Source organism: bacterium (assembly GCA_016699125.1).
In the GTDB taxonomy this organism is placed as follows: Bacteria; Babelota; Babeliae; order Babelales; family Vermiphilaceae; genus AWTP1-30.
On record CP064961.1, the window covers coordinates 230,685 to 692,057 of the forward strand.

General features: G+C 36.9%; 414 protein-coding genes, 14 tRNA genes, 1 other RNA gene and 6 pseudogenes (2 of these 435 running past the window's edge). 191 read left to right on the forward strand and 244 right to left on the reverse strand.

Going from position 1 to position 461,373, the window contains the following annotated elements; genetic code table 11:
* From IPG37_01130 to IPG37_01195, 14 genes are all read right to left on the reverse strand, one after another.
* Positions 1 to 498, reverse strand: the beginning of a protein-coding gene (locus tag IPG37_01130; GenBank protein QQR54011.1) for a tail fiber domain-containing protein. 1,332 nt of this gene lie to the left of the window's left edge; only the first 498 of its 1,830 coding nucleotides appear in the window; the start codon lies at positions 496 to 498; its stop codon lies beyond the left edge, outside the window.
* A gap of 84 nt (positions 499 to 582) precedes the next feature.
* Complete coding sequence (locus IPG37_01135) at positions 583 to 7,899, reverse strand: tail fiber domain-containing protein (GenBank protein ID QQR54012.1); 7,317 nt, start codon at positions 7,897 to 7,899, stop codon at positions 583 to 585.
* Between the two features lie 197 nt (positions 7,900 to 8,096).
* Complete coding sequence (locus IPG37_01140) at positions 8,097 to 9,896, reverse strand: hypothetical protein (protein QQR54013.1); 1,800 nt, start codon at positions 9,894 to 9,896, stop codon at positions 8,097 to 8,099.
* Between the two features lie 16 nt (positions 9,897 to 9,912).
* Positions 9,913 to 14,544: a hypothetical protein gene (locus tag IPG37_01145; GenBank protein QQR54014.1), complete on the reverse strand. Its 4,632-nt coding sequence runs from the start codon at positions 14,542 to 14,544 to the stop codon at positions 9,913 to 9,915.
* Between the two features lie 144 nt (positions 14,545 to 14,688).
* The gene (locus IPG37_01150) at positions 14,689 to 15,384 is read right to left on the reverse strand and encodes a hypothetical protein (protein ID QQR54015.1); all 696 of its coding nucleotides are present in this window, start codon (positions 15,382 to 15,384) and stop codon (positions 14,689 to 14,691) included.
* A gap of 15 nt (positions 15,385 to 15,399) precedes the next feature.
* Positions 15,400 to 16,053, reverse strand: a complete 654-nt coding sequence (locus IPG37_01155; GenBank protein ID QQR54016.1) for a hypothetical protein — start codon at positions 16,051 to 16,053, stop codon at positions 15,400 to 15,402.
* Positions 16,054 to 16,070: 17 nt separating this feature from the next.
* Positions 16,071 to 16,736 (reverse strand): hypothetical protein, encoded by a 666-nt coding sequence (locus IPG37_01160; GenBank protein QQR54017.1) that lies wholly within the window; start codon positions 16,734 to 16,736, stop codon positions 16,071 to 16,073.
* 11 nt (positions 16,737 to 16,747) lie between these two features.
* The gene (locus IPG37_01165) at positions 16,748 to 17,434 is read right to left on the reverse strand and encodes a hypothetical protein (GenBank protein ID QQR54018.1); all 687 of its coding nucleotides are present in this window, start codon (positions 17,432 to 17,434) and stop codon (positions 16,748 to 16,750) included.
* Positions 17,435 to 17,543: 109 nt separating this feature from the next.
* Complete coding sequence (locus IPG37_01170; GenBank protein QQR54019.1) at positions 17,544 to 18,614, reverse strand: spermidine/putrescine ABC transporter substrate-binding protein; 1,071 nt, start codon at positions 18,612 to 18,614, stop codon at positions 17,544 to 17,546.
* Positions 18,611 to 19,390 carry an ABC transporter permease gene (locus IPG37_01175; protein QQR54020.1) on the reverse strand — a complete coding sequence of 260 codons (780 nt, stop codon included), beginning with the start codon at positions 19,388 to 19,390 and terminating at the stop codon, positions 18,611 to 18,613. Before IPG37_01175 ends, IPG37_01170 begins: the two co-directional genes overlap by 4 nt.
* Positions 19,383 to 19,901 (reverse strand): ABC transporter permease subunit, encoded by a 519-nt coding sequence (locus IPG37_01180; GenBank protein QQR54021.1) that lies wholly within the window; start codon positions 19,899 to 19,901, stop codon positions 19,383 to 19,385. Before IPG37_01180 ends, IPG37_01175 begins: the two co-directional genes overlap by 8 nt.
* Before the next feature lie 348 nt (positions 19,902 to 20,249).
* Positions 20,250 to 21,347, reverse strand: coding sequence for an ABC transporter ATP-binding protein (locus IPG37_01185; protein QQR54022.1), 1,098 nt, complete (start codon positions 21,345 to 21,347; stop codon positions 20,250 to 20,252).
* The gene (locus IPG37_01190; GenBank protein ID QQR54023.1) at positions 21,328 to 22,029 is read right to left on the reverse strand and encodes a hypothetical protein; all 702 of its coding nucleotides are present in this window, start codon (positions 22,027 to 22,029) and stop codon (positions 21,328 to 21,330) included. Before IPG37_01190 ends, IPG37_01185 begins: the two co-directional genes overlap by 20 nt.
* 56 nt (positions 22,030 to 22,085) lie before the next feature.
* On the reverse strand, positions 22,086 to 22,364 hold the full coding sequence (locus IPG37_01195) for an acylphosphatase (protein ID QQR54024.1): 279 nt from the start codon (positions 22,362 to 22,364) through the stop codon (positions 22,086 to 22,088).
* Positions 22,365 to 22,494: 130 nt separating this feature from the next.
* Here IPG37_01195 and IPG37_01200 point away from each other — a divergent pair, with 130 nt between their 5' ends.
* The gene (locus IPG37_01200) at positions 22,495 to 23,934 is read left to right on the forward strand and encodes a glutamate--tRNA ligase (GenBank protein QQR54025.1); all 1,440 of its coding nucleotides are present in this window, start codon (positions 22,495 to 22,497) and stop codon (positions 23,932 to 23,934) included.
* Here IPG37_01200 and IPG37_01205 read toward each other — a convergent pair.
* A complete protein-coding gene (locus tag IPG37_01205; GenBank protein QQR54026.1) occupies positions 23,908 to 24,159 on the reverse strand; it encodes a hypothetical protein in 252 nt (83 codons plus the stop codon). The two genes, IPG37_01200 and IPG37_01205, sit on opposite strands and share 27 nt — an antisense overlap.
* A 169-nt stretch (positions 24,160 to 24,328) precedes the next feature.
* Between IPG37_01205 and IPG37_01210 the strand changes: the two genes are divergently transcribed.
* Entirely contained in the window at positions 24,329 to 25,000 is a 672-nt protein-coding gene (locus IPG37_01210) for a hypothetical protein (protein ID QQR54027.1), read from the forward strand.
* Between the two features lie 17 nt (positions 25,001 to 25,017).
* Here IPG37_01210 and IPG37_01215 read toward each other — a convergent pair whose 3' ends face one another.
* A complete protein-coding gene (locus IPG37_01215) occupies positions 25,018 to 25,662 on the reverse strand; it encodes a Maf family protein (GenBank protein QQR54028.1) in 645 nt (214 codons plus the stop codon).
* Positions 25,663 to 25,849: 187 nt separating this feature from the next.
* On the opposite strand from IPG37_01215, the gene IPG37_01220 reads away from it, so the two are divergent.
* On the forward strand, positions 25,850 to 26,350 hold the full coding sequence (locus IPG37_01220; protein ID QQR54029.1) for a hypothetical protein: 501 nt from the start codon (positions 25,850 to 25,852) through the stop codon (positions 26,348 to 26,350).
* A gap of 77 nt (positions 26,351 to 26,427) precedes the next feature.
* On the opposite strand, the gene IPG37_01225 is transcribed toward IPG37_01220, so the two are convergent.
* The 4 genes from IPG37_01225 to IPG37_01240 are packed head-to-tail and all read right to left on the reverse strand — an operon-like array spanning position 26,428 to position 29,133.
* Positions 26,428 to 27,120, reverse strand: a complete 693-nt coding sequence (locus tag IPG37_01225; GenBank protein ID QQR54030.1) for a hypothetical protein — start codon at positions 27,118 to 27,120, stop codon at positions 26,428 to 26,430.
* Between the two features lie 17 nt (positions 27,121 to 27,137).
* Positions 27,138 to 27,776, reverse strand: a complete 639-nt coding sequence (locus IPG37_01230) for a hypothetical protein (GenBank protein ID QQR54031.1) — start codon at positions 27,774 to 27,776, stop codon at positions 27,138 to 27,140.
* A 15-nt stretch (positions 27,777 to 27,791) separates the two neighbouring features.
* Positions 27,792 to 28,406 carry a hypothetical protein gene (locus tag IPG37_01235; GenBank protein QQR54032.1) on the reverse strand — a complete coding sequence of 205 codons (615 nt, stop codon included), beginning with the start codon at positions 28,404 to 28,406 and terminating at the stop codon, positions 27,792 to 27,794.
* A 19-nt stretch (positions 28,407 to 28,425) separates the two neighbouring features.
* A complete protein-coding gene (locus tag IPG37_01240) occupies positions 28,426 to 29,133 on the reverse strand; it encodes a hypothetical protein (GenBank protein ID QQR54033.1) in 708 nt (235 codons plus the stop codon).
* 163 nt (positions 29,134 to 29,296) lie between these two features.
* Here IPG37_01240 and IPG37_01245 point away from each other — a divergent pair, with 163 nt between their 5' ends.
* The 3 genes from IPG37_01245 to IPG37_01255 are packed head-to-tail and all read left to right on the forward strand — an operon-like array spanning position 29,297 to position 33,160.
* Positions 29,297 to 30,361 carry an ankyrin repeat domain-containing protein gene (locus IPG37_01245; GenBank protein QQR54034.1) on the forward strand — a complete coding sequence of 355 codons (1,065 nt, stop codon included), beginning with the start codon at positions 29,297 to 29,299 and terminating at the stop codon, positions 30,359 to 30,361.
* Between the two features lie 39 nt (positions 30,362 to 30,400).
* A complete protein-coding gene (locus tag IPG37_01250; GenBank protein QQR54035.1) occupies positions 30,401 to 31,789 on the forward strand; it encodes a hypothetical protein in 1,389 nt (462 codons plus the stop codon).
* Positions 31,790 to 33,160 carry a hypothetical protein gene (locus IPG37_01255; GenBank protein QQR54036.1) on the forward strand — a complete coding sequence of 457 codons (1,371 nt, stop codon included), beginning with the start codon at positions 31,790 to 31,792 and terminating at the stop codon, positions 33,158 to 33,160.
* A 253-nt stretch (positions 33,161 to 33,413) separates the two neighbouring features.
* Here IPG37_01255 and IPG37_01260 read toward each other — a convergent pair whose 3' ends face one another.
* From IPG37_01260 to IPG37_01275, 4 genes are all read right to left on the reverse strand, one after another.
* On the reverse strand, positions 33,414 to 34,367 hold the full coding sequence (locus IPG37_01260; GenBank protein QQR54278.1) for an IS481 family transposase: 954 nt from the start codon (positions 34,365 to 34,367) through the stop codon (positions 33,414 to 33,416).
* Positions 34,289 to 34,936 (reverse strand): hypothetical protein, encoded by a 648-nt coding sequence (locus IPG37_01265; GenBank protein QQR54037.1) that lies wholly within the window; start codon positions 34,934 to 34,936, stop codon positions 34,289 to 34,291. The genes IPG37_01260 and IPG37_01265 overlap by 79 nt, the downstream gene beginning before the upstream one ends.
* 74 nt (positions 34,937 to 35,010) lie before the next feature.
* Positions 35,011 to 35,634: an IS30 family transposase gene (locus IPG37_01270; GenBank protein ID QQR54038.1), complete on the reverse strand. Its 624-nt coding sequence runs from the start codon at positions 35,632 to 35,634 to the stop codon at positions 35,011 to 35,013.
* Positions 35,631 to 35,984, reverse strand: a complete 354-nt coding sequence (locus IPG37_01275) for a helix-turn-helix domain-containing protein (GenBank protein ID QQR54039.1) — start codon at positions 35,982 to 35,984, stop codon at positions 35,631 to 35,633. The genes IPG37_01270 and IPG37_01275 overlap by 4 nt, the downstream gene beginning before the upstream one ends.
* 114 nt (positions 35,985 to 36,098) lie before the next feature.
* On the opposite strand from IPG37_01275, the gene IPG37_01280 reads away from it, so the two are divergent.
* Positions 36,099 to 36,500, forward strand: coding sequence for a hypothetical protein (locus tag IPG37_01280; protein ID QQR54040.1), 402 nt, complete (start codon positions 36,099 to 36,101; stop codon positions 36,498 to 36,500).
* 80 nt (positions 36,501 to 36,580) lie between these two features.
* Here IPG37_01280 and IPG37_01285 read toward each other — a convergent pair whose 3' ends face one another.
* The 5 genes from IPG37_01285 to IPG37_01305 all read right to left on the reverse strand — a co-directional run bounded on the left by IPG37_01285 (position 36,581) and on the right by IPG37_01305 (position 42,232).
* A complete protein-coding gene (locus tag IPG37_01285) occupies positions 36,581 to 37,375 on the reverse strand; it encodes a hypothetical protein (protein QQR54041.1) in 795 nt (264 codons plus the stop codon).
* Positions 37,372 to 38,193, reverse strand: a complete 822-nt coding sequence (locus tag IPG37_01290) for a hypothetical protein (protein QQR54042.1) — start codon at positions 38,191 to 38,193, stop codon at positions 37,372 to 37,374. Before IPG37_01290 ends, IPG37_01285 begins: the two co-directional genes overlap by 4 nt.
* Complete coding sequence (locus tag IPG37_01295; GenBank protein QQR54043.1) at positions 38,190 to 38,951, reverse strand: ABC transporter ATP-binding protein; 762 nt, start codon at positions 38,949 to 38,951, stop codon at positions 38,190 to 38,192. The genes IPG37_01290 and IPG37_01295 overlap by 4 nt, the downstream gene beginning before the upstream one ends.
* Positions 38,952 to 39,350: 399 nt before the next feature.
* On the reverse strand, positions 39,351 to 40,319 hold the full coding sequence (locus tag IPG37_01300; GenBank protein ID QQR54044.1) for a hypothetical protein: 969 nt from the start codon (positions 40,317 to 40,319) through the stop codon (positions 39,351 to 39,353).
* A 266-nt stretch (positions 40,320 to 40,585) separates the two neighbouring features.
* Positions 40,586 to 42,232 (reverse strand): arginine--tRNA ligase, encoded by a 1,647-nt coding sequence (locus IPG37_01305; GenBank protein QQR54045.1) that lies wholly within the window; start codon positions 42,230 to 42,232, stop codon positions 40,586 to 40,588.
* Positions 42,233 to 42,444: 212 nt separating this feature from the next.
* Between IPG37_01305 and mnmA the strand changes: the two genes are divergently transcribed.
* From mnmA to IPG37_01335, 6 genes are all read left to right on the forward strand, one after another.
* Positions 42,445 to 43,497, forward strand: coding sequence for a tRNA 2-thiouridine(34) synthase MnmA (mnmA, locus tag IPG37_01310; GenBank protein QQR54046.1), 1,053 nt, complete (start codon positions 42,445 to 42,447; stop codon positions 43,495 to 43,497).
* 15 nt (positions 43,498 to 43,512) lie between these two features.
* Positions 43,513 to 44,115, forward strand: a complete 603-nt coding sequence (locus IPG37_01315; GenBank protein ID QQR54047.1) for a CDP-alcohol phosphatidyltransferase family protein — start codon at positions 43,513 to 43,515, stop codon at positions 44,113 to 44,115.
* Positions 44,112 to 44,477, forward strand: coding sequence for a hypothetical protein (locus tag IPG37_01320; protein QQR54048.1), 366 nt, complete (start codon positions 44,112 to 44,114; stop codon positions 44,475 to 44,477). The genes IPG37_01315 and IPG37_01320 overlap by 4 nt, the downstream gene beginning before the upstream one ends.
* A gap of 35 nt (positions 44,478 to 44,512) precedes the next feature.
* Positions 44,513 to 46,252 carry a hypothetical protein gene (locus IPG37_01325; protein ID QQR54049.1) on the forward strand — a complete coding sequence of 580 codons (1,740 nt, stop codon included), beginning with the start codon at positions 44,513 to 44,515 and terminating at the stop codon, positions 46,250 to 46,252.
* Between the two features lie 93 nt (positions 46,253 to 46,345).
* Positions 46,346 to 46,966, forward strand: a complete 621-nt coding sequence (locus IPG37_01330) for a single-stranded DNA-binding protein (GenBank protein ID QQR54050.1) — start codon at positions 46,346 to 46,348, stop codon at positions 46,964 to 46,966.
* A 34-nt stretch (positions 46,967 to 47,000) separates the two neighbouring features.
* Positions 47,001 to 49,832, forward strand: coding sequence for a hypothetical protein (locus IPG37_01335; GenBank protein QQR54051.1), 2,832 nt, complete (start codon positions 47,001 to 47,003; stop codon positions 49,830 to 49,832).
* On the opposite strand, the gene IPG37_01340 is transcribed toward IPG37_01335, so the two are convergent.
* Together IPG37_01340 and IPG37_01345 are read right to left on the reverse strand one after the other, a co-directional pair.
* Positions 49,807 to 50,247 carry a nucleoside triphosphate pyrophosphohydrolase gene (locus tag IPG37_01340; protein QQR54052.1) on the reverse strand — a complete coding sequence of 147 codons (441 nt, stop codon included), beginning with the start codon at positions 50,245 to 50,247 and terminating at the stop codon, positions 49,807 to 49,809. The two genes, IPG37_01335 and IPG37_01340, sit on opposite strands and share 26 nt — an antisense overlap.
* 60 nt (positions 50,248 to 50,307) lie before the next feature.
* A protein-coding gene (locus IPG37_01345; GenBank protein ID QQR54053.1) for an IS5 family transposase occupies positions 50,308 to 51,068 on the reverse strand; the annotation gives its coding sequence in 2 pieces (ribosomal slippage) (positions 50,308 to 50,435 and positions 50,435 to 51,068; 762 coding nt in all).
* Positions 51,069 to 51,308: 240 nt separating this feature from the next.
* Here IPG37_01345 and IPG37_01350 point away from each other — a divergent pair.
* Positions 51,309 to 51,737, forward strand: a complete 429-nt coding sequence (locus IPG37_01350) for a hypothetical protein (GenBank protein QQR54054.1) — start codon at positions 51,309 to 51,311, stop codon at positions 51,735 to 51,737.
* On the opposite strand, the gene IPG37_01355 is transcribed toward IPG37_01350, so the two are convergent.
* Positions 51,729 to 54,497, reverse strand: a complete 2,769-nt coding sequence (locus tag IPG37_01355; GenBank protein QQR54055.1) for a hypothetical protein — start codon at positions 54,495 to 54,497, stop codon at positions 51,729 to 51,731. The genes IPG37_01350 and IPG37_01355 overlap by 9 nt on opposite strands.
* A gap of 9 nt (positions 54,498 to 54,506) precedes the next feature.
* The gene (locus IPG37_01360; GenBank protein ID QQR54056.1) at positions 54,507 to 55,790 is read right to left on the reverse strand and encodes a hypothetical protein; all 1,284 of its coding nucleotides are present in this window, start codon (positions 55,788 to 55,790) and stop codon (positions 54,507 to 54,509) included.
* 268 nt (positions 55,791 to 56,058) lie between these two features.
* On the opposite strand from IPG37_01360, the gene IPG37_01365 reads away from it, so the two are divergent.
* The gene (locus IPG37_01365) at positions 56,059 to 56,583 is read left to right on the forward strand and encodes a nucleotide exchange factor GrpE (GenBank protein ID QQR54057.1); all 525 of its coding nucleotides are present in this window, start codon (positions 56,059 to 56,061) and stop codon (positions 56,581 to 56,583) included.
* A 9-nt stretch (positions 56,584 to 56,592) separates the two neighbouring features.
* A complete protein-coding gene (locus IPG37_01370) occupies positions 56,593 to 57,147 on the forward strand; it encodes a non-canonical purine NTP pyrophosphatase (GenBank protein QQR54058.1) in 555 nt (184 codons plus the stop codon).
* Here the strand turns inward: IPG37_01370 and IPG37_01375 are convergent.
* From IPG37_01375 to lon, 3 genes are all read right to left on the reverse strand, one after another.
* The gene (locus tag IPG37_01375; protein ID QQR54059.1) at positions 57,144 to 59,072 is read right to left on the reverse strand and encodes a hypothetical protein; all 1,929 of its coding nucleotides are present in this window, start codon (positions 59,070 to 59,072) and stop codon (positions 57,144 to 57,146) included. The two genes, IPG37_01370 and IPG37_01375, sit on opposite strands and share 4 nt — an antisense overlap.
* A 235-nt stretch (positions 59,073 to 59,307) precedes the next feature.
* Positions 59,308 to 59,526, reverse strand: a complete 219-nt coding sequence (locus IPG37_01380; protein QQR54060.1) for a hypothetical protein — start codon at positions 59,524 to 59,526, stop codon at positions 59,308 to 59,310.
* A gap of 54 nt (positions 59,527 to 59,580) precedes the next feature.
* On the reverse strand, positions 59,581 to 62,085 hold the full coding sequence (gene lon, locus IPG37_01385) for an endopeptidase La (GenBank protein QQR54061.1): 2,505 nt from the start codon (positions 62,083 to 62,085) through the stop codon (positions 59,581 to 59,583).
* A gap of 436 nt (positions 62,086 to 62,521) precedes the next feature.
* Between lon and IPG37_01390 the strand changes: the two genes are divergently transcribed.
* From IPG37_01390 to der, 8 genes are all read left to right on the forward strand, one after another.
* Positions 62,522 to 63,877 (forward strand): hypothetical protein, encoded by a 1,356-nt coding sequence (locus tag IPG37_01390; GenBank protein ID QQR54062.1) that lies wholly within the window; start codon positions 62,522 to 62,524, stop codon positions 63,875 to 63,877.
* Positions 63,878 to 64,022: 145 nt separating this feature from the next.
* Positions 64,023 to 65,408: a hypothetical protein gene (locus IPG37_01395; GenBank protein QQR54063.1), complete on the forward strand. Its 1,386-nt coding sequence runs from the start codon at positions 64,023 to 64,025 to the stop codon at positions 65,406 to 65,408.
* Between the two features lie 125 nt (positions 65,409 to 65,533).
* Complete coding sequence (gene rpsB, locus IPG37_01400; GenBank protein ID QQR54064.1) at positions 65,534 to 66,427, forward strand: 30S ribosomal protein S2; 894 nt, start codon at positions 65,534 to 65,536, stop codon at positions 66,425 to 66,427.
* A 17-nt stretch (positions 66,428 to 66,444) separates the two neighbouring features.
* A tRNA-Ser gene (locus IPG37_01405) sits at positions 66,445 to 66,536 on the forward strand.
* A 29-nt stretch (positions 66,537 to 66,565) separates the two neighbouring features.
* Positions 66,566 to 66,659, forward strand: an RNA gene (gene ffs / locus IPG37_01410) — signal recognition particle sRNA small type.
* A gap of 164 nt (positions 66,660 to 66,823) precedes the next feature.
* Positions 66,824 to 67,648, forward strand: coding sequence for a hypothetical protein (locus IPG37_01415; protein QQR54065.1), 825 nt, complete (start codon positions 66,824 to 66,826; stop codon positions 67,646 to 67,648).
* Positions 67,649 to 67,721: 73 nt separating this feature from the next.
* Positions 67,722 to 69,473 carry a DNA polymerase III subunit gamma/tau gene (dnaX, locus tag IPG37_01420; protein ID QQR54066.1) on the forward strand — a complete coding sequence of 584 codons (1,752 nt, stop codon included), beginning with the start codon at positions 67,722 to 67,724 and terminating at the stop codon, positions 69,471 to 69,473.
* Positions 69,474 to 69,481: 8 nt separating this feature from the next.
* On the forward strand, positions 69,482 to 70,807 hold the full coding sequence (gene der / locus IPG37_01425) for a ribosome biogenesis GTPase Der (GenBank protein ID QQR54067.1): 1,326 nt from the start codon (positions 69,482 to 69,484) through the stop codon (positions 70,805 to 70,807).
* Between the two features lie 3 nt (positions 70,808 to 70,810).
* Here der and IPG37_01430 read toward each other — a convergent pair whose 3' ends face one another.
* The gene (locus tag IPG37_01430; GenBank protein ID QQR54068.1) at positions 70,811 to 71,173 is read right to left on the reverse strand and encodes a hypothetical protein; all 363 of its coding nucleotides are present in this window, start codon (positions 71,171 to 71,173) and stop codon (positions 70,811 to 70,813) included.
* Positions 71,174 to 71,326: 153 nt separating this feature from the next.
* Positions 71,327 to 72,625, reverse strand: a complete 1,299-nt coding sequence (locus IPG37_01435) for a hypothetical protein (GenBank protein QQR54069.1) — start codon at positions 72,623 to 72,625, stop codon at positions 71,327 to 71,329.
* Between the two features lie 248 nt (positions 72,626 to 72,873).
* Here IPG37_01435 and IPG37_01440 point away from each other — a divergent pair, with 248 nt between their 5' ends.
* Positions 72,874 to 73,389, forward strand: a complete 516-nt coding sequence (locus IPG37_01440) for a hypothetical protein (GenBank protein QQR54070.1) — start codon at positions 72,874 to 72,876, stop codon at positions 73,387 to 73,389.
* Here the strand turns inward: IPG37_01440 and IPG37_01445 are convergent.
* Positions 73,382 to 74,145, reverse strand: a protein-coding gene (locus tag IPG37_01445; GenBank protein ID QQR54071.1) for an IS5 family transposase whose coding sequence is annotated in 2 segments (ribosomal slippage) — positions 73,382 to 73,935 and positions 73,935 to 74,145 — 765 coding nt in all. Because the reading frame shifts where the segments join, the coding sequence is not laid out codon by codon here. The genes IPG37_01440 and IPG37_01445 overlap by 8 nt on opposite strands.
* Before the next feature lie 81 nt (positions 74,146 to 74,226).
* On the opposite strand from IPG37_01445, the gene IPG37_01450 reads away from it, so the two are divergent.
* Both IPG37_01450 and IPG37_01455 read left to right on the forward strand, forming a co-directional pair.
* The gene (locus tag IPG37_01450) at positions 74,227 to 76,032 is read left to right on the forward strand and encodes a hypothetical protein (GenBank protein QQR54072.1); all 1,806 of its coding nucleotides are present in this window, start codon (positions 74,227 to 74,229) and stop codon (positions 76,030 to 76,032) included.
* Between the two features lie 115 nt (positions 76,033 to 76,147).
* Entirely contained in the window at positions 76,148 to 77,608 is a 1,461-nt protein-coding gene (locus IPG37_01455) for a PhoH family protein (protein ID QQR54073.1), read from the forward strand.
* A 237-nt stretch (positions 77,609 to 77,845) separates the two neighbouring features.
* Here IPG37_01455 and IPG37_01460 read toward each other — a convergent pair whose 3' ends face one another.
* The 7 genes from IPG37_01460 to IPG37_01490 all read right to left on the reverse strand — a co-directional run bounded on the left by IPG37_01460 (position 77,846) and on the right by IPG37_01490 (position 82,911).
* Positions 77,846 to 78,697, reverse strand: coding sequence for a hypothetical protein (locus tag IPG37_01460; GenBank protein QQR54074.1), 852 nt, complete (start codon positions 78,695 to 78,697; stop codon positions 77,846 to 77,848).
* A 256-nt stretch (positions 78,698 to 78,953) separates the two neighbouring features.
* The gene (gene ruvB / locus IPG37_01465; protein ID QQR54075.1) at positions 78,954 to 79,976 is read right to left on the reverse strand and encodes a Holliday junction branch migration DNA helicase RuvB; all 1,023 of its coding nucleotides are present in this window, start codon (positions 79,974 to 79,976) and stop codon (positions 78,954 to 78,956) included.
* A gap of 80 nt (positions 79,977 to 80,056) precedes the next feature.
* Positions 80,057 to 81,148, reverse strand: a complete 1,092-nt coding sequence (locus IPG37_01470) for a rod shape-determining protein RodA (protein ID QQR54076.1) — start codon at positions 81,146 to 81,148, stop codon at positions 80,057 to 80,059.
* 84 nt (positions 81,149 to 81,232) lie between these two features.
* The gene (locus IPG37_01475; protein ID QQR54077.1) at positions 81,233 to 82,039 is read right to left on the reverse strand and encodes a hypothetical protein; all 807 of its coding nucleotides are present in this window, start codon (positions 82,037 to 82,039) and stop codon (positions 81,233 to 81,235) included.
* A gap of 105 nt (positions 82,040 to 82,144) precedes the next feature.
* Positions 82,145 to 82,220 (reverse strand) — tRNA-Pro (locus IPG37_01480).
* A 58-nt stretch (positions 82,221 to 82,278) separates the two neighbouring features.
* On the reverse strand, positions 82,279 to 82,812 hold the full coding sequence (locus IPG37_01485; GenBank protein QQR54078.1) for a hypothetical protein: 534 nt from the start codon (positions 82,810 to 82,812) through the stop codon (positions 82,279 to 82,281).
* Positions 82,813 to 82,835: 23 nt separating this feature from the next.
* Positions 82,836 to 82,911, reverse strand: a tRNA-His gene (locus IPG37_01490).
* Positions 82,912 to 82,978: 67 nt separating this feature from the next.
* On the opposite strand from IPG37_01490, the gene uvrA reads away from it, so the two are divergent.
* The 4 genes from uvrA to rplU all read left to right on the forward strand — a co-directional run bounded on the left by uvrA (position 82,979) and on the right by rplU (position 89,644).
* The gene (gene uvrA, locus IPG37_01495) at positions 82,979 to 85,645 is read left to right on the forward strand and encodes an excinuclease ABC subunit UvrA (GenBank protein ID QQR54079.1); all 2,667 of its coding nucleotides are present in this window, start codon (positions 82,979 to 82,981) and stop codon (positions 85,643 to 85,645) included.
* Between the two features lie 24 nt (positions 85,646 to 85,669).
* Positions 85,670 to 86,569, forward strand: coding sequence for a hypothetical protein (locus tag IPG37_01500; protein ID QQR54080.1), 900 nt, complete (start codon positions 85,670 to 85,672; stop codon positions 86,567 to 86,569).
* Between the two features lie 35 nt (positions 86,570 to 86,604).
* Entirely contained in the window at positions 86,605 to 89,184 is a 2,580-nt protein-coding gene (mutS, locus tag IPG37_01505; GenBank protein QQR54081.1) for a DNA mismatch repair protein MutS, read from the forward strand.
* A gap of 130 nt (positions 89,185 to 89,314) precedes the next feature.
* Complete coding sequence (rplU, locus tag IPG37_01510) at positions 89,315 to 89,644, forward strand: 50S ribosomal protein L21 (protein ID QQR54082.1); 330 nt, start codon at positions 89,315 to 89,317, stop codon at positions 89,642 to 89,644.
* 43 nt (positions 89,645 to 89,687) lie between these two features.
* On the opposite strand, the gene IPG37_01515 is transcribed toward rplU, so the two are convergent.
* A complete protein-coding gene (locus IPG37_01515; protein QQR54083.1) occupies positions 89,688 to 91,196 on the reverse strand; it encodes a hypothetical protein in 1,509 nt (502 codons plus the stop codon).
* A gap of 242 nt (positions 91,197 to 91,438) precedes the next feature.
* Positions 91,439 to 93,544, reverse strand: a complete 2,106-nt coding sequence (locus IPG37_01520; GenBank protein ID QQR54084.1) for a hypothetical protein — start codon at positions 93,542 to 93,544, stop codon at positions 91,439 to 91,441.
* A 364-nt stretch (positions 93,545 to 93,908) separates the two neighbouring features.
* On the opposite strand from IPG37_01520, the gene IPG37_01525 reads away from it, so the two are divergent.
* Positions 93,909 to 96,155, forward strand: coding sequence for a hypothetical protein (locus IPG37_01525; protein ID QQR54085.1), 2,247 nt, complete (start codon positions 93,909 to 93,911; stop codon positions 96,153 to 96,155).
* Here the strand turns inward: IPG37_01525 and IPG37_01530 are convergent, their stop codons facing one another.
* Together IPG37_01530 and IPG37_01535 are read right to left on the reverse strand one after the other, a co-directional pair.
* Complete coding sequence (locus IPG37_01530) at positions 96,156 to 96,641, reverse strand: hypothetical protein (protein ID QQR54086.1); 486 nt, start codon at positions 96,639 to 96,641, stop codon at positions 96,156 to 96,158.
* A gap of 17 nt (positions 96,642 to 96,658) precedes the next feature.
* A complete protein-coding gene (locus IPG37_01535; protein ID QQR54087.1) occupies positions 96,659 to 97,705 on the reverse strand; it encodes a hypothetical protein in 1,047 nt (348 codons plus the stop codon).
* A gap of 188 nt (positions 97,706 to 97,893) precedes the next feature.
* Here IPG37_01535 and IPG37_01540 point away from each other — a divergent pair, with 188 nt between their 5' ends.
* The gene (locus IPG37_01540; protein ID QQR54088.1) at positions 97,894 to 99,729 is read left to right on the forward strand and encodes a protein serine/threonine phosphatase 2C family protein; all 1,836 of its coding nucleotides are present in this window, start codon (positions 97,894 to 97,896) and stop codon (positions 99,727 to 99,729) included.
* 99 nt (positions 99,730 to 99,828) lie between these two features.
* Here IPG37_01540 and IPG37_01545 read toward each other — a convergent pair whose 3' ends face one another.
* The 11 genes from IPG37_01545 to rsmA form a co-directional block, all read right to left on the reverse strand.
* On the reverse strand, positions 99,829 to 100,338 hold the full coding sequence (locus IPG37_01545) for a hypothetical protein (GenBank protein QQR54089.1): 510 nt from the start codon (positions 100,336 to 100,338) through the stop codon (positions 99,829 to 99,831).
* Positions 100,339 to 100,432: 94 nt separating this feature from the next.
* Positions 100,433 to 101,359 carry a thioredoxin-disulfide reductase gene (gene trxB, locus IPG37_01550; protein QQR54090.1) on the reverse strand — a complete coding sequence of 309 codons (927 nt, stop codon included), beginning with the start codon at positions 101,357 to 101,359 and terminating at the stop codon, positions 100,433 to 100,435.
* 9 nt (positions 101,360 to 101,368) lie between these two features.
* Positions 101,369 to 102,736, reverse strand: a complete 1,368-nt coding sequence (locus tag IPG37_01555; protein QQR54091.1) for a hypothetical protein — start codon at positions 102,734 to 102,736, stop codon at positions 101,369 to 101,371.
* 20 nt (positions 102,737 to 102,756) lie between these two features.
* Positions 102,757 to 102,843: transfer RNA gene (locus IPG37_01560), tRNA-Leu, on the reverse strand.
* Positions 102,844 to 102,851: 8 nt separating this feature from the next.
* A tRNA-Lys gene (locus tag IPG37_01565) sits at positions 102,852 to 102,927 on the reverse strand.
* Between the two features lie 58 nt (positions 102,928 to 102,985).
* Positions 102,986 to 103,573 carry a ribosome recycling factor gene (gene frr, locus IPG37_01570; protein QQR54092.1) on the reverse strand — a complete coding sequence of 196 codons (588 nt, stop codon included), beginning with the start codon at positions 103,571 to 103,573 and terminating at the stop codon, positions 102,986 to 102,988.
* Positions 103,574 to 103,600: 27 nt separating this feature from the next.
* Positions 103,601 to 104,197: a translation elongation factor Ts gene (gene tsf, locus IPG37_01575; protein QQR54093.1), complete on the reverse strand. Its 597-nt coding sequence runs from the start codon at positions 104,195 to 104,197 to the stop codon at positions 103,601 to 103,603.
* Positions 104,198 to 104,356: 159 nt separating this feature from the next.
* Positions 104,357 to 105,082 carry a hypothetical protein gene (locus IPG37_01580; protein ID QQR54094.1) on the reverse strand — a complete coding sequence of 242 codons (726 nt, stop codon included), beginning with the start codon at positions 105,080 to 105,082 and terminating at the stop codon, positions 104,357 to 104,359.
* A gap of 32 nt (positions 105,083 to 105,114) precedes the next feature.
* Positions 105,115 to 105,864, reverse strand: a complete 750-nt coding sequence (locus IPG37_01585; GenBank protein QQR54095.1) for a hypothetical protein — start codon at positions 105,862 to 105,864, stop codon at positions 105,115 to 105,117.
* Between the two features lie 229 nt (positions 105,865 to 106,093).
* Entirely contained in the window at positions 106,094 to 106,588 is a 495-nt protein-coding gene (locus IPG37_01590) for a hypothetical protein (protein QQR54096.1), read from the reverse strand.
* A gap of 160 nt (positions 106,589 to 106,748) precedes the next feature.
* Complete coding sequence (gene rsmA, locus IPG37_01595; GenBank protein QQR54097.1) at positions 106,749 to 107,531, reverse strand: ribosomal RNA small subunit methyltransferase A; 783 nt, start codon at positions 107,529 to 107,531, stop codon at positions 106,749 to 106,751.
* Positions 107,532 to 107,792: 261 nt separating this feature from the next.
* On the opposite strand from rsmA, the gene IPG37_01600 reads away from it, so the two are divergent.
* Entirely contained in the window at positions 107,793 to 108,218 is a 426-nt protein-coding gene (locus IPG37_01600) for a hypothetical protein (protein QQR54098.1), read from the forward strand.
* A 76-nt stretch (positions 108,219 to 108,294) separates the two neighbouring features.
* Here IPG37_01600 and IPG37_01605 read toward each other — a convergent pair whose 3' ends face one another.
* The 3 genes from IPG37_01605 to IPG37_01615 all read right to left on the reverse strand — a co-directional run bounded on the left by IPG37_01605 (position 108,295) and on the right by IPG37_01615 (position 111,718).
* Positions 108,295 to 108,936, reverse strand: coding sequence for a TrkA family potassium uptake protein (locus IPG37_01605; protein ID QQR54099.1), 642 nt, complete (start codon positions 108,934 to 108,936; stop codon positions 108,295 to 108,297).
* A 13-nt stretch (positions 108,937 to 108,949) separates the two neighbouring features.
* A complete protein-coding gene (locus IPG37_01610) occupies positions 108,950 to 110,293 on the reverse strand; it encodes a hypothetical protein (protein ID QQR54100.1) in 1,344 nt (447 codons plus the stop codon).
* 126 nt (positions 110,294 to 110,419) lie between these two features.
* Positions 110,420 to 111,718, reverse strand: coding sequence for a glycine--tRNA ligase (locus tag IPG37_01615; protein ID QQR54101.1), 1,299 nt, complete (start codon positions 111,716 to 111,718; stop codon positions 110,420 to 110,422).
* 352 nt (positions 111,719 to 112,070) lie between these two features.
* Between IPG37_01615 and IPG37_01620 the strand changes: the two genes are divergently transcribed.
* The 4 genes from IPG37_01620 (at position 112,071) to IPG37_01635 (ending at position 118,077) form a co-directional block, all read left to right on the forward strand.
* Positions 112,071 to 113,786 (forward strand): trypsin-like peptidase domain-containing protein, encoded by a 1,716-nt coding sequence (locus IPG37_01620; protein ID QQR54102.1) that lies wholly within the window; start codon positions 112,071 to 112,073, stop codon positions 113,784 to 113,786.
* Between the two features lie 160 nt (positions 113,787 to 113,946).
* On the forward strand, positions 113,947 to 116,505 hold the full coding sequence (locus tag IPG37_01625; protein QQR54103.1) for a hypothetical protein: 2,559 nt from the start codon (positions 113,947 to 113,949) through the stop codon (positions 116,503 to 116,505).
* Between the two features lie 3 nt (positions 116,506 to 116,508).
* On the forward strand, positions 116,509 to 117,291 hold the full coding sequence (locus IPG37_01630) for a hypothetical protein (protein ID QQR54104.1): 783 nt from the start codon (positions 116,509 to 116,511) through the stop codon (positions 117,289 to 117,291).
* A 36-nt stretch (positions 117,292 to 117,327) separates the two neighbouring features.
* Positions 117,328 to 118,077, forward strand: coding sequence for a TlyA family RNA methyltransferase (locus IPG37_01635; GenBank protein ID QQR54105.1), 750 nt, complete (start codon positions 117,328 to 117,330; stop codon positions 118,075 to 118,077).
* Here the strand turns inward: IPG37_01635 and IPG37_01640 are convergent.
* The gene (locus IPG37_01640) at positions 118,049 to 118,426 is read right to left on the reverse strand and encodes a hypothetical protein (GenBank protein ID QQR54106.1); all 378 of its coding nucleotides are present in this window, start codon (positions 118,424 to 118,426) and stop codon (positions 118,049 to 118,051) included. The two genes, IPG37_01635 and IPG37_01640, sit on opposite strands and share 29 nt — an antisense overlap.
* Positions 118,427 to 118,475: 49 nt before the next feature.
* A complete protein-coding gene (locus IPG37_01645) occupies positions 118,476 to 118,871 on the reverse strand; it encodes a hypothetical protein (GenBank protein QQR54107.1) in 396 nt (131 codons plus the stop codon).
* Between the two features lie 522 nt (positions 118,872 to 119,393).
* Between IPG37_01645 and IPG37_01650 the strand changes: the two genes are divergently transcribed.
* A complete protein-coding gene (locus IPG37_01650) occupies positions 119,394 to 120,050 on the forward strand; it encodes an IS1595 family transposase (GenBank protein ID QQR54108.1) in 657 nt (218 codons plus the stop codon).
* Here the strand turns inward: IPG37_01650 and IPG37_01655 are convergent.
* A complete protein-coding gene (locus tag IPG37_01655; GenBank protein QQR54109.1) occupies positions 120,045 to 120,785 on the reverse strand; it encodes a hypothetical protein in 741 nt (246 codons plus the stop codon). The two genes, IPG37_01650 and IPG37_01655, sit on opposite strands and share 6 nt — an antisense overlap.
* 44 nt (positions 120,786 to 120,829) lie before the next feature.
* Positions 120,830 to 121,405 carry a hypothetical protein gene (locus tag IPG37_01660; protein ID QQR54110.1) on the reverse strand — a complete coding sequence of 192 codons (576 nt, stop codon included), beginning with the start codon at positions 121,403 to 121,405 and terminating at the stop codon, positions 120,830 to 120,832.
* Positions 121,406 to 121,652: 247 nt separating this feature from the next.
* On the opposite strand from IPG37_01660, the gene tnpA (IPG37_01665) reads away from it, so the two are divergent.
* Positions 121,653 to 122,003, forward strand: coding sequence for an IS200/IS605 family transposase (tnpA, locus tag IPG37_01665; protein QQR54111.1), 351 nt, complete (start codon positions 121,653 to 121,655; stop codon positions 122,001 to 122,003).
* A gap of 234 nt (positions 122,004 to 122,237) precedes the next feature.
* On the opposite strand, the gene IPG37_01670 is transcribed toward tnpA (IPG37_01665), so the two are convergent.
* Positions 122,238 to 126,548: a hypothetical protein gene (locus IPG37_01670; protein QQR54112.1), complete on the reverse strand. Its 4,311-nt coding sequence runs from the start codon at positions 126,546 to 126,548 to the stop codon at positions 122,238 to 122,240.
* Positions 126,549 to 126,646: 98 nt separating this feature from the next.
* The gene (locus IPG37_01675; GenBank protein QQR54113.1) at positions 126,647 to 127,165 is read right to left on the reverse strand and encodes a hypothetical protein; all 519 of its coding nucleotides are present in this window, start codon (positions 127,163 to 127,165) and stop codon (positions 126,647 to 126,649) included.
* Positions 127,166 to 127,294: 129 nt separating this feature from the next.
* Between IPG37_01675 and IPG37_01680 the strand changes: the two genes are divergently transcribed.
* The 7 genes from IPG37_01680 to dnaA all read left to right on the forward strand — a co-directional run bounded on the left by IPG37_01680 (position 127,295) and on the right by dnaA (position 137,184).
* Positions 127,295 to 127,371, forward strand: a tRNA-Arg gene (locus tag IPG37_01680).
* 39 nt (positions 127,372 to 127,410) lie between these two features.
* A tRNA-Arg gene (locus IPG37_01685) sits at positions 127,411 to 127,487 on the forward strand.
* A gap of 526 nt (positions 127,488 to 128,013) precedes the next feature.
* Positions 128,014 to 130,857 carry a hypothetical protein gene (locus IPG37_01690; GenBank protein ID QQR54114.1) on the forward strand — a complete coding sequence of 948 codons (2,844 nt, stop codon included), beginning with the start codon at positions 128,014 to 128,016 and terminating at the stop codon, positions 130,855 to 130,857.
* An 87-nt stretch (positions 130,858 to 130,944) separates the two neighbouring features.
* Positions 130,945 to 132,090 (forward strand): hypothetical protein, encoded by a 1,146-nt coding sequence (locus tag IPG37_01695; protein ID QQR54115.1) that lies wholly within the window; start codon positions 130,945 to 130,947, stop codon positions 132,088 to 132,090.
* A 90-nt stretch (positions 132,091 to 132,180) separates the two neighbouring features.
* Positions 132,181 to 134,364 (forward strand): hypothetical protein, encoded by a 2,184-nt coding sequence (locus IPG37_01700; protein QQR54116.1) that lies wholly within the window; start codon positions 132,181 to 132,183, stop codon positions 134,362 to 134,364.
* Positions 134,365 to 134,543: 179 nt separating this feature from the next.
* Positions 134,544 to 135,707 carry an N-acetylmuramoyl-L-alanine amidase gene (locus IPG37_01705; protein ID QQR54117.1) on the forward strand — a complete coding sequence of 388 codons (1,164 nt, stop codon included), beginning with the start codon at positions 134,544 to 134,546 and terminating at the stop codon, positions 135,705 to 135,707.
* 94 nt (positions 135,708 to 135,801) lie between these two features.
* Positions 135,802 to 137,184 (forward strand): chromosomal replication initiator protein DnaA, encoded by a 1,383-nt coding sequence (gene dnaA, locus IPG37_01710; GenBank protein QQR54118.1) that lies wholly within the window; start codon positions 135,802 to 135,804, stop codon positions 137,182 to 137,184.
* Here the strand turns inward: dnaA and IPG37_01715 are convergent.
* The gene (locus tag IPG37_01715) at positions 137,176 to 138,240 is read right to left on the reverse strand and encodes a hypothetical protein (protein ID QQR54119.1); all 1,065 of its coding nucleotides are present in this window, start codon (positions 138,238 to 138,240) and stop codon (positions 137,176 to 137,178) included. The two genes, dnaA and IPG37_01715, sit on opposite strands and share 9 nt — an antisense overlap.
* A 198-nt stretch (positions 138,241 to 138,438) precedes the next feature.
* Between IPG37_01715 and IPG37_01720 the strand changes: the two genes are divergently transcribed.
* Entirely contained in the window at positions 138,439 to 138,969 is a 531-nt protein-coding gene (locus IPG37_01720; GenBank protein ID QQR54120.1) for a hypothetical protein, read from the forward strand.
* Positions 138,970 to 138,982: 13 nt separating this feature from the next.
* On the opposite strand, the gene IPG37_01725 is transcribed toward IPG37_01720, so the two are convergent.
* Positions 138,983 to 140,200 (reverse strand): ABC transporter permease, encoded by a 1,218-nt coding sequence (locus IPG37_01725; protein ID QQR54121.1) that lies wholly within the window; start codon positions 140,198 to 140,200, stop codon positions 138,983 to 138,985.
* Between the two features lie 121 nt (positions 140,201 to 140,321).
* Between IPG37_01725 and IPG37_01730 the strand changes: the two genes are divergently transcribed.
* Positions 140,322 to 141,053, forward strand: coding sequence for a hypothetical protein (locus IPG37_01730; GenBank protein QQR54122.1), 732 nt, complete (start codon positions 140,322 to 140,324; stop codon positions 141,051 to 141,053).
* A 10-nt stretch (positions 141,054 to 141,063) separates the two neighbouring features.
* Here the strand turns inward: IPG37_01730 and IPG37_01735 are convergent, their stop codons facing one another.
* Both IPG37_01735 and IPG37_01740 read right to left on the reverse strand, forming a co-directional pair.
* Positions 141,064 to 144,990: a hypothetical protein gene (locus IPG37_01735; protein QQR54123.1), complete on the reverse strand. Its 3,927-nt coding sequence runs from the start codon at positions 144,988 to 144,990 to the stop codon at positions 141,064 to 141,066.
* 206 nt (positions 144,991 to 145,196) lie between these two features.
* The gene (locus tag IPG37_01740) at positions 145,197 to 148,040 is read right to left on the reverse strand and encodes an AAA family ATPase (protein QQR54124.1); all 2,844 of its coding nucleotides are present in this window, start codon (positions 148,038 to 148,040) and stop codon (positions 145,197 to 145,199) included.
* Positions 148,041 to 148,259: 219 nt separating this feature from the next.
* Here IPG37_01740 and IPG37_01745 point away from each other — a divergent pair, with 219 nt between their 5' ends.
* The 3 genes from IPG37_01745 (at position 148,260) to IPG37_01755 (ending at position 151,598) form a co-directional block, all read left to right on the forward strand.
* A complete protein-coding gene (locus IPG37_01745; GenBank protein QQR54125.1) occupies positions 148,260 to 149,360 on the forward strand; it encodes an alpha/beta hydrolase in 1,101 nt (366 codons plus the stop codon).
* Entirely contained in the window at positions 149,320 to 150,018 is a 699-nt protein-coding gene (locus IPG37_01750; protein ID QQR54126.1) for a hypothetical protein, read from the forward strand. Before IPG37_01745 ends, IPG37_01750 begins: the two co-directional genes overlap by 41 nt.
* Positions 150,019 to 150,089: 71 nt before the next feature.
* On the forward strand, positions 150,090 to 151,598 hold the full coding sequence (locus tag IPG37_01755) for a leucyl aminopeptidase (GenBank protein ID QQR54127.1): 1,509 nt from the start codon (positions 150,090 to 150,092) through the stop codon (positions 151,596 to 151,598).
* 104 nt (positions 151,599 to 151,702) lie between these two features.
* On the opposite strand, the gene IPG37_01760 is transcribed toward IPG37_01755, so the two are convergent.
* Positions 151,703 to 152,110: a hypothetical protein gene (locus tag IPG37_01760; GenBank protein ID QQR54128.1), complete on the reverse strand. Its 408-nt coding sequence runs from the start codon at positions 152,108 to 152,110 to the stop codon at positions 151,703 to 151,705.
* A 341-nt stretch (positions 152,111 to 152,451) separates the two neighbouring features.
* The gene (locus IPG37_01765; GenBank protein ID QQR54129.1) at positions 152,452 to 152,595 is read right to left on the reverse strand and encodes a hypothetical protein; all 144 of its coding nucleotides are present in this window, start codon (positions 152,593 to 152,595) and stop codon (positions 152,452 to 152,454) included.
* Positions 152,596 to 152,944: 349 nt separating this feature from the next.
* Between IPG37_01765 and IPG37_01770 the strand changes: the two are divergent.
* A pseudogene (locus IPG37_01770) lies at positions 152,945 to 153,705 on the forward strand (IS5 family transposase).
* Here IPG37_01770 and IPG37_01775 read toward each other — a convergent pair.
* Positions 153,698 to 154,576: a hypothetical protein gene (locus IPG37_01775; GenBank protein ID QQR54130.1), complete on the reverse strand. Its 879-nt coding sequence runs from the start codon at positions 154,574 to 154,576 to the stop codon at positions 153,698 to 153,700. The pseudogene IPG37_01770 and the gene IPG37_01775 overlap by 8 nt on opposite strands.
* 144 nt (positions 154,577 to 154,720) lie before the next feature.
* Here IPG37_01775 and murC point away from each other — a divergent pair, with 144 nt between their 5' ends.
* Positions 154,721 to 156,103: a UDP-N-acetylmuramate--L-alanine ligase gene (murC, locus tag IPG37_01780; GenBank protein ID QQR54131.1), complete on the forward strand. Its 1,383-nt coding sequence runs from the start codon at positions 154,721 to 154,723 to the stop codon at positions 156,101 to 156,103.
* A gap of 14 nt (positions 156,104 to 156,117) precedes the next feature.
* Here the strand turns inward: murC and IPG37_01785 are convergent.
* A pseudogene (locus IPG37_01785) lies at positions 156,118 to 156,877 on the reverse strand (IS5 family transposase).
* Positions 156,878 to 157,078: 201 nt separating this feature from the next.
* Between IPG37_01785 and IPG37_01790 the strand changes: the two are divergent.
* Positions 157,079 to 157,972: a hypothetical protein gene (locus IPG37_01790; protein QQR54132.1), complete on the forward strand. Its 894-nt coding sequence runs from the start codon at positions 157,079 to 157,081 to the stop codon at positions 157,970 to 157,972.
* Positions 157,969 to 158,517 (forward strand): hypothetical protein, encoded by a 549-nt coding sequence (locus IPG37_01795; protein ID QQR54133.1) that lies wholly within the window; start codon positions 157,969 to 157,971, stop codon positions 158,515 to 158,517. The genes IPG37_01790 and IPG37_01795 overlap by 4 nt, the downstream gene beginning before the upstream one ends.
* A gap of 81 nt (positions 158,518 to 158,598) precedes the next feature.
* Here IPG37_01795 and IPG37_01800 read toward each other — a convergent pair whose 3' ends face one another.
* Positions 158,599 to 158,814 (reverse strand): hypothetical protein, encoded by a 216-nt coding sequence (locus IPG37_01800; protein QQR54134.1) that lies wholly within the window; start codon positions 158,812 to 158,814, stop codon positions 158,599 to 158,601.
* Between the two features lie 150 nt (positions 158,815 to 158,964).
* Here IPG37_01800 and IPG37_01805 point away from each other — a divergent pair, with 150 nt between their 5' ends.
* Together IPG37_01805 and IPG37_01810 are read left to right on the forward strand one after the other, a co-directional pair.
* A complete protein-coding gene (locus tag IPG37_01805; protein ID QQR54135.1) occupies positions 158,965 to 159,108 on the forward strand; it encodes a hypothetical protein in 144 nt (47 codons plus the stop codon).
* A 102-nt stretch (positions 159,109 to 159,210) separates the two neighbouring features.
* A complete protein-coding gene (locus IPG37_01810; GenBank protein QQR54136.1) occupies positions 159,211 to 160,728 on the forward strand; it encodes a hypothetical protein in 1,518 nt (505 codons plus the stop codon).
* Between the two features lie 77 nt (positions 160,729 to 160,805).
* Here IPG37_01810 and IPG37_01815 read toward each other — a convergent pair whose 3' ends face one another.
* A complete protein-coding gene (locus IPG37_01815; protein ID QQR54137.1) occupies positions 160,806 to 161,549 on the reverse strand; it encodes an rRNA pseudouridine synthase in 744 nt (247 codons plus the stop codon).
* A 94-nt stretch (positions 161,550 to 161,643) separates the two neighbouring features.
* Between IPG37_01815 and radA the strand changes: the two genes are divergently transcribed.
* The 4 genes from radA (at position 161,644) to IPG37_01835 (ending at position 166,471) form a co-directional block, all read left to right on the forward strand.
* Entirely contained in the window at positions 161,644 to 162,993 is a 1,350-nt protein-coding gene (gene radA / locus IPG37_01820) for a DNA repair protein RadA (GenBank protein QQR54138.1), read from the forward strand.
* A gap of 105 nt (positions 162,994 to 163,098) precedes the next feature.
* A complete protein-coding gene (locus IPG37_01825; protein QQR54139.1) occupies positions 163,099 to 164,103 on the forward strand; it encodes a hypothetical protein in 1,005 nt (334 codons plus the stop codon).
* A gap of 5 nt (positions 164,104 to 164,108) precedes the next feature.
* Complete coding sequence (locus IPG37_01830; protein QQR54140.1) at positions 164,109 to 164,822, forward strand: CPBP family intramembrane metalloprotease; 714 nt, start codon at positions 164,109 to 164,111, stop codon at positions 164,820 to 164,822.
* Between the two features lie 26 nt (positions 164,823 to 164,848).
* On the forward strand, positions 164,849 to 166,471 hold the full coding sequence (locus IPG37_01835; GenBank protein QQR54141.1) for a hypothetical protein: 1,623 nt from the start codon (positions 164,849 to 164,851) through the stop codon (positions 166,469 to 166,471).
* On the opposite strand, the gene IPG37_01840 is transcribed toward IPG37_01835, so the two are convergent.
* The 5 genes from IPG37_01840 to IPG37_01860 form a co-directional block, all read right to left on the reverse strand.
* The gene (locus tag IPG37_01840) at positions 166,468 to 167,193 is read right to left on the reverse strand and encodes a hypothetical protein (GenBank protein QQR54142.1); all 726 of its coding nucleotides are present in this window, start codon (positions 167,191 to 167,193) and stop codon (positions 166,468 to 166,470) included. The genes IPG37_01835 and IPG37_01840 overlap by 4 nt on opposite strands.
* Positions 167,186 to 168,283 carry a glycosyltransferase gene (locus tag IPG37_01845; protein QQR54143.1) on the reverse strand — a complete coding sequence of 366 codons (1,098 nt, stop codon included), beginning with the start codon at positions 168,281 to 168,283 and terminating at the stop codon, positions 167,186 to 167,188. The genes IPG37_01840 and IPG37_01845 overlap by 8 nt, the downstream gene beginning before the upstream one ends.
* A gap of 65 nt (positions 168,284 to 168,348) precedes the next feature.
* Complete coding sequence (locus IPG37_01850; GenBank protein ID QQR54144.1) at positions 168,349 to 169,815, reverse strand: glycosyltransferase; 1,467 nt, start codon at positions 169,813 to 169,815, stop codon at positions 168,349 to 168,351.
* Entirely contained in the window at positions 169,781 to 170,836 is a 1,056-nt protein-coding gene (locus tag IPG37_01855; GenBank protein ID QQR54145.1) for an SDR family NAD(P)-dependent oxidoreductase, read from the reverse strand. The genes IPG37_01850 and IPG37_01855 overlap by 35 nt, the downstream gene beginning before the upstream one ends.
* The gene (locus IPG37_01860) at positions 170,833 to 171,984 is read right to left on the reverse strand and encodes a glycosyltransferase (GenBank protein QQR54146.1); all 1,152 of its coding nucleotides are present in this window, start codon (positions 171,982 to 171,984) and stop codon (positions 170,833 to 170,835) included. Before IPG37_01860 ends, IPG37_01855 begins: the two co-directional genes overlap by 4 nt.
* A 71-nt stretch (positions 171,985 to 172,055) precedes the next feature.
* On the opposite strand from IPG37_01860, the gene IPG37_01865 reads away from it, so the two are divergent.
* Positions 172,056 to 173,093: a hypothetical protein gene (locus IPG37_01865; protein ID QQR54147.1), complete on the forward strand. Its 1,038-nt coding sequence runs from the start codon at positions 172,056 to 172,058 to the stop codon at positions 173,091 to 173,093.
* A 223-nt stretch (positions 173,094 to 173,316) separates the two neighbouring features.
* Here IPG37_01865 and IPG37_01870 read toward each other — a convergent pair whose 3' ends face one another.
* Both IPG37_01870 and gyrA read right to left on the reverse strand, forming a co-directional pair.
* The gene (locus tag IPG37_01870) at positions 173,317 to 174,282 is read right to left on the reverse strand and encodes a hypothetical protein (GenBank protein QQR54148.1); all 966 of its coding nucleotides are present in this window, start codon (positions 174,280 to 174,282) and stop codon (positions 173,317 to 173,319) included.
* Positions 174,283 to 174,374: 92 nt separating this feature from the next.
* Positions 174,375 to 176,951 carry a DNA gyrase subunit A gene (gene gyrA / locus IPG37_01875; GenBank protein ID QQR54149.1) on the reverse strand — a complete coding sequence of 859 codons (2,577 nt, stop codon included), beginning with the start codon at positions 176,949 to 176,951 and terminating at the stop codon, positions 174,375 to 174,377.
* Between the two features lie 204 nt (positions 176,952 to 177,155).
* Between gyrA and IPG37_01880 the strand changes: the two genes are divergently transcribed.
* The 4 genes from IPG37_01880 to IPG37_01895 all read left to right on the forward strand — a co-directional run bounded on the left by IPG37_01880 (position 177,156) and on the right by IPG37_01895 (position 180,697).
* Positions 177,156 to 177,587 carry a hypothetical protein gene (locus IPG37_01880; protein QQR54150.1) on the forward strand — a complete coding sequence of 144 codons (432 nt, stop codon included), beginning with the start codon at positions 177,156 to 177,158 and terminating at the stop codon, positions 177,585 to 177,587.
* A gap of 66 nt (positions 177,588 to 177,653) precedes the next feature.
* A complete protein-coding gene (locus tag IPG37_01885; protein ID QQR54151.1) occupies positions 177,654 to 178,004 on the forward strand; it encodes an HPF/RaiA family ribosome-associated protein in 351 nt (116 codons plus the stop codon).
* Between the two features lie 87 nt (positions 178,005 to 178,091).
* A complete protein-coding gene (locus tag IPG37_01890; GenBank protein QQR54152.1) occupies positions 178,092 to 179,486 on the forward strand; it encodes a CCA tRNA nucleotidyltransferase in 1,395 nt (464 codons plus the stop codon).
* 53 nt (positions 179,487 to 179,539) lie between these two features.
* Positions 179,540 to 180,697 (forward strand): hypothetical protein, encoded by a 1,158-nt coding sequence (locus IPG37_01895; GenBank protein ID QQR54153.1) that lies wholly within the window; start codon positions 179,540 to 179,542, stop codon positions 180,695 to 180,697.
* A gap of 45 nt (positions 180,698 to 180,742) precedes the next feature.
* Here IPG37_01895 and IPG37_01900 read toward each other — a convergent pair whose 3' ends face one another.
* The gene (locus tag IPG37_01900; GenBank protein ID QQR54154.1) at positions 180,743 to 181,756 is read right to left on the reverse strand and encodes a hypothetical protein; all 1,014 of its coding nucleotides are present in this window, start codon (positions 181,754 to 181,756) and stop codon (positions 180,743 to 180,745) included.
* Between the two features lie 200 nt (positions 181,757 to 181,956).
* On the opposite strand from IPG37_01900, the gene IPG37_01905 reads away from it, so the two are divergent.
* From IPG37_01905 to rpsT, 7 genes are all read left to right on the forward strand, one after another.
* Positions 181,957 to 182,658 carry a MotA/TolQ/ExbB proton channel family protein gene (locus tag IPG37_01905; GenBank protein QQR54155.1) on the forward strand — a complete coding sequence of 234 codons (702 nt, stop codon included), beginning with the start codon at positions 181,957 to 181,959 and terminating at the stop codon, positions 182,656 to 182,658.
* The gene (locus IPG37_01910) at positions 182,645 to 183,058 is read left to right on the forward strand and encodes a biopolymer transporter ExbD (GenBank protein QQR54156.1); all 414 of its coding nucleotides are present in this window, start codon (positions 182,645 to 182,647) and stop codon (positions 183,056 to 183,058) included. Before IPG37_01905 ends, IPG37_01910 begins: the two co-directional genes overlap by 14 nt.
* Positions 183,024 to 183,875: a hypothetical protein gene (locus tag IPG37_01915; protein QQR54157.1), complete on the forward strand. Its 852-nt coding sequence runs from the start codon at positions 183,024 to 183,026 to the stop codon at positions 183,873 to 183,875. Before IPG37_01910 ends, IPG37_01915 begins: the two co-directional genes overlap by 35 nt.
* A gap of 2 nt (positions 183,876 to 183,877) precedes the next feature.
* Positions 183,878 to 185,161: a PD40 domain-containing protein gene (locus IPG37_01920; protein ID QQR54158.1), complete on the forward strand. Its 1,284-nt coding sequence runs from the start codon at positions 183,878 to 183,880 to the stop codon at positions 185,159 to 185,161.
* A 145-nt stretch (positions 185,162 to 185,306) separates the two neighbouring features.
* Entirely contained in the window at positions 185,307 to 187,133 is a 1,827-nt protein-coding gene (gene ftsH / locus IPG37_01925) for an ATP-dependent zinc metalloprotease FtsH (GenBank protein ID QQR54159.1), read from the forward strand.
* A 68-nt stretch (positions 187,134 to 187,201) separates the two neighbouring features.
* Positions 187,202 to 187,405, forward strand: coding sequence for a 50S ribosomal protein L28 (locus IPG37_01930; protein ID QQR54160.1), 204 nt, complete (start codon positions 187,202 to 187,204; stop codon positions 187,403 to 187,405).
* Between the two features lie 15 nt (positions 187,406 to 187,420).
* The gene (gene rpsT / locus IPG37_01935) at positions 187,421 to 187,696 is read left to right on the forward strand and encodes a 30S ribosomal protein S20 (GenBank protein ID QQR54161.1); all 276 of its coding nucleotides are present in this window, start codon (positions 187,421 to 187,423) and stop codon (positions 187,694 to 187,696) included.
* A gap of 110 nt (positions 187,697 to 187,806) precedes the next feature.
* Here the strand turns inward: rpsT and IPG37_01940 are convergent, their stop codons facing one another.
* The gene (locus tag IPG37_01940) at positions 187,807 to 188,358 is read right to left on the reverse strand and encodes a hypothetical protein (protein QQR54162.1); all 552 of its coding nucleotides are present in this window, start codon (positions 188,356 to 188,358) and stop codon (positions 187,807 to 187,809) included.
* 224 nt (positions 188,359 to 188,582) lie between these two features.
* On the opposite strand from IPG37_01940, the gene IPG37_01945 reads away from it, so the two are divergent.
* Entirely contained in the window at positions 188,583 to 189,842 is a 1,260-nt protein-coding gene (locus tag IPG37_01945) for a hypothetical protein (protein ID QQR54163.1), read from the forward strand.
* 98 nt (positions 189,843 to 189,940) lie between these two features.
* Here the strand turns inward: IPG37_01945 and thyX are convergent, their stop codons facing one another.
* A complete protein-coding gene (thyX, locus tag IPG37_01950) occupies positions 189,941 to 190,714 on the reverse strand; it encodes an FAD-dependent thymidylate synthase (GenBank protein QQR54164.1) in 774 nt (257 codons plus the stop codon).
* A 213-nt stretch (positions 190,715 to 190,927) separates the two neighbouring features.
* Positions 190,928 to 191,605 carry a hypothetical protein gene (locus IPG37_01955; GenBank protein ID QQR54165.1) on the reverse strand — a complete coding sequence of 226 codons (678 nt, stop codon included), beginning with the start codon at positions 191,603 to 191,605 and terminating at the stop codon, positions 190,928 to 190,930.
* Between the two features lie 75 nt (positions 191,606 to 191,680).
* Here IPG37_01955 and IPG37_01960 point away from each other — a divergent pair.
* Positions 191,681 to 192,651 (forward strand): annotated as a pseudogene (locus IPG37_01960) (IS481 family transposase).
* Between the two features lie 89 nt (positions 192,652 to 192,740).
* Here the strand turns inward: IPG37_01960 and IPG37_01965 are convergent.
* Both IPG37_01965 and murD read right to left on the reverse strand, forming a co-directional pair.
* Positions 192,741 to 193,859 carry a cell division protein FtsW gene (locus IPG37_01965; GenBank protein ID QQR54166.1) on the reverse strand — a complete coding sequence of 373 codons (1,119 nt, stop codon included), beginning with the start codon at positions 193,857 to 193,859 and terminating at the stop codon, positions 192,741 to 192,743.
* Between the two features lie 128 nt (positions 193,860 to 193,987).
* On the reverse strand, positions 193,988 to 195,334 hold the full coding sequence (murD, locus tag IPG37_01970; GenBank protein QQR54167.1) for a UDP-N-acetylmuramoyl-L-alanine--D-glutamate ligase: 1,347 nt from the start codon (positions 195,332 to 195,334) through the stop codon (positions 193,988 to 193,990).
* A 232-nt stretch (positions 195,335 to 195,566) separates the two neighbouring features.
* On the opposite strand from murD, the gene IPG37_01975 reads away from it, so the two are divergent.
* The 5 genes from IPG37_01975 (at position 195,567) to IPG37_01995 (ending at position 202,167) form a co-directional block, all read left to right on the forward strand.
* Complete coding sequence (locus IPG37_01975; protein QQR54168.1) at positions 195,567 to 197,450, forward strand: hypothetical protein; 1,884 nt, start codon at positions 195,567 to 195,569, stop codon at positions 197,448 to 197,450.
* A gap of 158 nt (positions 197,451 to 197,608) precedes the next feature.
* A complete protein-coding gene (gene ileS, locus IPG37_01980) occupies positions 197,609 to 200,446 on the forward strand; it encodes an isoleucine--tRNA ligase (GenBank protein ID QQR54169.1) in 2,838 nt (945 codons plus the stop codon).
* A gap of 108 nt (positions 200,447 to 200,554) precedes the next feature.
* Positions 200,555 to 200,770: a hypothetical protein gene (locus IPG37_01985; protein ID QQR54170.1), complete on the forward strand. Its 216-nt coding sequence runs from the start codon at positions 200,555 to 200,557 to the stop codon at positions 200,768 to 200,770.
* 1 nt (position 200,771) lies between these two features.
* Complete coding sequence (locus IPG37_01990; protein QQR54171.1) at positions 200,772 to 201,479, forward strand: hypothetical protein; 708 nt, start codon at positions 200,772 to 200,774, stop codon at positions 201,477 to 201,479.
* A gap of 28 nt (positions 201,480 to 201,507) precedes the next feature.
* Entirely contained in the window at positions 201,508 to 202,167 is a 660-nt protein-coding gene (locus IPG37_01995) for a hypothetical protein (GenBank protein QQR54172.1), read from the forward strand.
* Positions 202,168 to 202,222: 55 nt separating this feature from the next.
* On the opposite strand, the gene IPG37_02000 is transcribed toward IPG37_01995, so the two are convergent.
* On the reverse strand, positions 202,223 to 203,911 hold the full coding sequence (locus IPG37_02000) for a hypothetical protein (protein ID QQR54173.1): 1,689 nt from the start codon (positions 203,909 to 203,911) through the stop codon (positions 202,223 to 202,225).
* A 228-nt stretch (positions 203,912 to 204,139) separates the two neighbouring features.
* On the opposite strand from IPG37_02000, the gene IPG37_02005 reads away from it, so the two are divergent.
* From IPG37_02005 to IPG37_02030, 6 genes are all read left to right on the forward strand, one after another.
* Entirely contained in the window at positions 204,140 to 204,535 is a 396-nt protein-coding gene (locus IPG37_02005; GenBank protein ID QQR54174.1) for a hypothetical protein, read from the forward strand.
* Positions 204,535 to 204,969 carry a hypothetical protein gene (locus IPG37_02010; GenBank protein QQR54175.1) on the forward strand — a complete coding sequence of 145 codons (435 nt, stop codon included), beginning with the start codon at positions 204,535 to 204,537 and terminating at the stop codon, positions 204,967 to 204,969. Before IPG37_02005 ends, IPG37_02010 begins: the two co-directional genes overlap by 1 nt.
* On the forward strand, positions 204,969 to 205,337 hold the full coding sequence (locus tag IPG37_02015) for a hypothetical protein (GenBank protein ID QQR54176.1): 369 nt from the start codon (positions 204,969 to 204,971) through the stop codon (positions 205,335 to 205,337). The genes IPG37_02010 and IPG37_02015 overlap by 1 nt, the downstream gene beginning before the upstream one ends.
* Before the next feature lie 80 nt (positions 205,338 to 205,417).
* On the forward strand, positions 205,418 to 205,858 hold the full coding sequence (gene rplI, locus IPG37_02020) for a 50S ribosomal protein L9 (protein QQR54177.1): 441 nt from the start codon (positions 205,418 to 205,420) through the stop codon (positions 205,856 to 205,858).
* Positions 205,859 to 205,889: 31 nt separating this feature from the next.
* Entirely contained in the window at positions 205,890 to 207,257 is a 1,368-nt protein-coding gene (gene dnaB / locus IPG37_02025) for a replicative DNA helicase (protein QQR54178.1), read from the forward strand.
* Between the two features lie 163 nt (positions 207,258 to 207,420).
* Complete coding sequence (locus IPG37_02030) at positions 207,421 to 207,906, forward strand: crossover junction endodeoxyribonuclease RuvC (protein ID QQR54179.1); 486 nt, start codon at positions 207,421 to 207,423, stop codon at positions 207,904 to 207,906.
* Between the two features lie 6 nt (positions 207,907 to 207,912).
* Here IPG37_02030 and IPG37_02035 read toward each other — a convergent pair whose 3' ends face one another.
* From IPG37_02035 to dnaN, 3 genes are all read right to left on the reverse strand, one after another.
* The gene (locus IPG37_02035) at positions 207,913 to 209,079 is read right to left on the reverse strand and encodes a hypothetical protein (GenBank protein QQR54180.1); all 1,167 of its coding nucleotides are present in this window, start codon (positions 209,077 to 209,079) and stop codon (positions 207,913 to 207,915) included.
* 330 nt (positions 209,080 to 209,409) lie between these two features.
* Positions 209,410 to 210,507: a DNA replication/repair protein RecF gene (locus IPG37_02040; GenBank protein QQR54181.1), complete on the reverse strand. Its 1,098-nt coding sequence runs from the start codon at positions 210,505 to 210,507 to the stop codon at positions 209,410 to 209,412.
* Positions 210,500 to 211,621, reverse strand: coding sequence for a DNA polymerase III subunit beta (gene dnaN, locus IPG37_02045; GenBank protein ID QQR54182.1), 1,122 nt, complete (start codon positions 211,619 to 211,621; stop codon positions 210,500 to 210,502). Before dnaN ends, IPG37_02040 begins: the two co-directional genes overlap by 8 nt.
* A gap of 166 nt (positions 211,622 to 211,787) precedes the next feature.
* Here dnaN and IPG37_02050 point away from each other — a divergent pair, with 166 nt between their 5' ends.
* Entirely contained in the window at positions 211,788 to 215,489 is a 3,702-nt protein-coding gene (locus IPG37_02050; protein QQR54183.1) for a hypothetical protein, read from the forward strand.
* An 11-nt stretch (positions 215,490 to 215,500) separates the two neighbouring features.
* Positions 215,501 to 215,905 (forward strand): hypothetical protein, encoded by a 405-nt coding sequence (locus IPG37_02055; GenBank protein QQR54184.1) that lies wholly within the window; start codon positions 215,501 to 215,503, stop codon positions 215,903 to 215,905.
* Between the two features lie 65 nt (positions 215,906 to 215,970).
* On the opposite strand, the gene IPG37_02060 is transcribed toward IPG37_02055, so the two are convergent.
* Both IPG37_02060 and IPG37_02065 read right to left on the reverse strand, forming a co-directional pair.
* Positions 215,971 to 217,176: a hypothetical protein gene (locus tag IPG37_02060; GenBank protein ID QQR54185.1), complete on the reverse strand. Its 1,206-nt coding sequence runs from the start codon at positions 217,174 to 217,176 to the stop codon at positions 215,971 to 215,973.
* A gap of 64 nt (positions 217,177 to 217,240) precedes the next feature.
* Positions 217,241 to 217,636, reverse strand: a complete 396-nt coding sequence (locus IPG37_02065) for a hypothetical protein (protein ID QQR54186.1) — start codon at positions 217,634 to 217,636, stop codon at positions 217,241 to 217,243.
* Between the two features lie 226 nt (positions 217,637 to 217,862).
* On the opposite strand from IPG37_02065, the gene IPG37_02070 reads away from it, so the two are divergent.
* The 11 genes from IPG37_02070 to IPG37_02120 all read left to right on the forward strand — a co-directional run bounded on the left by IPG37_02070 (position 217,863) and on the right by IPG37_02120 (position 230,776).
* On the forward strand, positions 217,863 to 219,059 hold the full coding sequence (locus IPG37_02070; GenBank protein QQR54187.1) for a hypothetical protein: 1,197 nt from the start codon (positions 217,863 to 217,865) through the stop codon (positions 219,057 to 219,059).
* A gap of 279 nt (positions 219,060 to 219,338) precedes the next feature.
* Positions 219,339 to 220,099, forward strand: a protein-coding gene (locus tag IPG37_02075; protein ID QQR54188.1) for an IS5 family transposase whose coding sequence is annotated in 2 segments (ribosomal slippage) — positions 219,339 to 219,903 and positions 219,903 to 220,099 — 762 coding nt in all. Because the reading frame shifts where the segments join, the coding sequence is not laid out codon by codon here.
* Positions 220,100 to 220,205: 106 nt separating this feature from the next.
* Positions 220,206 to 220,613, forward strand: a complete 408-nt coding sequence (locus IPG37_02080; GenBank protein ID QQR54189.1) for a hypothetical protein — start codon at positions 220,206 to 220,208, stop codon at positions 220,611 to 220,613.
* Between the two features lie 15 nt (positions 220,614 to 220,628).
* Entirely contained in the window at positions 220,629 to 220,802 is a 174-nt protein-coding gene (locus IPG37_02085; protein ID QQR54190.1) for a hypothetical protein, read from the forward strand.
* A gap of 161 nt (positions 220,803 to 220,963) precedes the next feature.
* Positions 220,964 to 221,731, forward strand: coding sequence for a hypothetical protein (locus IPG37_02090; protein QQR54191.1), 768 nt, complete (start codon positions 220,964 to 220,966; stop codon positions 221,729 to 221,731).
* A 122-nt stretch (positions 221,732 to 221,853) separates the two neighbouring features.
* The gene (locus IPG37_02095) at positions 221,854 to 223,539 is read left to right on the forward strand and encodes a DUF4804 domain-containing protein (protein QQR54192.1); all 1,686 of its coding nucleotides are present in this window, start codon (positions 221,854 to 221,856) and stop codon (positions 223,537 to 223,539) included.
* An 85-nt stretch (positions 223,540 to 223,624) separates the two neighbouring features.
* Positions 223,625 to 224,002 carry a hypothetical protein gene (locus tag IPG37_02100; GenBank protein QQR54193.1) on the forward strand — a complete coding sequence of 126 codons (378 nt, stop codon included), beginning with the start codon at positions 223,625 to 223,627 and terminating at the stop codon, positions 224,000 to 224,002.
* Entirely contained in the window at positions 223,971 to 224,507 is a 537-nt protein-coding gene (locus tag IPG37_02105; protein ID QQR54194.1) for a DUF4804 domain-containing protein, read from the forward strand. The genes IPG37_02100 and IPG37_02105 overlap by 32 nt, the downstream gene beginning before the upstream one ends.
* The gene (locus IPG37_02110) at positions 224,482 to 224,691 is read left to right on the forward strand and encodes a hypothetical protein (GenBank protein QQR54195.1); all 210 of its coding nucleotides are present in this window, start codon (positions 224,482 to 224,484) and stop codon (positions 224,689 to 224,691) included. The genes IPG37_02105 and IPG37_02110 overlap by 26 nt, the downstream gene beginning before the upstream one ends.
* Positions 224,692 to 224,809: 118 nt before the next feature.
* A complete protein-coding gene (locus IPG37_02115) occupies positions 224,810 to 227,584 on the forward strand; it encodes a DUF4804 domain-containing protein (protein ID QQR54196.1) in 2,775 nt (924 codons plus the stop codon).
* Positions 227,585 to 227,683: 99 nt separating this feature from the next.
* Complete coding sequence (locus IPG37_02120) at positions 227,684 to 230,776, forward strand: DUF4804 domain-containing protein (protein ID QQR54197.1); 3,093 nt, start codon at positions 227,684 to 227,686, stop codon at positions 230,774 to 230,776.
* A gap of 742 nt (positions 230,777 to 231,518) precedes the next feature.
* Here IPG37_02120 and tnpA (IPG37_02125) read toward each other — a convergent pair.
* Together tnpA (IPG37_02125) and IPG37_02130 are read right to left on the reverse strand one after the other, a co-directional pair.
* Complete coding sequence (gene tnpA, locus IPG37_02125; GenBank protein ID QQR54198.1) at positions 231,519 to 231,965, reverse strand: IS200/IS605 family transposase; 447 nt, start codon at positions 231,963 to 231,965, stop codon at positions 231,519 to 231,521.
* Between the two features lie 129 nt (positions 231,966 to 232,094).
* On the reverse strand, positions 232,095 to 233,117 hold the full coding sequence (locus IPG37_02130; GenBank protein ID QQR54199.1) for a hypothetical protein: 1,023 nt from the start codon (positions 233,115 to 233,117) through the stop codon (positions 232,095 to 232,097).
* A 269-nt stretch (positions 233,118 to 233,386) separates the two neighbouring features.
* Between IPG37_02130 and IPG37_02135 the strand changes: the two genes are divergently transcribed.
* The 7 genes from IPG37_02135 (at position 233,387) to IPG37_02165 (ending at position 237,214) form a co-directional block, all read left to right on the forward strand.
* A complete protein-coding gene (locus IPG37_02135; GenBank protein ID QQR54200.1) occupies positions 233,387 to 234,121 on the forward strand; it encodes an FkbM family methyltransferase in 735 nt (244 codons plus the stop codon).
* The gene (locus IPG37_02140; protein QQR54201.1) at positions 234,118 to 235,161 is read left to right on the forward strand and encodes a glycosyltransferase family 2 protein; all 1,044 of its coding nucleotides are present in this window, start codon (positions 234,118 to 234,120) and stop codon (positions 235,159 to 235,161) included. Before IPG37_02135 ends, IPG37_02140 begins: the two co-directional genes overlap by 4 nt.
* 29 nt (positions 235,162 to 235,190) lie before the next feature.
* Positions 235,191 to 235,409: a hypothetical protein gene (locus IPG37_02145; GenBank protein ID QQR54202.1), complete on the forward strand. Its 219-nt coding sequence runs from the start codon at positions 235,191 to 235,193 to the stop codon at positions 235,407 to 235,409.
* Positions 235,410 to 235,580: 171 nt separating this feature from the next.
* On the forward strand, positions 235,581 to 235,904 hold the full coding sequence (locus tag IPG37_02150) for a hypothetical protein (protein QQR54203.1): 324 nt from the start codon (positions 235,581 to 235,583) through the stop codon (positions 235,902 to 235,904).
* 60 nt (positions 235,905 to 235,964) lie between these two features.
* A complete protein-coding gene (locus tag IPG37_02155) occupies positions 235,965 to 236,330 on the forward strand; it encodes a transposase (GenBank protein ID QQR54204.1) in 366 nt (121 codons plus the stop codon).
* 16 nt (positions 236,331 to 236,346) lie between these two features.
* Complete coding sequence (locus IPG37_02160; protein ID QQR54279.1) at positions 236,347 to 236,799, forward strand: transposase; 453 nt, start codon at positions 236,347 to 236,349, stop codon at positions 236,797 to 236,799.
* Positions 236,759 to 237,214, forward strand: a complete 456-nt coding sequence (locus IPG37_02165; protein QQR54205.1) for a hypothetical protein — start codon at positions 236,759 to 236,761, stop codon at positions 237,212 to 237,214. The genes IPG37_02160 and IPG37_02165 overlap by 41 nt, the downstream gene beginning before the upstream one ends.
* Here IPG37_02165 and IPG37_02170 read toward each other — a convergent pair.
* From IPG37_02170 to IPG37_02185, 4 genes are all read right to left on the reverse strand, one after another.
* Positions 237,211 to 238,005: a glycosyltransferase gene (locus IPG37_02170; protein QQR54206.1), complete on the reverse strand. Its 795-nt coding sequence runs from the start codon at positions 238,003 to 238,005 to the stop codon at positions 237,211 to 237,213. The two genes, IPG37_02165 and IPG37_02170, sit on opposite strands and share 4 nt — an antisense overlap.
* Before the next feature lie 180 nt (positions 238,006 to 238,185).
* Positions 238,186 to 239,007, reverse strand: coding sequence for a hypothetical protein (locus IPG37_02175; GenBank protein ID QQR54207.1), 822 nt, complete (start codon positions 239,005 to 239,007; stop codon positions 238,186 to 238,188).
* A gap of 182 nt (positions 239,008 to 239,189) precedes the next feature.
* Positions 239,190 to 239,660, reverse strand: a complete 471-nt coding sequence (locus IPG37_02180; protein QQR54208.1) for a MepB family protein — start codon at positions 239,658 to 239,660, stop codon at positions 239,190 to 239,192.
* Complete coding sequence (locus IPG37_02185; GenBank protein ID QQR54209.1) at positions 239,661 to 241,085, reverse strand: proline--tRNA ligase; 1,425 nt, start codon at positions 241,083 to 241,085, stop codon at positions 239,661 to 239,663.
* 123 nt (positions 241,086 to 241,208) lie between these two features.
* Here IPG37_02185 and IPG37_02190 point away from each other — a divergent pair, with 123 nt between their 5' ends.
* On the forward strand, positions 241,209 to 242,117 hold the full coding sequence (locus IPG37_02190; GenBank protein ID QQR54210.1) for a hypothetical protein: 909 nt from the start codon (positions 241,209 to 241,211) through the stop codon (positions 242,115 to 242,117).
* Between the two features lie 5 nt (positions 242,118 to 242,122).
* On the opposite strand, the gene IPG37_02195 is transcribed toward IPG37_02190, so the two are convergent.
* Positions 242,123 to 243,259 (reverse strand): hypothetical protein, encoded by a 1,137-nt coding sequence (locus tag IPG37_02195; GenBank protein ID QQR54211.1) that lies wholly within the window; start codon positions 243,257 to 243,259, stop codon positions 242,123 to 242,125.
* A 51-nt stretch (positions 243,260 to 243,310) separates the two neighbouring features.
* On the reverse strand, positions 243,311 to 244,618 hold the full coding sequence (locus tag IPG37_02200; GenBank protein QQR54212.1) for a hypothetical protein: 1,308 nt from the start codon (positions 244,616 to 244,618) through the stop codon (positions 243,311 to 243,313).
* A 397-nt stretch (positions 244,619 to 245,015) separates the two neighbouring features.
* Here IPG37_02200 and IPG37_02205 point away from each other — a divergent pair, with 397 nt between their 5' ends.
* On the forward strand, positions 245,016 to 245,438 hold the full coding sequence (locus IPG37_02205; GenBank protein QQR54213.1) for a histidine biosynthesis protein HisIE: 423 nt from the start codon (positions 245,016 to 245,018) through the stop codon (positions 245,436 to 245,438).
* A gap of 37 nt (positions 245,439 to 245,475) precedes the next feature.
* On the opposite strand, the gene IPG37_02210 is transcribed toward IPG37_02205, so the two are convergent.
* The 14 genes from IPG37_02210 to IPG37_02275 all read right to left on the reverse strand — a co-directional run bounded on the left by IPG37_02210 (position 245,476) and on the right by IPG37_02275 (position 256,785).
* Positions 245,476 to 246,456, reverse strand: coding sequence for a DMT family transporter (locus tag IPG37_02210; protein ID QQR54214.1), 981 nt, complete (start codon positions 246,454 to 246,456; stop codon positions 245,476 to 245,478).
* Between the two features lie 9 nt (positions 246,457 to 246,465).
* Complete coding sequence (locus IPG37_02215; GenBank protein QQR54215.1) at positions 246,466 to 247,299, reverse strand: TIGR00282 family metallophosphoesterase; 834 nt, start codon at positions 247,297 to 247,299, stop codon at positions 246,466 to 246,468.
* 3 nt (positions 247,300 to 247,302) lie between these two features.
* The gene (rny, locus tag IPG37_02220; GenBank protein QQR54216.1) at positions 247,303 to 248,865 is read right to left on the reverse strand and encodes a ribonuclease Y; all 1,563 of its coding nucleotides are present in this window, start codon (positions 248,863 to 248,865) and stop codon (positions 247,303 to 247,305) included.
* 97 nt (positions 248,866 to 248,962) lie between these two features.
* The gene (zapA, locus tag IPG37_02225) at positions 248,963 to 249,262 is read right to left on the reverse strand and encodes a cell division protein ZapA (protein ID QQR54217.1); all 300 of its coding nucleotides are present in this window, start codon (positions 249,260 to 249,262) and stop codon (positions 248,963 to 248,965) included.
* Complete coding sequence (locus IPG37_02230) at positions 249,259 to 249,576, reverse strand: hypothetical protein (GenBank protein QQR54218.1); 318 nt, start codon at positions 249,574 to 249,576, stop codon at positions 249,259 to 249,261. The genes zapA and IPG37_02230 overlap by 4 nt, the downstream gene beginning before the upstream one ends.
* A gap of 73 nt (positions 249,577 to 249,649) precedes the next feature.
* A complete protein-coding gene (gene rplT, locus IPG37_02235) occupies positions 249,650 to 250,006 on the reverse strand; it encodes a 50S ribosomal protein L20 (GenBank protein ID QQR54219.1) in 357 nt (118 codons plus the stop codon).
* A 53-nt stretch (positions 250,007 to 250,059) separates the two neighbouring features.
* Entirely contained in the window at positions 250,060 to 250,263 is a 204-nt protein-coding gene (rpmI, locus tag IPG37_02240; protein QQR54220.1) for a 50S ribosomal protein L35, read from the reverse strand.
* A gap of 12 nt (positions 250,264 to 250,275) precedes the next feature.
* Entirely contained in the window at positions 250,276 to 250,872 is a 597-nt protein-coding gene (locus IPG37_02245) for a translation initiation factor IF-3 (GenBank protein QQR54221.1), read from the reverse strand.
* The gene (gene recA, locus IPG37_02250) at positions 250,841 to 251,953 is read right to left on the reverse strand and encodes a recombinase RecA (protein ID QQR54222.1); all 1,113 of its coding nucleotides are present in this window, start codon (positions 251,951 to 251,953) and stop codon (positions 250,841 to 250,843) included. The genes IPG37_02245 and recA overlap by 32 nt, the downstream gene beginning before the upstream one ends.
* Positions 251,950 to 253,908, reverse strand: coding sequence for a SurA N-terminal domain-containing protein (locus IPG37_02255; GenBank protein ID QQR54223.1), 1,959 nt, complete (start codon positions 253,906 to 253,908; stop codon positions 251,950 to 251,952). Before IPG37_02255 ends, recA begins: the two co-directional genes overlap by 4 nt.
* Before the next feature lie 18 nt (positions 253,909 to 253,926).
* Complete coding sequence (locus IPG37_02260; protein QQR54224.1) at positions 253,927 to 254,166, reverse strand: hypothetical protein; 240 nt, start codon at positions 254,164 to 254,166, stop codon at positions 253,927 to 253,929.
* A complete protein-coding gene (gene miaA, locus IPG37_02265; GenBank protein QQR54225.1) occupies positions 254,156 to 255,040 on the reverse strand; it encodes a tRNA (adenosine(37)-N6)-dimethylallyltransferase MiaA in 885 nt (294 codons plus the stop codon). The genes IPG37_02260 and miaA overlap by 11 nt, the downstream gene beginning before the upstream one ends.
* 8 nt (positions 255,041 to 255,048) lie before the next feature.
* On the reverse strand, positions 255,049 to 255,543 hold the full coding sequence (locus IPG37_02270; GenBank protein QQR54226.1) for a hypothetical protein: 495 nt from the start codon (positions 255,541 to 255,543) through the stop codon (positions 255,049 to 255,051).
* A 66-nt stretch (positions 255,544 to 255,609) separates the two neighbouring features.
* The gene (locus IPG37_02275; GenBank protein QQR54227.1) at positions 255,610 to 256,785 is read right to left on the reverse strand and encodes an ankyrin repeat domain-containing protein; all 1,176 of its coding nucleotides are present in this window, start codon (positions 256,783 to 256,785) and stop codon (positions 255,610 to 255,612) included.
* 683 nt (positions 256,786 to 257,468) lie between these two features.
* Here IPG37_02275 and dnaK point away from each other — a divergent pair.
* A complete protein-coding gene (gene dnaK, locus IPG37_02280; protein QQR54228.1) occupies positions 257,469 to 259,361 on the forward strand; it encodes a molecular chaperone DnaK in 1,893 nt (630 codons plus the stop codon).
* A gap of 46 nt (positions 259,362 to 259,407) precedes the next feature.
* Here the strand turns inward: dnaK and IPG37_02285 are convergent, their stop codons facing one another.
* Positions 259,408 to 259,647, reverse strand: coding sequence for a hypothetical protein (locus tag IPG37_02285; GenBank protein ID QQR54229.1), 240 nt, complete (start codon positions 259,645 to 259,647; stop codon positions 259,408 to 259,410).
* Positions 259,648 to 259,921: 274 nt separating this feature from the next.
* On the opposite strand from IPG37_02285, the gene ychF reads away from it, so the two are divergent.
* Positions 259,922 to 261,034: a redox-regulated ATPase YchF gene (ychF, locus tag IPG37_02290; protein ID QQR54230.1), complete on the forward strand. Its 1,113-nt coding sequence runs from the start codon at positions 259,922 to 259,924 to the stop codon at positions 261,032 to 261,034.
* A gap of 77 nt (positions 261,035 to 261,111) precedes the next feature.
* Here ychF and IPG37_02295 read toward each other — a convergent pair whose 3' ends face one another.
* Together IPG37_02295 and IPG37_02300 are read right to left on the reverse strand one after the other, a co-directional pair.
* Positions 261,112 to 262,461, reverse strand: a complete 1,350-nt coding sequence (locus tag IPG37_02295) for a hypothetical protein (GenBank protein QQR54231.1) — start codon at positions 262,459 to 262,461, stop codon at positions 261,112 to 261,114.
* 254 nt (positions 262,462 to 262,715) lie between these two features.
* Complete coding sequence (locus IPG37_02300; GenBank protein QQR54232.1) at positions 262,716 to 264,191, reverse strand: hypothetical protein; 1,476 nt, start codon at positions 264,189 to 264,191, stop codon at positions 262,716 to 262,718.
* Between the two features lie 235 nt (positions 264,192 to 264,426).
* On the opposite strand from IPG37_02300, the gene IPG37_02305 reads away from it, so the two are divergent.
* From IPG37_02305 to IPG37_02325, 5 genes and pseudogenes are all read left to right on the forward strand, one after another.
* The gene (locus IPG37_02305) at positions 264,427 to 266,073 is read left to right on the forward strand and encodes a glycoside hydrolase family 1 protein (GenBank protein QQR54233.1); all 1,647 of its coding nucleotides are present in this window, start codon (positions 264,427 to 264,429) and stop codon (positions 266,071 to 266,073) included.
* A gap of 361 nt (positions 266,074 to 266,434) precedes the next feature.
* Positions 266,435 to 267,076 carry a hypothetical protein gene (locus tag IPG37_02310; GenBank protein ID QQR54234.1) on the forward strand — a complete coding sequence of 214 codons (642 nt, stop codon included), beginning with the start codon at positions 266,435 to 266,437 and terminating at the stop codon, positions 267,074 to 267,076.
* 271 nt (positions 267,077 to 267,347) lie between these two features.
* A complete protein-coding gene (locus tag IPG37_02315) occupies positions 267,348 to 268,739 on the forward strand; it encodes a hypothetical protein (GenBank protein QQR54235.1) in 1,392 nt (463 codons plus the stop codon).
* 463 nt (positions 268,740 to 269,202) lie between these two features.
* A pseudogene (locus tag IPG37_02320) lies at positions 269,203 to 269,963 on the forward strand (IS5 family transposase).
* A 74-nt stretch (positions 269,964 to 270,037) separates the two neighbouring features.
* A complete protein-coding gene (locus IPG37_02325; GenBank protein QQR54236.1) occupies positions 270,038 to 272,347 on the forward strand; it encodes a hypothetical protein in 2,310 nt (769 codons plus the stop codon).
* 12 nt (positions 272,348 to 272,359) lie between these two features.
* Here IPG37_02325 and IPG37_02330 read toward each other — a convergent pair whose 3' ends face one another.
* From IPG37_02330 to IPG37_02340, 3 genes are read right to left on the reverse strand one after another with little or no spacing between them, the layout of a single operon-like run.
* Complete coding sequence (locus IPG37_02330; GenBank protein QQR54237.1) at positions 272,360 to 273,256, reverse strand: hypothetical protein; 897 nt, start codon at positions 273,254 to 273,256, stop codon at positions 272,360 to 272,362.
* Positions 273,207 to 273,734 carry a hypothetical protein gene (locus tag IPG37_02335; protein QQR54238.1) on the reverse strand — a complete coding sequence of 176 codons (528 nt, stop codon included), beginning with the start codon at positions 273,732 to 273,734 and terminating at the stop codon, positions 273,207 to 273,209. The genes IPG37_02330 and IPG37_02335 overlap by 50 nt, the downstream gene beginning before the upstream one ends.
* A 31-nt stretch (positions 273,735 to 273,765) precedes the next feature.
* A complete protein-coding gene (locus IPG37_02340; GenBank protein ID QQR54239.1) occupies positions 273,766 to 277,722 on the reverse strand; it encodes a hypothetical protein in 3,957 nt (1,318 codons plus the stop codon).
* Positions 277,723 to 277,992: 270 nt separating this feature from the next.
* Here IPG37_02340 and rpmH point away from each other — a divergent pair, with 270 nt between their 5' ends.
* The 3 genes from rpmH to yidD are packed head-to-tail and all read left to right on the forward strand — an operon-like array spanning position 277,993 to position 278,684.
* Positions 277,993 to 278,139 carry a 50S ribosomal protein L34 gene (rpmH, locus tag IPG37_02345; GenBank protein QQR54240.1) on the forward strand — a complete coding sequence of 49 codons (147 nt, stop codon included), beginning with the start codon at positions 277,993 to 277,995 and terminating at the stop codon, positions 278,137 to 278,139.
* An 18-nt stretch (positions 278,140 to 278,157) separates the two neighbouring features.
* On the forward strand, positions 278,158 to 278,490 hold the full coding sequence (locus IPG37_02350) for a ribonuclease P protein component (GenBank protein ID QQR54241.1): 333 nt from the start codon (positions 278,158 to 278,160) through the stop codon (positions 278,488 to 278,490).
* Positions 278,403 to 278,684, forward strand: coding sequence for a membrane protein insertion efficiency factor YidD (yidD, locus tag IPG37_02355; protein ID QQR54242.1), 282 nt, complete (start codon positions 278,403 to 278,405; stop codon positions 278,682 to 278,684). The genes IPG37_02350 and yidD overlap by 88 nt, the downstream gene beginning before the upstream one ends.
* A 40-nt stretch (positions 278,685 to 278,724) precedes the next feature.
* Here yidD and IPG37_02360 read toward each other — a convergent pair whose 3' ends face one another.
* The 4 genes from IPG37_02360 to pheS all read right to left on the reverse strand — a co-directional run bounded on the left by IPG37_02360 (position 278,725) and on the right by pheS (position 283,088).
* Positions 278,725 to 280,455 carry a hypothetical protein gene (locus tag IPG37_02360; GenBank protein ID QQR54243.1) on the reverse strand — a complete coding sequence of 577 codons (1,731 nt, stop codon included), beginning with the start codon at positions 280,453 to 280,455 and terminating at the stop codon, positions 278,725 to 278,727.
* 138 nt (positions 280,456 to 280,593) lie between these two features.
* Positions 280,594 to 281,127 (reverse strand): hypothetical protein, encoded by a 534-nt coding sequence (locus IPG37_02365; protein QQR54244.1) that lies wholly within the window; start codon positions 281,125 to 281,127, stop codon positions 280,594 to 280,596.
* A 75-nt stretch (positions 281,128 to 281,202) separates the two neighbouring features.
* Positions 281,203 to 282,027, reverse strand: coding sequence for a UTP--glucose-1-phosphate uridylyltransferase (locus tag IPG37_02370; GenBank protein ID QQR54245.1), 825 nt, complete (start codon positions 282,025 to 282,027; stop codon positions 281,203 to 281,205).
* Positions 282,028 to 282,035: 8 nt separating this feature from the next.
* The gene (pheS, locus tag IPG37_02375; protein ID QQR54246.1) at positions 282,036 to 283,088 is read right to left on the reverse strand and encodes a phenylalanine--tRNA ligase subunit alpha; all 1,053 of its coding nucleotides are present in this window, start codon (positions 283,086 to 283,088) and stop codon (positions 282,036 to 282,038) included.
* Between the two features lie 149 nt (positions 283,089 to 283,237).
* On the opposite strand from pheS, the gene IPG37_02380 reads away from it, so the two are divergent.
* Both IPG37_02380 and IPG37_02385 read left to right on the forward strand, forming a co-directional pair.
* Positions 283,238 to 283,312 (forward strand) — tRNA-Phe (locus tag IPG37_02380).
* Positions 283,313 to 283,394: 82 nt separating this feature from the next.
* Complete coding sequence (locus IPG37_02385; GenBank protein ID QQR54247.1) at positions 283,395 to 284,042, forward strand: hypothetical protein; 648 nt, start codon at positions 283,395 to 283,397, stop codon at positions 284,040 to 284,042.
* A gap of 3 nt (positions 284,043 to 284,045) precedes the next feature.
* Here the strand turns inward: IPG37_02385 and IPG37_02390 are convergent, their stop codons facing one another.
* The 6 genes from IPG37_02390 to dnaE all read right to left on the reverse strand — a co-directional run bounded on the left by IPG37_02390 (position 284,046) and on the right by dnaE (position 294,512).
* Complete coding sequence (locus IPG37_02390; protein ID QQR54248.1) at positions 284,046 to 284,540, reverse strand: hypothetical protein; 495 nt, start codon at positions 284,538 to 284,540, stop codon at positions 284,046 to 284,048.
* A 188-nt stretch (positions 284,541 to 284,728) separates the two neighbouring features.
* The gene (locus IPG37_02395) at positions 284,729 to 286,330 is read right to left on the reverse strand and encodes a hypothetical protein (GenBank protein QQR54249.1); all 1,602 of its coding nucleotides are present in this window, start codon (positions 286,328 to 286,330) and stop codon (positions 284,729 to 284,731) included.
* A 74-nt stretch (positions 286,331 to 286,404) separates the two neighbouring features.
* Positions 286,405 to 287,787 carry a hypothetical protein gene (locus IPG37_02400; GenBank protein ID QQR54250.1) on the reverse strand — a complete coding sequence of 461 codons (1,383 nt, stop codon included), beginning with the start codon at positions 287,785 to 287,787 and terminating at the stop codon, positions 286,405 to 286,407.
* Between the two features lie 124 nt (positions 287,788 to 287,911).
* Complete coding sequence (locus IPG37_02405) at positions 287,912 to 289,342, reverse strand: hypothetical protein (protein QQR54251.1); 1,431 nt, start codon at positions 289,340 to 289,342, stop codon at positions 287,912 to 287,914.
* Positions 289,343 to 289,396: 54 nt separating this feature from the next.
* The gene (locus IPG37_02410) at positions 289,397 to 290,932 is read right to left on the reverse strand and encodes a hypothetical protein (GenBank protein QQR54252.1); all 1,536 of its coding nucleotides are present in this window, start codon (positions 290,930 to 290,932) and stop codon (positions 289,397 to 289,399) included.
* A gap of 160 nt (positions 290,933 to 291,092) precedes the next feature.
* Positions 291,093 to 294,512, reverse strand: coding sequence for a DNA polymerase III subunit alpha (gene dnaE, locus IPG37_02415; protein QQR54253.1), 3,420 nt, complete (start codon positions 294,510 to 294,512; stop codon positions 291,093 to 291,095).
* A gap of 197 nt (positions 294,513 to 294,709) precedes the next feature.
* On the opposite strand from dnaE, the gene IPG37_02420 reads away from it, so the two are divergent.
* Entirely contained in the window at positions 294,710 to 294,886 is a 177-nt protein-coding gene (locus IPG37_02420; GenBank protein QQR54254.1) for a hypothetical protein, read from the forward strand.
* A gap of 66 nt (positions 294,887 to 294,952) precedes the next feature.
* On the opposite strand, the gene IPG37_02425 is transcribed toward IPG37_02420, so the two are convergent.
* Both IPG37_02425 and IPG37_02430 read right to left on the reverse strand, forming a co-directional pair.
* On the reverse strand, positions 294,953 to 295,768 hold the full coding sequence (locus IPG37_02425) for a hypothetical protein (GenBank protein QQR54255.1): 816 nt from the start codon (positions 295,766 to 295,768) through the stop codon (positions 294,953 to 294,955).
* Between the two features lie 45 nt (positions 295,769 to 295,813).
* Positions 295,814 to 297,040: a hypothetical protein gene (locus IPG37_02430; GenBank protein ID QQR54256.1), complete on the reverse strand. Its 1,227-nt coding sequence runs from the start codon at positions 297,038 to 297,040 to the stop codon at positions 295,814 to 295,816.
* An 86-nt stretch (positions 297,041 to 297,126) separates the two neighbouring features.
* Here IPG37_02430 and IPG37_02435 point away from each other — a divergent pair, with 86 nt between their 5' ends.
* From IPG37_02435 to IPG37_02445, 3 genes are all read left to right on the forward strand, one after another.
* Positions 297,127 to 297,822: a hypothetical protein gene (locus tag IPG37_02435; GenBank protein ID QQR54257.1), complete on the forward strand. Its 696-nt coding sequence runs from the start codon at positions 297,127 to 297,129 to the stop codon at positions 297,820 to 297,822.
* 145 nt (positions 297,823 to 297,967) lie between these two features.
* On the forward strand, positions 297,968 to 298,297 hold the full coding sequence (locus IPG37_02440) for a hypothetical protein (GenBank protein QQR54258.1): 330 nt from the start codon (positions 297,968 to 297,970) through the stop codon (positions 298,295 to 298,297).
* Positions 298,298 to 298,586: 289 nt separating this feature from the next.
* Positions 298,587 to 299,900, forward strand: coding sequence for a hypothetical protein (locus IPG37_02445; protein QQR54259.1), 1,314 nt, complete (start codon positions 298,587 to 298,589; stop codon positions 299,898 to 299,900).
* Positions 299,901 to 299,983: 83 nt separating this feature from the next.
* Here IPG37_02445 and IPG37_02450 read toward each other — a convergent pair whose 3' ends face one another.
* Together IPG37_02450 and IPG37_02455 are read right to left on the reverse strand one after the other, a co-directional pair.
* Entirely contained in the window at positions 299,984 to 300,874 is an 891-nt protein-coding gene (locus tag IPG37_02450; GenBank protein QQR54260.1) for a YicC family protein, read from the reverse strand.
* Between the two features lie 8 nt (positions 300,875 to 300,882).
* Positions 300,883 to 301,596, reverse strand: coding sequence for a YebC/PmpR family DNA-binding transcriptional regulator (locus IPG37_02455; protein QQR54261.1), 714 nt, complete (start codon positions 301,594 to 301,596; stop codon positions 300,883 to 300,885).
* Between the two features lie 170 nt (positions 301,597 to 301,766).
* Here IPG37_02455 and IPG37_02460 point away from each other — a divergent pair, with 170 nt between their 5' ends.
* Positions 301,767 to 304,334 carry a hypothetical protein gene (locus tag IPG37_02460; GenBank protein QQR54262.1) on the forward strand — a complete coding sequence of 856 codons (2,568 nt, stop codon included), beginning with the start codon at positions 301,767 to 301,769 and terminating at the stop codon, positions 304,332 to 304,334.
* On the opposite strand, the gene IPG37_02465 is transcribed toward IPG37_02460, so the two are convergent.
* The 4 genes from IPG37_02465 to IPG37_02480 form a co-directional block, all read right to left on the reverse strand.
* Positions 304,303 to 305,397, reverse strand: coding sequence for a hypothetical protein (locus IPG37_02465; GenBank protein ID QQR54263.1), 1,095 nt, complete (start codon positions 305,395 to 305,397; stop codon positions 304,303 to 304,305). The genes IPG37_02460 and IPG37_02465 overlap by 32 nt on opposite strands.
* A 12-nt stretch (positions 305,398 to 305,409) precedes the next feature.
* Positions 305,410 to 307,230, reverse strand: a complete 1,821-nt coding sequence (lepA, locus tag IPG37_02470; protein ID QQR54264.1) for an elongation factor 4 — start codon at positions 307,228 to 307,230, stop codon at positions 305,410 to 305,412.
* Between the two features lie 112 nt (positions 307,231 to 307,342).
* Positions 307,343 to 308,203 (reverse strand): hypothetical protein, encoded by an 861-nt coding sequence (locus IPG37_02475; protein QQR54265.1) that lies wholly within the window; start codon positions 308,201 to 308,203, stop codon positions 307,343 to 307,345.
* Positions 308,200 to 310,068 (reverse strand): hypothetical protein, encoded by a 1,869-nt coding sequence (locus IPG37_02480; GenBank protein ID QQR54266.1) that lies wholly within the window; start codon positions 310,066 to 310,068, stop codon positions 308,200 to 308,202. Before IPG37_02480 ends, IPG37_02475 begins: the two co-directional genes overlap by 4 nt.
* Before the next feature lie 142 nt (positions 310,069 to 310,210).
* Here IPG37_02480 and IPG37_02485 point away from each other — a divergent pair, with 142 nt between their 5' ends.
* Genes IPG37_02485 through IPG37_02495 form a run of 3 tightly spaced genes read left to right on the forward strand, consistent with a single transcriptional unit; the run spans position 310,211 to position 313,093 of the window.
* The gene (locus IPG37_02485; protein QQR54267.1) at positions 310,211 to 311,431 is read left to right on the forward strand and encodes a hypothetical protein; all 1,221 of its coding nucleotides are present in this window, start codon (positions 310,211 to 310,213) and stop codon (positions 311,429 to 311,431) included.
* A gap of 49 nt (positions 311,432 to 311,480) precedes the next feature.
* The gene (locus tag IPG37_02490) at positions 311,481 to 312,557 is read left to right on the forward strand and encodes a rod shape-determining protein (protein QQR54268.1); all 1,077 of its coding nucleotides are present in this window, start codon (positions 311,481 to 311,483) and stop codon (positions 312,555 to 312,557) included.
* 8 nt (positions 312,558 to 312,565) lie between these two features.
* Positions 312,566 to 313,093, forward strand: coding sequence for a GNAT family N-acetyltransferase (locus IPG37_02495; GenBank protein ID QQR54269.1), 528 nt, complete (start codon positions 312,566 to 312,568; stop codon positions 313,091 to 313,093).
* 147 nt (positions 313,094 to 313,240) lie between these two features.
* Here the strand turns inward: IPG37_02495 and IPG37_02500 are convergent, their stop codons facing one another.
* Positions 313,241 to 313,672, reverse strand: a complete 432-nt coding sequence (locus IPG37_02500; protein ID QQR54270.1) for a hypothetical protein — start codon at positions 313,670 to 313,672, stop codon at positions 313,241 to 313,243.
* A 313-nt stretch (positions 313,673 to 313,985) separates the two neighbouring features.
* Here IPG37_02500 and IPG37_02505 point away from each other — a divergent pair, with 313 nt between their 5' ends.
* Entirely contained in the window at positions 313,986 to 314,855 is an 870-nt protein-coding gene (locus tag IPG37_02505) for a hypothetical protein (GenBank protein ID QQR54271.1), read from the forward strand.
* A gap of 7 nt (positions 314,856 to 314,862) precedes the next feature.
* Here the strand turns inward: IPG37_02505 and IPG37_02510 are convergent, their stop codons facing one another.
* The 6 genes from IPG37_02510 to IPG37_02535 form a co-directional block, all read right to left on the reverse strand.
* Positions 314,863 to 315,465 carry a hypothetical protein gene (locus IPG37_02510; protein ID QQR53312.1) on the reverse strand — a complete coding sequence of 201 codons (603 nt, stop codon included), beginning with the start codon at positions 315,463 to 315,465 and terminating at the stop codon, positions 314,863 to 314,865.
* 394 nt (positions 315,466 to 315,859) lie between these two features.
* Entirely contained in the window at positions 315,860 to 316,867 is a 1,008-nt protein-coding gene (locus IPG37_02515) for a hypothetical protein (protein QQR53313.1), read from the reverse strand.
* 2 nt (positions 316,868 to 316,869) lie between these two features.
* Positions 316,870 to 317,373: a hypothetical protein gene (locus IPG37_02520; GenBank protein QQR53314.1), complete on the reverse strand. Its 504-nt coding sequence runs from the start codon at positions 317,371 to 317,373 to the stop codon at positions 316,870 to 316,872.
* Between the two features lie 329 nt (positions 317,374 to 317,702).
* The gene (locus IPG37_02525; protein ID QQR53315.1) at positions 317,703 to 318,317 is read right to left on the reverse strand and encodes a hypothetical protein; all 615 of its coding nucleotides are present in this window, start codon (positions 318,315 to 318,317) and stop codon (positions 317,703 to 317,705) included.
* Between the two features lie 167 nt (positions 318,318 to 318,484).
* Positions 318,485 to 318,910: a hypothetical protein gene (locus IPG37_02530; protein QQR53316.1), complete on the reverse strand. Its 426-nt coding sequence runs from the start codon at positions 318,908 to 318,910 to the stop codon at positions 318,485 to 318,487.
* Between the two features lie 38 nt (positions 318,911 to 318,948).
* The gene (locus tag IPG37_02535; protein ID QQR53317.1) at positions 318,949 to 319,521 is read right to left on the reverse strand and encodes a hypothetical protein; all 573 of its coding nucleotides are present in this window, start codon (positions 319,519 to 319,521) and stop codon (positions 318,949 to 318,951) included.
* A gap of 296 nt (positions 319,522 to 319,817) precedes the next feature.
* Between IPG37_02535 and IPG37_02540 the strand changes: the two genes are divergently transcribed.
* Positions 319,818 to 320,891, forward strand: coding sequence for a hypothetical protein (locus IPG37_02540; GenBank protein QQR53318.1), 1,074 nt, complete (start codon positions 319,818 to 319,820; stop codon positions 320,889 to 320,891).
* Positions 320,892 to 320,895: 4 nt separating this feature from the next.
* On the opposite strand, the gene IPG37_02545 is transcribed toward IPG37_02540, so the two are convergent.
* Complete coding sequence (locus tag IPG37_02545; GenBank protein ID QQR53319.1) at positions 320,896 to 322,380, reverse strand: S41 family peptidase; 1,485 nt, start codon at positions 322,378 to 322,380, stop codon at positions 320,896 to 320,898.
* A 99-nt stretch (positions 322,381 to 322,479) separates the two neighbouring features.
* On the opposite strand from IPG37_02545, the gene IPG37_02550 reads away from it, so the two are divergent.
* The 6 genes from IPG37_02550 (at position 322,480) to IPG37_02575 (ending at position 329,479) form a co-directional block, all read left to right on the forward strand.
* Positions 322,480 to 322,785: a septum formation initiator family protein gene (locus tag IPG37_02550; GenBank protein QQR53320.1), complete on the forward strand. Its 306-nt coding sequence runs from the start codon at positions 322,480 to 322,482 to the stop codon at positions 322,783 to 322,785.
* A 23-nt stretch (positions 322,786 to 322,808) separates the two neighbouring features.
* The gene (locus IPG37_02555; GenBank protein QQR53321.1) at positions 322,809 to 323,465 is read left to right on the forward strand and encodes a superoxide dismutase; all 657 of its coding nucleotides are present in this window, start codon (positions 322,809 to 322,811) and stop codon (positions 323,463 to 323,465) included.
* Positions 323,466 to 323,485: 20 nt separating this feature from the next.
* Entirely contained in the window at positions 323,486 to 325,000 is a 1,515-nt protein-coding gene (lysS, locus tag IPG37_02560; GenBank protein QQR53322.1) for a lysine--tRNA ligase, read from the forward strand.
* The gene (recJ, locus tag IPG37_02565) at positions 324,997 to 326,730 is read left to right on the forward strand and encodes a single-stranded-DNA-specific exonuclease RecJ (GenBank protein QQR53323.1); all 1,734 of its coding nucleotides are present in this window, start codon (positions 324,997 to 324,999) and stop codon (positions 326,728 to 326,730) included. The genes lysS and recJ overlap by 4 nt, the downstream gene beginning before the upstream one ends.
* Before the next feature lie 7 nt (positions 326,731 to 326,737).
* The gene (gene cmk, locus IPG37_02570; GenBank protein QQR53324.1) at positions 326,738 to 327,424 is read left to right on the forward strand and encodes a (d)CMP kinase; all 687 of its coding nucleotides are present in this window, start codon (positions 326,738 to 326,740) and stop codon (positions 327,422 to 327,424) included.
* A gap of 555 nt (positions 327,425 to 327,979) precedes the next feature.
* Positions 327,980 to 329,479, forward strand: coding sequence for a hypothetical protein (locus IPG37_02575; protein QQR53325.1), 1,500 nt, complete (start codon positions 327,980 to 327,982; stop codon positions 329,477 to 329,479).
* Positions 329,480 to 329,517: 38 nt separating this feature from the next.
* Here the strand turns inward: IPG37_02575 and IPG37_02580 are convergent, their stop codons facing one another.
* Entirely contained in the window at positions 329,518 to 329,754 is a 237-nt protein-coding gene (locus IPG37_02580; protein QQR53326.1) for a hypothetical protein, read from the reverse strand.
* A gap of 204 nt (positions 329,755 to 329,958) precedes the next feature.
* On the opposite strand from IPG37_02580, the gene IPG37_02585 reads away from it, so the two are divergent.
* Together IPG37_02585 and IPG37_02590 are read left to right on the forward strand one after the other, a co-directional pair.
* Complete coding sequence (locus IPG37_02585) at positions 329,959 to 330,339, forward strand: hypothetical protein (GenBank protein QQR53327.1); 381 nt, start codon at positions 329,959 to 329,961, stop codon at positions 330,337 to 330,339.
* Between the two features lie 146 nt (positions 330,340 to 330,485).
* On the forward strand, positions 330,486 to 332,228 hold the full coding sequence (locus IPG37_02590; GenBank protein ID QQR53328.1) for an ATP-dependent DNA ligase: 1,743 nt from the start codon (positions 330,486 to 330,488) through the stop codon (positions 332,226 to 332,228).
* 40 nt (positions 332,229 to 332,268) lie between these two features.
* Here the strand turns inward: IPG37_02590 and IPG37_02595 are convergent, their stop codons facing one another.
* Both IPG37_02595 and IPG37_02600 read right to left on the reverse strand, forming a co-directional pair.
* Positions 332,269 to 333,084 (reverse strand): hypothetical protein, encoded by an 816-nt coding sequence (locus tag IPG37_02595; protein QQR53329.1) that lies wholly within the window; start codon positions 333,082 to 333,084, stop codon positions 332,269 to 332,271.
* Positions 333,085 to 333,189: 105 nt separating this feature from the next.
* Complete coding sequence (locus IPG37_02600; GenBank protein QQR53330.1) at positions 333,190 to 333,474, reverse strand: HU family DNA-binding protein; 285 nt, start codon at positions 333,472 to 333,474, stop codon at positions 333,190 to 333,192.
* A gap of 157 nt (positions 333,475 to 333,631) precedes the next feature.
* On the opposite strand from IPG37_02600, the gene IPG37_02605 reads away from it, so the two are divergent.
* A complete protein-coding gene (locus IPG37_02605; protein ID QQR53331.1) occupies positions 333,632 to 334,438 on the forward strand; it encodes a TatD family hydrolase in 807 nt (268 codons plus the stop codon).
* Here the strand turns inward: IPG37_02605 and IPG37_02610 are convergent.
* From IPG37_02610 to IPG37_02630, 5 genes are all read right to left on the reverse strand, one after another.
* Positions 334,422 to 334,919 (reverse strand): metal-dependent hydrolase, encoded by a 498-nt coding sequence (locus IPG37_02610; GenBank protein QQR53332.1) that lies wholly within the window; start codon positions 334,917 to 334,919, stop codon positions 334,422 to 334,424. The two genes, IPG37_02605 and IPG37_02610, sit on opposite strands and share 17 nt — an antisense overlap.
* A gap of 66 nt (positions 334,920 to 334,985) precedes the next feature.
* Entirely contained in the window at positions 334,986 to 336,551 is a 1,566-nt protein-coding gene (locus IPG37_02615) for a SpoIID/LytB domain-containing protein (GenBank protein QQR53333.1), read from the reverse strand.
* Positions 336,548 to 337,063: a ribonuclease HI family protein gene (locus IPG37_02620; GenBank protein QQR53334.1), complete on the reverse strand. Its 516-nt coding sequence runs from the start codon at positions 337,061 to 337,063 to the stop codon at positions 336,548 to 336,550. Before IPG37_02620 ends, IPG37_02615 begins: the two co-directional genes overlap by 4 nt.
* A gap of 12 nt (positions 337,064 to 337,075) precedes the next feature.
* Positions 337,076 to 337,783, reverse strand: coding sequence for a hypothetical protein (locus tag IPG37_02625; protein QQR53335.1), 708 nt, complete (start codon positions 337,781 to 337,783; stop codon positions 337,076 to 337,078).
* Between the two features lie 21 nt (positions 337,784 to 337,804).
* A tRNA-Ile gene (locus tag IPG37_02630) sits at positions 337,805 to 337,880 on the reverse strand.
* A gap of 253 nt (positions 337,881 to 338,133) precedes the next feature.
* Between IPG37_02630 and IPG37_02635 the strand changes: the two genes are divergently transcribed.
* Positions 338,134 to 339,024: a DNA starvation/stationary phase protection protein gene (locus IPG37_02635; GenBank protein ID QQR53336.1), complete on the forward strand. Its 891-nt coding sequence runs from the start codon at positions 338,134 to 338,136 to the stop codon at positions 339,022 to 339,024.
* Positions 339,025 to 339,095: 71 nt separating this feature from the next.
* On the opposite strand, the gene IPG37_02640 is transcribed toward IPG37_02635, so the two are convergent.
* From IPG37_02640 to IPG37_02715, 16 genes and pseudogenes are all read right to left on the reverse strand, one after another.
* Complete coding sequence (locus tag IPG37_02640) at positions 339,096 to 339,671, reverse strand: hypothetical protein (protein QQR53337.1); 576 nt, start codon at positions 339,669 to 339,671, stop codon at positions 339,096 to 339,098.
* A gap of 109 nt (positions 339,672 to 339,780) precedes the next feature.
* A complete protein-coding gene (locus IPG37_02645; GenBank protein ID QQR53338.1) occupies positions 339,781 to 340,950 on the reverse strand; it encodes a branched-chain amino acid transport system II carrier protein in 1,170 nt (389 codons plus the stop codon).
* Between the two features lie 171 nt (positions 340,951 to 341,121).
* Entirely contained in the window at positions 341,122 to 341,664 is a 543-nt protein-coding gene (locus IPG37_02650; GenBank protein ID QQR53339.1) for a LemA family protein, read from the reverse strand.
* 29 nt (positions 341,665 to 341,693) lie between these two features.
* Positions 341,694 to 342,410, reverse strand: coding sequence for a TPM domain-containing protein (locus IPG37_02655; GenBank protein QQR53340.1), 717 nt, complete (start codon positions 342,408 to 342,410; stop codon positions 341,694 to 341,696).
* Positions 342,411 to 342,546: 136 nt separating this feature from the next.
* A complete protein-coding gene (locus IPG37_02660; GenBank protein ID QQR53341.1) occupies positions 342,547 to 343,359 on the reverse strand; it encodes a deoxyribonuclease IV in 813 nt (270 codons plus the stop codon).
* A 4-nt stretch (positions 343,360 to 343,363) separates the two neighbouring features.
* Positions 343,364 to 344,767 (reverse strand): phosphomannomutase/phosphoglucomutase, encoded by a 1,404-nt coding sequence (locus IPG37_02665; protein ID QQR53342.1) that lies wholly within the window; start codon positions 344,765 to 344,767, stop codon positions 343,364 to 343,366.
* Between the two features lie 71 nt (positions 344,768 to 344,838).
* Positions 344,839 to 345,807, reverse strand: coding sequence for a hypothetical protein (locus IPG37_02670; GenBank protein QQR53343.1), 969 nt, complete (start codon positions 345,805 to 345,807; stop codon positions 344,839 to 344,841).
* A gap of 260 nt (positions 345,808 to 346,067) precedes the next feature.
* Positions 346,068 to 347,555, reverse strand: a complete 1,488-nt coding sequence (locus IPG37_02675) for an SMC family ATPase (GenBank protein QQR53344.1) — start codon at positions 347,553 to 347,555, stop codon at positions 346,068 to 346,070.
* Between the two features lie 113 nt (positions 347,556 to 347,668).
* On the reverse strand, positions 347,669 to 348,478 hold the full coding sequence (locus tag IPG37_02680; protein ID QQR53345.1) for a hypothetical protein: 810 nt from the start codon (positions 348,476 to 348,478) through the stop codon (positions 347,669 to 347,671).
* Positions 348,479 to 348,540: 62 nt separating this feature from the next.
* Complete coding sequence (locus IPG37_02685; protein ID QQR53346.1) at positions 348,541 to 349,374, reverse strand: hypothetical protein; 834 nt, start codon at positions 349,372 to 349,374, stop codon at positions 348,541 to 348,543.
* Between the two features lie 12 nt (positions 349,375 to 349,386).
* Positions 349,387 to 349,770, reverse strand: coding sequence for a hypothetical protein (locus tag IPG37_02690; protein ID QQR53347.1), 384 nt, complete (start codon positions 349,768 to 349,770; stop codon positions 349,387 to 349,389).
* A gap of 194 nt (positions 349,771 to 349,964) precedes the next feature.
* A complete protein-coding gene (locus IPG37_02695; protein QQR53348.1) occupies positions 349,965 to 350,750 on the reverse strand; it encodes a hypothetical protein in 786 nt (261 codons plus the stop codon).
* Between the two features lie 48 nt (positions 350,751 to 350,798).
* Positions 350,799 to 351,431: a hypothetical protein gene (locus tag IPG37_02700; protein ID QQR53349.1), complete on the reverse strand. Its 633-nt coding sequence runs from the start codon at positions 351,429 to 351,431 to the stop codon at positions 350,799 to 350,801.
* A gap of 81 nt (positions 351,432 to 351,512) precedes the next feature.
* Complete coding sequence (topA, locus tag IPG37_02705; protein ID QQR53350.1) at positions 351,513 to 353,750, reverse strand: type I DNA topoisomerase; 2,238 nt, start codon at positions 353,748 to 353,750, stop codon at positions 351,513 to 351,515.
* A 462-nt stretch (positions 353,751 to 354,212) separates the two neighbouring features.
* Positions 354,213 to 354,390 (reverse strand): annotated as a pseudogene (locus IPG37_02710) (transposase).
* Positions 354,362 to 354,742 carry a transposase gene (locus tag IPG37_02715; GenBank protein ID QQR53351.1) on the reverse strand — a complete coding sequence of 127 codons (381 nt, stop codon included), beginning with the start codon at positions 354,740 to 354,742 and terminating at the stop codon, positions 354,362 to 354,364. The pseudogene IPG37_02710 and the gene IPG37_02715 overlap by 29 nt, the downstream one beginning before the upstream one ends.
* Before the next feature lie 90 nt (positions 354,743 to 354,832).
* Here IPG37_02715 and IPG37_02720 point away from each other — a divergent pair.
* A pseudogene (locus tag IPG37_02720) lies at positions 354,833 to 354,970 on the forward strand (transposase).
* Here the strand turns inward: IPG37_02720 and IPG37_02725 are convergent.
* The gene (locus IPG37_02725) at positions 354,967 to 355,815 is read right to left on the reverse strand and encodes a hypothetical protein (protein QQR53352.1); all 849 of its coding nucleotides are present in this window, start codon (positions 355,813 to 355,815) and stop codon (positions 354,967 to 354,969) included. The pseudogene IPG37_02720 and the gene IPG37_02725 overlap by 4 nt on opposite strands.
* A gap of 151 nt (positions 355,816 to 355,966) precedes the next feature.
* Here IPG37_02725 and IPG37_02730 point away from each other — a divergent pair, with 151 nt between their 5' ends.
* The 12 genes from IPG37_02730 to IPG37_02785 all read left to right on the forward strand — a co-directional run bounded on the left by IPG37_02730 (position 355,967) and on the right by IPG37_02785 (position 368,639).
* Entirely contained in the window at positions 355,967 to 357,343 is a 1,377-nt protein-coding gene (locus IPG37_02730; protein ID QQR53353.1) for a hypothetical protein, read from the forward strand.
* Positions 357,294 to 358,268, forward strand: a complete 975-nt coding sequence (locus IPG37_02735; GenBank protein QQR54280.1) for an IS481 family transposase — start codon at positions 357,294 to 357,296, stop codon at positions 358,266 to 358,268. The genes IPG37_02730 and IPG37_02735 overlap by 50 nt, the downstream gene beginning before the upstream one ends.
* 119 nt (positions 358,269 to 358,387) lie before the next feature.
* Positions 358,388 to 359,320 (forward strand): hypothetical protein, encoded by a 933-nt coding sequence (locus IPG37_02740; protein ID QQR53354.1) that lies wholly within the window; start codon positions 358,388 to 358,390, stop codon positions 359,318 to 359,320.
* Positions 359,317 to 360,048 carry a 1-acyl-sn-glycerol-3-phosphate acyltransferase gene (locus tag IPG37_02745; GenBank protein ID QQR53355.1) on the forward strand — a complete coding sequence of 244 codons (732 nt, stop codon included), beginning with the start codon at positions 359,317 to 359,319 and terminating at the stop codon, positions 360,046 to 360,048. Before IPG37_02740 ends, IPG37_02745 begins: the two co-directional genes overlap by 4 nt.
* Positions 360,049 to 360,106: 58 nt before the next feature.
* Positions 360,107 to 361,102 (forward strand): VWA domain-containing protein, encoded by a 996-nt coding sequence (locus IPG37_02750; protein ID QQR53356.1) that lies wholly within the window; start codon positions 360,107 to 360,109, stop codon positions 361,100 to 361,102.
* A complete protein-coding gene (locus tag IPG37_02755) occupies positions 361,051 to 362,115 on the forward strand; it encodes a VWA domain-containing protein (GenBank protein ID QQR53357.1) in 1,065 nt (354 codons plus the stop codon). The genes IPG37_02750 and IPG37_02755 overlap by 52 nt, the downstream gene beginning before the upstream one ends.
* Positions 362,112 to 363,230 (forward strand): tetratricopeptide repeat protein, encoded by a 1,119-nt coding sequence (locus tag IPG37_02760; protein ID QQR53358.1) that lies wholly within the window; start codon positions 362,112 to 362,114, stop codon positions 363,228 to 363,230. The genes IPG37_02755 and IPG37_02760 overlap by 4 nt, the downstream gene beginning before the upstream one ends.
* Positions 363,214 to 364,992 (forward strand): BatD family protein, encoded by a 1,779-nt coding sequence (locus IPG37_02765; protein ID QQR53359.1) that lies wholly within the window; start codon positions 363,214 to 363,216, stop codon positions 364,990 to 364,992. The genes IPG37_02760 and IPG37_02765 overlap by 17 nt, the downstream gene beginning before the upstream one ends.
* A 2-nt stretch (positions 364,993 to 364,994) precedes the next feature.
* Positions 364,995 to 365,771, forward strand: a complete 777-nt coding sequence (locus IPG37_02770; GenBank protein QQR53360.1) for a hypothetical protein — start codon at positions 364,995 to 364,997, stop codon at positions 365,769 to 365,771.
* On the forward strand, positions 365,755 to 366,675 hold the full coding sequence (locus IPG37_02775; GenBank protein ID QQR53361.1) for a M23 family metallopeptidase: 921 nt from the start codon (positions 365,755 to 365,757) through the stop codon (positions 366,673 to 366,675). Before IPG37_02770 ends, IPG37_02775 begins: the two co-directional genes overlap by 17 nt.
* 77 nt (positions 366,676 to 366,752) lie before the next feature.
* Entirely contained in the window at positions 366,753 to 367,721 is a 969-nt protein-coding gene (gene lepB, locus IPG37_02780) for a signal peptidase I (GenBank protein ID QQR53362.1), read from the forward strand.
* A gap of 192 nt (positions 367,722 to 367,913) precedes the next feature.
* Positions 367,914 to 368,639 (forward strand): hypothetical protein, encoded by a 726-nt coding sequence (locus tag IPG37_02785; protein QQR53363.1) that lies wholly within the window; start codon positions 367,914 to 367,916, stop codon positions 368,637 to 368,639.
* Positions 368,640 to 368,647: 8 nt separating this feature from the next.
* On the opposite strand, the gene IPG37_02790 is transcribed toward IPG37_02785, so the two are convergent.
* Entirely contained in the window at positions 368,648 to 370,420 is a 1,773-nt protein-coding gene (locus IPG37_02790; GenBank protein QQR53364.1) for an ABC transporter ATP-binding protein, read from the reverse strand.
* Between the two features lie 248 nt (positions 370,421 to 370,668).
* On the opposite strand from IPG37_02790, the gene IPG37_02795 reads away from it, so the two are divergent.
* The 11 genes from IPG37_02795 to IPG37_02845 all read left to right on the forward strand — a co-directional run bounded on the left by IPG37_02795 (position 370,669) and on the right by IPG37_02845 (position 381,316).
* Positions 370,669 to 370,743, forward strand: a tRNA-Cys gene (locus IPG37_02795).
* 19 nt (positions 370,744 to 370,762) lie between these two features.
* Positions 370,763 to 370,850 (forward strand) — tRNA-Leu (locus tag IPG37_02800).
* A gap of 99 nt (positions 370,851 to 370,949) precedes the next feature.
* Entirely contained in the window at positions 370,950 to 371,222 is a 273-nt protein-coding gene (locus tag IPG37_02805; GenBank protein ID QQR53365.1) for an HU family DNA-binding protein, read from the forward strand.
* Between the two features lie 152 nt (positions 371,223 to 371,374).
* Positions 371,375 to 371,785, forward strand: a complete 411-nt coding sequence (locus IPG37_02810; GenBank protein ID QQR53366.1) for a hypothetical protein — start codon at positions 371,375 to 371,377, stop codon at positions 371,783 to 371,785.
* Between the two features lie 3 nt (positions 371,786 to 371,788).
* Complete coding sequence (locus IPG37_02815; GenBank protein QQR53367.1) at positions 371,789 to 372,379, forward strand: hypothetical protein; 591 nt, start codon at positions 371,789 to 371,791, stop codon at positions 372,377 to 372,379.
* 12 nt (positions 372,380 to 372,391) lie between these two features.
* A complete protein-coding gene (locus tag IPG37_02820; GenBank protein QQR53368.1) occupies positions 372,392 to 373,555 on the forward strand; it encodes a type II/IV secretion system protein in 1,164 nt (387 codons plus the stop codon).
* Positions 373,556 to 373,674: 119 nt separating this feature from the next.
* Complete coding sequence (locus IPG37_02825; GenBank protein QQR53369.1) at positions 373,675 to 374,163, forward strand: hypothetical protein; 489 nt, start codon at positions 373,675 to 373,677, stop codon at positions 374,161 to 374,163.
* Between the two features lie 124 nt (positions 374,164 to 374,287).
* On the forward strand, positions 374,288 to 377,209 hold the full coding sequence (locus IPG37_02830; GenBank protein ID QQR53370.1) for a hypothetical protein: 2,922 nt from the start codon (positions 374,288 to 374,290) through the stop codon (positions 377,207 to 377,209).
* 210 nt (positions 377,210 to 377,419) lie between these two features.
* Positions 377,420 to 378,580 (forward strand): hypothetical protein, encoded by a 1,161-nt coding sequence (locus tag IPG37_02835; GenBank protein ID QQR53371.1) that lies wholly within the window; start codon positions 377,420 to 377,422, stop codon positions 378,578 to 378,580.
* 66 nt (positions 378,581 to 378,646) lie between these two features.
* Positions 378,647 to 379,410, forward strand: a protein-coding gene (locus tag IPG37_02840; protein QQR53372.1) for an IS5 family transposase whose coding sequence is annotated in 2 segments (ribosomal slippage) — positions 378,647 to 378,857 and positions 378,857 to 379,410 — 765 coding nt in all. Because the reading frame shifts where the segments join, the coding sequence is not laid out codon by codon here.
* A gap of 1 nt (position 379,411) precedes the next feature.
* Entirely contained in the window at positions 379,412 to 381,316 is a 1,905-nt protein-coding gene (locus IPG37_02845; GenBank protein QQR53373.1) for a hypothetical protein, read from the forward strand.
* Here IPG37_02845 and IPG37_02850 read toward each other — a convergent pair.
* Together IPG37_02850 and IPG37_02855 are read right to left on the reverse strand one after the other, a co-directional pair.
* Positions 381,274 to 382,419, reverse strand: a complete 1,146-nt coding sequence (locus tag IPG37_02850) for a hypothetical protein (GenBank protein QQR53374.1) — start codon at positions 382,417 to 382,419, stop codon at positions 381,274 to 381,276. The genes IPG37_02845 and IPG37_02850 overlap by 43 nt on opposite strands.
* Positions 382,420 to 382,424: 5 nt before the next feature.
* Positions 382,425 to 383,474, reverse strand: coding sequence for a collagen-like protein (locus IPG37_02855; GenBank protein QQR53375.1), 1,050 nt, complete (start codon positions 383,472 to 383,474; stop codon positions 382,425 to 382,427).
* A gap of 298 nt (positions 383,475 to 383,772) precedes the next feature.
* Here IPG37_02855 and IPG37_02860 point away from each other — a divergent pair, with 298 nt between their 5' ends.
* The 3 genes from IPG37_02860 (at position 383,773) to IPG37_02870 (ending at position 386,205) form a co-directional block, all read left to right on the forward strand.
* Positions 383,773 to 384,411, forward strand: coding sequence for a hypothetical protein (locus IPG37_02860; GenBank protein QQR53376.1), 639 nt, complete (start codon positions 383,773 to 383,775; stop codon positions 384,409 to 384,411).
* A gap of 40 nt (positions 384,412 to 384,451) precedes the next feature.
* On the forward strand, positions 384,452 to 385,111 hold the full coding sequence (locus IPG37_02865) for a hypothetical protein (protein QQR53377.1): 660 nt from the start codon (positions 384,452 to 384,454) through the stop codon (positions 385,109 to 385,111).
* 110 nt (positions 385,112 to 385,221) lie between these two features.
* Complete coding sequence (locus tag IPG37_02870; GenBank protein QQR53378.1) at positions 385,222 to 386,205, forward strand: hypothetical protein; 984 nt, start codon at positions 385,222 to 385,224, stop codon at positions 386,203 to 386,205.
* A gap of 12 nt (positions 386,206 to 386,217) precedes the next feature.
* Here the strand turns inward: IPG37_02870 and tilS are convergent, their stop codons facing one another.
* A complete protein-coding gene (gene tilS, locus IPG37_02875) occupies positions 386,218 to 387,198 on the reverse strand; it encodes a tRNA lysidine(34) synthetase TilS (GenBank protein ID QQR53379.1) in 981 nt (326 codons plus the stop codon).
* A 245-nt stretch (positions 387,199 to 387,443) separates the two neighbouring features.
* Here tilS and IPG37_02880 point away from each other — a divergent pair, with 245 nt between their 5' ends.
* Both IPG37_02880 and IPG37_02885 read left to right on the forward strand, forming a co-directional pair.
* Positions 387,444 to 388,004 (forward strand): hypothetical protein, encoded by a 561-nt coding sequence (locus IPG37_02880; protein ID QQR53380.1) that lies wholly within the window; start codon positions 387,444 to 387,446, stop codon positions 388,002 to 388,004.
* A 51-nt stretch (positions 388,005 to 388,055) separates the two neighbouring features.
* On the forward strand, positions 388,056 to 388,943 hold the full coding sequence (locus IPG37_02885; GenBank protein ID QQR54281.1) for an IS30 family transposase: 888 nt from the start codon (positions 388,056 to 388,058) through the stop codon (positions 388,941 to 388,943).
* 300 nt (positions 388,944 to 389,243) lie between these two features.
* Here IPG37_02885 and gyrB read toward each other — a convergent pair whose 3' ends face one another.
* Complete coding sequence (gene gyrB, locus IPG37_02890; protein ID QQR53381.1) at positions 389,244 to 391,682, reverse strand: DNA topoisomerase (ATP-hydrolyzing) subunit B; 2,439 nt, start codon at positions 391,680 to 391,682, stop codon at positions 389,244 to 389,246.
* Positions 391,683 to 391,787: 105 nt separating this feature from the next.
* Entirely contained in the window at positions 391,788 to 393,407 is a 1,620-nt protein-coding gene (locus IPG37_02895; protein ID QQR53382.1) for a hypothetical protein, read from the reverse strand.
* A gap of 99 nt (positions 393,408 to 393,506) precedes the next feature.
* On the opposite strand from IPG37_02895, the gene IPG37_02900 reads away from it, so the two are divergent.
* The 5 genes from IPG37_02900 to glmS all read left to right on the forward strand — a co-directional run bounded on the left by IPG37_02900 (position 393,507) and on the right by glmS (position 396,968).
* Entirely contained in the window at positions 393,507 to 393,983 is a 477-nt protein-coding gene (locus IPG37_02900; GenBank protein QQR53383.1) for a nucleoside deaminase, read from the forward strand.
* 22 nt (positions 393,984 to 394,005) lie between these two features.
* On the forward strand, positions 394,006 to 394,359 hold the full coding sequence (locus tag IPG37_02905) for a TraR/DksA C4-type zinc finger protein (GenBank protein ID QQR53384.1): 354 nt from the start codon (positions 394,006 to 394,008) through the stop codon (positions 394,357 to 394,359).
* A 53-nt stretch (positions 394,360 to 394,412) separates the two neighbouring features.
* Positions 394,413 to 394,488 (forward strand) — tRNA-Thr (locus tag IPG37_02910).
* Between the two features lie 92 nt (positions 394,489 to 394,580).
* Entirely contained in the window at positions 394,581 to 395,027 is a 447-nt protein-coding gene (rpsI, locus tag IPG37_02915; protein QQR53385.1) for a 30S ribosomal protein S9, read from the forward strand.
* Between the two features lie 105 nt (positions 395,028 to 395,132).
* On the forward strand, positions 395,133 to 396,968 hold the full coding sequence (glmS, locus tag IPG37_02920; GenBank protein QQR53386.1) for a glutamine--fructose-6-phosphate transaminase (isomerizing): 1,836 nt from the start codon (positions 395,133 to 395,135) through the stop codon (positions 396,966 to 396,968).
* A 12-nt stretch (positions 396,969 to 396,980) separates the two neighbouring features.
* On the opposite strand, the gene IPG37_02925 is transcribed toward glmS, so the two are convergent.
* The 21 genes from IPG37_02925 to IPG37_03025 form a co-directional block, all read right to left on the reverse strand.
* Positions 396,981 to 397,445: a hypothetical protein gene (locus tag IPG37_02925; protein QQR53387.1), complete on the reverse strand. Its 465-nt coding sequence runs from the start codon at positions 397,443 to 397,445 to the stop codon at positions 396,981 to 396,983.
* Positions 397,446 to 397,484: 39 nt separating this feature from the next.
* Positions 397,485 to 398,087 carry a hypothetical protein gene (locus tag IPG37_02930; protein QQR53388.1) on the reverse strand — a complete coding sequence of 201 codons (603 nt, stop codon included), beginning with the start codon at positions 398,085 to 398,087 and terminating at the stop codon, positions 397,485 to 397,487.
* Between the two features lie 40 nt (positions 398,088 to 398,127).
* Entirely contained in the window at positions 398,128 to 398,742 is a 615-nt protein-coding gene (locus tag IPG37_02935; protein ID QQR53389.1) for a hypothetical protein, read from the reverse strand.
* A 40-nt stretch (positions 398,743 to 398,782) separates the two neighbouring features.
* Positions 398,783 to 399,349: a hypothetical protein gene (locus IPG37_02940; GenBank protein QQR53390.1), complete on the reverse strand. Its 567-nt coding sequence runs from the start codon at positions 399,347 to 399,349 to the stop codon at positions 398,783 to 398,785.
* Between the two features lie 64 nt (positions 399,350 to 399,413).
* Positions 399,414 to 400,034, reverse strand: coding sequence for a hypothetical protein (locus tag IPG37_02945; protein QQR53391.1), 621 nt, complete (start codon positions 400,032 to 400,034; stop codon positions 399,414 to 399,416).
* Between the two features lie 110 nt (positions 400,035 to 400,144).
* Positions 400,145 to 400,657 carry a hypothetical protein gene (locus IPG37_02950; GenBank protein ID QQR53392.1) on the reverse strand — a complete coding sequence of 171 codons (513 nt, stop codon included), beginning with the start codon at positions 400,655 to 400,657 and terminating at the stop codon, positions 400,145 to 400,147.
* A gap of 273 nt (positions 400,658 to 400,930) precedes the next feature.
* Positions 400,931 to 402,031, reverse strand: a complete 1,101-nt coding sequence (locus IPG37_02955; GenBank protein ID QQR53393.1) for a hypothetical protein — start codon at positions 402,029 to 402,031, stop codon at positions 400,931 to 400,933.
* A gap of 260 nt (positions 402,032 to 402,291) precedes the next feature.
* Positions 402,292 to 402,855, reverse strand: a complete 564-nt coding sequence (locus IPG37_02960; protein ID QQR53394.1) for a glycerol-3-phosphate acyltransferase — start codon at positions 402,853 to 402,855, stop codon at positions 402,292 to 402,294.
* The gene (gene pgsA, locus IPG37_02965; protein ID QQR53395.1) at positions 402,855 to 403,445 is read right to left on the reverse strand and encodes a CDP-diacylglycerol--glycerol-3-phosphate 3-phosphatidyltransferase; all 591 of its coding nucleotides are present in this window, start codon (positions 403,443 to 403,445) and stop codon (positions 402,855 to 402,857) included. Before pgsA ends, IPG37_02960 begins: the two co-directional genes overlap by 1 nt.
* Positions 403,446 to 403,464: 19 nt before the next feature.
* Positions 403,465 to 403,541: transfer RNA gene (locus IPG37_02970), tRNA-Met, on the reverse strand.
* A gap of 14 nt (positions 403,542 to 403,555) precedes the next feature.
* Complete coding sequence (gene secD / locus IPG37_02975) at positions 403,556 to 405,106, reverse strand: protein translocase subunit SecD (protein ID QQR53396.1); 1,551 nt, start codon at positions 405,104 to 405,106, stop codon at positions 403,556 to 403,558.
* Between the two features lie 45 nt (positions 405,107 to 405,151).
* Positions 405,152 to 405,238 (reverse strand) — tRNA-Leu (locus tag IPG37_02980).
* Between the two features lie 72 nt (positions 405,239 to 405,310).
* Positions 405,311 to 406,627, reverse strand: coding sequence for a hypothetical protein (locus IPG37_02985; GenBank protein QQR53397.1), 1,317 nt, complete (start codon positions 406,625 to 406,627; stop codon positions 405,311 to 405,313).
* Between the two features lie 22 nt (positions 406,628 to 406,649).
* On the reverse strand, positions 406,650 to 407,111 hold the full coding sequence (locus IPG37_02990) for a pyridoxamine 5'-phosphate oxidase family protein (GenBank protein ID QQR53398.1): 462 nt from the start codon (positions 407,109 to 407,111) through the stop codon (positions 406,650 to 406,652).
* Between the two features lie 23 nt (positions 407,112 to 407,134).
* Positions 407,135 to 408,289 carry a radical SAM family heme chaperone HemW gene (hemW, locus tag IPG37_02995; protein QQR53399.1) on the reverse strand — a complete coding sequence of 385 codons (1,155 nt, stop codon included), beginning with the start codon at positions 408,287 to 408,289 and terminating at the stop codon, positions 407,135 to 407,137.
* A 10-nt stretch (positions 408,290 to 408,299) separates the two neighbouring features.
* Entirely contained in the window at positions 408,300 to 408,917 is a 618-nt protein-coding gene (locus IPG37_03000) for a hypothetical protein (GenBank protein QQR53400.1), read from the reverse strand.
* 20 nt (positions 408,918 to 408,937) lie between these two features.
* On the reverse strand, positions 408,938 to 409,816 hold the full coding sequence (locus IPG37_03005; GenBank protein QQR53401.1) for a DUF58 domain-containing protein: 879 nt from the start codon (positions 409,814 to 409,816) through the stop codon (positions 408,938 to 408,940).
* Positions 409,807 to 411,039, reverse strand: coding sequence for a serine--tRNA ligase (gene serS / locus IPG37_03010; GenBank protein QQR53402.1), 1,233 nt, complete (start codon positions 411,037 to 411,039; stop codon positions 409,807 to 409,809). The genes IPG37_03005 and serS overlap by 10 nt, the downstream gene beginning before the upstream one ends.
* Before the next feature lie 191 nt (positions 411,040 to 411,230).
* Positions 411,231 to 412,301: a peptide chain release factor 1 gene (gene prfA, locus IPG37_03015; GenBank protein QQR53403.1), complete on the reverse strand. Its 1,071-nt coding sequence runs from the start codon at positions 412,299 to 412,301 to the stop codon at positions 411,231 to 411,233.
* A 20-nt stretch (positions 412,302 to 412,321) separates the two neighbouring features.
* On the reverse strand, positions 412,322 to 412,534 hold the full coding sequence (rpmE, locus tag IPG37_03020) for a 50S ribosomal protein L31 (GenBank protein QQR53404.1): 213 nt from the start codon (positions 412,532 to 412,534) through the stop codon (positions 412,322 to 412,324).
* Positions 412,535 to 412,633: 99 nt separating this feature from the next.
* Positions 412,634 to 414,100, reverse strand: coding sequence for an ATP-binding protein (locus IPG37_03025; GenBank protein ID QQR53405.1), 1,467 nt, complete (start codon positions 414,098 to 414,100; stop codon positions 412,634 to 412,636).
* Positions 414,101 to 414,208: 108 nt separating this feature from the next.
* On the opposite strand from IPG37_03025, the gene IPG37_03030 reads away from it, so the two are divergent.
* The 3 genes from IPG37_03030 to IPG37_03040 all read left to right on the forward strand — a co-directional run bounded on the left by IPG37_03030 (position 414,209) and on the right by IPG37_03040 (position 415,951).
* The gene (locus tag IPG37_03030; GenBank protein ID QQR53406.1) at positions 414,209 to 414,808 is read left to right on the forward strand and encodes a hypothetical protein; all 600 of its coding nucleotides are present in this window, start codon (positions 414,209 to 414,211) and stop codon (positions 414,806 to 414,808) included.
* Positions 414,809 to 414,839: 31 nt separating this feature from the next.
* Complete coding sequence (locus tag IPG37_03035; GenBank protein ID QQR53407.1) at positions 414,840 to 415,487, forward strand: hypothetical protein; 648 nt, start codon at positions 414,840 to 414,842, stop codon at positions 415,485 to 415,487.
* Between the two features lie 152 nt (positions 415,488 to 415,639).
* Positions 415,640 to 415,951 (forward strand): hypothetical protein, encoded by a 312-nt coding sequence (locus tag IPG37_03040; protein ID QQR53408.1) that lies wholly within the window; start codon positions 415,640 to 415,642, stop codon positions 415,949 to 415,951.
* Positions 415,952 to 415,962: 11 nt separating this feature from the next.
* On the opposite strand, the gene IPG37_03045 is transcribed toward IPG37_03040, so the two are convergent.
* Complete coding sequence (locus tag IPG37_03045) at positions 415,963 to 416,988, reverse strand: hypothetical protein (GenBank protein QQR53409.1); 1,026 nt, start codon at positions 416,986 to 416,988, stop codon at positions 415,963 to 415,965.
* A 29-nt stretch (positions 416,989 to 417,017) separates the two neighbouring features.
* On the reverse strand, positions 417,018 to 417,779 hold the full coding sequence (locus IPG37_03050) for a hypothetical protein (protein ID QQR53410.1): 762 nt from the start codon (positions 417,777 to 417,779) through the stop codon (positions 417,018 to 417,020).
* A gap of 373 nt (positions 417,780 to 418,152) precedes the next feature.
* Here IPG37_03050 and IPG37_03055 point away from each other — a divergent pair, with 373 nt between their 5' ends.
* Together IPG37_03055 and IPG37_03060 are read left to right on the forward strand one after the other, a co-directional pair.
* Positions 418,153 to 418,437 carry a hypothetical protein gene (locus IPG37_03055; GenBank protein ID QQR53411.1) on the forward strand — a complete coding sequence of 95 codons (285 nt, stop codon included), beginning with the start codon at positions 418,153 to 418,155 and terminating at the stop codon, positions 418,435 to 418,437.
* A gap of 66 nt (positions 418,438 to 418,503) precedes the next feature.
* A protein-coding gene (locus IPG37_03060) for an IS5 family transposase (GenBank protein QQR53412.1) occupies positions 418,504 to 419,267 on the forward strand; the annotation gives its coding sequence in 2 pieces (ribosomal slippage) (positions 418,504 to 419,065 and positions 419,065 to 419,267; 765 coding nt in all).
* 222 nt (positions 419,268 to 419,489) lie between these two features.
* Here IPG37_03060 and IPG37_03065 read toward each other — a convergent pair.
* Positions 419,490 to 419,879: a MerR family transcriptional regulator gene (locus IPG37_03065; GenBank protein ID QQR53413.1), complete on the reverse strand. Its 390-nt coding sequence runs from the start codon at positions 419,877 to 419,879 to the stop codon at positions 419,490 to 419,492.
* Positions 419,880 to 420,098: 219 nt separating this feature from the next.
* Here IPG37_03065 and IPG37_03070 point away from each other — a divergent pair, with 219 nt between their 5' ends.
* The 4 genes from IPG37_03070 to IPG37_03085 all read left to right on the forward strand — a co-directional run bounded on the left by IPG37_03070 (position 420,099) and on the right by IPG37_03085 (position 425,747).
* Entirely contained in the window at positions 420,099 to 421,751 is a 1,653-nt protein-coding gene (locus tag IPG37_03070) for a YidC/Oxa1 family insertase periplasmic-domain containing protein (protein QQR53414.1), read from the forward strand.
* Between the two features lie 9 nt (positions 421,752 to 421,760).
* The gene (recR, locus tag IPG37_03075) at positions 421,761 to 422,363 is read left to right on the forward strand and encodes a recombination protein RecR (protein ID QQR53415.1); all 603 of its coding nucleotides are present in this window, start codon (positions 421,761 to 421,763) and stop codon (positions 422,361 to 422,363) included.
* A gap of 16 nt (positions 422,364 to 422,379) precedes the next feature.
* Positions 422,380 to 423,666, forward strand: coding sequence for an aminopeptidase P N-terminal domain-containing protein (locus IPG37_03080; GenBank protein ID QQR53416.1), 1,287 nt, complete (start codon positions 422,380 to 422,382; stop codon positions 423,664 to 423,666).
* Between the two features lie 164 nt (positions 423,667 to 423,830).
* The gene (locus IPG37_03085; GenBank protein ID QQR53417.1) at positions 423,831 to 425,747 is read left to right on the forward strand and encodes a hypothetical protein; all 1,917 of its coding nucleotides are present in this window, start codon (positions 423,831 to 423,833) and stop codon (positions 425,745 to 425,747) included.
* A 123-nt stretch (positions 425,748 to 425,870) separates the two neighbouring features.
* On the opposite strand, the gene IPG37_03090 is transcribed toward IPG37_03085, so the two are convergent.
* Genes IPG37_03090 through IPG37_03100 form a run of 3 tightly spaced genes read right to left on the reverse strand, consistent with a single transcriptional unit; the run spans position 425,871 to position 427,610 of the window.
* The gene (locus tag IPG37_03090; protein ID QQR53418.1) at positions 425,871 to 426,623 is read right to left on the reverse strand and encodes a hypothetical protein; all 753 of its coding nucleotides are present in this window, start codon (positions 426,621 to 426,623) and stop codon (positions 425,871 to 425,873) included.
* Positions 426,568 to 426,825: a hypothetical protein gene (locus IPG37_03095; GenBank protein QQR53419.1), complete on the reverse strand. Its 258-nt coding sequence runs from the start codon at positions 426,823 to 426,825 to the stop codon at positions 426,568 to 426,570. The genes IPG37_03090 and IPG37_03095 overlap by 56 nt, the downstream gene beginning before the upstream one ends.
* 56 nt (positions 426,826 to 426,881) lie before the next feature.
* Entirely contained in the window at positions 426,882 to 427,610 is a 729-nt protein-coding gene (locus IPG37_03100; protein ID QQR53420.1) for a hypothetical protein, read from the reverse strand.
* A gap of 356 nt (positions 427,611 to 427,966) precedes the next feature.
* Between IPG37_03100 and dprA the strand changes: the two genes are divergently transcribed.
* The gene (gene dprA, locus IPG37_03105; GenBank protein QQR53421.1) at positions 427,967 to 429,106 is read left to right on the forward strand and encodes a DNA-protecting protein DprA; all 1,140 of its coding nucleotides are present in this window, start codon (positions 427,967 to 427,969) and stop codon (positions 429,104 to 429,106) included.
* Here the strand turns inward: dprA and IPG37_03110 are convergent.
* Complete coding sequence (locus IPG37_03110; GenBank protein QQR53422.1) at positions 429,083 to 429,277, reverse strand: hypothetical protein; 195 nt, start codon at positions 429,275 to 429,277, stop codon at positions 429,083 to 429,085. The two genes, dprA and IPG37_03110, sit on opposite strands and share 24 nt — an antisense overlap.
* Before the next feature lie 200 nt (positions 429,278 to 429,477).
* Here IPG37_03110 and IPG37_03115 point away from each other — a divergent pair, with 200 nt between their 5' ends.
* From IPG37_03115 to IPG37_03135, 5 genes are all read left to right on the forward strand, one after another.
* Positions 429,478 to 431,781 (forward strand): ATP-grasp domain-containing protein, encoded by a 2,304-nt coding sequence (locus IPG37_03115; protein ID QQR53423.1) that lies wholly within the window; start codon positions 429,478 to 429,480, stop codon positions 431,779 to 431,781.
* 72 nt (positions 431,782 to 431,853) lie between these two features.
* Positions 431,854 to 432,462: a hypothetical protein gene (locus IPG37_03120; GenBank protein QQR53424.1), complete on the forward strand. Its 609-nt coding sequence runs from the start codon at positions 431,854 to 431,856 to the stop codon at positions 432,460 to 432,462.
* Positions 432,395 to 433,933 (forward strand): hypothetical protein, encoded by a 1,539-nt coding sequence (locus IPG37_03125; GenBank protein QQR53425.1) that lies wholly within the window; start codon positions 432,395 to 432,397, stop codon positions 433,931 to 433,933. The genes IPG37_03120 and IPG37_03125 overlap by 68 nt, the downstream gene beginning before the upstream one ends.
* 549 nt (positions 433,934 to 434,482) lie before the next feature.
* A complete protein-coding gene (gene dnaJ, locus IPG37_03130; protein QQR53426.1) occupies positions 434,483 to 435,610 on the forward strand; it encodes a molecular chaperone DnaJ in 1,128 nt (375 codons plus the stop codon).
* A 118-nt stretch (positions 435,611 to 435,728) separates the two neighbouring features.
* Entirely contained in the window at positions 435,729 to 436,868 is a 1,140-nt protein-coding gene (locus IPG37_03135) for a hypothetical protein (GenBank protein ID QQR53427.1), read from the forward strand.
* 52 nt (positions 436,869 to 436,920) lie between these two features.
* Here IPG37_03135 and IPG37_03140 read toward each other — a convergent pair whose 3' ends face one another.
* Positions 436,921 to 438,015: a DNA double-strand break repair nuclease NurA gene (locus IPG37_03140; GenBank protein ID QQR53428.1), complete on the reverse strand. Its 1,095-nt coding sequence runs from the start codon at positions 438,013 to 438,015 to the stop codon at positions 436,921 to 436,923.
* 99 nt (positions 438,016 to 438,114) lie between these two features.
* On the opposite strand from IPG37_03140, the gene IPG37_03145 reads away from it, so the two are divergent.
* Entirely contained in the window at positions 438,115 to 439,029 is a 915-nt protein-coding gene (locus IPG37_03145; GenBank protein ID QQR53429.1) for an HAD-IA family hydrolase, read from the forward strand.
* Here the strand turns inward: IPG37_03145 and IPG37_03150 are convergent.
* From IPG37_03150 to rplP, 31 genes are all read right to left on the reverse strand, one after another.
* Positions 439,026 to 439,730 carry a VTT domain-containing protein gene (locus IPG37_03150; GenBank protein QQR53430.1) on the reverse strand — a complete coding sequence of 235 codons (705 nt, stop codon included), beginning with the start codon at positions 439,728 to 439,730 and terminating at the stop codon, positions 439,026 to 439,028. The two genes, IPG37_03145 and IPG37_03150, sit on opposite strands and share 4 nt — an antisense overlap.
* 74 nt (positions 439,731 to 439,804) lie before the next feature.
* Positions 439,805 to 440,602 (reverse strand): hypothetical protein, encoded by a 798-nt coding sequence (locus IPG37_03155; GenBank protein ID QQR53431.1) that lies wholly within the window; start codon positions 440,600 to 440,602, stop codon positions 439,805 to 439,807.
* Positions 440,603 to 440,705: 103 nt separating this feature from the next.
* A complete protein-coding gene (locus IPG37_03160) occupies positions 440,706 to 442,382 on the reverse strand; it encodes a hypothetical protein (protein QQR53432.1) in 1,677 nt (558 codons plus the stop codon).
* A 30-nt stretch (positions 442,383 to 442,412) separates the two neighbouring features.
* Positions 442,413 to 444,305 carry a hypothetical protein gene (locus IPG37_03165; protein QQR53433.1) on the reverse strand — a complete coding sequence of 631 codons (1,893 nt, stop codon included), beginning with the start codon at positions 444,303 to 444,305 and terminating at the stop codon, positions 442,413 to 442,415.
* A gap of 201 nt (positions 444,306 to 444,506) precedes the next feature.
* A complete protein-coding gene (locus IPG37_03170; protein QQR53434.1) occupies positions 444,507 to 445,313 on the reverse strand; it encodes a SufD family Fe-S cluster assembly protein in 807 nt (268 codons plus the stop codon).
* A complete protein-coding gene (sufB, locus tag IPG37_03175; protein QQR53435.1) occupies positions 445,310 to 446,662 on the reverse strand; it encodes a Fe-S cluster assembly protein SufB in 1,353 nt (450 codons plus the stop codon). The genes IPG37_03170 and sufB overlap by 4 nt, the downstream gene beginning before the upstream one ends.
* The gene (locus tag IPG37_03180; protein ID QQR53436.1) at positions 446,662 to 449,184 is read right to left on the reverse strand and encodes a hypothetical protein; all 2,523 of its coding nucleotides are present in this window, start codon (positions 449,182 to 449,184) and stop codon (positions 446,662 to 446,664) included. Before IPG37_03180 ends, sufB begins: the two co-directional genes overlap by 1 nt.
* A 62-nt stretch (positions 449,185 to 449,246) precedes the next feature.
* Positions 449,247 to 449,921: an ATP-binding cassette domain-containing protein gene (locus IPG37_03185; GenBank protein ID QQR53437.1), complete on the reverse strand. Its 675-nt coding sequence runs from the start codon at positions 449,919 to 449,921 to the stop codon at positions 449,247 to 449,249.
* An 85-nt stretch (positions 449,922 to 450,006) separates the two neighbouring features.
* Positions 450,007 to 450,681: an AAA family ATPase gene (locus IPG37_03190; protein ID QQR53438.1), complete on the reverse strand. Its 675-nt coding sequence runs from the start codon at positions 450,679 to 450,681 to the stop codon at positions 450,007 to 450,009.
* A gap of 101 nt (positions 450,682 to 450,782) precedes the next feature.
* Positions 450,783 to 451,019, reverse strand: coding sequence for a NifU family protein (locus tag IPG37_03195; protein QQR53439.1), 237 nt, complete (start codon positions 451,017 to 451,019; stop codon positions 450,783 to 450,785).
* A 3-nt stretch (positions 451,020 to 451,022) separates the two neighbouring features.
* Positions 451,023 to 451,379, reverse strand: coding sequence for a 50S ribosomal protein L17 (gene rplQ / locus IPG37_03200; GenBank protein QQR53440.1), 357 nt, complete (start codon positions 451,377 to 451,379; stop codon positions 451,023 to 451,025).
* A 2-nt stretch (positions 451,380 to 451,381) separates the two neighbouring features.
* A complete protein-coding gene (locus IPG37_03205) occupies positions 451,382 to 452,464 on the reverse strand; it encodes a DNA-directed RNA polymerase subunit alpha (protein QQR53441.1) in 1,083 nt (360 codons plus the stop codon).
* Positions 452,465 to 452,521: 57 nt separating this feature from the next.
* Positions 452,522 to 453,091, reverse strand: coding sequence for a 30S ribosomal protein S4 (gene rpsD, locus IPG37_03210; protein QQR53442.1), 570 nt, complete (start codon positions 453,089 to 453,091; stop codon positions 452,522 to 452,524).
* Positions 453,092 to 453,114: 23 nt separating this feature from the next.
* Entirely contained in the window at positions 453,115 to 453,501 is a 387-nt protein-coding gene (gene rpsK, locus IPG37_03215; protein ID QQR53443.1) for a 30S ribosomal protein S11, read from the reverse strand.
* Positions 453,502 to 453,536: 35 nt separating this feature from the next.
* Positions 453,537 to 453,920, reverse strand: a complete 384-nt coding sequence (gene rpsM, locus IPG37_03220) for a 30S ribosomal protein S13 (GenBank protein ID QQR53444.1) — start codon at positions 453,918 to 453,920, stop codon at positions 453,537 to 453,539.
* A gap of 5 nt (positions 453,921 to 453,925) precedes the next feature.
* The gene (rpmJ, locus tag IPG37_03225) at positions 453,926 to 454,042 is read right to left on the reverse strand and encodes a 50S ribosomal protein L36 (GenBank protein ID QQR53445.1); all 117 of its coding nucleotides are present in this window, start codon (positions 454,040 to 454,042) and stop codon (positions 453,926 to 453,928) included.
* A 30-nt stretch (positions 454,043 to 454,072) separates the two neighbouring features.
* Positions 454,073 to 454,303: a translation initiation factor IF-1 gene (gene infA, locus IPG37_03230; protein QQR53446.1), complete on the reverse strand. Its 231-nt coding sequence runs from the start codon at positions 454,301 to 454,303 to the stop codon at positions 454,073 to 454,075.
* A 35-nt stretch (positions 454,304 to 454,338) separates the two neighbouring features.
* Positions 454,339 to 455,091 (reverse strand): type I methionyl aminopeptidase, encoded by a 753-nt coding sequence (gene map / locus IPG37_03235; protein ID QQR53447.1) that lies wholly within the window; start codon positions 455,089 to 455,091, stop codon positions 454,339 to 454,341.
* A gap of 121 nt (positions 455,092 to 455,212) precedes the next feature.
* Positions 455,213 to 456,544 (reverse strand): preprotein translocase subunit SecY, encoded by a 1,332-nt coding sequence (gene secY, locus IPG37_03240; protein QQR53448.1) that lies wholly within the window; start codon positions 456,542 to 456,544, stop codon positions 455,213 to 455,215.
* 3 nt (positions 456,545 to 456,547) lie between these two features.
* Positions 456,548 to 457,000, reverse strand: a complete 453-nt coding sequence (gene rplO / locus IPG37_03245; protein QQR53449.1) for a 50S ribosomal protein L15 — start codon at positions 456,998 to 457,000, stop codon at positions 456,548 to 456,550.
* A 2-nt stretch (positions 457,001 to 457,002) separates the two neighbouring features.
* Entirely contained in the window at positions 457,003 to 457,509 is a 507-nt protein-coding gene (rpsE, locus tag IPG37_03250; GenBank protein QQR54282.1) for a 30S ribosomal protein S5, read from the reverse strand.
* Positions 457,510 to 457,606: 97 nt separating this feature from the next.
* Complete coding sequence (gene rplR / locus IPG37_03255; GenBank protein QQR53450.1) at positions 457,607 to 457,966, reverse strand: 50S ribosomal protein L18; 360 nt, start codon at positions 457,964 to 457,966, stop codon at positions 457,607 to 457,609.
* An 8-nt stretch (positions 457,967 to 457,974) separates the two neighbouring features.
* The gene (gene rplF, locus IPG37_03260) at positions 457,975 to 458,646 is read right to left on the reverse strand and encodes a 50S ribosomal protein L6 (GenBank protein ID QQR53451.1); all 672 of its coding nucleotides are present in this window, start codon (positions 458,644 to 458,646) and stop codon (positions 457,975 to 457,977) included.
* Between the two features lie 12 nt (positions 458,647 to 458,658).
* Positions 458,659 to 459,021, reverse strand: coding sequence for a 30S ribosomal protein S8 (rpsH, locus tag IPG37_03265; GenBank protein QQR53452.1), 363 nt, complete (start codon positions 459,019 to 459,021; stop codon positions 458,659 to 458,661).
* A gap of 49 nt (positions 459,022 to 459,070) precedes the next feature.
* Positions 459,071 to 459,256, reverse strand: coding sequence for a type Z 30S ribosomal protein S14 (locus IPG37_03270; protein QQR53453.1), 186 nt, complete (start codon positions 459,254 to 459,256; stop codon positions 459,071 to 459,073).
* Positions 459,249 to 459,830 (reverse strand): 50S ribosomal protein L5, encoded by a 582-nt coding sequence (rplE, locus tag IPG37_03275; GenBank protein QQR53454.1) that lies wholly within the window; start codon positions 459,828 to 459,830, stop codon positions 459,249 to 459,251. Before rplE ends, IPG37_03270 begins: the two co-directional genes overlap by 8 nt.
* A gap of 29 nt (positions 459,831 to 459,859) precedes the next feature.
* The gene (locus IPG37_03280; GenBank protein ID QQR53455.1) at positions 459,860 to 460,174 is read right to left on the reverse strand and encodes a 50S ribosomal protein L24; all 315 of its coding nucleotides are present in this window, start codon (positions 460,172 to 460,174) and stop codon (positions 459,860 to 459,862) included.
* Between the two features lie 10 nt (positions 460,175 to 460,184).
* On the reverse strand, positions 460,185 to 460,553 hold the full coding sequence (rplN, locus tag IPG37_03285) for a 50S ribosomal protein L14 (protein QQR53456.1): 369 nt from the start codon (positions 460,551 to 460,553) through the stop codon (positions 460,185 to 460,187).
* Positions 460,554 to 460,574: 21 nt separating this feature from the next.
* A complete protein-coding gene (rpsQ, locus tag IPG37_03290) occupies positions 460,575 to 460,853 on the reverse strand; it encodes a 30S ribosomal protein S17 (GenBank protein QQR53457.1) in 279 nt (92 codons plus the stop codon).
* Positions 460,854 to 460,886: 33 nt separating this feature from the next.
* A complete protein-coding gene (rpmC, locus tag IPG37_03295; protein QQR53458.1) occupies positions 460,887 to 461,090 on the reverse strand; it encodes a 50S ribosomal protein L29 in 204 nt (67 codons plus the stop codon).
* Between the two features lie 9 nt (positions 461,091 to 461,099).
* On the reverse strand, positions 461,100 to 461,373 hold the 3' portion of the coding sequence (rplP, locus tag IPG37_03300) for a 50S ribosomal protein L16 (GenBank protein QQR53459.1). 140 nt of this gene lie beyond the right edge of the window; the window shows 274 of its 414 coding nt (coding positions 141-414); its start codon lies beyond the right edge, outside the window; its stop codon occupies positions 461,100 to 461,102.

Here is a 461,373-nt window from a genome sequence, read left to right on the forward strand (position 1 = left end):
GATACCTGCTTGAAAATTGCCACCCGTATGTGAAGCATTACCGATGCGAATGGTGTCAGATTCAGGCTCGGCACCTTGGTTGCCAATTAAAATATTATTGGAACCTGTAATCACATGAGAACCCGCCTGATGACCGATAGCAATATTTTCGTGACCTGTAAGTGTTTGATTGGTTGTTTTTGTGCCTAAGAGTAGGTTATCGTGAGAGTCATATGCTACCAAAACTCGATTATTTTTTAAAATTGCGCCAGAAAGATTGAGATTGCCTTTGATAGTTATGTCATTGTCAAAAAGAGCATTTTGTAAAATTTCAACTGTTTTTGTTTTTATACTGCCAGCTTCGATTCCAAAATGGACATCAACTGAATAAAAAACAGCTTTATTATTTACATCGCTATTTTGGGATGTAGGTAGTAAAAGATTGATAGTGTCTCTTAAATCAGCATGAACAAGACATGATATGCTGTGTAACAGTAAATAAACTATTTTATTTTTCATTAGTACTTGCTCCTTTTTGAATTTGACTACCTTTACTACACGTACCATAACACCTTATAAAATTCATAATTCTGTTGCCAAGATTTATGAGATATTTAAGATTTTTTCAAGTGCAGCAACGCGTAATGCAAGTGTTTCAAGTGAGATATTCAAGGCATCTATGGTTGTTTGTTGTTGTTCAATAACTGCTTGTTGATCATGTATTGTTTTTTCATGTTGTTGTAGCCATTTAAAAAGCAGTGCATACATAATCTCATACCAAAGTGCTTCGACATTGCCCTCAGGATCGTAACGTACAAGAGAAGGCATTATCTCTAAAACTTTTTCTGCAATAAATCCAAAACGAACTCTTTTCTTCTCGTCCTCTTTATAATTAAATTCAACAGGATTAAGTTTTTTAAACTGGTTTAAATGTTCTTCAGATAAATCAGTGATATTTTCTTTGAACCGTTCTGATGATGGAGAAGTTCCAGAAATGAGTGCATTGTTATCTCCTGCTCTCACGTATACATTATAAGCATCTAGGACGATTGGATGTTTATTAAATATTCCTGTGCTGTATACATTTCCATTCAGATAAGTACCATTACCAACTGTAAGGTCGCCATTTGTAATTTCAACATCACCTCCTTGTAATATAGTACTCTGGTGTGTGGCCGGGTCACCAAGAAAAATATCATTGCCTGTTGCATTGGATCCGTTATATCCAATACAGATTGTATTAGTTACGTTTGCTAAGTTTCCAGCATTACCTGCAGCAAATCCTATTATGATGTTGTTGCCCCCTGTTGTTATACCAGTTCCAGCATTGCCGCCGATTATTGTATTTGCTGAACCTGTAGTAATTCCTGACCCGGCAAGATTTCCCAAAAGTGTATTGCTTGAACCAATGGTAATTGCGGTACCAGCTTGACTGCCGAATAATGCATTTCCTGTTCCAATAGTTGCGTGTAGGCCAGATTGATATCCAATGGAGGTATTATTGCTTCCTGATGAGATGGCACCACCAGCTTGATAGCCCATGGTTGTGTTGGCAGTGCCGGTCGTAGCGCCTTGCAACGCTCCTGCTCCTATTGCAGAATTGAAGGTGCCAGAAGTAAGTGAAATTCCAGCGACATGGCCTATGATAGTATTATTGGTGCCGGTGGTGAGATTTGTCAAGGTTGAGTTACCAAGGGCGACATTTTGGTTGCCCGTAGTGGTTCGATTGCCAGAACTTAAACCCAAAAACAGATTATTTGTACCGGTATTATGTAACCATAACGTACCATTTTTTAATAGTGCTCCAGAAGTTGAAGTTGTATTTGCAACGTTAATATCATTGTAAATTATGCCAGTACCGAGCTGTCCATTGCTATCGATTGAGACTGCGGCTGTATTAGTATTAGTTGCTGTTTTGTTGTAGATACCAGCTTGGAAATTGCCTCCCGTGTGAGACGTGTTTCCAATTCTAATTGTATTTGATTCTGCCGCTACTCCAACATTTCCAATTAAGATGTCGTTTGATCCTGAGACAAGAGCGGATCCGGCACTGACACCAAGGATAGTATTTGAAGTTCCTGTAGTAAGGTTGCTGCCGGCCTGCTGTCCAAAGATACTATTGCTTGAACCGGTTGAAAGTGCGTTCCCTGCATTATACCCAACTGCCGTATTGTTTGAGCCAGTAGAAAGTGCGTTCCCTGCATTATACCCAACTGCCGTATTGTTTGAGCCAGTAGAAAGATTAAATCCAGCAAGGTTACCAATAATAGTGTTTTTATTTGCTCCATCTAACGAATAACTACTTTGATAGCCAATAGCTATATTGTCATTCCCATTTGTATTAGAACGCAATGCTGATACACCTAGTGCAACATTTTGTGTTCCACTGGTTAGATCCTGACCTGCTTTACTTCCAATTAACGTGTTTGCCGACCCCGAAGTCAAAGTAGTACCGCTTAGAGCACCGAGGCCTGTATTACGGTCACCAGTAATGGTTCGATTACCGGCATTTGCACCTAAAAATGTATTATCTAATCCAAACTCATGAAGCCATAGTGTACCATTCTTTAGTATTGCCCCAGACGCAGATGTTGTATTTGCTAGGTTAATATCATTATAAATGATGCCATCCGAAAGCTGTCCATTGCTGTCAATTGAAACAACCTTAGTATTTGTTAAGGCGCCTGTTGCACCACGAATTCCTGCTTGTAAGTTTTTGGTTTGAGTTGCAAGTGTGCCAATCCGAATGGTATTCGATTCAGCAGCGACACCACCAACAATGCCCATGTAAATATTGTTTGAACCAGTTGTTATATTACTACCTGCATTGTATCCTATTAAAATATTATTTAAACCAGTTGATAACGAGATCCCAGCACTAGTACCAATAACAGTGTTTTGACTTGCAGTTGTAGCAGAAAATAATGATGCTTCACCCATCACACAATTTTCGTTTCCAACTGTTACATTTACACCAGCAAGGTAACCAGCAAAAGTATTCGCACTTCCTGTAGTTAATGATTTTCCACTCTCACCGCCTATTGCAGTGTTCATCGCACCAGAAACAGCACGATTCCCCGCATTTTGACCAAGAAATGTATTTGCGGGCCCTGTATCATGGAGAAACAAACTACCATTTTTTAATATAGCGCCGGATGTTGAGGCCGTGTTTGCAAGGTTAATATCATTATAGATGATTCCTGTGCCAAGTTGACCATTGCTATCAATTGAAACGGCTGCCGTATTTGTTAAAGCACCGGCTGAACCACGAATACCGGCTTGAAAGTTTTTCGTTTGATTTGCTAAAGTACCGATGCGTATTGTATTTGATTCTGTTGGAATGCCTGCATTTGCTATTAATATGTTTTGTGATCCGGTAATTAAAGAAGTTCCTGCACTATTTCCTAAAACAATATTTGAACTTCCCGTTACAAGATTTGATAGACTGTTATTTCCAATGCTTAGGTTAAAACTGTCAGTCGTGGTATTGCTTAATGCTTGATAGCCGATTGCCATATTAGCAGTTGCTCCACCTGTTGCATTGAGTAATGCTTCGCGTCCTATAGCAATATTTTCAGAACCTGAAATGAGAGAGCTCAAAGCGGCGTATCCAACGCTGACATTATCATTACCTGTTTTTACATTTTGCAAGGCAAAACTACCAACTGCTGTATTTGCTTCGCCTGAAGTAGTGTTTTGCAATGAAAAAGCTCCAAGCGCAGTATTGAAATCTGCGGTTGTGAGGCTTTGTAGGCTTTCGCACCCGATACCTGTATTATCAGTTCCAGTTAGTGTCAAATTTCCAGCAGCAAGTCCCAAGAAAGTGTTACAATTTCCATAGTTGTGTAGCCATAATGTTCCATTTTTTAATATTGCCCCTTTTGTGTCAGTAGTGTTTGTAAGATTAATATCATTGAAAATAATTCCGGTTCCAAGTTGTCCATCGCTGTCAATTGAGACTACAGAGGTATCAGGATTTAATGGAAACACGCCACGAATTCCTGCTTGAAAGTTGCGTGCATGCACTATTGGTTCGCCTATTCGAATAGTATACAGATCACCTATATTACCCTTTGATCCAATTAGTATATTGTTAATACCATTCGTAATGGATAGTCCTGCCTCTCGTCCAATGGCAATATTTTCAGACCCTGAAGTTACATTGCTCAAAGCGGCATATCCAACACTGACATTATCATTGCCGGTTGTCATATTCTGCAAAGCAAAACTACCAACTGCTGTATTTGCTTCGCCTGAAGTAGCGTTTTGCAATGAAAAAGCCCCTAGTGCAGTATTAAAATCTGCGGTTGTGAGGCTTTGTAGGCTTTCACACCCGATACCTGTATTATCAGTTCCTGTTAGCGTCAAATTTCCAGCAGCAAGCCCCAAGAAAGTGTTGCAGTTTCCATAATTATGCAGCCACAGTGTTCCGTTTTTTAATAGTGCTCCAGAAGTTGATGTTGTATTTGCTAGGTTAATATTATTGAAAATGATTCCCGTTCCAAGTTGTCCGTTACTATCGATTGAAACAAGCGTAGTATCGGTGTTTAATGCAGATACATCACGAATGCCTGCTTGAAAATTGCGAGCATGAACTACCGGATCACCAATGCGAATGGTATACAGATCACCAGCAGTACCTTTTGATCCAATTAATAAGTTGTAGATCTCACTTGTAATGGAAACTCCTGCATCGTAGCCGATTGCAATATTATTTGAGCCAGAAGTATTGTTTTGCAATGCGGCTTGTCCAACTGCAATATTACTATTTCCAGAAGTATTACTTTGTAATGAGAAACTCCCAACCGCAATATTTGAAGAGCCGTTAGTTAATGATTGTAAACTTGATGAGCCAACTGCAGTATTAAAGTCGCCAATAAGTGATCGGTTACCCGCATCTTGCCCTAAAAAAGTATTTTCAGTTCCATAGTTATGTAAAAACAACATACCTTCTTTTAATAATGCTCCAGATGTTGCACTGGTATTTGCAAGGTTAATATCATTGTAAATGATTCCGGTGCCCAACTGCCAATTGCTGTCAATTGATACGAGTGCAGTATTTGTTAATGCTCCTGTTGATCCTAAAATACCAGATTGAAAATTTTTTGTGTTATTTATATTGCCGATTCTTATGAATCCATCGTCAGTTGCATTACCCACATTACCAACAAAAATGTTCCATGATCCGGTCACAAGATTTTCACCTGCGCCTTCACCAAAAGCAAGGTTTCTGTCCCCGTTTGTAAGATTTGATAGACTATTATTACCGACGGCGACGTTGGAACTATTTGTTGTGGTATTTTTTAAACTGTTAACACCAATGCCAGTATTATCAAAACCGGCAATATTTTGGTTTAAGCTTGAAGTGCCAATTCCAATATTGTCGACACTTACATTACCAACAATAGCTCCAGCGTCTTGACCCAAAAATAAGTTATTGTTCCCAAATCCAGTGTCATGTAAAAAGGGTGTGGTAAAATTTTTATAAAGATAACCAATGGTTCCGAGTCCGTTGGATGAGTTCATATAAAGATTACAGCCAACATAAACGTCACAGGCAAAGTTTGCTGTTCCGGTAACATTGAGATTGTTACCAACATTAGCATTTCCATTTTCAAGCAGTAAGTCTCCATTTTGTACGGTGATTCCACCCGGACCATTGATAGAAAGTCCGCCGCCACCTCCGATGCCGATACCACCTCCACCACCTATGCTCAGACCAGCGCCACCACCAAGACCAATCCCGGCGCCGCCTGCTATGCCCAAACCCCCACCGCCAGCAATTCCAATTCCAGCACCACCACCAAGTCCAATACCACCTCCTGCAGGTACTGTGCCCCCATTAACTGCTATACTCCCTGGTGTCGTTCCTGTTCCGGGAACTTGAACGGATGGCGTTATTATATCAACTGGGTCGGTTGGGTTAGTTAAACCAGGTGCAGTTATTGGATTGTTAAATTTTGCATAGCCACCAACAAGCATGCCTCCAGCAACTACTGTATCTCCAGTAACATTCACTGGTCCTGAAACATTCAGTTTGCAATTTACATTTAATGAACATATATCCAATGTGTCAGTCGTCATACCACCTGATACACTGATTGGACCAGAAATGTTTGCCGCGCAGTTTACATTCAAAGTGCAAATGTCAAGCGTATCAAGCGTCAGACCACCAGTCATGTTGGTTGGGCCAGAAATATTCAATGCGCCAGAGATGCTGGTTGCACCGAAAAGATTGAGGTCGCCAAATAGGTTGGTGGTGCCCGTAAGATTTGTCGGTCCTGAAATATTAATAAATGAGTTTGGATCACTGTTTGTTGTAGTCAAATTGGTGGTTCCATAAAATTGTGATGTCCCTGTGACGCTGACTGGCCCAGAAACATTGACGTTACCAGTCATCGTGGTATTGCCAGCAACATTTAATGGACCAGAAAGGTTTGCCGCGCAGTTTACATTCAAAGTGCAAACGTCGAGCGTATCAAGCGTCAGGCCACCAGTCATGTTGGTTGGGCCAGAAACATTGAAAGGTCCGGATAGATTGGTTGATCCAGAAAGATTTAAATTGCCAAACAGATTGGTACTTCCGGTGATATTGGTAGGACCAGAGATGTTGATAAAAGAGTTTGGATCACTGTTTTTTGTTGTGAAATTGGTGGTGCCATAAAATTGCGATGTTCCTGTGACGCTGACCGGTCCAGAAACATTGACGTCACCAGTCATCGTGGTATTGCCAGTAACATTTAATGGTCCAGAAAGATTAGTTTGGCAGTTTACATTCAAAGTGCAGACGTCAAGGGTATCAAGGGTCAGACCACCAGTCATGTTGGTTGGGCCAGAAACATTCAATGCGCCAGAGATGCTGGTTGCACCTGAAACATTGAAAGGTCCAGAGAGATTTGTTGATCCTGAAAGATTGAGGTCGCCAAATAGGTTGGTGGTGCCCGTGAGATTTGTCGGTCCTGAAATATTAATAAATGAGTTTGGATCATTATTGGTTGTAGTCAAATTGGTGGTTCCATAAAATTGTGATGTCCCTGTGACGTTGACTGGTCCAGAAAAATTGACTGGTCCAGAGACACTCATTGGGCCAGAGATATTTGCAGCACATTCAACATTTAAAGTGCAAACGTCGAGCGTATCAAGCGTCAGGCCACCAGTAATATTTGTGGGACCTGAAACATTGAAAGGTCCAGACAGATTGGTTGATCCAGAAAGATTTAAATCTCCAAACAGATTCGTACTTCCGGTAATAGTGGTAGGTCCAGAAAGGTTGCTTTCGCAAGTAACAGTTAATGTACAAATATCGATGTTTTCAGTAGTTGATCCATAGATCATATTTAAGTCGCCACTTAGGTTTAAATCTCCACCGACTGAAAGGTCATTCCAGATGTATGTAGGGCCTGAAACATGTAGTGGCCCAGAAATATTTGCTTGGCAAGTTACGTCCAGATTACAAACTTCTAGTTTATTAAGTGTAGTATCTCCAGAGACATTCAGAGGACCGGAAATATCTGCTTGACATGTTACTGCTAAGTTGCACACATCAAGTGTATCTATAGCTGTTGCACCGGAAATGTTTACTGGGCCAGAAAGGTTTGTTTGACAATCTACATTCAGTTCGCATACGTTCAGTGTATCAACTGTTGCAGTATCTTTAACAGTAATATTTTCTTTAAATAACGCATCATTAATTACTTTTAATGTCCTTGTTTGTATATTTCTTCCATTGAATAAACACCTGACATCAAGGGAGCTGAACACTGCCTGTGTAGCAGTATCAAATTTTGCACCATCCTGTTGAGTTGGTAAAAACTGTTGGTATTTTTCATTTGATCGTGGTTCAGGGTTAATAGTACATGCTAAAAGCATGGTACAGAAAAATGGTTTATGCATGGTACAGAAAAATGGTTTATGCTTCATTTGTATTCGCCTTTTTTTAGTGGGTTATTTTTTAAGATAAGAAAAACAGTTCTTATGTCAAAAGGTTGGCTATGGAAAGCGAATTAAACATAGTCATGAACGTATGTAGTGATAGTGTCTTAGTTAGATAAAACTACTAAAACAAAAATGTGGTAGCTAAAAAATTAGCTACCACATCTGTTAAGTATGTACCTTTTTTAAAATGAAACACTCATACCAATGTGTGCTTCAGTGCTTTTCATGGCGTTGCGACCGGCAAAGTCGTAGCAAGCACCAGCTTTGAGTTTGAAGTAGTTCCAGCGATGGAACAGTTCAGCTCTGACTGCGTGTGTCATTGCGTTTGTTTTTTGTGCTGCTACGTCAACATCAAGTTGTTTATGTTCATTGCCAAAAAAATCGGTCGCATCAACGTCTTTATAATGAACATGGTCTTTGTTTTTTGCAAAGAATGAGTATCCAACGGTGCAGCCAAGTTCAGGATTGTGTGGGTGGAAGAAGTTGAGATTTGCTTGGGCTGTAAAATAGTTCCATGAGATACCAGCTTCAACAGCAGGCCCCATGTTTTTGGCTGTTGCGCCAACAAATGCAGCAGGTACCCATTCATCACGAGCAAATGCATGATTTGCACTTGCAGATACATCAAAACTCATTGATGAAAGTGGCTGCCAACCGGCCGTTGCTGCAACAAAAAGTTCCCAATGTCCATTGTTACCAGTTTGTAACTGCAGGACACGTAACGCTTTTTGGTCGTCCCGTTTTGATCCAGTTGGACAGTTGGTTCCCATTGCCAGTTTCACAAACCAGTCATCTTCCTGATCATGATAGATGGTATGAAAACACAGTTTAATATCACCAAGTCCTGCACGGCGTTCGTATGCGTTTAAAAACAGTCCGTTGTCTGCCAAAAAGTCAGATGCGGAACGGTTTGCAAGGTCTGCGATCTGTACTGCGTACAAAATCTGGTTGACCATACTTTGTGATTCACGGGTAAGTTCAATAGAGCTTGCACTGTTACGTCGTGGCACAACCCATAATGTTGATTCAGTATCCAGTTTTGAGAGCTCATAATCGGTTGCATTTTTTACAAAAAATACCTGATTATTGGTTCCATCACCATTTAAACTTAATGCTGACGAAGCATCAGTCGGTAGTTTGCGATACGGTTGTGCGGGCGCTAAGTGATCTGTTTTTTTGATAACGTACGCTTGCGCACTGTTTTGATTAGCTCCATTAATAGTTATGTAACCAACTTTCAAATGATCACCATCAACTTGAACTAATGGCCTTCTTTCGTCAAGCATGAGGTTATTTAAAAAATCTGCACGAATTGCAAGATCATTCTGGTACTGTTCTGTGGTTGCAACAGGCTCAGTGTCTAGCGCATCAGTCTTAGTTGCTTTGACCACATTAACTTTAAATAGATCTTCCAACGTTTCTTCGGTTTTTCCAACGGTTGTATTTGGTTTCACTTCAACCACATTGATTGGCATAACAACAGATCCACCAACGTGCCAGTTGCTATCTTCAACATTGTAACTTACTTGACCACCAACGCATACGCCTTTTTCATTATATTCGTAGGATGGCATTACATATGCTGCCGCAATGAGCGGATTATATTTGTTAAGCTGTGCAATATCATCAATGTTGCCGTTTGAAAATGCTTCAGCAATTTTGAACTTTTCTTTGCCAAAAAAGAGTGTTGCCAACGACTGCGTATTACGAGTTACTGAATCACTGTTATCAGCTGCCTGAAATGCGCTGCCGGCAGATCGTGAATAGAGTGAAACCCATTTGTGAAAGTGCCAGGTGCAACAATCTTTATCTAAATCCTTTTTGGAGGGCATTAAATCATACCACCATGCTCTTTCGACCGGTTGAAGACGCATACCATGAGAATGAGCCAAACTTAATGGTGCACGCCAGTCACCATCTGCCAAAAGGGGAGCGCTCATCGCGAGCGCTCCAAAAATGTTAACAATCTGTTTTTTCTTCATTCAATTCCTCTTATGTTTATACAGGTAACTGTGCTGCACCAATAATATTTCCTGTTACTGAAGCTATATTGGCAATAACTGCACCATATTCGACTGCTTTTTTACGGGCTTCTTCAGAACTACCACCAATACCCACAAATATGTCTGCAATCTCTTCTCGTTGCAGTGTACCGTTGGCAACTGTTCCTACCATAATTGTTTCGGCGATATCCTCCTCATTTACTTCACCAGCATTTGCTTTATTGCGAGCAGAAGTTGCTGCAAGTGCGTCAGCCGTTTTTAACTGATTAAAGTAGGTGAGTGCAGTAACGTTATTTTCATTTGCACTCAGATCCTGTAACAAGGTTGATGCAAGCATTCCACCACGTAAACGTTGATGATAGATTGGAATATCCAATGGACCAGTTGCGACCTGAATCTGATTGTCTTGTGACAAAATGATCGGATGCAACAGTCCTGCAGTATTATTAACCTCATTAGACAGACCTTTTTTGATATACGCAAGAGTGCTTCCACCTAACATGAACGCATCGCTTGCTCTAAATTCAGCTCCAGTGTCAATTGTAGAGCCGATTTGCGCATACTGCAGATCATATACGGGTGTATTATTGCCATTATCACCAATTAAAAGGATATTGCCAAACTGATTTTCAGTATCAAATATTCTATTCATTTTAAACGTACCATCATTCATCACAATGGAGATTTCAGATACGTTGAATAAGGTATCAACTAACAGATCGCTCGGAGTGGTTATATCAGTTTTTGCAACCCCAACATTCAGACCCAATACACCAAGGGATCCAACATTGAAGTATGCATCTTTACCATCTAAATCGATAGTAAATTTGATATTATGACCGGCGCCGTTTTCCTGTACGTTACCAACTTGTAATACACCACCTTCAACAACATCCATTCCACCGATATTGAACCTTGCTGCATCTTTGATTCTTAATGTGATATCTGTTTGTTCAATTTCAGCAACTGTTTGTGTTTCTGCGTCAATCACTTCAAGCAAGGTTTCAACGCCAAGTACTGCTCCGTACGGAACAAACGCTTGTGAATCATCCTTGAATTCAAGAATACCGCTTCCAATTAACTTACATCTGAATGGATTAGTATTTGAAAGACCGTATCCATAATCAAGTAGTGGCGCATATTCATGATGTGCATCTGCTGCATTTGCGCTCAATAGTGGATTGAGTGAGTTATCAACCGGGCCTAGTGTAAACTGTTGGTAATAATCAGAGAGTGCTGTGTATGGATTCACATTCAAGGTTGCTTGGTCGGTAAAACGTAAAATTCCTGATGGCAATCCTTCTATGCCATCTGAAAATACGATTTTACTGTTCGGTTCCAGCTCAACTCGTAATTGACCACCTATTTCAACAATATGACCACCTACTACCGCGCTCTTGTTGCGTTGTTCTTCAGAAATTGGTAGATATACAGTTTCAAGATTGCTTGTTGATAATGTTCTTAAATCGAGTACCGCATTTTGGCGAACTGTTAAGGATGTGCCCTCATCTCCATATACTCGCAAGACGGTTGATGGTGCCGCATCTGGTCCAAAATAAAATGGAGCATGTCCTTCGACTACAATATCATTATTTAAGCGAACATTGCCACCGCCGGTATTTGCAACAATGATGATACCATTTCGTCCGAGTGGAGTGCTTGCTTGACTTGAATCAGGATGTTGACCTGCAGAACCAATTCCGACGGTTGCGCCATCCTCCAAGATAAATACTACTGAAGGAATTTCACTGTTTGTTTTGGTATCGACAAAGCTAACTTCTTCTACAAATGCACTTTTTCCGCGTAATTTTACGTGAGCAACGTTACCGATCAAAGAACCTTGGATTTGAAGTCTTTGGACATATCCTTCAATAATCGGAATAACATCTGGTGTGGTTAATCGGCTAATGTTAGGCTTTTTGTTTAAACGCAATGTATGAGTTTTAATCGGTTCAAAATCATCTTGATTTTGAATGACGGTTTTCCAGTCGATTGTATATACTGGATAAGATTCATCACTTTTTACTATAACAGGATCGTCAACTAGGATAGGCTCTGGTGCTGGTATAGGTGTTACTGTGTATTCATCTTGCGCAGGTTCTTTTGTACTGCTGCGAGTTACTGATAAAAAGTTCAGATTCCAATCCGCAATACCAACTCCAGAGTCAAAATGGGTAGCTTCAGTTGGGAGTTTCACGCGGCCATTTCTGCTTTTTATGATTTGGCATCCAAATGAGCTATCAATTAAGCTATTGATGCTGAAAATACCATTAAGATCAACAAATACGGCTGCTTGTCCAGTTCGTGTCGCAATACGAACGTCACCTGATTGTCCACCAGATGATTCTACCACTATGTAATCATCAAGGAATCGTAACCAAGGAGTTGTTTCTGCAAAAAATCCTGTTTGATCTTTATTGGTACCAATACTGATATTGCTATTATTACCAAGATAAAAGACGTGTGCGGACTTTTGATCTGTAATATCAGTAATATCAGCTCGTTCAATAACGGTTGGATCATTTGGTTCAGTTTGAACAGCCAATACGTGATTATAAGGAGCGTAGGAATATTCTTTTGATAATGAGTTATAAGTAAATGGAACTACGTCGCCCGGTATATCGAAACACTCATTGATTTGCATAATATCAAGATGAGAATTGGCATCTACTGGATTTATTGTATCAGCAGCGCATGCACCACGTAAGGTTCCTAGTAAAAGTTGTCGACCAACTCCCTGGTCTTTATTTTGGCCGTTATAACCAAAAATAAATTTGCTTACATTTTGTACACACAATCCATCATCAACTACGGTGTTTGGGATTAAAAAGTCTACTCCCGTTGAAGCTGCATCAGTGTGTATGTAGAAGTTTGATGTGTTGAATACGATTTTTGGTCTTAGTTGAGGATCATTCAAAGGTCCATTCATGTCATATGGTACAGGTCCACGTAAAAGAGAAAAAGTTTCTCCTCCAACATACACCGGCTCAGATGCAATGTAATCACGAGGCGTGACAGTTGAGACCTGATCGGTATGCACAAGAGAAATGTTATGCAGATTCATGCGACCATTAATCAAAAATGCGCCTTTATTATAGGTGTAATATTCATTTGCAGTCGTTTTTTTGAAGCTTCTTTGTGGCAGTTGTGAACCGTTATTTGTTACGGCATATCCACCAAATGGCTGTACTTCAAGTGAAAGCAGTTCGATTTTGCTTTCATTTCCTGCAGAACCATACGGTCCAAAAAACTGTGCTTCGCCTTCAATATCAAAGACAATATTATTTTGTGCTTGATCAAGAATAGGGGAGATATTCGTCAATGCTTTGGGTGCAACAGTAAATGAGTGGGGTTGTCTCATTGTCTTGAAATTACCGCTCTTGTCGACACCAGAAAGGCCAAATAATCCTGACTGATGACCAAGTTTTACCGTTGGTTTTTCTGTCCATTCATTGAGACTTTGATCTAGGATAAGCGCTGATGGATTACGTTGTTTTATAATATGTTTTGGATCAATCCATTGGCAGCTCGTACCGCATTCTTGCCATCCAGGTATGTGATCAACGCTTGGAAGTATATTTTTTTCAAGTCCTACGTTAATCAGATAGCTATTGTCGTCTATGCGCAAGATACCATTTGAACCGATCACAAAACCTTTTTGATTTTCAGTTTTGAAACTACCAAGATAGTTTTCATCAGAATTGCTGCTATTTGTATCATGTCTTACATTAAGCTTCAAAAATGGATCAAATCTTAAATTACCGAATTTTTTATTTTGGTTTGTAACCCAAATGCCTGCCTGTAATGCTTCGGTACCCAAACTGTTAGTAATTCTAAAGGTTGCTTGTCCACCTCCAAGTTTTTTGCTGTCGATATCTGAAAGTTCGGCATTGTTAATGTCAAGGCTCGCATCTACTTTTTGTGGCCATACGAGTATTGCACCTTTGTTTTTGATATTGAGTTCAAAAACGCCCTGGCCGTGTGTTGCATTATCAAAAACATAGGCACCGTATGCAGTATTATCACCGATATGTGTCTTTGAAAGGTATCCAAAGGATGAATTTTTATTGACACGCAAGGTAATCAGGTCATCTTGCAAGCCTTTGCTTAAAGGACCGCGTCTGAAAATTACCTGTGTGCCCTGCTGGTTATATTCATCTGAACGGTCTAATACAATGTAGGTTCTAGTACCACTTTTTTTTGTAGGATTGAAGCTGAAATCAAGGATCTTGTCACCGACAATTTCCCAAACTATAGTACCTTTTCCATGATATAAAATAAGCAGGTGATCTGATGATCCTGATGCTGATCCTTGTGTGGTTAGATTATCATTAACATGAATAGTAATAGTGTGCCCTTCATTTGCGATAAGATGAAGGATTGATCTGCCTGAAGGATTACCTTCAAAGATAGTTGGACTTGAAATATCTATTGAGATATCGTTATTGACTGCAGTAACATAGGTATGTCCTGTTGAAAAAGTCTGATTTCCGCCAGTGACATTGATGTCTTGATCGGTGACATCAAATGGAGTGCCATTCCATAGCTGTGCGCCGTATATATCTGGCGAATGTGTAAGGAGTAGCGTTAGTACTAATATTGGAATGCATGAGAATTTTTTATTCATACCACAATCCTTATTAAAAATGGTTGAAGATATTGTCATTATGTACTCATAAAATTTTTATATAGTAATGTCAATCGGTAATGCTTACTAAAATGAGGATTAAGAAAGCTCTCAAAAAGAGTCTTTCTTAATCCTAAGAAATATTTATGGCATCAATTGTACTGTTTCGATAGTAAATGTTGGACTTTCTTGAAACTCGATGAAGGTTCTATGATCGGTATTTGCTTCAAAAGCGTCAAACGTTAATCCTCTGAAAGGAGGAAGAATAAATTCAGATGAGGCATGAGAAAAAGCATAGAGAAGCTTGCAATGCCTATCAAAAATAATCTGGTCAGCATAAGACGTTGACGGCTTGAAGATATGGGTTGGCGTGATAATAGTGCCAGCATTATTGATGACATTTATCTGTAATATAGTCCCACTGCGATCACTGCCAGATCCAAAAGTAACTTTCGCCCCTTCTGCAATATGCCATTGAATGGTACCAGCATTATTTTGTACAGTATCACCTTCCACTACAATCATCAATGGTACAAAAAGGACTCCACCCACTCCACCAAACTTAACTGAGTGGTTAACTAAAATGGTAATAGTATAGGGAGCCGTAGCACGCAAAACCAGTGTTGCGTCTACTGTATTGCTAGAGTATATTTTAGCTGTTTCAGCTATTGTTATTGTAACATCATTATTTTGTGCCCAAATTGTTGTTGTTGCTGCTAATGTACAGTCTCCTGTGACGGTGATATTTGTATCTGTATATAACCCCGGATTGACATTTCCAATCCATTCAGTTGGATGAATTTGAGATACGAATAAACCTAAAAATAATAATTTTTTCATAATATCTAAACCTCTTTAAATAATGTCTTGTTCTAACAAAAGTTTTACTTGTGCTAAATTGCTCAAGCTTACATTTGTTGTTTTACCAGAACTATTCCATGAAGTGAACAATGTATGCGTTTGCAGATTATGTTGATCATATACAAGGTAGCCATATTTTGATTTGCCATTAAAGTAAATCTGCTGGTTGTGTAAAGGTTTGAAAATATTTTGTGCGTATTGCAAGGCATCATTATGACAGACGATCCACAGTTCACCACTGCCAGACTGGTGAGAACGACCAAAGTTTAAAATGCCAGCTTGACCAAATTCCCACACAACTGTGCCAGTACCACTGATTATTACTTTTAAAGGTTGATCAATAGTATTGAGTTGGCCAAATAGATCAAGTTTATGATCAACTTTGACAGTAATCGTGTATGGAGCTGTAACTGAAAGTTCAAGGACGGCGTCAGCTGTGCCTTGTATGATTGAATCTGCTGCTACTGTAACAGTTATATCTGTATTTTGTGCTTCCACTTTTACAGTACTGTTGTTAATCATGCAATCACCAATAATAGAAATGTTATTATCGGTAACAGAGGTTATAGTATTAAACCAATCTACTGTGCATAGTGCTTGGTTAAGATACAAGCATGTTGCAATAGATAATAATTTTATTGTTTTCATGTGCACTTCCTTTGGCTTTATAATGTGTTAATAAATCGACAAGCTATTTCACACCCATCTTGAAAAACAATGTCAGATGATGTATTGGCTAATTGTAAGGTTGATGTACTTATCCCATTATTCATAGCTCCCCTAAACCAGTAGCCAAAATGTGAATGTGCTCCAAAGTGGATTTGATCTTGGTTGTTGAACTTGAATATCTGATTAGGGATGGCAAAATAGAGATTAAAGTCTTCGCTGTAATTAGGATGACGTGCTTGCCAAACTACTACACCACTACCGTTACTATGAGCTGTAAAATAAAGATCCTTTCCATCATACAGTTCCCACTGGACAGTGCCATTACCTACAAGGATAATATTTAACGGATTAATTTGCGTGTTTGGTGAACCATAAAATGAGAGATTCTTTTTTACCTTAATCATGATGTTGTAAGGAGCTTTAGTTAATAGTACCAAGCTTCCTTGACCGGTAATGGATGATTTACTATCTACTTCGACTGTTACGTCACAATTTAAAGCTTTTACCGTGACGGTATCATTAAGTGTACAGGTTCCTTTAATTGAAATGTTTTCATTTAGCACGATAGGTGATACCTGATAAATATCAGTACTATGCCAATTGACAGTCGTATGTGTAAAGCTAGCAGTAAGCATACCAAGTGTTAAAACTATTTTTTTCATTCCATCTCCTCTTATGAAATAGAGCTAAGCAAAAGATATAATCCACTACCATCTTTAAAATTAATAACGTGTGTAGAAGGTTCATTGATTCTTTGGCACAAAGATGTGTCAAGTAGCATGAGTTGTGTTGTTACATTGTTTAAAATGGTGCTTTGAAGTTGATAGTTAACTTTTGAATTTTTTTTAAAAATAATAGCTGGTCTTTGTGCAGTACGACGTGCTTTAAATTTCACTGAAGGCATAGTGTTCTCTACCGCTGTTATCTGAAAGGTAACGCCTCCTCGGTTTACTTCATTAGTCCCGAATGATAATGTAGCCGTATCTTCGACTATCCAAATAATATTTCCACCACCCATATGATTAATGATAAGCGGAATATTATTAATACTGCCTCCGAAGGTTAAATCTTTGTCTACATAAATCGTAACTGTGTATGGATATTCGGCAATAATTGTTAATGCTGATTGACCTGCATCGTTGCCATACACGGTAACGTCTTTAAAAAGTGAAACAGAGATGTCGTTGGATAAGGCATGTATGACCGTAGAGCTTCCTAGGCCTACCTGTATGTCATTATTAATTTGTACGTTATCATTAACGCTGTCTGAAGCTTGATTTTCGTTCCATACTAGTACTGAAGGTACTGCTTCCTTTGATAAAAGCATTGAAAGAAAAAATAGATAAATTTTGTATTTCATATAACTCCTTTTTTTAAATAATATAGTATCCACTGTACACATGCATATCATGACATAAATACAGTTGCAACAGCTTGTTTATAATGATAATGAGTTGAATAAATTATTCTTATGCAGCGTGTAGCTGTATCCAGAATTTTTGCAAGGTAGCTGTATCTATGTTTTGTTGAAACGAATGGATAGGTATATGTTTTAAAGAGGCAGGAGTGACAGTGTTCTCTGTATTTTTTACTGAGATGAGTGGAGAGGGAAAGCAGAATTTATTTTTATATTTTTCCATAATATGTGGCTGGTAGATATAGTTCAAGAAGGCATACACAAGCTCATCTTTCTTCGTTGATTTTGTGATACAAAAAGAATCAAGAATAGAAAAACTTCCTTCTGCTGGAACAAAAAATGATATATATTCAAAAGTATCAATCATTTTTGCAATATCTGAACTTAAACAGAGTGTTACTGGGGCCGATCCTGATGCAAGCATGTATTCGATACGCATTTCAGAATATGCGACAACATGTTTTTTCTGCTTTGTCAGTTTTTCTATAGTCTGTTGTGCTTCCTCTTTCGTTAAGTATCCAGTTTTGTCAAAAAGATAAAGCGCAGTAATTGAAAAGAGCTGTCGCATATTTTCAAGCATACCAATATGAGGTGTGTTTCTTTCTTTAAATAATAATGCCCACGACTGTGGGATGTGTTGCATATCTATAAATCTTGTATCAATACCTATGCCAAGCACAGCCCAAAAACATGGTATTGTAAAATTATTTTCGATGTCCGCTTTATTACCTTTAATTTCAGGAACCAGAGTATCCCAGAATGTGAGTTTTGTTTTGTCTATTTTTTTGATCCATTCTTCTTTGATAAAGATATTAAGCATAAAGTCTGATGGCATGATGATATCATAATCGTGTTGATGTGAGTTGCGTAGCTTTGCAAGTAGTTCTTCATTGTTTTCAAAATAAGAGATATTAACTTTTATATTATTTTTTTCTTCGAACTCTTTCAAAAACTCCCCATCTATAATCTGTGGCCACACGAGAATATTAATGGTTTTTTGTGTCTGTAACTCAGAAAAGAAGTTTGGCATATACAAAAAGAGTAAAATGAGTAGTATCCACGAGCTTACCAAAGCGCTTTTTATAAGCAACTCTTTTCCAGTAAAGCTCTTCCATGTTTTCATGATAGTTTTCCTGTTCGAGGTTTCTGTAATGTTGAAAAGAGAATAAGGCCTCCAATGCTAATGAGTAATAAGATAGTTGATAAAGCATTGATGGCAGGCGTGGCTCCGGCTCTGATCATTGAAAAGATATAAAGTGGCAATGTTTGTACCGTTCCGCCAGAACAAAAAAATGAGATCAGGAAATCATCTAAAGAAATGATAAAAACTAAAAGTGCTGAGGCAAGAATGCTTGGTGTTAACAAGGGAAAAATAACGGTTGTAAATACTTGAAAATCTGTAGCGCCAAGATCATACGCTGCCTCAATGAGACGCTTGTCTATCTCATTAAATCGATTGTGAATTATAGGAATAACATATGCAAGGCCCAAAAGGGTATGACCTACAATAATCGTATTAATGCTGATTGGGATTGCAAAAAAACCTGAAAAGTGTAATAAGGCTACGGCGATGATAATTTCGGGTATGGCTAAAATGAAATAAAAAAGTTTTATAAACTTTTTTTTATAGATCTCATGCATAGTCAAAACAAAACATATACTGAAAAAAAGACTTAATACGGTTGTACACAATGCAATAAAGAGCGATGTTGTCAAGGCTTGCATGATTTCTGATGAATCAAAAAGGTATCGATACCAGTCCAGTGTAAATCCGTGCCATGTTTGTGTAAAGGGATTTTGGTTGAAGGAATACATAATTAAAACAAAAATAGGTGTATATAAAAAAAGGTAACCAAAACAAACAAATGGGATAAGGACCATGTAACTATGCCTATTCATGAGTTAACCCTTTGTTGTGTTTATGTAATATATTAAATAACTGATTGATAAACAGTACGCTGAGTAACAAGCTGCAGCCTACAAGAACAGTGAACGTTGCACCGTGTTTTATGTCGTACGTTTCAATGTAATAGTATGAAAGAAGTGCGCCAGCTGTTAAATATTTTGAACCTCCTAGTAGGGTTGGGATGACAAATTCTCCAAAGGCTGGAACAAAAACAAGCAGTGCACCTGTTTTGATGCCAGACAGTGTAAGAGGGAGTGTAATATTGAAAAATGTTTGCCATCGCGTTGCACCCAGATCCATTGAGGCATCTAAAAGTCGTATATCAACCTTTTCAAATGATGAGTACATGGGCATGATTGCAAAGGGCAGATAACAATAAATCATAATAGCAAGAACAGCCCAGATATTGTAGGCAAAATGAATGGGCTCTTTGATAATGTTAAGGTATAAAAGTAGCTGACTTAATAAACCATATTTTTCTAAAATGAAGAACCATGCATACACCTACACAATAAAATTGGTCCAAAACGGTAAAGTGAGTAAAAGTAGTAGTAAAAGTTTGTATCGTTTGCTACATAAGGCAACGTAATATGCAATAGGGTATCCAAGTAATAAAGTTCCCAGCATTGTAGAAAATGCCAAAAAAAATGAACGTCCAATAACTTGTGTGTAAACATAGTCTAAAAAGTGGAAATAGTATTTGAGTGAAAAGGTACCATTTTCTCCAGTGAAAGATACATATACAATGGTAAAAATAGGTAAAATTAAAATCGCAATAGGCCATGTGACCGCAGATTGGGCAAGCCAAAATTTTATATACTGTACTACGGATCGATTCAATAACGGCTCCTTTTAAGATTCTAATAGGACGACATTTTCTTTTTGCCAATATAGGTTTACGACATCGTCGTAGTCAATAGTTTCTTGTGGAAAATGTTCTTCGTTTTGTTCGAAAACGGACACGACGATTTTGTTTTCTAACAGTACATTATATTGAGTTGACCGACCGTGATATACGATAGCGTGTACTTTTCCGGTTATGTGATTGGAAAAACCAATAAGATTGCCCTTAGATATGGCAAATTTTTCTGGTCTAATACTCATGAAAACCTGTTTGTTTTCAGCTTTCCAATCATCAGTCTGTTTTTTTGTAAGAACGATGTCGAACGTACCAAGCAGTGGTATTGCGATCTTATAGTTGTCTTCAACGCAATGGATGATACCTTGGAAGATATTTGTTGAACCAACAAAGCGAGCAACAAACGAACTGGCTGGGTTTTCATATGTATTTTTAGGTGTTCCTACCTGTTCAATTGTACCGTGATGATTCATAATGGCCATGAAGTCGGCAACTGTTAAAGCTTCGAACTGATCATGTGTTACGTATACGAAGGTTGTTTTTAAAGAATCCTGCAGCTCAATAAGTTCAAGTAACATTCGTTCTCTCATTTTCAAATCAAGTGCGGCGAGTGGTTCATCTAACAGAAGCACCTTTGGTTCATTAATAATAGCGCGCGCAAGTGCTACTCGCTGTTGCTGGCCGCCAGAAAGCTGATCGACCGCTTTATAAATATGTTTTTCTAAATGCATAATTTTCAGGATATGGTGTACCTTGTCTTGGACAATGTCTGGGGCGATTTTTTTGATTCGCAAGCCATAGGCAACGTTTTCCATAACATTTAAGTGTGGAAACAATGCATAATGTTGAAATACAGTATTAATTTTTCGTAAATGTACTGGAACGTGTGTAATGTCAATGTCGTCGAGGAAGATGCTTCCTTGGTCGACAGATTCAAAGCCTGCAAGAATACGTAACAGCGTGGTTTTACCGCTACCACTTGGTCCAAGAAGCGCAAAAAATGTTCCAAGCGGTATAGTAAGATTAAGATTTTTTAAGATATATTCATTTTTGTAAATTTTTGAAACATTCTTAATGGATATGCTGGACATCTTTTTTCCCTAAACGTGCAATCGTCATTGGCACAATCACATCTGAAAGCGTACATGGCACAACGACTGCAATAATTAAAAAGAGAAAAACTAATCCAATTTGTAAGTGCCATTCATAAAATCCATGAGCAACCAGATAAAAAGTTGAAGCAAGTGAACTCACTAAAATGTGAGATGTGTGCGAGGTTAAAGCATACGTTATTTTTTCATTGTGATGGCTCCACTTGCTTAAAAAGCCGGTCAATAAGCCAGTAAATAAAAATGGTGCGATATTTTTAATCTCATGAAATATGCATATGTGAAAATGCATATCAAAACCTAGCATTCTGCCTGCAAAATAGGGAATGACAGCATCGGATAAAACACAAAAAAAGGTTGGAGATAGAAGCCCCACAAGCAAGGCTTTGAAAATATTATTAGAGAACCTAAAAAAAGTTACCAATGTCCCTGCGCCTGCAAAAACAAGGTGCATAAAATGGAAGCTGTGAAAGAGCATTTTAGCGCCTTTTTTAGCAAGTTTTGGATCTACATTTGACCATAGACCAAAGATCGATACAAAGCTTACTACGGTAAGTGAAAACGCAACAGCGACAACCGCGTAGGGTAAATGGCATGCGATCTCTTGCCAAACGGTTGAATTGCCTTGCATACAGGTTGATTCTTTTTTGTGACATTCATTCATTTACATAACTTTCAAAAAACGCTACTTATTTTAATATAAATGAAAACCATTAATATTCAAGAAAGTATTCGAAAGGTATTGCGGTAGTTTTTAATGTTAAGAAAAGGTTCCACTTCAATTGCCTGGAAAGACTGTTTTTCTGAGAGTGTATGTAAAGAATCGATAAATTCATTAGTCTGCTCAACTGATCCGCATGCGATAATTTTGACCGATTCAGTATCTTCGTACTGGGCTGTTCCTTCAACTGAGCAGTCTAAAGCTATTTTTTTTATAACTTCTGGTAGAAAGTCTTTTTGAAAAACTCCCTTGATTGTTACTTTAAGACAACGTTTCATATACTCTCCTTTTATGATAGAATCAAGATAGTACAACAAGCTAACAAAACGTTAGCTGCTATGTCAAAAAATATGGTTACTTCTATAGATCAAGGTTTTTATATCGAAAAATTGTTGCAAAGGTTAAGAAATGAAAAATTCTACCCAGGTTCGAGTACGTTTTGCACCTGCACCTACAGGCATGATGCATTTAGGCAATGTGCGCGCTGCCGTGATTAACTATTTATTCGCGCGCCAAAAAAAGGGTGTTTTCATAGTGCGAATCGAAGATACAGATGTTGAACGGAACTATGACCCCGGTGCTTTGAATATTATTGCTGACCTGCAATGGCTTAAGTTATTGCATGATGAAGGCCCTGGGGTTGGCGGAGCGTATGGGCCGTATTTCCAATCTGAAAGAATGAATATCTATCAAAAGTTCCTCGATATATTATGCCAAAAAGAGCTTTGTTATCGCTGTTTTTGTAGTGTTGAACTGTTAGAAAAAAAACGTATGCGTATGCAGGCAGCTGGGTTGGCGCCTCGTTATGATCGAGCCTGTTTACAGCTTTCATCTCATGAGGTGCAACAAAAACTGTCTGAGCAGACCCCCTTTATTTGGCGATTTAAGCTTGATCACAGCCAAAAAGTAACGGTTAACGATTTGGCGCATGGTATTAAAACATTTGAGTTGCACAATTTTTCTGATTTTCCATTGACGCGTAGTGATGGTAGTTTTACCTTTATTTTTGCAAACTTTGTCGATGATATGGAGATGAAAATTACGCACATTTTTCGTGGTGAAGATCACTTGACCAATTCCGCATGTCAAGCACCATTGTTTGATGCTTTTAACGTGGCCCGACCTTTGTATCTGCATATGCCGATTTTATGTAATATAGACGGAAAAAAGCTATCAAAACGTGATTTTGGATTTTCCTTGCGAGATTTAAAAGATGCAGGTTTTTTACCAGAAGCGATTGTTAACTATTTGGCAATTATTGGTGGATCCTTTGCGCAAGAGATTATGTCTGTCGATCAGTTAATACAGGCATTTGCTTTTGACCATATTCATACAACGGGGCACATAAAATATAACGTAGAGAAGCTGCGATGGATTAATAGACGTTGGTTGCATGCGATGGAGCCAGCATTATTTATTTCCTTGGCAAAACCTTTTTTGATAAAAGCATATCCTTCAGCGACAGCTGGTGATCAACAAAAGGTTGATATGTTATTAAAAGCAGTTCAGAATGACATTCAGACACTGTGCGATATTGTTCCGATGCTGGCTTTTTATTTTGATTTCAAGCCCGCTTTACCGGCGGATGTGGATACTTTTTTGAATGAAGGAGAACGAAACCAGCTGAAAGAAGCATTGGTAGCGGCCTTGCCGAATATAGCGACGCAAGAAGTATTTATGAATGCCCTCAAGACAGCACTCAATAAGATTATTGAACCAAAGCGATGGCTTTCAGTAATGCGATTAATGCTGACGGGCACTGCTCAGGGAATTGCTGTTGGGCAACTTATTGAAATGCTTGGCTCAGATGCTCAACTACGATTAAAAGAGGGTTTGCGCTTGTTGTAAGCGGTTTTCCTGTTTTTGTAGGTCAAAAAGTACGAGTTTTTGTTCTAAATAGTGTGCGAGCAGTAAAGATTCTTTGGTTGTTGATTCAGGTACAAAAAATTCAACAATACTTTTAGTTTGACAAACGGTTCTGGCAAAACAAACATGGTCATAGCTTTTGAAAAAACCTATGACCAGAAAACAGTCTGCAGGTGGAACATGTGCCTGAAAATAGTTACAATACAAATGTATCCTTATTCTTCTGTGAATTTTTTAAATCCGATGTAAAAATAATACCACGCGTAAAACAACTCTGCAAATAGACTGTTTTTTTGCAATTAAATTTTAATGCTTGAGTCCAATAACCGCTTTAAGCTAGTATGATTTTATTGTTATATAAACAAGTAAGAGAGATATGAAGAAATCTATATTTTTATTGATACCGTTTTTTTGTGGTAAGCTTACATGTATGGAAGAGGCGGCGCTCACTGTTATACCTGCGGGAAAGTACAATAATACTATTATTGCTACGTTGGATGATTTAAAAAATGTTGCTCATGCTGATGATTTTGGCGGAAAATGGAATAATGAAGAACATGTTAACAGAGTAAAAAGTATAGAAGTTGAGCCTTCGGCGGTGGTAGATTATCTGTTCTCTCTTGATCAAAAAAGAGTCATCAATCAAAATAATAATGCAAATGAGTTGCAAAAACAGAAGGCATCGATGCTTTTGACCAAAATGATGCAAAACAATCCTGAATTATACCATCAATATATGCTTGAACTTATGAAAGAGATGAATACTAATTTCACCAATAATAACCAACCAGTAGTGGCACCACCTATTCCTGCACCAACTGTGGTGGTTCCATCAATCGCAGCTCCTGTTGGCTTGCCTGCAGGAACGACTGATGTTGCATTGCAACTTTTTAAAGATCTGTTGGCGTTATCGATTGATGATCAAACAACACTTGAAAATAAAAATCAGCAAAAAGATAGAACTCTGACCATCCTTAAAGTGTTACTTGGTCTTGCCACCATTGCAGCTACCACCGTTTCTACGGTTTTGCCGATAGTTAAATGTTAATAGTTGGTGATAAAAAACTATTTTTTTTTCGTGCAGTCGTGTGATCCATTTTTTTGAAAACCTAAGGTTTTCAATGCGTGGCGTACTTCAAAGAGTGGAAGGCCTATGATATTTGAATATGAACCATGTATCTCTTTGACAAACTGCATGCCAAACTCCTCAATAGTTACTGCTCCTGCGCAGTCCATGCTTTTCATAAAATCGATGCAAAAATCGATCTGTTCGTCCGGAATATCAATAATGTATTCTGATTTTACTACCTGAACAACGTGCTCAAGTATGCGCCATGCGTTATTAATGAACTGCTTTTTTTCAATGCAGAATGCGGTGTGTGCTGAGCATTTCTGACGGGCATTTTTGATCATCTGACGAGCTTCTTGGTGAGTTTTTGGTTTTCCTAAAATGTGGCCATGATAATCCAAACACATGGTATCGGCTGTCAAAACAAAAATAGTTGTACCTTGTTGGTAGCACTCAGGCAAAATGACACTGGCCATCTTTTGCAGTGCAATTTGGGTGACATATTTTTCGATTGGAATGTTTGTGGCAGGTAAAATTTCGTCAGCCGTCTGAAAAAGCTTTTTGAAAGGGATTTTTGATAGTTCCAAAAGCTTTTTGCGAGACTGCGAAGAGCTTGCCAAAAATAAAATAGAATTCTGCATGCTTTTTGTTCTGACAAATATTGGATATAATGGTTCAAGTATAGAGCGAAAAAAACAAAGAATGAAGGCTTTTTTTAAGAACCGCTTATTTTTGACATTAAGTTTCTGTTTGATATAATAAACATTATTATTTTTGTAAATTTTAGTATTTTGATATGTTCTTTGTATCTTTAAAAGGTAGTCTACAATGAAAATGTATTGGTATCTGATCTGTTTTGCGGTATTGCAAATACAAGCGGGTGAACTAGATCAGAAAGATAGAGTAGCGCGTGCGTGGACGAGGTCATTTTTTTGGTATCAATATCCAAGCTGGCAAACGAATGATGGCGAAATTCATTATTTTACAAAAGATGAATATGGCATTGATGCTATTCACTTTTACAATTGGCCTACCCCGACACAGAGGGCGGGGTACTATAAAAAGAGTGGCTATGTAAGAACCATTAAACAAGAGAAAAAACAGGTGTGGCAGGTACAATATTCAGATCAACTTTATAGATTTTTTGAACGATGTTCAGGTTTCGACGGTAGTTGGACTTTGCAACCTCTTCCCGCAGGAGTAAAAGCAGAATTTCCAGTTAAAACAATGGTAGCCGAATGGCTGGCAATTACAGTTGGTTTATGTGTGGTAGGTGGATTGCTGACTACCAAAGTGTTGTTGCAACGGCAATCTGTTACGCATCAGTAAAAAATTTTTAAAACTGCATCATAAAAAGAGAGAGCTGACACACATGTCAGCTCTCTCTTTTTACATAGTTATTGAATTTACAATAGTACCGTTAAATCAATTCTATTGCTTTCGTATTCGGTCGTAACATCTTCTGCATCAGTGCGATAGAGTTTTTCTGTAGCCTCTGCACTACCGTCTGGAAATAGGGTAAAGGTGACTTCAAGCTTTTTAACTTCAGGATTGGTACGTGCATAAAGTTCTGCAAATTCTACCCATTGTGTTTCGCCTTCAAGTTTTCTGTAAACTTTGACGAGGTTTCTGAATGGAGATTTATTTGTTTTAAGGAGTGTTAACTGTTTTTGTACTGCTTCAGGAATAGTGATATTGTTCGTTTTTCCATGAATTGAAAATGAGACAAGTAAAAGTTCTATTTTTTTGTCTTGCATGGTGCCTTCAGTTGGTTGAAAGCTGAAATGTTTCATTTTTCCAACAGCAGGATATTTGATTGTGACTTTTTGGGCTGAGGTGACGCGGCCTAAATCTTTTGTTTCATAATCAGTCATTTTCCAGTCAACGCGATCTTTATAACTATTTAACATATCTATTGCGGATTCTAAAAGTCCGCCTTCACTGTCGCCACCGTGACAGCTTGCATTTTGATTGCTTCCTTGTACCTGATTACCGGCAATAATATTACTACAAACATTGGAATCTCTGCCTGATGGCATTGTTGTTTGAACAATGCATACCATAATGGCAAGCGATCTATATATCTTGTTATAGTTCATTGATATTCTCCTTTAATTTAGTAGTTTCTTGAGAGATCTATAATCATATCTATGATTTTTCCATCTTTAGTTTTTGTTTTTGCAGACAATAAGCCTGCATCACTTAGTTCTGCAAAGCCTTTTGTTTCAGTTGCGGCAATACTGAATGTTCCCACTTCGACCCATTCTGCAAGTGGATTCATCCATTTACCAAATCGGCGATATACCTTTAAAATCGATCCTAACTTACCGTTGGCAAATTCTTTTTTTATAGTTTTTAGATCTGCCGCAACAGAAAGAGGAATGCTTTTATCAAGCTCTTTGGTGTATTGAGGGTCGAAAAAAACAAACAAGATCTGAATTTTTTCGTCTGATTTGTTGCCATTGGTTGGCGTAAAGGTATAGAGACGCTTGAAAAAACCATTTTCAAAAAACGATTGCTGTGGAAAGTCAAGGATGATCTTTTTTGATGTTGTAATTTTATTCAGTCCAATCAGTTCAACGTCATCAGTTTTCCATACAAATGTTTGACCAGTACTGTTAATGGTAAACTGTTCACAGTTTATATTCTCACCCGTACAGGTATTTGCTGAATTATTGACTACGTTAGAACCAGGGTATAATGAATGTATTACAAGGCATATTCCAGCAAGGTACGGTTTATACGTTCTTTTCATTTTCTATAACCCTTTTTAATATGTTTTAAAAAGCTCTAAAACGATTTTTTTCGAGTTCCCATTCAGATCAATCGTTTCTGCCATAACAAGCCCCTCTGGTGAAAGTTCAAGAGAGGTTGCACTACTGGTTTGTGGAATGATAAGATCGGCAACATCTGTCCATTCAGAAGAATCATTGCTACGACTGGAAATTTGGCGATATACTTTGACAATCGAATATTCATCTGACATTGCAACTTTTTCTTTTATCTGTTGCAACTCTTTATAAACTTTGTCTGGTATTTTACCTATTTTTTTCTGTTTTTTTGGAAATTCTACAAGTAACACTCGTATAATCTGATTTTTTCCGGTACCTGCAGTTGGTGTAAAGCTATACACTAACTGTTGGAACTGATGCTTGAAGGGGACAAATATTTTCCTGTTTTCCGTAATTGAACCAAAATCTGTTTTTAGTGCATCTTTTGTATTCCATGCAACCACGTCATTGACGCTATTAACACCGAAATTTTCACAGTTTAACTGAGCTCCATCAGATGCTATGCATTGATTCACGTTATAGACAATTGTTGTGTTTGGTTTTGTTTCAGTTACGGTCAAAAGAGCTATGAATAGCCATGTATACTTTTTCACAGGTATCCTTTTTGAGAGATTATTCAAACGCAGTTAGATCGATGCTGAATGACATAACTTCCTGTTTGGTTCCATCTGCTTCGTTAGTAAGAACCATTTTTTGTTCACCGGTCAAGATGCCATCTGGTGAGATCGCAACTTTGAAATGGAGTTTTCTTGAATCTGATTTTTCATCTGAAAAAAGTTCATAAAGCTCTGTCCAGGTTGTTTCGGTTGCGCTTTTTCGATAAAATTTAACGATTGTATTATATTGTGCGCTTTCATCAAGTTTTTGTAGCTGTTCGGAAAGATTGTCCGGATATTCGCCGTATTGATCTTTTACACGTTTATCAAATGGTACAATGAGTATATCAATAGACTTATTTTTCATTTTTCCTTCAGTTGGTGTTAATGTGATCAGCTTTTTTTCACCAGGTTTAGGGAATTTTAGTACTTTGTGTTCAGTGGTTTTAATCGATCCCCACTGTTCATTTTTTACCTGTGAATAGTTGATATTCCAAAAAACCTTGTCTCCAGCTGCATTTGCTGCTTTTTCTGGGGTGGCAATACTGGTACCACCTTTGCCGCCGCCTCCTTTACAGCTTGCTTTTTGTCCCATGCCTTGAACCTGATTACCCGCAATCATATTTGTACATACGTTACTATCTCTACCGGATGCGTCTATTAATACCGTTGAGCTACCAAAATAGGCTAACCCAAGTAGCATCATCTGTTTCATATTCTTCATTAATAACTCCTTTATTTTATATGGGATATAGTACTTTTTATTTTCAATATATTAAAAACATTTCATAATAGTCAATAAATGCAAATAAAACAATACTATTTATTTTTTAATATAAAATTAACTATAATGAAAATTAAAATAATAAATGTGTGTGGGAACGTCGATGAAACGTACTATATGTATAGGTTTGGTTGTTTTTTTAATACATGCGCATCTGTGTGTTGGCGTTCCTGTGTCTGATAAACTTGAGCAGAAATTAAGCCAAAAACTTCCTCTTACAAGTGATACAAAAGATGCACCCACCTACGGACTTCCAGAAATTCAGCGCTGTAAACCGTTACATGATGCTGCAAAGACAGGAAATCTTGCCCAGGTAAAACTATTAGTAACCCAAGGTGCAGATGTTAACCAGCTTGGCTGTTTTTGGAAAATGACTCCGGTACAGATGGCTCTATTTGATGAAAAAACACGAACTCCCATGGAACAGATAGCCCTTGGCATTGCTCAATGGAAAATTGAAAATAAAACAACAATTCTTGATAGTTTTGCACAGGTATCAATGGATTTTTCTGGGGACAAAGAAAAGGCATGTACTATTGTTGAATACTTATTGAAAAATGGTGCAGAAAAAACGATTAATAACAGGCAAGAGGCGTTTGAAAATACGGCTTTGCATATTGCAGCCTTGTTTGGGCATGAAAAGGTGGTCAAGCCTTTATGTTTGGCAGGAATTGACAAAAATAGCCTTAATTCAAATGGATATACGCCACTGTATGTTGCTTGTGCAAATAAACATTGCAAAACGGTAAAGGCGCTTGCAGAAGCTGGTGTGGATCTGAATAAAAAAATGAGAAATACAGAGGTAAAACTGGAAGATGATGAGCAGATGATGGCCATTCATATGGCAACTCTGCAGAAATCGATTGAATGTGTCAAAGCATTATTAGATGCGGGCCAGTCAGTTGATGTGCAAAATGCATGGGGCCAGACGCCGCTCCATTATGCTGCCATGCAGCTTGACGTTGCTATGATCAACTTTTTGTTATCTCGAGGCGCAAGAAAAGATATTAAAGATGATTGCGGCAAAGACCAAGATGGGTACGAGTTGTGTGGACTTACTCCTCGTGGAAGAGCCGCCAAAAAGCTGCTTCAGGAAAACCCAGAAATGACCCAAGACGAACTTTTGGCGCATCCGATTATGAAACTGTTGCAATATAAAAAAGATTAATTTTACAATACAACAGGTTTCAATCTTAAAAAAAGCACAATGTATTTAAAAACAGTATTATCTATCCTAGCAGCATCTGTATTGTATGTCCTACCTTTTTACAGACCAAATTTTTACTTGCTCGCTTTTTTCTTTCCATTGCCACTTTTTTGGCATGCCGCAACTGTCAGACCATACTATTTTGCAGAACTTTTCTTATTTGCGTTTCTTTCAATTAATGGTCATATGTACGGCGTTTTTGAAGGTATTTTCAAAATGACTGAAGGTGATTTTTTGACCAAGTTTTCACTTACCATCGTATTTTTGACGATTCAATCATTTTTTGCATCCTGTAGCTTTGCTTTTTTTGCAAACGGTTTTTCATTTTTTCAAGGACGAATGCATTCCAGTTTTTTTGACCCGAAAACTGAGAATGTGCTTAAAACAGCCTTTGGGCTTTTTATGTTCATCTTTTATTTGGAAGATGGATGTTTATTTTTTCTTGGCAGACAGGAAGGCTACCTGCTGACCAATCCGCTCATTCCTCTTGCCCATTCACCATCCTTATTAGCAATGCTTCCTTTTTGTGGCAAACTCATTTTATTAGCGCTTTTGCTCCTTACGCCTGCTCTGTTAATCATAGTCTGGATGAAATCAAACCTTGCACAGCTGGGCTTGCTTGGGTGTCTGTTATTTTTCTGGACCCACTGCTTTTTTTTAACCAATCAAAAAGCAGTAGAAATTCCTGCATATGTTGAGCAGATCGTTGCGTTGCCAAAAGTATTTGCGCCAGCCTACAATCTTACCTTCTTAATGTCCAGTGCTGCAGATATTATGAAAGCATACACTCATGTTCACCCGAATACTAAGCTTTTTATTATGCCAGAATCATCATTTTATTGTGAATTTCTGAAAAAAACTGAACTTTCAATGTTATGGTCTGAAGAATATGTTGGTAAAAAGGTCCATGTACTTGCAGGAGCTTTTCGTTGGAAAGGAAACGACTACTATAATTCGGTGCATTGGATTTATAATGGAGTGGTGCAAAAATGTTTTGACAAGCGGCATACCATGGTCATGACGGAACGGTTGCCACGTGGCTTGCAAAAAAGTAGATTATTTCAGAACATTTTCTTTTCAAAACAGAGTCAGATTGCTGAATCACAAAAACCAAAAACACCACTGAAATTTAACGAGACAGTATCGTTTATTCCATACATCTGTTCAGAGCTCTTTTTTAACACGCGGCCCGATGATGCGTATCCCGACTATCCGATTATTGCTGTCTGCAATGATCGTTTGCTTGCGCCTTACGTGAGTAGGTTGATGTTTTTAGGGGCACGGTTTCAGGCGATCGCATGGCAACGACCGATCGTGTATGTTTCTTTTGTATACCAGACGTTTATTGATCAATCTGGCAAAACCACACCACTTGCAAAGGTCAGTTAAATGAATTGCACACAACAGTATTTTCTTCTCTTTTTGTCGACCGTATTGTATGCTTTGTCAGCTGTTTTGAATGACTATTTCTGGTGGGCTAGCTTTGTATTTGTAATACCGCTTTTACATGTTACGGCTTCACACAATATGACCTATCTGCAGGGATATTTTTGGGGAATCTGTGCAGCGACTCTGCACTTGTTTGGCGTGCTGACTGGTATTGTCAACCTGGCCGAAGGCAGTGCTCTGCAAACTCTGTTTCCTGCACTGCTTATTATCCTCTATGCAGGTCTTTTTGGCCTGCTTATTCCATTCTGTTTTTCTATTGTGAACCTATTTTTTAACGTTACAAGCTCCTTTTCAAGAATAGCAATACTTACTTTTGCGATCTGGTTTTACATTCTGTGCATGGATCATATCTCTCTCTGGCCATTCAACTGCATGGAGGGCTACTTTTTAATGCATCCGCTTTTGCCACTTATTCAATATCCCAGTTTACTCAGAACGTTGCCGTTTTTCGGAACAGAAGTCTTGTGTGCATTGCTTTTAATAACCAATGCATCAATCTATGCTGTATTTGCCTATCACAACTGGAAAGCCTACGCTTTTGCATTGATCACAACTGTTTTTTGGCTCATCTGTTTTTTCATGCCAATTCCGGCCGAACAGTTTCCATCGTGGCTTGATCGCATTATTGTGGTACCTCACGTGTTCAGACAGCAGACATCGGTTGAAGCACTGGCACAAAATGCAGCTGGAACTTTGCAAAAAATTACGCAGCAGCATCCGTCAGCAGATATCATTTTAATGCCGGAAGCAGCATTTTATTCAACTGAACTGGCAAGTCCAATATTTCTTGCCTATTTTAAACACGCATTTTCAAAAAAAATAGAGCTGTTTACTGGTGCGTTTACCTGTCAGGACAATCTGTATCGCAACAGCATGTATTGGATTGAAAATGGGGCGATCAAAACCGTTTTTCACAAAAAACATGCCATGCTTCTGACCGAAAAGCTGCCTGCCTGGTGCAAGGGATCGCTGTTGTATGAGCTTTATTTTAAGAATTTTAACGAAATCATTCCCTCAGAAAATGAACGGCCTCTGTTGCAGATTGACCATCAAGTACAGCTCGTGCCCTACATCTGCTCTGAGCTTTTTTTTGCAAACAGACCAACTGACCAGTTCATTAAAACGCCGATCTATTCGCTCTGCAACGACCGTTGGACTGTGCCGTATGTGCAGCGGCTTATGTTGCAAACTGCACAGTACAAAGCGATCGAATGGCAAAGAATGATTATCTATGTCAGTTTTTCATATCAGCAATGCATCGACCAGTTTGGCAGATTGAAACAGTTGGGTACGACCGAACCATCACCGTAAACTTATTCTGCCAGTCGGGCACCAGGGTAGAGCACAGTGTATCATATATAAGAAAGATAGATATAATGTACTAATTGATAGAGTTGTTTTTTTCATTTGCAGATGTCCACCTGTAAACATCAGGAGGGGTATGCAAAAGCCGTTGAGCCAGGACAAAAAGTTAGAACGACTTTTGTTCTGGCTTTGGGCTAGGTTGTTAAATATCTTTGATGGATTGGCATTTTCATTGAAGACTTCTAAAAGAAACAATTCTCTAGGTGTTTGATCCCAATAAGTAATGGGTTGGATCGAGTGTAAAATATTCTGGATGATTTGTCCACTCATTTAAAATAAACTGCCAAGGGGTTTTGCCTTTGAGAGCCTTGAGGCGTTTAGCAAAGTTAAAGGCCATTAAAAAGGAATGCAAATGCTGCTTTAGCTCGCAATTTGAAGCGTAATGAAAAGTCTTTACAGTAGCATCTTTGAGAGTTCTATTCATTCGCTCAACCTGCCCATTGGTCCAAGGATGTTTCACTTTGGTTTTTCTGTGTACTATCTGATGTTCATTGCAAACACGCTCAAAGATGTGAGGCAATGCCTTTGTATGATGAGCATGATTAGTAAATTGAATACCGTTATCTGTAAGTATTTTATGTATTTTGTATGGGACGGCTTTAATAAGATTGCGTAGGAACCCTGCCGCAATCAATTTGGTAGGACTTTCATGAAGCTCTGCATACGCAAATTTTGATGTTCTATCGACTGCGACATACAGATACAACTTACCTTCAGCTGTTCTTACTTCTGCAATATCTATATGAAAATAACCGATGAGATACTGCTTAAATTTCTTTTTTGTCGCAGAAGCTGATGTCGATTGTTTAGGTAAAACAGAACAGCCATGACGCTTCAAACAACGATGAAGACTCGATCTGCTCAAATGAGGAATAGTTTCTTGTAAGCTATATAAAACATCATCCAAAGGCAGCCCCGTCGTTTTCCTGAATGCTACTATTGTTTCCTCTTCAACTTCTGAAAGAACCGTGGATTTTACCTTTTTGGGGCCCATTGGCAGATCTTTTGTATCGTTTCGCTTTCTCCATTTCATTATTGTTTTTGGGTTGACATTAAATCTTTTTGCTGCTTTTACTATACTTTCTTTACTATTACGGATCTCTCTACGCACAGCCTCTGTCGTTCTGGCCTTTGGATGCAATACTTGTCCCATAAGTTTTTTCTCCATAAATCATTATCTTCGTAGTATACACCATAATTCTCAGGGACCAAACATCTAGGCTCGGGTTCTTTTTTATAGTTTGTATGTTTAGGGTTATACCATAAATAATCAATTAACGGTTTTCCTTTATGTTCTCGCTTGCAGAATGTTATCATCGCCTTTGCTTGTGGATGAGAGTATTGCTGAAAAAACCTAACTGATTTTTTATTTGCTTGTTTGACAGGAGACAGGGTAATTGCTCGCTTGGTTTCTATACTTTCAAAAAATCTCTGAATACCGGTAGCTTCAAATGGTAATAGGTAATAAACAATTGAACTCGTTATTGCGCCCTCTTGGAGAGTTGGATTTGGAAGGTTGGGTAATCCATCCTCTTTAATGATAACTGTGTGTTCATATTGTTTCATCGAATATTTAGATAGTATTGGTTGTTCTTGTATATTTTTGTCAAACAAATAAGCATTACCATTTCCAAGATCCAACCCATATTCAACGTTCTGTGCGCTCGAAAACAGATCTTTACCTGACAAAAAAAGCAAAATCGAAATCAAAAATAGGTACATATGAACTTTCAACTGGCAAAAAATTTTTTACAAACGACTTCTTAAAGCGCCGATTCAAATCTGAAATGCACCACTCATGACCTAGAAAGTTGATCATAAAATGCCTCTGAGGGTGTGAAGTAATTCAAAGCAGCTCTGGGTCGATTATTCAACTTGTCTTGAATAACAGCAATCTTTTGATGTGTAAGTGTAGAGAAATTGGTTGATTTAGGCAAGTATTGTCGAATAAGTCCATTGGTATGTTCATTCAAGCCACGCTCCCAAGAATGGTATGGTTTTGCGAAAAAGATGTCACAATGCGGTAAATTGAGAGAGACGGTGCGATGGTCCGCAAACTCTTTTCCATTGTCAGCAGTGATGGTAAAAACATGATTTTTGTACGGCATCAGCAGTCGTAAAATGGCATCAGTAGCGCTCTGTGCTGACTTGTCATCAATAAGCCTGATCAGTGTAAACTTGGTTGCCCGATCGACAAGCGTCAGTAGTGCACCTTTGTGATGCGCTCCGATCACTGTATCAACTTCAAAATCTCCCACACGCTGTTTTAGTTCGACGATTGCAGGCCTCTTTTCGATATCAACCCGATGTGGAACGAGTCCTCGCCCGGCGGTTTTTCTCTTCCTCTTATTGTATTTTTTTGCCTTGCGTCTCAGATTGAGGTACAGTGTTCCACCAGCCTTCTTATCGCTCCAGATCATCTGATAAATCGTTTCATGACTGATAAAGATTCTTTTTTTTTAAGTCGCCCTGAAATCTGTTGCGGGCTTGACTGTGTTGTAATCAGCTTATCTACTATTTTTTGGCACATATCAGCTCCCAATCGCGTTGGTCTCATTCGAGCTTTCTGCGACCTTTTTTGGGCCATTTTTTCTGCCTTGTCACACTGATAGCCACTTTTACAACTGTTTCGCCGAACCTCTCTAACTACCGTCGAGTGACTTATTCCTAGTTGCCTTCCAATCTCTCTTTTTGAATGGCCACTATCCAAAAACGCTTCTATCTGGCATCTTTGTTTATAAATCAGGTGTTTGCCATTTGTTTGGCTCATAAATTGTCTCCTTCTGTTTTTGTTCAGAGACTAGTTTATGATCACCTGATTTTTTTGTTAGCCGGTGGTGCATTTGGAACTTGAAAGGGCCATTTAGAAAAGTTATTATTGCCCTTGACTGAACTAAGTCCATTAGCAAGCAAGAAAGTTGATGAGTATCTTGAACAGACTGTCAAGAAAATAGATCAGTTGGAAACGAAAATGAATACTGCTTCTTTGTTCGATATTTCAGCGCAGGACAAGGTTGAACGGCAAGCAATTGAGTTGAGAGCTATTTTTGAAGGGCTGCCTATCAAATCGCATCTTTTTAACTGTACGCCTGAGCGTCAAAAAGGATTTATTGATAAGTACAACCTGCTCGTTGCACAGTTGGAGCGCAATATAATGAAAGGCATTGGGGCCATTGCAGGTGGTACGGTAGCAGTGGCAGCTGGTGTGTATGCGGTTTACAAAAAGCTGACTGCACAAGAGGAAGAAAAAGATGATGAAGCATATGATGCGTGGTTAAACAGTTAAAACAGAAAAATTGTCCTTAAAATCGCAACCAGGGCTGCAAAGAAAATCTCTTTGCAGCCCTGGTTTTTTATAGCACTAGTTTAAATATGGTCAATACGTTTTTTGAAAAAATACCAGGTCAAACCAGTTGACAGTAGCGTGGTCGCAAGCAGATATCCGACCATGGTTGGTAGATGCATGGTTGACAGACTTGGAAACAGAATTTTTCTGACCGATTCTGCAATATGAAAAACAGGGTTTGCAAAGCACAAAACGCCAAGCACAGGGACTTTCAGCAACGGTGTTGTTTGAATAAACGATCCTGCCATGCTCATCAAAACACCGTTGACCCGAACCCAGAATATATGCAGCTTTTCTACCGTCAAAATCACTGCAAACAGCTGTTGCAGTGCAGCCATTGCTGTGCTGCTCAAAAACAGCATGAACGACAACTGCAGCCAGGCCTGATTTTCAATCACAAAATGGCCTTTTAAAAACAGTAAAGACGCGGGGAACATGAGGCTACTGATCAAAAATGTGTAGCATGCTGCAAAGATCATCCGTTGCAGAAGTACCAGTTTGACCGGAAGCACAGAAAGTTGATACAAAATGAATCTTCTTCCTTCAAGGTCAAACATCAGATCAAAAGTGATGCGATAGGCGATCACCATCATCGGCACGACGACCGATCCTACCAGAATCATCGAACCAAAATAGATGTCCTGCGTTGCAAACAGAATGTTCTTTCGCAGTACGGTAAAACTGAGTCCAAACGTTACCGGCCATAAAATGCCATAGTTAATCATATCGTTGGCAAACGTCGTTTTATGAACCAGAAAATCACGTTTGAAAAACTGAATAAACGTTTCTACGTATCCAAAATAAGCGGTTTTCATATGAGATCCAATCTTTTTTTGACGCTCTGTTTCATCCATACAAATGACAAACAGAGGACAGTTATGACAATCAATAAGCAGCCAGCTACAGGCAAACTAGAGCCATTGCTTCCAAATAATGCTGCTCGTAATCCTTCACAAATATAGGTAACTGGATTTAAAAGCATTACATAGGCCAAGTGTGGTGAATATGCATACACTCTGTACCACGGATAAAAGGTTGCGCCAACGACGATGAGCGGCCCAATTCTGCGCGGCCACATGTTTGCTTTGAACCATGCAAAAGGATAATGGAAGCTCGCTGCTACGAAGATAAACCCGATCAAAAAAACCACAATTGCATAAAAAATGAAAAACAGTGCCAATGAACCGTTGTAAACACCACCCATCGAATGCAAAAAGAGCAACGCTCCGGCAATTAATGGAACAGTTACCAGAAAGGATTCGATCCAGAATGAAAGCACATAGGCAGTAAATACACAGATCGATGGTAATGGCAATGTCAGATGGTATTCAAGGTCACCGTATCCTTGATATGCCGCTCCGAATGTATATTTCATTGAAAATCCAAATCCCAAGTTCAAAAGCAAAGAAAGTAATGGAAATCCAAAAAAAAGAGGTAGGCTCACGCGATAGTCGACGCCAAATGCGGGATATAGATAGAGCCAGATGATCATTTCAACACCGAGCACGATGGTACTGTTGATAACAAGGTCAAGCAGTTTTGTGCGCAATACAAAAAGATCGCGTAGCAAGAGGGCCTTCATGATTGCAGCATATGATCTGCATTTTTCAGGCATATTCAAACATGTCATCATTCAGCTCCCGATTCAATATGTTCATGTAACAGTCGTAAAAATACATCCTCCAAGCTTTTGTCCGCCTGCGCACTCATCAAAGATGCAACTGATTCTATTTTGACTACTTTTCCACGATGTAAAATACAGATGCGATCAGACAGATATTCAGCTTCGTCAAGGTAGTGCGTCGTTAAAACAACGGTAACGCCATCTTCGCGCAGCTGTTTGATCATATCCCACAACTTTTTGCGAATATCAGGATCAAGTCCTACGGTAGGCTCGTCAAGCAGTACGAGCGCCGGCTCATGAATTAATGCGCGGGCAATCAAAACGCGCTGTTTGTTGCCACCAGATAGATCATCGATTTTGAAATGTTCATAACGACGAAGTTCAAACTTTTCAATCAAAAACTCTACCCGCTCTTCTGTTTTTTCTTTTGAAAGCAGAAAAAATCGGCCCGCAAATTCCAGATTCTGTCTGACAGTTAATGCCATATCAAGATTTTGATACTGTGGACAGTAGCCTAACTTTCTGCGATACCGGTAGATATTTTTATAAATTGATTCCCCTGCATACACAATATCTCCAGAGCTGACCGGATGGAGGGTTGCCAAAATCGAAGATAAAGTTGTTTTTCCAGCTCCATTAACACCTAAAAGGCCAAAAATTTCACCCTTCAAAATGTCAAAACTGACCGAATCAAGCGCTTTGACGGGCGTGGCTTCAGTGGTGTAGATTTTAGAAACCTGTTTTAAAGATAGTAATATGTTTTCCATAGAATCCTATAAGTTTTTGGAATGTATATATAATAGTTATGAGTTACAAATTGTATAAACTAAGATACTTGGTCAGTCGACTTGTTGCCATAAACGCTTGTTAGAGCGGAGATAGATGTTTTGCAGCTTTGAGTGTTTTCATAGGGTCCAAATGAAAAATTTTATTAGTAATATTTAGTTTTGAAACTAAATATTTATATGATAACAATATATTTTAAAAAACAAAAGAAAAGTTATCAATACATCAAACAGGATCTATTTTGAACTATTTTTTATTTATCCAGATATGCTTGCAAGAGAAAGAGTCAAAATAGTTCAAAATAAAGTTTATGGTGTATAAAGTACTATGAGCTTTGAGAAGGAAGATCTGAAGAAGCAGGCCTTCCTTCTCAAAAAGGTTTAAAGAATCTCACAACTATGTGTTGCTTTTGAAGCAAGGAAGGTGAGATAAGTAAGCGCATAATGCCAGCTAGAATGTACTGTTAATGCGTCTGTAGCAGTTTTCACACTGACATTGATTGCTGGTACATGATGAAATAGGCCAGTTTCATTTGGAATTAATAGTGGATTTGCAGACACTATTTGCAATTCAACATGTTCTTTTTTAAGTTCTTCTTTAATAGCTGGGTTTAAAACTGTCGATGGGATCCTGACTACACCATTTTCTTTGTAATCTTTGAGTAATAATACAACTAAAGGGAGCATATGTTTTCTAAACTGTGGTTCTTTGCAAGCTAAAATAGCAGTATTAGTCAAGTTATGATGAATAGACTTTAACGATTCTTCTATAGTATCGTTTTCATTGTGAAGTTTTTTAGGATTCATAATTGCGTTATAAGTTGCGTTATCCGATAAGATATTGCGATAACGTTTTACAACTCGATCAGTTAACTGAGCAGTAGCAAAGTCGTACGGAATATCATTGATTTTACTTTGACATACGGTAAGTGAGTGATGACCAATTGTTACGTTTGCTATTGGTGACATGATGCTGCATTCAATTTTATTCATCAATCGCAATCCCAATAATTGCTGTAATGCTTTTGCATGAAACATCTTACAGTTTGCTAAGGCGTCTTTGGTTACATGTGAGGTAGTTTTGTTAATTCCATGTATGTTAACCACTAGTTGAGCTGACTGATCAGTTTCATGTATCAATTCGTTAAAAATAGTTGCAAACGTTCCTCTGGATAATTGTTCAGAGGTAGGCATTTTGAAAATTTCATGTGCCAAATGATGAGAAATGGGTTCAAAAGCATAATTATAGATTGGATGGTAGGTTACTACTTTTCCTTCCTGTTCCATCGCTTCTAATACCGTTTTGTGCATTATCAAAAATAGAAATAAGGCAATTCTTTTGATAGTCATGGAGCTCCTGTTGTTTTGAAGGTTACTGTAAATAGGTATTTTCACAAATAATTACAAATAATTTAATATAAAAACGAAGAAACGCAAGTAAAATAGTTGCCTTTCTTCGTTTTTATAACGGTTATGTATTTAAATGTTATTTTTTTTCCATCTCGCCAGCAGTATTTTGTCGAGTATCAATAATGATCTTATCTGGACCCATAAATCGATACACCAAGCTGAAAGAAAAACTAGTACAGTCGGAACAGTATTGACTCGAATTGCTTTTACATTCGCTCTGGCTTGCTCAAACCTAACAGATCAAGACAGAGCCCCAGGGTATTTTTGACAACCACCAGAACCAGCAGGCGTGCTTTAGTTGTTGCCAGTTGCGCAGGGTCGATGACCTTTACTTCGTTGTAATACAGATGAAACAGCTGTGCGAGTTCAAGCACATAATAGGTCAAAAGGTGCGTCTGATGATTCTCTATAACTGTTTCTAAAAGATCCTGAAGTGCAATCACTTTTTTGAGGAGCATATACTCGGTTTCTGATATATTCTTTGCATCAGATTCATACAAGCTTAAAGATTCAATAACGTCTGACGCTTTGTTGAGGATGCTTTTAATACGAACATACGCATATTGAATGTAATACACCGGATTTTCATCGGTCTTTTTGAGTGCGAGGTTGAGGTCAAAATCAAGGTGAGCGTCCGCTTTTCGGTGTAAATAAAAGAAACGTGCAACGTCTTTGCCTACCGTGTCGATGATATCATCAAGTTCGATAATTGCCCCTTTTCGTTTTGACATGCGCACTTCAATATCACCCTCTTTAATTTTGACAAGCTGATAGAGAATAACTTCCAGTGGAACGTTAATATCAAATGCGGCTCGGATCGCCTGCAGTCTGGTTGCATAACTATGATGATCATGACCCAGAACCATAAAAAGCGAGTTAAAACCACGATCGATCTTATTTTTTAAATAGGCAATATCGGCTGCAACATAGGTCCACTCACCATTTGTTTTTCTGATTACCCTGTCCTTGTCGTCTCCAAACTGTGAGGACGCAAACCACAAAGCACCTTCCTTTTCATACACAAAGCCTTTTCGGGTTAATAGTTCAATCGACTGATCGATGGCTTTGCTTTCATGAAGAGTTTTTTCAGAAAAGAAAACATTAAACTGAATTCCGTATTTCTGCAGCGTCTGTTTGATCTGTTTTAAAAGCTGTTCTTGCGCATATTCTTTGAAGAAAAACTCCGGTTTTTCAAGTACATTACTTCCATATTCCTGGATACATTTTTTTGCCAGATCGATAAGATATTCACCATGATATGCGTCTTCTGGTAATGTAGCTTCTATGCCCAGCTCCTGTTGACAGCGTATAATGAGTGACATTGCTAATTTTTCTATCTGTGTGCCCGCATCGTTGACATAAAACTCTTTGGTGACATTGTGACCCAAAAAGGTAAGTACATTTGCAAGAACATCACCAATAATGCCACCTCGCCCGTGGCCAAAATGCAAAGGACCGGTGGGGTTAGCGCTGACATATTCGATCGAGATTTTTAGTTTCTGTTGCAAGGTATGTTTAAAAAGATTGGTAGGATGTTCAAACAGATCTTGTGCCAATTCAATGAAGCTTTTTTTTGCCAGAAAAATATTGAAAAAGCCCGCTCCCGCGATCTCTTTTTTCTCTATATATTCATGGGCAAACTCATTTTTGATCTCCTGTCCAATATCTAGTGGATTTCTTCCAAGCAGTTTTGCCAAAATGAGTGGGGCATTACTTGAAAGATCACCAAACTGTTTTTTGCTATAATCCGTGTTTAGGATTAAATTGCATTGCTTTAGATGTTCAGCAGAACAGGCATACTTACTTTTAATAAAATCGCCAAAAGCATTGCGTAATGCAGCAATAGAACTCATAAAATACTTTCTGAACGTTTATTTGATTTTCATTATTTAAACTAACACATTTTAAAAAGTTGTCACTTTTTAATTTTACTATGGTTAAACGGTGGCTTTAGGATAGAATTTTTTTAAAAAACCTATATACTGCGTGATATTGCATACTAAATAAATGCTAAAATATCAATTTTCCAAATAAGTATTAAATTTCGAATGTAGGGATTAGGACGATGAAGGTGGCTGTATTGCTTTCTGGTGGTGTTGACAGTGCCGTTGCTTTGAAATTACTTCAAAAAGAAGGGCATCTGGTTGAAGCATTTTACCTTAAAATATGGCTTGAAGAGGATGAGGAATTTGCGCATGAATGCCCATGGCAAGAAGATCTATCTTATGTGACTGCAGTAACAGACTATTTGCATGTTCCCTTGACCGTTGTTCCAATGCAGAAACAGTATTATGAAAAGATAGTTGATTATACAGTGAGTCAGGCAAAGCAAGGAAATACTCCAAATCCAGATGTGTTTTGCAATACTTATATCAAATTCGGTGCGTTCTTTGATTTACTAGGTCATACCTATGATAGGATCGCAACTGGACATTATGCGCAACGAATTGATACTTCAGATGGTGTTTATTTGGCCACATCTGCGGATACAATAAAAGATCAGACCTATTTCTTGTCATATATATCGAAAAAACAGCTTCAAACGGCATTGTTTCCGATTGGTGGATATACCAAAAAAGAGGTGCGTGAGCTTGCTGCACAGTTTGGATTGCCTAATTCTCTTAGAAAAGACAGTCAGGGCTTATGTTTTTTGGGTAAGATAAAGTTTAAAGATTTTTTAAGGCATCATCTTGGTGTACAAAAGGGAGTTTTTATTGATTTTGAAACCGGCAAAGTAGTAGGAACTCATGAGGGTGCTTGGTTTTATACCAGCGGTCAAAGGCAGGGAATAGGTTTGCCGGCCGGACCGTGGTACGTAGTTTCAAAAGATATTGAAAATCATACGGTTGTAATTTCACGAGACTATAAAAATCTTACAAGTAGAAGAAAAAATTTCTTTGCGGCTCACTGTCGTTGGATCTCAGAACAGGTTCCAAAAGATGGTTTTTTTAAAATAAAATTACGGCATGGCCCTACCTATCATTCAGCGGCCGTTACCTTTACTGATGACAAAGCATATGTCTGTTTGTATGATCCGGACCAGGGGATTGCACCGGGCCAGTTTGCGGTTTTTTATCAAGATACGATATGTTTGGGCGGTGGAATTATTCAGCCATGAACGAGTGGCTGCGATATGAGTTATATGAGTATGAGATCGATAAAAGATGCACCATTTTTTTCATTAACTACTGCTACAAAGATCACATTGGTGCGATTTATGCTTATTGGACCTATTATTTTCTGTATTATAAATAAGTATTGGGTCTATGCGCAGGCTTTTTTTCTTGTTGCGGCTTTGACAGATTTTTTAGATGGAGCCATTGCTCGTTTGCAGGGCGAATGTACTGTTTCAGGAGCGTTGTTTGATGCTATGACCGATAAAATATTAACCGTTGCGGTCTTTGCAACTTTTTTCTATTTTTACCGTGTGCAGTTTAATATCCCTTTCTGGTTTCTTCTTTTTATATGTGTGAAGGAATTTTTTCAGATAGTTGTTAGTATTTCTTTTATTATTTTTGAAAAACCGATTGAAATCAAGCCTCTCTTTTTTGGAAAAGCAACGATGGTTTTATATACTATAACCATGTTTACATTACTATTACAGCAGACTTTTCATTTTTGTATGCAGTATGTATTTTGGTTTTATGTGGCAACGGTAGGATCTGGATGTGTAGCCTTATTGCAGTATGCTCTGATCTGTTATAGTCAGCTTGTCAATACAAAGGGAAGAATATGAAAATACGAGCAGGAGTAGGTGGTATTATTTTTTTTCTATCTGTTTTTTATCTTACTATTCACAGTCATTTTACCGTCAAAAAAAACGGTCTTTTTAAAAAAAATGGTCAACAGCTGTTCGAGGAAATGATGGAGCTTGAACAGCAGGTCCCCATTCTTTTAGAATCTGCTGCTTCTACGATGAAAGGCGTGCATAGTCAAGTTTCAGCTTATTTTGAAGGTGCAAAACTGTCAGTGACAAAGAACAAAGATATGCTTTTTTTGACTGAATTGAGCAATGCTATTGAAGAGCTTGTCAAAGCAATAGATTCTTTTAATGAGGCCTCTGGTAAGTTCAACCGTCTTTTAAAAAATCTAAAATAATAACAATCAACCTTGACACAATACAGGAAATGTAAATGAGAAATAGCTGTAGATATCTGTTTTTTTTATGTGTGATTTCTTTTGCTATGAAACATGAGTCTGTTTTTACTCTTTCGCGTGATTTTATTGCAGAGTTTAATAGGGCTGGCCGAGAGCTTTTGAATCTGTCTGATATTGATAAGTCTGTGACGGTATTAAAAGATCTTGTCTTTTATAATGCGCATATCTGCAAGATTGAAAAGTATGTTTCAAAATTATCGTTGGTCGTAGATGCACCACCTCAACAGGATAGTTCAGTTTTTAACAAAATGGTTGCGTTACTTTTTTTGAGATATTACTTTAATCTTTTGCTGAAAATAGAGTTCTATCTCTGTCGTACCATTGAAGAACTGTATAGAACTCGCGCATACTGGATTATTCAAAAAGAACGGCCGTTTTCATATGCGTTGCATAAATCACCCTTTAAGTGGTTTGATGGCCAAAAGCAGCTTTATGAAGTTGAGATTCATATTCAACAGATTAATCTTCGAATTGCCAAAATGGAGCGTAGATTAGGTGTTTTTGTCAGAAATAGACAGTCGATTGATATCTATCAAACAGTTGAACAGCTCTATGCGGTGATAATCAATGGGTGTAAAGATATTTTGACATGGCAGGGGTGTGATGAAGAAGATGAGGTGGAATGCACAGCAGAAGTGGCGTTGAACTTCTTATGCAAACTGTCTTTTGATGCTCAAACCATGGAGTCTTTTTTAAAAGAAGACTTTGCCCAACATGCGATTCCCCGCTCTATCGAACGGAACTGGTTAAAATATACTGGTGCAGCTCTTTCGATTGGAACTATTGCATATTTGTACTTTACAAAAAACGAACGGCTGCACAAGCTCATTGAAAATTCGCCTTTTAATAAACCGAATGATCATTTGAGGGAGTCTATTAATACCTATTTTTTACTTCCTTGTAAACGAGTTTTAAATGCGATGTTCGGGTATCAACTTGCAGAAGGTGAAGAGCATACCAAAGCAATTGGTAATATGGTGTCCTTTGTAAAAAACAACCAACATATTATTAAAGAAGCAAAAGAAAAAGGTTTAGATAAAGAGAAAATAACATTCGATGCTTATACCTATAAAGATGTATCAGATGCGGGTCAAAAAGCTATTGACGTTGTGTTTACAATCAAAGATGGAACCTTCAGTCTTTCATTGGGAGGTATAATTTGGAGTCTAATTTCGAGAACTCCGATCCTACCAAAAGAAATACCTAAACAACCTGATGATTTGGTTCTCTGGTCCAAAGAAGAAGTTGCAAAACGTTTCTTGCCTTTTGCGTACGCATCGGTCAACCTTGTTGACGCCACGGCAGACATTGCAAAAATGATGGATCTCGTTTTGAAAGTAGGCACCGTTATGCTTGTGGGAAGTTTTGCTCATAAACTTTTTAGCCTCACACGATCGGTTGTTTCTTGGGGCTTGAGTGTTGATACAGTTCCGCTTGAACAGGCGCTTCTTGAGATGCAACAGTTTCTGGTCGAAACCTGCTTGAAAATGGGCGAATCAAAAGAAAAGTTGACCGATCGAGTGTATGGGAAGCTACTATTTTTACAATATAAAATAAAAGTTGCTGCTGGTACCGTATTTTCATCTGCTGATTGTAAGCGGTTTTATAATGATATTGCGCTGTTGACTGCTGATGACAGGAAGTTTAAACAGAAAGATAAACTGATCGATATTGTGAAGAAAAAATATGGCTTAAAATATAACAAAAAGGATTAAGTAACATTCTTTTGTGGAAAAAATTGCAAAGTTTTTTTTGACTGCTACTATTAAAAATAGGCGCTTTCTTTCTAACGTTAAGGAACATAAAATATGGCAAGTTATAATCGTATTGTTTTAGTGGGCAACTTAACTCGTGATCCGGAACATAAACAGATTACTTCTGGTCAGTCTGTGTGTCGGCTCAGTTTGGCAACAAATCGTCAGTTTAAAAATCGTCAAAACAACAGTATGGTTCAGGAAGTCTGCTATATCGATGTTGACGTGTGGGGCGCGCAGGCGGAAAGCTGCAAGCAGTATCTGCAAAAAGGCCGCTCTGTGCTTGTTGAAGGTCGACTCAAACTTGATACCTGGCAAGACCAGACTGGTAGTTCGCGTAGCAAACACTCAGTCGTTGCAGATCGTGTTGTATTTTTGGGCAATGGTGCAGCAACAGCTGATACAGAGGCGGAAATGGTTGATGAAGAGGTTCCTGCCGCCCCTCAATCATTACGTGGTGGTGATCTGCAGTTGAATCCAAACAATAAAGTAGAAAAAGATCTGATGGATCAGCTTGCAAAAGCAGAAAAAAAGGTTAAAGCGGCCCGTACTGCAACTCAAAAAAGCTCTGCGAGCGATCTTTCTGAAGCTCTATCTTCTGTTTTTGGTGATGCAAGCACTGGGGAGCTTGATTTTAAAGATCAGCCACCTTTTGAAGATGATTTGCCGTTTTAGGGAAATACATAGCTTCTATTCAAAGATAAGTTTGGTGAGTTTTAAACAGTTTGCTTTGTTTCTGTTGATGGTTGTTGCTGATTGGTTGTATGCGATGGAGCTTTCAACAGATGTAGCACTCAATAATAAAGAAATTTTTGATGCTGTATTTCTTAAAGAAAAATTTAATACACTAAACAGTCATCCATGCTTTTCAAAGATCAGGTCGTTGCCACGGTTTTTTAACTTTTACAATATTAAAAATATATTTACAATAGAAAATACAGAAATAACTTTTACATCCGACATTCCTTTTTTCGAAACCGTGACTTTTATTCAGGAAACAGAGGATGTGATCTCTGGTTTGGAAAAGACGGGAGATATTAGTGGGGCTATCGCTGAATTTACTGTTTTATATGACACATATGAGGATTTTTTAAATAAAAATGATTTCGATATTCTAATGCCGTATTGGCAGATTTTTGATATATTGGCATACTGGGAATCAATTAAAAAGTCAAACAATCTTTTGCTAGATTATAATGGATTTTTTAATGATTTTAGAATAAATAAACTTTTTACTTTATCTGATTTTCAAAAGTTAGAAAGATCATTTCCATATTTCAACTCCAATAATTCAAACTATAAATTAGCAAGGGAAAATAGTTTTTTAATTTCGCATATCATTCCCTGGCTGCAAGTGCATGGCCCACGATTGGTTGAATGGCACCGCCTGAATAGGGAAGGCTCACCACTTTTATATGAAGTTTGGAATGCTCATCCATATTTTGCAAAAAAAAGATACAATAATCAAAGAACGGAGCTTATTCCTACGCTTTTTGCTTCTGACGTGTGTGAATTTAGGGGTTTATATGGGTCTAGCAAGGGGAGTTTGGATTTTGATAAAAAAGACGATAAAGAACATATCAAAGCTTTCTTTGAGACATTAGCAGCGAATATTGAAAAAAACGAAACTATTTTAAATAGATTTTTATCGTTATACGATAAAAAAGTAGCACCTTGCTTAGATTCTTCAGGCTGGCATGTTGAAACTCCTTTGCGTGGCAGTTCTCCAAAGATGCGTAAAGGTAAATATTGGGGTGCATGGTTTAACAAAAAACTTTTAAACGCATATAGGTTATGCCTTCAGATAGAAGTTTTTTTTGGACTGGAGAGATCGGGGGTCTACTTTCTCTTTCAAGGACCTCCTATGCATGATTTTGTCAAAAAAATAGAAAATATTGAGAAAGAATTTGAACCAGCTTTGCCAATAATAAAAAACGTTAATGACGCATTAAAGAAACATTTTCTTTTTTCATTGGATGAAAAATGCTGTTTTTTTGATCCAATTTTGATTGAAATGATTAAAAAGGAATTATCAGTGGCAAAAGACCATAAGCGCTTAAAAACCGAAGCTGAAGCCAATCTTGTTCATAAGTGCTCAAGAGTTAGAGAAAATTATAAAGACCTTTTGAGCTTGCTTTCAATGCCTGAAGTAGCAACGCTTATGGACTATCAAAAAGATTTTTTACAACAGTTAACCGACCAAAATAGTTATATAAGAAAAAGCTGGCCTCAGCTATGCACCTTTTTAAATGAGCTTTTACCATCTATTCAAAAACCATTTGAACAGGTTGATAATTATAAGTATAAATACTTTCTTGAAATTCGCAGTTTTTTACTATATCAACATCGGCTTTATTTAAAAGATGATATTTACTATTTTAATGAACAGCTCGACTGGTGGCACTTTAGGTTAAAAAGTTTTCCCTTCTTGCTTGTAGATATTTTATTTAGAATTAAACCTTCGGTATCAGAACTTGTTAGTAAGTTTGAACGTCTATTTGGACAGCTTCAAAAATCGGAAGAATTTAAAACCATGCCAGTTGTTAATGATATCATAATTTATGATGCTCTGCTTAACTGTTTTATTTATTTATATCCAGAATTTTTTGTAATACAAAATTTCTTAGAAGAATGGTGTCGCGAACGACGAAGCTCGAATGATTTTGGATGTATTAACGATCCTACACTGGCTGGCATTTTTCGTTCGTTAGAAAATCTAAAAAAAAAGGTAACTTCTTCAGATACTGCTTTCTTTCAAAAAAAATATGATGATTTAATAAATGCGGTAGAAATCTTAAAAAAACTTGATCGAAATGTATTCAGCGATCCAATAGATATAGTGACAGAATTGGAAAGAAACTCTTTATTTTTTTCTATAGATCAGAATGATCCGGCTATACTGAACCTTAAAACAGCTGCAGAAACAAAGTCTAAAGAGGTTTTTATCGTAGAACATATCATCCCATTAATTCAGCAGTTTTATATGTTTTATTCATATAACAGAAAGTTAGGATGGCTTTTTCAACGGATGCTTAATAAACCGATCATGGATGAAAAGCTAGATCCTTCATTCATCATACAAAATACAACAGAGTCTTTGCCTGAGCAGGATTTTGAAGCATTAAAAAAGCAGGTGGAGTTTTATAATGCAGTGTTTGGTTTACAAAAGCCTTGTGTGTTTCGTTTGAGTGACAATCTGCAAGTGTTCGATAAAGAGCTGATAAATCTTTTTGTTTATTACCAGACACTTCAACAAAAATTTATAGAAATTAAAGCAATAAATAGAGTTAAAGCTGCAATGTCATTCGCAAAAGTTAGAAAAGAAGCCACCGCAGAATCTATAAATAATACAAATAATGATAATGAGTTTCGTACGTTTGCCGAAGGCTCATTGATACTAACAAAGTTAGGAAAAGTATTGCTTGATTGCACACAAAAAGATAAAAGAGATAAGGTATTTGTGTATGGTATGTGCTTTTTTCTATTAATCGTAGCCCTGAAAAACCAGAACTACTTTAAACATTTGATCTATCTTTCATGAGTTTTGCATATGCTTTTTCATCGATTTCAGGATATTCCTCTGGTCGTGCAACATAGTATTCAACTACAGGACTTGTTGAATCAATTTCAACATAACATCCATATAAACGTTTTGAAAAATTGCCACGTTCTTGTTGTTTGCGATGAGCCTCTTTTTCAACATCTTCCATACTAAAGTTATGAAGCTCTGCAAAAGCTTTCATTACCTCATATAAATCTGCAAGTTCACTAAAAACCTCTTTTGCAGTTAGACTATCACATACTTCGCCTGCTTCTTCGAGCAGTTTATCTTTCAATCTATTGTTATATTCTTTTTCATCCATAACGCGTGTATAGATAGTTAAACCCGCATTACGAAAATGATCAGATAAGCCATCTCGAACAAGTTTGTTAACTTGAAAGCGTCGTTTTTCCATTTTAAACTCTTTTCGTTATTATTTTATTTTTTTCAAAAGACATTAAGGTGTGTCCTCAATTTAATTAGTAGGGCATAAAAGCTTCAACCATATGTGCATAGATGCGATGTAGAGCATAGATTGGAAGTTTCTAGCAAGTTTTTCAAAACGCATAGCAATGCCACGAAAATGCTTGAGTCGTGCAAAAGATTTTCAACTAAGTGTCGATTTTTATACAAATGAGCATCAAATTCTGGATCTGGTCTAGTGCTGTTTTTTCTTTTTGGTATAATTACTTGCATTCCTTTTGTCCGTCCATAGATACGAATACTATCAGCATCATAGCCTTTGTCAGCGATAAAATATTCCGCTCCTTCGGCCAGGTCGATTAATTCGTTTGCAACCTTTGAATCGTGCACTTGACCCCCAGTGATTTTAAAATTGAGCGGATTTCCATGCGCATCGGTGCACATATGAATCTTTGTAGTAAGTCCACCAGCGGATCTTCCAATTGCTCGCTCTTGACCACGCTGAGCTCCAGTCGCATGTTGGTGAGCTCTAACATAACTTCCGTCGGCGAATACCCATTCTTTATCAACTTCTTTTCGTAGCATAAAAAAAACCTTCCCATAGCCCTTTTTTGACCAACGATTAAATCGATTAAATGCTGTTTGCCACGGACAAAATTCGGATGGAATATCCCTCCATGGTCCTCCAGTCCGCAATTTCCAAAGGATTGCTTCCATTATATTCCGCTCATTGCCCCACAGGTGGCATCCATGTTTACATAGTATCTCTTCTAGTTGTGACCAAATACTGTCTGTAATAACTCGACGTACCATTGCTTATCCTCGTTGCTGATTTCTGATACAAAAAACTTATCATTTTGTAGTGAAAATGCAACGTCATTACCTCATTTCAAATTGAGGACACACCTTAAAATTATAGCTTCTTTTGAAGCAATAATAAAGTTTCTATCCTGTCAGTATTTGTAGTGGCTACAATAGAAATTTTCAATATATTTACAATTATGAAATATTTATATTATATTAACTATTAAGTGATATAAAAAAGAGTGATATATGAAAGTACGGTATTTTATTTTGTTCCTTATAGTTGGATCAATGGTGGCGGTGGTGCGTGGTAAGCAGGTCAAGGGTAATAAGTTTTTATACAAACATGCGGTAGAGCTTATGACAAGAAGTTGGGCTCAGCTCGACCAAGCAGTACATGGTAGTGGTTCATACGTTTTTAAGTATGATTTGGTTTTAGCTGCAGTTGGTGATCTGGCTCGTGTACAAGAGTTTTTTTGTAAACAATCAAATTTGATTCCTGCTAATGTTTCTGAAGATGCGGATTTTTGGTACAATGCTTGTTCGCATATTCAGCAGTATAGTATCATTTTTAATGATACCTGTGATGGTTATGGAAATGTTAAACGATTAATCTTGCGTCTTTTGCTTGATATTAAAAATGTCTTTGTACAGGCACAGCTTGACCAGTTATTGTAAGGAGATAACTCCTTTTTCAGTTCCTGCCAGGATAATGCCAAGATCGTGAATGGTTCGTATCCAGTAAAATTGATTGTAACGTGCTACCGCGGGTTCATTGAAAAAGTAAGGATTATTGAGCAGTACAGAGTCTGTATCGAACGGCAATACGGCCAACGCGCCAGCAGGTTGAGAAAAACGTAAGTCTGAAAAAATAAAAAATCTGCGTGCGCCGTCGGTCCAGAAAAAACGAATAGGCTCAAACGTTTTTAGTGCTGTATCAAATGAGTTACTATTAAAATCAAACGGAACAAAGTCTGGCATCTGGCCAACAGCTGTGTTGCTAATCTGGTTAATGTTACTTTGCAGGTTAAAACTGCAAGCGGATGCTTGAGGAATCATGAAAGGCCATACGGTATGCTGAACTGGGGTATCGATCGTTCCAATTCCTTGAAAAAGATTTTTTTCAAAGGTGCTGATCGGTTGCCAGTTAGCCTCCGCATCGTCTGATGCATTCGCAAGCCCATGAGTCCCAGCAGTGCTTTTTGATACCCACAACCCCTGATTCGTTGCCACAAATAGCTGTTCCGCCATGTTTATGGCGCTATCTGCTAGGCTGTTTGGTGTATGTACCACTGCTGCGGCTAAGAATGCTTTGATTGATTGAAAACTATTTTGAGTTGTTTGTGCCAAAAGTACTAGGTTTGATGAAGAAAATGCAGTATCAATAGTTGTTTTTGCTACTGGATTGATGCTAAAAAGTTTATAGGTACTATTCGTGTCATCTGGATCAAATGTAATAATATAGATATTTGCTTGAGCACAACATATCGAAACTATTGATTTTTGCAGTGCTTCTGCAGGAGCTAAAATCCAACTTCCTGTTGTAAAAGGTTCTTGATCAAGTGTATCAAGATCTGCAGCATTAAAGCCTGTTCCAGTTGCATTGCCTCCAAATACATACAGCCCTTTTGGCGTGGCTGCTAAAAAGTAGTTATTTGTATTTTCTGCTGTATATTCCAGACCTATAACAGGTAGATTCTTTTCTGGCAGATAGGTTATAATCAAATTTTTTGGATCAACATAGTCAGAAATAGTTCCGGCAGGGCTCATTGCAGAAAGGACTTCGTCTCGTGTTCGCGCAAATACAACCGTTGACATACCGCCAAACAGGCAATAGTTATTTTTATTTAAACCGATAAGTGAGTGTTTGTGATGAAGGTCAAGGGAGCTTAAGCAACCTTTTGAAAGTTTTTGATTGAGCATAAAACAGAGGCTTGGTGATTCAAAATAATCGGTCCATTCAGTTCTGCCAACCAGTCTTCCCGTGTCGCCTTCAACGATCCACGCACGTCCTTCTACCAGGTCAATCGAAAAAAAATCGATTTTTCCTGAGTGTTCAACATCGGTTGCAGGCATAGCAAGACCTGGAAAACAGTTCACAGGTACGGCCCGTTGTGACCAGGGTGTCCAGCGAACTATTTTGCCACTTTCATCAAATAATGCTTGAGAAGATAATACATAGCCAAAACTGTTATTTTTAACGCCAAGATATACCGTATCTCCAACTATTTGCATGTCTGTGTAGGTTGAGGTTGCTAGTGAAAATGCAGCATTCAGATCGTTGGGTATGTTATTTGGATCGCCTACCATTGCGGCCAGCGATGAGAGCGTTAATAGATCTCCTGGGCTGGTTGCAGCAGTAGTAAATTTGCCATCAATAACTGTCTGATTGGCATTTGCAAGTTTTCCATGATCGACAAGGTTTTCAGGTGTGTCGACCAGCGGTAGTGCAAAAATGTTCTGTTGGCGTGCAACAATAAGGTAGGTTCCCCCAGTTGAAGTATGCATGACTCCGATTTTTTTTATTTGTAATTGGTTTCCTGGAACATTATTTGCAACAATATTGTCTCCATTGATTGCGTTGAAGTTAAGAATAGCAGTTGGGGTCAAACTTCCGGTTGCAGGGTCAAAATAGAGGCGTGCAATGGTATTTTGCAGTCCTGATATTAACTCGGTGCTTATGCCGGCATACAGTATTGCGAGCTGTTCGTCCCAGACAAGTGGTATCGGATCATTGGTTAAATTGTTGAATGCACCAGATGATCCAAAGATGATATCAAAAGGCTGAAGTTCTAAATTTACTGCTTTATTTCCCGCCAGTCCTGTCGTTGCATCGATTGGCGTTGCAGTAAAACTCTCCTGCTCTCCGGTTATTTTAATAAATGCGATGCCACTATTGCCATTGCCGAATGGAGCATTTGTCGTATCTTTGACTGCAACAAAAAGACCATTCGTGGTACTGGCAAGTCCACAGATACCACCCGTTTTTGCCGATCCTGAGGCATCATTGATGTCGACTGTTTGAACCGCTGTTTTGGTCACTGGATTGAGCACTGTGACCATTGATTGTTGAAATGGGCCGGTACTTGCCTGCTCAGTTAAACTTATATAAAACGGATTTACTTGTGCATCAATCGGTGTTAACGACAAAAGTTCGATTTCATTATTATTTACTGAAGACTCTGAAGCGAGTGGTAAGAATTCGTTTGATTGTGCGTTTGCAATACTAATCGCATATTCACTTGCGCCTGCTTGCAGACCAACGACAAAAGAGCCTGTTTTTTGATCAAAAGCTTTTGCTGTTACCTTGGTTGGTAATGCATAGTTGCTTGTCTGATCGGCAGAACCTTTGATGATGACTGCTGGCTGTGTTGTTATACAGTGCAATACCAGATAGCTTACGCTTAGTTTGTGTAATAAGACTTTTTTTCTGTACATATCGCCTCACTATAGATAGTCCCATGCAATTTCTAAACCACCGATTCCATTTATAGTATAACCATCAAATACCTGTTTTCCTGAAACTGATTTATGAAAACCGAATGCGACTCGTGGTCCATAGGACCAGTTTTGCTCTGTAAAATCGTATTCTAATAACAGGTGTATTGTGTGCATCGTGTATGCTTTAAACCTGTTGTCATTATTAACAATGGTGTATGAAAAAAGGTTGTTATCAAAAGGAGTCACAAATGATCTTTGTTGATGCATAAAAGTGTAGCCGAACGTGACTGATAATCCTTGTACCACATGATCTGCTTTCATAAAAAGCTGAGCATTCCATAAGGAACCTCTGTTCACCGTTGCTTGGTCTTTGGTTGGAAGAAAAATAGTTGACTGTTTTTCTGATATTTTCATGCGGAACTCATCATGTTTTTTATCTAAAAAGATAAGTCCGTCAAAGCTGCATCCAAAAGTTAACCATTCGTATATGCCAAGTGCCAGGCTGGCTCGCAAGGGAAAGCCGAGATGTTTTTCATGGCCAAATGGTAATGCAAAGACATTTGCCAGGTCTGCTTTTTTGCTTGTAGGTAGTAATAATCCTGCTTCAAGGGTGGCGTCTATAAAATCTATTTCTACAGTGTCTTGATATGAGATAGTCCAGCCTGTTGTTACTAAAAGGTCGCCGATGCCGTGTTGCTTCCATGCATCTGTTGACATGCCATAATGAGCGAGAATGCTGGCCATATTTTTTTTAAATGACAACCATAATGGTTCTTGGTTGGTTGGGTAGATATCTTCAGGAGAAAGGTCTTCAAAGACTATATCCTGGATGTTAAAGAATTTTAGCGGCATACTTACATGTAAAAAAAAACCGTTTATAAGATTTTGAGTGGCTGCAAAATTGAGTTCTGTTAATGAATAAGAACCATCAACAGAAAGATTGGCAAATGAGGTGTTTCCTGGCAGTAAGGCAAGCTGAATCATTAAAAGATCGATATCATTTGTAAAATCTTTGCATAAGCCATCTGTAATTGCTTGCATCTGGTGTGTTCCATGAAGATCAAAAAGGGGGACTTTGTTTTTGAGCGAGTTGTATGCTTTTGTAGACTTGGTAAACGACGTATCGATTTCAATTGAAGTTAGCCATTGATGTGCAAGCCTTGGCTCTTTTACACTATCTGGTATCTTGAAATAATGATTGGCGTGACAATAATGGATATAAGGTGCGTTTAATATCAAGCATATAGGTAATATAAATATTTTCAATTTAAAATTGAAATAAGCCATCATGAAGCTAACCCTTAAAAAGAATTTGTAGGATGAAAATGCATTAAAAAGATACCGCAAAAAAAAATAATAAAAAGTGCTTGTTATATTCACAACAGGGAGCATATTTTTTATTTATTTTAGTTGTAAAAGATGTTAAAATAATAATGTTTGCAGTAAAGAAAATATACTTTGTTTCAGTAAAAAATGGATAGTAAGTTAGATAAAAGTTCTTCTGAAGCTCAATACTTAGATTAAAAATTATAATATAAAATATAATAAAGGTTTAACAATGGTATCACATTTCAGTCAAGAGTCAGATAAGGTTAATGAGCAAAACGAGCGAGACCATGCAGAATGTACAAAATCAGAGGACGTGTGTGCCAAAGGGCAATTTAATACATGTCAAACAGAACTTGCTGAATTGAAGCAGAAGTATGTGTATCTGATGTCTGATTTTGATAATTTTAAGAAACGTACCGCTAAAGATTATGAGAATATACGTATAGATGCTTACATGCGTCTATTAAAGCCGCTACTTGTTGTAGTTGATGATTTCGATCGTGCACTGGAAGCACAGGGCGCAGAAGCGGATGAAGGTTTGTTTTTGATTCGTAAATCGCTTGATAAGTTGTTGGAGCAGTTTGGTGTGATACAGATGGAAGTATTTGGGACCTTCGATCCTGAAAGACACGAAGCATTATTGTATGTCCAGGTAGAAGGTAAAGCAAAAGATGAGATTATTTCTGTATTACAAAAGGGATATATAATGAATGGAATTGTGATTCGCCCAGCAAAAGTCAGTGTTGCGCAGTAGGGTTTGGTGATGGAAATACCTTCTGTTTTTAATACAAGCAATGAAAAAAAACAGCTTGAGCTTAAAAGACTTTTTGCTGTTTATAATCATCCTCTTCAGTTTACAGATATTCCGATATTGGAAATCGATGCGCCACCATTGCAGGTTATCTTGCATAAGATTTCAGTCGTTGGTTTAAGTATTTTGGTTGAAGATACTTCTTTGCATGTGGAAGGGTATGATGTTGGGGTTAATGTCAAACATATGACTGAAAAAATAGAAAATGGTGAATGGCTGGGGAAAAAAGCAGTATGGCAAGTCTTAATTGGATGTGCTAATCAAGCTGGCATGAGTTATGTTTTTGAAGGAGTAACTGAAGGAGTTTTGACGCACAAAGCGGGGGATTTTGTCTTTGGATTTGCACAATATTTTAAGCCTGTAGGCCAGAGTCAGACAATGGGTCAGAAGCGTGATGATGCTTTTAATGCACGGGCGCGAGCTGTTGCAGCCTTATTTAAGAATAAGCCGCTGTTTCGGGGGCCCACAGAACATGATTTTTCAAAATATCGATTTCAGAAGTTCTAATATAACATTGCATGGATCGGTTTCCACCTTTTATTTCCTTTAAAAAATAGGGCCTTTTTTAGCAAGGTTTTTATTGTACGCAAAAGAGTGCTACTTCTCATGTATTGTAACGTTGTTATTGGTAGTAAAGTGATACATGTTATAATTGGCAAGGTATGGTGGAACCTGATTGGCGCAGTATTTTTTTGTTGTTCAATTACTGTTTTGAGCAGTTCTTTGATGAATGATCTTTCGTTGAGCTGAATCTGTTTTGTTTCAGTATTTTCTTCGGCTACAATAGCGGCATTATTTGGTACAGTAGTCTCTATGTCCGTTTTTGTAATTACAGTGGTACAGGTCTGGATAGCATCACAGAATGGAACTAGTTCGCGTATATCAGTTTCGTTTATCTGAATGGTAAGGTTCTGATCTTCATGGTTGTGGTTTTTGATGGTAGCTTTTGACAAAGTAGTTATTATCGATGTTTCATCGTCGTTCTTTTGTTCTTTATTGTTTTGTTCTTCTCCGTCATCACCTCTGCCCATGTTATGTGTGATGTCTAAAGGTTGTATATCAGATGGTTCACCAAGTAATGAAACTTTTCCGGGTTCTGTCTCCAACTCAGTATGATCTTGGTTGTTAATGAGTTCGAAAAAGGGTGTGTGTACGGCTGTTTGTAAGATGACAAATTCATTATCAATAGAGTTATTATTAAGTTGTTCTGTAAACTGCTCGGGGGTAGTTACGTATGTCGATTTTTCTAATATTGCTTTAGGAGTATGTATTTTTTCATCTTCCTGAGGAACTATTGTTTTCTTATCTGTGTCAGCATCTGCAGGTGTGTATATATTGTTTGTTGTACTTGGTTCAAAATGAGCTTCAATTGTCATATCATGCTGTACTGCATCTGGTAATGCTGACAGGTTTTCAAAGCTGTTGGTTTCTGTGCTATCTGGTAGGTGAGCAGCAAACATAGTGGAAGGATTTGCTGGTATTACGGTTGTAGTGGTCGTTACAGATTCAGAAAGATTTTGAGTATCGTCTGCTGGGTCTATTGTTCGTATACCTAGCAATGTTGATGACATGGCTTGACCCAGTATCTGTTCTGATGCAATCTCTTTGTTTGTAAGAGTATTGGTGGATGGAGGTTCTTTTTGGTTGTTTGTTTTTTCTATTAAAACGTCTCTTCCTGTTTCTACTAGTATTGACTGACAAAGGTTTTCCTTTTCAGCCGCAGCTTGCGTATTTGGCAGTACTAATATCTGCGTAATGAAGGCTTGAGGTTCGATCTTTTCTGGTAATGGGCAAGGCTCAGGTAAAGCTTCTTTGTGACCGTCTTTTTGTGATCGCGTAGTATTGTTTTGCGGAGTATCCCATGATTCTTTGTGTCTGGTATTATATATTAGATGGTTAATTTTATCTTTTTTATCTTCTTTTTTTAATTGATTTTTTTTTAAAAAAATTTTTCTTTTTTTAATGATTTCATTCTGTAGCTCTAGTAGCTGTTTCGGTTCGATTTTGTTGGTGTTTGAATGAGCTAATAGAATTTTACCTGTAGAAAGCGTTTCTTTTTCAGATTGAGGTATCAGAGGTTTTTGTTTTTTGGCAGAGATTTTTTTGATTGAAATTACATCCTTTTCTTTTATTATTTTGACAGGGTTAAGCATTTTTTTTTGTTTTACTACCTTTGTGCCTACAATAAGTTGGTCACGATAGTTACTGCTTTTTTTGATTTTATGTTTTTTTACTGATGGTATAATCTGTTTGATATTCTCAGACTGTTCTACAAAGTTTGATAATTTATTTTGTGGAGTTGATGTATGGGCAGTAAAAAATAGTGTAGCTTGCAAAGATTCTGATGGTTGATTAAGGTGTGCAATTTCATAATTTTTACTCAATAGTAAAGTTGAAAGTGAAAATAAAACAAAATAAAATGTATATATCATATAATTCTACGCTAAATTTGTTTTGTCAGATAACATTACTATAAAAGAATTTTTAAAGAAAGCTATTTTTTATATGAAAATTTTGCAAAATGATTATAAGAATAGGTTTTTTTTAGCTATTACTTTAGCTGATTGGTGTGTTTAGGTGGGATATATTTTGTTGATTTTTATTATTGATTATTAAAGTAAAAAAAACACAGGCAGACCATTCACGTCTGCCTGTGTTTTTTAGAAGTTATTTCATTTCGTTGTCTAGCGCATCCATTTCAATAGGCTTTTGTTTTGTTGCTGGTGCTTTTTGTTTTACTTTTTTAGCTTGTTTAGGTTTGTTAGACTTCTGTTTCTGATTGTAGCTTGTCTTTTTTTCACTTTTTTTGAAGCTTTTTGTGCGACAACCAGGCAGTGCAACAATCAGCAATGCAAGGCTTAAAACTACCATAGCTTTTTTATTCATAACCATCTCCTTGAAAAAGGTCTTTAAAACAGATATATTTCTGGTTCATAGTACCTATTTTCTTCTTTTTAAAGCAAGAGATTTTTGTCTTTCCTGTTTTTTGGCTGTACTGACTATAGAAGAAACAGCTGTTTTTTTAGTGGTTCGCTTTTTTAAGATGAACGGATCTTTTTCTAATGCTATTTTCAGGACATCATCCATTGTATTGACTTCTTTGATTTCAAGGTCGGCAAAATCAACCTCTTTTTTGATTTCCAAAAGATCGTCATGATTTTCTGAAGGGACGATGACAGTTTTAATGCCGTGTTGTTTTGCTGATATCAGTTTTTCCTTCAGGCCACCAATTGCAAGGACACGTCCTTGTAGTGTAATTTCGCCTGTCATTGCCAACGCTTCCTTTGCCGGATTTTCCGTAAGTGATGATATAAGCGCTGTACAGATGGTTATGCCTGCAGAAGGGCCGTCCTTAGGGGTTGCTCCTTCTGGAATATGGACATGAATATCTTTTTGATTATGAAAGTTTGCATTTAACCCTAGGTTTTTTGATCGTGATCTGATATAACTTAATGCTGCATGTGCTGATTCTTGCATCACTTCGCCCAGTTGCCCGGTTAAATTTATCGTACCTTTTCCTTGCAAAGCGGCCGCCTCAATTTCTAACACATCTCCCCCTACTTCAGTCCATGCAAGACCGATGGCCAGACCAATGCGTTTTTTTGCTTGATTGAGACTAGTTTTTTTGAATGGTGGGTTACCCAACCACTCTCTAATTTTTTCGATGGTTAAAAACTGTTTACCTACTTTTTTACTTTCAAGTAAAAGCTGAATAACTTTTCTCATCAGTTTTGCCAAAACTCGATCAAGTTGTCTAACACCAGCTTCTTTCGTGTATTCTTCGACAATCATCTGCAAAAGATTGCGAGCAAGATGAAAGTTATTTTTACTTAATCCATATTCCTTGAGATTGCGTGGAATTAAAAATGATTCTGCAATATCGATCTTTTCTTCTTCCGTGTATCCAGAAAGTTGTATTACATCTAATCTATCAAGGAGTGCATACGGAATATTCTCAAGCATGTTTGCTGTAGTGATAAACATTACTTTTGAAAGGTCATATTCGGTATCTAAAAAATGATCCATGAATGTTTTATTTTGTTCAGGGTCGAGTACTTCAAGGAGTCCAGCTGCAGGGTCTCCATGTACATCGCGTGACATTTTATCTATCTCGTCAAGCAGAATAACCGGATTTATGGTTTTTGCTCTTTTCATTGCTTGGATGATTTTTCCTGGCAATGCGCCGATATAGGTACGTCTATGACCGCGTATTTCTGCTTCATCTCTGACCCCGCCCAAAGCAATTCGTACAAACTCTCTGCCCAACGCCTCTGCAATCGACACGGCAAGTGAAGTTTTTCCCACACCTGGAGGCCCAACAAAACAGATAATCGGGCTTTTTGACATATTTTGTGAATATTTTTTTGCTGCTAAAAATTCAACGATGCGTTCTTTAAGCTTTTTAAGCCCGGAATGATTTTTGTCTAGTATTTTTATAGCTTCATTAATGCTGACACTATCTTTGCTTTCTTTTGACCAAGGCAAAGATAAAATCCAATCAATATAATTACGACTTACAACAGCTTCTGATGAAAGCGGTTGCATCTGTTCAAGGCGTTTTAGCTCTTTTTCAACTTTCTCTTTTGCATCTTTTGGAAGTTGGAGTTTTTTGATCTTTGATCGCATCGCATCTATTTCTGCTGACTGATCGTCCCGACCAAGCTCTTTTTGTATTGCTTTGATCTGTTCTGTTAAATAATATTCTCGTTGATTTTTCTCTACTTGATTTTGGATATGTCCATGTATTTTTTGTTCTATTTTAACAATGTCTATCTCTTTTTTTAAGCTTTTGCATACTGCAATGATACGTGGAGTTAGTGCAGGGATTTCCAAAATATTTTGTCTATCTGTATAACCTAATGTGTTAATTTGAATGGCTATTGTATCCGTAATATGGTCCATGTCGCTAGGAGTTTTGACCATGCTTGTCAAATCAGCAGGAGCTTTTTCATTATATTGTGTATAAATAGCATACAGTGAACATAGTTCTCGCCATGCGGCCTCAAGTTCAATGGTATATTCTAAGCCGATCGTTGGGATGTCTTGACAGGTTACACTTAAAAATGGTCCTGTGTCATACAAATCAAGCATCTGTGAACGACAAATTCCTTCAGTTAATACCTTTAAATTTCCATTAGGCATTCTCGCAACTTGTAGAATTGTAGCTCTTGTTCCCACAATGTACAGATCATCTTTCGTAGGGATTTCTGTTTTCGCGTCCTTTTGCGTTGTAATAAATACGTTCCTATCATGCTTGAGCGCGTACTCGACTGCTTCAATGGACAGGTCTCTGCCCGCTATAATGGGAATAACGGTTTTGGGGAGGATTACAACGTTTTTAAGTGGCAAAAGTGGTAATTTATTCTCTACCGATGTTGTGTCAGGTTTAGGAATTTCGCCGACTTTTTTAGGTCCTTGTACTATTTGTTCTTCGATTGCAGCCATAATATCCCTTCAGTGTTCTTTTTATTCAGATAATAAAAAGACGCTCATCTTTACTGGTCTGTATATTCAAAATCTAAAGATACGGCCAGGAGACAGTTTTGAGTTGGTTATTTATAATCGTTTACGTATTAGTATAGCTTTTTTAAATATTTGTACAAGAAAAAACTAGTATGAACTTAAATTTAAATCTCTATTTTGAAATTAATATTATTTTGAAACATGCTTAATTTGTTGTTATATTAGGTATGGTTTTTTTTATGTATTGATCTATACTATAAACTAGATTTGTAATTGTACAATGCATAATTTTACGGGAAGAAGAGGGATATTGTTAAGATCTGTCATGAATTTTAAAAAGACAGTATTTGATTGAAAAGGAAAAAGCTATGGTGAATAAATATACAAGTTTTACTGTTATTTTGAAAGGATGTTATCAATGTTAAAGCGGATTGCGGCTACATTGTGGGGAAACTTTGAGAGTGCCCAAGAGGTTAAAAAGTTTGCCTATTTGGCGAGTATATTTGGTTTAATCATCGGAGTTTATTGGAGTTTAAGACCAATAAAAGACAGTGCGTTCTTGTCTATTGTGGGTGGTGACTATCTGCCTTATGCAAAAATTTTGTCAGTTGGGGTAACCATCATAGTGGTCTTGCTTTATGGCAAGCTTGTGGATATGTTTTCTCGGTATAAAGTGTTCTACGGCATTGTTACCTTTTATGCTATTTTGGCAGCACTTTTTGCGTGGGCTTTCAATGATCCTCAGATAGGTTTTTTAAATACCACAACAAGTCCAGACAGGTTTATTGGATGGGCATTTTATGTGTGGGTAGAAAGTTTCGGTTCCCTGATTGTTGCGCTCTTTTGGGCAATAACCACTGATATTACATTGCCTGAGTCTGCAAAACGTGGTTTCCCTATTATAATGTTACTTGGACAGCTTGGTAACATTTGTGGGCCTTTCTTTTTGAATACAAAGCGATTGGGCCTTTCACACAGTGCGCCGATTGTTGCTATCTGTGCGGCTTTGATGTTTATTATTGTGGCACTGTTCTTCCTGTTTTGTAATAGTATGGGCAAAGCAGAGTTGGCAGGATATCATCAAGGAGAAGCTTCACATGATACAGAGCCTGGATTTTTTGAAGGTGTTAAGTTGCTTTTAACACATAAATATCTTTTGGCATTATTTTTTATTGTCAGTGTTTATGAATTGATTATTACTATTATTGATAATCATTTCAAGCAAGCTGTCAACAGTGCTTTTGCATCAGAAGCTTTGCGTAGCGCATATTTGTCAGAATATGCTGTTTGGGTTGGTATTATTTCAAGCGTCTGTGTATTGCTTGGAATCAATAATATTCAACGTCACTTAGGTATTGTTATATCGTTAATTTTGACACCGGTATTAGTGTTGACTGCTGTGGTATGGATTAAATTTAATCCATTATCAATTGAAAGTGCTTTTTGGATTATGAGTTTGTCAAAAGCTGTTAACTATGCATTAAATGCGCCAACCTTAAAGCAGCTTTATATTCCAACATCAAAAGATGCTAAGTATAAAGCGCAAGCATGGATTGAAATGTTTGGTTCTCGCGCAGCAAAAGGGGTTGCGTCATCTGTGAATTTGCAGCGTATTGCTATTATGAAAACATATGGGGCGGTGGATGGTCTGTCAGTGTTTTTGACAATGACTACTGCAGCTTCATTTGGATTAGTAGCTGTCTGGATTTTGGTGGCAATGTTTGCAGCAACAGCTTACAATAAAGCAATTAAAGAAAATACTATTGTTTGCTAAGTGTAACGTGTACAAAAATTGGTTATGCATAGATTTTTATTATTGTATGATAGTTTTTAGAATGAATGGCTTCGCTCTCAGTTTGGGTGTGGAGCCATCGTTTTAAGGGCCAATGTCAAAAAACAGATATACTGAGAGGAAACATATGATTGCGGTCAAAAAGGTTTTTAAAGCACTTTTTAATATTGAGCCTCAAGAACGATTAAAAATACTTTTTTTAAGCATATCTTTTTTTCTAATTATCGGAGCTTACACGATTACACGTGAGCTTAAAAGTTCTCTATTCATGGGCATTGTAGGCCTCAAATATGTACCATGGGCCAAGTTTGTAACAATGGGGTTACTTGTACCACTTATTTTCTTCTATTCAAAGCTTGTTGACTCTGTTAGTCGATATCAGCTTCTTTCCTGGTACTGTGCTTTTTATGGATTAGCAGGTCTATTCTTTGCTTACTACATTGGTGATCCTATTATTGGAATACCTAACTCTGAAACATCACCGTATCGGTTGTTAGGATGGTTGTTTTATTTCTTTATAGAGTCGTATACACCGTTTGTTGTCAGTGTTTTTTGGGCATTCGCAAATTCTATCACCACCCCTGACGGTGCACGTAAAAATTATGGGTTTATTGTTTCTGGTTCGAAGTTAGGTGGCATGTTTACCTCAGGTTTTGCATGGTACCTATTTGGAATCAGTGGAAATCATCAAGCAGCTGTTTTTTCAGATGTTACAGCACATCAGATTATCCTGGTTTTATCATCCGCAATGTTGCTTTGCGTACCACTTGCGCTTTATTTGTTGATGAAGTTTGTTCCTTCAGACCATTTACATGGTTATGAAGCTGCCTATCAACTTGAAAAAAAGAAAGAAGCGAGTGGAAAAGATTCTGGTGGTGTTTTTGCTGGTATCGATATGTTTGGCAAATATCCCTATGTGTTCGGCATTTTTCTGTTAGTGTTTTTTTATGAGTTGCTTAATGTGGTACTTGGTTACTTGAGACTTGGGGTTGCAGAAGCGAATGCTCAAAATATATCAGATGTCAGTCGCCTTCTTTTTGAAATGATGTTTAAAACTCATGCTATTGGATTAATTATTTCAGCATTGGGAACACGAACGCTTTTTCAGATGTTGGGTACAACGTTGTGTCTTTTGTTGGTTCCGTTACTAAATGGACTTTTTTTACTTTATTTAATGGTTGAAACAACACCTACTGTTTTGGTCAATGCCTTTGTGTTGTTTAAAGCGTTACATTATGCTTTTTCATGGCCATTACGTGAAAGTCTTTATATTCCAACGGTTAAAGAGATTAAGTTCAAGTCACGATCTTGGGTTGATGCATTTGGAAGCAAGATTGCTCGTACTGCCGGATCGATGTTTAATGTTATAGCAGCTTCCATGGGATCGAAACTATTGTTGCCAATGCATTCATTCTTTTTTGCCCTTGTGGTTGGTGCGTGGTTTTTAGTTTCGTTTATGTTGGGAAGAAAATTTGAGCAAGCCGTGCGAGATAACGAGGTAATTGGATCCTGAATTGAGAGTAGAGGTTTACTTTTTAGATATCAATATTGAAAAATTGGATAGGTAAATTGCAAATCAATTTTGTTTTGTTATAATAGAGCGTGTGATTTTACGTTTATTTTGAAGAAAGGTTGTTCATGATCGATTATCGTAAGTTGATCGATAGTGGTGTACATTTTGGCCATCAAACATCTCGGTGGTGTCCTAAAATGCAGTCATATATTTTTGGTGTGAAGAATAAGACCCACTTGATTGATGTTACAAAGACTGCACGGCAGACTGATAAAGCACGTGCATTTTTGGAAAAACTTACTGCTGAAGGAAAGCTTATTTTGTGGATAGGAACAAAAAAAGCTGCAAATAAGGCAATACAAGATTTAGCACAAGAAGTTAATATGCCTTTTGTAACACATCGTTGGGTTGGTGGCACATTGAGCAACTTTTCACAGGTAAAAAAATCTGTAACAAAGCTCTTGCATCTTGAAGAAGTTTTACAAAAAGGTGATAAAACAACTGCACATTACACCAAAAAAGAGCTGAATGTCATTCAAAAGGTAGTTGAGCGCTTAGATCGGTCAGTTGGTGGCTTGAAAAAACTTGTATGGCCTGTTGGAGCTATTGTGGTTGTTGATGTAAGCAAAGAAGCATCGGCGGTCAGAGAAGCTAAAAAAATGGGAATTCCTGTAGTTGCTTTGGTTGATACTAATGGTGATCCTTCTTTAGTTGATTATGTGATTCCAGGCAATGATGATGATCCAAAGGCTATTGCTGTGATTATCGACTATCTGAAAGAGGGTGTCAAAGCTGGTATTGCTGTTGCAGGACAAAAAGGTTCTGTTGCTGCACAAAAAGCTGTTGATGCAGAAGAAGCTCAAGACATTGTTAGTCAAACTTTGGTGTTGGGAGCTGATGAAGAAGCTGTTTCTTCAGATGATGCAAAGAAGAAAGTTTTGCGTAAACCTCCAGTAAAAGGGGGAATGCCACAACAAAAACGTTCATCTTATAATAATAAGAAGGTTGAAGAAGAGTAAGCATTGAAATGAATGACGGAGAGGTGTCTGAGTGGTTGAAAGAGCACGATTGGAAATCGTGTATGTCTTGAAAAAGGCATCGAGGGTTCGAATCCCTCTCTCTCCACCAGAAAAAACGTACATTCAATGTAATTAAAAATTGGGTGGCTTGTAACTGTTTTGCAGATCAAACTTGTCAGGTTCGAAAGAAAGCAGCAAAGGTTTGTAGGTAGTGTATGGGTCACCTTTTGTTTTATAAACTTTGCAGGTTCTTTTTGTAACGTTTAACTTGAAGTTATTCGACTTTGCAGTAGTTTTTTAAAACAGTTTTTTGAATTATTTGTTAAATTGTACTATAATAAAAAAGATAAATAAAATATAAGTATAATTTTCAAAAAGTATAAGTGGGGTTCTATTGTGCCTTATGTAATTGAGAATAATAAAAATTTTTTTGTTTTGATGGTTGTTTGCTTTTTATTGCAACATAGTTTTGAAATTGTGTGTGGAAGAAATGGGGTAAAAGACTACACGGAGGCTGCGCTACAAAAACAAGAACGTAATATGACTGACGGTGAACTGAGCCTTTTAATAAGTGGGTTTGAAGGAAAAAAATCAGCCATTAACACTACATGCATCTGGTTACCACTGCTTGGAATAGGGACGCTAGACGCGCTTGTGTATTGGCAAGCTGATGGTCATCCATATGTACAAGGGGTAGTTGGATTGAGTAGTATTTGGCTTGCTGTAACGGCGGGCGTAACAGTTTATAATAAGTTAAAACTCAATAGCCAACCTGAAATACCACCTAACCTTGCTGAATTTAAAAAGATGTCGCCTGATGTTGAAAATCTAATACGAACACAAGGCGTAATACATTTTCAACAGGAATTAGGGGGCACTCAAGCAGAAGTTGATCATCTGCGGGGTGGCTTTCAGGCTCCAGTTGAAATAGCAAATTATGATCAGGCAAGCCAGCAAAAATGGCTTCAATCATGCCTCTCTGCTCCTCAACCTTCTGAACGACTGCAAAGGGGTGCAAATATACTTCAGGGTGAAGTAAACAATTCTGAAAAAGCGTTCATTTTTTCTTACGCACAAGCGTGTAATCAAAAAGCAGAAGAAGCACAAAAAGTCTGTGAACTGTGGAACTCCACCTATGAATTTATGGGCGTTGTTACGTTGTATGTGGGATATGTACTTGTGCTTTCAAAAATCGCATCGACTCTGAGTGGCCAAAACTGATTTACACTGTTACTTTTTTTAAAAAAAAGTATACTGAACAGTGATATTAAAAAACAGTTTTTGGAAATAGGTCATGTCGAGTGTCACACAGCTTACGCGTAAGTTTAGGTCTGTCAGTTTTGACGAACTGGTCGGGCAGTCGTTGGTCGTGCGAATGCTTAAAAATAGTCTGTACGTGGGCAATATTTTTCCGGCGTACCTTTTTTTTGGGCAGTACGGGTGTGGAAAGACCTCGCTCGCACGGATTTTTGCCGCAGCGTTAAACTGTCACAATCTTTACAGCTTCCGGCAGAATCCAAAAACAGTTGATCTTCCCTGTGGCTCTTGTGACTCCTGTGTTGCCATGCGTGAAGGGAAGCATCCGGACTTTTCAGAGATCGATGCGGCATCCTGCACAGGCGTTGATCATATGCGTTCGATTATCGATGCGGCAGCGTATGTTCCGGCACTGGGGCAAAAGAGGATCTATCTGATTGATGAAGCCCACATGTTAAGTAAAGCCTCCTTCAATGCACTTTTGAAAATCCTTGAAGAGCCGCCACTTTCAGTCGTATTTATGTTGGCAACCACCGATGTTGAAAAGGTTATCGAGACAGTCAGGTCTCGTTGTTTCCAGCTTCCTTTGCAGCCGATCAGTCAAGAGACAGTTGAGCTTCATCTGCAAAAAATATGTAAACAAGAAGCAATTACTTATCAAGACCAAGCCCTGCGGCTTATTGCAGTCCATGCACGGGGTGCGATGCGTGACGCATTGAATCTTGTTGAGCGTGTGCGATCTGCGTATCAGACGGTCACAGTCGAAGCGGTGCAGGAGGTTGTGGGATATGTAAGTGACCAGTTTTTAGAGTCTATCTGGACCTGTGTGTACACAAAAAATCATACGGAACTTGCCCAGCATCTGAAAAGTAGCATCTTTCTTTCAGTCCAACCACAGCTTTTTTGGGGGCGTACGGTTTCGTTTTTGCGAGCTGTTTGGTATGATTATTTGGCTATTGTAACGGATGATGGGATTGAAAAAACAGTTGTAAAAAAAGCATCTGAACTGTATGGTCAACCGTTTGTTGTGCAAGCAATCAGGCTTTTTTACGATCGCGAGTCAGCCTTTTTAAAAAGTCAGTCACAGCGTTTTTTTATCGAATATCTACTGCTTTCATTGTGTCAACGCGCTGGTATTGATTCACAACAAAAGACAGCTATTTTTGCATCAACCTCAGATACAGAAAAGCACAAAAAAACTGTCGAAACTAAAGTGGAATCGAAGCAAAAGCAAACACACGCTGCCTTACCTTCTGAACAGCAAGGTAGTGTACGTGTTGAAAAGGTAGAACAAAAAATTGAACTGAAAGTAGCACAGGAAGATAAGGGTGTAAATTTTTTAAAACGGGTTCAGGCGCAGGCTTTGCCAATGCTTGCATCCTTTTTTTCGCAGGCAGAATGTGTGATTTCTTTGAATGAACAGCAGGTTGTGCATGTGCAGATTAATTTTCCTTCCAATTTGCATGCACTCAACGATGTTTTGACTGGTCAAGCAGCGCAATGGGTGCCGATTTTTAAGGACGTGTTTGGTGCGACTGCTGTCTATACGCTTACGTTCCATGGCGTGAATGTTTCAATAGTGAACGCAAAGCCTACCATTAAAACGAATGAGCAGGCACATATGGTTTCTGTTGAAAAAAAAACGCAAACACAACCGTATAAAAAAAATACTGAATCGTTTACAACAGTGGCGAAGAACTCTTTTGATGTTTCAGATGTTGCAAAATGGCCTCACACAAATATGATTTTAAACTATTTTCCGGGTACTGTGGTGTCCGTTGATCTGTAAAGGTATGTATGAGTAATCGTTGTTATCCTACCGTAGTATTAGTTGGTCGTACAAACGTTGGCAAATCGACCGTTTTCAATCGTATGGCAAAAGATGCAAAAAGTATTGTTTTTGATCGCGCGGGTGTTACACGTGACCTGGTCAAAGACATTGTTGAATGGCAGGGTAAATCGTTTGAACTGATCGATTCAGGTGGTATCGGTTTTGAAAATAAGACCGATTTTATGAGTCAGGAGATCCGCAAACGTGCTGAACTGGCTATTTCAAAAGCGCATGTGGCAATTTTTGTGTGCGATGGATCGGTCGGAGTGGTGCCTGAAGACCTTTATTTGGCGCGTCTTTTGCACAGATATAAGGTCCCTGCATTTGCGGTAGTTAATAAAATCGACACGAAAACATTTCGCGAAGAACAGTTTGATTTTTCTTCATTAGGATTTGAGCATATTATTGAGCTGTCTGCTGTTCATGGTACCGGCATGGTGGATCTTATGGAGCAGGTAATCGCCATGTTGCCTTCTGAGGCCGTTATTGCTGAACCAGAACAGGCATGTTCGGTGGTGCTTTTGGGAAAACCGAATGTGGGAAAATCTTCACTTTTGAATCTGTTAGTTCAGGCAGATCGTTCGATTGTATCTGATATTCCTGGCACCACACGAGAGCCGATTGTAGAACGAATCCAGTTTTATCATCAGGACATTCTGTTGACAGATACTGCGGGGGTGCGCAGACAGGGTGCCATTGAAGACCCGCTTGAAAACTTGATGGCAAAATCAACCTTGCAGGTAGTCCGAAGAGCAGATATTGTTTTGTTGCTTGTTGATGCGCATGAAGGGCAGCTTTCTGATCAGGAGTTAAAGCTCGCATTTTATGCGTTTCAATCTGAACAGAAGGCGCTGATTTTATTATTGAATAAGGTTGATCTGACGGTAGCAGATGAATACACAAAACAGTTGTTAAAAACTGATATTGAAGCGCATGGTTTTTTAACAGATAAGATTTATCGGCAGTCGATCTCATGCAAAACGGGCCAAAATATCGGCAAAATTCTCCCACTTGTCGCAGCAGTTGAAAAAAAACTGTCGCAGCAGTTTACCGTTGAAGATCTGACGATTTTGTTTAAAACTGCGCTTGAAAAAACACCATTATTTTGGAACAAAAATAGGCTAATTGTGTACCGTGCACAACAGATCAAATCATCACCTCACATTATTGCGTTATATGTTAACTCGCCTGACTGGTTTGGTGACTCGCAAAAAGCATTTTTTGAAAACGTATTACGCAAAGCGTATGATCTGACGAGTGTGCCCGTTAAGTTTGTGATAAGAAAGCGGTAGTTGTTATTGTTGTTGAGTTTTTTCCGCTTGTTCATTCTCATCTGTGTCAGGAATAACTGTTAATTCATCTTTTTTGGGGACATTCAAGCAAACTACCATTATCTGCGTTTCTTGTGCATCGTTTATTGCTTTCATCTCTTCGCATGCATCGTTTATTGTTTTTTCGAATTCGAAGTTCTTTTTAATCGTGTATGTACTGATCAGAATTGAAAGACTACTCATACCGAATGTAATTCGATTGATCAATGATTGTTGCATAAATTTTGCAGCCAGTCCTTTTGCCATTACTCCCATTCCATATGCTGAATTTCCAAAAATAATACTCAATCCAAGTGCTAGAAATAGATATTTGCTTTGATTTTTCATGTAACTCCTTAAAATAAACCAATGTATATATAACAAAAAAGTTCAAATCTGTCCTTTTTTCACTGTATTACTTATTTTTTAAATTGTCAAAAAATAAGTAATAATAATATATTTATATTGCTTTTGTTTTTCAAAAAATTACAAAAATATATTTTAAATATTCTTTTTACTCCAAAACTTCCACAAACTGGTCGATAATGGCAATTTTGATTCTATTTTCTTTTGCAGGTCGACTTGAAATTTTTGTTTTTCATTTTTTTCAGAAAGGTACAAAGCATGCTCCAATAATGCTGCTCGTTTTCGATCGGCAGGGTGTTTTTCAAAGTCCCATTGATCAATATTTTCTTTTTTAAAGGGAAGTTGATCTTCAGGAAGTTTGAGAATTTCTTTCCAATAATAATTCTTTTTTTGATAGGCTTTTTCAACATCTTCATCTGATCGAAGTTCTTTATCAATTGCACCGGTGTTGGCATTTTTCCGATGATTAATTGTATCTCTCAAAATCTCTTTTTTCTGAGGGACATTTGGTTCCACAAGAAACCCAACATCTGCTGCATATTCCCCAAAATGAAATAAAGGTTTTGTCTTTTGCATATCAGTTCTATAACTTAGCCATACGTCACCATTTAAAATATGTCTTTCTTCATGCTTTAATGAACTTGCTTTTTTAAATTCTGTTGCTCTATTCCAAGAATCTTTATCTATTTCAATAACAGTATGTTTATACTGTGTATCCAAGCTTGAAGCATATCCTTTATTTTCGACAATCTTAAAACGAATAGCATCAGTATCAAGATGATATTTTTGAGCATGCTCTAAAACTTCTTTCAAAATTTCAGGATATCCGCCATCAGTGTGTTGAATATTATTTTTTGTAATAATGTCCTTTGATTGTTTTAAAATAAATTCAGGTGTTGGCGGCAGGATTCCGTAATTAGCTTTTTGAGTGGCTTGTAATTTGTCTAAATAAAGATTTGCAAGTTCTTCAGGTGTTTGACAGTCGAATTGATCTTTTAATCTGTAGGTGCCATCTTTTCTGAATTGAAGATTGCCAGGTCTCATTTTTGCAAAAATGTCTTGGAAAATAGGTTTTTCATCTTTTTGTTTTTCGTAACAATGACGATCTTTTTCTGCATCTTTTTTTACACGTTCTGCATTTTCTTTTGCATATTCTTCATCTTTTTTTTTAATGCGTGCAAGCGTTAATGCGTAGTTCTTTTCTACACCGTCTTCCCACTCTTTGTAGCGCTTTTCTTCTTCATCTGATTCTAATTTTTTCTTATAACCATAAGCAAACAGTGAGCCAACTGTTCCGGTAACGGCTAGCGATGCTTTTTTTTGATAAGCTTTTGAAAATATACTGCTTGCATGTGCAAACATTCCGTACATTGAATTTTGGAATAACAGGCTCAAGCAGACCATCATATGTAGATAGTTCACATACTTTTTCATAAAAGCTTCCATTTTTAAACGTTTTTATACTTCGTATCTAGTATATATATTATTTCTAATTTGTCAATAAAGGTTAAACCGCTCTCTCAATGCTTTGCCGATTCAAATCTAAAAAAATTCCTAATGCAAAGTTCATTTTGCGTCTCAAAGAATCGGAGTTTAGCTTTAACTTCCGTAATCATTTTCTTTTTGCTACAATTTTAGATGCTGTTTTTTCTAAGGTATAATTTTTGCTAGGCAAGGCCCTGATGTATTACGGATTTGACAAGGCAAAAATCTTTTTATTGCTTGATTTGATTTTGCATACCATTTTTACAGACTGCATGGAACTAGCGAGCCCTGAAAATCCAATAAGTGTTATGTTAAAACAAAACCTACCGGGTATTGTTTTTGATAAGAATGGTTTTGATGAAACTGTACAAAAAAAGAATGTATTGTTAGCGTTGCCAATTTTAAAAGAACGTTTAAAAAAAAAGTTAAAAAAATGTGAAAAAATGTATGGTGAATATATAGATTTCGAGCGTGATGAAGGCAATTATTACTTGAACACTATTGAAGCTTTTACAAGCTTTCTCAACAATAAAAATAGCTTGTTTGTTTTGAAAGATCAGGAAAGTTTTTTAACGATTGTCAATGGTGTGCATCTGTATGACCCAATACAATATCTACCAGATTGGCATAATCATTTACAGAATTACTTTTTGACCTTAAAAACACAGTTTAAAAAAGAGTGTGGTATTAAGGTGTGTCCTCAATTTAATTAGTAGGGCATAAAAGCTTCAACCATGTGTGCATAGATGCGATGTAGAGCATAGATTGGAAGTTTCTAGCAAGTTTTTCAAAACGCATAGCAATGCCACGAAAATGCTTGAGTCGTGCAAAAAGATTTTCAACTAAGTGTCGATTTTTATACAAATGAGCATCAAATTCTGGATCTGGTCTAGTGCTGTTTTTTCTTTTTGGTATAATTACTTGCATTCCTTTTGTCCGTCCATAGATACGAATACTATCAGCATCATAGCCTTTGTCAGCGATAAAATATTCCGCTCCTTCGGCCAGGTCGATTAATTCGTTTGCAACCTTTGAATCGTGCACTTGACCCCCAGTGATTTTAAAATTGAGCGGATTTCCATGCGCATCGGTGCACATATGAATCTTTGTAGTAAGTCCACCAGCGGATCTTCCAATTGCTCGCTCTTGACCACGCTGAGCTCCAGTCGCATGTTGGTGAGCTCTAACATAACTTCCGTCGGCGAATACCCATTCTTTATCAACTTCTTTTCGTAGCATAAAAAAAAACCTTCCCATAGCCCTTTTTTTGACCAACGATTAAATCGATTAAATGCTGTTTGCCACGGACAAAATTCGGATGGAATATCCCTCCATGGTCCTCCAGTCCGCAATTTCCAAAGGATTGCTTCCATTATATTCCGCTCATTGCCCCACAGGTGGCATCCATGTTTACATAGTATCTCTTCTAGTTGTGACCAAATACTGTCTGTAATAACTCGACGTACCATTGCTTATCCTCGTTGCTGATTTCTGATACAAAAAACTTATCATTTTGTAGTGAAAATGCAACGTCATTACCTCATTTCAAATTGAGGACACACCTTAGTTTTGGCAGTTGGTCAAAGAAAAATGCAAAAATTTCAATAGATGAACGTTATCGTTCGCTGTTTAAGGAGCTATTTTTTTTGACCACCCAGGCTTTTGGGAGGCCTTCTAATCCTGATAAAGATTATTTATTTCTTCAGCAGTTTGTTCTGCTTGGTTGTAATGAAAAAAATCAACTTAAAAATATGTTTAGTCTGATTAAATCGGAAGCAAACGTTTCATATTTAAAAAATAAGATAAAGCTTATGCTTGCTCAAAATTATGAATATATTTTAAATAAACTAAAAGCAATTATTGATGAAAATAAAGAGCTTATACATCTTGATAACAGCTCGGTTAATGCTTTTCCATTGCAACATAGACTTTATCTTGTGCAAGTTTTTTTGAATGAGATTGTACGATATGGTGGGCACAACACAGATATTTTTCCAGTACAAGATCTTTTGAGCACGGCAGAACAGTATGCTTTAATAGCTTCAATGTTGCAATTTTACGATAATAATAAAGCGACTATTGCAAAGTTAAAAGCAGCTAGATTGAAAAAAGTGTTTTTTGGCAGAAAGATTGTGAATTTTTTTGGTATACAGCCTCGTACTGATGAAGTTAATTTTGCTTTTTTGAAAGAAGAAGATGCTAATTGGCAATTAGGAACGAGTACTGTTAATATTAAGTGTACTAGTACAGCTTATCAAGCACAATCTATGCTCAAACTTGCAAAAAATAACATCGCATTATGGGCAAAAATGAAGATACAACGTGAGACGCTACTTTTTTATTATCATGAAGAACTTGTAAAAGAATTGAATATAATGAATAATAAAAATGAAAATCAATTAATTTGGTTGGATTGGCAACGTATTTTTGAACTTATTTCTACAAACGCTGAATATTGGCAAAATAATTATAATAAAACTTTAGCTCTGTGCAAACAGTATGAAAGCTGTAAGAAAATCTTTAAATTTTGGTGTTCTGATCAAGAGATATCCGAAACTGATCTATCACATAGATTTGCATTTGTCATATTTGTTTTACAACTGTTTGACCCTAATACGTTTTTAGATATAGGATTTAAACCTACGGTAGATCAACTGCTCGACTCTATCAAAAATGGTACCTATGACTTTAGTAAACATGTAGAAAAAAAAGCTGAAATTTATGGCTGTTTTAATACCATTGATGATTTAAAAAAATATCTCAGGTCAATTAACTTTACCGATAAACACAGTAGAGTTTTTCAACAGTTTATTACTATTTATATGAAAAAAACCATTGATTTATCGGATGCCTCTTGTCAAAGGTATAACCCAGAGAACCTTCATTCACTTCTTGACAAGATCTGGCCAACGATACTTAAAGTTTGTAACAGTAGCACTGTCACAGCTCGTAGTTCTAACGCACAAAAGAAATGGGATCGAGATTGTCAGTTGTTTGAGCAGTGTAAGCTTTTATTCAAAAAAATACTGTGTGGTCAATTTTGCACAGAGCCTCCTGCCGCACAAAATAATCCTTCAATAGAAAGAGCCGCCGTAGTTTCAGCTAAAAGTAGAAAACAGTATTTACAATTGCGATATCACATTTTACGTGCAAATCAGTTTACTCATGCTTTATTCAGCAAACCGCTTGATGAGTTAGTCATGCTGAAAAAAGTTTTGAAGGTCGAGGATCCAAGAACTGAATCAAGTTTTTTAAAAAAAGCGTGGAATACCTTTGTTTCATTTAAACTAGTACAGAACCTTATTACTTTTGTAAAAACCTTTTTCAAAAACCAAAACTATCAACACAATGCTTAATTTTCTGATTGCTTGTTTCATTTAATTTTTTTGCATACGTATTTATGCTAACATAAACTATATTTTTAATTATGACGCCAGATAAAACTAAAGTAGGTGTCATGTGAAGGATGTTATGCCAGTAAAAAAAATAGTGCGCAAAAGACAGTCAGTAGATCAGCAAAAACTGTTCATTTTAGATACCAATGTTCTGCTTCATGATCCGCATGCATTAGAATCGTTTGAAGGTGTGCATGTTTCGGTTCCTGTGATTGTTTTGGAAGAGCTTGACCGGTTCAAGCATGAAGGCACCGATCGTGGTCGCAATGCGCGTGAGGTTATTAGAATACTTGATCGTTTGCGTGCACACGGTTCATTAAAAGATGGTGTTGCATTGTCGCATGGAGGTAAGGTTAGCATTCTGTTTTCCTCATCAATGGATAAAAATGCGGCATTACTTGAAGATAATAACGACAATGGGATTATTAAAATCGCATACACCTGTCAACAACAGGGGTACGCGGTTACTTTTATTTCAAAAGATCTGAATGCACGGGTCAAAGCCGATGCACTTGGCATTCGTACAGAAGATTATCAGAAAGAGACCGTTTCGCCTGAAGAGTTTTATCATGGGTGGGTTAAAGTTCCTGTTTCTGCCAATGAGCTTCGTGCAGAACTTCCTGGTGTTTTAAATGATCTGTATAAAGGTTTGGCATACAATGAGTTTGTGCTGCTTGAAAGTCAACACAATCCCCATAACTATCGACTGTTTCGATACTTGGGAAATAAAAATTTCAAAACGGTAACTGATGTACCAATGCGTTGGCCGCTGCGTGCCAAAAACCCCGAACAGCTTATGGCACTTGATCTTCTGTTTGATCCGGCGGTTCAGTGTATAACCCTTTTTGGTCCTGCAGGAACGGGAAAAACTTTTCTGGTGCTACTTGCCGGACTGTATAAAGTTCTGGTTGAACATGAATTTGAACGGATGCTCGTTTCGCGACCTGTCATACCACTTGGTCGTGATCTTGGGTATCTGCCCGGAACGTTGGAAGAGAAACTGTACAGTTGGATGTTGCCGATTTATGACAATATTCAGTTTATTGTTCATTCGACCAAAATGGATATCCATGGAGCTGGCACTAACGGACATGAGCATGTTGTTAGCAGTAAAAAATTAAAAGAGCGGCACCAAGATCGAAGTAAACATAAAGGTTCATTTGGCAATGATGAGCATAGTGTGGCCGAAAAGAAAGATGGCATGACGTTAGAAAATCTTATAAAACAGAATAAGATAAGTCTTGAGCCGATAACGTACATGCGTGGTCGGTCAATACCCTACCAACTCATTTTTGTTGATGAGGTCCAAAATTTAACCCCTCACGAGGTTAAAACACTGGTTACGCGTGTGGGCCAGGGTTCAAAAATTGTTCTGGCCGGTGATCCGTATCAGATCGACTCACCCTATCTGGATTTTGCAAGTAACGGTCTTGTTGCAGCCAGTGAGCGGTTGAAAGGACAACGGCTTTTCGGTTCTGTATTCTTGCAGACTAGCGAACGAAGTGAGTTGAGTGAAATGGCCAGTAAGTTGTTGTAGGAAGTTTTTTTGTCCAAATTGATCCTTTTTCCGCACCAAGTTCATTGCCTGTAAACAAGGTGGGAGCAGTACACTGCTTGTAATGATAAAGAATTGTAACTTGCGTCAAGCAAAAACGAAATTCTTAACTGAATGATCTAGCATGGGATGCTTTTTTTAAAAAAAACGAGAGAGACGTTGTAAGATCTCTCTCGTTGCATTCTAGTAATTTTGTAGCTCGATGATCAAGAAGGTGTATTAGAGGCCTCTTTGTGCATCATCATCGATCGATTTTGATGGGCCATTACCCTTGGTGGCAGCATTCCATAAGCTTTTTCCAGCCCCTGACCAGTTTACCCCCGCCCAATCTTTCCTCACTACCTTTAATTGATCATTTAGGTAATATACTTGATCCTTCACCTGATCACCAAAAGGTTTGTCCTGAGTTTGTTGGGCATTCGTTCCACCCAACTCATTATTTTGTGGCTGATTTTGCTGTACTTCTTTTGTAGCTTCAGTTGTTATTGGCTGTGCTGGTACTTCTATAGCAGTATTATTATTTTCTATCTGCTTGTCTGCGTGGACCATGTCATTTTCAGGTGCTGGTACAATCGGTTTAGCTCCAGTTTGATCCAAAGTGCTGTCTTGCTCTTTTTGTGATCCAGTAGTAGTACCAGTTAATGAAGCGGTAGGTGTTCCTGTTTCTGTAGGATTTGTTTTGGTACTGGTGTTATTGTTAGTTGTAGTTTTATTATCATCATTGTTGTTCTTTGTTGGTGTTGGCAGTGCTGCTGCGTCTTTATTCTGACCAGAACCTGTGCTGTTTGCAGGGTCCGTTGCTTGCGTTGCGTTTAACAGAGCCGCCGCTGCTGTTTTGTTTTTGTGACGAACGATAAAAAACACCGCGCCCCCAATCACTGTCGCTGCCGTTCCTACTCCGACTATACAGGCTTTCAGAGGAGATATGCCAAGTTTTTTGAGTTTAAGGATAACGGTAGCTTTTATTCTTTTAGTGTATTTTGAAAATGCACTTTCCGCTTTTAATTCATGTTTTGAAATAAGAAAAACAGAACTTAACACAGCGCAATAAAAAATCTTCTTTATGCTCATGGCGACCCTTAAAAGAATAATAATTATGTTGATGAACTTTTATTTAGATTATTTTTTTAAAAATAAATCACAATAAGGTTAAACTTATAGAGAATTTTGTCAAGTATATTGACTTTTTTTAGCATCTTTACGAGTCTAAGGTTTAGGTATTTTTTTTGTTATATTGTTCAATAGAAGTGTAGTGCGCATTATAAATAAGCATTATTTTTTACAAAAAACTTAATCAATAGGAAGCTAAAAACAGTGACTGAGGTTTTTAGAAAATAGTGTGTTGACCTAAAAATCGTGCTTTTAAAAAGGGCAGCTTAATAGGCATAATCTGTCTTCCACGAGGGGTTTTTTCAAGATACCCTTTTCTCATCAAAAAAGGCTCATACACTTCTTCGACCGTTTCGGGATCTTCTCCGATCAGATGGGCGATTGTTTCAAGTCCAACAGGTCCACCATTACAATGGGTGATCATAGTTTTTAATAATAATACATCGATTGTTGTTAATCCTTCCTGATCAATGCCTAAAAATGCCAATGCTTTTTGAACATTTGCAAGGTTTGCTGGTTGTTTTTGCACTTGACAAAAATCTCGAACGCGGCGAAGCAGTTTTTTTGCAATTCGAGGGGTCCCTCGAGCTGCTTGTGCAATTAAGAGCGCTCCTGTGTGCTCAAGTTCGCAGCCAAGAAACTGTGCTGATTGAATGATAATCTGTTGTAAATCATTTTCATTATAAAAATCAAGTCTTTCGGTAATTCCAAAACGACTTCGCAAGGGAGCGGAAAGCATGCCACTTTTTGTGGTAGCTCCAATAAGTGTAAATGGATTGATAGGGAGACTAATCGATTTAGCTCCTGTTCCTTGACCAATAATCATGTCTACTTTAAACTGCTCCATTGCTGAGTACAGTGTTTCCTCGACGTTACTTGGAATACGGTGAATTTCATCAATAAATAGGATAGATCGCTTTTCTAGGGTTGACAAAATAGATACAAGGTCTCCAGGTCGTTCCAACATTGGGCCACTGCACATACGTATATCACAATCCATCACCTGTGCCATAATCGTTGATAATGTCGTTTTGCCAAGTCCAGGTGGGCCAAAAAGTAACAGGTGATCTAAAGGCTCACTGCGCATTTTTGCTGCTTGTGTATAGATTGCCAGTTTTGTTTTTAGTTCAGACTGCCCTATGTATTCATCAAATGAGCGTGGTATGAAATCTAAGTTTTTTTCTTCAACTGTTGCTGTTTGTAGTTCAAGAATATTGACGGTTGGTTCAACTGTTTTCATAAGTCTGTTTTCGTAAAAATCTATTTTCTTTAAGATAGTTTTTTTTATTCTTCAATGCAAATAAGGTGGTTTCAATACAATTAGTGAAGTTCTTGCATCTGATGATAGGTGATGTTGTTCAAAAATCCAAGGCTAATATAGTTTACCCATAAATTTGTCAGGCCATAGGAGCAAAAGGGCAACGGTATACCCACGATGGGAAGCATACCCAATACCATGCTGATGTTGATGATGGTTGATAGAAATATGTGCAAGGTAATCCCAGCTCCATATAGTTGCATGAGCCTGTTTTTTGTCTGACTAATGATTATAAAGATTCTTGTAAAGAGGATGCCGTACAAAATGAGTAATAAAAGGGCACCAAGCAGTCCCCACTCTTCGCATAGTACGGCAAATACAAAATCTGTTCTGCCTTCGGGCAAAAACTGTAATTTATTTTGTGTGCCTTTTAGTAATCCTTTTCCCCAAAGGCCACCTGATCCAATGGCAATAATTGCCTGTTCTGTTTGGTATCTTTCTTTTAAAGGGTTGCCGTAGCCGAAAAAAACTGCGATCCGTTCTTTTTGATAAGACCTTAAGATGGTAAAAAGATAGGGAGCTGTTAGGATGCAACTGATGAATCCGATATAAAATATTTTTTTTGGAAGGCCTGCAAACCAGACCAGAAGCAGTCCTATTAAGAAAATAATAACCGCAGTTCCTAAATCAGGCTGTTTGCGTATAAGTAAAAAACTGGCAAATAAGCATATTAAAACAAAAAAGAACCCAAATTTTCGCTTTTGCGCTATTGAAAGATAGTATATGGAGAAAGAAGGAAACATAATTTTTCCAAGTTCAGATGGTTGAAATTTTAAAAATCCCAGATTAATCCATCGTTGACCACCAAGTCCGACATGTCCACGAAAGAGCGTATATAAAAGCATCATTAAGAAGATTGGATATAAAAAATAGGAATATTTTAAGACGCTTCTGAAATCCAATTTGCTAGATAACAGGTACAGTACGTTTCCAGTAAGAATACCGAAAAACTGTTTTTGAAAAAAAAGAGAAAAAAACGCATACGCTTTAATGGTTGTACTCCATATAAAAAGGAGTCCAATGCACGCAAGGCTGTTGATAACAAGAATAATAAGCAGATCGATTTTAGTTGTATTGCTACTTTGTATCAGCATTAACAAATACTCGAGTGTTTAAGCAAGTCGATACAAGTTTTTTGCATGCCTGCTTAAACACGGTTATTTGGTACTTAGAATAGATTATGATACTTCTTCTTCGTCTGTTGTTTTTTCTGAAAGTTGTGTAAACATGTCATTCGTGAGTCGTTCGGCTTCAAAAATGATTTTATCTGCTTGATCTGGATGAATAACCTGTGCCTTTCTTTTGTTAATGCTGATTATTCCATCGATGGATACTTTTTTAACGAGACACTGTTTACATAGTTGTTCTGTTTTAGCATAAAGAATTCGATAGATATGCGTCTTTATCTTGTTGGTTAATGTTGTTATTTGTGTGCCTTCACTAAACATTTTTCGTTGAAGTATGAAAAACTGCTTTTCTAGTTCGGCTGCTTCTTTTTTGTTTTTTGATTTTTCGCTCTGTTTTAGCAAGGTAGCAAAGCTGTTTTGAGTTTCTTTCATCGCCTTCATTAAGTTTTCCGGCAGAGCTTTTCCAATCACCTGTTGAATGGCACTATGACTTTCTAATGTTTTTTGGTCACAATTGTTTTGGAATGTTTGAAAATTACCTTGCACATTTTTCATCTTATTTGCAATGACTTGTTGATCGAAATTCTGCCCCTCTGTGCTTTTTTGTAATGACTCTATGAAATATTTGTTAAGTTCAAAGTCAAAAGCAAACAGATTAATGAGATCGCCTAGATTTTTTTTATTTAAATCTGAGGTGAAATCTGAAAAAATTTGGTTTACCTCATCTGATATCTTTTCAAAATTTATACTCTCTAGCACATCAGCTTCACCGTACGAGAGCTTTGGAGATAAAATTATCAGAGTGGTTAATACAAAATTAAAAACAGTCTTTGTGCTATAAAAGCATTCTTTTAACATGAACGATAACTCCCTATAAAATATATTCAGAATATGTTTGCAGATACATCAATATTGCCTATTACGTTTAAAAACTTGTCTTCTCTAATGTAATAGTTTTCAAAATGGTCGGGGCGGCCAGACTCGAACTGGCAACCCCTCGCTCCCAAAGCGAGTGCGCTACCAATTGCGCTACGCCCCGATGGTATAGTCAGAAGGTTTAGAAGATCACTAAAATAATACAAGCTTTTTCTTAAAAATCAACCTTCTTTATTTTTATCGTCTTCTGTAAGATAGACAAGCTTGATTGTTCCAAAGGTAACCGCCGCCTTGACGGTGATCATTGGTGTGTGGTCGTGACCGATATTATTCCAAATAAATTTTTGATTAAGCGTCAAACTTTCCTTTCTGCCAGGTACGATTATCGTACTGAAAAAACCTTTAATTTTTATTCGTATTGACTGGCTTGGATTGATAAAAAATACCGTTTGGCCGAACGTTGTTTTATTATAAAGATGTGTGTTGTGCGTTATATTATTTAAGTACCAATGGGTATTTTGAAAAAAAGTTTTAGATTGATTTGTCTCTGTGGTCCCATAGATGACTTTAGTTTGGTAATCATTATGTATTCGTTTTTCAAGGAAAAATGTATCTATTCCTAAAATCTGAAATCCAAGATAGATAAGAAAACAACCGATAAAAAGTTTTAAAAATGGGATAGACACCCCAAAGGCTGATTCCAAAATAATTTGCAAACCTAAGAACAAAAGAACGATTCCCCAAAAGAACTGCATTTCAGCCTTTCATTTTTGAAAAGTGGGGTGAGTGGTGGGACTTGAACCCACGACCCCCAGAGCCACAATCTGATGCTCTGCCAGCTGAGCTACACTCACCACGTATGATTTTCAGTTTTATGTAAGAGGCTTTTTTGTTTTTACACACTCACAATTGTTTGGTATAATGACACTAAAGTTTGAAAATGTCAATTTTTATCCAGTAAATCCAATAAGGAAAAGTGTGCCATATCAAGGGAAGTGTGTTGAGTCTAGTCAGTCTATTATCATCAAGGGGGCTCGAGAGCATAATTTGAAGGACATCACGGTAGAGATTCCTAAAAATTCGCTCGTTGTTATTACTGGCCCGTCAGGTTCAGGTAAAAGTTCTTTGGCATTGGATGTTTTATACACCGAAGGTAAACGGCGTTATATGGATTCGTTATCTTCTTATGCGCGACAGTTTTTGGGAGTGGTTGGCAAGCCAGAAGTTGACGCTATTGATGGTCTCTGCCCGGCGATTGCTATAGAACAGAAGACGGTAGGCAGTAATCCGCGCTCAACCGTTGGAACAATTACGGAGATTTATGACTGTTTGAGGGTTCTCTTTGCTCAAGTGGGAGTTCCGCATTGCCCAAAATGTCACAAGGTAGTAAAAGCTGAATCGCCAGAAAGCCTTTCAGCGCTTATTCAGACACAATTTCATGGTCAAGTTATTACTATTCATGCACCGTTTGTTCATGATAGAAAAGGGGAATATACGGAAGACTTGAAAAAGTTTTTTCAATCTGGATATTACCGTTTTCGTATTGATGGTGTTGTGTATAAATTTACTCATATCGATGAGGTTGCGAAATTAAAATTGCAAAAAATGCATAAACATACCATAGATATTTTAGTAGATAGTATTGATTTGAGTGAATATGAACATGGGAGAGTGCAAGCCTCTGTAGAACATGCTTTTCAAATAGGAAAAGGAGTTTGCAAAATCAGTTCTGCGTCACAGCTTGAGCAGGTATATTCGATTGACCACGTATGTCTGCATTGCGGTGAGTCGATGCCTGAATTTGAACCTCGTAATTTTTCTTTTAATTCGCCAATTGGAGCTTGTCAACAGTGTGAGGGGCTGGGTATTGTCAGTGGATGGATGAATGGATTAATGGAAGCTGAAAGTAGGTGGTCAAATATACGCTGGAAAGAAGAAATTTGTGATGCTTGTGATGGCAAGCGTCTTAATCCATATGCATTGGCAGTTAAAATTAATGACTGTTCGATAGCCGACTTGGCGGGATATTCGATAGCTGATCTGAGGGTTTTTTTTGATAATTTGGTATTAGATCCGGTTGCTCAAGAAGTAGTAAAAGGACTTATCAAAGAATTAAAAACGAAAATTGAGTTTTTGCAGAATGTTGGTTTGTCGTATTTAACATTGAGTAGGCCTGCCCAAACTTTGTCTGGCGGTGAGGCACAACGTATCAGACTGGCAACGCAAATAGGTTCTATGTTAACAGGCGTATTATATGTGTTGGATGAGCCCAGCATTGGACTACATCAGCGTGATAATGATAAATTAATTAAAATGCTTGAACTATTGAGAGATATTGGAAATACGGTAGTTGTTGTTGAGCATGATTTGGATACTATTGCAAGGGCTGATTTTATTATTGAAATGGGTCCTGGTGCAGGTGTTCATGGGGGAATGGTTGTGGCAACTGGTACGCCGGAAGAGATTAAAAATAATGAAAAATCGTTAACTGGTGGATACTTATCTGGCCGCTTAAAAATTACCAAAACTGGACCATTGAGGCCTACAGCCAAATTTTTGACGCTGAAGCATTTATCTAAAAATAATTTAAAGAATATTACGGTTAGCTTTCCACTTGGTGTGATGTGTGGGATTTCTGGAGTCTCCGGATCGGGCAAAAGCACGTTAGTAATACAAGAGCTGGTGCCAATACTTATGCGAGAACTTGACGGTAGATCTCTTGTAAAGCGTGCTGCTACAGTTGGGAAAGAGATAAAATTAGAAAAAGAGAAGGATGTTATTGGTGCGGAATATATTGAATCATTAGTGGTTATTAATCAGTCTCCTATTGGCAGAACACCGCGATCAAATCCGGCAACTTATTTGGGTATTTTTGATGACATTCGCAAACTGTATGCGCAGCTCCCGGAAAGCCTGGCACGAGGCTATAAGCTTGGTCGGTTTAGTTTTAATACAAGTGAAGGAAGATGTTTTGAGTGTGCCGGTGAAGGTACGATAACCTATTCGATGCATTTTTTACCTGAAGTTGTGATGCAATGTAAAACGTGTAAAGGTAGGCGATATAACGAAGCCACACTAGAGATCCTGTTTAAAGGTAAACATATTGCTGAAGTGCTTGCTATGACTGCCTTTGAAGCCTCACTCTTTTTTGAATCACATAAAGGTATTAAAAAAAAGTTAGATCTTTTATGTGAGGTTGGCCTTGAATATCTGCAGTTAGGGCAATCGTCAAATACACTTTCAGGTGGTGAAGCTCAACGGATTAAACTTGTTGATGAGTTGGGCAAGCGTGGTAAAAATACGCTCTATATTTTAGATGAACCGACTACTGGATTGCATAGCTGTGATATAGATAAACTTTTAAAGGTCTTAAATACACTTGTAGATAAAGGTAATTCAATGATAATTATTGAACATAATATTGACGTGTTAAGAGTTATGGATTATCTCATTGACATGGGTCCAGAGGGTGGTGTTGGTGGAGGAACTGTTGTGTGCCAAGGAATTCCATCTTACCTGGTTACTATTGATCAGGGTTATACGGGACGCTATTTAAAACCATATTTTGAAGTTTTACAAAATTCATAAGGAATTCATGTTTAAGTGTCTTGTGTGTGCCATCTTTGCGATGGTTTTTTTACAAAGTTTTTCTCAATTGTCTTTATCTTTACCGCAGCTAAAAAAGAGCGAGTGGCACAGTATGCTAAAGCAATACAGCGAAGATTAAAACGAGATTATTACTTGGAGCGTTCGATTAAGATGGCCACCGCTGGATATTACCTTTTTATATGTGGACAGTTTCTATATAGTGCGTCTTTCGATAAAAATACGCAGCAAAATTGTAGCTGTGACAAGTCCTTGGTGCCGATAATTCCTGATAAAATTTTATCAGGGCAAACGTGGGACAATACACCGTGGAAGCAGGTTCCGGGATATGCCTGGGGATCATTTAAAGCAGGGTGTAGTGGTTTTTTGAGTGGTATAACTAGTGGAGCATTTTTGAAGGCGGTTGCACAGCTTTGTGGTCAAGCATTTGTGATGAGTGTAACGCATACTGTTGTTGATAGTGTGACGAGTCAGTATGTGCATGAGCATACGATCTCATGGTATGTTGATACTCAGGCATGTTATACAGCCACTATTCAGATCTGTACACAACTGCTTGTTGTGTACGAGCAGGCGTTAAAAAACTCAGGTGATACTGAGCGGGTATACCATGTACTCAAAACGATGTCATCACTTTTATTCAGGCAGGTTGAAAAAATAATAGGGTACATGGAGTATCGTAGTGGACAGCTGCCATCAGCCACAAAGCAAGATGCTATGTCGATTCATGAATATCTTTTTGAATATGCAAAAGAGTTTCGTGATGTGTATAAAGATGCTTTGGAACGTAAAGATAGCAATAGTTTGTCACTGTTGCTTGAACAGTTTTTAAATAAGGTAGGTTATATGGTCAAAGGATTTTCTTTGTTTGAAGAATTTCCTGAAAAACCTTCAGGAGTCAAATAACTACCTTCATTTTGATGTGAGAATGGACAGTCAGTATGCATGAAGAGATTACGCAGCAAACCCCGTTAATGCAGCAATATGCGACTATAAAAAAAGAGTACGCAGATATGTTGCTCTTTTTTCAGGTTGGGGATTTTTATGAACTTTTTTTTGATGATGCAAAAACAGCGGCTCATTTTTTGGGTATAGCGTTGACAAAGCGTGGCAAAACTGCAGGAACTGATATTCCGTTGTGTGGTGTACCGATACATGCGTTTGATCATTATGTGAGCAAATTGGTAAAAGGTGGGTTCAAAGTTGCCGTGTGTAACCAGCTTGAGCAGCCAAAACCTGGTACGGTGGTTCGTCGAGGGGTTGTGCGTGTGTTTACGCCTGGTACTCTGGTTGAGCAACATTTATTAGATGAAAAATCCTCATCCTATATTGTTGTTTTAAGGTGTGTAGCCGATGGGTTTGGCTTTTTAGCAGTAGAATTTCTAACGGGGCAGCTCTTTTTTACTTTCATTAATGATGCAGCAATACATCGACTTGAAGCTGAGTTGTTACGATTTTTTCCGGACGAAATTATTCTTATTTCTGCTGATAAGCTACAATTTGTAGAGCTTTTTAAAAAAATAAATTTTGTCAATGCTTGCATTATTGATGTAATTATACAGGATGATCAGTGTGAAGATTTTTTAGGATGGATTGCCGCACAATTTCATCAATCCACCGTTGACCTGATTGAAAAACATGTATCCATCCACCAAACCCTCCTTCTATTCTATGCGTATCTTAAAAAATCTCATGAGCAGGCGTTGGTATCATTTTCTTCATTGCACAGGTACACAGCAACAGATTTTTTGAATATCGACACCATCACGCAAAAAAACCTTGAGCTTTTTGTAAATCTTTATGACGGCAGCAGAAATCATACCTTGTTACAGCTTCTGGATAAGGCAGTAACTCCGATGGGCTCACGAATGATCAAAAAATGGCTTACTCGACCATTGATAGATGCAAAAATGATTAATCAGCGGCTTGATGTGATTGAACTATGTTTTAAAGACCCATTATTTGCTGAGAAAATCACTGATATTTTAAAAAAAATTGGTGATGCGGAACGTGCCATTGGAAGAATTCTATTGGCAAAAGCGGTATTAGCAGATTTCTTTTTGTTACGTGATTTTTTGACAGCTCTTGATAGCATTAAACAGCTTTTGCAGCCTGTCAGTGAGTCGTTTGCTTTGCTCAGTAGTATTAATCAATCTCTCGTGCAACTGCCTGAAATGCAACAACTTTTGGCAGATGGTTTGGATGAAGCCACATTATCTACCGGTTATATTATTCGCCCCGGTTTTGATCAACCTCTTGACCAGCTGAGAGAGCTGATGGTCAATGGTAATCAAAAAATAGTTGAGCTTGAAAAGCAGGAGCAGGAAAAAACGGGAATTGGTAGTTTAAAAATACGTTTTAATACGTTATATGGCTATTATATTGAGATGAGTAAAACAGCGGCAGTGCATGTTCCGGAGGATTATAAACCTTTGCAGTCCTTGGTTGGTAAAGAGCGTTACACGTGTACGCAACTAGATCTTCTTGCGCGTCAGATTGAACGAGCAAAAGCAGATTTTTATGATCGTGAAAGGCTGCTTTTTGAGGATATTAAAAGTCGTACCTGTATGTTTGGACCTCAGTTGCGAAAGACGTGTCATGGCATTGCACATCTGGATGCTATTCTTGGGCTGGCAGCCTGTGCACAGCAACGTCAGTATGTAAGACCATTGTTTACACAAGAAAAAAAAATAGCAATTAAAGGGGGACGGCACCCGATTGTAGAGGCTTCAACAAATGTGCCATTCATCCAAAATGATACATTATTGGACCAAGCGCAGACCCTTTTTATATTGACTGGCCCAAACATGGGTGGCAAGTCAACCTATCTTCGTCAGACGGCCTTAATTACTATCATGGCACATCTTGGCAGCTTTGTTCCCGCCGCTTCGGTAGAACTTATGGTATGCGATGGAGTATATACACGCATCGGTTCTGGTGATTTTATTTCTGGGGGTAAAAGTACCTTTCTTGTTGAAATGGAAGAGACAGCCAAAATATGTCAGTATGCAACTGATCGAAGTCTGGTCATTTTAGATGAGGTAGGCCGGGGTACCAGTACAGTGGACGGCCGATCAATTGCGCAGGCAGTCATTGAATATCTGGAAAAAAAACCCGTTTTGACACTTTTTGCAACCCATTATCATGAACTTACGGCACTTACGTTAACTCATTCTGGGATTAAAGCTTTTTTTATGGCATGTAAAAAGCATGCAAATGGGATTACTTTTTTATATCAGTTAACACCAGGAGTAGCTGATGGTTCGTTTGGCATTGAGGTTGCAAAGCTGGCACAGCTGCCTGAAAAAGTTTTAGAGCGAGCAGTAATGCTGTGTCAACAGGCTTTGTCTGAGGAAAAAAGGTTCGTGGATGGACCTATTCAATTTTTGGCTGTAAACGAAGTAAATACTGTTTGTCAACATGAATTATTGATTAATCAGGTACGAGCGTTGAATGTTGAAGATATTACACCACGGCAGGCGCTTGATATTATCGTAGAATTACAGAAAAATCTACAATAAAATAACCATCAAAAAATTTGTTATCTTGGCTAAAAACTGATATTGTGAAGATACTAGCAAAATATTGGCAAAACTATATAATGTACCATACATAGTATATATTTTTTTAAAATGACAGTAGGCATAAGACATGGAGAATCCAAAAAATTATGGCCGGTATGCGATTATAGCGACAGGCGGCAAGCAGTATCAGGTGGTTGAAGGAAAAACAGTTGCGGTTGAGCTTTTGGCCGGTAACGCAGGCGATGCGGTGACGTTTGATCAGGTTTTATTCAGAAAAACCGCCGAAGGTGTCTTTGAAGTAGGTCAACCAACACTTAAAACTGTGGTGACCGGCTCTATCGTAAAACATGTAAAAGGTAAAAAACTGATTGTTTTTCGTTTTAAACGGCGCAAAAAGGTTCGTGTAAAACGGGGTCATCGTCAACAGGCAACTGTGGTTCGCATCGAAGCAATTTAAATGTTATCGGGTATAATTCAGTTGAATTGGATTATACCCGTTTTTATTTTTTAAAAAAAGGCATTTTATCGATGAGGGGCCTTTTATATTTTGTTTTTAAACGGTTTTTATTCCTTCTTTCAGTTCTTCTTTGTTCTGAAACTTGATTCCTTTTTTGCCTTTCTAGTGGATTATAAAGCTCTCGCCTGTCTATTGTGGGGCGTAATTGTATTTCTTCGTTTTCTACTGCTTTTTTGAATTTTTCCATAGTTGCTTTGAATTCTTTATTTTTAAGATTAGGTTCAGCCTTTTTTGGTACAGATTCAGGTAGCTTGGTTTCTGTTTTTTTTGATTTTTTAATGTTTTGAAATGCTTCAATCTGTCTTTTTTGTTGATCAATTTGATCATTGCCTTGCATATAAAATGTGTTAAATACAGTTCCTAAAAATTTTTCAAATTTCAATGACCCAATAATATAAATGTCCGGTTGTGGTTCATACTGTAAAGCTCCCTGGTTAAGTTTTTTTGTTTTAAGAACAAAAAATTTTGAAGGGGCTTGTAGGTCAAATGTTGCTTGATAAATATTTGATAAAACTTTCTTTTTTCTGGCAGTTAAAAATGGCAATGTTTTTGAACCGTTTTTTGGTATGAGCTCATTGTTAAAATAGGTCAATAACCCTTGCAATGCATTGTTATCATCTGGCAAACTGGTCAGGACCTGTTTTTCAAACGTTACGGTGCCGTGTCCATCTGTGTCTAAATGAATGGTTAAAGGAAAGCGAGGATCAGAATATGCAATATTTTGCGCCAGACCTTTTGTGTGTGAAAAATCGGGTGCCACTTTTTCAAGCATTGCATGGAGGTTTTCGATATAAAATGTCATTTTTCCCGTATTGTCAGAACCCGTTTGTGCCATCTGTTTTGGCTTGGTTACCATCTCCATTTCAAGGTCAACAGGTTTATTGTGCGAGGTTAAAAAATGTCCAGGATCGTTCTTTTTTTGTTCTAATAGCTTTCTAAAAAGCATTGCATCTTCAGTTTCAAAAGGCTCTTTTACAGTTGGTTCTGTCTGGTTGTCTGTTTCATTAAGCGTTTCAATAATCGATTCTAAAAATGGGACAAATTCGTTTTTGCCAACAACTTGTGTGTTGATGGTTGGAATGTACGGGTTTTGTTTGAATGGGGTACTGTTCTCTACGACGAAAAACGACTCCAAAATCTTTTTTTGTCCCAGATAGCTATTTTTAGTTTGAAAAACAGGATTTATCGGTTCATCAGGCCATGAATTATTGTTCTGCTGCTGCACATTTTCAAGCAGCAACAATGGTTGTTGTTCCTGTTGTATATTCGCCAAAAAATTTGCATCAATAGTCACGGTTCCATGTCCTGATGTGAGTACATCAATGGAAATGGGAAGTTTTTTGGTCGTAGTCGACTGCCAGTTTGGTGCAAACTCTGTTGTCTGCCAATAGATAGGGCTTATGTTTTTTAGCAGACCTTCAATATTTTGAACGTAAAAGGTTACAGAATCAGGCTGATTTTTGGTGATCAAAGGCTGATTGAATGTTGTCATCGCATCATTCGCGCCGGCAATGACAGGATCTGTTTGAATATTTTTTAGGAATGTTTTTTGTTCTTGAATCGGTGTGGCGACTAGATTTTCAAAAATAGGCCAAAGGGGGAACGCTGTTGGTATGTTTTTTTCAGTTTCTGCTTGTTGTACCGGTTGAGCTGTTTGCGCTGCCGTTGGGATTTGCAGTTGATTGGTGGCGTTTGCAATCGGTTCAAGCGTGGTGATTTCAGCCAGCGGGATTGTTACTTTTTTTTTTCTGTAGTTATAGGATTTAGGCGCTCCTTCAACTCTTTGTTTATTTGAGCTTTAACCGCTTGATTATAGGGGGTGTTTGCAGCATACGGCTTTTCCAGATCTGTGATGGCTTGAGTAATGTTTTTCCGAGCTTCTTGATCGGTTTTATTTTCTGCAGCTTCTCTCTCAATGAGCTGATTAAGCATATTATTTATTGTTTCAAACTGTTTTGCTAGGTTGGTTTTCTCTTGCATTGATTGATTTAACTTTTTCATAGCAGGCTTTAAACTTTTTTCTAGGTCAGGCTCTTTTGGTATGTTCTTGGCTATGGTTTTTGTAAGTGTTTCATATGCATCGTTTAATATTGCTTCCTTGGTAAATATTCTATCTTTAAACTCCTTAATTTTTGCTTTGATTTCTGCTGTTTTAGCGTTACTATTATTCATTTTTTCTTTGTATGTTTTTTGTAGCTCCGATTCTAAGTTAGCAACTACTGCGCTTCTATTTTCTGAGAAGGTATCTTTGGGAAGATTTTTTAACTTAATGATTTTATTTTGAATGGAGTTTTTTGCAATATCTAATTCCTTTTCTGTTTCGTACAAAGTTTTCTTAAACGTTTGTAGATCTTTGGTAATTTCTTCAATATCTTTTATATGACTAGCATGGTAGAAATTGGTTAGTTTTTGCAAGCGCTCTTGTATTGCAGTCTTCTCTTTTTGAATCTCTGTATCATTTAGCAAATCATTTAAATAATTACTTAACTTTTGATAGTTCTCAGTTGTAAATTTATTATTATTTGGAATTTCTTTGATAAAATTATCTATTTTTGTTAAACTTTCTTGAAGTTTACTCGTTGAAATGGGATCAATTTGTGATTTTGTCAGTTTATTCTTAAAAATGGTTGTAGAATCCAAAGTTGCAGGGTCAGTTGGTAAGAATAAGCTTGAAGAAGTTTCGGGTATGCGCATAGTACGTGATAAGCCTGTTTCAATGGATTCAGGTTCAGCACTTTCTATGCTCTCTGTTATTTTTGTATGTCGTACTTGCAATCTGAGATCTTCAACTTGACGCTTTAATGCCTGGTTTTCAAGTTGAAGGCGTGATATTTTTGCGTTTAATTGACTATTTTTATGTTGCAGGCTGCTATTGTTGGCGGCTACGTTGTCATCGGTAATCTTTTGTACGGTTGGAAACAGCTCTTGCTGTAAAAATGTGTTAAAGTTTTTGCTGATTGAAGCAGTCTCTTTTGCTTGTGCAACACGTACGTTCAAGTATTCAATGGAATTTTCAATGATGGCGTTTGCAGTATTTCGATATTCCAAAGTTAAAGCGATCAGGTAGGGAACCGTCTGCTGCTTTTGCTCGTCATATGAACTATAAGTTTCCAAAAACTTGTTTATCGATTTTATCAGACCGTCTAAATTAGTTTCTATTGTGGCATTTTGAGTTTCAAAATTTTCTTGGCTTACATTGTTTTTGAGTAAAATTGTATAGATATTGATTAACTGGCCAATTTCCAAGCTTTTTTTCGTAACAGTCAACAGTTCCGAGTAAAGATATTCAAGGCGATTACCTTTGAACGGTTCGTCAATTGCTGGATTAATGATCTTAAATGTGGCATCAGAATAGTCGCTTTCTGTTTTTGATCGCAAAATCTTCTTTTTAAAAAGGTCTTTTGCGCTGTTACCAATTTTGCGAAGGGTTTTGCCAAAGCCTTCGCTGCCGTTTACTACTATTTGAAATTCTGTTGTTCTATTTTTGATAATAGTATTTATCTCACCGTATTTTGTTTTGATTGCTTCAAGTATAATGTCGCTTATTTCCTTTTTGTAGTTTGCCAATACTGATTCATATGACTTTTCTTTTCCTTTGATATTTTTTTTCAAATCAAATGCAACTTCATCTGCTTTGGTTTGGCTTTTTAATGAGTCGAGCATCTGAATAGTTCCGATCGTTGCGGTGAGATTGTCTGGGTTGACGAGCGGTAAAATGCCGCGTTGCTTTTCGATTACTTGATACAAAATGCCTTCAACCGTATCGCGCTCAGGTTCTTGACTAAGCAGTGCAGAATAAAAGGAAAGAAGCAGTAACGAAAAAGAGAGAGCTGCTTTCATGGTGATTTCCTCTGTTTTAGTAGTAATAGTTTTTATTCTCTGTTATGTACGTTTTTAGCATACAGATTAAAAATACAAAATAGCAATAATTTTAAATAATGATGTTAAATTTTTAGAAAGATTGTAAATATAAACCTGTTTTTTAGGTGAAAACTTTCAACCTACAAAAACAATGCCGCAAGTTCAACTGAAACAAGAAAAATCATTGACAGAGCCAATTTCAGAATTTTTTGTTTCAGTTTTCGCTTTTTTAAAAAATGCCTTCCGAAAATCTTTTAGGCAAATAAAAAAAATTACATATTGAAATAAATAATAAAAATCTGTTATAATTAAATCTGTAATCTCTATTGTAATGGATGTTCTTATGAAATATAGCACTGTGGTATTGGTTTTTTTTTCCAATATAATGCTTGCAGGTCAACATGATATGAATCAAAAACAGTTTAGCTTGCCATTGAATCAATCAAAGCGTCCTCTTAAGTTAACCGAAGTGAAAAATAAACTAGGAGCATTAAGAGAGATGCTTTCAAACAAGACCGCATTAGTCTTCCCTACTGAGCAAAATGCCCGTAAATTATGTTCATTTGAGATAGAAGAGAAGATTAATTTTGTTGAACAGATGTATAAAGAATTGGCAAGCGGATTGTCTAAAGATGACTTTGATCCTTTGCGTTTTGAACTTCTTATCTATAATATAGAGCGTATGATTAAACAGCTTGACTGTGACAAAGAAATCAAAGAATTAAATAACATATTAAAGGCCTTTGAGGTAAATACGTCTAAAGATCAGTCTATTATTCAAAAGGTTCGTAATATTTGGCGAGTTTTGGGTGGGTTATACGTAATACTTAATGAATTTCACGGTATAGAGCTTCACCCTGATAATCAGGCCATTTTCGATTATTTAGAAAAAAACTTACTGGAATATGCCTTTTGGGATCAAGATGATGCCGTTTATTACAAAATAAAACATTTTTTCAAGTCTGAGCAAAATCAACAGAAACTTTTTTTTATGATAAATCACATGCTTGATTTACTACAAAATTATTACACTGGGAAAGCTTTATCGTATGATCGTTACTTGGATTCAAAAAAAGACAGCTACGAATCCATTGATAATAGGCTTCTTGCAGGTCTTTTAACTGTTGATCAAAAATTAAAAGATAGCTTAAAGTGGCTTATTGTTGAAAAAGCAGGTATAAACTTACTTACAAATTATTTATTTCATTATTCTATAACCATGGCTAGCTCTCCTTTTACAAACCTTTATCAACTCGTGAATAGTTTTTTTGATAAAAGTGTATGTATGCGATTTTTTTATAAAAAATATAGTGATATAAGCGAAGCAAAGGTTGTCTTTGATGAAGCTGCAATTAATAGGTATTTTTTCAATTTGCAACCTACTACACAAGAGACCGATCTGATCAATAATATGGTAGCTACTGTTGAGGATAATGCTTTAAAATTATACAGCTATTGGATTAGTGAAAATTTACATTCATCTCGGAAATTTTTTGAAATTTTTCTGAATATGGCATTAAAACATAAAAACATAGTATCACATTTTTATCCCTCGGAACAGTCTTCTGAAAGGATAATGCAGCATCATATTATAGATGTTTATTGTTCTGTGATTGCTTCTACAGCTTCTGAATCAGATAAGGAGTTTTGTTTTCAGTTATTATTAAAGTTTTTAGAACAGTCTGATACTGCATTAGATATAACTAATTTGATGAAGCTTGATGATGAGCTAAAAAACAAGATGGTGGGTGGCTCAGTACAAACAGATCGTGCAGAATATAGCTATTCTGGAAATGCAGTTGCTGAATTTACAAAATATGTTGACAGTCATCCTAATCAGATGGTTACCTGGCTCGTTTTTGAAAGAACTGGGCAAGCAAACTATTCACAGGTTCTTTTTTCTGTTTGGCCAACTAAGTTGCAGCAGAGGTATCGTTCTTTTGTTGATAAATTAGAAGAAGCTTTTGGTAAGGTTGATTTGCCAGAATATTGTTCACAATTGACTCTGGAAGAGTTTAAATCAGCTCTTTTTAAAAAACGAGACGAGGTAATTGTGAAATTTAATCAACATGTTATATTTAATTTTAAAAAAAAGAAAGAATTTTTAACTATTTTTGATAATTTTATAAAAGCCATAGATGATTCTTATGAAAAAAAAGATACTCATTTTTTATCGTTTGACTTCAAAAAATTAACAGCTCCTTTTGTAGAAGCTTCTGTATCAGGTAGCTTGGAGTCAAAAAATTTGATCAAGGGTTATTTTGATCGAGGCAGTATATGGGGTATCAAAAAATCATCGGCCTCTATAAATACAGATGATGATTCTGACGAGACTTTAAAGCAAGGACAAAGAGGTGCATTCTCCAGTTCACGTAAACCGAGTAGTTATTCGAAAGTTCCTATAGTGCATAATGCTGGTCAAAAATCTTTGTATCATGGCGGGCAAAAAAAGGGACAGACATTTCTAAAACAGATACCACAAAGCAAATCATATTTATCGGATGAACAACTACATAAAGAGACATTGGAAAAAAAGCCTGTGGTAAAAGATACATGGTGGAATAGATTGACCTATCGATTTGGCTGGTAATCAAGAAGTTTGTTTCAAGTACCAGCTGGTAAAACGCAAAGATTTTCCGAGTAGAAAGCCTGTCAAGATACCACTTATCATAAGATCAAAGAGCTTATACTTCAGCGCGATAGTAGGGTTAGTTACGTACAAAAATCCAAAAATATATTTTACAGTAAAAAAAGAAAGCATGATAACTAGTGTTTGATAACTGCCTGGTATAATGATGCTTGTCGTCTTCGTGTCTCGTTTGAGTTGGGTAGTATCGATAGTAAAAAAACTTATCACTGTTGTCACAATTACTACTGGTATAAGTGTAAGGGCGTCAGAGGAAAAGTAACTTTTGTATTTTAATCCAAACATAATGCATTGTGTTAAAAAGATTCGAGGAAGATAAATACTACGAGTTTTTGATGCTTTGATTCCCATGACAATAATATAGACAAACACTACCCACACCCAGGAGGGTGTTTCGAATAGTATGTCTTTCAAAATTAAAATTAGCATGTGTAATATCATCCTTATTATGATGCGAATTTTAATTTCTGGATCTCAAAATTAGCGATATTTTCAATTATTGGATTTTTAAATAGACACTCTCGAAAGGTTATTGTATCTTCATCAACCATTCCTTTTCCATTCAGTTTTATTTTTATTTCTATAGGGTTAGAGTCGTGAAAAATATCTGTTTGTTCTTTAAAAATATTGCGTATCTTTGTTCGTGTATCATTTTCGGTTTCAGTGATGTCTAGGTTAATGGGCAGTAATCCTTTTTGATTGATCGGGTGATCTGCAAATAAAAATAAAGAGAGCTTTGTAAATGCAGTATGATAGTCGTTCAATTCTTTTATAAGAACTTTACATTGTTTTTCAGATAGCTTTTCATCGTTTTCATCACGTTCAATTGCCATTGTGGATAAGCAAAATAAAACATTATTAAGCTTTTGCGCTATAGGATGGCTTGAAGTTACTAAGTTTGTTATATATTTATTTTGATAAGCATTTTGATAATGCTTATTTAGCTTGTTTAAAATCAGAAGATTTACATAATTTTGAATAAAAACTATATATTTAAACCTTTGTTCTTTGCTATCTATCTGATTTTTGTAGACTGTTTCTGAACCACTTATGGCAGAAACAAATTCATCCAATAACTGGATTTTCAAAATTTCTCTTTCTAATGCATAAATGTTTTTTATGTTTATTGCATTGCGTAATTTTTTTGAAACAAGTCTAAGCACTTTTGCTCTTTCTATGTTTTCCAATGGTAGTTTTAGTGTTTCGGCGATATCTGTTGCGAACAAAGTGAATTCAAATAAATGTTTTTCTGTAAGTTTACCATCAACTTTAAAGCTATCGAAAACGATTTGATAGATCTCGGATTGAATTATACTGGCCATTAATCTGTTTTCAGTGAACACCATTAAAGCAGGCTCCCCATCAGGGTGTGCTGAAAAAAGAAAGGAAAAAAGTATATCCTTCGTGTGCTCATACGTCTGAATTAAAGAATCCATTGAGTTTGCATTGTGTGTGATAAACAGAAAAAAGAATGTGATTTTTAAGTGTTTCATTAGTAAATTTTTTCTGTGTAATAAAAATATCTGTGTAATAAAAATATTAAGTTGGATTATAACACGCAATATAAATCTTGCAAGTATGAGATCCAAATCAAGTTACAGTAAAAAGCGCCTTGCTTTTAGTGTGTATTTTTTCTATTTTGTTAATAATTTTCAATTAAATAATAGTAAAGATTGAGTGAATGATTTTACATGTATGTATTGTCACAATGGTATTTTATAGTACTTTGTATACCTCATTTTCTAGTAATACTGATCTAGTATTACAAAGCTCAAATTTCAAAACAGATACAGGTCTTTGGAATGCTGCCACGGGCATTATGCAGGGCAGTAAAAGAATACAGGAAGATGTGATAGCTTTTGAAACTGAAAATGAATATTCATCGCCCCTGCTGGTTGCAGTATGTGATGGCAATGGTGGTATTGGGCAAGAACGTATTCAAACTGAACTGCTTCCATTATTGACGATGAAATTACAGTATCAGCGTCTATTAGCTAATATTATGAAGCAAAATAATAGTCCTGAAGCATTATCATCAAATATTAGAAAGGCATTTTTAGAGGTTAATGAAGATCTAAAAAAAATTAATAGAGATAGTCAAGACTCGTGGTACAGTGGCGGCTCAACAGCGTTGTGTCTGTTATCAGATGCTGAAAAATTTTGGTTAGCATTTTGTGGTGATTCGTTAGGTATATGGAAAGAAAATGGAGCTTTCAAGGACACCATCTCACATCATCTTGCCGAACGAACTGATTCATACAGTTTTTCAAGAAGTTTTGGTAATTTTAGATGTTCGTTATTCGAAATGACTTCAGAACCGGATATTTACGAAATTAAAAAACTGAATACTGACTGGTTATTGTTAGCAACTGATGGTTTGTGGACCCATACAAAAAAGGAAACAGTTTATAATTTTATAGAGGCGAATCAAAAAAAAGATTCAAAAACGGTGGTTCACGAGTTGTCTGTTTTGGCAATGTTTCATGATATATCGGCTAATTATGAGTGTAACTATATGGTGCCTGTTTTAAAACTATTGCTGTTATATCGCTATCCATTTTTGTCACGTACTGCAGCTACCGATTTTGAAATGTTTATTGAAAAGCATGAGCAGTTAAGTAACTTTTTGCAACTTTTTGAAATGTTTAATGGCTCTGGCTTTGATGCATTTGTTTCTCAGCAAGAGGCAGTAAATCCACTCAAAGCTCTATTTGAATCGATGCAAGATATCTGGTTGAGTGATGGATCCATTCAAATAGAACAGATAAAAACAGATATTTTGAGTTTGTTTAATATGTATAGGGATGGTGTGAATAAAAGTGAAATAGAATTGGAAGATAATACATTAAATAACATTTTTGATCGGTATTATGAAATAAAGGACAGATCAGGTGACCTTAATGTTCGGCTCAATAATTTAAAAAGGGCAAGTACAATAGACTGTGATGCGTTCAATGTTTTAAAATATGAAATATTACGTAAAATGCTGAGCTATACGATTAAGAATATATCTGAAGAATGCAAAGATCATCAGGGTGTGCAACTTTTGCGCATCTATGCTTGTCTGCCTGATCCAGAGCAGCTTAAGATAGCAATTAACAGTTATTACCATAACACACACCAAAGTGAAATCATAAAATTCTCCGATAACATGATTGCAACGGTGATAAAACGTCAAAATATAGATTTTCAAAATGAAATGATTGTTAAAGTTATTGAACATTATCAATATTGTTGTGAAGGTATGCGAAAAAAACTGGCAATCCTGACTGAAAAGCTAATGAATGGATGTATGAGCGAAGCTGAAATTACGCATTATAGCCAACTGCTTGCAAAACTACATTCTGATAACATGGCAATCGTGTATGTCAAAAAAGCTCGTGAAAATAGTGTCAAAAAGGAATCTACTCAAAAATTGGTAACAGAACCTACAAAAAATAGTTGGTTCAGTTCAACGATGAGTTTTTTGAGGTACAATCCATGGAATGTGAACAATGATGATGAAACGGTACAATGAGTATGCGGTAAGCTGATTAATGAAGCATAAACTAAAAAAAAGCCACTTTTGATGCAGATCAGAAGTGGCTTTTAACTATTTTGAAAGTGTTTTTTTTAATTATTGTTCAAAATTTGTTTGATTTTCAATTTTTTTTTGCTTGATCGCTTCTTTAAGCCATGGATATTTTTCTTCAAATTTTTTCGTCGCCACAAAACTTAAAGCATGGTAAATCTCAGCAAAACTCTTTTCTGTCTCTTGACAATAAGTGTCGATCCCTTGCTTTCCATTCCGAATACAATCGCTATTATATTGTTCAACTACATCATCTTTTAATAAACCTTTGTACAGAGATCTAGGATGAATATCGTGGGACGTTTTTAATGCAAAAAATTCTCTTAAAATATCAGCTTGAAGCTCCATAGCTTCATCATATGTTTTTACTTTACGTTGTTTTACTTTTGCATCAAAGAGCTTTTCAAATCGATCAATTTTACTTTTATCAAATAATACTAAAACACTTTGTTGATAATTTCTTCGTAAGAATTCCCACCATGTCTCACCATCAGCCTTGCACAATCCAGGAAATAAACCGATTAGGAGCAAACAAAAACACAAAATTTTTTTCATAAAAAACCTCAGCATATTGAAAAAAGAAAAAATACCCAAAAAACAGTTTTATTATAACTTTTATCCGCCAAAAAAGCAAAAGCGATTCATGAGCTTACAAGCCCAGCAGGTACCGTTCAGCTTCCAATGCCGCCATGCAGCCAGCACCGGCAGAGGTGATCGCTTGGCGATATTTATAATCATGCACATCTCCTGCTGCAAAAATGCCGGGAACTGAGGTATGAACCTGATTGGTAACGGTAATATATCCAAGCTCATTCATGGCAAGCTGGCCCTTGAACGGAGCCGTATTCGGCTTCAAGCCGATTGCAATAAATGCACCATCCGCTTCAAGCTCAGATTCGTTGCCGGTTTTTTGATGTCTGATGGTCATGCCGGTCAGCTGTGTGCCGTTGCCATGAAACTGTTTTACGGTGCTTTCGTATATGATTTTGATGTCAGGATCGCCCAAAACCCGCTGTTGCATGGCAAAAGAGGCGGTCAACTTATCAAGTATATGAACGATGGTGATCTGGTTGGTGAACTTTTTCAAAAAGGAGGCATCTTCCATGGCGGTGTCTCCACCGCCGATGACAACCACCTTTTTATTTGGATAAAACGCACCGTCACAGACTGCGCAGGTGGTTACGCCTTTTGACCAGTAGGTTGCCTCGCCCGGGCATCCTAACGTTTTATGGTGTGCGCCTGTTGCAATGATGATCGATTGAGCGTGGTACGTTTTTGCTGCATCGGTCGTAACTGAAAACGGCTTTTTGGCAAAATCAACGGTTACCACAGATTCTGAAAGAATGTTTGTGCCAAAATGTAACGCATGCTCGCGCATCTGCATCATGAGCATTGGGCCAAGAATGCTTTTTTGACCCGGCCAGTTTTCAACGTAGGTTGTTGACATGAGCTGACCACCAGGCGTTTTACCTTCAATGATGATCGGATGTAAGTTTGCACGCGCGGCGTATACTGCCGCAGTGAGGCCTGCCGGCCCTGAGCCGATAATAATAAGATCGTGGACTTTTGTGTTCATGAATATTGTTTACTTTTTTGTTAAATAATAAATGATATAATTTACCGTTTTTTCCCTGAGGCAGAGCTGTTTTAAACTTTGTAAAGAGATCGGCATCTGCTGGCCATCCACTTCCGTAGTAGGCAACTCAAAACAGAAAAAGTTTCGCAGACGAGCACGTTTTGTAAGATTTAAATATGATTTAAGGTCTTGCAAGGTGACATCCATCTTTTCATCGTGAGCAATCTGATCAACAATGATAGAATCTTTTATCTGTTTATGTGCCAACTCTTCTATTCTCTGTTCAAAATCTGCCTGTCGTTTGTAAACATTATAATCATGATTTTTTTTTACGCTAGCCAAAACCTTTTTTTTCTGTTCTTCAACAAGCCAAGCAGGAGCTGTAACCTGGTGTCTATGTGTGAGTACGGCAAGTGCTTCATCAACAATGGATCGTCTTTGTGAAATGTCGTTTCGAAAAGAAAAAACTTCAACAAGTTTTTTGTGTAGATCTTTCTGTGTTTTTATCTTAAAAAAATGTTTAAAGTTATTGAAACATACCTGTGCATAAGAATCAATATCCAAAATAGTAATAGAAAATAGATAGTTTGAAAGATGCTTTTGGCTAAAAAATGTTTGTAATTCAGCCGTTTGAGTGGTGAAGGTATCACCAATTTTTTTGTACAAAAACAGGTCTCTTAGTTCTGTGTTTATTTCTGCATCATCCATCCTTAGCCAGAAATATGCTTCAAGGGGAACGATGTTAAAATATGATATATCAGTTACCACCGTTACTTTGAAAAAAACCCAATCTAAATAATCAACTGTGAGCTCTGGCGATGTCTTTGTGTGCTCAGTTTCATGTTCTATAAAATTTTCAGCTTGCCGATCAAGATCTTTATAGTTTTTTCTTTTTGGCATTTTAAAAGGGAACAGCTTCCATTCTTTGAGCTGCATTGTTTCAACATAAAACGCTTCAAATAAGCACTTTGCATCCTGACTTGGCTCGATATCAAATGCGACCACTACAGGCCAGATACTCAGACAGATCTTATGTTTGTGTAACTGATCATACATAAAATCGAAAATACAAAATTTTAACAAAAAGTCTTTTAAATGACTACTTAGTAGTCCCTGATAATGGGTTTTAATAAACGTGATCGGCACATCCATCCGATTTATACCATTTAGATGCATTAATTTTCTTTGATCTACAGCAGCCAGCTCATACATATGATCAACAAAAACGCTTGGAATAGTAATGGTGATCTGTATACGATTGCCTTGACCCAACAGGTACTCAAATCCAAAAACATCTTTGTAAGAATCAAAACTTAATGGATCTTTATACACAAAATTTTGTTTCACCGAATGAGTGACAACCTCAGCGCCATTCATAACACTCTCCTTTAAAGTGTTGGTGCAAGAGAGGGGAGTCGAACCCCTACTTCCTTTCGGAAGCTGGATCCTAAGTCCAGTGCGTCTGCCAATTCCGCCACTCTTGCAAATTCTGTGGTGGGTTGCGTTGGAATCGAACCAACAACCTACAGATTAAGAGTCTGTTGCTCTACCTATTGAGCTAGCAACCCTTTTTTTAATTACCACAAGTTTAGCAAAGATTTTTAAAAAAAAAAGCCTTTTGTTTTTTTAAACGGTTGTAATATCTTTCTCTTTTTTTGTTGCATGTTCTTCGGCTAATTTGCAATATTTGTCAGTAACAGTTTGCAAAACGTCGGTTAATCTGTTGAAAAAATTCTCAGATATTTTTTTATTTTGTTTTGCGTCCTTTAAAAGGTTGTTAAAATCTTTTCTTACGTTACGAATGCTGACCTTGCATTCTTCAAGTTTTTTGTTTAACACCTTTAATAACTCATCTCTTCGCGCAGTGGTCATTTGTGGTAGTTGTAAGCGAATTAACGCTCCATCATTGATGGGGGTTAAACCAAGCTCGGAATTTGTAATAGCATTTTCTATCGCGCCGATGACTGAAGTGTCCCATGGTTGAATCGTAATTAAACGTGACTCAGGAGCAGCTACGGCAGCTAGGCTTTTCAGTGGCATGCTTTGTCCGCCATAACAATGTATCAAAAGATCTTCGACTAACGATGTATGCGCACGTCCGGTGCGAACTTTTGTAAGCTCTTTTTCAAAGTGTTTAATTGCTTGTACCGCTTCCTGCTCCATGGGAGTCTGAAAACTTTTTATATTATTCTCTTCAAGTATAATTTCCTTCATAACATCCTCTTTATGCTTGAAAATAGATTAAAGGCCGAGTTCAAAACGTGCAAAGCGTTTAATAACAACATTCTCACCAGTTTTTGCAATTACTTGGTTTACCGCATCCTGTACCGTTTGTTGATCATTTTTTACAAACTGCTGTTTTAATAGGCATATCTCACTGTACAGTTTGCTTATTTTACCTTCAACAATCTGGTCGATCATTGCTGTGGGTTTGCCGGAATTGACAAGCTGTTCTTTGAGTATATTTTTTTCTCTTTCTAGAAATGCCCCATCAACTTCTTCAGGATTAACATATAAAGGTTTTATCGCTGCAATATGCATGCAAAGATCTTTCGCCAACATACGTACGGCGTCAGTTTTTGCCACAAAATCTGTTTCGCAATTAATTTCTATCATAACACCAAGGCGATCACCAGGATGGATGTACGCATACACTACGCCTTCACTTGTCTGTTTGCTTGCACGTTTTGCTGCAACTAATGCACCTTTTTTGCGAAGAATTTCGATTGCTTTTTCTATATTGCCTTCAGTCTCTTCAAGTGCTTTACGACAATCCATCATACCCAAGCCTGTACGATCTCGTAATTCCTGAATAAGCTCTTTACCTATCTTTACCATTCCATTGTCTCCTTGGAGAAACTATTTAAATTAATTATGCAACACTGTATTAGTGTGCCATAATCAATCTTTTTTACAATCAGTTTTTAGAAAGAAAGAGGAGACAGTTGGCACCAACTGTCTCCTCTTTCTTTCTAGATTTTTAAAGGATAGTCTGATTTAAGATGTGCGAAGTCGTGCGTTTTCAATATCAACCAGTTTGTTCAGTGCTGCAACGATAGGTCTTTTTTGTACGGCTTTGATTGTGGTATCATTCTGAAAGCCCACCAGGTATGTTCTCAAAATGGTGATTCCAGTTTTCAAATCAGTCAAATCGGTAATTTCTCCATGCTTTTTATAGAGGCGATCTGTCAGATCTGTTGCAATGTACATCATTCGTTTATCAGACTGCTTTCCGATCTTTTGCTTTAAAAAAGCTTCATCGATTTCATCAGTAGATCTTTCTGGATTAACGGCATCTATCTCAACAATAAGTGCATGTATTTTTTGACCAGAAAGTAACTTGTCACGTACGCCAGTTGTTTTTAAAACACTTTGAGGATTTGTGCCCAGTGACTTCAGTTGTGCCACAACAAGACTGTAGTCATATTTGCCAGTGCGTAGCTGTTCTAACAATTTGTCAGTATGTTGAATAATATCTGTTAAGGGAAACATAGCACTTTTGATATCCTTGACATGTTGGCCTCCTGCATCTTCTTTTGCGTCAAGTGCTGCTTGTAGCTCAACATCAAGTGCTGCGCGCTTATCAGTTGCGGCCTGTTTTTGCTCAAGTAAATAATCTTTTAGTCGTTGTATTTCTGTTTTTGTTAATTGTGCTGAATTTGCCAGCACCTCCAGGCCTAGAGTAACTATTAAAAGTAATGCATTAATTTTAAATTTTGTCATTACAAACCCTTCTTTTTTATATTTTATATATATTACATTCCTCTTATTGTTCTTATATTTTCAAGTTTCTTTCTTGCTTGCACTGCAGCCCGAGTGACGATATTTGAAACCTGAAATTCGAACGACAGTAGATACTCTTCCAGAATAGATACTGCAGTTTCAATCTCTTCTTGCGTGCATCGCTTGTCATAACTTCGATAGAGCTGTTCAACTAGTAAAATCACGTGCCATGCTTTATCTTCAACCTGTGGCCAGCGAGCAGAAAAAGGATCGATCATATTTTTGTGTACGTCGTCATACTCAAACTGCCATTCAATGGTTAAAATCTCTTTTATCAAAAACCAGCTTTTTTCGAGTTTTCCTTTTAAAAAACTGATTCTCAGAGGTACGGCATCTACAACTGATTGTATGTCCTCATCCAGTGTTTCTAACTGCTTAATAAGCTTTTTAACCTGTTGTCCATCATAGTGCGCGTTTTCTTTGATAAATGCTGTAGGTAAGCTATTTTTTAATTTTTTTAAAAGGGTCATACATTCTTCATATGCATGTTTTTTTGCATGATTTGCTTTTATCTCATATTCAGTGACTCGCTGTTCCAGATAGTTTTGTAACTTCTGGTACTCGGTTGTTGTAAAACCTTTTGACACCTGTCTATTTCTGCTGTACGGATAGGGTTTACTAACCGTATCAAATGATTGACTATGAATCGTTGCAAGGTGTATGAAGCTCGCCGCAGTTGCATACGACAGTATTAAAAAAAAACAAACACCACTTTTTTCCATCTATTATCTGCCCCATTAGGCCCTTGGGATTTCTCATTAATGATTTTATCATTTTTTAGTTTATTTATTCAATAATATTGTTTAAATACATATTTTAAACCTGTTTTTATTATGAATACGAATTTAAAATACTACTCTGAGCTCTGTCTCCATTTACTAGAAACATTGAGATTTAGTTTACCCAGAACTGTTTTTTGAGGGTCTATTACCCTAGGTACATGTACTAGTTTTATAGATTTTTAGCCTCACGATATTTTTTTACTGATTTTGCCAAAAGGCCAGCAAAGTAACCAATAAAAAAGCCGCTGACCATGAAATCTATCTTTTTGTGAACATCGCTAATATGTAATGGCTCGTCTGCATGTAACATTCCCAATGCATATTTAACCCCAAAAAAGAGAGCAACCATGCTTGCACCGTGGTATGCCTGATGAACGGTAGCGGCTTTGAATGCCGACCAGAATATAAAGGGAGTTGCGTAATAAAAGAGATATCCGATCGCTGCACCCACACCCGAGCCGGCTCCCAGATAACAGAGCTCTTCCGCTGACGCATTTTGTATGTTCAAAATGCTTGTGTGGATAATGTTTTTTGCGGTTTTAAACAAGATGGGGATAAGATTAAGTGGATTTGCCTCCGTCTGACCTGTGGTTAAGAGTGCGCCGGCCAGAAACATGCTTATGCACAAAGTCGATCGATTGACGTTGAATAGGGTTTTTGTCATCTGTTTTCCTTGCTGTAAAGTACCTATCACCTACTGTTTAGTAGAACAGAAAAAATAAAAAGCGCAACTTTTTTCAATAAATGTTTATGTTTATATAAAAATTGAAATTATTCAATCAATTAAGCAAGCTGAAAAGCGGCACATGAAGGCATACTGACGCTCATTTTATCGCATGCCAGAGCTGCAATAACTGTTGAAAATCAAGCTGTTGGGCCCTTTTTTGTAAAACCTCTTCTGATAACTGGCTGATTTTCAAAGATGACTCCGCCAGATTATTTTTTAATGTCCTGCGTGGTTGCTTAAAAACTAACTTTATAAAATTCCAAAAATTCTCAGCATCCTCAATTGCGGGGCGCTCTTTTTTTGGTCGAAACGCGATCAGTCGGGATACTACATTCGGCATGGGAAAAAATGAGGCTGGCAGCACCTTGTCAAGGAGTGTAAAATCGAAATAGTATTGATAAAAAAGCGATACGAAACCGTAATCTTTGCCGTTTCCGGCTTTTTTTGCCAGTTTTTGCGCTACCTCTTCCTGAATCATGATAATGCCACGGTCTAAATAATCAGACTGCAGCCGAAAGATTTCCAGAATAGGAAAGGTGATGTTGTATGGCAGATTGGCAACCACTTTCCATAAGCCGTCGTGGACAAAAAAATCATTTTGAATGGTCAGGATATCCTGTATTTTCAGCTCAAACCGGTCATCTTGAATGCTATTTTTGACCTGTGTCGCCCATTGCTGGTCGATTTCAAATGAGCAAAGTTTTTTGATGGGCTCGTCCAACAGTGCCCGAGTCAAAAACCCATCACCACAGCCGATTTCCAACACCGAGTCAGCCTCTGTTAACTGTGCATGTTGGATGATTTTGGCAAGCACGTCATAATCACGTAAAAAATGTTGTCCAAATTTTTTTTTTAAAAGAACACCAGCGCTTTGAGCCATTTTCTCTCTTTTTTAAAAACAGGTCTATGTTTTGGTAAATTTATTAGATAGATTTGCATTGTAACATAAAACTGGTTTAAACACCATATATTTTAAAAAAGTGTAAGGACTTTTTCAGAGTTTAAAAAAATCTTTGTTTGCTTGCGAACCCATTAACGATTAAAAGGCGCATTCCAAAATGATCGAGCTTGAGATTTTTAGGCAAGCGTGTATACTGAAAGCAATCTTTCTCAAATATTTCTAAAGTTTAGGGTCAGTGTTATGAAAAAATGTATGTATGCTTTTGGGTTCAGTTTTCTTTTTACTGGTTGGTGCACGGCGCAGGATCAAAAATCATGGTGGCAGGAACTTAATAAAATAGACCCATCAGTCGCTAGTATTTTTGACGAAGAGAAATTGGACTATGCGGAACAAGGGTGTGAAGAAATAAAATTGAAGTATAAAAATGATCCAGCTGATATTCGTCTTAAAAAATATTTTAAAGAATATTTCGACTTTGATTTACAAAACAGCCAGGAAGACGGGCTTCAGTTTGCTGTTAAAATTATGAATCAGCTTATAAAAGAAGACTATATAGATTGTTTCTATAAGGTGAGAATTTCCCCAGAGAAATGTTCCAGTTTTTATCCATTATTCACTCCTGGTCTGAAATTTTTTAAGGATTCTGTATTAAAAGCAATTCAATAGTCAACACTTTTTATACAATCATTTTAATTTAAAAAAGGGCTTGCGCCATTGCAGGTCCCTTTTTTAATAACAAACACTATTGAGTTAATCGCTCAAGATCTTGAATCATACCTGCGCAGATAAGTCGGTCGTTCAGTTTGATCTGATATTGGGGCGTGACTGTGACGACCAGATCTTTTGTATCTTTAATTCCCACGCAGTGAACATCATAATTTTCAAGAAACCCGATCTCTTTGACTGTTTTTCCAACAAATGATTTGGGAGTTGCAAGCTGTACGACCGCAAACTGCTTGCTAATTCTGACAATGTCTAAAAATGATGCACTGATTCCGTCGGCAACGCGAATGGCAGTATCCTTTTCAGGCAGTACCACACGATCTGCGCCAACCAGTTTTAAAATATCCCGGTGAATTTCTGTAACTGCTCGGGCAATGACTCGCGGAACTTTGAGTCCCTTTTTTAAAAAAACCGCAATGGTGATCGACTGTGCAAGGTTTTCGCCAATGGCAACCACCGCGACATCCATCTCATCAACGCCAAGACTGCGCAAAGAAGCTTCGTCAGTAATATGCATACAGATTGCCTGTGTGACATGATCTTTAATCGATGCAATAATCGATTCATTGCTATCAACTGCCATCACTTCAACACCATTTTCTGCCAATGTGGTGGCTACCTGGTAGCCAAATCGTCCTAATCCAATGACACAACATTTCATAGTTTTTCCTTACTCATCCAAAAGTGACACGCTCTTCTGGATATGAAAAATCGGTTACTTTTCTTGTTTTTGAAGATAAAATTGCGAGCAATAATGTGACAGATCCTATGCGGCCAATGATCATGGTAATCATGATGATAAGTTTTCCAAGCGTTGAAAGCTGTTGCGTCAAACCGCTGCTGATTCCAACGTTTGTAATTGCCATGGTGGTTTCAAAAAGAACATCATGAATCTGCAGATTTGGTTGCACAAGCAACAGGCAGAAACTACTCAAAAAGATCCATGCAATAGTCAAAAAAATGATAGCGCATGCTTTTTGTGCCTGTTCAAACGGAATGGTTCGCCCTTTAATTTCAACCGCAAATCTACTGTTGAGTACTGATCGTATCATTGCCAAAAATACCGCAACTGTGGTTATTTTTACACCACTCCCTGTCGATAGCGGCGCTGCACCGACAAATGCCAAAAGCATTGCCAATAATGAGGTGCCCGGATGCAGGTTGGCCGTCTGATCAAATATCATTCCTGTGCTTCGCATCGAATTTCCATTAAAAAAAGCGATGCCTATTTTTTTCAAAAAGGGAAGACGGGCAAGTGTTCGCGTCCATTCAAGGCATAAAAAAAGCAGCGTGCTTACCGATACAATTAATAGAGTTGCATGAAATACGATTTTGCTTTGCAACGAAAGATGAATCTTTTTTCGTTCGTGTAACAGGTCGGTTTTCTGGTACAGTTCATACCATGCCATAAATCCGATATCGGAGATTAAGATCAAGATCGCCATGACAGTTAAGGCAAAGCCGTTACCCAAAAATATCTGAATATCCGTATCTGGCGCCAACCAGACGCCCGCATTACAAAAAATGCTGACTGCATGGAAAAATGAGAAAAAGACTGCTTGGGCAAAACTGTGATGCGTGTAAAATGTAGGGAATAACAGTACCGTGGCGATAAGTTCGATTGATATGGTAAATAAGGTGATAAAAATAAGAAGCTTTTTTATCTGTGGCCACGAATCGATCTCGAGTAGCTGTCCTGCCATCAGCTGGGTTGCAAGGCCTAGCTCTGCAATCAGGTACATAAATAATAGCGTGAGCGTGATAATGCCGAGGCCGCCGATCTGCATGATACAGAGCAGAATGCATTGGCCAAAAAATGAAAAGCTGTCCAAAGAAACAGTCAGAAGCCCGGTCACGCAGGTGAATGAGGTGGTCGTAAAAAAAAGATCGATCAAAGCGATCGGTTTTGTGGTTGCAGAAGGCAATGATAATAGCAGTACTCCGACCACAATCATTGAAAGAAGTGATAAAATAACAACCCTGCCTGGAGAAAAATCAACCAGTTTTTTACTGCTCATTTTTATATCTCAAAAAAAGTAAGATCTGCATACGTATAAAAAATGTATATAAGAGGTAGCCTACCAAAAATAAAGGATAAGAAAAAGGGCCTGATCAGTTATTCCAATCGTAGACCATTATAACTTCTATTTTAAAAGGTCATTCACATAACTACTGACTTTGTCGATTCCAATACGTTCCTGTGCCAGTGTATCACGATTACGCACGGTAACGCACTGATCATTTGGACTTTCAAAATCGAAAGTAAAACAGGCAGGAACACCAATCTCATCATAGCGACGATACCGTTTTCCGATCGAGCCCGAATCATCAAAAATTGTTTCAATCTCAAGGTTTAATGTATTTTGAAATGCTTTTAATGCAGGTTCTGTCAGCTGCTTGGTGAGCGGCAAGAAGGCTGCTTTGATCGGTGCGATCTGTGGATGCAGTTTTAAAACCGTTCGTTCTTCACCGTCGACCATATCAACCTGATACGCATCAAACAGAATGGTCAAAAAGAGTCGATCAACACCGACTGAACATTCGACCACATGCGGAACAAAACTTGTATTTGTTGCCTCATCATGCACGGAAAGATCTTTTGATGAATGTTTGGAATGTTGTGTCAAATCAAAGTTTCCCCGATGCGCAATACCTTCAAGTTCTTTCCACCCAAAAGGAAACTCATATTCGATATCGCTTGTCTGTTTTGAATAATGGGACAACTCATCTTTTTCATGTGCTCTAAAACGTATTTTGTCCATATTCATACCAATGGCCTGATAAAACGCTTTCCGTTTTTGGCACCAGATATCAAAAAAATGCATCGACTCATCCGGGTGACAAAACCATTCGATCTCCATCTGTTCAAACTCGCGCATACGAAACAGAAACTGTTTTGGGGTGATCTCATTTCTGAACGCTTTTCCAACCTGTGCGATGCCAAACGGAATTTTGACACGATTGGTGCTGTACACATTTTTAAAGTTAGGAAAAATTGCTTGTGCGGTTTCTGGGCGCAGGTATGCAACGGAGCTTGATCCTTGGGCCGCACCAAGTTCTGTTTTGAACATAAGATTAAACTGTCGTACCTCGGTCCAACCCTTGTTGCCGCAGTGTGCACACGGTTTGTTCAGATCAATGTCATCTGCACGGTATCTTTTTTTACAATGCAAACAGTCAACCATCGGATCATGAAAGTTACTTACATGTCCCGATGCGGTCCAGACTCCCTCGTGACCTAATAATGCACCTTCCATAAAAAGTGTCTGATGGCCTTGCAGCTTTACCGATTTTTTCCATGCTTTCCTGATGTTCTCTTTCATCAAAGCACCCAAGTGTCCCATATCGTACACTCCATTTAATCCACCATAAATTTCAGCTGATGGATACACAAAGCCGCGTCGTTTACACAAAGATACGATTGCCTCAAGGGTGGTTGCCATAGAAAATCCTTTTAATTTTTAAAGATGATTATGATTTAGTATATCCTTGCGTGAAAGTAAACGCAAAATCATTCATTTTTGCTTATGTTTTTGTTTTTGTGAAAAAGGTATGGGAAGTTTTTTGAGCTCATTTCATTTCTATTCAATATAACGTTTTTTTGCGGATGGTTGTGTGCTCGACCATCCGCAAAAAAACATAATGTTAAAAAACAAAAAACAGTGATCATGAAACGAAATATGCGCAATCAAAAAAAAAGAAAAAAGAAAAAAACAAACAATCATCTCTTATTGTACATCTGGTAACAAAATGGTACGATTGAGCAGATTTATCCATACAAACAGAAGGAACTGAATGACAGGCAATACTTCATCGATACAAAGGAATGGTATAATTTTTCTTTTTGTTTACAGCATCGTTTTGTCCGGTTTTTTATATTATAAACTGTACTATTTAGAAACGACCATCCATTCAGTGCATATAAAAACTGAAAATCTCAAACAGGACCTTGTAAAACAGGAACAAAGTGAGCCAGAACGTAAACTTGCAGGTGTGGTGCAACAGATGGTAGTCACCTCATCTCAATTGTGGAAGCCTGTACAGGATATGGTCAAGGATACTGTGGTGCAGATATTTTCTCAAATTGCAGCAATCGATATTTTGCAACCTTACAAAACACCCTCGCAAGGAGCAGCATACGGCAGCGGTTTTTTTATTAACGCAGATGGCGACCTGATCACCAATGCTCACGTGGTCACACAGGCAAAAGCGGTATGGATTCAGATTCCTTCGTTGGGTAAACGGATCATTGACGTTGATATTGTGGGCATCAGTCCTGAGCGTGACCTTGCACTGTTACGATTAACAGAAGAAAGCAAAAAAATGATTAATGAAGCCTTGGGTGCGATCCCCTTTTTGCCACTCGGTGACTCTGATAAGGTTTTTCGTTCTGACGATGTTTTGGCGCTTGGATATCCGCTAGGCCAACAGTCATTGAAAAGTACCACAGGTGTTATTAGTGGGCATGAAAGGCATTATATTCAGATGAGTGCACCAATCAATCCGGGTTCGTCTGGCGGTCCATTGTTAAACAGCAAGGGTGAGGTGATCGGCATTAATTCAGCAGGCATCATGGAGGCGCAAAATGTTGGGTATGCCATTCCGATCAATGATTTAAAACTGGTTTTATCAGAACTGTATACTACCCCGTTGTTAAGAAAGCCATTTTTGGGAGTCTTTTTTAACAACGGTTCGGTTGAATTAACTGAATACCTTGGCAATCCTTTGCCTGGCGGTTGTTATGTGGTTGGTGTTTTGCCTGGCAGTACACTCGACAAAGCAGGAGTCCAACGAGGTGATATGATTTATGAGATCAATGGTCATCCGATCGATCTTTTTGGTGAAATGAAAGTGCCATGGAGTGAAGATAAACTTTCAATTATCGATTTTGTTGGTCGCCTGCCAGTTGGCCAGGAGTTAAAACTTGTGTTATACCGAAAAGGCAAACGAATGGAGCTTGCAGTACAGTTTAATATGGCAGTTCAACCAGCAGTGCGAAAAATCTATCCCGGATATGATGAGATTGATTATGAGATTTTCGGTGGCATGGTAGTCATGCCCCTCACTTTGAACCATGTTCATACATTGATTGAAGCAGCACCAGGGCTGGCAGATTTCGCTGATTTCAAGCAACAGGCGAATGCTGCGTTGGTTGTAACGCATGTTTTTCCAAATTCGGTTGTCTATCGAACACGTACCATTACCGTTGGAAGTACATTGGTTGAAGTAAATGGCATTGCCGTTTCAACCTTGGCAGAGCTGCGTGCGGCTTTGAAAAAGGGCATGACCAATAAATTTTTGACCATTACGTCAAAAGACAATGGTACACGCATGGCAGATCCTATTTTTGTGGTGCTTGAGTATCAAAAAATGCTTTCGCAAGAGAAAAAATTTGCATCCGATTATCGGTATCCGTTAAGCACAACGATGAAAGAGCTGCTTGCAACCTTTGAAAAGCGGCAAGCCTTTGCAGGAGCGTTTGCACAAAGTTCAAAACTGGTAAAAACCTAATATGGCAACAATTATGAAAAAGAGGCACTTGCGCAGGTGCCTCTTTTTTTATAGGTAAATAGGCTTTTTTAAAAACAGAATGTCATTTTTTCTTCTAATCAGTTGCATTTTAATTGCTCTTTTTTGGAAACTAATAAAAACTTTTCAAAAAGAGCTGAGTATGAATGCACATTTTTTATTTTTGTTTTTGATCCTTTTTCCATACAACCAGCATGCCGCCACTGTGCAGATTAAAAATTTCAATCAAGATCTGTATACAGTTGTCCTCTTGCCCACCTTCATCACAGCAACTGGCCAACTATATGTGTTTGTCGAGCATCAAAATAATAGAGACTCTTTTTTGAGTAGTTCAGTTACAAAGGCCCAGTTTGATGCATTGCAGCTTAAACAACCAAAAAGTGCAGACTTAACCAAAGTAAACAATCTGTTGCCGCACCATTTTCTGAATGCAGTTTTTGACAAAACAATAGATGCACATGAAAAAATAAACAATATATCCAGTCGCTATGCAGTGGTATATAAAAATGAAGCAGAAAAACTGTGTGCTATCATGATTTTATATGAAAAAGTAAGAACGAATTTTGTAATTAATGAACATGAGCAGATCTATATTGGTCGTCCTATTGACAATATAAACGTGATAAATGAATCAGTTGGGTTTTTTAAAATTGAAAAGCAGCAAGATATAAAGAAGAAAGAACGAGGAGAGTTTTCATTTGTTCTGTTTTTAAAGCCAGAAAAAACTAACAGATTTAATGCTGTTTTAAGTGTTGATCAGATTTTACATGATGTTCATAATAAATATGTTTTTACATTTCCTTTGATTCATGAGTATGCAGTTTTATTTAGGACAGAGCTTGTAGTGTGCTGGGCAAATTTTTTAACCAACAAGCAAAAAAATAATGCTTATTGGTTCGATGATCGAAAACATGCTCTGTTTATGTTAACAGATGAGAGAGTAAGCGCATTTTATGGAAATTTTTCTCGAACAATTTTTAATGATGTCTTCTTGCAAAAGACTTTCAATGGTTTACATACCACATCAAAAAGAAATTTATCTCAACAATATCTTGATGAAATGAGGCTTTTTTTATATCTTTTTTCCCAATCAAATCTTGTTTTGAGTTCACCGTTTTACAAAATTTTTCATTTAACAAAAATATTTATACAAAAACTAGAAACAAAAGAAGACTTACTTGCTGAACTTTCAAAAATAGAAAAAAGAGTAACCGGTTTTACCGGTCTGCAAGCTAAGCGTTCACGACTAAATGTTCAGTCAGGAGTCGTACCTACCTCCGAGTTGAATAAAAATCAGTTTTTGCAGGCTGATAAACAGAAACGAGAAACACGAAAAAATATGCTTAGTCAAGCAAGTTCAGGTGAAGCTGATGATTTTGATGAAGATAAAAATACAGAGTTAGGTGCATTAAATGAAATAGATGGATTCGAGCTACAGGAAGCTGAACCGTTACCTGCACAAGTAGTTCAAACAGATGAGCAAAAAAAGGTTCATCAAACTATTAATCAAAATGCACTTGGCAAACCGGTAAATCAACAAACAATTCCAGCAATTAAAAATAAACAAGAACAGAAAAAACAGTTAACACCTATTCAAAAACAACGAGTACTTGGGCAAAAACTTACCAGGCTTGCACAACGATCAAAAGAAAGTGAATTAGCAAAATACCTAAAACTTCTTTTTGAGTACGAAAAAATTGCGCCAGTAAAGTTGCGATTACTGCTTTTTAAAAAAAATGTGACACGTAAACACAAAAAAAAGTCTCTCCAGCTCCATAAAAAACCCACGCCGGTTGCAGACAATAATAATGAAGGTATTGTCAAATCTGATACGTTGGAAAGTCAGATTGCCCAACTCGAGCCCGATAATACCTCGGGCGATCAGCTCGTACCAGTCCCACTGATAAATGAACGTGTTTTTAAGCAGGAACAAACGCTTGCAAAACAGAATGACAAGGTATTTCTTGTTTTTCCTGCTGTATCCGTGTTGCCATTTTTGCAAAAACTACAGCCTGGGTTTAGGTTTCAATTAAATGATAAGATTGAAATGGATCAACCCGCTGTTGCATTCCCAATTGCACTACAGCTTTTGCCTGACAATGCAGATGTTGTTCTTTTGTCTATGCCACGTGCACCGATTAGTGCTTTTTTTGAACCAGAACAGCGACCAAACAGTTTTTTTGCAAAGCTTCCAACGTTCAAGGAAAAAAGCAGCTTGCAAGAAACACTATTTTGCATTGTCAGTTTTGCTAAAAAATACTCTGAATTAGAAGCCGTAAACTATATGCACAATCTTGATACAGGCATCATGTATGTTTCAATCAGGATGCGCAATGCTATATTAGAACTGATCTTTCCAATTCCAGAAGATACGACAGCAGCTGATCAGCCTGTCAAGCTGCTTACCAATACACCTGAACCTTTGTCAGAATCGGTCGTTGAACAATCAGCTGAGGGTAATTTGCCGAAAGATGTGGCTGAATCTCCAGTTGTATATGCGAATCAAGGCGATGGAAATCAAACTGATGGAAATAAACTGGAACTAGCTGGTCAGCCTGAAACTGGAGGAACTTCAAATGATAGTAAGCTTAAAAATAAAACATTAGAAAACAAAAAAGAAGAAGACCTACCGTGGTGGTTACGCTGGCTTCCAGATCTTGTACAAAATTGGTTAAAAGATTTTTTAAAGAAGAAGGAATAAACAATGAACTATTGTAAACATATTTTTATGATGCAGCTATTACTTTCTGGATGGTTGTTGGATGCAAAGCAGCTTTTTGTCTTGCCGTATGCGTATCAGTTTGGCCAAGCATATTTTCTTTTCCGTACCAATAAAGCAAAAGTATACTTTTTTGGTGGACTTCCCTACGATAAAAAATCAAAAAAAACAGACTTTAATCATAAACTTGCAAAACTGTTTTCAAAACAGACAAAAGCATTATGGGGCAAATCTGATCTGCATAATGAGCATATGTTACATGCACATCCGAGCGAAGAGCATTTTCGTCACAGTGTTGCCACGACCAAGGTATGGCTTCAGCTAGCAGAAGAACGTGCAAAAACGGTTGAAAAAGATCAGTTAAAACTTCTGTGTATTGAAGTTCCATTCATTAAACAGCAGGTACTTTCAAAGGCGCCTGCGTATTATGCTGCTGACCAAGATGAAGAGCTTGAAGATGAATACGTCTGGATCAAGGCAGTCGATATCTGTGTTAAAAAGAACCAGGAGTGGGATTTTAAACCGGCAAAATCAGTATTTTCAAAAACCAGTGTCTATGACAGTTCCGTTGAGACACTTTTAAAACGGTTGACTCATTATTCTGGCGATATTGTTTCGCAGATTATCCATCCATCAAAAGAGGTGTTGGACAGATTTAGTACGGCAACACAGGGTAAGTCAACCTTTTACCGACTTCGACGTCAGGCAAAAACAGTTGGTCAGGCATTGCGTTCACGCAGAAGGTCATTGTTTTCAAAAAAAGGTTAATAGCCCCAAACTGGCAAATCTGTTACACTAAACTGTATGGAAAAGAAAAAAGTTCGTGCTGATCTACTTGTTCAACAAAAATACCCGCACCTGACGCGCTGCCAGATTCAGCAGCAGATTGCGGCAGCGACAGTGTTTATTAACAATCAGGTGGTAAAAAAACCTGGTCATCTCTATGACACTGAAAGTGAGGTTCTGCTCACGGTTGAACATCCAAAATACGTCAGCAGGGCAGGGTTCAAGCTGGAGGCGGCGCTCAACGCTTGGTCGATCGATGTTTCTGGGCTCGTCTGTCTGGACGCCGGCATTTCGACCGGTGGTTTTACTGACTGTCTGTTGCAAAAAGGGGCATGCAAAGTGTACGGGATTGATGTGGGTCATGGCCAAACGCATGAAAAGATTGCACAAGATGCGCGCGTATATCTTTTTGAAAAAATAAATCTCAGGTATGGTGTTGTGTTGCCTGAACCTGTTGACCTGATCACGCTTGATCTTTCATTTATTTCTGTCTTAAAAGTGATACCTGCAGTCCTGCCATTGCTCAAACCGGCAAGTCTGCTCATTGTTTTAATAAAACCACAATTTGAACTTGATGTTGATTGCCTTGATCGTGCAGGAGTTGTCAGGAGTGAAAATGATCGGCAAAAGGCGGTACAAAAAGTTATAGCTGGATGTGCAGAGCATGGATTTATTCTCAAACAGTTAATTCCATCTCCGATGCTTGGTGGTGATGGCAATCAGGAATTTTTAGGATTATTCAGTATCGGTAAGACCACCAGCCCATAGTTGGTTTTCGTTTGGCAAGTCCAAAGGTGAAAAGCAGTTTGTTGAATGCTTGTACGGTTGGATATACGGTTATATTCCAGAGTGTTTTTTTAAAAAACAGGTAATTAAAGAGAGTACTTTCTTCCGGTTCTTCCGGAATGGTTATAACTGTGCCGCCAGGAATTGATACCCATTTGTTGGTGGTAGACTTTGATTGCTCGGTTGGTTTTTCTGATGTCGTTTCTGGTTGCTCGTTTGATGGTTGGTTAAATGCTTTGGCCGTATCTTTTTGTTCATCGACAATAGAGTAGCTATCGATTATGATACAGATGGTTGCAACTACTACCCAAAAAATAGATCTTTTTACCATTTTCTTACCGAATGTGTAATCAGTTTTTTTGAAGAATAGCAGTATTCTTTTAAAGAATGCAACTATTGAATCTGAAAAGCTGGTAAAAACAGCTCAAAGCATTATCAGAAGCCAAATTTTGATACAATGTCACGCCAGGAGGGTAGCCAGGCAAATAATCGCCAAAAAAACGTTTTAATTTTATCAAGCCTGGTAGCTTGTGGTTGAGTTGCTGTTCCACCGTTACCAGTGTTGGATGTTGATTGTCCAGTTGGCGCTGGTATGCCAGAACTGCATTGGGTTGCCGGTTGAGTATTTTGAGATTGCTTGAATGGAGTTGTCGGTGGGCTTTGGTAGTTTTGCTGTTGTTGAACAGGTAATTGTTGAGCTGGTTGAGCTGGGGTAAACGGTATTTGATTTGCGGGCTTCGCTTGAATTTGTAGGTTAGATTCAGGATCAAGTTCATTAAAATACTGCTCGAATTCAGAAAAATTATTACTAAGCCGAGCCTTTTTTTTCAGTTCTTGTATGGCTAATTGATATTGATTTTTTTGTTCTATGAGTGTATCTGGACCCTGGATTCTGTTTTGAATTTTTTTGATTAATGTATTTGTCGTAGATCTGTAAATGTTTGCAAATTGATTAAGATATTTTTTCTTGTTTTCTTTTGTTACTATTTCATTTGAAAATGTATTATATATCGCTTGAAGACATTCTGTTTGTAAAAAATTAAACTGTTTGATTTGGTTATCTATTTGGGTGTTGTTTTGGGAATCGATGAGATCTTGATACGCTTTTTCTAAGTTCTTTTTCGTATTTTTAAGTTCTGTTTCTATTTTATTTTGCTTTTCATTGTTGACTGCTTCTATTTCATTTATTTTTTTTTCATTTCATTCAATAATTGAAGATAAAAAGCATCCGTTTTGTCGTTTAAATTTGTATGTGTTTGGGTCTTGCCCAGCACCGATAAAGAAGGTAAGCTGGAAACATGTACAAATACAGTAAAATATCAAGATACAAGATTAAAAAAATTTTAAAGCTTTTTTCCCAAGATTTGCCTGCAACAAAAACTGCCAAAATTCTTGGCCTCAATCGCAAAACTGTAGATCGATACTATGGAATATTTCGGCAACAGATTTTGAACTATTCAAAAAAAGAAAATGAACAGTTGGCAGGTGAGATTGAAGTTGATGAGAGCTATTTTGGTCCACAACGAGTACGAGGCAAGCGTGGACGTGGAGCAAAAGGCAAGATCCCCGTTTTTGGAATCTTAAAACGGGAAGGCAAAGTGCACGTTTCTATTGTAAATGACTGCTCCAGGGACGCACTGATGCCTATTATCAAAGGTCAAATATTGGAAGGTTCAACTATTTATACTGATGGTTGGCGTGCTTATGATGGCCTCATTTTGAATGGCTATGAGCATTACAGAATCTTTCACAGTCATAATGAGTTTGCTCGTGGCAAAAATCATGTTAATGGAATAGAATCTTTCTGGTCTTTCACCAAACGAAGACTTGCTAAATTTAATGGAATTCCTGACGCAAAGTTCATTTTACATCTCAAAGAATCAGAGTTCAGATTCAACTTTCGTAATGATTCTCTTTTTGATATACTTTTAGATGTTGTTTTTTCTAAATTATAATTTTTGCTGGGCAAGACCCTGTGTTTTAAATGTAGCAACAGTTTCTTTTGTATCATTAAAAATTTTTTGCGATTTGCTTAATCTTTCCTTTGTATTGTTAATTGCTAAAGCATTTATAAAAAATGTGTTCATGTCATTTAAATAAGCGGTAACTAGTGCCGATGGAAAGGTGGTTATGATTTCAGAAGCTAAGGTTTTTTTTCTGTTTTGTATCGGGATATTCTGACTTTGATTTGTAAAATCTTGCAGAGGAGGAAGTTTGAATGTGTTCCAGAAAAAAATGGGATTAATTTTCTGTTCATTTATCTTTTCTTTAATAGTCGTTTGGGTCGTGTTGAACCATTTAATAATATTAGAAAGATGATTTGAAAAAGGAATTAATAATGACGAATCATTTTCAAAGTATGCTTGGTTCTTATTCCACTGTGTTTTTAAAAGTTGTTGATACTGTTGTATTGTATTGATTTGCCGAAATTCAGTTGAATATGTTTGATTCTGCTCCAGTTCTTGGTCAGTAAATGGACGATTGGGCAGGTTATTTAGCTGTCTCAACGCTTGTTTAGTGTTATCGGTTGCTCCCTCAAGTTCGGTAAATTGTTCATCAATAACAGTTTTAAAGTCTGTAACTTCAGGGTTTGCAATGTCTTGCTTTAAAAGGATATCTTCCATGCAATGATCCTGATGACAGTACTGTAAAAAAAGGGTTAAAATGAAGATCTTATTTTTCAAACTCATGAAATACCTTTTTAAAACCGTTTCCTATTTTTATGTCAATACTATTACCAGGGCCACAGTGCTCTTAACCAATCCCACAATGATGAAAAAATGCTGCTCCAAGAATGTGATGTTGATGATTTAGAAGACCCACCTCCTGCGGATTGTGAAGGTTGATTAGCGGGTGGGAGGTTATTCGCCAATGCTTTTGATTTTATTTCGCGCCAATCAACGAAAGCTGTGTGCTCTGAGAAATCGATCCTAGAGGTGTTGTTATTAGCTAGACGACTTTTTTCAATGTCAAATGAGAGTTCTTTTAACGCTTTCCATGCTTCTATTAGGATGAAAATACTTCCACTATTTTGTGAATTTACAGTTTCACTCTCGGCTTGGTTGCATATATTGTCCAACGCTTCTTTTGTACTTTCTTTAATTTGTTTATAGATTTTTTTTAGTTCATTTATTTCCTCATTAGTGAAATCGGTATCTCCAAAATAAACTTTAGTCGGCATCGTACCCTTTTCTAAATATGCTTGCTCTTCGGCATCATATTCAATTTTCATCGCATTCATTGTTACATTCATCATAAAAAGTGCACCAAGCACAACAAGTTGTAACTGTTTATATCGATTTAGGTTCATATGTTCACCTATTTTATTTTGTATTTTAATTTTATAATACAGATATTTATAGAAAAAATGCAATAACCTGCGATTTATTTAAATGCCAAGAAAACCACGGTCTTTTAAGGCCGTGGTTTTCTTGGCAACATAAAGGCGCGTGTTAAGAGCGCAGCGAAGAGCGCCGATGTTGAAGGAGTAGTAAAAAAGGATTAAGCTGAGAAGTAGGAAGAAATATTGGAGTGGTGCACATACGAAACACAGAAATATGTATCATATAGTTTGGATACCAAAGTACAGAAAAAAGGTATTGGAAGGAAGTGTCAAAATTGAATTAGAGAGACTATTGAGAGAAATAGTTGTGATAAATGGGTGGGCAATACAAGAATTAAATATACAGATTGACCATGTACATTTAGTAATTCAATTACCACCGAGTGTGAGTGTGAGTAAAGTAGTACAGCTACTGAAAGGTACGACAAGTCGGATGCTACGTCAGCAGTTGCCTGAAATAAAAAAATATCTTTGGGGAAATGATTTTTGGTCTGATGGATCCTTCTGTGAAACTGTTGGACAATGTATTGAAGAAGCCATACGAAAGTATGTCTGTGAACAGTAATCATTTTCTATCATATCTCTATCAGCTTGCGTCTTGAGCTTCCTGTATTCCCCGGCTTTCAAGCCGGGGCGGCGTTCAATTGAAATAGAACTTTGGGTAAATTTTTGAGTCGATTTTAATGAACTTAATTATCTAAAAATAGTGGGTGTTTTCTTTGTATTTTGAATGATTGGCGGTTTTTAAAAAAGGATGGCTACAGTTTTCAATGGTAGTCATCCTTTACGTATTTTCATCTTATTCTGTGCTGCCCCACCAGTTCCAATTCCAAACAGCGATCCAGCTCCAAGCCCATGAGCCCCAAGAATTAAGTGTATTCATATAGGCTCTGGATGCATTCAATGATTGTTTTTCTGCCTTTGCTTGCCTAGCTGCCGCTTGCTTCTCTAAATCTGTCATTTTTTTCTGTTTCCAAGAATCTATCAGATTTAAAGCGGCGGATGCTTCGTTTTGTGAAAACGTGTCATTGTTATTTATTGCTAATTTAGCTATAGTTACCACTTCCTGCAAATTTTGCTTGTTCTTTGCACTACCAATTTGCTCTAAAGAAGTAGTCAGTAGATTGTTCAAATCCTTATTTGTGATGGTTTTATTTTCTTTAAATGCCGCTGTTTCTGTTTTTAAGTTAAATATATTATTTGTTTTTGTTGAACTGGTTAGACTAACTGGATCACCATTTCTTTCAAAAAAGTCTCTTCTTGCACCTATAGATGTATTATTTTGGTCGTTATTAGTATTTTGCCCCTCACTTGTTGTTGTTTGATTAACTTTTCCTTTTTTAGCAGCTACTTTTGCTTGTACAGATTCCTCTGCAAGTGCTTCGTCAAATTTAGTTTTAATTCCATTGATTTCTGCCATCAAATCTGTATACGTCTTTTGTTTATTGTTAGCATGTAACTCTTTAAATGGAATTTTTTCCATTTTTTTGTTAAAAATCTGACTTTTGGCCAACATCATGTTATTTCTTTGTGCCCTATTCTGCTCTTCCGTCGGGTCCTCAACTTTATCTTGTTCCCCAGGTTTTTTTGGTTTTTCTGCTGGCGTTGCTATTCCTATCAAAATCTCCTTGGCATGCTCAAAATTATTTTTTGTACTGCTTAAAATAGCTGCTATTGTCGGATTGTTTATGTACGTTTGTGTCGATGGATTTTGTAATATTGGATTCACTATGTTTTGATAGGTGGACATTAGGTTGGCGAAATTGTTAAAATCCGTTTTGACTGTGTTACTAAATTTGTTCTTTGAATCATTAATGTTTGCAGAAATGTTTGTCAAGGTGTTTTGATACTCATTGCGTCTGTTTTCTGCAAAGTTTAACAATGGGGTTAGTTTAGTGTCTTTTTGGACATTATCTTTTTCAGTAAAAGGTACTTTGACTGGCCACTTCTCTGCTGCTGCTGCTGCTTCTTCTTCTTCTTCTTTTTCTTCTTCTTCTTTTTCTTCTTTTTCTTTTTCTTCTTCATGCTTTTTTTGTATTTCCTTTATTGCTAGTTCAAATTGCTGTTGAATGGACGGAAAATACGCTGGCAAAGACCCGAATTCTGTTGTAGTGAGTATTTTTATATTTATTAATGGTAGCGGCTTATGGAGCTGATCAGAAGCAACCAGAGTAGCTATTTTTCCATCGAATATCTTTGTTCGTGCCTCTTTTATTTCTGTATCGGTGCTTTTTGGGTTTAAAATGGTTATTGCGTAAGTAAAATCATTGATGGCGTTTTGCAGGATTTTTTCAATGGTAGGATTGGTGATATAAAGTGCTAATTTGTCATTCTGAAGGAATTTGTTAATCATTTTAATATATTCTTCCATTACAAGCTTATGAAATCCTCTTACCAATGTTTTTTGATCCTTTATTTTGTTCAATTTTTCAAGAACTTCTTCTGTCAGATTATTCTGCTTTTGCAAAGTTTGATAATCCATTTCGACAGATTGATTTATTTGTGTATGGGCAGACGTATACTCCTGCAATGCCTTTCTTACGTTGGCTATTAATTTAAGATTTTTCTCCGAAATTTTTTTTGGTATTTTTTTATTAACTCCGTGCTGTTCTTTCGGTGCCCTATTGACTGTGTTTATCTGTGTCCTAGTGACTGTGTTCGGTGTTAAATTGCGCGTTGGTTGATTTTTAATATCAGTTTGGTTGGTTGGAAAGTTTGTAGTTGATATATTTGTAATTTTCTTTTTCTGATCTGCAATAAAATTGTTAAATGTGGTTTTGTTTTGTTTTGTTACGTCATTTTCAAGGTTAATATCTTTGATGCTTTTATTAAATATTATATTTTTGGTGTCATTCATGGACGATTTATTATTCTGATTTATGTAGTTTACTATAGTTAATGCGTTTCTAAAATTTTCTTCCGCTGCTTTTCGGACCGCTGCCACAGTAACATTGTTTTGAGGTACATTTTTTGTAGTTATTGCTGATTCAATCTCATTCATTGCAGTGTTGTATTCTCTGACGAATATATTTACATTATTCAGTGCTGTTTTTCTGTTTTTTATTTTTTCGAAATCAACGTTTGCAGTTTCATCTTTGATATCTTTGTTCTGGCTCATTTCATTGTACTTTTGTTCATATGCAAGCCCTGCTTTTTCCCAAGCAAGCGCTGTTGCGTTTTGAGCTGGTTTTAGCATCTGTTCTTGGTTTTTTTGAGTTGCTTCGCTGGCAAATTCGTCGGTTTTTAGTTTTTCTACAGCCGCCTGTGCATTTGTCATTAATAGCAAGCTACTCTCAAAATTCAAAAATTCCTTGTCGGTAATAACTGTAGTTTCATTGTTAATATCATTGATTCTGAACTTGTAGGTGTTAGGCCGTGCTTGGTCAAAATAAATGTCATAATCAGCTTGATGAGGTACTAATTTTTTGTTGGTAATGTTTTGAGCGACGGCAACAAAAAATAGATTGAGCTGCTCAAGGCATGGGGTTACTGCAAAATATATTATATTCAAAGCGTTGTCTTTTTGATTATTTTTTTGCAACCGTTGAAGTTGTTCTTTTAAATTTTTAAAATACTGCTCAATTCTTTCTACATATTCAATCGCAGTCTTTATTTCTTGAGTTTTGCCAAACAAGTTGTATCTATTTTTTCCCAAAGCGTTATTGCATTGTATTATTCCTAATTCAATCTGTGTAGTTAAGCTAGCAACATGTTCAGCTATATTTTCTATTGTACCGATTTCCATTTTTCTTAATGTATCATATTCTTTTATTTTTTCTGCAAATAAAGTAGCAATATTCTGTTTTGTGCTCGTCAACTGTTCTGTTAAACCATCGGTTGTAAAATCAGCTTTTCTGATATTTTTTTCAAAGGTTTCTATTGCATCCATGATTTGAGCAAGTGTATCAAATAAAGGGGTGCTTGCTGGTGACGTTTGCAGGTTTTTGATTAATTCATTGTATGAATTTATTTTTTCAATAAAACGATTCCCAATCATGTTTTTTGCTTTTTTTAACTGAGCCTGATCTGAACCGTCTTCGTCTTTGGCAACTTCATCACTTGTTGCAAGCTCTGCTTTCAAAGTTTTTATTTGTTCAAGTATAGTTTCAAACTGCTCAAATGCGGTTGATAGATTGTCAGATGCTCCGGATTTGAGTTTTGTGTTTAGCTTTATTTGAATGTCTTGATTCAAGTTAGCGAGTTGATGATTAAGTTGCTCTGAGTTTTCAAGGTTTGGTTCGGTTGGGACTTTTGCAGTCTCAAAAGGAGGAAGGTTTACTGCTGGATCATTTTCTGCTGCTGATTTGTTTATGGTAGTTTTGTTTTTTACTTTTAGTTTTTCTCCTAATTGTTTTTTTAATTTTGTATACTTAGCAGTTTCAAGGTAGCTTTTAAATTTATCTATTGTTTCTTGTTTCGTAAGTAATGAATTTTCTATAGCATCTCTAAGGACTTGTGTGGTTTGTAGCCTAATTGTTTGCTTATTATTCTCTTCCAAATATGCCCACGTTGTTCCATAAAAAGCTACTGCGGCCTTTTCAAATGTGCTAAATTTATTAAAAAACCATGAAGATAGAAAATTTTTATTATAATATTTATATATTATACCCTCCCATTCTTTCATTGCTTCTATAATCTTCTGTTGCTTTTGAAAGGCTAACGTTTCGCTAATAGATTGATTTGCAGGTTCACCTTTTTCTGAAAACGCTTTCTGCGAATCAGACGGATGCTTTGCGTTTAAAATAGCATGGTAATGTTTCCATTCTTCTACTTGAGATTGTATTAGCTTATCAGTTGAGTTTTGATATTCGTTTATATAATTTTGTAAAGCTTCTTCCAATTTTTTAGGCAAATTAACGTTATAGCCTCGAAGGGTTGGATTTGTTTCCAATTGATGACATACGTTCATATTGCCTTGGTATTCCTTATCTGCTCTCAGTATCTTAAAATTAGCAGTGCGTTCTTCTTCATTGTATTCTTCGGCTGAAAAATACTCAGTTTCGTTGTTTTCAGCTTCCATGCCCCATGTTTGTCCAACACAGCAAAGTATTATTGCCAAAATAAATATACTATCTTTTTTAAAAAGCATCGTACTTCCTTTTTCATTCATTGTACACTCTTTAATTGAAATAATACTAAAATGAATAAATAAAACGCAATAATTAGAAAAGTAATCTTTTTTGAAATCTGATTATTGTGAATGCGTAGTTATCTATTTTTGAGTTTTAACAGGTGTGAGATCAGAACCTGGTTGCGGTGCAGCGCTTCGCTCACCGAGGTGGCAGGTGCGAGTGGCAGGGGTTGTTCTGCCAGTGCCTGCAAAAGGGTGTTTGTTTGCAGAATCTGTTCAAGCAGTTTTTGTGACAGCTCTTTCTCTTTTAAAATAATCGATGTGGTGCCGATCGGGCCTAAAAACATGACGCCGGGTGAGTTGCCGCCATATTTTGCCTCAATGTCGGCAAGCTGTGCGCTGATTTTGTCGATCGTTTGCTTCCAATCTGGCAGTCGTGTTTCAGTTCGTGCCTGAAACAGCTGTTGTGCAATGCGGATGTGGCGTTGCGCGCTATACAGCTGATCGGCAAAGCTCTGGTCAAGCTCGTGCACAAGCGATCGCGAATGGAGCTCCAGAAACGACTGATTATTCTTCAAAACATACAGAATAAGCGCAAATAACAGACACGCACTCAACAGATCGAACAACGGAAAGCCAAAATTATTTTGGTTCATGCGAATCACTCACCGGCAAAAATACTACACTCTATGCCCTAGCTTAACCAACGTTTTTGCAATGGTCAATTCAAAAAACTAGTATTTTTTTCTTTTTTTGGTACCATCAAAGACAAGTTTAGTGTGTATGCGCCTGTAGCTCAGGTGGATAGAGCGACGGACTTCGAATCCGTAGGCCGCAGGTTCAAATCCTGCCGGGCGCACCATTTCGTTTGACTGTGAGTCAATTTTATACGTTTTTTAACGCGCCCGTAGCTCAGGTGGATAGAGCGACGGATTCCTAATCTGTAGGCCGCAGGTTCAAATCCTGCCGGGCGCACCATCTTCTTTGTTCTCGTTCGAATTTGGCCTATTGCAACCAATATACGGTCTTTGCACTGTTCTTTTGGTTGTTTTTGTGCTCAGGGACTGCCAACTCAGACGACGAATTTATCTGTTTTTTGAGCAAATGGGGGTCTTTTTTGACCTATTTTAATCAAAAGTAAGACTGGAACGTAATTTCTGAATATACATGTACAAAACCTTCGACTGAATCAGTTTTTGTATAAAAATTGACAATTATGCAATTAAATATATAATGAGAGATATACATAAGCAGATGAATATACAAAATAAGTTACATTTTGTTCGTTTCAATGGCTTTCAATGAGTTGAAAGGATTAACAATGATGATCTTTAGACGTTTCTTTTTAAAAATAGCTTCAAAATATGGATTAGTTGCTATTTTTCCTGTTTTTAACAACTCAAATATCAAATAGAAAATATTTCTTGACTTTATTTCAATATGTAATAAAATTAATTATAGATAGAAACAATAAGAATATGTAAATATAAATGGAGGTTTATATATGAAGTTCAATAAAAAGCAATTACTATTCCTAACTGGACTAGTTTTATCGATGGGTAAAACGTCTCTGGTGTTTTCAATGCATGGAGGAGCACCAGTAGGTGGAGGAGCACCAGTAGGTGGAGGAGCACCAGTAGGTGGAGGAGCACTTATTCCACCAGCACCACCAGCACCACCATTACCAGCAAAAGCACCAGCTATGGTGGCAGGAGCAGGAGGAGCAGCAGCGTTTAATGCGGCTATCGGAGCTGGCCTTAAAGGTTTAAAAAAGGTAGCAGTACCAGCACCAGTAGCACCAGTAGCACCAATAGTACCAGTAGCACCAATAGTACCAATAGCACCAATAGTACCAATAGTACCAATAGCACCAATAGTACCAATGGCACCAGGTGGAATAACTGGTACAACACCTACATTTAACGTACAGCTTGCACGAATAGCGGCTACTAAAAGTAATGGTTATTTGGCGATGAAAAATCTGATTGGTGAGTTTTATCAAGCTTTGAGTAACGGTAATGTGATTAGTAAGAAGATGCAAATTTTAAAAAAGCGTATCGATGCTATCAGTGAGCCGGCTAAAGAACTTAAAGTTATGAAAGCTGAATCAGTTCGTTCACCAGGTGGTCCTAATTATAAACATAAATTTCTTAGCAAATATGGCATTACAACTCTAGCTCAATTGAATGCAAAAATAAAAGAATTTGAACTAATAGTTGCCAAAAAGCCTGATTATGAAGCAGAACGTTCTACGTTACAAGCGCAGTTAAATCAGTTGAAAGCAGACTATGGCCTGGGCACTGACTGGAGTGGGCATTTAAATATTCTTATCAACAAAACGTATGAAGCAACTCCAAGCGTTTTTAGTGCGATTGGTAACACAGTTGCTGCAGCGAGCAAAACTGGTATTGCCGCTGGGATGCGTAGAGTTAGTTCTGTAGTCAATGTCGGAAAAAATGGCGTTGTTACTTCTTATGAGGTCGCAAAAGCTACACCTCCTGCGCGAGTAACTGCGTCACTCGTTAACGCGATTTCAGGTACAGTAAAGGATAAATTCAATAGTGTTCGTCATGGATTTGATACCATACAGGTTGCACTTGAGACCGGTCTGGTTCAACCAACTATGCAGGCTGAACAGATACGTCAAGCTATTGAACATTCAGATCTGGGTATTGCATTAATGAGTTTGAATGAAGCTGATTCTGATGTAAAACAGGTGCGTACTATGATTGAAACTATTCAAAAATTGGATGTTAAAGAAAATAATCTTGATCAAAACAGAGTTACTCAGTTGATAACTCAATCAGAAGCAAAACATGATGAAATTCTCCGTCTGACTGTTCATGCAATTGAAAAATCGTTTGCTGAATTAGATGGTAAAACGCTTGATAAAGCATTGGTTGGTCAAACAGATATACAAACCATTGAACTGACAACAAAACAGTATCAACAGCATGTTAAGATAGTTGTTGATAAATGGATTGCTGAACATAAACAAAAAGTTATCAACAACTATGCAGTTGCAACTGCTTCAAAGGTTGTTTCTGAACGTGAAGCTGCTGAACAAAAAAGAGATGCTGAAATTCAAAAGTTTAACGAGCACTATATGATGTATGCAGACTGTATGACAAAAGCAATGGATATGTATAAAGATTCATTAGTTGCAAAAAATGTACTGCAAAGAATGGCAGGTCTTAGTAGTGATTTTACTAAGGCAATTCAATTTAATGATCAGTTTTCAACGGTATATAAAGCATACAATGTCAGTTTAGCTGTTAGTCCGATTGAAGTTGATGTTATTGACATCAGAGGTGGTCGATATGCTGAAGCGGTTATGTCAATTCATGACAACCTTGAAAAAGGAAAACGTACAGTTAATGATATTAAAGCTACTGTTTTAAACTTTAAGAATAGGTTGGAAACTGTTAAAACTAAGTTTAATAAGATAGTTGAACATATTGACTCAACTATTACAGATTTTGTTGGAACTAACCTTGACCCACGTTATGTGGCTACTACATGCAATTCAGAAGCAGAATATATTTCGGATCTGAATCGCATAGTGTGTCAAACGAATGAAATTGAAGATCTTACTGATGGACAGTATGCAGCTTTTGAAGAAGCGAGAATCAAATTCGTTCCGTTTTATCTAAAGTTCAAAGCATATGATAGATTAAATACTAATAATGCACGGTTTGCTGACATCCTTTCCAAAAACGAAGCGATTGTAAAAGGATTGGCGGGACTGTCAACTCTGCAGGCTGTTGATGAACGATTGAAAGACGTTGATCTTGGCATGTTGAAGTTTAGACGTAAAAAAGCATTACTCAAGCTTCTACCACACTTTGACAATAGTGCAAGCACACTTATTGAATGGGCTGAAGAACAACAGGAAAGTAGCCGTCAGGATTTGGAAAGTTATTTTAATCTGTTAGCAGTAGTCGACAATATTAATGGAAAAACCCAAAACTTTAAGACACAATTTGATGATGCGGTTGGAAAGATACAATCTATCAGATCGAAGACCCATGCAAAGCAGTTATGCAACTCGTTGGATGAGCTTGCAAAAGTAGCCAAAGACGCGGTTGACAAGATGGCGATTGTTCAAGAACAGTCTGATGCGTTAATCAAGGTAATTGATGAAGTGATTGCGTATCAAAAAAACTGGCTCAAAGTTGAAGTGATTGCTTCATGGTACAAAGGTGCAGCTGCTGGATTGGTAAAAGCTGCTGAGTTAAAAGCATCAAAAGAGTTGAGACATAAAGCAGCTGGTGTTGTATTGAAAAATGCGATTAAATTTGGGTCGTATGCTCAAAGCGTGGCAAAAAAATATATGGATTCTAAATAAAACTGAAAGTAGATGATAGTGGTGATTTTCAAAAAGTCACCACTACAAAAAAGGTTAAAAAGTAACTAAAAATGGAAGGTTATGATTATGAAAAATACGTTAAAGATAATGTGTATGCTTTTGTCAGTTGCAGGAGCGTCTGTACATGGTATTAATGATGAGAATACACCAGGAATAGTCAAGCGTGCAAGCGCTCGCCTTGCAAGTGCTGCAGGTACTGGTGCGGGTTATGTAAAATCGGCTGGAGCTACTACTGCAGATTATGCAACATGGGCAGGTTCTTGGATTTCATGGCCATTTACAACAGTTTGGGATTGGACGTATAAACCATCAGCTGCTTATAATGCGATGAAGCTCTATGCCGGAAACCATGATTTACGTGCCAAAAATGCAAAATATGCTGACAATTACAATGCTGATGGCAGCTTTAAACAAAAGCAAGCATTTTTTAGTTCGAATGGTTGGTTATCATTAAGTTTGGTAAAGGATACGTTTAAACTTGCGCCGGCTAGATTTTTTAATGAAAAAGCGGCACGGTATTACGCACAGTATAAAGGTTATGATAATGACCAGACAGTGAAGCTGATGGACAAGTATTCTGGTTGGGGAGCAGGACTAGCAACAACGGCTGCAGCTGCAGGATTGTATTACCTTTATAAAAAGAATGTCCATGGAAAAATAAAAAACAGAGCACACAATGCATTTTTGAGTTCATATGGCGTTGAAAAAATTAATGATATAAACGCAAGTTGGCAAAATTGGTGTGGTCTTTCTTTAAATGATATTTATGTTATCAACCCTGATTGTCAAAAATTAAAAGCACGTATTACAGCTACTTTGTCACAGGGAACTATGGCAAAAGATCTTGTGGTCGATGGTGCCAATGCGGTACGTAACGGTTTTAACAGCTTAGTGCATGAAGCTCAAAAAGCAATGAATGCTGATAAAGCTGCTCAGCTAGCTGTACCAGTTGCACATGAACGAAAACGTGTAACTGCAGAAGACATTGCCAAGTTGTTTGACAAGCTTGAAGCAATTGAAAAAGATGCTCAGATTGAAAAACGTGATCATAGTGTATACGCACATCAGATTGCAATGCAGGTAAATAAGGCAATCCATGAGTCAGGTATTACCATGCCAGTTGGATATGCTTCGGTCTTGGAAATGTATGTGAAAATGCATCTGATTACCAAAAACAATCAATCTGAGGTTGTTCAGCAAGAAGCAGCATAATAATGATATTTGAAAGAATGTAAATAGATAAGTATAGATGCTGCGATTCGGAGGTGTTGTAGCATCTGTACAATAAAATGGAGTTTTACGATGAAAACTATAGCAAAATTATATGCAATCATGGGCCTTGGATGCCTATTGCAAAAAGATGTGTATGGAATGGGCCTTGTTTCTAATCTGTTAAAAGCTGGAAAAGATTCAGTTACCGATTATGTACGCACACAGAAAAATTACTATATCGATGGTACCAATGTCATGCGTCTGTATGAGTTGGAAAAACCGGTTGCAGAGCTTGCTGCACAGCTGAATCTATTAAAAGAAGACACAAAGAATCTGCTTAATCATGTGAACCATGAGGATTTTTTGCCAGTTTTTAAAAATGTAGACGATAAAACAAAAGCTGGCGTAGCGTTGTTACAACTCATTGAGAATAAAGCTGTTACTATTGCAACTCCATTAACTCTGTTTTCAAAGCCTGCAGTGTATGTGCCGGCTGCTGATTCAGCCGCACTTGATGCTCTGATTAAACAGGCCGAAACTGAAATAAATACTCACAAAGAAAAGGCAGAAAAGATCTTAAAAACGCCTTATGCAAAACTGTATAATGCAATCACAAAAAATACCGACTGTTTTGTAACTGCACCAGTAAAAACTGCTGTCACCGCAAAACCTTTTAAAACAAAGTACGTTGAAACGCTCTTTGAAAATGAGTTTGCAAAAAACAGTTTATTGCACAATGGTGGAGCTGTTATCAAACAGGAGCTCATCAAGGGTGATATAACGATTGAAAATGCACTTGAAAAAATTCAAAATATCTATAATGAGGTCCTTGAAAAGACAAGTCCTGATAAAAAAGCCATCCTACAAAAAGAGTTTGCAAAATTTGAAGTTGATGCATGCGTTGCAGTATGCTTGATAAAAGCATTGGATATGTACCTTGAAATTAATGATATGAAGTCGAAAATTAATGAGTTCAGAACCGTGACTGTTGCTGAATGGAGTCAGATATGTACCGATTATTGTGCGTATCTTAAGCAGGAAAATCAGTTCAAAACGAATGAACAGCTGTTTGAACAGCATTCTGTTGTGAAGTATCTGAAATCTGATGACTGTCTTGCACAGTGTAATTTAGAACTGTTAAATAACAGATCAGTGATTGCGGCTCAAGCTTTGTCAAAAGCGCTCGTTGAAGAACGATTAAAAGCACGCCCAGGTAAAAAAGATTTTACCAATCCTGTGGAAGTAGCAACAGAAGTTCGCGCTTTAATGCAAGGGGTAACGCCGATTATTACCAACTTAAAAACTGCATTGGCTGGCTTTGTGCCGATGGCCGTCGTGGTAACGTTTAATGCTTCAAATAAACAGTTTGACGTACATGTTGCGGATCTTGTTCGACTAAATTTGCCATTTGATCAGTATCAGTTAAAAGCTCAAGCTTTGATAGATGAAACGATGCGTGTAGTAGAAGGAAGAAATGCAACAGCCATTTCAAAACGTTATAAAGAGCTTACGAAGCTGTATGTCTCTGTTGTCTATTATGAACAGTTAAGCCAGGCGTTAAGAACTTTTGCTTTGACAAGTCCAACGTCCTTGCAAAATGTACTTCAAAATGAGCTTGATCTTGTACAGGGAAAAGATGTATTGCTTGAAAAATATAAACAGTTTGCAGAAGCTTCAATAATTACAACGTTAAAATTGGAAGCGTCAGATCTTGTGCTGAATGAGTTGCGAAAAAAACGTGAACATATGCTTCCTTTATTGGTACAGAGATTATCATTAGATACTGAAAGCAACTTCAATAATGCATCCGCAATTGTTACTGCCGGTGACGAAGCTTATAAGCTGTACAATGATATGCGTAGCGAGCTACGTGGTAGCGTTGATAAGGCTGGTGCTTTTGGACATAAAGGAACAAAAAGAACCTTATCACAGCATGTGCGTGTGATTGTTGACCAGTATATCAGAAACGGTAAGTTTGAAACCTTGCAACAGGAGCTGCAAACGCTTGAACAGGAGTTTAAAAACGGATTGAATACATCCAATTTAACCGACCAAGCTCGTCAGATCGTTGAAACCACTGCAACAAACTACCTTAAACTTATTATACCGAGCTTGAAGGCTCAAGTGATTGCTGCATGGAAAACTCATGACCTTGCGTGGAAAATGGGAGCAACACAGGTTGGAGGCTTTGGTGGTGCAGCGTTGAACGCATTGCGTGTAATAACGCCAACGTGTGGAAAAGGTACTGACATTCAGTTGGAGACAATTTTTTAAATATGAATAAAACGTAAAAAGTCCATTTTTATTTACAAGGGGGTAGCGAATGCGAAAGCATTCCTACCCTTTTTTGTTAAGTAGCTCTTCTGTTTTTTTCTGTTTTTTATCTGTTTGTTGCAAAAAAATATAGTTTTGTGCTGTAATTAATTTAACAATAGAAATTTTTAAAGAATACAATGAATAAAAATAATTCTATATTTAAATTAATTGCAGTGCTATTTCTACTGTTTCTTATTCAGGTTCAGAGTTCTGCGACTGTTTTAAAATCGATACATTTTCATCAAGGATTACCAATCAGCTCAGTGAACCTTGAGCTTGGTAGTCTTGTGGTGCTTTTTTCAAACCAAGTGTTTCCGGTGTTGCTTGAAAAAAAGGAGAGTGCATCTGGAACGGTAGAGCATCGTTATCTTTTGCCACAGTTATCTGTGGTTGATGAATCAGTTAAAAAAATGCTTGGAAAAACACAGCAGGGCATAGACAATGCGTATCTGTTTCGTTTTGACAAGGTTGAAAAACCGTTGCAGGGAGTGCAGTTAACAGTGTCATATAATCCTGAACTGGTTACGTTTGGTTATGAAACCGTTGTTTCTTCGGCGGTATTGCCTGGTTATGTATTTCGTTTTACGAATGCAAGGCTTCAAAAAGAGATTGCACAGCAGGTTCACAAAGAACCGGTTATTAAAACAAGTTTTCTAAAAAAAAAACCTTGTGTTGTCATTGACCCAGGCCATGGTGGGAGTGACAGTGGAGCATTAAGTGTACATGGTGTTGAAGAAAAAAAGATTGTTTTGCAGATTAGTAAAAAAGTCAGCAATATCCTTGCTTCGCGGGGATATGATACAGTATTAACACGTTCTTTAGATAATACAGTGCCATTGATTGATCGTACGGCCTTGGCAAACACTGTTGGTGCAGATTTATTTGTTTCGATTCATGCAAATGCTGCCCATAATCCGCAGGCCGAAGGTATTGAAACGTTCTTTTATCCCTATGCAGAAGCAAAATCTATGACTGGTGACAGAGGGGCACTGCTCAATTCCTATTTATCTAAAAAGATGGAGCATTCACGAGGTCTTGCATCGTTTATACAGCTAAACCTTTGTTCTGCGATTAATACCTTTCAGGATATGCGTCATACTGTGGTTGATAGGGGAGTCAAAACTGCACCCTTTCAGGTACTTATTGGAGCGGCGCAGCCTGCTGTGCTTGTTGAAGTGGGATTTCTTTCAAATCATCGTGAAAGTTTATTGCTTTCATCACTGGTCTTTTGTAACATGGTTGCAAAAGGTATTGCAGATGGTGTCTTTGCGTATTTCAATCATGGTTTACAATCTGTTTGAGCTTGTTTGTGTGATTTTGTAAAAAATGGTACTATAAACCTGATCGTGTCATGCTATAAAAAAAACTAAATTATATAAAAAAAGTGCTTCTGTTATGTTGAATGTGGAATATATTTGGCAGCAGTTTTTGTTGCTTGCGTCACAAGAAGTTGGTAGCCGTGTGGTAGAAACATGGATTAAGGCTTTGACATTATCTGTATGGGATGTTGCAAGTAAAACAGCGTATCTGCAAGCGCCAAATGCGTTTGTCAGAGATTGGGTTCAAAATAAATATATGAGCTTAATTGAACTGCATTTAGCACGTATGTTACATGTTCCGACGGTTAAACTTGTCATATCCCTTCCGCATGAACAGATTGCAAAAGGTGTATCTGATCAACCACCAAAGGCGATAATTCCTGCAGTTAAACTTGATACAGCACCGGTGCAGCGTATTGAAAAAAAGCGTACATTATCAGTGTTAAAATCTGAATATATTTTTGATAATTTTGTTGTGGGTGCTAATAACTCATTATCGTATGCGGCAGCATATGCAGTGGCTCAGAATGTGGATCGAGTGTATAACCCACTCTTTATTTATGGAAGTTCAGGGGTAGGCAAAACACATCTGTTGCATGCGATTGGTAATGAAGTAAGAAAAAATAGGTCAAATCAATCGGTACTTTATCAGTCGGCAGACCGGTTCGTGTCAGAGTTTATACATGCTATCCGTTTTGAAAACATAGATAAATTTCAACATAAGTATCAGTCGGTTGATGTTTTATTAATTGACGATATTCAATGTATTGCAAACAAAGAGCAGACGCAGGAGGCATTTTTTAATATATTTAATGTTTTATATGATGCTCAAAAGCAGATAGTTTTTTCGAGCGATACGTATCCACAAAATCTACATGGTGTTACGGAGCGGCTGCGTTCGCGGATGGCATGGGGCCTGGTGACCGATATGTATATACCTAATCTGGAAACAAAGGTGGCGATACTGAAAAGTAAAGCAGACAATCATCATAAGATTGTTTTAACGGATGAGGTGGCAGAGTTTATCGCATCATGCGTAGTCTCCAATGTGCGTGAACTTGAAGGTGCATTGATACGGGTTATTGCGTGTGCACATTTTGTACAAAAACCGGTTACGCTTGAGCTGGCTCAATCTGTTTTGTCGTCTCAGGCATTTCAAAGTAAAAATAAGGAAGTGATATCTTTTGATACTATTTTAAATGCAATGAAAGCGACGTATGGGTATGACCGTGCATTATTGTGCTCAAAGGGGAGAAACAAAGAGCTTTCACACGCACGTCATATTGCCATGTATCTCATGAAAAAGATGACAAATAAGTCTTTGCGAGATATTGGGTCTTTTTTAGGTGATCGTGATCATGCAACGATAAAATATGGAATTGAAAAAATTACTGATGCAATTGCCTCTGATCCTGCTTTGAAAAAAGATGTTTCTTCTATAGAACAGCTTTTACAATAGCTGTTTATTTCGAGCATGTTGGCGCATGCTTTTTGTTCGCAAATACATATCATGAAAACATTTGTTTACAAGAAACATAAGCCAGTCAATGTGATTTTTAAATTGTGGTGGCTGGACTGTATTGATGCCAACCATTGTTGGAAAATGCTCTGTATCAACGATAGCAACCGTGGGAAGTCTGTTGGTCGGATTTTTGATTAGAAAGAAATTTGTTTCATGTGGATCGATGTATAATTTGATATCGTTACAGAGTTTCATAATGATATTTTTTTTCACCGACCTGTATTCGGGTGCTGTTTTGAAAGGAAGATAGTCAGCGATAATTGCGTATAGGGAAGGAATTTTGATACAGGCGTTGTTATGTTCTTGCAAATTGTGTCCCTCAATTATAATTGAAGGTTGTATTTCTGGTGCCCAAAACCATTTGCGTGGGAGTAAAATTCTGTTTTTCCACTCTACGTGAGTAGTTGCCCAGTGCTCAATGTACTCTTTGTTTTTAATGCGTGTAAATCCAGCAAAATGTCTATTTACTCCGCCGGCCATATAAAAAAAGCAGAGAGGGTCGATACCTTTGTGTCTTGGATAGATAAGTGTTTTTGGCGTTTCTGCGAATAATTTTACAATGATAGGAAGTTTTTTGTGTTTTAAAATAATGAGTCCACATATCATTTTGCGATTAAAGTTTTTATTTTGAATAATTTTAAAGCTAGTATATTTTGTTTTTTTCGCTTTAATTTCTATAACTAGTTGAGCAAGGTCATTTTGCAACTGTTTTCCAGAGAAATACGTATTTTTCTTAAAGCGATATTCTATGAGCTCATCTGGAAGTGTGTGTTTATCTAAAAAATCTTTGTCATAGGTTTGAAAAAATGGATAATATTGAATATGTGAATCTTGTTGAACAAAACTAGTTGATGAATTTTCATATCGTGTTATAATTGTCGGAATGTTGTTTGTTATTCTAAATGGACTGCGTGCTGCTTGTAGTGGTTCTAAAATAGGTAAGGTAAAGAGCAGTAACATTATTATTATAACTGTTTTTTTTTTTCTCTTCATATCGTATAACATGTGTACATTTTTAAAATTAATAGGCTTAGTATATCCGTATTTTAGGCTTTAAAAAGTCGTGCGTACAAATATTTATTTGTAGAGTTTTTCTAGCTGTTGCGTTCTCTTATTCATCTTTGTTACGGTAGGAATTGTTTTTCAGTTAAATACTGTTTTGATATGATACATTGCTTGTAAGGAATGAATATGATACAGATGGAAATTGACCCACGTCAGTTAAATTTTTTAATAAAACTAAGTAAAATTCCTCGTAATATTAATGAATATAAAGATCGTTATAATGTGATTGAGTTTATTTTACATGAACTGTGCCATGAGGAATGTCTCAACTTAAAAAAAGCAGCTTACTTTATTGATAATCATGATTTTGACTGTTTACATGGTGTAGTTGGTATCGATACGAATGAAAAATTTTCCCATGAAGATATTTGGCAAGTTCCTGACCAGTTTTCCAATTATATGAAGCAGTTAAGTTTTAATAATAAGGTAAAAGAGTTAAGGACTGTGAGTAGTAAGAGTTTCGTTCAAGATGAACTTAGGTATGTAAAACAGCTTGCTCAGGATTTAGGTATGCAAGATGTGTCCTGTTCTGTTATTCCATTAAGACATGATAATAAAGGTGTGTTTGTTTATGAACCTCAAGCACAGGGTTGCCTTGAGGAACATGATATTTTAAATGGATTAAATTTTTTGGGCTTATGTCCATTATTATTTTAGACGCTCTTACTTTTCATTCAAAGCGTAAACTGGTTCCTATTTCATCTGCACTGATTATGTGCGTTATGTACCAACTTAAAACTATACTGGTCAAAACCGTTATAATATAAAAGATCAGTAACGTTGACGTTGGAACAATAAAAATCAAGTGTGATGTATAGTATGCATCAGGCAGTGTAATGAGTTTCCACCGATCTATACAAGTTCCAATGCCAATTCCGACACTTATGCCGATAAATCCAGCAGATGCGGTGATTATTGTGCCGATCAGGACAAATATTAGTCTAATGGAAGAGATGCTAGTGCCTACTGATTTTAAGAGCGCAATGTCTTTACTTTTGACTTGAATAAAACTAAAAAGAAGTGTAATAATGCTTATGATAGCCATTAACATGATCAAAAATGCAATACAAAAACCTACTTTTTTTTCTAATTTTAATGCCTCAATGAGCGCTGGAAACTGTTCTTCCCAGCGGTTTATGCTAAGTCCTGTTGCTTGAATCAGTTGTTTTTGAATTGTATCTACCATAGTTTTGTTTTGTATTTTAAGATCAATCTGTGATGCTTCAACTGTTTCAGAAAAAACAGTATTTATGGTTTCATAGGAACAGAAAAAAGTATGCAGGTCAAGCTGTTCAATGCCTGTTTTGAAAATGCCGCCAACAGTAGTATGGTACGTGTGGTAGTTGTAGTGTTGATGTACAGTTAGATTATCAATGATGTGAACTGTTATTGGATCATGTTCTTTGAGGTTATACTGTTGAGCGGTAGTTTGGCCGATTATAAGTTTGCCGTCTGAGGTTGCTTGATCGAGGTTTGTATCTATCAATTTTGTTCCAATCGTGGTAACGAGTGCCTCTTTTTCCGGAACAATAGCGATTAAAGTGATTATCAGTGGCGCCAAAAAAGAATGTCCCCCTGGTACGTACAGGCCACTTTTTACTGTTTTTTGGGTCCACACACAGCTGTTTTGATAATTTTTGTTTAAAAAGCTATCTATCGCTTTTGAATCAATAAGGTCCTGCTGCGCGCTCATAGTTAAATCAGGATAGATTGACTGCATTGAGTTGACCGTTTCGTGATGAAAACCTTCCATGATTCCGCATATTAACGTTACGATGCATATGCTTAGGCTTATTGAAAACCAACAGATGAGTATTAAAAGTGATATGCGTGAGTGTCGATGTGTTCGTGTAAGATATCGTTGAGCAAAAAAACGTGCTATTTTCATAGAGATGGGCCTTCTTTGTAAAGTACGTATTCCTTTTTTTATACTTAATGAGTATAGTGAAGCATAATGGATGCGTCACTTGTTTTTTGTAAATACCTTTAATTATGACAAAAGGTTTGAAATGTTTTATATTTTTATGCCGTTTTTGATCGTGTGTATGTTGTTGCTTCCTGGGTGTACAGTGGTTAATTGGGGCAAGAAGAACATGTACCAGGGGATTGATCTTCCGTACGATTCACATGGGGTTCTTTCATATATTCGCTCGATTAAATTATATGATCAGTTCAGTTCGTTAGCTTCGTTTGATGTGATGTGGCTTGCAGATGCGGTGAGATTATCGTATGTTGATCTTTATATCAAGACTGCTGGCAAGCGTGATGAACAGAAAGCGCATCTATTACGATTACAACAGGATGAGTTAAAACATTTTATTAGTTTTTATGTGTTAGTTCCTCAAGAACTTCTGTTAACACAACCGCAATCGTTATGGCATATCTTTTTAAAAATAGATGAACTTACCTTTGATCCGATTGATATTAAGCCTGTTGAGTTGAATGTGATTTATAAGTCATTTTTTGGAAAACTATACAATAGATTTAAAAATGTGTATCAGATCAAGTTTGAAGCACGTGATATTTATGATAATCCCATTATTTCAGAAAATAGCAAAAAATTAGAACTGCATTTCAGAAATATTCATAAAGAGGTGTTAGTTGCGTGGGACGTGGTTGCATTGGCAGACCATGCATTGATCGGGCAAGCTTCTACTACTGCGGCAATCGAAACGGTTCTGAAGGAACAGTCAAAAAGTGAGGGAAAAAGATTCAGAAAACGTAAAAAGCCCAAGCTATGATTGCCCAAAATTACTCTTCCGAACGTGTAGTCGGTTTTTGATCTGATGAGTTATCAGATTCTGTTTGTTCTTGTATCTCTGGTTGCTTTTCTGGTTTTTGATAGCGCCACCAGGTAAATGGATTCCATGATTTTGAATCTTTCTTTTGTGATTGTGTTTTGAGTGCTTGTTCGAATTTTTTAATGTTTGCCGTTGGACCATCTAGTTTTTTTAGTTCAGTGGTTATTGTTGCAATAAATGTATCCGCATTATCAAAATTAAGCGCTTTAAAGTTCGTTAAGAAATATTGTAAAGCTTCTCTTTCATCTTCAGCATGGGTGAGAAGTGATCTTAGTTTTTGCGATTTATCTTTTGATGTAGTACTTGTATCAGTGATACTGTAAAATTCGTCATATAAAAGCCATCCAACTGTACCTAATAATGTCTTATTTTGAAGCTTATCTTTATCCTTAACGGTTTCTTTCTCAAGAATACTTCTGCATTCATTTAAAATAGAGAGCTTTTTTTCTACTGTTATTTCATCACTTATTATCATGTTTAAAATGGTCATGGTTAGTGCTTCGTTAAGCGTTTCTGCCTTTGCATCGTCTGTAGAAAAATCTGGTATGAAAGTAGTGGCTTTGTAGATTCGATCTATGAAAGAAACTTTTTCGAGTATATCCTCGTTTCCATAGATGGTACATACTAGGATTGCCTTATAAGTTTTGGAAGCGATTATAACATCGGTTGTAGGATCATTTTCAAATCCTTCGTTTGTGCTGCTATTATTTTTAAAAAGGTTTTTCTGTATGTTTTGTATGCTCAAAAGCTTTTCTTCCAGCTGAGTTCTTTGTTCGAGTAATCTTTTTAAAACCTTTTTGTGTAAACGTTGAATTTTATTAGGATTCATTATTCCGTCACGCTCTCTGTCTTTTGTGATAAGGTTTAGTTCTTCATAGAACTTTTTTACTTCTGTATTATCCAGCTTTGTTTTAAATTCAGCTATATTTTGTGAATCCATTTTCATTTCATCAATGGTTCTATCATCGTCTATTTCTAGTTTAAATGTATTGTTTAGCACTTTATTATGAGATTTCAAATCCATACATTCATGACTAATTTTAAAAAATGCCTTGGCTATCGCAATAGACGTTTTTAAATCTTTTTTTAATGCTTCTATTTCCTGGAGTATTCTCTTTTGTTTTTTTCTCTGCTCTATTTGCTTTTTAATTTTACGATGTGTTTCTCGGTTTTTACTTTCACGATCTTCTCTGCTGTTATTTAGGTTCATCTGTTTATATGCGGTTAAATCGGTTTGAATGGTTGCCTGTTCGATAGGATGTTTATAAGATTTTTTACTTACTTCGAGTTCATAGGTATTTAAAAGTTCATTAAAATCTTTCAGTGTATATTTAAATTGAATAGAGTCTATAACTGTTTTTAGTCGTGTTTGGGCGTCAAATTGTTTTGTTTTTGACAGGAGTTTTTCAAAGGACTCTTTGAATGAATTTTGAGCCTTATTCTTAAATTTTATCAAAAAACTGGGAATTGCTTTTGCCTTCTTTATAATGCCTGCCTTAATCATTTTGTTCCATAGAATGTTTTTATACCATTCCTCTACTATTGATAATAATTCCGGGTCTTTAATAGCTTCAAAGTCAATCAGTTCATAGAGCGTTGCAAGGATTAAGTAAAGGTCATTTTGAAACTGCTTAAAGTTTTTATATTTAATTTTTAGTTGCGGTTGGCCAACATTAATTAAAAACTGGTTTAGAATGTTTTCTAAGTTCAGTGACGGAAGATGGTCTAAATCGATATGTTTTTGATATTCTTCTAGTGTTATCTCAATTGAAGGTTTGTATTCAATTTTTAAAAATTTTGTCAAAACCATTTTCGTGAGGATTGAGACAGTATCAACATAAGAAATCTCCTTTGTGAACATACTGTGTGGTAAAACTTTTTTAAGTGACGGTTTAATTTCTTCCTTAAATATTTCATAAATACTATCTCTTAAGAGCTTGCCATTCATTTCATTTACAAAATGCTCGGTTATTTTTGGAAGTGTTTTTGCGAGGTCAGCTTGTAAAATTTCTTTTAATGGGTCAAGAGAATTATATGCGATTAAATCTTTCTTGTTTTTTTGTAGGTCTATATAATTAAAGAGTACTCGTAGCTTTTGATTTATTGTACTTTTACATTGATTATAATCAAATAAGGTATAATCTGCGGGGGCAATAATACCAAGTATTTTCAGAAAGAGATTAAATGCGTCATATGTTTTAAATGCATGAGAAAAAACTTTTGTTAAGTAGTGGAAGAAGTTTTCATTGCTTTGTACTACTGTATTTTCAATGTAGTGTGATGATTTTTCAATTATTTTTTTTGCTTCAAGTTCAAAAAGCATACGATTTGCTTGAATTTTGTTTTCATTATGTTGCTGGTTTAAAGGTGTCGTATGTTTGTCAAGTTTATAAAGATGAGCAACTGTTAGATTTCCTTTTGCTGCCGGAGAGCATGGGGTGAGTAGTTGGAAGAACGCCTCCTTTTGCTTTTGGTTCATTTCAATTGCATTATCAATATAGAATTCATAAATTGTTTGAGTGTAATCGATTCTATCAAAGGTATGAACAAAAGATTTTCTAAAATCGGCTTTATGATGAATGTAAAAATATAAAAATCCTTTTAATGATTCATCCTTACAGTTAATTTTTAAGGGGAGTGAGCTGAATGTGCTTTGAATGATAGGTAAAAGATCTGTTTGTCTGTCATTGAAAATCTGGACTGCTTCTTCAACAGGATCTGTACCCGTAAACTTTTCACCGGATAAACTTCTAAAAAATATCTTTTTTGTTTTATTGTCGAAAATGGTATTCCATATTTCCTCAGCTTTATTTTTTTTGGTTTGTGCTTGGTTAATATCATCAAAGTTTTTGAAATAGGTGGTTACTTTTAAGATAAGGTATGCATATAAGCTTGTTGTTGATAAGTGAGATAGTATGTTTTCAGTTGTGTGGTCATCATTAGGATTCATTACAGAATCCAATAAATCAAGGAAAACATGATCTGTTGTTTTATTGGATAAGTTTTGAAGGACATTGTTGTCCTTTATAGACCTATAGGTGTTTTTAAGTTTTTCAACAATTTTTCTATTAATACCGAGTAGTATTTCTTTGTTAAATAGCTTATTCGTGTCAACAATGTCGAGCAAATGTTGGTGTAAATGTGATAGCATCTCTTTAAAAAATAGTGTTATTTTTTTACCATTGATTTGTAAAAACGTGCTTCTGGAAAGAAAGTCTTCGTTTTCATCATATATACTTTTTAATAATCCATTTTGGAGAGATTGAAATGAGATTTTACCAGTTTGGTCAATAGTTTTGTCTACTGTAATCTCTTCAGGTGTTTCTATTCCATATATTTCCGGAAGTAAAAAGTATAATATGGCTAAGTTTTTCCATAAGGTTTCCAGTACTGGTATAGCGTCTGGTACAATATTGCTGTCGCCCATACTCTTTAATTCTGCAATTAGCTTTGCATCAAATATAAGGTCATATAAACCGTCAAAGTTAATGAACAGATTTTTGTAATAGGTTTCTTTTTCTTTCTGTATCTTTTTTAAATCATCATCAATTGTATACATTCGTAGCTGATGGTGTAAATCATTTATCTGGTCTGTAAATGCTTCAGTGTCTTCATCGGTAAGATTACTATTATCACTGTAAAAATCTTTCAGTGCTTTGATTTGGGAAAACAGATCTGTGCCACAGATTTTTTTTATTTCAGGTGTTATGGCATGATTAAAATGCATTTTAAATGATTTATCAATTTTTTCGTTTATCAGTTTTTCAAACTGGTCAAGGCTATAGTTGATATTTTTGAATAGGTCATTTGCTTGATTCATTGAATAGATCATATTATGCGCAGTGAATAAAACGAAAAATAATGATATCTGTTTCATGAAAATATCCGATAATAGAATAAAAATACTATATACGTCTAACTTAATTCAATTTGAAGTACATTGTCAATAAAATGATTCAAATATGAAAAATAGAAACAAGTAACTTGTTGAATTGAATTGGTCAAAATGAAAGCTGGGTGTTGGATTTTGAATTCCAACACCCAGCTTTCATTTGTTGTACATTTAAGAAACGAAGGCACCAATTATTCAGGGCTTACAGGAGTACTCTCTTGATCATCCTCCTCTATAATAGTTTCATCATCAAGATTTGTGACATATTCTTCTACAATACGCAATATCTCAACATCACGAAGTGTATATTTTTTCACTAACGCCTGTTTGATTTGTTCAAGCGCGGGTTTGTATTTTTGAAGAAGCTTTCTTATCTTTTCATAACATTCTTTTTTGATACCATATGCTTTTTCACTGAGTTTGCTAAATGTTTTATTTGGCAGTCGTTTTCGATCAATACCTTCGAATGCGATAGTTTCTGCTGTTTTATAGGCTTTATCACCGTCTTCTTTGTGACAAGAATAGGTACAGGCACCATATAAAACTTCTTCTGCAGCAAAACCAGCAAGCAAAATCTGTATCTCATTCATAGTTTCTTCATAGGTGTTAATGCTTGCAGTATCATGATCGAATTTTATGAATATCTGACCATAGACGATCTTATCGTCATTTGACATATCTTTTGCCTGCTTTTCCTTGTCCCAGATGTGTTCTGCTACATGTGTTTCTTCAAGTTTAACTTGAATAGGTCGAATGGTTACGCTATCTATTTTTCCGCGAGTTTCAAGTAACATATGTGCAAGTGCTCTGCCTGCAAAATAGGTCGCAAGTAGTTCCCGTTCTGTTTCTGACAGTGTTTTACGCTCAACAGGTAAAATATGACGAATTTCAGTATCAAAAACCTCATCAAGTAGATCTTGGCTGACTGCTTTGTTATGCATCCATGCTTTTACCGAAGCACCTTTTATGAATGCCTTAATCGCTTCAAAATGAAGTCCTTCTGTTTTGCAGGTGAGTCCTTCAATGTCAAACAGTTCTGGGTTGAGTCCAATGTTTAATAACTGTTGAATAATAAACTGTCGGCGATATTCAGCAGAAGGATATTCAAAGCGAATCTCTTTGCCAAATCGACCATACTGTTTGAGTGCAAAGTCCATGTTTTCAGGTCTATTGGTACAACCAATAATGATAACAAGTCTATTTGGATCGTTATCAAAAGAATTACCCATACCGGTTAAAAATGACATTAATGTTTTTTTGTCACCTACCCGTTGAAGGTCAAGTAAATCGATCTCATCAATCCAAAGTATAATCGGAGCTTGTGACTTTGCCCATGCAAGCAGATAATCAACACCCGCTTTTGCAAAGAAAAATGGAGGTATTTTTTGGAACTTGAACTCTTTTGTTCGGCCGAGTTCTCTCAATCGTTTATTGATCTCTCCACACAATGCTTCAACAATGTATGATTTTCCACTTCGTGTTGGACCAGTTAAAAGATAGCCACGTTCTGGAATTCTGCCTGAGCGAATAAAAATTTCAGAATTTTCAATAAACATTAGCAGGTATCGCAGTTCCTCTTTTACCTCTTCAAGACCAATAACGTCATCAAAGGTGATTTTTGGTTCAAAGTCAAAGGAGAGTGACTGTTGCAGGTGTGCGCCGCCACGCAAAAAGTTTGCTAGCTCATACCATTTTTCATAAAACATCATACTAAAAGAGCCTGGCATGCCATCACCCCAGGTATCTTTTATGGAATTTAATGCCCATCCACCAATCAGAGAGGTCAAACCATAGGTTCCCCGCAACAGCTGATCAATGGTGGTTACTAAGTTGGTAAAGAATGTGTAATTTCCACTGTTTGTAACAAGCTCCTGATGATCAACGTTGCCATGAAAGGTGTATGGTGTTGCCCAGCCGATCATGCTTGGTAACTTATGCAGCATACGCGTAAGAAGACTTGCTTGTGTTTGTAAATAATTTTGCCAGCATTGTTCAGCAATTTCATCTAAAAATGCTTTTTCTAATGGACTTAAGGACAAATAGGCTCCATCTTTATCTATTCTCATTGTATGAAACATGGATGAATCGAGACACCCAGATTGATTGGTCACATGACCAAGTACACCACTTGGCACCTTTGAGGAAGGGTCTAGATGACCGTCGAAAAGGTCTCTTCCGCCATTTTTTAGACGATATTTTTCTGCAATTTCTCTGCTTGCATCAGCGTTTCTATGATCCACCGTGCTCTTTTCATTTAAAAAATCTGCTTTTACCTTGTGTCTTACGGTGACCAAGTGAGCAGAGCCGACAATCCATACAAAAAGGCTTACGGCAGCTGAGATGAGAACACCATTTTTTGCAACTTTCAGGCCATGGTATTTTTGAAATGGGGCGATAATCTTTTTTTCAAAGGTACGGGTTGCAATGTTGTACCAGGTGAGGCTTGCGTATTCAACTTTTTCGTACAAAGAAGCAACTTTTTTGTGCATCTGAGCTGTCTTATTCTTAATTTCTTGCAGACTTGCACGCATGTTGATTTTTCTTTTCTGGAGAGCTTCAAAGTTAACTTTTTCGATTTTTTTAAATTTGCTGTTGATGACAGTTTCGAAATTTTTGCTTATTTCCTCGATAAAACTTATCAAAAGTAACGAAAATCTTTTAAGTTGTGCGATCTGTTTAGTTTTAATAAGCTCAGGTTGTTCATGTAATATTTTAAGGATTTGACTTCGGATGTCAGTTAACGTTCTGATCGATTCTTGCGTGAACTTTGTTTTGACTAGACCTTTATTGAATAAAATGACAATCTCTTCACAGATTCTGTCAAGTAACACGGCGCTGTTGAAATTTATTGAAAGCTGTTTCTGGTATTCAATAATATTTTTCTGTTCACTTTCATTAGTTATTTTATTTAACAATGTCGGTGAAACTGTGGGCAGCTGTGGCATACTGTTTGGGCCTGGTTTTTGTACAACACCGTATAGTACTGGCACAGAAAAAACCATTGATAGAAAAATATTTTTTATTCTTTTCTTCATATAAACCTTGCAAATTATTAGTATGAACTCATGTTACAAGGTCAATATAAATAAATACTTTTTGTTTGTCGATTTTTATTTTTACTTTTCTTTTTTCAGGAAAATTATAAAAATGGTTGCAAAACAGATTAAATTTCAATTAGTATATTTATATATACGTAATCTGCTACTGATGGTTGATCACAATAGAAAAGGTTAAAAAAAGTAGGAATTTTAAAAATGGCTTTTAATGCAGTTTATATCAAAAACAGGCGGTATTTAGTACTTTTTGGTATAGTTTTTTTTATCTCTTTTTTTAATAAAAATTTTTGCCAATATTCGTTTTACGATGATAATTTGACGGACACTATCTATTTTAAGTCAGAAGACGTACTTGAAAAAAGTGAAAAAAGACCTATTTTCGAACAGGTTGTATTGAATGCACCTATCTCAGATGGATCTACTGAAATATTAAAACGTAAAGGTATTTTAACTCGGTATGAAAATGCAAAAGCTACCATTATATTATGTCATGGTTTTACCTCTGATAAGTTTGATATGGGTGTTTTGAGACACCTGTTTCCAAAGGGGATGTATAATACGTTAACATTTGATTTTCGAGCACACGGTGAAGATGCGCATCAGCAGTTGTGTACCTTTGGAAAAAATGAGGTTCACGATGTTGCTGCGGCAGTGCATTTTGTTAAAAATCATCAGTTGTTAAAAGATAAGCCTATTTTTGCTTATGGTTTTTCGATGGGGGCGGTGTCAGCTATTGAATCGCAGGCCCGATACCAGAATTTTTTTGATGCAATGATTTTAGATTGCCCGTTTGGATCTTCTGAGACTGTTATTAAAAATGGTTTAAGTAAGATGAAGGTTAATCTCTTTGGCTATGAGTTTAAAATACCCGGAATATCCTTTTTAGAACGCTATGCGTTTAATCGATATGTTCAGTTGTTTATTAAATATGCGTTAAGAATAATGTCTCATTCTGACTCGAAGCATATTAACACCGAAATTTATCCATTATATCCAGCTGAATCGGTGAAAAAGATAACAGTTCCCTGTTTTTTTATTCATTGTAAGCATGATGAAAAGATACCAACTGACGATATTAGAATGATGTATGAAAATGCACCAGGGTTTAAGCGTTTATGGATAACCAATGGAAGAAAGCATTATGATTCTCTGTTTTACAATCCTGAGCGCTATCGCAAGAGAATTCGCAAGTTTTTAAAAAGTGTGCTTGATAAGTCATATATTGATCAGCCATCGTCTTTAATATGGGAGGATTCTCATGATGAGCTTGTTACGGCGCTCGTTGCGCCTGCAGCATAGATCTGTTACCTATGGATTTTTTCTTTTGTGGGGCACCTTTTTTGCGTCTGCTACTATTGAAACCGTTACTACTTCAAAACAGCTTCGTGCATTGCTGGTCAGTCATGATTATGTATGTCTTCTTTCAATTCCGCCGTCAATTGCAAAGGCAAAGCAGAAAGATCAGTTGAGTCGAATGATAAAAACCTTAGACAGGTTAAGTCATCGAACTGATTTTGAGTTAGCGCAAGTATGTTTTGCAAAGCTTATCTGTACTGATGAGTTATATAGAATGTTACAACAGTATTCGAATAATATTAATTTTCAAGATACGGTGACTTTATTGCTTTTTGTGAACGCTGAATTGGCTGTTGCTGGGTCAGAATATGCGATTTTATTAGATCCAAAAGGATACGTGCAGATTGAAGATTTTATTCAAAGTTATATTGGCAAAGATATAGAAAAAATGGTAGAGCAACAGCGTCAAGATCGAAAGCTTGCACGTGAACGAGCTCAGTATGATGATCGTGATGGGTTGCGTACCAATATTCATATTCATTATGGATCGCCCTTTTATTATCGTCCGTACTATTATTGGGATTGGCCATGGCTTGGGCCTTCGTATGGTGGATTTCACGGTGGGTGGTCGCATCATTCCGGTCATCATGGCCGAAGATAACTATTCTTAGATTTTTTTTATTGTGGTATGCTTTCTTGGCGTATTTTATATTTATCAGTACAAAGGAATCTATGATTTCAGTCACATTGGAACGTACACAGACTGCTCAAAAACAGTCTGGCCTGTATGTTCTTTTTTTTTATCAAGGACAGTCTTTAGAAAATCTGTCGTCTACATTACCATTCACTATTGATACGCTTGAAGCTTTTTTGCAGGCAAGAAAATTCATTGGCGGATCGGGTCAAGCAGTTTCATATCTTGTATCAGGTACTTCTGATACGCATGTTCTGTGTCTGGGATTAGGTAAGTATACGGTTTCGAGTAAGCTTTCTGTTGAATCATATCGTCGTGCGGTTGGTCAGGCAATAAAACAGGCTCGACTATTGCTTGTGTCTTCAGTGACTTTTATTATCCCTGATCATAGGTTATTTGAAGTAACGGCAGAAAAGCTTGTACATGAAACGGTTATGATTGCTCGAATGACCGAATATCATTTTGATGATTATATTTCAGATGAAAGTCGAAAAGAGCATCGTATTGACCTGGTCAGTATTGTTACGCCCTATTCAAATGATTATGATCTGTTACAAAAAAATAGTGATACTGCAATGATTATTGCAACGGGTGTTAATCGAGCACGGCATTGGATTGATACTCCGCCTGTTGATGCAACACCATTATTTATGTCTGAACAGGCTCGTCAAATAGCTCAAAAAGAAGGAATGAACGTTACCATCTTTGGTGAACAGGAGATTATTAATAAAGGAATGGGAGGACTTGCGGCCGTTTCTCGTGGTTCAGATGTTGATTGTCAGATGGTAATCATGGAATATAAGACAGCAAAAAAAGACGCAGAGACGATTGCTTTGGTTGGAAAGGGTATTACGTTTGATTCTGGAGGGCTCAGTTTAAAACCGGCAGCATCCATGGAAACAATGAAAGATGACATGTCAGGAGCTGCTGCAGTGATAAATACGATGAGTATCATTGCACAGTTAAAACCGGATGTGAATGTTATTGGTATTGCTCCCTTGTCAGAAAACCTGCCAAGCGGTAAAGCAACAAAGCCGGGTGATATTATCCGTTTTTATAATGGAAAAACTGCTGAAGTAAAAAACACCGATGCAGAAGGCCGCTTAATTTTGGCAGATGCACTTTCCTATGCGGTCAAACATTACAAGCTGGATGCGATTATTGACATTGCGACATTAACTGGCGCATGTGCTTATGCGCTTGGACCTTATTTTGCAGGTCTTTTGAGTCAGCATGATGAACTTGCACACAAAATTGAAAAAGCGGCAGATGTATCCGGTGATTATGTGTGGCGTTTGCCAATGACTCCTGATTATCAAAAAGCGATCAAATCAGAAGTAGCAGATATCTGTAACATTGGCGACGGGCGTATCAAAGCTGGTGCCATTACCGCGGCTCATTTTTTACAGAATTTTGTTGAAGACGTACCATGGGCGCATCTTGACATTGCGGGTGTTGCATTTGATGTGCCAAATATCTCCTATTATCGTTCAGGAGCAACCGGTGCTGGTGTGCGACTTTTTGTTGAACTGGTTCTGAACTGGTAAATTCTTGCTAGGCATGAAGGATATTTTTGATTCTTCATGCCTATTTTTATGAAGCTGATGACTATCAAAGTTAAGTCATTGATTATAGTTGCTGCAATAAAAAATCAGTCATAGTAATGTAAACGATCTGTAAACAAATCCTTCGGACAAGTATTGCCAGCTGTTTTGTAGCTCTCCATAATGGTTTCTATTTTTTTGCCTTGCTCGTGTGCTCCTGAATAAAAATAGATGTGAGGATAAATCTTTTTTCCCCATAAAGAAAACAGCTCTGTCTTCAGGCTTTCTTCTGATGATATCTTGCCTTCATGATGAAAATTGATCGTTAGGAATAAATCTAAAGGATTATTTTTTTCATACGCTTCTTTCAATGCTGCTAAATCGTTGTTTATAAGTGTAACGTTATTTGGAATATTCTTGTGTTTATCTATCATTTTTCTCGTCTTAGATTTGCTTTTTTCTGCATCAGATAGACTATCTATCTCTGACTTATACTGTTGTTGCGTACTTTCCATTGTCTCATTTGTAATTTTAAACTGAAGTAACCAGTTCAAGATAGTATTTACTGAAGTAACCAGTTCAAGATAGTATTTAATGGTATACCTTTTACTTCGGAACAAATTTTTATTTTGAATTCAGTATCATAAATCGGTGTTTTTGGGCAAAATTCAAAATTGATACCTTTTTCCCATTGGCCTTTAAATCCAATGCCGTCTGATAAAAATTTACTGAGTTTACACTTAAAACTTTCAGGTATAGCTACAGGTGTAGTGACTGTATCTTGAGTTATTCCTTGAGTAGCTTGAGCATGATTTTTTCGTTTTTTAAAATATTGATATTTATCATACGTATATAGCTATGTTAAAACAATATAACCGTGACATAATCTAGCAGCTTTTCTTGTTTGTTCTAATCCAAAATAACCTACCTGATAGCTCATTGAAAAAAGTAGATAGATGGTATGAAACAGATTTTTAATGATCATAATTTTATATTTCATTTTTGTGAGTTTGTAGCACTGAATAACAGTGATATGCATAATCGAGGCTCCAAAGGACTATACAGATAAGTACAGTCCAGCTACTGTAAGCAAATAGTAAGTTTGGTTTGTCATTTGGAATACAGTAATAATTGTCAATGTTTGGATCTTCGGTTCTTAATGTCCAATCTTTAAGGTTGTTTGAAAAAATAGTTTTTTTGAGTTCATTTGTGTTCTGATCAAAGCTTACGTATCTTTTAAATGTAAAATGATTAAGGTGTGTCCTCAATTTGAAATGAGGTAATGACGTTGCATTTTCACTACAAAATGATAAGTTTTTTGTATCAGAAATCAGCAACGAGGATAAGCAATGGTACGTCGAGTTATTACAGACAGTATTTGGTCACAACTAGAAGAGATACTATGTAAACATGGATGCCACCTGTGGGGCAATGAGCGGAATATAATGGAAGCAATCCTTTGGAAATTGCGGACTGGAGGACCATGGAGGGATATTCCATCCGAATTTTGTCCGTGGCAAACAGCATTTAATCGATTTAATCGTTGGTCAAAAAAAGGGCTATGGGAAGGTTTTTTTTATGCTACGAAAAGAAGTTGATAAAGAATGGGTATTCGCCGACGGAAGTTATGTTAGAGCTCACCAACATGCGACTGGAGCTCAGCGTGGTCAAGAGCGAGCAATTGGAAGATCCGCTGGTGGACTTACTACAAAGATTCATATGTGCACCGATGCGCATGGAAATCCGCTCAATTTTAAAATCACTGGGGTCAAGTGCACGATTCAAAGGTTGCAAACGAATTAATCGACCTGGCCGAAGGAGCGGAATATTTTATCGCTGACAAAGGCTATGATGCTGATAGTATTCGTATCTATGGACGGACAAAAGGAATGCAAGTAATTATACCAAAAAGAAAAAACAGCACTAGACCAGATCCAGAATTTGATGCTCATTTGTATAAAAATCGACACTTAGTTGAAAATCTTTTGCACGACTCAAGCATTTTCGTGGCATTGCTATGCGTTTTGAAAAACTTGCTAGAAACTTCCAATCTATGCTCTACATCGCATCTATGCACATATGGTTGAAGCTTTTATGCCCTACTAATTAAATTGAGGACACACCTTAATCACTTTGCCGCTTGTCAAACAAATACAGCAAAACATAGTGATCAAAGAACCTGACAGAGTAAAATTATTATAAAAATACAAGGCCGTCTGATTTTCAAAGAACTTTAACATGACATGGCAGGCACAGAATGGTAAAATGTAAAACCCTGAAATTGCTGTACAAAAGCTATCAAAAAAGTCGCCAACTGTTGTAACCCGTTGAGTCCATATGAAGGTATTATAATCATCTGCAAGTTCATCTGGATGTGGCAGTGAAAGGCGAGCTTGTGCGCTTCCGTGTAAATAGCGATGAAAGAATTCGTATTCAAAGTTACGCTCATTTATTTCTTTACATAGATAAAAATATTTATCGAATACAGTTTTCAAAGCTTCATCTGATGTATTTTGATTTTGACAGAGATAATGAAAGGTAAAACTAAATGCGTATATGAACGCTGGTAGTTCTGGGTTAATTTTATTGTATGTGTCACAATCTGTTTGGCGTAAGGATTGTGCAAGCTTATGTACATTGAACATAATAAAAAAAGGTGTTTTAATTTTTGTATTTACTAAAGATGGTAACGTAGTCCATGTATCGAAAATTAGTTCTTGATCATGCTGTTCATCCTTGTTTGGTCTATTAGAATTATACTGTGCTGGTCCAAATAATTGATTTGATGATCTATTTCTGATAAGGAGTTTAATGCCTTGTATCCTGTCTTTGTTTTCTAATAACGCTTTGCTCCACAATTCTTTTTTGAGCGAGTTTTGTAAATTTTGTATCTGTTTGTTATATGTAAGTTTTTCACTGGCGACCAGCTGTATCGTGTGCACGGCCATCAAGCAAAGTAAAAATATGTTACCTCTTGTCATAACGGATCATTTCATAAGGCTTCTGTAAAAAAGTAATAAATAACTGTATTTTATAGATTTCTAAAAAATAACATATATTTTACTTTTTTTACACCTTTTTTTTTGCTATCTTTTTGAACAAAAGGATTTTAAAAAAAGAGTAGTATGAAGGGCAAGCATGTCCATTTTGTTGGAATTGGTGGCATCGGAATGAGCAGTTTGGCTCATATAATGCTCAAAAAAGGTTACCAGGTGACCGGTTGCGACATTAATTCAGATCAAGAAACAGTATCATCACTCAAAGCAGCAGGCTGTGTCATTGAAACACCACATGGATCAGCATGTTGCTTTGATGATTCGATTGATATGATGGTCTATTCAACAGACACCAGGCATCCAATGCCAGAAAAGGACAGGGCGTTACGTGGCGGTGCAGCTTTGAAGCACCGTGCAGAACTGTTAGCTGATATCATGAGTCAAAAACAGAGCATCGCAATTTCGGGTGCGCATGGAAAAACGAGCACGACAGCCATGATTGGGCATCTTTTGCAGGTGGCGCACGCAGATCCGACGGTGGTGGTTGGAGGCATCTGCCCGCAGTGGAAAACGAATTTTATGTATGGAAAGAGCAATATCATGATTGCCGAAGCGGACGAAAGTGATCGTTCATTTTTAAAGTTGCCGGCTCAAACAAAGATTGTGACCAATATCGATCATGAACATCTTGAAACCTATAGTTCATTGCAGGATCGACAAGCAACATTTTTACAGTTTTTAAATAGTAATAATCAAAACAATAGTACTCATGTCATCTGTGTGGATGATCCATCGATTCAACAGATACGGCATCTGATAGATATCAATTATGTGACGTATGCAATTGATAATAAAGCCGATTTTTATGCAAAAAATATAGATCTGCAGCCCTTATCTTCCTCATTTGATCTGTATGTGTATGGTCAGTGCGTTGCTCGCTGTACATTGGCCGTTCCAGGAAAACATATGCTTTTGAATGCGCTTGGCGCACTGGCTGCCGCACGTATGTTCAGTTCAGTTTCCTATGAATACTTGGTTGATGGATTGAAGAGCTTTTGTCCGGTCGAAAGACGATTCACCATTCGAGGGTCATTCCATCATGCAACGGTCATCGATGATTATGCGCACCATCCGCAAGAGATTGCCGTTACCATTCAAACGGCATGTAATTTTGCCAAAGGGCGAACATTTGTATTTTTTCAGCCGCATCGGTTTACCCGTACCGCCGGTCTGTGGGATCAGTTTGTCCAAACATTCAGGCGTGAGCTTGCCAATGCAAAGCTTCATTTTTTCATGACCACCATCTATTCGGCCGGTGAACCTGAAATGAGCGATGTCTCAACAGAACGAATGGTCAAAGAGATTGACAACGGTCGATGTGCATTTATTGAAAACAGGACTGAGTCGATCATCAAAGCGTTGCCCAACGATTTGTCGGAAGATGATACGATTCTTTTTATGGGCGCGGGCAATGTAAGCAAACATAGTACGGAAATTTTTGCCTATCAATAAGGTGTGTCCTCAATTTAATTAGCAGGGCATAAAAGCTTCAACCATATGTGCATAGATGCGATGTAAAGCATAGATTGAAAGTTTCTAGCAAGTTTTTCAAAATGCATAGCAATGCCGCGAAAATGCTTGAGTCGTGCAAAAAGATTTTCAACTACGTGCCGATTTTTATATAAATGAGGATCAAATTCTGGATTTAGCCCAGTGCTATTTTTTTTTTTGGTATAATTACTTGCATCCCTTTTGTCCGTCCATAAATACGAATACTATCAGCATCATAGCCTTTGTCAGCGATAAAATATTCTGCTCCTTCGGCCAGATCGATTAATTCGTTTGCAACCTTTGCGTCGTGCACTTGACCCCAGTGATTTTAAAATTGAGCGGATTTCCATGCGCATCGGTGCACATATGAATCTTTGTAGTAAGTCCACCAGCGGATCTTCCAATTGCTCGCTCTTGACCACGCTGAGCTCCAGTCGCATGTTGGTGAGCTCTAACATAACTTCCGTCGGCGAATACCCATTCTTTATCAACTTCTTTTCGTAGCATAAAAAAACCTTCCCATAGCCCTTTTTTTGACCAACGATTAAATCGATTAAATGCTGTTTGCCACGGACAAAATTCGGATGGAATATCCCTCCATGGTCCTCCTGTCCGCAATTTCCAAAGAATTGCTTCCATTATATTCCGTTCATTGCCCCACAGGTGGCATCCATGCTTACATAGTATCTCTTCTAGTTGTGACCAAATACCGTCTGTAATAACTCGACGTACCATTGCTCATCCTCGTTGCTGATTTCTGATACAAAAAAACTTATCATTTTGTAGTAAAAATGCAACGTCATTACCTCATTTCAAATTGAGGACACACCTTAATATAAATCAGTGCGCAGTCTTCGATTTATTGATTTTTGTTATTCAGATAGAATAGATTAAAAACATAGATTAAAAACATGGTCATTGAAAAAAGGGATTGGTATGAGTGGTAAAGGTTGCGGCTATTTTAAAGCGGTTTTGTTTTTTTTCGCATTTTCCATTGCACAGGTTTGGGCTGGAGAAACGAATGAGTTTGTTTTTGTAAGAAATGGACTTAATACTGACTTTTTTAAACAGGCTGATCAGATCAAACAGTTTTTGGTGAAGACGTACAAAAAAGTACCAACACGTTATTATATATTAACAAAAAAAGGACAACAGTTTGAATCAATGGGTCTTTTAACGCCAGGCAATGAAAAAAATATGATTTTTGAGTCCATAGTTTATACACCTGATCATGATATAAAAATGTTTCAGCAGTGGTTTGACGGAACAGCTGTATATCTCAGTAGTAATAATCAATTAGTGATCAATAATAATGACTTTTCAGAGTCTATCTGTACCTCAACTCCATACAAGCTGGAAATACTATCCGTTACAGAAGACGATGAATTGATCAAGAGCAAGCGGAAGGCAGTGTATATTGTTGCAAGTAGTTGGCCAAATATTCATTTTGTGTTTTCAGATTATATAAAGGGTGGGTGGTCGCGTCTACAAAAAACATTTCCAAGATGGTTCAAAAGAACTAATCCTGAGAAAAAATTAGCAAAATGCACATTAAAAAATGCATACCTTTTGGACGTTGGTCAAGAAGGTGAAGGTCAATACATTATTTATGCTCAGATTCAAAAAAATACTGAACAGGTTGAGTTTAAAGATTTTTTTTCTCGTCTTCGAAATATTAAAACTGACTATCGTACTGTTACCATAAAAAATGGAAGATTACAAAGGACAAGACTTTTGAAAATATTTGTGACGTTATTTCAGCACAGAATGGAGAGATTAGGTTTTCAGATGCAGAGGATGATAAAGACGGAAAGGATGATCCTTTTTTGAGCACCTTGTGCACCTTCCAAAACGTACCGGTTGACGGATCACATGTTCCATTCGTAATCGATTATCGCAACGATAATCAATGGGCTGTCGTGTGTAAAAAGAAAGATGGGTATTATTTACATACAAATGCCAAATCTGGTGAAAAAACTATTGATCAAGAAGATGGCGAGGAAGGATCTGTAAAAGAAACTCCAAAAAAATTAAGTTTTAGTAATAGCAATGGCCAAAAATCTTTGCGACCAACTCTCCTTGCGGTGCATGCTAAAAGTGATGGAGGGGTTACTTTTTATTGCAAAGAAGGGAAGGGTGAGCTGGAAGGTTTTGCTGTCAACTTAGAGCCGTATGCTTTAGATAGTGAAGATGTTGATCAAAAAAGAACATTTGTCGGCTGCTTTACCGATCAAAAGCACATCTATCTGCTGTTTGTTGAAAGTTTTACAAGCATTTGGACTAATGCGAGTCAAGGAATACAAAAGTTTATTGTGCAGGTAGTTCCCAAAGATAAAGCAGTGGAAAAAACAGTACAACTGCCGATTAAAAAATGACTGTGTCAACTTCAAAGTCTCCCAATCGTTCTTTTTTCTCAACAATCTCAGGTCGTAAACTGATATCTTTTCTGTTTGGAATCAAACCAACACCAGCAGTTTTACACTTCCTTTTATTTTTTCCTGAATTTCTTTTGTCAATCGATAGGACCTACTACTTGCAGCGCTTCTTCTTTTCTGCTTCTTTTCTTCCGCTTCTTGAAATTTGTAGCCTTTTTTACTACTGTTACGCTTTATCTCTCGTGCAATCGTTGAGTGGTGTATGCATAACTTCCTTCCTATCCCTCTTCTACTCATTCCTATTGAAAAAAATACAACTATCTGGCATCCTATTTCATAGGTTAGGTGTGCGCCAGCTTTTCGACTAATAAATTGTCTCCTCGATTGTTCTCAGAGACTAGTTTATGATCACCTGACTTTTTTTCTAGTCAGTGTCGCATTTCACCCTTGAATGGTCCTGCATTTATTGAAAACAGGACCGAGTCAATTATCAAAGCATTGCCCAACGATTTGTCGGAAGATGATACGATTCTTTTTATGGGCGCGGGCAATGTAAGCAAACATAGTACGGAAATTTTTGCCTATCAATAATATAAATCAGTGCGCAGTCTTCGATTTATTGATTTTTGTTATTCAGATAGAATAGATTAAAAACATAGATTAAAAACATGGTCATTGAAAAAAGGGATTGGTATGAGTGGTAAAGGTTGCGGCTATTTTAAAGCGGTTTTGTTTTTTTTCGCATTTTCCATTGCACAGGTTTGGGCTGGAGAAACGAATGAGTTTGTTTTTGTAAGAAGTGTACTTAATACTGACTTTTTTAAACAGGCTGATCAGATCAAACAGTTTTTGGTGAATGAGGTTCTAAAGCTAAAAACATATCATATATTAACAAAAAAAGGACAACTGTTTGAATCAATAGGTGCTTTAACGGCAGGCAGCGACAATAAGATTATGGCGGCCCATGATTTTGCATCTGATCATGATAAAAAAATGCTTCACATAGGGGTTGAAGGAACAGCTGTATATCTCAGTAGTAATAATCAATTAGTAAGCGGTAATAATGTCTTTTCCTCGCCTATCTGTACCTCAACCCCGTACAAGCTGGAAAGCCTATCTGTTAAAAAAAACAGTAAAAAAAACAGTGAAAAAAATAGGAATGAGACAGCGTATATTGTTGCAAGTAGTTGGCCAAATATTCATTTTGTGTCTTTAGATTCTATAAAGGGTGGGTGGTCGCGTCTACAAAAAACATTTCCAAGATGGTTCAAAAGAACTAATCCTGAGGAAAAATTAGCAAAATGCACATTAAAAAATGCATACCTTTTGGACGTTGGTCAAGAAGGTGAAGATCAATACATTATTTATGCTCATGTTGTAAAAGAAACCCAACAGGCTCGTGCTGACGGTCCTCGAAAGGCGCGTGCTAAGGATTTTATTTCTCGCTTTCGAAACATTAGAACCGAGTATCCTACCTTCACCATAAAAAAATGGACGATTACAAAGGATCAGACTTTTGAAAATATTATTGCATTTGTTGAATCAGAAAATCAAACGGCGATTCCAAAAAAAATATCCGGGAGAGTCACTGTAACTATTGAAGGTAAAGAACAAGCTGAAGACCAGCAACTGCAAATACCAAATGCAGTGCCTACAACTTTGTGCACCTTTCAAAACGTACCGGTTGACGGATCACATGTTCCATTCATAATCGATTATCGCAATGATAAGCAATGGGCTGTCGTGCGTAAAAAGAAAGATGGGTATTATTTACATACAAGTGCCAAATCTGGTGAAAAAGCTATTGCTCAAAATGATGACGAGGAAAAATATGTAGAAGAACCTCCAAAAAAATTAAGCTTTAGTAATAGTAATGGCAAAAAATCTTTGCGACCAACTCTCCTTGCGGTGCATGCTAAAAGCGATGGTAGGGTTACTTTTTATTGCAAAGAAGGGAAGGGTGAGCTGGATGGTCTTGCTGTCAACTTAGAGCCGTATGCTTTAGATAGTGAAGATGTTGATCGAAAAAAAACATTTGTCGGCTGCTTTACCGATCAAAAGCACATCTATCTGCTGTTTGTTGAAAGGTTTAAAAGCATTTGGGATAATGCGATGAACGGAATACAAAAGTTTATTGTGCGGGTAGTTCCCAAAGATGAAGCAGTGGAACCAAAAGCAGGCCTAGGTGAACCAATTGTTGTCGAAAAATAAAAATTCGACAACAGCTACTCAAGTGAGCATCTATAATAGAAAGAGTATATGTAATTCATAAAAATCAGTCGAAGCTTTCAATGTTTGAGGGCTTCGACCTCTTGCGAACTCAAAAATCGCCAGGTGCCCGGTCTGGTTCCCGCTTTTTCAATTCCTGCAAACGCAACGCGATCAAGTTTTTTGACCGTGTATCCAAAATATTCAAACAGGCGTCTGATTACACGATTTTTTCCGCTATGCAGTTCAACTAACAGGTCGCTTTTTGTTTTTAAATACCCGATATAATCAAGATTAAGCATGCCATCTTCAAGTTTTACGCCATGTTTTATCTCCATGAGATCTTCATGTTTTAATGGGTGGTCCAAGCTCACATGATACACTTTTGGTACTTCAAACTGTGGGTGTGAAAGTCGCTGTGCTAAGTTTCCATCATTGGTCATTAACAAAACTCCCGTTGTATTGCGATCAAGTCGGCCTACGGGAAATAACCGTTCTTTGAAAAATGGTTTGAAAATATCGGCCACGCAGTGTCGGCCCTTTTCATCGGACAATGTTGAGATGCAGTCTTTCGGTTTGTTAAGTAAAATGTAAATAACACGGTCTTTTTTGCCAATCGGAACACCTTTGACCAGGACTTTGTCATTCGGTTTTACGCGATAGGAAGGATCGATAGTACACATTTCGTTGATCCAGACTTGTCCTGATTTTATATGAATAACGGCCGTTCTTCGTGAGCAAAAACCGCTTTGACTGATGTATTTGGTTAAACAAGGCAGAGTAAGGTCGGTCTGGATTTTTTCTTTTTGTAATAGCTGTTTCATAAGGTACTATGCTCTATCAAAATATAAATATATACGCTATAGTTTCATATAATACCATAGTTTGCTTTTTAAAGTAATAAAAAATCGATTTTTTATGTCCAAACAAAATAAATCATTTGTATGTTATAACTGCAATTATATTGCTCCAAAATGGTTGGGAAAATGTCCAGAATGTGATCAATGGGGCACGCTTGAGCTGTCCATTACGTCGACTGGTGTTTCAAGTTCAAAAACAGTTAGTTCGGCAGCTAAGGCTGCTCCACTTCTGTTTGACCAGATTGATGCAATGGAAAACGAACGAATTGTGACCGGCATTGGTGAATGGGATCGTGTGGTTGGAGGTGGATTGATGGTGCATTCGCTTGTCGTTTTGACGGGTGATCCTGGCATTGGAAAGTCGACTTTGCTGCTTGCAATCGCTCACAAAATTCAGCAGCAGTACACCGTTTTATATGTTGCAACTGAAGAGTCGCTTGCGCAGGTAAAGGAGCGTGCGGTTCGTCTGAAACTGCATTTTGGATCGCAGGCATCGTTTTCAGATGGCGCGCAACTTGAATCGATCATTGAGCTTGCACAGACAACAAAACCGGATGTCTTGATTATCGACTCGATTCAAAACTGTTACATTGAAGGGGCTGCGTCGTTACCTGGAAGCATTGGGCAGCTGAAAGAGGCAACATTTCGGCTCATGCGACTTGCAAAAGAGGACAAGATTACGGTCATTTTAACGGGGCACATCAACAAAGAAGGATTGATTGCAGGGCCAAAAACCATGGAACACATGGTTGATGCGGTATTTTATCTGCAGGGTGATGAGCGGTGGCAGACACGGGTTTTGCGTTCAGTCAAAAATCGGTTTGGCACGGTCAATGAGCTTGGTTTTTTTGAGATGACCGCCCAGGGCCTTGAACAGGTCAACAATATTAATCAGCATTTAATGAGTGAACTGACGCCTGCAGCAGGATCGGCACTGGTGGCAATTATTGAAGGTAGTAAGCCGCTGCTGCTTGAATTGCAAGCATTGACGGTTGCGAGCAAACTGAATATGCCACAACGTGTCATTTCTGGGATTGATCAAAAACAGGTGATGCTCATTGCAGCAATTTTAGAAAAATATTTAAAAGTAAAATTGAGTATGCAAGATATTTTTTTCAAGGTAACCACTCATTTAAAAACGAAGGCCCATGGAACAGATCTCGGCATTGCCTTGGCCTTATTGTCTACCTATTTTCAACAGCCTTTGCCTGAAAAATCGATCGCAATTGGAGAGATTAGTTTGACAGGCAATATCAAACCAGCAAATCAGGTTACGCTTTTGATCAAAGAGGCTGAAACGTTTGGGGTCTTAAACTTTTTAATCGCAAAAAATCAGAAAATGCCAAGCATGAAATCGAATGTTATCGAGTTTTCTACTGTCTATCAACTCCTCGAGCTTTTTAGATGAGTGCATAAGTCTCACATTTTTCACCAAAAAATAGGGCATGTAATTTGCTTAAAAATTTCCCTTCTGTTACAGTAAAAATACAAGTTTATGTTTTGAAAGGTTTTTATGGGTTTTAGACAAAGGCTTTTTTTAATTTTAATTTCAATTGCACTATCGTTTGCGTGTTTATTTGTTACAATTCGATATATGCCACAGGTGTTTTCAACAGTTACTGTTTCCATTACTACGAATAAAGCTGATATTGAAAAAGCAAGTCAACAGAAATGTGAAGGCTTTGGTTTGGAGCCGTTTGAAAGATCGGTAACCTATTTTGCTTCAAATGAGTTTTTGCAATGCTTTGTTGAGTTGGAAGGCGGCGGAAAAGCTGCATTTGATAAGATGATTCAGGACAATGATTTTCAACCGTATATGTGGCATACCAGATTTTTTACTCCTTTAAAAATTGAGGAAGCACATTTTTATTTTACGCCGCAAGGTGAATTTTATGGATTGAGGCGTGCATTACCTGAAACGTATGCCGGTACCAATTGTACTGAAAATGAGGCATTACAAAAGGTACAGGCCTTTGTGAATACAGAGAACATAGATCTTGCTGGTTATGCTTTGGTTGAACAGACTTTTACCACGATGCCATCAAAACGAATTGATCGTTCATTTGTGTATGAAAGAAAAGATAGAAGCTTAGGTGATGGCAAATACAGAATTCGCTTTGTTGTTGCAGGCAACGAAGTTGCAGTGTATGAACGTTTTATTAAAATTCCTGAGGCGTTTGAAAGGCGCTATGCACATATGCGTTCGTATAATGGCCTTTTGGCAACGTTTGCTAATTTTTTGATGTTTTTACTCTATATTTTATGTGCAATAGGTGGTAGTATGCTACTGTTTTCACGACTATCATGGTTGAAGTGGAGACAAGCTCTTTCCTTTGGGTTTGTCATTGCAGCACTCTGTTTTTTGGTAGAGTTAAATGGAATCAATTTGTGGTGGTTGGGTTACCAAACATTGCATAGTCCACAATACTTTTTATTGCAAAATGGCTTAATAAAAATCTGGTCTTTCATTTTTAATTTCTGTTTTTTTCAACAGTTATTGCATGTGCTGAAGGCTTGAGTCGCATGGCATTTTGTCACCATCCATACCTTTTTTCTTCTTGGGCACCGGGCATCGCAAACTCCGACAGTATTTTTTTTCGAACCATCCTTGGCTATGTATTTGCCTGTTTTGCTACAGCCTTAGTTATAGCTACTTATTTTTTTACTACACAATATTATGGCTGGTGGACTCCTTCAGAAGTACTTTTTAATCCAAATATTTTAGCAGTGTATATTCCTGCATTAAACCCAATCGCAATCTCTTTGCAAGCGGGAGTGGTTGAAGAGTGCCTGTTTCGTGCAGTTCCTCTTGCTTGCGCAGCATTACTTGGAAGATATCTCAAACAAGAAAAGCTGTTCTTATGTATTGCACTCTTTGTTCAAGCGGCCGTTTTTGGTGGAGCGCATGCGCTTTATCCAACGCAACCGTTTTATGGACGTTTACTTGAACTTATGGTTCCTTCTTTAATATGGGGGCTTTTGTATATTCGGTATGGTTTGATACCAGGTATTATTGCTCATGTGATGTATGATCTTTTTTGGTTTTCAATGCCGCTATTTATTTCAAAAGCAGAGGGAATATGGATACAACAGTTACTTGTTCTATGTGCTGGCTTTATTCCGCTTATTGTCATTTTGTATCGCTTTTTAAAACAAGGGGTATGGCAGATATCGATAGAAACTGCTTTAAATAAGGAGTTGCAGGTTGCAGATACTATTCACGCTAAAAATGATTAATAAAAAAATTTATAAGGACACTTATTATGAATTATACTGAAATGAATCGAAATTCTACTGCTTTTGTCTGTGGTGCGATTATAGTACTCATCTGTATATTACTTGGTTCGTTTCGACGTGGCATGCACCTTGATATTGCTCGAACTGAAGCAATCAAACAGGCAGGCCTGCTTGATCAGAAACATAACAATTATGATTTTTTGACATTTACGTTTCCTAATAGTGATCTGTTACCCAATGACCTTACACATCGATTTGTTTGGCAAAAACATCGTCAACAGTATGATCAGCTAACTGCTGACGGATATGTACAAGCGCCACACTGGGTGGTCCGCAAAGCAACTTTTGAAGGAGATGTTGCAACGCGTGGTTCTGAATCGCATATTCATTTAAAAAATGATGGCAGTTTACATCACAAACAGTACATTGTTCCGCAAAATTTAGCTGGAAAGTCATTATCCGAAATGGATGCTGAAAAAATTGTGTATGCAGCACTATTGAAAGAATGCGGCTTTGAAAAAACTGATGTAACCAAATTATCAGCAGTACCTTCACAGCAGCCAGCTCGCATCGATTGGCAGTTTGATTTTCAGGTTTTAAAAGGTACTCAATTATCAGAAGGCCAACTGCGTGTGGTAGTTCTGATTGCCGGTGAAGAGGTGACACTTGTTCGTAAATATATACATGTTCCAGAAGATTGGCAGCGGGCAGAGTTTGCAAAAATCAGTATGGTATCACTTTTAAAATCATTAGCCTTTTTTTTGTGGCTGCTTTTGATACTGTTGTGTAGCTTTTTTGCTGGTGGTGGCATTAGATTGCATGAAATGCCTATCAGAAAAATTTTATTGCTTGCATGTATACTATTGTGTATTGCGGTTATTAATGCAGTAAATTTATGGCCATTTGTCTTTGCTTCATTTAGTACTGCAGTTGACTGGCATATACAGTTGGCGACCTCTGTGCCGATGCAGATGATAGGTCTATTAGTAACTGTTTTACCATTAGTGTTCACATTTTTTATTCTTATCAAAAATCGATTTTCTGAAGATAACGGACGTCTTGCTTATCATGAACGACTCTTTGCATTTTTAGCCGGTTCTTTTGTTGGATTGTTATTTTTTGTGGTAAGACATCTACTCATGATTGTATTGCCAGCTTTTGATACGTTTATTCAGCATGATACATTTCTTTATGCCAACGCCTATATTCCACAGTTTTTACTTGTTGGTTTATCGATTATAGGCCTTTTTAGATATGCGGTATCTGCATTTATGTTTAAATATATGTTTGATTGGATTGGTAAATTTAATATTTTTTTACAGCTGTTTTGTGGTATTTTTGTCTGTATGTTTATTGTGCTTGGTTGGAGTACAACAGAATTTGAATATATTCCAACGTTTGTAAGTCTCTTTTTGATAAGCTTGGCAATAATAGTGAATGGGAAAAAACCGCATCTTTTGCTTGCGCCTCATATGTTTGGTACGCAATACTTTTTTGCATATGTTGCAGGAGTATATGGACTTTTGTTCTGTTTTATACCAATGTTGAAAAATCATTTTCCAGGTGCATGGATAGGATACTTAGTTGGATTAATAATGGTGCTTTTGATTGGGTTATTGTTTCCGATTGAAAGGGAAGCTGCAAACTAATCTTTTTTCAATTTTCTCTTTCTGAGAAGGTATTTTACGTAATTTAGTTGTGCTATTTTATTATTCACGCCAACTGTCCAGTTGGCGTGATGCATTTTGGGATTGTTTGGTATAACCATAGAATTATAAGGATTCCACCGTTTGCCAGAAAAGGTACCTCCACCAAAATAGGTATCTGGTAAATAGGTCCAGGCAAGCTCGTAGGGGTTTTTGCAGCTGATTAAACAGTGGTTGAGTGCTGCCTGGTCACTGTATTCTTGCTTATTTTCCATCGTATTCAAAACGTCTTGCCAGAGTTGTAACGTTTTTTCATTGCAGCGACAGGCAAAAAAACCTGAACAGATTGACCCTGTCGGATCATCTTTTTGAATGACCAGATCATATGCGGTAAGTAGCTCCTTTATTTCAGCTGAGACGGGAGTAAAAAACTGAATATCAACATCAGAATAGATAAAAATCCCATTCCACTGCTGTTTTATTGCATCAATGATCATTTTCACTTTTTGCTTTGTTGTGTCTTTCCAGCCTACGTCTTTAAATGCAGTAGATCTACATGTCTGTTCATTCTGATACAGATGGAGATCAAAATTATCTTTTAAGGAGGGTAAAAAATAGTTTCGCAGCATAATCTCGTGTGATGGTGTGTAGATTGCATAGAGCGGTACCTTTGCATTAATGATTTGTGTTGTCAAAAGAACCGTTATTGCAATTATATTAATCATGGCTTGCTCTCTTTTTTTCTTTGATCAATGTATCGAAAATATATTCCAATTTTGTGATCACTGATTCAATATCAAACTCATCTTCGATTTTTTTGCGGGCATTTTTTGTCATCTGTTTAACCGATGTTTGATTTTCAAGTATCCATTCAATAGCATTTGTAATTGCTTCAACATTTTTTTCTTCAACCAAAATACCGCTCTGCATATGATCAATAAGTTCACTATTTCCGGCATGATCAGTTGCAATTACGGGAAGTCCGACAGCCATCGCCTCCTTTAATGCATTCGGGATACCTTCTTGATCACCGTCTTGTGCAGTCACAGATGGAAGAACGAAAATATCTGATGTATTCAGTTCTTTGATAATATCTTCAGTTTTTGCCCACCCGTAAAAAATGACATTTTCTTCAATACCTAGCTCTTTGACCAAAGCTTTGAGGTACCTTTTGTATTCGAGGTGATTTGGTTGCGCTTCGCCAATGACGGTGCATCTGATATGCGGATAGGTCTGCTTTAAATGAGCAACTGCCTGAATCGTATATTCAAGGCCTTTTTTGGGAGCGATACGTGCAACTGAGATGAGATTCAAACGTTGATCAGGTTTGATGGCACGTTCTTTAAAGGTAAATTTTTTTGTTTCAATTGCGGAGTGATGAGTGATGATTTTTTCTGCAGGGCATCCAAGGCTTATTAATCTTTCCTTAAAAAAATCACATACTGGCAGAAAAAGATCCGCCTGTTTGAACAGGTCATCGTACATGTGTGGATTTTTATTTAAAATTCCACTGATATCATTGCCTCTAAAACATACAACAACACCACCTTTGAACTGCTTATTTTTGATTTGAGAAAGGAGCTTTGCTCCAAGGTCGCCAAACTGTATGTAAATAACATCAGTGTTGTGTAAATTTTGAATATTCGTGCCGTATTTTGTTTTTTTCAATAAATTGTATTTAGAAAAATCTGATTGAATTTTTTCATGATTATTTCTCTTTAATGCCTGAATTTTTATCTGGTGCCCTCGTTTGAGCAAGGTAATGATCTGGTTTTGTATAAATGTTTGAGATATATGTGGAAATCTTAAAGTCACAAATAATATACTCGATGATAGCATTGGAGTAGTAACAAAATAAAGTATAACAATAGTTAAACTGATTAATTTTCTACTGCTAATTCCATTAAGACTTCGCATATTTTATATTCCTCAATACAAAAGTGTTTACCAAATGTTTCAATTAATAATTCTAAACCCAGATTCTGTGGTATAATGATGCCGTTAAACTTAGCTTTAATAAGTGCTTTATGTTTTATAATAAGATCGACTAATTTCTTTGTATCAGCATAAATAAAACTAAGGGGCTTACTTGGAACAAATTGGTTAATTATTTTATAATGTTTTGTGTACAATATTGAGTATACTTTTTTTTCAAAGCAATCGTTGGTCTTTTGTTTATAATAAAAATTTTTGACCTGTTTGTTCAAAAGGTTAATATGAAATCCACTTTCATGAAGTATATCGATTAATCTTTTTAGATTATTTGGTAATCGAAGCTTATCGTGATAAATAAAGTTAATTGCTAGGTTATGGGCCGAAGGCGTCCATTTAAAACCGTTTTTATTGTCAAGTTCTGAAACTAATTGCGCTGCGTATCCATATCCCAATTTATCATATGTTTTTTGAGAATGAGAGCTGCCTACTGCTCCGATATACTGCGCTCTACTTATGACAGTATTTAGTTTGATTATTCCTGATAAAAAAAGAGCAAGTCTCATTTCATAATCTTGACCTGACCGTATAAAAGGCGGTTTTTTTTTCATAATGCTTATTATTTCATTAAGAAATCCTTCCCAGTCTATTGTACTTTTTAAAGATGATTTTAACTTTTTCTGTAAATATTTTCTTTTTAGCTTAAGTTTATTGCTTATCCAGTCGGCTATAGCTTGATTGTTAGCTGTTTTATAGGAATTATCTAAATGATTTTTTTCGTGTTCTTCCATGATATCTTTTATTGCAAAATACGTTTTTGAATCGATGCAATATCCCCAATAATGGCGATACGTTTCAATAATATTATGAGCATACTTATGCAGCTTGTCTTTAGGAATAAAGGATCTATTAAATGCTTGCACAATGCCAACATTCGTATAGTTTTTTTGTACATAGTCATAAAGATTGAGGGTAACGGTTATGTACTCTGGACTGACGACTAGATCGTCTTCAAAAAAAAGTATTTTTTCAAACTTGCACCATTCAAACATAAGTCGTCTTGAGTCAATTAAGGTTTTGCCACAGCCATAATTTGTGGGATGAGCAAAAATATACTTATGTTTTATATTTGCATGTTTAATGATTTCAATGTTTTCGGCTTGTGTGGCATTTGGACCTCCGTCCAAAATGAAAACAAAAGGGAGATAGTGCGCTTCACGATTTTTTTCAAGCGCATCAACTACTTTTTGAAAATAATCAGGGCGGTTGTATGCAATAACTACAACACCAGTATCGCATTGAAGTTGATAAGCTAATTCATAAAGTTCTACTGGATAGTCATGTGGATTTTCAATGCCATGAGTATGTAAAGCAAAGCAATTAAACAGTAACAGTAGAATTCTTTTTATTTTCATATTCTTTATACCATTCATACATGAGTTTGATACCACTTCTAACAGTGTATTGAGGATTGTAATTCAAAAGATTTTGTGCCTTTGTAATTGATGCCTGGGTCATGTTAACATCTGCTGCAAAACTTTCTTGGAAGCTTATGATCGGTTCTTTCCCTACGATGTCTCCAATTAAAGAAATAAATTCTTTGATTGTGATTGTTCTTCCTGCTCCTAGGTTGAGCTTTTGATATCCTGCTGGTTTATCAATTGCTTTAATAATACCTTGTATAATATCATCAATATACGTAAAGTCTCTGATGGCAGATCCATCACCATAAATGGTGATTGGTTTTTCATGATAAATCGCATCCATAAAAATGAAGGGCGACATATCAAATCTGCCATATGGACCGTACACAGTGAAAAATCGTAGACAGGTCAAAGATAAATCATATAAATTATGGTATGCATACGCTATGAGTTCCAAGCTTTTTTTTGTAGCTCCATAGAGACTAGATTGCATATCAGTGGGTTGATTTTCCGTAAAAGGAATCTGGGTTGTGTTGCCATACACTGAGCTGCTTGATGCCAGTACTCCATGTTTAACCTTGTAATCTTTCATTAACTCTAGAATATTTATGGTTCCTTCGATATTTGTCTTTGCAACTTCGTTTGGAAACTGCATACTAAAGCGTACTCCTGCATGAGCTGCAAGATGACATACTGCATCAATCTGGTATTTCGAAAAGATAGCTCTGAGTGTTTCTTTATCTTCAATGTTGCATTCATAAAAATGTAATGTATCAGGAAACTGTTGTTGCAACGTAAATATTCGCTCTCTCTTCATTGCATTATATCTATCACCATTTATGCTATCAAGCGACAAAAAAGCATCGATAACAATAACACTATCACCCCTTTTTAGCAGGTTCTGTGTAACTGTTGCGCCTATAAAACCGGCCCCTCCTGTTATTACTATAGTTTTGCTTTCCAAAAGAACGTACGAAAAAAAGCAGGCCATTACTTTTAAAAAAAATGTCATTTTTCTCCAATCTTACTGTTTTTGATCTTATAAAATAGTTGCAGAACTTTTTCTGTCTGTTTTTTTGTGTTGTGTTCGTTGAGTACGTATTTTCTTGCTTCTGTTGCAAGCTTTGGCCAATCTGTAGAATGTGTAATAAGTTCTAATAATGCTTCTGCTGTTGCCTGGCTATCATATTCAGGAACCAACAATCCATTCTTTTTATCAGTAATTAATTCAGGTATGCCACTATGCCAGGTAGACACAATAGGCATGCCGGTTGCCATTGCTTCCATCAGTACATTGGGAATTCCTTCCTGTGAGCCGGTTTGAGTGGTACATGAAGTAAGTAGAAAAATATGATGATTATGTAATAGATTTACAACATCTTTGTGTGAACAGTAGTTTTTTAAATAAACAGTATTTTCTAATTTGAGCTCTTTGATCAGTTTAAGTAACGCGTTATGTTCCTTGCCCTCTCCGTAAATGTTGTAGGTTATATTGTATCCAAGGTCGGAGAGCATTTTGATTGCTTGAATTGAATAACTATGTCCTTTCATCGGATGAAGGCGACCAATTGTCAAAATTTTAATCTCTTTATCTTTTAAAGTCCTTGCATAATATGGAAAATTGTTTGTATTGATGGCAGAATGGTGAACGATAATTTTCTGTTCAGGATAACCATATGCGATGAGACGATCTTTGAATGCTTGACATACAACAAAAATATACATTGATTTTTCAAAAAGAGAGGTATATTTTTTAGCTTCCTGTTCGATTGTTTGAAATTCACATCCAGCCCTAAAAAAAGTAATAATCGAACCTTTTACCTTATTTTTTTTCTTCCATTGAATCATTTTGTGACCCATTGATGGAAATTGACAATAGATAATATCAAAGGCTCTTTTATTTTCTGGAAGTTTATTATAAAACGTTATATTTTTAAACTTGTATTTAGTTGCAAGTTCGTAAGTTTCATGATCTGATCGTTCAAATGCGAGTACGTTAACGTCTATACCTCTGTCAAGAAAGGCTGCAATCTGATTATCGATATATGGTCGTGATTCGTAAGGAAATTTATTAACGACAAACAATATTTTTAAATTTTCGCTTACAATATCATTTGTTGTTAATAAAAATAGAAAAAATGTTTGTGATAGTTTATACATATGCACCTATAGATTGTTTGGTTAGTTTTAGTATTGTAATCATAAGTTGAGTTGCATTTGCAAGGTAATGAGTGAATTTTTTGAAAAAGTATTTGAAAATAATAACTTCTTTATTGTTAGTGGGCTGTCTTTATCTATCAACTAATTCCATGATTCACTATACATTGTCAAAAGGTAGGTTCGGTGATCAGATTATTGCATACGCAAAAGCATTTTATATTGCAAAAACGTATCATTGTGGATTGTGCTTTACGCCGTTCAAAGGATCTGAGCTGCTCTGTCTGCATAAAAATAGTCATGTGGTCTGTCAACAAGCATGTATTGATCATGCAACTATTGTTGAAAATGATACTATTATTACGCCTGATCGCTTAATCTGTTACCATGTCACCTTGTCTACCAAACACAAAGAGCTAGATTCCATTGAAGCTTTGTTTTCCTGTCTTCAGAAAAGATCCGATCTAAAATGTACGCTGCAAAAACTTTTACAACCGGCTTGTCCAATTAATAAAATAGAGTGGCCACAAGATAAAGTGACGGTTGCTTTGCACGTGCGTAAGCCCAGTGGACATGATACACCATTGCAATCTGTGCAGACCTATGAACTTGCCGATTATAAGAATGTAGCTCCTGATATGTCCAAAGATCTGCAAAATAAGGCATGCTCAGATCGCCGATATCCACATAAGTTTCCGCCTGATCAGTATTATATTGATCAGATCAAACGATTGTCAGATAGGCTTGCCGGTCAACAGCTTTATGTCTATCTTTTTACCGATTATCATGATCCAGAAGAATTAGTTCAGCGTTATTCTCAGTTATTAAAAAATAGTTCTCACATAACATTAACCTGTCATTCAAAAGCGCAACAAAAAAAGATGCGATTTATTGATGACTATTATAATATGGCACAGGCGGACTGTCTTATTCGTGCGGCTTCAAATTTTTCTCGTGCGGCACAGCTTTTGGGGAATCATGCGTTAATAATGTTTCCACAAAAAACCTGCTGGTTTGACGATGCAGTTATTGTCAATAAGGTTGGTATTCTTACCGTTGAGTCTGATGATATCTTTCACATTGAAACTGTGGATGTCTTTGCTAATTTATAGATTCAATGAAGTTATTTTTTGTGCGCTTTGTATCCATTTGTATTTTGCACCAGCTCTTTAACTTAATCCTGCTTTCCACCATCCACCAAATACAGTTCCAGCTGCAAAATCAAAGATAGCACTGATTAAGAAAACACATTTCATTCGAAACCATGGCTTCTTTTCTCTGATTTCTTCTTGGGTGAATATTGAGTACTTTTTCCTTAAAGCTGAAAGCTTAGAGTTATTTTTTTTGGTTAGAAAGTTTTTTTGTTACATGATAATCATTAAGAAATCCATTGAAGTTCACTTTGAAGAATTCATTATTTTCAGTTGTGCCTACATTACAGATGACCTTTGTCGGAGGTATGCTTTTTTCAATATTTTTGCGAATACCCCTGTTTAAAAGTTCTAGTGAATTATTACCTGCTGTATTTGAAATTTTATGTGGCCATGTTTTGATAATAGTCGGTAGAAGTCCTACAAAATTTTTTTTGTGATGTAACATTAAAGCGATAGCAGTGTATGTTAGATGGTAATTATATACATCAAGTTCTTCTTTTTTTTCAATATCATTAATGTTATTAATGGTGAGTACCATCATACAGAGTAGACTGTTATTTAAAACGTTGTTTACGTGGTTGAGAGTGATTGGTATTTTTGAATTTTTTTCATTGTGTTTTGTGTGTAATGTATAGAGCATTTGCTTAAGTTCAATGATTTCATTTATTGAGATATCTGCACAATTGACTGCTTTGTACTGTTTTTGTAATACAAGTAGGCCGTAATCATCTCGAGATTGTTTGTAAACAGATTTTGTAAAAAAATTTTGTATAAGTAATCCAAGTAACTTTATTTTGAGATAATCCGTTTTTAATTCTAAGAAATGATTGAGGTACAGTTGGTAACTCTTTTTTGATGTTAGTATCAGTGAGTGGAAAAGGCTTACATCGTTTGAAAAATCATTCATCGACATAGTCGTCTGATTTAGGTTAAATTGTAAAAGGTTTTCTGTTTTGACGTCCTGATTCGTGATATTTGGATTGACTAAAATTGTTAAAAACTTTTCTTTATATTTTTCCAGCGGTAGTTGGTATGGTACTATCTGATAAAAGATCTGGTGACTATAATCAGATCCAGTTTCATTCATTGGTTGAGAAATATTCATTATCAATAAGGGTATAATTAAAAGCACGTTTTGTTTTACCATGGTTGTTTCATTCGTTTGCGTAATATATAAAGATAGTTGTACTGAAAACAACTTTGCATACTTTTTTCAGCACAACTATACGACTTTAGTTTTTAAAAAACTATATTTTCTTCATCTGGATCATTAAATAACAGCTCGATTGATTCGTCATTATAATCTGATGTCCTAATCCCAGCATGTTTGCTTGCATGGCTGTTGTCATTGCTATCGGTTGATTCGGCAATTTCAGGTTCGGCAAACGCAACCAATGCGGCCAACGTTTGACCTTCATCAAGCCTAATCAAGCGAACACCTTTTGCTTGGCGGCCCATTGTCCTGATTTCGTCAGCAGGAAGACGAATAATTTTACCAGCATCATCGATTAACAGAACATTTGAGTGCTCTTCAACCACAGCCAATCCAATAACTGTACCATTACGGCCTTCTGTTGGAATGGTACGTACACCAATGCCTCCGCGGTGTGCAGTTCTGAAGTCTTCGATGTTAATCTTTTTCCCATAACCGGTTTCAGTTGCGACCAAAAGATCTTTTCCGGCACTGACCACTTCCATGCCAACAACGGAATCATTTTTGCGTAAACGAATTCCAATGACACCTGCTGCTTGTCGACCCATTGAGCGTACCTCTTCCTCTTTGAATTTGATGCCCTGTCCTTTTGCGGTAGCAACAACGATATTATCTGAGCCTGAGCTCAATGCACAAAAGACGAGTTCGTCGTCCTCTTTCAAGGTTACTGCACGAATGCCGGTTGCACGAATTTTTGCAAATTCCATCGCGTCGCAGCGTTTTATGATACCCTTTTTGGTCAGTAATACGAGAAATTTACCTTCCATATTTCGTGCACATAACAGTTTGACGACTGTTTCGTCATCTTGTAGTTGTACAAGGTTGACAATTGCTCTGCCGCGGGCGGTTCGTGAAGCTTCTGGCACTTCAAAAACCTGCATGCTATAGACTCTGCCAAGGCTGGTGAAAAAAAGTAAGGTGTCGTGATTACGAGCGACAAAAAGATCCTGAACGACATCTTCCGTGCCTTCCAGGGTTGCCATGCCCATCTTTCCTTTTCCACCACGATGTTGTACGTCATAGACTTCAAGAGGAACACGTTTGATATAACCTTTCATGGTAATTGTTACTACAACCTCATCGTCTGGAATAAGATCCGACTCTGTTAAAATATCAAGTGCTTCTTCAATCCGTGTTTTGCGTTCATCGCCGTACAGTGCCTTTAGTTCTTCAAGTTCTTTGACAATCTCATTTTTTAAGACAGATTCATCATTTAAAATGGTGTTTAAAAAGGTTATGCGTTCTTTGATCATTGCCAGTTCTTGGTGAATTTTTTCTGTTTCCAATGCGGTCAATCTTTGTAGTCTCATTTCCAAAATTGCTTTTGATTGTACGGCAGTTAACAAGAACCGTTGGTTCAAACCGAGGCATGCATCATCTGCAGTTGCTGCTTTTTTGATGATTGCAACGACTTCATCAATATTATGTAATCCGATAATAAAACCTTGCAACACATGCTCACGGTCCTGCGCTTTTTTCAGATCAAACTGTGTTCTGCGTGCAATAATCTCTTTGCGAAACTGTAAAAATTCTAATAAAAGTTCACGCAATGTAAATACAAGTGGTTTGTTATCAAGCAGTCCAAGCATCAAGATCGACACCGAACTTTGCAATGCAGTATGTTTGTAAAGCTGATTGACAATGATTTCAGGGTTTTCATTGCGTCTGACTTCAATAATGAGACGCATTCCTTTTTTATTCGACTCATCTTTGATATTGGTAATACCATCAATAACTTTTTCTTTGACCAGGTCTGCAATTTTGATTGCAAGTTCAGCTTTGTTTACCTGATACGGAAGCTCTGTAATGATGATGCGTGGATTGGTTTTTTTATTATCTTCAATAACGACTGTTCCTCGCAATATCAAGCTGCCACGACCTGTTTTGTATGCTTTTACAATACCACCACGACCACAGATAATGCCACCAGTTGGAAAATCAGGGCCAGGAATGATTGAAAAGAGCTCTTCGTCAGACAGACCTGTATTTTTCAAAAGGGCAAGGCATGCGTTAACCAGTTCGTTCAAATTATGTGGAGGGATCGACGTAGCCATTCCCACTGCAATACCTGCAACACCATTTAAAAGAAGGTGCGGAAGTCTACTAGGCAATACCGTTGGTTCTTCTGTTGATTCGTCAAAATTTGGTGTCCAGCTTACGGTCTCTTTATCAATATCAGCCAAAAGTTCATGTGCAATCTTTTGCATACGAACTTCAGTGTAACGCATTGCTGCAGCCGTATCTCCATCAACAGATCCCCAGTTTCCTTGGCCGTCAAGCAATGGATATCGTTTTGAAAAATCCTGCACCATGCCAACCATCGTATTGTACACTGCTTGGTCACCGTGCGGGTGAAATTTACCGAGTACATCACCGACCACGCGAACAGCTTTTCGATGGGGTTTGTTGAAAGCAAGTCCTAACAGATGCATAGTGTACAAAACTCGTCTGTGCACCGGTTTTAAACCGTCACGAATATCAGGTAGTGCGCGCGATACAACAACTGACATCGCATAATCAAGGAATGAGTCTTGAAGCTCTTTTTCAATTAATACAGGGAAAATACCAGATTGCTGTTTTATTTGACTATTGGGTGTGGACATATGGAACCTTTGTCTACAGTGAATGTTATAATCAAAAAGTATAACACATTATTTTATCGAAATAAAAAGTATTATTTTATAAAGATAATTTTGAAACAAAAGTGATTTTTAAATGACTTTAATTTTTGCATTTACCTTGCAAATGGTTCGCCAGCGCCTGCTCAATATGATACAATGACTTAAAAAAAGAAAAAGGATTATGGTATGAAGCTGTTTTTGAAAATCAGTCTACTATGTTGTTGTTTGGTATTCTTATTTTTGCAAACCAGATGCGAAGAACCACAAAAATTTCTCAATAGATTACCGGTTGTTGGCATGGTTCATGAAGGGACGGATGTAGGTTGTGCGCCTTGGATTGGTAAATGTGTGGCGTTGCAGTCTGAGTTGGTAAAAAAGGTAAAAGAGCTAGCAAAAGAGATGAAAAAACGGGTTAAAGTTTTAACTGAGTTAAGTCTATTACAAGATGATTACTTTTCATTAAAAGAGCAGTGTAGTGTGCTTAAAAATGAAAACTCAAAATTAAAAATGGCTCTTCTGTTTTCAGGTTCAGTTCATCTTTTTTGTGTTGGTTTTCATTATTTGTTTCCTGAAAAAAATATGTTCGATTTTTTCAAATGGACACGGTTCGGATCCTAGCTATTTTATGTATCAACTGTTATATTGAAAAAGATTTGGAGCATACTATTTTAAGAAGGGGCTTTCATGAATAAAAGAATTGTTTTTCGACATATGGATCATTCTCCAGCTATCGAAGAGCTTGCAAATAAACATCTGCAAAAGATAGAACATTTTCTTGAAAATGAACCGACGCCAATCTATATTGATCTTGTGATGGAACCTTCAAAAACGCGTGAGCATTCACGAATTGAGTTGCGTGTCAAATCACCTCATTATGATAAAATTATTCATCATGAGTTTCAGGGTGACAAATTTTACGATGTATTAAATGACGTTATTGAAAAGATGCATAAAGAGTTATTGGAAGAAAAAAAGAAGGTTAAAAAAGATGACTGGCGACATCGGGGCGTACCAGAAGATTTTAAGAAATTTTAGCCGCACGTGTTTATAATAAATCAGTTTAAAAAGGGGGATGAAAAAAGTCCTCCTTTTTTTATAAAACAGAGTATGGAAAAGTGATATATGGATTATCGTTCATCCGTTGAAGCTTTGTTTCAGTTGTATCCAGCTGTCAAAAACATTGTGCAGCATCTGTATCAACAAAATAGCACAGCGCTGCTGGTTGGTGGCGCGGTACGTGATATTCTGTTACATCAGAAACCGCTTGATTATGATATTGAAGTATATGGCATGTCGCTGGAGCAGTTGCAAAACGAGTTGTCGCAGTTTGGTTTTGTTGATCTTGTTGGCAAATCTTTTGGCGTATTAAAAATTCGTGGATTGCCCGTTGATTGGTCCGTGCCACGTTTCGATGCTCAAGGACGCAAACCTACGGTGACTTTCAATCCATCGATGTCGTTTATTGATGCATTTGGCAGGCGTGATCTGACAATAAATGCGATGGGTATAGATATGGTGACTGGCCAACTGATTGATCCATTTGATGGTAAAAAAGATATTACAGAAAAACGGTTACGTGCGCCGTCAGTTGCACGGTTCGTTGAAGATCCCCTGCGTTTTTTCAGGGTGATGCAGTTTGTTGGACGGTTTGAAATGGAGCCTGATGCTGAACTTAATGATGCATGTGCGAATATGGATTTGGTAGAGGTTGCACAAGAAAGAATTGAAGCTGAACTGAAAAAGCTATTTTTGCTTTCAAAAAAACCGTCGTTAGCTTTTTTATGGCTTGCAAAGATAGGCCGGCTTGCAAGTTTGTATCCTGAACTTTATGTGACTATTGCAATCCGACAGGACCGGCGGTGGCACCCGGAAGGTTCGGTTTTTGTTCATTCAATGCAAGCGCTTGATGCGGCCGTGCAGATTGCAGTGCAAAAGCAGTATGATGCTGAAAAGCGGTTACTGTTGTGTGTTGCGGCACTTGCACATGATCTTGGCAAAGTTACAACGACATTTGAAGATGCAAAAGGAGTTCATAGTTATGGTCATGAGCGGGTTGGTGCACCATTGGCCGTCGCACTGGCGCGCCGTATGTTCAGTCCAGCTATCGTATGTAAAAGAGCATTATATAAACTTGTGTATTATCACATGACTCCTGGTGCACTGGTGAGAAATAAGGCACGATTATGCCGTTATCAACGGTTGGCCTCACAATTGGCGCCTGAAGTTTCAATGAGTCTTCTGGCAGATCTCTGCCTTGCGGATCGTCGTGGACGCAATGGTCTGTCGATGGATCCTTTGCAAAATAAAGATTGTGAAATCACTGAATTTTTAAAAAAAGCGACTGCTGCACAGGTGGCCGAAAATCCAATTAAGCCACTGGTGACAGGTGCAGATCTGCTTGCCTATTGCAAACCGGGCCCCGCGTTGGGAAAACTTTTGCAAAAGGCATATGAGCTGCAGCTTGCAAAAGCCATAACCGATCGACAGGTTTTGTTAGAACTGGTTTTAAAAATTTAGAATGTGACATGTAGCTTTAATGTACAAAATCTGCTATTCTTGCCCATATGGAAATGAAAGTATATCTTTTATTCTTTTTTGCTACCGCTGCTGCTTCGCATGTAGCTGCAAGTTCCTGGAATCATGAGATAGTGTCCACTACCAGACATTTTGAGTATCCTCAATCAGAAAAAAAGTTAGTCATTCCGCCTGGATTTGAAAAGCAGGTGCCAGGTGACATCTGGGCTGAAAAAATAAGATATAATCGTCCCGTTAACGACCGTTTAGATAAAGATGGTAGAGAAGTGATTCTGCCGTATCAATTTCTTGTTTGTACAGATACTATTGATCAGTTAGAAGTCGCGGAGGTGCAGAGACTTTTATTGTTTAATCACCTGCTAGCTCCAAGTATACAGAAATTACCTGATAATCGCATACTTGAAGCGAATCCGCGGCGGCCATTTAGAAATGTAAAAAATTATTATACTCCCTTTTTTTCAAGTAATGTTGAATCAGATATTTTTTTTAGTAATTCTGTCCTCTGCTTTGAACGAAATTCTAAAATCGAGTTTTGGCGTTTAAAACAGGGTTTGACTGGTCAATATGTGACCGACTATAAACATGAATCTACTCATGATTTGCACTATGATTTTTCGATTGATCCTCACATTGAGCACTGTCATTATTCTTTTTCTAATGGATATTTTCTGTTTTTCAGACCGGCAGCGGTTGATGAGTACTTAGGTTCGGTTGAGCTTTATAAATATGATTCAATCAATAAAAAACTTGATCAATGGTATGTATTTAATATTAAAAAAGAGGTAGTTGATTATTCTCATTATGGTAAACATTACCCTAAAATGCATTTAGATAGGAATGGCCACCTTCTTCAGATGCGCTTTAAAACTATGCCGTTGCGCATTGAAGTAGATATGTTGCATGATAATTTCTACTCTGCTGGAGAACATGATGAGTCGTGGTGTGAAACGTATGTGTTGTACAAAAAAGGTACTGGGATACCAGTCAAAATAGTATTTTTTCTTGAGGGTGTATTTGAATGCATACAAATACAAATATATAAATGTGTAAAATTTTTAAAAACGCTGGCCTCTTTTATGTTGATGGTTATTGAAGAGGAAACACTGCCAAGGCATTTAAAATGGGGAATTGCTTTATCAGTTCCTTTTTATTTTGCTAACCTTTTATTGCTCGCATTAATACTACTAAAGTAAACTATTCATCCATTTGTTTCATGGTTTTGAAAAAATAGTGTTTCGTTAATGTTCTTCGACGCAATCACCAAAATAGTTAGCATTCTTCTGAGAATTACTATTAAATTCTTCGTCAAAACTTGATCGTACCTCATCTGCTAGATTCGCTTGGCACGATTTTATAAATTTCGAATACAAATCAGACGTTGGTTCAACATGTGTGTCCAAAACAAAAGCATTTTCTTTTTCTTTATTTTTGTATTGCAAGTCTGAGAAAGTGTTTTTTAACCGCTTCATATCACTTCGTACGGCATCTTTTTGGTCATATTTGTATTCAGCTTTTATTAATACTGGTACTTTAATTTTACCTTCTATGCTTTTCAGGACGTCTGATAGTGGTTGAGGTGCTTCATCCTTAACATGTGACCAGCGTTGAATCCCTATACATGCAATCAGTAAGCTCATTGCGAACCCATCTGTTGTTGTATAACTGTAGATTCCTGCGTATGCAGTTTTGCCGGCTAAATAGACAGCCAAAGCTGCACAGAAAAGATAAGGGATTCTGGTGCTAGATTTTTTTTCTACAACTTCTATTTGAATAGGGCACCACAGAATTATTCCTTTTAAATACTGATATTTTGGGTCGTTATCGTTAACCATATTGTCTAGCAAACGGATCATAAGCTCTGCGCCTTTTGCATGCCCATGTAAAATATAATCGGTTTTTTCTGGAATTTTCTCCTTGAGTTGCTTTAGAGATTCAGAGAGGTCATTGGTAAATTTTATGATGTCACTGGTAAATCCTATTATCTTTGCTTTTTGTTTGATTGTTTCGTTCTTAAGATTTTGATTTCTAAGAGTTTCTATATCTTCCCAAGTATAGATTTTGTTTTCTTTATAGTTTTCTTGTTCTTCGTATGTGTATGTCCCAACAATGAGCTTTGTTGGTGATGGCCACCATCCGGTTCTTTTAACTTCGTGTGCATAAACAATTTTAAGCTCAGAGTCTTCCATTCCCAAGCTGATCATTGGTAACACAAGTAAAAAAAAGAAAAATTTCCGAAAAAAATGAACTATCATTTCATAACCTAATTAAGAAAGGATTTCATAATTTTTCAAATAATGTTGTAAAGAGTATATTTTTTGAAAGAAAAAAGCAAACTTTACAGTGCTTTAACATTCTTAAAAACTGCCAACTGATGACGGTTGTAATAAAAAATTTTCAGCTTACAGATTTTCTGCTATAATCATTGTACAGATCATTTTAAAGGGAGCGATGTATGGTAGTATTTGAAGCAAACTCATTGTGGTATTTAGTGCGGCAGTCTGATGTTATTTCGCAGTTGGTACTATTGATTCTTTTTTTACTTTCAGTTCTTTGTTGGACATTCTTTTTTGCCAAGCTTTTACGCATGAATATGGAGCGTAGAAGCATTGAAAAAATAAGCATGCATCTAGTTCCTGATACGAGTTTAAGAACCGTTTTATTGTACGCCAGTAATGGAGTAAATACTGTTGGTAGTGTGTTTGTCAGGCACGTTGCTTTATTTATTCAGCATGTTTTAAAACAGGGTGATCATATAAATATTTTGCGAGTCTATGATGTGGAGATTATCTCTGAGTACACATATCAGTTAGTTGATGAATATATTGAGTCTGAAAGAGCGACACTGCCTCTGCTTTCAACAGTTGCGGGTCTTTCGCCATTATTAGGTCTTTTTGGAACAGTGTGGGGTTTGGTGCATGCCTTTATTAGAATTAGTCAACAACAATCGGCAGACATTGTCACGGTTGCTCCAGGTATTGCAGAGGCTTTAATAACAACGTTGGCCGGTTTAATGGTGGCAATTCCTGCACTTGTAATGTTTAATTATTTACAAAAGCAGATGCGTGATGTTGAAAACTGTCTTCAAAAAGTTGCAGATACGGTAAAAATTATTGTGCAATGTTCGGTTTTGAAAGGTCACGATGCGCAGAAATAGACGTAAACAGATAGTTACAACCATGACTGATCTTTCGCTGACTCCTTTGGTTGATACAGCTTTGACGTTACTCATTATTTTTATGGTTGCCACGCCGATGATGCGACACGCGGTTCGAGTTACCTTGCCCAAGGGGTCAAGTCAGGATTCGGTCTCGTCAAAGGAGGGGCTGATTGTCTATGTTGACTATGAAAATAAGATAGTTTTTAATAATCAGACAGTATCTATTGAGTCCTTTGTTTGCCAAGTAAAAGAGCTCATTACGGAACATACAAAATCTTTTTTTATCAGAGCAGATAGTAGCGCTTCTTGGGGAGTGGTACTTGAACTTTTTGATGCACTACGTAGCGTGAAAGGGATTGAACATGTGGTATTGCCGATACAGAAAAGATCAGCTTGATTTTACTTATGAAAAGGTTTTTTTTGTTGTTGCCGTGCTCCATCAGTTATGTTTTTTTATCTTCTTTTTTATTCGTGATGCGTCTTTAAAGCGAATGGTTTTCCATATTGAAGCTAAAAGTATGCAGCTTTTTGAAAAAGATATTGTGCTTATTGATGACTTTATTGATGCGAATAGTGTTTCTTTGCCGGTCGTATCAGGCTCAGTTATTGTAGAATCAGTTCATAAAAAACCTGCTTTAGCCGTGTCTGGGCTGAAAGGTACAGTTGCCAAAAAACAAAGCGCTGTTCAAGTCAAAAAAACGACTCAAAAGAAAAAAGCGCCAGTGAAAACTAAACATACCAATTCTAAAATAGGTAAATCGTTAGCGAAAAATGAGGTAAAAAAAACTGTTTTAGTAGATAAAAAAATCAAAACAGCTCTATCCAGTAGTGCTTTAAAGGCTCAAAAATCACCTGAAAAATCTATTCAAGGGCAAAAAGTGGTATCAAGTGAGGATATTTCTAAAGCCACTAGTGCTACAGAGAATCAAAACTATTCTCATCAGCAGCTGGTGGATCAACAGGAACAGCTATTAAGGTCTGAATATATCAAAAATGAGTTAAAACGTGTTTGGAACCCTCCTGTTATTACAATGAATGGGAGTGAATGTGTATTTACTGTTGAAGTTGATTATAGTGGAGCAGTGAAGCATGTCGTTATGGAAAAATCGTCCGGTATTTTGATGTATGATGTGATGGCCCAGCAGGCTGTGCATGGCATAAAAATGCCATTGTGGGCGTATAATACCATAATGACCATAGTATTGAAAGTATAAGTATGAACGGTGTGAGAATATTTTTGTTGGGTATACTGATTTTTAATAGGGTAATTTTTGCTTTTGAATTGACAGTAAAAGCAGATAGTGCTGGAAAAATGCCATTATATATCTGTTATGTAAAAGGTAGTCAGCAGTATAAGCTGCCTTTTGCATACCGTGTTTTTGAATCAGATTTAGAGTTTATGGGTATTTTTGATTTTAAAAGTGAAGTAAAGACCGCTGTCTTAACCAAAAAAGAGAGGAAAGAAATACTTGGCAAGGGTTACGGACTGGGGCTATTTTTAGTTGAAACTGAAGATGTCATAGATGTATATGTGCACAATATGCTTTCAGATAAGACGGTTATCGGTAAAAGGTTTACAAAGTCTGTTCCGGCAAGAGTTATTGCACATCGTGTTGCGGATACTGTTTTTTCAACGTTATTGTCTGAGCCATCATTTTTTTTAACACGTATTGCATATGTAAAGGAGGTGCCAAGCCACCTGCATTCGTTTAGTCCAAAACGTATTTTGTGTGTTGTTGACTATGATGGTTCTTGTGAGCAGGCGGTTATAGAAACACCACTTGCTATTTTTGGGCCTCGTTGGAGTAGTCGCTTGAATGTTCCAATGCTTTTTTATTCTGAGCATACTGCCACCAATATTCGTTTGATGACCGTTGACTTGCAAAAAAAGAAGAAGATTTCATCAACGGTTGATGGTATGACTTTATTGCCTTGTTGTTTGCCAAATGGTAACGGAGTTGTGTATTGTTCGACTGGTTCAAATGGCTATACGCAGCTCTTTTTGTATACCTTTGAGGGGGTTAAGCAGTTGACTTTTTATCAGGGTAATAGTCTGTCTCCTTCCATTACTTCAGATGGTTCGCTTTTATATTTCTGTTCTGACTATGCCTCGGGTACGCCACAGATTTTTTCTTATCGTTTTTCAGATGGCATGGTGGAGCCTATTACGACGGATGGCTATTGCACCTCTCCGGCGGTCTGTCAAAGAACTGGTAATCTTTTATATACAAAGATGGTGCAGGGTATTATGCAAATTATGTTATATGATCCAAAGTTAGCAAACATCACTCAGTTAACTTTTGATCGTGCAAATAAAGATTGTGTTTCATGGTCGCCCTGTGGAAAGTATATACTTTATGGATTTGAATCTGGTCAGCAGCAGCGTATTGCCATGCTGAATATAGTGAATAAGAAAACGGTCTTTATTACTCCGACAGATGTACGGTGTTCGTATCCTAGCTGGTCACCCGTGTATAACCATTTCCCGATATTTGTGTAAGGAGCTATCGACAAATTAAGTTTTATTTTCTATAATGAACGGGTGTTTGTTCTGTTTTTGCTGTTGCTAGTTTGATAAAACAGTAAATCAAAATAATTACAATTAGTTGTTTTCTGAAAAATAGATTAGTACAAGGATAGAATGCATGAAATGGTTTAAACAGTTTTTTCGTTCAAATGGTGGTTCAAAGAATCTTGTCGTGTTTATTGTTGTTGTCTTTGTTTTGCGGCTTTTATTGCCTAAGCTTACTGATGTTACGCGTCAGATTAAACTTGTTTCATATTCAAGCTTTCTTGATTTGATAGACAAAAAGCAGATTAAGCATCTGTATATTGATGGACAAGATGTAAGGGGTATTTTAAAAGACAGTACTGTGTTTCAAAGTGTAATACCTGATAAATCGGTTGATTGGCAGCAGTTACGTGCTCTGGGGATTACCTTTGAAGTAGCAAATCAGGCAGATTATAGTTACGCATGGTACTTTATGATGCTTGTCTTTGCGGCAATTATTCTCGGTATGGTATGGTTCTTTTTTCGTCAGTCCCGTGGCGGAGGCATGGGGAGCAGTGGTAATATTTTTACCATGGGCAAAAGTAAAGCTCGCATGTTTATGCCTTCTACGATTAAAGAAACCTTTGCCTCAGTTGCTGGTGCACAAGAAGCAAAAGAGGAGTTATATGATGTTGTTGACTATCTGAGAAATCCGAAAAAATATCGCCGATTAGGTGCGAAAATGACACGCGGGGTATTGTTGGTGGGTGAGCCGGGCAACGGGAAAACCTTACTGGCGCGTGCCGTTGCGGGTGAAGCAAACTGTGCATTTCTTTCGGTTAGTGGATCTGAATTTATAGAGATTTTTGTCGGCGTTGGTGCAGCTCGTGTTCGAGAACTATTTGCGCAGGCTCGCCGTCATGCGCCGTGCATTATTTTTATTGATGAAATTGATGCCGTCGGGCGTCATCGTGGCAGTGGTCTTGGTGGTGGTCATGATGAGCGTGAGCAGACGTTGAATCAGCTGCTTACAGAGATGGATGGATTTGTGCAGACAACCGATACACCTGTTATAATTTTGGCAGCTACCAATAGACCTGATGTGCTGGATAAAGCATTATTGCGACCTGGTAGATTTGATAGGCAGGTACATGTGCCCTTTCCCGATCTTAAAAGTCGCCAAGAGATTTTGCAGGTACATGCTCAGGCTGTCAAAATGGATCAGTCTGTTGATCTTGCAAAAGTAGCTCGCGGAACTCCCGGTTTTTCTGGTGCTGACCTTGCCAATTTGATTAATGAGGCTGCGATTATTGCCTCAAAAAGGGAGGTTGATCTTATTGCTGTGGAGCACTTTGAAGAGGCGCGTGATAAGATTTTACTTGGCAAAGAGGTAAAAAGCATCATGCTGACTGAGGAAGATAAAAAAGTAATTGCATATCATGAGTCTGGACATGCTTTGGCACGCCTTTTAATGCCTGCGTTTACGTCACCTTTGCATAAAGTGACTATTATTCCACGGGGTAGAGCGCTTGGTGTGACGCATTCGATGCCTGAACGGGAAAAATATATTACATCCAAAGAGGAGATGGAAGCAGAGGTAATTTCTGCTTTAGGTGGTCGAGCAGCTGAGGAGCTCATTTTTCAGCGTTTGACTACGGGTGCGTATAGTGATTTTAAGGTTGCGACTGATATTGTAAGGCGTATGGTTTGTTCGTATGGTATGGTGCCGGCAGAGCTTGGTACTGTGTTATATCTGCAGGATGGGCAGTATGAATATTCTGAAAAAACGTCAGAAAAAATTGATGAAGCAGTGCGTATGATCATGGATGCATGTTATAAGCGATGCTTAGAAATGTTTAAACAGAATCGTTTGAAATTAGACATGCTTGCGAATGCATTGCTTGAAAAAGAGACGATGTATGCAGGTGAGATCTATGAGCTGTTAAATATAGAGCCTCGCACTGAACATACGTTTTCTTAAGTTGAAACTAAATAAAAAATGCGGTAAAGTTAACAACATAAAAATAAAATTTCTAGAGGGATACATTAATGGCAAGAATATGTGCAATGTGTGGTAAGCGGCCTCAAGTTGCCAATACAGTAAGTAATGCAAACAATCGCACAAAACGTTGGGTTTATCCGAATGTGCAGAAAATTCGTTATACTATTCCGTCTTCTGGGAATCGTTCTGTGCATCAGGCGAAGGTTTGTACAAAATGTATGAAAGCTGGAAAAGTTCAAAAAGTAATTTAATAATGAAAGTATACTATGCCACGTATTAAATCAGCAAAAAAAAGAGTTTTAGTTTCTGAAAAACGTAGAAAAGTGAATGTTGCTCGTAAGTCTGCTATTAAGACTGCGGTACGAAAAGTACTTGATGCCATAGATGCAAAAAAGCTTGAAGATGCACAAAGTCTTTTGAAAATTGCGGAATCTTCAATTGCAAGGGCCAAAGGTAAGGGTGTAATGCATAAAAATATGGTTGCACGTAAAATTAGCCGTTTGGCAAAGAAAGTTTCTTTACTTGCGCAAGCGGCAGTTTAGATTCTAGATTTTTATAAAATAAAAAGAACCAGGCATACTGAATTCTAATATGCCTGGTTCTTTTTATGTGTACTTTTCTATTGGCTTGTTACAGGTTAAATCCGCTTAGTTTATTTTTCTAACATCATTGGATCTAGCGTATATCCATTTGATTTTGCTTTTTGAATCCAAGAAGGGTGAATTTTTTTGTAATTTGTACTATTGTCAATAGAATCGGTGTAGAAAAGAACTGGTATTTTAAATAGTGTGAATGAAAGGTCTTGATGTTTAATAGAATGATTTTCAACATTTTTTTTTGATAGGGCGTAGAAAATTTTTGAGGTTTGATTTAAAGCGCATATAGTCTTTGCAGATGCATAGTCATAATTGAATGGTTCTTTTAATTTCTTTGTATTGGCGTTGTCCGTTGAGTTGCCTATCTGTTTTATAACTAAACGCCATATTGTATAGTAATTATCTACAGCTCTCAGAAATTTTTCTCTATCAAAAGTGTCTGTGCACGTTTGAATCTCTCTTGTGCAGTATATAGTGTTTAAGTCTATGTTCCAATTTGTATTCATAGCTATCAGATTGAAAACTGTTAAAGCGAGTAAAAGTAGTGGAAAAAGCATATATCCCTCTTGTATTAAAATTATTGATTTAAAATTTAAAGTAGAAAACATTTTAATAAAAACTATTTTAAAGTCAATAATTTTTGAATTAAATAGAGTTTATTTATTGAAATTGTTTTGAAAGATTAGATTTTTTATATATATCTGACAAGTCGTTTTCTTCTAATTACAATTTTAAAAATCAATAACAATTATGTTGTAATAAAATAGTTTTTTTATGTTCGGGTTTTTGCAGGTGATTTTTTAGTAAGCACTTTTTTAGAGGGAATAATTTTATGCAGCAAAGATTATGCTTTTTTTTTATAAGAGGGTATATCTATTTTCTATCTGGTCTATTTTGTACAACTGTTTATTCGGTAGAATCTGTTCCTCCCTTATCGATAAAAAATGTATTAGTTGAATGGAATAGTCGTGAAAATGCGCACTATGAGAATCAGTTAGGTTTTTCGCAAAATCTATTTTATTCTGAAGATACCTTGCCGCGAGCACGTGTTTTTTCTGGTATCATTACTCAGGATCAGGTAAATGATGTGCAGCTTTTAAATCCAGGTCGTTTGTGTGGAACAGCTTCGATGGCTGCAGGTATGGATTCATGTAGAAGAATGCAAGCTCATCAGTTTTCAGATTCTTTGATTGGCGATGTGATTCAGATTCAGCGTTATTCTGATGTTCATAAAACCTATGTATTTGATTATCAAAAAGATAAAAAAGCATTACTTCTGCCGTGGGCGTATTTAAAACAGCATGGTTTTAATGTCAATGTCATTCATTCTTGTTGCTATGGTGTGCAATCATCAATTGAAGCATTGTATGATTTGACTTCACAAACTGATCAAGCAAAGATGGTGCGTAATGAATGTGGTATCAGTGATCAATTGGCATCTGATATGGTGTCGACTTTGAAATTATATGATATTAATGTACCGATGATGTCATTGGATTATTCGGTCGAATCGTACTTTCGTTCGGCTACTTCTTTAGTGACAAGTGGGCTGGCAGCTGGAGCCGCTTACACTGTTGCAAAGGATGAAAATCTATCATTAGCAAAAAAAGTAGCAATATGTACAATTATTGGTGGATTTCAGTTATATGTTAGACCTCTTGTTGCTCGTGGACTTGGATACTGCTTCTATCAGACACTTTTTCAAAGATATTATACCGTTGGTGATACAGGTGTAACTGATATGAAGCAGGTGCTTGAAAAAATGGCCAGTCAAAACTGTTTACAATCTTTTCCGAACCTTCATTGCTATCTTTCTGGCGTTAAAAATGATTTTGTTTCTGGATCATTAACAGCAGAACAGATACAAGCTTTTTATGAAGTTTTTAAAAACAATCTTTTAGTTGTTACTTCCAAAGAGATTCATACGCATCTTGATCAGCGACAGCGAGATAGTAAAAATATGTTTAGAAAGCAGATTGGGCTTTTGTATCGTCCTACGTTTGATCGAAAAGCAGAAGGTGAATACAGGGATATCCTTGCTTTTCATCAAGTTCAAGATTGGGATGGACTGATTGATTATTGTCAAAAGTGAGGTAACTTGAAGTTGATTTGCGGTGCAATAAACTGACTGCGTGGCTTAAAAAGCTGGAAGAGCTTGATCCTAAACCGTATTAAACTATGCTTTGTGTTTTATTCGACCGTTTGATTGAAAGTTTGCGTAAAAAGATCCACGTCAAGTTCGATTTTTGCTTGATGTTTTTCTTTCCAAAGATTCAGGCAAACGGGAAAATGGGGCAGTGCAAGTTGTAACATTGCGTTCGCATACATGCGGATCTCTTTCTGCGCTCCCGCATGCAGACGAAGTCTCAAAAAATGCATTAATGAATGTAAATTACAGGTAAAAATAAACTGTGTGTACGTGCACAGCGGCAGTACCCCGCGGGCAAGTTCTCTGCATACCCCTTGTTGCAAAAGCTGTTCGTAAGCCTGTACTGCTGTCTGAATGGTATTTTGATAGATCAGTTCAAGCGAGCTGTCTTTGAATGCGCCGACCGATGCCTGTCTGTTTTTGACGTCCTGATGTCTGAAATAGGGTGGAGTATAAAATTCGAGTGGTGCTTTTACATAACGATAACTGATTTCGTTGTATGAGTTCATGCGATGGCGCATCCACTGCCTGACGACAAAAATGGGCGCTTTGACGCGAAATGAAAGCTGATTGTGCTCAAAAGGGCTGGTGTGCTCATGTTCAAGCAGAAATCTGATCAGCCCAGTGTCTTTTTCGCTGATCTGCGTGACTGTCTTTCCGTAAGAAACCCGTGCCGCGTTGACCACATCAATATCGCTTCCTGAAACTCGCACGAGTGAAATGGAGCTGATCCGGTCACCTAGCGGGTCCAAGCTGTGTAGTTCCTGTTCTTGGCAATACTGCTGATTATTATCAAAGTTATTTTTCTGTTCCATCGTTTTTTACTTTTGTGATTGTTTTGCAATGTAAAAAGTGTACCCGATAATAGATTTTAGGCAACTGTGAGAAGATGAGAAAGGGAGGAGGTTTTTGAAGACAGCTTTTTGTAGGATTTTGTTGGCGGGGAGTGTGAAAACTGCAATGGGTTTATAGTTTGATAGGAAGCTGCTGGATGTGCAACTTCCCATCAAACTTTTTTAAGTTTTTTATTATTTTATATTGTTTAAAACATATTTTAAGAGGTAGCCGTGTCGGGGGTCCGCCAAGAAGAAATGTATAGTTTTCTGTCTTTTTTCTTCTGGGTCTTGCATTGCTGCAATTTCTTCTATCTTTTTACGTGACTCTTGTGTTAACAGTATTTTTGTCTGATTTTTTGGTGTATAATCAAAAATTCGCTGTATATCATCAAATACTTGATCAAATGCTTCTACTTGTTTTTTTGTCAGTGTTTTTTTCCATTCAGTACACTCTGAACCTTGCTTGTTTAGTTGAGCAAAAAGTACTTGATTTAAAACACGTTCTTCCGCAGATAGTCTTTCATTGTCGTATGCTTCTATAATACCGAAACATCCACAATTGGGATCATCTACATAAAAAATTTCAAATTTTTTATTTTGGTCTTCTGGTTTATATTCTTTAAAACCTGTTTGATACTTTTTTGCAGGAGTTTTTTTCGCTGCTTCTTTGCATATTGTACCGATCCCTATGGCAACGTCACCTGCAATATCTAACTCGTTGAATATTTCTGGAGGCATTTCTTGCATGAGTTTACTCCATGGAAATTCATCTTTTTGCTTTTTATCTTTTTGATTTTCAGGTTTACTTGCCTGCATCATACTTATTGTAAGCGCTACTGCTAAAAATAGCAAACTGTACTTTTTAATCATAGATTCTCCTAACTGTTTGGTCCCTGAGAATTATGGTGTATACTACGAAGATAATGATTTATGGAGAAAAAACTTATGGGACAAGTATTGCATCCAAAGGCCAGAACGACAGAGGCTGTGCGTAGAGAGATCCGTAATAGTAAAGAAAGTATAGTAAAAGCAGCAAAAAGATTTAATGTCAACCCAAAAACAATAATGAAATGGAGAAAGCGAAACGATACAAAAGATCTGCCAATGGGCCCCAAAAAGGTAAAATCCACGGTTCTTTCAGAAGTTGAAGAGGAAACAATAGTAGCATTCAGGAAAACGACGGGGCTGCCTTTGGATGATGTTTTATATAGCTTACAAGAAACTATTCCTCATTTGAGCAGATCGAGTCTTCATCGTTGTTTGAAGCGTCATGGCTGTTCTGTTTTACCTAAACAATCGACATCAGCTTCTGCGACAAAAAGAAATTTAAGCAGTATCTCATCGGTTATTTTCATATAGATATTGCAGAAGTAAGAACAGCTGAAGGTAAGTTGTATCTGTATGTCGCAGTCGATAGAACATCAAAATTTGCGTATGCAGAGCTTCATGAAAGTCCTACCAAATTGATTGCGGCAGGGTTCCTACGCAATCTTATTAAAGCCGTCCCATACAAAATACATAAAATACTTACAGATAACGGTATTCAATTTACTAATCATGCTCATCATACAAAGGCATTGCCTCACATCTTTGAGCGTGTTTGCAATGAACATCAGATAGTACACAGAAAAACCAAAGTGAAACATCCTTGGACCAATGGGCAGGTTGAGCGAATGAATAGAACTCTCAAAGATGCTACTGTAAAGACTTTTCATTACGCTTCAAATTGCGAGCTAAAGCAGCATTTGCATTCCTTTTTAATGGCCTTTAACTTTGCTAAACGCCTCAAGGCTCTCAAAGGCAAAACCCCTTGGCAGTTTATTTTAAATGAGTGGACAAATCATCCAGAATATTTTACACTCGATCCAACCCATTACTTATTGGGATCAAACAGTCTGAAAGTGTTGGTTGCATAGTGGTGTGGGTTGCAAGCTGTAGCACAAGAAATAGTGTTAGTTTGTGTGCCAGAAAAGGTTGCTTTTTCATGATGATCACTTTCGTAAAGTTATGGTTGTGCGATAGTTTTGTTATTTGAAATAAAATTATTCATGAGTCCCAGGATGGTACATAAGACGACCAGTCCGCTGTTTCCATAAGAAATAAACGGCAGGCCGATTCCTTTTGTTGGAACCACGCCAACGGTGACTGCAATGTTAATGCAGGCCTGCAGACTTATCAAAAGGGTGAATCCAAACAGGGAAAGTGCGCTGAATCTGCTTTTCATCTGCAAGCTTGCTTTTATGCCGTAGTATAAAAATAGGATGAATAAACAGATAATAAACAGTGCACCCATAAATCCTATCTCTTCTGCAATGATTGAGAAGATAAAATCAGTGTGTTGCATGGGAAGATAGAACAGTTTCTGTTTTGACTGGGTCAGGCCAACGCCCCACAATCCGCCAGATCCGATGGCAATAAATGATTGAATGATCTGAAAACCTTTACCTTGCGGATCCTGCCACGGATTTAAAAAGGTGATGATTCTTTGCATGCGATATTCTTTTAAACTGATCAGTTTTAGTGCAATTGCTGCCATAATAACGAGCAGGCCCGCTGTGTACTCTATTGATGGATAGATAATGAAAAAGTAGACAGATGCGATGGTGATTAAGGTCATTGCCAGGCCAAAGTCCGGCTGTTTTAAAAGAATGAATGCTGTGATTGCGCAGTAGGCAACAAAAGGAAAAAGCGTTCTGAAGGTGTACTCTCTTTTAGAGTGTGAAAAGTAGTGTGCCAGTAATAAAATAAAGCTGATTTTCAGAAGTTCGCTTGGTTGAAAGATGAGCTTGCCGATTTTTGCCCATCTGCGTGAACCGTTTATCAAAACTGAAGTCGGCTGCCAGAGTGTAAGCCCGGTCAATCCAATTGAGCCTAACCAGCATAAAAAACTATATTTTTTCAATAGTTCAAGCGGAATTGCGCGTGCGACCAAAAATGAACAACAACCTATCATAAGTCCAAAGAGGTATTTTTTAATAAAAAAGCTACTTTTGTGATGCATATTAATGGCAAGTGCAGCACTTGCCGAATAGATAAAAATGGCTCCAAAGCAGATGAGTATTAATGGAATAATAAGAAGGTATTTTTTTAAAAAGTGGATTTCGCCTTGGTTTGGTGAGAGCATGGATTCCTTTTTTAGGTATGTTCGCGTGATATTTTTTCCAGCATTAAATAACGTGTGGCTTTAGTGTAAAACAACGAATGTATGTTGCAAAATCGTTCCGATGTTTTTGATCAAAAACTGTTATAAAATCAATTTGTTCTGATAATCTGACGCATCATTTCAATAAATGTATGGCCTCGTTCTTTGTAGTCAGAAAACAGGTCAAATGAGCTTCCGCTGGGGGAAAAAAGGATGACCATTTGTTTGTTGGTGTTTAGACTTTTTTGATATGCAGCTTTTATTGCGGGTTCCAGTTCGGCACATGCGGTTGATGCAACATTGTGTGCGATGCAGATTTTTTGCAATGTGAATGCTTCTTTGCCAAATGTGATGATGTGTTTGACCTTTTCTTTAATCTTTTCGATGAGTGGGGTTCGGTCGACCCCTTTTGAAAGTCCCCCCAATAATAAAATTATGTTTGAACCTGTAAATTGAGTAACGGCTGCTTCTGTTGATGCGACTGTTGTCGATTTTGAATCATTGATAACGTGAAGTCTGTCTGTTTTTATAACGGTTTGCATGCGGTGTTCAACGGGAGTGAGCTGTTGTGCTAACGTGACAAAATCGTTTTTTAATAGGTTGAGTTCTGAAAGCGTGGTTGCAATAATGAGCCAGTTGTGTGTATGTGTAATGGCGGGTAAAGAATAAAGGTCGATGACATGCGTAGTTACTGTGCCCGTTTTTTTAAATAGTTGTGAATCGCGTAAAAAGTAGACGGTACTATTTTCGGGTGTTGCAGTGTCATCGTCTTGCAAAAAAACATACCTGCTTTTGCCATATCCATATTTTTCAAGCCACGGGATAAGTGACGTTGGAACGATTGTCAGATCATCTTCTGTCTGTCTTTTGATCAGTTGGTATTTTGCCAAAAAGTAGTTTTCTGCCGTTTTGTGTCTGTCTAGGTGGTTTGGGTAAAAATTTGTCCAGATTGTAACGTCCGGTTTGAACTGTTGTGTGTGTTCAAGTTGAAAACTTGAAACCTCAAGCAGGGCTGTCTTTGCCGTTTTATCTTCCAAAAGTTCAAGCATCGGTTTTCCAATGTTACCGCCAGTTGTCACGTCACTCCTGTATTGTTCCAGAAAAAAGCTCAAAAAAGTGGTCACTGTTGTTTTTCCCACGCTGCCAGTGATTCCGATTATTTTCTTGTTCCATGTTTGATAAAATAGATCGAGTTCAGTCACCATTTTTTCAAGTGGAATCTTATCAAACTTTGTAACATCAACGCCGGGACTTGGTATAAAAAAATCGACTGCATCAAAAAATGCTCCCCAGGCATCCTCATCATACCACCGGCCAGAACTGTTTTCTGTTTTATCTGCTATGTCTGTATATTTTTCATCCATGATATGGATGGTTGCCTGTTGATTTGTGAAATATTTTTCGACCGAGGCACCAACAACTCCGTAGCCCCAGATTCCAACCGATTTCTTTTTCATACATTGTGCTTGAGTAATGATCTACTGTTTTTATTGTAGGCTTATTTGTGCAAAAAAGGAAGATCAATACTGTTTTTCTTAAAAACCGCTAATGTTTTCTATTTGTATTTAGCTAATAGTTTTTAGGTAAAAAAACGATAAATAATGTGTTTTTTTTGACTAATTAAATATTTTAAAATAAGATATATTCATAATTTTAGTAAATTTTTTCTTTAATATTGGAGGCTATTTTATGAAGAGTAAGAGTGGAATAGTGCTGTTGTTGTTAACAGCAGGTGTGATACATGCGCATGAGCAAGGTCAGAATGTTGGAAAAGGTGTTTTGATTGATCCACCATCGCAAGAAAAAAAATCGTTAGATCAAGGCCAAGGCTTTGATTTGAGTCCAATCTTTGACAAAATAAACGACTTTTGGAATAAACGCGTATCCAAGCAGTCTCCTAATTTGTCTGATTCTGAAGAACAAAAGCAAGAAAAATTATACAAAGCAGCAAGCAAGGAAGTACTAGCTTCAAAAGAAAATTCTGATGATAAAAACCCTGTAGAAGATATCGAACAAATGAACGTTCCAGATGGTGCAATCGGTGAAGAAATCAAGCAAAGTGAAGAAACTGAGCCAGAAGTAGTGACGAGTAAAATAGAAAAAGTGATTGAAGTGTTAAAGTCAGAAGAAAAGTCTGAAGATCAAACGCTAGAGACCGTTGCAAAAGAAGAAGTGATTGAAGAACAAAGGCAAGGAATAACGGTCGATGATAAAAAGCTTCCAGAGGATACCGAACAAATAAAATTTCTGGATGGTGCAGTTGGTAATGCAATCAAGCAAGATGAAGCATCAAAGCAAGCTGAAGAAACGCAAGAAATTAAGTCAGAAGAAAGGCCTGGAGATTTTAAGTCGAATGAAACAGTGCCGAATGCTGTAGATCCTGTATCGGCTCCTGTAGATCCTGTAGTAAGTCCTAATGAAGAAACTAAACCAGAAGAAAAGCCTGAATGTCAGACAGCTCTGATAGATCCTCAAATAGTTCCTACGCCGATTCAAACAGTGCCAAATCATGATCTAACTGATCAGGCTCCAGATCTAACTGGTCAAAATGTAAGTGGTTCAAATAGTGTGCTTGAAGCAGTTGCTACATCTGCACCGACTTCTGTAGATCCTATGACAGCTCTTGATGAAAGAAGCAAGCAAGTAGAAGCACCAAAACAAACTGATGAGTCAAAACAAGGTGAAGCACCAAAGCAAGATGAAGAAACTAAGACAGAAGGAAAGCTTGAAAATCAAGTGAATTCAAATGGTATAGATCCTGTAAATCCAGTAGTGACGCAGACAGATACCACGTTGGTTCAAACAGTGCCAAATCCTGATGATGTGAAGATTGATAATGGACAGTCAGATGGAATTGCGCAATGTAGAAATGATATTCCTGCTCCAATAGGTTCAAATTCTGGTGAGCTTCAAGTTGCTGGTCAGACAAATGGAGTTGAAAATGCAGGTGATGGCAATTCTGGTGGTGCTAATGTTGCTGGCTCTACTGGACAATCGGAAATCCCAGCTAGAGACACTGTTAATGTAACAGAGGAACCAAAGCAGCCAGGTGAAGTTATCGCTCCTCCTGTGCAAGAGCAAACAACGGTAACGCAACCACCTGTAGTAACTGTTGAACAACCAAAGTCAGAAGTAAAGTCTGATGTTCAAACGAAAGCAACCGAAGAAGTTCCAGCTCCAGTGATTGAAGAGCCAAAGCAAGAAGTAAAGCCAGAATTTCAAGCTGTGGTTGCGGCTGATGATACAACTCCAGCCGTGATTGATGCATCAACATCAGATGAAGCACAAAAGCAAGAAAAAAGATCGATATTGAATTCATCACTATTTTCTTCAACAAAGTTCAAGATTGCTGCTGGTATGTTTCTTGCGTCAGCTGTGAGCTATGGCATTTATAAGCTATTGAACTATTACAAAAAGTTGCCAAAAAATGAAATTGAAAAGCGAAACAAGGTTATTAGATTTTTATTGGTACAGTTTGAAAAAGCAGAAATACAGACCAAAAAAGCTGGTTCAAAGATAAATGAATTTGGATTACATTGTCTCGTCAAAATGAATGGCTTTAAAAAAAGTTAAGCTAAGTTTTTAAATCTTTTTTAATACACTATTAAGAGCAGAAAGAAGCTATTCTTTCTGCTCTTTTTTTTATAGTGATCTGTTTTGTTTGTTGTAAAAAGCTTTTTTCTTTTGAAAATCTGGTACACTCAATAAAAAGTTTTTTAAAGGTTAAAACGATGGAACAAACGGGTGCTGGAAAATCATTTAAAGCTACATTGAATCTTCCTACGACTGCATTTCCGATACGAGCAAATCATCCCATTGATGATGCAAAAATACTTGAGGAGTGGCAAAAAGCTGATCTGTATAGAAAAAGTTTTGATCTCCATCATGGTTCACCGCAGTTTCTGTTGAGTGATGGACCGCCGTATGCAAATGGGCCTATTCATTTGGGGCATGCGTATAATAAGATATTAAAAGATATTGTTGCCAAGTCGCGGCGTATGATGGGTTTTCATGTGCCATGTACTCCAGGTTGGGATTGTCATGGGTTGCCTATTGAACTAAAAGTTGCGCAGGAAAATAAAGGCCTTGATCGCATTGGTTTGCAGACTGCGTGTCGTGCATATGCTGAAAAATGGATCGGTGTGCAGGCTGATGGTTTTAAAAAACTTGGTGTTCTGATGAACTGGCATCAGCCGTATAAAACCATGGATTTTCAGTATGAAGCGAAAGTTATCCGGTCGTTTGCAGATCTTGTAGATCGTGGGTACATTGAGCGTAAAAACAAGACTGTGCCGTGGTGTTACTCCTGTCAAACGGTTTTGGCAACTGCTGAAATTGAGTATGCGGAGCGAAAAGATCCTTCAATTTATGTTTTATTCCGTGCCGATGCTGCTGTTTTTGCTCGATTTTGTTCAACCTTACCTTCTGATGCCGAGCTTTTTTTAATTGTGTGGACGACCACTCCCTGGACATTAACGCTTAATCGTGCTGTTTTGATGAGTCCGACGGCATCATATGTTATTATTCAGTTAGCCGAGCAGCGGTTCGGTGTGATCGGCGCCGACCTGGTTGATACACTTGTCGATCTGTTGGGTATTGAAAAAAGAGTTGTGGCAACTTTTGCAGCAGCTGATTTTTCTGTTGACAATCTTTTGGTTGACAGTCCTGTAGTGCCTGGGTTGCGTGTTCCGGTGATTAAAGATCTTTCAGTGCTTGTGGCCGAAGGTACCGCGTTTGTGCAGAATGCTCCTGGTGCTGGTCCTGAAGATTATGAGGTTGGGGTAAAGAATGGGCTTGAGATTTTTTGCCCTGTTGGACCAGATGGTAGTATGCTTGATGGTATTAATCCTGTCTTTTTGAAGGGGCAGTCGATTGAGCAGGTGCAAGGTTGGGTTTTGAGTAGTTTGCATGAAAATGGGTTATTGTTGTTCAAGGGTTCTATTAAACATAGTTATCCTCACTGCTGGCGTTGCCGAAAAGGGCTTATTTTCCGTGCGACCAAGCAGTGGTTTTGTTCGTTAACCCATAATGCGCTCAAAGAAAAAGCACTTGCTTCAATTGGTCATATGTTGATGTTACCAGAAGGAAGTAATAACAGATTATATGCGACTATCGATGCACGGTACGAATGGTGTTTATCACGACAGCGTGCATGGGGAACGCCTATTGTTGCCCTCTTGTGTAAGCAGTGTGATTATGTCTATTGTTCAAAAGCTTTTGTTGATGCTGTTGCTGCTTTGGTTGAAAAACATGGTATTGAAGTATGGACACAGCTTTCTGCCGAAAGTTTAGTACAGCAGGGTTTTTGTTGTCCTGTGTGTCAATCGCACCTGTTTGAAAAGGAGCAGGATATTCTTGATGTATGGTTTGATGCTGGTCTAACTCATGTTGCCTCGATATCGGTGCCAGGCAAAACACATGCCACGTTTGATCTTTATTTGGAAGGAAAGGATCAGCACAGAGGATATTTTCAAAGTGCTTTATTGACTGGTGTTGCGTTACATGGTGAGTCTCCGATGCGTGCAATTATTACGCACGGTTTTACCGTTGATGCGTTGGGAAAAAAGATGTCAAAGTCGTTGGGCAATGGGGTAAGTCCTGAAGAGCTTGTTGCAAAAATAGGTATTGATTGTGTTCGTTTGTGGGCTGCGACTATCGATCTTTCTGGTGAGGCAGTGGTTTCTGAAGTATTATTGAATAATATTTCAGAAGTGTATCGAAAGATCAGAAATACCTGTCGTTTTTTGCTTTCAAATTTGTATGATTTTTCTTTTGAAACTGATGCTGTTTTGTTTGATGAGCTTCGCATGATTGATCGGTATGCGTTAGAGATGCTTGATCTGTTTCATAAAAATGTAATGGCTGCTTACCAAACGTATAATTTTACAGCACTTGTGCATGCATTTGCAGATTATTGTACTGTTGAATTGAGTTCCTTTTATTTGGATATTATCAAAGATCGCTTGTATACGGATCAAAGTAATGGTTTATCTCGTAGATCGGCACAAACCGTATGCTATCTGATACTTGATACATTGACTCGTGATATGGCGCCAGTACTTTCAGTGCTTGCGCAGCAGTTGGCAGTTTTGTATCAGAAAAACGAAGCAGATTCGATTCACTTGCAACTTTTTAAAGCGCCTTTTGTGGCTAATAATCAACTTTCTTTTGATAAAAATCAGTGGGATATGTTGAAAACAATACGTAATACTGTTTTAAAAGAGATAGAATCGATTCGTCAGGCAGGACAGGTAAAACATTCTTTGGAAGTTTTGCTTACTATTGCTTTCAATAGTGGTTCTGAACTTGAATCGGTGGTTAAAAAGCTACAGATGAATCTTGTAAAAACGGGACAATCTCTTGAGGCATTTTTGGCAGAATTTTGTATTGTTTCGCAGGTTGAATTGATTGATTCTTCAAGTTTAGTTGATGTTTCCTGGAATAATGATCTTTATGTTCGTGTTTTGCATGCCAGTGGTACGAAATGTCCGCGGTGTTGGCAGTGGCACGTTGTTGAAGATCAAGATGGGCTTTGTGATCGTTGTAGTCAAATAGTGCGTTCTTTGTGACGTGATTTTGCTTTGTAATAGTTAATTAATGTATTTTTTGTAAAAACCTTTTACAACAGTTGTTTGATGATGTTACTTTCTGGGTATAGCGATGCCTGGGCGGTTATTATGAAATGTGTAAAAGGTTTTTTTATTTTTTTAGTATTACCTCTTTATGCTCATTGTTCTGTTCTGTCGACAAGTGCTTCTAAGATAGATGATTTAATGCATCAATTTTTGCAAAAGCAGTCTGAAAGAGAGCGTGTTTATCGTTTATTTTTAAATCAGTTAATTAAAATGAGGCGTAATTTATTAAATGATCATTATTTTAAAAGAGGAGCGTAAGATGTCTGGAAAAAGTGTACTGTATCTGTGGGTGGTTTTATTGGGTGTTTGTAAGGTTGCTTGTAATGAGCTTGCTTCGGGTAATCTGGCAGTTCAAGATATAGGTTTATTAAATCAGAGTGTAGATTTGGGGAGTGCAGCTGCTGAAGGTGAGCTGCAGTTTTTTACTGATGCTCTTTGGAGTGAAAATCAGGATCTATTGGTTAACTGTCAAGAGGTAAGGAAGCAGTTTGATATTGATGCTGATTATCTACTTGGTGTGGAGCAGTCATTTGAGCGACTTGTTGGGGCGCTTAATGAGTTGGCTGTTTATCGACGAGATTCTTATGGTCAGTTGATACAGACGATTAATAATTATGAGATTGCCTTGCAAAATGAGAAACAGAATCTTGAAACAGCAGTAGCTCAAGCTCAAAATGAAAAGGATGATTTACAGAATCAGATTGATGAGTCACGTCAGCAAGCACAAGCTTATATCGATGCGTTAAGTCAGTCGATTGCAAATGTGAAAGATGCGATTACGCAGTTGCAAGAGAACTTGGCAACGGTTGTTAACGTTGATGATTCACGCTTGATTACAGTGAAAGATATGTTGCAGTCATATTCTGTTTTTAGTGATCGCAGGGCTTCTGTTGGCGTTAAAACTCGTGAATTTGCTGATCAGATAAGGATCTACTTGGGTTCGCTTGATCAGTTGATAAGTCAGTAAAAGTATGTGTTATGAAGAAGGATGTGTGATGAAGAAGCAGTTTTTTTCTCTTGTTTTATTAGTGAGTACTTTATTAGAATGTGTGGATTCTACTATTGTGTTGAGAGACGGGTGGCAGTTGGCAGCTGAAAATGTTACAACTGCCTTGAGTTCAATGATAACACAGTTATCCGAAGATATAGATGCTTTTGATTCGATGTACGATGAGCTTTGTAAGTTAGATGTTCTTGTGCAGGAGTATGATGAGGCTGATAGGGTGTTTTTATCTGGCTTACAGCAGCGTTTTGATGCTGTTTGGCAGGCTTATAATGACTGCTTGCGGCAGCAAGATGATGTCAAAACTCAAGCTTCCTATGATGTTCAACAGTTAAAAATTGTTTTGAAGAGTATGCCGGTTATTTTTCAACAACGGGTTGATGAATTAAATGATGTTTATACTGATGCGCAGGTTCAGTTACAAAAGCTTATTAACTGTTATAATCAGCTTATCAAAGATAATTCTAATGATGTCGATAAGCTTGTAACTTTACTGAGAAAAATCTGTGACCAGTATGTGTTAATGACTGAGCGTAAACAGCTTGCCTTTGGCGAAATAGATTCATTAATTAATGTTTTGAGTAGTCATATTGATGGTGAACAAGCAAGGCTTCAAGAGATAGTTGCAATTAAAGGGTTTGCTGTTAAATAGTTGTGATCTGTTGGTCGAGAGGGAGCAGGGCAAACCTGCTCCCTTTTTTGTTATATTATTTGTTTAGTGTTTTTAGTAAAGTTCCAATAGTTTGGCCTAGTTCTGTCAGTGAAGTGTGTGCTTGTGGAATCTGTTTTTCTTTACTAATAGTGGCTTCTTCTTTAAAGTAGGCGTACCTTTTTTCGTTAGAAATTTGTGTTTTATATGACATGCTTCCACTGATACTATTTCTTAGTTTGATGAGTGGTCCTTTGACCTTCTCAGCACGTATTATGAGGTCATTTTTGTGTTTTTTTCCAAGTTCCCCCAAATCAGCAATTTTTCTATGAAAACTTTTTGTTTTATTGATAATTTCGGTTACATTTTTATCGATTTTTGATAAAGCATTTACTGTTTTTTCACTGATGGACTGATTTTTATTTTTTAGATGTTTTTCAAGTTCGCTTAAATAAGGGTCTTCGTTGATTAGATCTGCGGTATCTCCGAGAAGATCAATGATTTGTGTAATTGATTTTTCATGCGGATTTTTCTGATCACTTTTTGTACCTTTATTTTGATCTGCTTTTGTAGTGCCACTGCTGGAGGTTGATGTGTTTGGTGCTTCTTGCTTTGATGTTAGATTATTAGGTTTGTTGCTTTGTTCGTTTGAAAATGAGCGATTTGTACCATAGTTGTTGCTGTCATAATATCCATTTTGATGTGAGTATGTGTTACCATTGTAATAGTTTCCATACTGTGCAAAGTCGTCCTGGGGTTCGTTTTTTCCTGCAATCACTGTTTTGCCTGGTTGTGGTTTGGTTTGTGCTTGTCGTGATGCCTGCGTCGCTATTTTTTCTTCTGTATTTTTTATTTTTTGTGCTTCAGGTAAGAATTTTTGTAGAATAGCATCTATATTTTTGATAATTTCTTTTTGGATTATGTTTTCCGCTAGATTGCTGATACTGTTTTTAAGCTCATTTTTAGATTCTTTGTTCATGTCGGCAATGCCAAATGTTGGAATGATTATTTTTGGTACTGATTGATTGAGTTTAGTGTTCAGAGATTGTAATATGCTTGTAAGTTTTTGGTCTTCTGAAACCGCTTTGAGGTGCCTGAACTGGTCGGTAGCGCTGTCTTTTTCTTTTATGTTTGCAAGTTTCTGTGCCAAAACATCAAATTCATGGTAAAGTTCTGACCATTTTTTTGTTGCAGGCCAGCCTGAAATTTTATTTTTTTTACCCCATCTTTCAATGCTGATCTGTATTTCTGGAGCACTATTGATTTTTACTATGCATTCATTGATGTTTTTGATGAGGTTGTCAATTGTTGTCAGTACCGTAGCCTCTTTTTCAGAAAGGTCTTGTTTTTGTGTTTTTGCTACCGTAGGAATTTCTAATGGTTTGATCTTCTCTGGTTGAGCCAGTGGTTTATTCATTGCTTCTGCTGGTAGTCCACCCAGAACTTCTGGCATGTACTGTTCCATCTCTTTGACGAGTTGGTTGAGTTCTTCTTCGCTCATGTTGCTGAGAATTTTCTGTGCTTCTTCAACCTGTTTTAAAAATTCAGCCTGTTCTTCAGGAGGGAGCGAGTTGAAGAATTTGTCAATATTTTCAAACTCTTTTGTCATCTGGTCTATCTGTTCTTGTGTGAGATTAAATCCGCCGGGGCTTTTTAATGGTATGTTTGCTAGTAATGGCGTTGAATTCAAAGTAATAAAAGCCATGATAAGCATTATTAGGCTTTTATTTGAAGGCTGTTGTATCATGAAATATCCTTTGTTTATCATATGTTTGTTACATTTTACATTCAATGTTTTATGGATTTTTATATGTTTATGCGTATTGCGCCATTTTACAGAATATATTTTTCCAGTCTTTTTTCTAATTTTATCATTGAAATTTAAAATGTTGTAGCTATAAACTTTATAATTTTTGCGTTTTATTGAAAATTATCTTTAGTTTAACATGGTATTTTTTTTTATAAAGGTTAAGAAGTGTTTTTTTTGTTTATGGCCTTTTTTAAACGGATTTTTTATAGGGCTGGTTTTTTTTATTTTGAGTTTTTTGTTGCAATAACTTTATTATTATTTTTGATAACCACTGTTTTTAGGTTTCAATTTGATATTATTAAAAACTGGTATTCGTTGAAGGCTGTAGTTCAGCGGATTGCAGTGTTACGAGTATGTAAGTATGATGAGCTGAATCTCTTTTTGCAACAGAAAATTCAGGGTGAGTCATATTGTAAAGAACATGATATGAGCATATCTTTTATGATGCAAGATGGGACGGTGATAATGGCTGATATTAGTATGTTTATTGTTGAGCCTGCATTGAGGGGTATAGTTAGGGGAGATCGTTTGTTGATACCATTTCTAAAAAGGGTTTATTAATGTTTTGTAGAGGGTTTGTTTTGATGCATTTTCTTGTGTATCTTGTGTTTTTCTTATGTTTTTTTTCGGTTTTTTCAAAATTTCTTATTTTATATGTGGGTTTTGATGTTGTTGCAAAGAATATGCAGGCAGATTGTTTTGCCTTTGTGACCGCGCAGGAATATTTTTTATCTGATTGTATGAACTGTGACCAGTGTATTTTGAATAATCAGGGACTAACGTTTTTTTTTCAAAGTTATCATGTTGATTGGTTTGTTTCTTCTGTACTGGTGCGTAAGCAGAGAAAGTCTGCTGTACGGGTTCCTTTTATATCATTCTTTTCCTCTCTTAGATCTGGAAGCCCTTTTTTGGAATGTTTTGATGGCATGTCTTTTGTTGGTTTTGATCTTGTGAGTGGTGATTCTTCATTTAAAATTATTGGACAGGTAAAGTAATGTTTTATTTTCGTTGTAAGGTTGCAAGTACCGTTTTTTTTATTTTGTATAGTGTATGTTTTTTTTCAATTTGTTTGTCTTTGCTTTTCCGCATGTATCTTTTCTCTATGGAATCGTTTAGGTCATATTTTTCTGTGTTTGTTCGTAAACAGTATGTTTCTTTAATGGAGAACGTTGCAAGGGCTTACATTGATAGGCATGCTCTACGCGAACTTGAGCAGCAGATGGTTATATTTGATGATACTGTTACTTTTGATACAGATTGTTTTTTTAGATCAAAAGTAACTTTACTACCGGTTGGGTCATCTATTGAAATTAAAGTTGATTTTTTTGAAAATAATGATGGGGAGGTTACTTTGACTTGGTAGAGAGATTTTTTTAAAAAAGGTATGAATATCTCTATTTTCTTGTATACTTTTTCCTGTAACTTTTTAGGGTAAGGAACACAATGAAAATTTTTATGCGTAAAGATCTGGTACATGTTGGTGTAGCGGGCGAAATTTTATCAGTGGATGATGGGTATGCACGTAATTTTTTGATTCCTCATGGATATGCGGTGATTGTTACAGAGGCGAATGAGTTGTCCTTTAAAAAACGATCTTTACATATTGAAAAACGGCAGGAGGTGATTGCTACGCATACCTCTTTATTAGCTGAAAAAATAAAAAAAACTAAGCTTTTCTTGAAGAAAAAGGTTCATGATGATGGTAAATTGTATGGAGCTGTCCATGCGAGTGAACTTTTGGAATTGCTTGCGCAAAAAGGTATTAGTCTGAATAAAAATCAACTTAAATTAGATAAGATGGTCAAATTAGGCGTGTATGTTATTCCTGTTCAGTTGACTTCTCGTTTAAAGACTGAACTTACTTTAGAGATAGTTGCTGAATAAGTGCTTTTTTTAGAATTGCAGAAAGATGTTTATGCAACGTCAATCAAGAGATGGAGGGCCTCTTTTTAAAGATGGCTTTTCAGAGGTTGTTTCTTTTAATCAGGTTCCCGTTTCTCAGGATGCGGAGCGGGCAGTTTTGGGTGCTATTCTTTTGAGCGATGAGCATTTGTATCAGGTTGCTGAGATTCTTGTTGCGAATGATTTTTACCTTGAGCAGCATAAGTGTATTTATCAGCGTATGTTAGAGCTGTGGAAAGAAAGAAAACGAATTGATTTGCTTACATTACAGGATGATTTGACAAAGTGTGGTGAGTTAGAAAAGGCTGGAGGTATTGTCTACCTCATGTCTTTGCAGGAAGATGTTTTGAATCTCGGATTGCTTGGGCAGTATGCTTCAATTGTTAAAGAAAAGGCTGTGCTTCGCGAATTAATATATGTCAGTAGTCAGATTATTAATCGTTGTTATCATCAAGGTGATCGTCAGTTAAATGCGGTGATTGATGAGGCTGAAAAGTTAATTTTTCAGGTTTCTAATAAACGTTCTGATAAATCATTTGTTCAGATTAATATCTGGTTAAAAAAAACTTTTCAACATTTGTCTGATATAAAATTGCATAGCAAGGGGATTACTGGTATTCCTTCTGGTTTTCGTATTCTGGATGAGATGACTTCAGGTTTTCAGAATGGTGATCTGATTATTGCTGCTGGCCGTCCTTCTATGGGAAAGACTGCGTTTGCTTTGTCAATTGCATCGTTTGCGGCTCGCAATGGTTTTGTCGTTGGTTTTTTTTCATTAGAAATGCCAGCGGAGCAGCTGACCGTGCGTATTTTGTCTGCTGAGTCTGGCATTTTGCATCATGATATAAGGAATGCAACTATTAGTTCTGATGAATGGATACAGTTGACACATGTGGCGGCTGAGCTTGCAAATACTAAAATTTTTATAGACGATACTGCTGCTTTGAATATTATGGAGTTGCGTGCAAAAGCAAGAAAATTGAAATCTGAACATAATTTGCAATTTTTAATTGTTGATTATTTGCAACTAATTCATACTGATAAACAGTATGAAAATCGCCATCAAGAAGTATCTGTTATTTCTCGTTCATTGAAGGCTTTGGCAAAAGAGTTAAATATTCCCATTATAGCACTTTCTCAGCTTTCTCGCGCTGTTGATTCACGAATGGACAAACGGCCACTACTTTCTGATTTGCGTGAATCAGGTGCGATAGAACAGGATGCAGATTTGATTATGTTCTTATATCGCGATATAGTTTATAATGCAGATACTGAAGATGATACGTTGGCTGAAGTTATTATTGGTAAGCAGCGTAATGGTCCAACGGGTACTGTTATGTTGCAGTTTGTCAAAGAGTTGACCCGGTTTAAGGATCAATAGTTTTGGGGTGACAGGTAAGATGAAGCTACTTTTTTGCAAATACTCCTTTTATGAGTATGTTTTTATGTTTTTTGCGTTTGTGTTGGTTTCTTCACTTTTGTTTCGTGGTGTTCTTTTTTTGTATTTGCCGTGTGATTTTTATTTTAAGTGTTAGTTTTGACTAGTGATTTGTTTGGGTATTGATCCTGGAACGTTAAAGCCAGGTTTTTGTGTTTTGTCTTTGCCTTCTGAAGCTCGTGGTAGCTGTAAAATTTTAAGTGCTGGGTGTTTAGTTTTAAGAACTAAGGACCCATTGCCTGTGCGACTTATGCATATATATGATTTTTTTGAAAACATGATTGTGACCTGTTCAGTTTCTTCATTGGCCATTGAAACGCCTTTTCTTGGGAAAAATGCACAAAATTTTTTGAAGCTTGGTTATGTGCGAGGAATTTTGTATTTGTTAGCTCAGCGCAAAGGGCTCGAGATACAAGAATTTACACCGCGTCAGGTGAAGCTTGCAGTTTCTGGGTACGGTGGAGCGGACAAAGAGATGGTAGCGCGTTCTTTGTCGAAGCTTTTTCCTGTTTTTGATCCATCTGCTGTTGAAATGTTTGACATCACCGATGCGATAGCAGTTGCCTTTTGTGGGATAATGTCTTTGAGGTGATGCTTTTTATGAAAGAGCTCCCTCAGAAAGTTCTTCTTTTTTTTGAGGGAGTTTCTCTTTTTCAGAACTTTCTTCGTCCTCTCTTTCTTCTTTGATCTCTTTTATGTTTTCTGCTAAGAAGTCTTCGATCTCTTTTTCTATATTGATTTCCTCTGTTTCGATGCTTTTCTCTTTAAAAAAGAAGAACTTTATTTTGTTGCTTTTTTCCTTTCTTTTCATATTTCCTTTTATTTTATTGTTACCTTTATATTCCTTTTTTATCTTTGTGTACTGTTTTGTGCTTAGATCAAATTCGAATTTGTACATCATGTCTTCTTTGTCGAACGTTGTGCCAATAATGCTATTTTGTTTTGTTAAATAAGGAAAAATGGTATTTATGTTGTTATTTTTTAGCAGTTTTTTGTGTAGTATGTTTCTTGGAAGTGAGAAGTTGCATAACCATTTGTACGTCCATTCATTAAGATTTTTCACTAACAGGAATACCGACATCTCCTTCTCTCCCGCAGCACATTCTCTTTTTACAGTTATTAATATTTTTTCTTTGGAGTATACTTTTATATCCTGTATGTCTTTTGAAAAAAAAACTGTATCTTTTATTTCGTTTTGCTTTTCTGTATTTATAAGTTGAATGTAAGCTTCGTTTCTTTTTTTTCTGTATTTTTTATATGCTAATACATTGTCCTTTAATTGTATACGGTTTATTTTTGTACATTCTTCATTTTTTACTGAAGTAATTTCTGCTTTTTTGTCCTTTAAAATAAAGCGAAAGACAATCTTTTCTTTTTTATAGGTTGCTATTCCGTAGCCTGTTGTATTATTTTGCCATAGTATTTGCTTGATTTTTGTCAATGGCAGGTCTAACGAGATAGTTTCTGGTGTCCGCTTATTTGCTCTTTTTATCTTTAAAATTTTGTTTTCTAAATAAGAGAAGTCTTCTGTTCCCGGTATTATTGCTATTTTTTTGGGATTATAGATTTTTGACAGAGCTTGTTCTAGTCTTGCATTTTTTGTGTCATACCACCATATTGAATTTCTTCCTGATTTATTGATAACGCACAGAACTTTCTCCTGGAATTGTCCTGCTGAAAAAAAATGATATTCCTGAGGGTACAGTTCTCCTGTCACAAGAAATAACATTGTTTTAAGAATAGCGTTTTGTAAATGGTGTTGCATATGGAGTCCTTTTTTGGCTTTTGATTTTCAAGGTAGTATAAAACAAAAAAATCCGTTACACCAGTCTTTCGACTAATGTAACGGAAAAAAGGAGAGTAGTAATGAAGCCTAGATTAAATTTTTTTTATTTAAAAGTATTTCATATTGCATACACATTGATAATGATATCAAGGCTATTTTATAAGTCAAGCATTTTTTTTTAAATAAATGCTTTCTAAAAAACACTTCACCATTATTATTTCCAATTTAAAAAAATACATGCAACTGATTTGAAAACACTTACTCAGATTGGATTGGTTTTACTTGCGCAATATTTTTTTATTTTAATTTTTAAATATTTTCTTCTTTTACTTTTGTCAGCTTACATATCTCGGTGACATGGTGTGTTATCTCTGATGTTGGAGAGGTGATAATTATTTGTGTTTTTAGTTTAAAACATAATACTTTCAAAACTTTCTGTATATTCTCTTTGTCAAGATCTGTAATAAAGTCATCAAGAATACAGATTGGTATGCATTGATTTTCATTTAGCATTTTAATTATACTTAATTTTAAAAAAAGTAGCAAGACCTTTTGTTCTCCTCGTGAGCAGAAAGCTCTTGCGTCTATGGTATTCATTTTAATTGCAAAATCATCAAGGTGATGGCCAAATAAACTTCTTTTGTATTTGTCTTCTTGCAATCTAAGTTCTTTTATTTTTTTTGTATAAATAGCCTCGTCTTGTAGTAGGTCTATTCTTGGTAGGTAGGCAATGTCAACTTCAACATCTTTTTCAAAATATTCCTTTAAAAAAATATTGCTATATATTTTTATTTCTGACAGCGCTGCTTTTCTTTCAAATTGAATTTTTTTTACCACCTCAATGAATTGAGTGTCTAAAATTTCTCGCAGCATCCTGTTTTTTTCAAATTCTGTTTTTTCATTGAATAGTTGGTTTTTTTGATTTAGAATTATTTTCGCTTTTTTAAATAGGTCGATCGTATTTGGCTTGAGCATAACTATCATTTCATCTATCCAATTGCGACGATGAGAAGGAGAGTCTTGTACTATTTTTAAGTCATTTTCAGCGATTGTAATTATTTTGATGATGCTTTGTAGTTCTTGTATTGAGCGCATGTTCCTGTGATCTACTTTGATGATTTTTTCGTATGTATTTATACCTATTGTTATCTGTTGGTTATTCTTTAGTACTGCTTTTATAAAAAGAGCTTCACTTCCCTGCTTTATCATTTCTTTTAAATGGGATGTTTTAAATGATCGGGCATTGCCTATCACATGCAATGCTTCAACTATTGAGGTTTTACCAGTACCGTTTTTTCCTCTAATAACTGTAATAGGTACTTCAAATTTTATATGTTTTTCTTTGAAAATACGCACATTTTTTAAAACAAGTTCGGTAACTATTATTTGTAGATTGTTGCTATACATGTGATGGAGCTACTGGCATAACAAGGTAGACAAAATCTATATTTTCTTGCGTAAGTTTGAATATGATAGGTTTGCTTGCCGAATGGAGAGCGAAGTTTATTTTTTCTGTCGTAAATACTTGCAGACCATTCAAGAGATATGGTGCGTAAAATCTTATTTCAAAATCGGCACCATCAAAATTCATGATTTCTAGTGTTTCATGGAGGGTTCCAACTTCTTTGTTTTCCATACTGACATCCATCTTGTTTTCTTTAATGTGTAACTTGGTTGCGATAAATTGGCCGGATAGTAAACAACTAGCTCTTCTTAATGCTTTTGTTAAGTGGTTTCTTTCTATTTTTGCTGTTTTAAAACCAATTTGATTGACTATTGATTCATATTGTGGAAAATTTTCAACCATTAGTTTAGTGAAAAAATTGAAATTTTCACCTGAAAATACAAGGTTGTTTTTACATGTTCCTATGAAGAGCTGTGTTTCTTCTGTTGACTCTATAATTTTTTTAAGCTCATAAATAGCACGCCTTGGTATAAGCCATTTTTTTTTATCTGTAAGTTTATAAAGGTCAGATTTCAGTTGGGCTAAGCAGTGGCCATCTGTTGTTGTCATAATTAGGCCAGTTTGGTCAATTTCAAGGAGGAGTCCATTTAATGCTTGATGAACATTGTTTTGTGGAATGAGAAATGATACTTTTGATATCATATCAAGTAGTTCTTTTGGTTGAAATGCCATCAAGTTTTCAATTCTTTCTGGAAAGACTGGGAATTCCTGTGGATCTTTAATATTGAGACTCAATGATACTGAAGAGGTGTTCAAAAAAATCATACCATCTTTCACAGAACAGGTTATTTGGCCATCCATTTCGCGCACAATTTCATAGATTCTTTTTCCATGAACCATAAAGCTTATTTGATCAATATAAGTCGAGTGATTTATTTTGTAACTTGCTTGAAGGCTTATTTCAAGGTCTGTTGTTTTTAATACAAGTTCTTTTGGCGAAAGCTTGAAGAGAATATAATTTGTAGTTTCAATCGTTGTGCGCCTTGTACACACTGGTTGCATTGAAGATAAGATATTTAAGAATGGTTTTTGTTCAATGAAAAATGTTTCCTGCATAAATGGCACTCGAAAAAGGTTTTCATTGTAGTATACAAAAGTAAATTGATTTATCAATCAGTAATGTTTTAAGTTTAATCTGTTTTTTATACCTTTTGACATAAATTGTATAAGTAGGATAAAAATTTAAAAACAGTAAGAGTATTTAAAAAAAGAGGTAGGTGATATGTTGTGTTTTCTGTACAGATTTAAGTATCAAGTTCTGTGTATGCTTTTTTTTGCTTTGAATATAGTATCTTCTCCGAGGATCGATAGTACTTTGAATCCTATAGTGCATTCGAAGAATACACATCCTGCCTCTCAGGAGAGAGTGTATGGGCACCTTGACAAAAAATTTTTGAATAAGAAAAAATTTGGAAAAAAAAATATAATTGTAACGCGGCAACGACGAAATGACTCTGTGAATCAAATTGTTAATTCTACTGATGCTGTCGGTAATATTGTCGGTGGTCCAGGATTGTCTGGAACAACTGGAGTTACAGGCTCCACCGGACCTACAGGGTCAACTGGTGCTACTGGATCTACAGGTAATACAGGAGTTACAGGAGTTACAGGATCTACGGGTGTCACGGGTCCAACAGGAAACACTGGCGTCACGGGATCTACGGGAGTTACAGGTAACACAGGAGCAACTGGTTCAACCGGAGTCACTGGCAACACTGGAGCCACTGGTAATACTGGCAATACTGGAAATACTGGCAATACTGGCACTACAGGTGATACGGGATCTACAGGTGCTACAGGTGCTACGGGAGCCACGGGTGTAACTGGTGCTACGGGTAACACTGGAGCTACTGGTGTCACTGGATCTACAGGAGTTACAGGTTCTACTGGTGCCACTGGTTCAACGGGTAACACGGGTCTAACAGGAAACACTGGCAACACTGGAAACACTGGTGTCACGGGATCTACGGGAGTAACAGGTCCAACTGGAACTACTGGTAACACCGGTAATACAGGCAATACTGGAAATACTGGAAATACTGGTGCGACTGGTTCAACCGGAGTCACTGGCAACACGGGAAACACAGGTGTCACGGGATCTACGGGAGTAACAGGTCCAACTGGTCCAACCGGCAACACAGGAAATACTGGCAACACAGGAAATACTGGCAATACAGGTAATACTGGTCCGACAGGAGCAACTGGTTCAACCGGAGCCACTGGCAACACGGGAAACACTGGTGTCACGGGATCTACGGGAGTAACAGGTCCAACTGGAACTACTGGTAACACCGGTAATACAGGCAATACTGGAAATACTGGAAATACTGGTGCGACTGGTTCAACTGGTGTTACTGGTAATACAGGTAACACAGGAGCTACTGGTTCAACTGGAGCAACTGGTAATACTGGCAACACTGGCAACACTGGCAACACTGGCAACACAGGAAATACTGGCAATACAGGTAATACTGGTCCGACAGGAGCAACTGGTTCAACCGGAGTCACTGGCAACACGGGAAACACTGGTGTCACGGGATCTACGGGAGTAACAGGTCCAACTGGTCCAACCGGCAATACAGGTAACACAGGAAATACTGGAAATACTGGTAATACTGGTCCGACAGGAGCAACTGGTTCAACCGGAGCCACTGGCAACACGGGAAACACTGGTGTCACGGGATCTACGGGAGTAACAGGTCCAACTGGTCCAACCGGCAATACAGGTAACACAGGAAATACTGGAAATACTGGTAATACTGGTCCGACAGGAGCAACTGGTTCAACCGGAGCCACTGGCAACACGGGAAACACTGGTGTCACGGGATCTACGGGAGTAACAGGTCCAACTGGAACTACTGGTAACACCGGTAATACAGGCAATACTGGAAATACTGGAAATACTGGTGCGACTGGTTCAACTGGTGTTACTGGTAATACAGGTAACACAGGAGCTACTGGTTCAACTGGAGCAACTGGTAATACTGGCAACACTGGCAACACAGGAAATACTGGCAACACAGGAAATACTGGCAATACAGGTAATACTGGTCCGACAGGAGCAACTGGTTCAACCGGAGTCACTGGCAACACGGGAAACACTGGTGTCACGGGATCTACGGGAGTAACAGGTCCAACTGGAACTACTGGTAACACCGGTAATACAGGCAATACTGGAAATACTGGTGCGACTGGTTCAACTGGTGTTACTGGTAATACAGGTAACACAGGAGCTACTGGTTCAACTGGAGCAACTGGTAATACTGGCAACACTGGCAACACTGGCAACACAGGAAATACTGGCAATACAGGTAATACTGGTCCGACAGGAGCAACTGGTTCAACCGGAGTCACTGGCAACACGGGAAACACTGGTGTCACGGGATCTACGGGAGTAACAGGTCCAACTGGAACTACTGGTAACACCGGTAATACAGGCAATACTGGAAATACTGGAAATACTGGTGCGACTGGTTCAACTGGTGTTACTGGTAATACAGGTAACACAGGAGCTACTGGTTCAACTGGAGCAACTGGTAATACTGGCAACACTGGCAACACTGGCAACACAGGAAATACTGGCAATACAGGTAATACTGGTCCGACAGGAGCAACTGGTTCAACCGGAGTCACTGGCAACACGGGAAACACAGGTGTCACGGGATCTACGGGAGTAACAGGTCCAACTGGTCCAACCGGCAATACAGGTAACACAGGAAATACTGGAAATACTGGTAATACTGGTCCGACAGGAGCAACTGGTTCAACCGGAGCCACTGGCAACACGGGAAACACTGGTGTCACGGGATCTACGGGAGTAACAGGTCCAACTGGAACTACTGGTAACACCGGTAATACAGGCAATACTGGAAATACTGGAAATACTGGTGCGACTGGTTCAACTGGTGTTACTGGTAATACAGGTAACACAGGAGCTACTGGTTCAACTGGAGCAACTGGTAATACTGGCAACACTGGAAATACGGGTGTAACCGGATCAACTGGTCGAACAGGCAACACCGGAAACACAGGTTCAACCGGAGTTACTGGTCCGACAGGAAACACTGGCAATACAGGAAATACAGGAGCAACTGGTAATACGGGAGCCACTGGAAACACTGGAAACACCGGAAACACGGGGAATACTGGTGTTACGGGAGTAACAGGTGCTACTGGCAATACAGGTAATACAGGAGCTACTGGAAATACAGGCGCCACTGGCTCAACAGGAGTTACAGGAATCACTGGAGTAACAGGGGCCACGGGTGTCACTGGCTCAACTGGTGCTACAGGAAATACTGGCAATACAGGAGTAACAGGTGTGACTGGAGCTACTGGATCAACTGGCAATACTGGCAGTGGTGGTAAGGGAATATTAGCTTTTCCAGCTGCTGCAATGTCATGTGCAAATGCTACTGTTCCTAATGCTAACTTTTCGCCTTATACGACAAACGCTACGACCACCCAAAAATCATCTGTGTATGGATGGAGGCTTTATTCTGTGAGTGGCGCTGGTACTTCAGGATCTACTTCGATACCGCCCGTTTGTCTGTCTTTTGGTATCCCAGTAGACTTAGACACAACTGTTAATCCAACCGTAGATTTATACGTATTTTCTGCAAAAAATAGCGGAGCTGGTACTTATGCGCAGTTTCAGGTATATGCAGATTATGGTATCAATGCTACAGTGGGTACAGGTTTTTCCGAAACAGTTCCAACTGGTGATTTTGTTGTTACAGAGCCTTCAATATCAGGGCGAGTAAAGTTTTTTTGTCTTTCTGTTACCTTAAATGCATCCTTGATGAATCAAAGTTATAACTGTGTTTTAGTTATTACTAGAATTTCTCCAAATGCCGGCCCTGCAAATGAGTATAACAAAAATTTATATTTGAGTTCAGTTCAATTTAATTACACTAAAATCTAAAAAGGAGTCCTATGAATAAGTCTTTTTTACTGTTACTATCTTTTGCGGTGTTTTCTTTCAATACTCAAAAAGCTGAAATGCATGGTAATCTCATTCGTCAGGAAACTATTTTTCCGGGTTTTATTCAAAGCAGTAATGCATCATGGTTTAATGATATCCAGTCATATGTGAATGGAGGAGTAACTTTTAATTTTCAATCAGATTTATTTGTTGAAAATCCATATATTCATGTGGAATTAGTTACGTCGAATTACAGTGATGAGGTAGTTTACACACCGATTATTACTTCCATGAGTACAACGTCTGTAACTATTCGTGTAAATGCATGTGCGGCTACTACATTGGGAAATGTGATTGCAGAAGCACCAACCAATTCAGTTCAGGTACTTGTTTGGGCAACTGGCAAAGCTGAATAAATTTTCTATAAAAGAGGGAGCAGAGATTTTCACATCTCTGCTCCCTCTTTTATTATAAATGTTTTTTAAGCAACTGTTTTACTGAGTAGATTTTGATAAAAGATCACATTGTTTTCAAGCGATGTCGCATTGTGAGGTCCATTCTGTTTTGCGATCAGCGCAGCTTTATAGCCTTTTTCAAATTGTCCTACATAAAATGCTGAGCAGCTTAACAGATCATAACAAACCCAGTCATAAAGTTCTTTTTCAATAAAAAGAATATCATGTTCTGGATAGGGAATCATTGTTGCATGCAGGGCATACAGATAACAAAGTGCATAATCTTTCTGTTTCCAATAGTGTTGTGCCAAACGAACAAGTGCTTCTGCGCGTGTTGGCCTTGCTGAAAATGATTTTAAAAAGTAATCGACTGATTCATGCCAGCAGTTAAGCTCTCCATATAAAATTCCCAGTCGATAAAAACACACTGCATCCTCCTCGGTTTTTGTATTCATCTGTGAACGTAGCAGATAATATCTTATTGCATTTGCCGTGTCTCCAAGGCATTCGTACGTTTGAGCTAAATAAAAAAGTGTTCGTGAATCTTGTGGGTTTTTTTTATGCTCTGCAAGTAAAATTGCTTTATCCCATTGCCATCTTGCCACAGACTTTTGGCGACCTTTTTGTGAGGGCAAAAAGGAAAAGAAAACATCTGGAACGAATCCAGCTCTTTCAGCTGCGATTGCTTCATGGACTTTGCCTGTCCAAACATCCTTACTTTCATTCCTTACCAGTCTGATCTGATCTAAAACAAGGTCGTGTGCATGAAGTTTTACATAATAAGAGGTTGGGGCATCAGAAGCTGCTTTTTCAAGTTCTCGCTGGCAAAAAGGTAAAAGCTGCTCAAGATTATGGCCTTGGTATTCCGCATCGATAATGAGAAAAAATCCAGCATCAGAAAAACGTTGCCTTGCAAACTCCATTGTTTTGTTCCTTGAAAATTCAAAATCAACAAACTGATCTTGATCAACATAACCAATACAGTCTGGATGTGATTTAAAAAAATTTTGAGTAACTTCGATTGTTTTGTCTTCTGAACCTGTATCAACCACTTCGAACCATTTTATGCCTGCATTGTAAAATGGTTCAATAGTAGAAATTATTACAGATTCTTCATTTTTGACCATTAATACTACAACGAGTGGTGGATTGTATGTATGACTTTCTATCGCATGGGCGCAGAAAATAACTAAAGAGAGTACAACTGCATAGATTGATTTTTGATGTACCATTACTATTCCTTTTTGATTATTTTTAACAAGAGAATAGCACTGATACATCAAAAATCAATGTTATTTAGTTCCAATAGCTTTCTTTGTATGCAAAAAATAGATGACTTACAAAAAGTGTTAGCATGTATCTTTTTAGCCTTGCTTTTAACTGTCTTTGTTTTAGCTGTGGGTTATTTCCGACTTGACTTGCTCCCATTTCATCATAATCAAAATGTTCTAGTGGTTGAGTTTGTAGCTGCCTTAGTTTGCTTAGTACATCAATGGCTAGTACACATAAAACAAAGTCTGATGGATACGTATTTTTTATCAGATATGCACCACATTGCTTTGGGATTCCAAAGAGTGTTTGCGGGATTTTTGAAAAGGTAAAACAGCTTGCATTTCTACTTCCGCTTAATAAACTGACTGTTAAAAAACAGAAGATTTTGCTTTGTTTTGCAAATAAGTTTTTTATTACCATGGCTTGCTCCTTCAATTTATAATGACTTATTTCAAAGCTTTCTATTATATTTTTTATCAAAAAGTAGTGGTGCCATGAAATGGTCGGTAATAAGGTCTTAAAGCAAGCGATTTTTTAATTTTTTTAAAAAATCGCTGCTCAGAAAATATGCTTTTTCTATTCATTTGAAACTTAGGTAAAAGCATGTTAATAGATACCATACGTTTATTTCTTGAATGGATGTTACATGAAAAGCATAAAACTAGTTTTTTTATATGTATTGTTTTCAAAGCTTGCTGCTTTTGCTTGCGCTGATCAGAAAACAGATCTACTGGTTGCTGTTCTAATGATTAAAAATGAGGCACCGGTTATCTGCCAAACATTTCTGCCGCTCATTGAGGCTGGTATTCGTTCATTTTTTATTTTTGATACCGATTCAACTGACGATACGATCACCGTTGTAAAAAACTTTTTTGAAAATCATCGTGACTGCGCCTACGGTTTGGAGAGCGAACCGTTTATTGATTTTGCAACCTCAAGGAATCGAGCATTAGATCTTGCAGAAGATTATTTTAAGCAGGGTACCTTTATGTTGATGCTTGATGCTGAATGGCATCTGGTCAATGGAAACAGATTGCTCGATTTTTGTGCCGTCCAAGCAGAAAAATCTGATCCAGTGTATCTAATTCGCATTCTTTCTTCGATCGATTTTTATACAAGCAGATTAATCAGAATGCGGACCGGTGCACGTTTTGCCGGTGTTGTTCACGAATGTATTGCGGCATCGGCAAAAGTACCTGCTGATATCTATTTTGAACTTAAAACTACGCATTATGGAAAAGAGAAAAGCAAAGCTCGTTGGATACGCGATAAAAAACTGCTCAAAAAAGAGTGGAAGAAAAACCCACAAGATTCACGATCAACCTTTTATCTTGCTCAAACATGTGAATGTCTTGATCAACCGCAAGAGGCACTTGAGTGGTATTTAAAACGGCTTGAACTTGCCGGTTGGGATGAAGAAAATTTCATAACGCGCTATAGAATTGCACAATTGTATGAAAAATTAAGTGTTTCGCAAAATAATCCAACGCTTTGGCATCATGCTGAACATTTTTATCTTGATTCATATGCGTATCGCCCCGTTCGCGCAGAACCACTGGTCAGACTTGCAACTGCCTATCGATTGCAAGAGAAGTTTCAACTTTCTTATCTATTTGCGCTGCGTGCAGCATCGATGCCCTATCCGACCAATGATACACTGTTTGTTGAAAAAGAGTTGTATGATTATGATCGTTACGACATTCTTGGTATTGTTGCCTGGTATTGCAAAGAGTATGCGATTGGAATGTGGGCAGTGCAGAAAGCGCTCGCACTGTATCCCGATCGGCCACATCTTCTGTTTAATCTTTCATTGTACGAAAAGGAATATTACGACCTCTCTTAACTTTTATGAAAAATCTGGTGGTCGATTAATAAAATAATGTAAAATCTCTGTTGCAAAATGTGCATACCCAACATAAGAGTTAGAGTTATGGTAAAAAAGTGATTGAAACAAAAGTCCGTGATGCACAATACTGAGTAGATTGACTCGATTATTATAGTCTTCAAATTTCTTATACTTATCATTAAGGTGTGTCCTCAATTTGAAATGAGGTAATGACGTTGCATTTTCACTACAAAATGATAAGTTTTTTGTATCAGAAATCAGCAACGAGGATAAGCAATGGTACGTCGAGTTATTACAGACAGTATTTGGTCACAACTAGAAGAGATACTATGTAAACATGGATGCCACCTGTGGGGCAATGAGCGGAATATAATGGAAGCAATCCTTTGGAAATTGCGGACTGGAGGACCATGGAGGGATATTCCATCCGAATTTTGTCCGTGGCAAACAGCATTTAATCGATTTAATCGTTGGTCAAAAAAAGGGCTATGGGAAGGTTTTTTTATGCTACGAAAAGAAGTTGATAAAGAATGGGTATTCGCCGACGGAAGTTATGTTAGAGCTCACCAACATGCGACTGGAGCTCAGCGTGGTCAAGAGCGAGCAATTGGAAGATCCGCTGGTGGACTTACTACAAAGATTCATATGTGCACCGATGCGCATGGAAATCCGCTCAATTTTAAAATCACTGGGGGTCAAGTGCACGATTCAAAGGTTGCAAACGAATTAATCGACCTGGCCGAAGGAGCGGAATATTTTATCGCTGACAAAGGCTATGATGCTGATAGTATTCGTATCTATGGACGGACAAAAGGAATGCAAGTAATTATACCAAAAAGAAAAACAGCACTAGACCAGATCCAGAATTTGATGCTCATTTGTATAAAAATCGACACTTAGTTGAAAATCTTTTTGCACGACTCAAGCATTTTCGTGGCATTGCTATGCGTTTTGAAAAACTTGCTAGAAACTTCCAATCTATGCTCTACATCGCATCTATGCACATATGGTTGAAGCTTTTATGCCCTACTAATTAAATTGAGGACACACCTTAATGAATCCAATTTAAAACTAGGACAAACGCTAAATTCCGTTATGTCCATTTTTAAAACTTCTTCCGAAACTTACTATCTTAATGATAAGATGTATCTTTTCGATCTTGAAAATAAAACCGTTAAATTACTGGATCCTTTGCATCATGATTCTAAAAATAGAAAAATTATTCAAAACACACGAAAAGATCCTGCTTTGATCTTACAAATAAACAGAATGGGTTTTTTCCCATCTCCGGACAGCAAAACTGTTTTATGTTTTTTTAATGGTCAATTATGTAGCATTGATTCAAAAGGAACAGTTAAAAAATTCGACATTACACTGCCAACTGTTTATCGTTCAAAAAGTTCTGCTGAACGCATTTATCAGTTTCCGGGACGAATTGTCGCAACATACAAAGATGAGGAATCAATAACGCTCATTTTTGAGGACATGAAGCAGTCAAGAATATATTTTTACAAGCAAAAGGAGAGTGATGAGTATGTTTATTCTACTTAAAAAAGAGGTCCATGGGTGAATAATAAAGCTGCTGATATCAAAAAGCAGCATGCTTTGCATGGTGGAGGTGAGCCGCAAAATGTTGAACGAGTGAAAATGGAAACTGGTGAGAACATAACAGAAGAAGAAGCAAAAGCCAAAAAGAAGAGGCAACGAGACATGAAGAATGTTTTGAAAAACAAAAAATAAAAGTATAGAGAGCATATTATGATTTTTCAAATAGTTTCTTAACGAAACAAAAACTTTTAAAAATAAATCTTTATTTAAAATCTTTTTCTGATACTTTTTATATAAAAAGAGTTTTTTGCGTGATTCTTGTTACATCGATTGTTTATTAAAAGAGGTTTTTCATGAAAAAATTAAGCATCTTATCAGCGATTTTGTGTACGTCGTTAAGTGGAATGGAGGAGGTGAGTTCATTAACAACCGGATTTTTTCCGTTAGATATATGGCGCAATGTACTTGCCATTATTATTATTACAGATAATACTTTTCATGTAAAACAGAAGAGCATTAAAAATAATATGACAAAAGAAGAGATCTTTTTAAGTGAATTTAGTTTTAAGGCTAGAGACGTTACTTTGTGTCGCTTATCTGTCACCTCAAAGAATTTACAAAAAGTAGTACACGATGAGATGCTTAATCATGAATATAATCAAAAGAATCATTATAACAAGTTTTTAGAGAACAAAGAAAGACTGTTTCTTGTTGATGCACTTGAAGACGTATATTGGATGGAAAAATCATTGAAAACGAAATGGATTTACGCAATCGATCCTTTAAAATCTGAAATAGGTTTGGAGACGTTATTTTCATATTTAGAATATTTTGATGATACAAAGAGGGCAGCATTGAAAATTTTTTGGCCAAAAATGGAAAATCAGGCATTTTTTAACAATGGATCTTTTGGAAGCTTTTCTACAATCTCTTACCATGGAACGTTAGCTGCTTATTTTGAAGAACATGGAATCGATTGGCAGCTTGCTCCAGAACTCCTTTCTACAAAGGAAGAAGGCGATTTTAAAATTCCGTATAACTTGGAAGATCGTATAATCATTACAAAACAGATGTTGCCTTTAAAAAAAACAACAGATTCAGCAGTTTGTACAGTTTTGTAAGGGATATGAGTTGTAATGTGAAATACATTTGAAAATTTGATTGACATAAGAAAGTATTGTCTCAAAAAACATATCAAGTTATATTCAACATATAAAAAATAATCTTTGAAGGGTTGTGAAGTATGTATTTTCTAAGAAGTTTCTCTTTGGGGTTGATGCTGTTTTTTGTTTGTTTCGGTTGTGCTACTTCTCGATTTTTAAAATCTATTTTTTCCACTACTCAATCTACTGAACAGCATGATAAAAGGGACTTTTTAGGTATTTTACAGGATGGTACGAGCCTTCAAAACTGCTCTTCTGTAAATGATGCTTTGATAACTAAAACAGCAAGTTTTGTAAAAAAATATCCATCAATCAAACTACAAAAAACAAACACGCTCGACTATTTTATCAAGAATCAGTCAAAAACAGATGTAGATCAGATACAAAAAGATATCGGCTTTTTTGCTCAAACAGCGACGATATTTTTATCAGTAAAAGTAAAAAAGCTGATTGCACTTTTTCTTGAACATAAAAAGATACATGGCAATCAACAGGAAAAACTGTATTACAAGTCGATGGATGAAAATGAGTTTATTAAAAAACTGATGCTGAAAAAATACTTTGTTTACGCGCGACTCGGAGGCGGTCTATACGTGCATACTGGGAAAAAACTGTCGGTCTATCCTTCAGGTTTAAATGAAAAGGGGTTTGACATAAATAACAACTTGACTTTGGATGAAGTCAAAATTGGCGCATTAATTGGAACCATCAGTGGTACACATTTTATCAATGATGGCAATCGAATGAATAATGCACGGTTTGAAAAACTACAAGATCGTCTGAGCAAAGGATGGGTGGCTGCGCAAGTCGGTGCCTGTTTTGAAAAGGAAAACATACTCGAATGGCAGGAGGTTTTCATTACGGAAAATCAGAATACAGTTGAACATGGCTATGGAAAACAGCATAAAAGTGGGGACGCTGCTCATGACTTTAAAAAACTGTGGCAGGAGTTTTATGAACTGAAAGAACCGTTGCCAACTTTTGGCGAAGTCAAGCAGTTTTGCACCGCTTCGCCAGCAACTAAAACTATTGAAGAAATAAAATATATTAAGCTTGATGCAAAGGGTACGTTATATTGTAACCTTGAGGTTTACAAAAAACGAATGGAAGCGGTGTTAATTCCATTCTTAAAAATAGCTGACGAACTTGGCATCCATCATGAAAAAGATGTATGTTTGTATGCAACGGGTCTTGGGCTGGGCGTCTGGGCACAGGTACCCGCTCCCTATTCAACCTTACAAAATATTGAAACGTTGCCGAAAGCAATTCAGCATGAGTTTCGCTCCTATTTTAAGATTGAACAGAATCAGGTAATAGACGTTTTAAAATATCTGTGTTCCTATGTTCAGATCAAAATTTATGAATCATACTTTGCAAAATACCAGGCTTCACGCATCAAAAAAGTATATCTGAGTTGGTTTATGAATAATCACCACAATAAAGATACCGTGTTGCAAACGATCGACACAAAACCAACGCATTACAAAAATGATGTTTCAAAAAAACTAACCACATGGAACAAAACCGAGGTTTTCTGGACAACGTTGCCACCGGCTTCGCCATTCTTTGAAAATGAAGCTATGATAAATGTTTCAAATTTTGCATGGGATGGAGCAACACAGGTCGGAAATGAATATTGGATTGAGGCGCTTACCGCTTCAGCAGATCCGGCAGCTGCTGCAGCTTCGCACATAACCACCTATCAAAATCCACACGTTAACGAAAAACTACTTGAAAACATCGTATTTTTCACAACTTCTGATTAAAAAAATTTGACAAAATTAGGTTTTGCATTTTTAATTAAAGCATTATTTTTTAAAAATTGAAAGCAAACTAATATTTGAATGGCTAATGGCATTTATAAGTATTCCTAAAAGTTACTTTCTTCAAGTACTTGTATGGATTGGATCGTTAATTTTTCCTATTGAAAAGCAAAACAATAGTAATCTAATCCCAAACCTACTCCGAGAAGTGAAAGTTAAGTACGAGGATGTTCAGAAGAATATCAAAACATGTGCAACCAACAATAAGCTTTATTTACACAAAAATAATCATCCTGACACTTACTTGAATCAATTTAAAGAAGCAGCAGAGAGCAAGAAGGCAGAATTTTTAAATCATTGTAAATCTGTGGAAATTGTTTATAGCGATAAGGTAGATCAGTTAATTCTTGATTACATTGATTTTAAAAAAGGTTATGGATCAGCAGAAGAAAAAAAGCTATTTTAAAGCGTTGCCAAACGATTCTCATCGAATAAGAAACTACATTTTTAGACTACTTACAAAAAGAAATCAGGTATATATGTGGGACTCTCTGCCGAACAAATTGCACATCAAAGATCGCGCAGGACAATACAGCTGTTTAAACGTTAATGATTTTAAGAATTTTTCACAACAGTTCAATGAGAATATTTCTCAAGAGGAGCAGCTGATCTCAGCATTTTTATCAATTGGCAGCGACACATTTTTTATTAATGATGGCCAAAGATTCAATAATGCTCGAATGGAAGTTGATAACTGCATTGAAAGTGGGTATCAGGCTGGAACCGTGGGCGCTTCATTTGAAAGAGCAGAAGCGCTTGAATATAAACACATGCTGATTACATCATCTCAAAATACAACCACAAAAGGATATGGGCAAAAAAGTAGATCAATTTTAAAACATGTCTTTGCAAAGCTTTATCATGTTTTTGGCAGAGCTCCTTTGTATGAGACGAACGCAATTTGCCGGTGATGGAGCGGCATTTTCAGGAAATGAATCTTGGCTTAGCAAAGACATGCTTGACAATTCCGGAGAACCTGCAGCAATAGCAAGTGGTTTAAGCGGGGTCATTCAAAATTCGATGATTAATCCTGCGCTGAATGATGTGAATAGAATGAAGCTAATTTCCTATTCAATTCATTCAGCAAATTCTTGAAAATAGTTAGGTAAAATGATTTCTTTTTAAAAAATCTAAATCTGTCGTAAAACTGGACAAGCTGTTGGTATTCTTTTGATAAAAATAAAGATTGTGCCTATAAAAAATGTTTATAAAGATGTTACTACCATCTGCCTTCTGCCTTGCTAGTTTGGATGCTATGCAAACTAATATACAAGAACAGCAGCTCAAGGTTCAGCTTCATTCGTCAAAAACTAAGTTTGAAGAATATGAGAGTAATAAGCCTAAAGTAACTCCGTCAAAAAACAAGATTACATTAGATTTTTCTGAATATAAACTTGTTGGATATACAGTTACGCATAACACGGATATTATTTCTGCGGGTATTTTGCAAGAAAAACTTAGCATCCCCATTGTTTTGACATGTTCACAATGGCCATCAATAAAAATTACCTATAAACAACAAAGTAACCAAAGGTATGCTCATGGACAGTATGATTGGAAATTACCATTTAATAAGAAACAGATTGATCAATGGACGACCGAATCGTTTTTAGACAACTGTTTTTTGTTAGGTGCATGTGAAAATGGAATGGTAATTGCAAAAGTGAACACAAAAAACAATTTTGATTTTTTTGCGCAAAGACGACTCAATCAAATATTTGGCAAGCAATTTAGTGATGATCTTTTGTGCAATGTTACTTTATATGCAGTATTTTTTGAAGATGTAAATAATGTCAATAAACAAACAGGCAGAATTATTGAAAAAACAATGGCAGCTTTTGAAGAACAGAAGATAGAAAAAAAATTTCATTATGACAAAAATAATAAACTAACAGTTATCACACTTGCTTCGAATGCCAGTTTTACGGGAGATGAGATTGAAAACTATCAACATTATTTTCCAAAAGTTGGAATTACGCAAAACAGTGCAGTTATTATTCACACGCAGGATGCGTTTCTTAAATTAAGAAACAAAAAAAATATACGCACTTTTTCATATCAAAAGCCGGCATTCTCATATTGCTATAAAAAGCAGAATGATGAGTGGCATGTTAATACAGCTTTTACTGATGATTTTATAAAAGATGGTACCACAGATTTTGATTATATTAAGAATATTCATATGCTGAATCAAATAAACTGTTTGATTGTTTTTGACGATCATGTAGAAAAGATTGCGATTAATGAAAAGAGCAGTAGCAGCGAAAAAACGGTTGTTCATGAGTTAGTTAAGTTTTTTGATACTGAGAAGAATGAAACCTTTGGTACAAAAAAACATAAAATCATTGCAACTGCCTTCAATAAAGAGAATAAAGAATTACATGTGCTGTATGATTACAGGGATACAGTACAAAAGCTACTTGATAAAACAGTTGCATTTAAAACAAAATTTCCTGAACTTGTCATGCAACATGCGAATCAGTTAGAGCAGTTTTTGCAAAAAAATAAAAACAAAAAAACTGAAGTTAAACACTATGCTCAAAATGCAAAAATATTTGTACATGCACATGTAAAAAATCTGATTAAAGATTTTATTGCGTACAAAAAAACTCATGGCACACAAAAAGAAAAAGAGTATTACGCGCACATGACAGAAAAAAAGTTCATACAAGCTATTGTGGAAAAGAAGTATTTCATATTTTTTAACGCTAACGTGGAAAAAAATAAGTTTATTATAAATGATGGTAATCAAGAAACAACATTTAACAATTTTAATGAATGGAAAATGTATCAAACAAGTTATGAACAGAGTGAGGACTTTAACCTTGAAAAATCTCTGACTATTGATGAAATAAAGATTGCTTCGTTGATTAGCATGATGAGTCAGACACATTTCATTAATAGAGGTGATCGTCACAATAATGCAAAAATAGAAAGCGAGCATTTAAGTCAGGGATATGTGGCTGTTCAGGTCGATTGCTGCTTTGAAACAGAAAACTGGCTTGAATGGCAAGATATTTTAATTACTGCAGATCAAAATAAGATTGAAAATGGATATGGTACAAAGTCAGTTCTTGATACAACAACTGTTTTTAATAAAGATGATTTTTCACAAAAAACTCTGCTCACAATTTGGAAACAGTTTTATCAGCTTATGGATCGCATGAGTCGCATGCAAAGCCGTATAATTTTTCCTACTTTTGATGAAGCACAAAAGCATTTTGAAGAAAATCAAAGAAAAGATATAACTCAACTCAAATACATACCGTTGGATCGGGAAAAATCCATCTATTTTCATATTTATGTATACAGATCACGAATGAAAGCAGTTATTGAACCATTTTTAAAAGAGGCTGAAGCGGTAGGAAAAGCTGAAAATAAAGCGGTTTTATTGTATGTCACTGGGCTTGGACTGGGCAACTGGTCATATTTGCCAAAACCATATAATGATTTGCAAAGTTTGGATGCACTACCCAAAGCATTGCAGCAGGAGTTTAAGCAGTACTTTGATTTGCAGGATAACCAAAAAATTAATGTTTTAAAATATCTGTGTACCTATTTGCAGATAAAAATCTACGAAGAATATTTTGAAAGCAACAAAGCTACGAAAGTCAAAAAACTGTATTTTGCATGGTTTTTAAATAAAAATGAAAATAGCGACACTGAATTAAAACTCAAAGCAAATGAACAGAATACAGTGGTTGCTCACCAAGATGAATACAGCAAAGCTTTGAGACAATGGAATCAAACTGAAGTATTCTGGACAACGTTGCCACCAGCGTCTCACTATTTTGAGGATCCAAAGTTTATCACTGTTTCAAATGTTTCATCGAATGGTACAACACAGGTTGGCAACCAATACTGGTTTGGGAAAGCTTATTTGTCACAACTAGAAGCGTCTGCAGCTGCGTCTTGCTCATACATAACGACCTATCTTAATCCATTCATTAATGAACAGTTACTTGAAAATATTGAGTTTATTGAATAGGAAAAACTATACAAAAATAACATTTATGTAATAAGAAACTAAATCTCTTGTACTGCCCAGTTGCACATTGATAGAGTATGAAAAAAAAGAGAGCGTACAATGAAAAAATATATTTTACATCTGATAATGATTCTTTTTTGGTCTTCAGTGATAGAACCAATGGAACGTGAAGAAGAACAAGAAAATAAACAAATTGAAATAAGCATTGTCGCATATCATTCAAAACGTTCAATTGATGAGCAAGATAATGAAGCAAAACAGTTACTCCAACTTCATGATGGCACTGTGTATTCTTTAAGAAATAAAAAACAAGCATTTCAGCCTCTCGATCAGAACAGTTCTGGCAAATCTCTATTTGACGAAAAAAATGGCAGTTTTAGAACCCAAATGAACGATTTTTCAAATATGACTATTCCTTTTCAAGAAGGTAATCAGGATTATGCCTTGGTAGTATCAGATAATAAACTTGAAAAGAATAAGGCATTAATAAGAAAAATAATCGATGAAGATGCTGACGATCCATATTCAATTTTGCACAACACGGAAATTATTTCTGCAAGAATTTTGAATGCAAAAGATGAAAGGCCAATACTTGTCACCGGTTCACAATGGCCATCGATCAAAATTACCTATAAAAAGAATAATCAATGGAAAACCGAATCGTTTTTAGACAACTGTTTTTTATTAGGTGCAGATGCAAATGGAATGGTTATTGCAAAAATTAATGAAAAAAATAATTTTGCTTTTTGGGTACAAAGACGGCTCAACAAAATGTTTGCCAAAGAACTTAACGATGATCTTGTATGCAGAGTTACTTTGTATGCAGTGTTTTTTGATGATCTGAATACTGTAAACAAAAAAACTGGTAAAGTAATCGAAAAAATAATAGAAGAGCTTGAAAACAATATAAGTGAGAATCGGGTTAGGTATAACGACAAAGCAAATATAACTATATCTAGACTTTCTTTAAACGTAAGTTTTACAAAAAATGAGCTTGAAAATTATCAAAACTATTTTCCAAAAGTTGGAATTACGAAAAACAGTGCAGTGGTTATCCACACGCAAGACTATGCCGAACTCTTGCAAGACAAAAAAAACAGACTTAATTTGTCATATGAAAGCCCAGCATTTTCATTTAGTTACAAAAAAGAAGGTAATAACTGGATTGTTAATAGAACTCAAACAGAAGATATTTTCAAGAATGATGCTACAAGTTTTGAGTCTATTAAAAATATTCATATGATCAATTCAGCCGAATGCATTGTTGCTCTTCAAAATGATATAAAAAAAATAAGCATTAACAAAGATAGTGGTCAAGCAACGTTAATAAGCGCTTCAATCGGTAACCTGCCAAAAAAGGCTAACATTATCACAACAGTGTTTAGTAAGCAAAATAACACGTTGCATGTACTTTTGGATGGAGATGGTTCAAGCCGTGCAAAGACTGAAGAAGCAACTGTTAAAATAGAAAAAGATGAAACTCAACACCTTGCTGATTTTAAATATTCAGAAGAAATCAACACAATTTTTCAAAAAACAAGCGCTTTTCAAGAAAAATTTACAGCAATTAAGATGCAAGATAATAATACTATTAAAACTTTTTTTGAAAAGATAGATAAGAATGAAAAAGGTACTGTTCAAAATGAGATTGTGAGCTTTGCACAAGATGCGAAAATCTTTGTTGATGACAATATTCTAGATTTGATTAGTGAAATTCTTACCTTCAAAGTTCTTGCCGGCAGCAAAAAAGAAAGAGAATATTATAAAAAATTTCTTTCTAATCCAAACGAGCTATCATTGATTGATGAGGATACATATCGTAAAGACGGTTATAAATTAAGAGGCGATACTACAGCTACATTTCAAACTAAATTGTTTTTACAATCACTCATGAAAAAGAAATATTTTACTTTTTTCAATACTAGAGAAGAAAATGGTACATTTATTGTCAATAATGGCATAGCTTTAGAAGGAAACTTTAAAAATTTTCAAGCATGGAAAGAAGTGCAAATTAAGAAAGAATCTGAAGGTGATTTTGACATTGAAAACGTGTTGACGCTTGATGAAATGAAAATCGCTTCATTAATAAGTACAATGAGTCAAACACATTTTATCAATAATGGACGTCGGCAAAATAATGCAAGGTTGGAACTAGAAACGTTGCGTTTGAACAAAGGATATGTTGCAGCGCAAGTTGGATGTTGCTTTGAAACAGAAAACTGGCTTGAATGGCAAGATATATTGATAACAAAAGCTCAAAACACAAAAGAAAATGGATATGGCCTTGTATCTGAAATAAGTGTTCAAGTTAAAACTCATCAAATTTGGGAACAATTTTATTCTGATATAAATAAAGTAAAATGGAATGATAAATTAATGTTTGATGAGGTTAATTCAGTAATAAAAAAATTTCAAACGTATCACAAAGAAACAAAAATCGATCAAATCCAATATGTAAAATTGACTGCTAGCGAAGAAAATCCTATCTATTTTTATATCGATGCATACAAAGCGCGAATGAAAGCGGTTCTTGTGCCATTCTTGAAAATGGCTGAACAAATTGGCACGAAAGAAAAAAAAGATATAGCACTTTATGTTACCGGCCTTGGTCTGGGCGTTTGGTCTGAACTTCCAGAACCGTATAAAGAAATGCAAACTATACGGATTCTTCCTTCCGCATTGCAACAAGAGTTTCAAACTTATTTTGATGTAACGGTTAATGACAACATCAATCTGTTGCAATATCTATGTGCGTATCTTCAAATAAAAATATATGAAGCTTATTTTAAAAATAACAAAAATACGAGAATAAAAGAACTTTATTTTGCATGGTTCTTGAACAATAAAGACTCAACAAGCACGGTGTTAAAATTAAACAGTGATGCAAATCTTAAAAATGAAATAAACGTTGAAAAAGATGGTCGAATAAAAGAACTGACAAAATGGAATAAAACTCACGTTTTCTGGACAACCCTGCCACCAGCTTCATCATATTTTGAAAAAGAAAACAGAATAAATGTTTCAAATTTTGCATGGGATGGTGCAACCCACGTTGGTAATGAATACTGGCTGGGAGAGAAGTACTTGTCTCAATCAGCAGATCCTGCAGCTGTTGCATGTTCACACATTGGAACGTATCAAAATCCATGGATCAATGAAAAGTTGCTTGAAAATATTGAGTTTGTTGAATAAGCCCTTTCAAGTATCAAATATACCATCGAGTAGCAAAAAAATCAGGTGCGCATAAACTAGTCTCTGAAGCATAATTAACCAGGCTTCTTATGAGCCAAACAAAGGGCAAACACCTGATTAGATACCAGATAGAAGTGCTTTTGGATAGTGGTACTTTAACAAGAGAGATTGGAAAAATCTTAGGATTGTATTACTCGACGGTTTCCAGAGAGGTGTGGCGGAACAGAAGTAGAAGTTGCTACCCATGCGATTTACAGTTAATATTTACAAAAGAATATTTCAGTTTGGTATTGAAAAAAGGCCTGCAATCGCCCAGCTGGAAAGGACTTCTAGCTAAACACTCCTCGAATACTGCTTAAAATCATATTCGCAATCCATTTCAATCCATTTCCAATTGCTTTGAATAAACTAAAAATAGGATTTGATGGCGAATCGTTGGATGATGATGGTTTTTTTGTCAAGTTTAAGTCACTCTGCCCAATTGGTGTTTTTTGAACTTCGTTAAGAATTGATATTTCTTTTGGATTCGGATTATCCTTCGTAGGATCAATCTCCTTTTCTTCATCTAACGGAGCATTTGCTTCATCACCATCGTCTTCAAGCGTATATGAAGAAAGCCATTTTTTTGATTCATTATCATACTGAATTGTTAAAAATGAGTTATAACGCCCTCATAAAATGAGGGGCTTAGCGGATGGGAGCAGTCTCGAAGACTGCCAGATAAAAAATATACTAAGTCGTTTTAAAATTCACCGGATTCATCGTAACCAAGAGAATCAAGTTGATTTTGGTTTTTGATGTAAGCGTATATCTGTGCTTTTTCAAAACCAACAGTAGAAACAGCATAACCTCGTGCCCACAATCGTTCACCGTTAAAATTCCTTGCTCTTCCACCAAACCTTCGCGCAACAGCTATCGCACTTTTACCTTTGATAAATCCTACAACTTCTGCTACAGAATATTTTGGCGGTATACTTATCAACATATGAACATGATCCTGAACCATATTCCCTTTCTCTATTTTACATCCTTTTTGACTCGCCAATTCATGAAATACTTCCGCCAAAAATTGCCTGACTTTTCCGTACAAAATTTTCTTCCGGTATTTCGGAACAAATATTATGTGATATTTGCAGTTCCATTTCGAATGACTTAAACTTGCATATGATGATGTTGTTCTGTTTTCCATTGCTAATTCCTATTGTTGGCCCGTCAAGCCCAACAATAGTTTATCATTTCTACAACATCATCTTTCTTCTTGAATCCGGGGGCCGAGCCTTGACAGTCTCACCAGTCTAACTGGTGGTTTACCTATCGATCAATTAATAAATAAATCTTGATACTTCGTTTGCAACGCTTTAATTAATCTTTGCTGGTTTTTTTCACTTAATTTATCTAAAATCAAACTCAATTGTTCCTTCGATTCCTTTTTATATTTATCCTTCAAAAATGTAACCATAGTCTGGATATTATCTTCCTTATTTAATATGTTCTGAACAAACGTATCTTGTATTTGAAGTTGTGTATTTTTGTTAGGTATTATCCAATGAAAAACCTTAAAATTTTTTTCTGTAATGATGCCATTATTAAAATAATTTTTTTGAGTATTTGTCATTTCACTTAAATAATCTTGATACAACTCTTCTGCTGTTTTGATTGGTTTTCTATCTGTATTTGAGGTTTCAAGCGAAAGTTTTTTCAAATTAAACTCTTTTTTAAAATTAATTTCGCTTAGTGGGTCATTATCACCATTTGGTTTAATTTTTTCAAACCATGATTGCAAAAGGCCTATGTTATCACTCACAATTACTTTTTGAACATTGGCCTGATCATTCCTGTTTAAAAGACGTATAGTATCTTTTAGCTTTTCGACATTCTGTTCAGGATTTTTTAAAATAGTTAAACAAAATGTTAAGCATGATTCATTAAGTACAATTTTTTGATTACTAAAAAATTGTGAAAGGAAAATAAAAACAGCCTTGTTTTCTGCACTAATTAATTTATTGTTAGTATCGTTCTCATCAAGTTCAATTACATCTATGGATTCTTTCTGATCAGTCAAAACGTCTTTACTTTGTTTCAGATCAGAATCATCACTATAGACAAGAAACACATACTTCGCCTTAACATAACAGTTTCCATTTAGATTATTAATCCTAATGAATGGTTTGTGACAGTCTCTTGTTTTCGAATCATCTTCTTCTATACGCAATAACAAATTCGTCATATTAGAGTTCTTTGAACGATTATTGTCAATTTCATTTAAACGATAACCCAAAGGCTTTAAATCCTCCATTGCATATATTGAAGCACTGAACAGTAGAAGCAAAAAAATCATCATCAAAAACCTCGTCAAATATATTTTCTACTCTTAACAAATTATAACACAAGGCTTTTTCAAAAGACAAGACTCTTTCAAGTGCCAATGGCAAATACCAGATCATGCTGCATGAGCTGCTACACACATTCCGGTATATTTAAATCCATTTATTAATGAGTAGTTTTGTTAAATAACCTCTAAGCAAGAGTGTTTTTCAAACCATTTTTGCTTGCAGGGTATTTAAAGTATACTGTTTCTTCAAGGTTAGCTGTTTTTGAAAGGTAATGAATATGAAAAAACTGTATGTAAGTGCCTTGCTCTATAGTTTTGTGCAGCTTCAAGCCATAGAAATTATAGACATTTTAGCCCTTTTGCCACTGCCAGATGATCAGATGTGCAGTCAATATTGTCAGGACAATTTCATTGATACATTGATTACACGAAAAAAAGAGAACGGTTTTTTTGTTGATATCGGTGCGCATGATGGAAAAAAATGGAGTAACTCATATTTTTTTGAAAAGGTCAGGAACTGGAATGGGATCTGCATCGAGCCTATTCAGGAGGTATACCAAGAGCTGGTCAAAAATCGAACTGTTTTGTGCATCTGCGGTGGTGTAAGTTCGTATGATGGCATAGCTGAATTTTATCGAGTGCAAGGTGAACCGGAACAGCTTTCAGGACTTGTTTCAACGTATCATCCCGACCATAAAAACCGAATGTCATATGAAATTAGACGTGACAATGGTGGGCTTGAAATTCAGCTTATACCAGTTTTTACATTGAATACTATTCTTGAAAACTATAAGGTTTTTTCAGTTGACTACCTTTCTGTCGATACCGAGGGTAGCGAATTTGAAATTATCAAAGCGATCGATTTTGATCGGTTTCACATTCAGGTGATGAGCATTGAAAATACCCATCATGGCCAAGCTCTCAGAGACTTTTTAAAATCAAAAGGGTTTACGTTTGTTGCACGTCTTTTTAATTGTGATGATATTTTTATAAATACAAAGCAGGTTCAATGAAAAAAATAATAAGCATTTTCATTTTGTTGCGGCTTGCTTGCTTAAATGCGCAATACCCAAAAAAAATTGTTGCACTCGTTCCTGGACATAACGATGCTCGCTATCTGTCTAACTGTTTTAAAGCGTTAGCATCTTATGCAGATGCAATTGTCTATCTTGACGATGCTTCCACTGATGATAGCGTTGAAGTTGCGCGTAGTTTAAAAAAAGAATGTAACATCGAACAGATTATTCTTAAAGAAGAATGGATTCGTCATGCAGGACTTGACAGAAATATACTTCTGAATGCAGGACGAGCGATCGGGGGCACCCATTTTATTACTCTTGATGCTGACGAAATGTTTACTGCAAACTGCTTGGAAAATAACTATTTAAAAGATATTATTTTGAATTTAAAGCCTGGTGAATCACTTTTCATGATCTGGATTCAGTTGTGGCGCTCGCTTGATCATTACCGGTATGATGAATCAGTCTGGACTCATAACTACAAACCATTTGCATTTTGTGACGATGGTGTTTGCGCTCACGCACCACATTGCTTAAATGAACGAAGAATTCCAGATAATCTGCAGGGCAAGCAATGGTTTTTGGAAGGATATCGGTATGGGGTACTCCATTTTCAGTTTGTTAACTTTGAAAATTTACTGATAAAACAGGCATGGTATCGCTGTCTGGAGCGCGTTTTAAAAAAGAATCGTTCTGTCGAAAGCATCAACCAAGAATATTTTCCAAGCAAGGACGAATCAGGACTGGCGACAGAACAATCAGCTGCTTTTTGGTTTGAAAGGTACGCTTTTTTTGATCCAGTTGCACCAAAAAAACAGGAAACATGGCGTGTCGAAAATGTTATGAACTGGTTTGAGAAGCACGGATTAAACAGATTTGCAGGTCTTGACATCTGGGATGTGCAATGGCCTTTTGCAAAATGGATTTCAGAGGGTAGCACTTTTCTTGATACTTTTATCACTCAAAAAAAATATAACGGTTACTTTGCGATTTTACATCAAACTGGCAAGACCTTTTTTATGAAGGTTTCTTAAAAACTGTACGAAACTGGACACAAGTTGACGTGAACGGAGAATATGAGATTTTATTGGTTGAAAAAGAGATTTTAGAAGCTGATATAACAGATGTAACAAAAATTATACAAAATAATAATCAATTGAAATCCGTAGTAATTCAAAATGGTGTTTTGACAGGACAGCTGAAAAATCTATGTATAAAAAATGGTTTTTATCTGGTGCCATTTCAAGAACAAAATGCATCCTTCTTTATAAAATGTGTTTAATAAACTATTGAAAACGTCTCATTTTTAAAATATACTGGAAATTGTTTATACGTAAAGATAGGTGCAACATTGCTCAAAGTTAAAACTGTGAAAACATTTTTTAGTTTGAAGATTCTTTTTGCCTTGGTTTTCTTGTTATCATCTAACCGTAGTTTTGGGAAGGAAGAAGAAGTGAGCCGTTTGCTAGCCGAGCCACCAAAATATCCAGTCGACCAGGCAGTGAGGTATTTCAGAAATAAAGATCATGGATACTTTCTCAATAATGATATTACAAGAAACAAACTGGAACAAAATTTTAAGAAATATAGTGAATTACATACGAGATTTTCACATTCAGATCTTATCGGATTAACAATTGTAAATGCTCTGTGCGCATCAGCTATTGGGCTTCTCAATTATTACTTTCCAGATCAAGTATTGTTTCCAAAATGTGGCAATGTGCTCTTTCTTTTTACACCGCTAGCAACAAAATATGTATTACCTTATTTGATATAGCGGAACCATTTTAATGTGATATTCTAAAAATAAGGAAAAAACAACTAAGCAAAGGCAACAATGGCATATTCATTAGATTTTAGAAGAAGAGTATTGAAGATAAGGGAAGAATTAAAGTTAACAGCTGAACAAACTGCAGAGAAATTTCAGGTTGGAAGCGCGACATTATTTCGATGGATGAAAAAGGTCGAACCGAAAAAGAGAAATAAGAGAGCAACCAAGATAGACATGAAAGCGCTTGAGGAGGATGTTTTGAGATGTCCAGATGCCTATGAAAGAGAGCGTGCTGTAAAACTGGGTGTCGCAAAATCAACGGTTCATTATGCATTAAAACGACTCGGTATAACTCATAAAAAAAACGCTCAAACACCCGAAAGCATCCCCAGAAGAAAGAAAAAGCTTCTTAAAATTAGTATGTCGATATAATCGACGGGGACTGCCGATCGCCTATCTTGATGAAAGTGGATTCTGCAAGTCTGTTTTACGAACTCATGGATGCTCAAAAAAAGGTTCTCGATGTCATGGTTCATACGATTGGGGAGCAAAAGCACGAACCAATGCAATTGCTGCTTTAATTGGATCATCACTCATTACCGCTACGCTTTTTGAATGTAGTATTGACAGCACTCTTTTTTACCACTTTATTGTTGATGAGCTTCTGCCAAAATTAAGTTCAAAAACGGTGATTGTTATGGACAATGCAGCTTTTCACAAGGTCAAGGGTATCCAGGATGTGATCAAACAGGCCGGGCATATCCTACTCTTTTTGCCACCTTATTCTCCAGATCTCAATCCCATTGAACATAAATGGGCCCAGCTTAAATCTCTTCGTAAAGAATCAGGAAATTCAGTTTATGATCTTTTTAAACAAAATATCTCTATCAATGCATTTTGACTTTGCTATAAAGCCGGAAATCAGAGAACATGCTATTCCTGAAGACATGCTTATACCAATTGCTTCGTACACAAAATGGGAAATTCAAAATGGCTCATGGCAAAGTCACCCAGTAAGACAGACGATCGATAACATTCGTGGAAATAACGTTAAAATTACACAGTCAGGTGGCGGTAACAGTACAATTACCAATATTGAGGGAAACAATATTACTATTATAAGAAACGGGAATAGTGCAACTCAAGAAACATCAATCCTCATTCCAATTGCCACAGATGGTCGTTTCCCTACAAAGAAAAATTATATTCATAAAGATTATATTCTCTATTTCTTCATTGTTTTTTCAACTTCTTTAATTTCGGCTGCCAGAGGGACACCTTACTATCTTTTACTGTCACCTTTATACGCTTTTTAACTTGTCCACATATCGCGATAGATCTGCACAATCCAGTTATCTTCAGCTTGGCGACGTGCAACTTTTTGTGGATTACTATTTGTTGAAAGACCGTTGGGATTATAATAATAGACACCGCCAACGCCCGGAACCTTTGCAAACTCAAAACCATCATTAGCAAGCCGATTCCAGAATTCCCAGTCGCCTGAATACAAGAACTGTTGATTAAAGTATCCGGATCTTTGATGGACTGATTTACGCCACATCGGCTGGGGGCCTGCAACGCAGCGTTGGACCATTTTTTTGGTCGGCTGTGCATCATCCGCAGAGGCACGAGCAACCAGTTCACAGTTTTCAATGCTGTTGACCGGATCGTAACTGACAAAATAATCTGAAAACACAAGTGCAATTTCAGGATGTGCATCTAAATAATCAGCATGTTTTTCAAGACAGTCCGCGTATCGCAGATCATCAAGATTTGCATTGGTAACATAAGGTGCATGTGCAACAAAACAGCCAAGGTTCCATACCCCGTACACGCCCGGATCATAGGAAAGTTTGATATATTTAATGTTTTCTGGATACTGTTTTATATATTCATTAATAACCTCATCTTCATTGCCTGGAGAGTTTGCATTAATCAAAAGCAGTTCGCATTCATGAAAAATTGTCTGCTGTACAATGTTTTCCATGAATCTTTTAATATACGCGTCACCATCAAAAACAGACGTGATAATTGATACTCGAAATGGTAACGAAAAAACATCCAATGAGATACATAAAAAAGACAGGGCTAACGAAAAGACTTTCATGTTTAACTCCTTTTTTTGAAAAAAAGGTAACACGGAAGGAAAAGAATGTAAATAGGAAAGGAAAAAGAAGAAGCTTATCCAAAGAAATATTTATTTGATTTACTACCAAAAAACCGCCCCTTTAGATAAGCTTCTAAAAAATTCGTACTATTTGTGAGTTTAGCGCCCAGATAACCTTAATTACTGAATGGTACAGACTGACCAGTCAACAGACCTTTCTTCTGTTTTGTTTTCAGGAGCCTGTTTTCTGATAAAAACATAGTTCTTGTTTTCTTTCAAACTTGGTGAGCAATGAGCAGGCATTCCATCATTTTCTTCATGATTAGTCAAGGATATGAATGATTCAAAACACATTCCATTTTCTTTGAGTACTTCATCCAGAACTGTTTTGTTTTCGTTTAGTTTTATGCCAGAGATAGAGAACTTTCTGTTTTCCATTTTTGGCATAAAAATCTTTAGCAAGGATTTTCTGGTCTCATCATGATTATTTCCGTAATAATGTAACGTTTTTTGAGCTACAGTACCGTCCCCTTTGCCGAATACTGGATTAATCTTTTCAATCCATTCAGTGTTCAATGACTTTTCAAGCAGGTTATTAGATTGTGGACAATCATAGTCGATATAACTCCACAATCTAATATACTTCGAAATAAAAAAATTTTCGTATTTCTCTTTACGTTTCACTTGATCAACCTGCGAATGAATTAAATCATTTAATTCAAGCGATACCATACTCAATGGACGTAGAACCTCATAGGCGTATTTAATTGTGTCCTGTTTATAATTAAGTTCCTTTAAAAAATATTTTTCTATCTTTTCGTCACTCGCTTGTTCGAGGTCTTTGACATTCTGTTCTTCGTTTTTCACTGTAAATCCAGCATCCCCAATCCAGCTGCTAATTACAATGGGCCATGCAATTTTTTGAACTATTGGAAGGCCTTTCTCCTCCATTCCATGTAGATATGAAAGCATAATAATAGGTAGCAAGTGCACTTTGTTCATAAAAACCTTTGAAATTAATAAAAATAGACGCGTTAAAAAATATTATTATATAAGAATATCAAAAAAACAGATTAAATAAAGCATTATTTTATAACGAATTTCTTTCTATTAATAAAAACTTGTAGCAAGGATTTACCTGATGATTCTATGAAAAGCCCATTCGATTTTAAAGTATTAATTGTTTAAAATCCGACAAAAAACTGCTTTTGCCACTGTTGCGTTCTGTACGCTTGAAACGACATGCAGATGGTTGATGGTGGATACAAGCGAAAACCTCGCTTGCCACCCTGAAAATTGGTAGATACAATAGCATACGTTTGTAGTTCTGATTTGTTGATAATGAAAAGATGCTGCTCATGTGCATCTTCAGAAGCAAAAATTACGAAAAAATCAAATATATCTGATGCATCAAAAGGTCTCGTTTTTTGTGTGAATAGATCACGTATCCAGATCGCTACAAAAAAGCCATCTTTTTTAGGTGTCTTTTTCGCTTTTCTGAATAAAATGATTCTATTGTTTATTACGAATGAGCATGCATCATACTCACCACCTTCTTTATCAATGATCATATTTTCAAGACTTGATGAAGAAAAGTATATTTTTAAAAATTCAAAAGCACCAAGCAGATTTTCAGGACTGACTTGATTATTCATCTAATATGCTTTTGCAACAATAATGGTATGTACGGGTTTATTGGTGCAAACAAAACATTCAGGGTTTTCAATCGGTTCTTTTATGATGCATCTGACTGTTGCTTTATACAACTTGACTTCTGCTTCACATGCTGAAGATCCACACCATGCTGTTTTGAATACACCGTTTTGCGCATCCATCAATGGTCCAAATTCAGCAAGCTTGGCACTACTGTTGATTAAATCCGTAATGCGTTTTTCTGCTGCTTGTAGCATCTGTTTGTGAATAGATTCAAGCGTTTCCTGTATTGATTCACGAAGCTTTTGAAAAGGAACAAACTGTTTTTGCCCAGTCAATCGTGTTACCATGCACACCTGAGAAAGCGCCACATCTTTTGGACCACATTCGATACGAATCGGAACACCTTTGAGCTCCCATTTAAAGAATTTTGCGCCTGGTGTCTGATTTTCAGATAGATCCACCAAAACACGAACATTCTGTGCCTTGAGCTCGGCTGCAACATTTTGACACGCATTAATAATTGCTTCGTTGTTTTCCTGTGCTTTCAAAATGGGGATAATGACCACTTGAATTGGGGCAATGCGTGGTGGCAACACAAGACCTTTTTGATCGCCATGTGTCATAACCGTAGCACCAATTAATCGTGTAGTTACGCCCCAACTGGTTAAAAATGGATAGGCAACAGACCCATCTTGTGCCTGAAATTTCATATCAAATGCATGAGCAAAACTTTGGGACAAAAGGTGCGAGGTGCCCATCTGAAGAGCTTTTCCATCCTGCATCACCCCTTCGAAGGTAAATGTAGTAACTGCACCGGGAAATTTTTCACTATCAGTTTTTTCACCAATGATAACCGGGATTGCAAGGTAATTATGTGCAAACGAAACATATTCGCCCAACATCATCTGCGCTTCCTGCTCAGCTTCTTTGAGCGTTGCATGTGCGGTATGCCCTTCTTGCCAATAAAACTCAGTTGTTCGCAAGAATGGCCTTGGTCGCATCTCCCATCGAACGACGTTTGCCCACTGATTTATTTTTAATGGTAGATCGCGCCATGACTTGATCCATTGCGCAAACATATAATGAATAATCGTTTCTGAAGTTGGACGAACCACGAGCGGTTCTTCTAACTCTTTTCCGCCTGCATGAGTGACGATTGCAAGTTCGGGGGCAAAACCTTCCACATGCTCAGCTTCTCTTTTTAGAAAGGATTCTGGGATAAATAATGGAAATAAGGCATTTTCATGCCCTGTAGCTTTAAATCTTTCATCAAGGACTTTAACCATCTGTTCCCACAGCGCGCAGCCATACGGACGTACAACCATTGTTCCTCGAACAGGAGAACGATCGACCAGTTCAGCTTGAAATATGACTTCCTGATACCATTCTGCAAAAGTATCTTTTAAGTTTGGCAGTTGTTTCATACATCACCATGGAAAAGATTTAAATAAAAAAAGCTACTTTCTTCAGTATATATATACTTTTGTAAAATTCCACCTTATAATACTATAGTATTTCAGAAGTTGCCACACAAAATAGGTTTTACCATGCAAGTTCATCTATTCTTCTTACTTTTAACAGGTCTTATGAGTTCATGTAATGCGCAATATGTGACGTTTTATGCACACGGAGTCGCCGCAAATAGCCACCAGCTATTCAGGTTTTTTGTTAAAAAATACACAAAACCGAACGGTCAAAAGGTTGTAAATAAACATCATATTTTTTATCCACCCTACGTAACTTTTAATTTTCCTGATTCAAATTATGCAAAACATCGAGAAAAAGAGCTTTTTTTACCCCTAAAAAAAATATTTCGCCTCATGGTTCGAGGCAATTATAATCACACAAGTCTTGCACAACTTCCCGAGGTTCTGCATATGAATGCGATTTTCAAAAACAAGCTTAAGCCAGATGACAAGGTGATTTATGGTGGTCTTTCGCGTGGAGCGTCTATATTTTTTACATGGATTACCGTTGCAAAGCCAACCAATGTGGTTGCAGCAGTCCTTGAGTCGCCTTTTGCTCGGATGGAAGATGTTATAAAGTTAAAGATAAAGCAGTTTGGTTTGGACGGCATATTTCCTGTTTCATATGGCCATACCATTATGGAGACGATATTCAAAAAATATAAGCGAAATGGTGCAACTCCGTTGGACTGTGCACCTTTTGTGGACAAAGAGATTCCTATTTTAATCGTTGCTTCAACAACTGACTCTCTGATCTCATGGAAAAGCTCGTTTGAACTCTATAAAACGCTCAGAAAATCCGGTCACGAAAAAGCACATTTTTTACTTCTGCACAACGGTTGGCACGGCTTTTTGATGGAGGGTGCAGATGCACCGATTTATGAAAAAACGGTTCATGCATTTTACAAGGCATACAACTTGCCACACGACCAGAAGCTTGCCGAAGCTGGACAACATCATTTTGAAAAATGTACACCGGCGTGGCAGTAGATGCTTTAAATACCAGCTTTAATATAAAGACCAAAGTAATTTTTTTGGCTTTGCCCCGTTTTGAAACCTTTTTTGTATGTGTATAAACAGTACAATGTATTATTTCCTTGATCAAATATGGATTTAACAACAGAGATGTCATGTGTTTTTAACGTATTCTGCGGCTGAATGGAGAATGAAAACTGAGTAGGTTGTGATGGTTGCGATTGTACAATTTCATAGGTGAGCATTTCTTTCTTTTCAAGTTTCCACTGCTTTTCATGCTTTTTAATAGTACAATAACAGTCATCGTAAACAAGTAGATAGCCATCTTGAATGTAATGAATGTCAACTGGTGTTCGGTGATCAAAAAATGAACGAATATACTGATTTGGTGTTTTGTCTTCTGTAATTTTAAAAAATGGAATAAGGCTCTTTTTGCCTTTGCTGCTAATTTCTATAATACTTTTCGTGCTTTCTTGAAAAATCGCAACTTTACTTCCATTATTGTCAATAACAGCTGCGGGCAACATTTTTTGATCTATGTTAATCGGTAATTCGAATACATCATACTCATTTTTAAAATCATATTTTTCTCCCCTTTGATGCAATTGAAAGCCAACTTTTACCATAATAGTTTTATTAAAAAATCCATTTTCTTCTGCAAAAACCACTGTTTTGTTTTTAGCGTCAATCAAATATGCATTCTTAATCTCTTTTACGTTCTTTAATTTAGCTTTACCAGTTGCTTTACTGTTTTTCCAAAATCGTATGTTCCATCCACTGTCAACAAAGGTATTTTTTCGTCGTTCTGATTGTGTCACTAGTATGTCAGCATCAACCTTTTTTGATCCCACAATCAACTCATTATGTAAGTCTTTTTCATTAGTATCGACGTCTTCTGCTTTAACCAGGCTGTCAGTAGCTTTTTTTTTTACTTGAAACAAATTTGATAAATCCACGGTCGCTTGAGTAAATGACTTTCCATTTCGAAAAATAACTTTAATCTTATCATCTTTAAGCAACATATCCATAAATTCAGAGCTTTGATTTATTACCCCATTCATTTTACTCCCATCAAAATCAATGTATTGGGCATAAATGTAAGGTATCCACGACCAAACAACCATCAAAATCACTGATTGAATCGAATATTTTATCATTTTCAAATCCTCTTTTCCTTCATTTCTTCTTACGCATGTCATTACGATTTTTTATTCTTCATCCTCTATTTCTGCAGCTTCTTTATCTTTCAATACATATTTAAAAATATGGAAAACGTTTTTCTTATTTTTAAAGCGAAAAAAACTACTTTTCTCTTCTTTTTCTTTTCCTTTTTCAAACAGTTTTGCATATCCTATTCCATATAACGTATTATTTTTTTCATCAAACAATGACTTTTGCATTGTAATAATGGTATCACTTGAAGAAAAGAGCCTGTAATCTATCAATTCCAACCTATTTGATGATTGTTTTTCCAAAACATAGTAAGAATCATCATATAAAAGCATATATCTGGTACCTGCACAACATATTGCAATGGGAGTTCGGTGCAGCAGCACGTTTTGAAGATAGGACCATTCATCTTTGATCATTACATTTGACATGAAAAGAGCATTTTTTTCAATTTTGTGTGTTTGAATATCATAAGAGATATGCACAATTTTTTTTAAACTATCTTGAAAAAGCAGCACTTTAACGCTATTTTCATCTTTTCTTATAAAACAGGCTGGCAAGAGTTTTGAACTGGTACCCGCCGGAAACTCAAAAACTGTTGTTGTATCTTTGAAAGTACCATTATTTTTATTTAATTCAAAACCGATTTTTAGTTCTAATGAACCATGTAATGCTTTTTTTTCAGCATAGACACAAGTATTATGTTTAAAGTCCAGTAAAAAAGCTTTGGTTATTTTTTTAAACGGTTTTTTAGGATTTTCGTCACCAGTCACATCCCACGCGTGAATATTCCAGCCCAAATTAAAACCAAGCTGCGACTCGATATTAAAACGCGATTGAGTTAACAGCAGACCATCATCGTAAAACATTTTTTCAATCGGTTGATTATGCGCTATGAATGGGTTTGATTGAGTGGTTTCCGTATCAGTTACTGTTACTTTTTGTACAATCGACTCATGTTTTGATAATGAAAGGGTATTGTTTTGCTTGCTTTGTTGGTCAGCTTTAAAAAAACTGTTATTGATAGTATCAGTTTCAAGGACGTAGGGTGATCCTGAAAAAGATTCAATGTCCCCTTTTTTTAGCTCTTTTTGCTCAGTTAATTCTTCTGGATCGAGCGTTTTGCTAACATAATCATTGCTCTCATTTGCATTTCTGTTTCGTGATTTTAAGATCAGCTTTAATGAGGTTACATTTTTGTCTGCAGTATAATTACCAAGTAACTGATGAATCTGTAATGGATCTTTGTGAGATACATATATGTAATTATTCCTAATTAATTCTTTTTCTTCTTTTTCCATGCCAGAAATCGAAAAATATGATATTACAAGAATAAACTTTACCATTGTAAACTGTTTTATGGTCATCAAGGCTCCTTTGGGTCGATTATACTTACAACAAAACTACTCAAGTTAAAAGAACAAAAACAATGATTTTTCTTCAAAACCAACTTAAACAGGTATCTAAAAACCACTATTCATTTTTTCTGTTTTTTTAATTTTCTTTTACACAAAATATTTTTTTAAACGCTCACGTTAAAAAAACACAATCTTTGAAAAGGACCTTTTAATGGTACTTTCTGAATATTTCGTTCAATCAGCATTACAGTTTAGAAAATTTTTTTACATTATTTTTTTAAAAAATTTTGTTCAAATATTGATTTTCATTTTTGAATTCGTGTACGATAGTTAATGAATATAGAAATGGTTACAAAAACCAGAAAACAAAAAAGGAGAAGTTACTATGTCAGAAATGCTAAAAAGCGCAGAAGAGCTTGCAACCAAAAAGCCAGCTCGTCGCAAAACAGCTGCAAAGCGTAAAGCAGCAACAACGCGTACCAAGACGGCGAAAAAAGCAGCTCCTAAACGTAAAGCAACTGCCAAAAAAGCTGCTCCTAAACGCAAAGTTGTAAAAAAAGCAACTGCAAAACGTCGCACAGTTGCAAAAAAAGCAGCTCCAGCACGTAAGCGAGTGGTCAAAAAGGCTGCTGCAAAGCGTAAAACAACTTCAAAAAAAGTCGCGTCTAAGCGTAGATCAACCACTACTACTACTACTACTAAAGTTGCTGCAAAGCGTCCTGCTAAAAAGCGTATGGCAAAACGCCGCATGACGGTAGCAAAAAAGGCTGCTCATTCAGCTAAAGCTCATGCAAAGCACGCTCGATAAATCACATTGCTTCTAAAAATTAAAGGACCAGTAAAGTCTAAAAAACTTTACCGGTCCTTTTTTCTTCTTCATAATAAAATAATAAAACACAGATGCTCATCATCAAAAACGATAGCCAAAATCCGCTCGGTAGCCGCTCTTTTAAAAAAAACCTACCAGCAAAAGCAGAAATTAATGGTATGGTGCATCCTGAAAGGGCAAGAAGGGTTGCGGAATACCTTTTCAATAAATAACCATATAATGGATATCCGATTACATGAGTTATTATAATTAAGACGACAATATGAAACATGGCAGTAATAGCAATTGAGCTGTCAACTGAAAAGAAATAGTTGAAAAAAAGATAGATCTGATCATTCATATAACTCGGATCTAACTTAAAAAGTGGCTGCTGATATGGGGATACTTTTTGTACCGCAATCTGCAACAAACTGAGACATCCCGCACCCAACAGTCCAATCATGTTCAAATTTAAAGGGCTATACTTTTTTTCAATGATAAGTCTTTGCATTAAAAGCCAGCCATATGCCCCAAAGAACACCGAGAGCAAAATTGCAAGTCGAGCATACAAAGTAACCTCAAAAACATTGATTAGATCTGTGTTTTCAAAATCAAACTCAAGAATAGGCCACAAAGAAGCAAAACCAAAAAATAGTGTTAGTGATTGCAAAAGGCTAATCGTTTCTTTGAACATAAAAAAACCAATTAAAGCTGTTGATAGTGGCATTAAATTGTATATTAGAGAAGATTCAGAAGACTTAACAAACTGTAATCCCCAGTTGTCAAAAACAAACGATAAATAAAATGCAATAAAAATAAGTAATGCAAGCTCTTTAACGTCAGATTTTTTTATCTTTGGTAGGTTATTAGTAAAATATTGGTAGAAAAATAAAACAAGACCTCCAATAAGAAACCGTGCACACATAAGCATGATAGGACTCATGTACCAGAGGGCTGCTTTTGAAAAAGTAAAGGTAACTGCCATAAGTAGGTTAAAGAGAAAAATATAGATAATCATCTTGGTGCATTATTCGTTTTTGCCTTCTGCATCTACAACCAGGTCATTTTCGATTACCCGAACTGACTCAATACCGATTGCTTTGCCCGTTTTTATATCAACAGTAACAACGACTCCTGATAAAACTGCTGGTACCGTGGTATCTACTTCAAACTTTGAAGGCATTTGTGTAACAAATTGGTTAACAACTGAGTCTTTCTTCATTCCTAACATTCCATTGAGTGAACCAATCATGCCAAGATCAGTTATAAAAGCGGTACCTCCAGGTAAAATTCGATGATCTGCTGTTTGTACATGTGTATGGGTACCAAAAACAGCGCTTACTTTTCCTGTAACGTAATGTGCAAGCCCCATTTTTTCAGCGGTCGTTTCTGCGTGAATATCAATAAAAATAATATCCGTTTTTTGCTTTACAAAGGGAATTAATGATTCTACTGCTTTGAATGGACAGCTGAGCAGTTCCCGCATAAATACCCGCCCCTGCACATTTATGACTCCAACTGTTACGCCATGAGCCGTATTAAAAAAAGCAGCTCCTGTTCCGGGAGCTGCTGATGGAAAATTTGCAGGACGCAAAAGATCCTTTTTTTGATCAAGGTATGCATAAATATCTTTATTTTGAAAAATGTGATTGCCAGATGTAATAATGCTAGCACCATTTTTTTGAAGAAACTGGACATTTTTCGTTGTTATGCCTCGGCCAGTGCTACTACAGTTTTCGCCATTTACAATAATACCATCCAGTTGATACTTTTTTTGTAACAGTGCACTGTGTTTTTGAAACATCGTTCTACCGGTTATGCCGACAATATCTCCAAAACACCCAATATTAATACTATCCATACGTTACCTTGCATACTCAACTGATCTTACTTCTCGGATGACATTGACCTTAATTTGACCAGGAAAATTCATCTCTTCTTCTATCTTTTTTGCAATATCACGTGCCAAAAGCAGCGCCTGTTCGTCATCAAGCATTGTTTCTTCAACGATAATTCTAATTTCGCGCCCTGCTTGTAACGCATATGCTTTTTTCACCCCACTAAACGTACCTGCAATCTCTTCAAGCTTTTCAATTCGTTTAATGTAAGCAGTGAGTGTTTCTCTTCTTGCACCCGGCCTTGAGGCGGAGATTGTATCAGCGATGCATACGATAATTGCATAAAGAGAATTGAAAGGTACCTCTTCATGATGAGCAGCAATGGCATTTACAATAATATGATTTTCCCCACATCTTTTTGCAATCTCTGCTCCAATTTGTGCATGTGGTCCTTCAACTTCTGCAGTTACCGCTTTTCCAATGTCATGAAACAGCCCACCCCTCAGAGCAGTTGTTCCATTAAGTCCAAGCTCTTCGGCAATCATGCGTGCAAACATTGCAACTTCTTTTGAATGCACAAGAACATTTTGTGAAAAACTTGTTCTAAAATGCAGTCTACCCAGATTAGTAACCATTTCTGGATGGACCCCTTGTAAATTAAATTCAAGAATGGAGTTTTTTCCCATCTCCTGTATAATCTCTTCGATTTCTTTTTCAAACTGTTGCACCGTTTCTTCTATTTTTGTTGGATTGATCCGACCATCATTGACCAACTTTTCCAATGTTCTTTTTGCAACTTCTCTTCGAATGGGATTAAAACCGGAGATAGTAATATCCGGTGTCTCACCTATAATGAACTCCATGCCAGTCGCCATTTCTAACGCTTTTATGTTGCGCCCTTCTTTGCCTATAATACGGCCCTTCATGTCTTCATTTGGCAAATGTACAATACCAGACGAAGCCTCAATGACCTGATCTGCTGTGTACCGTTGCATCGCAGTCAAAAGAATACGTATAGAACGCTCTTTTGCCATCTGTTTGCTTTCTTCTTCAACTTTTTGAATCCATTTTTGTGATGTTAACTGAACTTCGGATTCAAGGCTATGCAATAAGGTTGATCGTGCTTCATCTTTACTCATACTTGCTACCTGTTCAAGCTTGGTAATAAGTTCGGTGCTCAGGTTTTTTAACTTTGATTCATTTGCTCTCAACATATCTTCAATTCTCAAGAGGCTACGCTCTTTCTGTTGTAGTTCTCGTTTTGTATCATCAATTTGAATCTCTTTTTGATCGAGCATTTCTGTACGAGACGTTATTTTTGCCTGCAGCTTGTCTACTTCTAATCTATCACGCTTGAGTTCTATTTCAAAATCTTTCCTTTTGCGATACAACTCATCCTTTAATTTAATCGCTGCTTCCCTTTTTTCAGTTTCAATTTCATGCTTAATATGCCGCATTTTTTCTTCAGCATGTCTGAGTAACAGCTTCGACTTTCTATAAGACCTGAAAGCCATATAAAATACTATGATTAAAATACATAAACAAAATAGTAAGAGCATAAAGGTCATTGGAAATGCTATGCTTATCATGATACCTCCTCTAAATGTAGGTTTTTATCATGAAAACACTCTGTAAAACACTCAAAATAGTATAAAACTTTTCATACACACAAGTCACTTTAGATTCTTACACAAGTGAGTCAATAATATTGACTGCCTGTTCAATCTGTTTTACTAAAGATTCTTGAATAGTCAAAGTTGTTTCAGTTTCAGATTGTAAAGACCTTAATGCATGAGCAAACTTAATTGATGTAAGCACAGCAAGGGTTGTCTGATTTGTTGTATTGTGCATCTTACTTTCAATCTCTTTCATCGTGCTTTCAACAAGCATGGCCACAGTGGTCAATGACTCATAAGATTCATCGCTTACTAAATTATACTGATTTCCATATATTGTGACAGCAACAGATTTACGTTCACCATTCATCTCAAATCTTCACTTTCCATCAATGCATCTATGCTTTTTATTAGATCATCAACAACAAGTTTTGCCAATGACTTCTCTTCAGTCAAACTACTTAACTCTTTTGAATCACTTTCTAATGCTGCTTCAAGAGCTTTTAGCTTTGATGAAAAAAACGCGTTATCCTCTGCAAGTTGGACATTTTCTGATTTCAAACTCTCAATTTCAGCTTTTAATTCGCCAGTAACTTTTTCCAGATTTTTTTTCTGCTTTCCTAATTCAATTGACAAATTAACCAGCTGATTTACACGATCTTCAAGGGCTTCGAGCATTTTCATATACGGGCTCCATTTGTTAAGGATACTTACTATAACAACTAAAGCCCAGTCTATCTAGCGTAACTTGTGAAAGTCAAGCATGTAATTTTTCTGCGATACTGACAACTGCTTTAAAAGCTTCTGCTTCTAAGATAGCCATCTGAGACAACATTTTTCTATTCAATGTAATATTAGCTAACTTCAGTCTATGCATGAAGACTGAATAGGACATACCGTATTGCTTTGTTGCTGCACTAATGCGACTAATGAACAAGGCTCTCATTGTTCTTTTTTTAAGCTTTCGACCTTTAAACGCAAACGCCCATGCCCTCATCAACGTCTCATGCGCACGACGATAAATATTTTTCCTTTGTTGCCAAAATCCTTTAGTTAACTTAAAGAGCCTTTTATGGCGACGATGTGCGCCAACTCCACCTTTTACACGTGACATCTTGTATCCAATCTTTTCAATATTTTTTTATAAAATTAACTAATCAACTAGCACTAAGCATAAGGCAATAACGCTAAAACATTTTTAGTATCAACTGCACTCACATAAGCTGAGGATCGCAATTGGCGCTTTTTTTTCCTCGTCTTATGAGTTAAAAGATGGCGACGGAAGCCCTTGCCACGTTTCACAAGAGGCTTTTTTCCACCAGTTTTTTTAAATCTTTTTTTAGCTGCAGAATTTGTTTTTAATTTATACATTGAGGCAACTCACTATTTTATATTTTTAAGGTAATACATTCGTGACCAAAGCTTTGATGATATATCATCCTTTTCCTGGGAGACATTATCCATCATTCCTTCTTTTTCAAGACTCGCAGCTATTTTTTGAAATAGCTCACCACCGCGCTCTTCTCGAGACGAGTTTTCCCTTCCCCTGAAAGACAGTGTTATTTTAACACGTTTTCCTTCTTTGAGAAACTGTATTATTTGCTTTAATTTTGTAAGATAATCGTGCTCACCAATCTTTGGTCGTAACTTTACCTCTTTAATTTGAATGGTTTTATGGTTCTTCTTTGCATCTTTCTGTTTTTTCTTTTTTTCATACAAAGACTTACCCAAGTCCATTATCTTTGCTATTGGAACTCCATCTTGACCAGACTCAGAAATGATTACAAGATCAAGATTTGCATCAAGTGCCATCTGCATGGCCATATCACGTGATACAATGCCTACATTTTGACCTTCATGCGTAATGAGCTGCAACCGAGGACTTTTAATTTTTTCATTTGCAATATGTCCGACATCCTTGGATGCCTGACTGCCATTTTTTATGTTATTATTCACCACTTCCTGTACCCTGTTCTTCATCTTCAGATGCTACGATTAAACTTTTGTTACCATGCGTGGCCATTGCTGCACGAACCTGCTTGGAAAGCTGTACCATTACATCTGAATGTTCCTTAAGATATTCTATTACCTGTTCCCTACCTTGCGCAATTTTTGTGCCATCACTGATAGCAAACCACGATCCTGACTGCGTAATAACTCCATAAGCGATCGCAGCATCAAGCAGATCCAGTTCTGGACTAATGCCTTGATCAAAAAGTAGATCAACTTCAACTTTTTTAAATGGAGGCGCTACCTTATTTTTTGCGATTTTTATTGATATTCTATTACCAACAGCAACGTCTTTGCGCTTTAAACTTGCAATTCGTCTTACTTCTATACGTAAAGAGGCATAGAACTTTAACGCCTTTCCGCCCGTAGTTGTTTCTTTTGGAGCATTGGGCATACCTCCAATGGTGTGTCGAACCTGATTTATGAAAACAAGCACCGTCTTTGACTTATGAACCACAGGGGTTAACTTACGCAAAGCCTGAGACATAAGACGTGCTTGCAGGCCAACATGGGCATCACCCATATCTCCTTCAAGCTCCGCTTTTGGCACCAGTGCTGCAACGGAATCTATAACAATCAGATCGACCACTCCTGACCTGACAAGCATTTCTGCAATATCAAGTGCCTGCTCACCATAGTCAGGCTGAGAAATGATCAATGAATCTGTGTCAACACCAAGTTTTTGCACATGGACAGGGTCGAGGGCGTGTTCCGCGTCGATGAATGCACACATGCCACCATTTTTCTGTGCCTGTGCAATAACATGCAAGGCTAACGTAGTCTTACCTGAAGATTCCGGCCCATACACCTCAACTATACGACCACACGGAAATCCTCCAACACCAATTGCATGATCTATCAAAAGCGACCCCGTGGATATAACTTCTATCGGCTGGTGTGGCTGCTCCCCAAGAAGCATGACTGCACCATTTCCATACTGCTTGTCAATTTGAGCGAAAGTTACTGCAAGCATTTTTTTCCGCAGCTCCGACTGATTTTCAACAGCTAGAGATTTTTGCGATGACTGATTAGCAACGTTTTTCTGTTTCATACAAAATAATCTTCAATAGGAATGTTAAATGACTCATTAACTTTTATTGTAGCAGTTCTATGTAAAGAAGCAATCATTCCCTCTAAAAGTGCATGTTCAAACTGTTGTGACAAATTAGTTTTGTCCTCGAGCTTAAGCTGTAGATCATGAGGTGGCACACAGGAAGCACAATACACGAAACATGCACCTTTTTTATTCATCACACTCAACAAGGAGCCCTCTTTTTCAATATCCATAAGCTCTTGTAGATGAAGCCCCTTCTTTTCCAGCATGGACGTAATTTTCTTGTCCTTTTCTGCATGCTCATCTAAAGAGATTGTTTCCACTGCCAAATTGAATTTTTGAGCAACAGACTCTAATGCAGCCTCTTTTAAAAAAGCTTGAAAATTATTATAAGTTTTTTGAAGGAGCTGCGCCCCTTGCAATATATACCAGTCATTTTCAACATCTTTTTGCACATCTACAAAAGGTGGCAAAAACTTTTCTGCTTTACCAGTAAGTTTAATCAAAAACCCTGTATTGCCAAACATAGAGAACGTAGCGTCGCCGTTATTTTGTAATCCAAAGAGACTTTTAACGTACTGCTCCTTACTTTTTAACGTAAGGTCTTTTGCTTGAACCTGCTTTGGATTGTACATCCCAAGAAGCATCTTAAGCTCCTGTTCGTCAATAATACCATCTTTCAAAACAGTTTTTATAGCTTTAGAAAGACTCTCATTGAATTTTTCTTTTGATAAAATAGATTCAATGGACTTTTTTACGACACTCAATGGCTTATAAGATTTTGCCGTTCTTTCTACCAACTGTAAAATCACAAAACCAGTTTCTGTAGGTATGACGGGGGAAATGTCACCTATTTTTTTAAGTGCAAATGCAGCCTTATATACACTATTATTCTTCTCACCATAAACCAATGGGGCAATCAGTCCACCATTCTTTGCAGATTCATCTTGTGAATATTTTCTTGCATACTCAGGAAATTTTTCAGTATTCAAGAGAAGCTCTTCTTGAAGTGCTCCAATTGAAGGCCTATTCTGAACTTCTTCCATCGTATAAACGATTTGGCGAACCACTGCTGTAGACTGTTTTTCAACAAACTTTTGGTTCTTATGTTCAGCATAATACGCCTCTATCTCTTTCTGATCAAAATCGGCAACGTAATCTTCAGGAGAAAATTTCCAAACTGTGGCAGATCTGCGTTCTGGTACATAATAGGTCTGAGAAGTCCTATTTTTTTCATTATAAAAATTTTCAAGTACCGCTGCATCTACTTCTTCTGCTTTTGCACGATCAAAAAATTCCTGCTCACTCAAGTGAACTATTTTTAACTCTTTTTTCCCATACCGTGCATTTTTAAAAAAAGTATATTCATGCTTTGGCGTATAAGAAGAGGCTCGAATAAGTGCTGAAGCAACATTCCTTCTCAAGCCAGAAGAAACCATATCCAGGAATACATCCGAAGACATGCTACGCTTTTGCAAGAATATTTTTACTATATTTTGATTAATTCTTCCGTCTGAATCATATAAAAATGCAGGCACACTATCAGCAAGATATTTCTGCGAAAAGTCCTGATTATTGATCTTTTCAATGGTTAGCTTGGAAGATGCTTTTAGTTGCAGTCTATCTGCATAATCTGACAATAAAGCCTGTTTAATTATTGTATCAGTTGCAAGTTTTCTGGGGTCATTGCTCATCCCAAAGGACTGCAGCAACATATCGGCAAACTGACCATACTGAGCCCTAAAATAACTTAACCGTTCTTGTTGCTGAGACACCATATCTTCAAAATATCCCCGCTCAATTATTGTATCATTTATCTTTAATGCCCACGGCCTTGTACTTTGTTTTAATATCATTGGCAAAGAAAAAAGGCCAACCAATGCTACCCCAATCAATACCATGATCACTTTTATTAACTTATTTTGAAGATATCTTCTTATTTTTACAATCATTTCAACCTTTCACACAGATTACATTGTATCTTTATCAACACTGTTTGACCTCCAATATGACTGCACAGTCGTGTAAACACCATCTGCAAGCGACCCTTTTTGCATCTGTAAGCCATACTGCAATAAGCACGATCTGTATCCTGCAATATATGATATAACAGCAACAATTAATATTACAGCCATCATAAATACGGTCAATAGTGTAGCCTCTCTTTTTGTTAATGTACACATTGACTCTTCATCTTTTTTATATATCATCTACAAGCCCTTCACAATTTTCCGCTATTCGTATCACAGTAATGTGATCTCTCGCAACAGTTTCTTCTAATTTCTTTTTTAACCTTTTCCAAGAAGTGCGTTGCCTTTTTGCATATGCATAGGTTGTTTTTTTTATCGCATCTATTTGTTGATGGCTTAGTTCAGCTGTTTCTGCATTTGCAATAATATCGTACCCGCACAACTTTTTTCTTCGCACAAACTGCTTCCACTCATCAGGCAGTCCCAAAACCTCTTCAACCCACCCCGCTTCTAGCATCATGTCAACGCGACGATCAATTCTTTTTCGCAGCTCTTTCTGACATCTTTCAAGCCATATAATCGATATATCATCTACTACGGGATTATAACGGGGCATGCATTGAGAGGGAAGTACGCCATAGCTGTACCACAACGAAAGCGCTCTTTCGATTCTATACTCATCAGATGGATGTATTTGTGAAGCTCGCACAGGATCTATGGCATGCAACTCTGCCCACGTTCGGCCAGCAACATCTTTTGACCTTCCTGTATGTTTTATTGCTGGCACTAATTCGAAAAAAAGCGCTTCAATATAAAACATGCTTCCACCAACCAATACCACCTTTTTATTCTCGGCATGTATCGACTCTATAGTTTCTTTCACTTTTTCTCGATATCGTACCACATTCATGTCTTCAGGTATTTTCAAACAACCATACAAATGATGCTTTATACTAACCTGGTTCATGTCGGGCTTTGCTGTGCCAATTGACAGTCGATCATACATCTGACCCATATCTATATTGACAATCTCTGCCACGATCTTTGCTGCAAACTTATCTGACCAATCGCTCTTTCCTACTCCCGTTTGTCCACATACAACGATTGTCTTCATCTGTTTCTTTATCTTATGAGTGACCTTACCCTTGCAATAGCGACCTCTTGTGCCATGTTCTCTACAATTGCAATCTCTTCAGCTAACATTTTCTCAGTCTCTTCAAGTACCTTCTTTTCTCCAAACGAAAGCTCCTTTTTCTTTTCAGAATGCCTGAGATAATGATAAATAGCACCAACTTCTTTCAGATCACCAGTTCTAATGCTTCCCATATACTTCTTATTCCGCTTATTCCAGTTTACCATTACACCATCTTGCTGAACTGCAACATAAGGCTTTGATAATAACTCATACACACACGCTACACTGTCGTTGGAACTTAGTCTCCTTAACCCGACGGCTTCTGACTGTCCTGTCGGAACAAGTACCGTGATATCCTTCCCAACAAATTTCAATTCGTAAAACTCTTCTTTTTGACCATTGATTAACTTTACCTGTATATCATGCACGATCGCTACCCCATGGCCTGGATATACAACTTTTTCTCCTTTTTGATATACCAACCACGTCCCCTTTTTCTCTCTTAATTCCTTTTTATGGACTATAGTTTATCACATTACACGCAGCCTTCAAATACCAACAGCCAATAGCTCGATCAACTCTTTTGACCAGTACCTATTTGCAATATCAATCACTCTATCAGACCACACATTTTTCACGTCCAACCCAACTTCGTTTCTATATTGATTCACCAAATACTTCACCAAGTCCAAATCATTTCTCCTCAAAGCCACATGCAACGGAGTCTGCCCATGCTTATCCTGCAAGGACAGCTTACAACCTTTCAAAACCAATACATCTACAAGCTCTTTTTTGTCACTAAAAGATAACAGAGAAGATCCTACAACAGCATGCAAAGCCGTGGATCCATATATATTTTTTTCATTCACGTCTATATCGTCATGCTCCAATAAATATGATGCTATTTCCTTCATGCCTCTCAATATACTTACCTGCAAAACTGTGTAATCAAACCAGTCAATACCACTCTTTTTTGTTCTAGCTTGCGGCTTTTTACGCAAATAATCCTTTATTTTCTCCTGATCATCACCTAACAAAACCAGGAAAACCTCCTCAACACTAACCAAAGACGCACACTCTTGATACCCCCAAACTTTTTTATCCATGAGCTTGTAAATCTCTGTCAACCCTAAGCCATTTCCGACCTCCCTTCCGGCAAATTTCTTTGCCTTATCGATAATTTCCTTATTCAGCACACAAGACAATCGTTGCCAGAAAAACTCCATATTGTCTCTACTGCCTTCAGAAACGACCTCATCAACCACACTCTTACCAAAAGTATCTACACTGCCCAAAGAAGCACCATGCATCAAAAGCTTTATCAAAACATCTATTCTCCTTTTTTGATCCTTTATCCTTGCTGCAAAATGAGCCGCAGTCTTACCATCATTATTCTTTAAAGCAATGTCTGGAAAAAAAGACAAAAGGTCCTTAAAAAACATATAAGACCGTTCTCCATCACTATTCAAGACGGCAAAATGCAAAGCTGAGGAACCATCCGAAAAGACACCATCCAAACCTATGCCAACCTCCAACAATCTTTTACATCCATCATAATCAGCACTCCTTGCCTTGAGCGCAAAGAGTTTTTTACTTTTTTCATACTCAGTCTGACGAACCTGATCATCACTATCTAAAAATTTCACAAAACACAACGTAATACTAAAAAAAATCATCAGTACTCTTATTAATACAGAATAAAAAACAGCATTTCTTGGATTCATTACCATCTCCTCATTTTCACAAAAAGAAGGTTAAAAAATATAGCATAAAGAAAACAATGAATTGTAAATTCAACCCAGCCTTTCCCCTTATGGTTATGGTTTTTAGGAAAAAAAAGAAGAAGAAAAATAAAACATACCATGACATCATTAATTCCATGGAATACTTTAAAAAGTGGTTATACGTGGATTGGTATCCGGAAACTGCAGTAGCAGAAAGGTCGTTTATTGGTTGATCATAAACGCTGCGAAGAAAAGTTAGAATGACTTTGCTTGCTCATGTGAAAATAATGCTACAGGTGCAGATAAAAACATGACAACAGAACAAGAGCCGTAGGCACCAGGAAAAGAAATACGAAGCGAATAAGAGTTCATTCATATTACTTAATTCATTATCAATCTTAATTCCCTATAAATAATACTCCCTATTCCCTATAAATAATACTCCCTGCTTGCTGAAGCGCTTGCTTCTTGCGAAGACGACAGGCCGGAGTACTCAAACAGATGACCCTCAAACGCCAAAAGACCACGAGGGCTGGAGGCGGAGCTATCTGAAAAGCTAAAAAAGGGGGCGAAATTTTTCTGAGTCTGTTACGCTAAGATTATTTTATCAAAGTATTGACAGGCACAAATCAAAAACGTATAATTGCTCATGTAATATGAAAACATAAAACTAAAGGGAAAAGATGGCAAAAAAAATCATAGGAATCGACCTAGGAACTACAAACTCAGCAGTAGCATTTAACGAAGGCGGTACCGCAAAGGTTATCCCAAACAAAGATGGTAATAACACCACACCTTCAATAGTAGCTTTTACAAAAGACGGAAAAAGACTAGTTGGAAATATTGCCAAAAGACAAGCCGTAACCAATCCTGAAAACACAATCTATTCTGCAAAAAGGTTTATCGGACACAAATACGAAGAAGTAACCAAAGAAGCTTCTACCATGCCATACAAAATAATACGAAAAAGCAACGGCGACGCGGGCATTGAAGCTGTTGGTAAAGAATACTCCCCCGAAGAAATCGGCGCAGCAATACTTGCAGATCTCAAAGCAGCTGCAGAGGAGTATCTCGGCCAAAAAGTAACCGAAGCAGTCATAACAGTACCAGCATATTTTAACGACGCACAAAGACAAGCAACAAAAGATGCGGGCAAAATAGCCGGACTAGAAGTTAAAAGAATTATTAACGAACCAACTGCCGCTGCACTCGCATACGGCATGGACAAAAAGAAAAATGGAACAATTGTCGTATTCGATTTCGGAGGCGGAACATTCGACGTATCAATCCTGGACGTACATGACGGAGTGATTGAAGTAAAGTCAACCAACGGAGATACACACCTGGGAGGTGATGATGTTGACAACAAGCTAATAACGTATGTCATTGAAGAGTTCAGAAAAGAAAGTGGCCTCGATCTCAAAAACGACAAAATGGCCCTTCAAAGATTAAAAGAAGCCGCAGAAAAAGCAAAAAAAGAGCTCTCAACATTAACAGAAACTGAAATCAACCTCCCATACATCACGGCAGACGCATCAGGACCAAAGCATTTAAATCTCAAAATCTCTCGCGCAAAATTCGAAGCATTAGCAGCTGATCTATTCGAAAGATTAATCACGCCTTGTAAAAATGCATTAAAGGACGCTGGAATAGAAAAAAATCAGATCGATGAAGTAATTTTGGTTGGTGGTTCAACCCGCATTCCAAGAGTACAAGAAATAGTAAAAAGCTTCTTTGGAAAAGAACCAAATAAATCAGTCAATCCAGACGAAGTCGTAGCCTGCGGCGCAGCCATTCAAGGCGGTGTACTGGCAGGTGAAGTAACAGACGTGCTTTTGCTAGATGTAACTCCATTGTCACTCGGAATTGAAACATACGGCGGTGTAACAACAAGACTAATTGAAAGAAATACAACAATACCAACAAAAAAATCACAAGTATTTTCAACCGCTGAAGATAACCAAACAGCTGTTGACATCAGAGTATTGCAAGGAGAACGAGAATTTGCAAAAGACAACAAAACATTAGGCCAGTTCAGACTTGAAGGCATTCCATCTGCACCACGTGGTGTCCCTCAAATTGAAGTTACATTCGATATCGATGCAAATGGAATCGTAAACGTGTCCGCAAAAGACAAGGCAACCAACAAAGAAACAAAAATCACCCTCACCTCAAGCAGCGGACTTTCCAAAGAAGAAGTTGAAAAACTGGTCCAAGAGGCAAAAGAACATGAAGCTTCAGACAAAGCAGCAAGAGAAACGGTGGAAAAAAGAAACCAACTAGATTCAGCAATACTTCAGACAGAAAAAACGGTGAGCGAAAATAAAGAAAAGCTCTCCGCACAAGAAGTACAAGATATCGAAGCTGCAATCGAAAAAGCCAAAAAAACCTTGACCGAACAGCAGGAAAACAAAGAAGAACTACAAAAAGGTTACGAAGAGCTGCTAGCAGCATCATATAAAATAGCCGAAAAGCTTTATCAACAAAAAGGACCAGATCAAAACAATAGCGACAATACAACAGCAGCGGGCCATGAAAAAGATGACAGCTCAATAGATGCTGAAATTAATCAGTAAATAATCAATCTCGAGGGAGACCATCAAACCTCCCTCGAGATCAAAACTACTTTGATTCGTCACAACCACCTTTTGAACAATGGCTACAAGTACTCATCTTATACAAAAAATGCAAGAGACCCAAAACACCACAGGCACCTATAAAATAGCTTCCATAGGTCATATATTCACCACAAGTCCCCACAAAAGTCTGATTCGAACAGACATTATACCCATGCGGAGACAATCCAACATTGATCGCCGACAAGGCCGTCACCAAATGAGCAAAACGAAATAAGAACTTCATCAACAACTCCTTTTTTAAAAAACTAAAAAAAGTATACTAATTAAAATAAAAAAATAACAAGAAAAAAGAATAACAGCAAAAAAAAGCAATCACGGGAAAATAAAATACACAAATAAAAATGAATACAAAAAAACTACGGCTTTTATTGAATATTTTTTTACAACTATAAAGGCTTGAAAAGCATGGATCTCTCAAATTGAAACAGAGGCGTTAAAAGATACAGAAATAAAAAAATCTGCTACACTGTGATAAAAATAAACAAAAAGGTTTTACAATGGCAATCAAAGCTGGATTAGTCGGCCTTCCCAATGTGGGCAAATCAACACTTTTTAATGCGCTTACCAAGTCAAGCGCGCCAGCAGAAAACTATCCCTTCTGCACCATCGATCCACACGTGGCGATCACCAATGTTCCCGATGAGCGCGCACATAAACTTAAAGCAATCTATAAATCGCAGGAGATCATTCCTGCAACGGTCACCTTTGTCGATATCGCAGGTCTTGTCAAAGGAGCAGCATCGGGCGAAGGACTGGGAAACCAGTTTCTAAGCCACATCCGTGAAGTTGATCTGATCATTCATGTATTGCGCTGCTTTGAAGATCCAAACATCGTCATTCACACCGGCGAAACAATAGATCCACTCGATGATTTAAACGTCATTCAGCATGAACTAATGCTCAAAGACCTTGAAAGCATCGAAAAACGGCTTGCAAAAATCGAACAGACAATCAAAAAAACATCACTTGCACAAGAAAAAAAACTGCTTGAGCAGGAAAAAGAGCTACTCAACACATCATTAAATCTCATCAATGCAATGGACAGCGACGGCATCAAAAAACTGTTTGCAACAAATACCATTGCAACCATACCACTTTTGTCGGCAAAACGCTCATTAATCGTTGCAAATGTGGGCGAAAATGAGCTTGACGCCGAAAGCCTTTCAAAAAATGAAGCATATCAATCGCTGATCAAAAAATTCGGGACCGAATATGTCGTGCCAATCTGTGCAAAAATCGAAGCAGAGCTCACTCAAATGACTGAAGAGGAAGCCCAAGAGATCATGGGACTGCTAGGCATGGAAAAAAGTGGCCTTGACCGCATCATTCAACAGACCTACAAAATGCTCAACCTCATCTCATTTTTCACCTGCGGACCAAAAGAGATCCACGTCTGGCCTATCAAAAAAGGCATCACCATTCGACAAGCAAGTGGAGAAATTCATTCAGACCTTGAAAAAGGGTTCATCTGCGCAGAGATTTTTAATGCTCAGGACCTCATTCAGCTTCAATCGCTGGTAAAAACAAAAGAGGAAGGCAAAATCAGAACCGAAGGACAACAGTACATCGTCCAGGACGGCGATATTGTTGAAATCAAGTTTAACGTTTAACATTTGAACATAGAAAAAGCAGCAAGCCCAGGACAAACGCCCTGTTTCTTGCTGCTTTTATGTTAGTTAGTTACTATTTAGCTATTTTTTTGTATTGGTTGCTTTGCTTCGTTACCCGCTTTATACCAGTTGTAAAGCTTGCAGGCACCACGCCATGCTGCATAACAAGCAACACCTGCAACTGCAGCTACACCTACGACTGCAGCTACACCTACGACTGCAGCTACACCTACGACTGCAACTCCACGATCAGCTTCTAATCTAATCTTTAAAGGCTCTGATTGAGTCGAAGTAGATTCGTTTTCTGGAATGCGCACATACGGCAGACCGCTATTCGTTTGAAAGTTCGATTGATTAGGTCGAAGAGCTGCCCTTAACGTATTAAGCTGCATATTTGATGTGTCATTAAGTTTCTTAAGACTTGCATCTAAGAATGCAAGATGAGTTAGAACAAAATCTTTTTCAGCTTGTTTTTTCGCTGAATGAGCTGCGAGAGCAGTTCCACTTACAGCCAAAGCTGGACCTGCAATGGCCCCAACCACAGTCGCAGCTGGATAAGCAGCCGCTACTAGTGGCAAAGTAGTACCAACAACCATAGCTTTACCAACAAGAGGACCTACTTCAGCATAATCTTGTGCTTTTTGGCCAACAAAATTAAGATCTAAATCACCATTTTGGTTAGGAATAAGCTCAACATCTTTACTACGACGAGCAAAAATACCCTTCATACCGTTTTTAGCCCAATCAGTCCAAGATATACCAGAACCTTGATTTACAACAACCGGAGACTTGATCGCTTGTGCTCGCAGGCTTCCTGCAACTTCAGCTCCGCCACGTTCTTCCAGGTCGGCAAACTGATTCCAAGGAGTTACTGCTTCTTTCATGCTCTCTTTAGCTTCATTCCAACGAGTCCAATCAGCAGGAGTGTTTTGATATTCTTTTTTTACATCATCAATAATACCATAATCTGACTTCAACGGCACACACGCCTCACCATTACCATCCATTTCAAACGGTTGTACAAAACCAGCCTGAGCATTAATATCTGCAATAACTGGAGCTTGAACAGCAACCACCGGTAATACAACTGGTTGAACAGGAGCAGTAACAACTGGCTGTGGAGCCTTTGGCAATGCACCAGCAGCCAAACGTTGTGTAGGCTTAAAATACATATTCTTTCTTACTGTAGGTTGTTGGTTTGCCACAGGTTTGACAGGAGCAGATTCAGCAGACTTTTGAGTCTTGGAAATAGGCGCTTGAGCCCCAGGTTTAACACGAAAAGTAACTGGGCGAGCGGTAATTCCACTATTTTTACCATACGAAACCGTCCCTTGTATTGAATCTCCAGTTTTTGGAACCGGCTCGCCTGCCCGCAGCAGACCACCGGCAATAAGCAATACCAGTACCTTATTATTAGTTATATTCATAGACTTAACCTCCATAGTTAATTAAACAATTGTAAATATTACAGTTATAAAACTAACAAAACAGGTTAAAATGGTCAAATTTTAATGCTTTTTTAATAATTTTTGCCAAGATTTCATATAAAAAGTTACAAATAGAAAATAATTATAACAATAAAGACCTGAAAACCTACATAAAATGGGGATCATTATGAAAACGTACCACTAAAACACCGCTCTAAACGTTAGTGAGGACGAAATCAGGCTTAAAAAACTATCTAACGAACAGAAGAAAAATAGCTATTACTGCCCACTGTATCCTCTGCTTCCAGTTCCAATGGGCTTTTTGTGTACTTTTTTGGCACAGATGACTTTACAATTGCGGCCTTAACTCGTTTTTTGAAAAGTTTTCTATAAAAATATCGACCAACAGAAAGCATTGCTACTGTCACCGATACACCACCAGCAATAAGGTAATATTTGTACACATTCCATAGCTCTGCATAATTACTTTTGACAAATAAAGTATAAAAATAGCGTAAACCATTTTTGACTTCTAAGCCCATTTCTGCCTTTTCAGTAGATCCACTTGCATCATTTTCAGCTTGATCTTGCACAGCAGGTCCAGCGGACTGCTCTTCTAACTCAAACTCCAAAGCAACATCACTACCACTACCATCACCAACCGGTTCTACTTGAGTGTCCATGTTATCAGCTTTATCCTCAGGCTTCGGCGTTTCGACTTCAACAGGTACTATCTTTGGACTGTTTACATCATCTGAATGATCCGGAACCCTTTCTACAGAAAGATCCGCATATATCTTCCAATCAACCTCAATAACACCTTCTTCACTTCGATACTCCCAAGGCTTCAACTCTTGCTGTCTTATTTCTTCTTGCTGTCTTGCTTCTTCTTGCTGTCTTATTTCTTCTTGCTGTCTTGCTTCTTCTTGCTGTCTTATTTCTTCTTCCGGAACCCTTTCTACAGAAAGATCCGCATATATCTTCCAATCAACCTCAATAACACCTTCTTCACTTCGATACTCCCAAGGCTTCAACTCTTGCTGTCTTATTTCTTCTTGCTGTCTTGCTTCTTCTTGCTGTCGTATTTCTTCTTGCTGTCTTATTTCTTCTTGCTGTCTTATTTCTTCTTGCTGTCTTGCTTCTTCTTGCTGTCTTATTTCTTCTTGCTGTCTTATTTCTTCTTGCTGTCTTGCTTCTTCTTGCTGTCTTATTTCTTCTTGCTGTCTTATTTCTTCTTGCTGTCTTATTTCTTCTTGCTGTCTTGCTTCTTCTGCTGCTTCATGATTCCGATTGAATGTTTCAAGACTTTCCTTTTTCGGCACAGGTAAAGACGCAATAGCTCCGGTTAACTTTGCTTGCTGGTCCAAAAGTGACCTTGTGTCAGCAGATAACGCAACATCTTGAACAACATAATCTTCTTTTTTTAAAGCCTTTTGAGGCACAGGCGTTGCACCATCTGCCCCCCCTGCCGTATCAGCAGACAATAATGAAGCAAAAAAACCTTTCCCCTGCTGAACCAGTTGGTCTTTTAAATCAAGACCTTGCTGCTTTATTTCAGCAAGCTGCTTATTAACCTGCTCCTGCTTTTCATTCTTCCACGCAAATCCATTATTTTTGAATCGATTCATTTTGTTATACCAAGATTCCTCAGACGATCCATCATTAGAAAAAATAAGACCATTAACTGCTAGCAAGAAAAAAAATAAAACCCGCTGACTTGCAAAATGCATAGAACACCCTGTATACAATAGATTTTTGTAAAAAATTACATTCAAATAATAAGTTACTATTGATCTTTAGTCAAAAAAAATAAATATTGAAGCTTTAAAACATCATAATCTGAAAATATATTATTTATTAAAACTTATTGACATTTTATATAAAATATGTATATTCAAATTGAAGCAAAAAACAGGTCGTTCTATTAAGTGCGATAAAATAGTACAATTTAAAGGAAATATCCATATGAAGCAAAAGAAAATAATACGGGTTATACTCTTTTTAATCACCTATACGTATCAATTTTTTGCAATTGAACATCCTAACATAACGTTTCAAAAAAAATTCGAAGCAAAGTGGAAACAACTCACCGATGAGGTTGAAATATCGCCAGTCAAAGCTGCTAATCGCTTGAAAAATGCTTTAAAATCAGACACAAACACGAATAAGAGCGATCAGAAGCCTTTTTTGCTTGGACTCTCCTCATCGGCTTATCAGTTTGAAGGGGGAATTGGAGAAGAATCCTCATTTCATAGATTTGCTTCAAACAAAGGCCTCGCATTACCTGGCAATGCTTGTAATTTTTGGACTGATTATCCGTACATGATTAAACAGATGAAAGAGGAATGCAAGATCAATAGTTATCGAATGTCAATCTCATGGGAACGAATCCAAAAAACAGCTGATTCATGGGACCATGAGGCTATTGAACATTATAAAAAAATTATTCAAGAACTGAAAGCACACCAGATCGAACCTCTTGTTGTGTTTCATCATTATACGATTCCAACCTGGTTTGAAGATCTTGGTGGGTTTGAAAAAGAGGAAAACATACACTATTTTGTTGACTTTGCAGTAACGATGTATGAAGCATTGGCGGAAGATGTGACCTACTGGTCAACATTTAATGCAATTGAAGGCTATGCATTCAAAGGCTATTTCACGTTAGATGGCGCTCCTGGAAAAGAAAAAAGTATGCAAAAGACAGCAGAAGTCATGTTAAACATGCTCAAGGCACATATGCAGATTTATAAACGCATCAAAGGTGACAAGGGAGCATGGCAAACATTACAAAAACAGGAACCTGACACGGTTTTTCCAGAACCACTGATTGGTATTCAAAAAAATGTTATATTTTTAGATATCGCCTACGATACTTTGTTACAACGTTTGAAAGCCCCACTTACTGGACTTTTGTGTCGCATGGGTGACAAGTTGCAAAATGATGGATTTTATGGATTCTTTACCAAAGGTATCTTTTCTATTTATGTACCTTTTTACGTTTCAGTTTCATATCAAGACAAAGATGCTCCTTCTGCAATCGACTGGATCGGCGTCAACACCTACGCAAACCAAAAACGTGAAATGATGCAGGTCATCAAAGATAAAGAGCTTTTAATGACGACGCAAAATGAAAACTATCGGTTTTATCCACAAGGCCTGTATCGGGCTGTCAAAGAGGTGGAGGAACGATTAAATGAAAAAAGAAGCAGATGTATAAAACCACTCAAAAAATTGCCACTATGGATCACCGAAAATGGTATCGCGGCACATACTGACGAACAACGCACGAGCTTTTTTCAGCAAACACTGTTTGGAGTTACAAAACTGGTCGAAGAAGGCTACAATATTATCGGCTATACACCGTGGGCAAGTTACGACAACTATGAATGGGGTGCGCCGCTTGGCGATAAGCCATACGGCATGTTTAGTTATAACTTTGAAACCAAAGAAACAAAACTAAAAGAAGGTTCACGGTATTTTGCCGAATTTACAAAAGAGTTCAACAAAATAGACTCTAAACCACAAGCAGGGCTGTTGCAAAGTATCATGAATTTCATTCCATCATGGGAAAAGCCGTCCGAAGAACTATTAAAGCTTCCAGAAGAATAAATCTGAACCAGATGCAAAAGCGGAGCAAAAAAATTTGGTTTCGCTTTTGCTTTAAAAATACTTTTTCATATTCTATCCTCTACTATTGACAAAAATGCATTTATTTGGCACCTTGTTCCACAAATTCAGGTGTTCGCCAAATGTTAAAAATTTTTTATTGCAATAGATCGTAAGGATTAAAATGAAAAAGTGGTTATGTTTCTCACTGGTTCTTTTTGTAAATCAACTGTTTGGTATGGAGAAATGGAAGATAAACTAAAAAACAACCGAGTTTTTGACTGATACAGCGAGTAACGTTACTACAAAGTCAATTTATGGTGACAGCAGGAGCGTAAAATTTTCAAACGCTATTCTTGACAAAATGAATAAGGTAACAAATAAGTGTTCCATTCCAGGAATTATTCATGAATATCGCAAAGGATCTGGGGTGACGGGGAGTATTTTGGGCTATTTTTATGGAGAAACAGCGAAAGGTGAAGTGCGACTTTTTGCAAATAAATATACAAATACTTTTTATTATTTAAGACAAGAAAAATTAATTGAAAACTCTGAGTTTGAAGCTGCCGTTGTTTTGGAACCACAAGCAATTGAAAGTCAAGTGGACCAGAACGGGCAATTGAAAGCAAGCAATAATTTTGAGTGCGTTTTAAAAAACGATCAAAATGAGACAGCAGAAGCTTTTATTTGTTATAACAAAGTACAAGAAGAGGATGGTGAGGTTACTTTAGAATTTTACTTTTGCCAATATACAAATATGAATAAAATTATTACACTAGATCAAGAAGTTGCCTGCATAAACCAAGAATTTGATATTGAAGATCAATGGTCGACTTGGTCAGGAATCTGGCAAACGGTCAAACCTGATGTTATAAAAAGTGGAGTTGGTATGATGACCTTGTTGGTAATGATTTTTTTCTATTTACATCCTGACGCATTTGATGAATTGATCAAGTGGAATCAGCGCATAGAATTTGTCAGTCGGTCCTTGCCAAACAATGATTGAAAAATTATAAAGTTAAATGATAAATCAGAATGAGATGCGAGAGTGGAGCAAAAAATCTGTCCTCGCTCAAGCTTTGAAAATCCTTTTTCACAGCTTGAAAATAAGCTAGTTTAATATCGAAATGCAATCGCAACTGTGAAAATAGATTGCTTTTCGATGTACTTTTAGATCTCTTTTCACAAATAGTTTTAACTTGCAAAACCATTCTTTTTTTAATACAATTTTATATGTTTTTTATTAAAAATTAGTTCAATAAATAGAAAGTATAAAAATGAAAAAATTTTTCACTGGATTGCTCCTTTTTTGTTCAGGATTGACACTTATCTGTAGCAATCCTAACAACAATCGCTTAGAACTTGAACAAAAGCTTTTTGCGCTACAGGCTGAGTACGAAATAGCACTTAATATTCTCCTGGAAGTAGCGACAGAATTCAACTCATTCTCCAATCGACATCAGTTAAAAACAGTTGATATAGATATCGACAATATACATCAGGATCTACAAGATATGAAAGATCAAGCCTCAGTTATAAACAAGTATTGTGATACAAGGATCAAAAAATCCATCAAGCTCGTAAAAGAAAATCTTAAAGAAACAAAGGATATATTACAAAAAGACAGTCTAATCAATGAAAGCTTGGAATTGTATTCTGAATTATTAAACAAATTAAGTGGAAACAATTTCAAAAAAATTTCTGAAACTACCTCTTTAAAAGACTTTCAAGAATTGATAGAAAATAGAACAAAGGCAAGTACAGAAATTAAAATTTTAAAAAACACATTAATAAAAAAGCTAAACCAGAATACAGATCAAAGTAAAAAAACTATCAACTTTGAGGCCATTTTAGACTTTTTAAATAGATTTGATCCAAAAGAACGATTGATTCAATCTGAAGAAACAATGAACCGTTTCAAGATTGAACATACTGATGATAATAATCCAGAACTTTTAACCAAAATATTAACCATTGCCAAGCAGCTAGGAGTCAATACAAAACAGGTACAGTTTAAAATCACCAATTCTATCGGTTCACCCGCGTCAAATAGCAGTGAGCCAATTGAACATGATAAAAAACTGTATTGTTTGAATACAATATTTATAAACCCAAATGAAGTAAAAAATTTAACAGATAACGAGATTGCAGGCATGTTATTACATGAAACAACTCATCTCCATGAACCTGCCATAGTTGGATGCATCATTTCAGATATCATTGATATTCAACAGATACGTAACAGTGAAATAAATGCCGACCTTGCATTCATGTGGAATAATGAAGCATTATCACTTCAACAAAAAATTGAAATAGCAGAAAGCATGTATGATTTTTTTAAAGAAAATAAGCTTGGTGCAAGCCTGTTAGAAGTTAAAGCAAGTTTGACGTATCCATCATCTTCAAACCGTGCAAAAAATTTTAAACAGGGCATCAGGATGCTTTTAAAAGAACCTGGAGCATTTTATGCTACGCCAAAAACATGGATCTCAATGACGCTGTTTGATTTGTTGCCAATTGAAAAAAACTATTTGTCAAAAGCAGTCAAAACTCCAGCAGGTGTAGCGTTGATTATCACCACAACAGGTGCACTGCTTGGCATAATCTACAAAACATGCAAAAAATTTTACAAAAAACGCCAAAAAAATTCTGAAAAAACACATGTTTAACTTCTTAGCTGTGACTTTTAAACTATAGCTTTTCTGATATATTTACAGATATTGTTTTTCAAAAATTGTAATGCTTGATGTTCAAAATTGTTCTGCTTTTTCTGCTGTACTATTTTAATAATGCTTTTACGATGATAAAAGCACCAGAATGCAGCAATAAAATAGTACAAAATCATGTGTTAAGTTTGCAAAATTTATGCTGGAATGTAGTTAAAAAAAATGAAAACAGTAGAACAAAAGAGATAATTTCAGGATATTTGCCAAAGTTGAAACAGCTGATAGAGGATCGCAGGAAAAGGTATTGGCAAAATGATCCTTTTAAAGATACTTTTTGCAATGAAAACGAATCTTTAATTTATGGATTAATAAGGTGTGTCCTCAATTTGAAATGAGGTAATGACGTTGCATTTTCACTACAAAATGATAAGTTTTTTGTATCAGAAATCAGCAACGAGGATAAGCAATGGTACGTCGAGTTATTACAGACAGTATTTGGTCACAACTAGAAGAGATACTATGTAAACATGGATGCCACCTGTGGGGCAATGAGCGGAATATAATGGAAGCAATCCTTTGGAAATTGCGGACTGGAGGACCATGGAGGGATATTCCATCCGAATTTTGTCCGTGGCAAACAGCATTTAATCGATTTAATCGTTGGTCAAAAAAAGGGCTATGGGAAGGTTTTTTTTATGCTACGAAAAGAAGTTGATAAAGAATGGGTATTCGCCGACGGAAGTTATGTTAGAGCTCACCAACATGCGACTGGAGCTCAGCGTGGTCAAGAGCGAGCAATTGGAAGATCCGCTGGTGGACTTACTACAAAGATTCATATGTGCACCGATGCGCATGGAAATCCGCTCAATTTTAAAATCACTGGGGGTCAAGTGCACGATTCAAAGGTTGCAAACGAATTAATCGACCTGGCCGAAGGAGCGGAATATTTTATCGCTGACAAAGGCTATGATGCTGATAGTATTCGTATCTATGGACGGACAAAAGGAATGCAAGTAATTATACCAAAAGAAAAAACAGCACTAGACCAGATCCAGAATTTGATGCTCATTTGTATAAAAATCGACACTTAGTTGAAAATCTTTTGCACGACTCAAGCATTTTCGTGGCATTGCTATGCGTTTTGAAAAACTTGCTAGAAACTTCCAATCTATGCTCTACATCGCATCTATGCACATATGGTTGAAGCTTTTATGCCCTACTAATTAAATTGAGGACACACCTTAGAATTTATAGATGATTCTGTAACTGCTGGTAGTACTGTAATACCAAATGGTAATTCTATGGACGATGTAATTGAAGCATGTATTAATTATGATCCAGCCAAATATTATATCCCTCAAAGACGTGATTTTTACATAATTAAAGATGAAATCGAAAAAGACTGTGGTATGAGTTTTGGATCATGGTCAGAAAATACTGAAGGAAATAGAAAAATTCATACTGCTGATCTTTACAGAAAGATGGCCTGGGAACTTTTTCTTATTTTTCATTACAAAAAAAAAGCAAAAGAAACGAAAGAATCGAAGAAATTCGAGAAAAAGGTTAATAGACGGCTAAGAAGACTTTTAAAGATCTTTTCTAGTGACCAAAGAGACAGTACCAATGAAATGCTAGCTTTTTTATCAGATCAAGCGAATTGTTCAAATTTAAAAGCGCGAATAATTAATGCGCTCAACTACTTTGGATTGATGATGAGAAGGCAGGAAAAAGAACATAAGATCTATGAAAATAAAGATCCGTATGCGGTTGAAGCTAAAATAGATTCCATGTTAGAGTTTCTCAGTTTAAAGGTCCTTGATGAACTCAAGGATGAACCTCGAACAGTAAGGATTTTTCAAACAAATTTTGGGACAGGGGATAAAGGGGATTCATCAAGGACCTTTGCAAGTTTAAGAGGTCTAACTCCAACAAGCATGTTAGAAAAGGAATTTAGCACTGTTAACCAATTTTATTTTTTACATTTAAATAGATTCATAGCTGAAAACTTACAATGTCGAGGTCATAATATATTAGGCTATGCAGAAGAGCTTGGCGATCGAAATAACTATATTACTTATTGCAACCTAATTAAAGACAGTAACCACCGTGACCACTGGCTTATAATCTTTGTATCCAAACTGGTAATTAAGTATGCCTATGGTCTGATTTCAAAACTCGACCCTGAAGCGCTTAATGTTAAAAAGGAAAAGATTAACGCCACTATTGAATATATGAAAACGATACCACAGTTGTTGGATTCTTTGGAGCTAGAAAGATTAAAACAGAAAATAGATGAGCTTATCGATGCACTATCAGCTATGAAGATTAATTGTCCAGATTTTTTAGGACATAACCGATCGCTTGAAACGATATGTACCACGCTAGGTTTCAGAGGAAGGCAGCGGTTACTATTCTCTGATAACCCTTCATTCTATGAAAAGCAACATGACCAGTTCAGTGAAGAACAACCTAAATTTGTAAAAAAAAACACTAAATATACGTTTACAAAGACGGCAATGTGTTATGATAAGGAGTTAGATAAAGGAGTGAAAATAATAGAACTAACAAAAAAACTAGTCATTTTAAATCAACAGTTAATCGAACTGTTTCCAATTTGGAAAGACGATGAACAGAGCAGCTCAATAGATTTAGACTGTTTTATTGCAAAGGTATTTTTGAGGTTTCACGTCGCTCAGTTTGCGATGAAGCTTTTTGATGAGTCCTATCAAAAAAAAGATTTGTCACAATGCTTAGATAGCAATGATACACTTGATATAAAAGATAAGTCTATTATTCCAACTACCTATGAAGCTGTATCTGAAAAAATACAGCAAATGGTGATCGACGAACAACAGATTCAATTGATAACAGATTTTTTTAAAACCACAGTCACTTTTTACGAGTGGTTGCTTGCTGATCTGAAAAAAGATACTCAAGAAGAACTGGCAAAGCCCATAAAGTTCTATAATGGTTGGATTAAGATGTTACCACTTTATCAAGATCTTGAATTAAGCGAAGAAACTAAAATTGACTTTAAAGCAACATTTGCAAATAAGTTAAAAGCACTATTTACTTTCTGTGTTCCTGAATGGAAGTATAAAACTGAAAATAACGATATACAAGGCATGAATACGGCAGAACGAAAAGAAAAATGTAAGCAGCACGTTCTTAAGTTAGAAAAAGAAATAAAAAACTATGTTGAAGAAAAGATTAAATATAAGAGCAAGCATTGTTTTGATGAAAAAGATGAACCACAAGCATTGCACACTCCAGTTACAAAAGAACGTTGGCAGGAATATCAGAAGTTAAAAGAAAAAGCTCATTCAGAAAAAGTAGATCCTAAAGAAATGTTGGAGTCTTCAAGGCCTGTTGATCAAATCAAAATACCAGAAACAAAAATACCAGAAACAAAAATACCAGAGCCTCAAGTTACTAATGACACTGAACCAAAAAATGAAATAAAGATTGAATCGACAAGCTATTTTAAAATGCATTCGTTGGAGCAAATAGTAAAAAACATATTCAGTTTTTGGAATGCTGTATACAACTATTGTATCCAGATGAGCAGAAACGTAATTTTTACCTCACAAATAACTGAAAAACAAAGTTGAGCTTTTGTAGTTTCAACCGACCTGCAACTTTTTAAAATCCTTGGTTATCTGATATGCACGATATTCATACATATCAGAAGCGGCGCTATCAAAATACTGAACCAAAACCTTATCCGTGTAATCTTTTGCTTCCAAAATTTCAACTTGACCCGTCTCAAAATTAACTTTCAAAAGAATATTACCCTGCTGCGCGACCCCGCTACCTTTCGAACTTATAAATAGTTTTTTAAATGTACACAAACCATATCCATCAGCCTTCATCCGCATCAGACAACCAAGGTGCGCTTTGCACAATTCGTGATCATTCAAAGAAGTACCAGCATAAGAACGTCTACCAATAAAATTCCCTGAACAAAGCTCAATAGCTTGTTCTTTCTCATTGTTTCTTTGAAATAGCTTAACTGTTCGTTGTTTGCGATCTTGTTGCACAGAATCAACCTTCTGATAGAAAACAACTGCTTGAGTCTCTTTGCATAAAAATCCAACTAACGGTACATTCTCCTGGTCGCTGAGCAGGCCGTTCATTGAAGAGTGCAAAGTACCAGGATTATTTGCAAGATTAAACAGATCCTCTTTTAATTTCACCTCTTTAAGATAACATTGCACATCCAAAGAAAACACAGGGTCAATAAGACTCATCTTCTTTTTTTTCATTATCTTTGCATACAAAATCAGATAACCATTATTTTCATTTTTTTGAACATCCAAAAGAAACATATTTTTGAGATTTTTGATCGAAGAAAAGGTACGAACATGTTTTTGTAAAAATGACTTTACACCACTGTTTTCTTTTTCCAAAGGTGTAATTAACATGTTGCCAAAGGTAGATGCGGTCAACGCATAATGCACATTGCCAAGTTCAAGGACTTCCAAAATGTAAACGGGCGAGTTTGTGACTTTTAAAAACATAGCCAAGCTCTGCAAAACGCAAGCCTGATCCAGAAGGCAGTGGTGAAAACATCTCCTTTTTCTTAACCGCGGCAGCAGCTTTTATTTTTTCAATCGATGCAAGCTGCAAGGTTGCTGAGGTACTATCTGCATCATCAGGATCAAAAAGTGAAACATCTTTGACAATCATGGGAAGCACAAGGTTGCCATGCAATGTAAAAGGCTTTGCAATGATAGGATACAAGGTTGAACGAGAAAATGAGAAAAACGAATTTGCAATAGTATCATCTAACGGTACGTTCAAATCATTCACTGAATACAAGCGTGAATAATAGTGTGCTGAACCCACCCTGCCGCCACTAAAGTAATCTCGATATGAGAAAAGATACGAATGTTCCGCAAGTTTTATCAGATAACTTCCATCATACATATCTGCATTCATTCGAACAGCTTCGGCAGTCCATACCGACAACAGAAACACCAACATCACTATTACCATTGTAAAATCATTTTTTTAAAAATAAGTCTTTCTATTTTCCCTTCAAACTGGTCAATGCTCGTTGAATAATAATTTCTTGCGAATCTGCACTCGCTTTACAAAATTCGGCAGCCTTTTTCTGATCAGTAATGTACGCATAATAATCGGATAACTGCACCGTTAACTGATTGTTTTTAAGACTCAAACCCTTTAATTTTGTTAACGCACACAATTTACCAAAAATTTTATCAAACAAAGCAAACGGCTCTTTCAAAAATGAAACGGTTGGTTGAAAAGCTTTCACTTCTATTTCAGAAACTGTTTTCATGTATGTAATAATCTTTTTAACCAGATCGATATTGTATCCAACCAGAATATCAACCAGTCCAACCGACACGCCTTTGACAAGCGTTCCATTCACAAGCTTTTCCAGTTCAACCGTCAAAGCAGTAAAATCTGCCTCTTTAACACCAGAAAGATCGCTTAGCAGTTCGACTTGAAGAACCGTTTTTTCTATGACCGAAGCACATTTTTTGATAACTACAAGTACTGCTGCCAACTCTTTGTTTTTTGCACCATCTTTCATGATCTTTTTGTCTTTTTGATAAGCCGTTTCAAAAACAGTGTACACTTTGTCGATCTCAGGTTTTAAAGATACTAAATATTCCACAGATTTTTTGACTAAAGAAACAAGCATGGTACCAAAAGATCGTAATCCCTCGTCGTATGTTTTTTTCAACAATGCCTCTTGATTTGCGTCAACCTTTTGTAATGCGCTGTCAACCTCATAATCGGTCCACAACTTATGCATTTCAGTAACTGCAGTTTTAAGATCTGGAATCACCCCTTTTTCAATATCCATTTTAAGAAGTACTGCTTGCATCTCATCAACCCTTTTTTGTATGACCGTCTGTGTTTTTAAAGGCAAGGACTGTTTTTCAACGGTAGTGCTTTTTGGTACGTCAGAAGATTTGCCGGATGAATTGTTCGTAGTTGAACTAGGTTTTTTATCGTTAGTTGAATTTTTTTGCAGACCAACCTGTTCTGCATGCAGTGGATCAAGCATATGTTCAACCGCATCCAAAAGTGTATCGTCCAGAAATGGATATGAAAAACCGAATCTTTTTGCACAATCTATAAATAGATTGTCACATTCAAAAAGCTGTATTATATAATCCAACAGCGGATGCATCATGCCCTGAAATGTTTTGATGCTTTCAACCGATGATTTTTCAAAAAGTACACCCACCTCTTTGAAAAACTGATCCCACAAAGCAGTAAGTTGATGCATGAGCCCCAAAGGTACATTTTTACCCTGCTGTTTTTGATCATTGAAGAGCTTGTTTATAGCTGATAAAAGCAGATCTTTTTCTTTGGTATGCACAGTAAAATAGGTAGGATCTAACTGCAGCAGATCAGAAACACCATCACGTAAAAGTTGCGCGAGTTGGCCAAGCTGTGCAAAAGCAGTTTTAAATGAGGCTGATTGCGCAAGTTGAAGTTCTGCTTTTTTACCATTTTTCAAAGCAGCATAGAGACTAACAACGTATGATAACTGTTGGTACAATAGCCCCTTTTCTTTTGCAACAAACTCAATGGTTGCAACTGCTACGGTAACCTTTGCACTATGCAATAGATCAGTAATCGTTAAAAAAAGATTTTTGTAATACGTTCGATCGTCTTTGGTAAAATCCTTTTTCGCCTCTTTATAGAGCTGATCAACCTCCAAAAGATGTTTTTCTTGCTCATCAAAATCCGGCACTGAATTTGGCAATACAATAGTTGCAGTTTTAACAGTAATATCTTTTTTGATCGACTCCAAAGTTTCCAAAAGGCCTTCAATAAAATCATCTGATACCAATGGATAGAGTTTTTTACTATCTTTTTGATCAGAGTTATTTGTTGCTTTTTGCTGTTGCGGGCCTGCTTTTAACGAAAATAAGGAAGCATTCTTTGGATCAATAAGTTTTCGTGCTTCAGTCAGTTTTTCACTATCTGAATACGGATTATCAAAAGAAACATAGGTATAAACTTTACTTACAATGAGTTCATTTTCACACTCATACAAAAGTTCAAGTAGCTGAACAAGCGGACTCAACTGTTGCTGAAAAGATTTTACAAGAACTTCGTCCAGTTCTGACATGATACGTTTACTTTCGTCTAAAAAATCGTAAATCAACAGAATCATACCGGTGATAAGACCCTTGCAGCTCCCATCAGCCCGTTTGTTACTATTAAAAAGATTATTCAACTGCAACGAATAGCTACCAACGGTTTTATTATCAACCAGTCCACGCTTAAACATATTCTTCAACAAACCATTCTGGCTTTTCAATAGCACAGCCTCAGAAAAAAGGTTCTGTAAAACGGTGAGTAGCTTCACATATGTCTGAAATAAGCTATTATTGTTCAATCGAAATTCACTCATTTTTTTACTTTTTTTAAGATACGGCTTTAACAATCCGTCTAACCAGACAGTGACACCCTTAAAACCTGCATCCGTCTGCAAAAACAGAAGAACCTTATTCATATAAGAAAATGTAGAAAGATCACAATTTTCAAGCGTAGCCGTAAGAACTTTTTGATATGCACTTTTATCTTTTTCAGACACAGTCGTTTGACTGACAATAGTATCAAATGCTTTCTGATTCTTTTCAATTTCATCAAACAATGGACTCAAAGTTAAGAAAACATCCTTTTCTGGGTTAAATGCCTCCACAATTTTTCCAAATCTTGTATCTATCGCCCGTAATTCAAGAATAAGATCGTCAGTACGTATGTTTTTTTTACCTAATAGATCTAAAGGTTTATCTGGTGACAAAAGCTCTGCCGGTTGTTCTAAAGGAGTTTTTACCAACAACTGATTAACTGCATTAAATAGTCTAATAATTTCAGAAACACCCTCTGAAAGATTCAAGGGATTACCAATTGCAATAGAAGATTCTGACGCATGCAATAACAATAACTGCTCTGTTTCACTCAAAACAGCAAAATATGAACCCAATTGACTCAGGCCACTTATAAACACCTTGATAACTTTTTTATCCTGCAAATTGGAACAATACTGCTCTAGCTTTTTTAAAACAACTATCCACGAAGAAATGATCGTATTAAAAACTCCAACAGAAATACCATTTTTCAAAGAAGAATCAACAAGCATATTCAGATACATTTTTATATCTGACTGTTTTTCCTTCGTAATCGAAGGTATTACTGCAAGCAAAAGGTCTTCTGTCTGCCAAACACCAGTCATAATAAGCGCATTCAGATGTACAAGCTGATCCGTCATCTGCCCAAGACTTGCTACTGTTGTATCATCAAAAAAAGTCTCTGTTATCTTCCCCTGAACAAGCTTACTTAAGATCTTATTAACACCATCAGCATGCAATGCAAAACCATTTTTTTCCTGTACCAGAAAATGTAATACAGTACTTGCAACCACAGCAACCGCTTCATGCAAAGCACCTTGAGCTTTTTCGTACGCACTAGTGAATCTCTGTTCATCATCTTTAGAAACAGTATTAAGTGGTACTAAAGAAAGCCAAAAATCGTGCGTGCCTACCAAATCTAAATAATAAAAAGCAAGCTCCGGAAGAACACCTTTTTCAAGATTCATCTGTTTTACATCGGCATCAATTTCAGATGGCATTTTTTTCAACTGCTCAATAAGCGTTGATAACTGTTGTAAAGACTGACTTGAAACTTGCTTAGCCTCTGTGGCTTTTTCCGACTTGTTATCTTTAGCATCTGCAGATTGGAACAATGAATATTTTAAATCAATAAGCGGCTCCATCTTCTGCTTTATATCAGAAAAAACAGTTGTAAGTTTATTCAAAGACTGCTCAACTTTTTCTTTCCATGCCACATAATTTTTGAAATTCATCTTACTCGTATCTTGAGCCAAAAGTGCTACCAACTCTTTTTTAACTTCAACGGTATTTTGATAAGCCTTTTCGGTAAGACCAAAAAGATTTTGAAACAAAAACAGGAGATAAACTAATTTTTTCATATAAAAAACCTTTTTTAACAGTATCCTATCAACCATACCCAAAAACTCTGCTAATACTCAACACAAAGAATAAATTCGATAATCGACTACCCATAATCATGCGCTTGAGAGAATAAAGACACCTTCAATGCTAAGCTAAAAATATAAATAATATCAATTTAGAATTAAAATATTCCTAAGATTCAATATTGGAAAGTTTTAGCTTATTTGATATAATGGGTTTTATTATTGATATATTTTAAATCTATTATTTGACCTTAAGGACCTCACATGTCAGTTACACTATTCAGAAAAAGTTTAAAAAAAAGATTAAGAAAACATGGGTTTTTAGTACGAATGAAAACCAGAGATGGCCGCAAGATTATTGCACGCCGAAGAGCATCTGGACGAAAAAGTCTTGCTGTACAATCATACTAATTTTCGCACAAGATATCTATGCCTGCATGTAGCATCACCAAACTAAGCCGCCGTGAAATTGAACATGCTTTTTCACAGGCAATAAAAGTTGAAAGCAATATCTATTTTACCATGCTACGTGCAGATCCTTTGTTTGAGTACAAAGAAGGAAAAATTCTTATTCTCATTCCCAAAAAAGTGGGTTCGGCTCCACAAAGGAATAAATTACGCAGACGGATCAAGGAAATAGCCAGAAAAGCGGAACTTGAAAAAAAAGTATATGTATGGATTATCATTGCAAGAAAAGAGAACAGAAATTTCGAATTTCAAAGACTCAGAGAGTTCATCTTACGTGGATTATCAAAAAAATAATAGCTATCTTTATTATCACTGTTCGACCATTACTCGGACCAGCTCAATGCAAATTTCAGGTAAGTTGCACACGGTTTGCGCTTAAAACCATTGAACAGGAGAATCTGGTCCATGCCTTTTTTTTAATTATCAAAAGGCTGTGCTACTGCAGCCCTTTTCCTTTTACAAAAAATCCACCCAAATATCTCCAATAAAACAATCCTGAAACCAAATAAACTCAAGCATTATATAGCATTACTTGTCACTTCGATGCATAAACGAACGATATCTTAAAAAAAACTGTTTTGCAATACTAATAGGCACACGAGAAGTACCAGCTTTTTCAACCAGAAGTACCAAAACAAGTGGAGCTTGATCTTTATACGTAAAATAAGCAGCAAACCAACCATGTTCTGAATAATTCTTGTTGAACTCTGCCTTTTTTAGTGATGAAATCTGAGCAGTACTGGTTTTTGCATAAATTTGGAGATCTTTAATGGCCGGTATACCTTTGCCAGTACCACGTCTTACGACCGATTTCATAGATTTTTTTAAAAAATGAAGCGTAGAATCCTGTATATCTACATCACGGCTACTAATCGGTTCATTTTCCAAAATACGTGGGCGATACAGTTTTTTTGTAAAAATACTTCCAATAAAACAGGCAACCTGCAAAGGCGATGCGAGTAAAAATGTCTGACCAATTGCAGCAGATAATGTTTCACCTGGCCACCAGGGCTGCCCCTTTATTTCACGCTTCCAGTTTCTATTTGGAACAAGTCCATGCTGTTCATAAAGTAAAAAACCTGTTTTTTGACCAAAGCCAAATCTTTTTGCATAATCTGCCAAAACATCGATATCAAGCTTTTTGGCAATTTCAAAAAAAAGCGTATTACACGAATATGCTACCGCTTCTTTCAAAGATAAAGTACCATGCCCGCGGCGACGCGCACAGAAATATTTTCTTTTTCCAAACACCGTATACCCTTTACAATGCCAGGAACTATCTGGCTCGATAATGCCAGTTTCTAACGCCGCACACATAGTAACAAGTTTAAAAATAGATCCAGGGGGATACGGAACCAAAGCCCGGTTAACAAACGTATCTTTCACCTGCAAAGCATCCCAAGCTTTCTGAGCAATTGGATTTAAAAAAACAGTTGGATCAAATGTAGGACGAGAAACAAGTGCTTTGACAGCCCCCGTATGTGGATCAAAAATGATCATTGCACCTATAAATTCATGCAAAAAAACCTGCTCAGAGATCAGCTGAAGGTTCATATCTACTGTTGCTACCACAGAATTACCATGCAAACTCTGTCGAAGCAATGTTGTTTGAATCGCCGACCCAGCTGAATCGATCGATTTTAAAATGGTACCCGCAGATCCCTTTAGTGAATCATTACACAGCTTTTCAAGACCGATTTTTCCCTCCACATTTTCAGCCCCTTTTGCCACATAGCCTATCAGATGACTTGCCACAGTACTATAAGGATAGTAACGCTGGTACAATGTTTGAATGAAAATATTTTCATGAGCAGGAAATATCTCTTTAATCATGTGAACCTGTTTGGACGTTAATGGCTTTGAAAAAGAATAGATCTGTTGCAATTTTGAAGCCCTACTAATATGTGCAAGCAATTCCTGTTCTTCACTTTTTGATAACTCAAGGATCGCAGCAACACGTTGAAGTTCTAACACCTGATCATAAGTCAAAACCTTTTTGTAAACAGATTTCCAACTCAGAACATAAAACGGTTTATTAGTTGCAATAACCGTACCTTTACAATCGACAATATCTCCACGATCGGGCAAAATTGTTGCAAGGCGAAGAAAATTTTTATGAGAACGAATTAACAGCTCTTCATTGTTGAGTAGCTGAAGATACACAAGACGATAAATAATGACGGCAAAGCTAAAGAAAAGCACAAAATACAAAACCCAAAGTTTGCGATTTATATTTTCAGCATCAAAAGCATCTTGCATACATCATTGTCCTATTTTTGAAAACAGCTACAGCTCGCCCACCACTTTTATGTAATATCTATTCAGCTTACAGGATAACTATAGTTACAAAAATTTTCAAAACATAGATTCACTGATACAAAAAAATAAAATAACCATTCAGGCCTGTAAAGCTCTGATCAAAACAGCCTGTTTAAGAGCCGCAATTTTTATGTACATTTTTTTTTCAAAATCAGTAGCTTTTCTGGCATAAAAGTTACAGGTCTGACCGTTAATCTCCATACTAAGCGTCCAAACTGTGTTATCGCTTTCCAAGTAAAAAACATGATTTTTCAAAAACTCTAGTATCTCCTCACCCAGACATGCAAGCAACAAGGGACACTCCTTCTGAAAATCTACACCGAAAAGCTTAAACCTTTGCAGCAAACCAACTATACTTTCTACTTGCACTTGACTTGCATAACCTCTCTCAAATGTGCAGTTGGTGGCTTGAGACCCTGCTCCTATTTCTGAATCTACATCATTTTTAACAAGCTGACATTCTTGAAGTTCCAATGTCCACACATCAGGTTCTCCTTTCTGAATCGTCGCCTTTTTTATAGAGGTATCATACTCAGTCGCAAGCGAAAAAGTAGTCAGCTCCCCTGCCTGTATCAAACTAACGAATAAACCTACAATCAACACATATTTCATAGATAACTCACTTTTTAAAAAATACTATTTTTAGAAAATAATCTATTTATCAATATACATTTTTTCAAAAAAAGATCAAGTTATTGTTTTTGATGATTGTATATATGAAAGACAATCAAACCAACCTTCTGGAATTCCAATGTCAAATCGCTTTTCCTCAAAAACGAGTCCAATAATCTTTTCTTTCTGCTCAAGAAGATGTTTTAAGCCATCGGTCAGCTGAATTTCGCCGCCGATACCCGGCTTAATCTGTTTTAAAGCATTAAATATTGAATCTTTTAATACATAGCGACCGATAATCGCATAATCTGACGGAGCCTGGTCTATCGATGGCTTTTCAACTAGATCGGTAACTTTGAAGATGGTATCAGACAGAGGTGTATAACCAATCATTCCATATCGATTTGCATGCGCAGGGTGAACTTTTTGTACAGCTATCACGTGAGCATCATACTTTTTTTGTATTTCAAGCATCCTGCTCAAAAGCAATGAAGGCTGACCAATTCCTGAAAAAAGCAGCTCATCTGGCAATACAACAGATACGACCTCCGCTGTACTTTCTGCCTGTAAAATCGCATGCCCAAGCCCCAATGCTTCTTTCTGAACGGGAAACCGAAGAGAAAACTGATTATGAAACTGTGTTACAATATCGAGCAAGGCAGCTTTGTGATGTGTTTTTAAAAAATTATTCAGATGTGTGTTTGTTTGAAAATATTCAAATAGTAACTTTTTTTCTTCGCTGATAATCAGGTTTACCCTATGAATACCATTTACGTCAAGCTCTTGTAAAATAAAGTCAATTGCAGGTGTTCCAAAAAGAGGCAGAAGCTCTTTCGGCACCACCTTGCTAAACGGCAGAAAGCGTGTTCCCATACCTGCTGCCGGAATAATACAGTCCATGCTTTCCTTTATAAAATCAGTCGGTTACATTGTGATAAAATCTCTATTTTTGGTGAATGCAAGTAACGCACATCGTTTATTCCATATTTCAGCATGACAAGCCGTGAAAGCCCAAATCCGAACGCACACCCAGAATATGCTTCTGGATCAATACTACAAGCACGTAATACGTTTGGATGGACAAGCCCTGCACCGCCAAGTTCGATCCAGCCTGTTTTTTTACACACCGAGCAGCCATCTTTACAAAAGGGACATGACGCATCAACTTCAAGACCAGGTTCAACAAAAGGAAAGTATCCGGGACGCACCCTAATTTCCAACGCATCATGCTGAAAAAACGACCTGAGCATATGTCTGATAATATATAAAAGATTTGCGACAGAGACCTGCTGGTCAATTAAAAGGGCCTCGCATTGAAAAAACTGAAAGTCATGAGAGGCATCGGTCGCCTCGTTTCGAAATACTCTGCCAGTAGAAACGATTGCCAGTGGCGGTTTTTGTTTTGTCATGGTATGTATTTGTGCATTTGATGTATGTGTTCTGAGTAGCCTGTTAGGAAGGTTAAGCCAGAATGTATCATGCGCATCACGTGCAGGATGGTCTTTGTCGATATTCAATGCTTCAAAATTATAAAAATCGGTCTCAACCTCTGGACCACGCTCTATCAAAAATCCCAACTGCGCAAAAATATCTTCAATTTCCTGTTGTGCAAGCGTAATAGGATGCAAAGACCCTGCAAGGCGCCCCTCATTCCTTTCAAGCGTAACATCGAAATATCGATTTTTTTCAACCGCATTCTGACGTTCAGCCGTTTGTATTAATTCTCTTTTCTGATTGATAGCCATTTCTGCTTGCAGACGCAGCTGCTGAATCAAAGGTCCAAAAACCCTTTTTTGTTCAACGGTACAGTTTTTTAACTGCTCATTCAGTTGGCCAACAAGGCCCTTGCGCCCTAAAAACTGAGTATGAATATGCTCAATCATCTCAACAGTCGTTACTGCAGCAAGTTCGATATGTAATTTTTCTTCAATTTCACGAGTAGTCGTTTTTAAATTATCCATGAATAATACAGTAATTTTGTGCTATTGCATCAATCGTAACACAGTTTAGCAGTCCCTGCAAACTCGTTTTTTTCAAGAAATTATTTGACAAAAAAAAACAAATAGATACCTTACATAATACATTGATACTAATGTATCATTTTCAAAACGCCGGGGTAGCTCAGTGGTAGAGCGTAAGCCTGAAGAGCTTTGCGTCGTTGGTTCGATTCCGACTCCCGGCACCATTTTTCTTCTGCCTTGCACAGTTTTTTTTTTCCATTACGCTTGTTGTGTGTTTTAGTTTTGTTGAAAAAGGAGCAAGGCGTAATGATGAAGTATGATGGTAGTATGCATGATAACTTTTCTATTGCATGGTTTAAGCTGGCCGAATGTGTAAATAGGGGTGAAAAGGAGCGTGCGTTTGCCATGCATCGACTACTTGCACATTCCATTAATGATCCGGCACTTGTTTTTCAGCTTGAAGGCGATATCGCTCTTGCATGCAAAGATACAGCCAGAGCGGTCGAGGCATACAAAAAAGCTGCGTTAAAATATAGCGAGCTCAATCAGCTTGATCAGACAGCTGCAGTATACGAACATCTGTTTTACCTCCTGCCAAACGATTTTTTCATATGCGAAAACCTTGTCACACTCTTTCAACGTAAAAAAAATAGCTCAAAGCTTATCGAATATTTCCCTCATTTTCTCAACTTTTTGTCTTTAAAAAGCGACGAAGCTACTTTGATTTCAACCACTGAAAACTATGCGGATACACTTGAAAAAGAAATTATAGTGACTTTTTATGAGGATATCTTATATGCAAGCTGGCTAGATCATGGATTTGAAGGGCTCAAAAAGTACCTGGTCGAACAGATTATGTTGCACTACCTTGCTGAAAATGATGACACAGGCTTAGAACAGTGGAAAGACAGACTTGCCGTTTTACGGCCAGACTTGATACGATATACGCAATAATTGCTATGGCTTTTGATGTGCTGATGATGATTGCGCATGGTCTTTCTTGAAATTTGCAACACCTTCGTCGGGTAGCAGACCATGGAAACATTTTTTGAAATCATCGTAATTACAACTGTTTTTATGATGACAAATATCATTAAATTTTTTATGGCCTATGGAAAGCTCATCTTCGTATGACTTAGCCAACAAAGGATCCCATGAAAGCTCATCTTTTCGATCCCACATCTTTTTGAAACCTTCTGAGATTTTCAAAAAATCATTACCCATGAGCGCTAAAGCATGAGTTTCACCCTCTTTTAATTTAACATTTGGTTTTCTATAAAGTTTGTTATCACAAAGAAGAATAAAGCACCCAATACAATAAGATGCTCTATGAAAAGAAAGAGCTAAACGCACAACAGGATCAGATACTTTATAAGAATTCTGATTTTGATTTGGCAATAGCCCAGTCCCTACAGGCATGACAGGTTTGCATGTCAATAATACAAGTATCAAACACAATCTTCTCATTTCTTAATATCTTCCAATATAAAATTTTTTCTAATTGATAATATCAAATTATACTAAAAACAGTTTTTTGTCAAATTCGTATAGAAATATCATTGCATGTAAAACCATCGCCACAACAAGGATAGATCATGAGTTTTTAAAGCTCTACTTCAGTTTTTCGAGGCTTCGATTTTTCAGCGCTTCGATTTTTCAGCGCTTCGACTTTCAGTGCTAGTTTTTTCACCGCATATCTCTATCATTCGTGCTGCCTGTTGTTTTTTGTCATACACAGATGATGATTTTACAGCTACCGTCTGATTCAGTTTTTTTGCAAGTTCCAGATTTCTTGTTTGCCTACTTTGTAAAATCTTAATTTTTTTTCCAACAGAAAATGCTTTTTTTGCTTTTTTTAGATCATCCGTTGTTTCTGGCGTTAATGGAATTGCATGATCAAGTGTATATTTAAAGTAATCAGCATACGCTTGCCGTGCTTCTTGCTGTGTTTGATGTACCATAACTCGATTGTCAGTCCGTGTAAAACCTTCATACTGTTGTGCATTGATATCCTGCCTTTGATCAGAAACATGTGCTTTCGCACGTGGATGGAAGCCACTACCTTTTTTATATGGAGGCCTCAATGTATGGTTCAAAGTGAATGAATATTTATCATCCATGTCATTTCCAAGTGCAAAAAGCTGATTATTGTTAATCATGAGACTTTTTTTTGAGATCGGTAATGCAAATCCTCTATTGCCTACTTGTGGATCATTTAGTAGTGCCACATAGTAAGCTGGACATTCTCCTCCATAGTAAATATTTGAAAGCATTCTATCACCAAATGAAATAGATGCAGCCCCTTTCCCCATGATGTTACGAGGTACAATATTTGTTTTTTTATGTGTCTCATTTTCACCCGCTAAAGTTCTTGCGTACATTGATTCAGATTGCTTGGTTACAATGTCATAGCTATCATTTTTATTAAAATCTATACCTTTAGTGTATCCTCTGAAAAAAAGTGTTTTTGAGGAATCAGCATATTTTAAATCTACTTCGACATCAATCGTCTTGTGTAATAAAGGGATAACCTTATTCTTGTGTGTCGTAGAATAGTGGCTCAATTCTACTTGATTACTCACATGTTTTTTAAAAAGCTCTTTCTTTTGCTGAGGGTCAAGCATTTCAATTTTCTGTAAATCTTTTCCTAATGTATCTATGACTGCCTTATTGACTACAACCTTTGAGCTATAATTTTGCGCAATATCTTTATTTAAGTGTGTCACATAATCCACTGCATCAAAAAGCGTATCAGAAACCCACGTCGCCTTTACACCAGGAAACTGTTGATCAAGTTTCTCTTGAATAACCTTCGTTTCATCAACATCAGGATTGTAGTCAGGATTTCTAATCGCCGTTGGCCATTGATACTGGTCAACCACCTCTGCAACTTTTTCGTACTCTTTTTTATCAAGCGGAACAGCTTCATCATTTTCACCTTTACGATAAAAAACATGTTCAGCTTTCGCCTTTTTTGCGTTTGCGATCATTGCCGCAAGAACCCCACCAACTGCACACACCGCTTTTGCTCGAGGGCTAATTTTTTGTCCGGTTTGCATAATTTTTGGCACAGTCAGATTCGCTTTGGCAGCACCAACGTGCTGTTTTATGGCAGACCCAACAGATGCTTGGGCCTTTGAAAATCTGTCTGTCACAGTGTTTAAAAAGCTTGAAAACATGCAGCAAGACTCGCTAACAAACAGTAAAAATGATAAAAGTGTGATCTGATAGATTTTTTTCATAATAACCATCCATAAACCTCCATTTTACAACGATTTACATGGGTACACTTATACGTTTATACATTATTTTCTATTCATAGCTCTTCTTTGAACTGCACAAACGTTTTGCCCTCTTTTGCCGCGTTCCATGCTTTTTTTGCCGTTTTGATGTCATCTGCAGTTGGCTCGGTCAATGGAATGGCATTATTCATAACTTCTTTAAAATAATCCGCATATCCTTGCCGTGCTTCTTGTTGGGTTTTATGAACAGTGACCCGTTTATCTTTTCTGTCTCGACCTGCTATCCAAGACAGATCTTGAATCTGCATTGTTGGATCTTCTGCAGAAACATGGGCTTTTGCTCGTGGATGATAATGAAACCCCGTTTTAAAAGGAGCCCTTCTTTTGAAGCTAACATTTCCTGTATCATCTAAATCATTTCCAAGCGAAAATGAGCTGTCAGTTCTCTTCATAAGTTTTTCTTTTGAAACAGGTATTGCAAATCCTCGATTATCTTTAACCATATAATGTAATGGACATTCTCCACCCCAAGAAATATTTGAAAGTATTCTGTCACTAAATGACAAAAGTGCTACCCCCTGATGAATAACACTTCTGGTTTGCCGATTAGCTTTTCTACCAGCTTCATTTTCACCTGCCATTGTTTTTGCATAATCTGATTCAGATTGATCTTTTGAAACATAAAAAGCATCTTGTCTATTAAAGTCTAATCTGTTTCTATAGCCCCGAAAAAAAAGAGTTTTTGTCGGATCGGTTTCTTTTAAATCTATTTCTGCATCAACTGTTTTATGCAACACGTTGGTAAGTTTCTGTTTATCTGGCTCGCACTGCTGAACCAAACCATTCATTTTACTCGAATCTATCGTGTTTTCAATATGTTTTTTAAAAATGTTTCTCTTCACTTGTAAATCAGCTGTCTCAATTTTCTGTAAATCTTTTCCTAATGTATCTATGACTGCATTATTGACTGTAGCTTTTACACTACAATATTGATCAATATCTTCACCACGTTTTAACCATGTATCATAATCCACTGCATCAAATAATACATTCGGAACCCACATTGCTTTCACTCCAGGAAACTGTTGATCAAGTTTTTTTTGAATTACATGTGTTTCATCAAGCGCAGGATTGTATGCAGGATTTTTGATTGCAGTAGGCCATTGATAATTTTTGATAACTTTTTTATTAATTTTTTCATATTCTTTTTGATTCAGCGGAAGCACATTTCCCTCTCTATCTTGCTTATACACAACATGTTCAGACCTTTTGATGGTTTTTGGAACCATAAGATTTGTTTTAAAATCTGTAGGCTGCTTTGTTGCAGCTACGCCAATCGATACTTTGGGACTCGCAATCGATGATTTTGCTGCACGGATAAAATTTGAAAACATGCAGTGAGACTGGCCAACAAACAGTAAAAATGAGAAAAATATGATCTGATAAGCTTTTTTCATAATAACCATCCATGAACCTCCATTCTACAACGATTTACATAGGTATATGTATAAGTTTATAGATTATTTTCTATTTGTCAACTTTTAATCGATTGATACCATCAACGCTTTAGTTTTACCCATTTCATAGTTCTGCTTTGAACTGCTCAAATGTTTTACCCTCTTTTGCTGCATTCCATGCCTCTTTTGCCTTTTGGATGTCATCTGCAGTCTCGTCGGTCAATGGAATTGCATTATCAAGTGTATATTTACAGTAATCTGCATACCCCTGCCGTGCTTCTTGTTGCGTTTTGTGAAGAGTAACTCGTTTGTCTTTTCTGTCTTGGCTAGCTATCTCAGACAGATCTTGAATCTGCATGGTTGAATTTTCTTCAGAAACATGTGCTTTTGCACGCGGATGACAGTGAGGACCACTTCTAAAAATAGGTCTTTGTTGCAAATACAATTCTGATCCAAAATCTTTTCCAAGTGAAAAAAAACTATTGCTTTTGTTCATAAGTTCTCTTTTTTCAACTGGTATAGCAAACCCACGATTATGGATTTTCATATAATACCAGGGGCATGCACCAATATCATATACAATATTATCCAACAGTCTTTCTCCAAACGACAATGGAATAGCTCCATCATAATCATGTATTTTAAGGAGATCAGATTCTCCGGACAATGCCTTAGAATAATCTGATTCAGATTGATTTTTTGCCACATCAAAGCTATCATATTCACTAAAATCTACATTTTCGCGATACCCTCTAAAAAAAAGCATTTTTGCTGGATGATTCATTTTGTACTCCGCTTCTGCATCAATCGTTTTATCTATGATTTCGTCTGACGGTACATCTTTAAAACTTAACCATCTGACAGATTGAAAGTATTCTTTTGTGGCTTGAGCGTATTTTTTTACCATTAGTTTAAATAACATTGTTCTTGCTTGCCAGGTAAGTGTTTCTATTTTTTGTAAATCCGCTGAAAACTTGTGTATTATTTCGGTATTTATAAAATGCTTTGATAGTTGTTGATATTCAAAAAGTCGCACCATGCTTTTTTGGCTTATTGCATAATCAACCAGATCAAACAGTGTATCCGGAATCCACATAGCCTTGACTCCAGGAAACTGTTGATCAAGTTTCTCTTGAATAACCTTCGTTTCATCAACATCAGGATTGTATTTACGATTTTTGATTGCTGTTGGCCATTGATGCTGGTCAACAACTTCTGCTGCAATTTTGTTGTATTCATTTTCATCAAGTGGAATGATATTTTGATCTTTACCTTCCCGATACAAAACATGTTCAGCTTTTACCTGCTTTTTATTTACAATCGCAGCGGTCAATAACCCACCAGCACCTAAACCTATTTTTTTGAGCGACACAATACCCTGCTTTTGTGCAGATTGTTTGGCCATTGCGGCAATCAAAAACCTGGCAAAGGGAAGCTTTGTTATCACATGTTGCATCACGCCTAAAAACATGCAGCGGCAGTCAACGGTGAGGAGTAAAAGTAGCACAACTGCTACGTTTTTAACTGTTTTATAGAAAAATGTACAATTCTTCATCCTATTGACCTTCTTGGTGACTTGCTTGTTTAGTTTGCTCAGCATTTCTTTCTGCTACTCCACGATCCCACGCTTTTTTGCTTTTTTGAGGTCCTTTGCTGTTGGTTCGGTTAATGGAATTGCATTGTTAAGGGTATATTCATGGTAATCGACATAGCCTTGCCGTGCTTCTTGTTGGGTTGGGTAAATAACGGCACGTGGGCTATCACGTACAAAATACTCATGATCAGCCTTAGGCTGACGCCAACTTAATTCTAAATTTTCATATTGCATTTCGATTTCCGGCTTTTCTTCTGAAAGATGTGCTTTGCCTCGTGGATGAAAAAAGATTCCACTTTTTCCTATAGATCTATATTTTGCGGTAGAAGAATCTAAATCATTTCCAATGCAAAAGATTGCATTACTTTCCTCCATGAGCTCTTTTTTTGACACCGGTATAGCAAAGCCTCTTTTCGATTTCGCAATATATTCTAAGCTACAGTCACTTCCATTGGACCATAAACCTGAAAGGAGTTTTGCTCCAAATGAAGGCAATGCCGCACCTTTCCTCATACTCACCGCAAACCTATGATTTTTATTAAATTTTCTTCCGCTAGGGTTTTCACCTGCCATTGTTTTTGCATAATCTGACTCAGAATGCTTTTTGGCAACATAAAAACTATCTTCTGCATTAAAATCAATTCCCTCACCATATCCTCTAAAAAAAACTGTTTTATGAGGATAATTTTCCTTGACCGCCATTTCGATATCTATGGCTTTATGCATTGCTTCAACGCCTATTGGCTTAACCAATGAGTATAATTTTTTTTCACCAGAAGAATGTAACGTTTTATGTTTCAGTTCATCATCGCAACCTATTGCTTGATCTAAACTATCATGAAAAAGCTTTCCTGCTTTTTGCACATCTGGTAATGCAGGGCCATTAAATTTTGCATTAAAATGTTTTACTAAAACAGTGTTAACAAGGTGTTTTTGTCCTGCTTCAACCAGCTGACGCTTAAAAGGACGTTTTGCTAACGAATGTTGCGTTTTATCAGGGAAGCCTTCTTTCAAATCAAGTTTAAATTGATTGTAGCAATCTCTCGATACCACATAATCAACCGCATCAAATAATGTATCCGGAATCCACATAGCTTTGACCCCAGGAAACTGTTGATCAAGCTTTTCTTGAATAACCTTTGTCTCATCAACATCAGGATTGTATTCAGGATTTTTAACCGCTGTTGGCCATTGATGTTGGTCAACAACTTCTGCTGCAATTTTTTTGTACTCATTTTCATCAAGTGGAATGATATTTTCATTTTCATCTTGCCGATATAAAACATGCTCAGCTTTGACCTGCTTTTTGTTTGCAATCGCTGCCGTCAAAAGTCCGCCGGTCGCCAAGCCTAGTTTTTTGAGTGACATGGCACTCTGCTTTTGTCCCGATTGTTTGACCATTGCAGCAAGCAAGAATCTGGCAAAGGGAAGCTTTGTTATCACATGTTGAACGACGCCTAAAAACATGCATGAGCAATCAAGAGTGAGGAGTAAAAGTAACACAACTGCTACATTTTTAACTATTTTATATAAAGATTTACTATGTTTCATTGTAATTCATACCTGCTATAAAAAACTATTTGAGCTGAAGCTCTCTTCCTATTTGATGCCTCAAGCATACATGTAGTCAGCGTGCAAAACCTATATTACACATAGTATATAGTAACAATTTTGACTTATTTGTCAAATTGTATTTTTATTATTTCAATACTTACAATATGCATTCGGCCGACAGGCCGTGCTGTTCGATCAGATTGATGATAGATTCATTAATGGCAATCTTTGCTGCAACCTGCACGATAAGTTTTCTGTTATTTTCGACAATATGCAGTTCAACTGCCGTTTTTCCCCGCGTGCACAGTTTTTTTAATTCCTGCAGGACCGCTTCAGATGGTCTATCTTTGAAGGTTACTCTGATGGTTGCAAAATCATGGCCGCTTTTCCAGATCTGTTCAACTGGAACTAAAAGTGAAGCTTTTATTTTCAAAGTCCCGGTAGCCTCAGGTTCGATATCACCATTGATGAAAAATGCTTCGTACTGGGCAATCTGATCCTCGGCGATTTTAAACAGCTTTGGAAACACAATAACTTCGGCCGCAGCAGTTTTGTCCTCAAAAGCCAAAAAGCACATCTTGTCACCTTTTTTGGTGGTGATAATTCGTCTATTTTTCAAAATTCCCAGACAGGTGGCAGTTTTTTGGGTACGTGCCTGTTCAAACGAGACGGTACGCACGATGCGCGCCTGCTGGATATACGTATCAAGCGGATGGGCACTGATGTAAATGCCGACTGCTTCCTTTTCTCGCTGCAGTTTTTCCTTGATGGTCCATTCTGTACGTGGTTCAAAGATGTGATGATCATTCAGTTCAGTGGTTGCCGTGTGCCCCAGTTGAAAAACACCCATCTGCCCGGTCGTCGAATCCCGTTTATGAATAATCGCCTTTTCAATGACCGTGGCCAGCTCTTCATATTTTTGACTTCGATAGCCCGCCAACTGATCAAAAGCACCCGCAAATATGAGATTTTCAAGCACGCGTTTGTTTGCTGCTCGCAGGTCGATACGCTTGCAGAAATCAAAAAAGTCTTTGTACAGCCCTCTGGTTTCACGTTCATTGATAATATTTTCAAGGCTCACGTGACCCACATTTTTAATGCCCTGCAATCCAAACAGTATCTTTTTATCAACAACCGTAAAATGAATGTTTGATCTGTTGATGTCTGGTGGAATGATTTCAAGGCCCAGCGCCTTTGCTTCATCGATGTAAAAGGTCATCTTTTCAGTATTGTCTGCTTCAAGCGAGATTAAGCATGCCATAAATTCGGCCGGATATTGCGCTTTCAGATAGGCTGTCTGATACGCAATCAAGGCATACGCAGCCGAATGTGATTTATTAAAACCATATCCCGCAAAATAGGCCATTAAATCAAAAAGTTCCTTTGCTTTTTTGGCATCAAACCCTTTTTGGGTAGCACGACTGACAAAAATCGACTCCTGCTTTTGCATCTCCTCAGGCTTCTTTTTACCCATTGCTCGACGCAAAATATCAGCTTCGCCGAGCGAATAACCACCGATTGCAGATGCGATTTTCATCACCTGCTCCTGATAGACAATGACACCATACGTCTCTTGCAGAATTGGCGCAAGCTCCTCAAAAATGTAACTTATTTTCTGTCTGCCATGTTTTCGCTCAACAAAATCATCAACCATGCCAGATCCTAACGGCCCTGGTCGATATAATGCGTTGACCGCAATAATATCTTCAAATTTGGTCGGCTGCAGCTTTCTTAAAACCTCTTTGAGACCGTCACTTTCTAACTGGAATACACCCGAGGTTTTTCCTTCACACAACAGTTTAAACGTCAACGGATCATCGAGTGGAATTTTTATAATATCGATCACCTGATTATACAGCTTTTCGATCATTTTGACCGCATGATCAATGAGCGTTAAGTTTTTAAGACCCAACAGATCCATCTTCAAAAAACCGATCGACTCAAGCTCTGTCATGCCATATTGCGCAACTAGCTCGGTTGTTTTGGGAGGGACGTACAGAGGCAGTACCTGGGCAACCGGTTCGGGCGAAATAACAATTCCTGCCGCATGTTTTGATGCATGACGAGCTAGCCCTTCGATACGCAAAGCAATATCAAACATCTTTTTTGCTTTGGGATTATGCTCGATTAACTCTTTTAGTTTGGGCTCCTGCTCAACCGCCTCTGCAAGCGTAATTTTGAGCTGCTCAGGAATAAGTGCCGTAATCGCATTTGAATCCTCAAAAGGAAAGCCAAGCACCCGTGCCACGTCTTTGATGGCACCTTTGGCCATCATGGTTCCGAAGGTAATAATATGGCACACGTTTTCCTGCCCATATTTTTGACAGATATATTCGATAACCCGCTCGCGGCCGACGATACAAAAATCGATATCAATATCGGGCGGCGATACCCGTTCAGGGTTTAAAAAGCGCTCAAACAGAAGATTATATTTCAGTGGATCGATATTGGTAATCTGTAACACCCACGCAACAAGACACCCGGCCGCAGAACCCCTGCCTGGTCCGACGGGAATACCGTTTTTGTAAGCCCATTGAATGAAGTCGCTGACCACCAGAAAATACCCGACAAAGCCCATGTCGATGATCATTTTTATTTCACGATCAAGTCGCTGGTCATATGCAACATCATCAGCTGCAATAAGATTTTGGCTTCGCAACCGCTCAAGGCCCTGTCTGCATGCTTTTTCAAAATAGGATTCAGGCGTTTCTGTTTCTGGTATGGCAAATTTTGGGAAAAAAAGTTTATTCGTCTCAAAATCAAACTCGCACATGTCGGTGATTTTTCCGCTGTTCCAGACCGCCTCTTCGTGGCCCTGAAACAATGAAAGCATCTCCTGTGTTGATCTGATCGGCACTCTGCACTCGCCAAAACTGTACCTGTTTGGATTGTCCAGCTGATCATGCGTCTGAATGGCAAGCATGACCTCGTGTGCTTCATGATCATCCATCGACGGATAATGGCAGTCACCAGCAGCAACCAGGTTAAGATTGCGCTGCTGGGCAAGCTCAAATAACATACTGTTCAGCTTTTTCTGTTCCGCCTGCTCATCCGGCTGTACTTCAAGGTAAAATCGATCTTTGCCAAACACATCGACAAACCAGTCGATCCGTTCATGCACTTCGCTCATATTATTCTGCATTAACAGTTTTGGAATATGGCCACCAAGGCACGCGGTCGTGACAATAAGTCCTTCGCTGTGCTTTTTCAACCGTTCATAGTCGATACGTGGCTTGAAGTAAAACCCTTCCTGATACGCAAACGCATTCAATGCACACAGGTTCTTGTATCCAACCTTATTCTGTACCAGCAAAACAAGGTGATAATACTTGTTTTCAGCATTTTTGACAGAAGCATCTTCGGTAAAATATGCCTCCATTCCCAAAACCGGCTTGATACCAGCTTTTTTGCATTTTTGAAAGAACTTTACCGCGCCAAAAACGTTGCCATGATCGGTGATTGCAAGCGCCTTAAAATCAAATTTTTTTCCGTACTCGATCAGCTTGTCAAGACTGATTGCACCGTCCAGCAAAGAATATTCTGTATGCAGATGAATGTGGGTAAAATGATTGTTCATGTGACGCTTTGAAAATGGTGGAATACTACAATAAAAGATTAGTATAGCAATGATTTTTTTTTATTGAATAAAAATCTGCAGATAAGGGTTTGCATTTGGGCACGATGCTTCACTTTTTTATGTGCACCTGTATGAATTTTCTGTCAAACTTACATTAAAGATGACTAACAAATGGACAAAGCTTAAAAACTGCATTGATGGGTTGTGCGGCAGCGACCGTCGGCATTGCCAGTTGGCTTTGGTCCCAAAAAAAGCAGACAAAAAATAAGACTGCAACTGAAAAAGGACAAAAAAGTGAATCAAATAACCGTGCAGCAGTTTCTGATAAGCATTCAAAAACAGGTCGTAGCGTTATTAAAAACTCGATAAGCTAGTTTAGAAACACATTTTCTTAATACCCCTTCAGCTTGCTTCAAAAATACATTGCAAGGTAATAATTCCTACTGCATCTTAGTTATATCAATTGCTAAAGAAATAGAAAGCGTTTCAAAATAAATATGTGGCATTGTAAAAGGGTTTTGAGGACATAATTCTTGAAACATGGTAGACACATCGCGCAACGCGATGTTCAACCTTTTTACAACATCTTTGAGCCTTAAATTTGGCTCATTTTCATGTATTAGCTGCTGCATATAATGTTTATATTCGTATGTTCTACTATAATGCTTATTTAAAAGATGTACATTTTTTATAAGAGGTACACGTTTTAAATAGTTCAACAAAGAAACAAAAAGCACGTATTTCGATTCTGTTTTTTGGTCTTCATTCGTTAGCATCTCTGCAATTTGCTGATCAGCAAAAAATGTAACGAATAATGGCAACAGCTTTATTTTTAAAGCTTCTCTTTCCAATGCATATATATTTTTTATAGCTATCATATGCTGAAATTCTTTTGAAACAAGTCGCAGTTTTTTCGCCATTTCTATGTTATCTAAAGTTGGCTTGACTGCATTATCAACAACCTCTTCTGCAAGATTGAACTGACAGAGTTTTAATCCCGAAATGTGCCCATCAACTGTACAGGTATCCACAACAATTTTATAAAGACCTGCGCAAAGTATTTTCGGATCTAGCGCGTTTTCAGCAAAGACAAGCAATAAACGCGAATCGCCAGTTGATTCTGCTTGAGTTATTAGAGTTGTTTGAGAAAAATGGGTAGCTACCAGATTGTCAGCATATTTCATTCCTGAAAAATCCATTGATCTAGTACCATTGACCATAGTGAGAAAAGATAAAAGTATTTTAAATTTATTCATTTGCAATGCTTTCGTATCAAGAAAATAAACTAATTGAGAACTTTGTTAAGAATTCATAAATTTTTCAACCGTATCTTTATCAGCTTTAATTTCTGTGAATTTCACTCTACTTACTATTTTCTCTCTATTCGGCTGCCAAGGCACAATTTGAATGGAATGTATATTGTCAACTTTCGGGTCATCAAATACCGCTTCTTGAAACGTCAATTGATACGAACTTCCGAGAGCTCCCTTTTGTACAATGCAATCTCCAAATTTCAACGTAGGGCTATCAGAACATTTTTGATCAACAGTTCCCACAGTAAACAGTTTAATCGAATTGAATGTCTTAAAAACCTTTGTTCTATCTTTCAATAATTCACGAATATTACTTTGCATATCATTTTCATTTTGCCTCAAAAAAACATTGCAAGGTAATAATCCTCTCTGACCCTTATTATGATCAGCAAATAAAAAAAGTGAAAGCTTTGTAAATATCGTATGAGAAAATGTAAGATCTTTAAACATACTTGTTCTATCATTCTCATTTTGCTCAAAATAAATTCTTGCACTACAAACAGGATCACACTGAATAGCCATGGTAGACATACAGAATAATACATTATTCAACTTTAAAAAAGCGTCTTCAAGCTTTAAATTTGGTTCATTTTCGTTTATTAACTGCTTCATATATTTTTTTTGGTACATCATACTATAATACTTATTCAACAGGTTCACTGTCTCTAAAGGAATCAAAAAAAAGTTATATGTTGCATATTTCAATGGTATGTTTTGACCTTTAATATTTTCTATACCTGCAGGTTGCCAATTAGCAAGATTCGCAACAAAGTGCGGCAACAACTTTATTTTTAAAGCTTCTCTTTCCAATGCATATACATCTTTTATATCTATCATATGCTCTAACTCTTTTGAAACGAGCCGCAATTTTTTCGCTGTTTCCATTTTATCTAAAGCTGGCTTGAGGGTATTTTCAACAACTGCTTCTGCAGGATTAAACTGAAAAAGTTTCTCTTCTGAAATCTGCCCATTGGCTGCACATGTATCAATAATAATTTTATAAAGACCTGCGCGAACTGTTTTCGTATCAAGCGCATTTTCAGCAAAAACAAGCAATAAACGAGGTTCTCCAGCTTGTTCCGCTTGAGTAATTAAGTGTGCTTGAGAAAAAAGAGCAGCAACTAGACCATAAGCATAAGTCATTTGCAAATAATCCATTGGTTTGATAGCGTTAACGATCATCAAAAGAGAGAACATTATTTTCAATTTTTTCATCTGCAAAGCCCTCGTGTTAAAAAATTAAACTAATTGAGAATATATCAAAATAATTTTATTTTGCAAACATAAATTCACTTTTTTATGTGCACCTGTATGAATCTTCGATCAAGCTTGCATTAGAGATGGCTAACAAAAATGCATCATTCGAACAGACGTATCCACAGTTTCCAGATAACTCTTATGTACTTGGTTCAGAAAACCACCAGTTAATTGAACAGTTTGGGCTTGACCCCGATGAAGGATATGCCTATTTTGTCGAATCCCTACAGAATGCGATCTCAAAAAAGCTACCTACGTTATCAGTCATTGATTATAAAGAACAGTTATTCCAAAAGTTTAACAGTATCAATGAAACCTTGACTGATCCTATCATTAACATTGTTGAACAAAAAGCCAAAGAGTTGGGAATTTCAAAAAAAGCGGCTGCTCAGTTAATTGGTTTAGATCCTTTTGACAGAGCCCCATTGATTCTTGCATCGCCATCCGCTAATCCTGGTTTTTGTCACAATAGACCGACCGTTGCTGAATATTGGTTTTCAAAACAGTATTTTTTCGAAAAACCATTTGCAATTCTTGCAACCCTCATGTTGGGCATTAAAAATGTTCATAATACAACGATTTCAAGCCGTTTTACCGATGGACAGATTTTAAAAACTGTGCTAATGGGTTTTGCGGCAGCGACCGTCGGAATTGCAAGTTGGCTCTGGATTAAAAAAAAGCAGACAAAAAAGGTTGCTGCAACTGAAACAGAACCGAATAACGTGGAAACATTACAGTAAAGTTATGTTTTAATTTTTACAAAATAAAATCTTTTTATACGTATATTTTTGACTTTTTTATAGAATTACTGTAAAGTTATCTTTATTAAGATTCTTACATTAACAATTCGTTAAGATTTAAAAAATGCTTTTTGAAAGGTAGATAATGCAGTTTATTGTAAAATTAATGATATTTTTAGGATATTTTCAAAGCTGCACTCCCATGAATTTTGGTGCTGGATTGTCTGGATTGTTAAGAAGGACGCTATCTAGCAGTACCTATTTACGCTTAACAAGAACACCTATAACAGAAGTAAAACTCGAGCTTCCTTTGTCCAACATAAAGGTACCGTGCCCACAAAATGCATCGAAAGATCAAAAATTAATCACAGATGCAGTAAATAAAACTTTTGAAGCTTATGGTAACGGCAAAGATCCTATGTATAACTTGGCTTTACGTTATAAAAATGAACTTCAAAATCCGAATAAAAAATAAAGCGTGATAAATTGTTTTGTAATTTAATCACATGTTGCAGTCATGCTCATCTCGATCAACCTTTTTACATTCACCTATTGCTGTCTGCAGTTAGGATGGCTTTATTTTAATTTTTTCGTTTTTTTTGGTGCGATATGATGTTGGCATAAGTTTAGTCTTACTTTCAGGAGTTTTTAAATGAATATTTCATAATATAAAAATTAATATTTATCTTTTTTTGTATATTTTGTTTCATTATATATTTTGATCCCAAAACTTTAATTTTATGTATTTCTATATGAGGAGCACTATGTTAATTATTATTAGTTTATTACTCTTGAATATAGCTTTTCCTTTTACATTAAACGGAATGATGAAAGGGCTTACTGAGGGCAAAAAAACCTCTATTGTCAATCCCAAAAAACGTATGATACATTATGATGCCAATATATATACGCCAATGGCACAGAATATGTTAACGAAAATTGATACACAATACCCAACTACTAAGGAACTTACTCCTGAAATAGTGTCAAATACAATCGAACATGTTATTGCAACTGCTACTAGATCACATCCACCAAAAATTGCAACAACATATGCAGCAGCTACTAATATTAATGACTTTTCAAAAATAAGTAAGCATGGTAAATATCTATGCCTACGAGAACATGGCATTGATAGGGAAAAAGCTGATGAAATCGTTGAACAGTTAGAAAATTTTTCTAACAATACAGATCCAGATAAATTTAAATATAAAGACGGAATGGCTAGGGTTTTACCGAAAAATATAAGTCCAATCATAGATCATGAGATCGATCCAGAAGGAAAATTAAAATGTTATTTTGAAATTTTTGCGCCAACCATTTCTGAAAAACCAATACCTAATATTGTATCTATTAAAAATGCTCAATCAGCAAATCCCAATGGACCAATTATTTTTAATCAGCATGAAGATGGGTTGCATGTTGAATTACCAAAACAATTTGATGGTACTACGGTTTCCAGATTGCCTCTTGATGTAAAACGTATACTATCATACAGTGCTACTAATGAACATTTACAGCATGATGCTTTATCCGGCAATACAGTTTTGACTGGCGCACTATCAGGTGGAGTTGCTATGGTGGGATGGCTACTTGAAACTAGTGTTCCGATGGCTGGTCAAGTAGTTTCAGCACAAGTTTCAAAACGTCTTGGAAAAATAGGTCCTAAAGCTTTAAACGAGTTGCATGATCGAATCGCCTTAAATACAGAAATGCATTTATATAGTACTAATCTACCTATTGAGTTAAAACAACAAATGGCAGAACTGGAAGTTTCTGACGCTATACAGACTATTTTACTTCAAGCTTTACATGATACAGAACAAGATTTAGGTAAAATGGACCTATCCACAGCGGAATGGTCAAATGAATGGCCTGATACTGTTAAAGAAACATTTCAGAAAAAGGTTGAAAATATTATACGTAATGCATATCCTGAGGAAAATGATCTGCAAGAAACTATGAAAACCTATGCTAAATCAGTAGTAAGAGATAAAAATATATTTAAAGGCATAAATCCATTTGCCGGATTAGTAAATGGAGGTTTTTTGCTTAGACTTTTAAATAAAAAAGCTTAAAATATTTATAAATAGATTGCAAAAATAATTATAGATCTTAGATGATGAATAATGTATCTCTAAGATCTATAATTGTTTTTCCTTCAAACAATATTTTGAACTTGCTCCCGCATCTTTTCAATTTCAACTTTTGCATCGATAGCATATTTTGCAATGGTCGCATCTGAACATTTTGCATTCATCGTATTTGTCTCTCGTACTAATTCTTGCAAAATAAAATCAAGCACTTTACCTTTTTCTACCTGGCTTGCAATGAGCTGATTTTCAAGATTATGCAGATGACTTTTAAACCGACTTATCTCTTCATGAATGTCAATTTTATCAAGCAGTGAATACAGCGCATTTTTTTGCACATCATTTGCTTCTGTGGGTGCTTCCTTTATTTCAAGAAGATTTTTCTGTATCTGTTCTTTTGTTCGTTCAACAAAATCGGCCGCCTGTGTTTCAATAGCACGAATGAAGAGATGCATATTTTGTATACGTGTATGAAAGTCCTGTTGTATTGTTGATCCTTCTTTGATTCTTGATGCAATCACTTTATCTGCAAGTTCATCGACAATTGCCAAAAAGGATTCTGCAATCACTTCGTCTGCAAGCTGTTCTGGGGTATTAAAAACATTCGGAAGCCGTAAGATATGTTCAAGCGCAATCGGTTGATCAATGTTACACTCTTTTTTAATAACAGTAATCGCTTTCATGTAATTTTGAATCGTATTTAAAGATGGTTCAATAGAACCTTGTAAAATATCGATATTCGAAATCGAACCGATAAGATGTACATGACCACGTTTTAATTTTTCTTTTAATTTTTTAAGTATAACCGTTTCAAGGTATGATAACGCTGAAGGAATTCTACAGTTAAGTTCGAAAAATCGTCCATTAAGCGACTTTAAACTTAATGATATCGTTGCTTTTCCTTGAGCAGTTGTGATTAGCTTATTTGCAACGGCAAATCCGGTCATACTTTGAATCATACTATCCTTTATCCCAACGTCGTATAAACATTTTGTACATCATCATGCTCTTCAAGTTCATTAAGCAGATCAATAACACTGGCTGCCTCATCTTCTGAAAGTTCAACGGAATTTTTTGCAATCCATTCAAACTGTGCAGATTCAATTTCATATCCTTTTTGTTTTAATGCATTGCGGACATGATCAAGTGCTTTCATGCTGCAGATAACTAATGTATCATGATCAGAAGGTTTGATGTCAACAATATCAAACTCAAGTAACTGTTCTAGTAACAGATCGACTGAAACCTTTCCAACAATTCGTATACAGCCATAATGATCAAACATCCATGCAACAGATCCCGCTTCGCCCAGATGTCCACCATGGGATGAAAAAATATGACGAAGCTCAGCAACGGTACGATTACGATTATCAGAAAGCGTATCGACCATAATTGCAATACCATGTTTTGCATGTCCTTCATAGACAAACGGTTCGTAATGTACACCGGGCAACTCTCCCGTTCCCCTTTTAATCGCCCGTGTTGCATTTTCTAACGGCATATTAATTGCTTTTGCCTGTTCTAATAAAAAACGCAACCCAGGATTGTGAGCTGGATCACCACCGCCATGCTTTGCCGATACGGTGATTTCTTTAATCAAACGCGTAAAAGCCTTTGCTTTTTTTCCATCTTCTTTTGCTTTTTTATGTTTTATTTGTGACCATTTATTATGACCTGACATGCATGCTCCAGAATAGTTTTAGATTTTTGAGAAAGTATATAATAAGGTTAAAAAAATGTCGATCCATTTTTTAAGCAGCACCTTTGATTTTTCAGATGAGATATTAATAGCTTTTTTTAAATTATTTTGATATTGTTTAAAGATATATTTTATAAAAAGTTTTAATTTAGATGGTCAGAATTTCTGTTTTTATCATCTTTGCACTGTTTCAAACCATTTTTTTACATGCAGTAGAACCATTAAAAAATATTGCATTAAGAAGAATAACCACAGACCTTATTTCATCACAAACATCATATGCAAATAAAATTCAAACCCATTATGGTTTACATTTTGAAACGGGACTTGAAAGTGAAGTAATAGCACTAAGAAGCTGGCTGAACCGTGAAAAAATAACGAATAAAACTATTGAATCATATAAATCATTAAAAAAACAACTTACAGATTTTAAACCTAAAAATGCTGCTTATGAATTTGAACAGTACGCACATGATAGGTTCTTTAGAGTAAAAAAAGATATAGAAATCTCGTGCAAAATCAGTTTTGGTCAATGGTCATGTGATGAAACTCTCCCAAGTGAAACACTTTACAGAAAAATGAGCAAAGAATTAATCACTATTTTTAACTATGTGGTCGAAATGGAAGAGGTTTTAATGCCTTGTTCTTCTACCGTATTGAATTTTGGCTTATATAGGTTTTGTAGACACGAGTCTTTTTATGAAAAGTTTGGTTTTTTTGCATTTGACACGCAAAAACCTTTCAAAGATATACTATTATGGTTTTCAGATAATAATAATATTGCGAATTTAAAAAGAAGTTTAATTCAGTTTTCATTCGCATGTGCTTTCTATGTTTTTTCTGAACCATTACAAGAGGCATTAGATGAAGTGAATTTATTGAAAAAAGAGATAAAAGGTTTTACTTTTATGTCACGTCTAGCATCAATGATTGAATACGTGAACAGTGTAAATAAGTCACTAGGCTATGAGCAGCGTTATGAGATTTTACCATCCTTATCGACTTTAGACCAGTTCAGGTTACTTTATTTTTACTGCATGGCAGCAAAAGGAAACGATTTTGGATTACCTGGCAATCCTAGCCAAGAAATAGTTATTAATGATCATAAGATAGATGTTTTTAAATGGAATTTAAAACAATTTAAGAACTGGATGGAGATAAATGCATTGATACGATCTCCAGATGAAACAATTACTAATCAACCAAAGCATAAACCAACTGACTCTTCTTTTAGAGCTGCTTATTTTGAAAATGATACCTATCAGACAGAATATTATGCTAATTTACACCATCACAGCGAAAAAATAGTTAATGAATTGAATTCTGAAGAAAAAAAGTATTTGGAGTTAAAAAAGGCTTTTAATACAATGCAGATACTATTTCCAGAAATAGATGATCAAGCATATGCACGTTCTATTTTAACTGCTTTGAAACACTTATTTAAAGAAGACCTAATTGTGCAAGTAACTGGTCATCAAGAGCACAATCTTCATAATTGTTTCAATCCCACACCATCGAAAATTAAAGAATTTTATAGTACTTTAAAAAGTATTCAAAATGCACTATCGCAAACAGATGCTTTTAACAATATGCTTACTGACCAATATCAACTCAATCAAACAATGAAAACCTTCTTTGGGGATGATATTAAAGGTTACATAAAAGCAGATCATTTTATTGGCGTTATGTTTTTGCGAAGAAAACTTATCAGTTTTTTATATTCATTTCATTCTAAAAATTACACAGGAAAAGATTGTGAAAATGAGATAGCTTCTTTACCAGCACCATACAACAAAGAACAGTTCAATAAGGTAAAAGTAGCTTTAGAAGATTGTAAGATTTTTAAAGAATTCTTTGAAAAACTACTTACTTTTTTAGATTGGCTTAAGGTTAGTCAAGAGGCAAAAACACGGTATCTGACTTGGCATGCTATCTTAAAGAACCCCAAAGCAAACTGTTTGACCATTGATGGACTTGCCAATATTAAAGAATTTTTATATGAATCATTTGATCAGATCATTGAGTGGTGCACACTTACATCTGAAAAAACAGACAGTTCTAAAACATTCCAACCCGTTATCCAGACTGCGAAAAAAGAGATAAATGAACTTTTTGAAAACCACAATACTCCACTCATTGAAAATGCCAAAGAAGAGTTATTAGAATTTCATATTGAAATTTCTGCAAAAGAATGTGAAAGATACCTTGAAAAACTCGCCAGCTTCGATGGAGATTATGGAAGGTCAGTAGCTGAAAAGAATGCATTAAAAGAGGAAGGAGAAGAGCGCAAAGCAAGAGAAAACGCATTAAGGTTGAAATGGCAATACGAGCAAGATGTAAGTTGTCTAGACGAAATTCAACAAATACGCAAACAAAAAGAACAGACAGCTATAAACCTCGCAAGAGAAGATCGCACAAGGCAGATAAGTAAAACAGTAGAGATTGAAGCTGAGACGAACTCAACACCAAACACAGTCAATCCAGATAACGACCCAATCGCACCAATCGAGAAAAAAAATCAAAACATTCAACCATCAGATAAAAGATTCGTATTCTTATTCAACCTGTTAAAAAATAGTATTTCAGCAGTCCCACCATTATACTTTTATGCTCTCACTTCTCTTTTTGCTGTATGTTTATTTTATTTCAACCAACAGTTTGAGCAAATCAGTCTTAATGTCATTCACTCTATTTTCCAAAATAGTTTAAAATCCCAATGACGAGTTCAATAAAAATTAAAATCGTGATTAAAATAGAGATCATATCTTCGCGATTTGTTTCAATTTTGTGCTGATGGCTTGCTTGAACCGACTCGATAATTTTTAGCTTTCGATCGATACTCTCCTGCCACTGTTTAATTTCCATATGTTCTGTCAATAGTTGGTGAATCTCAGAAAGGTATTTTTCATTTGCAATCTTAATACTACTTTCAAGCCGTTCAGTAATTACAGAAATATCAACCTTCATTTTCCACAATTTTTCAATAGGATCATCTGAAAACATCGTATAAAATGGCATATATGATGCCCACGTCGTCTGCTTTACTTTACCTTCATAGATCTCATTCAGCTTTTCATCTAACACACGATCAAAAAAACGAAGCTCCAGATGGTGTATGGCGCCAAATTCAAAAAGGTCGATGATATCCAAATAATCTTTCGTATAAATAAAAGAACTATCCGCATCAATGACCATCAACTCCTCACGATAATAGCCAATTGCGGACTCCCAGATCTCTGATATCTGATATTCAGAAAGCGTTTCTGTTTCAAGCCTGAGCATACTTGCAATCGTATCACCATATATTTTTTGTAACTCCTTGAGATCTTTAACCTGTGGATGAGGATCTATCTGCAAGGTGCTGTAAGAAGAACGCGCCTTTGCAAAGGTTGGCTGTGAAATTGCTGGTTCAATTGCTTTGAAAATAGCAAGTGCATCTTGCAAACTTTTGTCATAATGCGCATTCACAATCTGTTCATAACTTTTTTTTAAGTTTTTCAAGGTATCCTGAAAACCTATTTTATAGGTTAAACAGATGCCGCCAAAATTATGAACTTTGCACATTGAAAAGTACGTAGATGTCTTTTTATTTTTTAATTCTATGGCAAGCGGTGCATGATGATGTTTAAAATGCTTTGCTTTATGGGTAATTGGTACGACGGTATGCATCTTTGAAACTGCCAAAAGATCAACATCATCGCCAACATCAAAGGTATGGAAAATATAGATATTTCCAGTAAAAATCATCGTATCTGAACTGTCATTCATACGAGCTTGTGACATGTAAAACTCCGTTTATTTTTTTGTAAGAATGGCCAGGAATGCTTCTTGTGGAATTTCAACATTGCCTACCTGTTTCATTTTCTTTTTGCCTTCTTTCTGTTTTTCAAGCAGTTTTCGTTTTCGTGAAATATCACCGCCGTAACATTTTGCAGTAACATCTTTACGTAATGGAGCAACACGCTCACGTGCTATGATTTTTGCGCCAATTGCTGCTTGCAAAACAACTTCAAATAACTGTCGAGGAATCTTATCTTTCAGTTTTTCAACCAAAATTCTGCCTGTAAAATAGGCTTTATCGTTATGGACGATGACCGACAATGCATCAACCGGCTTGCCATTGATTAAGATATCCATTTTTACCAAGTCCGATTCCTGATATCCCGCCTCTTCATAATCAAAGCTTGCGTACCCTGAACTAACCGATTTCAGCTGATCATAAAAATCGGTTGCAACCTCAGTTAATGGAAGCTTGTATTTAAGCATTACGCGTTGATCATCAATAAACGTTAGGTCTTTCTGTTCACCACGCTTGTCCTGGCAGAGCGTCAAAAGTGAACCCAGATAGGTTTGTGGAACAATAATCGTCACATCGATCATCGGCTCAAAAATAGCAGCAATTTTTTGTGGCTCTGGAAATTCCGCTGGACTTTCAACGTTAACCGTTGTGCCATCATACAGCTGGACTTTGTACAGCACACTTGGTGCCGTTGGAATAACAACCAGGCCATACTCCTGTTCAAGTCGTTGTCTGAATACATCCATATGCAAAAGGCCCAAAAAGCCACAACGAAAACCGAGTCCAAGTGCAGCTGATGTCTTCTTTTCAACGGTTACACTTGCATCATTTAAGGTTAATTTTTCTATTGCTTCGCGCAACTGTTCAAATTCATTACTCTCAACCGGATACAGTCCCGCAAATACGACCGGTTTTGCAGGTTTAAAACCAGGAAATGGAATGACCGGTTTTTTGGGATGGAACACCGTATCTCCAATGCGTGCTTCTCGGACCGACTTCATACCTGTAATAATATAGCCAACCTGGCCTGCGTACAGACCATCAACAGGTACAGGGTCAGGATACATCAAACCGATTTCCAGTACTTCGTGTTCCACATCAGCCTGCGCAAAGCCAACAATGTCACCTTTTTTCAAAGAACCATCTTTTAACGCGATCAGACAGATAACACCTCGGTATTCATCAAACCATGAATCGAATAATAGCGCTTTGAATGGTAGTTCAAGCGAGCTTTGAGGTTGTGGTATTCGTTTGACCACTGCCTGCAAAATAGTATCAATGCCTATTTTTGCTTTTGCGGATGCTCTGACAACCTGCATGCTAGTAAAATCAAAAAGCTTTTCAATCTGATGCTCTACGCGCTCAGGATCTGCTGTTGGCAAATCAATTTTATTAATAACAGGAATAATTTCAAGGTTTTGATCAAATGCCAGATAAAAATTGGCCAACGTTTGTGCTTCAACTCCCTGCGAAGCATCAACAAGCAGCAACGCACCTTGGCATGCATACAATGAACGTGAAACCTCATAATTGAAATCAACATGGCCAGGGGTATCAATAAGGTTTAAAAGATATGTCTGCCCTTCATACGCGTAAAACATTGAAGCCGTCTGCGCTTTGACTGTGATACCACGTTCTCGTTCAACCTGCAGTTTGTCTAGAAACTGATCCTTTTTTTCACGATCACTTAGTGTTCCTGTGATTTCAAGTAATCGGTCGGACAACGTTGATTTTCCATGGTCGATGTGTGCAATAATTGAAAAATTTCTAATTTTATCAGGCGTAAAGTTTTTGAGGTCTTTTGTTTTAATACTCATAAGTCCAATGTCATTTTGATATAAAATAGTGCTATTTTATTTATAATAAAAGATCCGTCACCATTTGTAAAATGTTACATGGTTTTAGCGGTTGGAGTGTGACCTTCTATACTCAATAGGAAATTTCTTCATTGTTTTGTAAGGCAAACCTCACTGCTACTGTTGTTAAACAAGTTAGCAACAATATTATTGTTAATTTGATCCTCATTGAAAACACTGTTATATCTAGTTTTTTCATGCGTTCCATTATTTCTATTATTTCATCAATGCTTAATTTTTCAGGATTATAATCTGTTAGGTTCTTTATTATTTTATCTGTTATTAATGGAAAAATTTCTGCAAACTGAAAAAGTTCTGCCTCATTTTCTTTCTGTATATACGTACTATTTAATATTTTACACATTGATTGATTAAATTTTTTAAGCTCTCCGAAATTATTTTTAAACTGTGTATAATAATCGTTGATTTTCAAAAGCTCATTTTCAAAATCTTCTTTTGTGTCACTCAAACGAAATAAACAAGGCTTTGCTAATTGAAAAACTGAATTGTATAAGACTAGCTCATTTTGCAGATTTTTTGTAGCATGTTCAGTTAACAGCCATTCTACATTTTTTAAATCATCTATAGAATGTATTACCTGACCATTTGAGCTATTCAAAGCATTCGTAAAAAGATATCCCAACCTCCTATTCGTATGCTGAAATTCAGAAATTTTTTCCAGTAAAGGCACTATATGTTCAATAATGAACACCTCTTTACAGCATTCCTTTCCAGCTTTTTTGATACTTTGTATAACAGGATCGTTCTGATCTACTAAAAAAAATGGAGCTCGGTTTTCAAATTCCACACATATATCAATTGAATTAATAGCATTATTAAATTTAAATTTATCTAATACTGCAAGTGCATTTTGAAAAAGTAGCTGTTTTTGTTGAAAAAATGATTCATCTGAAGAATTAACTTTTTTTCTCAAATCTTCCAATAACTGAAATATTTCATAAATTTCAACATCATCATCGTTGCGATGTAATGCAATTGCGTGTAAACGCAGCCTGATTTCAGCAATCTCTGGAAGCAAAAAGGTCTCATAATTTTGAATAAGCTCAAAAAAAGATTTTTTTTTGTCGTTAATAGTTTGTTATTCTGTTCGATCGAGGAATATTTTTCACAGCGTCCATCACGATATATCATAATCAATGGGATCTGACTTATATTGTAAATCAAATTATTCATAATTTGATCTTCTATTGGGATTTTTCTAACAAAAGAATCTACTTTTAACATCAAAAGCTTACTTATTGCCAAAAAATACTGATGTTCATCTCCATTTATTTTAGAATATGTAGTTTGTAAACTTGTTTGCAATTTAAGCAAAAAATCAGAAAGTTTTGGATATATTTTTTGTATAATGCTTTTTTGATCTCTTAATTCTTTTAAAAAATTTTTTTGATAAGCCATTAGTTCATTTACTTTATCATTTTTAAGAAATACTAGATATTCCTCATAAGTTTTTAATCTATTAATAGAAGACATTGATATTGTTTGTTGCTCAGACAACAGATGCATCTGGGCCCAAAACAGTTCTTGTTTGATTTTATTCCTCAAGCATAGATCAAAAAATATACAACCTTCATTCAGCGAGAACATAAAATGTTTTTCTAAAAGACCATTAAGCGTTCGTATTTTTGGCAAAAACTTTTCAAATGTTTTAGGAAAAATTGAGGCGTTTTTCAATAGCTCTTGTTGTGTAGGTAAAAATCGCCAAAAATCGTTTTTGGGACTAAAAAAATTTTCTATGTGATCATGCATCTTAGCAGCCTTTACCATTTTTCTTGCAAAGCAAGATCCCCAATATTTAAGTTCAGTAGTGTTTGTCGTCCAACCTCGTATACTAAAGGCATTATCACATCGTGAAAAAAAAGTATCTAAAATCGATTCTTTTTCTTGAATGTTAAAAGCTATTTTTTCAAAAAAATCTTTAATATCTTTTTCATTATTATCCTTATCAAAATCTAGCAAAGGACCTGAATCAATCCCATACAATTCTCTATGTTCTTTTAAATCACGTGCAAATACAGCCGAATACAAACTCGTTTCTTGATATTCATCTTTTTTTTCTATAAAACAGGGACAAGAATTCCAAATTTGATGTAACAATGGAGAGCCTTCTGTATTCAGTTTATGCCATTCAATGAGCCGTAGTCCATGTTCTTGCAACCAAGGAAAAACATGTGAAATCAGCAAACTGTTTTTTTCTACTAGTACATGTTGCCTTTCAAATTTAGGAAATGATGCTTGTAAAGTCTGGAAATCAGACAAAGTAAACAGCTGATGTTTGACTGTAAAATCATCAAAGAATTTATTGGTATCGAGTAATCGATCTTTTGGCTGCTTAGTGATTGATATCCAATACCGCAACAATGGATCAACTGAGTTAATAGTCTTTGCCGTACTGTCTAAAAAAGTTTTATACTCAGTTTTGATCTCTTCAAGGCACTGACTTTTTATTGCTTGCCCATAACTATCATTCAAAAATAGTTCTTCAATACTATCAATCTCTTTGACCATTTGCGAAAAATAGATTGTCTTTTTTAAAATCTGGTTTGTTTGAGAGGTTTGAATCTTTTGTTGACTACCAAATATAACTGGAAACCGCTTGACATGTCCAAAACATTCGTGATTATCAAATTCGGCTAATGTGCTTATAATAAGCTCACTATCAAATGGTTTTTTATTCTGAATTAACACTTCTGTTGAAAGCTCCATGCCAAATAACGGGTATACCGTTGCAAACAATAACAAAACAAAAGCTACAGATTTAAGTAATTTTAATCTCATTGACAGTTTTGATATTTAAAAAGATTGCGTATATTGACAATTGAATAGCATAAATATAATGCATAAAAATGAACTTTGCAAAATCATACGTATTTTGTATCCTTTGTAGTGAGTGTGTATGTTGCATCAAAAGGGTGTTGTTGTGTTTTTAATTTTTTACCTCAGTTTTATTGTTATAAATTTTACATCTAATCTTTTTGCAAAAGCTGGTGATAACAGGTTTATCCCGCTACTTTCAACGCCCTATATTGTGCCAGAGCATAAAAATGCGTATATTGCCTCTGCAGTGCACTTTGCTTCTGCAACATCGGCATACAATACCGCAGATCGTCAGTGTGCATTGCCAGAATTTTACGGTACTTTAGATCTTGGTGTATTATCACGTGCATGGGCAAAAGTTTCCGGTTCAAATCCGTTACGCAGCTATTTTCAAGACAAATCAATCCCCTGTTTTGTTGATGGCAAAGTCAAAATGCAGGGAATCTCCTGTGCCACTTCCTATCCACTAGTTCCAGAAATTTCAGTGGGAGGTTCTGTGCTGTGTACGCGTGTACATACTGAATTTTCATTTATGCTGGATAATCTGAAATTTGCAGCAACCGATTCAATCTATGATGAGCTTGATCAACAAAGGCGATTACTGTTTGACAGAATGGGTATAAAGCAGGAAAGCAGTACGCGAGTTGGTCTGCAAGAAGCAGAGATTCATATTGCCTTTGGATCAATGTGGGAACGAATGTTTAAAATGCGCAGTTTTTCACTCAACGGTATTATCGGACTTACGTTTCCGCCAACCTTGCATACAGAAACTGCAGCTCCTGCAACCATCATGCAGGGAAGCGAAAAGTTATGGGGCATGTACCTTGCGACAGACAACCGTTTTGTATTAAAAGAGGATCTCTGGATTCAGGTATACTTGCAGGTTTCAAAACGATTTTCAAAAGTAGTCGATCGTCGCCTGCCTGTTTTGAATGAACCAACCCCATTTGGTGCAGCAGTAGGTCAAGTGCATTTTGATCCAGGAATTACCGTTCTTTTCTGTCCGTCATTTGTGGTAGGACGGCTGCGTGGAGGGTTGGGTGTTACGGTCAGTTATACATTAACGTATCATCAACAGGATCATTTTACAGATCGACGGGTAGAAAAACATGTTCCGGTTACGCTTGAACAGATGCAAAAAACGTCAGGCTGGGGATCTGATTATGTGTCGGTGCAGGTATTTTATGATGCAAGTGGCGACCAGTTTGATGACCCTGCCATTCCAATCGTAAAGTTCAAGTGGGATATCCCGACCGATTTTTTTGTGGCAAAGCGTGTTGCAAAAACACACCATGTAATGGTAGGGGTTGACTGCTCTTTTTAAAAAATTGAAATAATACACACACAAAGTAACACATAAAAAAGGAAAGCGTATGAAGTTTTTGCCAGCATTTAAAGTTGATTTTTGGACAAGAAAAAAAAGAGGTTGGTTTTCGATTTTTTCAAATGATATGGCCATAGATTTGGGAACTGCCAACACCGTCGTGTATGCACGCAATCGAGGAATACTGTTAAACGAGCCAACCGTGGTTGCCGTCAGAGCTCATACCAAACAGGTACTTGCCGCAGGACGCTTGGCAAAAGATATGCTTGGCAAAACTCCAGAAAATATTATCGCCGTTCGGCCGTTGCGTGACGGTGTTATTGCTGATTTTGAACTGACCGAAAGTATGCTTCGTTATTTTATTCGTGCAGTTCACAATGATCGTCACACGCTCATTCGTCCACGCATGATCGTTGGCGTTCCGTCCGGCATTACACAGGTTGAAAAACGGGCAATTGAAGAGTCGGCACGTCAAGCTGGTGCACGTGAAGTGTATACGATTATGGAACCGATGGCCGCAGCGATTGGCGCGGGGCTGCCGGTGCAAGAACCGTCGGGTAACCTGATAGTCGACATCGGCGGTGGCACCACCGAAGTTGCAGTTATTTCACTTAAGTCTGTCGTTTTTTGTCGTTCGGTACGTGTTGGCGGTGACGAGATGGATCGGGCCATTGTGCAGTATGTGAAACGAAAATATAATCTTTTGATCGGCGAACGGACCGCAGAAACCATAAAAATAGAGATCGGCTCAGCACTGCTTGGCACTGATGATCGTGCAGATCAGGTGCTTGTGCGCGGGCGTGATCTGGTGACTGGAGTACCCAAAACCATCACGTTAACACGCGCTGAAGTCAACGAGGCGCTGCTTGAAACGGTTGCATGCATTGTTGATGTGGTACGCGTGGCCCTTGAAAATACGCCACCTGAGCTTTCTTCAGATCTGGTAACGCGAGGCATCACCATGGCCGGTGGAGGATCACTCCTGCCAGGGCTCACTGAACTTATTTCACGTGAAACGGGAGGCTTGCCGGTTCGCGTTGCAGATAATCCACTGTTTTGTGTTGCAAACGGTGCAGGAAAGGTGCTTGAAGAGCTTGATTTTTTCAGGGAAGCTTTGATGCAATAGGTTTACATATGAAAAATAAATCATTCATGATTAAAAGTGCTTCTGAAATAGATATTCCTTGTCTTTCAAAAGCACTTTTAGAAGAACAGATAAGAAAATCAGAAAAGCTTTTTCAAAACTATTTTAAAGAACAAAAACAGGGTCAAAGATATTTTTTAATTGCCTTTGCAAAAGAAAAGCCAATTGGATACGTTACGCTCAAACTGCAATCTGAATACCCGTATTTTGAAGCAAATCAGATTCCTGAAATTAGTGATTTAAATGTTTTACCATCTATGCGTAATCAAGGCATTGGTTCTGCGTTACTAAAAACAGCTGAAGACATTGCTCAGGAGTTCAGTAATATTGTTGGAATTGGTGTTGGATTATATGCAGGATCCGATGGCGGTTATGGATCAGCACAAAGATTATATATTAAAAATGGATATATTCCAGATGGCCATGGTATTACATATAACTATCAGCCAGTTATTCCTGGCAATACATATTGCATAGACGATGAACTTATTCTTTGGTTTACAAAAAATTTAAAATAGAAATGCTATTAATTTAGTAGCACAGTACTGGAATCATATGACCCCGGAAGCACGAGAGTATGTTTTGAACAGACTCAAAGAAGATAATCCGAAGATCTATGAAGAAGTTTTAGAGTATGATAAAAAGCATCAGAATGAATAGATTTACTACTTTAATGTTTCGATTATCAATTTTGCAATTGCATTAGTACCAAACTCTATAATCGATCTGAACTTTTTGCATTCATCAATTGCGCTAGCTATTTCTGATGAGCATTGGTGTTGGTATTTCTCATACTGTGCATCCTGCATAAGACCTTTTAAAAGCTTTATTGCACGCATGTCATTATTGTCTTTATTATCAATCCTAAAATGTTCGTTTAAATAGAAGTAACGTTGCGCATTGGCCGGATAATTTTTATACTTTGCTCTTGTTTTTCTGCATGCCTTCTCTGCTTGATCAAATTTATTCTCGTCAAACAGTGCACTTATTGATTGTTCTTCTTCATATGCCAATTGCCACCATGATTTTTGCGCTTGTGCAGTGCACAATCCAGTAAAAAGGAAACTAAATACAACAAGAAAGATATGATGTTTCATAAAATGATTTAAAACCTTGAAAAATATAAATTCTTTTTAAGAATAAATATAAAAAAAACTTTTGTCACTATTTTTGTAAGCAAGTAGTCGACAATCCAAAATCTTATAAACTACTAATTTTTTTAGCAACCTGATACCCTATATGAAAAAAGATAGCAGAAAAGAGGTTTTTTGTCACTGTTTTCTACTAGTAAACAGTGACAAAAAACCCTGTAATTAATCAATTTTCTTACTTTAAAATAGTTTTTTCTTGTGATTTTTTAAAATATATGTAAAGTTTAACATTAGTTATTTTAAAAATGAATGATTAAAAATGAGATCATCGATACTATTACTACTGTTTTTAAGCTTATATAATACTATTTATTCATCGTTTGCCCCGATTTCGGACTGTTTTAATAATATTTGTCGATCCTTTTCGTTGAATTGGGACTATTATAAATATAGATGGACTCTTCTATCGCTTGCACAAGAAACGTCAAAGCTACCTGGTGAGTTTGATACAGTTCAGTTTCAAGCATTAGATGGAAAGCAAATACTTTTATCAAAGAATCATGCAGAAAGCTTGGCTGGCTATCCGCCCAGCTATGAATTATATGAATATATCAGAACACACGATACTATACCAACGTTCCAGTCTCTGGAAAATAAATGGATTATGAAAAGCCAGGATAGTACTCTACCCCCTTCACGCGCTATTAATGCAGAAAAAATGAATAACGTTTTTGTAAAACACGGCATTAAATATTTCAAGGTCCCCCAAAAATACCTATTTTTAGTCAGTAGCGAGGTAGACGTATTTGGCGAAGCAGCTCCTGATGTATTTGCTGATTATATTAAGGCAAAGCAAAAGCACAAGTTTACTATTGAGCAAGTAAAAGAGTTTGAAACAGTTTTAAAATATACAGGATATAAAGATTTTCAAGATCCGAACAATCTAACCCAGGTAGATGATGTGTACTATTTTATTGATACCGAGGCGGCTTCGTTTTATCGAGGAGGCCGCACGATTGATGGTATAACCATTATTAATAAAAATGCAATTAAACTGGTAGCAGAGTTCCGTAATCATATGACGCCAGAAGCACGAGATTATGTTTTGAACAGACTCAAAGAAGATAATCCGAAGCTCTATCAGGAAGTTTTGGAGTATGATCAAGCGCATCAAGGTCAAGACGTATAATTTGAAATCAATGTGGAGTAAGCCAAGCCCAAACTTGGTTACCAGGTCTACGTTTCAATTTTAAAATACGTTCTCGACGCCCTCTTGAAAAGCCAAATTTATAAAAAGGGTTTTTTGACGAAGTATAATAATATATAAGAGCAAGATCCTTAAAAAAACTTAATAGACCTTCTTGAAATTTCCAACCATCCGCAAAGCCGTTCTTATATTGTTTCAAGTTTGTATCAAATTGCTCATGATATGAAGGGAAATTTTCTTGATAGGCCTGATTTTTATGATATTTTTGCTGTGCTCTTTCACGCATTCTTCTTTCATCAACGTCTGAATTTGCTCCTACTGATTGAACTGAATTTGGGCGCAAGCAGTGTAAAAAAACGTCTGAAAAATTAATGTTTTTTCTATCAAGTAACTCTGCCAATCCTTCAGGATCAGTATCCACACAGCTTAACAAGTATTCATCAATATGTTTACTACAAAAGTCAATTAAGCCATCAGCATGATCGTTCAGTACTTTATCGACACGCTGTGCATGCAATGAATATGCATTAGATACACTACAAAAAAACACAAACAAAAGACTAACGTGCCAGCATTCAAAAATCAATTTCATATGCACCTCAGCAAAGAAATTCAAAGTTGTAAAAAATGATGCGCCAACGGCTCGGTGTAATGATTAAAAATATACCAAAATGAAACAAAAATTAAACTTTTTTCCATTCTTCAACAGGGCTTACGCATGAAAAATTTTACTGAGAGATTTAATCAAATGTTTAAAAGACATGCAGTTTTTGCGCGTGATGCCTTTTAAGGATTGGTCAGGTTTATCTTTGATTTTTTGAATGACATTGAGGGCCCATTTTCGCATGATAGCGATATTTTCGGAGGCATTATCATTGCGAATACAAGATTTATCCTTTTTTTTACTAACTTTTTCATGCGTAAGTCCTGCTGTAAGAACAGGATTTTTATGGAAATTGTAAAAGAAAAGCGCTATAATTTTTCTATTAAAAAATATTTTTAGGGGGCAATTGCATTTGCGCTTTCATCAAAACACTGATTTTGGTAAAATATTTCCTGAACCAGTTTCTCAATAATGAATTAATAAAATACGAAGCAAAACAGGTAATCAAAATGCGAGATGTGATAATAAAAGTAGTTTTTAGCCTATTGTTTGACCTGGTTTTTATTTTATATGCTATTTTTTTTTTAATAAGCTTTGAAGGGGAAAATGCTATTTGACCTCTTCTGTACCCCTGATTGAATTTATTTTTTTTTATTGAAAAAACATAAAATCCGACTCTTTTATGATTGTGATCTTTTCCAAAATCCATTTCATAACAATGTTCATCTTTAAAAACTTTATTCAAATGTTTATTGATAAAATCCTTATATTTATTAGCACAATCATCTCGCTCTACATAACGATTATAGAAGCACCAAGGGATTAACTGAAACAAACTATTAACAAAAAAATGACCCGGTATTGTCAATGGAAATAGAAATGAAAGAGGCAATAAAGAAAAAGGGTTGCCCTGATCTAGATAATACATTTTTTCCTTTGTTGTAATCTCAATTGGCCTATATCGCAGCACATTATCTCCCGTTTGCATACTTATTTTTAATATATCATTATTTTTCTTTTGCCTTTCAAAAATAATCTCAGTAATTTTTTTGCTAAAAAAGCTTTTTTCATCAGGGTTACCATGATGATAGGCCACTATGATTTCAGGCCTTATATGAAAAAATCTGATGCAAAGTCCATCCTTTGCGTATTCATTTAAGGTTTTGAGAAAGTTTTGTGCATATGCTTCCTCAAAATTATTATCTTTAGGAATGTCATGAAATGTTTGACAAGTATCTTGAAAAACTGATGGCTTTTTTTGAATTGACTGAATAGCATGCCACACTATCATTTGTGTTTCAACTGCTCGTTTCCTGCGCATATCTTCAAGATTTTCTTCTATAGTAATGCGATACGCCCAAGGTATCTGTTTTAATAATTTTTTATGCAAATCTAATGTGTTTTTTGCCAACTGTTGATAGTGCGCATTTTTTTTTTAGTATCATCATTTTCACGATCATTATCATAGTCTTCTGGCCAATGATCTACGATATTACCATGTTTATTATACACAGGAACATATATAATGCAGTCTTCATCAAGTACAGGCTTTGGAAGGATGAAATGCTTTTCAGATTCACATGGCAGACGATTTACAGAAAATTTTCTTGCTAACGGATTACGTGTTTTTTTATTATGCTCTTTTAGCTCGTAAATATTTTGTATTAGTTGTGCAACCTCTTTTAAAAAATAGATCTCTTGCCAATCAGCTATCTCTGAAAAAAGGTCTTTGGTTAAGTTTAACTTCTTTTTTTCAAGATGATCAATAAGTCCATTGAGTTTAAAGTTTTTATATTCTTTTTCACTTATGCAACTACCAACTTCTTGTGCAATACACGTGTAAAACGATTGCAAAGTCAAGAATGACAAAAGTAACAAACATGTATATCGATTCATATGCTCGAATGTACTCTTAAAAAATTTCCATACATAAATATACCAGAAAAAAGATTTTACAGCAAAGTCAAATTAATTGATAGATATATTTTGTTTAAAAAGTTCATAGATTGAATGTCCTGAAACTTTACGAAGAGATTTAAGATGGGCCCTTTTCACTATCGCTTACGTCGCTTGGATATTTCATGTTTATTCCATCTTGCTTTGTTTATATCACTTTTTTATATCACAGATACGTTCAGTATATCACAATTTTTTTCATGAATACGTTTTCTTAGAGTATGATTAGTCACAACCAGTTCAAGACGTATAACTTAAAATCAATGCGGTTAGTTAAAAATATCCGCAACCATCATTGGCTTACCAGGCCCATTCAATTTTGAAATACGTTCTCGATGGCCTCTTGAAAAGCCAAATTTATAAAAAAGGTTTTGAAAAGAACCACAAACGTATCCCCGAATAAGATCAAATAATATGCGCATTTGGAAAAACCATGCAAAATCGGTTTCAATTTTAGAACCATCCGCAAATCCGTTCTTATATTGTTTCAAGTTTCTATCAAATTGCTCACGATATGAAGGGAAATTTTCTTGATAAGCCGCATTTTTATGATATCTTTGCTGTACTCTTTCACATATTATTCTTTTAGCAACGTCTGAATTTGCTCCTACTGATTGAACTAGGTCTGCGTCCAAGCAGTGTAAAAAAACGTCTAAAAAATTAATGTTTTGTCTATTAAGTAACTCTGCCACTCCTTCAGGCTCGATATGCACACCGTTTAACAAGTATTCATCGATATGTTTGCTACAAAAGTCAATTAAGGCATCAGCATGATCGTTCAGTACTTCATCGGTATCTTTGGTATGCAATGGATATGCATCAGATACACCACAAAACAACAAAAACAAAACAGTAAAACAGCACCGTTGGAAAATGAATTGCATATGCTACCACCAAATAATATAAATTTGTAAAGAAATAAGGCATTAATATTTAGATATAACAGTATTATGCTATCAAAAAAATAACCGTAAGCAAACTTTTTTAATTCTTTAAGATAACAAGCAGTCGGCAATCAAAATCTTATAAACCACCAATTTTATTCGCAATTTTAAAACCTATCATTGATGACAGTCCCACCGCAATTAACGCTACAACCGCTGCGCATGATTTTTTTTGCATAGCAACTCATCGTATGAGCTGTCTGGTCTGCATTCATGAGTGATTTTGCACGTACATAACCGTCTTTAAAGTTTTTATACAAAAGCTGCAACGATACAAGTCCACAATAACCCGATAAATGATTGTATAACCGTTCATTTTCTGGAGAACATCTACCTTCTTTTGATATCTCCCACAATACCTTACCACACAATATGGCAACAGCTTGGCCTACCAGTCGTGCTGCAAGTCTTTTTCTTGATGGCAGTTCTGCCTTTTTAGTGTTATTTTCAAGCCCTTGGTCTGTAACCGGAGGCTCTGCGTGCAGACCAGCAATAGCGCAGGTCATAAGCCCAAGTAAAAGTAACTTTTTCATATTAATCCTCAATTTTTAAGCTATTCACAACATTACTGCTATTCATAACATTTCTGCAGAAAACGAAAGATTTTTTGATTTTTCAATGCTGCAACATTTATTAAAACCGGTACACTAGCCGTCACCAAAGCTGCAATTCCAGCGCCTACTTTTTTTGCATATCGCGCTATACGACTTTCTGTCTGATCTGCACTCATGCATGATTTTGCAATCGCATAGCTATCTTTCACATTTTGATTAAAAAGCTCTACCCAACCAAACAAAGTCATACCAGCTGAAATCATAAGCGCATTGAACTTATCGTCATCAGATGGATAACGCTTAAAGGTTGTGTAGCCCTTCAATGCCAAAAATGGCACCAATGGTACAGCTGTTTGCAACAACAGTCGTGCTGCAAGTCTTTTTTTTGATGGTTCTTGTGCTGATACAGTATCACCGACCACTGTTTTGGCATTTTTAAGCTCGTCTGCTAATTTCATTGCCTCTTCAAGTTTTTGCATAAGCTCGTCACCTTTTTCATTGGCAATAACTTCATTTTCGTTATCAACAACCGGTTCTGCCTGGATAGTCATCGCACATGTCATAAGTCCAAATAACAACAACTTTTTCATAATAACCCTTTAGCTTAAATATTTTTAATATAGTTTTGATTATATATTTTCTTTCAAAAATATCAAATTTAAATACAAAATAAAGACATTTGTTATAATTTATTTTCAAAATGAAATAATATATTCAGCTCTTTATTTTATCGCTCTCGAATATGTCGATCTAGTCACTATTGTTTAATTTTTCAGATTGACTTTAATTATTTTTTCGAAAAACTTAATAGTAAAGCTACATTTTAAGATTTTAAGCCTGTTTTATTTTAAACGAGATTTCACTTTGATCATAAAAAGGACGTGTGATGAACTTATGTACCATTTTTTTAAACCCATCGCGGCATAAGGGGACTGCTTTTCTGTTTTGTGCGGTTGTCCTGCTTTGGGAACCAACAACCAATACCTTTTTTGAAAGTTCTGGAATCAACGCTTTTTGGCCACTTAGCCTTAAGCATGAACATCAGCTTTCTGTAGTCGGCAAGGACCAGATGGAAAAAATTATCATCGATCCTTTACGCGAAACATTACTCCTTAGTGTAAAAGAAACATTACAAACAACTTTAAAAGAAATAGTACCTCAAGACCTGTCTGATCTGTTCGGAAACGATGAAAGAAAAAAAGCTATTGTACTTGATAAGGTTGCAAAGAAGACATACGAAGCAACCGATGGCCTGTATGCCCGTTTGCAGAAGGCTGGTTTTTTTGAATTTTTCAAACCAAATACCTTTTATCTGGCACGGTTAGGTGCAATTTTTGGTGGAGCCATTTTTTTAAGCACCTTTGCACTGAATACCGCTGTACAACAAATACAAAATTATTTGAGCATAGGGCGCTCAAAATACATTCTACCCATCTCAAAAATAGGCCGACTAGATCGGTACAAAAAGAGATTTAATAGATTTTTTTCAACCAAAAAACCAACTGTTGCTCTTTCACAAGATGACCCGTTCGTACAGTTTATAAACACACAGCGCAAACATAAGTCAGACACCGTACGGTTGGCAATGCTTGAAAAGAAGAACGGTTTTTCCGTTGAAAAATGCTCTGCCGCTGCAGATCTTTTGAATCTTGATATTGTCGCCGTATCAGCAGTTTCATTACTGCAGGCAAACACGGGAATAGAGCTCTGGAACGACATTATTCAGATCGTGCATAAAAATCCTTACAAAACCGTGCTTGTCATCGATCAGGCGGAGCTGCTTTCAACCTATTCAAAAGAGTATACAAAACATGAAGATACTGTTCGCATGCTTGCCTCATCATTTCAATCAGCATCTGCTGTCTTTGCAAATCGATGTATTGTGATTGGACTGACAAATAACAGCGAAAAAATGGTTGGGCCCTTTGAATATCTGTGCAACTGGTCAAGCCAGTGTTAATGACCTATTTCAAGGGTATTTCGACCGTTTCAAGTAGTTTGTCAGCGATATAATTCTGCCTAACATACGCCAACGCAGTGGTGCGATTTTTAATAAAATCTGGCATATTCTTCTGTGCGTTAATGACCAACGAAAGAATGTTAATTGCCTCTTTTAACTGATTATCATGCTCCAAAATCTGCTGTACTCGCTCCTGCCATCGTTGTGTTTTGGTCTCTTTTTCAACTGAAGACTTATTATTTTCTTCTTTTTCCTTCTTTTTTTCAGCATTCTTCTTTTTTTGTTCTGGAAGCTTGATATAGTTTTCCAGGCTACTTTCATGTCCATAGTTTTGCGTGAGCCATGCCATCTGTTCTGATGGCGGACTTTGACGTTCAACAAAAATGTCGGGCAGAATGCCAATTCCTTGCACAGGAATATCAAACGGTAAAAAATAGAGTGCGGTTGTCAGTTTAATAGCACTATTCTGACCAATCGGGATCACCTCCTGTACCGAGCCTTTTCCAAAACTCGGAGTGCCTACAATAAAAATAAGCAGCGGATTGTTCTTGTGACTTTTGTCTGCGTGAGCTTTGAGACATCCTGCAAGAATCTCTGCTGCCGATGCGGTATAATTATTGATTAAAACAACAATAGGCACCGTACGCTGTGCAATGGGATCGCGGCTTGTTTGATAGGTCTCAACAGCATTTTTCGCATTTTTTGTGCTCACAACCGTACTTCCTTTGTCCAGAAAAAGGCCCGCAATATCAATTGCAGAAGTAAGTAGACCACCGGAATTGTTACGCAGATCCAAAATAAGACCTTTTTGATTATTTTTATTAATGGCGGTCAAAAGCTGCTCAAGCTGCGTGACTGAATTTTCGGCAAACATAGACAAAGATAGATAATACATATGTTGCTGTTTTAAATAAAAACAGAGTGACTGCTGCTCTTTGATAATGTCACGCGTAATGGTGAATGTTAAAAGCTCAGTCAGCCCTTCCCGTAAAACCTTCAGTGTCACCGTAGTCCCTTTTGGCCCTTTGAGTAGCGTTGTTGCTTCTTCTGTGGTAAGTCCTTCAAGCGACGTTCCACCAATTTCTACTATCTTGTCATACTGTTTGATACCGCTTTTTTCTGCAGGCCCGTCGGTCAAGGTGTCAAGAATGGTCAAAAATTTTTCTTTCGGCTTGCGTGTATTATTAATAATAATACCGATCCCATGAAACTCGCCACTAGTTGATTCAATCATGCTTTTGTAGGTTTTTTGATCAAGAAAGTTCGAGTGAGGATCAAGTGTATTTAAAAACGTATCAACGGCTTTATTCAGCGCTTTTTCAAGATGTTGCGGATCGTAGTGCTTTTCTTTAACCAGGTGTGTCACCTGAGCCCACGTGTGCGTCCAATCGAACAGCTTTTCATCGTATAGATTATTCTGTTCTGGATAGACATATGAAAAAAATAACAACAAAAAAGATTTATTTTTTCTAAAAAAACTGTGGGACATCAGATTCCTCTTATCAAGCAGTATACAATTTATTGTTTATTTTCTCAGGAATCGTAATACTAATGTCAATAGTTGTCCTCACAAGCACAAAGGCCCTCTATGCAAAGCTCAATTAAAAATACTTTAAATAACATACTACTTTTAATTTTAACCTGTATTTTCTGTTACATTATCGTTTATGGTACAAGTGGCATTCGGCTGCTACAGATACTATCTGATGCAGAAAAAGCATCAAAAGATGAGATCATTGAAAAACAACAGCAGATGGCTTACCTTCAAAATCAACTTACTTTATGGAAAGATAACCCTTTTTTATATGAAAAAGTTGCACGAGAACAACTACATATGGCAAAAAAACAAGATATTGTGTATTATGATCTTAGTCTTGAAAAAACAGTATCTTGAATATTTTCATGGAGAATGGCAACATGCTTTTCCAGTTACCGACTTTACCTTTTGCGTATGATGCATTTGAACCGTACATTGATGCTCAAACAATGGAAATCCATCATACCAAACATCATCAAACCTATATTGATCAACTCAACAATGTCATTAGAAACAACCCCGATTTAGAACAACTCAGCTTAGAAGCATTGCTCCGCTCCTATCAATCGTATGATCAAAAAACTGGATTAATCATTAAAAATCATGGCGGTGGCCATTTTAACCACACTTTTTTCTGGACACAGATGCATCCTGAAGGACTGCGCGAACCGATAGGCACCTTGGCAGAAAAAATCATTGCTACCTTTGGTTCATTTCAAAATTTCAAAACAGAGTTCGAATCAGCTGCAAAATCTGTGTTTGGTAGTGGATGGGCATGGCTATGTATTGATTTAGAAAAACAGTTAGTGATAATTGCAACACCAAATCAGGACGCGCCACTTTTATATAACATCCAACCGGTCATGGGTCTGGATGTGTGGGAACATGCATATTACCTGAAATATCAGAATCGCCGCGTTGATTACATTAATGCCTGGTGGCATGTTGTTGATTGGCAAGTACTGGAAAAGAATTATCAAAAGGCTATCGAACTGGTAAAACCACGTAACACAGAGATTGAAGGCGTAGTGATTTAAAAATCATGAAATGGGATTATATGTCAACAGATGAAACTAAACAGATAACACATACAAACGAAATACAAAAAGATTCAAGCAGTGAACACGCGATACGAATAGAAAAAGTTCATGCATTACAAACCATGTCAATCGATCCCTGGCCTTCACTTGAACAGGTGACTGCAACTTTACAACGAGTAACAGTTGAATTTAGCGAGCATGCAGGCAAACAGTATGCGGTTGCAGCACGAGTACTGGCAATTCGTGAGCATGGAAAATCTATTTTTTGCCACCTGCAAGACGACAGTGGTCGCCTGCAGATCTATCTGAAAGAAGATGTATTACAGCAGGATGCATTCCAATCATTTAAAAAGTTTATCGATATCGGTGATATACTCTGGTGCAAAGGGACCTCGTTTCAGACCAAGAAAGGTGAAATTTCACTCAATATTGAATCATTCAAACTGTTGTCAAAATGTCTGCATCCTTTGCCAGAAAAGTTTCATGGCCTGGTTGACATCGAAGTCAAACAACGGCAACGATATCTTGATCTGATTGTCAATCAGGAGAGCAAACATCGATTTACACAACGATCGTTGATTGTGCAAACTGTACGTTCTGTGCTGGCCGAAAACGGATTTTTGGAAGTTGAAACGCCCATGTTGCATCCCATTCCTGGTGGCGCAGCTGCAAAACCGTTTGTCACTCATCACAACACATTGGATATGGATCTTTATTTGAGAATTGCCCCAGAGCTTTTTTTAAAACGATTGATAGTTGGTGGCTTTGAACGTGTTTTTGAGATTAATAGATGTTTCAGAAACGAGGGGATTTCAACACGACATAACCCTGAATTTACCTCAGTTGAATATTATATCGCGTATCATGATTATATGTTTATGATGGATCTGACTGAAAAGATATTCAAAACTGCTGCCCAAAAAGTAAATGCTTCACTTACTATTGAATACATGCAGTACAAGCTTGATTTTTCAGTACCTTTTAAGCGTATTTCAATGATCAATGCGATTGCAGATGTTCTGAAAATTACACCTGAAGTCATACAAACAGATGATCTGTCACGTTTTTGTGCGCAACATGCTATTGTTCTGGGTAAAGATCAGCAAAGTTGGGGATACCGTTTATATGCGCTGTTTGAAAAATTGGTTGAACCAGACTTGGTACAGCCTACGTTTATCACCCATTTCCCTGTTGAAGTGTCTCCTCTTGCAAAAAGAAATGCGCAAGACAGACGGATTACTGATCGTTTTGAGCTGTTTATGGCGCACATGGAGCTGAGCAACGGTTTTACCGAGTTGAACGATCCATTCGATCAGGCGGAACGATTTGCACAACAGGCGGATCAGCGTTCTGCCGGGGATCACGAAGCCCATTTTTATGATGCAGAATTTATAACGGCACTCGAATACGGCATGCCTCCAACCGTTGGTGCCGGAATAGGTATTGACAGACTTGTCATGTTGCTTACCAATGCACCTTCGATTCGTGATGTCATACTCTTTCCAACCCATAAGAATACAACACACAAATGAATATGATCAAACAGGGTGGCCGGTTTTTGTGGCGCCTACCAGAATATGACACTCAACAGGTGGAAGCTATCGCTTTAAAATATAATGTGAGTTTTGCCGTCGCACAGGTATTGTCAAACAGAGGATTTCAGATCGGCAATCAGCTTGAACAGTTTCTGTTTGGCACCATTGATAAACAAAAGATCAACGCAGTTGGCATGAAAGATATTGAAAAAGCGGTTGACAGAATTATGGCTGCCATACAAAACAGAGAAAAGATCTTAATCTGCGGTGATTATGATGTTGACGGTATTACCTCCAGTGCTTTGATGATGATCTGCCTGCTACCACTGGGTGCACAGGTAAACTTTTTTATTCCCCATCGAGTGAAAGATGGTTATGGACTGTCAACAAAAGTGGTCGAACGTGCTGCTGCAAATAACTATCGCGTTATGATTACCGTTGATAATGGTATCACCGCATTTGAGCCTGCACAAAAGGCAAGAGCCTTAGGCGTTGATCTGATTATTACCGATCATCACAAACCACATGATCATGTTCCAGACGCATTTGCAATTATTAATCCACACCAAAAAGACTGCGACTATCCGTTTAAATATTTTGCAGGTGTTGGTGTAACCTTTAAAATTATGGCTTTATTGTATGAGCGGCTGCAAAAAGCACTGCCAACCAAAGCGTATGAGCTCATGCTTTTTGGAACAGTTGCTGATGTTGTTCCGCTCGTTGATGAAAATCGATTATGGGTCAAGCATGGACTGCATTACGTAAATCACGCGCACGAAAGTTTTTCATTGTCAGTATTGAAATGCAATGGAAAAATCGACAAACCGCACCTGACATCAACAGACATCGGCTTTTTTATCGCACCACAGATCAATGCTCTTGGCAGACTTGAAGACCCGCGCTGTGGCGTTCAGTTTTTAATAGGCCAAGACAAAGGCCAGGTTGAAGAGGTGGGCCGCCTTCTGCTTGAGTTAAATGAAAAACGAAAAGCAATTGAAAAAAAGATTGTACAAAGCATTCAGGATCAGGTTGAAAAAGGAGACATTGACGTCACAAAAAACCGAGTCATCATTGCATCTTCTGCATCTTGGCCTCCTGGAGTGATTGGACTGGTTGCCTCTCGCATTGTCGGTCTGTATGGACGACCCACAATTCTTTTGCACGAAACCTCATCCGGTCTTTTGAAAGGGTCATGTCGTTCCATTAAAGAGTTTAACATGTTTCAGGCTTTAGAGTCTGCTGCTGATCTTTTGCAGCAATTTGGTGGTCACGCACAGGCAGCAGGGCTTTCACTGCACAAAAATCAGTTAGATGCATTTAAAAAACGATTAGAAGCACGTGCAGCAGAGCTATTAACTGAGTTTGATCTGCAACAGAAGATTACCATTGACGCTCATCTGCAGATGACAGATCTTACCAAAAAAATTGTGAACGATCTTGCTTTATTGGAACCATTTGGCAATGAAAATGATGCTCCGGTATTTCTGTTGGAAGGGGTTACACTCATACAGATGCCACAACTTTTGAAAGATCTACATGTTAAATGTATAATGTTCAAAGACGGCATCATCAAACCGGTTATGTTTTTTAATCGTCCAGAGTTGTTCGATTTTTTAATCGACGCTCGTGAAAAATCGTTCAGTATCGTCGCACGTATAAGCCAAAATTTCTGGCAATCACGCGTCAATATTGAGTTAATTGGCATCGATATTATTGTTGAAGGATGAAGATTGTATGATTATTACGATTGACGGATTAGTTGCAACAGGAAAATCGACCGTTGCAAAACTACTTGCATCAGAACTTGATTATGTATATCTAGCTTCAGGCGCACTGTATCGTGCCATTGCATATCTGTATCATGATTTATTGCATGTACCGCTAAACCATTTTAATAATATTACTGAACATGAACTACACATGACACTTGAAAAACATCCGATTAACTATCATTTCCTGCCAAAAGCCGAATTTCAACTGCTCATTGAAAACAGAGATTGCACCGCAATGTTACATGAATCACACATTGATAACACAGCCTCAATGCTTGCATTAAACGCAGATGTTCGTTCTTTTATTAACAGCATACAAAAAAAATTAGTCGCCGATAAAAATGCGGTGATTGATGGTCGTGATGCTGGTAATCACGTGTTTAAAATGGCCGAATACAAGTTTTTTTTAACCGCAGATCAGCTGATACGAATTAACCGATACATTGAACGCCAAAAACGTGATTATGGGCAAATCCTAACAATGACACAAGCGAAAGAACTTGTTTCAAAACGGGATAACCGAGACCTGACACACATGGATCATCAAAACAATCCTGACGTCATTATTATCGACAGCACGGATCTTTCAATACCACAGGTGGTAGCACTGATGAAAGAGAAAATGGTCAACTATGCCGATCATCTCTGATACATGCAACTTATTTATAATGGGTTTGATTTTCGTCTTTGCTTTGCTTTTTCCTCTGCTTTATTGCATTACTAGCAACTCTTACAACCATTTCACTGCACCCCTCTGATTACCATCGAGTGATGACCCCCCTAAGATGCTTCAAATCTCCCTTTTTGAATGCCGGCTATCCAAAAGCACTTTTATCTGGCCTCTTTGTTCATAAATCAGGTGTTTGCCATTCGTTTGGCTCATACATTTTCTCCTCCTGTTTCTGTTCAGCGACTAATGTAGGATCACCTGATTTTTTTTCTACTCAGTGGTGCATTTGGCATTTGAAAGGGCCTCTTAGCTTTTTTCATTTCCAGCATTTTGGACACCTGTTTAAAACGTGATCCTTCTCGTTTATAAAGGCTTTGTAGCTTATAATAATGAACTCTATAATATTTTTTTCCAAATATTAATATATCTATTGAAAGCACATTATTTTTTATGTTTTATTTGTAAAGTAAAATAATTTTAAACATACGTTTTACTTTTTTGAAATAGATCTTTAATTGATAAATGTGGAAGACTATGGGTAATAGAGGATATTCACTTTTAAAGATAAGCTTTTTAATTTATTATTTTCATCATAATGATGCTATGAATATTCAATATGCTGCCGATGGTACCTTATCAAAAGCCTCCGTAATGCAGGCTGTTTTTGAAAAAGAGTTTTTTCCTTATGCAGATATTATAAAGCATAGAAATATCGATGATGATGCATTAGTTTCGATTAAGACAGCCGAACACTTGGCTGATACCCAAGTAATAGAACAGTTAAAAATGCATGATACAAATAAAAAAAAATTGACTTTAATAAGTAACTTTTTTTCTCTACTTGATGATTCGGATGATATGCATAAGCTTTTTCGACTTTATACTGCCTTATCAACCTGTTCAAAAGATTTACATACGAGGATGCATGCTCTTCAGTTACCGCTTGGATACATGATTTATTTGCATTCCCAGTTAATGAGTTATTTGACTGAAAAACCGGGAACCCATTATGTACCATTTAAGGTTGCCCAAAGTAACTATTATCAAGCTAAAGAGTTTAAAAACACGTCTTTGCTTTCAAGGAACTGTCTTTTGCGTTCTGAAAAAAATCAGCTTGATATAATACTAATTCGTGCCATGAGGAATTTTAAATTTATTTCCTCTTTTTTTAAAAAGAGAGACACGAACTTATTGAAAACTCACCTTTACTACATGATCCTTGCATTAAAATATAACTTAAAAAAATATGATTTTATTAATGTCATAGTGGCTGAGGACGAATTTTATTTAGAAAAAGCGTTGAAAGCTTTTTCTGGGTCCGAACGAAAAAATGATGCTCTTTTTTATAAACGTCTTCACGCAAATGTGACCGCAATTGTTGTCGAGTTAATGTCTTTTTTTACAAAGGAAAATGGTTGTTCTGATATTAAAGTTCCTGCTTCATTTTTAACTGATCCTCGGTTATATGAAAAAATAAAAAGCTCAGGACCTTTTGATATACAACTTTTTGATGAAAGTCATGTATATAAAAATCCATTATTAGCTAATAACGAACAGTCTGATTTTTCAGTAGATGTATCTTCGACTGATTGCATTAAGCACTATCCTGTTCATCATAGTAAGCTGTATCTTCAACAGATACAGGCTTTAAAAAAGATATTTTTTTTGAAAAATAACAGCCGTGAAGTCCGTGGTAATGAAGTAACAGAATCTGTTTTATTAACAAAAGATAGTAGGTTCCTTCTGTTGAATCCTTTGTCTAAGCTTTTTTTTGATGGCAATTTTCTTACTTTTAACACTACCTATGGTACTCGGGGATATCAAGTTACACATATTTTGTATGACAAAGTGAAAGAGGAGCTTGCAACTGTTGGTCAATTGAATACAGAACAGTTGTTAAAAATTACAAAAAAAAAATATTATGGTAATGATGAAGCTCATTTTTCATACCTTTTAAAACCTGAAATTGGCTTTCAAGTTATAAAAGATAGCTATATAAAATTAAAATTACGTTTGTTGAATAAAGCAAGTTGATTTTACGGCGAAAAATAGTGAAATTATGATAAGGTTAGCTAGTATGAAAGGAATTTGTATATTTGGTCTTGATACATTTCTAATATTCCTTCAAGTGCACAATAGCTGGTCAAGTGTGTAGTGGCAAAATCCATTTTATCAGCAGTATTAAACTGATGATAAAATGGATGACGTTTTTTTTCAAGTTCCCCTTGCATGTATCGCACGGTAAGAAGTTTTTCTTTTTGATCACCTGCACCTATATTGAATGGTTCACTTTCAACTGGCCAAACCATAATACTGCTGCATAAAAATATAAATAGTATTATGGTCAGTATGTACATGAAAAACTTTTGTCTGCTTTAAAATATGGTTAGTATATCGCCGTACAACAGTTAAAAAAATCTATGCTACAGACAAATCATATTTGCTTTTTGCGATATATTTATTACTGTTATTACTAAGTTTATAATCATCACTGATAATGTAAAGGATTAGCTATGTTTCCCAAAAGATATATTTTAATGACTTTGTGCATGGTTTTTATTGCTGAAAATATACAAGCACATAATGGGCCAAAGGATGAAGGAATAGTCGTATACGATCGTCCAGAGGTTTTTAGCAACTCGCCAGAAAATCAAGCTGTGCCTAAAGAAGAGTCAGATACAGCGAGAGCCAGAATCATAGCAAGAAGATTAGCAGAAGTTGAGACAAAAATGAATAAGCTAGAAGAGCTAGCAAATGTGCCATTCTATCGACCGAATATTTGGCTGCCACATACATACAAAAATATGCCAACTGGAACGACACCTAAAATAGTGGGGTGGTTCGGTTTCATTGCAGCTGGATTTTTGTACCTTGGTAAGGATCTTTTGAAATAAAAATTATATTTTTACTTTTTGCTACCTTTAAACCATATCAATCAATCAGCATTAAAAACGTTTGAGAAATCAAAACAGGCGTGCCTGTTGCATTTTTTTGCAGATTGATATACGGTTTTAACATTCATCATTTTTTAAATACGTACATGCTTTTTTCAGATATTATTGCTACTTTTGAGTTGATCGAAAATACAAAAGCTCGTAACGAAATTACTCAACTAATTGCAGAACTTTTCAAGCAGGCTAATTCTGAAGAGGCTGCAATTGTTTGCTATCTCTCATTGGGCCAGCTCTGGCCTCCTTTTGTCAATAAACAGCTTGCGATTGGTGAAAAAATAGCGTTACAGGCTGTTGCAGCTTTGACTGGCAGATCTGAAAAAGAGATTGCCCAGATGGCAAAAAAGCAGGGAGATGTCGGGCTTGTATGTCAACAGTATGAATGGCAACCAGTAGGTAATCCGTTAACCATTATTCAGGTATTTCAAAAACTTATTGAGATCGCCGAAATTCAAGGTAGTGGCGCTATTGATCTGAAAATTGTCAAACTGGTTGAGCTTTTGTCTGCACATGATGCTGTGGCGGCAAAATATATTATCAGAATTATTTTGGCAAAATTGCGACTCGGTTTTTCCGACATGACGTTACTTGATGCATTATCAGTTGCCATGACAGGTGACAAAAAAGGGCGTGAAATTATTGAAAATGCTTATAATCTTTGCGCTGACATTGGAATGATTGCGCGCAATGCAAAGCAGTATGGCCTTGCATATGTAGCGCAACAGCAGATTGTGGTTGGGGTTCCCATCATACCTGCAGCAGCAGAAAGGCTTCCTACAGCGCAGGCTATTTTTGATAAGTTGGGACCTTGCGTTGCACAGCCAAAACTAGACGGCTTTCGTGTACAGGTTCATATCAATAAAACTGATGCAGCACCACGCCTTTCTTTTTTTTCACGTAATTTAAAAGACATGTCAGGTATGTTTCCGGACCTTGAAGCAGAACTTTTAAAGGTACCAGTGACTAGTATAATTTTTGAAGGAGAGGCGATTGTGTTTGATCAAAACACAAAGCAGTTTTTGCCTTTTCAAGATACGGTAAAGCGCAAGCGAAAATATGACATTGACCTTATTGCACAGGAATATCCTCTGAAATTTTTTATTTTTGACCTCCTTTTTTTAAATGGAGAGTCGATGCTGTCATATTCGCATCAGATGCGTCGACAAAAATTACAGGAGGTTTGTACAAACTATGCTTCTGACTTAATACAGATAATAGATGAACACCCTGTATCTGATGCAAAGGCACTGGAAAGCTATTTTCACCAGATGATTGATGTGGGGCTTGAGGGGATTGTGGTTAAGAAACCGGCTGCAATGTATCGACCAGGAAAACGTGATTTTAACTGGATTAAGTTAAAACGACAAGAAGAAGGCCATCTGGAAGATACAATTGACTGTGTTGTTCTAGGATATTACAAGGGAGAAGGAAAGCGGGCTGCGTTTGGAATTGGTGCATTTTTGGTAGGTATTTATAACAAAGAGTCCGACTGTTTTCAAACGATTGCCAAAATTGGTACTGGATTGACTGATCAAGAATGGTGCCAATTAAAAGAAAAAGCTGATCTAGTATTGGTCAATGAACAACCACACAATGTTGTGTGTGCTAGCTCATTGATGCCTGATGTTTGGGTTGCTCCGGAAATTGTCTGTATTGTGCGAGCAGATGAGATTACTGTTTCTCCTGTTCATACGGCTGGCAAAACGATTGATACTTTGGGTTTTGCATTACGATTTCCACGAATTATGGGATATCGTAATGACAAAAGCTCATTTAATGCAACGACTGATCAGGAGATCAAACGTTTTTATGAAGATCAGTTTAGACGATAATATTGTTTGTTCTATTGTCTAAACTGATTTATTCTTTTTTTTAGTTGTTTGCTGCATGTTGTATAATGAATTTTACTGTTCCAGGACCTATTGGAAGTACATAAAATGGTGTATCTAGGTGCGATCTAAACTGTAAAGGGTAATCGATATGTACATACAGAGTCTGACCAACATTAGCACCTAAAAATAGTACGGATTGGTTTGTATCGTTTGCATTCATTAATGTGACTGGATTATTAAGGCGAATATGCACATCTTGCGTATCTGCCAAAAAAGCACATAATCCATCGACTAAACATAATCCTTCTAAATTGATGTCTTCATCTACAATAGTAGCACCTGAAAAAGTACGTGAAATCGTATCTTCTGGTAAGGTAATCGCTCTATTGCCGACTGGACTGAAAAGCACCCTTTGATTGTTGACTATAGTCCATTGAACTGCTGAGATAGTTGGTTTTTTTATTATTTCTAAATTATGAAAAGGCAAGCGTCGAAATTCAGTGTTATTATTGATCGCAAAAAGGAATCGATGTTCATTTGTGCCGGTGAAAACTATTTTTGATTTGTGGTCATTATTTCCGATAAACGTAGTATCAAGTTCTGGATCAGAGAGTTCTTTTTCTGAACTTATGAACATATCGGTGTCTTGAGCATTAAACCTCATGGTTTTAAGCTCGACAATGCCTGAAAAAGAGACTGGTTCATTGGTAAAGTTAAAGTTCTTTGGCATTTTGTTGGTGGAAAAGAGCTGTGCAATTTTTTCGCTGTACTGATCGATAATAAAGGAAGGTTTGTCTGAAGCATAAATCTGAAGTATCGGTAGGGCGAAGATAATAAAGTTTAACATTTTTTTCATTACAATATCCTTTCTTGCTTTGTTGTAACTTGAAATATTCAAAAGGGAAAGATCTTCATGTTGAAAGCAGCTCAAGATCTTTCCCGGTTACTGGAGTCTTTTTGCTTAGGCAGTTTTTAGAAGCATTGCTTTACGAAGATCTTTTCCAGCCTTAAAGCGAGCGACTCTTGATGCAGGAAGATCTATACGTTTTTTAGTTGCAGGATTGATACCAATGCGTGGAGGTCGAACTGTTACAGAAAAGCTTCCAAACCCTGTGATAGAAACTTTTTCACCCTTCTTAAGAGAACGACGGATTGCTCCAATAAAGGCATCTACAACCCGCAAGACATCTCGCTTTGAAAATGTGGTTTCTTCGCTCAATTCATTTATTAACTCGCTTTTATTCATGGATACTCCTTAAGGTTAGAATGATTATAAAGTACAATAGCCTACCAATACGCTGCTTTTGCTTTGGTATTCTTCTTTATTTTTTACAAATCTCTGTGTAAGATATAGTCAGATCAAAAAAAAATGTCAAATACTTCTAGTATATTGGAGAATTTTAGTGGTAGATACGCATTGTCATCTTGATATTGTAGTTGAAAAAAAAATTGAAAATTTTTCATATAAACAGATGCTCCAATGGTACATTAAAAGAGCTTCTGATCGCGGAGTTTCTACTCTGGTGAATGTTGGAACCACTGTTGAAGATAGTCGAAAATATGTTGATCTTGCATTACAGTACTCCCATTTATTTGCAGTGGTAGGGCTTCATCCGACTGAAGTGGCTTCCGATTGGCCAGATAAACTCCTGCAATTAGAGCCTTTTTGTATGAATAAAAAAAAATATAAAGTGGTTGGCATTGGCGAATGTGGCATTGATCTGTTTCACAAAAACGAGACGCTTAATATGCAAAAGGATGCGTTTAAAAGTCATATTGAGTATGCATTGCAATATGATTTGGCCCTAGTTGTACATAGTAGGAATGCATATGATCAGACGCTTCATATTTTGGAACCGTATGTGTCAGATTTAAAGCGAGTTGTTTTTCACTGTTTTTCTTATGATAAAGCTTTTTCAGATCAGGTAGAGCAGTGGGGTTTTTTGATGGGAATTGGAGGTCCAATAACCTATCCTAAAAATCAAGTTTTACGTGACGTTTTTACTTCATGTCGTGAAACTTCGTTTGTTTTAGAAACAGACGCACCATTCTTGCCAGTTCAGTCTATGCGTGGAAAACAGAATGAGCCACAACATATTGCAGACATTGCTCTTTTTATTGCACAATTACGAGGCGTTTCCGTTGATTATATCGATAATATCACAACAGCAAACGCAGAACGACTTTTCCGTTTTAGCGAGTATACGTAGTACTTATTTTTTTTCCATGAAGTTTTTTCAGAAAATTTTTTAATCCATAATCTAAAATCAGGTGGGAGTAGGTTCCGATACAGAAAAAAAAGCAGTGTGGCTTAATCTGTTTGGCCAGTTCGTTATTACAGCTGTAGACAAAACTCCATGTGCATATGGTTCCTGTTGTTAAAAAAAGGGGATGATGAAAAATGCCACGATGTTTTACTATTATGGGGACGAGTGATATCCATAAAATATAAAGAATCTGTTTATCATACTGTATATAAATCATCGGTATGGTAATAAAGAACAGAAAAAAATAAAAATAATACTGTCCTTTGCTTTTGATATCAATATCAGGAAATAGACCGCCGATTAATGTTATAATTAATAACTCAACAGTTAAAATAGGAGAAGGTTGAATGAAAAAATATGAAGGAGGCAACAAGCATAAAAAACAAAAAAAACTAAAACTTATGTGTTTTTGATATCCAGCCATGAGAATCCATTTTTTGCATTGGCAGTTTTGTAAGTATAGCGCTATGTAACCTTTATGCAACATAGGTTACAATAATTTTTTTAATCGTGTGCCTGGGTAGTAATAAGCAAGAATCTGTTTAAAATTCCACCCCTGTTTTGCCATCTCCTTGGCTCCCCATTGGCACAGTCCTACAAAGTGACCAAAGCCTTTACCTTTTACCGTTAGTTGATCTCCTTTTTGTATGATTGAGTAGCAATCACTTTTGATGCCTTTTAGAATGGAGTGGAGCCATTTTCCTGAGGTTTCAACCGCACTTTTTGATCCTTGAATAAGGAGTTTTTTGACAATTCCTGCGCGATCTGTTTCTTTTATTTTGATATGTTTACATTTTCCAATGATAGGAAAGCTTTTTGTAATGCTTGACTCTATTTTCTGCAGGTCTGTGGTGATGCTCCATGAAAAAAGCGATGTTGATTTGCAAAATGTACATGGATAGGTACGTGCCAAATAAGGATCGCTTTTGAAATTAAAAGTGTCAACCTCTGCAGGAATGACTCCGCCACAACATGAATCAAACATGGCAAGAGCGACAGCATTATTGAACGTCAAGCAGAGGCCTTCTGTTTCATTTACTGCCTTTTGAACAGTTGTGTTGTTGTGTTCTCCATATAAATTATACCGTTGATGAGCGTTCGTATCTTTAATATGATAAATTCGCTTTGTTTTACGTGCATGTAAAACGGTATGTAATGCATAGGACCGGCATGCGATTGCAAAGACTTTGTTGACTTCTAATGGCCATCCGGGCCAACTTTCAGATCTTACAACTGCGTATACATAATCTTCAAGATTGACGCAGTTCATTAAAAAGACTTTTTTTTCATTGATTGCGATCAAAAAAGCACCTTTGTACTCTTTTTTATTGAATGCAAATAGATTGTCATGAGTTTGTATATAACATGCTTTTGATTTAAGTGGTTTGTTGTTTAGCAGTAATGTTCCGTTTTTAACACAGATAACAATTTCTTGCTGTTGTGTTTCATTGTGTCTTTGATATCTGTTTTTTAAAACGGTAAAGCCTGTTTTATTAGTGAGAACCCACTGTTTTTGATCATGTATTGTACAGCTATCAAGTAAAACTCGTATCGTTAACTCTTTTTTTTGATTCTCTTTGCAAATAGCTTCAATAGTCTGGGTAGCTTTTAATGATCTATTGCTGTTATGCTGTTTTACTTTGTCTTGGTAATGTAGTTGTGTAGCAAGTTTTTTTGGAAGGGATGATTTTTTTAAAGGTGTGCCGGTAAGTTTTACAAGATCGCCATATGCTTTGCAATGTACAGGACTTTTAAACAAAAGATGACCACATTCTATCGTTTCATCTGAACTATAAACCAAGATATCTTTAAAGTTCGTTTTTTTACCATTTATCCAACAGTTATTATTGAATGCTTCAATCTCTAAAATCGACTGATTAAATCGATTCATAGTTGTTTTTTTTTGCCAATCTTTGAAATAAAAAAAACTACTTTCTCTTTTGTGTGTTGATAAAGTGAACTTTTTTTCAATTAATTGCAACGTAATCGATTCGGTTGACAAGATAATAAGAGGCGAAAAAATAGAAAGAAGCGCCAACAGTACAATGATCATCATAGGTGATCAATCATAAAAAAATCAAAAAACTCTTTTGGTACAGCTATTTTTTTATCGATGCCATAGTTTGCTGCCTCATCTGCTTGTTTATTCTCTTCTCGTGGGACATGAATTAAGGTTTTATGTTTCATGTTTTTGAGTGCATTATGTGCGATTAAAAATAGTTTTTTTAATTCTACATTGGTGATTTTATATTCCAGATTAAGCTGCTTTACCAGTAGCAATGAATCCGAATGAATTATGAGCTTATTTTGTTCAAGTTTGTGTTTGTACAGATGATATATCCCCAGCAGAAATGCCAAATATTCAGCCTGATTATTTGTTTTATGGTACAGGTAAAAACCTTCTTTTAAAATAACTTGCGTATCACAGGTAATGAATATGCCGGCTCCTGCATGTCCAGGATTTCCTCGCGATGCACCATCGACAAAAAGGTTATAACTACCGGTTGACTCAGTTTGTAATGGCTCTTGAAATAAAGATAGTTGAAGGTTTTGCTGACTATGCGCCATGATATGCAATCCTTAATTATGAGAGCCATACAGAAGTCGAAAGCAGTTTTTACACTGAACGAGCGCGCCTTTTTTAATGGCTTGCACATCAGTACCGGTTAATTGGTAAAAACAGGATGCACACTGTCCATTTTCTACGGTAACGATTGGATTTTCTACTTTACTTTGCATGGTTGCATATTTGTTGAGCCATTCTTGGGGGATATTTACTTCGTATGTGGGCCTTTGTTCGTAAAGATTGCGTAAATCGCCTTCTAACTGCGCCTTTTTTTGTTCGGAGACACTCATGTTCTCTTCTAAGAGTTTATTTGTATTGGCTGTAGAAATCAGGAGATTTTTATAGTTTTTCTCAGCAATTTCAAAAGCGTCCCATGTATTTGCAACGATCTGTTCTTGATCAACTTGTTGCTTGCATAGAAGGTCAAATTCCTGTTTAAGTGCATGATAGTCTTTATATGCTTGTAAGTTATTAATTGTCGTATGAAGAGCTTTTATTTTTTTTGAGATCTCGGCAAGGAGGTTTTCTTCAAAATTGACTTTTTGTTGGAGGGTTGTGGACTGTTTTTTAGCATCTTCTACTGATGTTTGATATTCAACTAATTCATTTTGTAAGGTTGCTATCTTCTGGATTTCTTCAGCGATACTTTTTTTACATAATTTTATCTTATTATCGAACTCAACTAATGCAACAAAATTAGTAAAAAAAACTGCTTTATCCATAATCCCCAACCATTTTTACTTTGGTGGGCCCACCGGGATTTGAACCTGGGACCTTTCGGTTATGAGCCGACTGCTCTTACCGCTGAGCTATGGGCCCGTATATTTTAAATTAAGATCAGTGATTATCATAAGCAACTTTTTTTGTTTTGTAAATGGTATTTTATATTTCGCAAGTGCTAAAAATCTGATCCTTGAAGAATTATTGTGTATGTCTTTTTTAGCGTTATGGTTATAATTAAATATTTTATATTAATTACTTTTTAAATATAATTGTTGCTTTTTAGTTATATTATAAAATATAATGTAATGAGAACATGAAATACTCTTTTTAAACATTTAAAGGGAATAATATGAATCATAGGTCTTTTAAAACAATGCTTTTACTAGTATTAGTAGGATTGGTCTGTTATCGTGGCATCGCTATGGACGGGCAAGATTATGCTGAAAAAGAGATGGCAACTGAGATGGATGAGTCGACAGATCAGATTGATCGTGATGAAGGTTTGTTTGATGGTACTGAAGAAAATGACCTAGAAAAGATAAATAGTGGCGAGAGTGGAGTTGAAGTAGCTGATCAAAAGCAGTTTACAGAACAGCCAGAAAAAGCCGTGTCTGGTGTGGCATTAAATCCGCCTTTAGAACCAGTTGGACAACCAAGTCCCGATACATCAAATATAGTGCCTATGTTTGACAAAAGACCGCCGGTTGCAGAAAATATGAATATACAGATTAAACCTAGTAACAATAATAAGGGGGAACTGATGGCAAAAGAAGTAAAACTTGGCATGGACGGTGCAAAACAGATGGCTGTTGCTGAAAGCTTGCAAAAGCTGCTTGCCAATGAGTTTGTTTTATATGTTAAAACGCTGAATTTTCATTGGAATATAGAGGGGAAATTTTTTGGTCCTTTGCATACATTTTTTAATAATCAGTATGATAAGTTAGCAGAAACAATTGATGCAATTGCAGAGCGTATTCGAGCACTGGGTCTTATGTCCCGAGCGACTTTGCAAGAATTTATGAAAGAAAGTAGTCTTAAAGAAACACCTGGTGAGTATCCTGATGATGTAAAGATGTTAACTCTATTGCTTGCTGATCATGAGGCTGTCATAAGACAGTTGCGAGAAATTAATGCAATGGCGCAATCGGCAGATGATGCGGGTACGACTAACTTTGTTTCAGGTCTTTTGGAAATGCACGAAAAGATGGCTTGGATGATACGTGCACATGTAAATCGTTAAGTTTATTGATATAATTTTATAAAAAAGGGCGGCTAGGAAGAAACCTAACCGCTCTTTTTATTTTGATTTAGTTATTTATTACCATTCATTGGACTGAGAATCGCCTCGCCCTCTCCTTTGCTTAGCGCTAGCAATGTAAACACTACAGCTGCGAAAGTACCATTAAATTTCCAATAATCTTCGAACTTATCAAAAATGTTATCATACAAGAAGGTTACCAAGCCTGTACCTTTGATAACCTCTTTATCTTCTAAGATAACCTTTTCACCATCAACCATTTTGACTATTTTCTTTGTCATTGTTTTGGTTCTTGTGCCAAAAACATAAAAATCATCAACATAGCTAATCAGAAGTTTTATTTTTTTTATAACATCTTTTTCATCTAGTATCTCTTGCCAGCGTACAATACGTGCTGCTTCTGAGATGGTTTCAGCTTTTGGTTTTGTTTTGTGGAAATAATACTGTCTTGCCAAAAACAGAATAACAGAAGTAATCGCCGCACCTTTTGCCAGTTTACTGTGTTTGCGTAAATAATCAGTTACCTTTGAGACAATTTCTTGAGCAGGGTTGGCAGCAAAGACCTGCACAGGTAGATTGAACATATGTGCCAATAAGAAAAATCCTAATAATTTTAGTTTGATATTCATGAAAACCTTTCATTTTTTATTCTTTAAAACAGGTACTAATTGTTTGAAATCTTCTAGTCAAAAATCATATTTTAATATTGTTATTTTGTCAAACTTGTAGTTTCGCTTTTTATTGAAGATAGAGCAAGCATGCAATAATTCCAGTGACCAATACAGGAACTTTCACAGGTTTAAAGTTGTATAGTTTTAACAACAAGTTACATACCGTTAATGTGATAATGATTGGATATCCAATATAAACGATAGGTCCTCCTGTTAGCATGAGTACTTTGTCTAATCCAAAAATGGAAAGCGGTAGGCAACATAACAGTGTTATGGCAACCGACCAACCATGGGTTACGCTTTTTTGAAAAACTGTTTTTTGCATATATTCACCAACAACGGCTGCCAGTGCAATTGATGTTGATAAACATGCCATTAAAACGGCTATTGCAATGATCAAAGTTCCATTGACCCCTAAAATGCGTAAAGAGATCTCTTTAAAGAGTTGTCCTGCGTCATTGATATACAGGCCGTGGCCATGAAGCATACTTAAAATACTCATGCCAATATACACAAAGCAGAGTAATATAATACCAATAAAACCAGCCTTGAAGCCTGTTTTTGAAAGATCTTTTAAAGATTCATGATTATTATTCATTTTTAAAAGGTTAATAATAATGGAGCCAAAAAATATTGCACCCAAAAGGTCTAGTGTTTCATATCCTCGAATGAAATTTGAGCTAAATACTGCAAGCAAGGTTGGCTCAATGCAGGGGACTGGTGTATGATGTATTCCATCAAATAATCCTTTTCCAATGATCCATGAGATACACAATAAAAGTATTGGTGATATGATATTGCCTAAGACTTCGATGATCCTATTTTCTTTGTAGCTTGCCAGAAAGGTTATGGCCAGAAATAAGAGTGCAAAGCCTATATTGTGCCATATGATGGCATGATTCAAAAGTGGAATGAATGGTTCGATCATGGCTTGCGAAAGTGTTACAATCCGAGGAATTGCAATGACAGGGCCAATGATCATCATTGAACAGAAGATCAAAACTTTTCCAATAGTGGTGCCAAGCCTTGAAAAAAATGCTTCGTAGTCACCATCAAAAAGGATCATCGTCACAAGTCCAAGCAATGGTAGGAGTGCTGCAGTTAACAAAAAACCACACATGCCAAGCCATGTATATTTTCCTGCAGTTAGCCCCGTAATTAATGGATAAATAAGATTACCAGCACCAAAAAACATTGAAAATATTGCAAGGCTTACGACAAAAAGACTGTTGCGCATGTAAAACTCCTGATTTAAAATATTTTTTGCTTAATTATTATTTAAAAAAGACACTTCGGCATAGTACCATTTTTTACAAATAAAGCAATAAGAAGCTTCTTTTGAAATGCTTTTTATATTAAAAACAGTCTTTCTATACACTGTTTTTCAAATGCAGGTTTTATTGCGTCACTAAAATGAACTTTTTGGTCCTTGCGCCATTGGATCTGTGTTTTGGCCAAGGATCTCTTTACGTGTAAAAAAGCTTGCAACCGGGAAAAAGAACAGTCTCGTTTTGTTGAACTGTACCTGTGTGTCAATCAACTGTTGTCGAGCATACGCGATTCTATTGAAAATGCCTGCCGTTTCATCAAGAACACCAGTTTGCATACTACTAATATCGGTGCTTGGATAGTTTTCGACAATAACTTTTAAGTTGTTCCTGACCAGGTCTGCTGCGTGCATCGCTTGCGTAATGTTTTGGTTTTCTGTTGCTTTGATATATTCTTTTCTGCCTTCAACAATTGATTCAATAATATCTTTGCGATCTTTGTATGCTGCTTTGAGTTGTGTTTCAACTGCTGCCAGTTTTTCAAATCCAGATTGTAGCTGTGTCCAGATGACACCAGTTTTACCATTAATCTCTTCGTTCATACTTGCAAGTTGAAAGACCCCTATTGCAAGGTATGCAACTAAAAGTCCACAAATAGTGAGTATTGTGTATACTATTTTCATAAAAATCCTTTAATAAATGATTATTTTTGTTATCTACTTGCGCCACCACCACCAAAACCACCGCCTCCACCAGTTCGTGTTCCGCCAAACCCTCCACCTCCAAAAGAGTTTCTATATCCAGGTCCGTAAAGGAACATGCCGCTGCCGCCACCACCATTCTTTGGAAAATATAAGAGCACTGCGAATACAATTAAGAATACAAGCAGTAGAATATACCAGTCTGGAAGTGGAGGTTTTTCGTTGATGTCTGCAAACTCTTTTGCATCTGGTTGTTTAAGATAGTGATGCAAAAGAGTCAAAAAACTGAGCAACCCGTTTTGCCAGTTGCCCTCTTTGCGAGCGGAAACATATGTTTTGTCAAGCATACGGCCTATTTTTGCATCGTTTAAAAGTCCTTCAAGCCCTTTGCCGATTGCAACTCCAATTGAGGGTTTTTGGCTGACTACTGTTTCATGTTTTTCAAAAAGCAACGCACAGGCAATCCCATTGTTTTTTGCAGCTGATCCTAATTTTAACTGATTTCCAAAAGCTGTTGCAACTTCAAGTGCAGTCATACCATTTTTGTAGCTACATAAAATGCCAAGTTGAAAACCGGTTTTTTCAAAACCAAGAGATAGTATATCAAGCTCTTTTAAAAATGTTGCTGGAAGCTGCTTTGTTCGGTCTGTAATGAATGTTGATTGAGCCGATACTGTGAAACAAAACAGAAAACATAAAACACTGAAAATGTTTCTTTTTATATTCATATGATTAGAAGCTTGTGAAATTATTCTTTACTTTACTAGATTTTAGTGATTATTTCAACAGTTAAAAAAAAGATTAAGGAATATATTTTAATTGTTTTTATTTGAATTAAAGATTAACTTGTATAATAATACAAATTTACCTATTGTTCCATACGTTTGGAAGAATATCATGTAACGAGCCTTCAAAACTCATCGATGGTTCGATAATTAATGTTTTACCATCGATTGGTTTGGTATCTATAAGATTTTTTAGTATTTTTGTTCCAATTTTGCCATATCCAGGCAGCGCGTGAATGTCTTTGAATGATCCTCTTTCTTCATTGCTGTCATTTAGATGAATGAGTTGAATATTGTCTTTAAATAAGGAAAAGCGATCAAGGATATAATCATCAGCATGAGGTTCAAGTGAATAGCCTGCCAGGTGTGCGTGTGCAGTGTCAAGGCAGAATTTTAACTGCTCAGGTTTATCAGTGCGTTCAAAAAGATATATAAGATCGTTAATATCTGCTCCAAGGAGACTTTTTTTATTTGCGGTGTTTTCAATATAGAAAGTAATTGAGGGAAACGCTTTTATCATTTTATTAATCAGTTGTGCAACCCGATCTAAGCCGACTGTTTTTGTTGCCGGATCTTTCCATGCGCCGGGGTGAAAGACGTAATGGTTAAATTCTAAAGATTGGCATAGAAAAAGCTCCTTTAAAAGTACGGGATGATCACTGTTTTCAGCACTAAAATTAATTAAAAAAGAGGCATGTGCGTATAGATTGTGAAACTTAGGTCGTAGGCTCAGAAACTCTTTTTTATCTTCTTTCGTAAGCTTTAATGGTCTTGTTTTTTTTTCTTGGACAAAAATGGTCTGAAAGGATGGCAACTGTAACTGTAGTGCTTTTCGAGCAACCGCAGTAATTGATGTGTGAAATTGTAAATGTAAACCGATTGTACGATTCATAGGGTTATTCGTTTGCAATGATAGTTATGCTGTCATGTAAAAAAGGTTGTAACAGTGTTAAAAATATATGCTTGATGTCCATAAGTGTTTCGTTTGTATGTGCTTCAAATCTCATAGACAATACCGGTTGTGTGTTTGCAGGTCTTATAATTGCCCATCCAAACGGGTACGTAATGCGAATTCCATCAATAAAAAGACAGGTAACGTTTTTATCATGTTGAAACGTTTTGCGTAACATATCCATGATACTGTTTTTTATAGTATCAGGACAGGGAATGCGATATTCTTTTGAGCTCATTCGTTTTGGAAGTATCGTTGCAAGTTCTGAAATTTTTTTATGTGACTGAACAACTGTTTCTAATAACCGCAGCGCAGCATAAATTCCATCATCATATCCAAAATAGCGATCTTTAAAAAAGAAGTGACAACTTCCTTCGCCGCCCAGCACTGCATCATGATTGTCCATATACTGTTTAATAATTGCATGGCCGGTTGGCGATACAAAGACGGGAACCTGTTGCTTTGCAAAAAGCTCATGTAAACCGTCTGACATGGTAACATTGATAACAATTCCTCTTTTTTTCAATGTTGGATCAATCGTTTGTGAAAAAACTGCAAGTAACGTATCACCTAATAAAAGCTGCCCTGCTTCTGTAACTGCTGCCATTCGATCCGCGTCTCCATCAAATCCAATGCCAATAGCTGCCTTCTTTTCTAAAACAGTTTTCTTTAAATCCTGCATATTTTTTTCAACAGTTGGATCTGCTTCATGTGCAGGAAATGATCCATCAATGGTGTCAAAAAGTACCGTACAGTTATTCCAATGAAACTGTTTGACAAGTTCTTTTATAATACTGCCTGCCACTGCGTGTGCGCAATCAAAAACTATTGGCAACGTTAAACCGGAAAGCGAGGAAAAGTGTTGCAATAAGAAATCGATATATGTTTTTTTGAGTAACGAAAAGTCATTTTTTTTACCATTATTTTTGGTTAGAGGTTGTTTTTTTTCGTGAAAATAGGTTCGAATATTTCTGATCTCTTGTCCATACACAGAGTGTGTGCCGACCAGCATTTTTATTCCGTTATAGTCAGCAGGATTATGTGATGCAGTGATCATAAGTCCAAAATCTGCATATCTGTTGTACATTCCAAAGTACAGTACTGGTGATGGAATGACGCCTGCATCCATGACCTCAAGACCACTGTCTATAACCGCTTTGCACAGATGTGTGAAAATCTCATCTGATGAACGTCGGCCATCTCTGCCAATCAGGATCGTTTTGCCATGTTCATTTTTTTGTAAAAAATAGTACAAAATTGCTTTGCATAACTGGTATACATCGCTTACGATAAGTTCAGAACCAACAATACCTCGAATATCATATTCCCGAAAAACAGAGTCCGTCATACATGCCCTTACTATTACAAATGATATTAGTGTGTAGGTTTTTTAAGATCGTTGCAAGGGTTTTTACTATATTAAGCCATTTCCAAGATAGTAAGGTTACTGCCTTGGGGACCTTTTTCGATTACAAAATGTACAGGAAATTGATCTTTCATGCTTGTCAGATGTGAGACAATAATGATTTTTGAAAAATCGTTCTGAATTTTATACAAGGCATCCATAATATTATTCAGACCCTCTTCATCTTGTGACCCAAAACCTTCATCAATAATTAATGTTTGCAATGAGGTCCCTGCTCGTCGTGCCAATAGCTTTGAGATGGCAATGCGAAGTGCAAAGTCTATTCGAAATGCTTCACCACCAGAAAAAAGTTCGTATGGCCGTATGCCGATATGATCTGCAATCTTAATATCAAGTGTTTCCTTCGTGCCACCATTTTTCAGATCTTTGAGTGATTCTATGAAAATATGTGCACTATTATTTGTCAGTTTTGATAAAAGGCTGTTTGCTTCTGCTTCAAGTTCTGGAATTGCTTCTTCGATTAACAGTGCCTGTATGCCGTCTTTGCTCATTGCTTGGCAGATGATCTGGTAATCTGCTATGGAGACTTCGATTTTTTTCAGTTGTATTTCAAGCTCTGTTACCTCTTTTTCTTTTTGAGAGACTGTTTCCAGTTCTTTACCTACTGCAGAACTGATTCGTATCTGTGCTTCTTTTTCTAAGGTAAGCTGCTTGATGTTTTTTGCATGCGTTTCAATATCCAGATTGATTGCCATGATGTTCTGTTCGATAGTAATCTTTTCTTTGTCGAGCGATTTATACGTTTGCATCTGTTTTTTATACTGTTTGAGGGTTCTTACCTGATTTGCGACCGTTTGTGCCAGCTGTGCTTGAACAGCTTGAGTTTTTTCAATTGATGCGTGTTCTTGCAGTGTCAGATTGATCTGGTCTAACTTCTGTTTTGTACTTTCATATTCAAGCTGTCGATGAGCCGATTTTACGATAGTTTCTTGTATCGCTTCGATCTGCGTGTTTAGTTCCAAAAATTCAGAATTTTGACCGAGCAGGTTGGCGATTCTGGTTACATCTTTGCGTTCATCTTGTTCAACTGTTTTAATTTTTTCTTGAATAGTGCGTTGTTTCTGTTCGATTTCCTGTATGTGTCTAGTATATTGCTGTATTTTGGTTTCGTATTCATGTGCTTTTTCTTTGAGAAGTGCATATTCTATCTTTTTTTGTGCATAATCTGCTTTTTGGTGTTCTATTTTGAGCAGTGTTTCATGCTGAGCAATAAGCCACTGTTTTAAAAGTGGAATAATTTTTTTAATACGATTAAGTTGGTGTTGAATGCGGTGATAGGTCTTTTGGAACTTAACGCGTAAAAACTTTTTCGTGCAAGTGAAAGGTTCTGTTCACAGAGTGGGCAGCTTGGGTTTTCTGCATCGCCCGTTGCGCTCATTTTCAGTTCTAGCTCATAATTTTCTTTGGTAAGTTCATTGCCGTGCGTGGTTAATTTTTGAAAAAATAGCTTTTTTCTTTCGATTAGTTGAACGAACTGCAAGCCCATTTTGTCCAGTTCTATTATTGGATCTTCTGTTGCATCAAAAATGGCAATATGCTCTTTTAGTTTGATATACTCATCAACCAGCTGTTTTTTTTGATGTTCAATCTGTTCAATCGAAAATGCAAGTTCATGACGTTCCTTTTCTAAGGTGTGCTTCTGTTCAGACCATGCTTGATATTCTTGCATGATTTTTTCTGCAATTCTTTTTTCCATGTTCTGTTTTTGTGACTCAAGTGCCATGATCTGTTTTTCCATGCGTATCTGTTCAAATGAGTTCTTTTGATGGATATCAAGGAGCGCTACAAGCTTATTTTTTTCTTCTAAGACCTGCTCAATAGAGTGACTATGACCAAGTGCATAGTTTTTTTTACGCCAGGTTACTGCAGCAGTTTTTGTGTGCGCAAGTAGTTCTGCATACTGCTTTTGGAGCGCATTGAGTGTTTCTTGTTTCATTCTTAGCTGTTCGGCGAGTACCACTATTTTGTTTTTTGTTGCTTCCGACAGCTGCTTTTTTTCATGCAATGCAGACAGCTGTTGCTCCAAACTTGTAATGGTGTCTAATGCTTTTTGATGGTGCTCTTGCAGTGGTTCTTTTGTACTACATTCTTGTACAAGTCTGTTTTGGACGGTCTGAATTTTTGCCTGTTCCAGCTGCATTGTTCTGATCTTATCAAAAATATACTTGCGCGCTTTTTCGTAACTATTCAGGCCTAAAATTGAAGCCAAGATCTCTTTTCGTTCCTTCGCAGACTTTTTTGAAAACTCATTTGAGTTACCCTGTCTTAAAAAAGCGGTATTAATAAACGATTCATAGTCAAGCTTGATGGTATTATTAATAACTGCTTGTGTTGCCTTGATTGTTTTATCGGTGAGCGGCGTTACCGTTCCTGTTGATTCCATGAGTGCAAATTCCAACTGTGCATACGGTTTTGCATGGTGATGCATATATTCGCGTTTAATGCGAAACTGCTGTCCTTTGCATGAAAACTCGAAGATCACCATCATATGCGACTGGCCAAGGTGCAGTAAACCTTGATCGGGTTTGACTGAAGTCAATGTTTTGCGTGCTTGACCCCAGACTGCCCAGGTCATCGCATCAAGTAAGGCAGATTTTCCGTGACCATTCTTGCCAGACAGACAGATCAGATGATACGGATCAAACTGAACCTGTATTCCCTGACTACCATAGCTTAAAAAGTTTTTTATATACAACGAATGTGGAACCACCTATTTTTGCTCATAAATCGAATAGTTGCCTACCAGTGTATCATCGATTTTAATTTTTGCATCAACACAAAGATAAACTCCGGGTTTACGTGGTCCTGAAATCGACGCGTAATCTAAAAATGTCGCATCATGTAAGTGCAGTGGCAAGTGTTCCAACTCGATGTAGATGATCCAATATAAGGGTGGGGAGGGAGTGTAGATGGATTTTTAGTCAATAGCCATGTCATCGTAACGAATACTGCGCAGCACCACATTCCCATCAAAATTTTTGTCGTGAACCGTTCACGATTGGCCATTACAAGTTCTATTTTTTTCTCAACCGCTTTAATCTGTTCATAGATCTCATGCTCTTGTGTCGTCAGAGCATAGAGTAAATCAGGATCATTATAAATGCGGGGGCTTTTTTTGCGAATAGCAATAATCGTTTGTGTATCGTACAAAAAGTCTATCTGATTCCGTAATCGAGCTCTCTGAGAAAGGTATGAATGGTCTTTTGGATCTTTGTGTACTTTTTTTAGTCGACGTTGTTTTTCAAAATTTGTTTTTAACAATACTGTTTCGTTCTTTTCATAAATATCCTGTATGATGCTATTATTTTCATCATAGAACAACCGTTCATTGACTTCGATGTCATCAAAGCATAAAGAAAGTTTGAGTATCTCCTGCCTGAGCTCCTTAGCTTGTGGGCCTGCCTGCTCTGCCTTGTTTAAAAACTGTACCGCTGCTCCTGACGATGCAAACGTTTTTTTAAAAAGGTCAGCAAATAGTTGATAATCGATTGGTTCGTTTTTCATCAATTTTTCATTAATCTGTTGTGCAAATTTTGCAGGATCATCTACTGGAAAATCGTTCGCGGTTTGAGTAGCATGAATAGCTTGAACTGCGATTGCACAGAAAAACAGCAAACTATTTTTATAGTTCATTTTGGGTCCTTTTTTTATCATTATTGCCTTCTCAAAAAAACGTTGCAAAACTGCCAAGCAAGCTAGTTTGCCAAAGACAGTATCTTTAGCAAGAATTTAATAACAGATGAACTGTTTAATGATTCCAAAGGTGAAGTATTATGAAGCTCTTTTTCTGCTGTGTTCGGTTTGTTATGAGTTTTTGAAGGCCTCTTGGCTTCCCGGAGAGCCCACTTGGCTTGTGAGATCGTTCTAAGCTCTTTTAGGTAAGCCCTTTCTTCTTGTATTAAAGCATCACTTAGTTTCTTATCGTGTCGTGCTTTTTGTGAGATAATACGATAAAATGAGATCCGAGACTTTTCACCCAAGAAGTTGGCTTTTTTATCCAAGAATTTAATTTCTTTTTCAAAAAATGCCACCTTTCCTTTTTTCTGTTTCTTTCGTAATTCTTCCTGTTGCTCATATCTTTTTAAGTGCTGTTTTTCAAGATTTTCATTCAAAAAAGCTTGATTGTCTTTGTCATAAACTTGCGTTATAATATCAGGATAGTCGCTGATTAACTGTTTATGAAGCGTTACATTATCAAAGCACAAAGAAAGCTTCACAAGTTCTTGTCTCAACTCTTTGATTTTAAACTCTCTTACATCTAAATTTTCTATTTTTGATGCACTTGTTTGCGGTGCTGCCTGCTTTGCCTTCTTTAAAAACTGTACTGCTTCTTCTGATGATGGAAACGAATTTTTTAAATGGTCACAGAGTGATTGATAGTCGAGGGTTTCATACCTTCTCAATTTTTCATTAATCTGTTGTGCAAATCTGGTTGGATTATCTGTTGAAAAATCAGCTGCATTTGCCATAACATGAGATGATTGAGCTGCAATCGCACCTATAAACAGCAAGCTATTTTTATAGTTCATTTTGGGTCCTTTTTATTTTTTAAATATCATTTTTACGAGGTTAGCCTTTGTAAACAGTCGGCTTCTGGACTCCTTTGTTGCATGCCACATTACTATTCCTGCACCAGCTATCCATGAAAGACCTGTAATGCCTGCAAAAAGACCTACACCGGTTCCAATTACAGCGGCGGTTATCCGAGCTGAAAGTTTTAGGCCCTTTGTTACCTCTTCCGTAAAGCTACCTACGGTCGCTGCCGCTTCTGATGACCCTTTTTCTTCTTTCATGTCTGCATCTGTATTGATTCGTAGTATGTCTTTGTTGCTGTTTTTACTTATTTCATTTTTGAAGGGGATTGATGCTATAGAGTTTTCAAATAGAAAAAAACAGGTAGCGATAAAGAATATTTTTTTAAACATTATTAATCCTTTTTTAACTTATGAAAATTAAAAAAAATTACAAATCATATTATGTATTATATCTTTTTTATTTTTTTAATCAACTATCGGTTTACTTTGTTTGTTAAAAGCGTTATATGGAAGGCTTTCAGACCAAAATTTTGATTATTGAGTGCAATGCCAAGTCAAAAAGTTTGATGTAGACAGTTTTAGCCTCACCATCGTCCTAAACAGAAACCTATTACGGCTGCGAACGTGCAATAGAGTGGATTTATTAACTTTAACACCATAGGCAATATTTTGAATGATAAACTATTTTTTATATGCTCAAAGGTTTCAAGTTTTGTTTTTTCAAGATTTTCAATGTCTTTGTTTGTTTGGCAGATTTGTAAGTTTAAAATATATGCATCATCAGAATCTTTGTCGATTTTTGAAAACAGATACAAGTTAAATGCTTGTCGTTCTTTTAAATGATTAATTCTTGTGTCAAAACGATTATTGATATGTTGTAGTGCATTTGGCAGAGTATTGTATAGGTTAGAAACAGTGACGTCGTAATTTTCTTGATAGCGAGTATCTATGAGTTTCATTTCAGCAATAAATTTATTCTCGCGTTGTTTTCCAAAATTGTACCAAAGTAGCTTATTATTTTTTGATTGTTTTTGTGTGGCAATTTGATACAAAATCTCTAAATTATCATGATCAAAAAATCGTTTGTCGAGCACAATATCTTCAACGCATAAAGAAAGCTTCATGCATTCGCTGAAAAACCATCTGTTTTGCGGTCCATACTGTTCAACCTCTTTTAAAAACTGTTGTGCTTTTGTTGGTGACTCAAATGTTTTAAAAAAGGTTTCATAAAAAAATTGATAATCCACTTCCACCTTGTTTTGTATTGTTTCTTCAAGTTGACGGGCAAATAGCGCAGGGTCATTTGAAAACTGTGCCAGGATCTGTAGCGATATGCAGCAGAAGAATATTGTTGTCTTTAAAAATTTCATCGACGATTCGCTTTTAATTATTTTTGCTGAGTTTTTGAAATATCTGAATTACTGGAGTCCATATTGAGTTGTGAAACATTTGACGCAGAACCAAACAATACAACATCCGCCGACTATCGAACTAATAATACTGTTAGAAAAAGGATAGTTTTCAAGGGGGTGATAGGTAGTTTTAACATTACTCTTTGGTATCACACTATCGCGTGCCCTTTTGGCAGCGTCACATAAGACTACTTGGGTATCAGGTTCATCTGTAAAATTGAATGCAACTTCATCCCAGTATGAATCATCGGCCCTTTTTTTTCTATGTTCAAAAAAGTGTATAAACTTTCTTCGTTCTACCGTGTCTTTAACTTCGTGGAGCGCTTTAGCAAGTGCACGTGGAGGAATAATTGACGGGATAGTATTAATAGTGCTCAATTCCTTAGCAAGCAAATAACGTACTTTTTGAGACTCTGTATGTGGAGTTGAAGCAAAGTAATGTTCAGTAGTAATATTAAACCAGATTTGATCTTCTAACGAAAGAGTTCCAAAGATATACTGTAAACGATCGAATGATAATGGTATAGTACCATCGATCATGCTTGTAACTTCTTCAATCAGATCAGTTTTTTGTTTGGCCGGTTCACAGATAGTATTGCCGTATATAAAAATACAACAGATCAAAATTAGTTTTTTCATAAATACAGTTTTTCCTGTGGTTGTATATTTTAAAGCTGTTCTTTTAGAATAATGCAATGGCTTTTTTTATCAAGCAAAAGGTTACTTTTTATAACCACACTCTTTGTTTGCGCAGCTTATTTTTCCGTTTTTATTTAACAAAAATGGCCAGTGACATTGTGGACAGGGTTCTTCTATCCATTGATCAAAGATTGCAAGTTTACATTTTGGATATCCTGAGCATCCCCAGAATTTACCACCTTTCCAGGCACGTTGTACAATATCTTTTTTACACAGTGGACATGCAAAAGGTGCTTTGGTCTGTTTTATGTATTTGCAATCTGGATAACCTGAACATCCGGTAAAAGGGCCGAATTTGCCTTTTAAAACGCGTAACTGTTTGCCGCATTGTGGGCAAGTTTCATCCAATAGTTGAGGTGCTTCTGTTGCAATCAAAGTGATATCTCCATTTTCTTCGCGTTTAAAGTTACTGGTAAATGAGCAGTCTGGATATCCTGAACAGCCGATAAACTCACCTGTTTTTCCATACAGAATGGCAAGTTTATTTTTTTTGCAGGTTGGGCAGTCCAGTTCGGTCATCTGAATAATTTTGCCAGCTTTTTTTGAATGTTTGTTCAAAAATGCTGAAAGTTCCTTTGAAAATCGTTTATAAAAGCCGCGTAGAAGTTTATCCCGTTCCAATGTGCCTTGTGCTATTTTATCAAGGTCTTCTTCCATGCGAGCGGTAAATTTGAGATCCATGATGTCCGGCAGATTTTCAGTGAGCATTCGTGTAACGGCCATACCAAGTTCGGTCGGTAAAAAGCGCTTTTTTTCAAGGGTTGTATACGATCGTGCTCTGATGGTGTTCAAGATTGTCGCATACGTTGACGGTCGACCAATGCCTGCTTTTTCCAACTCTTTTACCAATGAGGCTTCTGAATACCGTGCAGGTGCTTGTGTAAAATGTTGTTTAGGACTTATTTTTTTTGTAGAAACCGCTGTATTTGGTTTGACGTCAGGCAACACTGATTGCTTCTGATCTTCATCTTCTTCGTCAATGCCATATACTTTCAAGTACCCATCAAATAAAAGGGTAGATCCGGTGGCTTTAAAAATGAACTGGTCACCTTTGATGGTAATAGTTCTTTGTGCATACAGTGCTGCTTGCATCTGGCAGGCTACCGTTCTTTGCCAGATAAGTTCATACAGTTTTGCACTGTCTGAGTCGGCATATTTGTAAACAGTTTCAGGAGTAACAAAGATATCAATAGGTCGCACCGCTTCATGGGCATCTTGGGTTGTTCCCTTTTTGCCCTTTTTTTCATAGACGAGCGTTGTTTTTGGCAAATATTCTTTTCCAAAATTTTTTTCAATAAAAGGTCGAATCTGTTTGATTGCCGTTTCGGCAAGCCGTAATGAGTCGGTACGCATATAGGTAATCAAAGCTACGGGTGTTGTCGGATCTTGCAGTGGTATACCTTCATACAGTTTTTGGGCAACTTGCATTGTTTTTTTTACTGAAAAACCGAGTCGATTATACGCAGCCTGCTGCAAACTACTGGTCATGAAGGGAGCGGCTGCATTTTTTTCTCTATTTTTGTCTGTGACTGTTTCGATTGAAAAGGTAGTTTTTTTGATCTTTTTGACGATTTCATCAGCCTGCTCAGTAGTTTTGATATCGATTGCATCTTTGCCAATATGGCTCAGATTTGCAGTGATAATCTCTTTTTCATAACCAAACTGTCCTTCAATGGACCAGTATTCTTCAGCTTTAAAAGCTCGAATTGCCTCTTCTCGGTCGCATATAATGCGCAGTGCGACCGATTGAACACGTCCAGCCGAAAGTCCTGGTGCAAGTTTTTTCCATAAAATGGGGGATACTTCATAGCCAACCCAGCGGTCCAGCGCTCTGCGTGCCTGTTGTGCTGCAACTTTGTTTTGATCGATGGTTGATGGATTGTCAATCGCACTTAAGATCGCCTGTTTGGTAATCTCGTTAAATGAGATTCGGTATACTTTGCACTCTTTTTTTATGACTTTTTCAATCTCCTGGTCGATGTGCCATGCGATGATTTCCCCTTCACGATCAGGGTCGGGCGCAAGATAGATTTCCTGAGCAGCACGTGCGGCTTTGGTAATTTCATTTACCATCTTGTCTTTACCTTCCAAAATGACATAGCTCAGCTCTATGTGCGCATCGGTGAGCGAGATTCCAATCTCTTTTGTTGGCAGATCCTTGATATGGCCCATGGTTGAAAGGATTTTATAATCGCTGCTTAAAAATTTGGCGATTGTTTTTATTTTTGCGGGAGATTCGACAATAATTAATTTTTTCATGTGCCACTTATTTTTGATTACTACCTATAGACTGTGTATCACATTGTAGAAGCATTTTCAAACTTTCAATATTCTATTCATTTTTATAATTTACTCAAGTATAAAATAAAAAGTCAACTGTTAAATTTTTCTGTTTAATACTATTCTTTTATTTAAAAGCTTTTTTCTGTTTTATAAAAAATTGTGATTATTTACAATCCGTAAGTATGATTCTGGGAAATAAAAAGCAACGGCGGCTTATGAAACGATGATCGCACATTTTGTGCATTACGTCGCATGATGTTATGACAAATCTATTGTCTTGGTCATTTCCGTATTACTTTTATCTGTTAATAGTGGGTATACGAGCTTGTTGTTCTGATCAACTGCAAAAGGACCTTCAAAATTGTTATACTCATCATATGAGATTTGTATAGTTTTGTTCAATATATTTTTCACAAACTCCTCCATCGTTTTTCTATAGCCGGCATCGGCGCAAACACCCTGTAAACTAGGGTATTTTTGCAAGGTCTCTTTAAAGACTGTGCATCCAGCGACTGTATCATGTATATTTGCTTCATGAACTGTTAATGTGTAGGAGATTGCCTTGTGTATCAACCACAATATGCCGCTTACGTCCTTTTATTTTTTTTTCCACCATCAATGCCTCTTTTTTCTGCAGCACTGGTGGTTTTGACGCTTTGTGAATCAATAATGCTATAACTGGGATTTTCATTTCTCCCTGTCTTCATGCGGCAGGCTTTGACAAGTTCATTCATAATACGTTCCCATATTCCCTTTAGTCTACATCTACGATAAAACGAATGCACTGTCGAATACGGTGGAAAATCTTTCGGCAGCATGCGCCATTGACAACCAGTTTTGATGATGTAAAACACAGCATTCACAAGCTCTCTTTTGCTGTATTTCTTTCTGTTTCCGTAGTTGCCACTGTCAAAATGATGTTCTATTACTTCCCATTCACTATCGCTTACGTCACTTGGATATTTCATGTTTATTCCATCTTGCTTTATTTATATCACTTTTTTATATTACAGATACCTTCAGTATATCACAGTTTTTTCATGAGTACGTTTTCTTAGTTGAAAATCTTCTTTGCACGACTCAAGCATTTTCGTAGCATTGCTACACATTTTGAAAAACTCGCTAGAAACTTCAAGTCTATGCTCTACATCGCATCTATGCACATATGGTTGAAGCTTTTATGCCCTACTAATTAAATTGAGGTCACACTGTACTTTTTTCTCAGGATAGATATCGTTTCACTGTCATTTTCTCCAGGTTTGATCTCCACACAGCGGTTTTGATAAACTAGCCAATTATTATCTTCTATAGTAAAAACGTTTTTTAATGGTTTATCTACAAATCGAGAATGATCCAACTGCCCACGAAAGAGGGTTTCAATTTGTTCAGAGGCATAAATGGTCTTCGCCATTTTTTTTAAAAAAAATGGTCGACTTATCACTATAATTATTCTTAGTTGATCTTCCAATGAAGGATATTGAAAAACAGATGGGTTATGTTCTGTGTCATGCACATAAATTACTGATTTTTGAAGCAAGTCAGAATTAGTTATGCTTATATAGCTGTTCAAGTTTATGTTACTTATTAGTTTTCTTCGTGTTGCAAACTCATCATCCCTAACAATATTTTGTAATACTGCCAACAAGGTATTATTGCGATCTGTGTTTATTTTTTCATACCATGACTTGATTGGCTTTATTAAAGTTTTTTTCTTTTTGTTAAGTTCTTTACAAGTAGCGCCTACTAAGCAAATTGTTTTATAATTAGGAATAATGATTGGAGTAAGTCGTCTTAATTGTGCCTCATTTCTTTCAATTGGATTATTGTGCCGCTGCCAGATATTGTCTGCTGCTTTATCGTTTTTATCGATCTGTGTTAGTTCAAGTGATTTTTCAGTGTTGTTTATTGCATTGTTTATATTGACAAATGCAAGTTCTGCGTAAACTGTTAAAGCTAGATATCCATTATGGCTTTCCATCTTATTCATTGGATACATTTGTATTACAAAATTAAGGGTGGATATATAGAATAGTTTTTTCATCTGTTTTTCACCTTTGCTTATAAATTTAATAACAACGCTATTGTTAATATATCCTAAATAAGAACTTTGTTTAAAGGTAAATTTTTTAAAAAATTTAAATTATAATGTTTGTCGGGTGAGACTCAAATTTTAAAACAAAAGGTTTTTTACAATGGTTTTTTCAAAAATATACGCTTGTGCATCGTTCTGTTTGTTGGCTCATATGTTTGTTGTAAGTATGGATACAACTGTCCACGAAGGATCATGGCGTGGTCCATTCGCATTAGAAGATTTTAGAGAGTTGCAGGTGTTGGATGGTTTATCCTTGTACTGTTATGACAAACATTTTTACGAGAAATTCTATGTTGATGATAAGCCTATTTTTGCTAAAAGTAAGTTTCAAATAGCCACTGATGTTCCATTGGATGTGATCAAAGAACTTGAGGACTTGGCAAGTAGATTTTTAGGGTCTACCAATGATATTCCAACATTGGAGGTGACTTTACTGACGGCAAAATACTGTTCTACCTTGAAACGCATTAATTTTTGGTACGGAGCATGTAAAAATCATAATTATAATCAAGAAGAATTCTTTGCCTTCTTCAAAAATATGGCAGAGGTTTATAAGGTTTTCTCTCCACAGCTGCGTAAACCAGGAATGACTGAGTATTATGCAGAAGATGCGTTGATGGTACAACTTGAGTCTTGTACAAAAGGACTAGCCAACAATGAAAAGGTCATGTTAAGTAGCATGTTGCTTTTGCCAGCTCGTTATACAAAAATAAAAACAAACCCTCATTATCCGGCATTACACGACAAGCTTTATAACCATGCTTTTACTGTATTGCCTTTCATTCGCTTGTTTAATATGTTTTTGATAGAAAAATATTACCAAGAAAAATATCCTGCTGTTTTTGCACAACTGTCTCAATCTAATCCTATTACTTCAAATCTTGAGGAATACACTGTTGATGAAGTAGAGTGTTTGCAAAGACTTAAAGTTATCAATCTATGTATTCTTGATCTTGGCGAGCGAATAAAAGAAAACAAGATCAAGTACATGGAAAAACTGCTCGAAGACGGTAAAAAGAATCAGAACAATGCTTTCTCAGACCGATGGTTCATGCTTAAGACCAAATGTAAGCTATTAAATGAACTTATTAATAAAAAAGGTTTTATGCTTCCGCGCTTCTTTTTGTCACCTGTGTTGCGTTTTATGATTGGTAGACTTGAAGATCCAAATGGTAACAGTACTATAAAATTTGCATATCCTAGTAGTTTTAACGTCCATCACTGTTATGTAGAATTTTTGGACACATTAGCAAAAAAAATAGATGAAATTGGTTTGCAAGCATATCAAAAGCAGAAAGAGACTTTGGAGGAACAGCTTTTACATTTAGACAAGCAAGATTGGTATGATTTGATTGGTTTAAAGGCTGTTTGGTCCCTGAGAATTATGGTGTATACTACGAAGATAATGATTTATGGAGAAAAAACTTATGGGACAAGTATTGCATCCAAAGGCCAGAACGACAGAGGCTGTGCGTAGAGAGATCCGTAATAGTAAAGAAAGTATAGTAAAAGCAGCAAAAAGATTTAATGTCAACCCAAAAACAATAATGAAATGGAGAAAGCGAAACGATACAAAAGATCTGCCAATGGGCCCCAAAAAGGTAAAATCCACGGTTCTTTCAGAAGTTGAAGAGGAAACAATAGTAGCATTCAGGAAAACGACGGGGCTGCCTTTGGATGATGTTTTATATAGCTTACAAGAAACTATTCCTCATTTGAGCAGATCGAGTCTTCATCGTTGTTTGAAGCGTCATGGCTGTTCTGTTTTACCTAAACAATCGACATCAGCTTCTGCGACAAAAAAGAAATTTAAGCAGTATCTCATCGGTTATTTTCATATAGATATTGCAGAAGTAAGAACAGCTGAAGGTAAGTTGTATCTGTATGTCGCAGTCGATAGAACATCAAAATTTGCGTATGCAGAGCTTCATGAAAGTCCTACCAAATTGATTGCGGCAGGGTTCCTACGCAATCTTATTAAAGCCGTCCCATACAAAATACATAAAATACTTACAGATAACGGTATTCAATTTACTAATCATGCTCATCATACAAAGGCATTGCCTCACATCTTTGAGCGTGTTTGCAATGAACATCAGATAGTACACAGAAAAACCAAAGTGAAACATCCTTGGACCAATGGGCAGGTTGAGCGAATGAATAGAACTCTCAAAGATGCTACTGTAAAGACTTTTCATTACGCTTCAAATTGCGAGCTAAAGCAGCATTTGCATTCCTTTTTAATGGCCTTTAACTTTGCTAAACGCCTCAAGGCTCTCAAAGGCAAAACCCCTTGGCAGTTTATTTTAAATGAGTGGACAAATCATCCAGAATATTTTACACTCGATCCAACCCATTACTTATTGGGATCAAACAGCTATCAAACAGCTTCAAAAAAATAATGAAAATTTAAAATAACTACCTTTGCAGAACTACTATTTGCATAATTTTGGTTATATTTTGTGTGATCATCTTTTCTATGGTACAGTCAATGTTAAACTGGATTTGTAAAAGGGAAAAAATGTTGAAAGAGCTTGCTTATTCGTGGAAGGAAGCAGTTTTGCTTGCGCGGGCTGATACATTAAAATTAGTGCTGTATTCATCTTACAAAACGATAAAAGCTACGTATAAAAATGTTCTCATCTATTTGTGGTTGCCGTATCTGTTGGCGTTATCTGTTCATTTTCAACAGCTGAATGGGCATCTGCAGTCGCCATCTGCAGTTTTTATGATTGCATTTTGCGATTTTTTATTACTCTTTTTGACCGTACTTCTGGTGCGGCCGTCAGTTGAGCGTAAAAATTATGCGTACCTTTTTTCAAAAACAAAAAGCTGTTTTGTGCCTTTCGTGCTATTAACGTTCATTTTTTTCCATCCCTTTTTTACACAACTGTTAGGATGGTTCGCACCGTTGTTCAAACTGATTGCAATTATCGCACTATTTTTTATGACCGATTCTGATGGCAGATGGTCTGAGCTTTATCGTTCGGTTGCTCGCGCAGTAAAAATGAGTCTGTATAATCTGCCGATCGTTCTGGTTGGTCTGATTTTTTATCTGTTACTTTTGCAAAAAAACACATGGATCATCATAATCAGTCCATTGATTATCGTATTATGGCTATTACCTGCTCTAGGTATGTTTTTGCTTTTTACTATCTTTTTTTTAAGCGAGTTCGTACATTTTTTAGCTCGTATTTTTAGCTTTGCTTGGATATTTGACTTTGCTTTTTGGGATAAGCTAAAACTACCTATCGTCGATTTTGCATTCTACGTTTTTTTAGGCGGAATGAAAGATATCTATTATTTTGTTTCGTATATTCATGCTCTTTTTTCATACTGGTCCGCTATTTTTGCGATACTTTTTTTGCCACTGCTGATTTCCTGCATTGGGGTATTTTATATTAAACGGGTTCATGATCAGTGTGACCTTTATTTTGGCAAGGAGTGGAAGTGAGCCAGTTATTTGTACTTATGCATACCTTTGTCTCGCGATTGTTACTTATCGTGGTATGCCTACTGTTTTTTCCTATTGTTTTTTGTATTGCACTGCTTTCACCGCAGGTGCGCTTTAGTAATAAGATAGTATTTTTCTTTGTGAATCTTTTTTACAAGCTTGTTTTGCGTTGTGTATTGGTTCCGATTAGCTATAAAAACAACGGCAGTACTGTATTTGAAAAGCCGGCAATCATTATTGCCAATCATCAATCTTCTCTTGATATTCCATTGGTTGGACTGTTGCTTGGAAAAAGGGGGCATTTTTGGCTTGCACGACATGAGCTGATGGATTCATTTGTTTTGCGCTATACGTTGCCGATTTTTGCCCAAGTGGTCAATGTTTTGAGTCCACGTCTGGCCGCAGTTTCATTAAGAAAAGTAGTGCGAACTGCAATGCAAACAGGGGCGCATGTGGTACTGTTTCCAGAAGGGAGTCGATCGTTAGATGGAGCCTTGCAACCTTTTTTTGATGGCTATGTCTGGTTGGCAAAGCAACTCAAGCGCGCAGTCATTCCCGTGTATATTCATGATGCATACAAAGTTTATCCACGTAATAGTTTTTTGATTAAAAAAGTACCGATCACCGTTACGGTTGGTGAGCCATTATTATACAATGAAAGTGATAAAGGGGCATCACTGAAAGCATCGGTGGACCAGTGGTTTGCAAGTCAAAATCGGCAGGGATGAAATCATCTTATTTTTTGGTATACTCACAACATATGTTTTCAAAATAAAGAATGGGTGTATGTTCGATACTTTCTTTTTTCAGTTTGGATCACCAGAGGCGTTTTATGTCAGTATCCCGATGATGCTGACTGCATTTTTTATTCGCCGTTTTTTTTATAAACCGATTACCTATCGCTATACACTTGTTGATGTGTTTGCATCGCGCATGGAAAGTACAAGGCCCTGGTTTTTGTATGTTTTAGATTTTTTAAGATATGGAGTTTTTGCTCTGCTTTTTCTGCTTGCCGGAAAGCCACACATTGTCGATAAAACTTCTCAACTTCCCGTTGAAGGGATCGATATAGTGTTGGTGCTGGATGTTTCTGGAAGTATGCAATATATGGATTATGATGAACAGAAAAAATCACGTATTGATATTGCAAAAGAGGAGGCGGTTCGCTTTGTTTCGAGTCGAGTAAATGATGCGATTGGGCTTGTTATTTTTGGTAATGATGCGATGTCACGGTGCCCCATTACCTCAGACAAATGCATGTTGAAAAAGTTAATTAATGAGTTGGCAATCGGTATTGTTGATCCAGAAGGTACCGTGCTTGCTCGTTCGATTATCACTGCAGCCAATAGATTAAAGCAGTCACAGGCAAAAAATAAGGTTATGATTGTTTTAACAGATGGCGAGCCGAGTGATCAGGACCTTGATATTTCTGTTGCGATTAAAGTAGTCAAAGAGTTGGAAATTAAAGTATATACAGTCGGCATTGGCTCTGAAAAGGAGGAGTTTTTGATGCATCCATTTTACGGTCTTGTTCCAAAACCAAAAGTGAATGCTGAGCTGCTTTCTTTTATTGCCAACCAGACGGGTGGACAGTTTTTTATGGCTCGCAATGCAAAAGACATGCGAAAAGTATATGATACGATTGATCAACTTGAAAAAACAAGGCATGATGTTCCTGTATTTGGCAGATCTTATGACCTGCTTTTTCCCATTGGATTTACAGCATTTGTATGCTTGATGCTTTATCTGATTTTGTCGATTGGAGTGTGGTTTCAGTTATGATGAACGAGCTTTTTTCAAGCATTATCTGGGTCGATGCAGGTCAGCATTGGTGGTTGCTAGTTCCGGTATGTTGTGCAATTGGGCTGCTGTTTTTTAAGGTTTTTAAAACGTTAAACATTGTCGCTTTGATTGCACCTGCAGGTAATAAAATGAAACTATTAAAACATTTTTCTTATACAAAAGTATACATAAAAGCACTTCTGATGTGCTTGACTGTTTTGCTGTTGTATGCTGCATTAATGCGGCCGCAATGGGGTAAAAAGGATGAGGTCTTGAAACAGACGGGCCGCGACCTTTTTATTGCACTGGATATTTCACGAAGTATGCTCGTGACGGATTGTCCGGAACAGCGGCTTGCGTGTGCAAAGAAAAAGATCAAAGAGCTTGTCGCAGTTTTATCTTGTGAACGAATAGGACTGATCCTGTTTTCTGGTTCGGCGTTTATTCAGTGTCCATTGACCACGGATTATGGGGCGTTTTTTCTATTTTTGGATACTGTTGATGTTGAAACAATCGCCTCTGGAGGAACGTCATTACAAAAAGCAATAACCACAGCGCTTGATGTCTATCAAAGTATGCCGAGTAAAAAAAATAAACTATTGGCAATCTTTTCGGATGGTGAAGACTTTTCTCAGGATATGCTTTCGGTCAAAAATCGTGCACAGCAAGAAGGCTTATCTATATTTACGGTTGGGATTGGAAGTATTGAGGGTGGACCAATTCCATTATTTGATGAAAAAGGCAAACTCAAGGGGCATCAAAAAGATACTCATGGCTCAGTGGTGATCTCACGATTGAATGAAAAGAGTTTATATGACCTTTCTATTGCTGTTGGCGGGCATTATGTTCGTGTTTTGTCGCATGATACAGCCGACGTGATGACTATTGCTAAAAAAGTAGCTGCTTTTGAAAAAGAGCAGTTTGAAGATATCAAGCATCACTCGTTCATCGATCGATACCATTGGTTTGTTGGCGGAGCGTTAACCTGTTTATTGATTGAGTGGATACTATGAAAAATGTTCTCATATTGCTGTTATGTCAGCCGTTTCTTGTTGAGGGTTTTTTTGATCGTTTACGAGCTTTTGAGGCAATGAAAAATGGGAAGTTTGACATTGCAGCCGAATACATTAATGACCTTTTGGTACATGATCCTTATAATGCTGAGTTGCTTTATGACGCTGGCATGTGTGCCTACCGACTTACAAAGTATGATGTTGCAGAACGGTATTTTGTCTCTGCCGCTGAGCATGCGAATAATAATACCGAAATACAGGCTCAAAGTTGGTACAATGCTGGTAATGCGGCATACAAACAGTCTCAGTTTGATCGAGCAGTTCAGTATTTTCAAAATGCGCTTGATGTAAATCCTGATGATCAGTATGCAAAACACAATAAACAGAAGATGGAAGAGTTAAAGCAGCAGCAAAAAGAAAATTCTGATTGTTCTTGTGATAATAAAGACCAAAATAAGAATGATGAAAACAAGCAAGATAAAAAAGATAATGACAGCAAAACAGACGAAACAGAAAATGATTCAAAAAATAAGAATGAAGAGTCTGATAAAAAGAAAAACAGGCAGGATCAATCGAAAGATAAACAAAGCGATAAAAACGAACAGCAAGAAAATAATGATAAACAAAAGTCGAATCAATCGCGTGATAAAGAACAAAAAGATGGTCACAATGATAATAAAAAAAATCAGAAAAAAGATAACATGAGCAAGGATCAGCAAAAACAGTCAAAACAGAATGAGAAAGATAACTTAAGTGATCAGCAAAATAAAAATAACAGTAATCAAAACACAAAACCTGAAAAAGAGGAAGAGACGGAACCTGGGTCATCGGGTCAAAAAGATCAGTCAGTAGATGATAAAAAACAGGATCAAAGTCAATCGCACGCAGCTGATACCACTGGTAAAAACCAGCAATCAAAGAGCACTACCAATGCTGGTGGATCGGATGAATCTGCTGATCATACACCAAAAAAAGAGGAACAAAAAGCTCTGTCTTTGGGTACAGCGCGTATTTTAGAAGAACAGGAAAAAAGCGATAAACAGGCAAATGCCCAGATGATTAAAGCGCTGATACGATCAAAAACTGAAGGAACGCGTGATGATAAAAACTGGTAATCTGCTTTTTTTTACTACATTTTTTATTGAAATGGCGGCTGTTTCAGTTAATCTTTCGGTATTGGATATGAACTCGGTTCCTATTCAAAAAGTTTCGGTTGGCGTTCCGTTTCAGATAAAAGTACATATCAAGAATGCAGGAATGAGTACGCCGGTGCCAACTGTTGAAGGTCTTGAGCAGATCAACGGAAAACGGACTGGCATGCAGATGTCAAATGTAAATGGTGTGACAACGGTGACGTACATGTATGTTGCTCAGGCAGGCGAACAGAAGCAGTATACGATCGGTCCTGCAAAAGTTATCATTGCAGGTAATACCTATCATTCAGATTCTGTAGAACTTGAAGCGGAAACAAAAGTGGCATCCTCTACAAAACAAAAAGGTGCAAAAACAAAGCAGAAGGACCAGAAAAATCAACCGTTCATGAAAACGGTTATTGTTATTGATCATCGATTATACCAAGGTGAAAAAATACCATGTATGGTGCGTTTTTATTGTCCGGCAAAGATGCAGGTTACTTTGAAAAATGTACAGATTCCTCAACTTGATGGAATACATATTGAACAAAAAGGTGCGCAGCTTGAGGGTGTTGAGTTGATTGGTCAAAAGCCTTTTAAGTATCTTGAATGGCAGTTTGATCTTCTGTTTACAAAAGCGGGAGACCTACTCTTAAAGCCGTTTCATGCAGAATATGCGATTGAAGATGATCAGCAGGCTTCCTTGTTTTCAGGGTTTGCTTTTATGTTTCAACAACAGAAAAATAAGCATGTGTATACCGATGCTTTAACGCTTGAGGTTGCCCAAGTGCCGCTCTATCAACAGCAGGAGGTGATCGCTGTTGGTGAATTTACTTCCTTTGATATAACTGTTTCCACACGGTTTTTGCATGTTGGTGATGCACTTGTGTTATCGGCTAGCTTGACTGGGCAAGGGAATATGCATATGCTTGAGCACCCACCTCTTCAAAATATGCCTTTGCAGCTGCGTGCTTTTGAGTCGCAGGTTCGATCAGAACAGCATAAAGAAGAAGTAAAAACATTTGAATATGTCGTACAGGCTGTGCATGATGGAGTTGTGACTATTCCATCACAAACATTTATCTTTTTTAATCCTAAACTTGAAAAGCATCTGCTTTTAAAATCAAAAGCGGTTGATCTTATGATAAAAGCAAAAGATCTTTCTCATTCGGTCATACAAAACGATCAACAGGCAGAGCAACAGACTCCTGACGGAGCTGTGAAATCGGTACAGGATAATGCGGACGAGACACAGAACATAGCTACTGAAAATCTTGTCTGTACAGATCTATCTACTGGGTACTATGGAGCAGTTGGCCTGCCGGATTGGCTTTTTTATTTTGGTATTTTTTTACTGTTTTATAGTTTCCTCTTTCATCCTCTTATCTTGTTTTTTATTGGCTACAGTATTCCTTCTTATCGCAGAAAAACAGCCTACAGAAGAACCTTTCAAGCATTATATGGATTTGAAAAGCACAAAAGAGTAGATATGATTTTCCCTGTTTTAGCGCAGTTTTTTTATGATCGGGGTGTACTTACTCAAAAAGAGCAGCAGGAATTCTTTTTTATAAACGAATTGGAGACAAAATGTTCATTTTCATCTGAGCATGAGCGTGTGCGGTTTAAAAAATTTGTTGCCGATATTATAGAATCTACATACATGTACAATAAACGGTCGATACAGCAGAGTCTCTGGACAGAGACCTATCATTGGATAAGATTTTTTAAGCAAAAGGGTTTGTGAAAATGTTGATATTCCTTCTTTTGTATCTATGCCAAACAGGAGTTGCGGTTGCAGGTTTTAATGTCAACTCCTTTGGTGAGGCTGTCTCTTTGTACGATGATAAGCAGTACCAGGCGGCATTAGGTCTGTTTGAAAAAATAGAGCCAAAAACTCCGGCTGTTTTTTTGAACATGGCTTTGTGCCATTTTTATATAGGTAATAAGGCAAAGTCATATGCATTGTTTCGTTTTATTATGCGTCATGGTGGGCGGACGCTTGCAGTTCGTGCCAACCAGTTTTTAAAAACCTTTCTGCTTGAGAATGCACAACAGGCACAACCTCATCCATTGTGTTGGTCAAACAACAGAATGCATCAAATGCTTTTTTCTGTTATTGAATCGGCACAGTGGATACCTGTGATTTTTTGGCAATGTATAATCATTTTTTGCCTGTTCTGTTTTCTTTTTTTTGTAACTAATTATGCTCGGGTTACGATTTTTTATAAACGCTTATGTAGCTTTTTAAGTCTCCTGTTGCTGCTTTTCTTTTCTTATGCCTTTTATGTTAAACAGGCATGTTACGGAGTGACGTTACAAGCAACAGAGGTACGTGTTGGACCTTCTGATGCTTTTGAGGTTCGAATGGTGGTGCCAGCGTCTGTTGAATGTGTTATTAAAGGGTATAAAAAAGGGTGGGCACATATAGTTTTTAATACGGTAACGGGCTGGGTTCTGTCAGAGGCAGTGTGGACGGTAGAACGTGATTATACACATGTGGAACTGCATGAATGGAAATCATAAAAAATATACGCATTCTGTTTCTTTTTTTCATCTGGTTACCACTACATGCTTCTATGTGGCTCCGCTTTTGTGTATTCTGCTTGTGTATGAGTTGATACTGATAAAGGTGACGTTTGATGAGCTTGTTCAGATGGTGCAGTTGTATCGTATACGCGTGGACCTATGTGATGACCTTTTGAATAATGAATTTGTATGTGGTTCATGTAGTTATTCTAATACAATGGCACAGTCTGATGATGCATTTTGCCAGCAAGACCAGTTGCCGAATAATTTTTTACTATTAAATCGCACCGCAGGATATCTGTATGAATCGGCATCCGATTTTTTTAAAAGTCAGCAGCTTGATCTGCTTTTGCGTTCGTTTGATGAACAGTTTTTAGACGGTCAGAGCACTGTTAGGTCTAAAAAAAGCAGCGTCACCCTGGTCAAACATCGTCACAAGGCAAAACAAAAAATAGTTCCACGCAAGAGACAGTTTGTCTTTCAAACGAACGGTTTTTTACATTGGCCGATTGAAAAAGGAAAATTTTGGCTTTCTTCTTTGTTTGGCCCACGAAAAAAAAGAGATGGGTCTATCGGTTTTCATCATGGTATTGATATGGCTGCGGTGAAAGGAACGCCTGTGCTTGCCGCTGCCGATGGAGTGGTCGTTGAAGCGCGGTACAACGGTGGATTTGGTAATTCGATTTTACTCAGACACGAAAACAGACTGATGACTCGGTATGCGCATCTACATTCAGTTCTGGTGAAACGTGGACAAAAGGTCACCCGGTCAATGATCATTGGTACGGTCGGTGAAACGGGGCATATTCGTAAAAAGACACGCGATGGTTCGCATTTGCATTTTGAAGTTTTTCAGTATAATCGAAGAATGAATCCATTGAGATGGCTGCCACATGGATAAAGTTGATAATGAAAAATTTTTGTAATAGGTTTATACTTAGTAAAATTTTACTTGTAACATGAAAGGATTTTGCGATTATGTATCAGCAAAAAGATAAGAAATCATTTTTAGACCAGGCCATAGAATTTATTCTGCTGCTTGCACTTATATTTTTAGTGCGCACGTTCTTCTTTGGTTTATATCAGGTTCCGACACCATCGATGGAAACGACCATGCTTGTTGGTGATCGCTTTTTTGCCGATAAGTTAACATACTGGTTTCGCAGTCCACGTCGTGGAGAGATCATCGCTTTCAATGACCCAGAATTTGAATATTCGAAGAATAAGTTTGTAAGCTTATTTCAAAAATATGTGTGGGGGCCTTCAAACTGGACAAAGCGTGTTATTGCCGTTCCTGGTGACATTGTAGAAGGTAAGGTTGAAAATGGAAAACCGGTTATTTATGTGAATGGTAAACTTCTGGATGAACCATATGTTAATAGGTTGCCGCTGATTCACCTTTGGACCGACGATCCTGAAAAGTTGCGTGCGCAGATCGAAACGGAGCTGAGTGCGGTGATGAGCAGAGGGCGTATGTATGGCCTTGATATTGAACAGCTTTTGATGCAAAAGTGGGCACAAAAAACGACTTTTCGATCATATGATCCGGCGGCGTCATATATAGATCAACCGTTTTATCGGATTGATGAAAAACGAATCATCAAAAATCAGCAGCAAAAACCTGAACTGTTGTACCCGGCTACTCAGATCAACCAGGCAAATGATCGGCAGGCAGTTGCAGGCAATAAGCGATATTGGAATAAGTCTGATACCTTTTATATTGAACTTGCTGCTGATGAATACTGGTGCATGGGCGACAATCGTCTAGGTAGCAAAGACTGCCGTTTCTTGGGACCGATAAAAGCAGATCAGATTCATGGACGTATTGTGTTTCGTATCTGGTCGCTTGACAGTGATGAGTCATGGGCAGCAGTCGATCTTTTGAAGCATCCGATCGATTTCTGGACACGGCTCCGTTATTCCCGTTTTATGCAACCGGTGTATTAAAACAGGAGCGTATTTTTAAATATATTTGTAGATTTTGTGATAAAAAACTGTGTGTGAGCTGTTGTGGGTGCAACGGTTCATATGCAGTTTTTTTATAAAAAAGTTGAAAAAACCTTTTTTTAAGGTACTTTTAATCTTTGAAGTGAGACGTTATGGTTATAGTTTTTGTGCATCACAAATAAGGATATACATATGCTGAAAAAAAAGATTTTAGGGCTGTTGTTGTTGATAGGTGGTTGGTTTGGAGCTGGATTGGGGATGGAACAGGATGAATGGTATTCTGGTACATCTCATATTCGCAAACTTGAAGGTGATCGACAACAACGATTAACAGTGATAAATGACCAACAGACTTATCGTGGAAGTACTCAGCAGTCTCATATCTTTCAATTTGAAGATGTACGGTATGAAATAAAAAAAGATGTATGGCAAAAACGTGTAGAATCTGGGTCTTTTCCAGCAGGCGCCACAGATGAGGTGGCCATACAGAACGAATTTGATTCCTCCGTGCAGAAGCAAGTCTATGAAGGATTACCTAAACAATGCAATGGTTTTTTTCAAACGTTAGCTTCTTATTTGACATGGTTTGGAATAGGTTATTTCTTTACCCCTGTGCTTCAGTCAGATGTTAATAAAGAAGACCTCAAGGCAAACGATAATGCACCTTTCTTTACAGACTGGAAACTGAAGAGTAAAGAAAAAGAAACGCTAAAAAGCCCGAATTTCAATCCGCATTATGGAGTGACTTCATGGTTTCAGGCGCATCCTTGGCTCTTAGCTGGAGGGGTTGGTATTTTTGGTATATGGGCAACATCTCATTTCAAAAACCATCAGCAAACTGGTAAATGGCTGCCTGGCCCTCCAAATCCAACATTCCAAGATCAAATGTCGAGTTTCATACAGCCATTTTTTAAATAAAAAGCGTTTTATGGCGTATTTTGCAAGTTATGTTGAATGCGCCATAATGATGAATATAACCCAGAGTCTTCTGTCAATGATTGATGATTTCCTTTTTCAATGATCATTCCTTTATCCAGCACGTAAATTACATCTGCGTGTTGAACAGTCCATAGTCGATGAGCAATAATAATGATGGTGTGGGCATGTGCAATTGAGCGGAGTGTTTGCTGAATGGCGCGCTCAGTTTCATTGTCCACTGCAGAGGTCGCTTCGTCGAATACAAAAATAGGGCTTCGTTTTACCAGCGCTCGTGCAATGGCTATTCGCTGACGTTGCCCCCCAGACAATTTATAGCCTCGTTCGTTCAGTACTGTTTCGTATCCATTGGGCAGCTGTCTGATAAATTCGTCTGCGTGTGCCTGTTGTGCAGCATGTATGATCTCATATTCTGTTGCGTGTGTTGAGCCGTAGGCGATATTTTCGTAAATAGTTCCTGCAAACAGCAATGGCTCTTGACTGACCCATGCAATTGATGAACGGATGGTCCGCAGGCTGAGTTCTTTCATGTCGTGATTGTCCAGAAAAATGGTCCCGTGCTGTGGATCATAAAATTTTAAAAGAAGTTTGATGAGTGAACTTTTCCCTGAGCCGGTGGGGCCGACAAATGCTACCGTTTTTTGTGCGGGGATTGAAAAGGTGAGCTGGTCAAAGACCTGTGTGCTGTTTGGGTAGGCAAAGCTTACCTGATCAAAGCGAATCTCCCCTTGAATGATAGGATCATTACTATGTTTCGTTTTTTCATGAGCAGCAACAGGAAGCTGTAAAAGTTCAACTACCCGTTTTGTGCATGCCATTGCCCGTTTGTAGTTGTTTACCATGTCTGCAAGTTCGGTAAACGGCCAGAGTAACCGCTGCGTTAAAAATACGAGCGTGCTATACACTCCTACTGCCAATATTCCCTGTGTTGCAAAAAAACCACCAACGACCACGGTTGAAACAAATCCAAGGGCCACGGCCATACGAATCATCGGCCTGAACGCAGCAAACGTAGCAGTTGCCTGATCGTTGGCACGTATGTACTGTTTACTTAGTTCAGTAATCTTTTTGGTTTCAGTTTCTTCCATCGTATAACTTTTAATAGTGCCTATGCCACTGATATTGTGTGCAATTTTACTGTTTAGCATGGCCGCATGACGACGAATGTTTGCATGCATGATGGCAAGTCTGTGTTGAAAAATCCATCCCAAAAAAAAGATGAATGGGGTAGGCATCAGTGTACAAAAGGTGACGATCGGTGAGGTATATAAAAATACCGCAGCAGTCATTGCGGTGCTTGCGCATACCTGAATGATCGCATTAATTCCATCATCAAAAAAGCGTTCAAGTTGGTTGATATCATCATTTAGCACTGCCGAAAACTCACCACTCTGTTTTTGGTCGAAAAAACTCATGTTAAGTTTTTGTACGTGTTCGTATGCTTTGATTCGTAGTCGATGTTGTATAATTTGAGAGACCGATCGCCAGAAAATAATATACAGATATTGAAAAATTGCTTCAAATGTCCAGACGATCATACAGAGCGCGCCTAAAAAAACAATCTGGCTTGTGGTGGTTACAAAGCCACAGTGCGCAAGGTAGGAATCCTTCTGATTGACCACAATATCGACTGCCATGCCAAGTAAAATTTCTGGAATGAGGTCGAATAACTGGTTGCCGATTGATGAAAGTGTGGCAACGATTATGGTCTTTTTACAATCTTTCAGTAGTGGCATGAGTGCAAAAAATGGTGACTGTTTCATAAAATGATATGTGGTCTTTAAAATATGATACAAACTACGATAAACTCGGTACTTGCTCAATTATATATTCTTTGTCGTGCAGGATCAAATAAAAATTGATTTTATAGTCAAATACGAAGAAAATGTTACATTTTTTGATTCAAAAAAGCTTTTTTTATAAAATGATGTTGCAGAATACATTTTTTGTGGTAGATTAAAAGTGCTTTTGTGCAGCACAATTAAGCAATAGGTATGGAAAAATGTCAGTTGGCGGCATAGCCAAGTGGTAAGGCAAGGGTCTGCAAAACCCTCATTCCCCGGTTCAAATCCGGGTGCCGCCTCCATAATGACATGAGAAACTGTGCCGGGATGGCGGAATTAGGTAGACGCAAAGGACTTAAAATCCTTCGGACTTTTGTCTGTGCCGGTTCGAGTCCGGCTCTCGGCACCATTTAGTAACACACTTGACAAAAGTTAGCCTAAGGTTAGTGTACATTTGAGTGCTATATGTATGCTTTACCGTAAGGAGCTGATCAACCAGAGGAATATTATGAATAAGGCGCAACTTATTGAACAGATGGCAAAATTGACAAAGATGCAAAAAAGTAACTGCAAAGATTGCTTGGAAGCATTTATTGAAGCGGTTTCAACAGCATTAAAACAGGGTAAAAATGTTGTATTGACCGGTTTTGGAACGTTTCGTGTGATAAACCGTAAAAAACGAACAGGTGTTAACCCTGCTACCGGCGCTAAAATGGTTATTCCTGCTAAAAAAGCTCCTACCTTTAAAGCAGGTAAGCAGTTGAAGGAAAAGGTAAAGTAAATAACCGTTGACTTGTGCTGCAAGTCGAAAAGTTTTCTACTTTTAAAGGGGACGTTGGTAAACGTTCCCTTTTTTGTTTGCGGTCATTTGTGAAATTTGGCTATACTTGTCAAGGAGGGATGTGGGACTTTTTAATCGGAAAGGCTAAAACTATGCAGTCACAAAATATTGACGTATCGCAGCAGCAAGGAATTTTAGAAACAATGAAAGAGAAAGTAAATTTAGGGTCGTTGGTTGAAAAGGTGCAAGATTCGCAAGGGTTATTTGTGAATGGACTTTTATTTGGTGTAATAGGCTTTTTGTGTGGGTACCTTATTAAACGGTATATTAATGCGGTTATTACCTTAATTTTAGTTTCTACCGGTTTGTTTGTATTACAACAGTTTGAGTTGCTGACGGTGACTATTCACTGGACAACTCTTTATGAGTTGTTAGGTGTAACACAAGTTGCCAAACTTTTAGATGATAATATTGCCCCATTTGTTTTTGAGCTAGCAAAAGCTAATGTATTATTAGTGATTAGTTGGATAGTCGGTTTTTTAATGGGAATAAAAGTGGGGTAGTCGATGCAGATTAACCAAAATGGTTTCAAACAGAACAGTTTTGTTCACGATATCATTACTTTATTAGTTGAACAGAAGGCGATTCTTGCTGATGAAGCGCCGGCCATTATTAAAGGGTTTTCAGATTCACAGGAATATGAATTTGACGCATTTTTGGTTGATACAGGTGTTGTAACGCCCGCTCAGTTACTTACGGCTCTTGAAAAATATTATACAGTTCCGGCATTTGATGTAGTAGGTCATTTTTTTGAGTCAACTTACTTACATAAATTTCCAAAACAGTTTTTACTCTTTTATGGAGTTATTCCATTGGAAGATGATGAAAATACGTTGGTGTTAGTTGCAAGTGATCCACATAATAATGATCTTTTATTGGAAATTGGTAAGTATGTTTCATATGATGTCCAGTTTAAAGTTGGTCTTTATCAAGATATCATTGATGCCATAAAAGAGTTTTATGATCCGTCATTAACCGAAGATGCAATGCAAGAAATGTATGATGAATCACCTGATATGTTGATGGCGGAACGATCTGAGTTTGAGCAGCTTGATGAAGCAGGAGGCTTTTTTATTGATCAAGAACAGGATGAATAGTGGATCAATGACATGGAACAGTATGCCGTTGAGCGAGTTGATACATTATTAAAAAGAGCTATTGAATTAAAAGCTTCTGACGTTCATCTTGAGCCTATGTCAGTATATGCGCAGGTTCGAGTGAGAGTTGATGGTATTTTGTCGGTTCATACAAAAATTGAATATCCATTATTTGAAATGGTTGTTGCGCGATTAAAGGTGCTTGCCGGTATGAATGTGGCGCAAAAAAGATTAGCTCAGGATGGAAAGTATATCTATCAAAATTCTACAAAAACTATTGATATTCGTGTTTCAACGTTCCCGACTATTTTTGGTGAAAAAGTTGTGCTTCGTATTTTAAATACGGCTGTTGAGATGATTGATTTTGAACAACTTGGAATGACTCAAGCGTTAGCAGCAGATGTAGCGCAGTTTTTGCAAAGACCGACAGGTTTTTTTATTGTTACCGGGCCGACCGGCTCTGGAAAAACGACTACCCTGTATGCATTTTTGAAAAAATTAAATAATCAGGCTATCAATATTGTCACGCTTGAGGATCCTGTGGAGTATACGTTGCAGGGGGTAACACAAACTCAAATTCATGCAGAAATAGGTCTGACTTTTGATACTGGTATTCGTTCTTTATTGCGACAGGATCCAGATGTTATTTTTATTGGTGAAGTGCGTGATAAACAGACAGCAAAAACTTCAATTGAGGCGGCGTTGACTGGGCATCTTGTGTTTACAACGATGCATACTGTTGATTCAGCTTCTGCAGTGGTGCGATTATATGATATGGGCATCGAACCCTTTTTAATCGAAGGAGCCTTATCAGGTGTTATTGCGCAACGACTTGTCAGAGCATTATGTCAACAGTGTAAAAAAATAGGGGCATTGGATACATCTGAGCAAGCGTTATTGAGTAAAATGAACTATCAAGGGCCGGCTCCATTTATTCCAGCTGGATGCGCGGTATGTGGAATGAGTGGATATATGGGTCGAATAGGTATTTTTGAATATTTGCCAATTACTATAAATTTACGCCATCTATTATCATCAAAGCCATCCTATGAAACGTTATTGGCGTATGTGAAAGAGCAAAGTATAGCCTGCTTGAAAGATTCAGCGTTTTCTTTAGTTGCACAGGGTAGAACGTCTGTGCGTGAAATTATACGTACGGTTACGGTGGATGTGTAATTTGATGGCACCTTTCGATTTTTTTATTACTTTTTTTTTAGTTTATACAGATGTTTGTAGTGGGGTTGTTTTGAAGCATTAATGTTACTATATATATTCAATAAAAAAGGAGAGGATATATGTATCGGAGAATGATCAGTGGATTTCTGTTTTTTTCAGCTTTTTTGACGATGATTCCAAAGCATCGTCAAACTGTTGAATTTCAGCAACTTATCATGCAATCGAAAGATGAGATGAAATGGCAATGTGCGCGTCTCGTGTATAATTTAGTTAAAGATGCCTTATCGAGGCAGCAAACAGGCTATTATAAACAGACATTGTATGAGCAGTCACAATGGATTTTTAAAACGAGGTTCATGAAAGACATTCTGGATATCGCTGCGCATCTTTGTCCACGTACCGATTTATATACAGCTGCAGCATGTATTGCTCGACAAAATAATGATGAGGAGGTTTCTATTGTTTTGACTATTGCTGCAGAAGAAGAAAGGTTGTCGGTATTTAAAAAATACCGTGGTATTACAGCATTTTTTTCAGGATTGATTGCCGGTTACTGGTGTACACACTATTTTGGTTTAAATGAAGGTGTGTTACGCCTGATTAAATAATTTTTTCTGTCTTTAAAAGAAGGGTATCTTGTATACCCTTCTTTTTTTCAGAAGTATATTTTGTATTTCATATCGGTTATAATGCAAAGGTAAAAAACCTTTTTTCAATATAATTCAGTTTTGCATGTTTATTGTTTTTTTGCTCCTTTCTTCCCAATTAAACGCTGGAGAACTATTTTCACCAGTTGCCTATTATCAAAAAGAGTGGCTAGTTCCTGCATATGTCACATATCAAAAAAAACAAAAGGAAGAATATGAGCAACATTGGACTAATTTTTTAGATCAACCAGAATGTAAGGAGTTAAAAAATCAATTCGAATCAAAAAATAAGGCTGCACATAATGGGAAGTTGGTTATTGATAACTACCTTTTGGGTCTTGCAAACTGTATACAGGAAAGAGATGTTGGAAGAGAAATATCAAAGGATGGCTTAGAAGCTATGCTAAAAGACTATACTCCATCTGCAGATTTAAAGAGATTAAGAATGTGTTTTTTTAATATCAGAACAAAGTTACAAAGCGTATGTCCACATATGGTATTTGATCAAACGTATGCAAAAACTTTTGAACATCCATTTATGGCAATTAAAACCTTCTGTTTTGAGTTATTGTGTATTAATAGTTTCATTATACAGCAAAATAAAGAAAATAGGGAAACTGAGGATTCAGATGAGTTTCATTATAACCTTTTTTGCCATGCTTTGACGACTGCAAATGATGTGGATACAAGTATGGCTTTTTTAACAATGATTCAACCATTAATCAATCAAAAATTATTAGATTATAAACTTGATGGTCAAAAAAGAGCTGTTTATTGGAAATTTTATAAAACTACTCAAGAATATCAACGATCTTACGCACATGTAAATCAAGGAGGAAGTGAAACATTAACTAATAGTCAGATTGCCAAACTACTCGAGCCTTCAAAGTCTATATTTCCAAAATTACCTATCACTCAAGACCGTGATACTGTATTAAAAAAATATCAATTTACATTGACAGCAGATTATTGCTTGTTTGACTTTGCATGTCAGCTTTTTTCTATCTTAGACGAGCTATATCAGAATAGCAAGGTACAATTTGGACATTCTGTGTACCATCATAACTTTTCGAGATTTTTTAAGTTATGTGATTTTAAAGCACTAGCCGATAAGCTTGAAAATAGTCAATATATAGATAATTTTAAACAAGTTTTTTATAAAAATATGTTTTTATTATTATATGATCCATTGTTGGTAAGCAATAAGGAAGAAATCTCTGATCATGATGATTATATCTATGATGGACAGAAGCAACTTTACCAAAAAGATATAAATAAGCGAAAATCTAAATTTATATGGACTCAAAAGGATGTAGAGCGACTACAAATGATTAATACTGATTATTTAAATACAAATCATTTTTTGTGGTGGTTCCTTTTTATTGAACATGTTTTTGTTGCAGGTCAGCAAGATGCAAAACAGGTTAACTCTGATGAAGTTGACGAGCTAAAAAACCTTTTTGAAAATTTCTGTAAAAATCAAACTGATAAGATATTTGATACATCAGCTTATGCTGTACCATATGATTATCTCAGTGCAGCAGTGGATTTTATTAAACTTAATCGCGAAAGGAGGAAAGCCTATCAGCAAAAAGTAAGTGAAAATATCAAAAAACTGCTTTCTATGTATAATGAGGATTCAAAAAAGATTGGTTATAAAGTTTTGAAATCAAAAGGACCATGTAACATTAATTGTGCATTCAAGGATTTTGGATCTTATGATTGCTTGTGTGAACACGAATGTATGTCAGTGAATCAGTTTGCCTACAATGAACTCAAAAGATATCTGGCCCATAAAGATTTCTTGAAACAGATGAAAGCATTTGTAAAAGCACGAGATTTTTTAAACAGGTTTTATAACGGTTTGTCTCACGAACATATTCACCTGTATTCAGATAAGTTTGAGGCTAATCGTGCAAATGTATTAAAGCTTATTGGAAAAACATTTTGGGGTAATAAGTCAATGGAGTCTTATCGGAAGCAATTGTACCATGCAGATAGATTTGAATTACTTTGGCAAAACAAGACAGTAGATAATAATTTAAAGGCAGAAAAAGCGTGGAAGATTTTTCAGAAAGAGCTTCAAGATGTTATTGATAAAGAAAAGAAGGAAGATTTTCAACGTTTTTTTTATTACCTTAAGATGGCTATTCAAGAACTTCCTTACAAATCATTGCGTCCTTCTGATCGTTTGATTATGCTTACAAATGTACTTATAGATTTTGTTGTTAATCCTTTGTTTTATGCACATGCTTTCAATCTTGCAATGCTTGATCAGGTATTGCGATTAGAAACGGAGGAAAAGCAAAAAACTCTTTTTAAGGATAAAGCAGCTTTGATTACACAGATCAATGAGCAGAATATATCAAAAATAATACATTCTTTTCCCAAGGATTTGCAGCCTAGTAAAATTCAGAATATTCTTCAAGATCAGTTTAATGAAGCGCAGGATAATGTTTCTGTAGAAAAAGCTATTGAATTTAGTTATCTTCTCGAGCAGTTAGCATTAACTACTCATCAGATTTTTTGTACTTTGAAGCACAGAGCTGATGAATCTTTAGTAACGCTTGCAAAGCAATATAATTTACAATTGGAGATTGTAAATTCATTCATTTTAGAACTGTTGAAAATAGCTTTTATGAGTAATAGTAAGGCTCTGCCTTTTGATAATAAGTTTAATACTACCCCTATGGATGTAGATTTGTTATGGCTTATGTTGTCTGAAAAAAAGAATGTATTTGAACAGGCTTTGACGGTTGAGCAAAATAAAAGTAAGAAAATTTTTTCAAATAAAAGGCAAGCCATGGTAGAAGGTAAACTTGATCAGGAAAACCTTACGAAGCAAGGCAATGGTCAGGGTCAATCAGAAGACGGAAGTGAGTTACGCAAAAAGCTACCAAAGGGTGAAAACAGTGTCTTGAAGTTATTCCGGAAAATAAATGAGCTTCTCATGCAAGTTAAAGCTTATCTATTTTCGCTTATGACCCATAAATGGGCTAGGGTCTGATTATCTCATTTGCTTTGGTAATTGCCGGTTACTGGTGTACACACTATTTTGGTTTAAATGAAGGTGTGTTACGCCTGATTAAATAATTTTTTCTGTCTTTAAAAGAAGGGTATCTTGTATACCCTTCTTTTTTTCAAAAGTATATTTTCTATTTCATATCGGTTATAATGCAAAGGTAAAAAACCTTTTTTCAATATAATTCAGTTTTGCATGTTTATTGTTTTTTTGCTCCTTTCTTCCCAGTTAAACGCTGGAGAACTATTTTCACCAGTTGCCTATTATCAAAAAGAGTGGCTAGTTCCTGCATATGTCGCATATCAAAAAAAACAAAAGGAAGAATATGAGCAACATTGGACTAATTTTTTAGATCAACCAGAATGTAAGGAGTTAAAAAATCAATTCGAATCAAAAAATAAGGCTGCACATAATGGGAAGTTGGTTATTGATAACTACCTTTTGGGTCTTGCAAAGTCTGTACAAGAAGAAAATATTGAAAAAGACATATCAAAGGATGCCTTAGACGCTATGCTAATAGACTATGCTCCATCTGCAAATTTAGAAAGTTTAAAAGTGTGTTTTTTTAATATCAGAACAAAATTACAAAGTGTATGTTCACATATCGTATTTGATCAAACGTATACAAAAACTTTTGAACATCCTTTTATGGCAATTAAAACTTTCTGTTTTGAGTTATTGTGTATTAATAGTTTCATTACACAGCAGAATAAAGAAAATACAGAAACTGAGGATGCTGATGAGTTTCATTTTAACCTTTTTTGTCATGCTTTGACGACTGCAAATGATGTGGATACAAGTATGGCTTTTTTAGAAAACATTACATCATTGATGCTGAAACGATTATCTGATTATAAGCTTAATAATCAAAAGATGCTCTTGTATCGAAAGTTTTTTAAAAAACTACCTAATCTCTTCTGGAATAGGTCTTTGAGAAAAAAACATCGAAGTGCCTCTGAAATCGCTAACCTACTTAAACCCGTAAACTCGATCTTTCCAAAATTACCATGTTCTGCGGAATCTTTAAAGATTGAATTTCTTGATACAATATTAAAAGGATATCAGTTTCAATTGACAGCCGATTATTGTTTATTTGAGTTAGCCTTTCAGTTATTTTATACGATTGACAGGCCTTATAAACAGAGTATAGATCAACACAGAGGTCAACCATATTACCTACAGTACAGAAATATTTTTGATTTTTTTTCGTTAAACTGTTTTAAAGATTTTTGTGCTGTAGGTAGAAAACGAACATACAAAGATAATTTTCAATCTCTTTTTTATAAAAATATGTTCTTATGTTTGTATGACCCGTTTTTAATAAGTAAGGTGTGTCCTCAATTTGAAATGAGGTAATGACGTTGCATTTTCACTACAAAATGATAAGTTTTTTGTATCAGAAATCAGCAACGAGGATAAGCAATGGTACGTCGAGTTATTACAGACAGTATTTGGTCACAACTAGAAGAGATACTATGTAAACATGGATGCCACCTGTGGGGCAATGAGCGGAATATAATGGAAGCAATCCTTTGGAAATTGCGGACTGGAGGACCATGGAGGGATATTCCATCCGAATTTTGTCCGTGGCAAACAGCATTTAATCGATTTAATCGTTGGTCAAAAAAAGGGCTATGGGAAGGTTTTTTTTTATGCTACGAAAAGAAGTTGATAAAGAATGGGTATTCGCCGACGGAAGTTATGTTAGAGCTCACCAACATGCGACTGGAGCTCAGCGTGGTCAAGAGCGAGCAATTGGAAGATCCGCTGGTGGACTTACTACAAAGATTCATATGTGCACCGATGCGCATGGAAATCCGCTCAATTTTAAAATCACTGGGGGTCAAGTGCACGATTCAAAGGTTGCAAACGAATTAATCGACCTGGCCGAAGGAGCGGAATATTTTATCGCTGACAAAGGCTATGATGCTGATAGTATTCGTATCTATGGACGGACAAAAGGAATGCAAGTAATTATACCAAAAAGAAAAAACAGCACTAGACCAGATCCAGAATTTGATGCTCATTTGTATAAAAATCGACACTTAGTTGAAAATCTTTTTGCACGACTCAAGCATTTTCGTGGCATTGCTATGCGTTTTGAAAAACTTGCTAGAAACTTCCAATCTATGCTCTACATCGCATCTATGCACATATGGTTGAAGCTTTTATGCCCTACTAATTAAATTGAGGACACACCTTAATATTCATAAAAATTATGACAATGCTCAGGGTATTTATGAACGCCTACTTGATATAGCTCGTCTAGTTAGCGCGTCTCATGATAATGAGAAAAAAAAGATTCCAGATAATTTAAAATCGTTACATAGTATTAATCAAAATTATTTAAACCTTCCTTACTTTATTTGGTGGTTATTTTTTATTGAACATGTTTTTGTTTCAGATGATCTAGATTTAAAAAATGTAAGTCCCAATGAAACTGACCAATTTAAAGATTTTTTTGTTGAGTTTTGCAAAAATCAAAATAGCAAGATATTTGATACTAACCTTTGCTGTGAGCAATATGATTATATTAATAGAGCAGTGAATTTTATCAAGGTTAATCGCGAAGATAGAAAAAACTATCAACAAAAAGTTACTGAAAACATGAAAAAAACACTTTCTGTTTATAATGAGGATTCAAAAAAGCATGGTTTTAAAGTTTTGAAAGCAAAAGGACCGTGTAAGCGATACTGCTTCTTTAATGCTTTTGAATCGTATGACTGGCTTTGTGATCATAAATGCAGACCACTAAGTCATTTCTCATGTAATGAATTTAAAAGATATCTAGCAAATTTAGCTCTGTTGGAACAGATGAAAGCATTTGTTGAAGCACGGGCTTTTTTGGAAAAGTTTTATAGTTGTTTGGCTCCTGCCGATATTCAAATATATTCGGACAAGTTTGACCATAGCCGCGCTGCTTTATTGCAGTTGGTTGGAAAGACGTTTTGGGGTAATGCGTCGATGGCAACATATCGGAAACAGTTACATTACGAAGGTGTTTTTGATCTATTAAATAAAGGTGAGTTGGTATCGAATAATTTAAATATAAATGAAGTATGGAATTTTTTTTATCAAGAGCTTGAAAAAATTATTAACCAAGATCACGGTCTTTTTTTTGATAGTAAATCTAGAAAATATCGTAAAAAAAATACTTCCGATTTTAATAATTTGTCATCTACAAACCATTTTTTTAAAACTTTTTTTGAATGTCTTGATAGAGCTATGAAGGACCTGTCGTTTCCTGGTTTAGATTCTTACAATCGGTTCATTTCTCTTACAAATGTACTGATAGATATTGTTGTCTATCCTTTATTTTATTCACATGCTTCCAAATTAGATATTGTGAATAGATTGTTATTAAAAACGGAAGAAGAGCAAAAAGCTTTTTTTGCCAATACCGTGGAATTCAGTCAAGAGATAAGTGAAAAAAGTTTAGAAAATATAAAAGACTTATGTGCTGGTTTTGTAGTCGATCAAGAAAACCAGCAAGCCTTAGATTTGAATTTAGAAAAAGCGTTGATTAAGGGTGGTCTGGAAAGTAGCTATTTAATAAAAAAAGCAGAATCACATTTGACTCGAAATTTTTATTTATTATCTATGGTTAAGGCTATGAAAGATTTAGTACACTTAGGTCAGACTTATGAATTAAGCTTAAAACCTTTACTTCTACTTATTTCACAGTTAGTACATAATACTTTGAATGGTGATATACCTAGCTTGCCTTCCAGCCATTTTGATGTTAGTTTTGTGCCTTTGAAAGCAAACTTTTTATGGATTATGTTGTCTGAAAACAAGGATCTATTTGAACGGGCTTTGGCAATTGAGCAAAACAGCTCTAAAAATGAAAGTAAAGATAACATAGTTTTTCAATCTGAGGAATGTTTGTCGAATCAAAATCAAGATATGGTCAAAAATAAAACTGATCAGGAAAACGTTAAGAAGCAACACGAAGAAGTAAGTAAGTTTCACGTACAGCTGCCAAAAGGTGAAAATAGGGTCTTGAAGTTATTCTGGAAAATATATCAGTTTTGGATTCAATTTAAAGATTATCTATTTTCGCTTATGACCCACATATGGGCTAGTGCCTGATTATCATCTGCTTCGGTGATCTCGATGATAGTGTTATTTTTGATGGTGATACGATGGATGCGGACACTACACTCCTGAGTTTTATTTGCAGTAATTTCGGGTACAAAAAATTCTTTTATATCAGAAGAGTGTTGATTATCTGTATTGGAAAAAGGAGAAGCTGAAATACAAAGGTGTGGTCGTTCCGAAAAAAAATTTTTGGGATATTGTAATGTAATTCCACCATGTTTGTAAGCAAGAATATCTGAAATCCAGTATGCTTCTTTATATTCTTGATAAGAATCTTCGTCTATTTCAAAGGTGCGGAATCTTTTTTGTGTATATATCTGATTTCTGAATGATTCATCCTGAATGCCAAGTGCCCAGGTATTCAGGATATATTCATCTGGTTTTTGATAATGTTCTGGGTCTTCATTTTTTTTGTTACTCGAGAGCTTAGTAGAATATACCTCAATAAAAGCATTATTTCTTGTATATGAACTAATGTATGGAATAGTTAAGTGAGTATCATTGTCTGAGATAATCGAATGAAACACAGAGGGAGTGTTTGAAAAATACATTGAACTATAATCGAAACACAAAGGATGATTTTGAAACTTGAAAGTCTGCAACAACCAGTAAATTCGATCATAAAAGAGTCCACCTGAATGAGTGGTAATAAAGCGTGTAATGAAACCTTGCATGCTGTTCTGATTTTCGCCTTGCGTGTTCAATGCCCATATATAAATGATGACATCTTGACCATCTGCCTCTTGTATGTATATTTTCTTTTCTTCGTCAATACTGACTTCGTATACTTTAACCACTATACTATTTATCTTTTCTTTTATGATCACAGGAACGTAGATTCTGTTTGGTTCAAATGATTTACTCCAAACTGAGGTAAAAATCTGTTTTTTGTAGTGAGAAAAATCTTCTTGTAGATAAAAGCGAATGCCATTTTTTTTGTAAGCAAATCCATCGGCCGTCCACAAAACAGTATCATTTTCTGTATATTGATTATCAACGTATTGATATGTAGTTGCAAAGCCATTGCGTTGAAGGTTTGCCATGCAGAAAAAAGAGGGCAAACAGGGTAAAAGTAAAAAAAATATACGCTTCATATGATCTATTGCGTTACAATAAGCTTTCTATAGTAAAAATTGATAACTGAAACGTAAATGTCTTCTTTGTATTCTACCGTATTACTTTCATTTGGAGATATTCGTGTTAAAGTGATGGTACACCAGTCAGCTGGATGTAGCAATGTTTTATCGAGTGATATTGATTCTTTGAACACATATAGATCTGATGCTCTGCCTGGTTCTTCAATGTACATAGGTTGTGTTTGGATCTGCTCAGACCATGCGGTGCCAGTACGTTGTGCAGGGGTTACATATGCAGCATATAGTTGAAACGAGATATAGTTTCCCAAGCCATTATTGTTGCGCGTAAAAAAATAGACTTCTATTGTTGGGTTATACGCTGTGTCAATGTCATGTGGAATTGAAAAAGTAAGATTAATTGGCGCAATTGAATAGATACCATTTCCACTTCCTTGACTGTGAAAAAGTCTCCATGCATACAACGTGTTTTTAAAATTAGTTGTAGCATTAGTAGGGCCAAATGATTCGAATGTACTCGTAGTAGTGTTATACGAAGCATTTGACATGCTGTGTGGTGAAAAAGTAAGTGTGCCGTAGAGTGGGTAGAGCATTGATGGGCCTGTCGGCCCTATGGCACCGGTCGGTCCAGTTGCGCCAGTGGTGCCAGGCATACCTTGTGGTCCGATTGCACCGCACGGTCCGGTTGGCCCGGTATTTCCAGGTTGTCCAGCTGTTCCAGTCGCACCAGTTGGACCTGTATTGCCAGTTGCACCAGTATGGCCGCAGGTACCCTGTTTTCCAGCAGGTCCGCAAGGGCCAGTAGCACCTGTGTTGCCAGTGTTCCCAACTGCTCCGGTCGCTCCAGTTGGACCTGTATTGATAGGTTGCCCTGTAAGATTATTTAGAGCTATGTCTGTAGTAGTTACATAATGTGGGGAACTTTGATTGAGGCTTGTCGTGACTGAAGATGGAGTATTTATGGTATTGTTTTGAAGGTTGTTCGGTCGGGGTGCCCCTTGCAAAATTGATAAAAACAGTAATAAAAAGTTTAAAATATATAATTTGTTATACATGTCTGGTTTTTTGCATAAAAGGTTGTTCAACTAGAGACTAGATATACATATTTATTCTTTATTGTCAAAGTCTTTTGAAATAAAAGGGACAATATCTTGCATCCTGGTTCTTCGATTATATATCTTTAAAAATCATAATCGTTTGACTTTTGCTGTGGTGCGATTTATACGTGATATTTGTATTATATAAAATTTATTTTTTTGAATTTTTTTAAAAAAAAGGGGGAGCAAGGCATATTTCGGTTATTTTAATTTTTGTTTGATCTTTATAATCAATAAAAACTAAAGGAGTGGCGGAATGAAGGTAAATAAACATATATTATTATGTATTATGAGTATGATGATCAAGGGATCAGTCATGGCTGATGATAATAGTTCTCACTACAGTATGGTAAGCAACGAAGTCTTTGATATGCTTGAAAGTCAATTGACTGGCGATGCGACAGGTTTGAAAGCGTTGCATCAAGTGTTTATTGATTTATATAATACGCTTGATAATTTGACTGCATATCGTGAAAAAGTTTATTTGGATTATAAAGGTAAGTTGAACCATGATCGTACAATTCTAGATGAAGCTAAAGCTTTATTAGCACAAATTATTGCTGATGGTACAAGAGAAAAACTTGCGTTGCAGATTCAAATAGACGACACCACAAAAACAACAACTCAAAAAATACATGATTTAGAACAGTTGATCGAAGCCTTAAATAATATGATTTACTCTTTACATCAGAACATTGACACGTTGGAAGATTTGAGCAATAATCGTATGACGCGTATTGATGAGATGGTTGGTGTATATAATAAATTTGCAGAATCACGTCATGGTTTTGGTGGAGATATGACAGAATTCTTGTCAAAAGTACGTGCATACCTAGGTCGTTTGGAAGTCGACAACAAAGATATGTCAGATTTTGCTGATCATTACGAAATATAAGGCAGTTCTTGAAATTGTTTCTTGAAAAGGGAGAAGAAAGATGAAAAAAATACTTTATGGTATTTTACTAAGTGGTCTTACATTGCATAATGCATTTGGTGTAGTTGGTAGAGTAATACAGACAGATTTGTGGAAAGATAATATTGACGCAATACAGGCTGCTTTAACTTTGGTATCTGATAAACTGCAAGAAGATCGTTCATTTTTTGGCGATGTAAAACATCAGCTTTCAGGTCTTGCTCAGATTATTCGTGATTATGATAAAGCCGATCAAGATCTTTTGCAACGTTTATTGAATTTATATAGTAGATATGTTTCTGTGTATGATCAAACAATTAAAGATCAAGATTATGCTCGGCAAACGAATATTTATGATATTCAACAGTTAAGAATTGCATTAGAAGCACTTATTCAGTCAACAACAGCTCAAATTAATGAATTGACTTCACAGTCTGATTCGCTAGAAACTGTAAGAGCTGCTTTAGAAAGTGAATACAATGATGCAATAGTTGGTAGTGAGGATGAAGTTAACTCTATTATGAATCTTATGCGTACCGTATATAGTTCATACAATGATATGTTGGCACAAAAAACACACTCACTCAACGATCTTACCGAAGTACTTGATGAGCTCAATAAGCACGTTATTAACAGTACCAAGGGCTTACAAAGAGTTGATCAGGAAGTTAAAAGCTGGTAATCGACTTTCTTCAGGTTATCAAAAGGGGTGGAACGAAAGTTTCACCCCTTTTTTTGTGTTTTATAAGTAGTTTCTTTTTGATATACTTAATGTAAAAAGGAGACGATATAATGTTGTATCTTATGTCTTTCAAAAGTCGCCTTTGGATTTTTAGTTTTGTTTTTGCATTATTCGTTAATGTTATGTTTTTGTTCCTGATCAACAAAGAGCGGGTGGATGCCTTTTTGAAGGATATAGTTAACAATAAAGATTTTTTTGACATTTCCTTTATGGAAGAACGGTTGCAGCCCGAAGAAGAAAAGGGACGTTTAGTAGCAGGTTTTTTTGATGGGGTGAAGGGACCAGATGTGTTACCTGTTTTTACAGAAACTTTAAATCAGCAAGTTGTAAAGCAAATAGAAGGTAGTTTAGATTCAGAATTAGTCGATAATCGTCAACAATTACTTGTTAAAGTAGACAATGAAATTAAAAATAATTCTGAAATAAATGATACTGCTGAAACAAAACAGATAGATAATAGATCCCTTATTTCTGTCCATGAAGCTGTCCAAAATGAAAGTGACGCATTGTTAAGCACAAACCTGGATGTACATGAAGCCAAACCCCCAGTATTGGTTTCGTTTTCACGAGTATCAAAAACAGATGTTCTCCGTAAAAAAGTGGCTAGGCAAAAAACATTAAGTGAGTTAACGCAAGCAGCACTTGCACAGCTTGCGTCTCGTGTTGGCAATGGTCATTTCGACGAGATGGGTGATTCTCAAAAAGGACCATCTGATTTTCAGTTGTTACGTGAGCGGTACTGGTCACAGGTTGAGCGTGTATGGCAGCAGGTGTGCCGTACTACTCAGGCGCCAGCCTTTGTGGGTACTAGCTTGGTATCAGTTGTTGTGAGACTTACTTTTTTTGAAAATGGTTGTCTTAAAAATATTCAGTTGCATCGATCATCAGGCAGCGCATCTGTTGATGATTATATTGTGAGAACTTTTTTGGAAGCACATAATCAGTTTCCACCAATTCCTGAGCGAGTAAGGCAACATGACGGACTAGAACGTATCTGTACGATCTATTTTTATCCAGATCGAACCGGTTTTTAAAAAAACACTTGATTACTGTTTTCTCCTATGGTTTTCGATAAAAAAGTGTACATCGGTTTTTTTTATGGCAATAAATTCTATGATGTGAAGGGTTTTTTTGCTCTGTTTGATAAATCGTATTATCTCATCAAGCAGGCTTTCAGAGAGCTCCTGATGATACTGCGCATCTATTAAGAGTAGGGCAAGTGCCCTTTTTTGCATAAATGGGTGCAGTTGTAGAAAGGCATGCAGATCTGTTTGCATTAGATTATTCTGATATTTTTGAATGCTGCTCAAGGTGTTTTGTGTGTATATTTGTAAAAAATTTTCTGTCGCTTGGAGTGATTGAATAGTACGTATACTGTTTTTTTTAAAACGACTATCAACTGATTCGATGTTTTTAAGCAGATTTTTTCGTATGCGATTGCGCAAGTATGCCTCTGAATCATTTGTTTCATCAATACAAAAGGGAAGGTTGTGATCTAAAAGATATGCAATGATATCAGCTTTATACGCATTCAGAAGTGGTCGAATGTAAAAACCGTTTTTTGGTCGCATGCAAGAAAGTCCTGTGATGGTAGTTCCACGTGCAAGTCGAATAAAAAACGTTTCAAGCTGATCATCTGCATGGTGTGCAAGCGCAATCAATGAGTGCTTATAGTTACTTTGAATTGCTTGAAAAAAAAGCTTACGTGCTTTCCGTGCAAACGCTTCTTTTGAACCATTGTAGGTAATATCTTGTTTATATCTATCCAGTGACTCTGAAGCGAATGGTACGTCATATTTTTTTGCTAATGATCTGCAAAATTCCTGGTCACTTTCTGCTATTGATCGCCATCCATGATTCAGATGAGCTGCAATGAGTGTAAGTTGGTATTTTTTCTGAATTGACTTGAAAAAATGGAATAAAAATACAGAATCAGGACCACCTGAAAGACCTATAATTATTGTTTTGCTTGGAACTACGAGTTCATTTTTTAAGCAGAACAATTCTATTGTATGAAAAATATTCATAAAATTGACAAATATAACGTAAATTACTATATTTCAGTATATCAGTTTTTCTTTAAAACTGCTACTGTGTGGATTTGCAATTGATTAAATGAGGTATTTAGCTTGCAGTCGAAATTGCGTTCTACTCATACTAGTTAGGCAGCACACAGTAAAGTATATTAGCTTTAGATTTTGAAAATTAGGCCAGCAAAGTGGTAGCTAAGTTTGTATTCCTCTGTCTTTCATTGTTTTTAAATGCTTGTGAAATGGACGATACTTATTTTAAACAGGTGTGGCAAGAATATACCAATTTTAAAGAAAGTTATAAAGCAGATAAGCCAAAGCTTAAAACTTTCTCACAATTGGAAAATAGTTTCTTGGAATTCGAACATAGTTCAGATGCAAATGATTGCAACAAAAATGCTCTATTTCGTACTATTGCAAATTTATGGTTACATGTAGAGGAAGCACTAGAAAGTAATATCCTTAACGATAATAATGGCTACTTGAAGGCCCTGATAAAAATAAACGAAATGTTCTATGTAAAAATGCTATTTTTTAAAGATAAACATAACGCGATTGCTTGGTATGATGACAACCGTATTCCATTACGGCACAAGAAAAAGTACCTTACAAGTGTGTTTTCTTATGATATAGCAGGAATGCGTGGCTCTGAAAGCGACCGCAACAGGTTAATGGATGGCCCTTTCAAGTTCCAAATGCACCACCGGCTAACAAAAAAATCAGGTGATCATAAACTAGTCTCTGAACAAAAACAGAAGGAGACAATTTATGAGCCAAACAAATGGCAAACACCTGATTTATAAACAAAGATGCCAGATAGCAGCGTTTTTGGATAGTGGCCATTCAAAAGAGAGATTGGAAGGCAACTAGGAATAAGTCACTCGACGGTAGTTAGAGAGGTTCGGCGAAACAGTTGTAAAAGTGGCTATCAGTGCGACAAGGCAGAAAAAATGGCCCAAAAAAGGTCGCAGAAAGCTCGAATGAGACCAACGCGATTGGGAGCTGATATGTGCCAAAAAATAGTAGATAAGCTGATTACAACACAGTCAAGCCCGCAACAGATTTCAGGGCGACTTAAAAAAAAAGGAATCTTTATCAGTCATGAAACGATCTATCAGATGATCTGGAGCGATAAAAAGGCTGGTGGAACACTGTACCTCAATCTGAGACGCAAGGCAAAAAAATACAATAAGAGGAAGGGAAAAACCGCCGAGCGAGGGCTCATTCCACATCGGGTTGATATCGAAAAGAGGCCTGCAATCGTCGAACTGAAACAGCGTGTGGGAGATTTTGAAGTTGATACAGTGATCGGAGCGCATCACAAAGGTGCACTACTGACGCTTGTCGATCGGGCAACCAAGTTTACACTGATCAGGCTTATTGATGACAAGTCAGCACAGAGCGCTACTGATGCCATTTTACGACTGCTGATGCCGTACAAAAATCATGTTTTTACCATCACTGCTGACAATGGAAAAGAGTTTGCGGACCATCGCACCGTCTCTCTCAATTTACCGCATTGTGACATCTTTTTCGCAAAACCATACCATTCTTGGGAGCGTGGCTTGAATGAACATACCAATGGGCTTATTCGACAATACTTGCCTAAATCAACCGATTTCTCTACACTTACACATCAAAAGATTGCTGTTATTCAAGACAAGTTGAATAATCGACCCAGAGCTGCTTTGAATTACTTCACACCCTCAGAGGCATTTTATGATCAACTTTCTAGGTCATGAGTGGTGCATTTCAGATTTGAATCGGCGCGATATAATATAATTTTTTACGGTTGTTTGTTACATATCATTGCTTTACTGTATCATTATGATGAAAATATACTTTTTCATTTTTATGAGACATTATGTCTATGGTCAATAGTAGGTAGTATAGCATTACTATACTATCTACTTGATCAGCCGGCAGTTTTTTTTCAGCCCTTTTCCACCAGACAGTTTTTATGAGTAGTTTTCATGAAAAAACAAACGACCCACATACTTGGGTATGTGGGTCGTTTTAAAGTTACTATTTTTTACATGCTTTTAGACATCCAGATTTTTGGCAAACTGTCCAAACTGTTCGATATAATCTTTCCGTCCTTTCACATCATCGCCCATCAAAGAAGTGAACCAGAAATCGGCCGCAAGCGCATCCTGTACTGTGACTTTCAAAAGACTGCGAGAATTCTGATCCATTGATGTTTCCCACAGCTGTTCAGGATTCATTTCACCAAGTCCTTTGTAGCGTTGAATATTCATGAAAGGTTTGGTAATGACTGACAGCCCTTCAAAAAGATTAATGATTCCTTTTGCTTGATAGTGAGCATCTCGTGCTTTTGCTTTCAATGTCCATTCATTCATTTCAAAAGCTTGTAATACCTCAATGAATCGACAGATTTCTTCTAACTCTTCTGACTGAAAAAATGCCAAAGGAGCTGACCATTGTTTGCTTAACTTTTTAAATAAAAGTCGTGCACCCAATTGCGGTTGCAATCCTTCGGCGACTTCGTCGGCCGTTAATGTGCTGATGCTGATAGCATACTCGGCAAAAGCTGTTGATAGATGCTTAATAAGTGCGGCAATACCATCATCTGTTTTCCAGTGCAGTAGTTTAACTGCATTTGCAAGTTCATGTGCCTGCGTTGTGGTGATTTGAAAACGCAGTGACGTTTTTAATAATAATGCCTTGTACTGCGCAAACTGTTCTAATGCTGTTTTTACCTCTTCTTCTCCATATTCCTTTGTATTCATTATAATCTGTGTATTTTCTTTTGCCCACTCAAAGATAAAGTCTGTAAAAGCTTTTTCATCTTTTAGATACTGCTCAATCTTACCAATCTTTGCTTTATAAAGCGGTGGTTGTGCAATGTACAGATATTCCTTTTCAATAAGCCCAGGCATATATCTGAAGAAAAATGTTAAAAGTAACGTGCGAATATGTGATCCATCAACATCGGCATCGGTCATAAGCACAATCTTATGATAGCGTGCTTTACTACTATCAAAATCTTCGCCAATTCCACAACCAATGGCAGCAATGAGCGATTTAATCTCTTCATTCGACAGTATCTTGTCAAGCCGTGCTTTTTCAACATTCAAGATTTTACCTTTTAAAGGCAAAATCGCCTGATTATTGCGATCACGGCCCTGTTTTGCAGAGCCACCTGCTGAATCACCTTCGACAATAAACAGTTCTGCTTCTGCCGGATTTTCATTTGAACAGTCGGCAAGTTTTCCTGGTAGTACTGTTGATTCCAGTACCGTTTTTCTTCGTGTCAGTTCGCGAGCTTTTTTTGCCGCTTCGCGTGCCCGTTTTGCAAGTTCTGCTTTTTGCAATATCTTTTTTGCAATTGCCGGATTTTCTTCAAAAAACCGTTCTAAAAATGCGAATACCCATGAATCCACTAGGCCTTTGATATCATTGTTGCCCAGTTTTGTTTTAGTCTGACCTTCAAATTGAGGCTCAGGAACTTTGATGCTTATTACTGCAACAATACCTTCGCGAACATCTTCTGATGAAAAGGCATCATTTGGATTTTTTATAATACCATATTCGATTGCTTTTTTGTTGCAGATTTTTGTCAATGCAGATCGAAATCCTGACACATGCGTTCCACCTTCAACTGTATTGATATTGTTGACAAAAGAGAATATCTGTTCGCCGTATCCATCATTATATTGCATTGCAACTTCGAAAATATACTGTTCGTCTTCATACTGATTATAAATGACCTCTGGAAAAATCGGATCTTTCTTTTTATTGATATGTTCGACAAAGGTAACGATACCGCCTTCAAAATAAAAATCATTGCGAGTATCGGTGTCCTCTTCGATCAGTTCAATTTTTAAGTTCCTATTTAAAAATGCAAGCTCGCGCAAACGTGATGACAATGTTTCAAAACTAAACTGGAGTGTTTCTTGAAAAATAGTCACATCAGGATAGAAGCGTACCACGGTTCCCCGTTTTTCAGTTTTTCCAACGACTGCCAGCGGAGCAAGCGGTTTGCCTTTTTCATATTTTTGTGTATGAATTTTTCCATGATTAAAAACGGTGACTTCAAGCCATGCAGAAAGCGCATTCACAACCGATACACCAACACCATGTAAGCCGCCTGAAAACTTGTATGCTTCTTTTTCAAATTTTCCACCTGCATGAAGCTTAGTGAGCACTACTTCAGTTGCTGAAACACCCTCAGTTGGATGTATATCTGTTGGAATACCTCGGCCATTGTCTTCAACTGAACATGAACCATCTTTATGCAACATTACTGTTATGTGGTTACAATATCCTGCAAGGGCTTCGTCAACCGAGTTATCGACCACCTCATAAACCAGATGATGCAGTCCTTGCGGGCCTGTTGAACCTATGTACATTGCAGGTCGTTTGCGTACAGCCTCAAGTCCTTCAATGACACGAATACTTTCTGCTTTGTATTCTGATGCATTTGAATGAGTATTATTTTGGAGTTTGTTATCAGCCATCAATTTTCCCTTGCCACGTGAATACATACTTATTATATGAAATAAATATAGTACAAAAATACTTTTTTTGCCACAGCTTTAGATTGTAGGTCAAACCATTTTTTATTATTTGTAAAAGTGAAATTGGACAGCTTCCAGGAGTAGTTGAAAAAACTGTTTTATGATTAACAGAAGATAAACAAATATGGGTCGTTTGTCTTTTTCTGAAGATACCTTTTCCTCTTGTATTATTGGCGATTGGTTGTCATTTTCATATGATGATAGATTGTTATGTGCAAGGTCATTCTTTTGATCGTCTCCTTCTGAAGATTGCGTTTCAGCTTCTTTTGTTAGTAATGGGCTGTTATCTTCAGATGGTAAAGAATTGTTCTTTTCTTTAGATTCGTCTGAAGATTGCTTTTCAGCTTCTTTTGTTGATAAGTTATTCTTTCGTTCAAAATAACAAGGAAGAAATGGTGTTGTATGGCAACAAAAAGGTCCTGCTTGATAGCTTTCCCATCCATTCGTAAAGGGGCATTTATGGTTTTCTTCAATTGCTTTCTTTTCGTTTTCTTCTAATTTTTCGTCTGTTTTAAAAGTAAAATCCGATTGTGTAAGAATTCTGGCATACAATCCATTTGCTTGACTATTTATAAGTTGATCAAAATATGGGCAAAAGAGCCATTCTTCCGCATCTTTACCTAAACTTTTTTGTGGTTCCAATAGTGTTTGACTTACAAATGAGGGGTGAACGTAAAATGTTTTATTTGCGTGTTTTTCTAAAAAAGTTTTAAAAAACGAAAGAAAAAAATCATAATTATGCTCTATGAATAGATGGTAAAAATATTGTTGAATCGAAGGTATTTTACCAGCAATGCCACTGTATTCAACAATATTATTCAAACTATTCTTGTTAAATGCAATGGCGATTTCATGTTGCCTTTGTATTGCAAGGCCGACCAGCAGTAAAAAGCCATTTGGGTAATCGGCTTTTAAGCTTGTATGTAAAATTTTTTCGATATAACTTATACTGTTTGGTTTATCCATTGAGACAATATTCTTTATGTACAGTAACTTTTGAAGTATTCCTTGCTGACAAAGCAAATCCTTTATTCTGTTATAATTGTCTTTATCCGTTCCATCTCTAAAGTAAATGTTACCTTGTATTTCAAATTGACAATTCCATAAGTTCACATTAGGAGCTATCTGTTTTAATAAATGGTTCCTATACTCCCATTCTTGTAGTTGATTTGTTTTATCTTCGGGATAGTATGGTGATTGGTAGCTCATAGTTTTTATAGTTTTATCAGGAGATACGTTGCTGTCAGTCTTTGTAGGTTTTGCGAAAGCATCTTCATAAAGCATGTTTTGCATCCAGATTACCTTGTATCGGTCAAAGTCTTCGGCTGTTTCAAGGATGGTAAAACAAAAAAAAGCCAGATTTGCTGGTACTGCGTAGGCTTTGGCTTTTTCCAATAAAGGTTGAACCTTTTTATGGAAGGCCTTATTTACCTCAGTTAGTACTTTTAAAAATGATAATTCTGATGTGAAAATGAATTTTGTAAACTGAAGATCTTCGTCAATCGCTGCGCCTTTCCCCTTTATTAACTCATTGATTCGCATTGTTTCTTCGCGTAAAATTGGATTTATAAGTGGATCTATAATTTGAGTAAGCTCCATAGTGTAACTTTTTTGTATCAAGAAACATACCATATATAATAAAAAAATAGTTTTTTGAGAACTCATACGTTTGCCTTGAAAACTTATTGAACTTGAAAGTACCTTTTTTTAATGTAAGCTTTTATCTGAAAAATACCAATTACATAATAAGGTTTAGTAGCGAAAATGTCTTTTTTTGGTCCTGAAAATGATATAATTTTTATGAAAGAGGCTTATAAGCTAGCGTTGCTTGCATGTGCTCAAAATGAAGTTCCGATTGGTGCGATTGTAGTAAATGCATCAGGCAATATTATCGGACAGGGTTTTAATAAAGTCGAACAGAAATGCACACAGGCTGCGCATGCAGAATGTGAAGCTATGTGTAATGCGGCTACGTATTTGGATAATTGGCGACTTGAAAATTGTTGGCTTTATGTTACGGTTGAACCTTGCCTGATGTGTATGGGAATGATAAGGTTAAGTAGAATTGCAGGTGTTTTTTATGGAGTACATTCACCAGTATACGGTTTTTCAAAGTATACTACTGATATTGAAGATTATCGGAAAAAGCTGATTATTTTATCTGGGGTTTATCAGGAAGAAATCAGTGTGTTGATGAAAAATTTCTTTCGGAGTGCAAGAGGGTCAGACGAACATTTGTAGCAATGTATAAAGGAGGCTGATTGTGGATAAAAAATTTAAAATTGTACAAGAAAAGCTCTTACAATCTAAACAGGATTTAGAAGCAAAATTGGATACGATGTCAAAAGAAGCCCTCTCTGATGGTCAAGTGCAGGATCCGGGAGATCAAGCATTGCTTTCAACTATGGAGTTATTGCGGACTTCGCTGCAAGATACGGATTTGGCTCGATACAAAAGAATTGTGCACGCGCTTAAAAAGTTTGATGATGGATCGTACGGTTTATGTATAGATTGCGGAAATGATATTTCTGAAAAAAGACTCCTTTCTTTCCCTGATGCTGATCGCTGTTTGAGTTGTCAAGAGGAATATGAAGATTTACAGGCTGTATCAGAGTAGCATTAAAAGCTTCACATATATCTGAAATTTGATACAATAAGGGCATAATAGGTGCCGATGTAGCTCAGCTGGTAGAGCAACTGATTCGTAATCAGTAGGTCGTCGGTTCAAGTCCGATCATCGGCTCCATTTTCTTGAAAGATTTTGACTTTTGTATTCCACTTGTTACGATATAAAGGTTAGTTATTGCCGAAAAACAATAAGAAAGGTTCATAAATAAGATGACTACCCAGGAAAAAAATAAAAATACTACCGCTAAAAAAATCATTAAACTGGTAGGTGTGCCGTTATCTGGTGCAACTGGTCGACGTAAAAAAGCGGTTGCACGTGCTTGGGCACGACGTGGTAATGGCAAAATTGTAGTAAATGGTCTAAATTATGACCAGTACTTTGATACAGACACCATGAAAATTGCTGCTTCAAAGGCGCTTTCAGTATGTCCGGTAGCACGAAATTATGATTTTCAGATTAATGTTTTTGGTGGTGGCAAAACAGGACAGTCGGATGCAGTAAAACTTGCTATTGCACGAACCCTTGTACAGATGGATGAAAATTTACGTAGTCTGTTGCGTCAAGAAAGGCTGTTGACCGTTGATTCCCGTACAAAAGAACGCAAAAAATATGGACAACGCGGTGCTCGTCGTAAGTTCCAATTTGTAAAACGTTAAAAATAGAATTGGGCACTGAAAGGTGCTTGATTGCTGGGTATTATATGAATTTATAATTATAAATATCTAATATTTTTACGTCTCTTAAAAAAGGGGAGCGTTCTAGTGTGTAGCATTGTAGGTTATATAAGTTCAAAGCCCGTCAAGCAGTATATGCTTGACGGGCTTGCTCGTCTTGAATACCGTGGGTACGACTCTGCTGGCATTGCTGTTGTTGATCCAGACAGTACCAATATACGATGTATAAAAGTTGTTGGTGGCGTACAACATCTTATGGCAGCGGTTAATGAACCAACCTTCAACGGATATTTGGGCATTGGGCATACCCGTTGGGCTACACATGGAAAACAGACTATTGCTAACGCTCATCCTCACTTTGACTGCACCCGTACCGTTTCTGTAGTACATAATGGTATTTTTGAGAACTATGTTTCGATCAAAGCGCACCTTATTGGACTGCACCATACCTTTATTTCAGAGACTGACACCGAAGTTATTGCACATTTTTTAGAAGAAAGATTATTGCAGTCTATTGATCCTCTGATGGCCATTCATGAACTGGTAAAAACTTTTGAAGGGCGTTATGCACTTGTGATTGTTTTCAAACAGGTGCTTGGCCGTATCTTTTTTGTGCGCAAAGGATCACCTTTGTCCGTTGGATTTGATGAATGCGGTTCATGTATTGCATCAGATATGCTTGCGTTCCATGAAACCGTCTCACGCTATACGATTGTGCCAGATAATGTCTTTGGATTCTGTGATGACTCAACCGTTACGTTTATAGATTTTTCAGGTCATCCGGTGTTTTCTGTTGAAAAAAAGCTTTCAAAATTCTGCGGTTCAGTTTCAACTGAAGGTTTTGAACATTTCATGCTTAAAGAGATACATGAACAGCCAATTGCTATTGCTCGAACTGTTGAATATTTACGAACGTTCGACCTGCAATCCGATTTTTTACCAGATACTATGAAAGAGATTCCTAGTCGTATGTCTTTGCTTGGTTGTGGTGGTTCGTGGCATGCGGCGGCGATTGGCAAGTTTTTCTTTGAAGAGGTCGCACATATTCCAACAACGGTACATCTAGCCTCAGAGTTCCGCTATTCTTATTTTTTTCCTGATGCACAGTCTGTCTATCTGTTTCTTTCACAGTCTGGCGAAACTGCCGATACGTTGGAGGCTTTGCGACTGGTCAATCAGCACGAACTTGCTACACTTGGCATTGCAAATGTTGCTTCAAGCGCATTAGTCCGCCAGACACATTTCTGTTTTTTGACGCAGGCCGGCCCTGAAATTGCCGTTGCTTCAACAAAAGCATTTTCAACACAGTTAGTTGTGCTTTACTGGCTTGCTCATTACCTTGCTTTAAAAAAGGGGTTGATGAGTCAACCTAAGTTTGCAGCTGTTTTTGAAAAACTTCTTTTTGCTGGCAGTGTGTTGGAGCGAGCAATACAAAAATATACGATGCTTATTAAAAATACCTATGCGCCTTGGTATGCCGGGTATAAACATATGATATGTTTGGGAAAGCATATCAGTTATCCCTTTGCGCTCGAGGCGGCATTAAAATTAAAAGAGATTACTTACATTTTTGCTCAAGCGTATCCGGCAGGAGAGCTGAAACATGGTCCGTTAGCTTTGGTTGATCAGCATGTGCCGATCCTGGTTTTTTCAGTGCTTGACCCGGTGGCATACAAAAAACTGATCAATAGTGTGCACGAAGCAAAGGCCCGTGATGCGCATATTGTTGCATTTGGCTTTGTAGGGCAGCATGAGCTGCAGGCTTTGGCGGATGTATGGATGGAAGTTGAGACGGTTGATCCGCTGCTGGCTCCTCTGGCCCACGTTGGCTTAATGCAGTATTTTGTCTATGAAATCGCTCGCCATTTAGAGCGACCGATTGACAAACCACGCAATCTGGCAAAATCGGTGACGGTTGAATAAAGTTTCAACCATTTAAAGTGTCCTTTTTGCAACGTATTTACCACAATACGACGCAGCAACAAAAAGGCCAACAGTAATGCATGAACTTGCCAAGTTAATGATGCCTTCTTTCAAAGTACGTGGTAGTAGCCGTGCTTCTTGGTCGTCACTCTGTTCTGTAGGGTTTAAAAACAGTTTGTTGAGCCTACTTTTGACAATACTTAAAACAGGAAAAAACCAGCAGCCAATGCTCATGTAGGTGGTTGCCGTTTTAAAAAGGGCTACATCCTGACGACCTGCAGAGGGAATACCGCTCTGCAGACCTTTCATCAAAGCATGCGTCAGAAATGCCGTGCACAGATAGGTAAGCTCGACTTTTTTGTATTGTTGGTCGATTTTTGCTGGTTTTTGAACTTTTTTTGCTTGTATAGAGGCCACTACCTGTGTCTGTGGGTAAAGTAACATACCGCAGATAATCATGGCAAGATGCTTTTTCATGTGACGTCCTTTCTGTAGCTTGGTATATGATGCATTGTGTTACAGTTGTTGTTTCGTTCTAAAATTGGCTATAGCATCTTTAGTTGCATTGCCAATTCGTTGACCAGCATTGCAGCTTATAACCAAGGTTGCAAGTGTAGCTATCATAGACAGAAGAGCTCTTTCTACTAGTATATAATCCCAAAAATCTGCAGAGATTATTTTGTTTATGTAATGGTATTTTCTTAGCTGTCTTTCGATTTTTTGAAATAGGCTTTCGTAACAAAGAAAAAGTGGATTAAATAGTATTGCAGGTGCAAGATAGCTGTAACCATGGTTAAGATGTCGTTCTATTGCCGAGTTGCTTATTGTATAATTACAAGTAAAGCCAAAAACTGTATTTAATAAAAAAGAACAAGCGATTATTGTAAGTGCGTTTTTAGTTGTAAGCTCATCCCGTATGTTAGTTCCCATGGTTGTCCATACGAGTGGATATATTTTTGGCTTCGGCTTTATTTTCCTGTCTATTGCCTGCCTGATCTTCTTTTTGGTTATATTGTCTTCTGTATGCTCATTTTTTGTTTGGTTTTTTGGATTTTCCGTAAACGTTAGTTGTGGGTAAAGTAACATACCGCAGATAATCATGGCAAGATGCTTTTTCATGTGACGTCCTTTCTGTAGCCGGTTGTTTTATGTGTTATATTCAAGCTGTTTGTCTGCTTGGAAAATGAGTCATCATAAAATTGACTATCGCATTTTTGGCTGCATTACCAGCTTTTTGACCAGCGTTACAACTTAAGATTATGGTTGCAAGGGTACTGATCATCGACAATCCGCTTCTTTGAATTGGTAGGTATTTCCAAAATGGTGCAGACAGAAGTTTGTTTATGTAATGGAATTTTCTTAGCTTTCGTTCAATTTTTTGAAATAGGCTTTCGTAACGCAGAAAAAGGGGATTAAAGAGTGCCGCCGCTGCAAAATAGCTGTACCCATCGGCAAGGTGCCGTTCAAGTGCTGAGTCGCTTGTTTTATCAAGCATACCGCTAAACCATGTATTTAATAACAAAAGGGAACTCATTATCGCAAGGTTGTCTTTAGTTGTAAGTTCATCTTGTGCGTGTGTTCCTATCGTTGTTATTGCGAGTGGATATACTTTGGGCTTTGCCTTTGTTTTGCTTGCTTTTTCTTGCTTATTTTCTTCTTGAGTTACAACATTTTCTGCAACGTTCTCATTTTTTATTGAGTTCGTTGGATCTTCGGAAAATGTTAGTTGTACAGAAAAGCTAACCAGTAGCAAACCAAGCATAAATTGTTTCATTGTAACCTTTCAAAGTACTTCTGTTGTTTATTTGTAGATTTTAGAGCTGACTTATTTTATAGCCGATCGATTTACCAACATTTGTGCCTGCAATTAATGTTGCTACTGCACCTCCGACTGTTAAAAGCTGTTTTATAAATGGGAAGTGATTCCACATTTTTGCAGACATTATTTTGTTGGCAATAGGATAGGTTTTTAGTTTTCGTTCAAGTTTCTGTATTAAACTTTGATACGCCAGATACATCGGATGGAAATACACTCCATAATGTGCCACCCTCATTGCTTGTAACAGATAACAACGATCTGTTCCGATTTTATTTTTAAGATACGAATTCAAAGTGAGCTGAAATGTATGAAGGAAAAAATAACCGCCAATAATGCTGAGCGCCTGTTTGACAGAAAGCTCATCCCTTTCACGAAATTCCAGTGTTACCAAAGGATGGTCGTATATTTTCGGCTTTTCTTCCGGCATGACCTCTTTTTGTGCTTCTTTTGTTACCTGTTCTGCTGCTGTTTGTGTGATTGCTTGTGTTACTTCAGTTGGGTTGTCTGCATGTGCATGCCGTGCAAAAAATAGCACAGTCATAGCAACTATTAATCGTTTCATGTTAAATCTTTCAAAGTACTTCTGGTTTTTATTTTTTACATATGATTCTAGTTAGTGTCGCATTTCACCATTTAATGGGCCATTTATAAGAGATGTAATAGTCTTGTAATTCACTACCAACTGATGCACCAATATTTAAGGCGGCTACTAACGTTGCTAATGCAGCACCCATCGTTAACGCCTGGGTCAATACCTTTTTCATTGGTAAGTAGTTCCACATTTTTGCAGACATTATTTTATTTGCAACAGAATAGGTTTTTAATTTTCTTCCCATCTTCTGCAGTAAACTTTGATATGCTAAGCAAAGTGGATTAAAAGACAAACCACAACTCAAACCAGTAGTTGCGAGTAAAATATGACAAGGTATTGAACTGTTAAAAGGCTTTGGACTGTTTGATAGAACAGTTAAACCAGGTATCAATGCAACCTCTGTCGATGCATGCACTATAAAGCAACCCGCAATAACCCTGAGTGCCTGTTTGACTGAAAGTTCATCAACTTCATGGTTTCCACCTGTAAAAAAAGAATAGGTCTGTACTTTCTGCTTTTCTTCAGGCTTGGTTTCGTTTTGTACCTGTTCTACCGCCTCTTTTGTTACTGCTTTTTTTGTTTCAGTTGGGTTGTCTGCATGTGCGTGCTGTGCAAAAAATAGCACAGTCATGACGATTAAACTTATTTTTTTCATTATTCTTCCTTTTTATTCAAAATTATCTGTTTAACTTTTTCTTATTTTAATCTTTTTAAATCGTTTACTTTTTAAAATTTTATCACAGCCACAGGCTAATGCAAACATAATCACTTTCCTATCGCCAGTTTTTCTGCACATTTATAGCCCACGTACGTCAGTCCGACGGTAGCGGTTGTGCTCAGTCCAAGCGTTACCAGCTTTTTAAACGGTGAGCTTTTTGGCTTTTCATCTTTTTTTGTATCAGTTTTTTCATTCGCATTTTCAGTCTCATCAGTCTCATCAGCCTCTTCATCTTCAAAAAGTAATGAGTACCAGCGATTTGCAAGTTCCGATTCGGCGATTGCGTCAATACCGGTGGTAACAACTTTGCCAATAACGCCATCGACCGCTTTTTGGCCAAGGTTACCATGTGGCGCAATCAGATACCACGCCGCGCCAGCAGCGGTGGCACAAAAGCCATGCGATAAAAGCTTTTTAAGCAGGGGGCGTTTTCCTGTTTTTTTTGAAGATGCTTTTTCTTCTTTCTGTACCGTTTCAGGGGTGATCGGTTCAGCTTTGAGCTTTTCAGTGATAGTGGTCCCTAAAAATCCAGCCAAAAGGGCAATAAGTTTAAACTTCATACAGTCTCACTCCATTTTAAAGTATTAATATATATAGTTTAGTATTAAAAAATATAAAAAAATGTCAATTTACAAAAAATATACAAAATGATAGGTTTACGTGATTATATCGGGATGTATGGCGTATTTGCTGCTTTAACTTCTGACCGCTTGACTTTGCTATTTAATAAAAAGTTTTCAGTTTGAAATTTTATATTGAGTTTGACGATAAAAAAAAAGGAGGACAAGTACTTTTACTTATCCTCCTCGTATTTTGAATGAAAATGATCAATTTTAAGGTTGAATGACATCAGGTTGTTCGGCAGCCAAGCTTCTTGCCATCTGCTCGTCATTGCGTATTTGCCGCATTCGAAGTTCAGTCTTTATTTTTTGAATCTGTTTGTCTAACGTTTGGCCAACTTTTTGTAATATTTTTTTGGTTGAAGAAAAGAGCTTTTTAATTCCTTGTTTTTTTGTGGACTGACTTTTAAGCTCTTGCATGAGCGCTTCTTGTTCTTGAAGTTTGTTTTCAATAGTGGTAGTTAAGGCATGTTCTTCCGGCTGATCCTGCTCCCGTTGTCCTGCTTGTTGTTCCAAGCTTTGTTTAATGCCTTCTTGAAACTGTGCTTCTTCCTCTTCTTTTGTAATAGGTTCAAGGTGGTTTTGCTCTTTTTGAACAACTGATGTATCAACTTCCTGTCTGTTGGTTGGTTCTTTAAAATTCACTGCCTCAACCAAGACTATATTTTTTTCTATGGCATTTTGTATGACGTTAAGCATAGCTTCGACAGGCTCAGACCTGAATGTGGAACCTTTGCGGTCGATTGAATCTATGTAAATGATATAAGAATCTTTATTTTTTTCTTTGAGTACGCCAATGTAAACAAAGTGTCCACCTTTATTCCCACCAATATTGCAGATAAAGTTTACCAATCGACGGTCATCTTTCTTTTTTATATCCAGCAGAGCGTATCCATCATTATCGACTTCAGATGAGTCTATGATGAAAAAGGGATTGGTTTCTTTATGTTCAATCAGATAACTGTTTTTTAAACGGTTGTTTTCATCAAAAAGAGAGAAAATACGAGTTTTTAAGTTATTGTTTTGATCAAGCTTTTTTATATCTACAAAGTCTGCAGCATCAAGCATCTCTATGCTTTCTTCAAATGCCTTATCGCCATTTAACCCAAAGGTAGACTTCAAAATCCTTTCCGTTTCTTTTTTTACCGTATTTTCATTAATGAGTTTTTTCTGCATAAAAAGGTTCTGCATTGCCTGTGCATGAGCCAGAGCATAATAGCCACAGGTGGTCCCACTGAGTTGTTTTGCAGCATGCCAATGTTTCACTTCAAGGATACATTGTACAACTGATTGTGATACAAAAACTAGGAACATGAATAGTAAACATCTGTTTCGTTTATAAAGCATTGCGTTCTCCGGGTATTATTTGTAGACCTATTATAGTTTAGGATACAGTTTTAAAGTTATAATAGTCAATATTAATTCTGTTTTGTCAATTGAACTTCCAACTCACACTAGGTCAGTGTTTTAGGCTTGCATTAATTGAGACAAGTTTAAGCTTGTTTTGTAATGAACTACTGACCGTTTTGTATGATTAAGTTTATTGGTTGTAGACAGGGTATCTTTGTACTGGTCTAGTTGACTAATAAGTTTTTTTTATGTCTGTAAAAGATTAAAAGCGCTGCAAAAATAAAAAAAGCGGTCCAATGTATGGCAAAAAGGAACATACTGGCCACGGGTAATCCACTAATCAAAAGTAAAGATGCATATCCGGGAGACTTGAGTAGATACAAAAATATGAGCCAACAGATGGAAAGTACTGCCATGAAAGGTAATGAAAGGTATCCGACAATTCCCATTAATGTGGCAACGCCTTTTCCACCATTAAATCCCAAGAAAGGCGAATAACAGTTACCCAACAAGAGTAACAATGCCACTAGTAGAATCATTGGCCAATCAGATGTAAATGATTGTGTAAATAACAAAAACAGAAATGCTTTTCCGGCATCAATACAAAAAACGATTAAAAATGAGGTTATGCCGAAAATTCTTCCTGCATTAGAGGCTCCAATGTTTCCGGAGCCATGCTGTCTTATGTCAGGCATTCCATAAAAACGACCCAGCAGGTATCCTGTGGGGATTCCGCCAATCAAAAAAGCAGCAACTGGTAGAAGTAAATGGAAAAATTTATTGATCATTAAATCCGATCTTTACGTGAAACTGGGCTGCACATAAAACATAATAGAGATATGCTGAATACAATGATAAAAAGTGTACTATTCAAAAGTAGATATTCGATGATATTCCATTTATTAAAAAAAGAGGAGGTAACCGTTGATGGATTGATAATAACGGATGCGATGAAAAAAACTTCAACTACCGTTTTGATTTTTGCAATAAATAACGTCTTTATATAATAGCCCCGTTCTGATGCAATTAAACGTATTCCCATTACAAAAAATTCTCGTGATAATAGTATGATCACCCAATAAAAGAATAGCTTCCCTGCAGCAAGAAGTGAAATTAGTGTTGAGCAAAAAAGAAATTTATCAGCTATCGGATCGAGTAATGCGCCTAAATGTGTTACTTGATTCCACTTTCGAGCAAAATATCCATCAAAAAAATCTGTTAGGCCAAAAAGAATAAAGATAAGAGCAAGTAAGACGTTAAGGAAAAAGAAGTTCAGAGGGAGCAGGTACACTAATAAGAACGGTATGAAAATAGGAGACAAAATCAACCTTAAGAGTGTCAAAACATTTGGCAATGTTAACATATATTGCCGATTCATTACGTACCTTTTTGATATATGGTGGCGGCGCAGGGATTCGAACCCCGGACCTACGGATTATGATTCCGCCGCTCTAACCGACTGAGCTACGCCGCCACTAAAATTTTAAACTAAATCGATAACTTTTGAACATTAAAGTTACGTAACATCATTTTAAACAAAGATTTCAAGAAAAACAAGCCTGTAATCAAGGTTGAAACAATACCTAACATTAAAGTTGTAGCAAATCCTTGAACGGGACCGGAGCCTAAGTAATATAAAACAACACCAACAATAAAGGTGGTTAAGTTGCCATCCAATATCACCACCATAGCATCAGAAAAACCAACATGCACTGCTTTTTCCACTGAAGTACCATGCGATAATTCTTCCTTGATTGTTTCAAAAATGAGTATCGAAGCATCAATTGCCATACCTATTGTCAAAACTATACCGGCAATGCCTGGCAGGGTTAACGTTGCACCTAAAAGAGACATACCAACCAAAACAAGGAGAATGTTATATACTAACACCAAAAAAGCAAAGAATCCTGATAGTTTATAGAAAAAGAAGCTAAACAGTAAGATTAATAAAAAGCCAACCATACATGACATTAATCCTGCAGTTCGTGCTTCTTGGCCAAGCGAAGGACCTATTTGGCGCTCTTCTTCAAAGGTAACAGGAGCTACAAAGGCACCAGATTTTAACAATAAAGCTAATGATTTTGCTGATTCAGTATTAAAATTTCCGGTGATACTACCTTTATCTTTGATGGCTGTATGGATGACAGGAGCGCTAATGACTTCACCGTCTAAAACGATCGCTAACTGCTTGCCAAAATTTGCATTTGTTAAAGTATAAAATTTTTCACCACCTTCAGTGTCCAATGTAAATTCAACCACAGCTTCAACGCCCGATCGTCCCCCTAAAGAAGGTCGTGCATCCTTCAACATGCGACCGGTGACTTGTGCATATTTTTCTACAAGATAAAAAGAGCGTCTGCCGCCTTCCATGATGCCTGGTAAAATCTCTTTATCATGTGCAACTGTGCCTTCCACTTCGTACAAAAGATCATCTTTGCTGGAAGCAACTTTGTCAACTAAACGAAATTCTAAAAGTGCAGCTTTTCCTATTAACTCCTTTGCTGCCTGAGGATCAGAAACATCAGGAAGTTCGATGACAATATTCTTATCTCCTTGCGGAGCGATTGGGGTTTCTGAAACACCAAACTTATCCAATCGTAGCCTTAAAACTTCTATATTTCTTTGAACTGCATCATATTTGATGCGTTCAAGTTTTTGTGGAGAAAAAGAAAGAATAACAGTTAATCCAACAGCGTCAACCTTCATCTCAATGTTTTGTGTTTTAAATGTTTGTGCAGCTTTTTGAGCCTCATTCATCGATGCGAAAGTAAAAATAACTTTTCCGTCTTTAATTTCTTTGGCAGAAACATGGATGCCTTGTGTTTTTAGATTCATATACATTGAGTTCATTACAGAGGAACAGGCCGCTTCCACCGCCTTATCAACTTGTACTTGCAGGGTAAGGTATACTCCCCCAACTAGGTCGCTACCAAAACGTAACGCGTTTCTTATTGGATATAACCAATATACACATATCAAAGCCATAAATAACCACAAAGTTAACTCTGAAAAGAGTACTTTTCTTGCGTACTGTTGCATCAAAATCCTTTATAATTTCTCATGTTTTTTCTTGACTAAAATAACTGGTGCCGAAGAGGGGATTCGAACCCCTACAAGATCGCTCTCGCAGCCCCCTCAAGGCTGTGTGTCTGCCAATTCCACCACTTCGGCTTTCTTTTTTTGAACAAAAACTATCATATCTTATACATTTTAGCAAATAAAATATAGAAGTCATGAAAAATTTTATCCAAAAAGTAGTTCCGATAAAACCTTAAATGGCAGAGAAATGGTACTTCCTATTCTTGATAGGAGATCTAGCATATTATAAAAAAATCCCTTTTTTATTGATTCTTTCCCACCATTTTCCTCACTCTCGTCATTATCAATTTTACCAGTGTCACCTTCTTTTTCTTCTGTGGTCGTTTTCTGTTGTTTTATTACAGTATCTGCAAGCATATCAACTTGCTTTTTAAAATCGATACCCTGTTCTTTAAGTTTTGATATCTCAGTTTCAACCTGTTTTATTTCTTGAGTCAAACGGTTTACTGTATTAGAAAAATAGGCTCTGAAGTCATTATCAAGATATTTATAAATGTCCTTAATATTACGCATCTGAATATCCATGGCATAATAGAGCTCTCGTGCCTTTGTATCACTTAGAATTTGAGAAACTTTTTTAAAATTCTCCCATGCTTCCTTTTCATACCCTCTTGCTTTTGTAATCTGATCCATTAACTTGTCGAGTGCATCATCTAGCGCATGATCCAGGTCAGAAATAGTTTTGATTCGTATACTTAACTGTTCGAGCATTACGTGTTCAGCCTTAATGTCTCCGAGCAGCTCTCGCTCCTGAATATTAAGTTCTCCCTGTTTTGTGCGTTCTAATTCCAAACGATTGGATATATCAGATATAATCTGTTGTAATTCACCTTGGCGTAGTCCGATACCAATGTAAAATGGATCTAAGACGGTTCGATCGAGTTCAGATCGTTGATTAAAAAAAGTAACTCGTAAGTCCCAAATCTGATCAACTAGTTTATGTGTTTTTTCGTAGCTATTTTGTGAGCGCTCATAATAAATCGTTTTATAAAGCCAATTTCCTTGTCCTTCTGGAAGATTGATAGTGTCTAACCCAACTCTTTCTTCTTCAGCAATCATTCTGGCTGATGGATCGGAATCTACATTTTCAGCCGCCGGGACCTGGTTGCTCTTAGTAAGCTCTACTTTGCTATTTACATTCCCATCAACCTGACTATCTTGATTTTTAAGTTCGTTATGTTCAGATTCTTTGGTATCGTTTGACACAAAAATTGTGTCTTTTTTTTCACTGCCTAAGCCCCTTTGTATCGGGAGCTCATTTTGGGATTGGTCATTTTGTAAGTTAGCCAGTACCGCCTGTAATGCTTCAATTGATCTATTATCGGTCGATTTATTTTCGGTCCCACCATCTTCTTGCAATTGTTTTGCCTGTTCGTTTGCAACTCCAGACGACCATGATCCCAAAGAAACACATACGCCAACATATAAAGCTGTTGAGATTATGCTTTTTTGTATTTTCAAAAGCGTTCCTTCTGAACAATATTTAAAGTGTTTGAGCTAACTCTTTCAGTTCCTGTAAAAGAGCTATCGAAAACTCTTCTGCTTCCCAAGATGCATATTCCCAACGTATACCAGAGGTAATTCTTGTCAAGACCGATCGATCACTCTTAATGTCTATAATATCAATTCGAACAACATTCATCAAAGGGTGTACCTGTGAAGGAGCTTTGACAACTCCGGCCCGACCTAAAATACTATAAGCGATATTATCACTATCCATAAACGAGAGCATAACCTTTTTTTGCCAAACCATATTTTGATAACCTGTGTGATTTTTATGAATGGTCATGAGCAGGCTTTCAAGTCCTTTTGGATAGATACATTGAATAGGAGTAGTATTTGGCACACCTTTTTCTGAAAAAGTTGCAAGGACACCTACCGTTGTACCCTTCATCAACAAATCTAAAAGATCTTCAGATAGTTTTACTCCAACATGTTTTGCCATAAATGGTACTCCTTTAAAAATATTTAGATACTAAGTCGTGCAAGAATCTGATTTTCTACTATTAAACCTCGTTGTGTAAGACGTATAACTTTACCATCAGATGTCATAAAGCCTGCCTCACACAACTGGCAAATTTCTTCATTCAATTTTAATTTTTGTTCCTCTGATAGATACAATGATATTTCATTCAAACATACACCAATCGACCGTCTTAACCCCAACAAAGCCTTTTCAAGGCGTATCTGTTGAACTGTTAGCGTTTCATAATAAAGTAATGGCTCTTTTGTTGCAACATATTTGAGATAACTTTGTAGATTTTTTTCATTTTGCATTCGTGCCTTTCCATCAAAAGAGCATGCACCCAGACCGAATGCTTTAAATGGTTTGCGATCCCAATAGATTGAATTATGCCTTGATTGATAACCAACGCGTGCAAAGTTTGATAATTCATACTGCTCAAAGCCATTTTTTTTTAAAAAATCGACTGTCCATTCGTAACATTCTAACATATAATCATCAGAAGGGAGACTGACTTTCCCTTTTTCTATAGTAAAAAAAAGTTTCGTATCTTCGTGAATAGTCAGAAAATACACAGAAATATGCTTAATCGGCCACGTTATGATCTCTTGCAAATATGACTGCCAATCTTGCAACAAAACCCCTGGAAGTCCCATAATGAGATCTACAGAGATATTTTCAATGTAATGAGGAAGAAAGTCCATTAAGGTTATGACCTGTTGTTTTGTTTGCATACGGTTTAGCTCGTGTAAAACGCCATCTTTCAAACTTTGTACACCAACACTGACTCTGTTAATTCCCATCTTAACCCATTCTAGAACCTGCTTTTCTATAACAGTACCAGGATTGACCTCAATAGTTATTTCTGCATCCTTCTGAAAATGCAGATTTTTTTTTAGTATAATAAACGTATCAAGTAAAAGGTCGGTTGGATAGGTACTGGGCGTACCCCCTCCCAAAAATACAGTGTCTATTTCCTGTTGTACCAATCTATAGTGATCAAAAAAATACTGTATCTCTTTTACTAATGCATCATGATATTGTAGCATATATTCATCTTGTCCCGCCAGTGCAACAAAGGGGCAAAAGTGACACCTGTATGGACAAAATGGCCAATGGATATACAGTGATCTAAAGGGAGTTTCATAATCAAAATTCATAGACTGCCTGCTATATTTTTTGATTATAGGTATATGAAACTAAAGATATTACAAATTGAAAATCTTTGCTAGCAAGTTCATGTGCAACGATCTCACTAGTATACTTGACTGTATAAATTCGATTTAGCATTGTTACGAACTCATCATGGAAGTGTTTTTCTGACTCAGTTAAGAAATGCATATTGCCGATTTTTATGATATTATGTTGATCTACAGCAAGTTGCTTGCAGCGCATGCATGACTCTATATATAATGTTAAACAGTATTTACATTCTGACATATGATGACTAAGCTCAACTTCTGTTAAATGGGTTAACTGGACTTGATGTATAGAAGTTAAAAATGTACGAAAGACTAATCCAAGTTCTTGGTAAAAGAGGTAGGAGTTTTGTATATAAAATCTGTTTGTCTGTTGTTGTTTCATATGACGTAGCTGCTTAACTACTTCTGCTCGCAATGAAAATCTTCTTTTTATATGTTTCTTAAAATGAGATATTAAATAGAAAAATAAAAAGATGCTTACAATGAAGACTAAAAAACCACAAAAATACCAAAACCAGCTGGTAGACCAAAAAGGTTTATATAAAGTTGAATAAAGATCATAAACCCCTTTTTCATCCTGTATCATGCAACGTCCTTCCTAGTAATCTACATTCGCATGCGCTTGCTGAATAATGCAATAACTTTTTGCAATGCATCATTGAAATTGTTTATATCTATCATCTTACAACCAGACCTCTTAATTAGTTCGTTCTGTTCTTGTACTCGATTTTGTAAACAGGTTGTGTGTGTATGGTCAAGCGTAACAAAGCGAGACAGATTCTGCTCAACATCTTCAATCCAGATGGTCCCGATTGAGGGAAATGTTCTTTCAAACTTATCTAGATACCGTAATACATACACATCATGACGGGCAGGCAAGTTTTTTATGCTTGAAATGAATTCATTTTCTATGCAATCAGAAAACCAAAATACAAGTTGATTTTTCTTATTGTGTTTCATTAAACACTCGTATACAGGTTTACTTGCTGTTCTTTTGCCCTTTGGTTGCCAAGAAAAAAGTGCCTCTAAAATAACATTAAGCCGATTACGTAGTTTGCTTGGCGGGATATAGAGTTCAATCTCTTCTGAAAACAAGATAAGTCCTAATGCATCTTTTGTATGTATTGCAATTAACGCAATCGCATAAGCTATCTCAGAAATAAGTTCACGTTTTGAAATGCTTGTACCATAAAAAAGTGACGCAGAAATATCAATGACCAACATGATGGTATGATCTTTTTCTTGATAAAACTGTTTTACCAATAATTGCGACATTCTATTTGAAGCATGCCAATCAATAAAACGGATGTCATCACCCATCTGATATTCGCGTAATGCATCAAAATCAAAGCCTATTCCCTTAATTTTTGATCGCGCTCCCCCCGCCATCTGATTTCTAATCATGCGTCTTGTGCAAAACGTAAGCTGTTTAATTTTTGATAATGTTTCGGCAGAGAGGTTACTAGATGACCTTTCTATAACCATAAGCCCTCTTTTTTTAACACTTCAGGCAGAGCAATGGTTCCATCTTCCTGTTGATATTGTTCCAACAAGGCAACCATAAGGCGAGGAAGTGCTAAAGATGACGCATTGAGCGTATGTACAAACCTGTTTTTTCCTTCACATTTATATCTCATCAAACCCCGACGGGCTTGAAAATCTGTACAGTTACTTGCGGAAGATACTTCATAATACTGCTTTTGGCCAGGCAACCATACTTCGATATCGTATGTCTTTGCTGATTGAAAGGAACAGTCTTGTGCTGCAAGCAAGCTAACACGATAATGAAGTCCTAATGTTTTTAGAATATCTTCTGCGCAGGCAATCATTCGCTCTAGCTCTGCGGCAGATTTTCCTGGTTCACAAATTACGTATACTTCCACCTTTTCAAACTGATGAATTCGGATTAATCCCCTTTCTGCTGACCCATAAGTGCCAGCTTCCCTTCGAAAGCAGCTGGTAAACGCGGTAAAAGAGAGAGGGAGCTCTTGTTCGTCAAAAATATGATCTCGATACATATTGGCAATATTTACTTCAGAGGTAGGTGTTAAAAAAAGTGCATCTGCATCAATATGGTACACCTGATCTCTAAATTTTGGGAAATTACCTGATATCGTTAAAGATTCTTCGTTGATAAAAAAGGGAGGTAAAACTACCTCAAAACCATGCTTGATATTATTTCTAAGCATCAGCATGCCCAAAGCATAAATCAAGCGAGCCCCGTCGCCACGATAAAATGCAAAGTTTGAAGCAGTCATTTTTGCCGCTGTTTTAAAGTCGAACCAGCCTAGCTTTTCATTCAATGCAACATGATGTAATGGTTCAAAATTGAATACAGGTTTAGCGCCCCATTCTCTTACCACCAGATTTGCCTCTTTGCCACCATCAGGAAGATCTTGGAAAGGAATATTTGGCGCCGTTAGATATAAAGCGTTAAAATCACTTTCTAATTCAGCTAATGAACTTTCTTTTTCTTTGATCATCTGCCCAAGTTGTAAAGATTTTTGACGCATCTGGTCGGTCAAACCTTGTTTTGCCTGACTTGCAAGTTCGTTTTTTTCTTGGCGTAATTTATCAAGTTCAATCTTTAAGTTTTTTAGGCCTATATAATACCGATATAGTTTTTCTCCATCAAAAGATGGGTCTTTTCTTTTAAGTTGCTTGATAATGCGTTCTGGATCGTCATGAAATAAATTTAAATCAATCATCGTTTAACCCTTTCAAAAACTAATTACAATGAGAACAGTATACCCTAAAAAAAGGAATTTGGCCAAAGCATTTCAGTATCAGAAGATAATACACGCTGTTTAGAAAAGCTATTTTCAAAGCACGGTATCTGTGAGAGAAGGGACTTGTACCTAAGAGGTTTGATAAAAAGAGCTTTAAAAGTCTGCGGTTTTTAAACATCCAATACAGCACCTTTCTTTCGTCGCTCGAGATCAGCCTTTTGCAAAGGTATAATCAGATCGTCTAAATCACCAGCCATAATATAATCAAGCTTTTTTAATGTAATATCAACTTGATGATCAGTAACACGATTTTGCGGAAAGTTATAGGTTCTAATTTTTTCCGAACGTTGCGCGGACCCGACCATCTCTTTTCGTTGAGCACCAACTTCTGCATGTTGCCTTTCTTTTTCAAAGGCTAAGATTCGCGATTGCAACATTTTAAGCGCTTTGGCCTTATTTTTATGTTGTGATCTTTCGTCTTGGCATGCAACAACTACGCCACTAGGAATATGTGTAATGCGTACTGCAGAATCGGTAGTATTTACGTGTTGGCCTCCCGCACCACTTGCTCGATAAACGTCGATCCTGAGATCTGCTGGATTGATATTTACGTCTACTTCCTCCGCTTCTGGCAGTACGGCGACCGTTGCCGTTGAGGTATGTACTCGGCCTGCAGTTTCTGTTTTGGGAACACGTTGCACTCGATGTACCCCTGCTTCAAATTTAAGATGAGCGTAGACATTTTCGCCTTCAATGTGCATGACTGCTTCGCGTACCCCACCAAGGTCTGTTAGACTTTCATCTACTAGAGAAACGCGCCAGCCTTTTTTTAGAGCATAATTAGTATACATTTTTATGAGGTCTGCAGCAAAAAGCGCTGCTTCCTGCCCGCCTGTCCCTGCACGAATTTCCAAAAAAACTGATCTATTGTCATGTTCGTCTGCTGGAATGAGAGCATTCTCTAAAATCTCTCTTTGTTCTTCAAGTTCTGCTATAACTTTCAAAAGTTCTTGCTCAAACAAAGATTTCATTTCTGAGTCGGTCAAGTAGAGCAACTCCTGCCTGATTTTTTCGGCAGCAAGCTCATGCCTTCGTATCTCTTCTTTTAACAAAAGAAACTTGCCGAGCTTAGCAAGTTTCTTTTGTAATTCGATACGATCTGAGGAGCCAATATCAGAAGAGGCAATACGATGTTCAAGTTCAGTTTTTTTCTTTGCAAGCAGCCCCCAATCAACATCCATTTCCACCTCAAAAACTGTGTCTAGAATTTTTTATTACTTTTCTGATAACGCTTTTCAAATTTTTCTATGCGACCAGCAGTGTCAACAAACTTTTGTGCACCAGTATAAAATGGGTGGCATTCTGAGCATAAAGTGACTTTGAGGTCCTGTTTTGTTGACCTGGTTTTGAATTCGTTTCCACATGTACAATGAACCATTACATCAAATAATTCTGGATGGATATTTTTTTTCATAAAAGAACCTTGAAAGTTACAATATTTGTATTTTACAAAATCGCCAATAAAATTAATACAAATTTACCAATATATACATTACTTGTAAAGTAAAGTTTCTTAATTTGGAACCCTTTTTCCTACAAACATCTCTTCCTGTTTCGAAATCGTGAAACTTTTTGCCTTATCTATATATTTAGTAACAATATCGGTTACCAGATTATCAATTATAACATAGAGCTTTTCTAGAGAATTTTGTTCTTCCAAAAGCTCAAGCTCCGTTTTAACAACTTCAAACATACTAACGATATCAGCGTGACTAAAGCCATTGACCAGTTGTGCTATAAACAGATTTCTTTCATTTGAAAATAGCTGCTTTAATGCTTGCTGTGTCAATGTGTCATATTCGATTTCAAAAAGCTCTTTCACTTTAAACTCTATAAGCTCCTTTCTTGTTTTTAAAGAAGGTAAAGGCATATAGATAAGCTCCTGAATGCGTCTTTGCATGGCTGAATCAAGAACAACTTTATGATTTGTGGCAGCAACAAGAAGAAACTTCTGACTTGCTTGTCCAAGCCGATTGAGAAAGTGATTTACCACTCTATGTTCCAGGCTACCGGCAGTCAATAAGGATCGATCAACAAAAAGTGAATCTGCTTCGTCTATAAAAATTACCAACCCATTGTCAGAGGCTTCTGCCCAGTCGAACAATGAGTCAATTGCCTGTATGCCTGCTCCATCTTGGAAAAAGGCTCCGCCGGTTGTTTCTGCAAAATCCATGCCCGATTCGTGAGCCAAATATCGTGCAAACATAGTTTTGCCTGTGCCAGGCGGCCCCCACAGTAAAATATTTTTATAAAATAGTCTATTGTGTTTTCTTTTCCTTAGGCGAGTATTGGTTGTTTTTGTCACACGTACAAGTTTTAACAAACGATCTTTCACTTCATCATCCAAGATCATTGTGCATTGTTGCTCAGGCCAAAACCAACTTTTTATGCGGTCTAAGATACCCATTTTCTTGCGTATTAGAACTTTTGGCTCTCTCATTTTTTGAAGTACAAATGTTTCAAACGTTGTCCATAGAAGACGTACACCATAATAAAGACTTGCAGAGATAGCAAATCCTATACCAACATTAATTGCGTACGAAGCAATATCTCGCAGATCAAAAAAGGACCCAAAATAAGAGCGCCCAATTTTACGTATTTGCGGAGCAGCCTGCTCCGCACCGTTTGCCATTCCTGTTAAAAATGCAACCTGTGCATTGCCAACGTTATTTCCAGCCATAGCTGCGTGTTGACTCCATTCACCTGTTCCCTCGTTCATTGCACTGCCTACATTTTTTAATGAGGAAACTAATACTTTCCCAACTCCTTGGCCAACTTTTTCAAAATCGATGTCTTTTGCAGATCCTGCAAGGTCTATTTTTACTGCGATTGGAGATAGCTCTTTAGGTAAAACGATTGAACTTAAATCGATTTTAGGGGCATTACAAACTGAAATTTGAAGACTCAAAGTCAGAGGTATGACTAAAATGATGAATGTATAATTAGCATCAAGTTTAAAGTTAAAGCAAGGTTTGCTCATAAAATCCCAATTGAACTGTAAAAAATGGTTGATATAATCAAGATTTTTATTATATTTTAACATGTACAATAAAACATATTTTCATTATATAAAAAAATACAGAAAACAATGAAAAAAACAAGAATTTTCACTATTTTGCTATTTTTACAACTCTTTAGTATCCCATTCTTTGCGCTTATAGAATATAAAAAACCGTATAATTGCTACTCAGGATGGATTTTTTTATTTCAAAGAGGGCAAAATTTTTATGAAAAAAAGGTTCCTGCAGATCAAAAGGCAACATTTATAAGCTTTTTAGAGTCATACGATATTGACAAAAAAGCTATAAACGCCGCGCTTGAAGTCTCAAATGAACAGGTTTTTTATGACCTCTCTGAAGTTGAAAAATATGAATTAATTCAAACCGGTTTAACCATTGCAAGTGCAATGATAGCATGGCGCAAAACGCACGAGTGCCCTTATCTTGTTTCAGCAGCAGGAGGTTGTGATAAGGCTTTTGCATGGAAATATCCTGAAGCATTTGCATTATATACGCAACTCGAGCTTAATGTTACAAGTGGGAAAAATTTAGTAAAACAATTCAATTCCAATGAAAAACTTATACTCTTTACGACTGAACAATTAAAAAGCCACTTCAAAAAAGATTTAGAGGTCGCTGGATTGACAGATGAAAACTTTTGCATTCCAGACTATAAAAGTAGAAAATAAGGCTTGTTTGTCATGTAATGAAAGGTTGCACATGAAGAAAATATTTTTAACAAGTATATTAGTTATAGGTGTACTACAACAGAGCAAAGCCATGGAAGGGGTTGTGTCTAGTGAAAAACGAGGACCGTATTTATTGGGGCCTTCATACTGTTATATTAAGGCGAATAACCTGTTTTTGAATATGTATGAAACTGTTAGATTGGAAGAACTTGAGGCGAGGTGCTTGCCTTTTGTAGAAGCATCAATTGACATGCAATCACCTTTGGAGAGCGCTGAACAATGGTATATGCAAGGTTTTATAAAAAAGTGCTTAGAAGAGAACTGTTGTCCAGTGAACAGTGTTCCTCAAAAAATCTTTCTCTATCAAGCAACATTAAAAAATGTTGCAACGCTGTTTTTTAATCAGTATGCGATTGAAATTTCTATGCCAGTAGCTTCAAAACTGCGTGACGAGCAGGGGTGCGTTATTCGCATGATGAATAAAATTCAAGGGTCGATACCATTGAAAAATCTTGCGAAAGCAATAAATGAAAGTCTTTCAGGGGCAAACTGTCCTACTTATAGACAGGGATATCGGGATTTTTCAAAGTTATATCTAGATATTGATCTATCTCAAGTTACCGTTGACTTTTTTACTGCTGAGGTTACACCAGTTATTGAGGAATATATTGAATACTGATGGTAATAGTTGTATCTGTATGGTATCAAATTTTGTAATGGACAAGTAAAAATAATAGTCACAAGTCAGAAAGATTTGCTTTATGACTATTATTTTTTTATATTCGTATCTAAATAAAAAACAACCCTTTAAATAATGAAATTTATATAGCAATGATTATCTCTTTATCTATTTATTTTTTTTTCATCTGTACTGTTGTGCTGTGCAATGAGGTTGTTCCGGTTGAAAATCAAAATAAAGCCAACGTGATAGCTACCCTGGTAAAAGCTTCTGCGAAAAAACAAAAAAGAAATATCAATGATTCAAATAAACATGATAAAGAGCTTGCAGATGAAGACGATGATGAAGATGCGATAGTTTACACTGACCATTCAATACTTACTCGGCTTCGCGCATATTCAAAATTAGCCGCACTTGTTCTTGTCAGCGCACTGGTGTATTATTTTGTATACAAATACAAGTAAATGATCAGTTTTTATAGTTGATAGTTCCGCAAAACATATGAGTCCTCTTTTTTTGACAAAACATTCTGTTCAAGCAAGCCTTTTACAATATCTTTGGTTGTTTTTACAATGTATCCTTCAAGATTATTGATCGTCTTTTTTGCTGCAATCACATTCGCCTGTTTGTCGTCAAAAAAAATAATTTTTTTAATCTTTTTGCCCCTTTTTTGTTCTATTTCAGTTTTTAAAAGAGTTTCAAGTATAGTAAAGTATTCTGCATCAGGTTTTTCATATCCTTCTGATTTACCATTCTCTTTTCGTGCAAAAAAGATTCTATTTTTTTGGGCTTCTGTTTCGTTTGCGTTTTTAATTCTGTGTATAAAATCTGCAAATGGTTTTGGCAGTTTTTTATTGCTGATATCCAAATACGTATCTAACCAGCTTTGTGTTGGCTGAGTCACAAGGGTAAAAGCTGCTGTATTACTAAAAGCATTGGAGGATTTTTTGTCGATTGATGCTGCAACATCAACATATGAAACATAATCTTTGTTGGTTGCAAAAACAATTGTTACATCACGATGTTTTTTATTTTCTATCAAAGAATACAAAAGATCAAATACACCTGGTAAAAAATCGGTGTACTTCCACGTTGTATTCAAAAGGCTTGGAATAAATGATTGAAAACGTTCTGAATAGGTTCCCTGTACACCTAAAAACGCAAACTGCATGCATCCTCCGCCTGGTGCAGGCTGGTTGTTAAAACAGAATCGCTTGTCGCCACACGATCTTTCTTGGCGATGGTTCCTGACAGATAATAGGTTGAAAAAGTTCATTGGTAGGCTTTTCCAGACGATTGAAAGATTTCTTTTTAACTTATTAAGGCCGGTTGAGCCGATAAGTGTGTCATCAAGATCAAATACAAGAACAGTTGTTTCAGGTTTTTTTTCAGATGTTAATTGGACTTTCTTCTCAGTTGCAACTTCGCCTGCAAGGATTGGTAGTTGCACTGTAACTATGAAAAAAAACGGTCTGAGTGTTTTGCGTATAAGGTAATTCATTTTTTCCTTTCTTGAAATTTTATCTGTTGTTATTTAACGTTATCTTTGTCGTATCGCACGCTCCATTTTTTGTCTGAAGGTAGAAATCTTTCAGGATAGAGGATTTTTTCTAACCTTGTTTGATTTGACGGGCTTAATGCATCGTGATATTGTGTACAGTATCGTTCAAGTTTTGCACGTTCGTTTGGTCCGTTCTTTATATTAAAATCAATAGTATTCAAAAGCGAGGTATCGATACCAGCTTCTTTGAGCCGTTGTTCTAAAAGCTCAACCGTTTCAATATTATTCCCATAATATAGTGGGGTAGAATTGACCACTGCAGAACTGTCTTTCTTTGACCAGTAGGTGAGATTTTTATAACGTTCATCTTTTGCATCAATAAATCGTCTGAATCTATCTGGATTTAAACGTAGGTTTTTTTGATAGAGATTTGCATAATCATCGGCATATTCAAATAGAATTGGATACTTTGTGGCCGCAGCTGCAAAGATGGTGAATGGTCCTTTGTACACGCAGCCATCAACATACAGATGTCCGTCCTTCTTAGAACGATGCCGTTGCATCCAAAAGAGAGCTTGTAAAAACTTCAACTTGCCAGGTTTACCCGAAAAGGGTAATGCCAATTTTAAAAGATCTATGGCCAAAGAAAAACTGTCTGGTTTGAAAATTTTGTAAAGCTCAAATGGTTGGCTATCCATGGCATGGTCAGTCTGCTGAGCGTTATTAAAATTAATCAGAATGAGCATGTTTATTAAAAGAAGCTTGTTTAGGGCAGATAGGTACTGTTTCATAGTGTCTCTCCGTTATTTAAAGCTTATTGATAGCGCAATCAATTTATTTTATTTCTATTGAAAACATTTAAATAAATAAAAATCATGCAATCTTGTTATTAAGATAATAAAAAATAAAAAAATATCAAAAAATTTTTATAAAATTTACAGACTGTTTATAATTGAAATAATATTGTTAGATAACTTTGTTTTCTACAGTTGCCTAAATCGACTAATTTCGTCATACTTACATGGATAAAAGCTTTCTTTCATTAAACAATTTCGAGAGCTTATGTTGCACGTCTCAAGTTTTTCTGAGATCGTATTATGTTAAATATTTTCTATTTGAGATACTGCGATACAAGGCAAGCAATGCAGCGAGGTTCTTGCGTTTGTGTGCTGCTTTTATTCATTTTTTCATGCAAACATTCTTGGTTGCCAGGCTGCACAGGAATGTAACGAAAATCGCTTAATCACCGCTAGTATTTTACCAGCTTTTTTATGCTTATGGTTAGGCTTTGACTTTTTTTTACAACCATTGAAAGATGATTTTCCTGATTATTACATTCATGAAGAACAACCGAATACATGGTTTTGTAATGATAAATCGGTCTCATGGTTTCCTTCCGCTGAAGGACATGTATTTACTAAGGTGTGTCCTCAATTTGAAATGAGGTAATGACGTTGCATTTTCACTACAAAATGATAAGTTTTTTGTATCAGAAATCAGCAACGAGGATAAGCAATGGTACGTCGAGTTATTACAGACAGTATTTGGTCACAACTAGAAGAGATACTATGTAAACATGGATGCCACCTGTGGGGCAATGAGCGGAATATAATGGAAGCAATCCTTTGGAAATTGCGGACTGGAGGACCATGGAGGGATATTCCATCCGAATTTTGTCCGTGGCAAACAGCATTTAATCGATTTAATCGTTGGTCAAAAAAAGGGCTATGGGAAGGTTTTTTTTTTATGCTACGAAAAGAAGTTGATAAAGAATGGGTATTCGCCGACGGAAGTTATGTTAGAGCTCACCAACATGCGACTGGAGCTCAGCGTGGTCAAGAGCGAGCAATTGGAAGATCCGCTGGTGGACTTACTACAAAGATTCATATGTGCACCGATGCGCATGGAAATCCGCTCAATTTTAAAATCACTGGGGGTCAAGTGCACGATTCAAAGGTTGCAAACGAATTAATCGACCTGGCCGAAGGAGCGGAATATTTTATCGCTGACAAAGGCTATGATGCTGATAGTATTCGTATCTATGGACGGACAAAAGGAATGCAAGTAATTATACCAAAAGAAAAAACAGCACTAGACCAGATCCAGAATTTGATGCTCATTTGTATAAAAATCGACACTTAGTTGAAAATCTTTTTGCACGACTCAAGCATTTTCGTGGCATTGCTATGCGTTTTGAAAAACTTGCTAGAAACTTCCAATCTATGCTCTACATCGCATCTATGCACATATGGTTGAAGCTTTTATGCCCTACTAATTAAATTGAGGACACACCTTAGTTATCCTTTTGAAAGCAGCATTATTTTTTTAAGTATGTATGGTATGTTGGTCGGTTTTCCTACTGCAGTATATATAGTTACAAATTGGACCGCAATAGTAAGTGCCTACAAACATACTTTAAATAGGCTAGAAAGTTGATTGTTTCATACATAAACTATCTAGCCCAAATCAACTGACATTGACTCTAAAAATAGAAATTGAACTTATAAAAGTTCTCGCAGTTTAATAAGCTGTTGTTGTAAATGAAAAACCCGCTGCTCAAGTGATGCTTTTTCTTTTTTTAAAAGCTCAATCTCATGCGACATATTGTTGCCGTTGTCGCCTGTTTTTTTTAATGATTTTGTCTCACTTTTTCGATTTTTTTGTTGTTTAAGTTCCTGTTTAGCCCCGACGATTGTGAACCCCTTTTGATAAAGAAGATCCTTGATTAATGAAAATGTTTGCACATCATCTTCGGTATAAAATCTTTGCCCACCATGTGATCTATACGTTTTGAGAGAAAATTCCTTTTCCCAAAATCGTATGACAAATCTTTCTAGCGAAAGATGTTTAGCTAATTCTCCGATTCTAAATGTACGTTTTTGCATCTTCATTTATATATATCCTTTTTAAAAACTACTCACTTTTTTATAGCGTAATGTATTTGTAATGTAAATAATCTTTTTTTTAAAAGTTTTAGCTTATAGAGAGAATACCGTTTTTATGATTTTTTTACATGGTATTTTTATACAGTATGAACAAGGTCTTGCTTTGAAGAAAATTGGAGAAATTTTTCTTTTCTGTTATCCTGTTATCTTAAAAAAGATGGCTATTTGTTTGAAAGTTTGGAGTTCTTGGTGGATATTGCAGTAAAATTTACTATTCTTTTCGTGGTTTTTAACAGTATTGTACAGCTCATTTTAGGAATTCAAAGAGGGTCTATAAGAAAAAATAATCTTATTCAAGAGTTGCAGACTATCCTCGTTTCATCGATTGGGGGCGGCTTGCTGGTACTTTTGATGCAATTTGTGCTTGGGTATATGGCACCGCAGTTGTTCGTTAACAAACAACCTGACGTTCAAGAAGTCTATGCGCGACCGCTTGTCAGGGAGATATCATTTATTCAGGAAAAGCAAACGGTAGCTGCACAAACCAAAGAAATTCAGACTGCGTGGGGTATCCTATTGTTTTCTTCTCATGGTGGTTCATTAGATCGCTTAGATATACAAAAAACGAATGAAAAAAATACAGTTTTTATAAGAACGGTTGCACCAATTGAAGAATATCCATTTGATTCGAAAACCTTTTTGATTGCATGTGATGGCCAAACACCTTTCGAGTTTGAACTTAAAGAGTATGCTGTACAGCAGGATGGGCATAAGCTTGTATACCAGGCTCATACAAAAGATTATATCATTAGCAAAACCTTTTTAATTAATCAGGAAAAACCGTTTATTGATTGTACAATGTTTGTCAACATAGTGCGTGAATCAGACGAAGAGGTTGTCCGATTTTTTATACGTGCTCCATCGATTGCATCAGAATCACGCCAAGAGTTTGGCTCATCTGTGATTATTGACGCGTCGCAAGCCTTTGTAAAAAAATCTTTAGAAAAGATTGATCTTGATGAGAGCTGGACACAACCAGGACTTATTGGGGCAGACAATAAATATTTTGTTCATGCATGCATTGCAGAAAACAAACTGTTGCATAGGGCCTATTTTGTGCCCTTTGGTAAATACCAGAGAAGCATGATTTTAGAGTCAAAGCCATTTAAAAAAGCTATCGAATGGAATATGAGATTTTTTATGGGTTCAAAAAATCTTGAGGTAGTTCGTTCAGTTGATGCTCGTTTGGAAAAAACGGTTGATTATGCAGGTTGGTTCGAGCGGATCTCAAAAGCACTTTTGTGGGGGCTAAAATACATTTACAACTATTGCCATAGCTATGGCATTGCGATTATCATTTTGACGTTGCTTTTAAAATTGTTGTTACTTCCATTTTCCTTGCGTAGCGAATCGAGTATGCGCAAACATAAAGAGTTTGAAAAACAGATGAAATATATTGATCAAAGATACAAAAATGATCCGGCAATGTTAGATCAGGAGCGTGCAGCCCTAGTAAAAAAATATGGACTGCCTGGATTGGGTAGCTGTTTGCCGTTGCTTATACAGATTCCGTTTTTCCCTGCATTTAGCAAGCTGCTTTCAAGTTCTATTGAGCTGTATCATGAATCGTTTTTATGGCTACCAGATCTTTCTGCTCGTGATCCTTGGTATATTTTACCACTGATTATTACGTTTTGTATGGTTTCGATGGGTTTAAACGCTGATGAGAAGCAGAGATTTATGTTAATTGCAGTTGGGTTAATCATGGGTGCCTTCATGGCAAATGTTGCATCTGGTCTTGCTTTGTTTATCGCTGTTAATCTTGTGATTGGTATTGTACAGACAAAAGTTACCGATTTTTTTAAACGTTCTGTGTAAAGGATCCATGTGATTGACCAGTTGCCCACTTTTAATCAACTATTAAAAACATTGCAGCAGGTGCCATATCTTTCGTCAAAAAATCTTTATAAAGTAGCTGATTTCTTTTTGCGTGCGGACGCGAAAAAAATTGAACAGTTTTGTGCGGTTTTGTTGATGACGCAGGAGCGTGTCAAACCATGTCCGGTCTGTTTTTGTTGGTATGAAGTGCATGCGCAATGTCATCTGTGTGCTGATCAAAAGCGTGATCAAAAAACGGTTTGCGTTGTTGAAACGTGGCAAGAGATGCTTGTGATTGAAAAAACAAAAGGATTTACCGGGGTGTATCATGTGCTTGGTGGAGTTATCTCGCCGATTGATGGTGTTGGTCCTGATGACCTTTCCATTGATGCACTGGTTGCTCGAGTTAAAGAAAAAGGCATAACTGAACTTATTTTGGCAACTAATCAGACGCCTGAAGGTGAAGCGACTGCGGCGTATATTGCCAAACTAGTTCAAGAAACAGGAGTGAAGGTTTCATGCCTTGCGCGGGGCCTGCCTGTTGGATCGTCGATTGAGATTATGGATAGATTAACCGTGTTTAAAGCATTGGCAGAACGAAGGCCTTTTTAAAAAGTGAAGCAAACGTATGCAAGATTTTTCATTATATAGTGAACGTAGAACAGAACTGTGCCAAGAGATCAGAAAAAAATATAAAAAAGACAACGGTATTATTCTCTTGTGTGCCAATGTTGAGTCTGACCGAATCCCGTTTCGACAAGATAGCTCTTTTTATTATCTGACTGGACTGACTGAACCGGGGCTTTTCTTGACAATCGACTTGGAAAGCCAAAAAACGAGGCTTTTTATTCCAAAATATACTATTGATCGCAAACAGTGGATGGCCACAGGGATTTTCGATTTTGTATGTGATGAACCATCAGTTGCAGAAATTGATGAGTTGGTTGAGCTTGGTGACCCGATTGCCGGATATACGTTACATCTGTATGAAAATATGAACCATTTTGCACATCTGACAGCTTTTTTAAAAACGACTGTTTTACAAAATAAACCTGTATTTACACTTCTGTCGGAAGCAGCACAGCAGTATGTGCAACAGCGTACCTATATCACCCGTTTTGCAGCCGTTGTTCCGTCTCTTGCACAGTCGCTTGTTGATATAAGTGGTATTGTTGCTCAGATGCGTCGATTAAAGCATATGAAAGAGATCGAATCGTTGTTCGCGGCAGTTGAGATCACTGCAATGGCACATGAAGCTGCAGCAGCAGTTATCAAGCCAGGCATCGGTGAAGCGGAAGTTCACGGTAACATCGCCTATGTGATGTATGGATCAAATGCTACGGAAGCCTTTGCAAGCATTGTTGGCAGTGGGTTTAATAGCACCGTGTTGCATTATCATAAAAATAACGATCAGTTAAAAACGGGAGAGCTTGTGGTCGTTGATATCGGTGCAGAAAAAGATATGTACTGTGCAGATTTAACCAGAACATACCCTGTTTCAGGTCGATTTTCTGCACGACAAAAGGTGGTTTATGAGCTGGTCCTGGAAACGCAAGAATATATTGCCTCGATTGCAAAGCCGGGCATGTATCTGAAAAATAACAGCCACCACGATCAATCATTACATCATCTGGCAAAAGCGTTTTTGGCCAAAGCGGGATACGAGCAGTACTTTCCACACGGCATTGGTCATTACCTGGGCCTTGATGTGCATGATGTTGGAAGTTATCAAGAGCCTTTACAAGAGGGCGATGTGTTTACCATTGAACCGGGTATTTACATTCCTGAAGAAGCACTGGGTGTTCGCATTGAAGATGACTACTGGCTGACCCCAAAAGGTGCGGTCTGTTTGAGCGAAGGGTTGCCAAAAACGGTTGCTGAGGTCCAGCAGGCCATGGCTGACAAATCTGAATAACTCTGCCTGTTCAATAAAACCAACCTTGATCCAAAAGTAAAAAATAGTGGCCCAAAGGGGTTGGCTGTTTTACGTTTATTTTGCTTTTTTTAAAAAAACCTTGCTTGCGACTTTTTCTGTCTGATACGTTTGAAACTAAATAAGAAAAGTATGAGTGAGGTTTTATGAATAAGTTTGTGATAAAAAAACTGGTGATTGTGACATTGATTTTTTTTGGTTCGGGAACGATGAGTGCTTTTGATTTTTTGGCAAAAAAGATTGCTTCCATTAAAAGTAGCTTGCCGAATGCACCAGACATAAAGTTTTCATCGCTTTTTGATGACTTTGCCAAAAATACTGCAGAGACTGCTGTTAAAGAGGCTGCTAAGCAGAAGCTAAATGACATAACAAAAACAGGTGAACCAGCTGTATCCGATCGACCGCAGTATGGACTAATTGCTCAAGATAGAGCTTATCCAGTCCTTAAAAGTGAACAAAAATGGAAAACCTTTTCAGTGGGAACTGACCAAGGTTTTTTTGAATTTACTGACGGTAATGAAGAACTGTATGATCTGACTGTTCGTTACAAAGAAGGTACTTTCGACCTGTTTTTTAGGGCTGGTACACCAATAGAAGAAGCGGTAACAGATCAAACAGGGGCGGTGGTAAAAGCACCGTCAGGTAAAGCATCAGTGTACCAAACGACTTTAAAGGAAGCCGATTTAAAAATCGCTCAAAATAATAAAAAAATTCCGTTAGAAAACCTTTCTTCAAAGCCCAAGGCTTACACTTTTAACGAGTGTGATGCCCCCAACCAAACACGTCCTGTAAACAAAATAGAAAACCCATTTACTATTGCAACTGATGGCACAAGCCTTTTCTATCGTTCATCTCCAGGAAAGGACAATATTCATGAGTATAACGATAGTTTAGAAAATGAGACTTGTAAAAAGATTTACACAAAAGAGTATTCAGGCCTTGTTCAAGAAGCGACCCGAAGTTCATTGGCGACAATTGTTGGAGATGTTGCCAAAAAAAGAATTTTTTTTGGCTCTCAATATCCAAATCTATATCTCTTAAAAAAGGATAGTTCTTTTCTTGTCCGTCAAGAAATAGTAGGAAATGGTCATTTGGTGGAGGTAAATGAGGGTACATTGATTTACGGAAGACTTTTTAGCCTTGAATCAAAGTTTGAAGAGTACAAACGCAAAGCTACAAACTTCTTGTTATCTGTCGGGAAAAAAATACCGATTGTAGGAGATAAGCTACCTGCAATTGGTGTTGATCATGACAAAATTCATAGGATCGGATATTATGCAAAATTTTTTGGCGATCAGGAGCCTACAGCAATTACAGATACAGAAGATAAAGAAGATTGTAAAATGCTAACCTCAGTTGAAACAGTTGTGTTTGGTCCTTTGTTACGTTTTTATTCAATGGTACCAGCCGCGGCAAATCATGATTTTGCCGCTGTCTTTTTAGGTCGCAGCCGAGGAATGCATCTTTCTTTTCAATCTAAAAAAGGCAAACTGTTTCCTACCGTGGTTTCATGGTATAAACTTATGAGATGGCAACTTTTTAAAGATGGAGATTTTACAAAAACAAACAAAGGTGAGGCATGGGATCCAGAGATTGTATTGCCGAAAAAACTATATATTGTTCGAATGAAAAATGAAAGCGATCAAAAAGAATACAATCATCTGATCATTGTAACCGGTGGACGAGTGTTTTTGATGATGACTCCGTTGGAAAATGTAAGTCAAAATCCAAATACAAGCTATAGTGTTGTAATGAAAGAGCTGTTTAAAGTTGAAGCTGGTACTAAAATTGATACTGCTGCTTTGTATGATGACTATCAAACTAATGATGGTAAAAAACTGTTTATTGTAACCAAACAAGATACAGAAAAGAGTATGTTCAAGCACGATACGCCACAGCGAGGAACTGAATACTCCTTAGTTGTGATTGATAATCTTGCACAGGAGCTTGATTTTAGTAATATAAAAGGGAATGATGATACCAACTTCAATCAGAAAAAACTTAGATGGGACCCAATATCTGGTACAGATCGAAGAGCTATTAAATTTCCTGAGAAAAAATAGTTAACTGTTCGAAGAGCAGGAAAGTACCCTTTCCTGCTCTTCGTGCGTTAAAATCTGTATTCAACGACTTGCAGCTTTTTCAGACGGTACTGTATCAAACAGTGATTATTGTAAGCTAATCGATTATTGCACAGTGCAGGCCCACATTATCGGCTCTTCTTCTTGAACTAAGTTTTCATTCTGCTGCGGCTTTAGCTCTTCTAAAACCATAAAAAATTCATTTAATGGATCTGGCGTGAGCGTAAATCCAAATTCGGCAAGCCATTGATTATCAGATTGATCAAATAACATAAACTCTTTGTAAACAGTATTTTCTTCAATACTATGATTACCAATTTTTTCTATTGCAAATGATTGACCGTTTAATTTTTTTAATATAAACCGCGTCATTTCATATCTTTTTTCCCAAAGTGTTGGATTTTCTTTTTTTAACTGATTGCTAAGCTGGCTGTAGCCTCTACCTTCTGGGTTTAATGCGTTTTTTATACGTTTGCCAATTTGAAAGACTGACGGTTTTGAAGTTGTATTACATTCTGAAAACCATGCTCTTTTAGCAATAAAGTCAAGCGTGGTTTCTGCACCGAGAGACCCAAACGAAGACTCGATGAGCAACTGTTTTTCTTCGGTTGTATTAAATGTAATTGATTTTACACTAGATTCTCCAAATTTTAAGTGTATATCATGTAAGCTTTTTTTTGTTAATGCATATGTATCTTTGCAGGTTAAATTAAGAGCATATAATATTGCTACATTTTCTAAAACCGAATCACCATATACTATTTTCTTTATTCGTTGGCTTTCAAAAAGACGTTCGTAGATTCTAAGAACTTCGGCTACACTTTTTTTTACTAGTAACAGAATCATCGGAAGAATCATCAATGTCGGTCTTATAAAGTACCATTTTATTTTCAATTTCATCTTTTTGTTTTATGGATATTTTTTCAAAAGCCTGCCATAATCCATTGGGTATGACCATGCTTTCATTGTGTGTGATCAAGGCTAGATTATTCGGATTATTCATTGCATTGATTTGCAGTATAAAAAGTATTGGAGTTAATGAATATATTCTTTTTTGCATAAATAAATCCTTCGGTTGTGTAAGTAATAGTAATGAAGTAGTTATTGTTGAACTTTTTATTGTACTGGGCAACCAATGATGACGTCTTCTTCTTCTGAAACTAAGTTTTCATTACTTTTATCTTGTATTAGCTTTTCTAAAATCATAAAAGATTGATTATATGGATCTTGGTTGAGAGTATATCCAAATCCTTTTAACCATTTATTATCAGCTTCATCAAAAATATGAGTATCATTTTTTTCTTTTGAAAAAGACTGACCATTTAATTTTTCAAGTACTAGCTGAATAGCCATAGACGCATTTGGATTTCTTTTAGTCATAAACCCTTCCTTTGTAATGATATCTCCTTTGCTTGTAAAAGAGATATCTTTGTTTGCTAATGTTTTTATGATTTTAGCTATCTGAAAAACTGAAGGATTTGAATCTGTGTTACAAGTTGCGATCCAGCCAGCGTCATCAACAAAATTAAATACCTCATCTCGGAACATATATTTTGAGAAAAAATAAGAACTAATAAGCGATAATTTTACATCGCTTATATTAAAAGCTATTATAAATCTTAATTTAATATCTGTGAGAGTGTTTTCTGCTAAGCCGTAGGCCTGTTTACAGATTAGACTCGATCTATATAACGTTGATGTGTCATCTAAAATCTGATAACCATACTGTATATTACAGATGTTTTTTAAATCTAGTGCTTCATACGAGTTTCTATTAGAAATCTTAGAAAGATAATTTTTGTGATTTTCAAAATGTTCTTCAATATTGCCTTTATACTGCTTCACTATACTTTTAAAAATTTCCTTTCCTTACTTCTAACATTCTCTTTTCATTTTGTGGAACTAAAGCCAGATTGTCTGCATTATTCATTGCATTGAGTTGCAGCATAAACACTGTAGCCAATGTACATATAACTTTTTTCATAAATAGATCCTTCGGTTGTGTAAAAAATATTAAAATTGTGATTATTCTATTATAAAAAGTTTTTTATAGCAATATTTTTTAACTTTTCATAAAAATTCAGTCATGCAAGTCTATGTATTGTGTAACATGAGTGCAATAAAAAATGTATGAAACGAACAGATTATAGCTATTTTTTAAAAAAATAGTATACTTATTAAAAAATATAAGTATAAAAAATATGCATAAAAGAGTTATTTTACAGCTTTCGCTTGTTGAGGGAGTTGGCAGTAAAAAAATACAAATGATTCAGTCGTATCTGGAAAGAAATGACCTTTGTTGGACAGATATAGCTAAGTTTGATGTAGCTACCTTCGAACATCAGATTGGGTTTTCATCTACAGATGCTTTGAATCTCCGGACGGTACTTTCAAATGAGTATGAAGTTGAAAAAGAGATCACCGAAGCCGGGAAAAATAACATCCATTGGACCACCTTTTTAGATTCAGACTATCCTGATCAGTTAAAACATTCGCATAATCCACCAGCCGTTTTGTATTGGCAGGGTAATCAAGATTTGAAAGTCCCGTTTGAAAGCCTTGCAGTCGTTGGATCGCGTGCAATGGATGGCTATGGAAAACAGGTTTTAGAAAGTCTTTTGCCTGAATGTGTGGTTGCAGGTATTCCGATCATAAGTGGTGGGGCTTTGGGCATTGATGCAGCGGCACATCAGATAAGTTTGGAGTATGGTGGAAAAACGGTGGTTGTGCTTGGATCAGGACTTTTAAAACCGTACCCTGAAAAAAATAGAGCTTTATTTGAGCAGGTCGCAGATAGCGGTGGTTTTGTAATAAGTGGGTTTCCATTGCACATACCACCAGTGGCACAGAATTTCCCAATACGAAATCGGGTAATCGCAGGATTGTCACATACGTGTCTGGTTGTTCAGGCGGCTGAAAAAAGTGGGGCGTTAATTACAGCTGAATGTGCATTGCAGGAGGGTAGAAATGTAGCCGCAGTGCCAGGAGATGTTTTTGATCCATTGAGTGCAGGTTGTAACAATTTGATCAAAAATGGTGCGTACGTAGTACAAAATAGCTGTGATATTTTGGAGCTTTTTAATATAAAAACAGTAGCAAGACCACAACTTGAGATCACCACATCTTCTCATCAAAAAAATTCAAAAAAACTAGAGCTGGTGCTACAGCTCACGGTAGCTGAACGGATGGTTTTTCAGTCGTTGAAAAAAGGTGATAATTATACTTTTGAAGAACTTTTATCCATGACACAGTTATCATTATCAGATCTAAATGCAATTTTAATTGAGCTTGAAATGAAAGGCCTGATAGAGACAACCTTATTTGGATACAGGCTCGTTTGAAAATATCCAGTAAGGCAATAACTGTTCGAGTCTTTCTTTAATATTTTTGCATCCTTTTTGTATGTTTTCAGCGTCATCTTTCGCTTTATCTATCGATTCTTTATAGTGTGATTGCGCAAAAGGAAAATCGCCCAACAATGTAATGAGGGCTTTCAAGCTTTTTTTCCACATCCGCTCGTTTTCAAAAAGCCCTAAAATGGCTTATTGCACAATGATTGGCTATTTAATATTTTGTTTTTTCATAAAAAGCACCGTAATTAGAATGTTTAAAAGACTAAAAATCAATCCTAAATGAATTAAATAAAAAATTGTATCTTTCATAGAGCTTATGCTACTATTGGCAAATGATGAAGCAAGTAAAAAAGGTGGTAATGAATTACTCAAGACAAGCAAAAATCTGTACAAAACAAAATCTATTTCAAAATTTTTCCTCAAAAATCAGCGTTGGTGTATTCATGGGTGGGCTTTCACCTGAAAACGAGGTCTCCTTCAATTCTGGAAGAACGATATGTGACCATCTTGATATCCATCGTTATAGCATCATACCGATCTATCAAACAAAACAAGGCGAACTTTATATTCTGCCACTCAAGTTTTTACACCGCGGGAAAACGACCGATTTTGAACACAGATTATCATATGAAGCCCAACAGATTCTCTGGGATGATTTAAAAGAATGTATTGATTTTATGTACATTGCAACTCATGGCAACTATGCAGAAGACGGCATCTTGCAAGGAGTCTTAGAAGTCCTTAATATTCCGTACCTGGGTGCTGGTGTATTTGCAAGCGCACTGCGTATGGACAAGATTACTCATAAACTATTTTTAAAAGCACAGGGGATTCAGGTCCCAGATTTTACCATTGTCCCAGAAGAAGTATTGGAATCAGAAGATAGTTTAAAAGAATACATTAATAACGCTTTACAAAATCTAACAATCAGACTGCCATCAATCGTCAAACCTCACAATCAAGGTTCAAGTGTCGGTGTACAGTTTGTGGACAATCAGACAGATTTATTGAACGCAATACAAAATGCATGGCACACAGATGTTCATGCAAAAGTAATTATTGAGGAATACGTTGAAGGGATGGAATTTTCATGCATTACACTCGTTGATCATGTTAATCAAACCTATCTGCCATTACCACCAACAGAGATCGTTAAAGAAGCTGGAACGCATATCTATGATTATACCCAAAAATACATGCCCGGACGTGCCACAAAGTACACGCCAGCTCGCTGTTCTGAAGCTGATATTATTCATATTCAAAACACCTGTATTCGCGTGATGGAACTTTTGGAGTTTCCAACGATCTCACGAATCGATGGCTTTTTGAAAAAAGATGGCACGGTGGTTATTTTCGATCCAAACTCACTTTCGGGCATGGGACCGGCAAGCTTTCTCTTTTTGCAAGCAGCAGAAGCAGGCATGAACCACACCCAACTTATCAACCATTTAATTGAAACAGAGCTTTCAAACTATGGCATTACCACCAGATCTGAAACACAAGGAGTCACAATGGACAATGCAACAGGATTGATAGACCCAAAAAAGCGAATTGCTGTTTTAATGGGCGGAGCTTCTGCAGAAAGAGAAACTTCGCTTGAAACAGGACGGAATGTCGTTTATAAACTTTCACCAGAAAAATATATTCCCGTTCCCCTTTTTGTTTCACAGGACCTGAAACTGTATCACCTTGATACCTCGCTGTTGGTTCGTAATTCAACCAAAGAGATTGCAACTCTTATTGCAGAGCAATCGTCGGTAAAATGGTCAGAACTTCCACAGATTGCCGACTTTGTATTTATTGGCCTTCATGGAGGCGTTGGTGAAAACGGCTCAGTACAGGGCATGCTTGAGATGTTGCATATGCCATATAATGGCTCTGGTGTTTTTGCAAGCAGTTTATGCATGAACAAGTACAAAACAAACGAATGTTTAGCGCAACAGAACATCGCAATACCTACCCACCTTTTGATTGAAAAACAGGAATGGACACTGAATCCTGAATATGCCATTGAAAAAATCGTACATTCATTCTCATTTCCATTAATCGTCAAACCAAGTGACGACGGATGCAGCGTGATGGTTGCAAAAGTTCATAACGAATCAGAGCTGAAAACGGCAATAACTACACTGTTTGATAACGGCAAAACTGATGCGTTAATCGAAGAATATATCGAAGGCACAGAATTAACTGTTGGAGTCCTTGGCAATACCTATCATATTCAGGTATTGCCGCCCACAGAGTGCGTCAGAACAAGTTCAATTTTGACCATGGAAGAGAAATTTCTCCCCGGCGCAGGGGAAAATCAGACCCCCGCGTTACTTGAAGCTGATGCGATTGCGTGCGCGCAAGCAACGGTCAAAAAAGGATTTTTTGCTGCCCAGTGCACCGGATATGCACGTGTTGACTGTTTTTACCAGAATGCCCAGCAAAGTCCAACCGGAATAGCACGCACGGTCATTATTGAGATCAATACACTGCCCGCACTTACGCCGGCAACCTGCCTTTTTGCACAAGCGGCAGAAATTGGTATAAATCCAATGAACTTCATTGACAAAATAGTAGAACTTGGGTTTGAAAAACACAAAAAGGTAGCTTTGCATAATTCACAACCAGAAGTCAAAAGCGTACCTATTTTCAATCAAAGCTACAGCGAAAACTAAACATTATTTACTTTTAAAGCAATTTTCTGTTAAAATTCATAATGTAATTTTAAAAAACAGGTTTGGAGCTGCATGTATCTTATTTTCCTGATCCTACTATTCTGGTATGTAATGCCTGCGCACAGCATGGACAAAAAACTCGTTCCAGTACAATTCGAAAGCATTGCAAAGATAGAAGAAATCGATGATTTAACCATTCAACAACAATTAAAAGGCTTCAATATCAACACACCGTTAATTAATCAATGGAATAATCAGATAAGTCAGTTCTGGAGTACATATAAGATCAAAGACAGCAGCAAAAAAGCTATACTAGGCATATTCAAAACTATATTAGAAAAACATGCTGAACTACTTCCAAACAGATTACTTGGTAGTGGTCAAGACTGGATAGAGGTAGTCATAGAAACAACTAATCCTTCTTCAGGCTCTGGATCAGCTCAGGCAGTTGGAGCAGAATTCATGACCAACCTGTTAAAATCATCAGAAGAAAACAGAAAAGCCTTTTATACCCAATGGTGGGCGATGAACCTCTATCTTGGAGCATTGCCATGGGACAAACATAAACATTCACTAGAGAAAACGAAATACTTGACCTGTAAGCAAAAAATGAATGCCTACAGTTCTTTCAAGCAAGACAAGAGATTTTTTACAACAGATTCTGCATCATTTTTTTTTTAGAGGCAAGCAAATAAAAAAAGAATGGGTTCAAGATACTTTGGATTCAAATCAGGATTTTGATAAAGCAATCATCAATGAGCAACTCTTAACACCACAATACATTGAAGATCAGAATGATCCAACTAATCCTGCCAACAACAATAATACTCAAATCAACATACTAAAAAAGTTCGATCTCGAACGCTTTGAACAAACTACACGGAATATTAAAAGTGCAATAGGATTTTTTTTAAAAAAACTTAGAGTCCCAATTGAAAAAAAGATGAAAGTTCTACGTAAAACTATTAAGCTTGCATTTTTAAATATAAAAAATGGCACAGAATCCTTAGAAAATATCAAATCTATGTCATTTGCAGTAAGAAGAGGGGGAGCCAATTCCTTGACAGATGATAAGCCTGAGCTTATTTATAAAGTCATAAAAGAAAATATGGATGACAAGGATTTTAATCTTCAAGCATTCAAAAAAAAGCTTTTAAGCTTGGACTTTTCAAAATTAACGGTAGAGCTGGGAAACGCTGGAACACTTTCTAAGTCAGCAGCTAGGTACGATACAATTAGCAATTTTTTAAATACGTACCTATCATGCATAAACAATATCATTGCTCGCTTTCAGGAACATCCAGATATTACAACGATTGACGAATTACTATACGATGAGCTGAATGTACTGAATAATATGTTAATCACATTACATAAAGCACAAGAAAAGGAGCAGCAAATCTTAGCACAGAAAAAGGAAAAAGAAAAAGAACTTGGGTATACTGAAGAGAATATTAAGCTTTTAGATGAACCAGCAAAGTTGATTGAAGAAGCAATAGAAAAAACTCAACATGATTCATCTAAACTCATGATGCTCCAAAATAAAAAGGAAAAAGGCAAAGAAGTTAAACCTGAAAATACCGCCTTCAACTTCTTACTTGCATTGCTTACAAAAGGCATAATTCAAAATAATGATGCTTTTCAGGATCACCTAGAATCACTATTGAACATAACGCCCCGGGGCCTCTTTCAACTGTACCGAGAACCATCATTTGCAAAGATTTTAAAAGTACCAGAGCATGAAGAACCAAAACAGCCTGAACATAAGCCAAAACAGATTGAAGGTGCAAAAAAAGAAGTGGACAATCCATCAGAAACACTGCAACCAAAAGTCACACCCATGCCAATCACCACAAAAAAACCTGTAAAACAAGAGCCGGTTGTCAAAGAAAAACCTGTAACTTTCACGATTGACGAAACACCTGTCACTATTGAAATTGAAGAACCTAAACCAACGCCACCGCCAGCAAATCCTACTGAAAAACCAAGTCCTGCAACAACCGGCATTGACAATACTGGCAACCAAACACCCCCAACCAATCCATCAAATAACCCTCTTGAACTTGTATTACGTTTTTTTGGCCCGATTGGAAGAACTATTCAAGAAGCAGCAAGCGCTGTCTTTCAGTGGCTTGTTAGTTGGATTCAATAAATTTGGAAATAGATAGCGTATAAAGAAGCTGCATAGCAAAGACCAAATAAAAAGACTGCACAATCATGTTTACCTGTTCGAGGAGCGCTTTCATATCAAGTTTAGCAATTGCATGTTTATCTAAAGCTTGTTTTACATCGTCAAGCATTTTAACAAAAGATTTGTATTCAATCCACTGATGTAATTGGACATAACGGAAACAAGGCTTCGTTATAAACCTGACATTTTTTTTCAATCAGAGCTTTCATCGACGCACATATCTCAACATCACAGCTCACTGTCGTAACCTGTTCATAGGGACGCTCTTACCATAGGCCAAATTTTGCACATAATCATTTTTTGTTCTTTCAAGCTTATTAAATCGTTCATGGTGATCGTCAATTAAAGAAAGCCTCCAGAACAAAAAAAGAAGATATTATTAAAAAAGCTATCACAAGGCTATATTTTTTCATCGCAGACTTTCGCACAATCAGATTTGATGTAACTGTCTATTGTGGTATAATAACATAAAAAATATGTCTCTTTAACAACTTTTTTAAGATTTAGAGTATGCAAAAAAAAGATTTCTATACCATTTTGGGCGTGGAACGTTCGGCCACCGTCGATCAGATCAAAGCAGCTTATCGAAAACTTGCAATGAAATATCACCCAGACAGAAATCCTGGCAATAAAGAAGCTGAAGAAAAATTCAAAGAAGCAGCAGAGGCTTACGAAGTCTTGTCTGATAAAGAAAAACGGGCACGATACGATCAGTTTGGACACGCAGACTTTGGTCAACAGGGTGGAGCGCATGGTCACGGAATGAATATGGATGATATCTTTGAGAATTTTGGTGATATCTTTGGATCAATGTTTGGACACGGCACACAAAAACGTCGAGGAAAAGTTGAACCAGAACCACTGCGCGGCCATGACCTGCACAAAGAGATTGAGATCTCAATGCTTGATGCATTCAAAGGCTGCAAGCAGGAACTCGGTTACTATCATTTTATGTCGTGCAGCGGATGCAATGGCAAAGGGGTACAGCCGGGAACATCGGTGCAAAACTGTGGGCAATGTCAAGGCAGCGGTAAAATTCAGTTTCAACAGGGCTTTTTCATGTACTCACAAGCATGCAATGCCTGCTCTGGTCAAGGATTTACTATTCCATCTCCCTGTACGCAATGTAACGGTCAATGTAGACTACAGCAGTACGACAAATTTTCAGTCACCATTCCAGAAGGAATTTTTAATGGGGCAGAACTACGTATTGTTCAAAAAGGTGACGCGGGTGCATTCGGTGGCAAGTCTGGCGATCTATTTGTAAAAGTGCATATCAAAGAAGAACAGGGCTTTGCACGCGAGGGCGACGACCTTGTATGCAAAGTAACACTGACCTATCCGCAACTTGTGTTCGGTTGTCAGATTGAGATTGAAAGTATAGATAAAACCCATCATCCATTAAAAGTTCCCAAAGGCTGTCAAATCGGCGAACGAATTCTGATCGTAGGAAAAGGGTTTAAAAAACTGAAAGGCAACGGCTATGGAAATCTGGTCATTGTCACACAATGTCATATTCCCCACAAGCTGGCTGCCGAGGAAAAAAAAGCATTGGAAGCATATTCCGATCTGATTGGCACCAATATAGATAGCAAAAGTGATGGCATTGGTTGGTTTTTCAAAAAGTTTTTAGGGTAGACGAAAGAATAATATCAAAAACAAAATAGAATTATATGTAAAATTACCACGATAAAAAAGTTTAATTGGAAGAAATTGTGTAGTGCCTCAATAGATAGCCCAATTATCAGGAGCGAGGATGAAAATTAACCTACTTTCAGCAAACTATTTTTTGACCTTACCATTAGTTTTTTTGAATAATACATTGTGTATGAACTGGCTTGAAAAGAAAGAAACTAGTAATACTAGTTATGATGTATCAGTAGACTATCAAAAAACATATGGGGACAAACTTTTTTTCTATCAAAAAAGAGCTGGTGCCACAGTAGATCGGAATAAATACGGTTCTATATCTTTAAGTGATATACTGTATATAAAGTATAGTTTCAATGAATACGATTATTTTTTTCATTTGCCATTTTTTTTAGACAGAAAAGGTGATTCTGATACCTCAAATTCAATACATCAGCAAGGTCAAAAGACGCTAGCCAGTATGATTTATAGTTTATTGAATGATACACTATGTGCAGCAGTAGATCCAGCATTAAATGGTGACAAAATCAGACCAGACGTAGAGCTCACCATTTTAAATATTACAAATCTCGCCGTTGATTTAACAGCAATCAAACAAGAAGGATTAATTGGATTGGAAGAAAAATATGCGTTAGATGTAGAAAGTCTAGACGAGGAACGAAAGTTCTTGCTCGCAGAGTTTTTTTATAAAAAAACTCATAGTCCATTACGTCTGCATGCAACTGCCGTCTTGTTAGAAGAAGAAACAATACTAAAAAAATTGGTGGAAATAGAGCAAACTACAAACTCGACAAGCAGACAATCAGAACGCAATATAATCAAAAAAAATCTTCAAGCAAGCTTAAACTTGAAAAAAGAAAAGCTGAAAGATGCTTCCATCATAAACCTGTTTCATTACTTAGGCTCATTAAACATAGAAAGATTAATAAACTTTAAAATACAACAATTAGAAAAAGTAGAAGTATCAATATTAAACTCATTTGATATAGAAACGTTTATGAAACTTAACTCCCAAGCAATAAAAAAGAATGAAAAAGAACAGGTAGAGACAATTAAGAATTTCGTTTCTATTCTGAATACAATCGAGAAAGCAGATAAAGCGTGCAAGAATATTGCTAATGACCTCACTTATATTGAAAATCAAAGTGATTTCCAAAAACGACTATATATCATTTACGATCGAATCAATAAAATGCAAGAGCACGTTGAAGCTCTTACATTTAAAAATCGCCTTCCCGAATTTTGAATTTAAATTTTCTATTCTTTCAGATCAATAAAATGGGACGGAGTCAAAATTATCAATAAAACATCTGCTGTTTATGCCTCTGTTTTTGACTGGTACCGGAATGAGCATCTTTTGAATACTGGTTTATTGCTGCATAAAAATAGGCGCGGTCTTCAGTTTTGACGACCGCCTGTTCATGAGCTTCGGCCAACACAAGTGGATACCCGCGGCCTTTTTCAACCTGATCCCAGATTATACTGACAACTTTTGACACCAAACTTTGATCTGATGCGATCCAAAAAGGGATCTCTACACGCACAACCTCATGTCCACTGTTAAGATAGAAAAAACAGGGGACAAGTACAGATGGATAATCTTGCGTACCGTTTATTGGCACTTGAAAAACAACAGTTCGTGCGCCAACAGGCAACCATTCACCAAGAAAATCAGCATCAACCAGGTCTTCATAATCGACAGCCTGGTTATTAGTTTGGCCATACGAACGCATGATACTAATAAGATCTTTGCTTTGCGGAGCACTAATATAAAAAGCATGCAAAAACTGCTGGTGATACAGCTGCAACAATAGCTCGAAGTACCGTTTTAAAAAACGCTCTTTCAAGTTTTTATATGGCTGCAGATGCCAAAACAGCAATGATCCATCAAAAAGAATACAACCGTTTTCTGAGCTTTTAAAGCTCTGAAAAAGCTCAAGCGCCTTCAAAAACTCATATTCATGTCGCAAACAGTCAACCGCCTTGGCAATATTTTCATCTTGCAAAATCGAAGTTTTAAAAACCGTAGGCTCATTAAAAAACTGCGCCGAAGATGCATGAACCCCATACGAAACAAAAAGAGCGCCAACGTTAATCAAAAAGCAGTCAAAGCCCCAGTGCCGATCAGGATAGATCTGCGATCCGTCAACGCCCAAAATTTCGTACGGCTCATCAAAAGCAGCTTTTTGATATATCGTTGCAAAGCCAACTTCAGGATAACGCAATGGAAGCGCACACAAAAATTGTTTCCCTGCTAATTCAGATTGAAATTTTAAATCTGAGCAAAAAGATGCCCAGCTGACAAGCAGTCTTTGCAACGATTCAGCCTTTTTTTTGTGCAAAGTTGGCATCTGATCGGATAATTGCAAAGCTATTTTAATGCGATCTATCATATGTATATATCCCTAAGCTTAATTTAAATATTTGACTTTTAAGCAATATATAATATTATTTTAATTAACTATTTTTAATCTTAATTTTAAAGGGTCGACATGTACCTCCCTTTCTTTGTATATTACCGTGTATCATTTATTGTGTGCCTCGCTGTATTTGCAACCGTTGGGTGCAAAACAGATTCAATTGATATTCACAGCGGCCTTAAACGTAATACATACAAACCTCACACCTCTATTAAAAATATCGTCTTAGATTTACACGGCGTTCTTTTTGTCGGCCAAACTTCAACCTTTACAGTAATCAAACAGGTAGGGCTCCTTCCTTTTGTATCATATGGATTACAATTTGGCAAAGAGATTTTCTACGTAAAACAGATGGTTTTTAAGATTCTTGACAAAATGCACCCAAAAACTACCACTGCAATAACGAAAGCTCAAGACAACAAAGCCGAAACACTCCCCATGATCATGCAAGAATGGCTTGCAGGCAATAAAACGGGAACCGAGACTGTTGAAATTATCAAGCAAAAGGCAATAGAAGAACCATCCTTGTTCAGATCAGCCGTTGAAAAAAAACTGTTTCTTAAAGTTACTGAACTGATGTTTGCTCCACAGATCTTTGCCAAGATTCAACATCTGAACCCAATGGCATACAATTTTATAAAAAAACTCAAAAAGAATGGCTTTAGAATCTACGTTTTATCAAATTGGGACAAAGAGTCTTTTGATATTATCAAGACAAAATATGCGGATTTTTTTGAACTATTTGATGGAATAACTATTTCAGCCGATATCGGATACAACAAACCTGCAAACCAAGCATATTATAGCTTTTTTGAGCAACATAACCTTAATCCAGCTGAATGCCTTTTTATTGACGATCAAAAGATAAATATCGATGGAGCAATCAGTTGTGGCATGGATGGCTTTGTCTGCCCGTATCAAAAAATCGGCTTTGCAGATTTCCAAAAGACCTATCAACATATTGCGATGCATACAAAACAAAACTAAACCTGTTCAGATTCTGCAAAATTACGTTTTCTCACCAAAACCAGACTACTTGGTATACCAATCAATAATAGAATTGTGAAAACAAAAATAAAAGAAAACAGATAACTATTTGTCTGATACAAACTCTGTGCATGTGATCCCAAAAAAGCATACATAAACAGCATAGGTGCTGATCCAAAAAATGCTGTAAATAGAACAACTGATACTGAAACATTCATCTCTGCAGCAAAGGTATTAATGACAACATATGGCACAACAGATGCAAGGTTCAATAAAAATAGCCCAAACACCAAACCTTTGGACAAAGTTAACCGATGAAGCTCCTGTGTTGCATCTTTATAGCGAACAAGCATCATTGGTAAAAACCATTTTTTTATCATTAAAAATGAGGCACATCCACCCAATGTAACACAAAACAAAGCAAAAATACCGCCCCACAATGAACCAAATAACATACCACCCATAAAAGTAAGTGGCATAATTACCGGTACTGCAAAAATAACCGTTCCCAAAAAAAGCGCCATGTACGTAACAAAAGCTTTTAGTGGACAACAGGTCATCAGCTCCTGCATATAATTATTAACCCTGTAAAACCATTCTTGTAGAAACTGACCATTACTTTTAACAATCAATACAGACAATGTTATTATACAAATAAAGAGAACTAGCAGTAAAAGCTGCTTTTTTCTTTCAAAAATCATTTGAAAATCCTTGAACAAAGATCATAATAAGAATAACTTTATTACAATGAATTACAAAATTGCAATAAAACAATCTACTGATCTAAATAACTCATCACGTTAAATGGGACCGATAAAGGCTTTGTTGAAGGAGACGTAAAAACAATGCGTGACTGATTTTTGCCTGCTGTTGATTCTACCGTAGGTTTATTCAACTGATTCTGCAAAGTCATTTTAAAATAGTCACTCAACTCTTTTAACTGAGTTTTAAGCGATTCGTTTTCAGACTTAAGGTATTCGACAAGCTCTTTTGAACCTAATAACTGCCCATAATTAACCAACAGTTTCTCTTTTTCTTCCTTTGAACCAAGCATCTGCAACATACCATCTTTGACACCGTGATTATAATGCGAATCTTGAAAACCTGTAATAATTTTCTGCATCTTTTCATTTGCCTCTGTAAGCTGCTGAACCTCTTTTTCTAAATAGGTAATTTGACATCTTAATCGTTCAACGTCCTGCATGGAACGTATTTTTTTTTCCGCTTTTTGTTGTTTAATACTTTCAACATCGGTTCGTGCAATTTTGTTATATAAAAAGTTAATTTTACTTCGACATACTCCAAATGTACGTCCAACCACAGACTTAAACCCTTCAATTTGCAGATAGATCTTGCCATAAGAAGTAACTGTTTCATTATTATACAGATAACGCAATGCTGGCATCAGTGCAAGAAAGGGAACCGCATACTGATAATATTCCTGCAATACACCTAACATTGTCACAGAAACCTGGCTGCCAGTATTTTTGACCGGCTCGTCTGCAAAGAACGTTATTGGCACAAACAGCACTCCACATAAAAAAATCAACCAAAATCTATACCAGATACTCATCGCTTCTCCTTTTTGAGCGATACTATAACAAAGAACGGGGAACAGAAACAAAGGTTTCCATTCCCCGTGAGGTTGTTATCAGTTTATTACATACTTAATACATTTATGCGACTTTTGGTTGTCCCATAAAAGCTGCACACATTCCTGCTACACCAAACAATCCTTGCATCCATGTTGCGCTTGCAGGACTAAAAATATTAAAGAATCCTGACACAGTCCAATCAATCCAACCATTTTTAACACACTCTGGTAATTTCTTATAAAACCAGTTAATCGGTCTTGCCAAAATTCTCCTGTTGAACCATGCATCTTTAACATCTCCAACACCATAATATTTGCAATATGAGATACACACAGCAGATTCAGCCATCTTTCGGGCAATCTGACTCTTTTCCCATCCATGACATAATCCATGAAATGATATCTCCCACAGCACGGTTGCCATAATTCCTTTCCATGCATTAGCTTCACGAGCTGATCCATTGGCATTAAAATGGTTACTAATATATTTGGACATTTTTATATTTATCAGATCACCAGCGGTAAATGGAATACCGAGTACACGCAGAATCACCTTAACCATACCCATTATTCCCTCAGGATTTCGCGGATCAGTTTTCAAATTTGCATCAAACTCAGCAAACTCATCTTGCACTACATTTTCGCCAAACACTTTATTTAAAGCCCAGTTACCTACATTCAAAAACGGTTGAAACAAAGGTTTTGCATAACTCAAAACTGTTTGAAGCAATGGATAGTTCAGAACCTTTCTACATATTCCCAACATTCCCGACTGACGGGCAACCTGCCCATTCTGCGCTGTAGCTTCCATCTCAAATAACTGTTGATCCATCTGTTTTAAAATACCCGGCAACTGGTCTATCTGTGCAGCAAGTTGTGCTTTCTGTTCTTCATCCTTGCATTCAGCGAGCATTTCTTCTTTTAACGCTTTCAATCCTTGATCATGAGCAAGCAGCTGCTTTATTTCATTTCGACCAGCAGCATTCATTTTTCTAAAATCATTCACAAGCTGTACAACAGGAGCATGTAACTCAACTGGTGCTTTCTCATTTTGAATTTTTTGTGCCTGTTCAAAAAGCTTTTCATTTTTTTGAGCCTGATTAGCTACTGCCGCTCGCTGAGTAGGTTGTTCATTTTTATTTACCGCAGAATTGGCAGGAAGTAGCGGCATACCATTGATGGTTGGCTCTACCTGGCGCTGTTTATCAGCAGCATTAGCTCTCGGTTTTACTGCCTGCTTTTGGGCAGATTTGATCGGTTGCACCTGAGCTGGTTGCGGCGGATTTATTACAGGCTGTTTAATAACCGGCTGGACCGGTTGATGTTGTTGCACAACTTCGGCAGGTTTTTCAACTGCCTGCTGGACCTGCTGCGTCGGTTCAACCACAACCGGTTCATGGTTCTTTTGATCAGGTACGCTCACAGGTTGAGGCTGATCCATAACTGGCGGTTGCTGTACAATCGGAGCCTGTTGCGTATCTGTACTCTTATTTTCTAACTGATTAACACTGTTCTTTTGTGCCGCACGTGCAATTTGCCCATGCTTTTGAACCATCTGGTTAAAAAAGTTGGACCGCGCAGACGAGGTTCGCGCATGCGGCTGCATTTTTCTGGCACCACGCACGGCAGAAACCATTTTTACAGGACGGTTCTGCTTTGCAGCACCTGCCACAAATTTTAACCTGTCCGGTCCTGCAGTCAGGTGCAGTCCCGCACCTAACACACAGCACACTATAATTTTTTTCAACATATTCTTCATGACAACCTCCATTTTCATGATCTTTTAAACTTAATTTTGAGGAAACGGTGTATTGATCATATGCTGCAACATAGAATCACCTGCATTATTGTTTGCCGCTCCTACCACCACATTCGCAACCTTTTTAGCACCCTCTACAAAAGCCTGTCCAGCGTTCTCTACTATATCTAAAGGAGTTGCTGCTCCAAACTTGGCACGGGTCCATTTTGCAACACCATTCCAAGCATTTTTTGCCATAGCCAGATAACCACCCTGGCGCGTCACATAGTTCACGCCATTAATAACTTTCACGGTCGAGTCCCACAACTTGCCCAAACCGGTCAATGTGGAATCACCTAACAAGGTTGAAGGAGCATGTGGCACACCAACAAGGTGAGCTGTGCTGCCAACCGCACTTCCAATTCCAGATTCAACTAAAACTTTTGCTAATGGTTGATTAGAAAGCAATCCAATGGTCAATACAGAAGCCATATGTGCCACCAATCCTTTAACAGGAGCATCTGTTCCAAAATAGGCTGCCATCAAGGTTGGTATAATAAGCACCATAGAATGCGTAATAATCTTTGCACAGGTTGAAACGGTAGTATTTTTTATCCCATCTGCTTTAGATTCTCCAAGTACTTTTGCTACAGCAGTCTCAATAGCGCCATACTCTTTATTACAAGCATCAACCACAGCTGGGCATAGTTTTCTATTCTTTTCGATTAATTCAGATTCAAGTACTCCATGAGACCAGTTCCAAGAAACACCATTCCAAGCCCAAACGAATCCATCCTTTGCCATACCACCCAAGTCTTTTGCCATATCCCAAGGAATTTGCGCCAAGCCTCGCAAACCATAACGCGTCGTATCCTGCGCAGCAGAAGCATCAGTATTTTCACCTTCTTCTGGCAACTCATCACCTTCCAATTTTTCAGATTTACTATCATCTTCAGGTCTTTCACCAACACGTTCACGGTCAACAGTTGGTTCTTGTTTCCACGCTGGTTTCGGAACTTTACCCCATCTTCCTAAATTCAAACCTGATTCCATTGCAACTTGCTCAAACCTGTTTTTAACGACAGCCGGCTGTACTTGTTGTACTACCTGGGTCTGTTTTGATACTTGATCTTGTTCAAACGACAACCATGGTGCTTGCGTATTTTCAAACTGTTTTGTTGGTTGAACCTCTCTTAAAAAAACCTTTGGAATTTTTTTATTTTTACCTGCTTCTACAAAACTTCCGTTATTCACGACAGGCTTTTTATGTCTGCTATTCTTTTGCAAAGCATCCTTTAAAAGGTTAACTTTTGGAACTTCACCGATGACAATTTTCTGCTTTTTTTCATTTTTGCATTCAGCATCAAACCCTTGCTCATCCTCCTCATAATCATCAGGAGCTACCGCCTTTTGAACTTTTTCTTTTTTATTATTAAGTGGCGGACGACGTTTTTTTACTTCTTTGACAGGCTCCACAGGCTGCTCATTTTTTACTTCATTTTTATCAGACGGGACTTCTATAACCGTTTTCTGCTTATCTTCAGCAGGAGCCGGTTCTGCTTTTACTTCCTTCTTTTCTTCAGTCTTTTGCACCACCACAGGCGCTGGCACTTGCACAGGAGCTACAACTACAGATTGCGGCCGCACCACAGGGGTGATATGAGGCAAGATCGGTTTAACCGCTGCTTTATTGAAAACCACCCTTTGATTGTTATGAGCAAGCGCTGATTGTGCTGCGGTAAAAGCAGTACGATTGGTTCTTGCATAATTTTGATTATTCATCGGCCGAGCAGCTCTATTCGATTGAGCAGCACGCGCTGCTGGGGCAGAACCATTAGGTTTGCTACGCAAAAGAGGGGACCCTGCAACTAATTCTAAAGAAGAAGTAATACATAATAAAAGCATAATAGCATGATAAGTAAACAATCGATTTTTTATAACCATAACAACCTCCATTTTGGTTAAAAACCTCGTATTTATGAACTCAGAAGCTCGTTTTTTATGCGTATATCTATAATTATATTACAAATAGAAATAATGTCAACTGCCGTCTGCCAGCCATAAAATGGGGCACGAAGGCAGCAAACAACCGATCAGATCAATCTGATCTTTAAAAATGGTTCAAAAAAGGCTTAAAAATAGGCTTTATCGATCACAAAAAAGAGGCGCCACCCAAACAGGAAGGCATTTTTGGGCATTTTTAAGCACAATAGCAAGCAATAAGGGCTTTATAAGCTGCAGCTCAAGGCCCCGGGACTGTAAATAATCGATAGAATAAGTCTGCAGAGGGCTTATATCAACTGAATGCACCGCTTTGACTCGAAAGGGGGCGATTTCCATGACCGGCCTTACAGTCATATTCGCACTGCAAGCTGACTCTACCACTCCTTTTATATGAAAAGCGGCATCTGCACGCTCTGCATCTGGCAAAATCACCACCCCACCATCCACAGAAAGCTTTGACTGCGCATCGAGCACTGCAAAAACCACCGCTTTTGACTCTGTATCGGCGTATTCATGTGTTTGGTTTAAGTTATACGAAAGGATGGAATCAGCAGAGGCATTGATCTGTTTAAACACTGCACAACTACTTCCATTGCCTGACTGCTTTATTATTGTATGACAGGTATAATGACCACCGTTGGCATTTATAATATGGTAAAAACCAAACTGCGCTCCCTGAGCAAGTGAAATATGAAACTCATCCGTTTTGGCTACATTTTTGCTCATATTACGCGAGAAAAAATATAATAAGGTCGCACCCTGCTCAACCTGAATAACCGTTTTTTGATTCAGGTACTGCTGTTGCTCATCAAAAACAAAAACAGATACATCTTTTTTAACACGAATACACAGCTCTGCCGTTTTGTAGGAAATAGGAAGCGGTGCTTCAACTGTAACATCAAAAAGCAATCGTGTACCATTTTCTGACTCTTCACATCGCATGTTCATCCAACAGATCCTTCCATCTCAAGTCGTATTAACCTGTTCAACTCAACTGCATATTCCATCGGCAAAAAATCGATAAAAGCACCCAGAAAACCCTGCGCTATCATAATTTTTGCCTCCTGTTCAGAAATACCCCGTGACGCTAAAAACAACAGCTGCTGTTCATCAATACTGGTTACCAATGCTTCATGCTTAACCTGCGCCGTTCCATTCGCAACTGAAAAGGTTGGATACGTATCCGCCTGACAAAGATCATCAAAAAGCAATGCATCACACTGTGTCTTTGCACTGCAGTCGTACGCCTTTTCAACAACCTTTACCAGCCCACGAAAGGAGGCCCGCCCCCCTTTTTGACAGAGAGATTTGGCAACAATAGTCGAGCTTGTATGCGGAGCCAGATGAATGACCTTAGCACCAGAATCATGATGCTGATCTTTGTGAGCAACCGCAATCGAGACCACATGCGCCTTTGCATTCATGCCTTTTAGAACAACTGACGGATATTTCATAGTTTTATAAGAACCGAAATTTCCGTCGATCCATTCAACCGTTGCACCCTCATGCGCCACTGCACGCTTGGTCACAAGATTATACACATTGGTTGACCAGTTCTGAATCGTTGTATAACGAATGTGTGCACCCGGCAAGGCAATAAGTTCAACGACAGCACTATGCAAAGACGCAGTCTGATAGAGCGGCGCACTGCAACCTTCAACATAATGCACAAAACTACCTGGCTCTGCAATAATTAACGTTCGTTCAAACTGCCCCATTGCTTGCTGATTAATACGGAAATACGCCTGCAACGGCATGGTCACCTGAACGCCTGCAGGAACATAAACAAAACTGCCCCCGCTCCACACTGCAGAATTAAGCGCGGCAAACTTATTATCTTTTGATGGAATCACCGTTCCAAAAAAACGTTTTACCAGATCCTCATGCTGCGCAAGCCCACCATTCATATCAAGGAAAACCACGCCTTGCTTGATCCATTCATCTTTCAAAGACTTATAAATTACTTCAGATTCGAACTGTGCACCCACGCCTGCAAGCATCTGCTGTTCTGCCTGCAAAATTCCAAGCTGATCAAAGGTGTTTTTGATAGATTCAGGAACATCTTGCCAGGTTCGTGCCTGTTGATTCAAAGGTTTTAGATAATAACAGATATCATCAAACTCGAGCCCAGACAGATCAACGCCCCACGCCGACAAAGGCATTGAAAAAAAAAGTTCAAGTGCCGCAAGACGATACTCAATCATCCACCCAGGCTCATTTTTCTGCTGGGCAATGGTACGAATAAACTCAACCCCAATCTTTTGATATCCAGAATGCTTTTTGCCCTGTTGCACCATTAATCCTTATATATCAGCAATAAAAAATTAGATAAAAACGAAAAAGAATCGTTATCTGCAGAATAATGCGCATGCATTAATTTCAAAAGCATCATCGCAATAAAAAGAGTACCGCCATACATGGCATACTTTTTATTGAATAACCAATCAACCCTTTTTAAAAAATCGTTACCCTGATTGCCACCACCAGGAACCAATCCTAAATCACTCAGCTCTGGTTTACCTGTACCAGATATTTTATCCTTAATCTGATCCGATAATAACGGTTGATCTGTATAAGATATTTTATCCTTAATCTGGCCTGATAATAATGAAAAATCACCTGTACAAAAGAAATCTTTAAAATTATAGTCACGCTTCATATAATTCCATAAATAAAGAGCTTTTAGATTAATTCGATCGCCAACACACCATGAACAGTCATCTGTTAAAGTTAAATTTAAAAAGCAGCTTACAATATCACTATAATCATTTGACCGACCCGTGTTCATATTAGAACCTGTTAACGACAAACCTTTCTCTTCAATGTAAAATTCAAAGATATCTACGCAACGCTCCAGATTTTTAAATCTGTTTTCAAAAGCATCAATCAAACTGTATAAATTTTTAACACTTGTTGCTGAATAATCAAGAGGACTGTCTATGTGTTTCTGAATCTCATTATGTAATGTACGTAACTTTTTATCAATCCGCAATAAACTATTAACTTTAAAATTGAACAGTTCATTCTTATGCTCCAACCACAATCTTTGCACTCCATCTACTCCGACTTCCTGAACATCTTTACAAGTAATTATTTTTTTTGAAAACAATAAATACAGAAATGGATCTTTTACAATAGCCTCACATACATTTAATAATGATTGCCAGCAGGCTGCTGAAAGCAGAAACTCATGCGACAAATTTAAAAAATCATTAATTACCTTTTCAAATGGCTCTCCAAGTGAACTTTTTAATTTGATAAACAATTCCTCATATTTTTGTTCGTCAAACAACTTTGTAAGAGAAACTTTCTCACTCAAAAAAGCTTTTTTCTTGCTTTCATATTGACCATATAAGCTCTTTTGCATAGCCACCGCTTCCTGTTGCTTCAAAAATATTGTATGAACCTTTTTAATTTCTGAAAATAATTCAACCTCTGCCCCTTGGCTATATGATGTTAAAAAAGCTTCTCTTGTTTCTTTTGAAGCCAAACAATATTTGCAATAAAAGATCCAGAGAAACAGACCTGATTCATTGAAAAATGTCTTGTGAATAAAGTTAATTTTTGCAGCATCATTATATTCATCAAAACATTCAAGCGTGTCAAGTTTCAACACATGGACATCGTCTTGGCTATGACAACTCGGGTAGTCTAATAATATTTTAAATCGAAATTCGCAACTGAACAGAGAATTAAATAACGCTGGATCATATAACAAAAACAAAGCATCCCTAAAAAAGAACGTTAATGATTTTTCTTGATCCCGATAAGCTTCCAACAAACGTACAAAGGTCCTATAAAAATCCGAATTAGGATTAAATGTATAGCGATCATCATAATTTCCATCCTGCGCCCTACCTTTTATGGTCGATAAAGTATCTTTTATTTCCTTTCTATGAAATTGATAGAGACACTTTGCAGCATACTCAGCGGTACAGACCACATTCGTTGGCCTACAAGTTTTTAAAAAAGTAGAAATGCTAGTATTAACCTTATTGTCAGGATGAACTTTTCCCGATACATAATAAGAAGCAAGAACACTCGCGCTATGATCTTTTAAAAACTTCAACATTACCTCAAAAATAGGCCCGTTACGAAAGTGTGGTTCACTAGAACGCCATTCATAAAAAACAGAATTCATACTTGTGAAAAAAAGCGATTTTTTACATTTTAAAATCGCCTTACAAATCAAAGCGTGATTATTATTCAAAAAATGAATGACATCGTCAACCGATGTTTCCATGTCAAAAGCATTAAAAAACATTTCACTTCGCAGCCCAGATGGTATAGTATGATTAACCATTGCTGCATAATCCTTAGCAACTGATGCACACTTGAACAACCAGGTATATTCCCATAACAGCTGCATCACTATCTTTTTGCTTCGCAATTCTGGATTGTTCAGATCATTTTCAGATAACTTGGCAAATTGAAATACAGGCAACTGCTTTTTAAAATAATTGTCAATCATCGATAAACTTTGTTCATAGTCATTTTTTATATCTGTAGGTTTATATGGTACATCTAAAATATTACTGGTATTAGTCTGGTCACATGCATTTTTCAGCTCTTGCAACTGATGGTCAATAAAAATAGTAGTTCCTCCAAAACCTGTTTGATTTTGTGCTAATATTTGATCAAGAGAACTTTGTTCACCACTATTTTTTTTAATAATCTCACGAAACGATTCAATAAAAACTTCAGTTTTTTGTTTATATTTTGCCAAAAACCAGTTTTCAAAATCTGTTACCACATCAAAGCCATTTTTGCCAAATATACCATTGTCAAAACACACAGATTGACTGGCAGCAGAATCCATGCAATCACTATTCAGCGAATACAGACAAAAAATGAGTAAAAAGTTATAAATTAAGGAAAAACTCATGTAAATTCACTAGCAATTTTCATGTGATAGATCTGCACATTACACATTGACTGAAAGAGCTCCGGTCGATGTGTAATCAACAGAACTGAACGATCAACCTTTTCACTCATCAAATTATTCAAAACAGCCAATAGCACCTGGCACCCCGCAGCATCAAGGCCAGAATCTATCTCATCAAGCACAATACATTTGGGACGCAACAAAAGAATTTGGACTAGTTCAAAGCGCTTTTTTTGCCCACCTGAAAAACCTTCATGCACACAACGATCCAAAAAAGAGCCATCCAAACCGACCAATACAAAAAGTTCTACTATTTTTTTAAAAAATCCATCCAGATCGGCAATCTGACCCACAAGTGCTTCGTACGTAGCTTTTAAAAAGACAGAAACCTTAAGCCCTGGAATTGCAATCTGATGTTGAGTAACTATAAACAGACCTTTTTGTACTCGTTCAACCACGCTCATGGCCTCAAGCGAAGTACCCAAAAACGTAACTGTTCCTCTCTTTTTTTTATAATGAGCATCACCCCGCAGAAAATGTACCAGCGAACTCTTTCCCGAACCATTCGGCCCAACGATAAGTTGCATTTGCCCAGGTTTGATAGCAATGGAAAAATCACTTAAAACAACTTTTTCATGGACACAAAGTTGCAGATTTTCAATACTAAGCATCAATTTCTTTAACAAAAAACCACAAATTAATTATACAAAATTTTTTTTAAAAATACTTTTGAAAAGAAATAAAAACTGAGCAAACTCATGATTTTAACATCTTCAAAAATGCAGCAGGTTTTTTTTCATCTTTCACAAACTCAATAATCGCATGAGCAATCTTTTCAGCTGATATGGCCGGATCTGAAAACTCAAGATCATACTGCATACCGTTGTGAACAGAAAAATAGTGACTACGCGCATGTCCGACAGGAGATGTTTTACGCGCTTTTTCACGCTCTTCAATCGCTTCCAATGGTAACTTAAACCCAATCATATAAACGGTGTAATCTTTCAGATAAAATTTAAGGTATTCAACCCAACGAACATCATACAGAATATAATCAACAATAATATTATTACCACATGACGCATATGCGGCAATAGCTTTATGCATACCATAAATAACTTTTTGTCCGGCCGGTCCAATCTTCAATGGAACTAAAACATTACCATCTTCATCTCGCTCTTGTGTCACACTGCGAATCAAAATACCATCATGGGTAAACTGCTGCAACGTTTTCGTTTTCTCAAACTCAGTCAAATCTGGAGCAGGTAACAGTGCATCAAAAAAATTATCAATACCAATAGTGATATACATATTTGCAGAATGAGCTTGCAATAACTTTTGAACCGTCGTTTTGCCAGAAGCAGATGCTCCATTCAAAATAATAATATGACCTTTTTCAGAAGCACCTTTTTTTAAATGAACAAAAAACATATAAATCCCCGCCACGCTGAAAAAAAACATTATTCTCAAAAAAGCAGAAAAAATATCTGCCTTTGTCTTTATCTTCCAAAACTCAAACCAATGCATAGAAATCACTCCTGTACAACACTCAAAATTTCTGGCAGTTCCTGTTTAATGGCCTGCTCAACACCCATCTTTAATGTCATAGCAGAAATGGGGCAGCCAATACAAGCACCATGCAACCGAACATATACAATCCTGTCTTGATAACGGACAAAAGTAATGTCTCCACCATGTTGCAAAACAAAAGGCCGCACCTTCAAAAGTGCAGCCTCAATTTTTTCAGTGTCATACTGACAGGTCGACATGTATTACACCCATTCAATACGAGCAATAGGCGCCGTATCACTCTGGCGCCTTGGCAAATTTAACACACGTGTGTAACCACCAGGCCTTTGTACATACTTAGGTGCAATATCCATAAATAGTTTTTTAACCGCATCATTATCATATGGTAACAACGCATGCACTTTACGACGTGCATTAAAGTTGTTCCCTTCACGCGCAATGGTGATTATTTTTTCAATAGATTTTTGCACCTCTTTAACACGAGGTTTTGTCGAAATTAAAAATCCATAATTAATAAAATGTATCATCTGATTACGTATCAAAGCCACACGATGAGACGATTTTCTATTTAATTTTTTTCTACCATTTTGATGCATCATAGTTAATACCTCTCATGTGATTCATCTTTTTTTGCAAGCATATTTTCAATCTCTTCTTCATTAATATTCATACCAAAAGATAGCCCTAAAGCTTTTACTCTCTCTTTAACTTCTGTCAAAGATTTAAGACCAAAGTTTTTAATATCCAGCAAGGCATCTTCGTTAATATTAACAAGATCAATCACTCGCTTAATTCCATTAATTGTCAAACAGTTATGCGCACGTGGTGGAAGATCAAGTTCCTCAATAGGCTTTAAAAGAAGCTCAACGGGAATGTCTTTGACATCTTGATGGTGCACCTGTGTACGATTTTCAGTTTCATTTGCAACAGCTTCTACCATTTCAGATGGCTTGACAGGAGTTGAAATAACATTGAATGGAATCTCTGCAATAGCTAAAAAATGTTCTAACTGCGTACGCAAAACAGAAACAGCATAGTGTAACGCATCTAATGGGTTTAACGAACCATTCGTGTAAATTCGCAAAATAAGTCGATCAAAATCGATTGCCTCGCCAACACGTGTCTTTTCCACATCAAACATTACTTTTGTAATAGGACAAAACATTGCATCAATATAAATGCGCCCGTCTTCCTGATATGCTTTATCAGCAGGCCACTGTGCAATTTGATACCCACGACCAGATTCAACAAACATCGTTATGTCACATTCACCATCATCTGTAATCGTTCCCAAAACATGGTCTTTATTGACAAGTTCAAGATGCTCATCCGCCCGTATATCAGCAACAGTGACCACACCTGAACCTTTTTTAACAACTTTTAAAGTCCCTGCCAATCCCGTATAATTCTTTACAATAATACCTTTTAAATTCAAAGATAACTGTAATGCATCCTCTAGCATACCAGGGATAGCTTTAAATTCATTGTTAATACCCTTAACAATAAACGAAGTAACCGCAGATCCTTCAATACCACCCAATAAAATACGCCTCAACGCATTCCCTAACGTAATACCAAATCCAGGCTCCAACGGCTGAGCCACAAGCTCACCATACGTTTGAGTTAATGTCTTTTTGTCCCACACCAATTTTGGGATAGTCAAGGGTCTATATGTTTTATCCATTCAACCTCCTACGCACATCTTTAACTTTTTCTCTCGCACCCACCATATGCGTAGCTATTATTTAGAATACAGTTCCACAATTAAATGCTCTTCAATAGGCACCTGAATATCAGACCTGACGGGATTACGCAACACATAACCGACATAATGCTTTTTATCAAGCTCAAGCCAATCAGGAACCTTAATACCCATTTTCATTCTACGCTCAACCACATGCTCCATGTATTCCTTATTTGCTTGCAAAGAAGGATGCAAAGAGATCACATCATCAATTGCAACCAAGTATGAAGGAATTCCAACCGTCTTATTATTCACTTGCACATGACCATGAACAACCATCTGACGCGCTTGTGCTCTCGTTTTTGCCATTTTGAGCCTGAACACAACATTGTCCAAACGTCGCTCAAGTAGACTTAACAGATTCTCACCAGTTGCACCTTCACGCTGCTTAATTGCAATAGAAAAGAACCTCACAAACTGCTTTTCCAACATACCATACATATGTTTTACTTTTTGCTTTTCTTGCAACTGCCGTCCATATTCTGACTTTTTTTTACCAGATGAACCTTTTGGCGCATCCACTTTTTCACGTTTACGCTCAACTGTTGATACCAACTTTTTATCCATAATTACCTGCATTAATAACTTTTTTAAACACGACGCTTTTTAGGAGCCCGACATCCATTGTGTGGTAAAGGTGTCACATCTCGAATCACAGAGACTCTTAAGCCGGAAGCATGTATAGCCCTGATCAAAGATTCACAACCCGCACCTGGTCCCTGCTTGTTTACTTCAACTACTTTTGCACCATAGTTAGCCTTTACTTCTTTTGAAATAAGACTACCAATCTGAGATCCGGCAAATGGCGTTCCCTTACGCGAACCCTTAAAACCTAATCTACCAGAGCTTGACTGCATGAGTACATCGCCCGATGTAGTCGTCACAGAAACCATCGTATTATTGAAGGTTGACCGCACATGTGCAACAACTGTTTCTGCCTTCATTTTAATTTTTTTATTTTTCTTTTTATAGGCCATTTTATCCTTCTACCTATCTTATGCAAAATTACGCTTTATTTTTTAGCAACCTTCTTTTTCAATGCCACAGGCGCTTTCTTAGGTCCCTTACGTGTACGAGCATTTGTTTTGGTTCTCTGTCCACGTACCGGCAGTCCGCGCTTATGTCGCAATCCTCTATACGAACCAATTTCTTGCAAACGACGTATATTAAGAGCTATCTCCTTGCGCAACTCACCCTCAACCTTATAATGTGCACTAATCTCTTTTTGTATCGCCGCGGCCTCCTGGTCAGTCAGATCTTTTACTCGTTTATCAAAACTGATTTGAAGCTTTTTTAGTATATCTTGAGAAGACTTAAGACCAATACCATAGACATAAGTCAAACCATACTCAATTCGCTTACCCTGTGGTAATGGTACACCTTCTATTCTTACCATGCTTTTTACCCTTGACGTTGTTTATGTTTTGGCTCTTTTTGACACACAACACGAACGATTCCTTTACGCTTTATTATACGGCAATCGTTGCACATCTTCTTTACAGAAGTTCTTATTTTCATATTTAAACCCTAACAGGAACTAAGTTTTGCTTAACTTCTTTCTTCTTTATACCTAAGTACAATCCGCCCTCTTGTTAAATCATAAGGTGAAAGCTCTAACGCGACCTTATCACCAGGTAATAAACGGATATAAAACATTCTCATTTTACCAGAAACATGCGCTAGAACTTCATGTCCACCTTCGATCTCAACTTTAAACATCGCATTAGGCAAAGTTTCCTTCACAACACCATCAATTTTTATTATATCATTTTTTTTCATAGCCCGCTCATTAAAATTAGAATTTCACATGCGTATTACATAAGACGCGTTGTCACATAAGGACCACTATTCAAAACTATCACCGTATCTTCAATATGCATGGCCAAACTAGAATCAACAGTACGAGCTGTCCAACCATCCTTATCTATTTTCACCTTATAACTGCCAACTGCAAACATAGGTTCAATTGCAAAAGCCATACCCTCACGCAAGACAGGACCTGTGCCAGCCTGTCCATAATTTGGAACATCCGGAGCCTCGTGCATTCTTTTACCTATACCATGACCTGCAAAATCACGTATAATGCCAAATCCATAACTATCAGCTACAGCTTGCACAGCCGCAGATATATCGTATAACCTGTTACCCACAACCGCTTTATCTACTCCCGCTTGCAAAGCATCCTGGCTCGCTTTTTTTAAAGCAACCACTGATTCTACTGGAACACCCATCACATAAGGTCGTGCCATATCCGCACAAAAGCCATTAAGAGCTGCACATACATCAACCTTTACAAGATCATGCTCAGCAATAACTTTATCGTTTCTTGGAACCCCATGAACTACCTCATCATTAATCGATATACAACTTACATGAGCATACCCATGGTAGCCCTTGCTTTGCGATACCATATTATTTCTTTTTAACTCAGCTGCTATCCAACCATCAACTTGTGCGGTAGACATGCCCACTTCTATGAAGGAAGATAATGTATCAAAAATATGCGCCAGAGCGATGCCCGCTGCCTTCATCTTTTCAATAGCAATTTTATTTTTTATATGTATCACAAATATACAACCAATAGACAAAAAATACATACGCCAAAATCTAACAACCCTTACAACAGCTGTACCTGTATAATTATATTGTAACAAAATTAACAACAAAAGCTACGTCAAATTCTTATTACTACTGCCTAGTTATCGTGTTTTTTATTTTACTAGATCGCAAAAAACCTTCATATCGATGCTCTATTAAATAAGCCTCAATCTGAGCGGCTGTATCCATGGCAACACCAACAACAATAAGTAATGCAGTACCACTTAAAATTCCATTTAAGTAAAAAGGGATATCTAAAACCACTCTTACAATATTAGGCAACAAAGCCAAAAATGCTAAATAAATTGCACCCGCAAGGCCTATTCTTGTTAAAATAAAATTAAAAAAATCAGCTGTCTTTTTCCCCGGACGCAATCCTGGGAGGAATCCGCCACTCTTTTTTATATTATCAGCAAGTTCGTCAGGATTAAACTGTATTGCAGTATACACAAAAGTAAAGACAATGATAGATATAAATGTTAACACGCTATGCAAAATACCCCCTGGAACCAATATTTCTGCAAACCATTTAAAAAATGTAAAATAGGTACTCAAAAAAGTTGCAACGTACAAGGGAATGTTCACCATGACCGAAGAAAGTATAACCGGCATAACACCAGCCGTATTTATCTTAAACGGAATATAGGTCGATTGACCAGCAAAAAAACGATTCCCAACCATTCGGCGCGAATACTGTACTGCAATCTTTCGTTCACCTTTTTCAAGAAAAACAATACAACCAAAGATAAACATAATAATTACAAACAATATCAACGCAGCAAATAGGTTCATATACCCTTCAGAAACCGCACCAATGATTTTAATGATATCATCAGGAAAACGAGCAACAATACCCGCAAAAATGATCATTGAACTTCCATTGCCAAGACCAAAAAGAGATATCTGTTCACCAAGCCACATGACAAAAAAAGAACCAACCATAACCGACAGAAGAAATAACAACCTAAATGACCATCCCGGATCTAAAGCAAGCTCATATCGCTCTACAAAGACAGCAAAACCTATACCTTGCACAATGCTTACTAGTATCGCCAGATAACGCGTATATTGATTCACCATTTTGCGACCGTACTCACCCTCTTTTACAAGAGCCTCAAGCCACGGTACAGACAACGTCAAAAACTGCATCACAATACTTGCGGTAATATAAGGTTGTATGCCAAGCGCAAACAGTGTACACTGCCTTAAATTTCCACCAGATACAAGATCGAAATAAGAAAATATTCCACCGAGTGCCGATGGCTGATTCATAAAAAATTTAAGTCGTTCTATATCAATACCAATAATAGGTATATAACTACCCAATCTATGTATTACTAGAATTACGCCAACAGTAAAAAACAACCGCTTACGCAATTCTGGAATAAAAAACATATTGACGAAATTCTTAAGCAGTACCACAGCTTACTCCTTCTTTGCTTCCAAAGTCACTGTACCACCAACAGAAACTATTACAGTTCTTGCTTTTTGGCTACACGCATCTACAACTATATTCAACTTTTTTGATAAATGACCATCACCTAATATCTTAATATAAGTACCAATAGACCTTGCTTTAATAATACCCTTATTAATAAGCGCCTCTTTATTTACAAGCTCATTATTACCAAAATGTTTTTCTAGTTGGTCCAAATTTACAATATAAACATTTTTTTGAAACTCTTTATTATTAAAACCACGCTTAGGCGTACGACGGTGCAACGGCATCTGACCGCCTTCAAACCCTGGCTTAATAGAACCACCAGATCGTGCAGTTTGTCCTTTCCCGCCCCTTCCAGACTGACCACCGCGACTACCGCCCCGGCCCACTCGCTTTCTCGTTTTTACAGTTTTAGAAACTTCATGAAAATTTAACATTGTTATTCACCTTTAATCATCTTTTTTATCGTTGTTCCACGCATTTTGGCTATCTGAAGTGCAGGCCTCAACTGCGCCAACGCATTCAAGGTTGCCTTTGCCACATTTTGACCGTTAGAAGACCCAAAAGCCTTGGTAAGAACATCATGCACACCAAGCGCACTCATAATTGCACGCACAGCACCACCTGCAATGTTGCCAGTTCCTTTTGAAGCAGGTCTTACTACCACTTTACATGCACCATGATAACCAACCACTGCATAAGGCAATGTCGCATCTCTCAACGGGATAGAAATCATATCCTTACGAGCCCTATTGGTAGCCTTTGCAATTGCAAGTGACACCTCTCTGCTTTTGCCTAAAGCAAATCCCACACTGCCTTTGCCGTCGCCAGAGACAACAAAAGCGGAAAAAGCAAATCGCTTGCCACCTTTTGTTACCTTTGTAACACGCCTAATCCCAATAACATGATCAATAAAATGAGCATCCTTAGAATCTTTTGTAACCATTAACTGTTCTTTGTTTTTTTCTTCTTGATTATTTTTTGGCTTAACCATACATAGTCCTATTTGTGGTTAATTATACTTTTTGTAAACATCAAAATCACTAAATGCCAAGCCCACCCTTGCGCAGACCATCTGTTAACGAAGCAACTCGTCCAGTATATCGCGCGCTTCCTCTATCTAAAAAGGCTCTGGCGATCCCTTTTTGGCTGGCAAGTTTTGCAAGCGTTAGCCCTACTTGATATGCTTGGTGCTTTTTATCACCATTCTCTAAATCGATTGCCACCGTTGAACAGCTTGCAAGCGTTATTCCCTGAACATCATCAATCATTTGTGCATAGATATGATTTAAGCTGCGAAATACAGATATTCGCGGATAGTCCGCCGTACCTTTTTTACAACGAGCTCTTACACTCAACTTTCTTCTTAATTTTCTTATTCTATCTTTCTTATGTGTTATCATACGCAACCTTAACCTGCTTTTGTTTTACCAGCTTTACGACGGACAATCTCGTTTTCTTCACGAATACCTGTACCCTTGTATGGCTCAGGTTTACGCAACTGCTTGATTTTGCTTACACATAGACCTAACAAAACTGGATCGATAGATTTAACAATTAAATTTTGTCCAGTTTTGTCAATCTCAACAGTAATACCTTGTGGTAACACAAAGTAAAAAAAATGACTTTTACCCAATATAAATAAGAGACCTTTGTCCACTGAATCAAAAGATTTTTTTTCTCCAGCTAATACAATTCCAACGGTCTTTTTGTCTCGATCAATAACATATTTTTTATTCGGCAACTGTTTGATTGCTGTTTTATTAACAAATTCAGCCTTACATCCAAGCCCGACAATTTTCACTTTTTTTTCAAACTCTTTACATGCACCTAATACCTTATTTTGCAATAAAGCATGATGCAATCCCCATAAACAGTTAATATCAGCTACCATTCTGGTAGCTTTATCAGAAACCTCCTGGTCAACTGTAATCAATAACTGTTTTTCTTTAACAGCGGCTTTAAGAGGTTGGGGTAATGTGTAAACTCCAACAGATTTTGGCCCTTTAAAATGCACTGCTTGACCATCAATCTGTATCGCAACACCATCTATATTAATCGGCTTTCTTCCTATTTTTGACATACCAATATCCCCTTACCACACCGTACAAATAATTTCACCGCCAACTTGCAACTTCTTAGCTTCTTTGTGCGTAAGAACTCCGCGACTCGTAGTTAATATTGATATCCCAAGACCACCGATGACTGGCCTTACGTCCTTTATCGATGAATAGTACCTACATCCAGGAGTACTAACACGATCAATCTGATGAATCACGGATTCACCCGCAACATACTTTAAACTTACTTTAATAACTTTTTTATTATCACCTAGGTCTTGCACCACGATATCGTTAATAAAGCCTTCTTTTTTGAGTATGTTTGCTATTGCAAATCTCATATTAGAATGAGCTACGATAACAAAAGGCTTTGAGACTCTCGTTGCATTCCTAATCACTGTCAGAAAATCACCAACAAAATCAATTGACATATCTATCCTTCCACCCTTACCAACTCAATTTCTTAACGCCCGGCAACACACCAAGGACAGCATGCTCCCTGAAACAAAGCCTACACAAATCAAAGATACGCATATAAGCTCGAGGCCTACCGCACAAACCACATCTATTTCTTTTGCGAACAGCAAATTTTGGTGTTCGCTTTGCTTTTTCAATAAGCGCTTTTTTAGCCATTATGTTCCCGCTTTATCTGTTTTTTAAAAGGTATGCCAAACAACTCCAATAATTTGAACCCGTGCTCGTCAGTTTCCGCAGATGTCTGAATTGTAATATTAAGTCCTAAAATTTTTTGTCCAACACTCATATCTATTTCAGGAAAAATAGAACTTTCTTTTATTCCAAGGTTATAGTTGCCCATACCATCAAGTTTTTTTGAAACGCCCTGAAAATCACGTATACGAGGCAAAGCTAAACTAATTAATCTATCTAAAAATTCATACATTTTGGCACGTCGTAAGGTAACCATAACACCGATTGGCATCCCTTCGCGAAGCTTGAAGCTCGCATTCGATTTGCGAGCCAACCTTCTTGAAGCTTTTTGACCAGTAATACGTGTCAATAGCTCTTCAGCCTGCACAAGCACTTTGCTATCAGCAATCGCATCTTTAACACCAATATTAACAACTATCTTTTCAATGCGCGGCACTTGCATCACATTGAGAAAACCAAAATTTTTCTGTAACTCAGGGCGAATAGTATTATTATACCTGTCCTGCAAACGTACTTTTTCTTTTTGTGGTATTACCATAGCAATTCTTTCTCGAAATTCTTAATTTCTTAAGTAATTTGCTTGCATCTATTGCAAGCCCTGACACGAACATTCTCATCTGTTATTTTTACATTCACCCTTGACGGGTTGTGACATGAAGAACAGACCAACATAACTTTTGAAAGTGGAATCAAACTTTCAGTTTTTTTGATCTCCGACTTCTGGCCCTGCTTTTTTGCTTTCATATGACGTGTTGCCATGTTAATACCCTGTACAAGAACACGTTCATTCTTCGGGAAAACTACAAGGACTGACCCCTTCTTGCCCTTGTCTTTTCCGGAAAGTACCATAACTAGATCATTTTTTTTAATACGACTTATCACCGTTTATCCCTTACAAAACTTCAGGAGCAAGACCTAAAATTTTGGCAAACCCCGCAGCCCTTAACTCACGAGCAATCGGACCAAAAATTCTAGTTCCAACCATTTCCAAATCATTTTTAATAATCACGGCAGCATTTTCACCAAATCGAATATAGCTACCATCTTCGCGTGCATACTCCTTGGTTGTTCGCACAATAACTGCACGAACGACATCACCTTTTTTTACAAGCGCACCTGGTGTTGCAGCTTTCACTGCACATATAATCTGGTCTCCAAGATACCCATAACGTTTACGAGTCGATCCAACCAAATGGATACACTGTATCTCTTTTGCTCCAGAATTATCTGCTACTTTTAAATATGTTTGCTTTTGAATCATAGTGCATTCTTTCTTACTATCTTATACAGCCTGAACCGCCGCATCTTTTATTACCTTAGAAAGGTACATATACTTCAATTTTGATTTTGGCCTACCTTCATAAATTTCAACTATGTCACCAGGCTTTGCCGCCTCGTTCTCGTCATGCACAAGATACTTTTTGATCTTCTTCAAAACCTTATGAAATTTAGGATGCCGGATAATACGAACTGTTTTAACTACCACAGTCTTTTCCATCTTATCAGACACAACCTCACCAATCAAAACACGTTTTATCTTTTCTTTCTCTAGAGTTGTCATCATTTCCTCGTTAACAAAATACTATATACATGCTTAGTCGTATATTTTTTCACGCAAAACAGTATGAATCTGCGCAACAAGTTTACGTAGCTTACTAAATCGCGAATAATCTTTGACATGCGAAGTATGTCTTTGCAATTTTAAAGATAACAACTCTTTACGCATCAGCACAAGCTGCTCGCTCAAGTCCGCAGACTCAAGACTTCTTAATTCAGTTAAAACTTTTTTACTTTTCATGTTACTCAACTACACAAGATTTTTTTTTACAAATTTAGTTTTCATGGGCAATTTGTAAGAAGCTGCACGTAAAATAGTTTTTGCGGTCAACTCATCAACTCCTGCCACTTCACAAATCACACGGCCTCTTTTTACTGGTGCAACCCAATGATCAACTCCACCTTTACCTTTACCCATACGGGTTTCAGCTGGTTTCTTACTCACTGGTTTGTCTGGAAAAACACGCAAATAAAACTGCCCTATTTTTTTCAATCCACGCGATAAGGTAACGCGGATCGCTTCT

Coding starts and splice junctions, on each gene's coding strand:
- IPG37_01605 (QQR54099.1), bottom strand. CDS start 108,936: ATGAAATGTTGTGTCATTGGATTAGGACGATTTGGCTACCAGGTAGCC.
- IPG37_02110 (QQR54195.1), top strand. CDS start 224,482: ATGAGACGAACGCAATTTGCCGGTGATGGAGCGGCATTTTCAGGAAAT.
- IPG37_01355 (QQR54055.1), bottom strand. CDS start 54,497: ATGTACAGAAAAAAAGTCTTATTACACAAACTAAGCGTAAGCTATCTG.
- IPG37_02165 (QQR54205.1), top strand. CDS start 236,759: ATGATCTTTTTAAACAAAATATCTCTATCAATGCATTTTGACTTTGCT.
- IPG37_02935 (QQR53389.1), bottom strand. CDS start 398,742: ATGAAACAATTTATGCTTGGTTTGCTACTGGTTAGCTTTTCTGTACAA.
- IPG37_01460 (QQR54074.1), bottom strand. CDS start 78,697: ATGAGCATAAAGAAGATTTTTTATTGCGCTGTGTTAAGTTCTGTTTTT.
- IPG37_03080 (QQR53416.1), top strand. CDS start 422,380: ATGCAAGATTTTTCATTATATAGTGAACGTAGAACAGAACTGTGCCAA.
- IPG37_01470 (QQR54076.1), bottom strand. CDS start 81,148: ATGCTGATACAAAGTAGCAATACAACTAAAATCGATCTGCTTATTATT.
- IPG37_02635 (QQR53336.1), top strand. CDS start 338,134: ATGAATCATAGGTCTTTTAAAACAATGCTTTTACTAGTATTAGTAGGA.
- IPG37_01155 (QQR54016.1), bottom strand. CDS start 16,053: ATGAAAACAATAAAATTATTATCTATTGCAACATGCTTGTATCTTAAC.
- IPG37_01745 (QQR54125.1), top strand. CDS start 148,260: ATGGCTTTTAATGCAGTTTATATCAAAAACAGGCGGTATTTAGTACTT.
- IPG37_01825 (QQR54139.1), top strand. CDS start 163,099: ATGGGTTTTAGACAAAGGCTTTTTTTAATTTTAATTTCAATTGCACTA.
- tsf (QQR54093.1), bottom strand. CDS start 104,197: ATGGTAAAGATAGGTAAAGAGCTTATTCAGGAATTACGAGATCGTACA.
- IPG37_01145 (QQR54014.1), bottom strand. CDS start 14,544: ATGAATAAAAAATTCTCATGCATTCCAATATTAGTACTAACGCTACTC.
- IPG37_02425 (QQR54255.1), bottom strand. CDS start 295,768: ATGAATAAATTTAAAATACTTTTATCTTTTCTCACTATGGTCAATGGT.
- rplU (QQR54082.1), top strand. CDS start 89,315: ATGGAGAATCCAAAAAATTATGGCCGGTATGCGATTATAGCGACAGGC.
- IPG37_02930 (QQR53388.1), bottom strand. CDS start 398,087: ATGAAAAAGCATCTTGCCATGATTATCTGCGGTATGTTACTTTACCCA.
- IPG37_02385 (QQR54247.1), top strand. CDS start 283,395: ATGATGAAGTATGATGGTAGTATGCATGATAACTTTTCTATTGCATGG.
- serS (QQR53402.1), bottom strand. CDS start 411,039: ATGATTGATTTAAATTTATTTCATGACGATCCAGAACGCATTATCAAG.
- IPG37_01585 (QQR54095.1), bottom strand. CDS start 105,864: ATGGAAAAAAGTGGTGTTTGTTTTTTTTTAATACTGTCGTATGCAACT.
- IPG37_01615 (QQR54101.1), bottom strand. CDS start 111,718: ATGGCAACCACCCTTGAGGCAATCGTATCTTTGTGTAAACGACGCGGC.
- IPG37_01540 (QQR54088.1), top strand. CDS start 97,894: ATGATTTTACATGTATGTATTGTCACAATGGTATTTTATAGTACTTTG.
- IPG37_01850 (QQR54144.1), bottom strand. CDS start 169,815: ATGAAAATAAAAAGAATTCTACTGTTACTGTTTAATTGCTTTGCTTTA.
- IPG37_02820 (QQR53368.1), top strand. CDS start 372,392: ATGGAACAGTATGCCGTTGAGCGAGTTGATACATTATTAAAAAGAGCT.
- IPG37_02360 (QQR54243.1), bottom strand. CDS start 280,455: ATGCAAGATGCTTTTGATGCTGAAAATATAAATCGCAAACTTTGGGTT.
- rplT (QQR54219.1), bottom strand. CDS start 250,006: ATGTCACGTGTAAAAGGTGGAGTTGGCGCACATCGTCGCCATAAAAGG.
- IPG37_02365 (QQR54244.1), bottom strand. CDS start 281,127: ATGAAATATGTGTTGATTGTAGGTTTATTCGTTAGTTTGATACAGGCA.
- IPG37_02660 (QQR53341.1), bottom strand. CDS start 343,359: ATGAATCGTACAATCGGTTTACATTTACAATTTCACACATCAATTACT.
- IPG37_03120 (QQR53424.1), top strand. CDS start 431,854: ATGTATCTTATTTTCCTGATCCTACTATTCTGGTATGTAATGCCTGCG.
- IPG37_02195 (QQR54211.1), bottom strand. CDS start 243,259: ATGATAAAATATTCGATTCAATCAGTGATTTTGATGGTTGTTTGGTCG.
- IPG37_02340 (QQR54239.1), bottom strand. CDS start 277,722: ATGAAAAAATTAGTTTATCTCCTGTTTTTGTTTCAAAATCTTTTTGGT.
- IPG37_03000 (QQR53400.1), bottom strand. CDS start 408,917: ATGATACAGGATGAAAAAGGGGTTTATGATCTTTATTCAACTTTATAT.
- IPG37_02600 (QQR53330.1), bottom strand. CDS start 333,474: ATGAATAAAAGCGAGTTAATAAATGAATTGAGCGAAGAAACCACATTT.
- IPG37_02725 (QQR53352.1), bottom strand. CDS start 355,815: ATGAAAAAACTATTCTATATATCCACCCTTAATTTTGTAATACAAATG.
- IPG37_02460 (QQR54262.1), top strand. CDS start 301,767: ATGGTCAGAATTTCTGTTTTTATCATCTTTGCACTGTTTCAAACCATT.
- IPG37_02690 (QQR53347.1), bottom strand. CDS start 349,770: ATGTTTAAAAAAATATTCTTTATCGCTACCTGTTTTTTTCTATTTGAA.
- IPG37_01670 (QQR54112.1), bottom strand. CDS start 126,548: ATGAATGAAAAAGGAAGTACGATGCTTTTTAAAAAAGATAGTATATTT.
- IPG37_01700 (QQR54116.1), top strand. CDS start 132,181: ATGAAAACTATAGCAAAATTATATGCAATCATGGGCCTTGGATGCCTA.
- IPG37_03095 (QQR53419.1), bottom strand. CDS start 426,825: ATGCAAAAAAGAATATATTCATTAACTCCAATACTTTTTATACTGCAA.
- topA (QQR53350.1), bottom strand. CDS start 353,750: ATGAAAAAATTAATTATTGTCGAATCTCCCGCAAAAATAAAAACAATC.
- IPG37_02700 (QQR53349.1), bottom strand. CDS start 351,431: ATGAAAAAACTAATTTTGATCTGTTGTATTTTTATATACGGCAATACT.
- rpmJ (QQR53445.1), bottom strand. CDS start 454,042: ATGAAAATAAGAACTTCTGTAAAGAAGATGTGCAACGATTGCCGTATA.
- IPG37_02120 (QQR54197.1), top strand. CDS start 227,684: ATGAAAAAATATATTTTACATCTGATAATGATTCTTTTTTGGTCTTCA.
- IPG37_03170 (QQR53434.1), bottom strand. CDS start 445,313: ATGAACATGCGATGTGAAGAGTCAGAAAATGGTACACGATTGCTTTTT.
- IPG37_02400 (QQR54250.1), bottom strand. CDS start 287,787: ATGAAAAAAGCTTATCAGATCATATTTTTCTCATTTTTACTGTTTGTT.
- ychF (QQR54230.1), top strand. CDS start 259,922: ATGGCAATCAAAGCTGGATTAGTCGGCCTTCCCAATGTGGGCAAATCA.
- IPG37_02625 (QQR53335.1), bottom strand. CDS start 337,783: ATGGATAAAGCAGTTTTTTTTACTAATTTTGTTGCATTAGTTGAGTTC.
- IPG37_03050 (QQR53410.1), bottom strand. CDS start 417,779: ATGAAACAGTACCTATCTGCCCTAAACAAGCTTCTTTTAATAAACATG.
- IPG37_01955 (QQR54165.1), bottom strand. CDS start 191,605: ATGATTAAAAAGTACAGTTTGCTATTTTTAGCAGTAGCGCTTACAATA.
- IPG37_01190 (QQR54023.1), bottom strand. CDS start 22,029: ATGAATGAATGTCACAAAAAAGAATCAACCTGTATGCAAGGCAATTCA.
- IPG37_01645 (QQR54107.1), bottom strand. CDS start 118,871: ATGAACTTGATCCTGAATCTAACCTACAAATTCAAGCGAAGCCCGCAA.
- IPG37_03160 (QQR53432.1), bottom strand. CDS start 442,382: ATGAAGAATATGTTGAAAAAAATTATAGTGTGCTGTGTGTTAGGTGCG.
- IPG37_02815 (QQR53367.1), top strand. CDS start 371,789: ATGCAGATTAACCAAAATGGTTTCAAACAGAACAGTTTTGTTCACGAT.
- IPG37_02695 (QQR53348.1), bottom strand. CDS start 350,750: ATGAAATTTTTAAAGACAACAATATTCTTCTGCTGCATATCGCTACAG.
- IPG37_02645 (QQR53338.1), bottom strand. CDS start 340,950: ATGCGCAACAGTCTTTTTGTCGTAAGCCTTGCAATATTTTCAATGTTT.
- IPG37_02395 (QQR54249.1), bottom strand. CDS start 286,330: ATGAAAAAAATCTATCAGATCACACTTTTATCATTTTTACTGTTTGTT.
- IPG37_01975 (QQR54168.1), top strand. CDS start 195,567: ATGAAGAGTAAGAGTGGAATAGTGCTGTTGTTGTTAACAGCAGGTGTG.
- IPG37_02925 (QQR53387.1), bottom strand. CDS start 397,445: ATGAAAAAGCATCTTGCCATGATTATCTGCGGTATGTTACTTTACCCA.
- IPG37_02855 (QQR53375.1), bottom strand. CDS start 383,474: ATGTATAACAAATTATATATTTTAAACTTTTTATTACTGTTTTTATCA.
- IPG37_01455 (QQR54073.1), top strand. CDS start 76,148: ATGCCAGTAAAAAAAATAGTGCGCAAAAGACAGTCAGTAGATCAGCAA.
- rpmI (QQR54220.1), bottom strand. CDS start 250,263: ATGTATAAATTAAAAACAAATTCTGCAGCTAAAAAAAGATTTAAAAAA.
- IPG37_02080 (QQR54189.1), top strand. CDS start 220,206: ATGTATCTTTTCGATCTTGAAAATAAAACCGTTAAATTACTGGATCCT.
- rsmA (QQR54097.1), bottom strand. CDS start 107,531: ATGGCTCAAAGCGCTGGTGTTCTTTTAAAAAAAAAATTTGGACAACAT.
- IPG37_01295 (QQR54043.1), bottom strand. CDS start 38,951: ATGGAAAACATATTACTATCTTTAAAACAGGTTTCTAAAATCTACACC.
- IPG37_01705 (QQR54117.1), top strand. CDS start 134,544: ATGAATAAAAATAATTCTATATTTAAATTAATTGCAGTGCTATTTCTA.
- pgsA (QQR53395.1), bottom strand. CDS start 403,445: ATGAATCGGCAATATATGTTAACATTGCCAAATGTTTTGACACTCTTA.
- IPG37_03195 (QQR53439.1), bottom strand. CDS start 451,019: ATGTCGACCTGTCAGTATGACACTGAAAAAATTGAGGCTGCACTTTTG.
- IPG37_02715 (QQR53351.1), bottom strand. CDS start 354,742: ATGAAATATCCAAGTGACGTAAGCGATAGTGAATGGGAAGTAATAGAA.
- IPG37_02285 (QQR54229.1), bottom strand. CDS start 259,647: ATGAAGTTCTTATTTCGTTTTGCTCATTTGGTGACGGCCTTGTCGGCG.
- IPG37_01330 (QQR54050.1), top strand. CDS start 46,346: ATGGCAAGTTATAATCGTATTGTTTTAGTGGGCAACTTAACTCGTGAT.
- IPG37_01545 (QQR54089.1), bottom strand. CDS start 100,338: ATGAAAAAAATTTTGTGTTTTTGTTTGCTCCTAATCGGTTTATTTCCT.
- IPG37_01160 (QQR54017.1), bottom strand. CDS start 16,736: ATGAAAAAAATAGTTTTAACACTTGGTATGCTTACTGCTAGCTTTACA.
- IPG37_01305 (QQR54045.1), bottom strand. CDS start 42,232: ATGAGTTCTATTGCTGCATTACGCAATGCTTTTGGCGATTTTATTAAA.
- IPG37_01750 (QQR54126.1), top strand. CDS start 149,320: ATGATGAGCTTGTTACGGCGCTCGTTGCGCCTGCAGCATAGATCTGTT.
- IPG37_03025 (QQR53405.1), bottom strand. CDS start 414,100: ATGAGCAAACCTTGCTTTAACTTTAAACTTGATGCTAATTATACATTC.
- IPG37_03035 (QQR53407.1), top strand. CDS start 414,840: ATGAAGAAAATATTTTTAACAAGTATATTAGTTATAGGTGTACTACAA.
- IPG37_02335 (QQR54238.1), bottom strand. CDS start 273,734: ATGGTAATAGTGATGTTGGTGTTTCTGTTGTCGGTATGGACTGCCGAA.
- IPG37_02895 (QQR53382.1), bottom strand. CDS start 393,407: ATGAGTTCTCAAAAAACTATTTTTTTATTATATATGGTATGTTTCTTG.
- IPG37_01520 (QQR54084.1), bottom strand. CDS start 93,544: ATGAAAGCAGCTCTCTCTTTTTCGTTACTGCTTCTTTCCTTTTATTCT.
- IPG37_02495 (QQR54269.1), top strand. CDS start 312,566: ATGAAAAATAAATCATTCATGATTAAAAGTGCTTCTGAAATAGATATT.
- IPG37_01855 (QQR54145.1), bottom strand. CDS start 170,836: ATGACATTTTTTTTAAAAGTAATGGCCTGCTTTTTTTCGTACGTTCTT.
- IPG37_02735 (QQR54280.1), top strand. CDS start 357,294: ATGGGACAAGTATTGCATCCAAAGGCCAGAACGACAGAGGCTGTGCGT.
- IPG37_01920 (QQR54158.1), top strand. CDS start 183,878: ATGAACGGTGTGAGAATATTTTTGTTGGGTATACTGATTTTTAATAGG.
- IPG37_02455 (QQR54261.1), bottom strand. CDS start 301,596: ATGTCAGGTCATAATAAATGGTCACAAATAAAACATAAAAAAGCAAAA.
- trxB (QQR54090.1), bottom strand. CDS start 101,359: ATGAACACAAAAGTCCACGATCTTATTATTATCGGCTCAGGGCCGGCA.
- gyrA (QQR54149.1), bottom strand. CDS start 176,951: ATGTCCACACCCAATAGTCAAATAAAACAGCAATCTGGTATTTTCCCT.
- rpmC (QQR53458.1), bottom strand. CDS start 461,090: ATGAAAAGTAAAAAAGTTTTAACTGAATTAAGAAGTCTTGAGTCTGCG.
- IPG37_02760 (QQR53358.1), top strand. CDS start 362,112: ATGAAAAATGTTCTCATATTGCTGTTATGTCAGCCGTTTCTTGTTGAG.
- IPG37_02055 (QQR54184.1), top strand. CDS start 215,501: ATGAATAAGTCTTTTTTACTGTTACTATCTTTTGCGGTGTTTTCTTTC.
- IPG37_03135 (QQR53427.1), top strand. CDS start 435,729: ATGAAAATTAACCTACTTTCAGCAAACTATTTTTTGACCTTACCATTA.
- infA (QQR53446.1), bottom strand. CDS start 454,303: ATGAAAAAAAATGATATAATAAAAATTGATGGTGTTGTGAAGGAAACT.
- IPG37_01930 (QQR54160.1), top strand. CDS start 187,202: ATGGCAAGAATATGTGCAATGTGTGGTAAGCGGCCTCAAGTTGCCAAT.
- rplF (QQR53451.1), bottom strand. CDS start 458,646: ATGTCAAAAATAGGAAGAAAGCCGATTAATATAGATGGTGTTGCGATA.
- IPG37_02200 (QQR54212.1), bottom strand. CDS start 244,618: ATGGTAAAGTTTATTCTTGTAATATCATATTTTTCGATTTCTGGCATG.
- IPG37_02665 (QQR53342.1), bottom strand. CDS start 344,767: ATGACGGACTCTGTTTTTCGGGAATATGATATTCGAGGTATTGTTGGT.
- rpsI (QQR53385.1), top strand. CDS start 394,581: ATGACTACCCAGGAAAAAAATAAAAATACTACCGCTAAAAAAATCATT.
- IPG37_01350 (QQR54054.1), top strand. CDS start 51,309: ATGAAAGTACGGTATTTTATTTTGTTCCTTATAGTTGGATCAATGGTG.
- IPG37_03150 (QQR53430.1), bottom strand. CDS start 439,730: ATGATTTTTGAAAGAAAAAAGCAGCTTTTACTGCTAGTTCTCTTTATT.
- IPG37_01360 (QQR54056.1), bottom strand. CDS start 55,790: ATGATGGCTTATTTCAATTTTAAATTGAAAATATTTATATTACCTATA.
- IPG37_02950 (QQR53392.1), bottom strand. CDS start 400,657: ATGAAGTTTAAACTTATTGCCCTTTTGGCTGGATTTTTAGGGACCACT.
- IPG37_01860 (QQR54146.1), bottom strand. CDS start 171,984: ATGTATAAACTATCACAAACATTTTTTCTATTTTTATTAACAACAAAT.
- IPG37_01880 (QQR54150.1), top strand. CDS start 177,156: ATGAAGCTGTTTTTGAAAATCAGTCTACTATGTTGTTGTTTGGTATTC.
- IPG37_01315 (QQR54047.1), top strand. CDS start 43,513: ATGAGTTATATGAGTATGAGATCGATAAAAGATGCACCATTTTTTTCA.
- IPG37_02430 (QQR54256.1), bottom strand. CDS start 297,040: ATGAAAAAATTGAAAATAATGTTCTCTCTTTTGATGATCGTTAACGCT.
- IPG37_01890 (QQR54152.1), top strand. CDS start 178,092: ATGGATTATCGTTCATCCGTTGAAGCTTTGTTTCAGTTGTATCCAGCT.
- IPG37_02060 (QQR54185.1), bottom strand. CDS start 217,176: ATGGTACATCAAAAATCAATCTATGCAGTTGTACTCTCTTTAGTTATT.
- IPG37_01940 (QQR54162.1), bottom strand. CDS start 188,358: ATGTTTTCTACTTTAAATTTTAAATCAATAATTTTAATACAAGAGGGA.
- IPG37_02730 (QQR53353.1), top strand. CDS start 355,967: ATGGTTTTTTCAAAAATATACGCTTGTGCATCGTTCTGTTTGTTGGCT.
- IPG37_02095 (QQR54192.1), top strand. CDS start 221,854: ATGTATTTTCTAAGAAGTTTCTCTTTGGGGTTGATGCTGTTTTTTGTT.
- lon (QQR54061.1), bottom strand. CDS start 62,085: ATGGCTGCAATCGAAGAACAAATAGTACAAGGACCTAAAAAAGTCGGC.
- IPG37_02580 (QQR53326.1), bottom strand. CDS start 329,754: ATGGTTTGGCCAGTTGAAAGTGAACCATTCAATATAGGTGCAGGTGAT.
- IPG37_01580 (QQR54094.1), bottom strand. CDS start 105,082: ATGACAAAATTTAAAATTAATGCATTACTTTTAATAGTTACTCTAGGC.
- murD (QQR54167.1), bottom strand. CDS start 195,334: ATGAAAAAGAAATCGGTTGGAATCTGGGGCTACGGAGTTGTTGGTGCC.
- IPG37_01740 (QQR54124.1), bottom strand. CDS start 148,040: ATGAAGAAAAGAATAAAAAATATTTTTCTATCAATGGTTTTTTCTGTG.
- IPG37_02540 (QQR53318.1), top strand. CDS start 319,818: ATGAACTTATGTACCATTTTTTTAAACCCATCGCGGCATAAGGGGACT.
- rpsK (QQR53443.1), bottom strand. CDS start 453,501: ATGGCCTATAAAAAGAAAAATAAAAAAATTAAAATGAAGGCAGAAACA.
- IPG37_02880 (QQR53380.1), top strand. CDS start 387,444: ATGGACGATACTTATTTTAAACAGGTGTGGCAAGAATATACCAATTTT.
- radA (QQR54138.1), top strand. CDS start 161,644: ATGTCCAAACAAAATAAATCATTTGTATGTTATAACTGCAATTATATT.
- IPG37_01270 (QQR54038.1), bottom strand. CDS start 35,634: ATGATCTGGAGCGATAAGAAGGCTGGTGGAACACTGTACCTCAATCTG.
- IPG37_02770 (QQR53360.1), top strand. CDS start 364,995: ATGTTGATATTCCTTCTTTTGTATCTATGCCAAACAGGAGTTGCGGTT.
- IPG37_01885 (QQR54151.1), top strand. CDS start 177,654: ATGAATAAAAGAATTGTTTTTCGACATATGGATCATTCTCCAGCTATC.
- IPG37_01375 (QQR54059.1), bottom strand. CDS start 59,072: ATGATATATACATTTTATTTTGTTTTATTTTCACTTTCAACTTTACTA.
- IPG37_01840 (QQR54142.1), bottom strand. CDS start 167,193: ATGATTAATATAATTGCAATAACGGTTCTTTTGACAACACAAATCATT.
- rplI (QQR54177.1), top strand. CDS start 205,418: ATGAAAATTTTTATGCGTAAAGATCTGGTACATGTTGGTGTAGCGGGC.
- IPG37_02330 (QQR54237.1), bottom strand. CDS start 273,256: ATGTTTTTAAAAGTCACAAACTCGCCCGTTTACATTTTGGAAGTCCTT.
- IPG37_03030 (QQR53406.1), top strand. CDS start 414,209: ATGAAAAAAACAAGAATTTTCACTATTTTGCTATTTTTACAACTCTTT.
- dnaA (QQR54118.1), top strand. CDS start 135,802: ATGTTGAATGTGGAATATATTTGGCAGCAGTTTTTGTTGCTTGCGTCA.
- IPG37_01255 (QQR54036.1), top strand. CDS start 31,790: ATGAATTGCACACAACAGTATTTTCTTCTCTTTTTGTCGACCGTATTG.
- IPG37_02370 (QQR54245.1), bottom strand. CDS start 282,027: ATGGACTGTATTATTCCGGCAGCAGGTATGGGAACACGCTTTCTGCCG.
- IPG37_02940 (QQR53390.1), bottom strand. CDS start 399,349: ATGAAACGATTAATAGTTGCTATGACTGTGCTATTTTTTGCACGGCAT.
- IPG37_01225 (QQR54030.1), bottom strand. CDS start 27,120: ATGAACTATAACAAGATATATAGATCGCTTGCCATTATGGTATGCATT.
- rpsQ (QQR53457.1), bottom strand. CDS start 460,853: ATGACAACTCTAGAGAAAGAAAAGATAAAACGTGTTTTGATTGGTGAG.
- IPG37_02310 (QQR54234.1), top strand. CDS start 266,435: ATGAATAAGGTAACAAATAAGTGTTCCATTCCAGGAATTATTCATGAA.
- IPG37_02175 (QQR54207.1), bottom strand. CDS start 239,007: ATGAACAAAGTGCACTTGCTACCTATTATTATGCTTTCATATCTACAT.
- IPG37_02445 (QQR54259.1), top strand. CDS start 298,587: ATGTTAATTATTATTAGTTTATTACTCTTGAATATAGCTTTTCCTTTT.
- IPG37_01760 (QQR54128.1), bottom strand. CDS start 152,110: ATGGAAAGTACGCAACAACAGTATAAGTCAGAGATAGATAGTCTATCT.
- dnaK (QQR54228.1), top strand. CDS start 257,469: ATGGCAAAAAAAATCATAGGAATCGACCTAGGAACTACAAACTCAGCA.
- IPG37_02960 (QQR53394.1), bottom strand. CDS start 402,855: ATGATCAATAAATTTTTCCATTTACTTCTACCAGTTGCTGCTTTTTTG.
- tilS (QQR53379.1), bottom strand. CDS start 387,198: ATGAATATTTTTCATACAATAGAATTGTTCTGCTTAAAAAATGAACTC.
- lepA (QQR54264.1), bottom strand. CDS start 307,230: ATGAGTATTAAAACAAAAGACCTCAAAAACTTTACGCCTGATAAAATT.
- IPG37_01300 (QQR54044.1), bottom strand. CDS start 40,319: ATGACTATCAAAAGAATTGCCTTATTTCTATTTTTGATAATGCACAAA.
- IPG37_02135 (QQR54200.1), top strand. CDS start 233,387: ATGAAAAAACTGTATGTAAGTGCCTTGCTCTATAGTTTTGTGCAGCTT.
- IPG37_01250 (QQR54035.1), top strand. CDS start 30,401: ATGTATTTAAAAACAGTATTATCTATCCTAGCAGCATCTGTATTGTAT.
- IPG37_02205 (QQR54213.1), top strand. CDS start 245,016: ATGTCAGAAATGCTAAAAAGCGCAGAAGAGCTTGCAACCAAAAAGCCA.
- IPG37_01830 (QQR54140.1), top strand. CDS start 164,109: ATGGCATTTTGTCACCATCCATACCTTTTTTCTTCTTGGGCACCGGGC.
- IPG37_02650 (QQR53339.1), bottom strand. CDS start 341,664: ATGAAAATAGTATACACAATACTCACTATTTGTGGACTTTTAGTTGCA.
- IPG37_01650 (QQR54108.1), top strand. CDS start 119,394: ATGTACAAATACAGTAAAATATCAAGATACAAGATTAAAAAAATTTTA.
- IPG37_02750 (QQR53356.1), top strand. CDS start 360,107: ATGTTCGATACTTTCTTTTTTCAGTTTGGATCACCAGAGGCGTTTTAT.
- IPG37_02685 (QQR53346.1), bottom strand. CDS start 349,374: ATGAACTATAAAAATAGCTTGCTGTTTATAGGTGCGATTGCAGCTCAA.
- rpsT (QQR54161.1), top strand. CDS start 187,421: ATGCCACGTATTAAATCAGCAAAAAAAAGAGTTTTAGTTTCTGAAAAA.
- pheS (QQR54246.1), bottom strand. CDS start 283,088: ATGGATAATTTAAAAACGACTACTCGTGAAATTGAAGAAAAATTACAT.
- IPG37_02500 (QQR54270.1), bottom strand. CDS start 313,672: ATGAAACATCATATCTTTCTTGTTGTATTTAGTTTCCTTTTTACTGGA.
- IPG37_01325 (QQR54049.1), top strand. CDS start 44,513: ATGAGAAATAGCTGTAGATATCTGTTTTTTTTATGTGTGATTTCTTTT.
- IPG37_01655 (QQR54109.1), bottom strand. CDS start 120,785: ATGAGTTTGAAAAATAAGATCTTCATTTTAACCCTTTTTTTACAGTAC.
- IPG37_01640 (QQR54106.1), bottom strand. CDS start 118,426: ATGGTAAAAAGATCTATTTTTTGGGTAGTAGTTGCAACCATCTGTATC.
- IPG37_02555 (QQR53321.1), top strand. CDS start 322,809: ATGCTTTTCCAGTTACCGACTTTACCTTTTGCGTATGATGCATTTGAA.
- rplO (QQR53449.1), bottom strand. CDS start 457,000: ATGTTAAATTTTCATGAAGTTTCTAAAACTGTAAAAACGAGAAAGCGA.
- IPG37_02440 (QQR54258.1), top strand. CDS start 297,968: ATGCAGTTTATTGTAAAATTAATGATATTTTTAGGATATTTTCAAAGC.
- IPG37_02115 (QQR54196.1), top strand. CDS start 224,810: ATGTTACTACCATCTGCCTTCTGCCTTGCTAGTTTGGATGCTATGCAA.
- IPG37_02210 (QQR54214.1), bottom strand. CDS start 246,456: ATGATTATCTATATTTTTCTCTTTAACCTACTTATGGCAGTTACCTTT.
- IPG37_01230 (QQR54031.1), bottom strand. CDS start 27,776: ATGAAAAGAACGTATAAACCGTACCTTGCTGGAATATGCCTTGTAATA.
- IPG37_01695 (QQR54115.1), top strand. CDS start 130,945: ATGAAAAATACGTTAAAGATAATGTGTATGCTTTTGTCAGTTGCAGGA.
- IPG37_02860 (QQR53376.1), top strand. CDS start 383,773: ATGAAGGTAAATAAACATATATTATTATGTATTATGAGTATGATGATC.
- IPG37_01985 (QQR54170.1), top strand. CDS start 200,555: ATGAAATGTGTAAAAGGTTTTTTTATTTTTTTAGTATTACCTCTTTAT.
- IPG37_02010 (QQR54175.1), top strand. CDS start 204,535: ATGTTTTGTAGAGGGTTTGTTTTGATGCATTTTCTTGTGTATCTTGTG.
- miaA (QQR54225.1), bottom strand. CDS start 255,040: ATGAAGACAATCGTTGTATGTGGACAAACGGGAGTAGGAAAGAGCGAT.
- IPG37_01380 (QQR54060.1), bottom strand. CDS start 59,526: ATGAATAAAAAAGCTATGGTAGTTTTAAGCCTTGCATTGCTGATTGTT.
- gyrB (QQR53381.1), bottom strand. CDS start 391,682: ATGGCTGATAACAAACTCCAAAATAATACTCATTCAAATGCATCAGAA.
- IPG37_01800 (QQR54134.1), bottom strand. CDS start 158,814: ATGAGTAGAAGAGGGATAGGAAGGAAGTTATGCATACACCACTCAACG.
- rplQ (QQR53440.1), bottom strand. CDS start 451,379: ATGATGCATCAAAATGGTAGAAAAAAATTAAATAGAAAATCGTCTCAT.
- IPG37_02140 (QQR54201.1), top strand. CDS start 234,118: ATGAAAAAAATAATAAGCATTTTCATTTTGTTGCGGCTTGCTTGCTTA.
- IPG37_01200 (QQR54025.1), top strand. CDS start 22,495: ATGAAAAATTCTACCCAGGTTCGAGTACGTTTTGCACCTGCACCTACA.
- IPG37_01835 (QQR54141.1), top strand. CDS start 164,849: ATGAATTATACTGAAATGAATCGAAATTCTACTGCTTTTGTCTGTGGT.
- IPG37_01260 (QQR54278.1), bottom strand. CDS start 34,367: ATGGGACAAGTATTGCATCCAAAGGCCAGAACGACAGAGGCTGTGCGT.
- IPG37_02130 (QQR54199.1), bottom strand. CDS start 233,117: ATGATGATTTTTTTGCTTCTACTGTTCAGTGCTTCAATATATGCAATG.
- IPG37_01900 (QQR54154.1), bottom strand. CDS start 181,756: ATGATAGTTCATTTTTTTCGGAAATTTTTCTTTTTTTTACTTGTGTTA.
- IPG37_02170 (QQR54206.1), bottom strand. CDS start 238,005: ATGAAAGTCTTTTCGTTAGCCCTGTCTTTTTTATGTATCTCATTGGAT.
- IPG37_02870 (QQR53378.1), top strand. CDS start 385,222: ATGTTGTATCTTATGTCTTTCAAAAGTCGCCTTTGGATTTTTAGTTTT.
- lepB (QQR53362.1), top strand. CDS start 366,753: ATGTATCAGCAAAAAGATAAGAAATCATTTTTAGACCAGGCCATAGAA.
- IPG37_01285 (QQR54041.1), bottom strand. CDS start 37,375: ATGAAAACCGCTTATTTTGGATACGTAGAAACGTTTATTCAGTTTTTC.
- IPG37_01535 (QQR54087.1), bottom strand. CDS start 97,705: ATGAAACACTTAAAAATCACATTCTTTTTTCTGTTTATCACACACAAT.
- IPG37_02190 (QQR54210.1), top strand. CDS start 241,209: ATGCAAGTTCATCTATTCTTCTTACTTTTAACAGGTCTTATGAGTTCA.
- yidD (QQR54242.1), top strand. CDS start 278,403: ATGGATTATCATTGCAAGAAAAGAGAACAGAAATTTCGAATTTCAAAG.
- IPG37_02835 (QQR53371.1), top strand. CDS start 377,420: ATGTTTATTGTTTTTTTGCTCCTTTCTTCCCAGTTAAACGCTGGAGAA.
- IPG37_02050 (QQR54183.1), top strand. CDS start 211,788: ATGTTGTGTTTTCTGTACAGATTTAAGTATCAAGTTCTGTGTATGCTT.
- dnaJ (QQR53426.1), top strand. CDS start 434,483: ATGCAAAAAAAAGATTTCTATACCATTTTGGGCGTGGAACGTTCGGCC.
- IPG37_01135 (QQR54012.1), bottom strand. CDS start 7,899: ATGAAGCATAAACCATTTTTCTGTACCATGCATAAACCATTTTTCTGT.
- dnaB (QQR54178.1), top strand. CDS start 205,890: ATGCAACGTCAATCAAGAGATGGAGGGCCTCTTTTTAAAGATGGCTTT.
- ruvB (QQR54075.1), bottom strand. CDS start 79,976: ATGAAAACAGTTGAACCAACCGTCAATATTCTTGAACTACAAACAGCA.
- rplE (QQR53454.1), bottom strand. CDS start 459,830: ATGGTAATACCACAAAAAGAAAAAGTACGTTTGCAGGACAGGTATAAT.
- IPG37_01220 (QQR54029.1), top strand. CDS start 25,850: ATGAAAATGTATTGGTATCTGATCTGTTTTGCGGTATTGCAAATACAA.
- IPG37_02620 (QQR53334.1), bottom strand. CDS start 337,063: ATGGCGCATAGTCAGCAAAACCTTCAACTATCTTTATTTCAAGAGCCA.
- IPG37_03140 (QQR53428.1), bottom strand. CDS start 438,015: ATGATAGATCGCATTAAAATAGCTTTGCAATTATCCGATCAGATGCCA.
- IPG37_01910 (QQR54156.1), top strand. CDS start 182,645: ATGCGCAGAAATAGACGTAAACAGATAGTTACAACCATGACTGATCTT.
- IPG37_02505 (QQR54271.1), top strand. CDS start 313,986: ATGAGATCATCGATACTATTACTACTGTTTTTAAGCTTATATAATACT.
- IPG37_02545 (QQR53319.1), bottom strand. CDS start 322,380: ATGTCCCACAGTTTTTTTAGAAAAAATAAATCTTTTTTGTTGTTATTT.
- IPG37_01965 (QQR54166.1), bottom strand. CDS start 193,859: ATGCTCTCACCAAACCAAGGCGAAATCCACTTTTTAAAAAAATACCTT.
- IPG37_02260 (QQR54224.1), bottom strand. CDS start 254,166: ATGATATATAAAAAAGATGAAGAGTCAATGTGTACATTAACAAAAAGA.
- IPG37_02550 (QQR53320.1), top strand. CDS start 322,480: ATGCAAAGCTCAATTAAAAATACTTTAAATAACATACTACTTTTAATT.
- rpsD (QQR53442.1), bottom strand. CDS start 453,091: ATGGATAAAAAGTTGGTATCAACAGTTGAGCGTAAACGTGAAAAAGTG.
- IPG37_02955 (QQR53393.1), bottom strand. CDS start 402,031: ATGTTCCTAGTTTTTGTATCACAATCAGTTGTACAATGTATCCTTGAA.
- IPG37_01140 (QQR54013.1), bottom strand. CDS start 9,896: ATGAAGAAAAAACAGATTGTTAACATTTTTGGAGCGCTCGCGATGAGC.
- IPG37_02035 (QQR54180.1), bottom strand. CDS start 209,079: ATGCAACACCATTTACAAAACGCTATTCTTAAAACAATGTTATTTCTT.
- IPG37_02825 (QQR53369.1), top strand. CDS start 373,675: ATGTATCGGAGAATGATCAGTGGATTTCTGTTTTTTTCAGCTTTTTTG.
- recJ (QQR53323.1), top strand. CDS start 324,997: ATGAATATGATCAAACAGGGTGGCCGGTTTTTGTGGCGCCTACCAGAA.
- IPG37_01870 (QQR54148.1), bottom strand. CDS start 174,282: ATGGTAAAACAAAACGTGCTTTTAATTATACCCTTATTGATAATGAAT.
- rpsM (QQR53444.1), bottom strand. CDS start 453,920: ATGGTAAGAATAGAAGGTGTACCATTACCACAGGGTAAGCGAATTGAG.
- IPG37_01730 (QQR54122.1), top strand. CDS start 140,322: ATGTTTTATATTTTTATGCCGTTTTTGATCGTGTGTATGTTGTTGCTT.
- IPG37_01320 (QQR54048.1), top strand. CDS start 44,112: ATGAAAATACGAGCAGGAGTAGGTGGTATTATTTTTTTTCTATCTGTT.
- IPG37_03045 (QQR53409.1), bottom strand. CDS start 416,988: ATGAATTACCTTATACGCAAAACACTCAGACCGTTTTTTTTCATAGTT.
- IPG37_03005 (QQR53401.1), bottom strand. CDS start 409,816: ATGGTTATAGAAAGGTCATCTAGTAACCTCTCTGCCGAAACATTATCA.
- rpmH (QQR54240.1), top strand. CDS start 277,993: ATGTCAGTTACACTATTCAGAAAAAGTTTAAAAAAAAGATTAAGAAAA.
- IPG37_02350 (QQR54241.1), top strand. CDS start 278,158: ATGCCTGCATGTAGCATCACCAAACTAAGCCGCCGTGAAATTGAACAT.
- IPG37_03125 (QQR53425.1), top strand. CDS start 432,395: ATGCCTACAGTTCTTTCAAGCAAGACAAGAGATTTTTTACAACAGATT.
- dprA (QQR53421.1), top strand. CDS start 427,967: ATGCATAAAAGAGTTATTTTACAGCTTTCGCTTGTTGAGGGAGTTGGC.
- thyX (QQR54164.1), bottom strand. CDS start 190,714: ATGGAACAGAAAAATAACTTTGATAATAATCAGCAGTATTGCCAAGAA.
- IPG37_01905 (QQR54155.1), top strand. CDS start 181,957: ATGGTAGTATTTGAAGCAAACTCATTGTGGTATTTAGTGCGGCAGTCT.
- rplN (QQR53456.1), bottom strand. CDS start 460,553: ATGATTCAAAAGCAAACATATTTAAAAGTAGCAGATAATTCTGGAGCA.
- IPG37_02790 (QQR53364.1), bottom strand. CDS start 370,420: ATGAAACAGTCACCATTTTTTGCACTCATGCCACTACTGAAAGATTGT.
- IPG37_02480 (QQR54266.1), bottom strand. CDS start 310,068: ATGAGATTAAAATTACTTAAATCTGTAGCTTTTGTTTTGTTATTGTTT.
- IPG37_02535 (QQR53317.1), bottom strand. CDS start 319,521: ATGAAAAAGTTGTTGTTATTTGGACTTATGACATGTGCGATGACTATC.
- IPG37_03040 (QQR53408.1), top strand. CDS start 415,640: ATGATTATCTCTTTATCTATTTATTTTTTTTTCATCTGTACTGTTGTG.
- IPG37_02155 (QQR54204.1), top strand. CDS start 235,965: ATGGCATATTCATTAGATTTTAGAAGAAGAGTATTGAAGATAAGGGAA.
- IPG37_03115 (QQR53423.1), top strand. CDS start 429,478: ATGAATTACTCAAGACAAGCAAAAATCTGTACAAAACAAAATCTATTT.
- IPG37_01515 (QQR54083.1), bottom strand. CDS start 91,196: ATGACAACATTCAATCAGCCTTTGATCACCAAAAATCAGCCTGATTCT.
- IPG37_02590 (QQR53328.1), top strand. CDS start 330,486: ATGCTTTTTTCAGATATTATTGCTACTTTTGAGTTGATCGAAAATACA.
- IPG37_01765 (QQR54129.1), bottom strand. CDS start 152,595: ATGAAATATAAAATTATGATCATTAAAAATCTGTTTCATACCATCTAT.
- rpmE (QQR53404.1), bottom strand. CDS start 412,534: ATGAAAAAAAATATCCATCCAGAATTATTTGATGTAATGGTTCATTGT.
- rplR (QQR53450.1), bottom strand. CDS start 457,966: ATGATAACACATAAGAAAGATAGAATAAGAAAATTAAGAAGAAAGTTG.
- IPG37_01390 (QQR54062.1), top strand. CDS start 62,522: ATGTTAAAGCGGATTGCGGCTACATTGTGGGGAAACTTTGAGAGTGCC.
- IPG37_03145 (QQR53429.1), top strand. CDS start 438,115: ATGTACCTCCCTTTCTTTGTATATTACCGTGTATCATTTATTGTGTGC.
- IPG37_03205 (QQR53441.1), bottom strand. CDS start 452,464: ATGGATAAAACATATAGACCCTTGACTATCCCAAAATTGGTGTGGGAC.
- rny (QQR54216.1), bottom strand. CDS start 248,865: ATGATAAGCATAGCATTTCCAATGACCTTTATGCTCTTACTATTTTGT.
- IPG37_01290 (QQR54042.1), bottom strand. CDS start 38,193: ATGATGACATGTTTGAATATGCCTGAAAAATGCAGATCATATGCTGCA.
- IPG37_02610 (QQR53332.1), bottom strand. CDS start 334,919: ATGGCTGGATATCAAAAACACATAAGTTTTAGTTTTTTTTGTTTTTTA.
- IPG37_02040 (QQR54181.1), bottom strand. CDS start 210,507: ATGTATAGCAACAATCTACAAATAATAGTTACCGAACTTGTTTTAAAA.
- secD (QQR53396.1), bottom strand. CDS start 405,106: ATGCAACAGTACGCAAGAAAAGTACTCTTTTCAGAGTTAACTTTGTGG.
- IPG37_01175 (QQR54020.1), bottom strand. CDS start 19,390: ATGAATAGGCATAGTTACATGGTCCTTATCCCATTTGTTTGTTTTGGT.
- IPG37_01245 (QQR54034.1), top strand. CDS start 29,297: ATGAAACGTACTATATGTATAGGTTTGGTTGTTTTTTTAATACATGCG.
- IPG37_02530 (QQR53316.1), bottom strand. CDS start 318,910: ATGAAAAAGTTACTTTTACTTGGGCTTATGACCTGCGCTATTGCTGGT.
- IPG37_01475 (QQR54077.1), bottom strand. CDS start 82,039: ATGTTAAAAGAATGCTTTTATAGCACAAAGACTGTTTTTAATTTTGTA.
- IPG37_02945 (QQR53391.1), bottom strand. CDS start 400,034: ATGAAAAAAATAAGTTTAATCGTCATGACTGTGCTATTTTTTGCACAG.
- IPG37_02585 (QQR53327.1), top strand. CDS start 329,959: ATGTTTCCCAAAAGATATATTTTAATGACTTTGTGCATGGTTTTTATT.
- IPG37_02015 (QQR54176.1), top strand. CDS start 204,969: ATGTTTTATTTTCGTTGTAAGGTTGCAAGTACCGTTTTTTTTATTTTG.
- IPG37_01790 (QQR54132.1), top strand. CDS start 157,079: ATGAGTGGTAAAGGTTGCGGCTATTTTAAAGCGGTTTTGTTTTTTTTC.
- IPG37_02775 (QQR53361.1), top strand. CDS start 365,755: ATGAATGGAAATCATAAAAAATATACGCATTCTGTTTCTTTTTTTCAT.
- IPG37_01430 (QQR54068.1), bottom strand. CDS start 71,173: ATGAAAAATCAAAGCAAATATCTATTTCTAGCACTTGGATTGAGTATT.
- tnpA (QQR54198.1), bottom strand. CDS start 231,965: ATGGAAAACAGAACAACATCATCATATGCAAGTTTAAGTCATTCGAAA.
- hemW (QQR53399.1), bottom strand. CDS start 408,289: ATGAATTTTGATTATGAAACTCCCTTTAGATCACTGTATATCCATTGG.
- der (QQR54067.1), top strand. CDS start 69,482: ATGAGTAATCGTTGTTATCCTACCGTAGTATTAGTTGGTCGTACAAAC.
- IPG37_01735 (QQR54123.1), bottom strand. CDS start 144,990: ATGAAACAGATATCATTATTTTTCGTTTTATTCACTGCGCATAATATG.
- IPG37_02520 (QQR53314.1), bottom strand. CDS start 317,373: ATGAATCGATATACATGTTTGTTACTTTTGTCATTCTTGACTTTGCAA.
- IPG37_02325 (QQR54236.1), top strand. CDS start 270,038: ATGGACGATGTAATTGAAGCATGTATTAATTATGATCCAGCCAAATAT.
- IPG37_01365 (QQR54057.1), top strand. CDS start 56,059: ATGGTATCACATTTCAGTCAAGAGTCAGATAAGGTTAATGAGCAAAAC.
- rpsE (QQR54282.1), bottom strand. CDS start 457,509: ATGGTTACAAAAGATTCTAAGGATGCTCATTTTATTGATCATGTTATT.
- prfA (QQR53403.1), bottom strand. CDS start 412,301: ATGGATGTTGATTGGGGGCTGCTTGCAAAGAAAAAAACTGAACTTGAA.
- IPG37_02740 (QQR53354.1), top strand. CDS start 358,388: ATGTTGAAAGAGCTTGCTTATTCGTGGAAGGAAGCAGTTTTGCTTGCG.
- IPG37_02765 (QQR53359.1), top strand. CDS start 363,214: ATGATAAAAACTGGTAATCTGCTTTTTTTTACTACATTTTTTATTGAA.
- IPG37_03165 (QQR53433.1), bottom strand. CDS start 444,305: ATGGTTATAAAAAATCGATTGTTTACTTATCATGCTATTATGCTTTTA.
- IPG37_01170 (QQR54019.1), bottom strand. CDS start 18,614: ATGAAAACATGGAAGAGCTTTACTGGAAAAGAGTTGCTTATAAAAAGC.
- IPG37_02465 (QQR54263.1), bottom strand. CDS start 305,397: ATGTCACAAGCTCGTATGAATGACAGTTCAGATACGATGATTTTTACT.
- IPG37_02490 (QQR54268.1), top strand. CDS start 311,481: ATGAAGTTTTTGCCAGCATTTAAAGTTGATTTTTGGACAAGAAAAAAA.
- IPG37_01590 (QQR54096.1), bottom strand. CDS start 106,588: ATGACAAAAACCCTATTCAACGTCAATCGATCGACTTTGTGCATAAGC.
- dnaE (QQR54253.1), bottom strand. CDS start 294,512: ATGAACAATCATTTTACCCACATTCATCTGCATACAGAATATTCTTTG.
- ileS (QQR54169.1), top strand. CDS start 197,609: ATGGAACAAACGGGTGCTGGAAAATCATTTAAAGCTACATTGAATCTT.
- IPG37_02100 (QQR54193.1), top strand. CDS start 223,625: ATGGCATTTATAAGTATTCCTAAAAGTTACTTTCTTCAAGTACTTGTA.
- cmk (QQR53324.1), top strand. CDS start 326,738: ATGATTATTACGATTGACGGATTAGTTGCAACAGGAAAATCGACCGTT.
- IPG37_02575 (QQR53325.1), top strand. CDS start 327,980: ATGGGTAATAGAGGATATTCACTTTTAAAGATAAGCTTTTTAATTTAT.
- IPG37_01185 (QQR54022.1), bottom strand. CDS start 21,347: ATGTCCAGCATATCCATTAAGAATGTTTCAAAAATTTACAAAAATGAA.
- IPG37_03155 (QQR53431.1), bottom strand. CDS start 440,602: ATGAGTATCTGGTATAGATTTTGGTTGATTTTTTTATGTGGAGTGCTG.
- IPG37_02990 (QQR53398.1), bottom strand. CDS start 407,111: ATGGCAAAACATGTTGGAGTAAAACTATCTGAAGATCTTTTAGATTTG.
- IPG37_02245 (QQR54221.1), bottom strand. CDS start 250,872: ATGAAGAACAGGGTACAGGAAGTGGTGAATAATAACATAAAAAATGGC.
- uvrA (QQR54079.1), top strand. CDS start 82,979: ATGACACTAAAGTTTGAAAATGTCAATTTTTATCCAGTAAATCCAATA.
- IPG37_01690 (QQR54114.1), top strand. CDS start 128,014: ATGAAGTTCAATAAAAAGCAATTACTATTCCTAACTGGACTAGTTTTA.
- IPG37_02525 (QQR53315.1), bottom strand. CDS start 318,317: ATGCAATTCATTTTCCAACGGTGCTGTTTTACTGTTTTGTTTTTGTTG.
- IPG37_01275 (QQR54039.1), bottom strand. CDS start 35,984: ATGAGCCAAACAAATGGCAAACACCTGATTTATAAACAAAGATGCCAG.
- IPG37_01990 (QQR54171.1), top strand. CDS start 200,772: ATGTCTGGAAAAAGTGTACTGTATCTGTGGGTGGTTTTATTGGGTGTT.
- IPG37_01720 (QQR54120.1), top strand. CDS start 138,439: ATGATACAGATGGAAATTGACCCACGTCAGTTAAATTTTTTAATAAAA.
- IPG37_02295 (QQR54231.1), bottom strand. CDS start 262,461: ATGAATATAACTAATAATAAGGTACTGGTATTGCTTATTGCCGGTGGT.
- mutS (QQR54081.1), top strand. CDS start 86,605: ATGCATGAAGAGATTACGCAGCAAACCCCGTTAATGCAGCAATATGCG.
- IPG37_02805 (QQR53365.1), top strand. CDS start 370,950: ATGAATAAGGCGCAACTTATTGAACAGATGGCAAAATTGACAAAGATG.
- IPG37_02215 (QQR54215.1), bottom strand. CDS start 247,299: ATGGATAGTATTAATATTGGGTGTTTTGGAGATATTGTCGGCATAACC.
- tnpA (QQR54111.1), top strand. CDS start 121,653: ATGTATCATATAGTTTGGATACCAAAGTACAGAAAAAAGGTATTGGAA.
- IPG37_02275 (QQR54227.1), bottom strand. CDS start 256,785: ATGAATCCAAGAAATGCTGTTTTTTATTCTGTATTAATAAGAGTACTG.
- IPG37_01555 (QQR54091.1), bottom strand. CDS start 102,736: ATGAATGGCGCTGAGGTTGTCACTCATTCGGTGAAACAAAATTTTGTG.
- IPG37_01775 (QQR54130.1), bottom strand. CDS start 154,576: ATGACAAGAGGTAACATATTTTTACTTTGCTTGATGGCCGTGCACACG.
- IPG37_02305 (QQR54233.1), top strand. CDS start 264,427: ATGAAGCAAAAGAAAATAATACGGGTTATACTCTTTTTAATCACCTAT.
- IPG37_02065 (QQR54186.1), bottom strand. CDS start 217,636: ATGGTAATAAAAAACTTATTTGCAAAACAAAGCAAAATCTTCTGTTTT.
- IPG37_01530 (QQR54086.1), bottom strand. CDS start 96,641: ATGCTAATTTTAATTTTGAAAGACATACTATTCGAAACACCCTCCTGG.
- IPG37_02865 (QQR53377.1), top strand. CDS start 384,452: ATGAAAAAAATACTTTATGGTATTTTACTAAGTGGTCTTACATTGCAT.
- ftsH (QQR54159.1), top strand. CDS start 185,307: ATGAAATGGTTTAAACAGTTTTTTCGTTCAAATGGTGGTTCAAAGAAT.
- IPG37_01725 (QQR54121.1), bottom strand. CDS start 140,200: ATGAAAATAGCACGTTTTTTTGCTCAACGATATCTTACACGAACACAT.
- IPG37_01240 (QQR54033.1), bottom strand. CDS start 29,133: ATGAAGAATATGAAACAGATGATGCTACTTGGGTTAGCCTATTTTGGT.
- IPG37_02185 (QQR54209.1), bottom strand. CDS start 241,085: ATGAAACAACTGCCAAACTTAAAAGATACTTTTGCAGAATGGTATCAG.
- IPG37_01755 (QQR54127.1), top strand. CDS start 150,090: ATGATTTCAGTCACATTGGAACGTACACAGACTGCTCAAAAACAGTCT.
- IPG37_01610 (QQR54100.1), bottom strand. CDS start 110,293: ATGAGCAGTAAAAAACTGGTTGATTTTTCTCCAGGCAGGGTTGTTATT.
- IPG37_02640 (QQR53337.1), bottom strand. CDS start 339,671: ATGAATATCAAACTAAAATTATTAGGATTTTTCTTATTGGCACATATG.
- IPG37_01340 (QQR54052.1), bottom strand. CDS start 50,247: ATGGAAAAACGACGCTTTCAAGTTAACAAACTTGTTCGAGATGGCTTA.
- IPG37_01150 (QQR54015.1), bottom strand. CDS start 15,384: ATGAAAAAATTATTATTTTTAGGTTTATTCGTATCTCAAATTCATCCA.
- IPG37_01915 (QQR54157.1), top strand. CDS start 183,024: ATGTGGTATTGCCGATACAGAAAAGATCAGCTTGATTTTACTTATGAA.
- IPG37_02810 (QQR53366.1), top strand. CDS start 371,375: ATGCAGTCACAAAATATTGACGTATCGCAGCAGCAAGGAATTTTAGAA.
- dnaX (QQR54066.1), top strand. CDS start 67,722: ATGTCGAGTGTCACACAGCTTACGCGTAAGTTTAGGTCTGTCAGTTTT.
- IPG37_02255 (QQR54223.1), bottom strand. CDS start 253,908: ATGATTGTAAAAATAAGAAGATATCTTCAAAATAAGTTAATAAAAGTG.
- mnmA (QQR54046.1), top strand. CDS start 42,445: ATGAAGGTGGCTGTATTGCTTTCTGGTGGTGTTGACAGTGCCGTTGCT.
- IPG37_01660 (QQR54110.1), bottom strand. CDS start 121,405: ATGAACCTAAATCGATATAAACAGTTACAACTTGTTGTGCTTGGTGCA.
- IPG37_02450 (QQR54260.1), bottom strand. CDS start 300,874: ATGATTCAAAGTATGACCGGATTTGCCGTTGCAAATAAGCTAATCACA.
- IPG37_03065 (QQR53413.1), bottom strand. CDS start 419,879: ATGAAGATGCAAAAACGTACATTTAGAATCGGAGAATTAGCTAAACAT.
- IPG37_02300 (QQR54232.1), bottom strand. CDS start 264,191: ATGCATTTTGCAAGTCAGCGGGTTTTATTTTTTTTCTTGCTAGCAGTT.
- IPG37_02405 (QQR54251.1), bottom strand. CDS start 289,342: ATGAAGAATTGTACATTTTTCTATAAAACAGTTAAAAACGTAGCAGTT.
- IPG37_03270 (QQR53453.1), bottom strand. CDS start 459,256: ATGGCTAAAAAAGCGCTTATTGAAAAAGCAAAGCGAACACCAAAATTT.
- IPG37_02230 (QQR54218.1), bottom strand. CDS start 249,576: ATGAAAATGCTCGAAGCCCTTGAAGATCGTGTAAATCAGCTGGTTAAT.
- IPG37_01600 (QQR54098.1), top strand. CDS start 107,793: ATGAAAAAATGTATGTATGCTTTTGGGTTCAGTTTTCTTTTTACTGGT.
- IPG37_03185 (QQR53437.1), bottom strand. CDS start 449,921: ATGCTTAGTATTGAAAATCTGCAACTTTGTGTCCATGAAAAAGTTGTT.
- zapA (QQR54217.1), bottom strand. CDS start 249,262: ATGAATGGTGAACGTAAATCTGTTGCTGTCACAATATATGGAAATCAG.
- IPG37_02105 (QQR54194.1), top strand. CDS start 223,971: ATGGATCAGCAGAAGAAAAAAAGCTATTTTAAAGCGTTGCCAAACGAT.
- IPG37_02070 (QQR54187.1), top strand. CDS start 217,863: ATGAAAAGCATAAAACTAGTTTTTTTATATGTATTGTTTTCAAAGCTT.
- IPG37_01485 (QQR54078.1), bottom strand. CDS start 82,812: ATGCAGTTCTTTTGGGGAATCGTTCTTTTGTTCTTAGGTTTGCAAATT.
- IPG37_01265 (QQR54037.1), bottom strand. CDS start 34,936: ATGTACCTATTTTTGATTTCGATTTTGCTTTTTTTGTCAGGTAAAGAT.
- IPG37_02315 (QQR54235.1), top strand. CDS start 267,348: ATGAAAAAATTTTTCACTGGATTGCTCCTTTTTTGTTCAGGATTGACA.
- IPG37_01370 (QQR54058.1), top strand. CDS start 56,593: ATGGAAATACCTTCTGTTTTTAATACAAGCAATGAAAAAAAACAGCTT.
- IPG37_01715 (QQR54119.1), bottom strand. CDS start 138,240: ATGAAGAGAAAAAAAAAAACAGTTATAATAATAATGTTACTGCTCTTT.
- IPG37_02000 (QQR54173.1), bottom strand. CDS start 203,911: ATGATACAACAGCCTTCAAATAAAAGCCTAATAATGCTTATCATGGCT.
- IPG37_02615 (QQR53333.1), bottom strand. CDS start 336,551: ATGATGATCATTGTACTGTTGGCGCTTCTTTCTATTTTTTCGCCTCTT.
- IPG37_03090 (QQR53418.1), bottom strand. CDS start 426,623: ATGATTCTTCCGATGATTCTGTTACTAGTAAAAAAAAGTGTAGCCGAA.
- IPG37_02830 (QQR53370.1), top strand. CDS start 374,288: ATGTTTATTGTTTTTTTGCTCCTTTCTTCCCAATTAAACGCTGGAGAA.
- IPG37_03190 (QQR53438.1), bottom strand. CDS start 450,681: ATGTTTTTTGTTCATTTAAAAAAAGGTGCTTCTGAAAAAGGTCATATT.
- IPG37_01810 (QQR54136.1), top strand. CDS start 159,211: ATGAGTGGTAAAGGTTGCGGCTATTTTAAAGCGGTTTTGTTTTTTTTC.
- IPG37_01210 (QQR54027.1), top strand. CDS start 24,329: ATGAAGAAATCTATATTTTTATTGATACCGTTTTTTTGTGGTAAGCTT.
- IPG37_01895 (QQR54153.1), top strand. CDS start 179,540: ATGAAAGTATATCTTTTATTCTTTTTTGCTACCGCTGCTGCTTCGCAT.
- IPG37_01675 (QQR54113.1), bottom strand. CDS start 127,165: ATGAACCAAAATAATTTTGGCTTTCCGTTGTTCGATCTGTTGAGTGCG.
- IPG37_01635 (QQR54105.1), top strand. CDS start 117,328: ATGGAAAAGAAAAAAGTTCGTGCTGATCTACTTGTTCAACAAAAATAC.
- IPG37_03180 (QQR53436.1), bottom strand. CDS start 449,184: ATGGATTCTGCTGCCAGTCAATCTGTGTGTTTTGACAATGGTATATTT.
- IPG37_01440 (QQR54070.1), top strand. CDS start 72,874: ATGTATTACGGATTTGACAAGGCAAAAATCTTTTTATTGCTTGATTTG.
- IPG37_02755 (QQR53357.1), top strand. CDS start 361,051: ATGCTTGATGCTTTATCTGATTTTGTCGATTGGAGTGTGGTTTCAGTT.
- IPG37_02595 (QQR53329.1), bottom strand. CDS start 333,084: ATGAAAAAAATGTTAAACTTTATTATCTTCGCCCTACCGATACTTCAG.
- IPG37_02510 (QQR53312.1), bottom strand. CDS start 315,465: ATGAAATTGATTTTTGAATGCTGGCACGTTAGTCTTTTGTTTGTGTTT.
- IPG37_01395 (QQR54063.1), top strand. CDS start 64,023: ATGATTGCGGTCAAAAAGGTTTTTAAAGCACTTTTTAATATTGAGCCT.
- rpsB (QQR54064.1), top strand. CDS start 65,534: ATGATCGATTATCGTAAGTTGATCGATAGTGGTGTACATTTTGGCCAT.
- murC (QQR54131.1), top strand. CDS start 154,721: ATGAAGGGCAAGCATGTCCATTTTGTTGGAATTGGTGGCATCGGAATG.
- IPG37_02785 (QQR53363.1), top strand. CDS start 367,914: ATGCTGAAAAAAAAGATTTTAGGGCTGTTGTTGTTGATAGGTGGTTGG.
- IPG37_01945 (QQR54163.1), top strand. CDS start 188,583: ATGCAGCAAAGATTATGCTTTTTTTTTATAAGAGGGTATATCTATTTT.
- IPG37_01195 (QQR54024.1), bottom strand. CDS start 22,364: ATGAAACGTTGTCTTAAAGTAACAATCAAGGGAGTTTTTCAAAAAGAC.
- IPG37_03110 (QQR53422.1), bottom strand. CDS start 429,277: ATGTGGAAAAAAAGCTTGAAAGCCCTCATTACATTGTTGGGCGATTTT.
- IPG37_02180 (QQR54208.1), bottom strand. CDS start 239,660: ATGAATAATCAAGTCAGTCCTGAAAATCTGCTTGGTGCTTTTGAATTT.
- IPG37_01165 (QQR54018.1), bottom strand. CDS start 17,434: ATGAAATACAAAATTTATCTATTTTTTCTTTCAATGCTTTTATCAAAG.
- IPG37_02410 (QQR54252.1), bottom strand. CDS start 290,932: ATGAAACATAGTAAATCTTTATATAAAATAGTTAAAAATGTAGCAGTT.
- recA (QQR54222.1), bottom strand. CDS start 251,953: ATGAAACAGAAAAACGTTGCTAATCAGTCATCGCAAAAATCTCTAGCT.
- IPG37_02900 (QQR53383.1), top strand. CDS start 393,507: ATGTCTTTTTTTGGTCCTGAAAATGATATAATTTTTATGAAAGAGGCT.
- IPG37_02090 (QQR54191.1), top strand. CDS start 220,964: ATGAAAAAATTAAGCATCTTATCAGCGATTTTGTGTACGTCGTTAAGT.
- IPG37_02850 (QQR53374.1), bottom strand. CDS start 382,419: ATGAAGCGTATATTTTTTTTACTTTTACCCTGTTTGCCCTCTTTTTTC.
- lysS (QQR53322.1), top strand. CDS start 323,486: ATGTCAACAGATGAAACTAAACAGATAACACATACAAACGAAATACAA.
- frr (QQR54092.1), bottom strand. CDS start 103,573: ATGAAGGAAATTATACTTGAAGAGAATAATATAAAAAGTTTTCAGACT.
- IPG37_02680 (QQR53345.1), bottom strand. CDS start 348,478: ATGAACTATAAAAATAGTTTGCTGTTTTTCTGTGCAATCGCAGTTCAA.
- IPG37_01215 (QQR54028.1), bottom strand. CDS start 25,662: ATGCAGAATTCTATTTTATTTTTGGCAAGCTCTTCGCAGTCTCGCAAA.
- IPG37_01630 (QQR54104.1), top strand. CDS start 116,509: ATGAACTATTGTAAACATATTTTTATGATGCAGCTATTACTTTCTGGA.
- dnaN (QQR54182.1), bottom strand. CDS start 211,621: ATGCAGGAAACATTTTTCATTGAACAAAAACCATTCTTAAATATCTTA.
- sufB (QQR53435.1), bottom strand. CDS start 446,662: ATGGTGCAACAGGGCAAAAAGCATTCTGGATATCAAAAGATTGGGGTT.
- IPG37_01625 (QQR54103.1), top strand. CDS start 113,947: ATGAATGCACATTTTTTATTTTTGTTTTTGATCCTTTTTCCATACAAC.
- IPG37_01995 (QQR54172.1), top strand. CDS start 201,508: ATGAAGAAGCAGTTTTTTTCTCTTGTTTTATTAGTGAGTACTTTATTA.
- IPG37_01815 (QQR54137.1), bottom strand. CDS start 161,549: ATGAAACAGCTATTACAAAAAGAAAAAATCCAGACCGACCTTACTCTG.
- IPG37_02655 (QQR53340.1), bottom strand. CDS start 342,410: ATGAATATAAAAAGAAACATTTTCAGTGTTTTATGTTTTCTGTTTTGT.
- IPG37_01525 (QQR54085.1), top strand. CDS start 93,909: ATGAAATATAGCACTGTGGTATTGGTTTTTTTTTCCAATATAATGCTT.
- IPG37_03085 (QQR53417.1), top strand. CDS start 423,831: ATGAATAAGTTTGTGATAAAAAAACTGGTGATTGTGACATTGATTTTT.
- IPG37_02420 (QQR54254.1), top strand. CDS start 294,710: ATGGGTTGTGCGGCAGCGACCGTCGGCATTGCCAGTTGGCTTTGGTCC.
- IPG37_01435 (QQR54069.1), bottom strand. CDS start 72,625: ATGAAAAAGTATGTGAACTATCTACATATGATGGTCTGCTTGAGCCTG.
- IPG37_01620 (QQR54102.1), top strand. CDS start 112,071: ATGACAGGCAATACTTCATCGATACAAAGGAATGGTATAATTTTTCTT.